Source organism: Paenibacillus paeoniae (genome assembly GCF_003388735.1).
GTDB lineage: Bacteria > Bacillota > Bacilli > Paenibacillales > Paenibacillaceae > Pristimantibacillus > Pristimantibacillus paeoniae.
The window spans coordinates 1-461,373 of sequence record NZ_QUBQ01000003.1 but is presented as its reverse complement, the minus strand read 5'-3'; the positions used below and the strand labels follow the sequence as shown (position 1 = coordinate 461,373).

376 protein-coding genes, 7 tRNA genes, 1 rRNA gene, 1 other RNA gene and 4 pseudogenes (1 of these 389 only partly in view) are annotated in these 461,373 nt (G+C 49.3%); 105 read left to right on the top strand and 284 right to left on the bottom strand.

Annotated features, from left to right (window positions below; genetic code table 11):
- Nucleotides 1-43, top strand: the 3' portion of a protein-coding gene (locus DX130_RS26540; protein WP_165861351.1) for a hypothetical protein. The gene continues 122 nt to the left of window position 1, outside the view; only the last 43 of its 165 coding nucleotides appear in the window; the start codon falls outside the window, past its left edge; the stop codon is at nucleotides 41-43.
- Between the two features lie 574 nt (nucleotides 44-617).
- Here DX130_RS26540 and DX130_RS18305 read toward each other — a convergent pair.
- From DX130_RS18305 to DX130_RS18240, 13 genes are all read right to left on the bottom strand, one after another.
- Nucleotides 618-1,331, bottom strand: coding sequence for a hypothetical protein (locus DX130_RS18305; protein WP_116047787.1), 714 nt, complete (start codon nucleotides 1,329-1,331; stop codon nucleotides 618-620).
- Nucleotides 1,332-1,711: 380 nt separating this feature from the next.
- Nucleotides 1,712-2,563, bottom strand: a complete 852-nt coding sequence (locus DX130_RS18300) for a sulfurtransferase (RefSeq protein WP_116047785.1) — start codon at nucleotides 2,561-2,563, stop codon at nucleotides 1,712-1,714.
- Between the two features lie 28 nt (nucleotides 2,564-2,591).
- On the bottom strand, nucleotides 2,592-3,365 hold the full coding sequence (locus tag DX130_RS18295; RefSeq protein ID WP_116047783.1) for an ABC transporter ATP-binding protein: 774 nt from the start codon (nucleotides 3,363-3,365) through the stop codon (nucleotides 2,592-2,594).
- A gap of 19 nt (nucleotides 3,366-3,384) precedes the next feature.
- Nucleotides 3,385-4,416 carry an ABC transporter substrate-binding protein gene (locus tag DX130_RS18290; RefSeq protein ID WP_240644568.1) on the bottom strand — a complete coding sequence of 344 codons (1,032 nt, stop codon included), beginning with the start codon at nucleotides 4,414-4,416 and terminating at the stop codon, nucleotides 3,385-3,387.
- Between the two features lie 30 nt (nucleotides 4,417-4,446).
- Entirely contained in the window at nucleotides 4,447-5,229 is a 783-nt protein-coding gene (locus tag DX130_RS18285; protein ID WP_116047781.1) for an ABC transporter permease, read from the bottom strand.
- Nucleotides 5,230-5,274: 45 nt separating this feature from the next.
- On the bottom strand, nucleotides 5,275-6,642 hold the full coding sequence (locus tag DX130_RS18280; protein ID WP_116047779.1) for an LLM class flavin-dependent oxidoreductase: 1,368 nt from the start codon (nucleotides 6,640-6,642) through the stop codon (nucleotides 5,275-5,277).
- A 48-nt stretch (nucleotides 6,643-6,690) separates the two neighbouring features.
- Complete coding sequence (locus tag DX130_RS18275) at nucleotides 6,691-7,680, bottom strand: aldo/keto reductase (RefSeq protein ID WP_116047777.1); 990 nt, start codon at nucleotides 7,678-7,680, stop codon at nucleotides 6,691-6,693.
- Between the two features lie 113 nt (nucleotides 7,681-7,793).
- A complete protein-coding gene (locus DX130_RS18270) occupies nucleotides 7,794-8,654 on the bottom strand; it encodes an ankyrin repeat domain-containing protein (RefSeq protein ID WP_165861350.1) in 861 nt (286 codons plus the stop codon).
- A gap of 138 nt (nucleotides 8,655-8,792) precedes the next feature.
- Nucleotides 8,793-9,449: a metallophosphoesterase family protein gene (locus tag DX130_RS18265; RefSeq protein WP_116047774.1), complete on the bottom strand. Its 657-nt coding sequence runs from the start codon at nucleotides 9,447-9,449 to the stop codon at nucleotides 8,793-8,795.
- A gap of 216 nt (nucleotides 9,450-9,665) precedes the next feature.
- Nucleotides 9,666-10,439, bottom strand: coding sequence for an SDR family oxidoreductase (locus tag DX130_RS18260; RefSeq protein WP_116047772.1), 774 nt, complete (start codon nucleotides 10,437-10,439; stop codon nucleotides 9,666-9,668).
- 490 nt (nucleotides 10,440-10,929) lie between these two features.
- Complete coding sequence (locus DX130_RS18250) at nucleotides 10,930-12,642, bottom strand: AraC family transcriptional regulator (protein WP_240644567.1); 1,713 nt, start codon at nucleotides 12,640-12,642, stop codon at nucleotides 10,930-10,932.
- 283 nt (nucleotides 12,643-12,925) lie between these two features.
- A complete protein-coding gene (locus tag DX130_RS18245) occupies nucleotides 12,926-13,936 on the bottom strand; it encodes a right-handed parallel beta-helix repeat-containing protein (RefSeq protein ID WP_116047767.1) in 1,011 nt (336 codons plus the stop codon).
- A 273-nt stretch (nucleotides 13,937-14,209) separates the two neighbouring features.
- Complete coding sequence (locus DX130_RS18240) at nucleotides 14,210-15,766, bottom strand: ABC-F family ATP-binding cassette domain-containing protein (protein ID WP_116047765.1); 1,557 nt, start codon at nucleotides 15,764-15,766, stop codon at nucleotides 14,210-14,212.
- Nucleotides 15,767-16,687: 921 nt separating this feature from the next.
- Here DX130_RS18240 and DX130_RS26720 point away from each other — a divergent pair.
- Complete coding sequence (locus DX130_RS26720; RefSeq protein WP_206098851.1) at nucleotides 16,688-21,385, top strand: X2-like carbohydrate binding domain-containing protein; 4,698 nt, start codon at nucleotides 16,688-16,690, stop codon at nucleotides 21,383-21,385.
- A 181-nt stretch (nucleotides 21,386-21,566) separates the two neighbouring features.
- Here DX130_RS26720 and DX130_RS18210 read toward each other — a convergent pair whose 3' ends face one another.
- From DX130_RS18210 to DX130_RS26530, 3 genes are all read right to left on the bottom strand, one after another.
- Nucleotides 21,567-22,712 carry a recombinase family protein gene (locus DX130_RS18210; protein ID WP_240644566.1) on the bottom strand — a complete coding sequence of 382 codons (1,146 nt, stop codon included), beginning with the start codon at nucleotides 22,710-22,712 and terminating at the stop codon, nucleotides 21,567-21,569.
- A 34-nt stretch (nucleotides 22,713-22,746) separates the two neighbouring features.
- Nucleotides 22,747-22,848 carry a hypothetical protein gene (locus DX130_RS27530; RefSeq protein WP_476703826.1) on the bottom strand — a complete coding sequence of 34 codons (102 nt, stop codon included), beginning with the start codon at nucleotides 22,846-22,848 and terminating at the stop codon, nucleotides 22,747-22,749.
- A gap of 212 nt (nucleotides 22,849-23,060) precedes the next feature.
- Complete coding sequence (locus DX130_RS26530) at nucleotides 23,061-23,216, bottom strand: hypothetical protein (RefSeq protein ID WP_165861348.1); 156 nt, start codon at nucleotides 23,214-23,216, stop codon at nucleotides 23,061-23,063.
- Nucleotides 23,217-23,799: 583 nt separating this feature from the next.
- Between DX130_RS26530 and DX130_RS18205 the strand changes: the two genes are divergently transcribed.
- Together DX130_RS18205 and DX130_RS18200 are read left to right on the top strand one after the other, a co-directional pair.
- Nucleotides 23,800-24,603, top strand: coding sequence for a hypothetical protein (locus DX130_RS18205; protein WP_116047763.1), 804 nt, complete (start codon nucleotides 23,800-23,802; stop codon nucleotides 24,601-24,603).
- Between the two features lie 331 nt (nucleotides 24,604-24,934).
- Nucleotides 24,935-25,918, top strand: coding sequence for a serine hydrolase domain-containing protein (locus DX130_RS18200; protein WP_165861347.1), 984 nt, complete (start codon nucleotides 24,935-24,937; stop codon nucleotides 25,916-25,918).
- Nucleotides 25,919-26,484: 566 nt separating this feature from the next.
- On the opposite strand, the gene DX130_RS18195 is transcribed toward DX130_RS18200, so the two are convergent.
- The 3 genes from DX130_RS18195 to DX130_RS18185 all read right to left on the bottom strand — a co-directional run bounded on the left by DX130_RS18195 (nucleotide 26,485) and on the right by DX130_RS18185 (nucleotide 30,408).
- Nucleotides 26,485-28,224, bottom strand: a complete 1,740-nt coding sequence (locus DX130_RS18195; RefSeq protein WP_116047759.1) for an ATP-binding cassette domain-containing protein — start codon at nucleotides 28,222-28,224, stop codon at nucleotides 26,485-26,487.
- Nucleotides 28,225-28,892: 668 nt separating this feature from the next.
- Nucleotides 28,893-29,669, bottom strand: a complete 777-nt coding sequence (locus DX130_RS18190) for an oxidoreductase (RefSeq protein WP_206098850.1) — start codon at nucleotides 29,667-29,669, stop codon at nucleotides 28,893-28,895.
- Between the two features lie 37 nt (nucleotides 29,670-29,706).
- Nucleotides 29,707-30,408: an NAD(P)-dependent oxidoreductase gene (locus DX130_RS18185; protein ID WP_116047757.1), complete on the bottom strand. Its 702-nt coding sequence runs from the start codon at nucleotides 30,406-30,408 to the stop codon at nucleotides 29,707-29,709.
- A gap of 323 nt (nucleotides 30,409-30,731) precedes the next feature.
- On the opposite strand from DX130_RS18185, the gene DX130_RS18180 reads away from it, so the two are divergent.
- On the top strand, nucleotides 30,732-31,046 hold the full coding sequence (locus tag DX130_RS18180; protein ID WP_338068647.1) for a TetR-like C-terminal domain-containing protein: 315 nt from the start codon (nucleotides 30,732-30,734) through the stop codon (nucleotides 31,044-31,046).
- Between the two features lie 336 nt (nucleotides 31,047-31,382).
- Here DX130_RS18180 and DX130_RS18170 read toward each other — a convergent pair whose 3' ends face one another.
- From DX130_RS18170 to DX130_RS18160, 3 genes are read right to left on the bottom strand one after another with little or no spacing between them, the layout of a single operon-like run.
- A complete protein-coding gene (locus DX130_RS18170) occupies nucleotides 31,383-33,827 on the bottom strand; it encodes an FtsX-like permease family protein (RefSeq protein ID WP_116047755.1) in 2,445 nt (814 codons plus the stop codon).
- Entirely contained in the window at nucleotides 33,827-34,555 is a 729-nt protein-coding gene (locus DX130_RS18165) for an ABC transporter ATP-binding protein (RefSeq protein ID WP_420818538.1), read from the bottom strand. Before DX130_RS18165 ends, DX130_RS18170 begins: the two co-directional genes overlap by 1 nt.
- A 52-nt stretch (nucleotides 34,556-34,607) precedes the next feature.
- On the bottom strand, nucleotides 34,608-35,150 hold the full coding sequence (locus DX130_RS18160; protein ID WP_240644565.1) for a sigma-70 family RNA polymerase sigma factor: 543 nt from the start codon (nucleotides 35,148-35,150) through the stop codon (nucleotides 34,608-34,610).
- 298 nt (nucleotides 35,151-35,448) lie between these two features.
- On the opposite strand from DX130_RS18160, the gene DX130_RS18155 reads away from it, so the two are divergent.
- The gene (locus tag DX130_RS18155) at nucleotides 35,449-35,973 is read left to right on the top strand and encodes a dihydrofolate reductase family protein (RefSeq protein ID WP_116047750.1); all 525 of its coding nucleotides are present in this window, start codon (nucleotides 35,449-35,451) and stop codon (nucleotides 35,971-35,973) included.
- Nucleotides 35,974-36,856: 883 nt separating this feature from the next.
- On the opposite strand, the gene DX130_RS18145 is transcribed toward DX130_RS18155, so the two are convergent.
- Nucleotides 36,857-37,828, bottom strand: a complete 972-nt coding sequence (locus DX130_RS18145) for a LacI family DNA-binding transcriptional regulator (protein ID WP_116047747.1) — start codon at nucleotides 37,826-37,828, stop codon at nucleotides 36,857-36,859.
- Between the two features lie 335 nt (nucleotides 37,829-38,163).
- Between DX130_RS18145 and DX130_RS18140 the strand changes: the two genes are divergently transcribed.
- The 5 genes from DX130_RS18140 to DX130_RS18120 all read left to right on the top strand — a co-directional run bounded on the left by DX130_RS18140 (nucleotide 38,164) and on the right by DX130_RS18120 (nucleotide 44,948).
- Complete coding sequence (locus DX130_RS18140; protein WP_420818537.1) at nucleotides 38,164-39,393, top strand: ABC transporter substrate-binding protein; 1,230 nt, start codon at nucleotides 38,164-38,166, stop codon at nucleotides 39,391-39,393.
- Between the two features lie 122 nt (nucleotides 39,394-39,515).
- Nucleotides 39,516-40,391: a carbohydrate ABC transporter permease gene (locus tag DX130_RS18135; protein WP_116047744.1), complete on the top strand. Its 876-nt coding sequence runs from the start codon at nucleotides 39,516-39,518 to the stop codon at nucleotides 40,389-40,391.
- Nucleotides 40,391-41,227 (top strand): carbohydrate ABC transporter permease, encoded by an 837-nt coding sequence (locus tag DX130_RS18130; RefSeq protein WP_116047742.1) that lies wholly within the window; start codon nucleotides 40,391-40,393, stop codon nucleotides 41,225-41,227. The genes DX130_RS18135 and DX130_RS18130 overlap by 1 nt, the downstream gene beginning before the upstream one ends.
- A gap of 18 nt (nucleotides 41,228-41,245) precedes the next feature.
- On the top strand, nucleotides 41,246-43,330 hold the full coding sequence (locus tag DX130_RS18125) for an amylo-alpha-1,6-glucosidase (protein ID WP_116047740.1): 2,085 nt from the start codon (nucleotides 41,246-41,248) through the stop codon (nucleotides 43,328-43,330).
- Between the two features lie 4 nt (nucleotides 43,331-43,334).
- Nucleotides 43,335-44,948: a glycoside hydrolase family 13 protein gene (locus tag DX130_RS18120; protein WP_116047739.1), complete on the top strand. Its 1,614-nt coding sequence runs from the start codon at nucleotides 43,335-43,337 to the stop codon at nucleotides 44,946-44,948.
- Nucleotides 44,949-45,117: 169 nt separating this feature from the next.
- Here DX130_RS18120 and pdxR read toward each other — a convergent pair whose 3' ends face one another.
- Entirely contained in the window at nucleotides 45,118-46,548 is a 1,431-nt protein-coding gene (gene pdxR, locus DX130_RS18115; protein WP_116047737.1) for a MocR-like pyridoxine biosynthesis transcription factor PdxR, read from the bottom strand.
- A gap of 146 nt (nucleotides 46,549-46,694) precedes the next feature.
- Here pdxR and DX130_RS18110 point away from each other — a divergent pair, with 146 nt between their 5' ends.
- Entirely contained in the window at nucleotides 46,695-47,558 is an 864-nt protein-coding gene (locus DX130_RS18110) for an arylamine N-acetyltransferase family protein (RefSeq protein ID WP_420818534.1), read from the top strand.
- A gap of 111 nt (nucleotides 47,559-47,669) precedes the next feature.
- Here DX130_RS18110 and map read toward each other — a convergent pair whose 3' ends face one another.
- The 10 genes from map to DX130_RS18060 all read right to left on the bottom strand — a co-directional run bounded on the left by map (nucleotide 47,670) and on the right by DX130_RS18060 (nucleotide 60,830).
- The gene (gene map / locus DX130_RS18105) at nucleotides 47,670-48,422 is read right to left on the bottom strand and encodes a type I methionyl aminopeptidase (protein ID WP_116047734.1); all 753 of its coding nucleotides are present in this window, start codon (nucleotides 48,420-48,422) and stop codon (nucleotides 47,670-47,672) included.
- A 134-nt stretch (nucleotides 48,423-48,556) separates the two neighbouring features.
- A complete protein-coding gene (locus tag DX130_RS18100; protein ID WP_116047732.1) occupies nucleotides 48,557-49,591 on the bottom strand; it encodes an NAD(P)/FAD-dependent oxidoreductase in 1,035 nt (344 codons plus the stop codon).
- Nucleotides 49,592-49,759: 168 nt separating this feature from the next.
- Nucleotides 49,760-49,948: a hypothetical protein gene (locus DX130_RS18095; protein ID WP_116047731.1), complete on the bottom strand. Its 189-nt coding sequence runs from the start codon at nucleotides 49,946-49,948 to the stop codon at nucleotides 49,760-49,762.
- 177 nt (nucleotides 49,949-50,125) lie between these two features.
- Complete coding sequence (locus DX130_RS18090; RefSeq protein WP_116047729.1) at nucleotides 50,126-50,326, bottom strand: hypothetical protein; 201 nt, start codon at nucleotides 50,324-50,326, stop codon at nucleotides 50,126-50,128.
- A gap of 171 nt (nucleotides 50,327-50,497) precedes the next feature.
- Nucleotides 50,498-50,935, bottom strand: coding sequence for a PaaI family thioesterase (locus DX130_RS18085; RefSeq protein WP_240644564.1), 438 nt, complete (start codon nucleotides 50,933-50,935; stop codon nucleotides 50,498-50,500).
- Nucleotides 50,932-53,061, bottom strand: a complete 2,130-nt coding sequence (locus tag DX130_RS18080) for a long-chain-fatty-acid--CoA ligase (protein ID WP_116047727.1) — start codon at nucleotides 53,059-53,061, stop codon at nucleotides 50,932-50,934. The genes DX130_RS18085 and DX130_RS18080 overlap by 4 nt, the downstream gene beginning before the upstream one ends.
- A 15-nt stretch (nucleotides 53,062-53,076) precedes the next feature.
- Nucleotides 53,077-54,885 (bottom strand): acyl-CoA dehydrogenase family protein, encoded by a 1,809-nt coding sequence (locus DX130_RS18075; protein ID WP_116047726.1) that lies wholly within the window; start codon nucleotides 54,883-54,885, stop codon nucleotides 53,077-53,079.
- A 59-nt stretch (nucleotides 54,886-54,944) separates the two neighbouring features.
- Nucleotides 54,945-56,162 carry an acetyl-CoA C-acyltransferase gene (locus DX130_RS18070; protein WP_116047724.1) on the bottom strand — a complete coding sequence of 406 codons (1,218 nt, stop codon included), beginning with the start codon at nucleotides 56,160-56,162 and terminating at the stop codon, nucleotides 54,945-54,947.
- A 13-nt stretch (nucleotides 56,163-56,175) separates the two neighbouring features.
- The gene (locus DX130_RS18065; RefSeq protein WP_116047723.1) at nucleotides 56,176-58,626 is read right to left on the bottom strand and encodes a 3-hydroxyacyl-CoA dehydrogenase/enoyl-CoA hydratase family protein; all 2,451 of its coding nucleotides are present in this window, start codon (nucleotides 58,624-58,626) and stop codon (nucleotides 56,176-56,178) included.
- Between the two features lie 56 nt (nucleotides 58,627-58,682).
- Nucleotides 58,683-60,830, bottom strand: coding sequence for a (Fe-S)-binding protein (locus tag DX130_RS18060; RefSeq protein WP_240644583.1), 2,148 nt, complete (start codon nucleotides 60,828-60,830; stop codon nucleotides 58,683-58,685).
- Nucleotides 60,831-61,258: 428 nt separating this feature from the next.
- On the opposite strand from DX130_RS18060, the gene DX130_RS18055 reads away from it, so the two are divergent.
- Together DX130_RS18055 and DX130_RS18050 are read left to right on the top strand one after the other, a co-directional pair.
- On the top strand, nucleotides 61,259-62,071 hold the full coding sequence (locus tag DX130_RS18055) for an electron transfer flavoprotein subunit beta/FixA family protein (protein WP_116047719.1): 813 nt from the start codon (nucleotides 61,259-61,261) through the stop codon (nucleotides 62,069-62,071).
- A gap of 55 nt (nucleotides 62,072-62,126) precedes the next feature.
- On the top strand, nucleotides 62,127-63,131 hold the full coding sequence (locus DX130_RS18050; protein ID WP_116047718.1) for an electron transfer flavoprotein subunit alpha/FixB family protein: 1,005 nt from the start codon (nucleotides 62,127-62,129) through the stop codon (nucleotides 63,129-63,131).
- A 123-nt stretch (nucleotides 63,132-63,254) separates the two neighbouring features.
- On the opposite strand, the gene DX130_RS18045 is transcribed toward DX130_RS18050, so the two are convergent.
- The 5 genes from DX130_RS18045 to DX130_RS18025 form a co-directional block, all read right to left on the bottom strand.
- Entirely contained in the window at nucleotides 63,255-64,205 is a 951-nt protein-coding gene (locus DX130_RS18045) for a class I SAM-dependent methyltransferase (RefSeq protein ID WP_116047716.1), read from the bottom strand.
- Nucleotides 64,198-65,025, bottom strand: coding sequence for a polysaccharide deacetylase family protein (locus DX130_RS18040; RefSeq protein WP_240644582.1), 828 nt, complete (start codon nucleotides 65,023-65,025; stop codon nucleotides 64,198-64,200). The genes DX130_RS18045 and DX130_RS18040 overlap by 8 nt, the downstream gene beginning before the upstream one ends.
- 198 nt (nucleotides 65,026-65,223) lie before the next feature.
- A complete protein-coding gene (locus tag DX130_RS18035) occupies nucleotides 65,224-65,898 on the bottom strand; it encodes an SOS response-associated peptidase (RefSeq protein WP_116047712.1) in 675 nt (224 codons plus the stop codon).
- 129 nt (nucleotides 65,899-66,027) lie between these two features.
- Entirely contained in the window at nucleotides 66,028-66,879 is an 852-nt protein-coding gene (locus DX130_RS18030; RefSeq protein WP_116047711.1) for a helix-turn-helix domain-containing protein, read from the bottom strand.
- A gap of 226 nt (nucleotides 66,880-67,105) precedes the next feature.
- On the bottom strand, nucleotides 67,106-67,906 hold the full coding sequence (locus DX130_RS18025) for a hypothetical protein (RefSeq protein WP_116047709.1): 801 nt from the start codon (nucleotides 67,904-67,906) through the stop codon (nucleotides 67,106-67,108).
- Between the two features lie 244 nt (nucleotides 67,907-68,150).
- Here DX130_RS18025 and DX130_RS18020 point away from each other — a divergent pair, with 244 nt between their 5' ends.
- The 4 genes from DX130_RS18020 to DX130_RS27240 all read left to right on the top strand — a co-directional run bounded on the left by DX130_RS18020 (nucleotide 68,151) and on the right by DX130_RS27240 (nucleotide 84,948).
- Nucleotides 68,151-70,169 carry an exosporium glycoprotein BclB-related protein gene (locus tag DX130_RS18020; RefSeq protein WP_240644563.1) on the top strand — a complete coding sequence of 673 codons (2,019 nt, stop codon included), beginning with the start codon at nucleotides 68,151-68,153 and terminating at the stop codon, nucleotides 70,167-70,169.
- Nucleotides 70,170-70,520: 351 nt separating this feature from the next.
- The gene (locus DX130_RS18015; RefSeq protein WP_276310902.1) at nucleotides 70,521-72,485 is read left to right on the top strand and encodes an exosporium glycoprotein BclB-related protein; all 1,965 of its coding nucleotides are present in this window, start codon (nucleotides 70,521-70,523) and stop codon (nucleotides 72,483-72,485) included.
- 300 nt (nucleotides 72,486-72,785) lie between these two features.
- Nucleotides 72,786-76,619 carry a beta strand repeat-containing protein gene (locus DX130_RS27245; protein ID WP_276310901.1) on the top strand — a complete coding sequence of 1,278 codons (3,834 nt, stop codon included), beginning with the start codon at nucleotides 72,786-72,788 and terminating at the stop codon, nucleotides 76,617-76,619.
- 775 nt (nucleotides 76,620-77,394) lie between these two features.
- The gene (locus DX130_RS27240) at nucleotides 77,395-84,948 is read left to right on the top strand and encodes a hypothetical protein (protein ID WP_206098849.1); all 7,554 of its coding nucleotides are present in this window, start codon (nucleotides 77,395-77,397) and stop codon (nucleotides 84,946-84,948) included.
- Between the two features lie 69 nt (nucleotides 84,949-85,017).
- Here DX130_RS27240 and DX130_RS17995 read toward each other — a convergent pair whose 3' ends face one another.
- The gene (locus DX130_RS17995; protein WP_116047705.1) at nucleotides 85,018-85,566 is read right to left on the bottom strand and encodes a hypothetical protein; all 549 of its coding nucleotides are present in this window, start codon (nucleotides 85,564-85,566) and stop codon (nucleotides 85,018-85,020) included.
- Between the two features lie 138 nt (nucleotides 85,567-85,704).
- Between DX130_RS17995 and ilvA the strand changes: the two genes are divergently transcribed.
- Nucleotides 85,705-86,973, top strand: a complete 1,269-nt coding sequence (ilvA, locus tag DX130_RS17990; protein WP_116047703.1) for a threonine ammonia-lyase IlvA — start codon at nucleotides 85,705-85,707, stop codon at nucleotides 86,971-86,973.
- A 69-nt stretch (nucleotides 86,974-87,042) separates the two neighbouring features.
- Here ilvA and DX130_RS17985 read toward each other — a convergent pair whose 3' ends face one another.
- Nucleotides 87,043-88,023, bottom strand: a complete 981-nt coding sequence (locus tag DX130_RS17985) for an aldo/keto reductase (protein ID WP_116047702.1) — start codon at nucleotides 88,021-88,023, stop codon at nucleotides 87,043-87,045.
- A gap of 131 nt (nucleotides 88,024-88,154) precedes the next feature.
- Between DX130_RS17985 and DX130_RS17980 the strand changes: the two genes are divergently transcribed.
- From DX130_RS17980 to DX130_RS17965, 6 genes are all read left to right on the top strand, one after another.
- Nucleotides 88,155-89,321 carry an MGDG synthase family glycosyltransferase gene (locus DX130_RS17980; RefSeq protein WP_165861345.1) on the top strand — a complete coding sequence of 389 codons (1,167 nt, stop codon included), beginning with the start codon at nucleotides 88,155-88,157 and terminating at the stop codon, nucleotides 89,319-89,321.
- A gap of 27 nt (nucleotides 89,322-89,348) precedes the next feature.
- Nucleotides 89,349-90,518, top strand: coding sequence for an MFS transporter (locus DX130_RS17975; protein WP_116047698.1), 1,170 nt, complete (start codon nucleotides 89,349-89,351; stop codon nucleotides 90,516-90,518).
- Nucleotides 90,519-90,521: 3 nt separating this feature from the next.
- The gene (locus DX130_RS17970; protein WP_116047697.1) at nucleotides 90,522-91,130 is read left to right on the top strand and encodes a TVP38/TMEM64 family protein; all 609 of its coding nucleotides are present in this window, start codon (nucleotides 90,522-90,524) and stop codon (nucleotides 91,128-91,130) included.
- A gap of 1 nt (nucleotide 91,131) precedes the next feature.
- Entirely contained in the window at nucleotides 91,132-91,497 is a 366-nt protein-coding gene (locus tag DX130_RS26220; RefSeq protein ID WP_133297948.1) for a hypothetical protein, read from the top strand.
- An 87-nt stretch (nucleotides 91,498-91,584) separates the two neighbouring features.
- Nucleotides 91,585-91,728: a hypothetical protein gene (locus DX130_RS26520; protein ID WP_165861344.1), complete on the top strand. Its 144-nt coding sequence runs from the start codon at nucleotides 91,585-91,587 to the stop codon at nucleotides 91,726-91,728.
- 35 nt (nucleotides 91,729-91,763) lie between these two features.
- Nucleotides 91,764-92,060 carry a transposase gene (locus DX130_RS17965; RefSeq protein WP_116047695.1) on the top strand — a complete coding sequence of 99 codons (297 nt, stop codon included), beginning with the start codon at nucleotides 91,764-91,766 and terminating at the stop codon, nucleotides 92,058-92,060.
- Nucleotides 92,061-92,139: 79 nt separating this feature from the next.
- On the opposite strand, the gene DX130_RS17960 is transcribed toward DX130_RS17965, so the two are convergent.
- Together DX130_RS17960 and DX130_RS17955 are read right to left on the bottom strand one after the other, a co-directional pair.
- Entirely contained in the window at nucleotides 92,140-93,258 is a 1,119-nt protein-coding gene (locus DX130_RS17960; protein WP_116047693.1) for a DNA alkylation repair protein, read from the bottom strand.
- Nucleotides 93,259-93,357: 99 nt separating this feature from the next.
- Complete coding sequence (locus DX130_RS17955; protein ID WP_116047692.1) at nucleotides 93,358-95,139, bottom strand: ATP-binding protein; 1,782 nt, start codon at nucleotides 95,137-95,139, stop codon at nucleotides 93,358-93,360.
- A 207-nt stretch (nucleotides 95,140-95,346) separates the two neighbouring features.
- Here DX130_RS17955 and mscL point away from each other — a divergent pair, with 207 nt between their 5' ends.
- Complete coding sequence (mscL, locus tag DX130_RS17950; protein ID WP_116047690.1) at nucleotides 95,347-95,805, top strand: large-conductance mechanosensitive channel protein MscL; 459 nt, start codon at nucleotides 95,347-95,349, stop codon at nucleotides 95,803-95,805.
- Complete coding sequence (locus DX130_RS17945; RefSeq protein ID WP_116047688.1) at nucleotides 95,798-96,445, top strand: NUDIX hydrolase; 648 nt, start codon at nucleotides 95,798-95,800, stop codon at nucleotides 96,443-96,445. Before mscL ends, DX130_RS17945 begins: the two co-directional genes overlap by 8 nt.
- A gap of 69 nt (nucleotides 96,446-96,514) precedes the next feature.
- Here the strand turns inward: DX130_RS17945 and DX130_RS26215 are convergent, their stop codons facing one another.
- The 25 genes from DX130_RS26215 to DX130_RS17825 form a co-directional block, all read right to left on the bottom strand.
- Nucleotides 96,515-96,925 carry a hypothetical protein gene (locus DX130_RS26215; protein ID WP_133297947.1) on the bottom strand — a complete coding sequence of 137 codons (411 nt, stop codon included), beginning with the start codon at nucleotides 96,923-96,925 and terminating at the stop codon, nucleotides 96,515-96,517.
- A gap of 128 nt (nucleotides 96,926-97,053) precedes the next feature.
- A complete protein-coding gene (locus DX130_RS17940; RefSeq protein WP_240644562.1) occupies nucleotides 97,054-98,220 on the bottom strand; it encodes a glycoside hydrolase family 18 protein in 1,167 nt (388 codons plus the stop codon).
- Nucleotides 98,217-99,329, bottom strand: coding sequence for an acyltransferase (locus DX130_RS17935; RefSeq protein ID WP_116047687.1), 1,113 nt, complete (start codon nucleotides 99,327-99,329; stop codon nucleotides 98,217-98,219). The genes DX130_RS17940 and DX130_RS17935 overlap by 4 nt, the downstream gene beginning before the upstream one ends.
- A gap of 17 nt (nucleotides 99,330-99,346) precedes the next feature.
- Nucleotides 99,347-100,696 carry a glycosyltransferase family 2 protein gene (locus DX130_RS17930; RefSeq protein ID WP_116047685.1) on the bottom strand — a complete coding sequence of 450 codons (1,350 nt, stop codon included), beginning with the start codon at nucleotides 100,694-100,696 and terminating at the stop codon, nucleotides 99,347-99,349.
- A 521-nt stretch (nucleotides 100,697-101,217) separates the two neighbouring features.
- A complete protein-coding gene (locus tag DX130_RS17925; RefSeq protein ID WP_116047683.1) occupies nucleotides 101,218-101,580 on the bottom strand; it encodes a hypothetical protein in 363 nt (120 codons plus the stop codon).
- Between the two features lie 268 nt (nucleotides 101,581-101,848).
- The gene (locus DX130_RS17920; protein ID WP_206098848.1) at nucleotides 101,849-102,103 is read right to left on the bottom strand and encodes a phage holin family protein; all 255 of its coding nucleotides are present in this window, start codon (nucleotides 102,101-102,103) and stop codon (nucleotides 101,849-101,851) included.
- Entirely contained in the window at nucleotides 102,096-102,911 is an 816-nt protein-coding gene (locus DX130_RS17915; RefSeq protein WP_116047682.1) for an N-acetylmuramoyl-L-alanine amidase, read from the bottom strand. The genes DX130_RS17920 and DX130_RS17915 overlap by 8 nt, the downstream gene beginning before the upstream one ends.
- A 24-nt stretch (nucleotides 102,912-102,935) precedes the next feature.
- Nucleotides 102,936-103,190, bottom strand: a complete 255-nt coding sequence (locus tag DX130_RS17910) for a hemolysin XhlA family protein (RefSeq protein ID WP_116047680.1) — start codon at nucleotides 103,188-103,190, stop codon at nucleotides 102,936-102,938.
- A 42-nt stretch (nucleotides 103,191-103,232) separates the two neighbouring features.
- Nucleotides 103,233-103,379, bottom strand: a complete 147-nt coding sequence (locus DX130_RS26515) for a CD1375 family protein (RefSeq protein ID WP_165861343.1) — start codon at nucleotides 103,377-103,379, stop codon at nucleotides 103,233-103,235.
- 65 nt (nucleotides 103,380-103,444) lie between these two features.
- Entirely contained in the window at nucleotides 103,445-103,786 is a 342-nt protein-coding gene (locus tag DX130_RS17905) for a hypothetical protein (RefSeq protein WP_116047679.1), read from the bottom strand.
- Between the two features lie 21 nt (nucleotides 103,787-103,807).
- Entirely contained in the window at nucleotides 103,808-106,384 is a 2,577-nt protein-coding gene (locus DX130_RS26715; RefSeq protein ID WP_206098847.1) for a hypothetical protein, read from the bottom strand.
- Nucleotides 106,385-106,387: 3 nt separating this feature from the next.
- Nucleotides 106,388-107,005, bottom strand: a complete 618-nt coding sequence (locus tag DX130_RS17895) for a putative phage tail protein (RefSeq protein ID WP_116047677.1) — start codon at nucleotides 107,003-107,005, stop codon at nucleotides 106,388-106,390.
- Nucleotides 107,005-108,456 (bottom strand): phage tail protein, encoded by a 1,452-nt coding sequence (locus DX130_RS26985; protein WP_240644561.1) that lies wholly within the window; start codon nucleotides 108,454-108,456, stop codon nucleotides 107,005-107,007. Before DX130_RS26985 ends, DX130_RS17895 begins: the two co-directional genes overlap by 1 nt.
- A gap of 3 nt (nucleotides 108,457-108,459) precedes the next feature.
- A complete protein-coding gene (locus tag DX130_RS17880) occupies nucleotides 108,460-109,497 on the bottom strand; it encodes a baseplate J/gp47 family protein (protein ID WP_116047675.1) in 1,038 nt (345 codons plus the stop codon).
- The gene (locus tag DX130_RS17875; protein WP_116047674.1) at nucleotides 109,498-109,893 is read right to left on the bottom strand and encodes a DUF2634 domain-containing protein; all 396 of its coding nucleotides are present in this window, start codon (nucleotides 109,891-109,893) and stop codon (nucleotides 109,498-109,500) included.
- Entirely contained in the window at nucleotides 109,890-110,150 is a 261-nt protein-coding gene (locus DX130_RS17870) for a DUF2577 domain-containing protein (protein WP_116047672.1), read from the bottom strand. The genes DX130_RS17875 and DX130_RS17870 overlap by 4 nt, the downstream gene beginning before the upstream one ends.
- The gene (locus tag DX130_RS17865; protein WP_116047671.1) at nucleotides 110,147-111,118 is read right to left on the bottom strand and encodes an XkdQ/YqbQ family protein; all 972 of its coding nucleotides are present in this window, start codon (nucleotides 111,116-111,118) and stop codon (nucleotides 110,147-110,149) included. The genes DX130_RS17870 and DX130_RS17865 overlap by 4 nt, the downstream gene beginning before the upstream one ends.
- On the bottom strand, nucleotides 111,115-111,810 hold the full coding sequence (locus DX130_RS17860; RefSeq protein WP_116047669.1) for a LysM peptidoglycan-binding domain-containing protein: 696 nt from the start codon (nucleotides 111,808-111,810) through the stop codon (nucleotides 111,115-111,117). Before DX130_RS17860 ends, DX130_RS17865 begins: the two co-directional genes overlap by 4 nt.
- Nucleotides 111,807-113,912 carry a hypothetical protein gene (locus DX130_RS26710; RefSeq protein ID WP_206098846.1) on the bottom strand — a complete coding sequence of 702 codons (2,106 nt, stop codon included), beginning with the start codon at nucleotides 113,910-113,912 and terminating at the stop codon, nucleotides 111,807-111,809. The genes DX130_RS17860 and DX130_RS26710 overlap by 4 nt, the downstream gene beginning before the upstream one ends.
- Nucleotides 113,913-114,152: 240 nt before the next feature.
- The gene (locus DX130_RS17850; protein ID WP_116047668.1) at nucleotides 114,153-114,572 is read right to left on the bottom strand and encodes a phage tail assembly chaperone; all 420 of its coding nucleotides are present in this window, start codon (nucleotides 114,570-114,572) and stop codon (nucleotides 114,153-114,155) included.
- 31 nt (nucleotides 114,573-114,603) lie between these two features.
- Complete coding sequence (locus DX130_RS17845; RefSeq protein ID WP_116047666.1) at nucleotides 114,604-115,068, bottom strand: phage tail tube protein; 465 nt, start codon at nucleotides 115,066-115,068, stop codon at nucleotides 114,604-114,606.
- A gap of 1 nt (nucleotide 115,069) precedes the next feature.
- Nucleotides 115,070-116,389: a phage tail sheath family protein gene (locus DX130_RS17840; RefSeq protein WP_116047665.1), complete on the bottom strand. Its 1,320-nt coding sequence runs from the start codon at nucleotides 116,387-116,389 to the stop codon at nucleotides 115,070-115,072.
- A gap of 1 nt (nucleotide 116,390) precedes the next feature.
- The gene (locus tag DX130_RS17835; RefSeq protein WP_116047663.1) at nucleotides 116,391-116,573 is read right to left on the bottom strand and encodes a hypothetical protein; all 183 of its coding nucleotides are present in this window, start codon (nucleotides 116,571-116,573) and stop codon (nucleotides 116,391-116,393) included.
- Nucleotides 116,570-117,004 carry a phage tail terminator family protein gene (locus DX130_RS17830; protein ID WP_116047662.1) on the bottom strand — a complete coding sequence of 145 codons (435 nt, stop codon included), beginning with the start codon at nucleotides 117,002-117,004 and terminating at the stop codon, nucleotides 116,570-116,572. The genes DX130_RS17835 and DX130_RS17830 overlap by 4 nt, the downstream gene beginning before the upstream one ends.
- A 220-nt stretch (nucleotides 117,005-117,224) precedes the next feature.
- Entirely contained in the window at nucleotides 117,225-117,722 is a 498-nt protein-coding gene (locus DX130_RS17825; RefSeq protein ID WP_116047660.1) for a hypothetical protein, read from the bottom strand.
- A 199-nt stretch (nucleotides 117,723-117,921) separates the two neighbouring features.
- On the opposite strand from DX130_RS17825, the gene DX130_RS17820 reads away from it, so the two are divergent.
- The 4 genes from DX130_RS17820 (at nucleotide 117,922) to DX130_RS17805 (ending at nucleotide 121,090) form a co-directional block, all read left to right on the top strand.
- Complete coding sequence (locus DX130_RS17820; protein WP_116047658.1) at nucleotides 117,922-118,341, top strand: helix-turn-helix domain-containing protein; 420 nt, start codon at nucleotides 117,922-117,924, stop codon at nucleotides 118,339-118,341.
- 117 nt (nucleotides 118,342-118,458) lie between these two features.
- Nucleotides 118,459-119,085: an ImmA/IrrE family metallo-endopeptidase gene (locus DX130_RS17815; RefSeq protein ID WP_116047656.1), complete on the top strand. Its 627-nt coding sequence runs from the start codon at nucleotides 118,459-118,461 to the stop codon at nucleotides 119,083-119,085.
- A gap of 2 nt (nucleotides 119,086-119,087) precedes the next feature.
- Nucleotides 119,088-119,477, top strand: a complete 390-nt coding sequence (locus DX130_RS17810; RefSeq protein WP_116047655.1) for a hypothetical protein — start codon at nucleotides 119,088-119,090, stop codon at nucleotides 119,475-119,477.
- Between the two features lie 65 nt (nucleotides 119,478-119,542).
- Complete coding sequence (locus DX130_RS17805; RefSeq protein WP_116047653.1) at nucleotides 119,543-121,090, top strand: FAD-dependent oxidoreductase; 1,548 nt, start codon at nucleotides 119,543-119,545, stop codon at nucleotides 121,088-121,090.
- 64 nt (nucleotides 121,091-121,154) lie between these two features.
- On the opposite strand, the gene DX130_RS17800 is transcribed toward DX130_RS17805, so the two are convergent.
- The 3 genes from DX130_RS17800 to DX130_RS27235 all read right to left on the bottom strand — a co-directional run bounded on the left by DX130_RS17800 (nucleotide 121,155) and on the right by DX130_RS27235 (nucleotide 136,228).
- Nucleotides 121,155-121,502: a hypothetical protein gene (locus DX130_RS17800; protein ID WP_206098845.1), complete on the bottom strand. Its 348-nt coding sequence runs from the start codon at nucleotides 121,500-121,502 to the stop codon at nucleotides 121,155-121,157.
- A 169-nt stretch (nucleotides 121,503-121,671) separates the two neighbouring features.
- A complete protein-coding gene (locus DX130_RS17795; RefSeq protein WP_116047652.1) occupies nucleotides 121,672-131,754 on the bottom strand; it encodes an S-layer homology domain-containing protein in 10,083 nt (3,360 codons plus the stop codon).
- Nucleotides 131,755-131,875: 121 nt separating this feature from the next.
- Complete coding sequence (locus DX130_RS27235; protein ID WP_116047651.1) at nucleotides 131,876-136,228, bottom strand: AAA family ATPase; 4,353 nt, start codon at nucleotides 136,226-136,228, stop codon at nucleotides 131,876-131,878.
- A 178-nt stretch (nucleotides 136,229-136,406) separates the two neighbouring features.
- On the opposite strand from DX130_RS27235, the pseudogene DX130_RS27470 reads away from it, so the two are divergent.
- The 4 genes and pseudogenes from DX130_RS27470 to DX130_RS17770 all read left to right on the top strand — a co-directional run.
- Nucleotides 136,407-136,568: pseudogene (locus tag DX130_RS27470) on the top strand (DeoR/GlpR family DNA-binding transcription regulator); the annotation flags it as partial.
- Between the two features lie 19 nt (nucleotides 136,569-136,587).
- Complete coding sequence (locus DX130_RS17780; RefSeq protein WP_116047649.1) at nucleotides 136,588-137,166, top strand: HAD family hydrolase; 579 nt, start codon at nucleotides 136,588-136,590, stop codon at nucleotides 137,164-137,166.
- A gap of 52 nt (nucleotides 137,167-137,218) precedes the next feature.
- Nucleotides 137,219-138,115: a manganese catalase family protein gene (locus tag DX130_RS17775; protein WP_116047648.1), complete on the top strand. Its 897-nt coding sequence runs from the start codon at nucleotides 137,219-137,221 to the stop codon at nucleotides 138,113-138,115.
- A gap of 166 nt (nucleotides 138,116-138,281) precedes the next feature.
- Nucleotides 138,282-138,905: a TraX family protein gene (locus tag DX130_RS17770; RefSeq protein ID WP_165861342.1), complete on the top strand. Its 624-nt coding sequence runs from the start codon at nucleotides 138,282-138,284 to the stop codon at nucleotides 138,903-138,905.
- A gap of 16 nt (nucleotides 138,906-138,921) precedes the next feature.
- On the opposite strand, the gene DX130_RS17765 is transcribed toward DX130_RS17770, so the two are convergent.
- Nucleotides 138,922-139,800, bottom strand: coding sequence for a serine/threonine protein kinase (locus DX130_RS17765; protein ID WP_116047645.1), 879 nt, complete (start codon nucleotides 139,798-139,800; stop codon nucleotides 138,922-138,924).
- A gap of 153 nt (nucleotides 139,801-139,953) precedes the next feature.
- Here DX130_RS17765 and DX130_RS17760 point away from each other — a divergent pair, with 153 nt between their 5' ends.
- Entirely contained in the window at nucleotides 139,954-140,400 is a 447-nt protein-coding gene (locus DX130_RS17760; RefSeq protein WP_116047644.1) for a hypothetical protein, read from the top strand.
- Nucleotides 140,401-140,511: 111 nt separating this feature from the next.
- Nucleotides 140,512-140,730 carry a hypothetical protein gene (locus DX130_RS17755; protein WP_116047850.1) on the top strand — a complete coding sequence of 73 codons (219 nt, stop codon included), beginning with the start codon at nucleotides 140,512-140,514 and terminating at the stop codon, nucleotides 140,728-140,730.
- Nucleotides 140,731-140,816: 86 nt separating this feature from the next.
- Here DX130_RS17755 and DX130_RS17750 read toward each other — a convergent pair whose 3' ends face one another.
- The 6 genes from DX130_RS17750 to DX130_RS17725 form a co-directional block, all read right to left on the bottom strand.
- Complete coding sequence (locus tag DX130_RS17750; RefSeq protein ID WP_116047642.1) at nucleotides 140,817-142,160, bottom strand: putative bifunctional diguanylate cyclase/phosphodiesterase; 1,344 nt, start codon at nucleotides 142,158-142,160, stop codon at nucleotides 140,817-140,819.
- Nucleotides 142,161-142,397: 237 nt separating this feature from the next.
- Nucleotides 142,398-143,114, bottom strand: coding sequence for a response regulator transcription factor (locus tag DX130_RS17745; RefSeq protein ID WP_116047641.1), 717 nt, complete (start codon nucleotides 143,112-143,114; stop codon nucleotides 142,398-142,400).
- A 109-nt stretch (nucleotides 143,115-143,223) separates the two neighbouring features.
- Nucleotides 143,224-147,090 (bottom strand): response regulator, encoded by a 3,867-nt coding sequence (locus DX130_RS17740; protein WP_116047639.1) that lies wholly within the window; start codon nucleotides 147,088-147,090, stop codon nucleotides 143,224-143,226.
- A 50-nt stretch (nucleotides 147,091-147,140) separates the two neighbouring features.
- Nucleotides 147,141-148,139, bottom strand: a complete 999-nt coding sequence (gene mgrA, locus DX130_RS17735) for an L-glyceraldehyde 3-phosphate reductase (RefSeq protein ID WP_116047638.1) — start codon at nucleotides 148,137-148,139, stop codon at nucleotides 147,141-147,143.
- Nucleotides 148,140-148,203: 64 nt separating this feature from the next.
- Complete coding sequence (locus DX130_RS17730) at nucleotides 148,204-149,649, bottom strand: HD-GYP domain-containing protein (RefSeq protein WP_116047636.1); 1,446 nt, start codon at nucleotides 149,647-149,649, stop codon at nucleotides 148,204-148,206.
- A gap of 31 nt (nucleotides 149,650-149,680) precedes the next feature.
- Nucleotides 149,681-151,696 carry a bifunctional diguanylate cyclase/phosphodiesterase gene (locus DX130_RS17725; protein WP_116047635.1) on the bottom strand — a complete coding sequence of 672 codons (2,016 nt, stop codon included), beginning with the start codon at nucleotides 151,694-151,696 and terminating at the stop codon, nucleotides 149,681-149,683.
- Between the two features lie 166 nt (nucleotides 151,697-151,862).
- Between DX130_RS17725 and DX130_RS17720 the strand changes: the two genes are divergently transcribed.
- Nucleotides 151,863-153,011 carry a peptidylprolyl isomerase gene (locus tag DX130_RS17720; RefSeq protein WP_116047633.1) on the top strand — a complete coding sequence of 383 codons (1,149 nt, stop codon included), beginning with the start codon at nucleotides 151,863-151,865 and terminating at the stop codon, nucleotides 153,009-153,011.
- Between the two features lie 166 nt (nucleotides 153,012-153,177).
- Entirely contained in the window at nucleotides 153,178-154,053 is an 876-nt protein-coding gene (locus DX130_RS17715) for an aldose epimerase family protein (RefSeq protein ID WP_116047632.1), read from the top strand.
- A 69-nt stretch (nucleotides 154,054-154,122) separates the two neighbouring features.
- Here the strand turns inward: DX130_RS17715 and deoC are convergent, their stop codons facing one another.
- Complete coding sequence (gene deoC / locus DX130_RS17710) at nucleotides 154,123-154,770, bottom strand: deoxyribose-phosphate aldolase (protein WP_240644576.1); 648 nt, start codon at nucleotides 154,768-154,770, stop codon at nucleotides 154,123-154,125.
- A 284-nt stretch (nucleotides 154,771-155,054) separates the two neighbouring features.
- Here deoC and DX130_RS17705 point away from each other — a divergent pair, with 284 nt between their 5' ends.
- Nucleotides 155,055-155,882, top strand: coding sequence for a purine-nucleoside phosphorylase (locus DX130_RS17705; protein ID WP_116047629.1), 828 nt, complete (start codon nucleotides 155,055-155,057; stop codon nucleotides 155,880-155,882).
- Between the two features lie 155 nt (nucleotides 155,883-156,037).
- On the opposite strand, the gene DX130_RS17700 is transcribed toward DX130_RS17705, so the two are convergent.
- The 17 genes from DX130_RS17700 to DX130_RS17620 all read right to left on the bottom strand — a co-directional run bounded on the left by DX130_RS17700 (nucleotide 156,038) and on the right by DX130_RS17620 (nucleotide 176,495).
- On the bottom strand, nucleotides 156,038-157,753 hold the full coding sequence (locus tag DX130_RS17700) for an ABC transporter ATP-binding protein (RefSeq protein WP_116047848.1): 1,716 nt from the start codon (nucleotides 157,751-157,753) through the stop codon (nucleotides 156,038-156,040).
- A 90-nt stretch (nucleotides 157,754-157,843) separates the two neighbouring features.
- Nucleotides 157,844-158,653 (bottom strand): formate dehydrogenase accessory sulfurtransferase FdhD, encoded by an 810-nt coding sequence (gene fdhD, locus DX130_RS17695; protein ID WP_116047627.1) that lies wholly within the window; start codon nucleotides 158,651-158,653, stop codon nucleotides 157,844-157,846.
- Nucleotides 158,654-158,671: 18 nt separating this feature from the next.
- On the bottom strand, nucleotides 158,672-161,029 hold the full coding sequence (locus DX130_RS17690) for an FdhF/YdeP family oxidoreductase (protein WP_116047626.1): 2,358 nt from the start codon (nucleotides 161,027-161,029) through the stop codon (nucleotides 158,672-158,674).
- Between the two features lie 335 nt (nucleotides 161,030-161,364).
- Nucleotides 161,365-161,862 carry a translation initiation factor IF-3 gene (gene infC, locus DX130_RS17685; protein WP_116047624.1) on the bottom strand — a complete coding sequence of 166 codons (498 nt, stop codon included), beginning with the start codon at nucleotides 161,860-161,862 and terminating at the stop codon, nucleotides 161,365-161,367.
- A 107-nt stretch (nucleotides 161,863-161,969) separates the two neighbouring features.
- Nucleotides 161,970-163,151, bottom strand: coding sequence for a mannitol-1-phosphate 5-dehydrogenase (locus tag DX130_RS17680; RefSeq protein WP_116047623.1), 1,182 nt, complete (start codon nucleotides 163,149-163,151; stop codon nucleotides 161,970-161,972).
- Nucleotides 163,152-163,266: 115 nt separating this feature from the next.
- On the bottom strand, nucleotides 163,267-163,932 hold the full coding sequence (locus DX130_RS17675) for an HAD family hydrolase (protein WP_116047621.1): 666 nt from the start codon (nucleotides 163,930-163,932) through the stop codon (nucleotides 163,267-163,269).
- A 311-nt stretch (nucleotides 163,933-164,243) separates the two neighbouring features.
- A complete protein-coding gene (locus tag DX130_RS17670; protein ID WP_116047619.1) occupies nucleotides 164,244-165,791 on the bottom strand; it encodes an MDR family MFS transporter in 1,548 nt (515 codons plus the stop codon).
- Nucleotides 165,792-165,848: 57 nt separating this feature from the next.
- Nucleotides 165,849-166,514, bottom strand: a complete 666-nt coding sequence (locus DX130_RS17665) for a hypothetical protein (RefSeq protein WP_116047618.1) — start codon at nucleotides 166,512-166,514, stop codon at nucleotides 165,849-165,851.
- Nucleotides 166,507-167,220, bottom strand: coding sequence for a DUF342 domain-containing protein (locus DX130_RS17660; RefSeq protein ID WP_165861341.1), 714 nt, complete (start codon nucleotides 167,218-167,220; stop codon nucleotides 166,507-166,509). The genes DX130_RS17665 and DX130_RS17660 overlap by 8 nt, the downstream gene beginning before the upstream one ends.
- A 14-nt stretch (nucleotides 167,221-167,234) precedes the next feature.
- Nucleotides 167,235-167,858, bottom strand: coding sequence for a YhbD family protein (locus DX130_RS17655; RefSeq protein ID WP_116047615.1), 624 nt, complete (start codon nucleotides 167,856-167,858; stop codon nucleotides 167,235-167,237).
- Nucleotides 167,859-168,097: 239 nt separating this feature from the next.
- Entirely contained in the window at nucleotides 168,098-169,171 is a 1,074-nt protein-coding gene (locus DX130_RS17650; RefSeq protein WP_116047613.1) for an ABC transporter substrate-binding protein, read from the bottom strand.
- Nucleotides 169,168-169,974, bottom strand: coding sequence for an ABC transporter permease (locus DX130_RS17645; RefSeq protein WP_420818533.1), 807 nt, complete (start codon nucleotides 169,972-169,974; stop codon nucleotides 169,168-169,170). Before DX130_RS17645 ends, DX130_RS17650 begins: the two co-directional genes overlap by 4 nt.
- Nucleotides 169,961-170,779: an ABC transporter permease gene (locus DX130_RS17640; RefSeq protein ID WP_116047611.1), complete on the bottom strand. Its 819-nt coding sequence runs from the start codon at nucleotides 170,777-170,779 to the stop codon at nucleotides 169,961-169,963. The genes DX130_RS17645 and DX130_RS17640 overlap by 14 nt, the downstream gene beginning before the upstream one ends.
- Nucleotides 170,769-171,887 carry an ABC transporter ATP-binding protein gene (locus tag DX130_RS17635; protein WP_240644574.1) on the bottom strand — a complete coding sequence of 373 codons (1,119 nt, stop codon included), beginning with the start codon at nucleotides 171,885-171,887 and terminating at the stop codon, nucleotides 170,769-170,771. Before DX130_RS17635 ends, DX130_RS17640 begins: the two co-directional genes overlap by 11 nt.
- A 315-nt stretch (nucleotides 171,888-172,202) precedes the next feature.
- Complete coding sequence (locus tag DX130_RS17630; RefSeq protein WP_116047608.1) at nucleotides 172,203-173,513, bottom strand: alpha/beta hydrolase; 1,311 nt, start codon at nucleotides 173,511-173,513, stop codon at nucleotides 172,203-172,205.
- Between the two features lie 292 nt (nucleotides 173,514-173,805).
- Entirely contained in the window at nucleotides 173,806-175,824 is a 2,019-nt protein-coding gene (locus DX130_RS17625; protein ID WP_116047607.1) for a YhgE/Pip domain-containing protein, read from the bottom strand.
- 95 nt (nucleotides 175,825-175,919) lie between these two features.
- Nucleotides 175,920-176,495, bottom strand: a complete 576-nt coding sequence (locus DX130_RS17620) for a TetR/AcrR family transcriptional regulator (protein WP_116047605.1) — start codon at nucleotides 176,493-176,495, stop codon at nucleotides 175,920-175,922.
- Nucleotides 176,496-176,748: 253 nt separating this feature from the next.
- Here DX130_RS17620 and ytxJ point away from each other — a divergent pair, with 253 nt between their 5' ends.
- Both ytxJ and DX130_RS17610 read left to right on the top strand, forming a co-directional pair.
- Nucleotides 176,749-177,087, top strand: a complete 339-nt coding sequence (gene ytxJ, locus DX130_RS17615) for a bacillithiol system redox-active protein YtxJ (RefSeq protein ID WP_116047604.1) — start codon at nucleotides 176,749-176,751, stop codon at nucleotides 177,085-177,087.
- A gap of 319 nt (nucleotides 177,088-177,406) precedes the next feature.
- Nucleotides 177,407-178,654: an S-layer homology domain-containing protein gene (locus tag DX130_RS17610; RefSeq protein WP_116047602.1), complete on the top strand. Its 1,248-nt coding sequence runs from the start codon at nucleotides 177,407-177,409 to the stop codon at nucleotides 178,652-178,654.
- Between the two features lie 86 nt (nucleotides 178,655-178,740).
- Here the strand turns inward: DX130_RS17610 and DX130_RS17605 are convergent, their stop codons facing one another.
- A complete protein-coding gene (locus tag DX130_RS17605; protein WP_116047601.1) occupies nucleotides 178,741-179,550 on the bottom strand; it encodes a YheC/YheD family protein in 810 nt (269 codons plus the stop codon).
- A 240-nt stretch (nucleotides 179,551-179,790) separates the two neighbouring features.
- Between DX130_RS17605 and DX130_RS17600 the strand changes: the two genes are divergently transcribed.
- The 4 genes from DX130_RS17600 (at nucleotide 179,791) to DX130_RS17585 (ending at nucleotide 183,723) form a co-directional block, all read left to right on the top strand.
- Nucleotides 179,791-181,020 (top strand): phenylacetate--CoA ligase family protein, encoded by a 1,230-nt coding sequence (locus DX130_RS17600; RefSeq protein WP_116047599.1) that lies wholly within the window; start codon nucleotides 179,791-179,793, stop codon nucleotides 181,018-181,020.
- 15 nt (nucleotides 181,021-181,035) lie between these two features.
- Entirely contained in the window at nucleotides 181,036-182,010 is a 975-nt protein-coding gene (gene sbnA / locus DX130_RS17595; protein WP_116047598.1) for a 2,3-diaminopropionate biosynthesis protein SbnA, read from the top strand.
- Nucleotides 182,007-182,999 carry a 2,3-diaminopropionate biosynthesis protein SbnB gene (locus DX130_RS17590; RefSeq protein ID WP_240644560.1) on the top strand — a complete coding sequence of 331 codons (993 nt, stop codon included), beginning with the start codon at nucleotides 182,007-182,009 and terminating at the stop codon, nucleotides 182,997-182,999. Before sbnA ends, DX130_RS17590 begins: the two co-directional genes overlap by 4 nt.
- A gap of 253 nt (nucleotides 183,000-183,252) precedes the next feature.
- On the top strand, nucleotides 183,253-183,723 hold the full coding sequence (locus DX130_RS17585) for a MarR family winged helix-turn-helix transcriptional regulator (RefSeq protein ID WP_116047596.1): 471 nt from the start codon (nucleotides 183,253-183,255) through the stop codon (nucleotides 183,721-183,723).
- A 1,119-nt stretch (nucleotides 183,724-184,842) separates the two neighbouring features.
- Here DX130_RS17585 and DX130_RS17580 read toward each other — a convergent pair.
- Nucleotides 184,843-185,448 carry a class I SAM-dependent methyltransferase gene (locus DX130_RS17580; protein ID WP_338068646.1) on the bottom strand — a complete coding sequence of 202 codons (606 nt, stop codon included), beginning with the start codon at nucleotides 185,446-185,448 and terminating at the stop codon, nucleotides 184,843-184,845.
- Nucleotides 185,449-185,674: 226 nt separating this feature from the next.
- Between DX130_RS17580 and DX130_RS17575 the strand changes: the two genes are divergently transcribed.
- Entirely contained in the window at nucleotides 185,675-186,304 is a 630-nt protein-coding gene (locus DX130_RS17575; protein ID WP_116047594.1) for a TVP38/TMEM64 family protein, read from the top strand.
- A gap of 116 nt (nucleotides 186,305-186,420) precedes the next feature.
- On the top strand, nucleotides 186,421-187,185 hold the full coding sequence (locus DX130_RS17570; protein WP_206098844.1) for a peptidylprolyl isomerase: 765 nt from the start codon (nucleotides 186,421-186,423) through the stop codon (nucleotides 187,183-187,185).
- Nucleotides 187,186-187,321: 136 nt separating this feature from the next.
- Here the strand turns inward: DX130_RS17570 and DX130_RS17565 are convergent, their stop codons facing one another.
- Together DX130_RS17565 and DX130_RS17560 are read right to left on the bottom strand one after the other, a co-directional pair.
- On the bottom strand, nucleotides 187,322-188,959 hold the full coding sequence (locus tag DX130_RS17565) for an AraC family transcriptional regulator (protein WP_165861340.1): 1,638 nt from the start codon (nucleotides 188,957-188,959) through the stop codon (nucleotides 187,322-187,324).
- Complete coding sequence (locus tag DX130_RS17560; protein ID WP_165861339.1) at nucleotides 188,937-190,724, bottom strand: cache domain-containing sensor histidine kinase; 1,788 nt, start codon at nucleotides 190,722-190,724, stop codon at nucleotides 188,937-188,939. Before DX130_RS17560 ends, DX130_RS17565 begins: the two co-directional genes overlap by 23 nt.
- 205 nt (nucleotides 190,725-190,929) lie before the next feature.
- Between DX130_RS17560 and DX130_RS17555 the strand changes: the two genes are divergently transcribed.
- From DX130_RS17555 to DX130_RS17530, 6 genes are all read left to right on the top strand, one after another.
- Nucleotides 190,930-192,351 carry an ABC transporter substrate-binding protein gene (locus tag DX130_RS17555; protein ID WP_206098843.1) on the top strand — a complete coding sequence of 474 codons (1,422 nt, stop codon included), beginning with the start codon at nucleotides 190,930-190,932 and terminating at the stop codon, nucleotides 192,349-192,351.
- A 72-nt stretch (nucleotides 192,352-192,423) separates the two neighbouring features.
- Nucleotides 192,424-193,365, top strand: a complete 942-nt coding sequence (locus tag DX130_RS17550; RefSeq protein ID WP_116047589.1) for a carbohydrate ABC transporter permease — start codon at nucleotides 192,424-192,426, stop codon at nucleotides 193,363-193,365.
- Between the two features lie 12 nt (nucleotides 193,366-193,377).
- Entirely contained in the window at nucleotides 193,378-194,220 is an 843-nt protein-coding gene (locus DX130_RS17545; RefSeq protein WP_116047588.1) for a carbohydrate ABC transporter permease, read from the top strand.
- Nucleotides 194,221-194,259: 39 nt separating this feature from the next.
- The gene (locus tag DX130_RS17540; protein WP_116047586.1) at nucleotides 194,260-195,198 is read left to right on the top strand and encodes a dihydrodipicolinate synthase family protein; all 939 of its coding nucleotides are present in this window, start codon (nucleotides 194,260-194,262) and stop codon (nucleotides 195,196-195,198) included.
- Nucleotides 195,199-195,607: 409 nt separating this feature from the next.
- Entirely contained in the window at nucleotides 195,608-196,855 is a 1,248-nt protein-coding gene (locus DX130_RS17535) for a lytic polysaccharide monooxygenase (protein ID WP_116047585.1), read from the top strand.
- Nucleotides 196,856-196,941: 86 nt separating this feature from the next.
- Nucleotides 196,942-197,364 (top strand): DUF4395 domain-containing protein, encoded by a 423-nt coding sequence (locus DX130_RS17530; RefSeq protein ID WP_116047583.1) that lies wholly within the window; start codon nucleotides 196,942-196,944, stop codon nucleotides 197,362-197,364.
- 27 nt (nucleotides 197,365-197,391) lie between these two features.
- On the opposite strand, the gene DX130_RS17525 is transcribed toward DX130_RS17530, so the two are convergent.
- Both DX130_RS17525 and DX130_RS17520 read right to left on the bottom strand, forming a co-directional pair.
- The gene (locus DX130_RS17525; protein WP_240644559.1) at nucleotides 197,392-198,153 is read right to left on the bottom strand and encodes a protein-glutamine gamma-glutamyltransferase; all 762 of its coding nucleotides are present in this window, start codon (nucleotides 198,151-198,153) and stop codon (nucleotides 197,392-197,394) included.
- Nucleotides 198,154-198,251: 98 nt separating this feature from the next.
- On the bottom strand, nucleotides 198,252-199,031 hold the full coding sequence (locus tag DX130_RS17520; RefSeq protein WP_116047581.1) for a Cof-type HAD-IIB family hydrolase: 780 nt from the start codon (nucleotides 199,029-199,031) through the stop codon (nucleotides 198,252-198,254).
- Nucleotides 199,032-199,329: 298 nt separating this feature from the next.
- Here DX130_RS17520 and DX130_RS17515 point away from each other — a divergent pair, with 298 nt between their 5' ends.
- Nucleotides 199,330-200,148: a hypothetical protein gene (locus tag DX130_RS17515; protein WP_116047580.1), complete on the top strand. Its 819-nt coding sequence runs from the start codon at nucleotides 199,330-199,332 to the stop codon at nucleotides 200,146-200,148.
- Nucleotides 200,149-200,249: 101 nt separating this feature from the next.
- Here DX130_RS17515 and DX130_RS17510 read toward each other — a convergent pair whose 3' ends face one another.
- The 4 genes from DX130_RS17510 to DX130_RS17495 all read right to left on the bottom strand — a co-directional run bounded on the left by DX130_RS17510 (nucleotide 200,250) and on the right by DX130_RS17495 (nucleotide 205,640).
- Complete coding sequence (locus tag DX130_RS17510) at nucleotides 200,250-204,086, bottom strand: galactose-binding domain-containing protein (RefSeq protein ID WP_206098842.1); 3,837 nt, start codon at nucleotides 204,084-204,086, stop codon at nucleotides 200,250-200,252.
- Between the two features lie 213 nt (nucleotides 204,087-204,299).
- The gene (locus tag DX130_RS17505) at nucleotides 204,300-204,692 is read right to left on the bottom strand and encodes a hypothetical protein (RefSeq protein ID WP_116047577.1); all 393 of its coding nucleotides are present in this window, start codon (nucleotides 204,690-204,692) and stop codon (nucleotides 204,300-204,302) included.
- A gap of 177 nt (nucleotides 204,693-204,869) precedes the next feature.
- Nucleotides 204,870-205,148 carry a hypothetical protein gene (locus DX130_RS17500; RefSeq protein WP_116047575.1) on the bottom strand — a complete coding sequence of 93 codons (279 nt, stop codon included), beginning with the start codon at nucleotides 205,146-205,148 and terminating at the stop codon, nucleotides 204,870-204,872.
- A 123-nt stretch (nucleotides 205,149-205,271) separates the two neighbouring features.
- Nucleotides 205,272-205,640 carry a DoxX family protein gene (locus DX130_RS17495; protein WP_116047574.1) on the bottom strand — a complete coding sequence of 123 codons (369 nt, stop codon included), beginning with the start codon at nucleotides 205,638-205,640 and terminating at the stop codon, nucleotides 205,272-205,274.
- Nucleotides 205,641-205,802: 162 nt separating this feature from the next.
- On the opposite strand from DX130_RS17495, the gene DX130_RS17490 reads away from it, so the two are divergent.
- Together DX130_RS17490 and hflX are read left to right on the top strand one after the other, a co-directional pair.
- Nucleotides 205,803-206,141, top strand: a complete 339-nt coding sequence (locus DX130_RS17490; protein WP_116047572.1) for a winged helix-turn-helix transcriptional regulator — start codon at nucleotides 205,803-205,805, stop codon at nucleotides 206,139-206,141.
- 466 nt (nucleotides 206,142-206,607) lie between these two features.
- Nucleotides 206,608-207,897, top strand: coding sequence for a GTPase HflX (hflX, locus tag DX130_RS17485; protein ID WP_116047571.1), 1,290 nt, complete (start codon nucleotides 206,608-206,610; stop codon nucleotides 207,895-207,897).
- 198 nt (nucleotides 207,898-208,095) lie between these two features.
- Here the strand turns inward: hflX and DX130_RS17480 are convergent, their stop codons facing one another.
- The 5 genes from DX130_RS17480 to DX130_RS17460 all read right to left on the bottom strand — a co-directional run bounded on the left by DX130_RS17480 (nucleotide 208,096) and on the right by DX130_RS17460 (nucleotide 214,494).
- A complete protein-coding gene (locus tag DX130_RS17480; RefSeq protein WP_116047569.1) occupies nucleotides 208,096-209,088 on the bottom strand; it encodes an ABC transporter permease in 993 nt (330 codons plus the stop codon).
- Nucleotides 209,085-210,575, bottom strand: a complete 1,491-nt coding sequence (locus DX130_RS17475; RefSeq protein ID WP_116047840.1) for a sugar ABC transporter ATP-binding protein — start codon at nucleotides 210,573-210,575, stop codon at nucleotides 209,085-209,087. The genes DX130_RS17480 and DX130_RS17475 overlap by 4 nt, the downstream gene beginning before the upstream one ends.
- 121 nt (nucleotides 210,576-210,696) lie before the next feature.
- Complete coding sequence (locus DX130_RS17470) at nucleotides 210,697-211,809, bottom strand: sugar ABC transporter substrate-binding protein (protein WP_116047568.1); 1,113 nt, start codon at nucleotides 211,807-211,809, stop codon at nucleotides 210,697-210,699.
- A 155-nt stretch (nucleotides 211,810-211,964) separates the two neighbouring features.
- Complete coding sequence (locus DX130_RS17465; protein ID WP_165861338.1) at nucleotides 211,965-213,239, bottom strand: ATP-binding protein; 1,275 nt, start codon at nucleotides 213,237-213,239, stop codon at nucleotides 211,965-211,967.
- A 331-nt stretch (nucleotides 213,240-213,570) separates the two neighbouring features.
- The gene (locus DX130_RS17460; protein WP_116047565.1) at nucleotides 213,571-214,494 is read right to left on the bottom strand and encodes an aldo/keto reductase; all 924 of its coding nucleotides are present in this window, start codon (nucleotides 214,492-214,494) and stop codon (nucleotides 213,571-213,573) included.
- A 181-nt stretch (nucleotides 214,495-214,675) separates the two neighbouring features.
- On the opposite strand from DX130_RS17460, the gene DX130_RS17455 reads away from it, so the two are divergent.
- The 3 genes from DX130_RS17455 (at nucleotide 214,676) to DX130_RS17445 (ending at nucleotide 217,097) form a co-directional block, all read left to right on the top strand.
- Nucleotides 214,676-215,047, top strand: coding sequence for a BlaI/MecI/CopY family transcriptional regulator (locus DX130_RS17455; protein WP_116047563.1), 372 nt, complete (start codon nucleotides 214,676-214,678; stop codon nucleotides 215,045-215,047).
- 6 nt (nucleotides 215,048-215,053) lie between these two features.
- On the top strand, nucleotides 215,054-216,526 hold the full coding sequence (locus DX130_RS17450; RefSeq protein ID WP_116047562.1) for a M56 family metallopeptidase: 1,473 nt from the start codon (nucleotides 215,054-215,056) through the stop codon (nucleotides 216,524-216,526).
- Nucleotides 216,527-216,647: 121 nt separating this feature from the next.
- Nucleotides 216,648-217,097 carry a CHRD domain-containing protein gene (locus DX130_RS17445; protein WP_116047560.1) on the top strand — a complete coding sequence of 150 codons (450 nt, stop codon included), beginning with the start codon at nucleotides 216,648-216,650 and terminating at the stop codon, nucleotides 217,095-217,097.
- A gap of 121 nt (nucleotides 217,098-217,218) precedes the next feature.
- On the opposite strand, the gene DX130_RS17440 is transcribed toward DX130_RS17445, so the two are convergent.
- Nucleotides 217,219-218,103 (bottom strand): helix-turn-helix transcriptional regulator, encoded by an 885-nt coding sequence (locus tag DX130_RS17440; protein ID WP_116047559.1) that lies wholly within the window; start codon nucleotides 218,101-218,103, stop codon nucleotides 217,219-217,221.
- 125 nt (nucleotides 218,104-218,228) lie between these two features.
- On the opposite strand from DX130_RS17440, the gene fabF reads away from it, so the two are divergent.
- Nucleotides 218,229-219,467, top strand: a complete 1,239-nt coding sequence (fabF, locus tag DX130_RS17435; RefSeq protein WP_116047557.1) for a beta-ketoacyl-ACP synthase II — start codon at nucleotides 218,229-218,231, stop codon at nucleotides 219,465-219,467.
- Nucleotides 219,468-219,879: 412 nt separating this feature from the next.
- Here the strand turns inward: fabF and mglC are convergent, their stop codons facing one another.
- The 11 genes from mglC to glpK form a co-directional block, all read right to left on the bottom strand.
- Nucleotides 219,880-220,899 (bottom strand): galactose/methyl galactoside ABC transporter permease MglC, encoded by a 1,020-nt coding sequence (gene mglC / locus DX130_RS17430; RefSeq protein WP_116047556.1) that lies wholly within the window; start codon nucleotides 220,897-220,899, stop codon nucleotides 219,880-219,882.
- Entirely contained in the window at nucleotides 220,877-222,433 is a 1,557-nt protein-coding gene (locus tag DX130_RS17425) for a sugar ABC transporter ATP-binding protein (RefSeq protein WP_116047838.1), read from the bottom strand. The genes mglC and DX130_RS17425 overlap by 23 nt, the downstream gene beginning before the upstream one ends.
- Nucleotides 222,434-222,530: 97 nt before the next feature.
- Nucleotides 222,531-223,553: a galactose ABC transporter substrate-binding protein gene (locus tag DX130_RS17420; protein ID WP_116047554.1), complete on the bottom strand. Its 1,023-nt coding sequence runs from the start codon at nucleotides 223,551-223,553 to the stop codon at nucleotides 222,531-222,533.
- Nucleotides 223,550-223,747, bottom strand: a complete 198-nt coding sequence (locus DX130_RS26510; protein WP_116047553.1) for a hypothetical protein — start codon at nucleotides 223,745-223,747, stop codon at nucleotides 223,550-223,552. Before DX130_RS26510 ends, DX130_RS17420 begins: the two co-directional genes overlap by 4 nt.
- Before the next feature lie 43 nt (nucleotides 223,748-223,790).
- Nucleotides 223,791-224,810, bottom strand: a complete 1,020-nt coding sequence (locus DX130_RS17410) for a substrate-binding domain-containing protein (RefSeq protein WP_240644558.1) — start codon at nucleotides 224,808-224,810, stop codon at nucleotides 223,791-223,793.
- The gene (locus tag DX130_RS17405) at nucleotides 224,800-226,629 is read right to left on the bottom strand and encodes a cache domain-containing sensor histidine kinase (protein WP_116047551.1); all 1,830 of its coding nucleotides are present in this window, start codon (nucleotides 226,627-226,629) and stop codon (nucleotides 224,800-224,802) included. Before DX130_RS17405 ends, DX130_RS17410 begins: the two co-directional genes overlap by 11 nt.
- Nucleotides 226,626-228,281 carry a response regulator gene (locus tag DX130_RS17400; protein ID WP_116047549.1) on the bottom strand — a complete coding sequence of 552 codons (1,656 nt, stop codon included), beginning with the start codon at nucleotides 228,279-228,281 and terminating at the stop codon, nucleotides 226,626-226,628. Before DX130_RS17400 ends, DX130_RS17405 begins: the two co-directional genes overlap by 4 nt.
- 95 nt (nucleotides 228,282-228,376) lie before the next feature.
- Complete coding sequence (locus tag DX130_RS17395) at nucleotides 228,377-229,066, bottom strand: AIM24 family protein (RefSeq protein ID WP_116047548.1); 690 nt, start codon at nucleotides 229,064-229,066, stop codon at nucleotides 228,377-228,379.
- Nucleotides 229,063-229,581, bottom strand: coding sequence for a hypothetical protein (locus DX130_RS17390; protein ID WP_116047546.1), 519 nt, complete (start codon nucleotides 229,579-229,581; stop codon nucleotides 229,063-229,065). Before DX130_RS17390 ends, DX130_RS17395 begins: the two co-directional genes overlap by 4 nt.
- Nucleotides 229,582-229,707: 126 nt before the next feature.
- Nucleotides 229,708-231,378 carry a glycerol-3-phosphate dehydrogenase/oxidase gene (locus tag DX130_RS17385; RefSeq protein ID WP_116047835.1) on the bottom strand — a complete coding sequence of 557 codons (1,671 nt, stop codon included), beginning with the start codon at nucleotides 231,376-231,378 and terminating at the stop codon, nucleotides 229,708-229,710.
- Nucleotides 231,379-231,540: 162 nt separating this feature from the next.
- Complete coding sequence (glpK, locus tag DX130_RS17380) at nucleotides 231,541-233,037, bottom strand: glycerol kinase GlpK (RefSeq protein ID WP_116047545.1); 1,497 nt, start codon at nucleotides 233,035-233,037, stop codon at nucleotides 231,541-231,543.
- A 237-nt stretch (nucleotides 233,038-233,274) separates the two neighbouring features.
- On the opposite strand from glpK, the gene udk reads away from it, so the two are divergent.
- Nucleotides 233,275-233,907: a uridine kinase gene (gene udk / locus DX130_RS17375; RefSeq protein ID WP_116047543.1), complete on the top strand. Its 633-nt coding sequence runs from the start codon at nucleotides 233,275-233,277 to the stop codon at nucleotides 233,905-233,907.
- 195 nt (nucleotides 233,908-234,102) lie between these two features.
- Here udk and DX130_RS17370 read toward each other — a convergent pair whose 3' ends face one another.
- The 3 genes from DX130_RS17370 to DX130_RS17360 all read right to left on the bottom strand — a co-directional run bounded on the left by DX130_RS17370 (nucleotide 234,103) and on the right by DX130_RS17360 (nucleotide 236,918).
- Nucleotides 234,103-234,363 (bottom strand): metal-sensitive transcriptional regulator, encoded by a 261-nt coding sequence (locus DX130_RS17370; protein WP_116047542.1) that lies wholly within the window; start codon nucleotides 234,361-234,363, stop codon nucleotides 234,103-234,105.
- Nucleotides 234,364-234,453: 90 nt separating this feature from the next.
- On the bottom strand, nucleotides 234,454-236,223 hold the full coding sequence (locus tag DX130_RS17365) for a sensor histidine kinase (RefSeq protein ID WP_116047540.1): 1,770 nt from the start codon (nucleotides 236,221-236,223) through the stop codon (nucleotides 234,454-234,456).
- Nucleotides 236,220-236,918, bottom strand: a complete 699-nt coding sequence (locus DX130_RS17360; RefSeq protein ID WP_116047833.1) for a response regulator transcription factor — start codon at nucleotides 236,916-236,918, stop codon at nucleotides 236,220-236,222. The genes DX130_RS17365 and DX130_RS17360 overlap by 4 nt, the downstream gene beginning before the upstream one ends.
- Before the next feature lie 167 nt (nucleotides 236,919-237,085).
- On the opposite strand from DX130_RS17360, the gene DX130_RS17355 reads away from it, so the two are divergent.
- Nucleotides 237,086-238,291 carry a DUF418 domain-containing protein gene (locus DX130_RS17355; protein ID WP_116047539.1) on the top strand — a complete coding sequence of 402 codons (1,206 nt, stop codon included), beginning with the start codon at nucleotides 237,086-237,088 and terminating at the stop codon, nucleotides 238,289-238,291.
- 74 nt (nucleotides 238,292-238,365) lie between these two features.
- Here DX130_RS17355 and DX130_RS17350 read toward each other — a convergent pair whose 3' ends face one another.
- The 9 genes and pseudogenes from DX130_RS17350 to DX130_RS17310 all read right to left on the bottom strand — a co-directional run bounded on the left by DX130_RS17350 (nucleotide 238,366) and on the right by DX130_RS17310 (nucleotide 247,897).
- Nucleotides 238,366-239,670, bottom strand: a complete 1,305-nt coding sequence (locus tag DX130_RS17350; RefSeq protein ID WP_116047537.1) for a 6-phospho-beta-glucosidase — start codon at nucleotides 239,668-239,670, stop codon at nucleotides 238,366-238,368.
- On the bottom strand, nucleotides 239,655-240,647 hold the full coding sequence (locus DX130_RS17345; protein WP_116047536.1) for an N-acetylglucosamine kinase: 993 nt from the start codon (nucleotides 240,645-240,647) through the stop codon (nucleotides 239,655-239,657). Before DX130_RS17345 ends, DX130_RS17350 begins: the two co-directional genes overlap by 16 nt.
- A 105-nt stretch (nucleotides 240,648-240,752) precedes the next feature.
- Nucleotides 240,753-242,414 carry an extracellular solute-binding protein gene (locus DX130_RS17340; RefSeq protein WP_116047534.1) on the bottom strand — a complete coding sequence of 554 codons (1,662 nt, stop codon included), beginning with the start codon at nucleotides 242,412-242,414 and terminating at the stop codon, nucleotides 240,753-240,755.
- 59 nt (nucleotides 242,415-242,473) lie between these two features.
- On the bottom strand, nucleotides 242,474-243,367 hold the full coding sequence (locus DX130_RS17335) for a carbohydrate ABC transporter permease (RefSeq protein WP_116047532.1): 894 nt from the start codon (nucleotides 243,365-243,367) through the stop codon (nucleotides 242,474-242,476).
- 19 nt (nucleotides 243,368-243,386) lie between these two features.
- Entirely contained in the window at nucleotides 243,387-244,340 is a 954-nt protein-coding gene (locus DX130_RS17330; protein WP_116047531.1) for an ABC transporter permease, read from the bottom strand.
- Between the two features lie 144 nt (nucleotides 244,341-244,484).
- Nucleotides 244,485-245,366, bottom strand: coding sequence for an AraC family transcriptional regulator (locus DX130_RS17325; protein ID WP_338068645.1), 882 nt, complete (start codon nucleotides 245,364-245,366; stop codon nucleotides 244,485-244,487).
- A gap of 257 nt (nucleotides 245,367-245,623) precedes the next feature.
- Entirely contained in the window at nucleotides 245,624-246,850 is a 1,227-nt protein-coding gene (locus DX130_RS17320; RefSeq protein WP_116047529.1) for an RtcB family protein, read from the bottom strand.
- Nucleotides 246,851-246,880: 30 nt separating this feature from the next.
- Nucleotides 246,881-247,093 (bottom strand): annotated as a pseudogene (locus DX130_RS17315) (hypothetical protein); the annotation flags it as partial.
- A gap of 21 nt (nucleotides 247,094-247,114) precedes the next feature.
- Entirely contained in the window at nucleotides 247,115-247,897 is a 783-nt protein-coding gene (locus DX130_RS17310) for a nucleotidyltransferase domain-containing protein (protein WP_116047528.1), read from the bottom strand.
- A 183-nt stretch (nucleotides 247,898-248,080) separates the two neighbouring features.
- Between DX130_RS17310 and DX130_RS17305 the strand changes: the two genes are divergently transcribed.
- The gene (locus DX130_RS17305; protein ID WP_116047526.1) at nucleotides 248,081-249,406 is read left to right on the top strand and encodes a helix-turn-helix transcriptional regulator; all 1,326 of its coding nucleotides are present in this window, start codon (nucleotides 248,081-248,083) and stop codon (nucleotides 249,404-249,406) included.
- Nucleotides 249,381-250,193, top strand: coding sequence for a WYL domain-containing protein (locus DX130_RS17300; protein ID WP_116047524.1), 813 nt, complete (start codon nucleotides 249,381-249,383; stop codon nucleotides 250,191-250,193). The genes DX130_RS17305 and DX130_RS17300 overlap by 26 nt, the downstream gene beginning before the upstream one ends.
- Before the next feature lie 33 nt (nucleotides 250,194-250,226).
- Here DX130_RS17300 and DX130_RS17295 read toward each other — a convergent pair whose 3' ends face one another.
- The gene (locus tag DX130_RS17295) at nucleotides 250,227-250,976 is read right to left on the bottom strand and encodes a 4'-phosphopantetheinyl transferase family protein (RefSeq protein ID WP_116047523.1); all 750 of its coding nucleotides are present in this window, start codon (nucleotides 250,974-250,976) and stop codon (nucleotides 250,227-250,229) included.
- Between the two features lie 240 nt (nucleotides 250,977-251,216).
- Between DX130_RS17295 and DX130_RS17290 the strand changes: the two genes are divergently transcribed.
- The 3 genes from DX130_RS17290 to DX130_RS17280 all read left to right on the top strand — a co-directional run bounded on the left by DX130_RS17290 (nucleotide 251,217) and on the right by DX130_RS17280 (nucleotide 254,067).
- The gene (locus tag DX130_RS17290) at nucleotides 251,217-252,203 is read left to right on the top strand and encodes a hypothetical protein (RefSeq protein WP_116047521.1); all 987 of its coding nucleotides are present in this window, start codon (nucleotides 251,217-251,219) and stop codon (nucleotides 252,201-252,203) included.
- Nucleotides 252,204-252,373: 170 nt separating this feature from the next.
- A complete protein-coding gene (locus DX130_RS17285; protein WP_116047829.1) occupies nucleotides 252,374-252,706 on the top strand; it encodes a PadR family transcriptional regulator in 333 nt (110 codons plus the stop codon).
- On the top strand, nucleotides 252,703-254,067 hold the full coding sequence (locus tag DX130_RS17280; protein WP_116047519.1) for an FtsW/RodA/SpoVE family cell cycle protein: 1,365 nt from the start codon (nucleotides 252,703-252,705) through the stop codon (nucleotides 254,065-254,067). The genes DX130_RS17285 and DX130_RS17280 overlap by 4 nt, the downstream gene beginning before the upstream one ends.
- A 125-nt stretch (nucleotides 254,068-254,192) precedes the next feature.
- On the opposite strand, the gene DX130_RS17275 is transcribed toward DX130_RS17280, so the two are convergent.
- Both DX130_RS17275 and DX130_RS17270 read right to left on the bottom strand, forming a co-directional pair.
- The gene (locus DX130_RS17275; RefSeq protein WP_116047517.1) at nucleotides 254,193-256,172 is read right to left on the bottom strand and encodes an AraC family transcriptional regulator; all 1,980 of its coding nucleotides are present in this window, start codon (nucleotides 256,170-256,172) and stop codon (nucleotides 254,193-254,195) included.
- Nucleotides 256,173-256,525: 353 nt separating this feature from the next.
- A complete protein-coding gene (locus tag DX130_RS17270) occupies nucleotides 256,526-257,269 on the bottom strand; it encodes a polysaccharide deacetylase family protein (RefSeq protein WP_116047516.1) in 744 nt (247 codons plus the stop codon).
- A gap of 88 nt (nucleotides 257,270-257,357) precedes the next feature.
- On the opposite strand from DX130_RS17270, the gene DX130_RS17265 reads away from it, so the two are divergent.
- Nucleotides 257,358-258,485, top strand: a complete 1,128-nt coding sequence (locus DX130_RS17265; protein ID WP_116047514.1) for a hypothetical protein — start codon at nucleotides 257,358-257,360, stop codon at nucleotides 258,483-258,485.
- Here the strand turns inward: DX130_RS17265 and DX130_RS26505 are convergent.
- The 8 genes from DX130_RS26505 to DX130_RS17225 form a co-directional block, all read right to left on the bottom strand.
- Nucleotides 258,466-258,633, bottom strand: coding sequence for a hypothetical protein (locus DX130_RS26505; RefSeq protein ID WP_165861337.1), 168 nt, complete (start codon nucleotides 258,631-258,633; stop codon nucleotides 258,466-258,468). The genes DX130_RS17265 and DX130_RS26505 overlap by 20 nt on opposite strands.
- Before the next feature lie 323 nt (nucleotides 258,634-258,956).
- Nucleotides 258,957-260,282 (bottom strand): AAA family ATPase, encoded by a 1,326-nt coding sequence (locus tag DX130_RS17260; protein WP_240644557.1) that lies wholly within the window; start codon nucleotides 260,280-260,282, stop codon nucleotides 258,957-258,959.
- A 2-nt stretch (nucleotides 260,283-260,284) separates the two neighbouring features.
- Entirely contained in the window at nucleotides 260,285-261,709 is a 1,425-nt protein-coding gene (locus DX130_RS17255) for an RtcB family protein (RefSeq protein WP_116047512.1), read from the bottom strand.
- 319 nt (nucleotides 261,710-262,028) lie between these two features.
- Nucleotides 262,029-262,226, bottom strand: coding sequence for a response regulator transcription factor (locus tag DX130_RS17250; protein ID WP_206098840.1), 198 nt, complete (start codon nucleotides 262,224-262,226; stop codon nucleotides 262,029-262,031).
- 329 nt (nucleotides 262,227-262,555) lie between these two features.
- Nucleotides 262,556-262,828 (bottom strand): hypothetical protein, encoded by a 273-nt coding sequence (locus DX130_RS17245; RefSeq protein ID WP_116047509.1) that lies wholly within the window; start codon nucleotides 262,826-262,828, stop codon nucleotides 262,556-262,558.
- 41 nt (nucleotides 262,829-262,869) lie between these two features.
- The gene (locus DX130_RS17240) at nucleotides 262,870-263,550 is read right to left on the bottom strand and encodes a peptide-methionine (S)-S-oxide reductase MsrA (RefSeq protein WP_116047508.1); all 681 of its coding nucleotides are present in this window, start codon (nucleotides 263,548-263,550) and stop codon (nucleotides 262,870-262,872) included.
- A 63-nt stretch (nucleotides 263,551-263,613) separates the two neighbouring features.
- Complete coding sequence (locus tag DX130_RS17235; RefSeq protein WP_116047826.1) at nucleotides 263,614-264,735, bottom strand: slipin family protein; 1,122 nt, start codon at nucleotides 264,733-264,735, stop codon at nucleotides 263,614-263,616.
- A gap of 650 nt (nucleotides 264,736-265,385) precedes the next feature.
- Nucleotides 265,386-266,267, bottom strand: coding sequence for a patatin-like phospholipase family protein (locus DX130_RS17225; protein WP_240644556.1), 882 nt, complete (start codon nucleotides 266,265-266,267; stop codon nucleotides 265,386-265,388).
- A gap of 207 nt (nucleotides 266,268-266,474) precedes the next feature.
- Here DX130_RS17225 and DX130_RS17220 point away from each other — a divergent pair, with 207 nt between their 5' ends.
- Nucleotides 266,475-268,169: a ribonuclease J gene (locus DX130_RS17220; RefSeq protein WP_276310899.1), complete on the top strand. Its 1,695-nt coding sequence runs from the start codon at nucleotides 266,475-266,477 to the stop codon at nucleotides 268,167-268,169.
- Nucleotides 268,170-268,224: 55 nt separating this feature from the next.
- Here the strand turns inward: DX130_RS17220 and DX130_RS17215 are convergent, their stop codons facing one another.
- The 16 genes and pseudogenes from DX130_RS17215 to DX130_RS17140 all read right to left on the bottom strand — a co-directional run bounded on the left by DX130_RS17215 (nucleotide 268,225) and on the right by DX130_RS17140 (nucleotide 285,803).
- Nucleotides 268,225-269,223 (bottom strand): DUF4179 domain-containing protein, encoded by a 999-nt coding sequence (locus DX130_RS17215; RefSeq protein WP_116047503.1) that lies wholly within the window; start codon nucleotides 269,221-269,223, stop codon nucleotides 268,225-268,227.
- A 4-nt stretch (nucleotides 269,224-269,227) separates the two neighbouring features.
- Nucleotides 269,228-269,764, bottom strand: a complete 537-nt coding sequence (locus tag DX130_RS17210; RefSeq protein WP_116047502.1) for a sigma-70 family RNA polymerase sigma factor — start codon at nucleotides 269,762-269,764, stop codon at nucleotides 269,228-269,230.
- A gap of 168 nt (nucleotides 269,765-269,932) precedes the next feature.
- Nucleotides 269,933-270,677: pseudogene (locus tag DX130_RS17205) on the bottom strand (SDR family oxidoreductase).
- Between the two features lie 295 nt (nucleotides 270,678-270,972).
- Entirely contained in the window at nucleotides 270,973-271,569 is a 597-nt protein-coding gene (locus DX130_RS17200) for a TetR/AcrR family transcriptional regulator (protein WP_116047500.1), read from the bottom strand.
- 198 nt (nucleotides 271,570-271,767) lie between these two features.
- Nucleotides 271,768-272,907 (bottom strand): toxic anion resistance protein, encoded by a 1,140-nt coding sequence (locus tag DX130_RS17195; protein WP_116047499.1) that lies wholly within the window; start codon nucleotides 272,905-272,907, stop codon nucleotides 271,768-271,770.
- Nucleotides 272,908-272,974: 67 nt separating this feature from the next.
- On the bottom strand, nucleotides 272,975-274,663 hold the full coding sequence (locus DX130_RS17190; RefSeq protein WP_116047497.1) for a vWA domain-containing protein: 1,689 nt from the start codon (nucleotides 274,661-274,663) through the stop codon (nucleotides 272,975-272,977).
- Between the two features lie 13 nt (nucleotides 274,664-274,676).
- Nucleotides 274,677-275,417 (bottom strand): hypothetical protein, encoded by a 741-nt coding sequence (locus DX130_RS17185; protein WP_116047495.1) that lies wholly within the window; start codon nucleotides 275,415-275,417, stop codon nucleotides 274,677-274,679.
- 761 nt (nucleotides 275,418-276,178) lie between these two features.
- Nucleotides 276,179-277,210, bottom strand: coding sequence for a linear amide C-N hydrolase (locus DX130_RS17180; RefSeq protein ID WP_116047494.1), 1,032 nt, complete (start codon nucleotides 277,208-277,210; stop codon nucleotides 276,179-276,181).
- The gene (locus DX130_RS17175; protein ID WP_116047492.1) at nucleotides 277,211-277,717 is read right to left on the bottom strand and encodes an XRE family transcriptional regulator; all 507 of its coding nucleotides are present in this window, start codon (nucleotides 277,715-277,717) and stop codon (nucleotides 277,211-277,213) included.
- A gap of 210 nt (nucleotides 277,718-277,927) precedes the next feature.
- Entirely contained in the window at nucleotides 277,928-279,070 is a 1,143-nt protein-coding gene (locus tag DX130_RS17170; protein WP_116047490.1) for an efflux RND transporter periplasmic adaptor subunit, read from the bottom strand.
- A 22-nt stretch (nucleotides 279,071-279,092) separates the two neighbouring features.
- Nucleotides 279,093-279,980: a carbohydrate ABC transporter permease gene (locus DX130_RS17165; protein ID WP_116047489.1), complete on the bottom strand. Its 888-nt coding sequence runs from the start codon at nucleotides 279,978-279,980 to the stop codon at nucleotides 279,093-279,095.
- 8 nt (nucleotides 279,981-279,988) lie between these two features.
- On the bottom strand, nucleotides 279,989-280,876 hold the full coding sequence (locus DX130_RS17160) for a carbohydrate ABC transporter permease (protein WP_206098839.1): 888 nt from the start codon (nucleotides 280,874-280,876) through the stop codon (nucleotides 279,989-279,991).
- On the bottom strand, nucleotides 280,869-282,266 hold the full coding sequence (locus DX130_RS17155) for an ABC transporter substrate-binding protein (protein ID WP_165861336.1): 1,398 nt from the start codon (nucleotides 282,264-282,266) through the stop codon (nucleotides 280,869-280,871). Before DX130_RS17155 ends, DX130_RS17160 begins: the two co-directional genes overlap by 8 nt.
- A 176-nt stretch (nucleotides 282,267-282,442) precedes the next feature.
- Nucleotides 282,443-283,633, bottom strand: coding sequence for a WD40 repeat domain-containing protein (locus DX130_RS17150; protein WP_133297944.1), 1,191 nt, complete (start codon nucleotides 283,631-283,633; stop codon nucleotides 282,443-282,445).
- A complete protein-coding gene (locus tag DX130_RS17145; RefSeq protein ID WP_116047484.1) occupies nucleotides 283,630-285,102 on the bottom strand; it encodes a sensor histidine kinase in 1,473 nt (490 codons plus the stop codon). Before DX130_RS17145 ends, DX130_RS17150 begins: the two co-directional genes overlap by 4 nt.
- Nucleotides 285,103-285,104: 2 nt before the next feature.
- On the bottom strand, nucleotides 285,105-285,803 hold the full coding sequence (locus tag DX130_RS17140; protein ID WP_116047482.1) for a response regulator transcription factor: 699 nt from the start codon (nucleotides 285,801-285,803) through the stop codon (nucleotides 285,105-285,107).
- A 182-nt stretch (nucleotides 285,804-285,985) separates the two neighbouring features.
- Between DX130_RS17140 and DX130_RS17135 the strand changes: the two genes are divergently transcribed.
- The 4 genes from DX130_RS17135 (at nucleotide 285,986) to DX130_RS17120 (ending at nucleotide 290,547) form a co-directional block, all read left to right on the top strand.
- On the top strand, nucleotides 285,986-287,461 hold the full coding sequence (locus DX130_RS17135; RefSeq protein WP_116047480.1) for a sensor histidine kinase: 1,476 nt from the start codon (nucleotides 285,986-285,988) through the stop codon (nucleotides 287,459-287,461).
- Between the two features lie 6 nt (nucleotides 287,462-287,467).
- Complete coding sequence (locus DX130_RS17130) at nucleotides 287,468-288,160, top strand: response regulator transcription factor (RefSeq protein ID WP_116047479.1); 693 nt, start codon at nucleotides 287,468-287,470, stop codon at nucleotides 288,158-288,160.
- Between the two features lie 132 nt (nucleotides 288,161-288,292).
- A complete protein-coding gene (locus tag DX130_RS17125; RefSeq protein WP_116047477.1) occupies nucleotides 288,293-289,789 on the top strand; it encodes an S-layer homology domain-containing protein in 1,497 nt (498 codons plus the stop codon).
- Between the two features lie 32 nt (nucleotides 289,790-289,821).
- On the top strand, nucleotides 289,822-290,547 hold the full coding sequence (locus tag DX130_RS17120) for an ankyrin repeat domain-containing protein (protein WP_116047475.1): 726 nt from the start codon (nucleotides 289,822-289,824) through the stop codon (nucleotides 290,545-290,547).
- Nucleotides 290,548-290,660: 113 nt separating this feature from the next.
- On the opposite strand, the gene DX130_RS17115 is transcribed toward DX130_RS17120, so the two are convergent.
- The 4 genes from DX130_RS17115 to DX130_RS17100 all read right to left on the bottom strand — a co-directional run bounded on the left by DX130_RS17115 (nucleotide 290,661) and on the right by DX130_RS17100 (nucleotide 294,470).
- Nucleotides 290,661-291,428 (bottom strand): tryptophan-rich sensory protein, encoded by a 768-nt coding sequence (locus tag DX130_RS17115; protein ID WP_240644555.1) that lies wholly within the window; start codon nucleotides 291,426-291,428, stop codon nucleotides 290,661-290,663.
- A gap of 129 nt (nucleotides 291,429-291,557) precedes the next feature.
- Nucleotides 291,558-292,760, bottom strand: a complete 1,203-nt coding sequence (locus DX130_RS17110) for an MFS transporter (RefSeq protein WP_116047474.1) — start codon at nucleotides 292,758-292,760, stop codon at nucleotides 291,558-291,560.
- Between the two features lie 26 nt (nucleotides 292,761-292,786).
- Nucleotides 292,787-293,821 (bottom strand): ROK family transcriptional regulator, encoded by a 1,035-nt coding sequence (locus DX130_RS17105; RefSeq protein ID WP_420818532.1) that lies wholly within the window; start codon nucleotides 293,819-293,821, stop codon nucleotides 292,787-292,789.
- A 217-nt stretch (nucleotides 293,822-294,038) separates the two neighbouring features.
- Nucleotides 294,039-294,470, bottom strand: coding sequence for a hypothetical protein (locus tag DX130_RS17100; RefSeq protein ID WP_116047471.1), 432 nt, complete (start codon nucleotides 294,468-294,470; stop codon nucleotides 294,039-294,041).
- 134 nt (nucleotides 294,471-294,604) lie between these two features.
- Here DX130_RS17100 and DX130_RS17095 point away from each other — a divergent pair, with 134 nt between their 5' ends.
- The gene (locus DX130_RS17095; RefSeq protein ID WP_116047469.1) at nucleotides 294,605-294,967 is read left to right on the top strand and encodes a helix-turn-helix domain-containing protein; all 363 of its coding nucleotides are present in this window, start codon (nucleotides 294,605-294,607) and stop codon (nucleotides 294,965-294,967) included.
- Between the two features lie 535 nt (nucleotides 294,968-295,502).
- Here the strand turns inward: DX130_RS17095 and DX130_RS17090 are convergent.
- Nucleotides 295,503-296,642, bottom strand: coding sequence for an SEC-C metal-binding domain-containing protein (locus DX130_RS17090; protein WP_165861335.1), 1,140 nt, complete (start codon nucleotides 296,640-296,642; stop codon nucleotides 295,503-295,505).
- A gap of 230 nt (nucleotides 296,643-296,872) precedes the next feature.
- Between DX130_RS17090 and DX130_RS17085 the strand changes: the two genes are divergently transcribed.
- The 3 genes from DX130_RS17085 to DX130_RS17075 all read left to right on the top strand — a co-directional run bounded on the left by DX130_RS17085 (nucleotide 296,873) and on the right by DX130_RS17075 (nucleotide 298,508).
- Nucleotides 296,873-297,148 (top strand): hypothetical protein, encoded by a 276-nt coding sequence (locus DX130_RS17085; RefSeq protein WP_116047466.1) that lies wholly within the window; start codon nucleotides 296,873-296,875, stop codon nucleotides 297,146-297,148.
- 224 nt (nucleotides 297,149-297,372) lie between these two features.
- A complete protein-coding gene (locus tag DX130_RS17080) occupies nucleotides 297,373-297,675 on the top strand; it encodes a hypothetical protein (protein ID WP_116047464.1) in 303 nt (100 codons plus the stop codon).
- Nucleotides 297,676-297,878: 203 nt separating this feature from the next.
- Nucleotides 297,879-298,508 carry a YfbR-like 5'-deoxynucleotidase gene (locus DX130_RS17075; RefSeq protein ID WP_116047463.1) on the top strand — a complete coding sequence of 210 codons (630 nt, stop codon included), beginning with the start codon at nucleotides 297,879-297,881 and terminating at the stop codon, nucleotides 298,506-298,508.
- A 146-nt stretch (nucleotides 298,509-298,654) separates the two neighbouring features.
- Here the strand turns inward: DX130_RS17075 and DX130_RS17070 are convergent, their stop codons facing one another.
- From DX130_RS17070 to DX130_RS17045, 6 genes are all read right to left on the bottom strand, one after another.
- Nucleotides 298,655-299,860, bottom strand: coding sequence for a CynX/NimT family MFS transporter (locus DX130_RS17070; protein WP_420818536.1), 1,206 nt, complete (start codon nucleotides 299,858-299,860; stop codon nucleotides 298,655-298,657).
- A 239-nt stretch (nucleotides 299,861-300,099) separates the two neighbouring features.
- Complete coding sequence (locus DX130_RS17065; RefSeq protein WP_206098838.1) at nucleotides 300,100-300,660, bottom strand: helix-turn-helix domain-containing protein; 561 nt, start codon at nucleotides 300,658-300,660, stop codon at nucleotides 300,100-300,102.
- Nucleotides 300,661-300,868: 208 nt separating this feature from the next.
- The gene (locus tag DX130_RS17060; protein ID WP_116047821.1) at nucleotides 300,869-301,921 is read right to left on the bottom strand and encodes an SPFH domain-containing protein; all 1,053 of its coding nucleotides are present in this window, start codon (nucleotides 301,919-301,921) and stop codon (nucleotides 300,869-300,871) included.
- A gap of 22 nt (nucleotides 301,922-301,943) precedes the next feature.
- Nucleotides 301,944-302,738, bottom strand: coding sequence for a TPM domain-containing protein (locus tag DX130_RS17055; protein ID WP_116047458.1), 795 nt, complete (start codon nucleotides 302,736-302,738; stop codon nucleotides 301,944-301,946).
- The gene (locus DX130_RS17050) at nucleotides 302,738-303,769 is read right to left on the bottom strand and encodes a TFIIB-type zinc ribbon-containing protein (RefSeq protein ID WP_116047457.1); all 1,032 of its coding nucleotides are present in this window, start codon (nucleotides 303,767-303,769) and stop codon (nucleotides 302,738-302,740) included. The genes DX130_RS17055 and DX130_RS17050 overlap by 1 nt, the downstream gene beginning before the upstream one ends.
- Before the next feature lie 25 nt (nucleotides 303,770-303,794).
- Nucleotides 303,795-304,451 carry a PspA/IM30 family protein gene (locus DX130_RS17045; RefSeq protein WP_116047455.1) on the bottom strand — a complete coding sequence of 219 codons (657 nt, stop codon included), beginning with the start codon at nucleotides 304,449-304,451 and terminating at the stop codon, nucleotides 303,795-303,797.
- A gap of 840 nt (nucleotides 304,452-305,291) precedes the next feature.
- Between DX130_RS17045 and DX130_RS17035 the strand changes: the two genes are divergently transcribed.
- Complete coding sequence (locus DX130_RS17035; protein ID WP_116047452.1) at nucleotides 305,292-305,660, top strand: hypothetical protein; 369 nt, start codon at nucleotides 305,292-305,294, stop codon at nucleotides 305,658-305,660.
- 98 nt (nucleotides 305,661-305,758) lie between these two features.
- Here the strand turns inward: DX130_RS17035 and DX130_RS17030 are convergent, their stop codons facing one another.
- Nucleotides 305,759-306,991, bottom strand: coding sequence for an aminopeptidase (locus DX130_RS17030; protein ID WP_116047450.1), 1,233 nt, complete (start codon nucleotides 306,989-306,991; stop codon nucleotides 305,759-305,761).
- 198 nt (nucleotides 306,992-307,189) lie between these two features.
- On the opposite strand from DX130_RS17030, the gene DX130_RS17025 reads away from it, so the two are divergent.
- On the top strand, nucleotides 307,190-307,798 hold the full coding sequence (locus DX130_RS17025; protein WP_116047449.1) for a DUF1349 domain-containing protein: 609 nt from the start codon (nucleotides 307,190-307,192) through the stop codon (nucleotides 307,796-307,798).
- A gap of 83 nt (nucleotides 307,799-307,881) precedes the next feature.
- Here the strand turns inward: DX130_RS17025 and DX130_RS17020 are convergent, their stop codons facing one another.
- The 22 genes from DX130_RS17020 to DX130_RS16910 form a co-directional block, all read right to left on the bottom strand.
- A complete protein-coding gene (locus tag DX130_RS17020; protein ID WP_116047447.1) occupies nucleotides 307,882-308,574 on the bottom strand; it encodes an ABC transporter permease in 693 nt (230 codons plus the stop codon).
- Entirely contained in the window at nucleotides 308,571-309,485 is a 915-nt protein-coding gene (locus DX130_RS17015; protein ID WP_116047819.1) for an ABC transporter ATP-binding protein, read from the bottom strand. The genes DX130_RS17020 and DX130_RS17015 overlap by 4 nt, the downstream gene beginning before the upstream one ends.
- A gap of 7 nt (nucleotides 309,486-309,492) precedes the next feature.
- Entirely contained in the window at nucleotides 309,493-310,824 is a 1,332-nt protein-coding gene (locus tag DX130_RS17010) for a SagB/ThcOx family dehydrogenase (protein ID WP_165861334.1), read from the bottom strand.
- Nucleotides 310,821-311,720 (bottom strand): hypothetical protein, encoded by a 900-nt coding sequence (locus tag DX130_RS17005; protein ID WP_116047444.1) that lies wholly within the window; start codon nucleotides 311,718-311,720, stop codon nucleotides 310,821-310,823. Before DX130_RS17005 ends, DX130_RS17010 begins: the two co-directional genes overlap by 4 nt.
- Nucleotides 311,721-311,804: 84 nt before the next feature.
- A complete protein-coding gene (locus tag DX130_RS17000) occupies nucleotides 311,805-312,245 on the bottom strand; it encodes a hypothetical protein (protein ID WP_116047442.1) in 441 nt (146 codons plus the stop codon).
- Nucleotides 312,246-312,352: 107 nt separating this feature from the next.
- Nucleotides 312,353-314,266, bottom strand: coding sequence for a YcaO-like family protein (locus tag DX130_RS16995; RefSeq protein ID WP_116047441.1), 1,914 nt, complete (start codon nucleotides 314,264-314,266; stop codon nucleotides 312,353-312,355).
- Nucleotides 314,244-316,283 (bottom strand): insulinase family protein, encoded by a 2,040-nt coding sequence (locus DX130_RS16990; RefSeq protein WP_116047439.1) that lies wholly within the window; start codon nucleotides 316,281-316,283, stop codon nucleotides 314,244-314,246. The genes DX130_RS16995 and DX130_RS16990 overlap by 23 nt, the downstream gene beginning before the upstream one ends.
- Complete coding sequence (locus DX130_RS16985) at nucleotides 316,276-317,121, bottom strand: hypothetical protein (protein WP_116047438.1); 846 nt, start codon at nucleotides 317,119-317,121, stop codon at nucleotides 316,276-316,278. Before DX130_RS16985 ends, DX130_RS16990 begins: the two co-directional genes overlap by 8 nt.
- Nucleotides 317,122-317,137: 16 nt before the next feature.
- Nucleotides 317,138-317,833: a DUF5944 family protein gene (locus tag DX130_RS16980; protein WP_116047436.1), complete on the bottom strand. Its 696-nt coding sequence runs from the start codon at nucleotides 317,831-317,833 to the stop codon at nucleotides 317,138-317,140.
- Nucleotides 317,805-318,554 carry an ABC transporter permease gene (locus DX130_RS16975; protein WP_116047435.1) on the bottom strand — a complete coding sequence of 250 codons (750 nt, stop codon included), beginning with the start codon at nucleotides 318,552-318,554 and terminating at the stop codon, nucleotides 317,805-317,807. Before DX130_RS16975 ends, DX130_RS16980 begins: the two co-directional genes overlap by 29 nt.
- Nucleotides 318,551-319,231 carry an ATP-binding cassette domain-containing protein gene (locus DX130_RS16970; RefSeq protein WP_116047433.1) on the bottom strand — a complete coding sequence of 227 codons (681 nt, stop codon included), beginning with the start codon at nucleotides 319,229-319,231 and terminating at the stop codon, nucleotides 318,551-318,553. Before DX130_RS16970 ends, DX130_RS16975 begins: the two co-directional genes overlap by 4 nt.
- 43 nt (nucleotides 319,232-319,274) lie before the next feature.
- The gene (locus DX130_RS16965) at nucleotides 319,275-319,460 is read right to left on the bottom strand and encodes a hypothetical protein (protein WP_165861333.1); all 186 of its coding nucleotides are present in this window, start codon (nucleotides 319,458-319,460) and stop codon (nucleotides 319,275-319,277) included.
- A gap of 159 nt (nucleotides 319,461-319,619) precedes the next feature.
- Nucleotides 319,620-320,216, bottom strand: coding sequence for a response regulator transcription factor (locus tag DX130_RS16960; protein WP_165861353.1), 597 nt, complete (start codon nucleotides 320,214-320,216; stop codon nucleotides 319,620-319,622).
- Nucleotides 320,197-322,227, bottom strand: a complete 2,031-nt coding sequence (locus tag DX130_RS16955) for a sensor histidine kinase (RefSeq protein WP_116047428.1) — start codon at nucleotides 322,225-322,227, stop codon at nucleotides 320,197-320,199. The genes DX130_RS16960 and DX130_RS16955 overlap by 20 nt, the downstream gene beginning before the upstream one ends.
- Nucleotides 322,224-323,132 (bottom strand): polyprenyl synthetase family protein, encoded by a 909-nt coding sequence (locus DX130_RS16950; protein ID WP_165861332.1) that lies wholly within the window; start codon nucleotides 323,130-323,132, stop codon nucleotides 322,224-322,226. Before DX130_RS16950 ends, DX130_RS16955 begins: the two co-directional genes overlap by 4 nt.
- A 990-nt stretch (nucleotides 323,133-324,122) precedes the next feature.
- Nucleotides 324,123-324,521, bottom strand: a complete 399-nt coding sequence (locus DX130_RS16940) for a Na+/H+ antiporter subunit G (protein WP_116047424.1) — start codon at nucleotides 324,519-324,521, stop codon at nucleotides 324,123-324,125.
- A complete protein-coding gene (locus tag DX130_RS16935; protein ID WP_116047422.1) occupies nucleotides 324,505-324,786 on the bottom strand; it encodes a Na(+)/H(+) antiporter subunit F1 in 282 nt (93 codons plus the stop codon). The genes DX130_RS16940 and DX130_RS16935 overlap by 17 nt, the downstream gene beginning before the upstream one ends.
- Nucleotides 324,783-325,262, bottom strand: a complete 480-nt coding sequence (locus tag DX130_RS16930; RefSeq protein WP_116047420.1) for a Na+/H+ antiporter subunit E — start codon at nucleotides 325,260-325,262, stop codon at nucleotides 324,783-324,785. The genes DX130_RS16935 and DX130_RS16930 overlap by 4 nt, the downstream gene beginning before the upstream one ends.
- Before the next feature lie 14 nt (nucleotides 325,263-325,276).
- Nucleotides 325,277-326,752 (bottom strand): Na+/H+ antiporter subunit D, encoded by a 1,476-nt coding sequence (locus DX130_RS16925; RefSeq protein ID WP_116047419.1) that lies wholly within the window; start codon nucleotides 326,750-326,752, stop codon nucleotides 325,277-325,279.
- Nucleotides 326,745-327,083 carry a Na(+)/H(+) antiporter subunit C gene (locus DX130_RS16920; RefSeq protein ID WP_116047417.1) on the bottom strand — a complete coding sequence of 113 codons (339 nt, stop codon included), beginning with the start codon at nucleotides 327,081-327,083 and terminating at the stop codon, nucleotides 326,745-326,747. Before DX130_RS16920 ends, DX130_RS16925 begins: the two co-directional genes overlap by 8 nt.
- Nucleotide 327,084: 1 nt before the next feature.
- Nucleotides 327,085-327,507, bottom strand: coding sequence for a Na(+)/H(+) antiporter subunit B (locus tag DX130_RS16915; RefSeq protein WP_206098837.1), 423 nt, complete (start codon nucleotides 327,505-327,507; stop codon nucleotides 327,085-327,087).
- Nucleotides 327,494-329,905, bottom strand: a complete 2,412-nt coding sequence (locus DX130_RS16910) for a Na+/H+ antiporter subunit A (protein WP_116047413.1) — start codon at nucleotides 329,903-329,905, stop codon at nucleotides 327,494-327,496. The genes DX130_RS16915 and DX130_RS16910 overlap by 14 nt, the downstream gene beginning before the upstream one ends.
- A 124-nt stretch (nucleotides 329,906-330,029) precedes the next feature.
- On the opposite strand from DX130_RS16910, the gene DX130_RS16905 reads away from it, so the two are divergent.
- Nucleotides 330,030-330,713, top strand: a complete 684-nt coding sequence (locus DX130_RS16905) for a universal stress protein (protein WP_116047412.1) — start codon at nucleotides 330,030-330,032, stop codon at nucleotides 330,711-330,713.
- Between the two features lie 72 nt (nucleotides 330,714-330,785).
- Here DX130_RS16905 and DX130_RS16900 read toward each other — a convergent pair whose 3' ends face one another.
- Nucleotides 330,786-331,349 carry a tyrosine-type recombinase/integrase gene (locus DX130_RS16900; protein ID WP_116047410.1) on the bottom strand — a complete coding sequence of 188 codons (564 nt, stop codon included), beginning with the start codon at nucleotides 331,347-331,349 and terminating at the stop codon, nucleotides 330,786-330,788.
- A gap of 259 nt (nucleotides 331,350-331,608) precedes the next feature.
- On the opposite strand from DX130_RS16900, the gene rnhA reads away from it, so the two are divergent.
- Entirely contained in the window at nucleotides 331,609-332,253 is a 645-nt protein-coding gene (gene rnhA / locus DX130_RS16895) for a ribonuclease H (protein WP_116047408.1), read from the top strand.
- Between the two features lie 141 nt (nucleotides 332,254-332,394).
- On the opposite strand, the gene DX130_RS16890 is transcribed toward rnhA, so the two are convergent.
- The 8 genes from DX130_RS16890 to DX130_RS16855 all read right to left on the bottom strand — a co-directional run bounded on the left by DX130_RS16890 (nucleotide 332,395) and on the right by DX130_RS16855 (nucleotide 347,535).
- Nucleotides 332,395-334,812, bottom strand: a complete 2,418-nt coding sequence (locus DX130_RS16890) for an MMPL family transporter (RefSeq protein ID WP_116047407.1) — start codon at nucleotides 334,810-334,812, stop codon at nucleotides 332,395-332,397.
- Between the two features lie 47 nt (nucleotides 334,813-334,859).
- Complete coding sequence (locus DX130_RS16885) at nucleotides 334,860-335,483, bottom strand: TetR/AcrR family transcriptional regulator (RefSeq protein WP_240644554.1); 624 nt, start codon at nucleotides 335,481-335,483, stop codon at nucleotides 334,860-334,862.
- 240 nt (nucleotides 335,484-335,723) lie between these two features.
- The gene (locus DX130_RS16880; protein ID WP_240644553.1) at nucleotides 335,724-337,706 is read right to left on the bottom strand and encodes an AraC family transcriptional regulator; all 1,983 of its coding nucleotides are present in this window, start codon (nucleotides 337,704-337,706) and stop codon (nucleotides 335,724-335,726) included.
- Between the two features lie 887 nt (nucleotides 337,707-338,593).
- Nucleotides 338,594-342,094, bottom strand: a complete 3,501-nt coding sequence (locus DX130_RS16875) for a stalk domain-containing protein (protein WP_116047403.1) — start codon at nucleotides 342,092-342,094, stop codon at nucleotides 338,594-338,596.
- Nucleotides 342,095-342,099: 5 nt separating this feature from the next.
- The gene (locus DX130_RS16870; protein ID WP_116047402.1) at nucleotides 342,100-343,053 is read right to left on the bottom strand and encodes an NAD-dependent epimerase/dehydratase family protein; all 954 of its coding nucleotides are present in this window, start codon (nucleotides 343,051-343,053) and stop codon (nucleotides 342,100-342,102) included.
- Nucleotides 343,054-343,341: 288 nt separating this feature from the next.
- The gene (locus tag DX130_RS16865; protein ID WP_116047400.1) at nucleotides 343,342-343,554 is read right to left on the bottom strand and encodes a cold-shock protein; all 213 of its coding nucleotides are present in this window, start codon (nucleotides 343,552-343,554) and stop codon (nucleotides 343,342-343,344) included.
- 87 nt (nucleotides 343,555-343,641) lie between these two features.
- Nucleotides 343,642-343,842 carry a cold-shock protein gene (locus DX130_RS16860; protein ID WP_116047398.1) on the bottom strand — a complete coding sequence of 67 codons (201 nt, stop codon included), beginning with the start codon at nucleotides 343,840-343,842 and terminating at the stop codon, nucleotides 343,642-343,644.
- A gap of 342 nt (nucleotides 343,843-344,184) precedes the next feature.
- Nucleotides 344,185-347,535 (bottom strand): S-layer homology domain-containing protein, encoded by a 3,351-nt coding sequence (locus DX130_RS16855; protein WP_116047397.1) that lies wholly within the window; start codon nucleotides 347,533-347,535, stop codon nucleotides 344,185-344,187.
- A 249-nt stretch (nucleotides 347,536-347,784) separates the two neighbouring features.
- Between DX130_RS16855 and DX130_RS16850 the strand changes: the two genes are divergently transcribed.
- The 3 genes from DX130_RS16850 (at nucleotide 347,785) to DX130_RS16840 (ending at nucleotide 352,594) form a co-directional block, all read left to right on the top strand.
- Complete coding sequence (locus DX130_RS16850; RefSeq protein ID WP_116047396.1) at nucleotides 347,785-350,748, top strand: histidine kinase; 2,964 nt, start codon at nucleotides 347,785-347,787, stop codon at nucleotides 350,746-350,748.
- Nucleotides 350,720-351,490, top strand: a complete 771-nt coding sequence (locus DX130_RS16845; protein ID WP_116047394.1) for a LytR/AlgR family response regulator transcription factor — start codon at nucleotides 350,720-350,722, stop codon at nucleotides 351,488-351,490. Before DX130_RS16850 ends, DX130_RS16845 begins: the two co-directional genes overlap by 29 nt.
- A gap of 771 nt (nucleotides 351,491-352,261) precedes the next feature.
- Nucleotides 352,262-352,594 carry a helix-turn-helix domain-containing protein gene (locus DX130_RS16840; protein ID WP_116047392.1) on the top strand — a complete coding sequence of 111 codons (333 nt, stop codon included), beginning with the start codon at nucleotides 352,262-352,264 and terminating at the stop codon, nucleotides 352,592-352,594.
- Between the two features lie 140 nt (nucleotides 352,595-352,734).
- Here DX130_RS16840 and DX130_RS16835 read toward each other — a convergent pair whose 3' ends face one another.
- From DX130_RS16835 to DX130_RS16800, 8 genes are all read right to left on the bottom strand, one after another.
- Nucleotides 352,735-353,610 (bottom strand): phosphorothioated DNA-binding restriction endonuclease, encoded by an 876-nt coding sequence (locus tag DX130_RS16835; protein ID WP_338068644.1) that lies wholly within the window; start codon nucleotides 353,608-353,610, stop codon nucleotides 352,735-352,737.
- A 95-nt stretch (nucleotides 353,611-353,705) separates the two neighbouring features.
- On the bottom strand, nucleotides 353,706-354,107 hold the full coding sequence (locus DX130_RS16830) for a hypothetical protein (RefSeq protein ID WP_476703825.1): 402 nt from the start codon (nucleotides 354,105-354,107) through the stop codon (nucleotides 353,706-353,708).
- Nucleotides 354,108-354,193: 86 nt separating this feature from the next.
- Nucleotides 354,194-354,991, bottom strand: coding sequence for a phosphoadenosine phosphosulfate reductase domain-containing protein (locus DX130_RS16825; protein ID WP_240644552.1), 798 nt, complete (start codon nucleotides 354,989-354,991; stop codon nucleotides 354,194-354,196).
- Complete coding sequence (locus tag DX130_RS16820; RefSeq protein WP_116047387.1) at nucleotides 354,988-358,359, bottom strand: hypothetical protein; 3,372 nt, start codon at nucleotides 358,357-358,359, stop codon at nucleotides 354,988-354,990. The genes DX130_RS16825 and DX130_RS16820 overlap by 4 nt, the downstream gene beginning before the upstream one ends.
- Nucleotides 358,360-359,235, bottom strand: coding sequence for a DUF4007 family protein (locus DX130_RS16815; protein WP_116047385.1), 876 nt, complete (start codon nucleotides 359,233-359,235; stop codon nucleotides 358,360-358,362).
- The gene (locus DX130_RS16810; RefSeq protein ID WP_116047384.1) at nucleotides 359,232-364,361 is read right to left on the bottom strand and encodes an FtsK/SpoIIIE domain-containing protein; all 5,130 of its coding nucleotides are present in this window, start codon (nucleotides 364,359-364,361) and stop codon (nucleotides 359,232-359,234) included. Before DX130_RS16810 ends, DX130_RS16815 begins: the two co-directional genes overlap by 4 nt.
- Complete coding sequence (locus tag DX130_RS16805; RefSeq protein ID WP_116047382.1) at nucleotides 364,354-365,949, bottom strand: hypothetical protein; 1,596 nt, start codon at nucleotides 365,947-365,949, stop codon at nucleotides 364,354-364,356. The genes DX130_RS16810 and DX130_RS16805 overlap by 8 nt, the downstream gene beginning before the upstream one ends.
- A gap of 15 nt (nucleotides 365,950-365,964) precedes the next feature.
- Nucleotides 365,965-367,632, bottom strand: coding sequence for a hypothetical protein (locus DX130_RS16800; protein ID WP_116047380.1), 1,668 nt, complete (start codon nucleotides 367,630-367,632; stop codon nucleotides 365,965-365,967).
- 576 nt (nucleotides 367,633-368,208) lie between these two features.
- On the opposite strand from DX130_RS16800, the gene DX130_RS16795 reads away from it, so the two are divergent.
- The 5 genes from DX130_RS16795 (at nucleotide 368,209) to DX130_RS16775 (ending at nucleotide 372,308) form a co-directional block, all read left to right on the top strand.
- Nucleotides 368,209-369,687, top strand: a complete 1,479-nt coding sequence (locus DX130_RS16795; RefSeq protein WP_240644551.1) for an AAA family ATPase — start codon at nucleotides 368,209-368,211, stop codon at nucleotides 369,685-369,687.
- 25 nt (nucleotides 369,688-369,712) lie between these two features.
- The gene (locus tag DX130_RS16790; RefSeq protein WP_116047379.1) at nucleotides 369,713-369,928 is read left to right on the top strand and encodes a DUF2997 domain-containing protein; all 216 of its coding nucleotides are present in this window, start codon (nucleotides 369,713-369,715) and stop codon (nucleotides 369,926-369,928) included.
- Between the two features lie 13 nt (nucleotides 369,929-369,941).
- Nucleotides 369,942-370,667, top strand: a complete 726-nt coding sequence (locus DX130_RS16785; protein WP_133297942.1) for a hypothetical protein — start codon at nucleotides 369,942-369,944, stop codon at nucleotides 370,665-370,667.
- A gap of 67 nt (nucleotides 370,668-370,734) precedes the next feature.
- Entirely contained in the window at nucleotides 370,735-371,709 is a 975-nt protein-coding gene (locus DX130_RS16780) for a helix-hairpin-helix domain-containing protein (RefSeq protein ID WP_165861331.1), read from the top strand.
- Nucleotides 371,710-371,711: 2 nt separating this feature from the next.
- Nucleotides 371,712-372,308, top strand: coding sequence for a 4Fe-4S single cluster domain-containing protein (locus tag DX130_RS16775; protein ID WP_116047374.1), 597 nt, complete (start codon nucleotides 371,712-371,714; stop codon nucleotides 372,306-372,308).
- 132 nt (nucleotides 372,309-372,440) lie between these two features.
- Here the strand turns inward: DX130_RS16775 and DX130_RS16770 are convergent.
- From DX130_RS16770 to DX130_RS16750, 5 genes are all read right to left on the bottom strand, one after another.
- Nucleotides 372,441-373,789 (bottom strand): IS3 family transposase gene (locus DX130_RS16770; RefSeq protein ID WP_116047372.1). Its coding sequence is split into 2 segments (ribosomal slippage): nucleotides 372,441-373,345 and nucleotides 373,345-373,789, totalling 1,350 coding nucleotides; the frame shifts between segments, so codons are not numbered across the junction.
- Between the two features lie 362 nt (nucleotides 373,790-374,151).
- Complete coding sequence (locus DX130_RS16765) at nucleotides 374,152-374,517, bottom strand: hypothetical protein (protein ID WP_116047370.1); 366 nt, start codon at nucleotides 374,515-374,517, stop codon at nucleotides 374,152-374,154.
- Nucleotides 374,518-374,696: 179 nt separating this feature from the next.
- Nucleotides 374,697-375,878, bottom strand: coding sequence for a J domain-containing protein (locus DX130_RS16760; RefSeq protein WP_116047369.1), 1,182 nt, complete (start codon nucleotides 375,876-375,878; stop codon nucleotides 374,697-374,699).
- Between the two features lie 29 nt (nucleotides 375,879-375,907).
- Nucleotides 375,908-377,608 carry a molecular chaperone HscC gene (locus DX130_RS16755; RefSeq protein ID WP_116047367.1) on the bottom strand — a complete coding sequence of 567 codons (1,701 nt, stop codon included), beginning with the start codon at nucleotides 377,606-377,608 and terminating at the stop codon, nucleotides 375,908-375,910.
- A gap of 194 nt (nucleotides 377,609-377,802) precedes the next feature.
- Nucleotides 377,803-379,644, bottom strand: a complete 1,842-nt coding sequence (locus tag DX130_RS16750; RefSeq protein WP_116047365.1) for a glycerophosphoryl diester phosphodiesterase membrane domain-containing protein — start codon at nucleotides 379,642-379,644, stop codon at nucleotides 377,803-377,805.
- 1,713 nt (nucleotides 379,645-381,357) lie between these two features.
- On the opposite strand from DX130_RS16750, the gene DX130_RS16745 reads away from it, so the two are divergent.
- On the top strand, nucleotides 381,358-382,350 hold the full coding sequence (locus DX130_RS16745) for a helix-hairpin-helix domain-containing protein (RefSeq protein ID WP_116047363.1): 993 nt from the start codon (nucleotides 381,358-381,360) through the stop codon (nucleotides 382,348-382,350).
- Between the two features lie 685 nt (nucleotides 382,351-383,035).
- Here DX130_RS16745 and DX130_RS26970 read toward each other — a convergent pair.
- The 7 genes and pseudogenes from DX130_RS26970 to DX130_RS16705 all read right to left on the bottom strand — a co-directional run bounded on the left by DX130_RS26970 (nucleotide 383,036) and on the right by DX130_RS16705 (nucleotide 391,432).
- Complete coding sequence (locus DX130_RS26970; RefSeq protein ID WP_240644550.1) at nucleotides 383,036-383,230, bottom strand: hypothetical protein; 195 nt, start codon at nucleotides 383,228-383,230, stop codon at nucleotides 383,036-383,038.
- A 197-nt stretch (nucleotides 383,231-383,427) separates the two neighbouring features.
- Nucleotides 383,428-383,721, bottom strand: a complete 294-nt coding sequence (locus tag DX130_RS16735) for an AbrB/MazE/SpoVT family DNA-binding domain-containing protein (RefSeq protein ID WP_116047361.1) — start codon at nucleotides 383,719-383,721, stop codon at nucleotides 383,428-383,430.
- A gap of 219 nt (nucleotides 383,722-383,940) precedes the next feature.
- Nucleotides 383,941-384,558, bottom strand: a pseudogene (locus DX130_RS16730) (alpha/beta hydrolase); the annotation flags it as partial.
- A gap of 104 nt (nucleotides 384,559-384,662) precedes the next feature.
- Nucleotides 384,663-385,211: a carbohydrate ABC transporter permease gene (locus DX130_RS16725; protein WP_338068648.1), complete on the bottom strand. Its 549-nt coding sequence runs from the start codon at nucleotides 385,209-385,211 to the stop codon at nucleotides 384,663-384,665.
- A 687-nt stretch (nucleotides 385,212-385,898) separates the two neighbouring features.
- The gene (locus DX130_RS16715) at nucleotides 385,899-387,479 is read right to left on the bottom strand and encodes a SagB family peptide dehydrogenase (RefSeq protein WP_116047353.1); all 1,581 of its coding nucleotides are present in this window, start codon (nucleotides 387,477-387,479) and stop codon (nucleotides 385,899-385,901) included.
- Between the two features lie 54 nt (nucleotides 387,480-387,533).
- Entirely contained in the window at nucleotides 387,534-389,477 is a 1,944-nt protein-coding gene (locus tag DX130_RS16710; RefSeq protein WP_116047351.1) for a TOMM precursor leader peptide-binding protein, read from the bottom strand.
- Complete coding sequence (locus DX130_RS16705; protein ID WP_116047349.1) at nucleotides 389,474-391,432, bottom strand: putative thiazole-containing bacteriocin maturation protein; 1,959 nt, start codon at nucleotides 391,430-391,432, stop codon at nucleotides 389,474-389,476. Before DX130_RS16705 ends, DX130_RS16710 begins: the two co-directional genes overlap by 4 nt.
- Before the next feature lie 276 nt (nucleotides 391,433-391,708).
- Between DX130_RS16705 and DX130_RS27230 the strand changes: the two genes are divergently transcribed.
- The 5 genes from DX130_RS27230 (at nucleotide 391,709) to uxaC (ending at nucleotide 396,619) form a co-directional block, all read left to right on the top strand.
- A complete protein-coding gene (locus DX130_RS27230; protein WP_276310898.1) occupies nucleotides 391,709-391,840 on the top strand; it encodes a hypothetical protein in 132 nt (43 codons plus the stop codon).
- A gap of 602 nt (nucleotides 391,841-392,442) precedes the next feature.
- Complete coding sequence (locus tag DX130_RS16700; RefSeq protein WP_116047348.1) at nucleotides 392,443-393,168, top strand: GntR family transcriptional regulator; 726 nt, start codon at nucleotides 392,443-392,445, stop codon at nucleotides 393,166-393,168.
- 103 nt (nucleotides 393,169-393,271) lie between these two features.
- Nucleotides 393,272-394,324 (top strand): mannonate dehydratase, encoded by a 1,053-nt coding sequence (uxuA, locus tag DX130_RS16695; RefSeq protein WP_116047347.1) that lies wholly within the window; start codon nucleotides 393,272-393,274, stop codon nucleotides 394,322-394,324.
- A 16-nt stretch (nucleotides 394,325-394,340) separates the two neighbouring features.
- On the top strand, nucleotides 394,341-395,201 hold the full coding sequence (locus tag DX130_RS16690; protein ID WP_116047346.1) for an SDR family oxidoreductase: 861 nt from the start codon (nucleotides 394,341-394,343) through the stop codon (nucleotides 395,199-395,201).
- A complete protein-coding gene (gene uxaC / locus DX130_RS16685) occupies nucleotides 395,201-396,619 on the top strand; it encodes a glucuronate isomerase (RefSeq protein WP_116047345.1) in 1,419 nt (472 codons plus the stop codon). The genes DX130_RS16690 and uxaC overlap by 1 nt, the downstream gene beginning before the upstream one ends.
- Before the next feature lie 79 nt (nucleotides 396,620-396,698).
- Here uxaC and DX130_RS16680 read toward each other — a convergent pair whose 3' ends face one another.
- The 7 genes from DX130_RS16680 to DX130_RS16650 all read right to left on the bottom strand — a co-directional run bounded on the left by DX130_RS16680 (nucleotide 396,699) and on the right by DX130_RS16650 (nucleotide 407,008).
- On the bottom strand, nucleotides 396,699-398,282 hold the full coding sequence (locus tag DX130_RS16680) for a response regulator transcription factor (RefSeq protein WP_116047344.1): 1,584 nt from the start codon (nucleotides 398,280-398,282) through the stop codon (nucleotides 396,699-396,701).
- A gap of 1 nt (nucleotide 398,283) precedes the next feature.
- Nucleotides 398,284-400,071, bottom strand: coding sequence for a cache domain-containing sensor histidine kinase (locus DX130_RS16675; RefSeq protein ID WP_116047343.1), 1,788 nt, complete (start codon nucleotides 400,069-400,071; stop codon nucleotides 398,284-398,286).
- An 81-nt stretch (nucleotides 400,072-400,152) separates the two neighbouring features.
- Nucleotides 400,153-401,502 (bottom strand): ABC transporter substrate-binding protein, encoded by a 1,350-nt coding sequence (locus DX130_RS16670; protein WP_165861330.1) that lies wholly within the window; start codon nucleotides 401,500-401,502, stop codon nucleotides 400,153-400,155.
- Between the two features lie 102 nt (nucleotides 401,503-401,604).
- Nucleotides 401,605-402,438, bottom strand: coding sequence for a carbohydrate ABC transporter permease (locus DX130_RS16665; protein ID WP_116047341.1), 834 nt, complete (start codon nucleotides 402,436-402,438; stop codon nucleotides 401,605-401,607).
- A gap of 22 nt (nucleotides 402,439-402,460) precedes the next feature.
- On the bottom strand, nucleotides 402,461-403,381 hold the full coding sequence (locus DX130_RS16660; RefSeq protein ID WP_240644549.1) for a carbohydrate ABC transporter permease: 921 nt from the start codon (nucleotides 403,379-403,381) through the stop codon (nucleotides 402,461-402,463).
- Nucleotides 403,382-403,434: 53 nt separating this feature from the next.
- Complete coding sequence (locus DX130_RS16655) at nucleotides 403,435-405,210, bottom strand: glycoside hydrolase family 2 protein (RefSeq protein WP_116047340.1); 1,776 nt, start codon at nucleotides 405,208-405,210, stop codon at nucleotides 403,435-403,437.
- 682 nt (nucleotides 405,211-405,892) lie between these two features.
- Nucleotides 405,893-407,008, bottom strand: coding sequence for an acyltransferase family protein (locus tag DX130_RS16650; protein WP_116047339.1), 1,116 nt, complete (start codon nucleotides 407,006-407,008; stop codon nucleotides 405,893-405,895).
- A 147-nt stretch (nucleotides 407,009-407,155) separates the two neighbouring features.
- Here DX130_RS16650 and DX130_RS16645 point away from each other — a divergent pair, with 147 nt between their 5' ends.
- Nucleotides 407,156-407,419, top strand: a complete 264-nt coding sequence (locus tag DX130_RS16645; protein ID WP_116047338.1) for an AbrB/MazE/SpoVT family DNA-binding domain-containing protein — start codon at nucleotides 407,156-407,158, stop codon at nucleotides 407,417-407,419.
- Nucleotides 407,416-407,823, top strand: a complete 408-nt coding sequence (locus DX130_RS16640) for a type II toxin-antitoxin system death-on-curing family toxin (protein ID WP_116047337.1) — start codon at nucleotides 407,416-407,418, stop codon at nucleotides 407,821-407,823. Before DX130_RS16645 ends, DX130_RS16640 begins: the two co-directional genes overlap by 4 nt.
- Nucleotides 407,824-407,862: 39 nt before the next feature.
- Here the strand turns inward: DX130_RS16640 and ssrA are convergent.
- From ssrA to DX130_RS16605, 7 genes are all read right to left on the bottom strand, one after another.
- Nucleotides 407,863-408,229, bottom strand: a transfer-messenger RNA (tmRNA) gene (ssrA, locus tag DX130_RS16635).
- 249 nt (nucleotides 408,230-408,478) lie between these two features.
- Nucleotides 408,479-408,961 carry an SsrA-binding protein SmpB gene (smpB, locus tag DX130_RS16630; protein WP_116047335.1) on the bottom strand — a complete coding sequence of 161 codons (483 nt, stop codon included), beginning with the start codon at nucleotides 408,959-408,961 and terminating at the stop codon, nucleotides 408,479-408,481.
- Nucleotides 408,962-409,180: 219 nt separating this feature from the next.
- The gene (locus DX130_RS16625; protein WP_116047333.1) at nucleotides 409,181-409,381 is read right to left on the bottom strand and encodes a cold-shock protein; all 201 of its coding nucleotides are present in this window, start codon (nucleotides 409,379-409,381) and stop codon (nucleotides 409,181-409,183) included.
- Between the two features lie 393 nt (nucleotides 409,382-409,774).
- Nucleotides 409,775-412,657 carry a ribonuclease R gene (gene rnr / locus DX130_RS16620; protein ID WP_116047813.1) on the bottom strand — a complete coding sequence of 961 codons (2,883 nt, stop codon included), beginning with the start codon at nucleotides 412,655-412,657 and terminating at the stop codon, nucleotides 409,775-409,777.
- A gap of 449 nt (nucleotides 412,658-413,106) precedes the next feature.
- Nucleotides 413,107-413,343, bottom strand: a complete 237-nt coding sequence (gene secG, locus DX130_RS16615) for a preprotein translocase subunit SecG (RefSeq protein WP_116047331.1) — start codon at nucleotides 413,341-413,343, stop codon at nucleotides 413,107-413,109.
- Nucleotides 413,344-413,438: 95 nt separating this feature from the next.
- On the bottom strand, nucleotides 413,439-414,206 hold the full coding sequence (locus DX130_RS16610) for a sugar phosphate isomerase/epimerase family protein (RefSeq protein WP_165861329.1): 768 nt from the start codon (nucleotides 414,204-414,206) through the stop codon (nucleotides 413,439-413,441).
- Nucleotides 414,207-414,308: 102 nt separating this feature from the next.
- Nucleotides 414,309-415,001 carry a copper homeostasis protein CutC gene (locus DX130_RS16605; RefSeq protein ID WP_116047328.1) on the bottom strand — a complete coding sequence of 231 codons (693 nt, stop codon included), beginning with the start codon at nucleotides 414,999-415,001 and terminating at the stop codon, nucleotides 414,309-414,311.
- A gap of 574 nt (nucleotides 415,002-415,575) precedes the next feature.
- On the opposite strand from DX130_RS16605, the gene DX130_RS16600 reads away from it, so the two are divergent.
- Complete coding sequence (locus DX130_RS16600; protein WP_116047326.1) at nucleotides 415,576-416,172, top strand: DUF4352 domain-containing protein; 597 nt, start codon at nucleotides 415,576-415,578, stop codon at nucleotides 416,170-416,172.
- A 124-nt stretch (nucleotides 416,173-416,296) separates the two neighbouring features.
- On the opposite strand, the gene eno is transcribed toward DX130_RS16600, so the two are convergent.
- The 6 genes from eno to DX130_RS16570 form a co-directional block, all read right to left on the bottom strand.
- Nucleotides 416,297-417,589, bottom strand: coding sequence for a phosphopyruvate hydratase (eno, locus tag DX130_RS16595; protein WP_116047324.1), 1,293 nt, complete (start codon nucleotides 417,587-417,589; stop codon nucleotides 416,297-416,299).
- A gap of 64 nt (nucleotides 417,590-417,653) precedes the next feature.
- Nucleotides 417,654-419,192, bottom strand: coding sequence for a 2,3-bisphosphoglycerate-independent phosphoglycerate mutase (gpmI, locus tag DX130_RS16590; protein ID WP_116047322.1), 1,539 nt, complete (start codon nucleotides 419,190-419,192; stop codon nucleotides 417,654-417,656).
- 1 nt (nucleotide 419,193) lies between these two features.
- Nucleotides 419,194-419,949, bottom strand: a complete 756-nt coding sequence (gene tpiA, locus DX130_RS16585) for a triose-phosphate isomerase (protein ID WP_116047320.1) — start codon at nucleotides 419,947-419,949, stop codon at nucleotides 419,194-419,196.
- 32 nt (nucleotides 419,950-419,981) lie between these two features.
- A complete protein-coding gene (locus DX130_RS16580) occupies nucleotides 419,982-421,166 on the bottom strand; it encodes a phosphoglycerate kinase (protein ID WP_116047319.1) in 1,185 nt (394 codons plus the stop codon).
- 174 nt (nucleotides 421,167-421,340) lie between these two features.
- Nucleotides 421,341-422,345, bottom strand: a complete 1,005-nt coding sequence (gene gap / locus DX130_RS16575) for a type I glyceraldehyde-3-phosphate dehydrogenase (RefSeq protein ID WP_116047317.1) — start codon at nucleotides 422,343-422,345, stop codon at nucleotides 421,341-421,343.
- A 98-nt stretch (nucleotides 422,346-422,443) separates the two neighbouring features.
- Nucleotides 422,444-423,496, bottom strand: a complete 1,053-nt coding sequence (locus DX130_RS16570) for a sugar-binding transcriptional regulator (RefSeq protein WP_116047315.1) — start codon at nucleotides 423,494-423,496, stop codon at nucleotides 422,444-422,446.
- 247 nt (nucleotides 423,497-423,743) lie between these two features.
- On the opposite strand from DX130_RS16570, the gene DX130_RS16565 reads away from it, so the two are divergent.
- Nucleotides 423,744-423,818 (top strand) — tRNA-Arg (locus tag DX130_RS16565).
- 609 nt (nucleotides 423,819-424,427) lie between these two features.
- On the opposite strand, the gene DX130_RS26500 is transcribed toward DX130_RS16565, so the two are convergent.
- From DX130_RS26500 to DX130_RS16530, 7 genes are all read right to left on the bottom strand, one after another.
- Nucleotides 424,428-424,589, bottom strand: coding sequence for a hypothetical protein (locus tag DX130_RS26500; protein ID WP_165861328.1), 162 nt, complete (start codon nucleotides 424,587-424,589; stop codon nucleotides 424,428-424,430).
- A gap of 153 nt (nucleotides 424,590-424,742) precedes the next feature.
- The gene (locus DX130_RS16555) at nucleotides 424,743-425,657 is read right to left on the bottom strand and encodes a metallophosphoesterase family protein (protein WP_338068643.1); all 915 of its coding nucleotides are present in this window, start codon (nucleotides 425,655-425,657) and stop codon (nucleotides 424,743-424,745) included.
- 21 nt (nucleotides 425,658-425,678) lie between these two features.
- On the bottom strand, nucleotides 425,679-426,023 hold the full coding sequence (locus tag DX130_RS16550) for a DMT family transporter (protein WP_116047312.1): 345 nt from the start codon (nucleotides 426,021-426,023) through the stop codon (nucleotides 425,679-425,681).
- Nucleotides 426,013-426,792 (bottom strand): HAD family hydrolase, encoded by a 780-nt coding sequence (locus DX130_RS16545; protein WP_116047310.1) that lies wholly within the window; start codon nucleotides 426,790-426,792, stop codon nucleotides 426,013-426,015. The genes DX130_RS16550 and DX130_RS16545 overlap by 11 nt, the downstream gene beginning before the upstream one ends.
- Before the next feature lie 12 nt (nucleotides 426,793-426,804).
- On the bottom strand, nucleotides 426,805-428,136 hold the full coding sequence (locus tag DX130_RS16540) for an ABC transporter substrate-binding protein (protein ID WP_116047308.1): 1,332 nt from the start codon (nucleotides 428,134-428,136) through the stop codon (nucleotides 426,805-426,807).
- Nucleotides 428,137-428,185: 49 nt separating this feature from the next.
- Nucleotides 428,186-429,028: a carbohydrate ABC transporter permease gene (locus DX130_RS16535; RefSeq protein ID WP_116047306.1), complete on the bottom strand. Its 843-nt coding sequence runs from the start codon at nucleotides 429,026-429,028 to the stop codon at nucleotides 428,186-428,188.
- A 22-nt stretch (nucleotides 429,029-429,050) separates the two neighbouring features.
- Nucleotides 429,051-429,932 carry a carbohydrate ABC transporter permease gene (locus DX130_RS16530; RefSeq protein WP_116047305.1) on the bottom strand — a complete coding sequence of 294 codons (882 nt, stop codon included), beginning with the start codon at nucleotides 429,930-429,932 and terminating at the stop codon, nucleotides 429,051-429,053.
- A 218-nt stretch (nucleotides 429,933-430,150) separates the two neighbouring features.
- Between DX130_RS16530 and DX130_RS16525 the strand changes: the two genes are divergently transcribed.
- The 4 genes from DX130_RS16525 (at nucleotide 430,151) to DX130_RS16510 (ending at nucleotide 433,537) form a co-directional block, all read left to right on the top strand.
- Nucleotides 430,151-430,684, top strand: coding sequence for a GbsR/MarR family transcriptional regulator (locus tag DX130_RS16525; protein WP_116047810.1), 534 nt, complete (start codon nucleotides 430,151-430,153; stop codon nucleotides 430,682-430,684).
- A gap of 137 nt (nucleotides 430,685-430,821) precedes the next feature.
- On the top strand, nucleotides 430,822-431,403 hold the full coding sequence (gene clpP / locus DX130_RS16520) for an ATP-dependent Clp endopeptidase proteolytic subunit ClpP (protein WP_116047303.1): 582 nt from the start codon (nucleotides 430,822-430,824) through the stop codon (nucleotides 431,401-431,403).
- Between the two features lie 424 nt (nucleotides 431,404-431,827).
- Nucleotides 431,828-432,607, top strand: coding sequence for a formate/nitrite transporter family protein (locus tag DX130_RS16515; protein WP_116047302.1), 780 nt, complete (start codon nucleotides 431,828-431,830; stop codon nucleotides 432,605-432,607).
- A gap of 15 nt (nucleotides 432,608-432,622) precedes the next feature.
- A complete protein-coding gene (locus tag DX130_RS16510; protein WP_116047301.1) occupies nucleotides 432,623-433,537 on the top strand; it encodes an L-lactate dehydrogenase in 915 nt (304 codons plus the stop codon).
- Between the two features lie 256 nt (nucleotides 433,538-433,793).
- Here the strand turns inward: DX130_RS16510 and DX130_RS16505 are convergent, their stop codons facing one another.
- The 24 genes from DX130_RS16505 to DX130_RS16390 all read right to left on the bottom strand — a co-directional run bounded on the left by DX130_RS16505 (nucleotide 433,794) and on the right by DX130_RS16390 (nucleotide 457,611).
- Nucleotides 433,794-434,063, bottom strand: coding sequence for an HPr family phosphocarrier protein (locus tag DX130_RS16505; RefSeq protein WP_116047300.1), 270 nt, complete (start codon nucleotides 434,061-434,063; stop codon nucleotides 433,794-433,796).
- 103 nt (nucleotides 434,064-434,166) lie between these two features.
- The gene (gene whiA, locus DX130_RS16500) at nucleotides 434,167-435,108 is read right to left on the bottom strand and encodes a DNA-binding protein WhiA (RefSeq protein WP_116047299.1); all 942 of its coding nucleotides are present in this window, start codon (nucleotides 435,106-435,108) and stop codon (nucleotides 434,167-434,169) included.
- Between the two features lie 6 nt (nucleotides 435,109-435,114).
- A complete protein-coding gene (locus tag DX130_RS16495) occupies nucleotides 435,115-436,101 on the bottom strand; it encodes a gluconeogenesis factor YvcK family protein (protein ID WP_116047298.1) in 987 nt (328 codons plus the stop codon).
- 14 nt (nucleotides 436,102-436,115) lie between these two features.
- The gene (gene rapZ, locus DX130_RS16490) at nucleotides 436,116-437,003 is read right to left on the bottom strand and encodes an RNase adapter RapZ (RefSeq protein WP_116047297.1); all 888 of its coding nucleotides are present in this window, start codon (nucleotides 437,001-437,003) and stop codon (nucleotides 436,116-436,118) included.
- A gap of 12 nt (nucleotides 437,004-437,015) precedes the next feature.
- A complete protein-coding gene (locus DX130_RS16485; protein ID WP_116047295.1) occupies nucleotides 437,016-437,966 on the bottom strand; it encodes an ROK family glucokinase in 951 nt (316 codons plus the stop codon).
- A gap of 228 nt (nucleotides 437,967-438,194) precedes the next feature.
- The gene (locus DX130_RS16480; protein ID WP_133297941.1) at nucleotides 438,195-438,857 is read right to left on the bottom strand and encodes a hypothetical protein; all 663 of its coding nucleotides are present in this window, start codon (nucleotides 438,855-438,857) and stop codon (nucleotides 438,195-438,197) included.
- A 125-nt stretch (nucleotides 438,858-438,982) separates the two neighbouring features.
- Nucleotides 438,983-439,930 (bottom strand): thioredoxin-disulfide reductase, encoded by a 948-nt coding sequence (gene trxB / locus DX130_RS16475; RefSeq protein ID WP_116047292.1) that lies wholly within the window; start codon nucleotides 439,928-439,930, stop codon nucleotides 438,983-438,985.
- A 21-nt stretch (nucleotides 439,931-439,951) separates the two neighbouring features.
- Complete coding sequence (locus DX130_RS16470) at nucleotides 439,952-441,709, bottom strand: tetratricopeptide repeat protein (protein WP_116047291.1); 1,758 nt, start codon at nucleotides 441,707-441,709, stop codon at nucleotides 439,952-439,954.
- 583 nt (nucleotides 441,710-442,292) lie between these two features.
- Nucleotides 442,293-443,243 carry a ribose-phosphate diphosphokinase gene (locus DX130_RS16465; protein ID WP_116047289.1) on the bottom strand — a complete coding sequence of 317 codons (951 nt, stop codon included), beginning with the start codon at nucleotides 443,241-443,243 and terminating at the stop codon, nucleotides 442,293-442,295.
- Between the two features lie 141 nt (nucleotides 443,244-443,384).
- Complete coding sequence (gene hisIE / locus DX130_RS16460; RefSeq protein ID WP_116047288.1) at nucleotides 443,385-444,062, bottom strand: bifunctional phosphoribosyl-AMP cyclohydrolase/phosphoribosyl-ATP diphosphatase HisIE; 678 nt, start codon at nucleotides 444,060-444,062, stop codon at nucleotides 443,385-443,387.
- A complete protein-coding gene (gene hisF, locus DX130_RS16455; RefSeq protein ID WP_116047286.1) occupies nucleotides 444,062-444,820 on the bottom strand; it encodes an imidazole glycerol phosphate synthase subunit HisF in 759 nt (252 codons plus the stop codon). Before hisF ends, hisIE begins: the two co-directional genes overlap by 1 nt.
- Nucleotides 444,821-444,841: 21 nt before the next feature.
- Nucleotides 444,842-445,474 carry an imidazole glycerol phosphate synthase subunit HisH gene (gene hisH / locus DX130_RS16450; protein WP_116047284.1) on the bottom strand — a complete coding sequence of 211 codons (633 nt, stop codon included), beginning with the start codon at nucleotides 445,472-445,474 and terminating at the stop codon, nucleotides 444,842-444,844.
- A gap of 1 nt (nucleotide 445,475) precedes the next feature.
- Entirely contained in the window at nucleotides 445,476-446,075 is a 600-nt protein-coding gene (gene hisB, locus DX130_RS16445; protein ID WP_116047282.1) for an imidazoleglycerol-phosphate dehydratase HisB, read from the bottom strand.
- A gap of 92 nt (nucleotides 446,076-446,167) precedes the next feature.
- A complete protein-coding gene (gene hisD / locus DX130_RS16440) occupies nucleotides 446,168-447,460 on the bottom strand; it encodes a histidinol dehydrogenase (RefSeq protein ID WP_116047280.1) in 1,293 nt (430 codons plus the stop codon).
- Between the two features lie 124 nt (nucleotides 447,461-447,584).
- On the bottom strand, nucleotides 447,585-448,226 hold the full coding sequence (gene hisG / locus DX130_RS16435; RefSeq protein ID WP_116047278.1) for an ATP phosphoribosyltransferase: 642 nt from the start codon (nucleotides 448,224-448,226) through the stop codon (nucleotides 447,585-447,587).
- Nucleotides 448,223-449,449, bottom strand: a complete 1,227-nt coding sequence (locus DX130_RS16430) for an ATP phosphoribosyltransferase regulatory subunit (RefSeq protein ID WP_116047277.1) — start codon at nucleotides 449,447-449,449, stop codon at nucleotides 448,223-448,225. The genes hisG and DX130_RS16430 overlap by 4 nt, the downstream gene beginning before the upstream one ends.
- Nucleotides 449,450-449,772: 323 nt before the next feature.
- The gene (locus tag DX130_RS16425; RefSeq protein WP_206098836.1) at nucleotides 449,773-450,264 is read right to left on the bottom strand and encodes an acyltransferase; all 492 of its coding nucleotides are present in this window, start codon (nucleotides 450,262-450,264) and stop codon (nucleotides 449,773-449,775) included.
- Nucleotides 450,251-450,919, bottom strand: coding sequence for a pyrophosphatase PpaX (gene ppaX / locus DX130_RS16420; protein WP_116047273.1), 669 nt, complete (start codon nucleotides 450,917-450,919; stop codon nucleotides 450,251-450,253). The genes DX130_RS16425 and ppaX overlap by 14 nt, the downstream gene beginning before the upstream one ends.
- Before the next feature lie 38 nt (nucleotides 450,920-450,957).
- Complete coding sequence (gene lgt / locus DX130_RS16415; RefSeq protein ID WP_116047272.1) at nucleotides 450,958-451,962, bottom strand: prolipoprotein diacylglyceryl transferase; 1,005 nt, start codon at nucleotides 451,960-451,962, stop codon at nucleotides 450,958-450,960.
- Nucleotides 451,963-452,016: 54 nt separating this feature from the next.
- The gene (gene hprK / locus DX130_RS16410; RefSeq protein ID WP_116047270.1) at nucleotides 452,017-452,955 is read right to left on the bottom strand and encodes an HPr(Ser) kinase/phosphatase; all 939 of its coding nucleotides are present in this window, start codon (nucleotides 452,953-452,955) and stop codon (nucleotides 452,017-452,019) included.
- 129 nt (nucleotides 452,956-453,084) lie between these two features.
- Nucleotides 453,085-454,599, bottom strand: a complete 1,515-nt coding sequence (locus DX130_RS16405) for a DUF4179 domain-containing protein (protein WP_116047268.1) — start codon at nucleotides 454,597-454,599, stop codon at nucleotides 453,085-453,087.
- On the bottom strand, nucleotides 454,562-455,122 hold the full coding sequence (locus DX130_RS16400) for a sigma-70 family RNA polymerase sigma factor (protein ID WP_116047266.1): 561 nt from the start codon (nucleotides 455,120-455,122) through the stop codon (nucleotides 454,562-454,564). Before DX130_RS16400 ends, DX130_RS16405 begins: the two co-directional genes overlap by 38 nt.
- A 138-nt stretch (nucleotides 455,123-455,260) precedes the next feature.
- Nucleotides 455,261-456,382, bottom strand: a complete 1,122-nt coding sequence (locus tag DX130_RS16395) for an ABC transporter ATP-binding protein (protein ID WP_116047264.1) — start codon at nucleotides 456,380-456,382, stop codon at nucleotides 455,261-455,263.
- An 89-nt stretch (nucleotides 456,383-456,471) separates the two neighbouring features.
- On the bottom strand, nucleotides 456,472-457,611 hold the full coding sequence (locus DX130_RS16390; protein WP_116047262.1) for a PucR family transcriptional regulator: 1,140 nt from the start codon (nucleotides 457,609-457,611) through the stop codon (nucleotides 456,472-456,474).
- 197 nt (nucleotides 457,612-457,808) lie between these two features.
- Here DX130_RS16390 and ssuE point away from each other — a divergent pair, with 197 nt between their 5' ends.
- Nucleotides 457,809-458,372 carry an NADPH-dependent FMN reductase gene (gene ssuE, locus DX130_RS16385; protein ID WP_116047260.1) on the top strand — a complete coding sequence of 188 codons (564 nt, stop codon included), beginning with the start codon at nucleotides 457,809-457,811 and terminating at the stop codon, nucleotides 458,370-458,372.
- Nucleotides 458,373-458,678: 306 nt separating this feature from the next.
- Here ssuE and DX130_RS16375 read toward each other — a convergent pair whose 3' ends face one another.
- The 8 genes from DX130_RS16375 to DX130_RS16340 all read right to left on the bottom strand — a co-directional run.
- The gene (locus DX130_RS16375; RefSeq protein ID WP_116047257.1) at nucleotides 458,679-460,235 is read right to left on the bottom strand and encodes a DUF4434 domain-containing protein; all 1,557 of its coding nucleotides are present in this window, start codon (nucleotides 460,233-460,235) and stop codon (nucleotides 458,679-458,681) included.
- 218 nt (nucleotides 460,236-460,453) lie between these two features.
- Nucleotides 460,454-460,529 (bottom strand) — tRNA-Lys (locus DX130_RS16370).
- 12 nt (nucleotides 460,530-460,541) lie between these two features.
- Nucleotides 460,542-460,625 (bottom strand) — tRNA-Tyr (locus DX130_RS16365).
- A 36-nt stretch (nucleotides 460,626-460,661) separates the two neighbouring features.
- A tRNA-Phe gene (locus DX130_RS16360) sits at nucleotides 460,662-460,737 on the bottom strand.
- An 18-nt stretch (nucleotides 460,738-460,755) separates the two neighbouring features.
- Nucleotides 460,756-460,832: transfer RNA gene (locus tag DX130_RS16355), tRNA-Asp, on the bottom strand.
- A gap of 10 nt (nucleotides 460,833-460,842) precedes the next feature.
- Nucleotides 460,843-460,918: transfer RNA gene (locus DX130_RS16350), tRNA-Val, on the bottom strand.
- A gap of 3 nt (nucleotides 460,919-460,921) precedes the next feature.
- A tRNA-Met gene (locus tag DX130_RS16345) sits at nucleotides 460,922-460,998 on the bottom strand.
- Between the two features lie 202 nt (nucleotides 460,999-461,200).
- A 23S ribosomal RNA gene (locus DX130_RS16340) occupies nucleotides 461,201-461,373 on the bottom strand; the annotation flags it as partial.

The window sequence follows — 461,373 nt, the reverse complement described above, 5'->3', positions numbered from 1 at the left end:
CAAAATCAGGAAGTTCGGAATTCATACAATAAAGATAGAGTAACTTGCCCGATAGATCGATGATATGAAGATATACGCAGTTTGACACCCTAATTCCGGAGACTTGTTCAAGCAGAGTCGGTCTTCGGGGCAGGGTTGATCTTTTTTACAAGTTCATGCAGCACCTTGTTCTCCAATTTTTTTCGCCGAGTGCTCTCAAGGCTTGATTGTGTTTTATTCCAATTCAGCTAATTGTCCTGCTTTTCAACCGTAGGGACTGCATCTTCCCCGCACGTTTCTTGAAGCTCCTTGATCCAGATCCCAATGCTCTGTCTTGTCACCTCATATTTCCGACCCAATACCCCTGCTTAATCTCTTGCGCTGCCTTATATCGCACCTCTTTAAACGTATTGTTCCGCTGTCTTATCATCCCAGCTCCTTCGTTAAATGAAACATAAAATTATTTCATTGTGAAGCAGATTGCTAACTCCCTATTGACTTCGGCACATAAAAAATACATCGCCAGAGCGCACAAGCCGCATAGCGATGTATTTTTTGAGCTAGTACTGCTATGCGTCTTTGCAGCCTTCTTCGTCCCCAGTCGTAATCAGATTCTCACTATACGAAATCCAATCGCTCTAGCTATCGGATTGGATCATTGAATTTGTATCCGATTGTCTTTCTGAATATTTTTTTATGTTACAAATATTAATCTTATCTAAATTCCTATACATGGGATTCGTACAGCCAATATAGGCCTTCTCATTTGTAAATCTCATGACCAATTCGTTGGGAGTAGTGAGGCTGTATAACTGTATACTGATATCCAATTTATCAAGAGGCTTCAATATATTTACGATGTAGTCCATGTCTTTCTGGCTAACATCGCCATTCTTTTCAAAAATGTAATACGTTTGGACTTTCGAATACCCCACATATTCCCTGAACGAATAAATCGGATCTAAATTCTTTTTATAGTACGCTTGTGTTGAGTTCATCAATTGTATTTCTTTTTGACTTTCACGCTCCTCTCTCCACTGGTCTACATATTTATGTCCTATATCTAAATAAAAAAGTAAAGACAACGTTCCGAGGAGGATGAATATTCCGTATTTTGCAGACTTGAATCCGTATTTGCTAACATTCCAGGCAAAAACAAGTAGCCCTGTACATATCACGAAACCGTACATCAACGTAAATTCCGTTTGCGAGATACGAGTTGGAGACATAATCTCAAAGTGAAGCATCTCCAAAAAAAATCTTCCGATAATCCAAGAAATGAGAACGACAAGTAAGAGTCTACGGTTAATAACAAAAATACGAAAACCTCCCTTAAAAACAGTTATTTCCATATGTAATCTCTTTATGAATATCGATTTCATAGTAAGGGAATAATTACAATTTCCATAGTACCAATTTATAATAGTACCTTTTCAATTGATTGTTAGCCTTAAATAGTCACTATATTTACTCCTTGTTGATTCGGCCTATAAGAGGATCAGTATGTTGATTTCCGTATTAACGAGGGAACAAATAATACCGGACTCCTCAAACTCGAAGAGACTCGACGTTTATGTATAATCTTAGGTTCTGCAATGCGTTGTAAGCATTTTTAGAAGTGGAATGTTGACTCCTTATTGACTTCAAGGCATAAAAAACAAATCGCTGGAGCCAACAGGCTCACAGCGATTTGTTCATCGTATAAATACTGCTATACAGCTTTAAGTTATCCTCAGCCTCCGGTAGCGATGGGATTGTTCTCGTACGAAATCCAATCACTCCAGCTCCCCGCATACAGCTTCACGTTCTCATACCCCGCTTCGCGGAGCGCCAACACATTAGGCGTTGCCGAGATGCCAGAGCCGCAGTAGACGATGATTTCCTCTTCCTTCGGCAGATTAGCGAACTGTTCGCGGAGCAGCTCCGGCGACTTCCAGGAGCCGTCATCGTGAAGCGCTCCCTTCCAGAAGTAATTGAGCGCTCCCGGAATATACCCCGCAACCGGGTCGAACGGTGCCTCCAAGCCTGCGTATTGCGCGGCATCGCGCGAATCCACCAGCTTCGCTCCCACTTGGTCGCCTCCAGCGGATGCTGCGCGCACTTCGTCTATTCCAACGAGCCAGTCAGCTTGAACGGCTGGCACGAATTCGCGCTGTTCGGCGACGACCGACGCCTCCGTCGATACCTCTCCGCCAGCAGCCGTCCAAGCGGCATATCCGCCGTCCAGCACCTGCACTTGCTCCGCGCCAACATAACGTAGCACCCACCATAGTCTCGAAGCCGCTGGGCCATTGCCATCTTCATAAGCAACGACAGCCGTATCACGGTCGATGCCAAGAGACCCGAACAAGGAAGCCAGCTCCTCCGGCGATGGCAACGGGCTGCGTCCCCCATGCTCCTGTGCCGGACGAGTCAAGTCAGCCTTGAAGTCGATAAAATGTGCGCCAGGCAGATGTCCCTTCGCATAAGCCTCACGGCCATACGAAGCTTCCTTCGGATTAAATCGTACGTCCAAAAGCACGATCCTCTCTCCGCTATTCAGCCTTGCCTTCAATTGATCCACACTCACCACATTAGACGACATCACCCTTCACGCTCCTCTTCTTTTTTAATTAGATCGTAAATTCCAGACTGTCCTGCGACTTCACGTCGTGAATAGCGGCGTAGATATCATTCTGAATCTTCAAGAGTTCCACATCATCACGCTTGCGCGGACGGGGTTTCGACACTTGGAAGATCTGATTAATCCGTCCCGGTCTCGGAGAAAGCAGTACGACCCGATCTCCCAGAAACACTGCTTCCGATACGTCATGCGTAACGAACACAACCGTCTTCTTCTCCGCTTCCCAAATCTTCAGCAGGTCATCTTGCAACTGCAGCCTCGTCAGATGATCAACTGCGCCGAACGGCTCGTCCATAAGCAGCACCTCAGGGCTATTCGCCAGCGCCCGGGCGATGCCCGCCCGCTGCTTCATGCCGCCGGACAGATGATGGGGATACTTATGCTCGAACCCGCGCAGCCCGACCAGATCAAGATAACGCTGCGCCGCCTCCCGGCGCTCTTTCTTCGGAATACCCCGAAATTCGAGCCCCAGCTCTACGTTCTTGTATATCGTTCTCCATGGATATAACGATGGATCTTGAAACACCACACCTCGTTCAATTCCTGTTCCCTTCAGCTTCTCCCCGCCAAACCAAACTTCACCCGAGGTGGGCAGTTGGAGGCCGGCCAAAATTTCGAGAAGCGTGCTTTTGCCGCAGCCGCTTGGCCCAAGGATGCTGAGAAATTCCCCATCCTGAATCGTCAGATGAATATCAGAAAGCGTCTCTGTAGGAGTTGATCCCCCGTATACCTTTGATACGCCGCGGATGGAGAAAGCCTCCATACGATCACCCCGCTTACGCTTATTTTTTCGGAATAAAACTTAGATCCAGCAGATCCTTAATGTCATAAATTTGATCCTGGAAGCCGAGATCGACCTGCACCTGCTGCGTATCCTGCAACGCTTCCAAATTCACATCCGGGTTGTTCTCCCACAGCACATTCTCGCGCTCGAATGCCTTGTCTACTACAGCCGAATCCACCTTCACATTTTTGAGAAAATAAGCCTTGTACTCATCCAGATTGCTCTTAGCATAGTCCTGCGACTTGAAGTAAGCGCGCAGCAGCTTCTCCACGAGATCCGGGTGCTTCTCGATAAAATCATTGCGGGAAACCAGAACGCCCGTATGGAAGGTCGGCAGATAGTCCCAGCCTTTCGCGAGAATGGTGCCTGTGCCCTCGAACTCTGCAAGCGAAGCGAATGGCTCATGAATAATTGTAGCGTCGACCTGTCCCGAAGTAAGGCTGGCATAAGCCGCTTCGTTCACTCCGTTAGCCAGATACGTAACATCGTTCTTGCTCAGGCCATGCTTGTTCAGAATCGTCTGGGTGTATGCATCCAGACCGCTGCCAAGCACGGCTGCCCCGACATTCTTGCCCTTCAAATCCTCCACGCTCTCGATACCCGGCTTTGCAATCAGGTAGAACGGTCCTTTCGTGCGGAACATCGACGAGACGATCTTCAGCGGCGCTCCCTTACCGGCAGCAACGATAACGTTCGTCGTTGCGCTGTCAGCGATATCGACGTCCTTGCTCGTCAGAGCTTCAATTGGATTCTGCGTGGAGATCAGCTCGATGTCCAGTCCTTCTTCCTTGAAGAAGCCCTTCTCAATGCCGAACCGTACAGCTAGACCGCTCACTCCGTTAAAGGGCGAATATCTAATTTTCTGAAGCTCCGTCGTCTTCTCTTCCCCCGATACTGTATCTGTCGGCGATGCGCCACTCGAAGCCGAAGGGGCCGTGCCTGGCGAGTTATTGCTGCCGCCGCAGCCTGCAAGCACAAGCGCAAGTGCCATCGTTACGATTCCAGTTCCTATCCATTTTCTCTTTAACATGATGACTCTCTCCTTTGAATTGAAGCTCGTTTAAGTTGACTTCCATTTAAGCACGACCCGTTTCTCCAGCAGATCGATTGCAGCAATAATGAGCACAGAGACGACCGTCACAACCGTAATAATCGCAAAAGCCTTCGCCGTATCGTATAGGGAAGTGGCTTGCACCAGTAGATTGCCAAGCCCGTCCTTGGATGCTACCATCTCACCAAACAGCGCTCCGACAAGACCAGTAGCCGCCGATACTCGAAGCGAGACGAAGATGGTCGGTGCCGCTGAGGGCAGAATGACCTTCACAATCGTCTGCAGCTTAGAAGCTTCGAATACCCTGGCTACCTTGAGGTGAGCTTCCGCCGTCTGCTTAATGCCTGTAATGGTATTAAATGCAATGGTGAAAAAGCAGAACAGGAATACAATCGCGACCTTGTGCGATAACCCTATTCCGAGCCAAAGCATCAGCAGTGGAATAATCGTCACTTTCGGGATAGCGAGCAGCGCCGACAGGAACGGCCGGAAGAATGACTCCGCATGCGGAACGAGAACTAGGAACAGCCCCGTTGCAATGCCGGTGAACGCGCTAAGCAGATACCCCGCTGCAAATTCCTTGAGCGTCACGATGAGATGATGGAAGATCTCGCCGTCCGCGAACAACTTATAGATTTCTTCAATCACTTGGGTCGGCTTCGACAGATACAAGCTGCCGACAATCTCCGCTCGGACGATGTATTCGATAATGCCCAAGCAGGCGAGCAGCAGCACGACCTGTCCAATAATAATGCGCCATCTGTAGCGCTTGTTGCTATCGTAATTGCTCATTCGGTTCTCCCTTTCCAGCCCGCCGTCTCATAGAGGCTCCTCGCGTTACTCGCCAACACCTTGCAACGCAGCCCTCTTGGCGAAGCGGTTCTCCGGGCGAGACAAGCCGAAGTGTCCTCTGAACGTGTCCGCATCGTATTCTGAACGGAACAGCCCTCGGCGCTGTAGAATCGGCACAACCAAATCAATGAAGAGATCGATACCGCCCATCATGTATGGAGGGCAAATATTGAAGCCGTCGGCCGCCCGCTCCACAAACCATTCTTCCATCTGATCCGCGATCTCCTCTGGATTGCCGACGATCAGCAGATGTCCTCTCGACGTAGCCGCGAAATAATGGAACAGCTCCCGCACGGTAATGTCTTCGTGTCCTTCCGCACGCTGAGCGAGCGATACTAGCCACTTCACCTCATCGCCTGGAAGGACCGACAGTGATAAATCCGGCAGCGGTCCGTCAAGCGGATAACCGGATAAATCAATGCCGATTCTCGCAGACAGGGGTGTTACATCGTAGTTCGTCACGAGCAGACTGTTGAGCTCGCGGTACTTGTCGTGTGCTTCTTCTTTGGTCCGACCGACGAGAGGAACAAGACCCGGAAGGATAAATACTTCATCGGGATTTCTTCCATAGGCCACAGCCTTCGATTTGATCTCAGCATAAAACTGCTTCGACACCTCCAGCAGAATCTGTCCCGAGAAGACGGCGCTTGAGAGCTTGGCGCCCAGATCGCGGCTTCGCTCCGACGTCCCTGCGTTCAGGAGCGGAATCTGCCCCTGCGGCGGCCGGGCTACGTTCAGCGGACCGGCGACGGAGAAGTGCTCCCCTTCGTGATTGATCCGGTGTACCTTGCTCCCGTCGACGAACTCACCGCTCTCTTTGTTCCGGACGAAAGCCTCATCCTCCCAGGAATCCCACAGCTGCTGTACGATTTCCACAAATTCATCTGCGTAATCGTAGCGCTTGGAGTTGTCCCAATGCTTCTCACGACTGAAGTTCTGAGCCGCCCGCACATCCATACCCGTTACGACATTCCACGCAAGCCGCCCCCCGCTCAAATAATCGAGAGATGCTGTCTGGCGTGCGATCGTGTACGGCTCAGAGTACGTCGTATTCGCCGTGACGATGAGTCCAATCTTCTCGGTTACTGCCGCAATGTTTGCAATCATCGTGAACGGCTCAAGGCGCACCATCTGCGACGGGAAGGTATGCTGCATATCCGGGCTTGTGGCGAGCGCATCCCCAAGGAAGAAGAAGTCGAATTTCGCTTCCTCCAATCGCTGAGCGACCCTATGCAGAAATTTGGGGTCAAATGCCCCGTCCGTTGCCGCTTCCGGCAGCCGCCAGCCAGCCGGGTGATAGCCGGTCGAAAACAGGAATAGACCGAGATGGAGTTGCCGCTTAGGTTGAGTCATGGTTTTCATCCTCCTAATATTTTAGTTTATCTATTGGAAAAGTAGGTTTTATTTCGAAAAAAGACCAATAGTTCGGGAAGCCTCATCGATTGCAGCAAGCTCATCTGCCGACAGCCTCTCTTCGGCATGCTGCAAAGCATCTTGAATCTGCTCCGGTTTCGAAGCTCCGAGAATCGCGGAGGTTACATAAGAATGGCTCAGCACCCAGGAAAGTGCGAATTGCGCCAGTGTCCAACCTCTCGCTTCAGCCAGCGGCCTAATCTTGTCCACGAGCGCGTACGCCGGATTCGATTCCAGCAGCAGCTCCAGCCTCTTCTCGCCTAGTGCGAGTCTGGAATCCGTCGGCGGAGCTTCGCCTTGGCGGTACTTGCCGCTCAAGATCCCTCTGCCCAGCGGACTATAGCTGATGATGCCCACCTTCTCCGATTCGACGAACGGAACAAGCTCGCGTTCAATCCCTCTTGTAATGAGACTGTATTCCGGCTGTACGCTCTCGAACCGATGCAAGCCATGCAGCGCGCTTATCCCGTGTGCCTTCGCCAATTGCCAAGCTGCATGGTTGGAGCAGCCCAAGTACCGGATCTTGCCCTGCTTCACCAGATCGTCGAGCGCCCGCAGCGTCTCCTCGATCGGCGTGTCAGGATCGAACACATGCACCTGATACAGATCGATGTGGTCAGTTTGCAATCGGCGCAAGCTGTTCTCCAATGCGCGGTAGACATGGTAGCGGCTCTGCCCGCCATCGTTCACTCCCGCCCCTATATGGGCGCTGAACTTCGTCGCCAGCAAGATATCATTGCGGCGGCCTCGCAACTGCCTGCCCAGAATCTCTTCGGCTTCGCCGAATCTCGAACGGTCTTGCGTATCCATTCCGCTGCCGTATACATCCGCGGTATCGATCAGATTAATTCCCGCTCCAAGAGCCGTGTCCAGTACCTCCTCCGACGCTTTCTCGTCGATCCATCTCCCGAACGCCATCGTTCCCAAGCTGACTTCGGATACCTTTAGGCCCGTTCTTCCTAGTTTTCGGTATTGCATACTACGTTCTCTCCTTCCGAATACGACAAAAAAACAGACGAAGGCCGCTTCACATATCTAGCGTTTTCTCCGTCTGTTCGGTCGAATTGTCGTATGTAATTGTTAGATGTCTGTCAAATGTTCAGCAATTCCGCAGAAGCTGTATGGCCGAGCGATATGGCCAGCTCATATGGCGTCTCGCCATTGTCATTCTTCTCCGTCTTGTCAGCCCCGTAGCTCAGGAACTTTTCAATAAGCGGCGCATGATCGAAGTAAGCCGCTACATGCAAGACGTTGAAGCCTCTTCTCAGCTCACCTTCACATTTGGCATGAATATTGGCTCCACCCTTTATCAGCAGGTCTACGAGATGACCGTATCCACCGAATACGGTAGCATGGATCGCCGTGTTATTCAGACTGCCGTCGCGACTGCGGGCGTTCACATCAACACCACGGCTCAGCAATAGCTCTACCGTCTCCGTATTGCCAAAGTGAGTAGCCAGAGACAGCAGCGGGAACCCGTCGTGACTGTAGCTGTTCAGCAGCGCCGGGGATTTGTCCAGCAGCTCCCTCACCCTCAAGCTGTACCCGACAGCGGCAGCTTCGAATACATTCAACCTGCCTGCGCCGTTCTGAAGCAGCAGCTCCTTAATATCGTTCGCCCTCATGAACGCAGCCAGCAGTACGGGAGTCTCCCCTTGCATGTTGCTGGCGTTCACCAGACTTGCATCCTTGTCGATTAGCTCGGCAACCTTGCCAATGTCCCGCAGCTTGACTGCCTCGAACATTTCATTGCGCAGCCGTTGAAGATTATCGGCTTGCTCTTGAGCCCGCACTAGCAGGTCATGGGAAGCGCGTATCCCCATATTGACGAAATGGGTGACCGCTCTTGAGCGATTGGACTCGAGTCCCGACTCAACAAGCAGATCCACAGCCTTAAGCGCCTCGTCATCCAATCTGATGGAAAGCACAGCGGTACTTTTTTTCTTTGGCATGGTACTCCTCATCGGTTACATGTAATTAAAATTACAAAATTACTATAACACGGATTATAGCACTTGAATAGCCTTAAATTCATATTGTTTTACAAGGAATTACTCCCGAAGCTTTTTTCGACCTTAAACGCTCATCTTTTAAACGGATACATCAATAGCTAGAGTAGGTACAAAAAGGATTTCATCCACTTGGCCCTCATCATTTATTTTTACAGCTGAAAGCCCGTTTGGCCGATATGCCCATGTGTCAATATTTAACGTATGGCTCTCAGCATCAAATTCAGCCCTTCCTGATTGGCAGGGCGTATGCCCGATAATCTGTAATTTGCCAATATTCTTTAATGGCGACCTCGTCCATAACACACTCTCTGGATGTGCTTCTTCAAATGGATCGTCTACACTCTGCGAAATACCCGCATGACTAATGAATACATGGTCTGTTTCATAATATAACGGCAGTGACTTCATCCAAGGCATATAGCTAGCCAGCTCTATGGATTTTCTTTCAAATTGCTTTAGCGTCTCTTCTCCGCATTGTCTCAGCCAATTTTCATTTCCTTCTTCTACATGCACAATAGCCTCAAACTCATGATTCCCCTTCAAAAAACAGGCTTTATCAGGAAACTTTTGCTGCAATTCGATTGCATATAGAAGAATCTCAGGCGAGAAGTTCCCTCTATCCAATAAATCCCCAAGCTGCACCAGAATCTGCTTGTCGCTATCCCAATGCTCGTCCAGCAACTTGGAGAACGTATGAAAACAACCGTGCACATCACCCACTACTAATAATTCCATCTTTACCTCCCGAACTACATCTCGTTGTCATTGACTATTACTATAGCGCTCCAATACATGTATTGTACAGATGCATGCTCGGAAGTTCTTACTACCATTACTCTCTGTTGATTTCGTGCAAAAAAATACATCGCCCAAGGCACGCTGCCTTGCTGGCGATGTATCTTAATTGAATTAACATTTAATGGGCTAACCTAATTCTTGCCGCAATACTACTTAACCCCAAAAGCCGCCATCCGAGTGTATAATCTGCCCAGTAATCCACTGCGCATCGTTCTGGCAGAGAAAGCTGATCAGCTTCGCCGCATCATCTGGCTGTCCCACTCTTCCCATCGGAAACTTTGGGAGCAAATATTGCTTCAAGGAATCGTCCATCCATCCGGAATCTGTCGGTCCCGGATCAACAGCGTTAACCGTAATGCGCAATGGAGCAAGCTCAGCCGCCAGCGATACCGTGAAGGCCGAGATCGCTCCCTTAGTCGCGACATATGCCAGATTGCCCGGCATTGGCCCTTTGTCCTGCCCTGAGACCATGTTAATAATTCGTCCTCCATTACCCTCTGCCTGTCTTCTTGCAAACTCCACAGAGAGCATACAGGTACCCGTTATGTTGACTGCGCAATGCGTATTCAGAATTTCAGCGCTCAACTCTCGGTAGTCTGCTTCTTTACAGTAGGTAGCATTATTAACCAATAGACTTGGCAAACCTAGCTTGCGCTCTGCTTCATCCAGCAGTTGCACTGGCGATAACGGATCAGATAGATCCAACTCCATCGATTCAACCCGGACTCCGCAGGAACGAAGCTCCTCAGCGAATTCCCTGGGCCACTCATACTCGGCGCCATATGGCTGATCCTTGTCGTAGCGGCACCAATGGGTAAAAAATATATCTGCCCCTTCAGAGGCCAAAACTCGCGCAATGGCACTCCCTATCCCTCTATTTCGGCTTACACCTGTAATAATGGCCATTTTCCCTTGCAAACGATTCATCTATGATTCCTCCTATTGTTAAGAAGGCACACTGATAAGAGTTACAGGAGATGTGTACTCCCAATAAAAAAAGCGAACACAGGGGTGTCCGCACGGGTTGAATAACTCATTAACCTTGCGTCCCTTATAATGGCATAAGAAGGCACACTATCCCTAAGGATCGTGCTTTCGTAACTACATCGCCATTACAAAGTTTCTTACATCGGTTAATTCCCCTCTCCATCATCTCCAAAGATAACATATCACGATTGCTTCGAGTGGTCAATATTGCAAAACCGACGTCAATAGCCGCCACCGGGCTTGGCACAGTCGTTCTTCTCGGCGTCATCTTTCATCTTGCACGCAAGGAGTACCGGGATATTATCGTAAACATCATTTTCCTTGCGTTAGCTTTAAGGGTTGCGATGGACCGCTTTTAAACTGACAAAAAGCCCCTGAAACGCAAAGTCTCAGGGGCTTAATCAGGCAAGCTTTTACAATGAAAAATAACTTAAAGACCAGTCAGCCACGCTGCCAATTCTTCTGTCTGGCTTAAAATAGCAATCGGGTCCCAGTAGCCGGAGCGATCACTCGTCCATAAAAACACATGATTATTTTTCACGGCCGGAAGTGTGCTCCAGACTGGCTCAGCCTTAAGCTCATCCAGTGTCATCGAATCGGCGGTCAGAATGACATAGTCCCCTGCAAACTCTGGCAATGCTTCTGCAGAGAATGCTGCCCAACCCGGATCAGCCATTTCCTCAGCTATTTCCGCAGGCGGCAGGAACCCGAATCCATTATAGATCGGTTGTCCGCCTTTGCCGTAGTCGGTTCCGACAGCCATAAGATCCTTGCCACTGAGCTCAATAACAGAGAATGTGCTGTCCGCAGGTATAACCTTTAGCACGTCTTCCTTAGCCTTTGCCATGCGCTTGTCATAGTCGGCGAGCCAGGTTTTCCCCTCTTCATCACGGCCAAGCAGCTCGCTGAAGTAAGCAACCTCCTCATGTACTGTCTTTAAGGAAGCGTATGGGACGACGACAGTAGGCGCAATCTTGGACATCTGCTCATTCAGCTCAGGGTAGAAGTCGTCCATAATAATCAAATCCGGCTCCAGCGACAAGATTTTCTCTACGTTGCCGTTACCGTCTCCTATTCCTTCAACGTCCTTCAAATATTCCTGAAAATAAGGATTTTTAATATGATGCTCGGAGGTTCCGATAGGCGTAACCCCAAGTGCAATCAGACTGCCCAGATACTCACCTGCAACAATTCGTTGGGGATGAAGGGGTACCTCCACATCACCGTTAACGGTCTTCACTATTTTAGTCTGCGGCTGTTCCGCAGGAGCCGGCGTAGCGCTTGGACTTGGCTGTGATGTAGCAACCTCTGCAGCACCATTCGTGCCGCATGCGCTCAGCACTAGCATGAAACTCAGCAGTAATACCGAAGCGAGCTTCGGCTTTGAATGCTTGAACATGAATAAATCTTCCTCTCCATCAACCTTGTAATGATAATCATTATCAATATTATTACTATAATGAAATGACTCACTTAAGACAATGGAGGATTCCTTCCATAAGGCAGGACGATCTTCTAGTTTCTTTGCAATATGCATGGCTTTATAGCGCATAGGAGAAACTCCCTTGTGCTTCTTGAACAGTCTGCCCAAATAGTATGGATCTTGATAGCCGACGCTAAGAGCAATCTCCTTCAATGTAGCATCCGTTTCAAGAAGAAGCGCTGCCGCCCTATCGATGCGAACCTTGATTAAGTAGTCAATCGGGCTATATCCTGTACGTATTTTGAAGTAAGAGGATATATGGGCAACGCTATAGTTCAGGCTCTCCGATAGCGATTCCAATGTAATGGATTTCGGGTAATGTTTATGGATAATGTCCGCAATCTGAGCGGCTAAATCTCGCTTAGTCGAGGCTGCTCCCTGCACTTGCATTTGATGGAGAATCTCATGGGCGAACTGATTAAGTAAAGTCCGAACGCGTAATTTCACAAGCGGCTGCTGCTTCACCCATTCCTTATACATGTCGCTCAGTATCCGATACAGCTCTACAGGTTTGTCCGGAGCTATGCTGTACGTATGGCCCAAGGTGTGGGCCTGTTTGAGAAGCCCGTCAAGTTCTGAGGGCATTGGAGGTTGGAGACTCATTTTATAATAAACGCTATAATACTCCAGACCATCGCTGCCTGCAGTCATGTCGAGCATTACGCCTTTTCCTGCATGGAGCACTGTAAATCGCTGCATACGATGAAAATTCAGTCCTAGATGGACGGTGGCATTGCCGCGAATCGACATGAGAAACATGTTTGAGGGTACAAAATAAGAACGTATGGATTCACCAGCCCTAAGGTTGATACGGCGAATATCTATAACTTTGCAGTGAGTGTGATTCCACAAATCAATAAGATCCCTTAAGTCCATGCCGCAAGTGACCGCCTTTTCTGTGTTTCTTAAATTATATCATTGCACACCCTTCAGAACATGATTATTACAGTCGCTGCTGAGGACAGTAATTATCCCGATAACGCTCATCGCTGTCATTTTGAAGGATATTATTGTCCACGCCTTGATCTTTCATATTTTGCGGTTTGTTGTTCTTAAATTTGTTTTCAAACACGAAGTTGGCTGTATGTGAGGGATGGATAACTACGCCGTTACTCCTGTTCTTCTCTATTTTATTCTGCTGGATATCGTTGAAGTCCGACAGGATCGACAACCCGCTTTGGCGGTTGTTTTTGATTTTGTTATTGAACGCCATATTGTAATTAAAGGTAAGCTGCAAGCCATTGAGACGATTGTCTTTAATATCGCTACCTATCATGTAATTATTGGTGGAACGAGCGAACAGTCCATTTTCCCCGTTACGCTTGAGCTTGTTGTCTAGAAACAGGTTGTTGTCTGACCCGCTAATCATGATTCCCTCTCTCTTATTCCCAGAAATCTGATTCCCTGCAATGGCATTATGAAAGCCGAGAGCCACCTCTACCCCGTGTAAATAATTGTTCAACAGTTTGTTTCTCAGGACCCACGTTCCAATGGAATCATCAATCTGAATCCCGTTGCCCGCCTCTGCTCTTCCGATTCGTTCAATTTTGTTCTTCATGAGCAGATTGCCTTCAGAATGATTCACGAATATGCCAAAAGCTCTAATGTCGCCTCTGACTCCGCTCATTTCACTAATTTGGTTTTCCAAGATGCGGTGAGATTTTCCATTCAAGATTCGAATACCGCCGGTAACGTAGTTTTTTATCCTGAATCCGGCAATCTCCACACCTGCGATGCTATCCAAAACGAACGCCTCCGGCAAGCCATGCTTCCCGTCGAGTATCACGCGGTGCTTATGCTTGGCAACAATGCGGAGGTTGTTTTTATTGCCGTGTAGCCTTACGCTTTCATGGTAAGTGCCCCTATGCACCAGAATAACGTCCCCTTCGTTCGCCAAATCCACCGCATCTTGAATGGCAGCCGGACTGCCCGGAAACACATCTATGATTGCCATATCTATCACCTCTGCCTATCGAAATTCACCCTCTGTTAATAGTAAATTCTTGTAGGTGCGATAGAGGAACAGGCTATTGGCTATGGCAAAACGCCTTTTTTGAAGCTGGAGTGGTGATCCAAGAACCGCGATGTCAGGATAATAGCCATACAAAAAAAGCTGCCGTTATTACGGCAACTTTTGCAACTGCGTATAAGCAATTATCCAACACTTAATCGCTAACCTTCACCACTATCACCGGATTATATCTAAGCTAGGCGGTCCCTCTATCTCTTATGTCAGGCTTTTCATCGACCAGGCCTCTACATCCCATGTTTTTGTAACCCAATCCATATAAAAATCAGGCTCATGAGAGACCAGAACGACAGTACCCTTATATGCCTTTAACGCACGCTTCAATTCGGCTTTGGCGACTACGTCCAAATGGTTCGTCGGCTCATCGAACAAAATCCAGTTGCTCTCTCGCATCATCAGCTTGCACAAACGAACCTTCGCTTGCTCTCCGCCACTGAGTTGGTTAAGCGAACGTGTAATATGCTCATTCTTTAGGCCGCAGCGGGCTAGCGCTGCCCGAACCTCATGCTGGTTCATAAAGGAAAACTCATCCCACACGTCCTCTAGCGGAGTCATGGTCGGCGCCTTTGCTTCCTGCTCGAAGTAAGCAGGAGATAAATAATCGCCCAGATACGTTTTGCCTTCCAGTGGAGAAATAACGCCAAGAATCGTCTTTAAGAGCGTTGATTTCCCGACGCCGTTGCAGCCCACAATTGCAATTTTATCGCCTCGCTCAATAACCATATCCATCTTGGGAAGGAGCGGCTTATTGTAGCCGATAACCATTCCCTCTGCTTCAAATACGGTCTTGCCGCTAGTTCTGGACTCTTTAAAGTTAAAGGTCGGCTTTGCCGCTTCCTCCGGCTTGTCGATGCGATCGATACGGTCGAGCTGCTTCTCGCGGCTCTTTGCACGGCCAGAGGTTGAAGCGCGCGCCTTGTTTTTTTGAATAAATTCCTCTTGCTTCTTAATATAATCCTTTTGCCGCTCGTAAGCGTCGATATGCTGCGCTTTGTTCAACTCAGCCATTTCCAGAAACTTCTCATAATTGGACGAGTAACGCGTCAACTTCGTAAATTCAAGATGATAGATCACGTCAACGATCTGATTCATAAAGCCTGTTTCATGAGAAATAAGAACAAACGCATACGGATAATTTTTCAAATAATTAGTCAGCCAGTTAATATGCTCTTCATCCAAATAGTTCGTAGGCTCGTCAAGCAATAAAACTCCAGGCTTCTCAAGCAGCAGCTTGGCGAGCAGAACCTTCGTCCGCTGTCCGCCGCTAAGCGAGGTGACGTCACGATCAAGCCCGATCACATTCAGGCCTAAACCATTGGACATGTCATCGATCTTCACGTCGATTAAATAGAAGTCCCCAATTTCAAGCTCCTCTTGAATTTCTCCCATACGCTCAAGAAGCTGATCTAACGTATCCGAATCGGCATCGCCCATTTGCCCCGTTATATCGTTAAGTTCTTCTTCTAATACAAGTAAAGGCAAAAACGCATCCTTCAAGACATCCCGAATCGTTTTACCTGCTTCAAGCTTCGTATGCTGATCCAAATAACCGTAGCGAACGCGAGGCGTCCATTCTACCTTGCCTTCGTCCTTCAGGAGCTTGCCTGTCAAAATATTCATAAGCGTAGATTTCCCTGTACCATTCGCGCCAACCAGGCCGACATGCTCTCCCTCAAGCAAACGGAACGACACATTTTTAAACAATACCCGATCGCCAAACGTATGTGATAATTGCTCAACCGTTAACAAACTCATTTTTCTTTATCTCCATTCATGTAAGCACCATTGTTAAAACATATATAGCCCTTGATTTGCTCGTATCATTGTACCACAAAAGTGTTTATTCCTATTGATCTCTTGAAGTGGTAAATAAAATAAACTGTGCATTCAATAATCGCGCGCTGCATCGAACCAGCTTTGGGCCATCTCCTCTGTTATAGGCTGGCCAATCAGGTGGTCAGACTGGCTGAGTTGCCATCCCCCTTCACCAAGATCTTCTCGTTCAGTGGTTTCGATGCCTTTGAAGTTGTCAAAGCGCTCGGTGACAGCGGTAATGGCTGCTCCCAATCCAGATTGAGAGCGGGCAGTGTCAAATCCCCTTCATAATAAGCGGTAAGCCGCTTGTCAATGAAATCCCAGTAAAACTTCCCGAAGATTTATAAGAGAAGATCGTTTGTGAGAATTTTGTGAGAGGCGTTTGATACTATTATTCTGTATCCGTCTGTGGTCGTGACAAGCCGAACGGATTGTCACGGAAGTCGCAAAGTAAAGTAGCACCCGAAAGAGTTGTTGGGGCGGAACAATGTTGCATATAACTTGTTAACCCCTAAGTCCTCCCAAGCTCAGCCAAGGGAAGCTGTTGCATAGGGGCGTTGGCTATCCTCCAAAGCATTCCCGCCGCACTGATCCGAGACCCCTATTCTTTTCGAAACCATTCGAGGGATAAGAAGTGAGAGCGATTGGATTAGCATGAGGGGAATCCGATGGCGACGGGGGAAGAGAAAAAAGGTGTAAGGCCTTGTCGAGCGCGGGTTGGGAAGCTGTGACAGGTTATGAGCAAGTGTTGTCGTTTGGAAGGGATTTTTGTCATTTCAACTAGGGGAAGGAAGATGGGAATTGAGAAAGGAAGAAAAAAGAATAGCTGTAGCATCGATCAAACGTTGGATATCAATGTGCATGGTATTGTTAATGCTTGCGGTCAATCTTCCACAGTATGCTTTTGCAGATGCTCTTGATGAGTGGAACGTCCGGAATCCGTTGCCCACAAGTAATCATTTAAGTAGTATTACCTACGGAAACGGTAAGTACGTAGGGGTTGGGGACAATGGAACGATTGTAATCTCCAGTGACGGAGTGAACTGGGCGGGAAGTACATCGAATTCTGGTAGTCTCCTTGGGGTCACCTATGGAAACGGTAAATATGTAGCAGTGGGACCCGGTGGAACGATTGTAACCTCCAGCGACGGAATGACCTGGACAACGCAAGCAAGCGGCAGCAATACGGATTATCTAATTCGCGTTACCTACGGAAACAGCATGTATGTGGCGGTTGGGAATAGTGGAACGATTATAACCTCCAGCGATGGAGCGAACTGGACAAAGCAAACGAGCGGTACTTCAAATCATCTACTTGGCGTCACCTACGGAAACAGTATGTATGTGGCGGTTGGGAATAGTGGAACGATTGTAACCTCCAGTGATGGAGTGAACTGGACGGTCGGCACTTCGAATTCTGGTAATCTTAGTAATATCATCTATGGAAATCGTGAATATGTGGCAGTGGGAGACATGGGAACAATTGTAACCTCCAGCGACGGCATGACCTGGACAACGCAAACAAGCGGCACTAGAAGTGATCTAACTGGTGTCACCTACGGAAACAACATGTATGTGGCGCTAGGGGGCATGGGAACAATTGTAACCTCCAGCGACGGCATGACCTGGATAACGCAAACAAGCGGCATTATAAGTATTCTAACTGGCGTCACCTACGGAAACAACATGTATGTGGCGGTGGGAAGCAATGGGACGATTGTAACCTCCAGCAACGGAGCGAACTGGACGACCCAAGGAAGCCGCATTATGAATAATCTAACTGGCGTCACTTACGAAAACAGCATGTATGTGGCAGTGGGAAGCGGAACGATTGTGACCTCCAGTGATGGAGAGAACTGGAGGAGCAGCACATCGAATTTTGGTGCTCTTAATGGGATCACCTATGGAAACGGTAAATATGTGGCGGTTGGGAATAGTGGAACGATTGTGACCTCCAGTGATGGAGTGAGCTGGACAAAGCAAACAAGCGGTGAATCAAGTAATCTAAATGGCGTCACCTACGGAAACAGTATGTATGTGACGGTGGGGCAATTTGGAACGATATTGACCTCCAATGATGGAGTGAACTGGACAGAACAACGGAGCGGCGCTTCAATGAATCTAACTGGCGTCACTTACGGAAACAGCATGTATGTGGCGATATCGGGAGGGGGAGGAATTGTAGCCTCCAACGATGGAGTGAATTGGACAAGGCAAACAAGCGGAACTACGAATAGTCTAACAGGCATTGCCTACGCAAACGGGATGTATGTGGCGGTGGGGCAATCTGGAACGATTATAACCTCCAGCGATGGAGTGAATTGGGCAACGCAAACAAGTGGCACTACGAAGAATTTAACAGGCGTCACCTACGGAAATAGCACGTATGTGGCGGTGGGACAATCTGGAACGATTGTAACCTCCAGCGACGGAGCGAACTGGACAAACCGCGGGAGCGGTACTACGAAGAATTTAAGTGGTGTGACCTACGGAAATGACACATATGTAGCGGTGGGTGCAACAGGAACAATCCTGCAATCCGACTCAACCACAGTGCAGAACAGCAAGATCAGCCCAAGCACAGGCAGCTTCGACAAGAACGCGTTGCTGCAAGCAGACGTAACGACGACGCTGACGCTGAACGGCAATACGCTGACCAGCATCGCGAATGGCGCAACGGCGCTGGTGCCGGATACGGACTATACGGTGTCGGGCAACACGGTAACGATTAATAAAGAATACTTGGCACAACAATCGACCGGCACGACAACCCTGACGTTTAACTTCAGCGCGGGTAAAACGCAGTCGCTGACGATCACGGTCCGCGATACGTCGCCGGAGAACAGTACGATCAGCCCGAACGCAGGCAGCTTTGACCAGAATGCTTCGCTGCAAGCAGACGTAACGACGACGTTGACGCTGAACGGCAATACGCTGACCAGCATCGCGAATGGCGCAACGGCGCTGATGCCGGATACGGACTATACGGTGTCGGGCAGCGCAGTAACGATCAAGAAAGAATACTTGGCGGAGCAGCCGACCGGCACGACGAGCCTGACGTTTACGTTTAGCGCGGGCAATACGCAAACGCTGACAATCACAGTCAGCGATACGACGCCGGAGAACAGCACGATCAGCCCGAACGCAGGCAGCTTCGACCAGAATGCTTCACTGCAAGCAGACGTAACGACGACGCTGACGTTGAACGGCAATACGCTGACCAGCATCGCGAATGTTGCAACGGCGCTGGTAGCAGACACGGACTATACGGTGTCGGGCAACATGGTAACGATTAAGAAAGAATACCTGGCGCAACAATCGACCGGTACGACAAGCCTGACGTTTAACTTCAGCGCGGGCAATACGAAGACGCTGACAATCACAGTCAGCGATACGACGCCGGGTAACAGTACGATCAGTCCGAACGCAGGCGGCTTCGATCAGAATGCTTTGCTGCAAGCAGACGTAACGACGACGCTGACGCTGAACGGCAATACGCTGACCAGCATCTCGAATGGCGCAACGGCGCTGGTAGCGGACACGGACTATACGGTGTCGGGCAGCACAGTAACGATCAAGAAAGAATACTTGGCGGAGCAGCCGACCGGCACGACGAGCCTGACGTTTACGTTTAGCGCGGGCAATACGCAAACGCTGACGATCACGGTCAGCGATACGACGCCGGGTAACAGTACGCTCAGTCCGAACGCAGGCAGTTTCGACCAGAATGCTTCGCTGCAAGCAGACGTATCGACGACGCTGACGCTGAACGGCAATACGCTGACCAGCATCGCGAATGGCACAACGGCGCTGATGCCGGACACGGACTATACGGTGTCGGGCAGCACAGTAACGATCAAGAAAGAATACTTGGCGGAGCAGCCGACTGGCACGACGAGCCTGACGTTTACGTTTAGCGCGGGCAATACGCAAACGCTGACGATCACGGTCAACAACACGACGCAGACCGATGCGGAAGCCGTAGCCGAGGCTAAGTCTGCATTGGCAATCGACTTTAAAAGTGGAGATAGCGTAACAAGTGTCACCTCAGATCTGATTCTTCCTGTAACTGGAGCAAGCGGCACGACGATCAGTTGGTCGTCCAGCGATCAAGTCGTCATTGCCAATGACGGCAAAGTGACCCGTCCATCCTATACAGCAGGAGACAAAACAGTAACGCTCACGGCAACCATTACGAAAGGTGGCGCAACCGTAACGAAAACATTCACGGTCACGGTAAAAGCAAAATCAGCGCCTTCAAAGGGTGATGACGCTGGATCACCTCCTGCTCCCGACAGCTCAAGCGATGATACAGGCATCATATTGGTGAACGGCAAGCAAGAAAATGCGGGAACCGCTTCAACTGGCAAACGGAACAACCAAACCGTCACGACAATTGCCATTGATCAGAAGAAACTGGACGCCAAGCTCGCTCTTGAAGGGAAAGGCGCAATTCTCACGATTCTGGTGAGTGCCAAGTCCGACATCGTCATCGGCGAACTGAACGGTCAAATAGTCAAAAACATGGAAAACAAGCATGCGGTTGTAACAATTCAAACGGGCAACGTAGCATACACGCTCCCTGCGCAGCAGATCAATATCGACGCCATATCCGACAAAGTCGGCAAGTCGGTTGCTCTGCAGGACATCAAGGTCCAAATCGAGATTGCCGCGCCAACGGCAGAAGCGGCAAAAGTCGTAGAGAATGTGGCAGCGAAAGGCGAGTTTACATTAGTCGTTCCTTCGGTACACTTCACAGTGAAAGCGACGTACGGAGACACGACAGTTGAAGTATCGAAGTTCACCGCTTACGTGGCAAGAACGATTGCAATCCCGGAAGGCGTTGATCCGAACAAAATTACGACAGGCGTAGCTGTCGAAGCCGACGGTACAGTCCGCCATGTGCCAACTCAAGTCAAGCTGGTCGACGGCAAATACTATGCTATCATCAACAGTATGACCAACAGCACGTATTCCGTCGTATGGAATCCGCTAACTTTCAGTGACGTTGCCAACCACTGGGCGAAGGACGCCGTGAATGACATGGGCTCGCGGATGGTCATCGAAGGAACGGGAGACGGCCAGTTCAACCCGGACCGGGACATCACTAGAGCTGAGTTTGCGACGATTTTAGTTCGCGGATTAGGACTGAAGCTGGAGAACGGTTCAACGTCCTTCTCGGATGTGAACACAACGGACTGGTATAACAGCGCAATCCAGACAGCTCATGCCTACGGTCTGATCGACGGGTATAACGACGGGACATTCCGCCCGAACGACAGGATCACGCGGGAACAGGCGATGGCGATTATCGCCAAATCAATGAAGCTGACCGGGCTATGGGACAAGCTGAACGCGCAATCAGCGGAAGAGACGCTGCGTCCATTCGTAGATGCGGCAGCGGTAGGGTCATGGGCAAAGAACGGTGTCGCGGAAGTCGTGCAAGCCGGTATCGTATCCGGCAGGAGCGCAACTACGCTTGCACCGAAAGGATACATGACCCGCGCCGAAGTTGCAGCGGCGATTCAGCAGCTGCTGGAGCAATCCGGATTAATCTAAACAAGAATGTGATCGGCCACAGCGAATCCTGCTGTGGCCGATTTTTGTGGATCGCCTGAGATTGCTGAAAGGCAAATAGAAGAATACATACTAAATACATTCGGGCAAACGGCTCTTAGCTACTACTTCCTTACGAGCGACACACAGCACTCCACATGACTTGAGTGTCGGTCACTGTAATTTAAGCCGTAAGAAGGGCGGTGGCGGTAAACTTATAATGAATGTTTACCGAGCCATCCGCCTGTACTTCTATCCTATCAATAAACCTATGAACCATTTCAGGAGTCAGTTCGCTCAACTTCAAAAACTGCTTGAGTTCTTTTTTCAATCGAACGATACTTTCCCCCGTACTATTATTAGCTTGTAAAGACTGGAAACCTTTTAACTGGTCTTGAAGGCTATACAATTCTGCATTGCCACTCTCCGTTGCTTCCTTATATTCGGTCTCAGTAATCGTACCGCTTGCTAACAGTCTGATTATGCCTGTTTTTTGTTCCTTCAACTTTTCAATACGCCCCTGTAAAGACTGCATTTGCTTCTCTGCTTGCTTTCTTGCTTGTAAGGTCTTTGCCTCTAGCCTCCCCATAACTTCATTCTTATTAAGGGTCTCAGCACTTTTGCGAATGTCAGCAAGGATAACCCCAATGAGTTCCATTTCCTTCACGCTATGCTGACTGCAAACGTGCTTACCATACTTGTAGTAGTTGCCGCACACATAACCCTTACGATAATGAACGTACCATAGAGCCTTGGCACAATCAGCGCAGTAGAGATAGTTAGTAAAAAGGTGCTTCTTAGCCTTGGGCTTTGCTTCTAGTCGCCTCCGCCCCTCCATGTATTGTTGGGTAGCTTCAAAGTCCCCTCTTGAGATAAGGGCTTGGTGGGCGTTTTCAGTAATAATTTGTTTTTCCCTTGGGACTTCTTCACGTACTTTTGACGTAACGTTTACTGTTGTCTGCCTTCCTTGAACTAAGTCACCTACATAATGGGGGTTAGTCAAGATTTTCTTGATAGATGTGCCTTGCCAGTATAGCCCTGCATTTTTCTTACCGATGACTTGAGCAGGTGTTGGACATCCTTCACGGGTTAAAGTACGTGCAATAGCGTCAAATCCCTTTCCTTCTAAATACATTCGGAATATCCGTTTTACATTATTGGGCGTATCGTCCTCAGCAAGAACAAGCTTTCCACTTATCAGTCTGTAACCATATGGCGGAACTGAGCCTTTAAACTCACCTTTTCTTGCTTTACTGCTGAGGGCGGCTTTGATTCGATTGGACGTTCGCTGTGATTCCTGTTCATACATCCAAGCATATAGCCCAAACATCTCACCTTTGCCCTTAAGCGTATTGATTGCATTGTCAATTGTGACTATGTGAATACGGGTTCTCCATAGCTGTATCCCTAATTTGATAGGAAAGACCGCCATTCCGAGCAAGTCGTGACAGTTCTTTTGCCGCGATAACGTCAAATTTACGTTCTTTAGCATCCTGTATCAGACGTTGTAAATTTCTCTTTTACCAGTTGTTCCACTTTCAACGTCAACATAGAAGTCAAATACATCCCACCCTTGTTTCTCAAGGTATTCGTAAAATAAGCTTCTTTGATTTTGTAATGACGTTTTTTTGTTCTTCTTTATCTGTCGAAACACGAATATATACTGCACATCTCATAGTTACGCCACCTCTTCACTATGAGATGTATTGGCGTTACTTTCATTATACTGGAAGACTGCTTCTTGTTCTATCAATCTGTCAATCTCCGAGTTAATAAGCGGCATACGCAGTTCATGAAACGTTACGTTATCTCCATAAGTTTTTTCAACTTTCATATGTTGATTCCTCCCTGAGCGTTATCAGGCTAACAATCGCGGCAGGGTAGTAAATAATTGCGAAATAGTTTCTTGTTTTTTTACACCCTACAAGTCGGGCGGCTAATGCAACGAACCGATATTTAATCTCGATAACTAGGTCGATATAGTAACCTAATCATTTCATTAGTCTAGCACCTTGATTACTCACATATTGTTAGTTCCAATCACATGTTTAATGTCCTGCAAATTTACAGTTACCTTCATGTTTTATGCTGAATAATGTTAGCTTCGTTCTCCGTCTGAATTTCCAACATAGGAATGTCCTGTGAATAAAAATAGTAGTCAAGAATAGGTTCTTTCATGTGGATACAATCTCCATTATCCGAAGCTTTATAAGAATAATACAAATGCTTGTATACCAAAATCATATTATTCCTAGGTAACTACAGGTTTTTATCCTCGATTTTTTATGCCCTGCTTACCTATAAAGCTAACATGAGACTTCACGTAGTGAAGGCTCGGGTGGGCATCAGAGAAGCACCGACAGATAAAGAAAACTCTCCTTGTAATATAGGAGAGCATACAGAAGGGATATGAAGATATGAGAATCGTTAAAGACAAACTAAGAGTCGTTGCATCTCTAACTGCTGAGGAAATAGAACACATCAAGATACTGTATCCTAGTAAACGGCGTAACCTCTACTTTCATCATTGTTATTATCAGCGTAAGCCCAACTTCTTTGCAGTATGGTTATTACCGATGAAAGGATATGTTTACCGTCACTTCAACGCTATGCTTTCTTTTAATCCTGCTAACCCACCGATTGAAGCTTTAGAGATTTTCAATATGATTGAGCCTGAACGATGGAAGGTTAGTCGACTGGATGTTGCATTTGACTTCCTGACGCCATATGAAGACTGCTTTCTATTGCCGCCGCCAACAAACATAAAAATCAATCGTTACAACACAACCCTGTACTATGGGGCGGTCAGGTCAGTATGTACGGTCTGTCAGTACAACAAGCAGAAGCAACTAAAAGAAGTTCTTGAAGTTGATTCTGTACCTTTGACAAGAATTGAGTTTCGATTAAAACCTAAACTCAAGCCGATAACACAGTACGAGAAGAAGGACTTTGCCAAAATGGAGGGGTTTCACTTTGTCTCGAATACGAAGGAGATGACAGGCTTGAGATGCTTACTTAAAAGCATAACCAACGGGAAACGTGAATGGAAAACGCTTGGGCGGAAAGACAAGCAGGAGATAACAGCGGCGGTCAAGGACAGAACAACTGATATGCTTAAGCTTTTCCTCAAATATATAGAAGGAGACATTGACGGATTCATGTTTGATGGTCTTACTGCTCCTTTAATAATTGATGAATCATATCATCAACATGCAGGATGAAGTAAGGGTTCATAGTATTCTTTGCTCAGACGTTCATATTTAGCTTCTGAGCAAGGTATTGTATACCCCCTCCCATTGCCTAGCCATAGACAAATGCAAGCTATGATAGAGTTTATGGCTGTTTGACGCGCCTGAGATTTTTTGAATATTCGATAGATGTAAATAATCTTACAGGTAGGATAGTTTAGTTTAATTGCAAATGAAAAAGGAGATCTGAGTAGACCTCCTTAATTCTATTTTACCACAACGGTGAAAAAACTATAAGGCTTGTTTTACCAATGATTTCCTATATGATAAAAGATATAACTTTGGGATACTGGGGGATGAATCATTGCGAACTCTAGAAAGCGAAATTCATGATTTCTTTACATCTTTGGAAAAGAACGAAGAATACAGTGGAAGTGTGTTGATCTCTAAGGATGAAAAAATATTGTTTAATCGTGGATATAGCTTTGCCAATCGAGAGCACCAAGTAAAGAATACACCTGAGACTAAGTTCAGAATTGGATCGATAACAAAGCAGTTTACAGCAATGGCTATCACAATACTTCAGGAGCATGGTGAACTAAACGTAGTAGATAATGTCTCAAAGTTTATACCCTCATATAAATACGGTGATCAAATTAAATTGCATCATTTATTAACACATTCATCAGGTATCCCCAATATTACACAACTCCCTAATATTAAAGAATTAATGAAGCAACCAACCACGACTGAAAAAACAGTTCGTTTAATAATGGACTTGGAACCTGAGTTTGTTCCTAGTTCTAAATTCCAATATAGTAATTCAGGCTATATTTTATTGGCTTATATTATAGAAAAGACTACAGGACTTACTTATGAAGACTTTTTAAGTAACCAAATCTTTTCACCCTTGGGTATGAAGAATTCAGGCTGTGATAACCATAAAGAAATAATACCTAACAGGGCGCAGGGTTATGAATACGATAATGGCATTGTTAATGCAGAGTATATTGATATGAGTTTCCCAATTGGTGGTGGAAATCTTTATTCTACAACTGAAGATTTATTCAAGTGGGACCAATCATTGTATACAGAGAGATTAGTTACAAGGGAAAGCCTTGAAACAATATTCGCTCCCCATGGCTTTGGATATGGTTATGGTTGGTTTATAGATGTAGATCAGGATCGGAGAAGATTTTTTCATGGCGGCGGAATTGTCGGTTTCAAAAATGAGATCATCCGTTATGTAAATGACAGGATTACAATCATAATTTTGAACAATTTATCAACTACAAATGTGGAACAGATTAGAAATGATCTAACAAAAATTGTATTCCAAGAATACTAATTCACCATATATTCCAAAAAGGGTAAATGTTAGTGTAATAATCACATGACCGCCTGTACATAAATGGCGGTCATTTTTTGTTCAAGAATCAACACAGCACGATAACAGACCCAACAAAAAAGAGGGGTTCAGCGCCCCTCTCTACCTATTTCCGCCAATACATCTCAACTATTAGTCTTTCCTGACCAACAGTGAGCAACACTCCACATGTGTTGGGTGCTGTGACCTACATGCCTACTGTCACTATTAGCATTGCTGCTTCTACATTCAGCTCAACTCTTGCTGTACCAGCTTGCGCGATACGCATCTCCGCGCTGTCTGTAACGGCAAGTGTTGAATTCATCCTTAAAGACGCAATAATTATTTAATCAACAAGCGTGACATAAATAATAAGTGAACCACTGACCACAGCAAGAGCTATCAAAAACTCAATGCAGCAAAAAGACACTGAGGTTCTATTCATCAGTGTCTTTTTACTACATTAAATACTTTTCGCCAACATCATGTTTTATCATAAAACTCGACTGATTCACTTTAGCCCTGTTCGCTGTAACCGACTTCGTTATTTAAAGCAACTTAATCAGTGCTTCTAGCTCATCTACCAATCCTTTTGCACGTTCGAAATCAGTATCTTTTAAAGCCAATTCTATTTTCATTTCAACTGATTTTTTCTTTTGCTCTGTTTCTAAATAGTCTTTATCAAAATGACTAGCATAAATCATCTGTCTAAATTTTCGCATACTCATTTTTCTAATCGTCTTATCGTCAATGATTAATACATAATCCATACCATTTACAACAGAATAGAAATCATGAGATATCATGATAATCGCACCTTTATAGTCTGTAATAGCTTTTTCCAGCGCGATTTGTGTATAAGTGTCTAAATGGCTTGTCGGTTCATCAAGAAGCAATACGTTTGCTTTACTACCAGAAACTTTAGCCAACTGAAGAATATTTCTTTCTCCACCAGAGAGAGAGGCTATCTTTTGATTAAGGATTTCTCCTTCAAAGCCATAGTTTGCAAGATACGATCTGATCTCATCATACGTGTTAAACCCAGCATCAATGAATTCTTCAAGGATTGTATTGGAATCCTTTAGCATTTCACCTTGAAGTTGAGATAAATAAGCTACCTTAGCATCCGCATTTATTTCAATGGAATCATGATTATTGTTAAATATTTCTCGAAGCAACGTCGTTTTTCCAGTACCATTCGCACCGATAAGAGCTACTTTATCCGTAGATTTTATCTCAAAGTTAACATTCTCTAACAACAACTCATCAAAGGCTACACTATAATTATTGACATTTACAACCACGCTGTCTTGAATCTCATGATCAATACCGAAACTAATTATCGGTTGCTTAATATCAACGAATGGGGCTTTAAGTCTACGCGCTTCCAATCTCTCTTGAAACCTAACTCTTGCTTTCAACGCTCTTCCTCTAGATGCTTCAGAATTATAGGTTGCGATCGCTCTAAGATTATCGATAATGTTCTCGTTTCTTTCCATTTCTTCTTTCTCTGCGACTGTGAGTTCCTGTAACTCAATTTTAGTCTGAAGTAGTGAGAAATTATACTCCAGATATCGCCCATCAAACTCTTGGATTTCCATGTTTTCAAGGTGTATGATTTTGTTGAAACAATGATTCAATAAATATCGGTTATGGGTAATAACTAACAGTATTCCTTTGTGAGCATTAATAAGATTTTTAAGCGCATTTAGGTTTTCAAAATCTAAAAATACATCAGGTTCGTCCATAATCATTAAGTCGGGACTATTAAGCATTTCCTTCATCACTTGAATAAGTTTGAATTCCCCACCACTCAGGTCGGATACTCTACTATCTTTTAGCTTCAAAAGGTTTGCTAGATTTAGTTTCTTATTAATATTGCTTTCAAAATGATCTCCGCCGATTGAATCAAATGCGTCTAAAGCTAATTGATACTTTTCGAGTAACGGCTCAATATCCGATGATGTTTCCATTTCGGTACAAATAGATTGTATTTCATTTTGTATCTTAATGAATTCTTCTCCGATATATTCAAAAACGGTTGTTTCTTTAGTTTGGTCTAGATGTGAGAATTGACTTACATACCCGAGTGTACAAGATGGTTCCATCTCTAACAGGCCCTCGAACAAATATCTTTCTGTATCCATCAGAATATCTATCAGTGTACTTTTCCCACTGCCACTTGTTCCTATAAAAGCACAATGTTGTGCCTCTTCTAACGTAAATGAAATGTTTTTATATAGCTCTTTTTGTGGAAATGAGAAGGATAAGTTTTCAACTTTTATCATAGTATGACCTTTCTTATAACTAAAATGGTGACTATTATTGCATGTATTGAAGAGCATAGATGATAAGTTTTACCGTTGTTAGAGTAACACTGTTTACAACCAACTTCAATCCATTTGTCCTCCTGACAGTCCGTTATCCTTCAGGCAGTATTCTGATTCTGGAATTCCCCTGCATTCCATACCTACTGGAATAGGTTCCTCTTGCCTTCCCTTATTCTATTATCCGAAAGCAGCTACATCATCGAATTTGGGTACACAATCATTTGTCTCACAGAAAAAAGACAAGCTCTCTCCTAAGAGAAGACTTGTCTATTTGGCAGTATCCCATTTCCGAGTAGCTTCAGAGCCACCTCCACCAAGATGAAAAAGGAACCGTATACTCTCCAGCTAATAGAACGGTTTTCCCAAGAATAACCCATCAATAAATATGCAGCATATCTATACCGTATCGTTTGCTGCCCGCGAAGGAAACCGGCGAAGCAGCGGGTCCTAACATGGGGTCATAGAACTGCAGACTACCTATCCGTAGGTAAGAACTTCGCATAAGATACACCGGTTAATTGTTCACTGATATCCCATAGCTGATTACATTGGGTTTTATTCACTGCTTTCGATGGCATTTTCACTTCCACCGGCGATCCGGTTAAGCCGAATAAGCCGGAAGGTGCCTAAAAAGAACCATTAGCGGCCTTTGGGTCACAAACAGCACGAAGAATGGGAAGGGCGCCTTCAGATGCTGGTTGTGAAGTTAAAGGCGTTAATATTCGCCGAAAGAAAAATCCACCGCTTTTCTGTAGATTTGTAGTGGAACCTCCAGGATGCGCTGCAACCGCTATTGTTTTTGAGCCAGCATTTTTTAACCGAATAGCCAATCCGTTGATAAACATGAGATTCGCAAGCTTGCTCTGTCCATAGGCAAGCATCTTTATATAGCGCCTATTCTCATAATGGAGATCGCTAAAATCGATAGACCCCGCCATGCCTGCTAAACTCGTCATCGATGCGATTCGCGAGTTGGGCGTTTGTAGAATAAGCGGGAGCAATTGACCTGTGAGTGCAAAATGGCCCAAATGGTTCGTTCCAAACTGAAGCTCAAAACCCTGCTTGGTATGGGAAAAAGGGGGAATCATTACGCCAGCGTTGTTGATCAGCATGTCGAGGCGTTCATATTTCCGTTGAACTTCTTTGACGCACTCGGATACAGAATTCAAATCAGCTAAATCCAGCATGACATGGGACAGCTTTGCGTTAGGAGCCTGCTTTGCAATCGTATTTAGAGCCGTATGGACTTTATTTCGGTCACGGCCTGCTAGGATAACCTCCGCTCCTTTTTTGGCCATCATAAGCGCTTCCTGATATCCTAGCCCTGAGTTTGCCCCCGTAATGAGGACAACCCGCCCGCTCTGGTTGGGAATATGATCATATGTCCATTTACTTTCTGCCATAGTCATTCTCCTTATTCATGTCTTGGATGATCCCGGACTATCGCCCAACATTAACGATCTCTCTGATCCATGAAGGCTCACTCGTCGCCGCCCGCACAAGGCAGTCGGCACAGTCTGCATAGGACAGTGCCTGGAGTGGAGCGATGCGAGCTGATGGACCTGCCCTGTATTTCAGAGTCTCACCCGCGTATTTAAGCGCTGACGCTCGTACAATGACCCATTCCAGGTCACTCCCTATTACCGCATGCTCGGCAATGCTCTTATCCTCGATCGCCTTCCAAAAGATGCGGCGCATTATGCCTACCGCCCACCGATTGACGGCAGAAAGCTCTTTCCCATCGGTCAAATTAATGCCGCTCTGCATAACTAGACGCTTAACTCCAGCACGCTCACAGGCCGCAAGCATGTTCGGGATTCCTTCCGACATAACCGTACCCGGTGAGAAGTTTGCGGCCATGACATTCCTTGCTGCCCTAATATTCAGAAGTCCCTTCTTTTCGGCACCCGGTGAGAAGTTGCTGGATGGACCTATACAACTGATTACTACATCCGTACCGGCAATGGCTTTGGCTATACTTGACGCATCGAATACATCTCCCTGCCGGGTACTAAGCCGCTCGATGGGGCTAATGACTTCTGGTCGGCGAGCCACGGCAACAACCTCATGTCCCAATGCAAGTGCCCGCTCCATCACTTTCCTTCCAGTTCCCCCTGTTGCTCCAATAATTGCAATTTTCATTGAAATCCCCCCTTGGAGTAGTCCTCATGATTAACTCAATTTCTATATACGAAAGTAACATGCACATTAGTGTAATAAGAAACAACTATGTATAAAACTAAACAGAAATAGAAAGTCTGCAATTCTTAAAAAAGCAGCTTCCGTGCATTAGTTCACAAATCCTCTATCATTGTGTATTTATTTAAAGAAAAAGCAGGTGATATTCAAGTGCAAAAGGTCGATCGAAGGATACGCAAATCACAAGAAGCCATAAAAATGGCTGTTATCGAACTGATGAACGGGAACTCTGCGATTCGACAGAGGATAACGCCGATTTTATAGATATGGGGTTAGTATGGTTCGAGTATTTTGAAAGTCATTATTTATTCTTCTCTGCGTTGCTAGCGAGTAAAGGGAGCCCTTTTTTCCGCAATCGTTTCCTTGATTTTTTTCTTCAAGAATTAGAAAATACGATGCCTGAAGGGAGCTATCAAGGAGTATCTGACCGCGAAAATGTGGATATTCAATTTTTAGGCGCGGCTATCGTAGGGGTAGTGGAATGGTGGTTCAAGAATGGCAGGCCTCTCCCTCCATTCTTTATGGCGTGGCGGTTGGGGACATTGCTTGAACGGAATCTTGAAGCTGATTGTACAGAGTGAGGGCCTTTCTTTAAAGAATGACCTTGCTTCCATTACCAGTGCTTTTCCATAGCGATATGAATCTTAGATCTGAAGCCTTGACTTCTGAAAGCAGGACGAGTGTAGACATTGATTACATATCCCAGCACATTTGAACAAGTTCATCCACATCGTTTAACGTAGCTAATCGTATACTTACCATTCGTTCTCCTCCATGTTAGCAAACTACTACCTAGTCCCCTTTGCTCCCCATAAAATTATTTATATCCATGTCATCGACAAAAATAAGGCAGGAACTAGACCATTCCTAGTTCCTGCCTTAATATGTGCAGTTATACAAAACCCGCTTATAATTGTCTATATATTTTTCATTTCAATCGACAGTTTACTTCGGCTAATCCAGTAGCCTTGCGCTGTAAAAACACACAGTATCGAGAGGATTAAGACAAGGCTGACCGTTAGGAGTGTAGAAAAATCAAAAACATATGCAGCTTCAGAATCAATGAAAGCTAACAAGCGTGTTAACATCAGTCCTAGAATGGTGCCTGTCGTTAGGCCATACAGTACAAATGATAATACTTGTGTAAGGATGAGTTTCATCAAACCATTCGGTGAAAGTCCAATGAGCCGTTGGATAGCGTAGTCATTACGCTTCACATAAATCGTATGGAGCAAGGTTTGGATCACACCCAGGCTAGTTGCCGAAATTAATACCATAAATACCGCTACAAAAAGACTCCAGCGCTGATAGAACATTTCATTCGACTGGTTAATCAATGTCTCTTTATCGCTTAACAGGAAAGTAGGGTACCGTTGTAAAATATCTTGTAATTGCGCTATAGCCTGTGGTGTATCTGCCGTTTCCACCATGACTTCAGCAATCATCTGAGGCACCTGTTTCGCCATCGTCGATGATAAATCGATATACACACCCACATAATTCAAAGGTTCTGGAATAATCGCTAGTACTTGATATGTCCCTGCCGATGATGGCACTAGTGATGTCGTATCACTAAATTCCATTAGTGAATCTCCCAGAGACAGATGATGTTTCTTAGCAAACGGTTCGGTAATAATGACACCATTTGTTAAATCGCCGACGACCGGCTTTATTAGACCCCGCTCACTATATTTCGCAACATCAATGGCTGCATAATCACCGTAAACACGGTTACCGTTATGTGTAAAATGCAACCCATGAATATAACTTTTCGTATAGGCGTAGGTTACGGAGGGCAGATTTTCTATTTCTTCTACAATAGAAGGTGTAATCGAACTGTCTATCATTTGATTTTTTAGTATGATCGATGTTTTAAATCTTTCGTTAATATAGCTTTGGTCGTTAAATTGAACCGTTTTGAACAAGGAGCTGCCAAATATTAAGATGACCATCAAGCCAATTAAACTGAGCACAACCGTCGAATTCCTTTTGATTTGCGGCAACAATTGCTGGAAAGCCATGTAGACCTCTTTTCCTAACAAAGCACGTACGGGCTGTAAGGTGAGATGTAATAGTGCTTTAAAAACCAACGGGATAAGAAGAAGAACCACTCCGCATAACAGCAGTGACCCCACGATGATGAGTAATGCCCCATTATCCGTCGATTGCCCTATAAGCAAACATAACAGAGAAAGGATCGTCATCACACTAACCAATATCTTTTTCCAAGCCGTCCATTTCAAAGATACCTCTTCATTGTCACTCGCCATTTGCAATGGCAGTAGCCCCATCGCTTTTTTAACCTGAGATTTTGTAAAAAGTTGAAGAAAACAAAAACTGGCTATAGCAATAGCCAACACGAGAATGGCCGGAAAATTATTTTTAGCAATAGGCAAGGATAATAAGGACACTAGCTGGGGCAGCCAAATTTTAATGATAAGCACGCCAGCTGCAGTCCCCAATAGGACTCCCAATAGAACGATGACAGAAAGCTGAGTGTTGATCATACGTCCAATTTGCCTGGAAGATGCACCAAGCGATCTCAAAACCATAAGTTGTTCCTTTAATTTGTAGAATAGCAATTGGAAGGTTGAAAGCAATAACATGCCTGTAATGATTAGAATAAAGACCGACAAAACAAGGATAAAAACCATTAAAGACTGCAAGTTCTGTTTCACAAAGCCTTCATTGCTTGTAATATCAACCCTCAATGAGCCGTCTAGTTGCTTAAGTTCTATACCCAAAGCTGAAGGATGATCAGCCGTTATTAAAGCGAATAAACCCTGTGTTTCATCGTTTGCATATGGCATCCACCCTTTCACAATCGAGTTGGGCAAAAGAACGAAACTCATGGATTCCGCAGACTTCATCGTTGGCAGTATTTCCTTAATGACAAAAGTTTCATTGTGAACAAGAACGGAGTCCCCGATCTCTTTCTTTAAAACCTTCGCCAATCCCTCCGATATAATGACTTCATTCAGCTTTAGGTCGCTAGCAAAATGATATCGGCTTTTCACAAGATCATCATTCTCCACACCGAGGGTATAGACGGTTTTCATATGATCTACCGTTGTATGCGTTAATGAAACGGGGGAAATCTCGCCGACTCCTTGCCGTGATCCAATGTGTTCGAGCAAGCCTGCAGTAAGTGTCTTTTCCTGATCAAGATTGTAACCAATCGTTAAGTCTGCATATCCAAACTGAGCATGAATTTCTTCTTTCATTTTTGCATTTGCATTCCAAATATATAGGCTCATCGTCATGATCAAGCAAATAGAAATAGCGATAATACTTACACTCGTGGACACATGCGCCCAAGCGGCACGAAAAAGCTTCATGGCAATGCTCCGCATGGTAAACATTAGCGTTCACCTCGCGCACTCGATTTAAACTTTTCCAAGATGTTATCCAGATCATCGGGTGCTCTCCTATTCTGATAGGAATCCACAATCGTACCGTCATGAAAAAAGAGGACTCTGTTTGCGAAAGTCGCCACGTATGGATCATGAGTGACAAGTAAAATCGTTTGCTTCATATCTTTTTGCAGCTGAACAAGCAGCTGTAAAATATCATCGGTTGTATTGACATCAAGCGCTCCTGTCGGCTCGTCTGCCAGTAAAATCGGGGGATTCGTAATAATGGCGCGAGCAATGGCCACACGCTGTTTTTGTCCACCGGATAATTCATGCGGAAGATGCTTGCGCCAAGCTGAAATTTGTAATTTTTCCATTATGGTTTGTACGTTCTTTTTAATTTCCTTGCTTGACATATCATTGAGAATAAGCGGCAATGCAATATTGTCTTCAACGGACAAATCTTTTAGCAAATGAAAGGATTGAAAGATAAAGCCGATATTTTCTTTCCTGAAATTCGAGGCCTCCGGTTCCCTATATACGTTGTTCGCCTGCTTCCCGAATAAAAAAAGCGCACCTTCGGTCGGTTTATCAATGGCACTAATCATATTAAGCAGTGTGCTTTTTCCAGAGCCGCTCGTACCCATGATCGCAACCATTTCTCCTTCATAGATGGTGCAATGGATATTTTTCAGAGCTGTCACATGATGTTCTTTCTGTTGAAAGATTTTTGACATCCCTTCAATGCGCAATACTTCCGTTAATCGCTCCTCTGGAACTGGAAGTGCATCAATTATTTCTTTCAACGGATTGAACCCATTCATCGATATACGCCCCCTTTAACTGTTGTCGCAACATGTGCAATCCTCTTCGAATATGCGTTTTCACTGTTCCTTCGGGACATTGTATGATGTCAGCAATTTGATTGACGGAATAGTCCTGATAAAAACGTAATAACAGTACGGTTTTATACTTCTCATCCAGCAGTTGAAGGGCTTGCCACAAATCAAGATGCTCTTCTATATTGGAATGGGACATGGATCTCAAATTTTCAATATGTACGGGTTCAACGAGTTCTACATTTTTTTGTTTTGACAGGTAGGTTTTGCTGCAATTAATTAAAATACGTGTAATCCACGTAGAGAAATAGGTTGGATCATGAAGCTTGGGCAAACCTTCAAAAGCACGAATTATCGTTTGCTGGTATATATCAACGGCATCATTTTCATTTTGAACATACACATAGGCCATACGGTAAAGCTCTGTCTTTTTTTGATGAATAAGATGATAAAAGGCTTCCGCATCACCTTTTTTCGCTTGTTCAATAAGCAAAATCTGATTCCTGATAATGAAAACCCCTCCTCTCTATGATTAGACTCTATTCACCCATCATTTCGATTCACAATTTTAAATTTTTCCCAAAATAACGAATGACCAGGTTTTCTGTTTCATCGTTGATCCTCATACGCTGTCTAACCCAAACCCTAAACGGCTTTTGCTTCCCCGCACATCTTCTATTATGAAATGTTAATACTAATATGACTACGAGCATATATGACATAAGGTGACCTATATAAATACTATGATGAATAGACAGCAGAAATTTAACATTCGAAAAGGAGATGCAGGAATGAAACGCCCCGTCGCATTATACATTGCAATATCTTTAGATGGATATATTGCCCGAGAAAATGGAGAGATTGATTGGCTCTATGAGATAGAAGGTGAGGGAGACAACGGTTATAGCGAATTTTATGAGACGATTGATACGGTGTTAATGGGAAACAAAACATACGAGCATACCTTTGAATTAGCTGATCAATTTCCCTATCCAGATAAGAAGTGCTACGTGTTCTCACGTTCCGAACAGGAGCCAACTTCGCATGTGACCTTTGTCACCGGAGATGTAACAGGGTTCATTGAGAAGCTGAAGGAGCATGACGGATCTAAAATCTGGATCGTCGGTGGAGCCGAAATTCTCGATGTACTCTTGAAAAGCAAGCTCGTTGATGAGTTTATCATTACTATGATGCCTACAATTTTAGGAAAAGGAATTCCACTTTTCAAGAAAGATAATCCGGAATTGAAGCTGTTCCTGGCCGAGACCAAACGTTACGGACAAATGGTTCAACTGCGTTATTCAGTAAAATCCTAATGCTTTTAACCAATTGAATATTGAACTGACGCGCCATCTGGGCGTGAGTTTGGCATCGCCACTCTCACGTCCTTTACTTATATAGAAAAAAACTGCCCTGCTTATTGCGGCAGAGCAGTCTAATGACTAGCGGAAGAGATTAACCCGTTTGTTTTTCTTTTACGTTTTTCCTTAAAAAGACAGCCACTACCACGGCAATAATCGAAATAATAAAGCCCAGCATGAACGTGTCACTATAGCCTCCGACAGATGCTGTTAATTGTTCAGTTACAGCAATTTCATGTATCCGCAATGGTTACTTTAAGCGAATGGTGGCGCAAAAACCCGGATCGGGTGAGCTTAGCCCAAATGGATCAATATTTTCACACGTTATCCCTCCACACACTCTCTCGTTCCCCATAACCTCATTTTTCGCTGTCACCTCATAGTACAGCTCTGCTTTAAAGGTATACTTGCGTAAATACGTAAGGAGCTGCCGAGGCAGCTCCTTCGTTCCTTGACTTGAAGCATGAAACATGCGTCCAATGGCACAAAGCTCATGGTGTAATCTTCTGCCGTGGTTAATCGGCTTCTTGTCTCTCAACATCTACCCTGTGCTGCAGGTCTTCTGAGCTGATGGGATAGTGTGCCCCTGACCAGCTACCATACCCACCTTCCAAAGGCAGCTCCCCCATCACCATCACTTCCGGCAATTCCAGAATCCGGCACTGCTATATGTTCTGGAATCAGAGGAGAACATGATTAGAGGAGCCAAATACGGGGTAAGTTAAAATGAACTCGCATGCAGAGCTTTTTGGTTTAACTTAAAAAACCAGCTTGAGCGATCATCCGTCGCTCAAGCTGGTTGGAACAAACATCTCTATAATGGAAAAAAGTTACCGTCTTAGGAGCGAACAGATTGACGCCAAATAATCGACGCACCGATCTTAACTGTGTCGCGATTAACGTTGCCTTTGATCAATTCCAGCAGCTCCTTGGCTGCCAGAAACCCGCTTTCGTAACGAGGAATTTTGATCGTCGTCAATCCTGCCAGGGCTGCTGCATCTGAATCGTCGAAGCCGGTAATGGAGATGTCGCGCGGCACAGAAATGCCATGCTCCTCGAACGCCTTGATTGCACCGACCGCCATATTGTCGTTGGCGCACACTAACACTTCCGGGTAGTCGTTGCTCAAAATCATCAGCTTAGCGGCTTGATAACCGCTCTTCTCCCGGTAATTGCCATGGTAATAATACGACTGGTCGAAGGCGATGCCGTTCGCTTGCAGCGTTTCCATGAAGCCGGAGAACCGCTCCTTGTTATCCAGTGTGGCAGCTTGTCCGCCCAGGAAGCCAAAGCGCTTCAAACCTCTGTCCACTAGAGACTGCACAAGCTGGCACATCACCGGATAATTGTCGACCACTACGCTTTTTGTATTTTTATTGACGTTATCGAGCACCCTGTCCATAAGCACAACTGGGAATTCCGGTTTCGCCACCGTCTGGAAGAACTCGTCCGACAGGCTGCCGTCCAGGCTAATGGTTCCGCGAGCGAAGTTGCTTTTCAGGAAGTTATCACTTGATTTATTTGTACAAATGATGAGGTCGTACCCATTTTCGTTCAGGCAGGTGCTGACCCCTTCAATAATTTTCAAATAAAACTCGCGGTCAAAATCGCTAAAAATAAATACGATTCGTTTATCTTTATCCGATTTGGATTTTTTGGGCGAGGCGTCGTGCACATAACCTTGCTCTTCGCAGCATCGCATTATTCGATCTCTTGTTTCTTGCGATACATTTTTCCGTCCATTCAGTACGTTGGATACGGTCGAAATAGATACGCCCGTAAGCTGGGCAATCTCTTTCAAACTGCTCATCCGTAAACCTCCTCATCCTTAATCCATAAGTAAAACCTATTATATCACTTTACAATCATTTTACCTACACATTTCAACAGCGAAAAAATGACCAAAACCATTGAAACGACAGGACCTGTTAAAAAGGGTCACATTCTGCGATTAGTAAAATGATACTCAGTTTTACCTACTATTATAGTCTAAGTTTTACTTAAAACAACTACATTTTATTAAGTAAAATATCTAAAATTCATAAGTTTTTTATTGACTTTATCACCTGGCTGTTTATAATCAATGGTACATCCATCAAAAGGGGGACCTTGCAAGTGACAAATGTAAAGCGCTTTATTTCCATCATGATCAGTTCCGTTATGCTACTTACCATCCTCGCTGCATGCGGCGGGAACAATACCAATAACGGCGGTTCAAACGGCGAAGGCGGAAGCCAGAAGCTTCCTAAGATCTCGCTGTTCCAATCCAAAGTTGAAATCGCAGACCAATTGGAAGCAATGGCCAAGAAGTATAAGGAAGAAACAGGCAACGAAATCGAGGTTTGGGGTTCCGCTGGCGACAACTACCTGACTCAGCTTCAAGCGAAGCTGAACGCAGGCGAAGGTCCTACAATCTTCGGCGTTCAACCCGGTGCAGAGACCAACAAGTTCAAATCTTACTACTATGACATGAGCAATGAGTCTTACATTAAGAACATCGCTCCGAACATGGACGTGAAGATTGACGACAAGAACATCGGTGTTCCGATTGGCGTAGAAGGCTTCGGCTTCGTCTACAACAAAGACCTTGTTGATCCTGCCAAAATTACGGACCTTGCATCCTTCAAGGCATTCCTGGAAGAAAGCAAAGCCAAAGGCATTAACGGCTTCAGCCTTTCTCAGGAAGCATACTTCCTAATCGGTCACATCCTGAACACGCCTTTCGCTCTTCAAGCAGATCCTGTAGCGTTCATCGAGAAGTTGAACAAAGGCGAAGTGAAGATGGCTGATACAAAAGAATTCCAAGAGTTTGGTCAATTCATGGAAGCCATTCGCGACCTGGCTAAAAATCCGCTTGAAGTCACTTACGATACGCAAATGGGCGACTTCGCAACCGGCAAGACAGCTATTGTCCACCAAGGCAACTGGAGCTACGGCATGCTGCAAGACTACAAGGACATTAATGCGAGCATGATGGCTATGCCGCTTGCAGGCAACACGAAGCTGGCTGTAGATATCCCTGGGATCTGGGTTATCAACAACAAAGCATCCGCCGACCAGATTAAAGCGGCTAACGCATTCCTGGAATGGCTGTACAACAGCGAGACAGGCAAAAACATCATCGTAAACGAATTCAAATTCATTCCAGCGATGACGAATATCGAAACAAAAGATCTGGATCCGCTGTCCCAAGCGGTATCCGAAGCTACAGTGAGCGGCAACACCATTCCTTGGGCTCTGACTCACTTCCCGCAAGGCATCATCCAGAACGATCTGGCACCTGTTACACAAGAGTTTTTCCTGAACAAGTCTATGACTGGCGCACAATTGCTACAGAAGCTTGACGAAGTATGGGCGAAAGCTCCTAAGCAATAAGCTTCTCTTGTCATAACCGGCAAATGCTGATTAACGGAAAACTAACCTGGCAGGGTCCAGGTTAGTTTTCTCTCTTTGAACTTCCGTACGGACCGAAATTACTCCGAAATGAGTGAATGCACATGAATGCGAGCAAAAATAGAGCCTGGTACGCTTTATTTACATTGCCCCTGCTTACGATTTTTTCCATCGTTGTCCTCATCCCCTTTGCCATAGGCATCTATTACTCCTTCATTAGCTGGGACGGTATCCCGGCCAATCCGAAGGTATTTGTGGGTTTCGACAACTACGTTCATATCTTCCAAGACGAACGTTTTATGAAGTCGGCTTGGCTCACGATTAAATTTACATTTCTAGCTCTTATCATTGTCAATGTCATGGGCCTTGCCCTATCTCTGCTTGTGACATCCAAGCTGCGCACAAGCAACATTGCAAGAACATTGTTCTTTATGCCGAACCTGATCGGCGGCCTGATTTTAGGTTACATCTGGAAATTTATTTTTACCGATGTATTCAAGTATGTCGGGGAAAATACAGGCATGGGCGGCGTCTTCTTCAACTGGCTGCTTAATCCCGATTATGCCCTGTACGCGATTGCGGTCGTGTTTGCATGGCAGATGGCTGGTTATACCATGATTATTTACATTGCGGGAATTCAAGGCATTCCTGATGACATGATGGAAGCGGCGAAGGTCGATGGAGCCAATGCTTGGCACAGACTGACCAAGATTATTTTCCCGCTGCTGATGCCATCCTTTACCATTTGCCTATTCTTGACGCTATCCGGCGCATTCAAAATATTCGATGTCAACCTGTCGCTCACCGGCGGCGGTCCGATCAACTCCACTGAAATGTTCGCTATGAACATTTTCAACGAAATCTTCGGCTATAGCCGTTACGGTATCGGTCAAGCGAAAGCGATTGTCTTCTTCGTAATTGTAGCCGTAGTAACGCTTGTTCAGGTGTACATCACGAAGAAAAGAGAGGTGCAAATGTAATGAAGAAAACAAGCAAATTTATTCTGGAAGCCTTGCTTGTCGTCATCGCCATCCTCTTTTTGTCGCCGATCTACATCATGATCGTGAACTCGTTCAAAACTCGATCCGAGCTGTACGAGAACGCTCTGGCGCTGCCATCCTCCTTCAGCTTTGAGTATTATGCTCAAGCGATGCAGAAGATGAACTTCCTGACGGCGTTCGGCAACTCGTTGTTCGTTACGCTCATCTCTCTTCTGTTCATCGTGGTGCTGGCCTCCATGACTGCATGGATGCTCGTACGCTCGAACAACAGACTGAGCCAGATCATTTTCATGGTGCTCGTATCGACCATGCTTATTCCGTTCCAGACACTTATGATGCCGCTTATGCAGGTCATGGGCTGGATTGGCAATACTCTGCATATCCCGATGCTTAATACGCACGGCGGCCTGATCTTCATGAACGTAGGCTTCCATGCAAGTATGGCTGTCTTCTTGTATCACGGCTTTATCAAGTCTGTTCCAATTGCGCTCGAAGAAGCCGCTACGCTTGACGGCTGCACCAAGTTCGGCGTATTCTGGCGCATCGTATTTCCGATGCTGAAGACGATCACGATTACCGTTGCCATTCTGGACGTCATCATGATGTGGAACGACTATCTGCTCCCATCCCTGACTCTTTCGGATAAAGGCTTGCGTACCATTCCGCTTTCCACGTTCTACTTCTTTGGAGAGTTTACGATTGTATGGAACCTGGCGATGGCCGGCCTCGTGCTGTCCATTATTCCGGTTGTCATCTTCTATTTCATAGCACAAAAACACATCATTAAAGGTGTCGCCGAAGGCGCAGTGAAGTAAGCAGGAGGAACTGACAACATGAATAACTGCGTAATGAAAGAAGGAGATTTGTTCTGCCTGACAGCGCCTAACGGAGATATGTCCGCAGGCTCTGAGGACGGTTACGGTCTCTATGCAAGAGATACTCGCTTCCTGAGCGAGATGGAATTGAGAATGAATGGAGAGCTGCCGGAGCTGCTCTCCTCCCATCTGGACCAAAGCTACTATACTAAGCTTCGGCTTATGAATCAGACGAAAGACGTTGGTGCAATGGAGATTATCCGGGAGCGCTATATCTATGAAGGATCGCTGCATGAACGAATTACCGTGACGAACTTCTTCCCGGATGCCAGACCAGCCGATATCGATATGTTGTTCGGAGCAGACTTTCAAGATATGTTCCTCGTTCGCCGATACCGTACCGGCGATGTTGGACATGTCAGTCATACCGAGTACAACAGGGACGGCATTACACTGCAATACTCTGGCAAAGACGACATGGAGCGTTTCATTCATATTCAGTGGGATTCGGAGCTTGCCGATGTGAGTGAAGCCGGGCATGTCCGGTTCAACCAGGTATTGCAGCCGCGCGAATCGGTGTCCATTCATTTTATGATTACGCCAGACTGGGAGGCGCTTCACAAGAGGTCCCTCCCTCCCTTCGAGAACGGATTGGCTTCTCTTGCCGAGAACTACCGATCCTGGAAGGAAGATACGATGACCGTGGACACGGATCATCCTGCATTCCAGCGCGTATTCAGCCGCAGCGTACAGGATCTGAAGATGCTGCTGACCGATTATGGCTATGGCAAGATGCCTACAGCAGGCTTACCATGGTTTGCTGCACCGTTTGGCAGGGACAGCTTGATTACTTCCCTTTATATGCTGATGCTGCAACCTGAGACGGCCAAAGCAACCTTACGTACGCTTGCTTCATCGCAAGGCACCAAGTATGACGCTACGCGAGACGAGCAGCCGGGCAAAATCATGCATGAAATGCGCTTCGGTGAACTAGTAGCTTCGGGACAATCCCCATTTGGTCCTTACTTCGGCACCGTCGATGCGACACCGCTATTTCTCGTGGTTCTCGCCGAATACGTGAAGTGGACAGGTGATCTGGCACTGGTCCAAGAATTGACCCCCGCTGTCTCGAAAGCGCTGGCTTGGATCGACGAGAACAGCGAGCAATACGGCGGCTTCCTCTCTTATCATCAAGAAGCGGAGCAAGGCTTCCCGAATCAGGGCTGGAAGGATTCGCCGAATTGCATCGTCCATCCAAGCGGCGAGCTCGCCACCTCCCCTATCGCGCTAAGCGAAGTTCAGGGTTATGTCTATTACGCCAAGGAGCAGCTTGCCGCTATCTATGACCACCTCGGAAATGCCGAGCTGGGAGCGAAGCTGCGACAAGAAGCCCTTCAATTGCAGACTCAATTCGAGTCTCGTTATTGGATGGAAGAAGAACAGTATTACGCCATCGCATTGGAGCGAGACCAGAATCCGGTTCATTCCGTCACCTCCAATCCCGGTCATTTGCTCTTCTGCGAGCTGCCGAAGAAGGTACGCGCGGCGAAAGTAGCCGAGCGCCTAAGCTCACCTGATATGAACGGAGGCTTCGGTATCCGTACGATGAGTACAGATGCCGCTGGCTACTATCCGATGAGCTATCACAATGGAAGTGTATGGCCTCATGATAACGGATTTATCCTGCTCGGCCTAAGCCGTCTCGGCTATGAAAGCGAAGCCGTGCAGCTGATTGATAGCTTATTGGAAGCTTCACGCTCCTTCGCGGACGCAAGATTCCCTGAGCTGTTCTGCGGTTATACCAACGAAGGTGAAGGCGTCGTTCCTTATCCGACGACATGCTCACCGCAAGCTTGGTCAGCGGCGGTATCCGTCGTCATCGCGCAGACGGCGCTGGGATTGTTCCCGGATGCCTTGAAGCGCATGATTAACCTGCATCCTGCTCTTCCTGAAGGCATGAACAAGCTGAAGATCGAACGAATTCCCATTGGCGAAGGCCATCTTAGCATTGAAGTACAACGATTAACGACGAATGATGACCTGCATGTGAATGTGCTCAGCAATACAACGGGCTATGCGGTTGAAGTTGGAAAGGGTAGATAACAACATGAATAAAACCTGGTGGAAAGAAGCAGTCGTCTATCAAGTATATTGGCGCAGCTTTTATGACAGCAATGGCGACGGATACGGAGATTTGGAGGGCGTCTATCAGAAGCTGGATTATATTCAAAGCTTGGGCGTAGACGTCATTTGGCTCAATCCGTGCTACGAATCACCTGACGTGGACAATGGCTACGACATCGCGGATTATCGTTCCGTTATGGCGAAGGCCGGGACGATGGGTACATTCGACAAGCTTTTGTCAGCCGTACATGATCGCGGAATGAAGCTCATTATGGACTTGGTCGTGAATCATACATCCGATCAGCATTCCTGGTTCAAGGAGTCACGTTCTTCGATCGACAATTCGAAACGCGACTATTACATCTGGCGCAAGGAAGCGAACAATTGGCGCTCCTACTTCGCTCCGTCCGCTTGGACATACGACGAAGCCACGAGCGAATACTACTTCCATTCCTTTTCCTCCGAGCAGCCTGATCTGAACTGGGAGAACGAGAAGGTTCGCGAGGAAGTATATAGTCTGATGCGCTTCTGGCTAGATAAAGGAATTGACGGTTTCCGCATGGACGTCATCAACCTGCTGGCCAAGATTCCAGGCTTCCCGGACGCTGAGAACCCATCCGATATTTCTTATCTGGGCAACAACCCGGGGATTCACGAATACTTGCAGGAAATGCATGAGAAGGTGCTCCAGCATTACGATGCGTTCACTGTTGGTGAGATTCCGTTCGTCAATCCTGAGGACGGCTTGCTCTATGTTGGCGAGGATCGCAATGAATTGAATACCATGTTCCACTTTGAAGTTTGCGACTATATGGCTTATTGGGACATGAAGCGCTTCAAGCAAATTCAGGCTCGCTGGTATGACGGCATGTGGGGCAAGGGCTGGAACTCGCAGTTCCTGAACAACCATGATCATACACGGGTCGTGACTCGCTTCGGCAACGATGCCGAATACCGGGAACAATCCGCTACCTGCTTTGCAACTCTGATTCATACTTTGCCGGGCATGCCTTATGTATACCAAGGCGAGGAAATTGGCATGACAGGCATCCGCTTCTCCTCCATCGACGAATACAACGATATCTCGATGAAGAACAAGTACAAGGAAGAAGTCGGCAAAGGCCGTGATTCGGAGGAAGTACTGAAAGAGCTGCAGCATCTGTCGCGCGATAATTCTCGTACGCCAATGCAGTGGGACAGCTCGCAGCAAGGCGGTTTCACGACTGGTCAACCGTGGATGGGCGTCAATCCGAATCACAAGGCGATCAACGTCGAGCAAGCTTTGGCGGACCCAAATTCCGTATTCTACTACTATAAGAAACTTATCGAACTGCGCAAGCGCAATGAGGTCATGATATACGGCAGCTTCACTACTCATCTTGACGATCATGATCAGATCTATGCTTATACCCGTACGCTTGGCGACGAAGCTTGGCTCGTCCTTCTGAACATCTCGGAGCAGCCGGCGACCGTCAATACAGCAGATTGCGGTGCAGCTGAGCTGGGCGATATCGTCATCAGCAATCATTCCGCAAGAACCAATCAAGAAACCGTGATGGAATTGCAGCCCTACGAGGCTGTTGTCTACCGCGTATAAGAGCATGACACAACTACCCGCAAGGCGGACACTCTACAAGTGCCCCTTGCGGGTTTTTTATCGTTAGGGGTGCCCAATTCCATTCACCTTATTTCCTCTTCAACAATCCGATAGTTAAAGTTGCCATACCGTACAGAATGACCTAAGACTAGACAGAGGCAGCGTTCAACTATATCCCCTTCCAGGCTTCGTGAAGCAGTTTAATGCCCTGCTCCATCTCCTTCTCGTTAATTCCGGCGAATCCGAAGTAAACATTCGGATTTGCCCTTTCATGTGGCCCATTCGTCATCCACAAGTGCCCAAAATCATAGACGCGCACACCTGCCTTTGCCGCACGCTCCAGCAATTCTGCTGCACTGTGACCTGTTCGCACTTCTACCCCAATATGAAGTCCGGCGCTATGCCCGGTTATAGTCACTTTATCGCCAAAATTCTGGCTCAATAACTCAATTAAATGATGATGCTTTCTCCGATACACCTTGCGCATTCGCCGGATATGTCGATACCAATGCCCTTGCTCGATAAAGCTCTTCATCGCCATTTGATCAATTCTTGAAGGAATCAGCATTAAGTGGCGGAAGGACTCCAATCGGGATGACAGCTGACGCGGCAGCACCATATAGTTCATACGGAGCGCAGGGGTGAACGCTTTGGAGAACGTACCGATGTAGATTACTCTTCCGTGCCGGTCCAAACTTTGAAGAGAGGGAATTGGTCTGCCCTGATACCGAAATTCGCCGTCATAATCATCTTCGATAATATACGAGGCCGTAGCGTTAGCCCATTCAAGCAGCCTCTCCCGCTCCGCATACGGCATAATGCTTCCCGTAGGGTATTGATGAGAAGGCGTCACATACACAGCTTCCGCTCCACTTTTCTTTACCAATTCCACTGAGATGCCTAGATCACCTACGGGAACAGGCACTACCTTTAATCCTTCATGCAGCAATTGCTCTCGCACCTTCCGAAATCCTGGTTCTTCTATCGCTATGCTGCTGATGCTGTCAAGCAGTGCCGTCAGGAGTCGGATGCTGCTGGCAATGCCTACGCTGATGACGATTTGATCAGGCGTGCACTCCACTCCCCTCGCCTGTCGCACATAATCCGCCAGCACAGAGCGCAATTCATACTCACCTTTCAGATCGCCATAGCCGCAATAGCTGGCAACCTTGCTCTCCAACGTATCATGAAGCACTTTCTTCCACGTACGCACGGGAAAGGCCTCTTTATCTACGGCTGCAGGGTCAAAGTCAATAGTGATTGGGTACGGAGGAGCTGGGGTATCTCTGAGCGGCAGACTGTCTGATCGCAAGCTTTCACTTTCTGGATGAGCCAGCCTATCCAATGGAGAAGCTACATGGGGCGCAACCGCATATAAACCCGATCTTGGCTTGCTTACGGCATACCCTTCTACTACAAGCATCTGATACGCGGTCTCTATAGGCGTCTTGCTGCAATTAAGCTGTGCCTGTAGAGCGCGTACAGACGGCAGCTTCGTTCCATTGCGTATAATGCCGTTTCGGATATGATCGCGAAGTTGACTGTATAGCTGCATATATTGCGGCTGATCCGTCTGGTCGGATATGACAATTTCAATCATTCGTTTGTTCCTCTCTTCCATCTGTCTTTTATATCGTTGCCAATCTGACCGTTCAATAAAAGTCAGTTCCAGTATAAAATAAGATCAACGACGCAACAATCATCATTTATTCCGCTAATCATTTACGTCTTTAAGGAGGGATTGTCATGTTAACGAAATCTGAGGTCAAAGGCTATTTGAATCGATTAGGTATTTCCGAGATCGAGAAGCCTACTCTTCCATACCTGTTCCAGCTTCACCGCGCACATGTAGAGCGCCTATCCTGGCAGTCTCTCGATATATTCGCAGGTCGCCCTGCTTCCATCGATCCGCAACAATCCTTATCGCTCATCTTGAACGGTCGCAGCGGGTATTGCTTCCACTTGAATGGTGCCTTCAGCATGCTTCTGCGTTCGCTAGGATATCGCGTTGCCTGGCATCAGGCCGGAGTTCAGCCCATGGGAGAGTCACCACGTGTGAACGGCTTTCATCTTGCCCTTACCGTTACACTGTTCAATGACCAGCAGCAAGAAGAGCGATGGATCATTGACGCCGGTCTTGGCGACATGCCTTATGATCCACTGCCGCTAGCTGCCGGCATTCATCAACAAGGGCCTTATACGTACAAAGTGATGGAATCCGATGTGGTCGCTGGGGGATGGAGACTGGAGCATGATCCGAAAGCAACCTTTCTTGGGGTCGACATTGCACCAGCGGTCATAGACCAAATCTCAGCCTTTGTTCCGAAGCATGAGCATTACAGCACCTCGCCTGAGTCACCGTGGGTCAATACCTTTTTGCTGCGCCAAAGACACGCGCAAGGCAGCAACGAGCTTCGAGGCTGCATATGGGCACAAAGAGATGATCATGGAATCATAAAAACCGAGCTTCGCACACAATCCCAGTGGCTTGACGTGTTAGGAGACGTATTCGGAGAGACGATGGTCGCCTACGACATGACAGACCGTGATGCTATATGGAGCAAAGTACGCTTGCAGCATGAGGAATGGAAGCACCAGATGAATGCATAAAGGATGCTCCTTACACATTCACTAAAGTCAGAAAGAGCGCACCCAGCAGGGTGCGCTCTTTCTTTTAAGAGACAGCTATTCAACATTCAATTGACCGTTACACCTTTTTTACTAGTCCCATCGAGTAAGTACAATCGGTCCATCCTTTGTAATCGCGATAGTATGCTCGAACTGGGCGGACCAGGAGCCGTCCACCGTTCGGGCTGTCCAGCCGTCGCGGGCGATGTAGACATCGGCACGTCCCGATGTAATAATCGGCTCTACTGTCAGCACCATGCCTTCCTCCAGCTTGACGCCTTGGCCTGGTGGACCATAATGCTCCACATTGGGATACTCATGCATTTGACGTCCGATACCGTGACCGACGAACATACGCACGACATTGTAGCCTTCCCGCTCTGCCCGCACCTGGACAGCATGCCCGATATCTCCGATATAATGGCCCGGCTGCGCCATCTTAATGCCGTCTTGCATCGCTTGTTTCGCCACACGCAGCAGCTTCTCCGTTGCAGTCGTCGACTTGCCAATAATATACGTCCAGGCGGAATCCGCCTTCCATCCGTTCACATCCGCTACCATATCAATCGTAACCACATCTCCGGATTCCAGCGGCTCCGTATCGGGAAATCCGTGACAGACAACATCATTTACGGATGCGCAAGTGGCGTAGGGATAGCCTTTGTATCCCTTCTGTGCGGGCGTGGCTCCGCGATCCAGCATGAACCGCTCAACGAATCGATCAATCTCCCTTGTCGTCACCCCGGGCGCAAGCCGCTGAGACAATGCCTTGTGGCATGACGCAACGATACGTCCCGCCTTGCGAATCCCTCTGATATGTTCGCGGGTCTTTAATTCCACCGCCATGTGCGTACCTCCTTCTTAGTCGTGGATAACAGATATTGGGAGTCTATGCTTTACCCTATTCCACGAACCCAGAACTCATGCAAGGCAATGGCGGCGATTCTGCGAAAGATTTCAGAACTTAACGAATGACAAGTCTAACTATGCACCTCAAGCTGCTTGTTCTTCTCCTTGAACCGATCGTTATGAGAAGACACATACGCATAAGGAGTCGCTTCCGGCTCCAAATAAACCTTGGCGCTATTCAGCGCAATAATCGCATCTGTGAACGTTCCTGCAATCAGCCCAACCTTGCTTTCGTGTCCTACAAAGTCACCTGCTCCGAATATGCCGGGAATGTTCGTCTCCATCTTAGAGCTTACATTCGCTTTCCATTCGCCCATATCGAAGCCCCAATCCCGAATCGGTCCGAAATCTGTCTTCATCCCGTGGTTGACGATTACCGCATCCACATCCAGCTTAATCTCTTCCTCCGTCTCCACATGCTTAATGGTCACCTGCCCGATCGATTCCCCATCGGCACTATGTAGAGCACTAACGGCATGTAAAGTCCGAACATCGGCCGAGGACTCCTTCATCATGGTTACGTTGCGCTCCAGACCTCCGAAGGTGTCGCGGCGATGGACAACCGTCACGCTGGCTGCAACCTTCACCAATTCATTCGCCCAATCGACCGCAGAGTCCCCGCCGCCAGAGATCAAGACCCGTTGGCCGCGGAAGGTCTCCAGATTTTGCACTGTATAGTACAGGTTCGATACCTCATAACGGTCCGCACCTTCAATTTCAAGCTTCGTCAGCTTTCGAATACCGTAGCCGCAGGCCATAATGACAGAGCGCGTATGATGCAGCTGTCCGCTTGCTGCAGTCAGCACAAACGTCCCGTCTTCCTGACGATCCATTCCTACAATTTGCTCACCCATCACGAGCGTTGGCTCGAAAGTCATGCCCTGCTGGATAATATGCTCCAGAAGTTTCTCGGCACGCATCGGAGGCACACCGCCAACATCCCACACAATCTTCTCCGGATATAGCAGCATCCGGCCACCTAGCTGATCCTGAGCCTCGATGATTTTGGTCTTCATCTCCCTCATGCCGCTGTAGAAAGCCGTATATAATCCGGCGGGCCCTCCGCCGATAATCGTCACATCATAAAGCTCCTGCTGCTCGTTCATATCTTCCTCCCATAGCGCCTATAGATACGCTTATCTCTGCGGTAATGATAATCATTATCTAAACTATACCTTAACTGATAGCAATTCTCAATAAAACATTCATTTTTTTGCAAACAAAAAGGCTTCGTCACCCAAACCTCGGGTAAGCAAAGCCTCTAAATGTTAATCTCATCCGACCGAAGAGTTGATTCTGCCCAGTTCATCTTCCACCAAAGACGTTAACTCATCCTCATACCCGCCTGTGATGCGGTATTTGCGAATATAATCCTTCACAAATTTCCGCGGATCCTTAGGCTGGAAAATTCTCGTAAGTTCTTTCAGGCTTTCCTTGACTTCATTCTGGCTATGTTTCGCCATGAAATCTCCTCCCTTATACGATGGATGGTCGTCCTAAACAGCAATATCCGAGAACGTATGCGGCTCTTACACCGCAAGAACCCCCTTCGGTGCAGGCAACTCCATGGCCAATGAGTCACAATGTTTTCACTTTTCTTACTATTATATCATTTTGACTGCGAATAGGAAAGTGAACAATTACGTTCCCCCTGTGGATTCACCTTCGGATTTGGATTGTTGATCGCCAGAAAGACCGTCAGAAGGCGAGGATTCGGCATCCGGTTGGACTGAAGCTCCCCCTTTTTCCTTGCGCAGCATTCGCAAATACGCCACGACGCCAACGATACCAACCGCGATACCGAATGCTAATAACACCGTTGTAATCCAGCCCTCCGCCATCTCCTCGCCCTCCTTTCATTTATCATTAATATCGGTTCATTGTGCCCTGCGCTTGATGTACAAACTGCACAAGATTACTTCCAATATTTTCTTCAATTATATCGAACTCAAAAATTCCTGGCAACCAATGGAACTTTATAATGGTTACTTCCATTTCCTTCGTAACACCCTTTAAATGAGCCGATATGCCCCGCTCCCCCAAGCAAGCAGCTTCCCATCCTCATCTTTCACTTCAGCTTGCAACGTGATCGTTCTCCCCGAACGATGCAATAATTCCGCTTCACACAGCAGCAAGCCGCTCGATGTGCTGGCTAGAAAATGTGTGTTCATATTAGCGGTAACTGCACGACCCGTTGTCTCAGCCAGCATCACCACCAAACCCATGGCATTATCCATTAGCGACATCAGCACACCGCCATGAACGATGCCAAGCAAATTTAGATGGGATGGAATCAAATCCAAGCAAATCGTTGCTTTTTGACCGTCCGCCTTGACGACTTCGCAGCCGAGCAATCCCCAGAACGTCTCTTGGGCACGTTCGGCTAGCCGAGTCAGCTGTCCGGCATCATCGGCTTGCTGGTGAAACCACTTCTCATCCATCTCCTTCATTCCTTATCGTCCCCCAAAACATTGGTCGACTCCATATCCTCCTCGGCCAGCTTGCGCCTAAGCACCTTGCCCACCATCGTTTTTGGAAGCGTTTCCCTAAACGCATAGTATTGTGGCACCTTAAAAGCCGCAAGTCGTTCTCGGCACCAGCGGTCCAACTGACTGCGCGACACCTGCCAGCCCTCCTTCAGCACGATATAAGCTTTCACCGTTTCCCCTCTATATTCGTCCTTGACGCCGAGTACCGCGGCTTCCCTCACGGCAGGATGCTCGAACAGCACCTCCTCGACCTCCCTCGGATAGATATTAAATCCGCTTGCAATAATAACATCCTTAATCCGGTCCATAATTGTAAAATATCCGTCTTCGTCCATGGTTGCGAGATCGCCCGTTCGAAGCCAGCCGTTGCGAAGCGCATCCTTCGTATCCTTGGGGCGGCTCCAATAGCCCTTCATCACTTGCGGCCCCCGTATAATCAGCTCGCCGAGCTCTCCCGAAGGAAGCAGCTTGCCGGATACAGGGTCCATAATAGCGGCGTCGGTATCCGGGAACGGTACGCCGATGGTTCCGATCTTCCGATGCCCCCATATGGGATTGGCATGCGTAACCGGCGTTGCCTCTGTAAGGCCGTAACCCTCAATCAGTCGCCCATCGCTAAGCGCCTCGAATTGCTCCTGCACCTCCAGCGGCAGTGCAGCAGAGCCGCTTATACAGACGTTAATGGAAGACAAGTCGAACTTGGAGGCATTGGGATGATTAATTAGGGCAACATACATCGTAGGCGCTCCAGGGAAGATCGTAGGCTTCCGCTCGGCTATCGTCTTCAGAACCGTCTCCGTCTCGAATCGGGGCAGTAGGATGAGCGTCCCTGCCTTCAAGACGGACATGTTCATGGCGACCGTCAGCCCAAAAACATGAAATAACGGCAGTGCCGCAAGAAACCGCTCCTTGCCATCCTCCGCTTTGTAACACCAAGCCGAGGTCTGAAGTGAATTCGCTACAAAATTGGCATGCGTCAGCATAACTCCTTTAGGCGTACCCGTTGTGCCTCCCGTATATTGCAGGGCCGCCAGCTCATCGCCTTTGCCCAGCTCCGGCAAGCTTACGTTAGGTCCCGTTCCCTTCAGCAAGCTGCGGTACGCGATAACACCCTCTTTCCCGTAAGGGATATTGGAGCGAAAGCCCTCCTTCCGCTGCTTGATCGGGTACAGCATACTTTTCGGAAACGGCAATCCGTCCTTGAGAGACGTCACAATAATATGTCTCAGCTCCGGTATAGGGCCTTCCTCCGGAATTTCGCCGCGCACGCGGGACAATCGGTCATAGAGGAGATCCAGCGTAATGATCGCTGACGCGCCGCTATCCTTCAACTGATGCTCCAGCTCCCGCTCTACATATAAAGGGTTAGTCTGCACGACTACAGCTCCTGCGAATAGGACGGCATAATAGGCGATTACCGCCTGCGGGCAATTGGGAAGCATAATGGCAACCCTGTCTCCCTTGGCGACTCCCCGCACCGTCAGCTCCTTGGCTAATCGAATTGCAGAGACATGAACTTCTCGATAAGTCACTCTTTTGCCCATGAAATACACCGCGTCATGATCCGGGAACCGCTTAGCCGCATCCGACAGAAACTCCGCTATGCTGCAGTCCGGGTACGTCAGTGTCGCTGGAACTTCATCCGGATAATACTTCAGCCATGGTCGTACAAGCGGCTGCTCCTCCGCCGCAGGCTCCTCTTGCTCGGCATCGCTTAGCTCCGGCTCAAGCTCCTGCTGATCATCCTCGCCTTGAACTATTTCCTGTTCCCGTCCCTCTTCCGTATGTTCAGTATGCGCATCCTTCGACTCATGCGTCGCTTGCGGCGCTTCATTATGATCAAGCTCCGCGTCTTCCGTAATCGGCTCGGTCTGCTTTTTCTCCTGTGACAAATCGACTTCAACCTCCTGCGCAGAGTCTTCCACATTTGTCACAGGATCTTCCGCTGGCTGTGCAGGCTCTGATTCGATAGCGGAGGCGGTCTCCGGAATCCCGTCGGAGCGTGCTTCCTCCTCGGCTCCGGCCACCTCCTCCTCAACTGGCGATTGTGCGGGTACAAGCGGGTCTTCAGGTCTATGCGATTCCATGCTGCCTCTCCCCCTCTACACGACATATTGCTCACTTCGAATCACTCTGGCCGCAATCTCCCTCTTCAGCGCGATCGTATTGACGAGCGGTGCCCGCATCAGCTTCTTCAAGATGGACAACTGCATCTGCAAGCCATCTCCGCTCTCCAGAGCAGCCAGCGCAGTTTTGGCAAGGCCTTCTACCTTCTCCATAGCCTCCTGAATGAATACCACGGTCATCGTCTGCGCAAGCTCGGCTTGCTCCGCGTTCCTGCTTCCGTTCCTGCCCTGCATCTTCTGCGTCCGCAGCAAGACGCTCTCCATCGCGAATGTCTGTATCATCAGGTCGGCTAATACGCAAAGCACCTCCTGCTCTTGTTCCAGCCGTAAGCCAAGCTTCTGAATGGCAAGCCCGCCGATGGCAAGGAACGTTTTTTTCGCTTGGCCAACCCGGTAAGCTTCCTTCTCCAGCGGCTCAGTGAATAGCGGCAGCGGCATAGGCTGCAATAGCACGCCCTGCAACGTCTGGGCGCTTTGGAGCAGCGGCAATTCACCCTTCATCGCCTTCTTGAGCAGAGTGCCCGGAATGAGCATGCGATTGATTTCGTTCGTGCCTTCGAATATCCGGTTAATGCGTGAATCCCGGTAGATCCGCTCCACCTTGTATTCTCGGATGTACCCGTATCCTCCGTGAATCTGCACCCCCTCATCGACGACGGCGTCCAGCGTCTCCGAAGCAAATACTTTCACCATCGAGCATTCGATCGCATATTCGCTTATTGCTTTGGCGGCTCTTCTACCCTCATCGACAGCTGACGATTCGCCCTCCTCCCCCGCCTCCACATCGGACAGTCTAAGCGTGTCGTCGATAAAACCGGCTGTGCGATAGAGCAGACTCTCCAGAGCAAACGTGCGAATATTCATGTCCGCGAACTTGGCGGCAATGAGGGGAAAGCCCGATATAGCCTGCCCGAATTGCTTACGCGTGTTGGCATAACCGGAAGCGAGCTCAATCGTCTCCTTGGACGAACCGAGACATGCGGCTCCCAGCTTGAAGCGTCCAATGTTCAAAATATTGAAGGCAATATGATGCCCCTTCCCAACCTCCCCCAGCACATGAGAAATGGGGACGGCAACATCCTCGAAGAAGAGCGGGCAGGTTGATGATCCCTTAATGCCCATCTTATGCTCCTCAGGACCGACACTGAACCCCGGCGTATCCCGTTCGACAATAAAAGCGGTGAACTTATCGCCATCCACCTTCGCATAGACGATAAAGAGATCGGCGAAGCCGGCGTTCGTAATATACAGCTTGGAACCGTTCAGAATATAATGCTTCCCATCACCCGACAGCTTTGCCGTCGTCCGAGCTCCAAGCGCGTCAGAGCCCGATGCGGGCTCCGTCAGACAGTAAGCCGCGATCTTCGTTCCCGTAGCGAGGTCCGGCAAATACTTACTCTTCTGCTCCGGCGTTCCGAAAAACACGATCGGCAGCGTCCCGATGCCCGTATGCGCGCCTACTGATAGCGCAAAGGAAGAAGAACGCGCCAGCGTCTCCGCCAACAAGGTTGTGCTAACCTTATCCAGCCCTATGCCGCCGTACGCCTCCGGGATGTCCGCGCCAAGCAAGCCCAAATCTCCAGCCTTCCGCATCAGCTCCACGGTCAGCTCATAATTCAGAGCCTCGATTTCCGCATCCTTGGGAACGAGCTCCGTCTCCAGAAACTGCGAGGCGGCATGATGCATCAACCGTTGTTCTTCTGTGAAGTCCTCGGGCGTCACGACCGCTTCCGGCTTGCTGTCTTCAATGATGAACCGTCCGCCGAATCGTCTCGTATCCGTCATGCCAATGCCCTCCCTATAGCTTGCAATGTCAAGTACATGTCTTCATCCGATCTTCGTCTCTACTGCCCTGCGTACACTTCCAACACGCCTGCCGCTCCCATACCGCCGCCGATGCACATCGTCACAACGCCAATTCCGCCTCCGCGTCTCCCCAATTCATGAATAAGCGACACAGACATCTTCGTACCCGTACAGCCGAGCGGGTGACCGAGTGCAATCGCTCCTCCGTTCACATTGATCCGCTCTGGATTAAGCCCCAGTTCGCGAATGATAGGCACGCACTGGGCAGCGAACGCCTCGTTCAACTCGAACAAATCCACATCTTCCTTCGTAATGCCCGCTTTCTGTAGCGCCTTCGGGATTGCCTCGATCGGACCGATGCCCATAATCTCCGGTGCTACCCCCGCTACGCTAAAGCTGCGGAACACGGCGAGCGGCTTCAAACCAAGCTCCTCCGCGCGACTGCGACTCATAACGATGACAGCCGCCGCCCCGTCGCTCATTTGCGATGCGTTGCCCGCTGTAACCGTCCCCTCACGAGCAAAAGAAGGCTTGAGTGTAGATAGCGTCTGCACCGTCGTCTCCGGTCTTACCCCTTCGTCAATCGTATAGGTAAATGTCTTCTGCCAGGGACGTCCATTATCATCCGTGCCGGATCTGCTCGCCGTAATGGGTATAATCTCGGCCTGAAATAATCCGGCAGCGATCGCCGTGGCCGCCTTCTGGTGACTGGCAGCGGCGAAGGCGTCCTGCTGCTCTCTGGATACGCCATACCTGCGGGCAACCTCCTCCGCTGTATGCCCCATCCCCATATACACCTCCGGCAGCGCATCCACAATACCGGGATGCGGCGACAGCCGGAAGCCGGTCATGGGCACATGACTCATACTCTCGACGCCGCCAGCAATGACCGCGTCTGCTTCACCAAGCCTGATCCGCTCCGCCGCATAAGCGATCGCCTGCAGCCCCGACGCGCAGAACCGGTTCACCGTAACAGCCGGCGTCGTCACCGGCAAGCCCGCATACAGCGAGATGACCCGCGCCACGTTAAGCCCTTGCTCGCCCTCTGGCATCGCGCAACCGAAAATTACATCCTCAATGGCTTCCTTCGGAAGACCCGGCACCCGCTCCAGCGCCCCTTGGATGACCGCTCTGCCCAAATCCTCCGCCCTCGTCTCCGCCAGGCTTCCCTTCGATGCTTTCCCTACCGCCGTCCGGACAGCCGATACGATAACGGCATCCCGTTCATGCTGCTCAAACCTCTCCTGCCCCCTCATCGCACTCCCCCTCTCAATTGCGAAGCGGCTTGCCCGTGGCAAGCAAATGACTCATGCGTTCCTGCGTCTTGCGCTCTCCGCACAGACTAAGGAACGCCTCGCATTCCAAATCAAGCAAGTATTGCTCGCTTACTTCCGATCCCTGCTTCACATCTCCGCCGGCAAGCACATGCGCAAGCTTGCCCCCGATAAGCGCATCGTGCCCGCTGATTAGTCCAGATAAGCGCATGGACTCAACTGCCATCTTCAGCACCGCCTTGCCCTCCTTGCCGGCAACGGCAATTCGCTCCTCCGGAGGGGCCGCATAACCCGCACGGTCTAGCTCCAGCACCGCCCGCTTAGCCTCCGATATGCGGGCATCCTGTCTAGATAGGACACGATCCTGCGGACGGAGCAGTCCGAGCCGCTTCGCATCATGACCGCTTGTCGATGCCTTTGCCATAGCGATGGTCTCAAACAACGCATTAAGCGGCTGCTGAAAATCTACACTTCCCCTTTGTCCGCCCGATGCGGCCAACGCCCGCTGGGCAGCCAGCGCCGACGCTTCCTTGCAGCCCCCGCCTGCAGGAATAAGACCAACACCTGTCTCCACCAGTCCAAAGTAAGTCTCCGGCGACAGAATAATCTGATCGGCCGGCAAGCATGCCTCCACACCGCCGCCGAGCGTCATCCGATGAGGAGCGGCTACAACGGGACGATCCAGCCGTTTCAGCCGCAGCATGCTGTCCTGGAAGAAGCGAATAATCTCCTCGACTTCATCCCATTCGCCGTTCTGCGCTTCCATAAGCAGCAGAACGAGATTGGCGCCCACACAGAAGTTCCGGCCTTCATTAGCCAGCACCAGCCCGCGCCAGTTGCGGGACACCTCCTGCACCGATTGCCGGATTGCCGTCAGCACCTCGCCCCCAATGGCATTGTTCTGCGAATGGAATTCCAGGCAGACTACCTCATCGCCAAGGTCGATCAAGCTGGCGCCTGGCGTGGAGAATACAGTGCGTCCCGCAGACTTCAGCGCCGTCAGCGAGATCACATCCTCTTCTTCCTTCTCTGCCGTGAAGCCGCCCCTCGTCGCATGGAACCGCTTCTCGCCGGATACGCGGTAGAAGCTCGTATGTCCCTCGGCCAGCCATTCCTCTACCCAAGCCGGAATCGTATCGCCCTCCTGCTTCATTCGCGAGACTGACTCTTCCAGACCAATCGCGTCCCATAACTCGAAGGGGCCCAGCTCCCAATTAAAGCCCCAGCGCATCGCCCGATCAATCTCTATAATGGAATCCGCTATAACGCCGACTTGGGCTGCTGTATACAGCAGCGTCTTTTTCAACGTTGACCATGCGAACCGGGCATGCTTATGATCCGGGTCGGCGGCAAGCAGCGCACGAGCCTTAGCAGCTGCACCCTTCGCCGACTTGGCCGCATCGATGACCGGAGATGACACGCGCCGCTGTTCGCCATACTCCAGCGTATCCAGTCGTAGCGACTCGATCCGGCTGCGGCCATCCTCGCCCTTCAGCTTGCGATAGAAACCCGCGCCCGTCTTCTCGCCGAGCCTGCCAAGCGATACAAGCCTGGCCAGCAGCTCCGGTCTCTCGAAGGTCGCCCGCTCTTCATCATCTGCGCTTCTCTCCCGTACGTTGTCCACGACATGCAGGAGCGTATCGAGTCCGACCAGATCCAGCATGCGGAAGGTAGCGGTCTTGGGCCTGCCGAGCGCCGGTCCCGTCAGGGCATCGGCCTCTTCTACCGTAAGACCGTAGGTCTCCGTAGCGGCCAGTGTCACCATCATGCCGTAGGAGCCGATCCGGTTGGCGATGAAATTCGGCGTATCCTTCGCGAGCACTACGCCTTTGCCCAGCCGCTTCTCGCATAGCTCTGTCAGCAGATCGATTGTCTCCGGGTCCGTATCGTCCGTCGGAACGACCTCCACCAGCTTCATATAACGCGGCGGGTTGAAGAAATGCGTAGCGGCGAAATGCCGCCTGAACTCCAGGCTCCTTCCTTCCGCCATCGCCGCGACCGACAACCCCGACGTATTCGTGCTGACCAGCGTGCCGGGACGCCTTGCCGACTCGATGGCGGCGAGAATTTCCTGCTTGATGTCGAGCCGCTCCACAACCACCTCGACGATCCAATCCACATCGCCTAAATGGGTCAGATGGTCGGTCAGATTGCCTGGCGTCACACGCTTCACCCATGCGCTATCATACAGCTGGGCCGGCTGCGCCTTCGCCATTTTGGCTACCGCCGCGGCAGACAATCGATTGCGCACGATGGTATCAGTTAGCGCAAGTCCCTTCTTCTCCTCCGCTTCGGTCAGCTTCTTCGGCACGACGTCAAGCAGCAAGACGTTCATGCCGGCGTTCGCCAAATGCGCGGCAATTCCCGCTCCCATCACGCCGGAGCCGATGACGGCCGCATTGCGAATGGAACCCGCATTTTTTGTACGGGTCTGTTGGTTGGTCATCGTATCGCCTCACCTCACGTTTTTAGAATCCAGCTGCGTTATCCCGCTTGCTGGCACTACCCGAACACGCTGTCAGCGAGCAATTCCGCTACATCGCGCGCGATGACTTTTTCTCCTTCCTGCAGCGACTTCAGGCCATCCTCCATCATCGTCAGACAATATGGACAGGCTGAGCTGATCACAGAAGGCTTAACAGCAAGCGCTTGCGCAGTCCGCGCATAATTAACCCGCGTCCCGGCATGCTCCTCCATCCACATCAAGCCGCCGCCCGCTCCGCAGCACATGCCGTTTTTGCCCGAACGCTCCATCTCCTCGATGAACAAGCCGGGAATAGCTTTCAATACAGCTCTTGGCGCTTCATACGTATCGTTGTACCTTCCGAGATAACAGGAATCATGCACCGTCACGCGTTCCTCCACAGCGAATTTTGGTGTAAGCCTGCCCTTCGACAGCAGCTCCGCCAACAGCTCGGTATGATGCGTAACGCGCACATCCCCCCGCAGTCCGAAGTCTGGATATTCGTTCTTGAAGGTGTTGTACGTATGGGGGCAAGCCGTGACGATATGCTTGACGCCGTACTTCGCGAGCACGGCAATATTGTCACGACACAGCTCCTGGAACAGCAGCTCGTTGCCAATGCGGCGGGCGGTATCTCCTGAGCTGCGCTCCTCATGACCCAGCGTCCCGAAGTCTACGCCTGCCGCCGCAAGCAAGCGGACCAGATCGAACAGCACGCGTCTGCTGCGCGTATCGTACGATCCCATGGAACCGGCCCACAGCAGCACCGCCGGCATCCGGCCCTGCGACTTGCGTTCGCTCATCGTATCTACTCGAATGCCTGTCTTGCGCTCGCACTCCTCAATCCAGGCTGCCCGCTCCGCGCGTGGAAGCCCCCATGGATTGCTCTGGCGTTCGATGTTCTGCAATGCGCGCTGGCCGTCGGACGGCATGCGTCCCTCCATCAGCACCAGGTATCTCCGCATCTCGATAATTTTGTCTACGTGCTCGTTGCCTACCGGACATTGATCCTCGCAATTGCGACAGGTCGTGCAGGACCACAGCTCATCCTCGGTGATGACATCCCCGATCAGCTCCAGCTCAACCGGACCCGCGCCTTCCCGCTTGGCCCATGCCGCGCCCTGTACCGCCATCGTCGGCCCAATATCGGTACGATACTGCGACTCCTCGCCTTCCCCGGTCGCCGCCTCCCAAGCTGGCATAACCGCGCCCATCACATGCGCCCCGCCGCCCGCTCCTTTGCCGGGCCATAATCCGGCTGGAAGCCATGGCGATTTGGAAGTAAGGGCAGCTCCCTTCTCCGTCAAATGATCTCTCAGCTTCACAATAAGATGCATGGGCGAAAGCAGCTTCCCTGTGCTTGCCGCCGGACACACATTCGTGCAGCGCCCGCATTCGACGCATGCATACAGATCAAGCAGCTGCTTCTGGTTGAAATCCTCAATCTTCCCGGCGCCGAATGACTCCGCTTCCTCATTCTCCAGATCAAGCGGGATCAGACGTCCCGGCGGTTCATTCCGCCTGAACCACAAATTGACTGGAGCGGTTAGCAGATGAAAGTGTTTCGATTGCGGCACATAGACCAGAAAGCCGAGCAGGACCAGCAAGTGCAGCCACCAGAACAGCTCGAACCCGGCCATGGCCAGTACGCTTTTCTCCTGTACACCAAGCATCAGCAGCAGTTGAGAGACCGACTCGCTGATAGGCGCGAAGGGAGCTGCCACCGACTCCTCCGCTCCCGCCGCCAGCCGCTCAAAGGCCAGAGACAGCAGCACTGTCAGCATAAGCGTACCGATAAACCACATGACCAGCGACGGTTTCCATCCCCGCTTCAGCCGAGTCAGCTTCTCGCCGTAACGGCGGTATGCCCCGTACAGCACAGCCGCGAGCACCAGTGCAACCGTAATCTCTTGTATCAAAGAGAACGCGCCGTAATACGGCAAAGGCAGCGGCTTGCCTCCGCTCAGCCCTTTCCAAATCAGATCAAGCGCTCCAAATTGAAGCATGATGAAGCCGTAGAAATAGACGAGATGCATAACGCCGCTGCGAACATCGTTCAGCAGTCTGCGATGAGCGAGCACCTCGCCCGCAATGCCCTTGTGTCCCACAGGCTTGTGCCGCTCGAACACCGCCGGCTCTCCAAGCCGCATATATCCGATACGGCGAAGCACGACAGCGGCGAACATCCATACTGCGCTCCCTGTCAGCGCCGCAAACAAAATCCACCTCCCCCACCTGATGACGTCTGGATAACCTGCCAGTAGTAGCGCAGCCGTATCGGCCGTAAGCGGCGCAGCCAACCCGCGCGTCACGTCTGCGCCGGCAGCCAGCGTCCCCCATATCCCTGTCATTCGCACAGCCCTCCCCGTCTCCCGTATTGCCCCAGCCTCACCGGCTATGGCCGTCCTCCGGATTGGTCGGACAAGCTTATAAAGCGCTTTCAAAAATGGCCGCGGTGCTCCAAGTATATGAACGGCATCCGATGAACATGCTTCGGAGCGATGAATGCCCGGCGGTCTATTCATCCCCCATACGTCATAAGGTAGCACTGATGGACAATACTTGTTGGTCTTACGCAGGGCCCTACTTTTGAACGACCGGGAGGGAAGCTACTTTGCCTAAAATAGTCGTGTTGCTCAAGCAAACCTTCGACACTGAGGAAAAAATAATCGTCACGCCACAAGGCGTAGACGAGCGCGAGGCCAAGTTCGTCATTAATCCTTATGACGAATATGCGCTGGAAGAAGCCATTCAGTTGAAAGAGAAACTAGGCGGCGAGGTTATCGTCGTCACCTGCGGAACGGAACGGGCGCAGGAGGCGCTGCGGACGGCGCTTGCCGTCGGCGCGGATGAAGCAGTCCGGCTGGACAACGAAGGATTGGGAGACGACAGCTATGCAGTCGCGGAAGCGTTAGCGGCGGTCATCAGCCCCCTGTCCCCCGATCTGCTGCTGGCGGGACTCTTCGCCGTAGACAGCGGCTCCGGCAGCGTCGCATTACAGGTGGCCGAGCGTCTGGGCCTGCCGCATGCTTCCGCAGCGGTGAAGCTGACGCTGGGTACAGCTGCGGAACTCGGGCTGACCAATTCCGTACAAGCGGCGCAATACGCGCTGATCGAACGAGATGCGGAAGGCGACACCGAGACGGTCGCCATCCCTCTTCCCGCGCTTATTACCGCCCAGCAGGGATTGAACGAGCCCCGCTATCCGTCCCTGCCGGGCATTATGAAGGCCAAGCGCAAGCCGCTGCGCACCGTTACGCTGTCGGAGTTGGGACTAGGTACAGGTGCAAGGGGTTCTTCGCGCACGCAGAGGGCCGCACTCTCCCCTCCTCCGCCGCGCGCTACTGGCAAGCAGCTTGCCGGATCTCCAGAGGAGCAGGCCAAGGGATTGGTAGAGCTGCTGCGCACGGAAGCGAAAGTTCTGTAAGAGCTGAAATTAGACCCCCCAACGCCTATTCCAGATGTGAAAGGAGCTGTATCGCATGTCCAGAACGATACTAGTTTATGCCGAGCGGCGCGACGGATTGCTGCGCCGCGTCGCCTTTGAGGCGCTCGGCGCAGCCAGGCGCCTCGCGGGCGAGGGCGGCTCAGTGCACGCCGTCCTCGCCGGAAGCGGCGGCGCGGCGGAGGACGCCGCCGCGCTCCAAGCCAGAGGGGCGGATGTCGTGCATATCGCCGACGATCCCACCCTTCAAGATTACGCGCCCGAGGCGTACCTCGCCGTGCTGCGCGCAGCCATGGATGCGGTCAGGCCGGACGCGCTGCTGCTCGGCCATACCGCTGCGGGGCGCGAGCTCGCGCCCCGGGTGGCCGCGGCCTATGGCGCCGGCCACATCGCCGACGTCACCGCCATCGAGCCATTCGAGGATGGCGGTGACGTCGGCTTCATTCGCCCGCTCTACGCCGGCAAGGCGTTCGAGCGGCGCAGCTTCCTGCCGGGGCACCCGTGGGTCGTCACGGTGCGCCCGAACAATCTTCCGCCGGCAGAGCCCCAAGATGCCGGCGGCAGAAGCGGCGGCTCGGTACAGGCGCTGACGTACGCGCCGCCGCAGCTGTGGACCGCCGTGCGAGGCTTGCTGCGCCGCGCCGGCGGACAGCTTGATCTCGCCGAGGCCGACGTCGTCGTATCGGGCGGACGAGGCGTGCGCAGCGCGGCGGGCTTCGAGCCGCTACAGGCGCTCGCCGCTGCGTTCGGCGGCGCGGTAGGCGCGTCCCGCGCCGCTTGCGACGCTGGCTACTGCGACTATGCCCTCCAGATTGGGCAAACGGGCAAAGTCGTGACGCCGCAATTGTATATCGCCTGCGGCATCAGCGGCGCGATTCAGCATCTTGCGGGCATGAGCCAGTCCCGCACCATCGTCGCCATTAACAAGGACGCCGACGCTCCGATCTTCAGCATCGCGGATTATGGCATCGTCGGCGATTTGTTCGAAGTCGTGCCATTGCTCACTTCCGAAGTGCTTCGGACCAACCAGCAGGCCAACTAACCGGAAGAGCTAGTACGCGCTAAAGCAAGCTCCTTTCGCTAAAGAATCAACAAGAAAACCTCCGAATAGTTCGGAGGTTTTCTTGTTTCTATCAGCCTACTCTCTTAACCTAGTTACAGTCATTCACCCCATCTTCTCCGCTGCAATAGCAAAATAAACAGGGAATCTTCCCCCTATCATACGATTCTTGTCTGTGTAATAGCGTATATGTCCAAACCCATTATCCGTTAAAAGGTTCTCCACTTGCTTCCGGCTCAAATAACGTCCTTTCGAATGGACCGGAGCATGACCTCCACCCCATGCCGCCCTCCATTTCCGAAGAGCGTACACTATCGTCTTCCTACTCCATATCCCTCGCCTATGAATCAAGTAATCCAGCGGATAACCCGAACCATGCACGAGCAAAAACAATCTCCCTCCAGGTTCAAGCACACGATGCATCTCACCAATTGCCCTCTTCACGTTCAAATAGTGCAGCGAAGCCCGGCATATTGCCATATCAAAGCTAGCTTCCCTCCAAGGCAGTTGGTGAATGTCGCCGATATGTGTGTCGATTTGCTGTCCGCCTGCTGCGTCGTTCATCCTATAAACTGCCGTACCTGCGGCGCTCGTACTCCCCCGTACATCACAACCTTCTGTCTCCAGCAGCGTCTGCAACAGCTCAATTGGCTCGCTAGCAGCGTCAATTCCACATACCCGCTCCCGCCGCTCAGCCTTCAGCAAAGCAAAGATCGTAGCGCCCCCGCCGCAGCAAATATCCACAATTCTGCGTCTTCCTGAAGCCTCTTCTATTAACAATAGATCAAGAGGTTCCTGGCGGTACATTTGACGATAATATTCGTAACAGCTGTAAGCAAGCTGCGTGTCTATTAATCTTCCAGTTGGTGATACCCATCCTTGTTCCATAAGTCTATCCTGTGCAGAATTTCTATTCCCCTCTGCTCCCGACAAACGAATGCCCGATTCGCTGGCGAACAAATAAGCCATTCCTGCCAAGAGATCAAACTCCCGGAATATCTCTCCTACTCCTTCATAAGGCTGCTTGTCCATCAACCGCTCTGACCGGTCACCCATGTTGGACCCTGCCTACAGCTTGATGCTCGTAATGCTCTATTGACGTGCAGTCATAATCGGTTAACATCCGTTCGATTTTCCGATGCGTCCCGCCCAGCCCGTAATATCTTCTGATGCTACTGGTCCACGTCGACTGGAAGATGCGCGGCTGCTCTTTATCCAAGTCATAAGGATGAATATAGAACAAAAAGTAACGATGATGCTTCATCCATGACTTTGCGCCATAGCGGAACATTTCATAGGGATATAATCGGTAATACCCCCCGCCTGCCCACGGGATATGGAAGCTCCCGATTCTATGCGCCGGCAACGGATATTCAATCAGTCCCTCTTTTATTCGAAATGGGGAACCTGGATTGGTATATCCCCCTAGCCCACTCGATTCCTCTGCGAACGAGTTGGGCATTAAGCTGGAATCATAGTTGAAGCCTTCTTCCTCCAGCAGATCCAGCCCCCATTCCGTCATGGAAAAGCATGGCGCTCGGTATCCGCGAACCTCAGAGCCGGTCAGTTGCTCCAATAAGGATTTTGAATGTCGGATATCCTTCTTGAATTCAAGCCGTGATTGCTTATAGACCAGCCGATGCGCATAGCCATGGGACGCAATCTCATGACCTCGACGATGAATCTCCTTCACCAGCTCAGGCTTATGCTCCGCTATCCAGCCCAATACAAAAAACGTGCCTTTCGCATTCTTTTCGTCTAGCATATCAAGCAGCAGATGCGTTGGCTTCTCCAACCTGAACGGATAGCGCTTCCAATCGGCAAGTGACAACTCCGGGCTGCAAAACCAGTCTTCCAGATCAACCGTAAAAATCATGTCCAACGGCTTCACCCTCTCTGCATCTATTCTCATTGAATTTGCGGCAAAAAGTTCAGCTCCCTCTATTATAAGGGATATTATGAACGAATAGGAAATAATTAGAGATATCCTATCCTTCGAGATTAGTCGATTCACCAAAAAAGCTGATCCCGACAGATTGAAATCTGTTCAGAACCAGCTTATCTTATCGCTCCATTATGCGAAGTCAGGCAACACGATTTCTCTTATGCAATCAGGCGCTTCGTACCATTCATCATGAACGGCGTTCGTAACGGGATAAGAACGGAGCAAGTAGCTCTCGGGCGCTTCCATATGCTTGCGCAGCTTGCTGAATTCCGTCTGCTTGGGATTCAGCCAATCCTCGATGCCTTCCTCGTCCAGTACGATCGGCAGACTTGACTGCCAGACGGACATCGATCCGCTGGTTGCTGCTGTCAGCATGGTGAAAGCACGTACTTCTTTGCCGCTTGAATGACGCCAGCAATCATACATGCCAGCTATGCCAAGCACGGTATGACCGGGCAGAACCGTATGCATCGCTCTCGGCTCCCGCTCCTTGCCGAAGATCTTCTGTCCATAAAATCCGCTGCATGGAATGACGCAGCGCTGGCGCTTCATCATCCGATGCAGGAATGGCTTATTCGGCAAAGCCGCATAGTCAGCGTTCACCGAATCTTTGGCCCAGAACGGAAACAATCCCCATCTCGCTTCCTGCAGCACGCGTGTGTCGTGCCGGTCGTTCATTATAATGGACACGTTCTGAGTCGGCGCTACGTTGAACCGATTCGTATGTCCAACCACCACTTTTTTGATTCCAAACCGCTCTACAATCTCACTCACATCCGCCGTCAACGAAAACCGTTCAATCATCGCTGGATCGCTCCTTTAGCCTCTTGGCCTCGTAGTTGAATCCAGTTTTTGTAGGTTGGAGGAAAATTATGCATGCGAGTTTTTTAAACGATTTTTAAGCGGTTAGAATTATTTATCGATAGTAATCGTTTAGGTCGTAAATCGTTTCCGGAACTTCAGCGGAGGCATTCCAGTATTTGATGCGAACAGACGGGAGAAATGCGGAGTTTGTCGGAAGCCCGTCTCCTCCGCTACTCTCGCAATCGTCCAATCGGTCTTGATTAGCAGCAATTTTGCTTGGTCAAGGCGATAATAAAGCAAATATTGCTGCGGTGTACAGCCAAACACTTCCGACATGCAACGCGTGATATAGTTCGTATGAAGATCAAGCACCTCGCTCAGCATCGTATTGCTGATGGAGGTCCGATAATTCAGTTTCAAATAGGCCGCTGCTCTCTCGGCTACCGATACAGCCGCTTTGGCCGCATCTGAGCGCCAGCCTTCATCGAGCATTTGAAGCAGATGCAGAAAGCGCTGCTGCCGATCCCAGAATGCTCCGTGCGAAGAGCTTTTCGCAGCTTCATGAAGCTGAGAGAAGATAAGCTTGGCTTCATCCGGATAATTCAGCTTCATCTTCTTGGGCAGACGGATGGCATACGTATAATAATCTCCCAGAATGCTGCCGGGTTGATTGTCTTCGGTCTCCTCCCATGCGCCAACGGTCTGGAAGTGAACCCAATCGAATATAGTCTCTTCATCGCATGGACGGAAAGAATAATGCCAGCGATCCGGCCTCAAAATGAGTACGTCTCCCGGCTTCAATATCCATTTATAGTTTTCCTCGGCGACATAAAGCGTTCCCTCATTCACGAACAACAGATCAAAAACTCCCAAATTCGTTCGATTGGGATGCTCCTCGCCGGGTCTATAAGTAATTCGGTTCGACTCTACAAAAAAAGGCAGAGGCGGTGAACGAAACGTTAGCAATAAATCTTCTGACAAGCTGATCCCTCTCCCTAATACATAACTGCATGAATTCCCTTGAATACTGCCATGTTACTTGAAGTGCAGATCGTTTGTCCATACTCTAATTGCTTACAAGTTCCGTCCCTGTCCATCCAGCAAAAAGAACCTTGGTTTCTAACGATGGTTCATCGCAGAATCAAGGCCCTTATCTGGCATCGAATACGAAAGCTCGAGTTCGATACCAGCTTATATGGATGGAGTGTTATAGCGATACGGTCTGAATCCCGTTGAACATCGTCGCCATATAAATATGATCGTCCATAATGTCGATATCCGTAACCGGAAAACCTAACTTGACTGATAATAGCACCAGACGATCCGCTATGTACACAAGCTTGAACAGACCTTGATCTGTACACACATAGATTCCGCCCCGCTTCGCGACAATAGAATAAATGATCTTTTTGCCAAATTGAATCCGATCGAACCGCCCTTTCTTATCGCCCACCACTAGCTCTCCCTGATCGGTCGCTCCGATCAGATGTCCCCGATAGACGGCAAGACTGGTAATCCTCCGCTGCAATTCGAAATTCACCCACTCATCCATGAAACGATCATATAAGGATATGCCTGTATCATGTCCGACAATGACATATTGCGGGAGACTAATAAAATCATATGCGTGTTTCCCTTCGCATGAGAGCTGGCCCCACTTCGCTCCTGTCCGAATCCAAAGCCCGTCTGACGTCGAGGCATAACATGCACCTCCAAGCCTCCGATACTGATAGCAAGGCAGCGTTAACCCATCCTGTTCCCATGACTCCCCATTCCATTCATACAGACCGCTGTTCGTACAAGCATGCAGCAGCTCCTGATGAAGTTGAAGTCGATGAATACCGGTCGTATCAGGTAAGCCCGCACCAAGCTTATCCCACTCGGATTCAACATCAATCGAATATACACCATGCCCGACCGTAGCAGCGAACACGCCATAAGGCCCTGCCGTCACAGCGGAGAATGGGAATAAAAGCCAATTCCATGGCTGTGTAGTTCCCGTCTGCATTGATTTAAACACCTTTCCGCGTACTAAACAAGGGATGTTTCATCTCATTCGGTTACGCATACCTATTTATCCGGCTATTTGTTGATAATTATTATCAATTAAATGATAACCATTCTCATATCAAGTTGTCAACCTTGTTCTAAGCGCCCATTTTCCGAAAAATAGGTTAATGCCTACGCCTGCACCTCCCCGCACCCAAGCAAACCTCCACATTAGCCCGTAGTATAAATAAAACACCTAGGAGGTGCTTCAACTGAACGAGTCCAATCGTCGTTACCGCAAACGTTCAGCCAAAAAACAAACGTTAAAAATCAAAACGTCCAATAGCGGCAACTATCCGAAAAGACATAAGAAAATAGTTGCTGCGAAGAGAAAACGGATCTACATCTCGGGCACAAGACGCAGACACCGTCCTCATCACCGTCATGAACATCATCAGTGTGACCATCATTGCAATGAGCATTGCGAGCACAGAGGCCCGATAGGTCCAATAGGACCGCAGGGCCCCGAAGGTGAGCGCGGCAAAAAAGGGGATGATGGCGATCGAGGCAAGCGTGGCCGTGACGGAGCCACTGGTCCTCAAGGTCCTCAAGGAACTCAAGGTCCTCAAGGAACTCCTGGGACTCCGGGAGCTCCAGGGGCACCAGGTGCTCCAGGGACTCCAGGTGCTCCAGGGACTCCAGGTTCCCCTGGAACTCCAGGGGCCACGGGGGCTACAGGGGCCACCGGTCCATCAGGAGGTCCTCCCGGAGCAACGGGCGCAACGGGCGCAACTGGTACAACAGGCTCACAAGGCCCGGTAGGTCCTCAGGGTCCACAAGGAGCTCAAGGAGCTGTCGGACCTCAAGGGCCTCAAGGAACACAAGGCGATCCCGGACAGCAGGGGCCACAGGGACCTCAAGGACCACAGGGACCTCAAGGCGTTGCCGGTCCACAGGGAGCTCAAGGGCCTCAAGGCATCGCAGGTCCTTCCGGAGCAACTGGCGTAACTGGGGCAACAGGAACGACTGGGGCTGCGGGAGTGACCGGAGCTACTGGGGCTGCGGGAAATCAAGGACCTGTTGGTCCACAAGGACCTCAAGGTGTAGCCGGCCAGCAAGGTCCGGCCGGACCTCAAGGACCTGCAGGACCTCAAGGACCTCAAGGAGCACAAGGACCTATAGGAAGTACAGGGATTACGGGAGCAACTGGCTCCACAGGAGCTACGGGTATAGGCGTAACTGGCGCTACAGGAACGACTGGTGATACTGGAGCCACTGGAACAACTGGTAATACAGGTGCGACTGGGGCGACTGGTGTTACAGGAGCTACGGGTGCAACCGGAGCGACTGGGGACACAGGGGCGACTGGCGCTACGGGTGCTACAGGTACGGGTGCAACTGGTGTGACTGGCGATACTGGCGCAACCGGGGCGACTGGGGGCACAGGGGCGACCGGCGCTACGGGTGCGACAGGTACGGGTGCTACGGGTGTGACTGGCGATACTGGCGCAACCGGGGCGACTGGGGGCACAGGGGCGACCGGCGCTACGGGTGCGACAGGTACGGGTGCTACGGGTGTGACTGGCGCAACCGGGGCGACTGGGGTTACCGGTGTGACTGGTGCTACGGGTGCTGCCGGTACGGGTGCTACGGGTGTAACTGGTGACACTGGAGCAACTGGTGCTACAGGGGTAACCGGCGTGACTGGCGCTACGGGTGCAACCGGGGGAACAGGTGCGACAGGATCTACAGGGACGACTGGCAGCGGAGCTATCATCCCATTTGCTTCCGGAATACCACTCGTCTTGACCACTATACTCGGCGGGCTTGCCGGCACTGGTGGATTAGTCGGATTTGGAGCAAGCGCTCCGACTTTAAGCATTCTCGGTGCAACGATAGATCTTACCGGCGCTGCCGGCACCCTCTTGAACTTCGCCTTCTCCGTTCCTCGAGACGGGGTTATCACATCCATCGCCGCGTATTTCAGCACGACTTTGGCTCTAAATTTGATTGGCAGTACGATAACTGTTCAAGCACAGCTTTACAGTTCAACGACGCCAGACAATATATTCAGTCCGATCGCTGGAACGAATGTAACGTTGGCTCCGCCTTTAACTGGCTTGTTAGCCCTAGGTACCACAAGCAACGCCATACTAACAGGCCTGAATATTCCAGTAACGGCTCAAACTCGCCTTCTTCTCGTCTTCTCCGCGACTGCTACCGGAATATCGCTTATTAATACAGTTGCAGGTTATGGCAGCGCAGGCGTAAACATCGTATAACCGTTAACGACCCACCATTATATAACAGACCAAGTTACAGGCTTGGTCTGTTTCTTTGTGTTAATCCTTCGTTTCATTTGTAGGAACACTTTCATTTTACCTATTCCTGCATCCTATTCATATTGATGCTGACATATCTCCTTCCCTATTCTTTAAATCCTATTTTATAGAAGAAACAGATTTCAGAGTCGGTTTTAACTGAATGATCTTATTGAAAACTAGCTGAATTTAAACTACCCCATGGGGCGTACATTGGCACAATTTCTAATATAAAGGCACTCAGATGTTAAACACACATACATAATCTATCACTCTCACATAGGATACGAATAAGACAGGGAGGTGTTTAAATTGGAATATCCATCTAGCAATAAGAAATCAATTAGAATTACGAAAAACCGGACAAACCTTACACTATCCATTCACTCTAAAGAATCTTCCAACGGCGGCAAGAAAAAAGAAAAGAAATTAAAAGAGGAAGATCTACTCTTTCTCGACGGTGCTCGTTGTCACAGAGATCCTGTCGGACCTACTGGACCGACAGGACCTAGAGGCCCGCGCGGTAAAAAGGGCCATGACGGTGATAGAGGCAAAAGAGGTCGCAGAGGAGCGACTGGTGCTACGGGAGCTATGGGTAATACAGGGGCTACAGGGGCTACAGGTACGACTGGTGATCCTGGTGATCCCGGTGCTACTGGAGCAACTGGTGCGACAGGAACTGCGGGTGCGACTGGAGCGACGGGTAATACGGGGGCTACAGGTACGACTGGTGACCCCGGTGCTACTGGAGCAACTGGTGCGACGGGAACTGTGGGTGCGACTGGAGCTACTGGCCTGACGGGGGCTACGGGTGCGACTGGCACAACGGGCGCTACGGGTACTACGGGTGCCACTAGTGCTACAGGTGCTACGGGTGCTACGGGCGTTACAGGTACTACAGGCGTGACGGGTGCGACTGGCGCTACGGGCGCTACGGGCGCTACGGGTGCAACTAGTGATACTGGTGCTACGGGTGTGACAGGAGCTACTGGAGCAACCGGTGATACTGGTGCTACGGGAGCGACGGGTGCCACTAGTGCGACGGGCGCAACCGGTGCGACCGGCGTTACAGGTGCGACCGGACCGACTGGTGATATTGGTGCTACTGGCGTGACGGGTGCGACCGGTGTGACAGGCGCTACCGGACCGACTGGTGATGTCGGTGCTACTGGCGTTACAGGTGCGACCGGTGTGACAGGCGCTACCGGACCGACAGGCGATGTTGGTGCTACTGGCGTGACGGGTGCGACGGGTGCTACTGGTTCGACCGGTGTGACTGGCGTTACAGGTGCTACCGGACCGACTGGTGATGCTGGTGCTACTGGCGTGACGGGTGCGACGGGTGCGACGGGTGCTACTGGTTCGACCGGTGCGACGGGCGTTACAGGTGCTACCGGACCGACTGGTGATGCTGGTGCTACTGGCGTGACGGGTGCGACGGGTGCTACTGGTTCGACCGGTGCTACTGGCGTTACAGGTGCGACCGGACCGACTGGTGATGCTGGTGCTACTGGCGTGACGGGTGCGACGGGTGCGACTGGTTCGACCGGTGTTACCGGCGTTACAGGTGCGACCGGACCAACAGGTGATGTTGGTGCTACTGGCGTGACGGGTGCGACGGGTGCGACTGGTTCGACCGGTGTTACCGGCGTTACAGGTGCGACCGGACCGACTGGTGATGTTGGTGCTACTGGCGTGACGGGTGCGACGGGTGCTACTGGTTCGACTGGTTCGACTGGTGCAACTGGTGCGACGGGCAGCGGAGCTATAATTCCATTTGCTTCTGGAATACCGCTCGTCTTGACCACTATACTCGGCGGACTTGCCGGCACCGGTGGATTAGTCGGATTTGGAGCAAGCGCTCCGACTTTAAGCGTTCTCGGCGCAACGATAGATCTTACCGGCGCTGCCGGCACCCTCTTGAACTTCGCCTTCTCCGTTCCTCGTGATGGAGTTATCACATCTATCGCTGCTTATTTCAGTACGACAATAGCTCTCAGTTTGATTGGCAGTACAGTAACTATTCATGCACAGCTTTACAGTTCAACGACGCCAGACAATATATTCAGTCCGATCGCTGGGACGAATGTATCGTTGGCTCCGCCTTTAACTGGCATCTTAGCCCTAGGCACCACGAGCAACGCCATAATAACAGGTTTGAATATTCCAGTAACAGCTCAGACCCGCCTTCTGCTCGCCTTCTCCGCGACTGCTGCCGGATTAACACTTATTAATACAGTTGCAGGTTATGGTAGCGCAGGCGTAAACATCGTATAACCAATTACTCTTCATTATCTATATAACAGACTAAGTTGCAGATGCTATCCCCTTCAGTAAGCACTCTAAATGCCCTAGTTTTAATGTGAGGAATAGAGTGAATCTGGAGGGGATACTTAATGACAAAAGAGGTGCAGAAAGTTTAAGAGGGATCACTAGTTTATCTTGTATATCCGGCTAGTTCATCGGTTCATTTTATGATTTGTGCATTCGCACATTTTCTAATAAAAGTAAAAGAAATCGTTGAATGCACATGCGGAATCTAGCACCCCCTCGTAATATAAGGAAGAAAATAAGGAGGTGTTCCACCTGGACTATTCATCAAAGAAAAAGAAATCTATCAAAATAATTAAGCGAAAAACAGACAGTTCATTATCTATTCACTCTAATGAACTTCACTTCGACAAGAAGAAAAAGAAAAGATGCAGAGGGAAGGATGGCAAGAGAGTATCTTTTATCAGAGGACCTCGCGGCCATAGAGGACCACCAGGACCACCTGGGCCTGAAGGACCGGAGGGTCCTCGAGGAAGAAGAGGTAAAAGAGGTAAGGATGGAAAAGATGGTGAACGAGGAAAAAGAGGTCGTACTGGACCCACAGGGCCTACGGGGCCTACCGGATCATTTGATGGTGGCGAGCTTTTCAATGTCATTGGAACAATTGGATCTGCAACTGTAGGACTTGGTGATGACTTAATTTTCGAATCCGACACTATTGATATTGTCGTCACCCAAGGCTCTGCTATAGTTCGTCTTGAAGTTCCTACAGGAAGCACTGGAATAACCGGCGCTACGGGGGCGACTGGCGCTACGGGTACCGCTGGATCGACGGGTGCTACAGGGGCGACTGGCGCTACGGGTACTGCTGGATCGACGGGTGCTACAGGGGCGACTGGCGCTACGGGTACTGCTGGATCGACGGGTGCTACAGGAGCGACTGGCGCTACGGGTACTGCTGGATCGACGGGTGCTACAGGAGCGACTGGCGCTACGGGTACTGCTGGATCGACGGGTGCTACAGGGGCGACTGGCGCTACGGGTACTGCTGGATCGACGGGTGCTACAGGGGCGACTGGCGCTACGGGTACTGCTGGATCGACGGGTGCTACAGGGGCGACTGGTGCTACGGGTACTGCTGGATCGACGGGTGCTACAGGGGCGACTGGTGCTACGGGTACTGCTGGATCGACGGGTGCTACAGGGGCGACTGGCGCTACTGGAGTGACTGGCGCTACGGGTGACACCGGGGCTACGGGACCGACGGGCGTTACTGGCGCTACGGGTGACACCGGAGCTACGGGACCGACGGGTGTTACTGGCGCTACAGGTGACACCGGACCAACTGGTCCAACAGGCGCTACGGGCGACACTGGACCGACCGGGACTACGGGTGCAACGGGAGCCACTGGATCTACTGGATCGACGGGTGCAACCGGCGCTACGGGCGACACTGGACCGACTGGACCAACGGGGGCAACGGGAGCCACTGGATCGACTGGATCGACGGGAGCAACCGGCGCTACGGGCGACACTGGGCCGACTGGCGCTACGGGCGCAACGGGCGCAACGGGCGACACTGGACCGACTGGGGCTACGGGTGCAACGGGCGACACTGGATCGACTGGGGCTACGGGTGCAACGGGAGCCACTGGATCGACGGGTGTAACTGGCGCTACGGGCGACACTGGACCGACTGGGGCTACGGGTGCAACGGGAGCCACTGGATCGACGGGTGTAACCGGCGCTACAGGCGACACTGGACCGACTGGCGCTACGGGGGCAACGGGTGTCACTGGATCTACTGGGTCGACGGGTGTAACCGGCGCTACGGGCGACACTGGACCGACTGGCGCTACGGGTGCCACTGGATCTACTGGATCTACTGGATCGACGGGTGCAACTGGCGCTACAGGCGACACTGGACCGACTGGGGCTACGGGTGCCACTGGATCTACTGGATCGACGGGTGTAACCGGCGCTACGGGCGACACTGGACCGACTGGCGCTACGGGGGCAACGGGTGCCACTGGATCTACTGGATCGACGGGTGTAACCGGCGCTACGGGGGCAACGGGTGTCACTGGATCTACTGGGCCGACTGGTGCAACCGGCGCTACGGGCGACACTGGACCGACTGGCGCTACGGGGGCAACGGGTGCCACTGGATCTACTGGATCGACGGGTGCAACCGGCGCTACGGGCGACACTGGACCGACTGGCGCTACTGGGGTAACTGGAGCTACTGGACCAACGGGCACTACTGGTGCAACGGGAGCCACTGGATCGACGGGGGCTACTGGTGACATCGGACCGACTGGACCAACGGGCGCTACGGGTGCCACTGGACCGACAGGAGCTACAGGAGCTACAGGTGACACCGGACCGACTGGACCAACGGGCGCTACTGGCTCAACGGGTGCAACAGGAGCCACTGGACCGACTGGGGCTACAGGTGCTACAGGTGACACCGGACCGACTGGACCAACGGGCGCTACTGGCGCTACGGGTGCAACAGGAGCTACAGGTGCTACAGGTGACATCGGACCAACTGGACCAACGGGCGCTACTGGCGCTACGGGAGCCACTGGACCGACTGGACCAACGGGCGCTACTGGCGCTACGGGAGCCACTGGACCGACTGGACCAACGGGCGCTACTGGCGCTACTGGCGCTACTGGCGCTACGGGTGCCACTGGACCAACAGGGGCTACTGGTGACACCGGAACGACTGGACCAACGGGCGCTACTGGCGCTACTGGCTCAACGGGTGCAACAGGAGCCACTGGACCGACAGGAGCTACAGGAGCTACAGGTGACATCGGACCAACTGGACCAACGGGCGCTACTGGCGCTACTGGCTCAACGGGTGCAACAGGAGCCACTGGACCGACAGGAGCTACAGGAGCTACTGGACCGACAGGAGCTACAGGAGCTACTGGTGACATCGGACCGACTGGACCAACGGGCGCTACGGGTGCAACAGGAGCCACTGGACCGACTGGGGCTACTGGTGACACCGGACCGACTGGACCAACGGGCGCTACTGGCGCTACGGGTGCTACTGGACCAACTGGGGCTACTGGTGACACCGGACCGACTGGACCAACGGGCGCTACTGGCGCTACGGGTGCCACTGGACCGACGGGGGCTACTGGTGACACCGGACCGACTGGACCGACGGGCGCTACTGGGGCTACAGGTGCCACTGGACCGACTGGAGCTACTGGTGACACCGGACCAACTGGACCAACTGGCGCTACGGGTGCAACGGGAGCCACTGGACCAACAGGGGCTACTGGTGACACCGGACCGACTGGACCGACGGGCGCTACTGGGGCTACAGGTGCCACTGGACCAACAGGGGCTACTGGTGACACCGGACCGACTGGACCGACGGGCGCTACTGGGGCTACAGGTGCCACTGGTGCCACTGGACCGACTGGGCCAACGGGCGCTACGGGTGCTACGGGAGCCACTGGACCAACAGGGGCTACTGGTGACACCGGACCGACTGGACCGACTGGACCGACGGGCGCTACTGGAGCTACTGGGGCTACTGGAGCCACTGGAGCTACTGGAGCTACTGGAGCTACTGGAGCTACTGGAGCTACTGGAGCCACTGGAGCTACTGGAGCTACTGGCGCTACTGGACTGACTGTGACTACTGAAGGCTTTTCTGCAACTACAACTGCGGCAGGCGTTGCGGCATCACAACAAATTACTGGCTGGTCAGTTGCTTCCCCTCGCTTTGCGAGCGTCAACTTTAACCCAGTGACAGGAGTTTACACAGTTCCTACTACAGGCAGGTATCTGATCACTGCAACAGTAAGCTACACTACTACTGCTGCTTTAACTATAAGCTTAGGAGCTGGTATCGATCCCGCATTCGTCGTACAAAGAATTGCAGACTCAGCTGCTCTGGTTACTGGTCTTTTCCCTGTATTGAACGTTAACATTGCCTTGGTTCTTACACTACGGGCTGTCCTTGGAAATGGGACCGTAACGCTTGCTGGTGAAGCTGCTCTTAATGCCGGTGATACAATTGGATTGTTCTATGTTGCTGATGGTTTGACAATAGCACTAGATATAGGTGGAGCGGGTAGCGGTATCTTCTGGTCCATTAACCAACTAGTTTAATTAAATTGAGATCTTCCAGTTAATAAAGAAAATGAATTCAAATGCCCTTAGTCCCTTCTTCGAGAAGAAGCGACTAAGGGGTTTTTCTACATCAACTACAATAATCTAAAGTGGTAACTTCAGATTTTTAAACATGACACTATCTTTTATATAGTTTTACAAACACTCAAATATACCCCTTATTCATTAAAAACTCCACTTGTTCTTTTTTAACGAATTGGACTACCCTCTCCTGTACATATAAATTCCCCATCGTCGGGATACATCTAAACTATCATACTGACGGCTTATCAAACTCCCAATATTTCCAAGGACAAGACCTTCCTTTCGAGTAAGGCGCACTTGCCCTTAAACTTTAAAACATTTTTGAGGAAAATGAGATGTATTGCTAAACAAAACAATTGGACTCGTCTATGTATCTAATGGTCTAACATGTGTTCTTTCACCTTCCAGAACATCCAACGAAGACATTGTTTAGTCCATGCAGCAAATTGCTTGAATGTCTCTATCCCCCTTTAACCCACTGATCTATTCGAGAGTTCTTTTTTGCTCACTTTCGATTTGAGAAAAAGAAAGAATATTTTGTGCCCCTTCTTCAGCTAAATCCAATGATGTGCTTTGTCTCCCAAACATTAACTATCGATTTATCTTTCCGAGTACTATTTCCCAAAACAAACTCCCTTCCCCCACACTACACCTTGATAAATTTTTTCCCAATTTGACCTGTAAGTACATATGTATAGATAGGCAAATATATTGAAAGTTGAGGAGAATTATGAACGACAATTCCGATAATGCACCAAACACCCGCTCTCCTAAAAATGCATGTGGAAAATCTTCAAAGAAGAAAAAAACACTTCGAAAAGACCATCCTTTTTCAGAGAAAAAAAAACATGCAAAATGTTGTACAGAAGGACCAACTGGACCTACTGGACCAAAAGGTGAAGCTGGAAGTAAAGGAAAACGAGGAAAAAAAGGGGCTACTGGGCCGACAGGAACAATTGAGGTAAATCCTCTCTTTTATGTGGTTGGACCTGTAGGTTCAGCAACAGTAGATTTTCAAGATCAATTAATATTCGAATCAAATACCATTCAAATCGAGGTATCCGAAGGATCAGCTATCGTAAGATTAGAAGTTCAAAATCCTGGACTTACCGGGCCAACTGGAACAACGGGCTCGACTGGACAGACGGGATCTACAGGAAACACTGGCGTTACTGGGCCGACCGGTGCTACTGGAGAAACTGGCACATCTGGACCGACGGGCGCTACGGGAGCGACTGGACCGACGGGACCAACAGGAAACACTGGCGTGACAGGCCCCAACGGAGTTACAGGCTCTACTGGAGAAACTGGTATTACTGGAACAACTGGTTCTACCGGAGCTACTGGGTCGACCGGACCAACGGGATCAATAGGAAACACTGGCGTTACTGGAGCTACGGGCGCTACTGGAGCAATTGGTGCGACTGGAGCCACTGGCATCATTGGACCGACTGGTGCTACCGGTGCGACTGGACCGTCGGGACCAAATGGAAACATTGGACCGACGGGCGCTACAGGAACAACTGGGCCGTCGGGACCAACAGGAAATACTGGCGATACTGGAACCACTGGACCGACTGGTGCTACCGGTGCAACTGGACCGTCGGGATCAACTGGAAACACTGGCGTCACAGGCCCCACCGGAGCTACAGGCGCTACTGGAGAAACTGGTGTCACTGGACCAACGGGAGCGACAGGTGTTACCGGGCCAACGGGACCAACCGGAAACACTGGCGCTACCGGTGCGACTGGACCGACGGGTGACACCGGCGCTACTGGGCCGACAGGAGCAACAGGCCCTACTGGAGCTACAGGTGACACGGGAGCCACTGGATTGACAGGTGCTACCGGTGCGACTGGACCGACGGGGCCAACTGGAAACAATGGCGTCACTGGAACCACCGGAGCTACAGGCGCTACTGGAGAAACTGGTGTCACTGGAACCACTGGTGCTACAGGTGCGACTGGACCAACGGGAAACAATGGCGCTACTGGGCCGACCGGAGCTACAGGACCTACAGGAGAAACTGGTGTCACTGGACCAACCGGTGCTACAGGTGCGACTGGACCAACGGGAAACACTGGCGCTACTGGGCCGACCGGAGCTACAGGCCCTACAGGAGAAACTGGTGTCACTGGACCAACCGGTGCTACCGGTGCGACTGGAGCCACTGGCGTCACTGGACCAACTGGTGCGACTGGACCGACGGGTGACACGGGACCAACTGGTGCTACAGGTGCGACTGGACCGACGGGTGACACAGGAGCCACTGGAACCACTGGTGTCACTGGAACCACGGGTGACACGGGAGCGACTGGAGCCACTGGCTTCAATGGACCAACTGGTGCTACAGGTGTTACCGGGCCAACGGGGCCAACGGGAAACACTGGCGCTACTGGACCGACTGGAGCTACAGGCCCTACTGGAGAAACTGGTATCACTGGACCGACTGGGGCTACAGGTGACACGGGAGCCACTGGATTGACAGGAGCTACAGGTGCGACTGGACCAACGGGGCCAACGGGAAACACTGGCGCTACTGGAGCGACAGGTGACACGGGAGCGACTGGAGCCACTGGCTTCACTGGACCAACTGGTGCTACAGGTGTTACCGGGCCCACGGGGCCAACAGGAAACACTGGCGCTACTGGACCGACTGGGGCTACAGGTGACACGGGAGCCACTGGATTGACAGGTGCTACAGGTGCAACTGGACCAACGGGGCCAACGGGAAACACTGGCGCTACTGGGCCGACCGGAGCAACAGGCCCTACTGGAGAAACTGGTGTTACTGGACCGACGGGGCCAACGGGAAACACTGGCGTTACAGGGCCGACCGGAGCTACAGGCCCTACAGGAGAAACTGGTGTCACTGGACCAACCGGTGCTACCGGTGCGACTGGAGCCACTGGCGTCACTGGACCAACTGGTGCGACTGGACCCACGGGTGACACGGGAGCGACTGGAGTCACTGGCGTCACTGGACCAACTGGTATTACAGGTGCGACTGGACCGACGGGTGACACAGGAGCGACTGGAGCCACCGGCGTCACTGGACCAACTGGTGCTACAGGTGCGACTGGACCCACGGGTGACACAGGAGCAACTGGAACCACTGGTGTCACTGGACCAACTGGTACTACAGGTGCGACTGGACCCACGGGTGACACAGGAGCAACTGGAACCACTGGTGTCACTGGACCAACTGGTGCGACTGGTGCGACTGGTGCGACTGGACCGACGGGTGACACAGGAGCAACTGGAACCACTGGTGTCACTGGACCAACCGGTGCTATCGGTGCGACTGGACCCACGGGTAACACAGGAGCGACTGGAGCCACTGGTGTCACTGGACCAACTGGTGCTACAGGTGCGACTGGACCCACGGGTGACACAGGAGCAACTGGAGCCACTGGTGTCACTGGACCAACTGGTGCTACAGGTGCCACTGGACCGACTGGAGCCACTGGACCAACTGGTACTACAGGTGCGACTGGACCGATGGGTGACACAGGAGAAACTGGAAACACTGGTGTCACTGGACCAACTGGTGCGACTGGACCGACGGGTGACACGGGAGCGACTGGAGCCACTGGCGTCACTGGACCAACTGGTGCGACAGGTGCGACTGGAAACACTGGCGCTACTGGGCTGACCGGAGCTACAGGTGCTACAGGAGAAACTGGTGCCACTGGACCGATGGGTGACACAGGAGAAACTGGAACCACTGGTGTCACTGGACCAACTGGTGCTACAGGTGCGACTGGAAACACTGGCGCTACTGGGCTGACCGGAGCTACAGGACCTACAGGAGAAACTGGTGTCACTGGACCAACCGGTGCAATCGGTGCGACTGGACCCACGGGTGACACGGGATCAACTGGAGCGACAGGTGTTATCGGGCCAACGGGACCAACTGGTGCGACAGGTGCGACTGGAGCCACTGGCGTCACTGGACCAACTGGTACTACAGGTGCGACTGGACCGACGGGTGACACAGGAGCGACTGGAGCCACCGGCGTCACTGGATCAACTGGTACTACAGGTGCGACTGGACCCACGGGTGGCACAGGAGCAGCTGGAACCACTGGTGTCACTGGAACCACGGGTGACACGGGAGCGACTGGAGCCACTGGCTTCAATGGACCAACTGGTGCTACAGGTGTTACCGGGCCAACGGGGCCAACGGGAAACACTGGCGCTACTGGACCGACTGGAGCTACAGGCCCTACTGGAGAAACTGGTATCACTGGACCGACTGGGGCTACAGGTGACACGGGAGCCACTGGATTGACAGGAGCTACAGGTGCGACTGGACCAACGGGGCCAACGGGAAACACTGGCGCTACTGGAGCGACAGGTGACACGGGAGCGACTGGAGCCACTGGCTTCACTGGACCAACTGGTGCTACAGGTGTTACCGGGCCCACGGGGCCAACAGGAAACACTGGCGCTACTGGACCGACTGGGGCTACAGGTGACACGGGAGCCACTGGATTGACAGGTGCTACAGGTGCAACTGGACCAACGGGGCCAACGGGAAACACTGGCGCTACTGGGCCGACCGGAGCAACAGGCCCTACTGGAGAAACTGGTGTTACTGGACCGACGGGGCCAACGGGAAACACTGGCGTTACAGGGCCGACCGGTACTACCGGTGCGACTGGACCGACGGGTGACACGGGAGCAACTGGAGGGACAGGTGTTACCGGGCCAACGGGACCAACTGGTGCTACAGGCGCGACTGGACCGACGGGTGACACAGGAGCAACTGGTGTCACTGGACCAACTGGTGCTACCGGTGCGACTGGACCGACGGGACCAACGGGAAACACTGGCGCTACTGGAGCGACAGGTGCGACTGGACCGACGGGGCCAACGGGAAACACTGGCGCCACTGGACCAACTGGTGCTACAGGTGCGACTGGACCGACGGGGCCAACGGGAAACACTGGCGCTACTGGGCCGACCGGAGCTACAGGCCCTACTGGAGAAACTGGTGTCACTGGACCGACAGGAGCTACAGGAGCGACCGGGCCAACGGGAAACACTGGCGCTACTGGGCCGACTGGAGCTACAGGACCTACAGGAGAAACTGGTGTCACTGGACCAACCGGTGCGACTGGACCGACGGGTAACACGGGAGCCACTGGAGCGACAGGTGTTACCGGGCCAACGGGACCAACTGGAAACACTGGTGCGACTGGACCGACTGGTGATACGGGAGCGACTGGAGCCACTGGCGTCACTGGACCAACTGGTGCTACAGGTGCGACTGGACCGACTGGAGCTACAGGTGACACGGGAGCCACTGGATCGACGGGGCCAACTGGAAACACTGGCGCTACTGGATCGACAGGTGACACGGGAGCGACTGGAGCCACTGGCGTTACTGGACCAACTGGTGCTACAGGTGCGACTGGACCGACGGGGCCAACCGGAAACACTGGCGCTACTGGGCCGACTGGAGCTACAGGTGCGACTGGACCAACGGGGCTAACTGGAAACACTGGCGCTACTGGGCCGACCGGTACTACCGGTGCGACTGGACCAACGGGTGACACGGGAGCCACTGGAGCGACTGGAGCCACTGGCGTCACTGGACCAACTGGTGCGACAGGTGCGACTGGACCGACGGGACCAACGGGAAACACTGGCGCTACTGGGCCGACCGGAGCTACAGGCCCTACAGGAGAAACTGGTGTCACTGGACCAACGGGTGCTACAGGTGCGACTGGACCCACGGGTGACACGGGAGCGACTGGTGCGACTGGTGCGACTGGACCCACGGGGCCAACGGGAAACACTGGCGCTACTGGGCCGACCGGAGCTACAGGCCCTACTGGAGAAACTGGTGTTACTGGACCGACGGGGTCAACGGGAAACACTGGCGTTACAGGGCCGACCGGTACTACCGGTGCGACTGGACCGACGGGTGACACGGGAGCCACTGGAGCGACAGGTGTTACCGGGCCAACGGGACCGACGGGGCCAACTGGAAACACTGGCGTTACAGGGCCGACCGGTACTACCGGTGCGACTGGACCAACGGGTGACACAGGAGCGACTGGAGCCACTGGCGTCACTGGACCAACTGGTGCTACAGGTGCGACTGGACCGACGGGACCAACGGGAAACACTGGCGCTACTGGGCCGACCGGAGTGACTGGACCGACGGGTGACACAGGAGCGACTGGAGCCACTGGCGTCACTGGACCAACTGGTGCGACTGGAGTGACTGGACCAACGGGGCCAACTGGAAACACTGGCGCTACTGGGCCGACCGGAGCAACAGGCCCTACTGGAGAAACTGGTGCCACTGGACCAACTGGTGCTACCGGTGCGACTGGACCAACTGGAAACACTGGCGCTACTGGGCTGACCGGAGCTACAGGACCTACAGGAGAAACTGGTGTCACTGGACCAACCGGTGCTACCGGTGCGACTGGAGCCACTGGCGTCACTGGACCGACAGGAGCTACAGGAGCGACCGGGCCAACGGGGCCAACTGGAAACACTGGCGCTACTGGACCGACTGGTGCTACCGGAGTGACTGGACCAACGGGGCCAACTGGAAACACTGGCGCTACTGGGCCGACTGGAGCTACAGGACCTACAGGAGAAACTGGTGTCACTGGACCAACGGGAGCGACAGGTGACACGGGAGCGACTGGAGCCACTGGACCAACTGGTGCTACAGGTGCGACTGGACCGACGGGTGACACAGGAGCGACTGGAGCCACTGGTGTCACTGGTGTCACTGGACCAACTGGTACTACAGGTGCGACTGGACCGACTGGACCAACTGGAAACACTGGCGCTACTGGGCCGACCGGAGCTACAGGCCCTACTGGAGCCACTGGCGTCACTGGACCAACTGGTGCGACTGGACCGACGGGTGCTACCGGAGTGACTGGACCAACGGGGCCAACTGGAAACACTGGCGCTACTGGGCCGACCGGAGTGACTGGACCGACGGGTGACACAGGAGCGACTGGAGCCACTGGCGTCACTGGACCAACTGGTGCGACTGGTGCGACTGGACCGACGGGTGCTACCGGAGTGACTGGACCAACAGGGCCAACTGGAAACACTGGCGCTACTGGGCCGACCGGAGCTACAGGCCCTACTGGAGCCACTGGCGTCACTGGACCAACTGGTGCTACAGGTGCGACTGGACCAACTGGAAACACTGGCGCTACTGGGCTGACCGGAGCTACAGGACCGACAGGAGAAACTGGTGTCACTGGACCAACCGGTGCTACAGGTGCGACTGGACCGACGGGTGACACGGGAGCGACTGGAGCCACTGGCGTCACTGGACCAACTGGTGCTACAGGTGCGACTGGACCGACGGGTGACACAGGAGCGACTGGACCGACGGGGCCAACTGGAAACACTGGCGCTACTGGACCGACTGGAGCTACCGGTGCGACTGGACCAACGGGGCCAACTGGAGCCACTGGCGTCACTGGACCAACTGGTGCTACAGGTGCCACTGGACCAACGGGGCCAACTGGTGCTACAGGTGCGACTGGACCGACGGGGCCAACTGGAAACACTGGCGCTACTGGGCCGACCGGAGCAACAGGCCCTACGGGGCCAACAGGGAACACTGGCGTTACCGGACCGACGGGACCTACTGGCGCTACCGGAGTGACTGGACCCACCGGGCCGACTGGAACAACTGGAGCAACCGGACCCACTGGACCCACTGGGCCGACCGGAGCTACAGGACCCACTGGACCCACTGGGCCGACTGGACCGACCGGAGTTACGGGGGAAACAGGCCCGAACTTTGCTACAACTGGCTTCTCTGGACGAATTAATAGCGCAACGGTCTCCGCCGATACCCAACTTGCGAACTGGACGGTAACGAGTCCTTACTATGGCAACGCTGCTTTCAATGCAACGACTGGCACATTCACCGTTCCAACGACCGGAAGATACTCCGTTAAAGCCACTATTAACTATACAACGACAGCTGTTATTTCCATTGCATTAGGAGCGAGTATCTTCCCTTCCTTCCGCGTGAGGCGATTCTCCCCAGGAACGACGGATCTTATCGTAGGAGACTTCCCTATCCTAAACGTCAATATCGCACTTCTATTAAGCTTAAGAACGATTCTCGGGAGCGGAGCCGTTACTTTGGCAGGCGATGTCGCCCTTACCGCAGGAGATGCAATCGGACTTTTCTACGTGTCGAACGGTTTGACGATAGGTCTGTCACTCGGCGGCACGGGAAATGAAGGAATTGTATGGTCAATTCATCAAATCGCTTAAATTCGCTGTTAGTTGTCTAACTTCAAAACCCCCTTCTGACTTGGCAGAAGGGGGTTTTTTCTCTTACCGCTAGAAAGGCAGCTTTATATTGAAAAGAACCTTAATCTGTTTGCTTTCGAATTTTACATCTTGCACGGTGACCATATCCCCTGTAGGCAGGTCTAATGGAACAATGACTGTCTCCAACATCTTGAGCGGCAATTGAAATCCCTTAATCGAAAGCGACTGCGGTCGTAATACCAAGTTCGGATTTTGCCATTCCAATCGATACTCCGCACGAATCTGAGCCGGGATTCGGTCACCGTATGTAATATTCAAATCAGCGAGCAGTTTGTTCTCCTCCAGCATGAACTGCGCCCCATCTACCCTGACATCCTCAGAAATGTCCGGGTCCAGATGCTTCTTGATTAAATCATTCACTTCCTTTTCGGACAGTACGAGCTCCGGCTTAAGACGCTTCACCATATCTACGGCCTTCTGTCTCACATCAATGGGACTATAATTAAGATGAAGAGATTGCTCCGGCTTGATATAAGAAAGAAGCCACCAAGCAGCACCGCCTATTAGGACTAGCAGTACGATTAACGTTATAAACAATCTTTTAAAAAACTTCCCCATAACCTGCCTCCTCGACCAGCTTCTACTCCACAGAATAAGTATTTTGTAGCCAGTCCCTTCATTCTTCCTGACATAATGGTATAATGAATCCACTAATTATCCAAGCCGCTTAGGTTTTTACGGAAGGAAGGTCCCTCTATGAGTGTTCATCCCCTATCCCATAACAGTATACGTCTAGAAGAAATTGTGCAGGCGCAAATGCATCTGAAGGATGTCATTTCACGAACGCCTCTTCAATATAATCGAGTATTGTCAGAACGCTATAATTGCCAGGTATGGCTCAAGCGCGAAGACTTGCAAGTCGTCCGTTCGTTCAAAATTAGAGGAGCCTACCACCTGATGCGCTCCCTGTCTCCGGAAGAAACGATTAAAGGCGTTGTCTGCGCCAGCGCGGGCAACCACGCTCAAGGGGTTGCTTACTCCTGCCAAACGCTGGGTATACCAGGAAAAATCTACATGCCGAGCACTACACCGAGACAGAAGGTTAAACAAGTCGCTTTCTTCGGCGGAGACATGGTTGAGGTTGTCTTGACCGGAGACACGTTCGACGATGCTTACGCCGAAGCAATGGCGGAATCTCAGCGCAGCGGACTGGCGTTCATCCATCCTTTTGACGATCGCAAGATTATTGCGGGCAACGGTACGATCGGCCAAGAATTAATGGAAAAGGCAGATAGCGCCCCTGACTATATCTTTGTTACGGTCGGAGGAGGAGGTCTTGCCGCAGGCGTCGCGTCCTATGTGAAGATCGTCGCTCCGCAGACTAGCATTATTGGTGTAGAGCCCGAAGGAGCACCTTCCCTGCGTATATCGCTTGACGCCGGGGAAGTCATCCCGCTAGAGTCGATCGACAAGTTCGTAGACGGTGCCGCCGTAAAGCGGATTGGCGACCTCACTTTCTCAATCTGCCAGGAGCTGCTGGACGATGTCGTAACTGTACCAGAAGGCAAAGTATGTACAACTCTATTAGATCTCTACAATGAGAATGCTATCGTGGCCGAGCCTGCAGGGGCCCTTCCGATCACAGCACTCGACTTATACCGGGATCAAATCGCGGGCAAGACAGTGGTCTGCGTCGTCAGCGGGGGCAATAACGATGTGGATCGGATGCAAGAAATTAAGGAGCGTTCCTTAATCTATGAAGGTTACAAGCATTATTTCATGGTCAGCTTCCCTCAGAGAGCGGGAGCGCTGAGAGAATTCCTGGACCAGGTGCTAGGTCCGAACGACGATATTACCCGCTTCGAATACACGAAAAAATCCAATAAGGATAATGGCCCTGCTTTGGTCGGAGTCGAGCTCAAGCATCGCCAAGATTATGAGCCTCTCGTCGAACGAATGCAGAAGAAAGGTTTTCAGTTCGTAGAGCTGAACAAAGACCCTGTCCTATTCAACTTGCTGATCTGAATTACAACTGTAAAATGATAGCCCGAGAGAACGCTCTCGGGCTATTTTCGTTAGATGCTATCGTTTTTTCTACCAGGCATATGCGGTCGGTGCATCTCCGCCAGGCCCTGGAAAAATGTCATCGATTCGCTTGAGCGTCTCTTCGTCCAGTTCCACTTCCAAAGCACGGAGTGAACGCTCGAATTGCTCACTCGTACGGACGCCGATAATGGGAGCCGTTACGGCCGGATTACTCAGCAGCCATGCCAGAGACACAACATCCTCCGGCTCCCCCAGTTCATCGCAAAGCTTGGCGTATGCTTCAAGCTGGTCTTGATGCTTTGCCAGGCGCTTCTCATCCCCGCTTCGGCGTCCCCCGCCTTTATTCCGGCGCTGGTTCCCGGCAAGCAAGCCGCCATCCAGCGGGCTCCATGGAATAACGCCCAATCCCAGCGTCTGCGAAGCCGGTAGCACCTCCAACTCTGGCAGTCGGCATAGCAAGTTGTACTTATGCTGCTCGGATACGAGTCCCAGTATCCCTCTAGCTTTCGCTTCTCCTTGTGCCACAGCAATATCCCAACCGGCGAAATTGCTGGATCCGACATAACCGATCTTGCCCTGTACCTGTGCCGTCTCAAAAGCTCCCCATAGCTCGCTCCAATTCACTCTGCGATCTACATGATGCATTTGATAAAGCTCAATATGATCGGTCTGCAGCCGCTTGAGCGACCCTTCCAGATGCCTCCGGATTTTGTAAGCGGACAATCCCTGCTCACGGTTAGGTCCGTCATAAGTATCATGCATATCTCCATACACTTTAGTAGCGAGAACCGTACGTTCCCTCCTGCCGCTTCCTTCCTTGAACCATTTTCCGATAATTTCCTCCGTGCGTCCGGCATTGGCTCCCCATCCATAAATATTCGCGGTATCGAAGAAATTAATACCGGCGTCAAGCGCCGCATCCATAATGCGGAATGCTTCTTTCTCTTCCGTGTCTACTCCAAAATTCATCGTGCCGAGGCATAACCGGCTGACCTTCAGCCCGGATTGTCCGAGATATGTATGTTTCATTTCCATTGCTCCTTTTCTTTTTGGATGAAGGCGGATATTACAATAACTCTACAAAAATAATATATAGGATCCACTTGTCGTTCATATGCGTGTTACAAATCATCCTTAGACTATGCTGTAGGAGGTGCGCCATGCTGATTCAATCCCCTGACAGGAAATCCAAGTTGTTAATTGTATATGCCTCATATGGCGAAGGACATATTCAAGCTGCCAAAGCGTTACGTGATGCATATCTCGAATTCGGCAATCATCAGGTCGTGATGTACGATCTAATGGCCGAATCACATCCTTGGCTGAATGAAATGACAAAGCGCTTTTATCAAAAAAGCTATACGCATCTGCCCTTTCTCTACGGCTGGATGTACGGCATTACGAAACCTATGAAGCATGATTCTTTGCTCGGCAGTTGGCTTCACTCCTTCGGTCGTCAAAAAGTAAAACAACTGCTGCTTCAAGAAAAGCCTAATGCCGTGATCTATACATTTCCCTTCTACGCACTGCAAAGCTTGAAAAAGCTGAGTTCCATTCCATCTTACGCCGTTATTACCGACTTCGACTTGCATCGGCGCTGGGTCCATCCCAGTATTGATCGCTACTACGTTGCAACCAAAGATCTACGACATGAGCTTCAACAACTCGGCATACGCAGTAATGCAATCAAGGTCAGCGGACTGCCTCTGAAGAAGGATTTCCAATCGATCAAACGCTCACCTGAGCTATATGAGCGATACAGGCTGCAATCCAACCGCGCTACTGTACTCATTATGGCAGGTGCACAAGGCGTCATGCCAAACATTATACAGATGTGCGAACAACTTCTGCTGCACCCGGACATACAGATTGCTCTCGTTTGTGGACATAACATTCCATTGAAACAACTGGTGGAGGAACGATTCCACTCCCATCCTTCCTCTCATCGACTCATAACCTTTGGATATATGAATCGTATCCATGAACTCATGACGCTGGCAGATGGCTTGGTGACCAAGCCAGGAGGGTTGACGCTCGCTGAAGCCATTGCAAGCGAATTGCCTACCTTCATCTACCGCCCTGTTCCCGGCCAAGAAAAGCAGAACGCGCTTTACCTGCAGTCCAAGGGTGCTGCATTTATTGCCAAAGATATCGATGCATTAGTCGAAGAACTGCTTCAACTCGTCAATGATCCTCTTCAGCTGTTGAACAGCCGTATGCGTATACGCAGCCTGCAAGCGAAGGGGTCCTCCCATTCTGCCGCTGAGACGATTATAATGGATATTGTAACCAAATCAAACGTTCCAAACAAAGTTTCCGTCTTTTAATGTTGGTTTTGGAAAAGGAGTCTAATCATGCTTATGCGTCGTAACCATTGGATGGGAGCAGACATGCGACTGCTTTCCGTCATTCTGTTTTTCGTCGAATTCGTGCGCGGGGCTGTACTGGTCAGCCTCCTTCCCATTTATGGGGCACGAACGCTAGGTCTGTCCCCTGACATTATTGGGATTGCCATATCTGCTCACTACATTACGGACACAGTCCTGAAGATCGCCATCGGCTATTTGCTCGACAGGTTCTCTCCCAGGCTTATTGTACAGATTAGTCTGATCGTGGCGCTTGCTGGCGTAGTTGCTCTCCAATTCGCCGAGCTGCCCTGGATGTTTATCGGTGCGGCGGCTATCTACGGGATTGGCATGTCCCCCCTCTGGATCGTCTGCCTAACCAGAGTTTCGGAGGAGCATCGCGCGACACAGATGGGATTTCTCTATACCATCTGGCTAGTCGGCTTGGGCAGCGGGCCCATCATATGCAACATTTTGCTGGATTACAGCTCTACGCTCACCTATAACCTGCTGGTTGTGTTGTCCGTTCTTGCAATGCTGCTTTCCTTCTTCATGAAAAAAAGCAAGCAGACATCCACTCACCATATCCCGATCAAAGCGCAAATTCGTGCTCTTCGTGAAAAACTCGCCAGCATGAAACAATTGCTTCCAGGCATGATTCTACAGACCACCGGCTCCAGTATGCTCATTCCGATTCTGCCAGGCTTCGCGACCCATGAACTTGGATTATCCGGAGCGCAATATTCCATACTGTTGACAGTAGGCGGATTGTGTGCGGTAGGAGGGCTCATTCCGATGGGCAAGCTGTCGGATAAACTCGGCGGCAATCGCTGGTTTCTCGTCATTGGATTCATCGCTTTCGCGCTTGGTTTGTACGTATTGGCATGGGGACTATCATTCTGGTATTGTTTAGTTATAGCGGTGGGTCTTGGATTGTCCTATTCGGCAATCTTGCCAACCTGGAACGCCTTGCTAGCTACCTATGTGCCTCCTAAGCAAGAAGGAGTTGGCTGGGGACTTCTGTCCACCTTTGAGGGCGTAGGCGTCATGATTGGCCCTATACTGGGGGGCGTCATTGCTCTTTGGGGCGGAGAAACGGCTGTTTTCTGGACAAGCGCTGTCCTATTCGGCCTCATCGGCCTTTACTATTTGACACTTAAGAAGATCGGGGTTAGGTGATTGATGAGCAATTGGCAGGACTGGATAAATGACTTGAAAAATATGGACATTGCTCATATTCAGCAAACGCTGGAGAGCTATTCGCAGTTCGGTCCGCTGCCTGGCATACTGCTGCCATTCGTTGAATCGTTCCTTCCCTTCTTGCCGCTTATTCTTATTATTGCGGCTAATGTGAACATTTACGGACTGGGTCTTGGATTTCTGTTCTCCTGGATTGGTGTGACTGGTGGTGCGATATGCGTCTTCCTCCTATGCCGCGCGCTCGGACGCAACGTAAAGACGAAGCTGATGCGGAGATTTCCGAAGTCGGAACGATTCTTCAATTGGATAGAGAAGCGAGGCTTCACCCCTTTGTTCCTGCTCGCCTGCTTTCCCTTTACGCCATCTGTCGTCATTACGGTCGTATCGGGCCTTAGCAAGGTTCCCTTTCACACCTTTCTGCTGGCAACCCTGATGGGCAAGGCAGTCATGATCTTTGTCATTTCGCTCATCAGTTTTGATATTACCAATTTGGTGAATGAGCCTTGGCGTATCTTCGTTTCCATTACGGCTGTACTTGTAATGTGGTTCGGAGGGAAGACGCTGGAGAAACGCTATCAGGTGAACGGGTGAGGTGAGTGCGATGCAAAACTTGATCTTATGGAGTCCTTACGCAGCTCTCCCCCCTTTGTCCCTCTGGTTAAACATTGGAGCAACAGCACTTGTATTAATTCTTGCATGCGGACTGCTGGGAGCCATGTTTCTTGTCATTCGAGTGATGTCGGATGACTCCGATAACTTCAAGACGATCCGCGGCATGGTGGAAGCCATCTTCGGAAATCCCGCTCATCTGCGAAATGGACAAGATGAGACACCCGCTTCCTCCTCCACACAGAACGGAACGCCACTAGCCACTTATCGCGAGCCTTGTCCCGGCTGCGGTGAGGAAGTTACCGAACGTGATGTCACCTGCCCTTCTTGCGAGCTTCGATTGTTGTAACGAACTCATATCTTCCTTCCTCCTGTGGCACACTAATGCTGATCTTCCTCATTACAAGATCATATTCCTGCAAAGGAGCGATAGCCTATGTCCGGCAAGCATCCATCCGATCGACAAAAAGCCGCAAGCAAAGCCCAGTCGCTCGCTGATCGCAACAAGACAAGCAAAGAACAAGCCAGCGAGCTGCAATCGGAAGCAGATCGTGCGGCTGTGCCCAAGCACGGCCTATAAGCTTCTCGAAGACAGCCTAAGGAGGATAAAGGCATATGAGCAACAACTCTCATGAAGACCAACGGATGGAGCCGATTTCCGGCGAACCGGTGGAAGCGGACGGCGTGTACCGCAATGAGTGGGGACGTGACGAGAAGCTGGAGCGTGGAGATATCTTCCCTGCCGATCCCATGCTAGGAACGACAGAGTGGAGACAGGTGGAGCTGGAGTTCGATAACCATCATGAAGGTCGAACAGATCCAAGACTTACTCCTCATGATGACGATGACAATCCGGAGGCTCACATGCAGCATCCAAGACGTCATACGACAAGCAACAAGGATAAAGACTGATCGCGCCATCTATCCATACGAACATGACAGGACGGGAGAAGCCAGGCTTATACGCCAGGCCGCTCCCGTCCTTCTCTTGCTATTCGGAACGAAGCTCAAGCTCCGTTCTGGCTGTCTCTATGCCATTCACCCATAACGTGACGACATGCGTGCCAGGGTAATGCTTACGTGTTGTCAAATCTGCAAATCGATGCACTCTCGTATGTTCAATAACCTCGCCTGGACTGAATTCGCGATCCGACAACAGGAATCGCTTCAGCGAGGTTTTGCCAGCTGACTTCACAAATGCAATGCCATATTCCACCCGGAGCTTGAATCGCCCCGAAGAGCCGTCATCTTTGAACTGAATGCGGTAATGCAGCAGCACTTCTTCACCAATGGAAATATTAGAGTCGGATAGAGTCAAATCCGCAGCTTGCACCAATGAAGCAGCAGATTCATCATGAGCAGCATATCCGAATAGAGCCATAGCTCGCGGATCGGCGCGCTTCACTAACGTACGGCAAGCATGTCTGACAATCCAGTCCGTCCACTCATGCTGCCCCAACCACTTCTCGGCAACAGACAAGACAAGCTCGGGATGATCCTTGGCGATATCGTTCAAATGATTGGCGACACTTTTGCGCACATACAAGGAAGGATCCCTCTTCAGCTTCTCTAAGAGCGGTATCATTGGTGAAGGGTCCTTCTTGAACATCTCAATGGCTTGCCCCCAGGGAAGTCTTGGCCTCGAGCCTTCACTCGCAAGTCTCCGGACATGCTCGTCCGAATCATCGGCCCATTCCAGCAATTGTGGAATCATTCGCTCCGGATGCTCCATAATAAACGGTCTTACAGCAAATTCCGCGCTGGAGCGCCTAGTGAACCTGGCGAGTGCCTCCATGGACCGCTCACAGTGCTCCTCCCTTCTTCCGTATACCTCTACAAAGTCAGGGAAGAACAGATAAGGAAAACCTACGCAATCCGCATCTATTCGATACAGCACATCAAGCGCTTCGGGATAGTCGCTTGGCAATACAGCTCCCAGCGCCTCGGCAATTCTGCGAATACGGGGCTTCAACTCCAGCTCCGCCCAATCCTCTCTTCTTGCCTCATTCAGAAAGCGCTGCACATCGAACGGCTGCCAGGCTTCCTTCACTCTTGTCCCGAACTGCTCCAGGAATTCACCGTCATACATCAACTTTAGCGGTTCTGCCATCTCTAATCTCCTTCATCAAAAGGATAGAACACCTTCTACCCCTTAGGAACGTATGTTTGTATACTAGAGATATACCACGTAATGACGGGTGATTGCAACTTATGCATGACGATTGAGTAGCTCCAGCTTGCCTGTTGCCGGACAACGCTGGGGCAGTCGGATGGTGAAGGTCGTTCCAATCCCCAGCTCGCTATCAGCAGTGATAAAGCCTTCATGATTATCGATTATTTTGTAGGAGACCATGAGGCCGAGGCCCGTTCCCTTTTCTTTGGTTGTATAGAAGGGCTGTCCCATGTTCGCCAGCTGTTCCTTCGAGATGCCTGACCCTTCATCGCGAATACGGATAATGTTCATTCCCCGATCGCTTACGCCTACGTCTACACGAACGGTGCCGCCGTCTTGCATCGATTCAATCGCATTTTTAATGACATTAATGAACACTTGCTTCAATTGGCTCTGAACCCCCATTACCCATATTGGATGCTGGACCTGTCCGTACTCCAATTTGACCCGATACATATCCGCATGCGCTCTCAAGCTGGAGATCGCCTCCATAAGCAGCCCTCTAAGATCGATATGCGCGTACTCATACACTTGAGGCTTGGACAACATTAGCAGTTCACTGATAATGGTCTCAATTTGGATCAGATCGGATTTCATAATGGTGTAGTAATGGCTATTATGAATCCGGCCCGATGAGAGAAGCTGCATGAACCCTTTCAGAGAAGTGAGCGGATTCCGAATTTCATGGGCAATTCCAGCCGCCAGTTGTCCCGCAATGGATAGCTTCTCAGCTTTGATAAGCAGTTCCTCATTCTTCTTCCTCTCTGAGATGTCCCGAATAATAACTTGCTCAACTGGCGCGCCATAGAAGGAAGCGCGAACTCGCACCATCTCCGTATGAATGAGTCTGCCTCGCAGCGTTCTCCATCTGAGCTCGGTCGTCAGAGCGGGGGCTCCGTCTGCTGGAAGCTCCGCATCCATCCATTCTGCGATATCGGCATGGTGATTCGACTCCAGCATTTCATACACACTGACACCAATCAGTTCCCGTTCATGTCTCGCCTCGAACAACGCAAGTCCGGATGGGTTCATATACTCCCACTTGTCATCCTTAATCAGCGCGATGGTATCCAACGAGTTCTCGACCAGCAGCTTATACCGTCCGTGAATGACCGAAAACTTCTTAATATTGAACCATGTCGTCAAGCTGAAGCTAATAATAAGAAGCGTAGTCATGCAAAGAATGAACGCAAGCAACAGCAAATATTCGTTGAATCGCTCCATCGTCATAAGATGTCGATATTGAATTGTCATCGCATGCATGCCAATCTGATGCATGCCCATACTGGAAATTCCGAGCACGATGCCATTGATAAGTTTATAGGAAGCAGGTTTCTTTTTGAGCAAGAGGATGGCAGTATACGAACCGGCGAAGCTGATAACGAAGGAAAGCGCAAACCAGCCATAATGAATCGAATAAGCTTGAATGGAGTTTGAAAGAATGGACAGATAATGGAGCAGCATAGCGGAACAGGCAAGCACGAAGGCCGCAATCCCTTCACAGAACCGCGAAATATCGGCACGATGAAATACAATGTACAAGGCCGCGAATGTAGAAGCCACGCATGCGCCGAATGTCGCAATCATGCTCCAGTCTACGACCAGTATATAGTCGGAGGCCATCATGGATACGACATGCATCGTCCATAACCCCAGACTGAATACTAACGCCGCACCCAGCATCCAATACACAGACTGACGCTCCGCTTGCGGCTTCATATGGTCAATCATACTCATCATCGTAAAGGAGGCAAAACACATGATCGAAAGAGATAGCAGCAAATAGTAAGGGTTGCCGTACAAAATAGGATGGCTCACTTGCGCTCCTCCTCTGCTACTGAATAGGTTACATCTTAAGTGAGTTCGACAAATTACCAAAATATCCTTTTTCTTTCGAGGATATCCTGACGCTTTTTGTTGAAATAGGGCGTTCGTCCTTCATGGTTAGGTCTTGATATTCCGGATTAGCAATGCTAGATTTGGTTCATACTAGAGTTAATAGGGATTTGAGAAAAAAACGGAGGAATGATGAACGTGAAGTTTGTGAACGAATTTAAAGAATTTGCGATGCGGGGCAATGTCGTGGACCTTGCGGTAGGTGTCATTATCGGGGGCGCGTTCGGGAAGATCGTCACCTCCCTGGTGAACGACATGATTATGCCTCCTATCGGATACCTACTCGGAGAAGTGGATTTCCGAGATTTGCAGATTACACTCGGCAAAGAAACAGCTGGCGATGCCGCCCCGGCTGTTATTCGATACGGAGAATTCATTAATACTATCCTCGACTTCATGATCGTTGCATTCTGTATCTTTCTGTTGGTCAAAGGGATTAATGCGCTGCGCCGCAAGAAGGAAGCTCCCCCTGCAGCCAAAGCAGAGCCAACAGAAAAGGAGTGCCCGTACTGCATGTCCCAGGTGCCTGTGAAGGCTACCCGCTGCAAGCATTGCACTTCGCAGTTAGAGACCGCAGCTAATGGCTGAGGAACGATTCGATATCTATGATGAAGCGATGAATCCCATCGGTACGGCGACCCGCTCCGACACCCACAAGCACGGGTATTGGCATCGGTCGTTCCACTGCTGGCTGACAAGACGAATCGAAGGACATCCATATGTCGTGTTCCAACAACGTCAGCTTAGCAAGGATACCAATCCGGGCAGCTTCGATACTACTGCGGCCGGCCATCTGACGGCCGGCGAGACGATCCGGGACGCCGTCCGCGAACTAGAGGAAGAACTCGGCATCCAGGCCGAGTTCGACGAGCTTGTCCCACTTGGACAAATCCGTGAGGAAGCAGAAGGCATAGTGCGCGGAATGACGATCATCGACCGGGAGGTTAGCGACGTATTCGCGCTTGTATGCGAGTTGCCGCTGGCAGCGTTTCGCCTGCAGCCTGAGGAAGTGGTCGGCGTCTATGAAGCTACTATTGCTGATATGATTAGACTACTGGAGGGATCAGTAGACGAATTGTCAGTCAGAGGCATGAGGTTGAACGAAGATCCTGCAACGGGGGGCTACCGTCTCGCGCCTGACATCTGCGTCATCCGTGCGAGCGAGTTCGTGCCGCGAGAGACTACCTACTATATTGATGTTATGAACCAGTTAGCCAAGCTAACCTGACAAAACCGTGAAAAGCCCGGTCTGCTCCATGCAGACCGGGCTTCTCGCATTGATAAGAAGTCCCGCGAATTAATAGAAACCGTAGCCGCCTCGATTACCGTAACCGTGACAACGATGTAAGCTTCTTACACAAATATCAAAAGTGACGAATGCGGAGCCTCGTCCAAAGCAACAGCTGATCTTCACACAATCAAATCCAGGTTTGCGAAAGAAACAAATCTCCCGGCATCTCCAGTCAAATATTTCGTTGACAGCTCTGCGATCACAATGGCGAATGGCAGCAACCAGTCTGCGGGCTTTGCAGCGCTTCCGCAGCTTGGCGAATGATCTGCTTAAATCAGCCCCCATGTCTTGAATGCCTTCCACTGCAAAATCATCATGTCTGTGATGATGCTTCCGGTGATGTCTGCGGCGCCCTGTAGATACTCCGGCAACCCCTCTGCCATTCCTCAAACCACTAACTTCTGCTTTTGTGGACATGTAGATCCTCCTCTCTATCATGCTTACTTCATCATATGCAAGATTAAGAGAGGCGTATGGGTAGATCATGTCCGACAATCGCTGAAAATAAGACCAGCCCTCCCTTACCCGGCAGCATACCGGAAAGGTCAGTCTTTGTTCAGGTTATCCGTCAAATATTGAATAATGCCGTTCTCCGCGTCCTGGGCATACTCCCATACCATTGCACCGGCTAAATTCTTCTTTTTAATGTAATTAATCTTCGCTTTCAATGCTTCCGGATCCTCGTAGCTGATGAACGTATCGCCGTCATAGAGATACGCCGCCTTTGCTTCTTCATCAAAATAACGTTGAAAGCCATTCTTGTTCAAATAATCGGCGACAATGGTTTTATAGCTGAGATCCGTCTTCACAATATCAATCGGCTTGCCCGTCTGGAACAAACCATCATCCTTCTTCTTCACACCCGACCAGCCATACGAATAAGCCGGTATGCCAAGCAGCAGTTTTTTGCTGTCCACGCCATGCTTCAAGTAATCCGTAATAATCCGGTCAATGCTGAGCGGCGATTGCTCCTGGCTATCGGTATACAGATTAGCGTTGAAGCCTGTCTTGTCTGACCATCTGCCCGTGAGGTCATAGGTCATGACATTAATGTAGTCGACGTACTTCTCAACTTCCTTCAACTCCACCTTGTCAAAGTACCAGTCCTGCGAACCCGCTGCGAACGTCAGAATATACCGCTTGTCCCCTTTATGAGGAAGCAGATTAAGCTTCTCGCGCAGCTCCCTCATTAAGCTGGTGAAATTGACCGTATCCTTGGGACTTGCTTTCACCGTCCCCCAGCCGTCATGTGCGGGGAACTCCCAATCGATATCGACTCCGTCCAAATCCAATTCCTTCACCAATTCAATGATGCTTTGGGTGAACAAGTAACGTGTACCATCCATGGACGCATCGGAGAAGCCGTCCACGCCGTAACCGCCGACCGCTAAGACCAGCTTGGTCCCGGGGTTGCTTGCCTTCAACTGTTTGATATTGTTTTTTATCTGTTCGTTAGCCGCCTCATCCTCATGAAAAAACAAGTCCGTGCCCGCAATCTTCGCAAAGGCAACAAAGGCGATATCGACACCCTTCTCCGTCAGCTTCACATTAGCCGGATCTCGCCAAGCTTCGATATATACGGTGTTAACACGCCTCTCTTCCCCGCCGATGCCTTGCACGTAGTAGATGGCCAAGCCGATAAATACGACTGCGACAATAAGTTTTGTCCATGCATTGATTTTGACTGCTTTGTTCGCTCTCAGATTCGTCACCCTCTCCCGCCGAATAATACCGCCGTCACATAACGACTCAGATTAAGCACTTTGACCGCAAGGTAACTAATTGCGAATACAACCGTCAGATTAAAGATCAGACTTCCCGCCGTTTCGATGAAAGACGCCTCTATTCCTACACTGCGCGCAACCATCGTCTCCACCAGCAAATGAATCAAGTAGATGCTGAAGCTTGCCCCGGAGACGGAACTGACTACTTTCCTCACCTTGTCGTTGGTTTTACGCGAGATGGCTGCGTCTTTCTCCTTGAAGAATAGGAAGAGTCCTACCGCCATTAGAAAGCTTGTAATGGAATAGTTGCCGTAAAACATTTCATCCAGCGTACCGCTGAGCTTCGATACGCCATATGTCAGAACAGGCGCTAATACGAACGATAAGATGCCCAAATTGTACAAAATATGCTTCAATATCGTCGGCAACTCATAGTGGAATAAGTAGTAACCCAGTATAAAGTAACCAATATATCCCATAAAAAACGGAATGTTCATACTGGCAATATAGAAATACTGCTCTGTTAATCGATAAATGATATCCGAGACAAGCCGGTACAAAATACTCACGATGAACCATAGCAGCAAATAATAGCGCAGATCCTTTTCGCTGCAGGCCTTCACAAATTTGGAGATAAGCGGCACGGTCATGTACACCGCGATAATCGCGTAGAGAAACCAGAGATGCACATAGTTCTGATCGGTGAGCAGCTTGTAGCCGAAGTCCATAACGAACTCCAGTGCGTTCATCTTGCTCTTCAACAAATAATATTGATAGAACAACCCGTAGATGAGCGACCAGGAAAGCAGGGCTACGACGAGCGGCCACACCCTTTTCAAATAAAACTCCTTCAAAGACTTCACTTCCGAGCGCAGAATCATCGCGCCGCTAATCATGAAGAATACCGGCACCGCGAATCGGCAAATCGAATTGAACACGTTGCTGACCCACCAGGAAGTCGTCGAGAAATCATTCGTACGGGTAAGCAGCGAAGCCGAGATATGCAGCACGATGACGGCTACAATGGAAATAATACGCAATAAATCAATATAAATAATTCGTTTTCCCGCCACTTTGGCGGTGCTTGCGCTGCTCATGTTCTGCCTCCGTCCAATTATCTGGCGCTAGCCGATGTATTGCGTCCGATGGAAGCGACGCCTTTGCGTTCGACAAAGCCCCAGCCGTTATCGTTATCGAAATATTTGATTGTGCCGATGATGTTGACGTACATTAGCACCAGCCTGTATGAGATCAAATCGTACTGGCTGAACACCATCATCTTGGTATACTCCCATAGCGTGAAATGGCTGCCGTACTTCCTGCATAGCAGAAAGGATATGGCGAGCTGCAAGGCGTTAATGATGGTAGTAATGATGAACAGCATGAAGGCGATCAATAGACTGCTGCCGGAGAATGCCGCATCGATCAAATAAAAGAAGGTTGTAAATACAGTCACCGTCCCCATAATGAAACCGTCAATAGCAAAAAAGATGCTGATGCCCGGCTTAAAACTGCGAGAGAGCTTCGACCAATAGATGAGCACGCAGTCTACAAACGCCTTTTGCCAGCGGATGCGCTGCTTGTAGAAGTTTTTCAAATCTTCCGGACACTCGGTGTAGCACACGGCTTCCGGCGCGTAGACTAGCCTCTGGTTCAGCTTGTGTGTCTTGATATATTCATGAATCTTCAGCGTGATATCGATATCCTCGCCAACCGTACTGCGGAAGCCGTTGACCTCATACATCAGCTCTTTGTAAAAGGCGCCAAATGCGCCGGAAATCACGACGATGGAGTTGAAGTATGACTGCGTCAGCTTTCTAACGTAGAAGCTATGGATGTAGTTGATCATTTGGCTGCGTACGATTCCTTTGCCTGTAAAGGTCTCGTGAATTTCGCCGTTTTTCCGCTTCGCTCCTTGCGCTATCTTGACCGTACCGCCCAGCGCTACAATCGTTGGATCATGAAAATACTGGTTGACGTACTTGAGCGAATTAGACTCCAGCATACTGTCAGCGTCCAGCGTAATGACAATCTCGCCATCTGCATAATCGATTCCGGCGTTCAGCGAATCTGCCTTGCCGCCATTCAGCTTATCCAGAACAAAGATATGCGGGTACAGCGCGGACTGGTAAAATCCACGAACCCGCTTATACTTCAACTGAAGATTCGGCTTGCGGTAATTGATGCGAAGATCCAGCAGTTCCTGCAGCCGGTCGAAGGTACGATCTCTGGAGCCATCGTTGACGATTATAATTTCATAATTGCGGTAATGCAGACCGTCCATCGCATCCAGGCAATTTTGAATCGTTTTCTCTTCGTTGTAAGCTGGGACTAAGACAGATAGAGATTTTTCATCCAAGGTGATATCGAGCTTCTTCACCTTGCTATACAGGAGTGGAATTACCGTGTACAGCATTTGAAACAAAAGAAAGCTCCCCGTCGTCAGATATAGCATCAAATACATGGACATTCGCTCCTTCCTGGTTACGGGGTTTTAAAATCGTTAGGAAGGTAAGACCGGGCAATCGCCAGCTCGATCCAAGTTCAGCCTATATCAAGAAGTGTTTTCCCATGTAACCAATAATTGTTTTTTGTTTGTTCTAATACCCTATCCCAACGGTACTCATCTGTAAAATCGGATTTAAAAGTAAGAAAGCGATAACAATGGGCCTTTTTTACAGGAATGCTCCCTGTTTGATCCTTTTTCGCTCCCTGTATTAATCATTGGTGAACATTTTTGTCATAAATGTTGCGTCAGCTATCATAACGTTTAGTGTGATTTTTAAGCATGAAAAAGAGCCCTCTAAGGGGCGAAAGCTCGGAATGGCTATTCGCTGCATGATACTTTTTGAAAGAGATCATGATGCGGCAATCATTCCGGCCTTCTCCTTGAGAGGGCTCTTGGTTGTGTGGATTTGTGCGGGGCTGACTTGAAGTCGCAAGGCTGCGTTTACAAGAAGTTTATAGCTTTACCTATGAAGCCGGCTATGCTTGCTTACGGACAAACTTATCGTAAATTCTATTGCGAATATCAACAATGAGCAGCTGCGGGATTAAAAGTACTGGAAGGAACATCATGATGATAAAGGCCAGATTAGCCATCATTTGCTCCCCTCCTCCTGCTTCAAGGGAGAAGAGCCAAATCGGCAAGGCGGCCACCCATAGCAGCAAGTTGGACCACAGCACTTGCCGCATGCCCCTCCACAGGAAACAAAACAACAAGACGGCGAGCACCGGAATCATCCATGATCGCAATAGGTACTCTCCGAAAAACAACAACCCAAATGCCACTGCCGGATACAGGGCTATCACGCCGTATTGAATCCATTTGTTGGTGTGAAGGTTCATGGTTCTTTCTCTTCTCCCCTTCCTTTAATAGCCTGCATCATTTCGATTTTTGTATCATAAAACCTAGCTTGCCTGTATTTTTCATGCGCAGCATGATTTATATCAACTGATTATTCTCTGCCTACAAATATATTGTCTGCGTGGCAGAATTTACAGTAGCACCAATCAGATCTAACATATGATTCCAAGCATAATCTATATAAATTTATATAAGCAAGTGATAAAATATCGACATTTTAGATATTCCGGTAGAAAATAGCCTTGCTCCCTACTTCTCGGTTGTCTGCTTAACTAATTGATGAGTCAATACTGTGGCTCCTGTGACCAGAACACCTTGAATAATACCTTGGACGGGCGAACCGACAATGACGATACCGCCAGTCATACCGATTACCAGGAGTACCCACGGAATCGTCCAATTAGGAACTCGCGGCGTATTTTTGAGCAGCAGCCCCATAATAAAAAGCACCGGCATCAGGACCAGCGCTTCCTCGGTTACATATTGAATAAATTCGTTAATCACTCAGCGCTCCTCCTTTTTCCAGCAGTCCAAGACGGTCCAGCAGCACTGCGGCCTGCGCCCTAGTCAGAGGTTCATCTGGTGCAAAGCGCTGGGGTGATACGCCATTCAGCAGCCCAACCTGGTTTGCTTTGCGAATGGACGGTTCTGCCCAGTGGCCCAGAATGTCGTTGAAGCCTTCCGGCTGGGCCGGCTCCGCTGGTGGACTCGGCACTGGCTGGGCAGGAGAGAGATTGGGCGGGCTATAGGAATGCCCGACAAAACGACAATACCCTTCCACGACCGCTTCGGCGTATTTCTTCCAATGCTGTCTGAGCCTATCCGCATCAGATGGATTTGTGCAAAAACCATATTCCACGATGACCGTTGCTACTGCCCCGGTCAAACGGTGCATAAAGTAATAATCCCCGCCCGATTCATTGGATCGGGAAAATGCTCTACGGGTCGGCTGTCCCTCATTCTTAATGGCATTAAGCACGGCTGTAGCCATTTTACCGTTAGAGTAAACGCTATATATCGTCTCCGCACCGAAAGCGGCGCTCGACGGCGCCGCATTGATGTGGTTGCTGATACAATATTTCGCCCCGCTGTTCTTCACCAGCTCGGCTCGGACCGATGACGCTAATGTAAGGTCCGAGTCACGGGTCAGCGCGACTTTAACGCCAAGCTCCTTGAAGCGCTGGAACTGATACAGCGAGATATCCAGATTCATGGCCTTCTCCACAATCCCGTTCCCGCTAGCTCCCGGGTCGCTGCCTCCATGCCCGGGATCGATGATTAGTTCGGGTTTCGTAACTCCTGTGGGTTTCATGCGATTGCTCCTTCCTTATACATATTACAAACCCCGAAAAAAGAAGGAAACGACAGCTGCCACAATTCCGCCAATGACCGTTCTCCAGAGCCATTTTTGATTATCCTGTACGTCATTAATAATATGATGTGCCGCCTTTACGCTTTGTAGCGCTTCTGCGGCATTTCTGGCTGCTACCATAGCCGTTTCCTTCGTCTCCGTCATCACATCGATTTTCGTCTCGACACGAACGATCCTCTCTCGGATCTCCGATAACATCTCTCCTGTATTACCTGACATAACATTCCCCCTCTTTCTATGAAAATATGAAAAGAGCTCCGCTTATGCGGAGCCCACCGGTTTACCATCGACACCAAGACCTTGAGACTGAAGCTCAGATTCAACTGCAACCTGAAGGTTGGCAGGTACTTGAGAAAATCCTCTTCTGCCTGCTGCGACAAGAGCAGCATATACTGATACGATTGCCATAATTATTATTCCTCCTCAATTTTGGATAAAAAAAGAGCCTGATAGATGATCATTATTAGATCAACCTACTTAGCTCCATTCATCATTTCATACAACTCAGCAACAGCCTCAAGAGTTGTTAATTTAGCTTCTTCAGCAGCGGCAAGTTGCACTTCCAATTGCTCAATCTTTTGTTCACTTGTTAGCGGGATTGGGACGTAATCGTAGAACACTTCATTCGTGATTTCATTGTAATACATCAATGGAGCTTCACCAGGATTGCTAGCAGGTTCAGGAAGCTCATCTACTTTAATTAATTTACTTGTATTAATACCGTTACGATTAGCATAAGCCAACCCTTCTTCTGACCAAATGACATCAACCGGACGTTTTTCACGTGGACCTTCTAGTACGTTAATATACTGCATGTAAATTCCTCCTTTATATTCTTACCAAAATGTTGGGAATGCACCGATACGTGGATGAGAAATTATTGATCTGATTATCTGATTACCCATCGGCGTACTTGTGGAAAGTAGATTCCCAGTCTCCGCATCGTATCTATAGATATGACCTGATGCCAAGCCGATAGAAACAATGCCATCAGGGGTAATATCAATACATTGAGCGGTATTTTCACTTGCTAGCCATTGTGCCTTACCCGATAAAATAAAAGACATGTCGGATTGTCTGTACTTCTCAAACGTCTTAGTTGCCTCACTAGTAACATAAAGATATTCACTGTCACAAACTATGTTTTTAAAATCAAGACCACCTCTATTGGACTCTACGTCCGTACCAACAACCGAAAAATCGCTAGTTCTTTTTTTACTAATTTGAGTACCACTTACAATAAAAACATATTGACCGTCAGCACTGAGGGCAATCCCAAAAGGTTGAGTATTAAAAGGCTTCGAAGATCCTGAAGTAGACTTAATAAAGACAACACCATCTTTTTCACTACTACAGTCAAATTGCTTTACAGCAAGCGATCCAGATAAATTAAATGCAGCGTACAACATATCTGCAGAACTTGCTTCTAAACTAAAAATAGTTGATGTATCGTAATAATGGAGATGGTTAGTTCCTTGTGGAGCTGTTAAATCATTTTTATTTCTACGACCTACCTGCACAACTGAAAAATTTGGATTTAAGTTGCCAGTCCCCCAATACATGTATTTATTTCCTACAGCAAAACTTCTTATATTACTTTGAACATACGCAGAAATGAGTCTATTACCATTACTATCGTATTTCGAAATATAAAAACCAATATCAACATTATTAGTAACATGACCATGCCAGTAAACACTTCCATTTTCGTCCATCGCTAAATGCGTGTAATTATTACCAGGATGATATGAAGCAACATTACTGCTCCATTTGGCATTCATAGTAGAATCGAACTTTTTTAATGAATTTGATATGCTATTTGTTGCTACAATAACATCATAGTTATTTGCTGAACTGAACTTGACCCATGTCGTACCATTATAATAATATGCATCTTCATAAATCCATTTCGAGCCATTCCATAGTTTAGCTATACTTAAGCGTCCATAAATCTCCAACAACCCGTTTATAATTCGTTGTTTGCCAGTTGTATCAGTTGTGACAATTTTGGTTTTTTGTACAGTCCCTTTAACAACAGGTTCAGTGAACAGAATTTGAGCATTTCCATTTACTTTAGTTTCATTGATATTGTCCGAAATGACGTAGTTACTGATAGAGTTTGATGTTTTCACCAAGATATCATGCAATTGTGGATTGTTAGGAAACGTGCTCTGGACAAAGACTCGCGCCATTTCAATGTTACCAATGCCTACAGCATTTAGCTGAGCAGCCGTCGCTGTCACGAAGTCATTGATTCCATCCCGATAACCCTCTGATGTCCTTAGCCTTAAGGTAGTGCCGCTTACAGCAGCTGATAATGCCGCGGTATCTCCAGCCCGATCCACCATTGTTCCTGAAATAATCCCATTATCCGTCCCGATCGTCTTACCAGCAAGAACGTCCGCAGCGATTGCGGTTCCATAATCACCCCCTTCACCCTGTAAGATAAAAGCCGTGCCATTGTAACGAAGCGTGTATACACCGCTGGCGGCTAGCTTGCCTGCAATTAGAGCTCTGCCTTTAGAATCCAGAACCGATTTGGCCCCCAGACCATTGACATTTAATGTTGCCGTTCCCGTATTTGCAACATGCGTTTTGATTGCAACAGCCACTCCATCCGCATATGCAGTCAAAGCAGGAGTTAATGTTACTGTGTATGCCACACCTGTACCCGCCGTTGTTCCATAACCAGGCTGACGAACGTAATCGGCCAAATGAGCGTTATACGTTGCAAGCGGCGCTTGCTGAACGTTGTCGACATTTCCTAAGCCAACATCGCCCTTTGCCAGCGCAACTGCCCCCGTTCTTCCCGCTACACTTGTCACGGTATTCACTTGAGCACCCACCGCTACACTATCCAGCTTCGACTTATCCGCGCCGGACATGAGACCTGCGGTTGTTGTCGTAGCCGCCGTCGTGTTGGCTTTCGCATTCCATGTCGCTTTTTCCGCATCCGTTACAAAGCGATTGTTGGCGTCCTGCGCAATAACAGAAGGAGCATGTGTCGCCGGGTGCACGTAATTGTTAGCGCCTGCTGCAACGCCGTCGAGCTTGCTCTTGTCCGCTGCCGACATTAGTCCTGCGGCAGAGCCTGTAGCCTGAGCTGTGCCAGCTTTCGCATTCCACGCTGTTTTCTCCGCATCCGTTACAAACCGGTTGCTAGCGTCCTGCGTAATCATAGAGGAAGGATGAGAGGCTGGATGCGCATAGTTATTCGCCCCCGCCGCAATACCAGCAAGCTTGGACTTCTCCGCTGATGTATAATCCTCCGTAGAAAGCCCCTTCCCTGTGACCTTATCGACCTTCCCCGTAATCGCGGCATCCAGAAGATCCGCGTTTCCGTTAAAGTCATCGATGTTGACGTTGTCTGTTCCTTCAGGCTTCTTTAATTTCAAATTCGGTGTTAATTGCATCGATCACTCACCCCCGTATGTTCTTAATTGATTCCAAGTTCGTGTACCCGCTTGCTGCCAATTGAGGCCAGACACCATGTCCCAAGTCGTAAATGTGTAGACAAAAGATACGGAAAGATGTGCCGGCTTAATCGCCTCCAGCGTCTGGACGAAGCCCGCCATATTAGCAGGAACACCGAGTATGCCGATAAACTGAACGACAAATCGATTTTCTGCTGGAAACTCCTTCACATCAACCTCACCGCCAGAGAACGCAGAGGCAATAGCAATCAGCTTTTGCTTGGTTAACGTGCCGTGACCGCGCAGCTTGGCAATAATGATCTCGCGGCGCCACTCCGGCGTCATCGAGATGTCTGTCGACAAGCCCAGTTCCTTCTCCCAGTTATCGAGTCCCCAAGTCGCTGTCGATACGAACTGTTGGAGCAAACCGTCGGCACCATTCGACCAAGCTTGTCCAACCTCTTCCGACAATGTAGCTTGAAGCTCAACCATATCGCGGATTTGCCGCCAATAATGAGGCAAATAATCGATAAGCTGTACCTTCTCTGTTTCTGGCAGCTCTGCAGCTTTCAATGAACTGCCATACGAAAAAAGCCCATGTTGTGATTCTCCGTATACCATCAGGAATCACCTCGCAATTGTCCCCAAGAAACACCCGTAGAGAGCTTGCTTGCCGCCAAATCATAAGCGATTTTAACCGCGCTGGCCGTTGCGGCAACCGTTGTGCTGGTGCTGTTAACAGCCGCTGATAGCTGTACGATTCCAGCAGCGCTCGCGGATGCCGCAGGCAATCGGGCTGCTGCCATCGTGCCAGCCGTAATATCTGCCGCGCTATGCTGGTGAGCAGTTGGTGGGAATGTAGATGGCTTTCCCGATACCCCTGTCCAAGGTACGCTGTCAGCCGCATCGGCTGCATTCACTTTGCCGTCGTCATTGGTGTCGTACACGGACTTCAGCATATCTCCATTGCCAGTACCACTCAGTCTTACGGCAATAGCCTGCGCCGTTCTTTGAGGCGTCATATACAGATTGGCGGCTGTCCCGGCTTCCGCCTGCGCTTGCGAGGCAACGCCATAATTTTCGACGCCGCCAAGTCCGACATCCGCCTTCGATAGCGTGACTGCACCAGTCTTGCCCGCTACGCTCGACACACTGTTCACTTGAGCACCTTCGGCAATTCCGTCCAGTTTGGTTTTATCTACAGAAGACATAAGTCCGGCTGTGGATGCGGTCGCATTTGAGTTGCTAGCCTTAGCATTCCAAACGTTTTTCTCCGTATCGGAGACAAATTTGTTATTTGCATCTTGTGCAATCATGGACGGCGGATGTGATGACGGATGCGTGTAGTTATTAGCTCCCGTAGCAATTCCTGCCAGTTTATTCTTCTCAGCTGCTGTGTAATCTTCCGAAGAAAGTCCTTTTCCAGATGCTTTGTCCACCTTGCCAGCAAGGTGTGTCGTTACGGTAGCGGCAAAGTTCGGATCATTGTTCAGGGCATCCGCCAGCTCCTGAAGCGTATCCAGCGCCTCAGGCGCCGCGCCAATTACATTCTGAATGCGCTGATCCGTCTCGCTTTTCGTATAGATTGAAGCTTTGTCCGCTTTTGTTAACAGTTGAGTATCCACATATGTTTTATCCGCCTTGGAAGATTCTCCAGCGGTCAGTCGGCTATTCAAATTACCCGTCAGTGCATCATTCGCAAGCTTGTAACGATCTACTTCGTTCTGAGTAGCCGTAATAGCCGATTGAACAGAGTTAATATCGTCTGCTTCTACTTGATCACCTTGCGTCTGATACGTCACATAAACCTTCGGCGAATCGGAAAAGATCCTCAGCAACCTTTTCCACGGAGTCTCCGCAGGAATGGATACAACATAGTCAGTAATGGCCTTTCCCGTGAACAACGGACCTGTGTACGCTTTGATCGAGCTAATGGCAATGTTGTCATGGGCCAGTGGACCTTCGTATTTGCCATCTGTCAGCGTAATGGCTTCTTCAATGGTGTAAAAACTGCCGTCTGGCTTCTTATTCAGCTTCTCGGTATAGCGATCTATTGCTGTTGGATAAGCCATAGCCTACACCTCCAATTCCACGCCGGTCAGATCGGGAAGCTCTTCCGAGGCCAACTCGACGTTCGCTGCCGCTCCGTTCAGCGTCAAATTGGTATAATCGATTACCCCTTGGGTACGCAGCAAAAGCGTCCCGATCTGGGCAATACTCACATAATCAGAATCAATGGTCACGCTTCTCAGATAAGCCTGGACGGATGAAGCGAGCGCCTCTGTTACATCCTGCAAAACATAGCCATCCGCCAGTCTTACCTTAGCTCTGAGCAAAATCGACTTAGCCGCGGCAGAAACGACTGTAACCGCAGCACCAATTGGACGGACCGTATCGATGTAAGCCTTTGTCGTATTCACCAGTACCGGCGCAGCCGGCTTCATTTGGCTATCGAAAATAACGACCTTCACCGATCCCGCACCATTCCATAGCGGATATACTCTAGCACCGCCAACGCCCGGAACCTCCTGCGCCCAGTTTCGATAATCAGCCGCATTGCCGCCGCTTGACGGGTTGCGCACCCGATGCAAATATCTCGCTCGCAGCGAGTCATCGGATTCCAGATCCTCCCCATGCACAATGACATCCGACAGTTCAGCCCTTACGAGGCCATTAATAAAATCTAGCGGAAGCAACGGGCCATAATAGAGATTCCCTCCCGCTCCGGGCATTTCGCATTCCATTCTAAATACGCCAGCGGACAATCGCTCGCGAACCACATAATTGATTCCTTCGCCTCCATACCGACTGCCAATCGGAATATCTAACGGGGCCTGATTCTCACCGTAAAACAACCCTTTGCGCTGGGCTGTTGTCGCCGGCTGCCTATTCACGCCAAAATCAGCTGTACGAAGCTCCAGGTATTCGCCGCTTGACGTAATACCAAAACCCAGTCGCTGCTGCAATTCCATCTCTGCATAAAGCTGCGCCAGCTCGGCTGCTGCCGGGGCAAGTGCATCGTAAATTACGCTGCCTTCACGCTTGTCGATGCTGCCCGGAACCCGGTCCAACATACGCTCTAAAATGACTTCCATCGTTTGAACATTATCCAACTAACTCACCTCCATCGCGGCATCAAACGCCCCATATTGCGAGACTACAGTAAACGAAAGCATCATCCGGTCGCCTTCCATGCTGGCGCTGACTCCTTCAACCGCTTCAATGCGATCATCCTGCGTCAACGCTTCTTCAAGCATTCGCCTTGCTTCAGCCGCTGCAATGGAGGGATGCCTGCCAAATAAACTTTTTAATTCATGCCCGTAATCTGTGCTGTAAATCAGATGCCTGAATCGATCAGTCTGTAATATTTTGTAGACGGCTTGCCGCAAAGCATCCATGCCATCGGTCATGCCTGTCACACGTCCGCGATCCACATCCAGCTTCCATGTACGGGAAGGCTGTTCGCCAACCTCGATTATTTGGCTTAATACGCCTCCTTGAGGAATCATGCGCTCACCGTCCGATCAAGCACCACATATCGCTGACCGCCTTGCATCCGAAGCAAGAGGACTCGATCCCCCTGCTCCAATCCGCGCAGCGCCAAGCTTTCCGTCAAGATTAAAAAACCCGCCGGCAGCGTGAATCGTTGATCGACTCGCACGCTCAGCGGATGAACAGATACAACTTCGCCGTACAGGATATTGACGGGATTACTTGCTTCCACGGCTCCTGCTCCGGCTTTTTTGATCAGCTCCAACATACTCATCCAATCACCTTCACATCCAGCGCCATCGTATGGGAGGCGCTATCGAATTTATGCGTGCATTCATTCACAAGAAAAGGCTGATTCACGCCGTATTCCTTGATCCATACCCGAACATAGCAGCCTGCACGCACGCGCATGTCACCGATCGCACTCAGCTTGAGCGTCTTGCTCTCCCTGTTGTGCAGAGTGGTTAACTGATCAAGAAGCTCATTAATCTGGGTCTGATTCTTTTTCTCGTCGACCGATTGATAGAGCTGAAGCGTTCCCCATTTGGCGATATTACTGCTATCCTGCTTCACATGGAGCTCCCGTTTTCCCGTTTTCTTGTTGTCTTGATAGAGAACAATGCGGTTGTACGTGTCTTGATCAATCGATGTGGACAGACTGTAATCTGTCAGTAAGCTGCCTTCGCCAATATAGAAATCAACAAGCATGTCTTCGATGTTACGAAGTGTCAGTGAGCCAAAGTCATCATAGAGAACGAAATTTTGCCCTTTGTGAATAAGCGTCAGCGTTAACGCCTTGTCGCAGACATCCAGCAGCTTCTGCCCATCCTCCACCATCTCAGGAATAACATATGGCGTCTCGGCCAGATGACCGACTTTCAGCTTCAGCTTGTTGGCAACTGTTCGAATAATCTCAGAAGCCCGTTTGTTTTCGAAAACAAACGTGTCGGAGGACAGCAAATAACGAATCTGATCGTAGGCCTTCACCTTGACCGCCTCCTCGCTGCCTCCCTCAACACTGAAAACATAGCCGTAGAACACTGGCTTGTCATCCTTGGTCACATGAATGATATCACCGTTTTGAATCTGAAAAGCCTGAAGCTCATAAAGCCCGCCTTTGATCAGCGTAAAATCAAGGGTACCCGCTTTGCCGATCCGGCTTGTCTTCCAAGTCAAGTCCCCAACGATGTCAGAAATATCCCATACATTGCCGTTCTTATTGTCAATCATCACTCGAATCATGGCAGCTTCAGCACCCTTCCAACCTGCAGCCGCTTCGTCTCAGCGTCGCTAATGCCGTTCAGCTTTTGAATCTCGCGCCAGCGGTTGCCGTCACCAAGCTTGGACTTTGCTACTTTCCAAAGCGTATCTCCGGCCACAAGCGTATACGTCTTCGCCTTGGCGCGATCATCCGGGCGTTGCTCCCCTTTTGGCACAACTGCGTTATTCTGTACCACGACTTTTTTCGCCGCATAGAATCGGTAGTGCTTCAGCTTAATGGAATATTCAATATCACCTATGCCCCCGGCTACCTCCTTCCACTGGAAGGATTCGATCGTAGCCGGAGTGTTAATGACCACATCAGAAGCGGTAGTACCGCCTTGAAATATAAAACGGATGGGGCGTTTGCTCTCCATCCATCGGGAAATTTTGCGAACTTGTTCAATTGGCGGCACGACCTTAACGACTGGCTCCGGGTCATTTTTTTTATCATCATGAGGGGGAAGCATGAATGGGTATAATTTTGCAGGAAAAAAGCTGCTGAACGCATACTCGGACAGCTTGCGTTCCTTAATGACATTAATCTCGCCCAAGCCTACAACATCGTACGTATTGCCCTTTCCCCCGTCAGAAATCTCGATCGAAGAAGGCAGCACCTGAATATCAAGCACTTCAGTGCCATTGTTAAAGCTCAGCTGCATCCGATAGCTCATCGATATACCCCCTCTGCCGAAACAGCGATCTCCTCTTGCAGCACCGTCGTAATCGCTTGAACCATAGAGCTGACGTCCATCCCGTTTCTGATATCGCCGGTTTGCACATTAACGGACGGCTGCAGCGTAACGAAGTTTTGGATATTTTTCAGTTCGGCCAACTCGCGCATCGTCTTCAGGTCTTCACTGCTGATATCAACGGTATCGTTGATTTTGCCGACCTCGTCCAGACGGCCGCCTCCAACTGTTACTATCGCATCTTGCTGAAATTGAGTGCCTGGATCTTCATATGCGTTCGCAGCTTTCTCTTCAGCTATTTTTTCTTCAGCCATTTTCTCTTTATTACGTTCATTCTCGCGATCGCTAAAAAACTGTTGTAATTTATTTTCACGGTCTGTAGCATTTTGTGCTGCCTTTTCTTTAGCATTGTTCACTTTTGCTCTCTGCGTTTCAACTGCATGATTCACCACAGTATCAAACGTAAGTGATTCCGGTATGTCCACCTTTATTCCCAGTAGGTCTAAAACAAAATTCGCCACTTTTTTGAAAAAACCAAATAATGTTTCAAAGAAATCACTAAAGAAGCTTGCCAGCTTCTGAAAGACCAACATGACTGCCAGTATCGTTTCATTAATGATTACTGGTATTTGATCTATGAAGTTTAAAACACCGTTCCAAATCCTATAGAAGAACATTGCGAAGGAATCATTGGTCTTCCATAGCCCTACAATTGCTGTAACCAAGCCAGCGACTAATGAAATAATTAATATAATGACATTGGCTTTCATTGCTGTATTCATACCATTCCATGCTGTTTTCAAACCAGTAGTAGCAACTGTCAATACCCTCATTGCAATAGCTGAAATTGCCATGTAGGATTGGCTGATCATTTGTAGCGTGTTATAAATATTGACTGCTTTATTAACACCATCAAATACAGAGCCGAAAGCGGACCAGTTATCAGCCATAAAACCAACGACAGCTGCATTTTCCGACATGAGAGCAGTCAAATTATTTTTAAGTACCGAAACCGACTCTGCGACACCTGGCAGTGCATCCAGCTTCTTTTTTTTCTCCTCGGCTGCAGTCGCCTCAACTGCTTGATCAGCTCCAGCCGCAGCCCCTTCGACCGCAGGCGCCGGCAAAGCAAGCGTATTGCTTGGGGAATGTTCTATAACATCCATTGCAGACATGGCATTGGCAGTTTGCAGACCACTAGTGGCCTTGTTCGCCAGTACAACGCTATTCTCCGGTTCTTTATAAGGAACCGGCAATAAATTGGAAGACCCGCCGTAGGGAAGAGCCTCCATTGTTCCAGAGCCACGCCCGGAAGAAAATTGCGTAATGAAAGAGACGATACTCGAAATTTTGGCCAAAATGCCGCTTAGGGAATCATTGGCTGCGTTGAATCCGCTTTGGATCGTTTTATGCATGGAATCCAGCCATTCTTTCAATTGGGTGCCAAATGACATTTGGAGAGCTGCAAGACCAGTCAACTTAGTGGACATCTCTTCAAAAATGGCACCCTGACTGCTTAGTATGGCTTCCATTTGCTTACTCGCAGCCATCTCGGTTTCTTGCTTCTTCTTTTCTTCTGTCTTTTTCTTTTCATCCTCTGTAATCGACTTGATATCCGGAATGTTGGAGCCGATTATTCCAATAAACTCCCCAAACTTAGGAATAACCTCTTTTTTGATTTTCTCTTCCAGCTTGGCTCGTTCCGACTCTAACGATACCGCTTTAGTTTCCTGTGCCGGAGGCTCTGCGGGAACAAAACTTGGAAGCTGAATTGCTGTAGATATCCCCGCCGAAGCTATCGGTTGAGAGACGCTTATCATACGTTTGCCAGCTGCATCAATCGCCTCCGCCAAGGCCGCTATTCCTTTAGCCGCTTCATCCAAAGGAGTGACAATAGCTGTGACCGCACGTTCCATAGCGCTCATGCTACTCTGCATCCGCTCCGCTGCTTTGCGCTCTGCTACTATCATGGAACGCTGCATGCCATCCACGGCCAAAGCAGCGAGGTTCATGGAGCCCATCATGCCTCGAACGACGCCTAACAGCTGCTTTTGTCCCCTAACCAAAGCTTTTGTCGAACTCATCGATTCACCACCTTTCGGGTACGATCAAAGGGACTGCTCCCTGTTAAGAGAATCAGTCCCTGTATATGAACAATCACTTCTTCCTCGCGTTCTGCTTCCGCTCAGCTGCTATGCGTTCCTGGATGCAGGCAATCATGAAGGCCTTCTCCTCCCGGGTCTGGCTCATGTATTCGCGAGGCGTCATGTGGAACTTCATGAGGGCGTAGTACGCATAATTGGCGTCGCTGTCGCCCTCGCGAATTAGTTTTTTGCTTCGTCTACGAGCTCCTCGAAGTTCGTATTGTAACCGGAGATCCGTTGAATTTCCTTCGACAATTCTTCGACTTCGCCAGCCAGCAGCACCTTTTGCAAGTAACCGTCCGAATCAAAGCAGCCCAGCTTCTGAATGCTGGCCGCATCCTTGAAGTTAGGAACAACCGTATGATTAATGACAATGGCTTTCGAAATTGCGCCAGAATCAATTTCCACCTTACGATCCTTGCTCTTCGGATTGATCTTCATTGCACGCTTTTGGTACGATGCCATATCGTCCGCGCTCATCGCACGGATCGTAAACTTCATCAGCTTGCCGTCCTTGTCTTTGAATCGGTCGGAAATGACAACCTCCTCCGTCAAATTATCTACAGGGTGACTGTTCAAAAAATCTTGCAATGTACTCATAAAATAATGGCCTCCTCAAAAGTTTAAAATCTTAGGATTGAAGCGAGTTGAACTTGTCCGGGATGTCGAAATCCTCAAAGGTGAACGGAAGCTCTTCTTCCAAGGAGTCCTCCGCCGTTGCGTCGAACTTCGTAAGCAGAATGCTGTCCAGGTTGCAGCGGCGCAGCACAATGGTCTGCTTGCCCGCTCTGGAAGCCGGGTCTTCATTCACGATAGTCAGATCGAAGTAGAAATCTTTGCCCGACTTTACGTACTCCTTCGTCAGCTCACGAAACTTGGATGTGATGTAGTAAAGCGTAAGCGTACCCGTACCTGTCCAGCCTACCGTCTTCTTGCCCACCGTTGTTTTGCCCAGCATAGGCACGTCGGCCTTAGTCTTCTCGATCGTTGCTTCGCCTGTTTTGGCATAAAACAGTTCCTCCATCATACCGTCAATGCTGACCGTTGCTTTCGCCTGCTTGCCGCTAATCGTATCTTGTACGTTCATGTATGACATATTATTTTACCTCCACGGAAATATAGATTTTTTCGACAGCGTCTACCGGTTGAATATAGAGTCCCACAAGGACGCCATCCGACTGGCCTTCAACTGGCGCTACGGTAATATCCGCATCGGAATCCAGGTTTTGAATCGCGCCGATGTTTTGCAGATTCGTCATATAGTTGACAATTTCGTTTTTGAGCAGCGTGCGGCCATCTGCATTATTTGCTACTTTGCCGATGTAGTAAGAGCTGAACACGCGGGAAATATCATTGTTGATCGCATCTAGTACGCGAACGACACGGTTTTTGCTGAAGTAGCGTCCTTTGTCCGGCGTAAAAGCTGTAAACGTATTGATATCCTGCTCGACAAATGCGCGTGTGCCATCCTGCGAGAACAAGAGCTCGCCGTTTTGCAAAGCTGCAACGGTCTGGGTATGGGTATATCTTGGAGAAGCGTCGACTGCGCCGTCATAACCCGCATAAGTGAGCGACTCGTTAGCTCCGGCTGCGGCGGATGCGCCTGCGACCCATGCGGTCGCTTGGGCAGCATAAACTGACTTGCCGTCTGCCAGTACAACGCCGTTTTTCACACTGATGACGCCTTCGTTATTGGCTGCCGGATAGTTTTCTACCACCAAGACAACCTTGCGGCCTTCGTTGTCACGCAAATTATTAATAAAGGAGACGAACAGAGCCTTCAATTCCGCATCCGTAGAAGGAAGTGCCAGGGTGTGAAACTGTTGTGTCTCAATGGCATCAAGGTAATCGATATAATTCTGGTTAACGGCATTGCCGTTGGAACCGCCCGTTAGCGGGATGCCCGCGCTTTCGGTCAAGCTGCCGGAAGCATTCCAGGTTACCCATGCATTAGCCTTCAAGCCGGCAATATGAGCTGCCGTCTGGCGATCTCTCTCCACGCCTGCAACAAGCGTACTCACATCGAACAATGCCGGGCTATCCGCATTGGCCTCAACCACAACGGTAATATCATTGCCTCTCTCGCCGCCGTAACGAGCCGTTACAATCAGTTCACCCAGAGTTGCCGATGCTTTCACGCCTTCGTTTACCCGGTATAGCAACAATGTCTTGGCGCGTTTCAGCGCTTCGCGTACAAGCAGCAGCTCCGGTGCCGACACAGGGTAGCCGAGCTTCTCCGTTGTGTTTTCTCCCGCTTCGATAGTGATAATCCGCTTGGCTTCACCCCACGGAAGCGTCACAGGCATCGTTACGATACCACGCTCACCAACTGCTCCCAGCGGCTGCGGTGCGCTATTGAAATTTACATATACACCTGGTCTTACTTTATTCGTTGCCGTCCAATTTCCTCCGGTCATACTATTCCACTCTCCTATTCATAAATGTTTGCGCCAGTTGCTTTACTTGAGGAATGGAATAGGTCTCCCCGTTCTCAAGCAATGCGTCCAGCAAATTTCTTTCCCGTGCGGACCAGCTTCTGGCTCGCAGCAATTGGTCTTTCGTGAACGCTCGCTCCACGATCTCTTCGGATTCGCCGTTCATTTCATCACCGCCTTCTGTTCAATAACGCCCATTCTCGGCGCCTGCGGCTCCACACGCTTCACTCGAATGGTGATTCCCATGGTGAAATGAAGCTTTCCATCCCGTACTTCATGCTTCAGATCCGATACGCGATATCGTGTACCGCCAATCTCGACTAGCTGAAACAGTTCATACAATTCTTCTGCCAAATCATGCAGCTCCGCGATACTAGTATCCGAGCTTGCCGGCTCCGGGTAAGTAATGCCGAATGAATGCGCCCGGCTGTTGTAACCGCCGAGCATCGCCGTCTGAGACATCGCTTTAAGCTCAAGCAGCATCGTTCTCGGATTTACCGTTATCTGCGAAGTTTCGCCTGTGACAGTAAGCAGAGGAAAATGATTAGCTAACAGATGGAGCATATCTTCCCTGACGCTATTTGCCGTAACGGTCATGGTGCGTGGCCCTCCTTTCTGTCGATGCGTTACAATTGTTGCTGCCGAAACTTTTTCAAAACAGGAACGTTTGTTCGCTTTTTCGACAACTAAAGCTTATCATAGGAATTTCCCCGTGTGCTCCCCAATCTACCCTCAACTTGCCCCCAATAGAGCCGAGCATATGAAAACAAAAAATCGATACCCGGAAGATATCGATCTCACTTTGTAACGCTTTGCCTCACTCACTCTCACTATGTAGATCCCAATTCAACAGTCCCCACATCTTCAGCGTATGTGCTACGGATAACATTCCATCGTTCATTCGCCGGTCTACGGTGGAGCTTTTGTCGCCCCGCTTCATATAATAGAGTGTTTCCGAATACGTATGTCCTCGCAAATATCGCAGCGTAATCGCCTGCCGTGCCTCATCGTCGGGAATCATCGAGACCGCTCTCTCAATCGCGCTTCGAATGAGTTCGCATTCCTCGGCAGCCCGCTTTTGATTCTGAGCAAGCTGTACCGCATTAACGGTCTTGTTGGCATAGAGCTCCTCACCATCCAGTCGTCGCGTAATCTCGCTTCCATAGATCGTTTGTCTGAGCAGTTCTTCATGTGCTTTGTAGTCTTCCACAATCATTTTCAGCTCACTATATTTCCTAAGCATGCGTTGTGCCTGCTTTTTTTCCTCCGTCGTAGGTTTTGTCAAATAAGCTAGTGCTGCCTGTCCGCTAATCATTGCATCGCCTCCGCTGTACAAGATTCTTGTACTGTCTGCCTTTATTTTAGGTACAAGATTCTTGTATGTCAAGATAGAAATACATATAATTTGTATTCCACTTGTAATTCTATCGATTTGTAGTACAATATACTTGTACCCAAAAAGAGAATTGTGTTTAGCAAATTTTGCTTTGCAAAACCATTAAGGAGAGATAATCGTGTTTAGAGCCGATCGGTTAACAGAATGCAGAAAGCTTCGTAAGCTTACGCAAGAGCAGCTCGCGCACAAAGTTAACCTGACCAAGGCCGCAATCAGCAACTATGAGCAAGGGCGCAGCGCACCTCCGCATGAGACGTTGGCTGCTCTGGTAGACGCGCTCCATACGAACGCCGATTATTTGCTGGATCTCTCCGACAATCCCGATTCAAAATCTTTACAAAATACAAGCTTCTCTTCCGCGTCGAAGACTGCAGTTGGTCAAAACACCCAGCCGGATTCAGGCGTCTATATTGCATACTTAGGCGGCCCACCAGAAGAAATGGATGAGGAAGAAGCCGAGCATTTGAAGCGTGAACTGGAGATGTTTCGGGCATTCAAGGAAAAACGTCGCAGGGAACGAGAATCCTTAAAAGAATAAATGATAGGTTGAACTACATAGATTAGCTGGCCGGCATGGCCATTTGTCATTAAACCCCAAGGGGTTTAATTTTTCGCCCAATAAGCGAACACACATTCTCATTCAAGGAGGAGCCGCATGGAGCTTCTGAACTTCGAACTCTATCGACCTACGGCTATGGAGCTGTGGATTCAAGCCAAATTTAAAGAAGGTGGCATACTGGTTCCCGGGGATTTGGAGGATTTGGATCATATCGCTTCCCTTTTTGATGCCTTTATTGCTTATACGGAAGGCGAGACGAAAGTACTTTATGATGAAGATGGAGACTGCTTAATTTTTTTGAACATTCATCTGGATCGATATGAACAGCGTCTCGCTTTTTTCCATGAGTTATGTCACCCCGCTATGCATGCTGGCAATCAGCGAGAGCTTCCCCCCTCTTTCGTAAGTTTGCAAGAGACCCAGGCGGGATTGTTTCAGCTATACAGCGCCATGCCCGTTCATATGCTTCAAGATGCAGCAGCTATCCCGCAGCAGCCCTCTTGTTATCGCCAAATAGCCGAAGCCTTCGGCGTGCCTGCCGCCTTTGCGCAAGCAAGGCTCGAACGGATATCCAGACGGGTGAACCAGGAACGAAGGGACCGCAATATGCGCGCCAGATTGGCCGCTCAACCCCCTTGCGATCAGGGTTATTCCGAAGCGACAACCAAGCTGCTGAGGCAACTGCAACAGCAGACCTATATGAAGAAAGGAGCGACCCATTAGCGATGAGACAAGCTGTTTTTTACGAGCAGGACGGTGATACGGGCCAGCTGGTTCCTGTATGGTTCATGCTAGACGGAACAGAATCCCTTGACTGGAGCCATACATTATATCTGAGCTTAGACGCTCCCTTCGAGCAATATCTGTTCGATGAATGCGATATGGACAGCATGGCCTTATCCGTTCCCGACCATGTCTATGTTCGCAAGGTCGATGATTCAACTACATTCGGCATCCATCTTCCGAGGCTGCAAGCTTACGTCGAACAAATTGCAGCCGTAGCCGAGCAGCCTTTCTCGCTTCACGATCTCTCGCGGCTGATGCTTCGTATTTCCGACATTGAAGACACGCTTCAATTCGAGATCCGCCAACAGCTGCAATGGGATCGTTCATAGTCGAATAGAATGCCTGATTTAGGGAAGAAATGTATGGAGCACCTTACTTCAGGAAGGGGATTACGATGGCCAAATTGCCACCGCTGCCGACTTATCCGGAATCCTATTGGCTCCAATCTCTCAATGGACTGCCCGCTTACACCAAGCTTCAGCATGATACAGAAGCCGATGTAGCTGTCATTGGAGGAGGCATCTCCGGCATTACAACCGCTTATTTGCTGGCAAAAGAGGGCCTCAGCGTCATTCTGCTGGAAGCCGGCAAGCTGCTTCATGGAACAACAGGCCATACCACAGCCAAAATAACAGCACAGCATGATCTGATCTACGACGAGCTAATTAATCAAGAAGGAATAGAGAAAGCCTCGCTTTACTTCCAGGCGAATCAGGATGCGCTTCGGTTTATTGAACGTACCGTTAATCAGCACGCTATCGACTGCAGCCTGCTGCGGCAGGATGCGTATGTGTTCACCAACTCGGAAGATTACATCCGCAAGCTGGAGAAAGAGATGACCGCCTATGAGTCAATCGGCATTCCTGCAGCATATGTGGATCACATTCCTTTAACATCCATCTCATCGAGAGCAGCAATCAGGATGGATGACCAAGCCCAATTCCATCCTCTACGCTATTTAGAATCGTTAGTCCGTCAGATCACTGAAGCCGGAGGCCATCTGTACGAAGGAACTACTGCCATAGATATTGAGAAAGGGCAGTTGCCCACTGTGCGTACGGCCGATGGACATGCCGTCACGTGCAAGCATGTTGCCATCTGCTCACACTTCCCGTTTTACGATGGATTCGGGTTCTTTTTTGCCCGTATGCATGCGGAGCGTTCTTACGCGCTTGGTGTGAAATCCAATATCGACTATCCTGGCGGCATGTATATTAGCGCGGAGGATCCGAAGCGCTCTATTCGGAGCGCGACTGCAGAAGACGGTTCACCCCTCCTCATTATCGGCGGGCAGAAGCATAAGACAGGCCAGGGCATATGTACCATTAATCACTACGAAGCCTTGCAAGAATATGCCGCTAACCAATTTAAGACCGAAGAGATCCTCTACCGATGGTCGGCGCAAGACCTGGTTACAGGCGATAAACTTCCGTATATCGGTCGTATTACCGATGCTGATTCCAAGTCGAATATTTATATCGCTACCGGCTATCAAAAGTGGGGTATGACCACCGGCACCGCAGCCGCTATGATCATCAGTGATCTCATTCAAGAGAAAGAGAATCGCTACGAAGAGCTGTTCTCACCATCCAGATCCCTCTCCGTCAAAACGCTCAAAAACCTGGTCGTCGACAATTTCGACGTCGCCAAGCATCTCATCAGCGGCAAGTTGGAGATGGTTCACCGCAAGCCTGACGATCTGGAACCGGATGAGGGTGCAGCCGTCACCTTACATGGACGAAGAGCCGGTGCTTACCGCGACAAGGAAGGAAAGCTTTACATCGTTGATACCACATGCACACATATGGGCTGTGAGGTCGAATGGAATAACGGAGATCGGACATGGGATTGCCCTTGCCATGGCTCCAGATTCTCCATTACTGGCGAAGTCATGGAAGGGCCGGCAGAGAGACCTCTCCCCCTTCTTTCTGAGCAGCATTAACACAAAGCAATAACCCCCTGATTGTGATGCAATCAGGGGGTACAATCATGCCAAATAATTCAGCTTATTGCCGGTAGTAGCTGGAGCCACTGTAATTCGTGTATGGCTGTTGTGTGCTCGCAACATAGCTGCCAGCGGTTGAGGTTGAGTGTGAGATTTGGTTGCATAGGCTAGTAATATGCTGCATTTGTTGCACGGCCGTCTGATGGCCTTGTAAAGCCGTTTGAATGATTTGCGCCGCTTGCTGTTCGCGCTGAGCAATCTGCTGAAGCAGCTGAGCATTTTCCTGCTCTTGCTTTAACAGCTGCTCATACTGTGCGGATGCCCGCTGCGTTTGTTGAATCAATTGCTGTACGATACCTTCGATTTGTTGCACTTGACTGGATGTTTGGCCTGATTGAAACTGGTTCATGTGTTGCCTCCTTGAAAGTTTGTTTGAATTGCCCAACTTATTTTGTTCAGGCCTCACCTTTTTATGCATAAATTTTCATCTATGTATGTAGATTGAATCGTACCGACAACAAAACCGCCCAACAGCGGCGGCTTTAGCTTTCGCGGAATTAGGCGGTTGACTGAATAGTTTATTCGTTTCTCAATATCTCTTTTAGTTCAGGCTCCAACTGCAGCAGCCTCAGCAGCATCGTTGCCGTCTCTGCACGGCTTGCATTTCCTTTTGGACGTATGAATTGATCATAGCCTGTAATCACTCCTGCTTTCACAGCAGCCTCAATGGAACGTCTTGCATAAAGTCCTGAATGGGACAAATCCTGAAATGATGCGTTACTCGCTTGAGGAAGCTCTTCTTCATTGACCAGCCTCATCATCATGACAATCATTTCTTCTCTCGTTATCGTAGCATTCGGCTGGAAGCTTCCGTCTGCATATCCCTTGACAATGCCGTAACCAGCCAAGGTTTGGATTTCTTTCTCTGCCCAATGTCCTTGCACATCCCCAAAGGCTGCCGACGGCGCATCTGTCTGCTCAAACCTGAACAGCCTTGTAAGCATAGCGGTAAACTCCGCTCTCGTGATGGAATGATCCGGTCTAAAGCTGTCATCGTCATACCCCTTTATGACGTTAAGCTTCACTAGCAACTCAATGGACTTCATTGCCCAATGCTCTCTAAGGTCGCTAAAGCTCTTCACATCAACCGAAGCTGCGCCCCAGAGTCTCTCCTTAATGGACCGAATTAGCTCCTCCAACGAAATAAACTCTAATTTGAACACCGACTTCGGCGGATCAGTCGGCTCCGGCGTAGGTTTCACCGTCGGTGTTGGCGTCGGCGTCGGTGTTGCCGTCGGCGTCGGTGTTGGCGTTGGTGTTGGCGTCGGCGTTGGCGTCGGCGTCGGTGTTGGCGTCGGCGTCGGCGTTGGTGTTGGCGTTGGTGTTGGTGTTGGCGTCGGTGTTGGCGTCGGCGTTGGCGTCGGCGTCGGTGTTGGCGTCGGCGTCGGTGTTGGCGTCGGTGTTGGTGTCGGTGTTGGTGTTGGCGTCGGTGTTGGTGTCGGTGTTGGTGTTGGCGTCGGCGTCGGCGTCGGCGTCGGCGTCGGTGTTGGCGTCGGCGTAACAGGCACTTCCACAAATTCTACCTGTACAGGAGACAGGGCAACTCCGCTTACAACGTCCGTTGCCGTATACCAGACTGTTTCCTCAACCGTATTGGTCACTGTAAATCCCGCTTCACCCATGTGATCGGTAATTGGCGTTACCTCCGTAATCGTGGAGTTGCCCATATCTGCAGTTAGAGAGATCTGGCGTCCGCTCATAACGTCTCCCGCGCTATTCACCAAACTTACCTTGATTGTTGCCTCTTCCTTTCCATCCGCTACTACCTGTGCGACAGATACCGTCACAATGGAATGAACTGGGTCCACCATTTCAATCGGTGTCGAGCCAATCTCGAACATGGCATGATCAAGGGTGTATTCCAAACCCGATGCCAATACAACTTTGGCCTCAACCTTATAGCTGGTTTCAATGGATAGCGTGGTCAAGGCCTGCTCAGTTGTTCCGTCATAGGCCACGGTTACCCAGTTACCATCATTCACCTTATAAAAGGCCTTCTCCATGCCGAAATCTTCAACATCGTATGGAGACAGAGACAATTCGACAACACCGGTATACTTGCCATCCGCTCCCTTCGACCCTTTCACCAGCAGTTCAAGAGCTGGTTTTTCCGTTTGCATATTTGTAATCTGGAATCGATATTCGGTTGCCGTTCCTGCTGGACTTTCCGGCTCTACACGCACAACAAAATCATTTATTGCACCAGCTTCCGAGAGCATAAGCTCAAGCTGCCCGGAGACAAACCCCGTCTCCGAAGCAATCGGATTGCCCGCTCCGTCCAGCAATGTTACCGTCGAACCGCTATTAGCAGCCGCTGCAATGAGCTGCGTTCTGCGCAGATCGGCGGCTTGCAGCTGGTACGTCGTTTGACCTGCCGAGAAGTGAAGCGGAATACCGCTGAACGTCACTGTACTCAACGCGGAATCCATGGCATCCGCATTTTCATAGAAAAATACAGCTTGAACGGAATCACCGATTTGACTGAACTGTACGTCTGCCTTTTTCTTCTCCTCCGCGGAGAAAGACAGCAATTGCGAACGATCCGTTGCCAAATAGGCAGTCTCCAAGATATGGCCGTCGGCATCCAACAGATTCAGTAGAACGTTCCCAGAAGCTACCGGCGCCATATTCATATTTTGCATCGTCAGATTGACACTGGTACTGGAAGCGGAATTCAACTGCTCCAATGTCAGCAAGACATTACGGTTATTATTTTTAACTGACAAATTATGGAGTGTCACTTTGGCTTCATTATTCGTTTTATCGAACTCAGAGATCATGTCGCCATTGGCATCCTCAACCCAGCTGCGCAAATATACCGTAATGCCTTTCTCCGGTATCTCCGTCAAACCAAGCTCTTGCAAGTACACCGTCAGGTCCCCATCAACCCGATGGGCATACGCCCCTTGTTCAATCAAATCCAATGTTGCCCCATCAGAGATGGACATGACATTGCCGATCAACTGGTCAGCTTCGTACTGATTGTTCTTGTACAGGCCGAGCTTGACGGCTCTGCCCTTATTCACCAGGGTAGTATCATTTTTGTTGTAAATAGGCACAGACAAGGTACGCTTGCCGTCCGCTTCCTTCAACAGCTGTATTTGTGAAATACCGATATCCGGAATATCCAGCTTAACCTCGCCCGATGCCGATAATGTCTCTTTATTAACGACACCTGTAACAGGGGCAAAGGTTGCGTCAACTTGAAACGATACATCCTTAATGTCAGCTGGCACAGCATAGTAAGCCGTAAAGGTTCCGCTGCTATTCGGCGCAAGCTCCAAATTGCTGAACTCGGTTCGCTGGCCGTCAATCGTGATTTCGACGGATTCCATGTTGCCCAGGCCTTTGTTTATGACCTGAAACTGTATCGGCAAGTCATAGCCAGCTACGACCTCTGCTGGATTAAAGAGCACCTTGTCCGCCTCAAACTGATTCTCGTAAGTGCCAAGTGTCGTGTACATGGCACTGACCGTCTGAGATACGTGAACCGGAACATCGTCCCCATCGCCATTTGGCTTGATGCTGCCGACCACGTCTGTATCTGTTGTATACGTTGTGCCAAGCAGTACCACCCGCATCCGTCTAGGGTCGGTCACAAAGGCGTTAATGGTATCAAGCTCTGTATAATCCGGCATGACGGTAATGGTATTCACACCTGACAAATACAATTCTCCGTCCCGTATGCCAAATTTCACAGCCTTCAGCACATCGCGAGTGACCACCTCAGTCGGGCTAATATCGGCTTCAGCTTCTTTCCACAGAATAGATAGATGTTCAATGCCATCCCACAAACTGCGTCTCTTGGAGAACGTAAAGTTCGGATTGATCTTAAGCTCCTGATGCGCGTTCAGTGTATTTAAGCTGTCGATAAAATCGGTATACACTTCCCCATCCCCGTTGACAGCTGCCAGTTTAATGTCCTGCGTCACCACGCCGGCTGCTTCACTTGTCGCATGCCATGCAATAATGAACCTCTCAATGCCGTCAGCAAGATTGGCACTTGTGATCTGCGGGTTTTCATTCGTGCTGTCATCATGGGTGAGCTGCAGATTTTTCACAACTCCCTTCGTTCTCCACATCGTGGCATCCGTCGCTCCAGCATCGGCCGTATCGATCACCGCATAGATGATTTCATTGTCCGATGCGGCTACATAGTCGTCTGCCGAGGTTCCATCGACGTTGCCTTTATTGACCGTATAGACGACAGCCGCCTTCCCGTCACGCAGCATATCAGCCGATAATCCCATCACCGTACCGTTCGTTCCGTTATACAGCGTTTCGACGTCGCTCCACTGCCGCTTGGCTATATCGTATACGGTATAGACGATGCTATCCGATTCCGAGAAATCGAGTGGATTGTCGGGATTCGAGGAGTTCACGCTACGGTAAGCAACAAATACTTTGCCGTTCTCAACCGCCACCACCGGAGCAACATCAGCATGCTGGTTGTTCGTCAGTTGATGCGTTGTCCATCTACCTACGCCATCATAAATCCCAACCATAATTTCAGAGCTGTTGGCCATCTCCAGCATCTCTTCATTCGTTAGCACTTCTCCGGCTGCCTTATTCTGCTTCTCCTTCTGGGTTACCCAGACAGCAGCCACAGTATTGTATTCTCCAGCCACTTGCAAGCCTGTATCCCCATAACCCTTGTGCGCAGGGTTCGTAGCTATGGCGCCTTTCTTCAAATAGCCATTGCCGTTTCGCAACGCCCATGAAGCAACCGTATCCTCGATATCGGTGCTATTGCCATCCGACAAGTAAACAAGCATATTCCCTTCTTGCGTAACTTGCGGATTAGAGTACGGATACGAATTGCTTTCGATCACATCAGGTCCGGCTGACAACGTGGACACACTTCTCGCCTTAGCGCTGTCCTCTTGTGAATTCCAGGAACGGGCATAGCGCCCCAGATAGCTTCTGTCTTCAATCGTTTGCGATTCTATGACCTGCATCGGGTCCTCCCCGATATGTTCCATATAAGCTGCAATCGCCACTTCCATATTCGCTGCCGTCAGAGGCATCGAGGCATTCTCATTCCAGTAGTCATAAATCTTGTTCCAATTGTTGAATACCCACGAATGGCTGTAGCGCAGCGATGCAAAATCATGCTTAATCGATATAAATAAAAATTTCAACACGACTCTGACGCCGACGATGCCTTCCAGAGTCAACTTATTTCCATATAACACGCGCTGGCCTGAATCCTGCAAGTAATCCCGATTCAGCCACGTGCTCTTGTTCTCGATGGTTACACGTCCGAACACACCGATCTTGGCTGCTATAACGGAATAGTCGAACCCGATGCCGCCGAATGCTTCCACATAAGCGATAATACGCAGCGAGGTCAAATAATCGTTCACGCTCTCCGAGCGGGGGTCCTTCCACGAATGCCCCGGCAACTCATCAAACAGTGCCGAAGCCTTAAAATCAACTTCAACACCGCCGCCAATTGTCAGCGAGAATGTGACAGGCACAAATCCCGCCATCATGTTCCAGTTCTGTGTATATTCGAAGCCGCCGCCTGCGGTGAAGCCTCCGTTGTGCACAATTGCTTCCCATGCGGCTGTCTTCGGGTTGTACTTGATTTCGCCTGTGTAATATCCGCTTGCATGAAACAAAACATTATTGTTGGAATGCGACGCCTTACTCTTCGTATATTCTCTCTTCTGATCTTGTATATAATTTTTCATCGCAATGCCATACAGATCCCCGGCGCCAGGCGCATAGTTATTATCTGACTTGAAGAAATCCACTGCTCCGCCGCTGCCTTGCGAATTCGGCATCTCGCCCAATGAGGCGGAAATGATCGTCTTATATACTAGCGGATCGTCCGTCGGGTACACGCGCATGGATAGAGGACCGGCATCCAATTTCAAGCCGCTCATCAGCTCCAAGGTTTCCAGCATCATCCTGTCGTTATTACTTGGCTTACCGGATCTGCCGTTTGTCCCATCCATATCTTGCTTCAATTTTCCGAGCCGTCTCTGCAGCTCTGCCTGGCTGATCTCGGCAACCCCGATCATATTGACGAGCGTCGCGGCCGAAACGAAGCTCTTTCTGAAGCTGTCCGGCTTATCGTACAGCTTAAAATGCACCGAGCCGCTCTCCGCCTTTTTGAGCCAAATTGTATCTTTATTGAACACCTGCACATGACGGGTTATATAGGTGTCGGAGAACGGGTACTTGATCGTTTGATAGGACTGACCTTGCGGCTTCAATCCGGATTCATTCATCAGTTCTGCATAAGCGGTCTCATCGACGGTTTCGCCCCACCACAGCATTTCGCTTGTCAGCGTAATGCTAGGGTGCTGATTCCCCGGCCCGAACTTCCCGCTATATTGCGTCACATACGTTCTTTGGGTCGACTGGCCGCTCGTCACATATTGGTTCACAATGAGCGGCGATTTCTGGCCCGTCGAATTTTCATTCAACCGCGATATTTTCCCGCCGAAGGCGATCATATCGACCGGATTCGTATTGCCGTCGAACGTGAACAATTGCGGCGTGTACCGATCATCCTCGAACATGATTTCCAGAACAAACTCAATCTGGTCCTTCGCGGACAAAGTTGCTGCATTCAATTCGCCTGCTTCCATCGAATAGAAGTCTGTCGTATCAAAAATAATCTGCAGCTTGCCGTCAGCGCCCAGCTTTGTCGTTACGCCCGTACCGCTGATTTCAGTCGCTTCAGCATAATGACCGTTTTTGTAGACGCCGCCCCGATACGTCAATCCACCTGTATAAGGGCTGCCGTCCGGCTTCTTAAAGAACAGTTCAACCTGCGCAAGCTGGCGCAGCTGCAAGATGTTGATCGGATAAAGCTCCAGATTCGCTGCATTGCCTTCCTTCGTCTGGAGCATATAGCGATCGATTATGCCCGTATAAGTCGTACCGTTGAAAGTAGACGTCACATAAACATCGCTGACAATGCCGCTCTCCTCATACAATGCCAGCTCCCCGTCGCCATTGCTCGTCACCGACTTCTCGGCACCGGTGCTGTTCGTATACGTAATTACAGTTTCCGTCTTTGGATAGAACTGGAACAAGTACAGTTTATCCTTCAGTGTCTCGACCGTCACATCAAGCTCTGTCTTCATGCCTGTATGCGCATGCGTTGCCGTAATCTTCGCAGGGCCGTTGTCAAGACCAGACAACAGGAGCTTCTGCTTCGGCTGGTAAGACGAATAGTGAAAGTTCTCAATATTCTCAACCAGACCATTGCTATTAAAATACAGACCAGCCACATCATTATCGCTGGACTTCCAGGCGATCTGATCAGTAATTGCACCAAGATCGGTAAAATCGCGATTGTTGATTTGCAGCTCGTTTTTCAGGCTGATCTTCCGATTCAATGCGATAATGTCATCGCTCGTCATATTTTTAATCGTATCCCGGTTGCTCATCGTAAGCGTGGTTGCAGCTTGCCCATCCACTTCAATGTTGAGCGCATCGTGCTTATACACTTGCAGATACAAGGAATCGTAGGATTTGGTTGAATCCAGGCCGTTTTGGGCCGAGAGTGTAATGGCATACACATCCTTGATCTGCTTGCTTCCCGTTACCGGATCTATAGCCAGCGCGTACGTACCGCCACTCGTCGTTACCCCTGTTGCTGCAGCGCCGCTGCGTTTAAATGCTCCTGTAACGCTATCAAACGTAATGTGGCTATCGGGAATAAGTACTCCGTTCTTTGTCACCATGAACTCGAAGTCGCCTTTGTTCTGGAGGTCGAAATGTTCAAGCTTCCAGTTGAGCGTCAACACGCCGATATCGTCCGTTACGAACTGTCCCTTCGTTTTGTCCAGCGTCACGATTGCAGGCGGCTTCTTTACCACAATATAAGCCATTGCCGACAAAGTAGGATTCGGAATATCCGGGTATTCCGGATTGTCCGTGCTGATTCTGACGGTGTAGCTCGGAACAAATTGACTAGACAGATTCGTAATGTATGAGCCCGGTATGCTAAAGCTTGTAGCATTGACCAGTTCAGACGTTCCCGGTGCCGTCCATGTCTCAATAGGCGTTTGTCCCGCCAGCTGTGCTTCATTAAGATGACCGCTATACAACTCGATTTTAAAATTCGCCTGCTTGGGAGTTGTTCCCGCCGCTGCCTGCTCTGCATACTTGTGCATCACATTTGTTGTCCAAGTCATAACGGCCGCATCGTCCGGGTAGGCATACACCCGGTAGGCATGGCCAGGTACGACAATCGCCGCTGAGCCGCCTGCGCCAATTGTAATCGACTGCGAAGTGATCGCAGTCTCTGTGGCCAGCTCCCCATTGTTTTTGGCGACAACCGTGAAGGTGACGGATCCTGGACGCTTCGGAATGATCCTGCCGTCTGCCGCAATCGCAGCGATCGTCTCATCGCTACTGCGCCATTGAAATTGATCCGGCATCGTATAGGTTGCATCCTGCGGATACGTAAAGGCGAGTGTGGTCGCTTCCATATCCGTCAAGGTGACAACATGACTTGTGCCGGAGGACCAGGATTTCGGATAAACAATCCTGAGATCTCGAGGCTCGATGTATTTGATAGCCGGGACAGAAAAAGGTACAAAAGAACGGGTCAGAAGCTTAAAATCATCCCCATTTGACCCGTCATTCAGCGGGCTTTGGTTATAGTACAATTTAGCCCGAAGCTGTGTGCCAGGGGAAAATGGATTTGCATCCGTCAACGTATCTACCAGCGCTTTCGTAATCAGTACCTTGCCTTCCAGCGCAAGAGGGCTGACAGGCAGGCCGTCCACACCACGCTTCCAATCCAGCTCTATCAGTCCATTGTCCCTGTTGCCGATGGACACTTTCAGACGTTTGCTAATCTCTCCTGGCGTAAGCGCCCCGTCAATGATCCAGTCCGACTCGTCGCCGTCATGGATATTTACCGTAACGACAGCCGTTTCCCCAATCTTATAAGTGGATTTGTCCAATATAAGCGGCTGCGCCGGAAATGCGTCCGCTCGCGCATAATGAATCGTAATCACGGGTTGATTGGTAAAGTCCTTCCCCCACGTCATCTCTTTGATTTGAGCCTCAGCCGGAACGGTAATCGGTGTTGTGACACTTTTTGGACGGTTATATATTTCGCCCTTAATCATGTCCTTCACCGCAACCACCTGGAAGTCCTCAGGCTTATCACCCTTGCCTACAATGGCACCAAATCCGAATATTTGAGACATTGCAACCTTACTGAGAGAACGATTGTCATCGCTATAGTTAATAATATCCGGCTTGGCAATACTGCCATTAGCCAACTGCAGCCTGCTTAGATCGCCATATTGTTCATGCAAATACGTCCACGGCCAATACCCTTTACGCACAACCGCATTATCGAACGTAACCTGCATCGGAATGAGTTGACCTGACGTGTACGTGCCGCCCTGCGCTTTGACTTCCCGAATCTCGTAATCGTTCAGCGTACTTCGTGGTATCGTATAACCGCCTGTTTTCCCGTAATAGAAATAATCAGGACTCGTCGTCGAGGCATTCATGTAGCTGTAATTAGACAATCCCGCTTTGCCTGGTGCCAGCGTGTAGCCTAAATACGCCCCTCCCTCATAAGCATGATTAAATGGACGATAGTCATACTTATACCAATTTTCAATCTGCCAAAGATCGAAGTTGATTTCATCCACATTTTTATAGTTGTGGAAGTGGATATAACCTGCCTTCGCAAAACCTGCCCAAACCCTCTCCCTGAACATCTGTTGAACCTGTTCCCATGTATAAAACTTATTTGCTGTAATCCCTGACCAAAGTTTAGGAGCCATATTGTCCCAACCTGCCGAGTAAAACTCCTCAAAGTTATTAACCCAGCCATTGAGCTGCAGCTTCTGTTCCACTTGTCCGGGCTGAAACGTAACGGTTCCGCTCGTTTTTGGACGCTGTGTAGGGAATGATCCTTGCAGCAGCTCATAATCGAAAGAAACAGCGCGCGGCTGCGACCTGTTCAATCGGAACGTAACAACAAGGTTGCCGTAACCGCCTTTCTGCTGATAACTGTCCGGGGTCGCTGAAGGCGTGTATTGATAACCGACCACAGTAACAATAACATCGTCGTCATAACCCCTATCCTCGCCCGCATCAGCCGAAGTAAAACTAAGCCCCTCGCTTCCGGCATGCCCCACAAGCGATTGCAAACTGTCCAGATGCTCCGGCGTTAAGCTCACCCCGTCTATATTGGACACCTGCTCAAATTGTGCAAGGCGATCCTCTATGCCGATAATTTGCTTCAGCGCGCCAAGGCTGACCTCTCTACCGTCTATGACCGCGATTTGAGTAAGATCGGTGTTCTCATCCTCTATAAGCTGCTTTATTCCACCAAGGGTATAGCTCTTCCCATCCACATCAATAGGATGGCTCACTAACTGCCCCTTGGCATCAACCAACCCCAGCTTCTGAATCGTCTCCAGCATCGCCGGAGCTTGCTCGACGCCATATTCGCTCTCTAGAAACTGCATCAACTCACTATAACTGCGGTTAGCTTCCGCTTCTGTGAACGGGGCGGCACCCACTGTGAATGTCATACTGATCACAAGCACAACTACCAGCATACATGCGACCCATTTTTTAAGTTTCAAAAAGCTTCTCAACATCTATCCGTCCCTTCAGCAAAAAAAATCTCCTAGTATTCGACACTATAGAACATCATAGATCGAATACTAGGAGATGTAGTCCTACTAAAGTTGTAGTCTGAGAAAAACTTCTGCGCTTCATCTATTTTCGGATCAAATCAAGCTCATTCGCCCGCACAACGGCTTGCCCGCGTCGCTTGACCCCCAATTTGCCAAAAATTCTGGATACATGCGTCTTCACCGTCGTTTCCGTAATTCCAAGAAGCTCCGCGATGTCTTTGTTGGACAATCCTTCAGAAATAGCTTCTAGAATTTCCAATTCCCGCTTGGTCAATGACTCTATCATGTGTCCTTGATCGCCACTCCGAACGAACGGCGAAGGCTCCTCAATTGTTGCAGTATCCTTTGATTCCCCATCAAGCAGATTAAAATAAATCATGCGTATAGCCATCCATTCAAGCACTTTCAAGTCACGCTCGGTAAATACGCCAGGCACATGACTATTTTCCAGATAAACAAAATAACCGAAAGGTTCACCCGGGACCGAGACTGGCATGCAAAAAATGGAGCGGGGCTTCCTCAAAGCAATATCGTCATCCCTCATCCAATAGCCCTGCACCGCATCATGAATCACGATTGGTTCATCAGTCGCAACCGTATAACGCAATACACTTTCTGCATATCCGTTATCTTCCTTATGAAACGAGCTGACTACTGCAAAGCGTCCTTTCTCATTGCGTAAGATTAATCCACGATCAGCGCCTGATTGACGGATGGCCGTATTCAAGAGACTTTCCGCCCATTGCCCCTTCCGCAGCTCCCCGAACCCATATAAGAGTTGCTGCAGCAGCTCCTCTTCCCCCATAGATGCTTCCGGCTTCTTAAAGGTTTCCTGCTGAGGCAAACGAGGATGAACGGACTCCCCCTCATACTTTTGCAGTCTGATCGTTTCAACTTCATACAGCTTGGGTCCAGCGCTTAACAAATGTGCATGCTCGCTTCGAATTTGCGTCACTTTGGAGGTAACACCCCATAGCGAATAAGCTGTGCCTGCATCCAGCATGGCGATCATAGCTCCCCCATTGCTGATCAGATCCTGCTCATAACATATCGCAAGCCGTTCGCAGGCGATCCCCTCCATCAAGCCGTATTTCTCCATTCTGGCTTGCTTAATCGCATCGAGATAAAGGCGAAGCGTCTTCAACTGATTTCCAGCTAGTCGAGCGCATTCCGCTTTCATAAGCAGATAAGCCGAAGAGCCGATGCCGAGAAAGCCTTTCCACTTTTTCATGCTTCGCAATTGCGCGCTCAGTATCTTTCGAATACGCTTTTGCTCCTCCGGGACTGCTTCGGGGTGCATGGCTGCCAGCGTCAACGCTTCATATGTACGCTGCTTCCGAATACGCACCCAATCCGCCGCCAGCTCGCTTTCCTTGCTCCTTCTCGACCAATAAAGCGCTTCATGGTATCTGCCCGCCAAATAAGCAACCTCAAGCTTGCACATACAGCTGTAATTGTCCTCATCGATAAGCCAGCTATTCTGGTCTGCATCGTCCGGAATGGCCGTAAAATCCTCCATGGATGACTCACCCTGCAGTGCCGCCAAATAACGTCTGGAGATATTAGCAATTTCAAGCGTCTTATTACTAGCGATTGGTTCTAAATGTTCAGTGAAAATAGTCAACAAATCGGTGATATCTTGCAAATTCCCATTATGTGTGATCAGACAAGTAATAAACATTACGTTGGCAAAATTTTTGTCCCCTTGTTCGAGACTCCGACGAAGAGCCTTATTCAATAGAACGGATGCTTCAGTCGGATTGTCCAATTGCCTGGCCATCCCGACAATCAACAGAATGCGATAAACACGGGAATCATCTTCATCATCGGCGGCTGCAATCATCTCCAAGTCCAAGGCAGGAACAACACCAGCATAACTTGGAAGCACTCTCTGCATTAAGAGACTGTAACTGCAAATTAACATAGCCAGTGACCCGTTCATTCCCCTGCCTATTCCATAACGAATAAATCGGGCGCATAGTTCAATAAGAGCCTCCGCATTGTGGGTAAGCATCGGCAGGAAGCAATACTCCATATACTTGCACAGGTTCAAATACTCTTCATCTGTATTGAATGGCAGCAAGGGCAGTTTGCTGCGCTTTCGGTATAGCACCGTTTGCGTTCTCATCACTTCCTTGATAACCCCAAGCTTGGATACCCCTTCCCTGTATTCCCAGCCGTATGCCTCCAAAGCTTCTTTCCCATATTGAACAGCCAAATCATTTTCTGCAAACGTATGAATTTGAATTAATGGAAGCCAAATTTTTGAACGCTCCAATAGGCTCAAATTATGATTGCGCTTCTTCAAATCAAGCAAATTCTGACGAGCCTGCTCGGTATTGCCACTCATATACTCCGACCAAGCCGTTAGTAATCGCAATTGAACGTATAGGGATCCTGGTTGGGGCACCTGCTCTTCTTCCGAAAGCATAAGCCCGGCCTGCCCGTAATGTTTGCTCTTGACAAACTGCCCTTCATCAAGCGCGCTGTGCCCGACTTGAAGATTAAGCTCAAGCAATTGCTCTCTTTCTTGCAGCGACATAGCTTCAGCACCTAAATTCAACTGATCGACAGCCGCTAGCAACGCATGGCCCCCGCCCTCCTTTTGGGAGCGTCGCAGCAGTCTTCCAATCGTCAAGTGACGCAGCGCATTCCCTTCGCGATCGAAAGCATAGGCAATTTCACGTAGTTGATGATGCAGGAACAAATAGCTTTTCCCTCTTGTGTCTTCCACTTCCGTGTTGTCCTCGTATCCAATCATGCCGCCGAGCTCTGCATCACGAAGCATTAGCGCAGCCTCATTCACTGTACACTCGCAAGCCTCGGCTAACAGAGACAAAGTAAATGTTCGACCTATAGCAGCAGCCATCACCAGCATTCTTTTTGCTGGAACCGTTAATTGAGCAAAGCCCGCCTTCATCAAGTGATAATCCATGTCCGAACCATAGCTTTGTTGCAATACTTCAGAGTCCCAAACCCATTGTCGCTGGTTTTCATCAAAACTCAGTCTATTCTCCTGCAGCCAGCCGTCCATCATTTCTGCGATCATGCCGGGACTTCCACCCGTCTTGTAGTAAAGAGTGCTGGCCAACATACGGAGGCGCGGCGTTCCTTCATACAACGCGTCCGCTACATAACGTCGAACATCCTCAAAACACAGGGGCTGCAAGTCCACTCGCTCATCATAAGTGGAGAGGCTGCTCACGGTATGCCAAGGATCGCTTGTTATCTCTCCCGAATCACCGCCATGGGTGGTGTTCCATTCATCTGTACGGACCGCCCCGATAATAAGCAGCCCTCGAGCCATTTCCTGCTGCGCTAACGCCCCTATTACTTCTCGGGTGCCACTGTCTGCGCACTCCAGGTTATCGATAAAAATAACAAGCGGAGGGAAGCTGTCGGCCAGGCAACCGATCAATCCCGGCAGAAGCTCTCCCATTCGCTTCCGCTTCATTGCATCAGGAACATGATCCTGCCCCGCTGTACTTCCGAATAACTGCCGCATTCCGGGCAATATCGACACGATAACACTCGCGTCTTGTCCAAACGCTGAGTGGAGTTTCTCCCTGAACCGTTCAATGACGTCGGCTGGTTCCCTCCAAAGCTGCTGCAGCCACACTTGCAATGCTTGGATGAACGGCTCATAAGGCACAGCAGTTCCATCTCGAATCAATTGGCCTTCAATGAACCAACCGCCTTGCCGCACCACATTAGCTCTCAGACGGTGAATCAGCGCTGTTTTACCGCTGCCTTCAGGACCGGTAATCCATCGAATCACTTGTCGTCCTTGCGATGCCTGCACAAGACCGGACTCCAGCTTGGTCATGTCCACCTCCCGCCCATACAAAGCCTCAGGTTGGCGATACATACGAACCTGGTCCAGCCGACCAAGCTCGAAAGAAACCAGCTTGCCGTCATCCTCCAGCATAACCAGGCATTGATTCAAGTCGTCCAGCAAACCATAAGCGCTCTGATAACGATAATCAGGCGATTTGGACAACAGCTTCATCACTATAGAAGATATCGGGCCGCTCCATTCAGACCGTATGTCGGAAAGCGGAAGCGGGGCCTTAAAAATATGCGCAGTGTCCCAATCCCCGTCATCAGGCTGCAGCGGCAACTGTCCCGACAGTAATTCATATAAAATGACGCCTAACGTGTATAAATCAGACCGGTTATCGGGCATATGATTAAGTCGTCCCGATTGTTCCGGCGACCGGTATGCGCTCTGAACACCCACACTTCCAGTCAGACGAGCTTCCTTGCCGCCCTTTAACATTCTTATATTCCCAGGATTCAAATTACCGATGACAGTCGTCCGATGATGCTCGCGGCAGACCATCTCCGTCAATACAACGGCAAGCCTTATAAAGTCCAACCCTTTGATGGACGTGTCAGACCTATATTCCTTAAGCATCATGTCATTTCTATTCATGTTCTCACCTGTCTAAACCTTAGTGATAAATAAAGTAGTGTGTTTATCTAAATTCTAATGCTTGCTGCGAATAGAGTCTAGCTTTGTCAGGATTTGTCGCACATAAATAATAAATGATTTGAGAGATAATCCCTTATTTATCGGTCAATTCGCTGCAAATAGGGTTGGCAACAATGAAATGATCTATTTGGACGTGTCAACAACCATACACGCTATAGCGCCCTTTCTGGAAGAAAAAGAAATAAGTATCGTCACCAATTCTATCGATATCGCTTTTACGCTCAGTCATTTTGAACATATTACGATGCATTTCCTGGGCGGTACATTTAATAAATCTTCTCGTCATATGACCGGATTCGATGCTTTGGAGAAGCTACAAGACTATCATTTCAGAGGAGCTGCGCTTTGTACTGGGAATTCCGGGGGAAGACGCTTTGCGGAAATTGGGAGTGGACAATATCGAGCAGGTTCATTCAAAGTGGTCGGCAGCCGTACTGGACTTTGCGGATGAAGTGTCTCTTTTTGCGGAACTAGATTCTGTCATTCATCATCTATCTGCTGCTACATTAAAGTTAGACATTGTCACTTCAAAAACTAGACAGGAAGTCATGGATGAATTTGATCCCTTCGGGCTAAGTAAACACTTTCAATGCATCATATCTGCCAGTGACACGGAAAAACATAAGCCTCATCCGAAGCCGCTGTTGAAACGCCTGCAATTATTGCAAATCCAGCCCAATGAGGTTGTGTATATCGGAGATTCCATATACGATCTGCAATGCGCCAAGCAAGCCGGAGTCTGTTTTGCACTGGCCCTCTGGGGCGCCAAATCGGCGGAGGGCTTTGAAGAGGCCGAACACATCCTGCGACAGCCGGAAGATGTTAATGTAACTCCCCCCGATACGTATGCCGCCGCTTCTTCTCGCATACCTATGTAATAATACTTTGTTAAATATGTAATAATTCTATGACAAAGAGGTGATGCCTCCCATGTTCCAACGCCAAAACAGGCTGCAGATCGAGCTTCCTCCCTCCCCTTATGCCGACGCCAATGCCGCTGCCGCCGTACAGGAGCTGCTTGGCGGCAAGTTCGGCGAAATGTCGACGCTCAACAACTACCTGTATCAGTCATTCAATTTCAGGGAGAAAAAGAAGCTCAAGCCCTTCTACGATCTGGTAGCCAGCATTACCGCTGAGGAAATCGGCCATGTTGAGCTAGTCGCAACGACCATCAATATGGTATTGACCGGCACGACCAGTCCTGGCGATCCGGATAGCACGCCGCTTAAGCCGGGGGTAGACAAACGCAACAGCTACTTTTTTATTAGCACAGCACAGACGGCGCTAGCAGGTGATTCTATGGGACGTCCATGGGCTGGCGACTATGTATTCAGCAGCGGCAATCTCGTACTGGATCTGCTGCATAACTTCTTCCTGGAGTGTGGCGCACGGACGCATAAAATGCGTGTCTATGAGATGACGGATCATCCTACCGCCCGTGCCATGATCGGTTATTTGCTCGTACGAGGCGGCGTGCATGTGCTTGCCTACGCCAAGGCGCTTGAAGTCGCAACCGGCGTGGATATCAAGAAGCTTATCCCGATTCCAAACCTAAGCAATGACCACTTCGAGGCTGCCCGCAAATATGAAGCAATGGGACTCGGCAACAAGCTGTACACGTTCAGTCCGCATGACTTCAAAGACGTCGTGCTCATCTGGAACGGCCAGAACCCGCAGACGGGCGCTAAGCTCGAAGTCATTCAGGGCACGCCAGAAGGGGCACCCGTACCGGATTTAAGCGGCTTGCCTGAAGAGTTCGCTCCAGGCATATCGCCAGAGGAATTTATGGAAATCGCACAAAGGTTGAAAAAAAACGCCGGTTTATAACGGCATCCTGTCCCATCACATGCTGCCCATGCTACCCTAGGCCTCTTGACCGCTGCTATGCGTCATGAGGTCTTCGCCTTCTCTGTATCCTTAACGGTAAGCTGCCTTGTGATATACTGAATGAGGTCCTTACTCGCAACGGATGAAGGTGATTTCTATTCAATTTTTGGCCATGTTAACGATGTTAATTGACCATATCGGAGTGGTGTGGCACCCGGATGAAACGGCCTGGCGCGTTATTGGAAGACTGGCCATGCCTTTCTATATTTATGCCATGGTCATCGGCTACTCCCGAACGCGCGACGTTACCCGCTATTTGACCAGAGTAGGCATATTGGCGGTCATCTCCCAGATTCCCTATCAGCTTGCATTCCAGGTGCTGGAGATCAATGTTATCGCAACGCTGTTCTTTTGTCTGCTAACCTTGCTCATGCTGGACAGTCTGAAGGGAAAACTGCTAGCTGCCGCGTCGGTCGTAGCTGCGGCCTTGATTCTGCTGGAAGCCCTGCCATTCGATTATGGCGGATATGCATTATTATTAATGCTCACTTACCGTTATGCCACACCTCACATGATGGTGTTGCTTCATTTGGCGCTTAATGTGTTTAGTATATTCTATAAAGGCTGGACCCTTCAGTTGTTCAGCTTGCTGTCGACGTTATGGATCGTGTATATGCCTGATCTGATGCGGAGCATGGACAACATACGCATTCCGCGTATCCTGTGGCGAGGTTTCTATCCGGTTCACCTGCTCATTATTGCAGTCGTCTATTATGCGATGAACACTTAACTGATCATAATAAAGCTTACATCTCGGGCTTTTCAGCAGCCTTAAGCGCAGCTAACAGTTCATCTAACTCTTGCCGGCATTGTTCCGTCGTCTCCCAAGCCGACTCGTCGTTCAGCAGCTTGGAGACAAAGTCTCGCACTACAGGCTGAAGATGCAGCTCTTCCTCCCAGCTCTGTTCTTGCTGTCCTTCCGGATGCTTGTAACCGGCGTACATCAGGAACAGGAACAGATGGCCCAGACCGAACCAATCGCTGGACGGAAGCGGGGTTCTCATCCGTCGCTTAATTGCGAAAGCGCTGCCTTCGGTATTAGTGCCGTCCGCTTCACCCAGAGCTGCCTGCAGCTTGGGCGGAAGTTGCTCACCGATCCGGCAAGCAAGCCCAAGATCAATTAAGAACAGCTTCTCTGGCTGCTGCATGACATTCGGAATTCGAACGTCCCGGTGAACGTATCCTTGTTCGTGCAGATAAGCCAGCGGTCGCAACAGAGACTGAAGAATAGAGAGCGCCTCCACGGCGGTGTATGCCAATTGTTGCTCGTAGATCATGTGCTCCAGATTATACCCCTCAATATATGGCATGATGAGTGCTTCATCCCGCCTCCTTACGCTATAGTCCAGCCAGCTTGGGATTTGGGGATGTTCGAGCGATCTCATCAAGTCGCTTTCTCTTCTCAGCAGCTCGATGCCTGTGCTGCCTTTGCTGGGCTTATTGCGCTTTAACAGCACTATGCCCCCTGTAGACAGATTCGTACAAACATAAGCCTGACCATAGCTGCCCATGCCAAGCAGACGCTCAACCCGGTAGCTGCCTTGCCAAATATAGCCTGACTGTAGCGGATAATCGCGCCAAGCATCGATAATCTCCTTGAATCTTACAGCAACTTTGCCCCACATATACGAATCAGCTCCTTTCACTAGCTTACAGACGAGTACGGAGCCTGTCGAGTGTGAGAAATAACATTCTCCCCAGAAACCAGTTGATGGTGATCACGTATAATCTAACAACGCCATTAATGTTTTATCCCATTCAATAAAGGAGGATCTCGCATGCTCAAACGTATTCTATATTCCTTAACGGGACGGCAGCGTCACGGCTATCATCATTACAGCAGCAGCGACTTCAAGAAAGGCTATTATCCGCCGCCGCATTATCCGCACCCTCAGCATCCGCCCTATCCGAACGGGCACCCGCCTTACCCAAATCAGCATGCGCCGGGACAGCCACCGTATCCGCAGGGCCAGCAGCCTTACCCAAATCAATATCCACCGGGACAGCCGCCCTATCCGAACGGGCACCCGCCTTACCCGAATCAGCATGCGCCGGGACAGCCACCGTATCCGCAAGGCCAGCAGCCTTACCCAAATCAATATCCACCGGGACAGCCGCCTTATCCGAGTGGTCAGCCGTATTATCCGCCGCATCCGCCCCATCGGTACAATCATCATTACGGCCACGGCTATTACAAGAAAAAGTGGAAATACAGCAGTTCCTAACATTTGTTAGGAAAGTGTGAGCAAAATAAACATTCTCCTGACCACAGATTCATAAGAGGCTAAAATGTTCACGGTAAAATGGGAAAAACGCAATCGGAGGTGCATAATACAATGATGCGAGTCATTACCTTCAAAAATCGTTCAGTACCTGTCTATTACCCTAACGAACAATCAGCATCTGTAGATATGCTTCATCATAAATTGTACGAGATGGAATTAGACTTTGATTTCAGGAAGAAATGGAAACGAATCAAATCGGTCGAGATGGTGCGAGATGTTGCCATATTCCAGTACAACGACGGTACCAAGTTATATCTGGAAGTCAGCTAGAGCCAGTCATCGTGCCAATTAGGAAAAAAAACCAGCCGGGTCCTCAAAGACTCCGGCTGGTTTTTGCTTTTTGTGATGTCGCAGACTTATGTGCGGCCTGCCGTTTGTTTCTCCAGTTCATCCATTCCTGGCGTCGGTACGCAGCTAGCAAGCATCGACATATCGATTACCGTTGGATCTAATGGCATACCTAACAGATAGCCCTGCACATAATGACAGCCCCACTTCTGCAGCAGCTCATATTGCTCCTTGTATTCTACGCCTTCTGCGACCACTTCCAGTCCCAGCTTCCGCATCAGACCAATGATCGCCTCTACGACATGCCTCTCCGCACTCTGCAGATCAATTCGACGGATATAGCTTTTGTCGAGCTTGAGGCAATGAACCGGCAGATCCATGAGATGATGAAGCGATGAAAATCCGGCTCCGAATCCATCCAGTGCGATACGAACGCCGCCTGCCCTCAACTGAGTAATCGCGGTAATGGAGAGCTTGGACGAATGCATCGTACTATGCTCGGTAATATCAAGCTCAAGCGATTGGCGTGACATACCGAATTCCTGAAGGATATTCCATACCGTTTGGACAAAAGAGGCGTCCTGAAGCTGGACTGGCGAGATATTGACGGACATCGTCAGTTCATTCAACCCGTAAGTTGTCATGCCTTTCAGCATCTTGCAGGCCTCTCGCAGTACCCACTCTCCAATCGGATTAATTAATCCGTTATATTCGGCGATAGGAATAAATTCATTCGGCGAGATCAACCCAAGCTCGGGATGCTGCCAGCGGATAAGCGCCTCGAATCCTTTCAACCGGCCGTCCGATAGCCGGTAGATCGGCTGATAGCTGAGATGGAATTGTCGCAGGAACAAGGCAGGTCGAAGTCCCATTTCAATCGCGATGCGCCTGTTCATACGATCTGTGTCCTCCGTATTGTAGAACACTGTACGATTACCGCCTATTTCTTTCGCTTGATATAACGCAGATTCTGTACGGCAAAGCAACCTCTCGCTCGTAAGCCCGTCCTGAGGAAATAGGCTGACGCCGATGCTGCAAGTCATATAGAGCTCCTTCCCGGAATCTGAGACTGGCTGTTCCACTGCATGCTTGATTGCATCGACCGCTTTCCAGTATTGTGGAGCGTCCTTCTCAACCTCCATCATAACAAGAAACGTATTTCCGTCGACCTTGCACACACCTGACTTCGACGCTTCCGCATACGTCGCTTCCGTTTGCTCCAGGCGGGATGCCACAATCTTTAATACGTCATTGCCGAAGGCTGTTCCTCTTGTCTCATTCACCCGATAAAATTTGTCCAAATCCACCAATGCAACCAGCAATCGTTTACCTGCTGCGCGTGCGCTATGTATCGAGAGCTCTAGTTGCATAAATGTTTTGCCGCGCCCAGATAATTCGATTGGCCCTTCCATTCGGATCCCTCCGTCTCTTTTATCGTTCCATTGTCGTGCTTCTATAGTCGCATATAAGTATTAGAAATGTGCAGAACAGACTTTTAGAAGAATGTTAGAAATATTAACGGATTACCTAAAAACGGCATGTACAGGGGTTAATGGCAAAAAAAAAAGTACTCCGCTTCAGGCGGAATACGATCTTTCAACTCATACGGAGGGACTGGAATCGGTTCAATGCATACTTTCACCCGGTTCTTACGTAGCCGCCTGTGCCGTATACTTATAGCCAAACCCCCATACCGTCCGAATTAGCTTAGGCTCCTTCGGATTCTGTTCGATCTTCTTGCGAAGATTTACAATATGTACGTCAATCGCACGGTCGGTGACAAATGAATCAAAGCCTCTAATGGCATTAATCAATTCTTCCCGGCTGAACACCTTGCCTGGATGCGCAAGGAACAGCTTCATCAGTTCATATTCCGAGAAGGTAGTCTCGACCAATTGTCCGCGAACGAGAAGCAGACGTCTCTCAACGTCAAGCTGAATTGGCTCTTCTTCCTCTACTGCCGTTGAAGCTGCGGCGACCTGTGCGGTTGACTCTCCAAACACGGTATGCGATCTTCGAATTAGTGCTTCGACTCTCGCCGTAAGCTCATGCATGCTGAATGGCTTGCATAAGTAATCATCCGCTCCGGTCTTCAACGCTTGCACACGCTCAGACACTTCACTCTTCATGGACAGTATCATAATCGGTACTTGAGAGACGCTGCGTATCTGCGCGCATACCTCAATACCATCCACATCCGGCAGCATAAGATCAAGCAAAACCAGGTGCGGATCGAATGAATCCGCAAGCTGTAGCCCTTCATTCCCGCGATAAGCCTGCTTGACCTTGTAACCCTCTTCTTGCAGATACATGGACAGCATATTGCTCATCATGACGTCATCTTCAATAACCAAAACTTTATACATTGGCGTCACCCTTTAATAAATTGAAGATTTCTGTCGAGTAGTCGTATCGTAACTCTACTATACAATACGGAAAGATTAGGAACAACAGAATGTTAGAGAATTGTTAGATTTAATTGTCGAAACGATGCACCGCTTCATTCAGACTTGCTAGCAGCCATCCAAGCTCCTTTTCCAGATGAGCTAGGATGGATGTCAGATCACTCGGTTCCTCTTCACGCTTGATCGCTTCACTAGTTTCATGCGCTGCCTCGCCAAGCTCGCGAGCGGACAAATAACCTGCCGCCCCCTTCAGCGTATGAAGCATGCGAAGCGCCGTGTGAGTGTCGGATTGACCCAGTATCTTCCTCAGTTGATCCATGAAGGAATCATAATCAAGAAGGAACTGCTCCATCATATGGAACAGTATCTGATGCTTGCCGTTGACGCGTTCTAAAGCGCTGTCCACGTCCATGCCGCCAATCGGCGCAAATGCAACGGCTCCAGCAAAACTCCCGCCCCGCTTCTTCATTTCTACATGGCTTTCGCTGCTTCGAACTCCCGACAAAGACTGGTTTTTAAGCAATGTGAACGACTTATCCAGCCAAAACTTCATAACCTCCGACAAGCTTTCCCCGGAAAGGGGCTTGGTCATGACAGCATTCATGCCCATACGGATATAGCGATCATGATCCTTCTTCACTGCGTTAGCTGTGACCGCGATAATAGGAATATGCTTATATCGCTCCTGACTTCGAATGAGGCGGACAGCTTCCGTACCGTCCATGACCGGCATGTGAATATCCATCATGATGATGTCCCATGAACCGGCATCCAGCATGCGCAGCACTTCCTCCCCCGTCTCGGCCAGGCCAACCTCGTAGCCATTCTCTTTCAACAGTTCAATAGCTACCAATTGATTGATCTTATTATCCTCAGCCAGCAACACCCGCTTCGTATTCGAGGAATCCCCAGCAGGGGGCTCATCGGCGTATTCCTCCCGGAACGCTTGCTTCCTCACAGCCAGTCTGCTTCTCATCGCTTCATTCAGTGATCTGACAATCGCTTCTCTTGTGACCGGCTTGGTCAGAATCGCCACGGGGCGTTCCTCTTCCTCTAGTTGCTGCAGCTCGTCCCTGCCATATGTTGTCGTAAGAGAGATAATGGGCACGCTCGCCTTCTCCGCTTCCAAGTGAAACGCACGCCAGGTCTCAATCCCATACATATCCGGCATCTCCATATCCATCAGCAGCAGATCAGGAAGCACGCCTTCCCCGACACGCTGCAATCTTTCCCTGGCCTGTTGCCAACTGCTGTACGAGATTGCAGACCAACCGATAGAATCGAACATATAGGTCCAGTGATCACGCATTTTGGTATCATCTTCAACAATCCATACCGTTCCTTCAGGTACGGGCGTCTCCTCTGCAAGTTCCGACTCATAGGGATTCATCTTGAAAGACAGTGTGAAGGAGAATCGGCTGCCTACCCCTTCCTTGCTGCTTACATGCAGCTCGCCGCCCATCATCTCTACTAGACTCTTGGATATGACAAGCCCCAATCCGGTGCCGCCGTATTTTCGTGTTGTGGAGCTGTCCGCCTGCGTGAACGGCTTGAACAGCTTCTCCATTACATCCTTGCTCATGCCAATTCCTGTGTCTGCAATGAGAAACCGCAGCCTTACTGTATCTGCATGCTGCTCCACCATATCCAGCTCCAGCTTCACAAGTCCCTTCTCCGTAAACTTGATCGCATTCACACATAGATTCAGCAGCACCTGCTCCAGACGCAGCGAATCACCGATCAATGTCTGCGGCAGCTTATCCGGTGTCTTGATCATAAATTCGAATTGCTCTTTCCCGCCAAGGAATACGCTTAGTCCATTCGCCAGCCTGTGAAGCAACTCTTCGAGCTGGAACGGCAGTCGTTCCATCTCAATCTTATCCGCTTCGATTTTCGACAAGTCAAGCACATCGCTAATCATACGATGCAGCGTCTCCGACGACATGCTCATTTTGTCCAAATAATCCTTCTGCACGATCGACAATTCAGTCTTGCGAAGAAGCTGCGTCAGTCCAATAATGCCGTTCAATGGAGTCCGTATCTCATGGCTCATCAGAGCCAGGAAGCGGCTCTTGGCCTGATTTGCTTCCTCAGCCTCCAGCGTAGCGCGGACAAGCTCTTCCTGCACAAGCTTCTGCTCGGATATGTCGCGGGCGATGCATGAGAAAAACAACTCCCCATTAGATGCGTCCACATGAGTAACGACCACCATTGAGACGAACAGCGGCTCCCCGTTGCTCTTCATCAATTGCGTATTGCTCTCCCAATAACCGTGTTCTCTTGCAAGCTCGGCGCCTTGAAGAATCTGCTCGTACATACGAGGATCCACATGATCTTTGACCGTTGAAGCATCCTCGCCGTCGCCGGGCAGTTCAAGCATGTCCCTGCCAGCCCGGTTCATATAGATGAGCCTTCCCTTCGTATCGACGGAAGCAATCAAATCTTTAGCAGATTCTACGATGTTCAGAAGCCGGTTGCGCGTCTTCTCGACTTGCTTGCGATCCGAGATATCGCGAACCATGCCAACCACTCCGGAGAACTTGCCGTTGCGATCGCGAAGCCCGTTCGAGCTGTGCAGAGTCGGTATGCGATGGCCGTCCTTATGAATGAACGTCCACTCTCGCTCATACGAGAACTTATCGTCGCGCAATACCCGGAATACCTCCAGGCCGGGTTGCACTTCCCTTCCCAATTGCTCCGACAGTCGTTCAGCCTCTTCCGCAATCTCATCGCGATCCATAAATAAAAGTGGTGTCGCATGCCCTGCCAGCTCCTGGGTGGTATATCCCAGCATTTCTTCGGCTGCCTTGTTCAAATAAGCAACCTTGTATTCATTATCGAGTACGATGAAGCCATATTGGTTTTGATTGATAATCGCATTAAGACGATCGAACATCTCCTGCAGATGCTCCATCATGCCGTTCACGGAGTGGGCAAGCTTGCCGATCTCGTCATATTGCGATGTATCCAGATGCTCGGCCTGGAACTCTCCTGCCGCCGCTTGTTTCGTAACAGACAGAATCCGTTCCAGACGCTTAATAATTTGATTGAAATAGAGATAGAAACTTAAGGCGATAAAAACTTCCGCAATTGCAATCGTGGATACAATCCGCCAGAAAATCGGCGTGAGCATCTCCTTCAAGTTAGAGTACGGCTCTTGCAAAGCAATACGCCAAGGCGTGCCCGCAACCTTGGCATAGAACACGATGAATTCATCGCCATTTGCACGAATCGATACTTTGCCTTCATTATGACTCAAAATCTCTTGCGCCACAGCGCTTAAAGCGGAATCTGACCGGAGCGTGGACATACGTGCGACGCCTGGAGCCGACCCATATATAATTTGACCCTCGTCGTTATAGAACCGTACTGGGGCTTTTTCATCTGCGAAATCAAAAAAACGGTTAAACGAAGTAAAGGGAATCGAAGCATAAATAATGCCCTCGATCTGAGTTCCCACCCCGTATACGGGCACAGCAATAAAGGTTTGCTCCACGATGGAGAAACCCGGCTTGTAAGGATCGGTAATCGTAATCGTGCCATTAATCGCCGGTTCGTAGAACGGCTCCCCCTTCATATACCGGGACGCTCCATCGCTGCGATACGCGATTCCGTCCTGGCCTATGAAGCCAATAGCATGGTAGGTAAACCCGCTGCGTACCAGTTCCCGCTGAAAGTAACTTAGCCGCTCGGCATTTGTTCCATAACGAACAACAGACGTACGGCTCATAACAAGCACCTCAGCACGGCGAATATCCATCCAGGCAGCGATATTGGCCGCTTGGCTGGATAACCTGCTGCTGATCTTCTCCATCTCCGAACGCATCATGGCGTCCTTGGCTGTGGAATAATTGCCCCATCCGGCCAGCAGGAGAGGGATAAACGATATGAGTACGATTAGAATTAAACCTTTCGTTCTAAGCGACATGTTCGACATCGCATATCCCCTCCATTACGGCCTAACCAGTCTGTCTTAGGAACTCGTCCCTATTCCTCCTCAGAGAGAATGCTTTCGATTCGGCTTAATTCTTCTTCCGTAAAGGACAGATGGCCAAGCGCGGCCACATTGTCATCAATTTGCTCCACGCGGCTTGCGCCGATCAATGCGGACGTAACCTTGCCGCCTCTAAGCACCCAGGCTAGAGACAAGCCGGCGAGCGTCTGCCCTCTCTCTTGCGCCAGTTCATTCAGTGCCTTCACTTTGTTCAGCTTGCCTTCCGTTATTTGATCCGACTTCAGGAATATGCTAGGTCCGCCTGCGCGGGAGTCAACAGGAATGCCGTTCAGATAGCGATTCGTAAGCAGTCCTCCTGCAAGTGGCGAGAATACAATAGAACCAATGCCTTGCTCGTCCAACACATCCTGCAAGCCGCCTTCAATCCAGCGGTTGAACATGGAATACGACGGCTGATGGATCAGGCACGGCGTACCGAGCTCCTTCAGAATGCGTGCAGCCTCTGCGGTCTGTTCTGCGCTGTAATTGGAAATGCCGACATAAAGGGCCTTCCCTTGGCGCACCGCATGATCAAGCGCCCCCATGGTTTCCTCCAACGGCGTATCCGGGTCCGGACGATGCGAATAGAAGATATCAACATAGTCCAGCTTCATCCGCTTCAAGCTCTGATCCAGGCTGGACAGCATATATTTGCGGGAACCCCACTCACCGTAAGGGCCGGGCCACATGCCGTAGCCTGCTTTCGTAGATATAATCAGCTCATCGCGGTAGGGCGCCAGATCATGCTGAAGAATAGCGCCGAACGCTTCCTCCGCCGATCCTGGAGGAGGCCCATAGTTGTTCGCCAGATCGAAGTGGGTAATGCCCAGGTCGAATGCACGTCTCGCCATCGCCCTGCTGTTCTCGTAACGGTCATTGCCTCCGAAATTATGCCAGAGCCCCAGCGAGATGGCAGGGAGCTTAAGCCCGCTTCTGCCTACCCGATTGTACTTCATTGTATCGTAACGCGCGTGATCTGCCCTATAGCTCATGTTCGTTCCTCCTAGTATAGGTTTATACCCTATTCATTCTAAATGATTTATCGGCAATAAAACACTACCGGGCCAGTCTTTTCTCCAGCTTGAAGTTCGGACTATTCAGCAGCGTCTCCCGGAAGAAGGCTTCCTGTTCTGTCGCAAGCCGTTGCCAGGCATGAATGCACCGTGGATCAAAGTGTCTTCCGCTCTCTTGCAGCAAAACCTCCATCGCTTCCTCGTGAGTCATCGCTTGCCGGTAGGAGCGGGATGAAGTGAGAGCATCATAGACATCCGCTACTGCCGTTATTCTGGCGACAAGCGGAATCTCTTCACCCGAGAGCCGATCCGGATAACCGCTGCCGTTCCATTTCTCATGATGAGATCGAATAACGGACAGCTCTTCTACCATAAAACCAAGCCGTTTGCAGACGTTGTAGCCGGAAACGGGATGAGACTCGATGACAGAGCGTTCTTCTTCGGACAGCTTTCCTGGTTTGTTCAAGATGCCATCTGGTATGTATAGCTTGCCAATATCATGGACAATGCCGCCCTGGGCAATCGCACGAAGCTGCGAGGAGGAGAGTCCCATCTCTTCCCCCAGCTTCAAAGCATACAAGGCAACCCGATAATTATGTCCCGCTGTGTAAGAGTCCTTCGCCTCCGTAGCCATCACCAATTCCCTAACGCTTGGGGAAATATAAGTATGTATCCAATCCTGAGGATTAGCGCGAAACAGCATCTTAACCGATGCGGTAATGGAACCCGTATTCAAATGCTCTCTTACAATGCCAATCACCATCACAATAACCGATGCAAGCAACAGGAAGTGGTACAGCCACCAGCTCGCCATCCACGCTTCCCCGGTGACCATAATAACCTGCGCACTGAACATCCAGCCCGTACTATAAACGATTGCAAGCTGGAGCGGGAAACGGGAAGCCAGATACGTTTGCAGATTGCGATAGATAGTCCAGCAGTTCATCAGAAGAATCAGAGCCGTCGTTACCCATTTGCTGATATCCCCCTTCAAATAAAGAAGATGAACAAGATCGGGGTTAAACCATAAATACAGACCGGACAGCAGCAAAATAGAGGACCAGACTGGCAGCAGCCATTTCTGACGAATAGATAACCAGCGGACAAGCTTGTGATCAGCCGATATAGAGCACATCCAAAGCCAGAATGCCGACAATAATACGCTGAGTTGGGCAACATTGCCCGAGATGGAGGAGTGATGCATCAGAAATCCGGGTGTAGACAAGCCATGAAGGATAAACATAGCTGCCAAGGATACATAGGATAAGGACAGGAAGCTAACCTTTATATTCCGGATACGGATCGCTACAATTCCAATAGCCGTCGCAACTGCCAGCGCTAGTACAGAGACCAGGCTGACAATATAGAAGTGACCGAAAGGGGTATAAATATTCTTATCAAACGGTGACAGCTGATATAGAAAATAACCGACGAGCGGCAGCAGCGTGAACACGGCAAGCCTGGCTAATATGCGAGTGTCTCTTCTCAAAAGCTATCCTCCTCCAACCATTGTCAATAGCTTAAGCGCTTAATCCATCCAGCCAAGCGTCCACTTCCTCGCGGGGCATTGGCTTCTTGAAATAATAGCCTTGCATAATGGAACATCCAGCCTGGCGCAGGAACTGGAGCTGACGCTCATTCTCCACGCCTTCGGCCACAAGCTCAATATTGAGCTGCTGGGCAAGCGTAATGATCGTATTGACAATTGCTCTTTTGGAAGGTGATTCGTAATCTTGCATATACAGCTTGTCGATTTTCAAAGTCTGGAACGGGATGCGATCAATCGATCCGAGGAAGGAATAACCGGATCCGAAGTTGTCCATAGAAACGCGCACACCGGCCTCTTGAAGCGGTATGAGCTGCTCAGTCGCTTCAGCGGCGTGATACATGACAGTCGATTCCGTAATTTCCAGCTCAAGCAGCTCCGGACGCAATCCGGAACGAAGCAGCGCATCATTGACCATATCCTGAAGGTTGCGGCTTTCGAATACATTTGCTGACAAATTGACAGAGACACCTAACCGGCTGCTGCCTTTGACATTCCAGGCTTTGCAGTCCTTGCAGGCCTGATCCAGTACCCATCTCGTTATCGGAACAATTAGTCCCGTCTCCTCGGCAATCGGGATGAATTCATCGGGGGCAATCGCACCGAGCTGGGGATGCTTCCACCGCAGCAGCGCTTCAAAGCCGATAGGCTTATTCGTTACGGCATTCCACTTCGGCTGATAAAAGGTAGACAGTTGACCAAGCATAAGCGCCGTGCGAAGTCCCTTTTCAATCTCCATCCGTCTGGCCAGCTTACGGTCCAATTCCTCATTGTATGCGCAATACTGGTTCTTCCCCTGGCTCTTGGCATAATACATGGCCGTATCTGCCGCCTTAAGCAGCTCCGTCCGGCTCTGCCCATGCTGAGGCGCATAGCTGATGCCAATGCTGCTTGTGACATACAGCTCATTGCCCTCCAGCCAAAACGGGCGTCTTAATTCCTCCAGAATCTGCTCAGCCAGCGACTCCGCCGAAAGCTGCTGCAAGTCCGTAGTCAGCAGTAGAAACTCATCCCCGCCCAGCCTGAAGATACGTCTTTTCTTGTTAACAAACTGGCTGATCCGGTTGCCGACCTCCTTCACAAGGAGGTCGCCTACATCGTGGCCTAGCGTATCATTAATAAGCTTGAATTGATCCAGATCGATAAACAGAACCGAATACTCCTGATCGCCTCGTAGCGTCTCGTCGAATTCGTGATTCATCGCATGGCGGTTAGGCAATCCCGTGAGCGGATCACTGTAGGCCATCCGCCGCAGGACAAGCCTCTCCCAATACAGAGCTGTCCATGTGACGAGGACAACTAGAATCATAACGCTTGATACCGCAATGATCAGCGACAAGTCCATGCTTTTTTCTCTCAATAGATCAAGCGCTTCAGGTGTGGAGCACCAGAACATAGCTGCTTCCATGCCGGTGTAATGCATTCCCGTCACTGCTAGTCCCATCAGCAAGGCAGCAGCAAGCTTGAACCAGTGCGCCTTGCTCTCGCTGCGGAAGCGGGTAAGCAGATACAGCGCAGCATAGGAAGCAATAACTGCAATAACTGCAGAGACCACCCATAACGTTTCATTATAAGTAATTCGCAGCAGCGAGGATTCCATAGAGGCCATCCCAGTATAATGCATCGTAACAATGCCCGATCCCATAAACAGGCTGCCAATGAGCAGCTTCATCTTAGTGACCTGCTTCGCCATTGTCACGTAAAAAGCAAGCAGCGAAGCCATAATACTGGCCAATATAGAAATCACGGTCGTCCAAGCGTCATAAGTCACTTCAACACCTAGATGGAAGGCCATCATCCCGACAAAATGCATCGTCCATATTCCGCAGCCCATGACAAATCCGGAGATGATAAGCCACCCCAGCTTGGACTTGCCGTTCGAGTGCGATATTTTATAGGAAAGATTGAGTGCGGAATAAGAAGTGAACAACGCGATAACAAGCGACAGCAACACGATCCAGCTATCGTAGCTCCCCAGTAATCTGATCAATATATCCCTCCGTGTCAAAGCTTGTTATACGTTCTTTTTTTTCGTCTACCTATACAATTAATACGATTCGACAAGCAATGCAAGCTTTTTTATTTTAGATTAAGGTTTTTTTGTTCATGTTTTGATATAGTAGGTGAAGAATTGCATTTTGAAGGGAGTTTATGGAATGAATAACAAGGAATCGCAGTCCAACGATATACCTACAGACAACGAAACTGCGAAAGAAGAAAACAAAGCTCAAGAGAACGAAACGAACGGCGAAACACAAGAGAACGTTGTCGAAACGGACAAGCCTGAAGTAGCGAGCGACTCCGAGAACGGAACTCCGATAGACGCTTCTGCATCCGCTGCAGCAGTCGTAACGCCGAGCCAGGAGAGTCCTGCTCCTGCTAAGAAAGGCGCGACAGGTTGGATCGTACTATCCGCCGTACTCGCAATCGCTCTTATCGTTGTCTTGATTAAACCTCCATTCGGAGGAGGCGAAGGCAGCGAAACCGTCGCCACGGTTAACGGCGCTAACATTAAGAAGCAAGAGCTCTATGATCTGCTTATAAAAGTAAGCGGCGAACCCGCTCTCGACAATCTCATTCTGGAGAAGCTGGTGCAACAGCAAGCTGACGCTGCCAGTATTAAATTTACAGATCAGGATTTGACAGACGAGATCGATATCATCAAGCTGGACTTCCCTTCGGAAGAGGAATTCAATAATGTACTAGAGAAAAATAACCTGACAATAGAAGAACTGCGCGAAGACAGACACATGAGCGCGTTGATTCGCAAAGTGCTTGAGCCAAAAACATCGGTAACGGACGAAGACGTAAAGGCTTATTTCGATGAGAATCTAGCCAGGTTCGGCGAGCATGACGATCAGGTCCGCGCTTCCCATATCATCGTAGAGACGAAGGAAGAAGCGGAGGCGATTCTTGCCGAGCTCAAAGGCGGCGCCGACTTTGCCGAGACAGCCAAAGCCAAATCAGGCGATGGAGCCGCGCCACAAGGCGGAGATCTCGGATTCTTCTCCAAAGAAGGAATGGTTGAGCCTTTCTCCAAAGTTGCATTTGAAATGGAGGTAGGAGCAATTAGTGATGTGGTGCAAACCCAGTTTGGTTTCCATATCATCAAGAAAACCGATACCCGTGCACCCGCAAAGGCGAATTTCGATGAGCACAAACATCTGATTCGTCAAAAACTGGTTGCCGCTGAGGTGCTTACGTTATCCGGTCCATGGATTAGCGAAATCCGTGAAAAAGCGACCATTACCAACAAGCTCGCGCCTGAAGCTTCCGCGCCAGCAGACAACGCTGCTGCAAAATAATTCATTCAAGCGCAGCCGATAAAGCATTTCTCTTCAATGAATATCCCGTTATACCAGGGTCCGGCACAAAGCGGCTATACAAGCTGCCTTGTACCGGACCCTTTACTCATGGACCGAATTAAGGCACAATAAGTAGAAATTATGATTTCACTTTGGAGGTAGCAGCGTGAGTACATTTGAAGTAAGCCAATATCAAGACACGTATACGATCTATGAGTTGAAGGAGAATGCCACGTCTTCTCGCGTTCTCGTATGCCCGGAACGCGGCGGCATCGTGATCGGCTGCCAATTGAACGGCGAGGAGCTCTTCTATTTGGATAAAGCAACATTCGAGAATCCTGCCTCCAATATCCGCGGCGGCAATCCTATCCTCTTCCCGATCTGCGGCCCCGTTCATGATTCTGCCTACGAATGGAACGGTAAGACGTACAACATGGGGCAGCATGGCGTTGCTCGCATTTTGCCGTGGGAAGTCGTGAGCACTTCGACAGAGGGCGAAGCCTCCATCACCCTTCGCTTGCATGCGAACGAGGCTACTCTCTCCTCTTACCCCTTTCACTTTGAACTGATCTTCACCTACGCACTAGTGAATGGCGAGCTGCATACCCATCAGCAATATCGCAACATCGGTGAGGCTGATTCAATGCCTTTCTATGCCGGCTTCCATCCTTACTTTGCCATCGAAGGCGGCAAGGACATACCTTACGAGACCGATGCGCCGCGCTATATTGACTTGACCACAAAAGAAGAGGCGGCTTATACCGGACGCGCTAATATGGATGAGTTTATCGATTCTATTTGTCTATTTGGCGCAAAAGAAAGCAGTATCTCCTTCCCGGTTCGTGAAGGTGTGACCGTTCGTCTTCGTTACGATGATCTGTTCAAGTATGTCGTGATCTGGTCGGTGAAGGAGCGTCCATTCGTATGCGTTGAGCCTTGGATGGGAATGCCATTCGAGATGAACCGCCGTGAAGAATTGCTTTACGTCGAGCCGGGCGCTGAGCTTCGAGCGGACTTCATCATTGGCTGCGACAAGAAATAAGAGGGCATAAGATGAAGAGGCCTCCCCTGCCAGCGGCTCGGGAGGCCTCATCTCTTATCGCGCTATGATTTAGTATCCCTCGCCCTGGCCGCCAGTTACGATAGCGACACTAGAGCTTGCACCGATACGTGTTGCGCCGGAGTTAAACATCTGCACGGCTGTCTCCAGATCGCGAACGCCTCCAGATGCTTTCACGCCAATATTCGGTCCCACTGTACGACGCATAAGCGCGATATCCTCAGGTGTAGCTCCGCCTTTTCCGAAGCCCGTAGACGTCTTGACGAAGTCCGCGCCAGCCGCGACGCACAGCTCGCATGCCTTCACTTTTTCCTCGTCCGAAAGCAGTCCCGTCTCCAGAATGACCTTAAGTACCGCTTTGTCTTTGCAGGCTGCTACGACGCCTTCAACATCACGCTGAACGCCTTCGTAATCGCCGGATTTCAACAGGCCGATGTTCAGCACCATATCGATCTCCGTTGCGCCTTCTTTAATCGCCTGCTCTGCCTCGAATGCTTTGGACGCTGTAGTAGTCGCACCCAGCGGGAATCCGACAACGGTCGTAATGCCGACGCCTGATCCCTTAAGCTCTTCCGCGGCAAGCGCTACCCAGCCCGCATTGACGCAGACTGTCGCGAAACGATGCTCTCTTGCTTCCTTGCAGATGACGAGAATATCTGATTTCGTCGCATCTGCCTTTAATATGGTATGATCGATCATCGCTGCTACTTCTGCAGATGACCAGCTTGTCTTTTGATTCACTGTTCTTCCTCCATTCCCTTAAACCCAGGGTGACTGTCACGTACTATTATACGAAGCTTTCCAACAAACAACAACTGCGCTGCCAATCCTCTGACCGACAATCTCTATTGGCATATAGCTGCGACCGGAAACCAAGGTTTACTTTACTCTTTCACTACGCTATTATGAGGTTGCCTTACATACCATGTATGTCGAGCACAGGACCGCCTGGCATGCGACTATATACAAAGGAGAGTTTATTGATGAACAATTTGCTTGGCAAAATAAAAGAAGCGGCAGCTTATATTGAAAGCAAGCTGCAGTCGAAGCCTCAACTCGGCATGATTCTCGGTTCCGGACTTGGCGTTATGGCCGACGAGGTAGAGAACGCCATCGTCATTCCTTACGGAGAAATTCCACACTTCCCGGTATCCACCGTTGAGGGGCATTCCGGCGAATTGGTCATCGGAGAGCTGGAAGGCAAGACCGTTCTCGTCATGAAAGGCCGCTTCCACTACTACGAGGGGTACAGCATGAAGGAAGTTGTCTTCCCTGTCTACGTCATGAAGCAGCTCGGAATCGGCACGCTGCTCGTTACCAATGCCGCAGGCGGCATGAACCGAGCTTTCGCGGCAGGCGATCTGATGCTCATCACCGATCATATCAACAATACCGGCGATAATCCGTTGATCGGAGCCAATATTCCTGAGCTTGGCCCGCGTTTCCCGGATATGTCGAGCGCCTACAACAAAGAGTTGCGGGCTATTGTAGCTGAGCAAGCTCAGTCGCTGGACATCAAGCTTCAGCAAGGCGTCTATGTGAGCATTACCGGCCCCACTTATTGCACGCCTGCAGAGCTTACGATGATGGCCCGTTGGGGTGCTGATGCAGTCGGCATGTCCACTGCGCCTGAGGTCATTGCGGCCAATTATTGCGGCATTCGCGTAGTGGGCATAACCTGTATTACCGACATGGCAATTGGAGAGGAACTGGAGCCACTGTCGCATGAACAGGTGGTCAAAGTTGCCAATGAGACGCGTCCGAGGTTCATCTCGCTGGTCAAAGCATCGGTGCGTGCTTTTCAGATTTAATTCTGCTGCATCTGACGTTTGATGAAAGTAGATGAAGCTAACCTCATTTTAGACGCAACCCTCGATCAATTGGTCTAGATCATTAGGAAAGGGCGAAGCAGATCCCGTCTGCCTCGCCCTTTTCTTATGCTATTCTACTCTTGTGCCATATCGGCCTACCGACCGAACTGTGCGGTATGCAGACGACTGTAGATGCCTCCTGCCGCTACAAGCTCTTCATGACGGCCTTGCTCGGTAATGCCCTGCTCGGTCACAACGACAATGCGATCCGCGTTCTTGATTGTAGCCAGGCGATGCGCGATAACCAGCGTCGTTCTTCCCTCTGACAATTCCGCAAGCGATTGCTGTATCGCTGCTTCAGTCTCTGTATCCAGCGCCGAAGTCGCTTCGTCCAGGATCAGAATCGGCGGATTCTTCAGGAACATCCTAGCAATCGCAAGCCGCTGCTTCTGGCCGCCGGACAGCTTCACGCCGCGCTCGCCAATAATGGTGTCCAGCCCGTTTGGCAAGGAAGCAATAAATTCCTCCAGCCTTGCTCGTCTTGCCGCCTCCATAATATCCCAATCATCGGCGCCAAGCTTGCCGTAAGCAATATTCTCCCGGATGGTGCCCGCGAACAAAAACACATCCTGCTGCACGATGCCAATTCCTTTGCGGAGCGATTCCAGCTTCATATCACGAATATCATGTCCGTCGATCGTAATGCTGCCGCCCTCAATCTCATAAAACCTTGGCAGCAGGCTGCAGAGCGTCGTCTTGCCCGCTCCGGAGGGACCAACGAACGCTATCGTCTCCCCTGCTCGAATCGACAGATCAATATCTTGAAGCACTTTCGCTTCGCCCTCGTATCCAAACGTAACATCTTTATATCGGATATCACCATGCAAACGGTCGACTGCAATCGCATTCGGTGAATCTGCGACATCAGGTGCGGTATCCATCAGTTCGATATAACGTTTGAAGCCCGCAATGCCTTTCGGATAGCTCTCAATAACCGCATTAATCTTTTCAATCGGCTTGAAGAAAATGTTCGTGAGCAAAATGAAGGTAATGAAATCGGCGTACGGCATTCCTTTCTTCAAGACGTAATAGGCTCCTGCTATGAGCACAAACAGCGACACCAGCCTCATCAACATATAAGAAACCGATGCGTTCAAGCCGATAATTTTGTACGCGATCAGCTTCGCCTCACGGAATCGCAAGTTGTTGCCTTTGAACAGCTTGCCCTCATGCTTCTCGTTTCCGAATGCCTGCACGACGCGAATGCCGCCAACGGTATCCTCGACGCGCGCATTGAAGTCGGCCATGTCCGTGAACAGGCGTGTTGATGCCTTCGTCATCCGTTTGTTGAAGTACAGCACCAGCCACATAATGATCGGTATAATGACAAAGGTCATGATCGCCAGCTCAGGTTGAATGAACAACATGATGCCGAAGGCGCCAACTAATGTCATCGTCGCAATGAACATATCCTCCGGTCCGTGATGGGCCACCTCGCCGATCTCGAACAAATCATTCGTCAATCGGGAGAGCAGATGCCCCGTCTTCGTGTTGTCGAAGAAGCGGAAGGACAGCTTTTGCACATGATCAAACAATTTGCGGCGCATGTCCGTCTCAATATTGATGCCAAGCATATGGCCCCAATAATTAACTACGTAACTAAGAAACGTATTAATGACATAAATAACGAGCAGTACAGCGCAAGCGGAGACGATTAACCCCCAGTTTTCGTCCGGCAGCAGCGTCTTGATGACATATCCGACCGCGAGCGGGAATACCAGCTCCAATACAGCAAGAATAACCGCAGCGGTGAAATCGAGGATAAACAAACGTTTGTAAGGCTTGTAATACGAGAAAAAACGTCTTAACATCATAAACTCCAATTCTGTCCTTCTTCTGTCAGCGGGACCAAATGATAATGGTTTTCAATAGAAAAATCATACCCAATCCCTTTTATACTGTCAAGGTAAGGAATGGTTTATAGCAATTCGCTCTGTATGTGTATAGACCGTAAATTGGCTGCCACGAATAAACCCTACGCATGTAATCCCGAGATCGTCTGCCAGCCGAAGGGCCAAATCAGTCGGCGCCGACTTGCTTAACACAATGTCGCAGCCCATCTTGGCTGCCTTCAAAACAACCTCCGATGACAGCCTTCCACTGAATACGATCGCTTTCCCTGACGTATGGATCCGCTGCAACAGGCAATGACCGTACAGCTTATCCAGCGCATTATGACGGCCGACATCCGTCATGACGGCAAGCAGCCCATCACCTTCAGCCAGCGCAGCATTATGCACACCTCCCGAGCTATGGAAGTCACTGGATCTCTTCTGAAGCTGCACCATATATGAGATACACTGCTCCGGCGTTATCGTCCTCCTGGTCATAATCGTACGCGCAGTCAGCATGTCGGTATGAAAATAAAACTGGCGGCTCTTCCCGCAGCAGCTTCCAATGAATCGCTTCGACACCTTCTCCCGCGCCACGGAAGGCTGGCCTGCCAGCTCCGCATAGGCGTACCCGCTATCCTCATCCATATGCAAATGCTTCACCTGAGCAGCCTCCCGTATCATCCCCTCAGAAGCGAGAAACCCGTAGACAAGCTCACGAAGATGGGTAGGTGAACAGACGATCGTCGCAAATTCCTCGCCATCCAGCTTGACCGTAAGCGCATATTCGGTTGCGATCTGATCGTCCAGAGCTTCGAATTGCCCCGTATCGCCACGGTATCGCAGTGCTCCCCATACCGATAGATTGCCTCTCTCCATCCATCGTTCCCCCTTCCATCAAGTCGGCGGCTCCATATCCAGTTCGGCGACCGCCTTCTCCACATAGTGCATATCCTTATGTGCATAATATCTATCCGCTCTCTCCACTTGTACTGACGCATTGTATTCCGGGATTCCGGCATGGGGCTCATAGACGCCTCGCTTGAACAGCATGTTGCTCTCCGGCCAATACAGCTCGATATTTCCGCTCGCGACCGGAGCCAGCTTCGCACGCCCATGGAATAAACCGTTACGGTTATGCACCACAATAGCATCCTCATCCTCCAGATCCAGCCTTTGGGCATCTTGAGCACTAATAAGCACGTCATATCGGCCAGCTGCATTAAAGCTGTCTTGCTCCCCGTAGATCATAGAGTTAAACTGCTTTCCCCTTCTCGTAGTCGCATACATCCGCCCCACAGACCGTTGCAAATCTGGAATCGGGATGGGAATCAATTGCCCTCTTCCATCCGGAGTTGGACAAACGCCTCCTTCGCACAGCCAAGCATTGCCCCACTGGAACACATCTCCGCGATGGTGAAGATGCTGAATACCGTCATAATTCGGCGCGGCAATGGCTATCTCCTTACGAATATCTTCAGCGCTGCGGAAGCGGGCCAGTCCGCCTTGACCTTCGCTGATACGCTCAGCCAGCTCCCCGAATATGTCCCATTCCGCACGCGCTTCCCCAATGCGCGGCCCTTCGATTGCCGGAGAGAAATAGACCATTCGCTCCGTTGAAGTCGACGTGCCTCCCCCAGGCTGTTCATAACGAGTCATGGCCGGGAGCAGCACAACCTCCTCTGCGGCGTCAGCGAGCGCCGAGCTGTTCAGCACAATATCCTGATGCACGCGCAGCTCCACCGCCTCCAAACAGGACTGAACATGTCTCGGGTCCGGCATCGTCTCCAGGAAATTCCCGCCGGAAGTATAGAATAACCGCAGCTTGCTCTCATGCCCCTCCGGATGCAAGGCGTTCTCCAGCGACACACCGACGATATCCCCTTGCCATTCCGGCAGAGGGAAACCCCACACCGCTTCGATTCTCGTGCGATCCTCCGCCGAGCCAATCTCCCCTGCCGGCAAGCTGAAGGGGTCCGCTCCCATCTCGCCGGAGCCCTGGACACCGCTATGCCCTCGGATGGGCATCAGCCCGCAATGCTCCCTTCCCAGAAAGCCTCGCAACAAGGCCAGGTTGGCAACTTGAGAGATGTTATCCGTCCCGAAGCGATGCTGCGTCAGCCCCATGCTCCATACGAAGACACCGGAGCGGGCGCTGGCCAGCAAGTTGGCCAGCTCCTCCATCCGGGAGCGCGTCAGCCCAGATGAACGCTCGATCTCCGTCCACTCCAGAGCTTCCACATGCGAGCGAAGCGCATCGTAGCCGCTCGTATGACGGCCGACGAAGTCATGATCGATTGCTGAGCCTGGCTCCGTCTCCTCCGCTTCGAACCAGCGTTTCATAATACCATGCATAAATGCGATATCTCCGCCAATATTTACTTGGTAGAAGTCATCGGCAAGCTTCGTACCGAACAGCGCGGATTCTGCAATGGAAGGAATCCAATATCCGCCCATCGCCGGCTCACGATATGGGTTGATGACAATGATTTTCGTACCCTTGCGCTTGGCAGCATACATATATTTGGTCGACACCGGCTGATTGTTCGCCGCCACACTGCCCCAAAACAGCAGCACATCGGTTCCGATCCAATCTTTATAGTTGCAGGTAGAGGCGCCGACTCCTATGGAACGCTTCAAAGCGGTCTTGGACGGGGAATGACAAATACGGGAAGCGTTGTCGATATGATTCGTGCCGATAGCCCTGGCAGCCTTCGCTGCCGCATAATAGGTCTCATTCGTAATCCCTCTCCCGGTCAAATAAAAGGCGATGCCCTTGGGATCGATGGCACGTGCTTTATCGGCGATTCGCGATAGAGCCTCATCCCAGCTTAACCGGCTGAAGCGGGATTCGCCTCTTCGCCGGATCAGCGGATAAGGCAATCGGCCCAGCTTTCGAAGTTCCGCGCTGCTCAGCTTCCGCAGATCCTCAATATCTGCGTACAGCCAGCGCTCCTTGATCGCCGGCATCGTATTGAGACGCAGCACATTCAAGCGAGTCGTGCAGACATGCGGTCCCTCCAGCGTCTGGTCATATAACCCGGACACGCCAAGCGCACAGCCATCACACACCCCTTGCGTCAAGATTCGGTAAGCGTAAGGCAGATTGTCGCGGTTATCCCATACGGTCTTGAACGTATCACGAATATGTTTCGGCTTTACAAGCCCAAGTCCGAACGGACGCTTGCTCACCCATAGCCGAGAATCCCAGCTCTTCGGCAGCCTGATGCGTCCGGTATGTTTTGTTTTGCCCATACTCATCCCCCTCCCAATCCCAATCTATCAAGCAACGATCGAAAAAAGACCGCTTTCGCAATGATCCCAAGTGTCCCCACTCCAAAGCTCATTTCAGGCAGTCTTATCATACATAAATGGAATGGTTCGATTCAGCCCAGTTTATCAAGAAAACGGTTACATGACAATGCGCAGCAAAGGCAGCCTGAATGAACAGGCTGCCTGATTGGCACGGCATAGAAACTTTTTAACAGTTGAGTGAGCCCTTAAATATCGGTATAAAGCTGTGCAGCTACCTAAGACCGGTTAGCAGCTTAATCCTATCTCCTATAATGAACAGTTGGCTCATTGAGCAGTTACTTCGGTATCAGCTCAAGAGCAGCTTGCTTGCCGCTTAGTTGAATGCCGGTCTTGCGGGTTCCGCTCGCTTTCAGATCCGTTGCAAGCCCCTCCAGCATCGCTTTGGCAGCCTGCCCTTCTTTGCCTTGAATACGCACCACGAGCAGCACGCCATGGCCGGAGTCCAGCAGCTTCTCCGCTTGCCTGCGCTTCGTATCGTAATCATGCTCTTCAATGTTCGCGGTCAAGCGAATTTCCTTCACTTTGACCTGACCCTCCTGCTGACGAGCTTCCTTCCCGGCCTGGTCCTTCTCCCGCTTCGCCGCTCCGCGGCTGACCAGTCGGCATGGCGGGGGACTGCTCATCAGCGAATCGCAGACCAGATCCGCCTTAAGCTCCTTCGCCAGATCCAGCGCTTCCTGCCTGGACACGACACCAATACGCTCGCCATCCAGACCTGTCAGCCATACCTCGGCCGCCTTGATCGCTTCATTCATCACTAATTTCGATGCCATGACTCTTCTCCTTCATCGTCTGTCCATTCCGATCATCGCAGCTTCACTGGATGATACCTTGCCCTTATTATGGGCAAACCGGGCGGCAATCGCAAGACCACAGCCGTTCAGGAGCCTGATGCGCGCAGAGAAGCGCCATAAACACGTCTCATCTCATGGTACCGACTGACAATACTCGGGTGAATGGCATGCTTCTGCGGAATGCCCATCACTTGCGTGATCACCTCATCTACACCGCGCAGCTTCAGCTCACTCTGCAACGATACCGCTTCCGGGTCTTCTTTGTGGTCGAATAATAGCGCAGCCGCAATAGCTGAGGTCAAATGGGGAATATCAAAGCCCAGGCCATGAGCTTGAAGCGCCGGGCGAACTAGCCTGTCATTCAGTGAGAGCTTCCGCAGCGGCGAGCGTCCCACTCGGACGATGTCGTCAGACAACAGCGGGTTGGTGAATCGATCGAGCATCCGATTAATGTATGTGCTGTGATTCTCCTTTTCCCAGTGGTACTTTGACGTTAACAACCGTCCGGTCTCCTGCATGGCACTGACGACTCGGCGCTTCAGCCCTTCGTCCTCCATCGCCTCTTGAATCGTCTCATAACCTTCCAGATAACCATGGTAAGCGGCTACGCAGTGTCCCGTATTGACGGTGAACAGCTTTCTCTCGATGTAGGGCGCTAATTGATCGACATATTTAACCCCTTTAATTTCAGGAAAACCCTCCAGCATAGCCGATTTGTCGATAACCCATTCGTAATAGGCTTCCACGGTCACTTGAAGCGAATCGCTCCCATCCTGAATAGGTACAATTCGGTCGACAGCTGTATTGGGAAACGCTACGTATTTCTCTGCCAGAGCCTTGGAGCCCGGCGACAAATGCTTCATAACCCTGCTCCTGAGCTGAGAGCTGCCATCCATCGCATTCTCACAGGCGATAATATGGAGCGGCTTCCTAACGCCAAACCTGAGCCGCAGCTCGATCCCCTCTGCGATCGATTCGGCAAGATGCTTAAGCGCACCCAGTCCAACGGCTGTCGTAACCAGATCGGTCTCTGCGATAGCTCTTGCAACCTCCGCGCGATGTTGACTGCTGATGGCTGATACATTGCTGACGACCTTCTTATCCTTGTCTTCGTTCGCAAGCGTAACGATGTATTTCTTCTTCTGTTGCAGCATATTCAACTGGCGCTCATTTCTGACTACGAACGTCACTTCGAATCCGGACTGCGACAGCAACAATCCGATAAACCCCCTGCCAATATTGCCGGGTCCAAAATGTACGGCTTTCATCGTCTGTTCCCCCTTATCGAAAATCTCTCCTTTTGCGCAATTATTAACTGAATATTCTGACTAAATGAGATAGACGACGACCGAAGAGGATCATTTGCCTCTCCTTCGCCTTCAATTATTCGTAGTTTCGCGATACAAGCTCAGCAAAGTCTACCTTTGCCAGCGATTCAGCATGAATATAACCAGGCTCCTGATCGAATGAAAGCAGCTTCGTAAGCGAGTTAGGCACAATTACACAGGACATGCCTGCCGCTGCAGCCGCTCTTGCCCCATTCGGCGAATCCTCAATAGCAATCGCTTCATGAGGCTTCACGCCAAGCTTCTCCATAGCCTTCACATACAGCTCCGGATCAGGCTTCACTTGGCTCACATCGTCCGACGTGCAGATGACCTCAAAGTAATGACCGATCCCAAGCGCCTCCAGATGACGGTCAATCCAGCTTCTATCAGAGCTTGTAGCCAGACCGATTCGCAATCCCGCCTCCTTGGCCAGCTTCAAATAGTCAAGGATGCCCTCACGCACCACTTCCTTCTCCATCAAAGCGGTATGATCAGCATGAATCTTGCTGCGGAGTTTCTCTTCATCGACAGGCAAGCCCAGCTCCGTTATCAAATACTTATAAGGGTTAAAGGTATGATTATGCGTGCCCACGCACTGTGAATATTGTTCTGACGTCAATTCAACACCATGCTCCTTGTATGCATCACGGAATGCGTAGAACCAAGGCGTCTCTGTGTCAATAATTGTACCGTCAAAATCAAAGATCATTGCTTTTATCATATAGTTGCTCCTCCCTCATCATCTCGCGTTAGTTATGTTAACAAAACCGTAACACGACAAAAACAGCCCCGTCAAGGCAATCCGCCTAGTGCCCCCACTCTATTCAGGGATTACAGCCCTGTTCGTGAATCGGCGGCATCCGTTGATAAGACTGCATTGGAAGCGTATTCGAAAAACGTTTTCATTTTTCAGAATATTTTTTTATAAAAAAAATGAAAACCGAAGCTATGCAGCATGCACAGCTTCGGTTCAGCATTAGTCGGATCGGTTGGTCTTAGGTTGTTATTTGACGTCCTTCATCATTAATGAAGCTAAGGATGAGAGACATGCTCCCCCTCTTCACCCTCGGCGATTGCGGACAGATCAAGCTTGCTTCTGCCCATAAAAAATGCCACGAATAGTGCAAGTGCCGCCGGAATGGCAGCAAGCGCAAATATGAGAGTAATGGATGATGACAATGCCGACGTGATCACATCCAACACCTCTGCGGGGAAGCTTGCTCGTGTCTCGGGCTTCAACAACTCGCGCGGATCTCCGAAGGCCATATCCCCTCCGCCCGGCCCCCCGCTGGCAGCGAATGCATCGGCCAACTTATTCGTAAACGCGTTGCTTTGAACAATGCCGAACAGCGTAATGCCGACCGTCATGCCGAGCGACCGGATAAATGTTAGCGTTGAGCTGGCCGTTCCTCGCTGACGCGTCGATATGCCATGAATAGCGGCATTGCTTAGCACAGAGAACGATGCGCCGATGCCAAGACCGATCAAAATCATAAACAGGGTGACTTGAAGACGGCTGGAGTCCGGTGACAAGGTCGTCACGAGCAGCGTACCTGCGACCAGCAGGATCAACGTAGACACCATAATATTGCGGTAAGGCATCTTAGTCATTAAGAAGCCGCCTAACGAAGCCGTTACGACAGAGCCCACCATCATGGGCAGCAGCACCAATCCTGAATTTGTCGCCGTTCCGCCAAGCACGCCTTGGATGAAAATCGGAATATATACCGATGCGACAATAAACGCAGCACCGCTAAAGAACGAAGTCAAAATACTGGTTGCATATACCCGATTTTTGAACAGGCCGTACGTAATAATCGGCTCCTTCGCCTTTGTCTCCACGTACAGGAAGATGGCCAGCAGGATGGCGCTAGCCGCGAACATCCCGATAATTTCCCATGATCCCCAAGGGAACGTCTTGCCGCCTAGCTCAAGGCCCAGCATCAAGCCAACGACTGCCCCGATCAACGTGGCGGCTCCCAGCCAGTCAATCGGCTGCTTGGACCGGTCATGCGACTCCTTGTAAAAGAAAGCGATCATACAGAGAGCAATAACCCCGAGCGGCAAGTTAATATAAAACACCCATTGCCATGCAATATGGTCCGTAATGTACGCGCCAAGCAGTGGGCCAAATATGCTGGACATGCCAAATACGGCGCCAAACAAACCGCCTAGCTTGCCTCGGGACTCCAGCGGCACGGCATCAAACATAATGGTGAACGATGTCGGGATAAGCGCTCCAGCTCCGATGCCTTGAATGGCCCTGAATAGAGCCAGCTCCGTAATCGTAGACGCTGTTCCGCATAATGCCGATCCGATCATAAAGACGATCAGCCCAAATATGAAGAAACGTTTCCTGCCGTACATATCGGACAGCTTGCCGAATATCGGCATGCCAGCCATTTCCGCAACCATGTAAGCAGAGGTCACCCATACAAACTTGTCGAGTCCGCCCAATTCTCCCACAATGTTGCCCATTGCGGTTGCGACAATCGTGTTGTCCATCGATGCCATCAATATTGCGAGCAGTAATCCGGCAATGACGATGCCCAGACGATTCTTCTTTTGTAATGTCGACATAAGTTATGCGACCTCTCCTCTATAATCAACTATCCGACTCTTTGCGAGCCTCATGACTTACACGCGGTACTCCGACTCTGCCTTGGCGTTACCGCTCTTCTCGTATGTGTCGCGATATTCCACCCGGCCAATGACACAGCCCGGACCGATCCGCACGGTATTGCCGCGGACGACATCCGCGATTGTATGCTCCAGATCAAGGCGATCGCCTTCAATTAGACCTGCCCGCAGCTCTGTAACGGAATGCTGCTGGAACAGCTCCTTAATCCGCGCGCCTCTGCTTCTGCGAACCGTGACCAAACCGCCTACAATTTCATTGGCTGCAGATGGGCCATATAGCTTGATCAGCGTTTGACCAGCATTAATGCTTCCGCCCGTTACGGCTCCTCGCAGCTCAAACTTCTCGGCTTCGATTGTTCCGGGTGCGGACAGATGACCCGATATCCGAACCTGATCCCCTCGGAAATGCCGTCCAATCCGCAGCTCCCCCGTCCCTCGCAAGCTTTTGCTACTCATGGGACCGTCTACCGATACTTCCCCCGTAAACTTTACATATGCGGAAGTCAGACTCCCTTTAATATGCGATGTCCCTGTCAAATCATACCCTTCGCATTCCACATCGCCCGCCAATATCGCATCGCCGGTAATCCGGACTCGTCTGAATCGGCCTCCCAGCGACTCCGTATCGCCGATCAATCTCATATCTCGCAGCTTCTCAGCCATATATTCTCTCCTCCTTCCCAATCTCGGAGCCGGGATGTCTCGTCAACTGTTCTCGATACTCTACGCGGCCGATCTTACATCCTTTCCCGATGGTCACCCGTTGTCCCCTAACAATATCCGCATGCGTATACTCCAATTGGATGTCATCACCTTCGATCACTCCTGCGACTAGCCTTGTCTCACTTCCTGGAATAGCCCACTTCCAAAGCCACTTCCAGCTATTGCTGCTAATACGACGGACGCGGATCGTTTCCCCGCCAATCTCGTGGGCCCTGCTCTCCACATGGGAGAGTCCGAGTTCAATTTCACCAGCGTTAAGCAGCCCTTGGACCGTTATTGCACCGTTAAGATGAAGCAGCTCCGCTTCCACGTTGCCGCCTGCTTTAAGAATACCGCTCAGTTTGACAGAATCCGCCGTAACGTGACTGCCAGTCTTCACAATTCCGTTGCCGTGTAGGATCCCGCTCTTAAGAGCGCCCTCTATCGAAAGCTTGCCATCGGCTTTTAATTCAGGCGTCTCCATGCTGCCTTCAACGGTTAGAACACCGTTCACTCGTGCAGCAGTCGCAGCATGTACATCTCCCGACACACGTCCGACTCCATCTACAAGCACGTTATCGTAAAATCCTCCAGCTGCCCGAATAACACCGTTCATCCTGAGATTCGGCAATCCTCCGGGCCAAGACTGTTGCTCCTGTCTCATCATCAACACTCCTTCCTTTATGCCAAATATTCCTTCAGCTTCTCGATTTGATCAGCCATCACTACCCGTGTAGCTACTTTCACAGCGCTGTCGAAATACAACTCCGCAGAAGCGGATACGAGTGCAAAGGAAGCCACACCCTGTCTTCTAATGAGCACCAACTCGCATGGCATGCCCTTGAAGGAAACATAGTGGTTGCGCAATACGCTCATTAGCGTGTCCCCTTCCTCCATGCTTATCTCGCCCGCCTTGAGTAAAGCATCGACCGTATATAGATAAAGCATGTCTTGAAAGCCAAACATGCACTCCTCGTTATCCCAATCTCCCCATCGCTTCATCACCATTTCCGAAACAAGCTGTAGTGCTGCAAATTCCCTTTTCCGCATTTCAATTCCTGCCTGCTGGCCTGTCAGTCTATCTGCCAATTCGTCCAACGACAGATCATCCTTCATGTTGACGATTTTATCGATTCTCGCCAACATTAACGCCCTTGGAAAAAACGTTTCTTGTCCCGTATATGCCGACTTTCGTATGAACCACTCCTCCGGAATTAACTGCTTCCGCTTCCAACGGTATAACTGGCCGTAAGAGATGCCTGTTGCCTCCAGCAGTTCTTTCTTGGATATGAGCTCGATATCCATGGATTCACCTCCTGTAACTGAAGTTAGTGTAACATAACATTGTTACGCTAGAAATCGGTCTAAAGGCTGAGTACCCTTGCATCTTAGGATGGGGTATTCGTATGCAGCCCTGCGTTTCTTCTTCCCTTATCTGGGCGGACGCCACTGTCAGGACGCAAGAAAGCCGACGTTTCACGTAAACGTCGGCTTTCTTGGATGGTTACCAGATAGGATTTAAAGCTATGTTGCTCGTTCATCTCTTACTTCCGGTGCATCTTGAATTCCAGGAATAACTCATTGTAATGCGACAGCATGCGAGGTCCAAGATTATCATACACTTCAAGCCGCTCCGTCAGCTCCTCGTCGGGATAGAAGCGCTCATCGCCGGAAATGTCTTCGGGCAGTATAGCAAGCGCGTCCTTGTTCGGTGTGGAATAACCGACATATTCGGTATTCTGCGCTGCAACCTCGGGGTTCAGCATAAAGTTGATGAACTGATGCGCTCCATCTAGATTGCGGGCCGTCTTCGGAATGACCATATTGTCGAACCACAGGTTGGAGCCCTCTTCCGGCACAATATAGTCGAGTGCTTCATTCTCGTCCATAATTTCCGAGGCATCCCCGGACCATACGAGTCCAACTGCCGCTTCTTCGTTCGCCATCAGCATCTTGATCTCGTCACCCACGATCGCCTTCACGTTCGGCGTCAGCTTGGACAGCTTCGCAAGCGCTTCTTGCAGATGCTCCTCGTTCGTATCATTTAACGAATAGCCGAGGCTGTTCAGTCCCATACCGATCACTTCGCGCGCGCCGTCGAGCAAGAAGACATTGTTGCGCAAGCTCTCGTCCCACAGATCATCCCAGCTGTCGAAGGTCAGATCGCCAACCAGATCAGGGTTGAAGACGATGCCAACAGTTCCCCAGAAGTAAGGCACAGAATAAGCATTTTCGGGATCAAAGGACAAATGCATGAAGCGGGAGTCGATATGCTCCAAGTTAGGCAGCTTCGAATGATCAAGCTTCAAGAGCAAGTCGTCTTCCTTCATCTTGCTGATGGCATATTCGGATGGAATCGCCACATCGAAAGTCGTGCCGCCCTGCTTAATCTTCGTCATCATCGCTTCGTTGGAATCGAACGTTTGATAAATAACCTTAATGCCCGTCTCTTCCTCAAATTGTGCGATCAGCTCAGGATCGATATAATCGCCCCAGTTGTAGACCGTCAGCGTATTGCCTCCGGAGTAGCCAGCACTGGAGTTCAGGTACGATGTCAAGTACATTAAGCCGAATGCGACGATAAACACAAGCAGAAACATGCGGACTAGCTGGGTCATGTACGTACCTCCTTCCCTGTCGGACGACTGTTGCGGCGGTTAATAAAGTAGTAACCGATAACCAGCAGCACCGTGAACAGGAAGATGAGTGTGGACAAGGCATTGATCGATAGCGACACGCCTTGCCGCGCCCGCGAGTAGATCTCAACCGACAGCGTCGAGAAGCCGTTGCCCGTTACGAAGAATGTGACCGCGAAGTCATCCAACGAATACGTTAACGCCATAAAGAATCCGGCAAAAATACCGGGTTTAATGTAAGGCAGAATGACCTTCGTCAGCACCTGCCAGGAGCTTGCGCCGAGATCGCGCGCAGCATCCAGCAGCGAGCCGCCCATCTCTTGCAGCTTCGGCAGCACCATAATGACGACGATCGGAATGCTGAACGCGATATGGGACAACAGCACCGAGACAAAGCCAAGCTGAACGCCCGCAATCGTGAACAGAATCAGGAACGACGCCCCGATAATGACGTCAGGACTAACGATCAAGACGTTGTTCAGCGTCAATAGCGTACCCTTCGGACGATTGCTGCGAATATAGTGGATCGCAATTGCGCCCATAACCCCGATAATCGTCGAGATCGCCGCAGACAGCAGAGCGATGATGAATGTATTCAATACAATAATTAACAACCTTGTATCCTGAAACACTTCGCCGTAGTACTCCAGCGTGAAGCCTTCGAAATTCCTCATGGCCCCGCCGCTGTTAAAGGAATAGAACATCAGATAGAAGATCGGCGCGTACAGGATGACGAACACAGCGATCAGGTACAGATTGGACAAGCGCCATTTACCTTTTGACAATGTCGATCAGCCCTCGCTTTCGATTCCCGGTCAGCAGCATCAGAATCGCCATGGCGATAATGAGGAACACGGCAATGGTTGCCCCCATGCCCCAGTCCTGCGTCACAAGGAAATGTTGCTCGATCGCTGTGCCGAGCGTAATGACTCGGTTGCCCGCAATCAATCTTGTAATCATAAATAGTGACAGCGCCGGAATAAATACAGCCATGCACCCCGCCTTAACGCCGTCAATCGTCAGTGGGAATACAACGCGTCGGAACGTCATCCAGGGCGAAGCGCCCAAATCGCGCGCGGCGTCGATCAGCGTCGGATTCATTTTCTCCAGTGCATTGTAGACCGGCAAGATCATGAACGGAATAAAGATATAGACCGACACGAATACGAAGCTGAAATCGGTGAACAGGATCTGCTTCTTGCCGATGCCTGTCACTTCCAGGATCGTATTGACGAAGCCGTATGTACCGAACAAACCGATGAAAGCATAAGCTTTCAGCAGCAGATTGATCCAGCTTGGCAAGATGATGAGCAACAGCCATAGCGCCTTATGCTTCGTTTTCGTCAGCAAGTAAGCCGTCGGATATGCAACCAGCAGTGAAAATAAGGTAATCAGAAAAGCATACCAAAACGAGCTGAGCGTCATGCGCAAATAAACCGGCGTAAAAAACTTCGCATAGTTCTCGAACGTGAACTGTCCCTCGACATTGAAGAAGGAATAATACGCGATCAGCAGGATCGGCGCGATAACGAACAGAACAATCCAGAGCACATAAGGAACGAGGTACAGATTGCGGGCTCTAGCTTCCATGGCTATCCCCACCGCTGCTTTCCTCGTATGACTCCAGACGTTTGTCGAACTCCTCTTCCGTCTCGCCCAGACGCATGACATGAATCGCTTCCGGCTCGAACATCAGGCCGATTCGCTCGCCAACTGTCGCCTTGCGCGTGGAATGAACGAGCCATTCATTGTCCGAGTCATCATAACAGCTAATCTCGTAATGCACACCGCGGAACAACTGTGTGTCTACACGCACCTGAAGCTTGCCGCTCTCATGCGAAGTAATCTCCAGATCCTCCGGTCGGATTACGATATCAATCGTCTCTCCTTCGTTAAGTCCTTGGTCGACGCACTCGAACGTGCGGCCCGCGATCTCCACCTCGAAGTCCCGCAGCATGCGGCCTTTAACGATATTCGATTCGCCAATAAAATCGGCAACGAAGCGGTTAATCGGCTCGTCATAAATATCGGTCGGCGTACCTGACTGCTGGATCGTTCCTTCGTTCAAGACGAAGATTTCATCCGACATCGCAAGCGCTTCTTCCTGGTCATGCGTGACGAAGATAAATGTAATGCCAAGACGGCGCTGCAGCTCGCGCAGCTCGTACTGCATCTCCGTTCTCAGCTTCAGATCAAGCGCGGACAACGGCTCGTCCAGCAACAGAATCTCCGGCTCATTCACGATCGCGCGGGCAATCGCAACGCGCTGACGCTGGCCGCCGGACATCTCCGTAATCTCACGGTTTTCGTAGCCGGTCAAGTTTACGAAACGCAGCGCTTCAAGCACCTTTTCCTTGATCGCATCGTTTTTGAGCCCTTTAATGCGCAGGCCAAACGCCACGTTCTCGAACACATTGAGGTGCGGGAACAGTGCATAGTCCTGGAACACGGTATTCACTTGCCGCTCATTCGCCGGCACACGGTTAATCACTTTGCCGTTAAAATAAATATTGCCCTTCGACGGCTCCGTAAATCCGGCAATCAGGCGCAAGATCGTTGTCTTGCCGCAGCCTGACGGCCCTAGCAGTGTATAAAATTTGCCCCGCTGAATCTCAAAGCTTACATCCTTGAGTACCGCAGGGTCGTTATGATCGTATTGTTTAGTCACATGTTCGAAACGAATGATCGTCTCTTCCAATCCCACCAGCCCCTTCATCCTATATAAAAGAAATCATAGTGATTATACAGCATCCCCGCAAAAGGGCAAGTGGAAACTTGCGTCTAAGGCTCACGAATTTTTCGACTTGCAAGGCTATGCATCTTGCACCCAAGAGCAGCCATTAAGGTACCAACGAATACTTTAATCCCGAACTGGAGGTCCGAGTCCATTCGCCAAGAGATTGATATGATGACATAGGAAGAGGGCCAGTGGAAGCTTCTCTCGCAGAGCGGTAGTTAATGGTCTGGGTACTGGAGCAGCACCCAATGACACTGGTTCTTGTCACTGTCCAATTTACGACAGCTCCCACTCCTTAATCTTTAAATGCAGCGAAGCATCATTTTCCGTTGAAAATCGTCTATTAAAAGCATTTTTTTCAAAACGACCATACTGGTTAATAAGCGGCACATCAAACTTCAAATCGCGCGGTAAAACAAAAGAGCCACGATACAGTCCGTCTCCAGCTTTCGGGATTTCGAAACCGGCGTAAATGCGGTCATCCTTTGGCGTATCGAGCGGAACTTCAACCGTAATGTCAAGCGTTACTGTCTCCGTCACTTCTGGAACAACATGGATGGTCAGCGTAGATTGAAGCCCGGCATACTGCACCGTTACTTGCGTCGTCCCCTTATGATGGGCAATCATGCTGCCGTCCGCTTCAACAGTGGCAATACCAGGATAGGCAACATCATATTTCGCTTCCAATAAACTCATAACAAAGCCGCTATCGTACTGGACATTGGGATAGAGGCGAGCCTTTACCCCTCTCAAACCTATCTTCGTCCTACCGTACACCTGAAGGGTTTGAGGTGTCCCCAGCTTGCCGAACATATAGAGCAAGGGCGCGTGAACACGATCAGACCAAGCTTGCGGTGTATGCGCTGCCTCAGGATCGAAGTAGAACGCAAAATCACGGCCCCATTTAACCCCCGCTTCAATCCATTCGTCAGCCACTCGTCTCGCTTGTGAAACATTGAGCAGTCCTTCGGCCCCCCCCATGTCCACCCATATCCGGATCGGAGGGTGGTCAGGGAACTGTTCATATAGCGGTATCTCCGATCGATGTTCGCCCTCCCAGACGGTATGAAAGAAAAACGGCGACATAATCCCGATCTGACCGAATACGTCGGGACGTCTAAAACCAATATGATACGTGAGCAATCCGCCTGCAGAAGCACCCATCATCCCAGTATGCTGTCTATCAGGCAACGTCCGGTACGTGCGATCAATATGCGCTTTAACTTCATCAATTAGAAAACGTTCGAACAAGGATCCGTTCCATTCCGATGGGAATGCTCCCCTGGCAGACGGAACATCATGGAAGTATTCGGATAGCCTCTCCCGATGGGGGAGCGAAGACACGGCAACAACCATAATCTCGTCAAGCCTGCCTTCTTCAATTAACCGATCAACCGTCATATGAACGTTCCAAGATTGACCAAAACGATCATGAGCAAAAACATGCTGCCCATCATGCATGTACAATACAGGGAAAGAGGCGGTAAGATCTGTATCATAACTAGGGGGCAGATATACAAAAATATCCCTTTCGTTCTGCAATAGCCGGGAATAAAACCGTGAAATTGTTTCAATTCGTGAAGTCAACTCGTAAACCCCCCATGGTGTCTGTGTTCATTTGAATGATTCGTGCGTCCTCATTAATTATGAACATACCCTAGATAAGCTAAAGGCGACGTGTTGGAACGTCGCCCTTGGTGTTATTGAAAAAGCTACTCCTCTTTATTGATAATGATTATCAAAATCGTATTTTAAAGTTTATTCCTATCGAACCCCATTGTCAATAAGAAAACGGGTATCCTCTCTTAAGGAGGTGAACACCTAAATTGAAGGAGCATCGCTACTAAAGCACGATGCTCCCTTGGATTGTTCCATTTATTTAAACAGCGGTGGCTTCTCTTGTTTCTCCGCCTTCCTTGCGATGGCTGGCGATGAAGTATGTCAGCGTCAATGCTGCAAATACCACCGCGTAGATGGCCAGCAAGCCAGCGTCCCCCCACATGCGGGTCGTTTCTCCGCTGGAGATGACATCCTTGAGCCCTGCGACCGAATAGGTCATCGGCAGCCATGGTGTTACATGCTGCAGCCAGCCCGGGATCAATTCCAGCGGGAAAGTGCCTGCGGAGCTTGTCAGTTGCAGGATGAGCAGCACGATTGCTACGAAGCGTCCCGGGTTGCCCATCGAAGCAACGAAAAATTGAATCAGCATCATGAATGTGATGCTTGTAATGATTGAGAACAGAAGGAACAAGCCCATGTTCTGTACTTCAAGCTTCAATAAGAAGATAAGCGCAGCGTCTGCAATCAAGGCCTGAATCGTTCCGACCAGCATCAGCGTCAACGCTTTGCTCCAGAACCAGCTCCAGCCATTGGCTGGTCGGATAGCCGGCTCTCTAACGGAATAAACAATCGTGATCAATAGTGCTCCAACATACAGGCCCAGCGACAAGAAATAAGGGGCAAAGCCTGTACCATAGTTCGGCACTTCCGTTACTCGGTCCACATCAAGCTGGATCGGTTCGGCGAACATGCCCACCATTTCATCGGTCAAGGACAGCTCCGAAGTTTGCGACGATGCGTCGCTCAGCTTCGTGGACAGCTCATGCGTGCCATCCTCCAGCTCTAAAAGACCGGATGTCATCTTCGTCGCGCCTTCTTCCAGCTGCTTCGCGCCGGATGTCATGGAGCCTACGGAGTCATTAAGCTTGCCAAGTCCTTGAGACAGCTCGACTGCGCCTCCCGACAGTTTGGTAAGGCCGCCGGCCAATGTGCTTGCTCCCGTCTTCGCTTCACCAAGCTTATCTTGCAGAGTGCCAGCGCCGGCAGTAAGCTGCTTCAGTCCAGCTTCCAGGCTATGCGCACCCGCCAGCAACTCCTGTTGGCCCGCGGATGATTTCTCTAGCCCGCCGGCAATTCCTTTGCTAGCCGCAATTAACGCTTGAAAGTTAGGGTCGGCGGCTAGCGCTTCATTCTGCGCCGCGAGTCCTTCCAATCCAGCGGTAAGCTTAGCAGCACCTTGCTCCAGTTCTGCTGCTCCCGCTGCGGATGCCGTGAGACCTCCGGCAAGCTTCGATGCGCCGTCTTGAGCACCGGCTGCGCCGCTTGCCAATTGGCCGCTTGCATCCGCCAGCAATCCCACACCGTTATCTAGCGATGCCGCACCGTCATTTAACTCCGATGCGCCGCTTTGCAATTGCTTGCCTGCCGTGTTGAGCTTGGAGACGCCATCCTGCATAGTCACCGTACCGCTTGTCAGCTTGGTTAAGTTCTGTTCCAGCAGTTGTGCGCCGTCCTTTGCTTTGGTCGTGCCGTCAGCAATTTTACCCGCTCCGTCGCTTGCTTTCACTATTCCGTCAGCAGCCGACTCCAGCTTTTCGAATACCGTTCTTGTATAGACTTCCGTTACTTCTTTATTTAGCATGCCCTTCATCTGCTCAACGGCCGTATTACCGATCTGTGCTGCCAGGAAGTTGTAGCTTTCGTTCGGCAGAAACACAAGTTTGGCCGGTTCCGGCTGTTCCGAGGTAAGCGACGTTGTTTTCTCGGAGAAGTCCTCCGGAATTTCAATCGCCATATAATACTTGTTGTCCTTCATCCCTTGGACAGCTTCTTCCCTCGTTACAAAAGCCCAATCGAACTTCGGATTTTCTCTTAACTTTTCCTCAAAGTCATCGCCAATATGCATCTGCTTGCCATCAAACTCTGTACCTTGGTCAGAATTAATGATTGCTACCGGCAGGTCCTCCATCTGTGCGTATGGATCCCAGAACGCGCCGAGGAACATCGCTGTATACATAACCGGGACCGTCAGAACCGCTATAACCGGTATCAGCACCTTCTTGTTTCGTGCGATCGCCGACAGCTCTTTGCCGAATTGCCGCAAACCTTTGAACTTCATATTTCCCACTCCCTGTTTGTCTGTGTATGATAACCAGTACGTAATGACTGATTTGGACATTTGGTCATTTTATGCCGTAAAAAAAGGCATCCCGCTTACGCCGGCGCCAGGCCTTGCTCCAAATAAAACCTTAATCTTAGCGACACTTCTTCTTTCTTTAGCGGCTCATGCGTTTTCTTCCAGTCCACTGTAAGCGCCATGTACAGTTTCAGCATGACAAACGCCGTCAGCTCCGGCTCGCAAGGCTTGATCTCGCCTTTCTCTACCGCAGCCTTCACTTGGCTCGCAATGTAGCGGACTACAGCCCTCTCCAATTGCTGCAAGCCCTCAAGCGCCATCGGCGTACCAATCTCCCGCATCTCCTGTGACAGCTTCAGCGCCAGCTCATGTTCCTCACGGAAGTCGAGCAGCAGCTCCAGCGCCGCATTCAAATTATCGAAGAACTTCCTCTCGGGATCGATCGCCTTCTCTGCGAGCCGCTTCATGTCCCCGATCATCCGGTTCATGATTTCCTGGAACAGCTCTTCCTTGTTCGTAAAGAACGTATAGATGGTGCCCTTGCCGACATTGGCGATCTTGGCTACCCCGTCCATGGTCGTCGCTTTGTATCCAAATAACGAAAATGACTTCGCTGCCGCATCTACAATGAGCTGTCGTCGATCAATGGCCACTTGCAACGCCTCCTCTTCCTCTGACTTCGTGACCAAATGACCAAAATACTAAAACGGTCATTTTGTTGATGTACACATAGTAGCACGATTCATTTTCGAAAATCAACCCCAACTGTGATTTTTTTAACAGTTTACATTCTCCATCGACAGTTGAAGCCAATAGATGACTTTAATCGCCCACTAGAGATATAATAACGACAGGATACGGTATGAGCCGATTCAATCCACCTATAGATGAAGGAGTGTCACGCACATGACATACAGAGAAATCACAACCGCCGAAGAATGGGATAACGTATTCCAAGAGTCCGAGACCAAACCCCTCGTTGTATTCAAGCACAGCACCACTTGTCCAGTCAGCACCAATGCGCATGAAGAGTTCAGCAACTACCTCGGCGGCAGTCCTAAGGATGATATTGACTACGTGCTGGTGAAGGTCATCGAATCCCGCCCAGTCTCCAATAAAATTGCTGAAGACACTGGCGTGAAGCACGAGTCTCCGCAAATTATTTATATCAATAAGAAGGCAAAAGTATGGACGGCGTCCCACTGGTCCGTTACCAAAGCCCACATAAGCGCTGTATTGGACTAATCGCAACTACCTACTTTCAAGAAGGCTTCAAGAGCTTAACCCGCTCTTGGAGCCTTTTTTGCCGTTCATGCGCACGCATGAGCACTATCCCTTAATACCTATGCCCGCTGTTCGTTATTGCGTCTTCTGGCCCTCAGTCTATTTTGCCAAATATATGTAAATATAACTATAGCCTTTACACTTCCCCATGCTGGAAGCGCTAGCACCAGTAGGGCTTTCCCGACCTTGCAGGTTGCATCATTCAGCCCATTCTCAATAACGCTCAGTTGTGGTTATCTAGAGGATGTCGGAATAAATCGATTTGGGAGGACATAGATTGATGAAACGGTTGGCACTACTTATAATAAGCATCACGATGGTTTGGGCGGCCATTATGCCCACTTCAGCATACGAGAAGGCAGTTGCAGCAACTAAAGACTCTCCATTCAAAGACACACAAGGCCATTGGGCGGAGAAAACGATTGCCGATATGGTCAATCGCGGCATTCTGGAAGGCTACCCGGACGGGACTTTCCGACCAGAGGAAACGGTGAAAGTCGATCAATTCGTCAAAATGCTCATTCTCTCGTACACCGATCTTCACCAGAACGGCTCGCGCAGTTGGAACGCTGGATTCATGAATTCTCTGAGTCTGGAGAACCAGGCCATTCTGAAGCAGGATTACCGCTATTTCACCTTCGCTCCGAATACAGTCGGTTACTGGGCGAAGGACTTTATCGATATTGCAAGCGATCTTCACTTCTTGAACAAAAGCCGCTATTCCGATTTCCAAATGGACATGACGCGCGAGAACGTGGCAGAGGTTGTCTACTATACGCTGCAGGAGACGGAGTTTCTGGAAGACAGCATGTATGGGCAAAAAATGGCGCAAGCCTTCGGCGATATTAAAGGTGCTACGGAGCGGGAACAGCGATTTATTGCCGAATCGCTTGTGAAAGGCATCATGGAAGGTTACCCGAACGGATTCTTCGGCGTCGGCCAGAAGGTGACACGCGCTCAGGCGCTTGTCATCCTGGAGCGTCTGACGGTTAAGTCGAAGCGTCTTAAGATCAATGTTTCTCCTGACAAGCTGGAGCGTATCGTGCCTACGTTCGGCGGCGGCAGCAAAGTGATCGTATTCCCGGACAAACGGATGTGGGACGCTTATGAATCGCTGTTGCTCGTAGGGCAGCTCAGAGGTGCCAATCACGATCTCTACGATACGACGCTACGCCTGTTCAAGGATCAAACCGAGAAGGAAAACGTTCTGAACCGTCCGGCAGGCACTTCGGCTATCAACGAGGAAGCCGCGATCTGGCTGGACCCGCAATACAATACGTACGGCATCACGATGAGACTGCGCGACGGTTCACTGGCGCGCAACAAGGAAGCCGTCGAGATGTTCGCCAACGGACTGTTCGGCTTTAACGCTATCGCTTTCAAGCAGCTATTCAGTGAAATCTGCGAGAAGATAGAGAAAGGCGAGACGGTTACACAGACCCATGTATCCATCGGCAACGATACGATCAATATTCTGATCGACAGCAAGCAGAAGCAAGTGATCTTCTCGATCGCAGCCAAAAAGTAACGTTCGATGCTTGCGAATAACTCCGCTTCACGATGACATGACAGGGCAGCATGCACATTCGCATGCTGCCCTGTCTATATATTCGGCTAAAGTGTATTTTTCGCCTTGAAGCAATTCAACTTATAGTGCCTGCCATATCTGCTACCATAATGAATAATTCGGCGAATCATCGTCTGATCCGGCAAGATTGCGAATGGGCAATGATCCGGCGTCGTATTCACTTCCAGAATCCATGGCCTGAACTGGCTATCGATGGCGATATCCAGGCCGATTTCATTCAGTCGCGGGTACTTGCGGTACAGACGCTTAATGGTGCTGATGCCGATGTCCTCCAGCCGTTTCTTCAGATTATCCAGTTGCGACGAGCTCATATGGGCGCTCAGCACCTGCTCCGCCGTCAGAATCGATCCTCCCTGGCTGCCGTTGGTGACAATCTTCTCCGGATGAGCGATCCTCGCGACTACCCCTGTCATCTCCCACCCGCCCTGCGGAGCGCGTTGTACGACGACGCGCAGGTCAAAGCGTCTTCCTTCGTATTTCAGCAGATGGACGCCTCTTTGCACAAGGTAGCTTTTGCCCAGCGTGTCCCTTTTCAGAGAATGGTAGAGCCCATCGAAGCTATGGAACGTCTTGCGATTGCCTCCAAGCTGATAGACATATTCACCCGGGCTTTGCTTCTCTACCCGCATGACTCCCCGTCCCAGCGACCCGTAAGTCGGCTTCACATAGACCATCTGGTGTGCATGAAGGAGATTATGCAGCGTCAGACGGCTGAACTTCCTGGTCGAAGGAATATACCCTCGCAGCCCTTCATCCCGCATCATTACATTCGTTTTGGCCCATTTGTCGGATACACGATATAGCTTTCCGCTGGCTTTCACTCTAAGCTTAGCCATTGTCCTCAATCTTGCTCCCTTCACGCCGCCCGCGTGAACGGCGATTATATTTTGTCGTCTCCATCTCCTGCCTATAGACTTGTATCTCTCTTAATCTCGTTCTATTACTACTATACGAAAATATATAAAAATCGCTTTAGGCCGCTGTCGTCATAGCCGAACCATCGGTACGCTCGCACATATGCTTTAGTAACGGCATAATAGACGATCGCATTAGTACGCTAGGAGGATGACTATCGCATGTTGGAACGGAAGCTAACCGATCAGCTGCGCCTTATTGCACAGCTGCATCCTTGGTATGAACCGTTATTGCGCCAATCCGGCATCTCTCTCTCAAAAATAGATAGCAGCCCTCCCGCTCTGGCAGAGCTGCCGCTCGTAACCGCAGATGTGCTGAATCTCCATTATTATTTACAGCACGCACGTACCGAGCCCGACTTGTCCGTCTATCGCACTTCTGGTACCTCTACAGGTATTCGCAAAGCCATCTACTACTCCCCCGAAGATGACCTTCAATATATGGAAGCGAAGAAGGCTTCCTATCTGGATTGGCTTGGTCCTCGTCACGGTATGACGAGAGCGATGGCAGATCTCGGCACAGGCCATGCCGCCAGCACCGCTATTACGATCTTTCAAGAGCTTGGCATAGAGGCGGAGGCTATTCCTTTTACAGCACCCGTCGAGGAGCATGTCGCGAAGTTGAATCAATTTCGTCCTCAGTTGCTCTATACGATGCCGTCGATTTTGGAAGCTATTGCAGATGCGCATCCTTCTCCTCGTTCCCTTGGCCTGCGCAAAATTATTCTCGTCGGCGAGCTGGCCTCAAGCGAGTGGCAAGCGAATATGGCGTCCCGTTTCGGCATAGGTGTGGGTGATGTACTGGATACGTACGGCTCGATCGAGATCGGCGCCATCGCCGCATTTTCTCACGAGCTTGGACGTTATGTATTGTCCGACGGTGTATACGGCGAGTCTTTGCCCGCTGACGCGCTTGGAGAGGGGTATGAACCCTTAGGACATGGTGAAGGTATTCTGGTGCTGACCTCCTTCTCCCGCTCTCTCTTCCCTGCTGTACGATACGTCACATATGATGTCGTCCGGGACTTCCGGGTTGTTGTCCACAAAGGACGAACGCTTCATACTTTCACTTGCATAACCAAACGCATCGGACCCGAATTAAAGCACGGAGAGAAAATCAGCCTGTACGATATCGAAGTGGCTGTGAATAGACATCTGGAGGACGCCACGTTAAGAGTTCAGGTAGAATCCAACAAGCTGAAGCTGTATATCATGAGCAGCCGGCTAGACAAGTCTGCCGCAGCCGCTATTCAGCATGACGTCGAGCACCGGATCGAGGATATCGCTATGATGATCCGCAATCGTCTGCTGCAGGGCATTGAGATTATACAGATAAGCGAGCGGGATCGGCTTCCCGCCGGAGCTGTGAAAGCCAAGAAGCTATATCAATGAAAGGTGCTGCTGACTATGAGGCATAGCTGGTTGGATGGAATCGGAAATACGCCGCTCGTCCCGCTGAACAGGTTGTTCGCCAATACGCGCGGCATACGTGTCTTCGGCAAGCTGGAGCTGATGAATCCAAGCGGCAGCGCCAAGGACCGCCCGGCGCTGCGTATTGTGCGCAGCGCTTGGGATGAGGGGCTCATTGGTCCCGGCTCCGTCATGATTGAATCAAGCTCCGGCAATATGGCGATCAGCCTTGCGGCCATCAGCTCCATATTGGGCATTCGGTTCATAAGCGTCATCGATCCGCGTACCGCCTCTGCCAATATTGCCATTATGAAAGCATATGGCGCCGAGGTGTCCTACGTAGATACACCCGACCCGGAAACTGGCGAATTTCTGCCTGCCCGGCTGGAGCGTGTAAGGCAGCTGCGGGAAGCCTTGCCCGGCAGCTTCTGGCCGAATCAATATGCCAATCCGAACAACTATCTGGCGCATTACGATGGCATCATGCCTGAGATCGCGGCTTCGCTAGGCAAGGTCGATTATGTCGCTGGAGGCGTCAGCACATGCGGCACTATGCTAGGCTGCTCCAGGTACATCGCTGATCACGAATTGGCGACAAAAGTGATCGCCGTGGATGCGGCGGGCAGCGTCATCTTCGGCGGCGAGAAAGGGCCGCGCCGCTTTCCCGGCCTTGGAGCGGGTATCGTCCCACCTTTCGGCGAGACCCGCTTCATGGACTATGCTGTGAATATCACCGATTTGGAGATGGCCGCGGGTTGCCGCAGACTGGCAGAGACGGAAGCCATCCTGGCGGGACCGTCCTCCGGCGCTGTTATCGCTGCGTTAACCGAGATGCTTGATAGCATCCCGGATGGCTCGACCTGCGTCGTGATTCTGCACGATCGCGGAGAACGCTATATGGATACCGTCTTTAACGATGAGTGGATGCGCGAGCAATTCGGCGCGACAATACTTGCGGAGGGAGATGCTTGAGCTTGCTCCATTTGAGCGAAAAGGACTTGCGCGCTATCGGCTTCCGCTGGCCGGAGCTGGCAGGCGTCATCGGAAAAGCTATTGCCTCCATCGATAAAGGCGATTATGCCCAGCCGCTTAAGCCTTATTTGCGCTACGGCAATTCTGCCAATCGCATCATTGCCATGCCCGCCTATATCGGCGGCGGCATTCATGCAGCCGGCATCAAGTGGATTGCCAGCTTTCCCGGCAATCTCTCCGCCGGGCTTCCGCGAGCGCATAGCGTCACCATATTGAACGACGCCGACACTGGCAAGCCTTCTGCGATTCTGAACACCGCGACAGTCAGTGCTGTCCGCACAGCAGCTGTCAGCTGCTTTATGCTGGAACGATGGCTCGCCAGCCGTTCGCCGGTCAATCGAAAGCTGCGAATCGGCATTATCGGATGGGGACCGATCGGGCAAATCCATTATGAGATGTGCCGTACGCTATTTGGTGACAGCATCGACCATATCTACTTGACAGATATTCGGGGTATAGAGATAACTGGTGAGCTTAGCCCGAATGGACGAGATGAGCTTCTAGACCGAGTAACCATAGCGGACAGCTGGCAGTCCTGGTACCCGCATTGCAACGTCGTGATTACCTGTACGGCAGGCTCGGCTCGCTATGTGAATGTTCCTCCCACACCTGGAACGCTTCTTCTGGATGTCTCCCTCCGCGACTATCAACTGGAGGCGATCCAAGCGATCCGATCTATCGTCGTGGACGACTGGACAGAAATATGCCGGGAGGATACCGATATCGAGCTGCTGCACCGCGAAACGGGTCTGCAAGCGTCAGATGTCATGACGCTCGGCGACGTCGGCTGTCGGAATGCGCTGTCCGGACTGGCTGATGAGGAGACAGTGCTGTTTTGTCCCATGGGCATGGCCGCCTTCGATGTCGCGATCGCCCATTGGTTCGTCCAGCAAGGGAACTCGCTTGGCATCGGGACATGGCTGGACTAAAGGGTGGTTCGGGTACGAGGCTAGCTCTGACAATAGAGCGTTCTAGCGCTCAGTCTAGCGCTCTTCAAAAGCGAGCACTCCCTATGAAATACCTCAATCATCGAACTCCATCTTCACGAATGTAGTGGAATGATTCCTCGTTGACAAATAGGGGGCTGTTCGCTACTATTTGATTTAATACAATTTAATTGAATACATTAAAATAGATGATGTTGGTTGCTCTTTCGCCTGAGCCCATGTTGGAGGCCCTCATATGGAAACGGACCAAACTTTGAAGCTGGAAAATCAAATATGCTTTGCAATCTATGCTTGCTCGCGAGAATTGACTAAGCTCTATCGCCCGCTCTTGCAAGAGATCGGGCTCACCTATACGCAATATGTCACTATGATCGCTCTATGGGAAAAAGATCAGGTTACAGTCAGCGCGCTCGGAGCCAGACTCTATCTCGACTCCGGCACCTTGACCCCCTTGCTGAAAAAACTGGAGGCGGCAGGCTTCATCACCCGTAATCGGGACAAAAACGACGAGCGCAATGTCGTTATTGCCCTCACGGAGCAAGGCAGCTTGCTTCGCGAGAAAGCCGTCGATATTCCTGAGAAGCTGCTGTGCCAGCTTAATGCATCACCCGAGGAAGGCACCCTCATGCTCATGCAAATACAAGAGCTCATGGCACGCATGCAGCAGCGTGCGCCTGTCGAAGCGAATACGGAAGGAGACGAGTAAACCCTCGCCTCCTTCAGAGTGTCGATAAAGTCCTTTGGACTTTTCGGCTATTTTTATGCGGTGGCTCGGCTCATAGGAGAAAATTTGATCCAAATCGCTCCAAGAACTAAGATTATTACTCATTTTGTTTTTCTGTCATTTGTTTTAGAAGCAACGAATATCTCATCTGACTGAAGGCGTTGAGACCGACTTAAGGATGACTCGGAGCGGCCTTCATAGGCATTAAGGCGGTGAAACCGACTTAAAGCGGACTCGAAGCGGCCTTCATGGACATTAGGACGGTGAAACCGACTTAAAGCGGACTCGGAGCGGCCTTCGTGGACATTAGGGCGGTGAAACCGACTTAAAGCGGACTCGGAGCGGCCTTCATGGGCATTAGGGCGGTGAAACCGACTTAAAGCGGACTCGAAGCGGCCTTTGTGGACATTAGGGCGGTGAGAACGACTTAGAGCAGACTCGGAGCGGCCTTCGTGGACATTAGGGCGGTGAAACCGACTTAAAGCGGACTCGGAGCGACCTTCATAGACATTAGGGCGGTGAAACCGACTTAAAGCGGACTCAGAGTGGCCTTCATGGGCATTAAGGCGGTGAAACCGACTTAATGCGGACTCGAAGCGGCCTTCATGGACATTAGGGCGGTGAGAACGACTTAGAGCAGACTCGAAGCGGCCTTCGTGGACATTAGGGCGGTGAAACCGACTTAAAGCGGACTCGAAGCGGCCTTCGTGGACATTAGGGCGGTGAGAACGACTTAGAGCAGACTCGGAGCGGTCTTCATGGACATTAGCCGACTAAAACATCTATGATCAGCATCAGCGCCCACCTTCTATGGGCAGCAGTGACAATGTGTAGCTGCCAGACAGCTTTCAACTCTTAGAGGGGTTACTTATAGGTATTCTCAGCCTGTTGAGACTTTCTCAACAGGCTGAAGGAGGCGAGTAAACACTCGCTTCCTTTTTCTTTTCCATTTAGCTTGGCCACACAACGCTATTTCGCCCCATCCGCCGATTCAGCTCATTTAGCTTTGCGACAAATTACTATTTCGCTCCCTCCACCTAATGCCCAAAAGCACACGTAAGCCAATCCTATCTACCGACTGACTTTCCCGCTCCCCCGCACTCACACAAACCGCCGCCACCAGACGCCTGCGCATTCAGGCAGCGCCGTCAGACGCTCCCGCCGCACATGTACAGACAGCTCCTCCCCGAAGAAAAAAGCCGTCAACGCCTCTGCTTGCTCCACCGATTCGAATTGGTAGTCCATACGCAGCCAGTGATGCTGAAAACCATACTCTTCCTCTAACGCTCGATAATAGCCGAGCAGAAACTCAGGTGGATGAGGTGTTTCGTACCCCGTCCCCATCGTTTCGAAAATAATTACTGTCCCGCCCGGACGCAGCACTCTCTCCATCTCGCTTATGACCTGCCTCAGGTTCTCTCTCCACTCCGGCACATCAGACGTGCATAAGTAGCAGATACTCCAGCCCGACACGACCAGATCGACGCAGTCAATCTCCAGCGGCAAGCTGCGATGATCAGCAACCGCCGTCCCCCAGTGCTGCATCGCTGATGTCCTCAGACGCTCTCCCGTCAGCTTCAACATCGCAGCAGACGCATCTGTCGCCAGGATCGACTTCACGCTTGGTGCAAGCGCCAGAGTCAGTCTACCCGTTCCTGCTCCCATATCCAATACATCCAAACCCGCAAGCGGCCTCAGCTCATTCACAACTCCAAGCAAATCAGGCTGCGAAGCAATCAACTGATCGTACCGTACCGCTCCGCTTCCCTTCTATAAATCTCCTCATGGTTCGGCATTCCAAACAATCCCCCTTGCTGTATTTCCCCCCCCACTCTAATCGTTGCCGTTACGAGAAGGTCAAGCGGCGTCACCAAGGTTATTTCCGATACCAGACATGCTATAATAGGCGGGAGACTAATTCGGAGGTATACGTGTGCGCAAAAAGCTTCTAATGGCGCTAAGCTACATAAGCGTCGCCATTGTCATTTATTTGTACGGGGAGGCCATCCTATCCTGGTTCAAGCAGAGCGAGAATCTGCTTCTGGTCGCCCTGATGGCTACCGTCATGGCGCTTTTCCCCATCATCCCCTATCCCGTCATTGGCGGAGTAATCGGGGCCGCACTGGGACCGACTTTGGGGGCCGCCATTACATGGACCGGATCGGCTGCCGCTTCTATTCTGATGTTTTTGTTCGTGCGGTACGGCTTTCAAGAGTGGGGGGAGAGAGCGCTCCACCGGTACAAAAGCATCGACAAAGTAACCACACTGTTCGAGCGGAATGCGTTCCTCGCGATTCTGTTCGCCCGGCTGCTGCCCTTCATCCCGTCCATCATCATCAATGTATACGCGGCGCTCAGCCGTGTCAGCTTTCTCTCCTATGCTATCGCTTCCTCCATCGGCAAAATTCCGGCGATGCTCCTCTTTGCCATGGTCGGCGACAATCTGATGAGCGATCCCAGGAGCAGCCTGACGACGGTGGCCGTTTACGGTGTTTTTCTCATCATTTCCTTGGGCGCATATCGTCTATGGCTGAAGAAGCGCGCTTCGCAAGGACTGGCATGAGCCTAATAGCAGGTTAGATTTTAGAGCCGGCTCTATGGTAGAATAAGGTCGGTGTCCGCCATACAACCAACTACAAAATCATCGTTCTAACGAACCTTTTGGGAGGAATCCAGTCTATGCAACGTTTCAGGTTAAAAAGAAGCTTTGGCGCCGCTCTGCTACTGTCTATCGTATTCGCGCTGATCATGTCAGGCTGCGGAGTAGATCAAGGCAAACCCGTTAAAAATGAGCAAGGCGGGGCAACGCCGACAGAGACAGCTACAGCTACGCCGTCACCAACTCCGTCTCCGTCGCCTTCTCCTTCCGAGGAGCCTGCTGTTGAGCTGGAGCTGCTTGGACCAGAGAAGCATCCAGTCGTCACGATCGAGATGAGCAATGATGAAATCATCAAAGTCGAGCTGTACCCGGAGGTTGCACCCAATACCGTCAACAACTTTATCTCGCTGATTGACAAAGGCTACTATGACGGCGTCATCTTCCACCGTGTCATTCCAGGCTTTATGATTCAAGGCGGTGATCCGCAAGGCACCGGCACCGGCGGTCCCGGCTACACGATCAAAGGGGAATTTACGTTTAACGACTTTACTAACAATCTGACGCATACGAAAGGCGTCATCTCTATGGCACGGACGATGGTTCCAGACTCCGCGGGATCGCAGTTTTTCATTATGACGGAAGACTCTCCGCATCTGGACAACCAATATGCCGCATTCGGCAAAGTGATTGAAGGCATGGAGACGGTCGATGTGATCGTCAATCAGAAGCGCGATGCGGATGACAAGCCGCTGGAGCCTCTATCCATGAAAAAGGTTACCGTCGACAAAAAGGACATGACCTTCGAGCAGCCTGAGACGATTCCTGTACCATCCTCCAATCCATAACGAACAAAAGCATGTGCGACCTTTTCCTTCAAGGAAAAGGCCGTACATGCTTTTTTCATGCGCCTATTCAGGGTCCTGCTTGTTCTGGTACTGCTGCAGTGTCTTTCATGCAGCAATCTTCACCTTCATCACGCGCCTACCCAAGCTGCTGCTTGTTCCGGTACTGCTGCGGCGTTTCGCCCGCATACTTCTTGAAGGAATAGCTGAAATAGTGAGCATTCTCGTAGCCCAAATGCTCGGCGATTTCGTGCACCTTCATTTTCGTGTTTTTAAGCAGTTTTTTCGCCGAGCCCATTTTCGTTTCGATAATGTATTCGTTAATGGTTTCGCCGGTTTCCCGCTTGAATACAGCGCACAAATAGCTCGTCGACATATAGATTTCGTTCGCAATATCGGCGAGCGAAATATTGTCCATATAGTTCTGATTGACATAGTTTTTGATTCGCTCTACCAGCACATGGTGCTTTTTATTGTACTTGGCGCCGTAATAATCGGCGATGCACAGAAGCATGGCGCTGACATGCTTTTTAATATCGGTAAGCGTCTCGTCACGCATAATTGACTCCATGGAGGTCGAATAGTTGGCCGTAACCTCCGCGGACTCTCCTTCGGTCTCGCATATTTCACGGTAAGCGGTAATAATCAGCTCCAGAAACAGCCCACGAATATAATCCTGTGAAAGCTGAGTCGCTCCCGTAAGCAACATTCCATATTGCTCCAGCGCCTGCTTGACTCTCGGCTTGTTGCCCATCTTGATCTCGTCCAGCAGCAGCTTTTGCAGCTCCCCAAGCTTGGCGCTGCCATTCATATCGTTCAATGTGCCCATGGCATTCGAATCAGCGATGTCATTGATATGAATAATGGAACCATTGCCCGTATAGAACTTGTAACCGATCGCATTGCATGCGCGGTTATAGGATAGGCTCGCCGCTTCCATACTGACGCAATGGCCGACCCCGATCGATATGGTAATCCCGTCGAATTCGAGCAGCAGCTGCTCAATGCTCTCGAAAATTTGCGCCATCCGCATTTCATGGCAATAGTCTCCGCTCAAGAGGATGACGAATTCATTCTCCCGCGCGGTCGTGAAGCAGATGCCTGCCTGATAATTGTCCAGCACCTGCTCGATTAAATTTTTGATCGAAAAGTTGAAAAAATGAACGCGTTCGACCCCTTTGTTTTTCACCTTCAAGTCATACTCGTCAATTTCCGCTACCGCCACGACCATATCTTGACCAGCCTGAAACGGCAGTCGGAAGTAATCAAGCCTCTCCTGCAGCTCTTCATCGCTTCCGACTTGCTCCATCATGAGCTGATTCAAAAACTTGTCGCGCATCAGCGCCATATTTTCTTCCAACTGCTGCTCCAGACGCTTTAGTACCTGCTCTCTCTGAAACTCCATTTCGATCGCATCACGCACTTTTTTGAGCACGGAGACAACTTCCTTCAGTTGAATCGGTTTTAAAATGTAACCGGCCGCCTGCACGTTCAGCGCAAGTCTGGCATAGTTGAAATCCTGGACGCCGCTAATCAGCACCGTCTTCGTGCGCATGCCGCTCTCCATCAGTTGATTGGCGACCTCAAGCCCGTTGTAGAAGGGCATCTTGATATCCGTCACCAAAATATCCGGCTGCCGCTCCATGCAAAGCTCCAGCGCCTCCTGCCCATTCTCCGCGAGGCCGATGACCTCCATCCCCAACTCGCTCCAAGGAATCGTATCGCATAATATCTCTTTGACCAGGTAATCATCATCAGCCAATATTACCGTTAGCATCGTTATCCCCCATGTTATAGCTTGCCGGAATCGTAATTTCAACGGTGATTCCGTCCGCCGGATTATGCCTGTAACGAAGACCATAGTCTTCGCCGAAAGCATGTTGAAGCCGTCGGTGCACATTGGTAATGGCAAAAGATTGTTGCTCCGGATCGTCGGAAGCAAGCAGATGATTGAGCGCGTCTGCCTTCTCCTGCGTGCCGATGCCGTTGTCCGAGATGCAGACCAAGACTTTATCGGCCTCTTGTTTGGCTATGATAGCGATTTCAAATTGACCCGTTTTTTGATGAAAGCCGTGAATAATCGAGTTTTCCACCAACGGCTGAATGACAAGCTTCACCGTCTTCGTCTTTCTCAGCTCGCGCGGCACGTCAATGGAATAATGCAATTTGGGCCCAAGCCGCATCGACTGAATGTCGAGGTAGCTGCTCGTATGGTTCAGCTCCTCTTCGAGCGAAATGATATTCCGCCCTTTACTGAGCGAATAGCGGTAGAAGTTAGCCAAGGAGCCGATCATATCGCTGATGACGGGCGTTTTGTACTTGATCGCATACAAGTTGATGGAGTCTAGCGTATTATATAGAAAATGCGGATTAATTTGCGCTTGTAAGGCTCGAAGCTGCGCGTCTTTGGCCAGCAGCTCGGCTTTTTGCTTTTTCAAATCGCTGACATACAGCATATCAATCAACTCTTTGATTTGGCGGATCATCCGTTTATATTGCTGAATTAAATAGCCGAATTCATCCTTCTTATGATAGGCGATGTCGATATCGAAATTCTGACCTCGCACGGTGCGCATGGAAGCGACCAGCTTCGTGATTGGACTGGAAATATTGCGCGACAGCAGGAAAGCAGCAAGCAATGCGGTCGTCATGCTAATGATGAGGACAAGCATGACAATTCGAGTCAGACGGATCTGGTCAGAGTTGATTTCGCTTAACCGCGTCATATTAATGATTTTCCACTCAATGTTGTCCAGTTGCTTGGAAGAAAGAATGACCTTATCGCCCCTCATGTCCACTCTTTTCAAGCCGGTTGCGGCTGGATCGAGCGAATGAATGAACTGCTCCTCTTCACTCGAATATGAATCGCTGCTCATAATAATTTGATTTTGTTCGTTCAGAATAAAAATCCGGCTCCCATTGGAGGGCTTGTAATTGGAGAGCATGTCGTTCAGACTAGATTTCTCCAGTTCAATCGTGAGCACAGCCGCATAATCGTACTTATCCGCGTTTTGCAAGCTGAACAGGCGTCTTGCGATGACGACCGGCGCGTCTCCCGGCTGCGCGTAGACGGATTGGTTATGATTGTCCATATCCCTATACCACGATTCGTTCTCAATAGAGTTGATATCCTGTACTTTGGTAGAGATATCGTATTTCCGGTACTCCGGTCTGTCGATCATGTGAATCATCGGCACAATGGACGAGTTCGGCGACGCATAGTAATTCGATAGATAGTAACTGTCGAGCGCGCGATCGAGCTTGATAATTTGCAAAATGTTATCGGACATATTAGTTGTCGGGCTGGCGCTTAACACTTCTTGAATCATCGGATTGAGCGAAATGAGCGTTGTCATTTCATCAATAAAAGCCAATCTCGTTTGAACGATCAGCCGAGCCGACTCGACGTTTTTTTCAATCAGATCGTTCATTTTTTTCGTAATAATGCCCGTGGAACTCATATAGACGACAACGGTAATAATAATGGACGGGATAAGAATGGAGGCGAGAAAATAAAGCACCAGCCTGTTGCGAATACTCATATGCACGGCGTCCGAATGGGCCCCTTTCGTCATTGAATCATTCCAGTTCCAGTATAGCAATGCCTAATCATGAACGACAAGGAGGATGGGCAAACTGTGTAATATATCTAACTTTTTTGCTCAAGTTTTTGTATTTCAACCCCGGAATATTCTTGCTATCATTGCTCTTGAAAGCGCTTCAAACACGACAAAAGGAGGAACTATTATGAACAGTATGCGATTCCAAGGACGTGCAAGAATAGTTCAAACGTTTCTGAGCCTTGTACTGCTGATGAGCGTCTTGGCAGGCTGCGGCGGGAAAGATAATTCTCCAAACCAATCAGCCAATCCGGACGCTACAGGCAATACAAAGATGGAAACGGTTCGCGTATGGACCAACGACGCCAGCTACAAGCCGGTTATGGAGTCGGCGATCGAAGCGTACAACAAAGGGCAAGGATTGCAGGACGGCATCCACATCGAATATAAAGTGTTCGGCGGAGACTACAACGATGTGCTCAAGGTTGCGCTTGCCGCTAACCAAGCTCCTGAACTGTACAAATTCGTAGGCACCGTCAAGGAGCCGTTCATCAAATCAGGATGGATGTTGCCAATCAACGATTTGCCGGGCGGGCCGGAATTTCTGGAAACTTATAAAGATATTCTGATCAACGGCTATACGACGATGGGCGGCAAAACGTACAGTGTGCCGTACAAAGTGCTGACGACTAAATTTATGTACAACAAGGATTTGCTCAAAAAATCCGGTTTCGAGCAAGCGCCTGAGACCTGGGATGATGTCATCGCCTACGCTAAAAAAATTACCGAGGACAATAAAGGAAACGCTTACGGCTACGGCGTTCACTTGAAGGATTCGGCTCCATCGGGCAAATGGTACTTTGCTGCTCAGTTCGCCAGCTCGGTCGGCCACATGGGCTATAACTTCAACGAAGGCAAATTCACCTTCTCCGACTTCAAGACGAACATAGAGAAAATTCTGCAAATGAAAGCAGACGGAAGCATATTCCCAGGCGGAGAAGGAATGGGCAACGACGAGCTGATCGCACAGTTTGCGGCAGGACGAATTGCCATGCTACCAGGCGTGAACTGGGATGTGACGTCCATCGATAAGTTCTGGAAAGAGATCGGCACCAGCTTTGAGCTTGGCGTAAGCGATACACCGGTTATCGATAAGGCCAATAAATATAGGAACTACGCGCAAATCGCCGATGTGCTATGCGTAGGTCCTAGCGCAAGTAAAATGCCAGAAAAAGCAATGAAGGTATATCAATTGTTCCATGACGATGAAATTTTGAAAGAGATTCAAAACAATGAACTGGAATTCATCGCAAGAGAGGACATTCAGGCACAGGCTCCTTCCTCCTTCAAAAAAGCGGGATATGCCGAGTTCAGTGACACGTCCAACTCGTACTTTACGCTGACACCGCCAGACGGAGGCATTACGGTCGAGGGACAGCCTTATCAGAATACGCTGGTCAATATCATTGCCGGGTCGACTAATGCAGACGTTGGAGCTGTTCTCGCTGACTTGGACAAACGCTACAACACCGCGCTTGAGAAAGCGATTGCCGGCGGTCTGGATATGACCATCTATCTTGATAAGAACTGGGATACAAAAGCGAAATAACACCTAACGCAGCAATGGCGAAGAGGATGTTCTCATCCTCTCCGCTTCTTCACAGAAAGGAGGCACCCAGCTATGACATTTTTCAAACGGAATAAAGCCTCGGCGAAGCATCAAAGCCTGTATCGGAAAGATGCCATTCAATCCTATCTCATGCTTGCTCCCATGCTCATCGGATTTGCTTTGTTCACAGTCTACCCGATGTTCTGGCTGATTCAATGGTCGTGGTTCGACTATGACGGCATGAGCACACCCACATTTATTGGATTCGAAAACTATATTCGCGCCTTTACTCGCGATCCGCATTACTGGGCTTCACTAGAGAATACGTTTATTATCGTCATTGCCAAGTTTATCATCGAAATTCCGCTTGCCTTATTTCTAGCGATTGTTCTAAACGGCAACAAGAAAATCAATTCCTTTTTCCGAACGCTGTTTTTCTCTCCAACGATCGTAAGTACCGCTATCGTAGGCATCGTGTTTTTCCTGATGTTCGAACCGTTTCTCGGCTCCGTCAACCAGTTGCTGAAGGCGTTCGGCATGATTGATACCAACATTAACTGGTTCAGCAACAAATGGCTGGCCGACCTGGTCATCGTTATCGCTAGCGTATGGAAAGGCTTCGGCATCAATATGATTTTCTTCATTATGGGACTGCAGAACATCTCTCAGGAAATTTATGAGTGCGCAGATATCGATGGTGTCAACAAATGGAACCGATTTACGAAAATCACACTGCCGATGCTGGCATCGACCGGGAAAGTCGTCATGATGCTCTTTATCGTTAACAGCATTAAAATGTCCGACCTTGTCCTCGTCTTGACGAACGGACAGCCGGGCGGTTCTACCGAGGTCGTCATGTCGTATACGTTCAAATACTTCTTCTCTTACGGCGCAGCCGATTCTATCAGCCAATACGGCTATTCCTCGGCACTTGCCGTAATAACGGCACTGATTCTTACCGTAATCGTAAGCTTGTATTTGAGACTGACCCGAAACATGGGAAATCATTACTAAGGGGGCCTACAGATGAAGAAGAGACAGATGCTAGAAGCCATCCCGACATATATTTTTCTTACCTTGCTCGCCGCCCTGGTCATTTTCCCCATCTTTTATGTAGTGGTCAGTTCTTTTAAAAATACGGCAGGCATTTTGGCTTCCAGCTCGTTTTTTCCAAAAACATTGTCTTGGGATAATTACATCCGGGCATGGAACTTATCCAACTTCAAAGTGTATACGTGGAACAGCATTTATATGTGCGCCATTATCGTGATCGGCACGATCGCCACTTCGATTTCATCGGGCTATGTGTTTTCACGCGGGCGGTTTATGGGCAAAAAGCCGCTGCTTGCGCTCATTACATTCTCGATGTTCATCTCGGCGGGCAGTTTGTTTCTTTATCCGCAGCTCAATATCGCCAAAGCGCTCAACCTCAACAACTCGTTGTGGGGCGTCATTATTATTTATATCTTCGGGATCAACGTTACCAATCTGTATTTGGCGAAAGGTTTTATCGACGGCATTCCGAGAGAGATCGACGAGGCGGCTAGGGTAGACGGCTGCAGCTTCTTCCGAATCTTCTGGAGCATTATCTTCCCGCTGACCAAGCCGCTTATCGCCACCGTCGGACTGCTCGCCTTCATGAACTCATGGAACGATTATTTGCTGCCGATGGTGTTCACACTGGGCAATCCGGATAAGCAGCCGCTCGTTGTCGGCATCGTGTCGATGAAGAGCTCAGGCGAGTCCGTTACCTCATGGGATCTCATGATGGCGGGCACTGTCATGGCTGTTATTCCGATGCTCGTTGTCTTCATTGCATTGAACAAATATTTTGTTTCGGGGCTCACAAGCGGCGCCGTGAAAGGGTAACGGCTATACAAAATCCATTAAGAACAGGGGACATACACAATGACTGAACAGTTAATTACAGGAGTACTTCCGGCGCTTATTACACCTTTGGACAAGGACGGCAATGTGAAGACGGAATTGGCGCAGCCTTTGATCGATATGTACGTCAACCAACAAGCCGACGGATTGTATATGCTCGGTTGGACGGGTGAAGGCGAGCATTTGAGCGTCGAGAAGAGAAAGCAATGGGCGGCAGCGGTGCTGTCCGCAGCGAAGGATAAGCTTCCCGTATTCGTTCATGTGGGCTACAACCAAAACCTGGACGACTCTGTAGAGCTTGCTGCGCATGCCGCCGAGCACGGCGCTTATGCGGTTGCCTCCGTTGGCATTTCCGAAGAGGCTTCCCTGGCGGACAATATCGCGTATTTCAAACGGATTGCAGCTGCGGCGCCGAACGTTCCGTTCTACATTTACTGGGTGGCGATGGGCAAAACGTTAACGGCCGGCAAGGAGATTGACCCGCCAGTGCTGCTTGAAGCATTGGCAGAGGTTCCGACATTCCGCGGCATCAAGTTTACGGACAATAACTTCTACATTTTGGAGCGGTTCAAAAAATACCGTCCTGACCTTAACATTCTAACCGGTGCAGACCAATTGGCCATCTGCTCGCAGTACATGGGCTCTGACGGCAATATCGGAGCGCTGCAAGCCGTTACTTGCTATCATTTCAAAGTGATGATGGAGAAGATAAACGAGGGGCGCTACGAGGAAGCCCGGGAACTGCAATACCGCGCCAACGACGTCGCTGAGGCGTATTCCCGCGCAGAAATCGGCTCGCTGCCTGGCATCAAGCTGCTGATCGAGCAAGTATTCGGCATTCCGGCCGGCTATTGCTCGCCGACAGGGCCGTTCGCCAGCATCTCGCACACCATCGAAGAAGGCAACGCTGCTTCCGAGCTGATCGAGCTATTTAGAAAGAACATCTTAGTGAAGGAATAGTCTTTCCATTGCGGCTATGTAACCATAATAGGGAGGCTGTCGGCTTATTGCCGGCAGTCTTTTTTTAGTGCTAAAGAGAAGGCGTCGTTTCGTTTAGTGGTTCTCCTCCTCCCTTCTCTCGCAAAAAAATAGTCCAATAATACTATAAAATAAATCAGCTCACACCACGATAAAACAGCATTAATTTACGAATAGTATTAATAAATCATCTATTTTTTACCCTGTATAAGACAATTTTCACCCATGTATAAAGCATCATTTACCATTAAATCATGCACATGCTATACTCTGACCCGAAGGCGCTATTCCAGTCTCTGCCATGCTTTCGAAGCAAGTTTTGCTTCACAAAACTTAAGCGTATGCTCTCGAAGCCAGTTTTGCTTCACAAAACTTTTAGGAGGAATCAATCATGAACTTGCAGACTGCACCACGACGCTCGAACACTGCGTCAACCTTATTCATGGCGCTTGGCGCCCTGGCCTTCACCCTGCTCTTATCTATCGTGTTATCCGAGAGCGCATCCGCGCATGGCTACATGGAATCCCCGGCTAGCCGCGCCTTGCTCTGCAAAGATAAACAAAATACGAACTGCGGCGCCGTTCAATACGAACCGCAAAGCCTGGAAGCGATCGGCGGTTTCCCGAAATCGGGACCTGCAGACGGTCAAATTACCGGAGCTGGCATCTTCAAGGAGCTATACGAGCAAACGAATACCCGCTGGAAAAAAGTAAATATGACAGGCGGCAAACAGACCTTCACTTGGAAGCTGACTGCTGCGCATGTGTCAGACAACTGGCGATACTATATTACGAAAAAAGATTGGGACCCAAGCAAGCCGCTGACACGCGCGAACCTTGAGCCGGAGCCTTTCTGCTACATCGATTACAAGGGCGCCAAGCCGCCGTTCACGGTCTCCCACGAGTGCAACGTACCGACAGACCGCAGCGGCTATCACCTCATTCTGGGCGTATGGGAAATCGCAGACACGGTGAACGCGTTCTACCAAGTCATTGACGTCAATCTGACGAACGATGGCTCCACGCCTCAGCCACAGCCTGAGCCGCCTAGCGCCCCTGGCAAGCTGGAGTCCGCGCTGCAGACGGCAAAATCCATTGTACTGAGCTGGCTGCCCTCCTCATCAGAGCTGAAAATCCAGAAGTACGACGTATACCGTGACGGCGTTCTTTGCGGCTCGACAGCGCACACGACAATTACGGATGAAGGCTTGCTGGCGGACAAAGCATACACATACACCGTACGGGCCGTTGACGTGAACGGGAAGACATCCCCTCTCTCCACTCCGCTAACTGTACGTACACTTAAAGAAGAGAATGGCGGCGGCAACGAAGGCGGTGGCCATAACGGCGGAGAAAACGGCAACAGCCAGCTTCCGCAATGGGATACCAAAATCGTCTATCTGAAAGGCCATAAAGTTCAGTACAAGGGACTGGAATATGAAGCGCAATACTGGACGCAAAACAATGCGCCGGACGCTTCCGCTGCATGGAAGCTGCTGAGCAATGTTACTGTAGAGTGGAACAGCTCCAAAGCTTATCTTGGCGGCGATCGTGTCACGTATAACGGCGTAACCTACACTGCACGCTGGTGGACGATGAGTGACAAGCCCGATCAATCCGATGTATGGCAAAAAGCGTAGTCCAGCCTTATTTTTTCAATTGTAATTGCCTCTCCCCTGCCCTATAATAGGATTAAATAAATCCTATCGGAAAGGTAGGTAATAATATGAAAGAAATTCCTCTCGCCTACGTTCGCAGCAACCAGGCTGGCATCGTCGCGACATTGCTGATCGCCATCATCCTCCAATTGCCGTGGCTGATCGTCGCGCTATGGATCGTACAGCTGCTCGGCTTGCTGCTCGGACCAAAAGCAAATGTATTTATCGCGATTGCACGGCCGTTCGTATCGAAATATGCGGCATCCGGCGCGACCGAAGCGGCGGAGCTACAGCGCTTCAACAACTCGCTCGGCATCCTGTTTCTAACCTGCTCACTGCTCAGCTTCCTGCTGGGCTGGGGCGTGGCCGGATATGTCTTCGCCGGCATGATGGGAGCCGCGGCGCTTGGCGCTTTGCTCGGCTACTGCATCGGCTGCACGATCTATTTCCAATACAAACAGCTTCGTGCAAAAAGGCTGAGCCGCGGTTAATCCGCTGCCCAGCCTTCTTCATCTCCGTTATACGAGCGCTTCTTTATCCTCGCGCATCGTCAGCATGCGCACCGCTTCGAAGTCTGGCCTCAATACCAGATCCTGCAAATACGCCGAAACCATGCTGCCCGGAACTCTTGCTCTGTTCAATTGAGCAATAATGTCCTGACCGGTACCGATGCCGATCCCATGGCCAAAGAACAGATTATCATCGAGCTTGATCACATTCTCGCCCTGCCACTCCGGCGAGCCGGGATCATGATCGGGATTTTTGAAATACATCACATCTCCCGCATACGTCTCGTTCAGGTTATTGCTCGTCGTCAGGCGAAGATCCTTGTCATATTGCCAGTCACGGAGAAACAGATTTTGAAAATGCCGGTTGAACGCGGCTTCTCCAATCGTCTCCAGCACCGCTTTGTACAGCATAATAATGATAGCCCCAGCGCATTCGAAGGCATACAAATGCCCTTGCTCGAAGATATCGTTTACCCCAACGGAAGGCGGCACGCCCGGCCTCAGCAGAAAGCCTCCATCCGGCGTACGGATCCAGTACCTCGGGTTGGCGCGGGAATTGCTGAAGGTGGCGAAGCTGACGCCACTCCGGTACATCGCCTTCGCCGCCTCCACGATATTCGTCCTCATCTTCAGTTCGAAGAGCAATGCTTCCAGCGACGGATACCCGTATAGGACGGGACTGGCCTGTTTCTGCCGCAATGTCTTATTCTCAAGCTCCGTCAGCATCCGCGGCGGGAACTGTACGGGGCTGCCGTCCGAGATTACGATCACGTCATTTCCCCCAAGCTGTTCGTATGATTAGGTTATTGTACGTGGGCAATCGTCGATTGGTGAGTTAAAAAAACAGCGATCTGGCGCGATCGGGCTATTTATACCGTTAACAATCCGGCCTCAATCAGCCCGTTGCGTATTCCTTTCTCGTCCACATGCGTCGTAACGAAGTTGGCAAATGGCAGCAATTCCGGATGTGAATTGCCCATCGCCACGCCGAAGCCGACATACTCCAGCATCTCTTTATCATTTAGGCCGTCGCCAAAGGCTGCTGCATCGTCTGCCACATAGCCAAGCTTGTCCAATAGAGCCGCAATGCCTTGCGCCTTGGAGCCTCCCAGAGGAAGAACGTCCATCGCTTGAGGATGCCAGCGAATAAGCGTAAATTCGGATTTCAAAGATTCATACAAATGTTCGTCGCGGCCCTCACAATGCAGGAAGACCTGGAAAATTTCATTGCCGCGCCAAAACTCCGGATCAAAGCCTGGTAGCTCTATTTTGAGCGACTGAACGGATTCTGTAACAAATGGATGATTATCACGATCGGTAAAATATTGATGCTCACCTTCAAATACAAGGCTATGATCATTCTGCGCCGCAAGCGCGACTAGCATCTCCAATGCATCCTTCCCAATCTCTCTCTTGTACAGAGGTTGTCCCTTGTACACGACATATGCTCCGTTCATGCACACATATGACTCGATGCCCAGCGTCTCAGCCAGCGGCTTAATGAAATATGGCGCCCGGCCCGTTGCGATAACAGGCTCAATTCCCTTATCCTTCAGTTCGTTAATTGCCTTAATGGTATCAGCAGGAATTTCCTTCGCCTCGTTCACCAGCGTACCGTCAATATCAAAAAACACGATTTTGTAGCTCATGCTGTCATGCTCCTATCCTTTTTCCTCTTAGTATAAAGAATAGTAGAGATGGCGGCTAGCCCTGCTGCCAGCCAAAATCTAGTGACTTGCCCGTCTCGACATAGGTTTTCAGATTACTGAGGAGGATTGACCAGTACTCCCTTCCCTCCGAGAGTTGACCTCCGGCCAAGGTGTGCGTTATAGTAAGGGAAAATAAGGAACGGAAAAGTGGGAAGCACCCGCAAGGATTGACATTTATGTCAGCCTTGCGGGTGCTTCTTTGCGTTTTCGGCCCTATTTGCCAAAGGAGGTATTTATCTTGAAAGCCCCATTCATGCTTCGAATGTTTTGCCTCATCCTTGTTATGTCGCTAGTCGGTTCAGCCATTGCGCTTGCAGCTCCGTTTGAATTTTCGGCTACCGCCAAGAAGTCGTTCGACAAGATCGTGGATAGCGCCAGCGCATCCGCCGCAACGCAGCTCAAGAAGAATTATGCAGAACTCCAGTCTCTCCAGAAACAGGATATTAACTTTGATACCAGAATCAGCTCCCTTCGCTACAAGAATCAGGAAAAGGATACGCTCATCCGCAAACAAATCAAGGAAATCGACAAGAGCAAAATCGCTTCACTGGACGGAGACGTCGCCAAGGCAAAGCAAAGATACAAACCGTTGTTCGATCTGTATGACACGCAGAGATCACAGCTCAGTCTGGCCAAGGCCGCCAAAAACAAAGAACTGACCTCTATCGTAAATGCTAAAGTCCAAGTAACCAAAATCGCCGTGCAAGCAGCCAAAAAGGATATTAGCGCCAAAGAAGCTGCCGTAAAGAAAGCGAAGTCGGATGCCACTGCCAAAACGAAAGCTGTGCGCGACATCCTCGATGCCAACAAGGCTATAGAATCGCGGATCAAAGCCGCCAAAAGCGCCGCTAGCCAGACGAAGAAGCTGTTCACCGCCGAATCCAAGGTGCTGCTGCAGACGGTGCGCGGCGGCGACGGAAGCGGAACCTCCTCCTCCCTGTCGCGGATGCTTGTGCACATCAGACAAATCCTCATCAACAAAACGAATATTCATTATTACGAGACGCAGATTGCTTCCGTAATTGCCAAAGCAGAGACCAAGCTGAAGAGCTACTAATTAATCTGTGCGCAGCTTGGCATAACTTCGTTCTACTCAACATAGAGAAACGGCTCCAGTCCGCTATCGCGTGCTGGAGCCGTCCCTGGCATTCCTTTACTTTACGGATTAATAATGATGTTAAAGGTTGACGTCGTATTTTTAATATCTTGATGATTATTAATGAGCTTCAAATTATTGAACGTGACGGAGCCGACTGCCGGGCCTTGGCCCGCCTCCGGCATCTCGTTCACCCAAATGCCGTAGCCCGACTTCGCATCGAATGCATCGCCGCTCTTCTGCGCCCCGGAAATCGTAATATTGTTGAAGACGGTATCCGTGACCGGATTTTCCGGCTGGGAGCCCGTATACTTCGTCTGGAACATGATCCCGGAGTAAGTCGGATCGATAATATCGACATTATTAACCCGAATGCCCTGGAACACCTTCGAAGCCGAGAATACCCAGATGCCCGGGAATGTCTGGCCGTTCCAGAAGTGGCCGCCCGCCCTTACGATCGAGATATTCTCGAAGTTCGTCGTAGGCGAAGCTCCAAAGCCGTTCATCGGATAGCCGAAGTCCAGCGAGCTAATTGTAATGCCTGAGTACGTCAGCGTATCGGCAATGTAGATATTGCGGAATGTATTGCCATAGCCGCCGTAAACCGCCACACCCGCAGCACGCCATGGCAGTATGGCCGTCAGATTCTCATAGACGTTGCTGTGCATATCCGCACCGCCCGCGTCGATCGCGGAGAATAGCGCGAAGCTGTCGTCGCCTGTCGATCTGGCCTCGACGTTGGACACCAGATTATGCGTACTGCCATTCGTCATGTTGATGCCATCTGCATACATGTTGCGGATACGCGAATTCGTAATCTTCATATAATCGGTATTGGCGCCCCAGTAGAGGCAGACCATATGCTCCGCCCAGATGTTGTCGATCGTCATATTGGCGACATTGCTGAAATCGAATACTTTGCCCGGACCGTCAATACGCGACGTATAATTGCCGAAATACGCAAAGCCTTTGAACGTGGAGCCGTTCGCCGAGCTTTCCGCCCGGAAGCCGATATCCGTATTGTTCTGGTTCGACGGAGCATAGAAGCGCGTATACCAAGGACCCGCTCCGACGATTTGAACAGGCTTGCCGTACACCTGGAACTTATTCGCTGTCTCATAACTGCCCGGCGGCAGATAGACGCCTACCAGATTGCCCGTCGTATCCATGCGCACTTGATCCAGCGCATTCAGAACCGCTTGATGCGTGAAGCCTGATGGCGTCACATATTTGGCAGGGTCCGGATTGGCAATTGGCGATACTTGCTCCAGGTTAATGAAGTCGATGGCGTAGGTTGTCGTGTTGGCCGCATCCTTTTGCAGCCTAATCTTGCTGCCTTGCGGAATCGTCGTATCGAACATAATATTAGCCTCATCATAAATATGGCGCGGCGACCCGTCCGACGGATTGTTCGAAGGATTAGCCTCGTTGCCGTAATGCCATGTATGCTTTGAGGTTAACGGTATGGCTTTCGCAAACACCCCGTCAACATAGACATTCAGCGTGGAGTTCTGGCCTGTGCCGTTGGCGGAATCCGGAATGGAGTACCGCGCCACAAGCGTGTTCGTACTTGCTTTGGTTGTGAATTCGACATAACTGCCTGTTGTATTAAGCGTAACGGCTTTGCGACCGGAAGCTTCGCCCGCCAGATCGCCGATGATGCGGTTAGGGCCGACAATATTTGCTCCGCCGCCAACTGTTGCATCCTCCGCCTCATACATGTCGTATGGCATGTTAGCTCCACGCCCTACAAAGAAAGGCTGGCTGCTTGTATTGTTGCCCTGCTTCACAGGAAGCTCGTTGGCATCTATCGCAACCTGTACATTTACGTTGTATTTGCCATTGCCTGCGGTCCAGGTTCCCAGTGCAACCGGAGCCGTAGTGGCACCGCTGACGATTATGCCTGTATACGCACCTGTTAATGTCTTAAGAACAGCATTGGTTGTAACGTCAGTAATCGTCAGCGTAATGTTATGCGCTCCACCCGCAGAAGCAATCGTTCCTTGATTTTTCAGCGCGACGGAGAAGGACACCGTATTGCCTGCTGACGGATTGCTCGGAGACCAGCTGACAGACGATGCAACAAGGTCGGAGCTGGCGACCGGACTGACGACAAGCTGTGACTGACTGGTGTAGCTATTGTTATTCTCATTCAGCTCAATGATGCTGTTAGCCTCATCTACCTTGGCCGTCACTGTATAGCTGCCTGCATTGCGGCTGCCGGTATTAACGGATACGTTCGAAGAGGCTCCCGCTGCCAGGGCGCCCACAGGAGCGGTTCCCACCAGCGTCGTGCCAAGATAGAAGTTAACGTTCGTTGCCCCAGAGGCTAAAGTACCTGTGTTCGCAACGGTTGCTTGAAGCGTAATCGTGTCGGTCTCGATTGGCGATTGCGGTGTCCAAGTCAGGCCGGTAATCGTCAAATCCGGATTCGGTGCCGGCGTGCCGATCACTTGGAACTCCGCCACTTGTCCGGCGCTTGATCCCGTATTGGCTGTGATGCGCAGACGAACCTCCTTAGCTGTCGCAGAGACCGAAATGGTTACCGTATTGCCCGTAGCAGGATTAAATGTATAGTTGGCAGAAGCGACCATCGTGGTGAAGCCTGCTGCGCTCTGTTCACGGCCCTGCACCTCTAGTGTCTGCGTTCTTGTACCCCATGCGGAGCTAGGATTCAGCTTCAATACAATGGATGTGACATTGGCATTGGCTCCGAGATCGACTGTCAGCAAGTTGGGGTAAGAGCCTCCTGCACCTTCCCAATAGGTGTTGGCATTATTGTCATTCGCGTTTGTGGCGATGAACGTATGAACATAAGATGAGCCCGTTATCGGCTTGCCTACTGCCAAATTGTTTCCAGTACCAGGAGTGGGGGTGGGTGTAGGGGACACGGTTGGTGTTGGTGTTGGTGTCGGTGTCGGTGTCGGTGTTGGTGTCGGTGTTGGTGTCGGTGTTGGTGTCGGTGTTGGTGTCGGCGAAGTTGAAGCGGTTACTGTGATCGAATCCAAATTGACGTTCCCGCTATCTCCCGGATCGTATTTGTAAGCAATTGTGTTTGTACCTGCATTAAGAGCAACGGTTTCCTTTTGCGTAGCCCATTGCGACCATGAAGATTGATTAGCCAGCGAGGTTTGTTTTACTTTGGTGCCATTCACATAGACGCTGACTGTTTTACTGCCGCCCGACGCGTTGCCATACCTTAAGGCGACATCATATTGCTCGGCCGAAGAAACCTGTACCTGGAATGTCGTAGTGGCGCCCTGCTGCCAATAACCGTCTACGAAGCCGGAACCGCTATAACCGGTATGATCATTATTGATCTTGGCGCCTCCCGTTAGCCCCGCTGATTCTGCCTCGTATACGCCGGTATGGACGACCGATGTTCCGATAACCTCCAGCTCGGATAGTTGGCCTGCCGGCCATCCGGTATTGGCGGTGTAGATGACACGCACGAACCGTGTGTCGGTCGAGGGCAGATCTATATTCACCGTATTGCCGGTATTGGGGTTAAACGTATACGTCGATGAGGCGACGATTGTGTTGTAAGCGCTACCATTTGTGCTGCCTTGAATAGATAATGTTTGGCTTCTGGACTCCCAACTTCCCGGAAGTTGGAGCGTGACGCGAGTTATACTGGATAAACCTCCAAGATCTACTCCAATCCACTGCGGAAATGCTTGATTCGAGCTTTCCCAATAGGATCCCTGGTTGCCGTCATTGGCATTGCCCGGGCCATAAGGGGGTACGAACGAACTGGCGGACATCGACTTGCCCGCAGCCAGGTTACTGGCCGCAGAAATGGCTGACGGATAAAGCGTAAGCTGTGACAATAAAAGTGTACATGCAAGCAAAACAATCAGTATAGCTCTGTGCCTAGGGTAGGAATGTATTCTCATCATCTTCCTCCTCTATTCATATTCAAATCCCGAGCCAATCCTAACAACTGTTTCTTGCCGTATGTCGCTTTACTCACGCCTCCTCCCCATCTTCTCAGCTTCCCGGTCACTTACACTATACGGCACCCTCGCCGTCCATCACTAGGCGTATTATTAAGCTTTATATGTCTATTCTTACAATAAAAAAAGAAGGGCTGCTCCCAACCCCTCTTGTCTCTATCTAATCTTCCTGTAACGTATGACTGCCGCAACAACCTCCGCAACGATGCCGACGGCAATGCCGCCGATCGTAACCATCAGGAAGGAGAGGAAGCTGATCAAGTCTTCCCAGCCTGTCTTTTCCGATCCGTATAAGGCCATAGCTGCAAGCCCTGCAAGTAATCCTACATTTGAAAATCCCCATATCCAGCGTGCTCCGAACCAACCGGCTGTACTAAAAGCGAATGATACTATGGCTGCCAGCAGCAGCATTCGAAAGGCATGTACCCCTGTGAAGGCTTGTCCCATATGCACAAAACGAATGAGCCATATCGCCGCGCCGACGATTAGAGTTGATCCTGCCGCGATACCCCACCACTTACCGCTTCTTGCCGCGGGAATCCATTTCATCGTTATCTCTCCTTCACTCATCAGCCTTATGTATGAATAGACGCGCCGAAAGTCACAATGTTTCGGTAGCAACCGCATTCATTAGTCCTTCTGTCGCATAAAGCAGTGTCCCATGTCCAATTGATCTACATTCGCAACTGTTCCAAACCGGCATTGATTCCTTATGATCAACGCTCCTTATGCCCGCTGTTCTTTCCTCCTGTATTTCCGCTTGGGGAAGACACTCTTGTAGATTGCGATTGTATGCAGAGCATTCTTGTCGCATGAGACCAATGAACCATTCCTGTCTACTACGATCAAGGAACGCGTAACCTTGTTCCGATAGCGATACCCGTCCGCGCCGTCTCCGTCATATTGCAAGTAGCCCATCAACGCGCTGATCTCAGCAGGATGTGTTTTTTCCAAAAAAAGCTGGATCGGAGCGTGCGGACACGTATTCCGGGTTTGTATATCCATCTCTTACACCTCCTAAGGAAATAAAAAAACACCGTGTCTAACAGAACAATGTCCTGAAGTCACGGTGCCTCCGCGTTCAATTTGTTACTAATAATGTAACATGATCCCATATATCCTGCAACCTTAAAAGGGTGCGATCCACAGCCTTCCAACAACGACGAACAATACAAGCAGCAACAGCACGACATTCATCCCAATGGCCTGATTCTCCTTGCGTTTCACATGGAATACGATCGCAAGCACCATAATGACGGCAAGTCCTGCGGCGGCGATAGGTGTAAGTATGGTCGCAATACCAAGTGCGCCAGGGAGAATAAGACCTAACCCGCCCAGCAGCTCCGAAATACCGACAAAACGAACATAGCCGTCCGAATACTCTTTTGTCCAGGGAAGCTTCTCCCTCGACTTCTCGTTGATCGTTGACTTCATAACACCCGCCATAAGAAACATGAGTCCAACAAAAATTTGAATAGCCCACAATGCGAAGCTCATGATTGCACCGCCTTTCGTTACCTCATATTATTTACTTACTATTTGTAACTTAGTTTATGATCCTTGTGAGCACGCGTCAATTCTTTTTTATCTGCTAAGACCCTTGCATTGTCCCATTCTGATACTGGTACTATAATAGAATGACAGAAAGGGTGTTCAAGTATGGAACAGAAGCAACTATGCGCACGATTCGAGAAAGCAGTCGAACTATTAAGCAAACGATGGGTTGCATTCATTATTTACCGGCTCTTGTCCGGTCCCCAGCGTTTTTCCGATATTGATAACAGTCTTCCTAATCTAAGCGGAAAGGTTCTGTCAGATCGGCTGAAGGAGTTGGAAGCGGAAGGGCTGATTCGCCGTGATGTCTACCCGGAGATGCCTGTCCGTATCGAATATTCGCTTACAGAGAAGGGACAAGCATTATCCCCGTTGTTCTCCAATATTGCCGGCTGGGCGGAACAATGGATTGATCCCGCTGAACCCTCAATCGGCACACAATGAAAAAGAAAGAAATGATTATAATTAAACATTACTGAGAAATGTCTCATCCGCCGGTTGCATCCAGATTTGCGATTATGCTACACTTGGTTCATTCCAAGGAATGGAGGGTTACGTGGTGAATGATTACATCCGAGTTAGGTCTTTGCGCGGCTAATTGAATAGCGCCGAAGCTCTGCCTGTGCGCAGAGGACTCAGGATTGGTCTGTCTACATTCATCGTAACCATCTATAGCAAGACATATGAAGCAACCCCTCTCTTTCATACGGTATGCTGTGCTCTGCCATCAGCGAGACATGTCATCGTATGGGACGGACGTTGTATATGCTAGCTATAGAAGACCATTCATTCATCCGTGATGAGGATTTATATCCTCTACCGATGCTGATCTCCTCTTGCGATAATGTGAACACAGGCCGTCTGCCTGTGTTTTTTTGATACTATTTACGATTATTAGGAGGTTGAATCTATGCAAGAATTAACGGAACAATTGGTTCAAAAAGCGATCGTCGTCGGTGTCCAGCTCCAGAAGGATACAGACTTTGAATATTCCATGCTGGAGCTGCGCAATCTTGCCGCCGCTCGTTATATTGATGTCGTGGATGAATTAAATCAGAAAGCGGATCGGGTCAATCCATCGCATTATATCGGAACAGGCAAAATCCAGGAGCTAAAGGCTCTGCTTGCAGGACATGAGATAGAGCTTGCCATCTTTAACCACGAGCTCTCCCCTTCTCAAATCCGGAATTTGGAGTCCGAGCTGGAATGCGTCGTAATGGACCGTACGATGCTCATCCTGGACATTTTTGCAGAACGCGCCAAAACGCGTGAAGCCCAGTTGCAGGTTGAAGTGGCACGACTTCAATATTCCTTGCCGCGACTCATCGGTCTGCGAGCCTCGCTGGGCAGACAGGGCGGCGGCGGTGGCGCCGGGCTTAGAAACAGAGGCGCCGGGGAGACCAAGCTAGAGCTTGACCGGCGGCGGATTGAAGAACGGATTACCGCTTTGCAAGCAGAGCTGGAGAAGCTCGTCGCCACACGTCAGCAGCAGCGGAAGCAACGGAAGAAAAACGACGTGCCCGTCGTCTGTCTTGTCGGCTATACGAATACGGGCAAATCCAGCTTAATGAACGCCTTTCTGGAGACGTTCGATCCCGAGACAACCAAGCAAGTTTTTGCCAAGGATATGTTGTTCGCTACTCTTGAGACTTCCGTCAGAAACATCGATCTGCCCGACAATAAGTCCTTCCTGCTGACTGATACGGTCGGTTTCGTGAGCCAGCTTCCCCATCACTTGATCAAAGCGTTCCGATCCACACTAGAGGAAGTGACGGAAGCCGACTTGCTTGTGCATGTGGTGGATTATGCTCACGAGGACTACGAACAGCTCGTTAGTGTGACGAATGAGACACTTGATGCGTTGGGAGCGGGAGACATTACGACCGTCTATGCTTACAACAAGTGCGATCTGACTGAGCATGCCTATCCTGTGGCAACCGAACGCAGTGTGTATATGTCGGTGAAGGAACGCGAAGGTATTGCGGAGCTTGTAGAGGTCGTGAAGAAGCATATCTTCAACGACTACGTTCAGAAAGATATTTTGATTCCATACGATCAGGGACGTCTTGTCGCCTACTTCAATGAGCGTGCCAATGTCTTGGAAACCAGCTACGAAGAAGGCGGCACACGCATGAAGATCGAGTGCAGCCTGCCCGATTACGAACGCCATCGGAAAGACTTCACCGAATTGGAAGGCTAAGCAGCAGATTGTGGCCGAGGTTCTCGGTGTATGAGGCTTTGCTGCACATCATAGCGTAAAGAACTCTTATTCCATTAAAAAATGCCCCACTTATGCAGACTTCGCATGTGAGGGGCATTTTTTTACATTGGGCTCGTCTAGCTCTTACTTAACCGCAGGAAACCACAGACCCGGTCAATTTGCTATCGCCTCCCAATGCTAATGTTTGCGCTTATAGTACGTAATGGCCAGCGCTAGCGCCAGGACAGAGCCTTTTACGATATCCATCGAATAATAGGGAATCGACATCATGACGAGTCCGTTGGACAAGATGCCGATCAGGACGGCGCCGACGAACGTGCCGAATGCATTGGGCTTGCCCGCGCCCAGCACCGAGTAGCCAATAAAGGCGGCAGCTACCGCATCCATGAGATACGATCCACCGGCATTCACTTCTGCCGTCATGACGCGCGATGCCAGAATAATACCGCCGATGCCCGCGAACAACGCGGAAATGAGGTACGCCAGCAATCGGTACTTGCTCACCGCAATGCCGGACAGCTTGGCCGCCTCAACGTTCCCGCCGATCATATACATATACCGGCCATGCTTCGTATAGGTCAGGAAGATATGCACAAGCAGCACGACAACGATCATAATGATAATGATCCACGGCACCTTGCCGAGGTTGCCGAACGCTTTCGGAATGACACCCGTTGCAAAATCGCCGTTTGGCATAATCATGTTTTGCGAGATGGTCGCGCCCCTAGTATACGTAAGCGCCAGCCCTTGGAAAATAAACATGGTCGCCAACGTCATGAGCATATCCTGTATCTTGAAATTAATGACCAAGAACGCATTCACCAAGCCTACGATCAAGCAGAAGAAGATCGTAATCGCCAGACTAACGCCAATACTCTGTCCATGCCAGACAAACAACGACATAACTAGCGCGTTCGCAACAGAGGCGGTGGAGCCAACCGATAAGTCAAAACCTCCGACAGCCAGCGATACTGTTAAGCCGATAGCAATAATCGTTACGATCGAGATTGAGCGAAGGATACTAATAATATTGGTATAGTTCAAAAAACTGTCTGTCATTGCGCCGAAAAAGATAATCAGCAGCAAGATCGTAATTAAGGTTCCATATTTGTAGAAAAACTGGAATGTTCCTCCGCCTCGGCTGGGCCGAATCGTGTTGGCCTTGTTCATATGATTAAGCCCCCCGTGCTGTGCAGCATAATTTCTTCTTCGTTGGTTCGAGCCGTATCCAGCTCCTTCAAGATCGCCCCATCGTACATCACATAGATGCGGTCCGTAATGCCCATAATCTCCGCGATTTCGCTAGAGGCATACAAGATGCTCTTGCCCTTGCCTGCAAGCTCCGCAATGAGATTGTAGATATCCCGCTTGGCACCTACATCGACGCCTTTCGTAGGCTCATCGAAGATATAGACATCCGCGTCTGTCAGCAGCCACTTGCCAATCGCAATCTTCTGCTGGTTGCCGCCGGACAGGTTACGAACCTTGGCCTGCTGACCCGGCGTCTTCACGCCAAGACTGTGAATAATCTCCTGTGCTGCGATACGCTCCTTCCGGCTGCTAACCCAGGATGCGCCGTTTGCATATTTGGAGAGACTGGCAGCCGTCACGTTCACCACGACCGACTCCTCGACGAAGATGCCTTCGCGGCGTCGCTCCTCCGGCACCAACGCCAGCCCGCTGCGGACGGCCTGATGCGGACTCCGCACATTCAGCTTGGCGCCATGGAGGAACAGATCGCCCCTTGCTGTCTCCGACGCACCGAACAACGCTCGGCACAGCTCCGTCTTTCCAGCTCCTACCAACCCTGCCAGACCCACGATCTCGCCTTTCCGAACGGACAAAGAAACCCCGTTCACCTTGCCGCTGTCATAGATTTCCCTGGCTTCAAACGCAACCTCGCCAATTCGGCTCCACCGCTCAGGGAATTGACCATCGAGCTTGGCTCCCAGCATATGCTCTACAATATCCTGCTGCTCCAGCTTCGCAATCTCGTCGCGCGTAACCAACCGCCCATCCCTCATAATGGTGATATCGTCGCAAATCTCGTACAATTCCGGCAGTCGATGCGAAATAAAGATGATGCCGACGCCTTCCGACTTCAGCAGCCTGACCAGAGAGAAGAGCGCCTCCGTCTCGCTAATGCTAAGCGGCGCGGTAGGCTCGTCCAGTACGAGAAACTTGCACTCCATCGAGACAGACCGGGCAATGAGTACCATCTGTTTCTCTGCAAGCGTCAATTCTTGGACCAACTTCTTCGTTGGCACCTTCACCCGCAATCGGTCCAATACCGCCTGCGCCGACCGGTGCAATTGTCTCCAGTTGACCATATGCTTGCCGCGCATGCCGTGTACGGTATGCTCCATCATAATATTTTCGCCAACAGACAGATTCGGGATAAGTGCCGTATCCACTTCCTGATAGACAACTTGAATGCCATAACCCTTCGCATCCTTGGGGCTGCGAATATTGGCAAGCTGACCATCCAGCAAAATCTCGCCTGTATAATGGTTGTAGGCGCCGGACAGCACCTTCATCAATGTTGATTTGCCTGCTCCGTTTGCGCCGATCAGCGCATGTGATCTTCCGCTCTCCGTATGGAAATCCACCTCGGTCAGTGCCTGTACTCCGGGGAAGGCAATCGAGATGCCTTTCATCTCCAGTCGCGTTCTATTGTGATCCGCCAAGAGGCGCACCTCCCTCTCCAAACAGGATTGAGCGCCCCCATCCATCGGATAAGGGCGCCTGTATGTTGTCCTATTATAGCATCCTGCAAGCTTACTTGGCGTTAGCTTTCTTGAGTGCTTTCATCCAATCTTCTTCAAAAGCATCCGTCGTGCCCCAGCCTGGAATAATGTCCGCAAGCGTTACAACGTTCACCGCTTCGCTCGACTTCTTCAGCTCCTCTTGCGTGATGAGAGCCGCATCCAGATCGAAGGTTGCAGGCGTCTCTTCGCCAGCCAGCTTCTTCGCTGCGATACGTACGTTAACCGCACCAATCATTTTCGCGTCTACAGCAGCCGTAGCTGCCCACGGGCTATTCTCTTCTTGCATCGCTTGCAGATCGGCATTGGATACGTCGATGCCATAGACCTTGATCTCTGTGCGTCCCGCTTCTACCAGAGCGCGAGTAGCGCCGATGGCGAATGCGTCCCAAGTGGCAAAGATCGCGTCGATCTCGCCTTTCGGATATTGCGTCAGCATGGCAGCTACCGCGTTTTGCGTTTCAACCGTTGTGTTGTCATTAGCAACGCCAAAGCGGCCTACTTCCTTGATGCCCGGATGCTTTGCCAATACGTCTTGATAGACATGGTTGCGGCGAACCATTGGCGGGAAGCCGTCTACCCACAGATATACGATCTTCGCTTCTTCGCCATGCTGCTTCACCAGCTCGTCCAGTGCGTATTGCGCTAACGCTTCATCCTTCTGGGATGTCAGCGTCACGCCTTCTATCGTACCCAGATCGCCGATGGAATCAAAGGCGACTACTTCAATACCTTTATCTCTCAGCTTTTGCGCCAGTTCAACTACCGCTGCATCCTCCGCATGGGACAGGACAACCGCGTCTACATCACTGTTAGCCGCTTGTTCGATTGCGTCCAGATACTTCGCCGTGTCGCCGTTCGCCGAGAACGTATCGACTTTAAAGCCCAGCGCTTCGCCTTCTTGCTTCGCGCCTGCAAGGAATTGTGCTGTATGATCGTCGCCGCCGATTTTGCGGATAACTTTAATTTTAATATCGCCCTTTTCTTTCAAAGCTGCAGGCAGATTCTCTACCTCTTTCACGGAACCTCCGGAAGATTTGCCGGGATCCGCTCCACAGCCTGTTGCCGCGATTACGATCGCCAGCAATAGCACAAGAGCAACGCTTAATTTATTTTTCTTAAACATGCTTTAACTCTCTCCTTCTGCCTCATTCTTTCATCGCTTTAATACAAGTAATCCTATCGGATATACTGAGGATCGTCAATAGATTTCCCCTATTTTTCCGAAAATTTTTTCTTAGGAAGACCCGATGTCGCCGAAAGTTACCCTCGTACATCCTTCTATATCACACTTACGACCTTATGCTGGGGAAAATCAAGCATAAAGCGAGTTCCCTTGCCAACCTCGCTTCTCACATCGATCTTGCCGTGCATCTTCTTAATGATGCTGAAGGATATCATCGTACCGAGACCCGTCCCCTTCTCCTTGGTCGAATAATAAGGCGTGCCAAGACGCTTCAGCTGATCGGCAGACATACCGCTGCCCGTATCGCGAATGATTACCGTTGCCGTGTCGTTGCGGCATTCGGTTACAAGCTCCAGCGTTCCACCGTTCGGCATAGCCTCAATCGCGTTTTTTCCGATATTGATCAGCGCCTGGCGAAACTTATACCGGTCACCCATCGTTACCGGCGCTTCTCCCTTCGACAGTTGAACGGATAGATGAACGTTATTGAAATTCGCATAGGTAAGCAGAATGTTCGACAAGTATTCGACTTCGACATTTACATCAATCGCTTCCAGCAGCTCAGGATCCGTTCTGGCCAGCGACAAATAATCCGCAATAATATGCTCCGCCCGATCCAGCTCGGAGAAACAAATGTTTTTATAGAATTCTTTCTTTTCCGGCTGAATGCCTGGTGAACCGAGCAGATGGATAAACCCCCTCACAGCCGTTAACGGATTTCGAATTTCATGAGCTACCGATGCTGCCATATCACTGACAAGCCGCATCTTCTCGCTCTTCACAACTTCTTCTTGCATATGATAATGCCTGTTCAAAAATTCCATTGTATAGACTGTAATACCGGAGATAAAGGCTTGCATGGCATATGTAGTCAGCGTATGAAGTGGCTTATTGAACAAAAGCTGCAGCTGATTCGTAAACGTGAGAAACAGAACAAGCGTAATAAATTTGATGAGGATGCTGAGGATGACGGCCCACGCAATCTTCCAGGCTAGCGATGCATGCTGGAATTTGCGAATGGCAATATAGACAAGAAGAAAAGTAGGCAAGATAGAGAGGGTATAGACTACATTTTCCGGACCTCCTAAAAAAAATCGAACGGTAATAAGCGTGCCATAGAGCAGCAGAGCGACGACGCTACCCCCGTACAAGGAGCCGATCGTGAGCGGTATGGATCGGAAGTCATAATTGAAGCCGCTGACTTTTACAGGGAAGCACATGGTGACGATCATAGACAGCGCGAAAACGAAGTACAGAAGCAGACGATAATAAAACAGACGGTTTTTCAACTTGTACAGATAGGGGAACAGAACGAATGGGGATGAGATAATGAGCACATTCAAAAGAAAATCTTTGAGAAAGAGATCCATATAAGCCCCCTTAACCATCTATTGATCTTCTTTATAGCGGCATATCAACCCAAATATAGCATAAATTATCGATTTCCACCGAAAAAAATGAGTCTCTGGCACCCTGTCCAAAAAGGCCAACCAGAAGTGTCTGATTGACCTAAGCTATATGAAGGTGCCCAGGGCATTTTCGATTATGAAAAGCGTTCGGCAGTCCGGTTAGCTCTGCAATTAATTCGCGAAGAAAGTCTATGAATTTATCCGTATGGCCGATTTGCAAAAAGAAAAGAAGCCCTCCAATTCCTTCATGCATAAGGAATCAAGAGCTTCTTGTCATCTTCGTAACTAACTCTTATTTGCCGGCCACGTCTTGCTGATGAGGCTCCGTCAGAAGTTCTGCTGCGCGCGCATTGGATTCGACTTGAGCCGGGTCCTTGCAGCCTGGAATAACAGTCGTTACTGCCGGATGCTTCAGACACCATGCCAGCGCCCAGCTCGCCATATCTACACCGGCAGGCACTTCCTCGCGGGCGATACGCTCCACTTCCTCCAGCCTCTGGCGTGTCGCTTCGGCATCATGGCGATGGCGCACATCATTATTTGCGAATACCGCGCCCGGTTTGTATTTGCCGCTTAAGTATCCGCTCGCAAGCGGTACGCGGGCAAGTACACCAAGATCCTGGCGTTCACAGGACGGGAAGACCTCCTCCTCCGGATTGCGGTCCAAGCGGTTGTACACGACCTGAATCGTACGAGAATTCACGCTTGTTGACGCATCGGTTTGATGCAAATTGTTATTTTTGCCGATCGACGTACCGAGGAAACGAATTTTACCCGCTTGAACCTGCTTGTCCAGCGTCGTCCAAAGCTCATCATTATCGAATGCGACATCCGGCCCGGAATGGAATTGATACAGATCAATGTAATCCAGCTTCAGCGCCTTCAGCGAAGCGTCGAGCTGAGCGGTTACACCAGCAGCATCATACACGTCTGTACGCGTGAAAAGGTTATGGAAGTGATGGCCGAACTTGGTCGCGACGATCCAATCCTCGCGATTTCTCCGGCTCAAATAATCGCCAATCAAGCTCTCCGACAGGTGATCGCCGTAGCATTCCGCCGTGTCGATCAGATTGATGCCGAGCTCATGCCCTTTATCCAGAATTGCATCTGCTTCCGCTTGCGTGTATTCGCGGCCCCACTCTCCGCCGAACTGCCAGGTTCCGATGCCGATAACCGACACATGCAGCCCCGTACTGCCCAAACGTCTATACTTCATAACGATTCTCCTTCCAGCTTATATGATATCTACACCATTATACCTTCTGAATCACGCGAATAAAAAGGGACGGAGTCACAACGATTATGAATCTATAATTACAGAAGTTGACAACATACGATTACAGATGTAATCTATTAAGGATTACACGTGTAATTCATTTTGAAAGGAGCGTTTCAGCATGCGCAAAATTCCATCCATCTCCGAGGCGGAGTGGGAGGTCATGACCGTATTATGGCGCAAATCCCCTATCACTGCACAGGAAGTCATTGAGACGCTTGAAGACGACAAGGCCTGGATGCCGAAGACGATCAAAGCGCTCATCAGCAGATTATTGAAAAAGGGAGCCGTCTCATTTGTAGCGGAGGGAAAAACCTATTATTACTCCCCTGCCCTGTCCGAGGATGAATGCTACCGTTCAGAGCGCAAGTCATTTTTGCAGCGGTTTTACAAAGGGGCGCCTGCCCCCATGCTTATTCATTTCCTGGAGGATGAACAGCTTACGAAAGAAGAAATTCAAGAGCTTAAACGCATTTTGAATGAGAAGGAGTAGTCTGTAATGGGAGTTCCCTTCCTGCTCGCTGACTTATTCAACTGGACGCTGGCTGCTACTCCGGCAGCCGTGCTTGCCACACTCATTCTCATGACCGCAAGAAGTTTGCTGCGCTATCAGATTTCCGCCAGGATATTCTATTTCTTATGGCTCGTCATGCTGATTCGTTTTCTTTCTCCCTGGGTTCCGTCTGTAGATTTTATAAGTTTGTCTTTCCCTGTGGGCGCGTTTCAAGAAGGCGGTATAGGCCTTTACGATGGACGCATCGTAGATGCTGCGCAGGACGCTCCGTATAATCAAAGTGTGATGGCATCACAGCCAGCGACAAATTATCAGTCCAAAGCGATTCTCTGGAAGGATGTGCTGCTCCACGTATGGCTCGCCGGTGTTGGCATCCTCATGCTTATCTTTGGCTATATCTATTTCAAATGGAGACGGATGCTGGCCTCTGAAAAACCCGTAGAGGTGCCGCCTATCCTATTGGAATGGCTAACCGCATGCAAGAAGCAGTTGAATATAGGGATGCGTGTGGAGCTTCAAATGACAGCTCACATCTCAACGCCTGCCACTTATGGCTGGTGGAGGCCTAAAATACTTATCCCTGCCCGCATGATCGGCCAATTGGATAAGGAAGATTGGACATGCATCTTGCTGCATGAGCTTATCCATATCCGAAGAAGGGATGCATTTTGGAATGGACTTATGACGTTACTCCTCCTCTTGCATTGGTTCAACCCGTTCATGTGGCTCGCTTGGCTCAGAATGCGGGAAGATCAAGAACTGTCTTGTGACGCCTTGGCTACTGGCATGGTTGATAAAAAAAGCTACGGCAGCGCTATGATTAAAGTGCTTGAGTTAATGCCATCTTCCAGACAAAATGCGTTAATTCCCTTTATCTCGGGAAAAACCAAACTTATAAAAAGGAGAGTTACCATGATCGCCATGAAAAAGAAACCTGCTTTTACCATAAAAGCTGCTATTATTGTTGCTGTTTTCTCCATCGCTATTTTCTCCGGTGTGACGATTCACGCCAAGCAACAGCCGGCTTCAGACAGCAACTCGCAAGATGCCGAGCCTCCATATGCTTTAGCGAGCGACTCGTATATTCTCCCGGCGGAAGGTCGCATTGCATTGCATTTTGGCGATACGAAAAAGATAAGCAAGAATGAAACGCAGACCAGCAATGGCATTGAAATTATCAATGAAGAGGGGACTCCGGTATATGCCGCGGCAGATGGCGTCATTGGGATAGCCGGATATGGAAGCGCAGAAGGCAACCAAATCGTCATATCTCATGCCGCTGATGTCCAATCGGTGTACAGCCATTTGAGTGATATTGTTGTACAAGCGGGTGAGGAAGTGAAACAAGGACAGCAAATTGGAACTATAGGCTCGACTGGCCAAAGCACGGGAACGCACTTGAAATTTCAGATGCTAGTGAACAATGTCTACACTGATCCGGAAACTTTAGTCCAGTAGCTGCATGGTGTTTCGTTTACACAATCTATGAAAATCCATTCACGCCTCGGGTACAGGAAAACAGGATGCTCCGCTTGCTGGTGAATACGCTACAGTATGAACCGCAAAGGAGGAGTGTCCTATCGCAACCTTCAGAGCCTTCCTTAGGGGACGGAATGAAGTGCCGCCTGTACGTACGAACGCTTCCGGCAATGTGATTTTCCGTGAAATCGAACGGCGCAATGGCAATAACCGCAATGAAGAAGATCGCAATAACGGGAACAGACGCAATCGCCGCCTTAGATTCCGGCTTGTCCTTCGGAATATCAGACGAGCTACTGCCGCCCATATCCATTTGGGACGCCCGGGCGAGAACGGCCCTGTCGTCGCGTTCCTGTTCGGCCCGAACAATCAAGGCATATCGTTCAGACGCGGTGTCATTACCGGCACATTACGAGACAGCGATCTTGTAGGACCTTTGGCCGGATCTTCGATTCGCCGCCTGATTCGCGAGTTCGAGCGCGGCAATGCTTATGTGAACGTGCATACTCGACAGAATCCGGACGGAGAGATTCGCGGCCAAATTCGTTAAGTAGTACAGCTTTTCTATCACTACTGTTATTCCAATAAGCAGCGGGATCTGCTTACGTGTGTAAGTTACATTTCAGCAAAAAATGACGTGCCGACTGATTGCAGTCTGGCTCGTCATTTTTTTATTGTTCACCGGGGTCATGCTGCTGATCATGGCTACCGTAGCTTTCTTTGCGAGCCAGCCGCTGTCTTAACTTGGATTCTGTTGCCGAACCCGGCGCCGGTGTGTAGATGCTGCAACGCAGCTCCGAGCTGCCCTGTGCCTGCATGGAAGTCAAATGGAACAGCATCTTCCCCGCTTGAGCATGGCGAAATTCAAGAGAAACCTCAGGTGCGTAGCTAACCCCGCTATGCTCCCATAATCTTGTGAAGTCCGGATAGCCGGCTTTCATCTCGCTTATAAATTGTTCGTACCATTCGTCCTTGACGTATTGGCCGTAATAAGAACGGAACATCGCAAGGAAGCCGCCCGCAAATTGCTCCCAATTGGCGGCAAGCCTGCGAAGCTCTTTTCTGGCAAAAAGCAGCTTAACCATATTCCGCTCGTTTATCGGCACTTCAGCGAAATCCAGAAAGACATAGGCTGCCGCGTCATTCCAGCCCACGATTCCGCAGCGACGATCCGATACAATCACCGGGCAATGCCTCAGCTCATCAATAATATACTTTAGCGACGATGGGACGGCAGGAGATGCGATGTCCGGCTCCGGCTGCTCGTTGTCTGACTCCAACGCCAAGGTCAACATATATTTCCGCTCATCCTCATTAAGCTGTAACGCTTTGGCTACACTGTTCAAGACGGATGGAGATACGCGAATATCTCTCCCCTGCTCCAGCCATGTATACCAGGTCAAGCTGACATCGGCAAGCTGGGCGACCTCTTCCCGCCTCAACCCCGGCGTTCTTCTTCGGGACCCTGCTATCATGCCGAACGACTCCGGACGAAGCATCGCACGCTTGGTTTTTAGAAACTCGGATAAGGCATGCAGTCTCGCTTCAGAATTCATGGTGTATTCCTCCAAGCTATTATCATAGTGCTATTAATACTAGTATAAACGAAAACTGGTAATAGGATAACATCTATGACACACTAGGTTCAATTCAGGAAACAAACCAAGGAGGAGGAGACTGAATGGAGAGAGTCGTTATTACTGGAATGGGTGTGCTGTCGCCGCTCGGCAACGACACAGAAACCTTTTGGCAGCGATTGATTCGGGGTGAGTCGGGTATTGGCGTCATTGATGCCTTCGACACCTCCAGACATAAAACCAAAATTGCCGGACTCGTAAAGGACTTCGATGCAGAGGGACGCTTCGGCCGCAAAGAAGCGCGGCGGATGGACCGCTTTACCCAATTCGCCCTTGCGGCTGCAGAGGATGCGTTATTGGACTCGGGGCTGGACCTCAATCAGGCGGACAAAGAGCGCATCGGTGTATATGTCGGCTCTGGCATTGGCGGCATCGGGACGCTGCTCGAACAAGCCAAGGTGCTGACGGAGAGAGGGCCGGAGCGCGTCAGTCCTACGCTCGTACCGATGCTTATTTCTAATATGGCTGCAGCTACAATTAGTATCCGGTACGGCTTCACCGGCCCAACGCTGTCTCCCGTCACGGCTTGCTCGATCGGCAATACGGCAATCGGCGAAGCTTGGCGCTTGATCCGCTCCGGGGAAGCCGATGCCGTCGTTGCAGGGGGTGCGGAAGCGGCTATCACTGACATCTCTCTCGCCAGCTTCGGCAATGCAACGTCGCTGTCGACGCGCAATGACGATCCGACGCGAGCCAGCAGGCCGTTCGATTCCGGACGCGATGGCTTCGTAATGGGCGAGGGTGCCGGTATCGTCATCTTGGAGTCGCTGTCCCACGCTCTGCAAAGAGGTGCTCGTATCCATGCCGAGGTGATCGGCTATGGCGCCAGCTCCGATGCATACCATATGGTCGCCACCCATCCGGAAGGAACAGGCGCCTACCTCGCGATGAAGCAAGCGCTTCGCAGTGCCGAGCTGCAGCCGGAGGAAATCGATGTCATCAGCGCCCATGCTACCAGCACGGAGCTTGGCGACCGCTCCGAGACTGCCGCCATCAAGCGACTGTTCGGCAAGCATGCCCGCAGCATTCCGGTGACGGCCAACAAGTCCATGATTGGCCATATGTTCGGCGCGGCGGGCGGCGCGGAAGCGATCGCGCTGGTGAAGAGTCTGCAAGAAGGCATCATTCCGCCGACGATCAATCAGGAATCGCCTGATCCGGCTTGTGATCTGGACTATGTGCCGAATGTGGCGCGGCAAGCCGAACTTACCATCGGCTTGTCCAATTCCTTCGGCTTCGGCGGACATAACGCGGTTATTGCGCTTCGCCGCTACGAAGAGTAGGGAGAAAGCAACTCGTTTCTCTCCTCACTATTGGATCGATCGTTTCTGGTTGCCGCCACTGACTATTGTGGCTGAAACACATGGCACCGCTCCCCTGCCCTCATCCAAGTAATGAGACGAGGCCTATAGAGGGAGCGGTGCCTTATCCCGTTATTTACTCTCTCAGCGACCCTCTAATCATAGTTGTGTCACGCAACACTATTTCGCCCACTTCCACGTTTTTGACCATTTAGTTGTGTCACGCAACGCTATTTCGATCCAATCGGCGATTCTGCTCAGCGACGCAGGGGCTATCAAATTGGCCGAGAATCACCCACTATCCAAAAAGCCGGTTCACCTGCACTGGCGCAGAGCTAAAAAAGGCGTCCAGCCGTCGTTTAATCGACGGCTGGACGCCTTTGCACGTAAGCAGCTATTTCTTCGCCATGTATTTGCGTATATCGAACGCGACGGCTGATACGATGATCAAGCCTTTGATGATGAGCTGCCAGTACGGACTGACGCCGATGAACGTCAGACCGTAGTTGATGACGCCGAAGATAAGCACCCCCGCCATCACGCCCGGCACTGTCCCGATGCCGCCTGCCGTCGAGACGCCCCCAACTACGCAGGCTGCGATCGCATCCAATTCGTACATATTGCCGTAATTGTTTGTTGCACCGCCGGTACGCGCGGCTTCCAGCACTCCAGCCAATCCGTACAGTGCGCCGGAAATCGCATAGATCATAATCAGGTTGCGCGCCACGTTAATACCCGATACATGCGCTGCCTGCACATTGCCGCCAATAGCGTACATGTTTTTGCCGAGACGGGTTTTGTTGAAAATGACCCAGCATATCGAAGCAACCGCAATAGCGATCAGCACGATATACGGAATTGAGTAACCTCCTCCAAGATCAATATAGCCCGAGCCCCATTGCGTAAAATCCTTGCGCAGTCCGCCAATCGGCTGGGACTGATTCGGATCCATATTGAAATAGATGGAGTTGACGCCATAGATGCCGACCATTGTACCAAGCGTTGCGATGAATGGCGGCACATGCAGCTTGGCAATAATAATGCCGTTAATTAAACCCACCAAAAGTCCTGCCACAATACCGATAACGATCGGGATGCCGACCCATAGCTGCGGCAAGTCCGGAAAGAAGCGGTTCGCATACGTATCAATCTGCAGCATCGATGCCGAGATGACCGCAGTCAGTCCCACAACACGCCCCGCTGACAGGTCAACGCCGCCGGTAATGAGAATGAAAGCTGCACCCAGCGCAATAATTAACCTCGTTGAAGATTGCTGCAATATATCCCGGAGCGTCGAGAACGCCAAAAAGTTGGGATCAGCTATCGCAATGCCGACGACAAGCGCAATCAGTACAATGAAAATAGCACGCTGCGCCACATATTCCTTCACTCTAAAATTGGATTGTAAGTTCATGGCTATTCCCCTTTGCCTCCGTCCTGCGCTGCTGCGCGGCTAAGCGCATGATCTCCGCTTCCGTAGCTCCTTTGCCTTCAACAATGCCCGTTACCCGTCCTTCGCTCATCACCATAATTCGGTCGGACATACCCAGCAGCTCCGGCATCTCAGACGAGATCATGATGATGCTTTTCCCTTCCTTCGCAAGCCCTGCAATGATCGTATAAATCTCGAACTTGGCTCCGACATCGATCCCCCTGGTCGGTTCGTCCAGCAGCAGAATATCTGGCTCCGTCAGCAGCCATCTCGCCAGCAGCACCTTCTGCTGGTTGCCGCCGGATAAATTGCGAATGAGCGTACTTACCGAGGGAGTCTTCGTGCGCAGCAGCTCCACATTGCGCTCCGCTTCCTCTCTGCCCTTTCGCTCATCCAGCAACCCGAGGCGGTTCCGATATCGGCCCAGGTTAGCAATAATCGTATTCTCATAGACAGACAATACCGGGAAAATACCGGTCACGCGCCGCTCCTCCGTCAGCAGCGCAATATTGTGCCGCTTCGCATCGGACGGGGATTTGATCCGTATTGGTCTCCCATCCATTACTAGCTTGCCGGAGGCTAAGCCCCGCATGCCGAACAGCGCCTCGACCAGCTCCGTTCGCTGTGCGCCGACCAGTCCGCCAAGGCCCAATATTTCTCCGCGGCGCAGCTCGAAAGAGACGTCCTGGAATGACTTCGGATTAACCGAGCACAGCCCCTCCACCTTGAGCAGCGGAGCGCCAGGGGTATGAGTTCGCTGCGGAAATCTCTCCTTCAAGTCCCGCCCTACCATGCGGGTAATAATCAGGTCGGTCGTCAGCTCTGTCGAAGGCCACGTGCCGATGAGACAGCCATCTCTCATAATCGTCACCTCGTCGGCAATGCGCAGAATCTCCTCCATTTTGTGAGAGATATAGATGATGGAGACACCGCGCATGCGCAAGCGATTGATAATCGTAAATAGCTGCTCCACTTCATTGCCAGTCAGCGAGGAGGTTGGTTCATCCATAACAATCACTTTGGAGTTGAATGACACTGCTTTGGCAATTTCCAGCGACTGAATTTTCGATACCGACAGCGAGCCCGTCCGGGCCTTGGGGTCAATATCAAGATCCAGATCGCGGAACAGGTCCAACGTATCCTGATACATCCGCTTTTCGTTTACCAGCCTAAATGGCCCCATCCAGAACATCGGGAATCGTCCGAGCCATATATTCTCCATCACGCTGCGATGCTGCACGGGATGAAGCTCCTGATGAATCATGGAGATGCCGCTGGCAATCGCGTCCCTGGAACTGCTAATTGCCGCTTTGCGGCCATCCAGTACAATCTCTCCTTCATCCGGCTTGTAAATGCCGAACAAGCATTTCATCAGAGTCGATTTCCCGGCTCCGTTCTCCCCCATCAGCGCATGGACAGTTCCCGGCCTTACCTTCAGCGTAACGTCGCTTAGCGCCTGTACACCGGGGAACGCTTTGGAAATCCCCCGCATCTCGAGTACGTACGGCTCTGTCATCGTCATTGCATTCCCTCCACGTCAGTCGTTCTTATGCCGTCCATTGATATGAAAGGGGCAACGCCATGGAATGCCGTTGCCCCTTCCCAACTGTCATTTATTTAGCGTCGGCTACATTGTCTTTCGTAATTTTCTTATAGGCGATCCAGACATATTTGCCGTCGGTAATGTCGAAGCCCGTATTATCTTTGGTCGGCGTCTCGCCTTTCGCCAGCACATCCGCCAGCGCAACCGATGCCGCACCTTGGTTCTTCGCATCATTCAGCACGGTGCCGAGCAGCGTGCCGTCTTCCAACGCTTGGATCGCTGGAGCTGTTGCATCTACGCCGATTACTGGTATAAACTTGTCGCCATTGAAATAACCTGCCGCCTTGAGCGCTTCGATAGCGCCAAGTGCCATGTCGTCGTTATTGGCGATAACCGCTTCAATCTTGTCGCCATGAGAAGCTAGGAACGCTTGCATTTTCTCTTGGCCTTTCACGCGATCCCACATCGCCGTATCTTCCGCAAGCGCCTCTACTTCAATGCCCGCATCCTGAATGGCCTGAACGGAGAATTTCGTCCGCAGCTCCGCGTCCTGATGGCCCGGCTCGCCTTGGAGCATAACATATTGCAGCTTGCCGTCTCCGTTTTTGTCTGCTCCCGGATTCGCCTTCCAGTAGTCCACCAGCAACTGCCCGGAGATTGTGCCGGATTCCTCCGCCTTCGCTCCCACATAAAACACTTTATCCCACTTGTTCATATCCTCGGCGATTGGTTCCCGATTCAGGAACACTACTGGAATGTTCGCGTCCTTCGCTTTGTCGATAATGACGCCTGCCGCTGTACGGTCAACCGGATTAATAATCATGGCTTTATATTTTTTGGAGATAAACAGGTCAACCTTCTCGTTCTGGGTCGGCTGCGCGTTCTGGCTGTCGACAATATCGAGCGAAACCTTGCCTTCAGCTGCTGCCGACATTGCATTTCGGACGCCCGTCATGAACGTATCGTCAAACTTGTAGATGGCTACCCCCATTTTCGCACCGCCGCCGGAAGACTCTTTCCCGCCTCCGTTACTGCAAGCTGTCATGGCCAGCATCGTTGCCATCGCCAGCATCGCCCATCCCTTTTTTTTCATCCCATAGCCCCCATTTCATTCATTCGATTCGGCCGAACCGCCGACGCTTTTTCGCCCTGCCATCCGCCCGCTAAGGTCATTATGCCTGATCCCTCCATGTAAGCGAATTCAAAATTCTCATGTCTTCTAGCAAAATTCTCATCACTTTCTTCCACCCGGCCTGCTGCCCCAATCCCGCTCCCAGCTCCCAACATGTCGCCTCGCAACGAGCAGCTAAAGCAATAGTAAAAGGACCCTTCACTGAACGAATGGAAAGAGCAGCTTCTGATTATTCATCCAAAACATATTGTCCGCATTGACGACCTTCGTCCCCAGCATCGTCGGATGGCCTGGCGTCTCCTTGCCCGTCAGCAGCGCAACCGCCTGCTCCAAGCCGATATAGCCAAAACTGAAATCATTCTGTACGACAAGCTGATGAATGACCCCATCCTGAAGCAGGGACAGCTGCTCCACCTGGCTGCCGAATGCCACGATTTTCAGATTGCCCGCCTCGCCCCGTCGCTTGGCCTCATCCGCCAGTCCCAGCGAAGCACCGGATTCCAGGGCAATAGCACCGTCAATCGGCGATGCATCAAGCATACCCTTGGCTGCGTTCCAGCAAGCATCTCGTAAATTGCCGCAGCTTGCGCTCTCTGCAATTCGGATAGAAGGATGGCGAGCGAACGACTCCCGTATGCCCGCTTCTCGCAGATCCAAGTCCGGGTCCGTACGGTCGGATCGCATAATGGCCACTGTGCCCTTGTCGTCGATCAGCTTGGCCAGCGCCTCTCCCGCTTGCCGCCCGGCCTCCACATGATCGACCGTGATGGCGCTTTGTACACCCTTGATCAGTCGCTCATCATTAAGCGCCACAACTGGAACGCCTTTTGCCGAAGCCACCGCCGCGAGTTGCTCCAGTACGTGCTCATTGGCGGGATCGATCAGGATAGCCGACGATCCCTCTTCAACCATCCGTAAAGCGGCAGCCAACTGCTCGCTGGCATCCTCATTCGGCTTGAAGGAAGCGTACTGCAGCTGTATGCCAAATTCCTTCGCTGCCGCTTCTGCGCCAAGCCTCATCGCATCACCCTGCTCGCCCGCATGCACCGGTGCAATAAGCGCAATGGTATGCGCAGGCGGCTCCGGCTTGCCAGAATCGATATCGGATGTCAAGCATCCCGTCAGCCCTGTAATCCATATTGCCCCTCCCATTAAAACAGCTGTCAGGCGGCGCCACGGCCTATAGTGAGGGCATTTCTCGCGATTGCTAGTCTTCATGGACAATCTCCCCCTCCGCCTGATGCACGGCAGGCATTCGAATATGTACGACCGTTCCTTCCTCACGCTCGCTTGTATAAGACAAGCCATACCGTACACCATAATACAGCTGAATTCGGTCATGCACATTGCGCACCGCTACCCCGGATCCCCCGCTAGAGGCAGAACGCACATCCTCATCCCTGCTCTCGCCAGGCTCCAGCAGTCCCGCAAGCTGATGCTGCGACATGCCAACTCCGTTATCGGCAACCTCCAGCACCAGCGTCTCCCCTTCCAATCTCGCCCCAATCCGAATCGTTCCTTCGTCAACCAAATATTCAATGCCATGAACAATCGCATTTTCGATCAACGGCTGCAAGACAAGTTTTAACGTATAGCAATCCAGTACCGATTCCTCCGCTTCAATCTCGAACTTGAATTTTTGCTTGAATCGCATCTGCTGGATCGTAAGGTAATGTCGCGCATGCTCCAATTCCTCGCTGACTTTAATTACGGTCCTCCCTTTGCTCAGACTAATCCTGAACAGCTTGGACAGTGATGTAATCATCGTAATAATGTCCTCGTTTTTGCTCATGCCGACCATCCGCACGACCGAATTAAGCGTATTGTACAAAAAATGCGGATTGATCTGCGCCTGCAAAGCTTCCAGCTCATACTTCCGCTTCGATTCCTGCTCTACAATAATTTGCCGCATCAGTCCCCGAATCTTGTCCAGCATGAGATTGAAGCGGCTCGACAGCTGGACGACCTCAAGCGGTCCACGCAGCGGCAGCTCCACATCGAAGTCCCCCCGCTCTACAGCTTTCATCGTCGCACCCATTCGTCGAATAGGCCGAGCAAGCATGGAGGCAAGCAGCATTGAAATTAGAATAGACAAGACTAGAACGATCACCACAACCTGAATCAAATAACGGTTCATCTCTTCCCGGGTTGTCATCATTTCGTCCAAATAAGCTACACCGACGACCTTCCAGCCGATGTTATAGACCGATCTGACAGTATTGAGCCGTTTTACGCCATCCACCTTATCCATATAGCTACCGCTTGATGTAAGTGCCTTCTCCACGTTTTCATTTCGCAGTCCCATATAGATCAATTGCTGCTGCGGATGGTAGACAATATTGCCCGCTCCCTCGTCGATAATATAGACGTACCCCCGTTTGCCCAGACTAATCCGACTGCTCAGCTCATCAATTTTTTTGAAATTGATGTCCACAAGCAGCACGACATTCATCGGCTTGCCTTCCTTCTCGATTGTGAGTCCCTTGCTCATCGAGACGACCCACTTGTAGGTACCATCGTACAAGTTCTGAACATGAGGCAGCGAAAAGCTCAAATGATTGGATACCCGCATCGCGGAATGAAACCAGCTTTGCGCCGATACACGCGCGCTTGGACGAACTGGAGCCGCAGGATGATTGCGAAGCAGCTCGCCCTGCTCATCGAATAACGCAATCGAGACTACGTCATCCCTGCTGCTCATCAAAATATCAAGCTGCTCGGCCACCTTCTCGTCATCCCAGGAAGCTCCGACCAGCATATGCTGTTCGATCGTCCGATAGAGCTGCGCCATGCCGTCCACGTAATCCTCCAGGTTGTAGCCAACCTGATCTACGATCTGACTTGTGCCAAGCAGCACATTCTCTTCTGCTGTGCGCGAAAACTTGTTGTAGAGCAAAACGGCGGCCAACATCACGATAAGCAGCAAACACAGGGAAAATGACCACATGATGATCGATTGGATGCTGCTCGTCCGAAGCTGGTCCCGCCAACGCTGCAGCCCCAGATGGCGCAGCAGACTCAGGCATCCACTTTTCATGACGATAGCTCTCCGTGGTTCGCCTCGGGGCGGCTGCGGTATTCCTTCGGCGATATGCCGAGCCGTTTTTTGAAGCAGAAGCTGAAGTAATTGGGATCGGCGAATCCGACCCGCTCAGCGATTTCGAATGCCTTAAGCTCCGTCTCTCTGAGCAACGCCATAGCCGCCTCCATCCGTATATGCATCAGGTATTGCCCGAACGTCATACGCGTCTCCTTCTTGAATACGCCGCTGAAATACCCCGCGCTAATATGCAGCATAGCGCATACCTGTTGAATCGACAGATCGGGATCTCCGTAATGTTCCTTCGTATAGAGAATAGCCTTCTCTACCAAGTCCTTGTAGGTGTATTGGCGCTTGCTCGCAATCGCTTGCAGAATCCGAAGGCAAATGTCATGGAACCATAGCTCCATCTCCTGCATCCCCGCATACCGGAACAGCTCCATATGCAGCTGGAAGCTCTGCCCGAACAGGTCATCCAGCGCAAGTCCCGCATCCTGAGCCGTGCGCCACACGGTCGTGCATACCTCCAGCAGATATACTTGAATATCACCGTAGGCATAAGCATATTGGGCCGGCTCTGCAAAGATAACCGATACCGCCTCCCTCAGCTCCGCTGGCGTGCCAACCTTCAAGCCTCGAATGAGCGCGCTCGCCTTCAACTCATCAAGTCGCAGCTTCTTGCCAATACGATGCTCCATATCTCCGATATAGATAACTTTGCCGGAGCCTAGCACCAGCCGGTAATCAAGCGCAAGCAAAGCATCCGAATAGGAGTCCTTCAAATGAGATAAATCTGTCGTGACGGAACCAACGCCGATTGTTGTCGACAGCTTCAAGTAATGGCGAATGCTTCGTACAATATTGTCCAGCGTCTCGCTCATTCGTCTCTCCCACGCTTCTCCTTCGCATTCGCTGTCTATGCCAATAAGCGCCACGCTCTCCTGATGGATAAATACGTTGCCCAATTGACCCGCATCCCACCATTCCCTGACGATATTCAGCATCGCTTGCAGCATCAGCTCCATATCGCCAGAGCCGCGAAGCGAGTCGGAATCGGTGGCCCTCTCGCCATCCTCTCCGTGATGAAGCGCCAGGACTGCCGCAGCATATCCGCTTCCCTTCAATCGTAAGCCATAGCTATGCGCCTTCTCCTCAATGACGGACCTGGACAGCTTACGCGTAAGCAAGGAGGCAAGAAACCCTTCTCCGAGCAACGGCAAGCTGGTGCGGTAATGCTCCTCCAGCCGATGTATATCCTCCCGCTCCGCCACCTCGGCTTCAATCCGGTGCTTGATCTTGTCCAGCAATTCGGAAAAGGTATCCGAAGAGAAAGGCTTAAGCAAATATTCATCTACGCTCAATCTGACCGCTTGCCTCGCATAATCGAATTCATCGTATCCCGTAAGAATGACGATCTTCACCAGCGGTTGATGCTGGCGCAGCCAATGAGACAGCTCCAGTCCGTTCATGAAGGGCATGCTAATATCGGTAATGACGACGTCAGGAGCAAGTCTCTCGCATAGTTCCAATGCTTCTTGACCGTTCTCGGCCGTACCGACAATCGTAAAGCCATGCTGATCCCAATCAATCTCTCCGAGCAGCCCTTCTCTGACATCGGCTTCATCGTCGACAAGCAGAACCTTGTACATCTCAGCTTCCCCCTTCCATCTCATTCAATCACTCAACTAATTGGAATCGTTTACATATTGATGTAAAACATTATTATTCATTCCATGCAAAAAATCTATTTGATATATACACTGCCGAATGGAAGCACTTCTCTGAGCAGCCGCTTAAACCAGCCATCGCCTGTCAGCTTGTCCTGCAAGCCGGAATCGCGAGATCCGGTCTGAATGAGCACAGGCCCCTTCCCCCGCAGCTCCCATTGCACGTTCATATGCTGGCTCGCCAGAGAGTTGCCATAGACGGACAGCTTGATCTCCGCATCCTCGGGATAGGCCACCAGTGCGCTCTTGTCAACGAAGAGCGGCCGCTCGGGATGAAGCTGGATCGCCGCCAGATCGCCCGCAGTCAGTACACCGAGCGTACCCGGTCCGCTGAATTTGATTCGAATCAGTTCTCTTGTAATCCAGGCCGTTTTCCATTTCAAAATTTTGCTCTTGAAGGTCATGCCGTCAGAGAACATCGCCACATGGCGGAAGTCAAACAGCAGGTTGCTGTCCTCCGGAATTTCAATCGACTCCAGTGAACAGCCGGGAGGAAGACCTAGCAGGAACTCGCTTGTCCCTTGCAAGCGGGAGCGAATCCACTTCCGCTTGCGATACGCGCCGCCAATATTCATAAAGCGGTCTTCTCGGCTGCGCGGCTCGCCCTGATACGCAACAATGGACTTGGGGTGAAGCACATGCAGAGCATCTCCCTGATCCAACTGCACCCGCACATAGCCGATCGGCGAAGGCGTGGTGATCTTCATGGCAGCATAGCCTCATGACCATGGCCGCTGCGTCTCTGCTTGCGCCATACGACGAAGCGCCATATTCTGACCGACAAGGCGTAAGCTGCAAGGACGGCAATGAGCGAGACGGCAATAAGGATCGCCTTGCTGAATAGCGATTGCTTCTTCGCTTCTGCTGCCTCCATCTGGGCAATCAGCGTCTGATTGTCCAGCTTCAGTGCTTCATTATTCTTCAGCAATTCCTCCTGCTCGGCGATTAGGCCTTCTTGTTGAGCCAGCAGCGCTTCTTGCTGGGCAAGCAAATCCGAAGCTTGCTGGCGGGTAAGCTCAAGCTGCTCGCGCTGCGCCTCCAGTTGCCCTTCCAGCATCTGCTTGGTGGACTCGTACTGACCCTTCAGCTCGGCCAGCTTATCCGGCGCCTGATAGATGTCCTTCAGCCGGTCGAACATACCAGCATGCGCCTTGGAGGAGGCCATAGGGAACGATATGATGAATAGCAATAATACGATTATGATAGCTTTGGTCAGTCTCATGGGAATCACCTGCTTCTTGGAAGAGATGGCACGAAAGATATTCGCACAGTTTATTCCCTTATTCTATCATATTTTTGTCGATTGCTGTCATTTGAAAGATTCCAATAATAGAGAAGTTTTTGGGTGCTATTGTGGCGATGGCATAGTTGCCGATTCCAAGGCTATATCCAGCTCTCTCTCATGCGATGCCATGTCGGACCTGCTCCAGCCAAGCTCGTCTCCCATGGCATGCAATACAACGGACTTCCATCTGCGCACCTCATGGATATCAAAGTAGAGTAATCCCGTTCGGCGGATATAGAAGTCGACTGCCTTCACCGTCATCTCCTCCCTGATCGAATAGAGAAGCTGAATAGCCAGCTCATTCGGCAAGCCATACTTCCCATGCAGCTTCACCGCGTCCGGGTACATTCGCCATAAGGCATCCGTATTCGAGCCGTATCGACGAGTCAATCGAGAAGCTGCTGCTCCGTCCAGTCCAAGCGCGATGCCCGCAGCTGTCTTCCCCGCCACATATGCCTCGAAGCCCTCCGACCCGCCTGTATCGCCTCCGGAAATCGGCATCGCTTTAGTTCGGCTTGGCCCAAAGCCCGAAGCGCCTGCTGCCTGTCCCAGCTTCGCCGCTCGATCCACGACCGCTTCCGCCATCTTGCGATAGCCGGTCAGCTTGCCCCCGGCAATGGATACAAGGCCCGACGCGGAGACGAATATTTCATCACGCCGCGAAATTTCCGACGGGGACTTTCCTTCCTGATGGACGAGCGGACGCAATCCCGCCCAACTGGATTCCACATCCGCTGACGTCAGCTTTAGTGTCGGGAACATGGCATTTGCGGCTTTCAGCAGATAGGTACGATCCTCCTTCGTCATCGTCGGATTCGCTGTATCCCCCGCATAATTCGTATCCGTAGTGCCTAGATAGGTCTTGCCTTCGCGTGGTATCGCGAATATCATGCGTCCATCCGGCGTATCGAAGTAGACGGCTTGGCGAAGCGGGAACCGAACGCCGTCGAACACCACATGCACGCCTTTTGTGAGATGAAGTGTTTTACCTCCTCTGGAGCCGTCCGACTCCCGTATTTCATCGACCCACGGACCGGTTGCATTGATGACGATTCCCGCCTCCACGCGGAACAGCTCTCCGCCAATGACATCTCGAATTGTCGCTCCGGCGAGCTTTCCGTCCGAGCCGTGCCATAGCTGCTCCGCCTTCGCATAATTGACAGCCCGCGCGCCGAGCGAGACGGCCTTCTTCATCACTTCAATCGTGAGTCTTGCATCATCCGTCCGGTATTCCACATAAAGTCCGCCGCCCTTCAGGCCCATTCGCTTCAATAGCGGCTCTCGCTGCAAGGTCGTGGTGCTGCTGAGCATCTTGCGGCGCTCAGCCTTCTTCACTCCTGCCAGGAAGTCATAGAAGCGCAGCGCCATCGACGTCGTCAGCTTGCCGAAGCTGCCCCCTTGGTAGAGGGGCAGCAGCATCCGCTCCGGCGTCGTCACATGCGGGCCGTTCTCATAGACGACCGCTCTCTCCTTGCCCACTTCCGCGACTACCCCAATCTCCAGTTGTTTCAAGTAGCGCAATCCGCCGTGAATCAGCTTGGTCGAGCGGCTGGAGGTGCCAGACGCAAAGTCTTGCATCTCCACAAGCCCCACCTTCATTCCCCGACTTGCGGCATCAAGCGCAATGCCTGCCCCCGTAATGCCTCCGCCGATCACGAGCACATCCAGTCGCTCTTCTGTCATTCCTTCCAGCATTCGCAGACGACTGTCCGCATGAAAAGTCGTTCCGCCCATTCTTTCATTACCCATCGTATTCCCTCCTGTCACGCTCCTATTAGCATATGGCTATCCCTCTACTTTGCCGCCATCACCTATTCCCAAATATAAAAACCGCAAGCGTCCGTCATGTTCTTCTGGAACAGCGGAGAACCCTGCGGCTTCCTCTAACCTATATCTTCAATGCTGCGAAAAAGCCATGGCAGCACGAACAGCTCTCTTCCAACCGTCGTACAGCTCTTCTCTACGTAAATCGGCCATATTCGGCTGGAACAGCCGATCCACTTGGCGCAAGGAGGCGATCTCCTCGCGGTCCTTCCAGAATCCGACCGCAAGTCCAGCAAGGAACGCTGCTCCGAGCGCGGTGGATTCCCCGATAACCGGTCGTTCGACCGGCACGCCGAGCAGATCGCTCTGGAATTGCATAAGCAAATCGTTGGCAACGGCCCCGCCGTCTACTGCCAAAGTACTCAGCTGAAGGCCGGACTCCTCCGCCATGACAGACAGAACATCCTTCGTTTGGTAGGCAAGCGATTCCAGTACAGCTCTGACAAAATGCGCTTTGCTCGTACCCCGTGTGAGGCCGAAGATCGAACCTCTAACATCGCTGTTCCAATAAGGAGTACCCAGCCCGACAAAAGCAGGCACGACATAAACTCCTTCCGTCGACTCCACTTCGGCGGCAAGCGTCTCCGATTCGGCAGCCGATTCGATCAGCTCCAGTCCGTCACGCAGCCACTGAATAGCTGCCCCTGCGACAAAGACGCTGCCTTCTAGCGCATACTCCAGCTTGCCATCGATCTCCCATGCGATGGTTGTCAACAGCCCTTTCTCCGACAGAATAGCCTTCTCTCCGGTATTCATCAGCATAAAGCAGCCCGTGCCATACGTATTTTTGGTCGAGCCGCGCGAGAACGCATTTTGCCCGAACAAAGCCGACTGCTGGTCGCCTGCCGCCCCGGCTATCGGAATCTCCTTGCCGATCACCGATATATCCAGCTTGCCGTACACCTCCGAGGAGGACTTAACCTCCGGCAGCATGACTGCAGGGACACCAAGCATAGCGAGCAGCTTCTCATCCCACTGTCGTTCATGAATATTGAACATAAGAGTCCGAGATGCGTTGGAGACATCCGTCACATGCACCTGGCCTCCGGTCAGCTTCCAGATCAGCCAGGTTTCAATCGTGCCAAACAGCAGCTCTCCTCGCTCTGCCCGCTCACGCGCTCCCTCCACCCGCTCCAGCAGCCACGTAACCTTCGTGCCGGAGAAATACGGATCGATCAGCAGACCTGTCCTCGCGCGAATCTCATCCGCCCAGCCGCCTGCGCGAAGACGCTCGCAAATGTCGGAGGACTGCCGGGATTGCCACACGATAGCAGGATGAATCGGCTCTCCAGTCACTTTGTCCCACACCACCGTCGTCTCTCGCTGATTCGTTATCCCGATCGCTGCGATCTGGTCTGCGGTCACGCCGTTCCTCTTCAAGACGTCCTCCAGCACTCGTGTCGTAGATTCCCATATGAAAGCGGCATCCGCTTCTACAGTACCTGGCACCGGGTAGCTCAAAGGCAACTCTTCTTGCGCGATGGACGCGATGTTCCCCTTCCGATCCACCAGCAACGCCCGCGTGCTCGTCGTCCCCTGATCGATCGCCAACATATATTGTTGATCCATTCAGATCCCCCCATCTATAAAACGCTTACAATCCTGTTATAAAAGGTATACCTTATTTTACAAAACTTCAAACCGTATTTCATCCGCCTCTATTATTCGATTTTCGTTGCGGCTCCTGCAAGCAAATACGAGCAGAAATCCGTTCCCTATTCATTACGGGGATGAAAACAATGGCGGGCTGTGCTACAATACGAAAGTTATAAACCGAATATTGTCCCAGGAGGCTTCACTACGCTCATGCTTATTATAGGAATCGCAGGCGGCACAGGATCGGGCAAAACGACCGTCGCCCGCTCTGTTATCGACAACCAAGGAACCGATAAAGTAACATTTATCTCGCAAGACAATTATTACAAGGAGCAATCGCAGCTAAGCATGGAGGAGCGGGAAATCGTGAATTACGACCACCCTCTGGCCTTCGACAACGAGCTGATGATCGAGCATCTGCTTTTGCTGAAGCAAGGGCAGCCCGCTTACGCTCCCGTCTATGACTTTACAACGCATGCCCGGTTCAAGGATCGGCAAATCGAGCTTCTCCCGAGCCGCATCGTCATTCTGGAAGGTCTGCATGTCTTGTTCGACGAACGTCTGCGTGAGCTTCTTGATATTAAAGTATTCGTCGACACCGATCCGGATGTTCGTATTCTGCGCCGTGTATTGCGTGACATCGAGGAGCGCGGACGCACGATTCAATCCATTCACGATCAATATTTGAACACGGTAAAGCCGATGCATGAAGCTTTCATCGAGCCTTCCAAAAAGTACGCGGACATTATTCTGCCGGAAGGCGGACATAATCAGGTCGGCATCCAGTTGCTCTCTATCTTGACGGAAAAATATTTGAACGGTGACCGCGTTTGGAGCAAATAACGCCCGCCCTATGGATATGTGGATGAAATTGTTGATGATCTGATAAAACAAGTTATACACATGTTGATCATTTATTTTCAACGAAAACAAGCGCAGACTGTTGATAACTTTTCTGAATCGTCAGATTACAAACTAGAAGCCCCATGTCGCTATTCGGCGCATGGGGCTTCCATATGTCAACAATCCTTGACGTGATTAACGGCTTTTGACTAACAACTCTACGGCTTCCTTCACCAGCTTACTGGTATCTCCGCCCTTTTCTTTCTCTTCTGTAATACATTGCTCCAAATTATGTGCGACGATATAAGCCATAGCCTTGTCGGCTGCGCTGCGCACGGCGGACAATTGAGCAACCACGTCCTTGCATTCCTTGCCTTCCTCCATCATTCGCAAGACACCGCGAATCTGGCCTTCCATTCGTTTCAATCTTCGCATGACGCTCTCGTCGTACTCCATGTCACACTCTCCAGCCTGTTTGGAATCGTATTTCCGAACCATATACCCCTAGAGGTAATATAGCTTCTCCATGCCGGAATAGCAACTGCATCAGCTAACATTTGATCCCAGCAGAATCGGAAGGGAAATGGTTACCGTCGTGCCGCGGCCAACCTCGGATTCCGCTTTAATCGTGCCGTTATGCGCAAGAACAATCGACTTTGCGATACTCATGCCTAACCCTGCGCCTGTCTTTTCCTCTGTATTGGTACCGCGATAGTAGCGCTCGAACAGGTTCAGAAGCGTCTCCTCATCCATTCCGATGCCGTCATCCTCCACCGTAAGAACAGCATAATCTCCCGACAGTGCCACACGTACCGTAATGATCGTTCCTTCCGGATTATGCCTGACGGCATTAATCATAATATTGTCCAGCATACGGGCGAACCACTTATCATTGGCCAACACCCGGATTGACGTCGTCTCACTCTCTTCATTCTCGTATTGGAACGTTGTGCCTTCCATCGTCATATCATTGACGTAATTAAGTACAATCCGTCTGACGAATTCCTGAAGCTCAATGGGCTTCACAGTAAAGGGAACTTGCTTGTTCTTGAGCTGGAACGCCAGCGAGAAGTCCTGAATAAGATCGATCATATAATCGCTTTTATCCCGGATCGTGCCGCCCATCTCTTTCAATTCCTCCTCTGTAAAGCTATACTGCCCGCTCTCCAGCAGATGACCGTATCCTTGAATAGAGCTGAGCGGTGTCCGCAAATCATGAGAGATGCCCGTCATCCATTCCTCGCGGGTCTTCTCCAGCCGGGTACGGTCTTGCTCCGATGCATGCAGCCTAGCCGTCATATCGCTAAAGCCGTCGATAACTTCCTTGTACAGCTTATATTTGCCCCGCAGCAAGCCATTCTTACGGTAGATTTGCTTCCGATCCTTCTTCGACACCGTAGCATCATACTGTCCTTTGCCAAGTCGCTCGAACCAGTCGATGAACAGCAGCAATGGTCTTCCGTACCGATAACCGTGGTAAATGGAGAATACGAGCGTCGTCAACAGAACGACTCCTCCAAGCGAAACAAGGATGATAATTAAACTCTTCATGAGCGGATACTGGACATACTCTCCATTTTTGCTCTCATGGAGAACCCAATAGGTATGGGATTCGGGAACGGCATAAACCGAGACACTGGTCGGATAGCTGCCCTTCGCCTCTTCCATCATCAATAGCTCAAGCGGATTGTACGCTGTGCGTTCCATCGGCAAGCCGACCGACAGGCGCACCTGACCATCGGTAGTCATGACTTGCAACGTACGACTCGATGCCTTCAGCTCTTCATCCAAACGCCCCAATGCGCCCTCCTTGACCATGCCGTCCTTCGCATACTGATCATACAGATTCTGCAAATCAATAGCGCCTTCGTTCATATACCCTAACATAAAAAGATAAGTATTCTCATTCAGATACGTATCATCCAGAGACATCAGGACATCGTATGTGCCGAATCGTTTCGTCTTCTGTATAGTAAGCAATTCACCCGATCCATACGATTGAGGCAGATCATCAGGCGCATTAATCGACTTCGTAACTTGCCCTTCGGAATTCACCACCTGAAGCCAGTAATGCTGCTCGACGAGCTGCTTCTCCCACCTCGCTGGCACATTGGCTTTACCCTCATTCAGGTAAGTTTCTATAATAATCAATTCCAGCGCTCCGACTGGAAAACGGCGTTTCATATCTTCGTTAATCATGGACTGGGACATGACAAACAGGACTGCCAATACCCCCAGCAGTACAAAAACGAACAACAGCAGCATTTGGTAGGTGAAGTGAAGAGTAAGCCTTCTCTTCACGTTTTGCTTCTTCATAGCTGTTTACCCTTCGCCAGCTTGTAGCCTAGACCGCGCATGGTGAGCAAATGATTCGGCTCACTTGGATTGCGCTCGATTCTCTCGCGGATTTTACGAATATGCACCATGACGGTGTTATCGTCCCCGTCACCCTCCAAGCCCCATACCGCCTCATACAATTGACTTTTGGAGAAAACAATGCCCGGACTTTTGCATAGAAAAAGCAGCAGCTGATAGGCCATAGCGGGACAAGCCACTTGCTGACCTTCCACGATCAGCTCTCCAGCCGCATCATCAAGGACAAATCGTCCGAAATCATAACGCTGTCGCTGTTTATCCTCGAATACGACCTGTACAGCCGGCACGCTTCCCCGGCGCAGCCTGGCCTTGATCCGGGCCGCAATCTCCAACGGGTTAAACGGCTTCGTCACATAATCGTCTCCGCCTGTCGCAAAGCCGGTTAATACGTCGAGATCAGAAGCTCTCGCCGTCAAATAAATAATATGGGCATCCGAAATCTCCCGGATTTTGGGACATAGATCAAATCCGGTCTGATCCGGCAGCATAACGTCTAGCAATATAATATCGGCGCCATGCTTCCCAAGCAACTTCAATGCATCAGTTGCATTATGGGCCGCGTACAATTGTCGGAAGCCCTCCTTGCGGAGCGTCATCTCCAATAACTTTGTAATAGCCCGCTCATCATCTATCATCAATATTCTCGCATTCGATACATCCACTTTGAATCCCTCCTGAATCTCATTCTACTATAGAAACCTTAATTTCCGTTGAACGGATATCGATGACTTAAGCAAATAATAAGGCTTACATAATCTTCCGATAAATAACAACTCCTATAATGGACTGGAGGTGATGGAAAATGATTCGAAAAACAGGAAGACAAAGCATCGTCGATGAAATCCGCGGCATGAGCCTGTTAGGTATCCTTTTGGCTAATATGCTATTCTTCCAATACGGCATGTGGGGTCTGGAGGAACTATCGTTATTCGATTTATCCCGCGCTGACAGCATAGCTCATACACTACTGAAAATTTTGATTGAGGGCAGCTTCATGCCCATTTTCGCCTTTCTATTCGGCTATGGCATGCTTAAGATGATGGAAGGACTTGAGGCCAAAGGAGCCAAGTTCAGAAGAGTGCTTGTGCGGCGGGCTGTGATGCTGGCTTTGCTCGGGTTAGCTCATTCGCTCCTGCTATGGGAAGGCGATATTCTGATGTTTTACGGATTCATGAGCTTATTCCTCTTGCTATTCCTGAAACGCAAAGCAAAAACCGTCCTCATATGGGGGATCGTACTGCTGACGCTGCTCAGCCTTGGGGGAATCGGCGCAACGGACTCTGCTAGCAGCACGCTCATCGATAAGAGCAAATCAGAGCCATATGTACAAAAATCGGTCGAGGTCTATCAGAACGGCAGCTATTCAGACATACTCCATTTTCGCAACAATGAGGAACCTCCCCTTGAAGCAAATAAGGTCTTGTTAGTCTTCATTGCTCTGCTCGTTCCACTCTTGACCGCGCCTATGTTCTTATTCGGCATGTATGCCGCCAGAAAGGGCTGGTTTCATGAAGCCCAGACCAAACGTTCCTTCTATGCCAAATGGGCGGTTATCTTCCTGATCGCAGGGCTTATTATGAAGTCACTTAAGTATATTTGGCCCCATTTCATTCTGAGCGGCGTAGGTGAGATTAGCGGAATGACAATTCTGGCGATCGGCTATTTAATGGGCTTTGGGTGGCTGCTCTCCCTTGGCAAAGCGGCATCCTTGCGGAAAGGATTCGAGGCGGTCGGTCGATTGTCGCTCACCAACTATTTGATGCAGACCGTAATCTGCACAACGCTGTTCTACGGGTACGGGTTAGGCTGGTTTGGCAAGCTGGGCATCCTGGCCGGCATAGGGATTGGCATCGCAGTATACATCGTTCAGTGGCTGGGCAGCGCGCTCTACTTGAAACGGTTCCGCATCGGTCCCGTCGAGTCGCTGCTTCGTATGGGAACATACTGGAGCTGGAAGGGCAAGCTGAAGCAGCGCCCATCACAAACGGGCGCCGATATGAAGGTCTAATCATTTAACATACAAGAGAAACCAAAAAGACGATCCCTCCCGGACAACAGCCCGACAGCGGATCGTCTTTTTTGTTATACCTTAAAGAAACGAGGCAGGTACGCTTTGTTTCTCTCCAGCATCTCTTCTAGCAGCGCCTCCGCCACATTAGCAGAATCCGTCAGCGGATGACTTGCAAGCGCAAGGAGCGCCTTCTCTTTGCTGCCGGTTATGGCTGCTTCAATTGCTAAGCTTTCATAGGTTTTAACGGCATGAATAAGGCCCTTCGTTCCTTCCGGTACCCGCTTCACATGAACGGGGGACGCACCCTCGCTTGTAACGACGCAATTGACTTCAATCGCCGCGTCATCGGGCAAGAAGTCCAAGGTGCCGCCATTGCGCACGTTCAACGTCTGAATATCGCCCGTATTGTTGTAGATGGAATGCATCAGCTTGACTGCCGCCTCCGAATAATAAGCGCCGCCGCGCTGCTCCAGCTGCTTCGGCTTCTCCGCAAGCTCCGGCTGCTTGTAAATCTCGAACAGTTCTTCCTCCAGCCGCTTCACCGTAGCCGCGCGATTCTCGCCCCTGGCTGCGGCTGCCTTGCCCTCCTCAACCATCTCCCGGTGCAGATAGAAGTATTTTAAGTAGTAGGACGGAATCGCTCCCAGTTCCCTCATCAGCGTGTCGTTCCAAGCTAGCTGAGGCACGTTGGATGCGGAGTAGGAGCTTTGACGATCCAGCAGCTCCTCCAGCTTCGACTCGCCGTCGATCTCAATGCGGCTAATCCAGTGCAGATGGTTAAGGCCCGCAAACTCGCAATAAATGCGGTCAATCGGTACGTTGTACAGGGACGAGAGCCACTTGTACGCCGCAATCGGCGAATTGCATAGTCCAATAGAGCGAATTCGGGAATGATTCAGAATCGCTTCCGTCACCATGCCCGCAGGATTCGTGAAGTTCAAAAGCCACGCATCCGGGCAGAGCTCCTCCATGTCTTTGCATATATCCAGCAGGACGGGAATCGTACGCAGCGCCTTCATCATTCCTCCAGCGCCAGTCGTCTCCTGTCCGAGCATTCCGTATTTGACCGGGATTGACTCATCCCATCCTCTGGCTTCGAGCTGCCCTACTCGCATCTGTGTAGAGACAAAATCCGCTCCCTCAAGCGCAGCTCTCCGGTCCAGCGTAAGCTCGATACTAATCGGCAAGCCGCTTTTCTCGACCATGCGTTGTGCCAGTGCCCCTACAATTGCAAGCTTATGACGCCCCTCCGGTATGTCTACAAGTACAATCTTGCTTACCGGAAATGACTCATGCCTTTGGATAAATCCTTCTATTAGCTCTGGTGTATATGAAGAACCTCCTCCGATGACTGCTACCTTTAGTCCGTTACCCATTCGACGTTCCTCTCCTTCACCGATAGATGATTCACTAGGTTCTCATAAACCTCTGTGCCAATGCTCGATTCTTCTCTATCCATTGCAAGCAATAACGCTCCCGCAGCCGGTTCCAGCTCCAATATTTGCAGACGACAGTTCGGAGCCACTTCTTTCACTTGCCGCTCGATGAACGGCATAACAAATTTTCTTTCTCCACGGGTCAGTATGCTGCCAGCCAGCACGACATCGAACGTGTCTGCCTCCATGTTCAGCTTGTGGATAACGGCACTGGCCGCACGGCCCAATTCCACGCCTTGCTTCTCCAGTATGGAGCGGGCAAGCTCATCATGTTCTGCTACCTGGAACAGCAGCTTCGCCAGCGTATGAGGAGCCCTCTTGCCTTCGTCCAAAAATCCGTGGAACATGTCTGAGACACTTTCATATCCGACAGCAGCCAGTACTAGTTCTGTTAGAGCGGTCGGCTTCTCTCTGCCTTCCCATGAACGAACGACGCCGCGGAATACTTCCCTCGCCAATTCCCCGCCTCCGCCAAAGTCTCCGAACTCATAACCAAATCCGCCAACTTGCAGCTCTTCTCCCCAAGCATTAGCGCCATAGCAATTTGTCCCGCTTCCGCAGATCAGTACGACGCCATCCGATTGTCTTGTTCCTGCGCGCAACCCAATAACGGTGTCACACACGATCCCATGTTTGCGATAACCCATCGATGCAATCATGGGTCTTAAAATTTGAAAGTCCGCTTCCCGATCCGCGCCAGCCAGACCGAACATCGCATACGCGATATCTTCCTGCTTCAGACCGGCTTCAGCCAAAGCTATCGAAGCCGCTTCCCGTATATTGCGATCAGCAAGATCTACACCAAGCTGATGATTGCCACAGCCGCTCTTCCCTCTTCCCAAGATGCGGCCTGTTCCATCCGACACGACAGCGAGCGTCTTGCTTCCGCCGCCATCCACACCCAAGTAATACGTCAAGTATGATCTCTCCCATACCACCTGACTGATGAAGCCGGCTCCATTGGCTCACATGCGCTCGTATCCACATGATCCCCCAATGTACGCCGGCCTCAGCCAGGGTCATTATTTCGTTGCTTCAAGCTTGCTTACGTTTTCTTGCCATCTCTCTGTTTTGAACTTCAGCAGCTTGGCATAGCCCGCTTGCTGAGCATCAGCTTCCGCTTTGTCAAGAATCGCAAGTACTTGCTCATCAGACGAAGCTGTACTGATGGCTTTCGCTCTTGCTTGCTCATAGATTTCCAGAACGCGCTGTGCGATGATGCCTTCATCGGAATCGCCAGCAGGATCTAGGTTGACATAAGCCGTTGTATTGAATTGCGTTTTCCATGTAATCTCTGACTGCCAGTACGTTTCCCAATTGCGCTTTTCTGGCGGCAGAGTCGATTCGAATTTCATTTTGGAATTATCGACATATACCGTATTGCCGTTCCATTGGAAGTTGACGGTGGAGTTCATCAACTCGTCGCGTCCCTTCGGATCGCTAGTGAATTTATCCGTGAAGAGCGGAACTTCTTCACCGTCTACACCATCCCAGTACAAGCCTTCAGGTCCCCACATGATTGTACGCTGGCCTTCCGGACCAGTCAGCCAGTCCAGGAATGCGAAGATCGCTTCCGGATTATCTGCGGATTTCGTAATGACGTTAACGTTCCAGCCCAGCTGCTTGTAATCGCCAGGGAATATTTTGTTCCGGTCGAGCCCTTCCTTGTGAACCGGCCATACCATGATATAACCTGCCTCTGGATCATGAGTGGATAGTTCCATGTTACCCTTGGAACCAAACTCTGTCGGGCTGGAAGCTACATACACAGCTACCTTGCCCGTTACGATCTTCTGCTCTACCTGCTCCAGCTTTTGCGTGAAAGCATCCTGAGTCATCAGCTTCTCACGATACAAACGGCTGGCATATTGAATCAATTCGCGATAGACCGGATCGGTGAACAGCGATACCAGTTCATTGTCTTGCGGTACAGCCAGCATCGGATTGAACGTGAACGGTCTGTTCTCTGCAAAAGCCGAAACCATAATGTCCACACCAGACGCCGTCTGACCTACTTCCAGAGGAGTTACGTCTGGATATTTCGCTTTTACCTGCTTCAAATAGCTATACAGATCGTCTGTTGTCTCCAAGCTTGGCGCGCCAAGCTCATTGTAGATTTTTTTGTTGACCAGGTAGCCGGCATTTCCGTTCGGCTGTGTCGTATACCAGTTCGGGAACTGATATAGCTTGCCGTCCGGGGAACGAAGCATGTCCAGAGTAGCATCGCCTGCCCATTTCTTCAGGTTCGGATACTTATCCAGGTAATCATCGAATGGCACCAACATGCCTTCTGCACGCAGCTTCTCCACATCTGCGCCGCGCTCCATCCACATGACGTCCGGCAGCTCGCCGGATACGATCATCGTGCTCAGCTTGTTTTTGGCTGCACCGCCGGAGCTGACCGGTACGACGTTGACCTTTTTATTCTCTTTGATCCATTGCGTCGCAAGATCGGCTCCCCACTCCGGCATCGTATACCAGTCATAGTGGCCATAGAAGGAGAATTCCAATGGCTCTGCGCCTAGCTCGAATACGCCAGAAGCATTTTCTGTCGGCTCGGAAGGCTTAGACGACGGCCCCTCCGTATTGTTCTTTCCTTTAGAATCCGAACACCCCGTTAAAGCTGTAACGATGACAAGCGTGACTGACAATGCTGTTAGAAGCTTCCCTTTCCATCTGTTCATTGCATGCGCTCCCTTCACAAGTTCATCTATGGTCAAAGCCAATGGCTCTACACCCTTTGCTACTCTTTAAGCGAACCTATCAATACGCCTTTTACAAAATACTTCTGTACGAATGGATACACGCAAAGGATCGGTACAGTCGCCACCATCATCGTCGCCATAGACAGCGACTTAGTCGTCACAGCTCGCATCGCGCCCATACGGCCTTGCGCAGCGGAGTCCATGTTCTGCATCTGCTCCAGCATGATATTAGAGTTCAAGATTTGCTGCAGCTTTGTCTGAATCGGCAACAAATCGACATTAGAGATGTAGATGCTCGGCGCAAACCAGTCGTTCCAATGGTAGACTGCCGTGAATAACGACAGCGTCGCAATGACCGGCCCGGATAAGGGAAGTATGATCCGGAAAAATATGCCCCAGTTCGATGCGCCGTCAATGGATGCCGACTCTTCGAGCCCAGCCGGAATACCCTTGAAGAAAGTACGGAATATAATCATGTTCCATACGCTGATTAAGCCAGGGATAACCATAACCCAGAAGGAGTTCATCAATCCCAGCTCACGGATAAGCAAGTAACTCGGAATCAGGCCTCCGCTGAAATACATCGTGATGATACACATGACCATATAAAATTTGCGACCCATCATATCGCGCTTCGTCATGCCGTAAGCAAAAATTGCAGTTGCAATAATGGAAAGCAACGTTCCGATTCCTGTGCGAAGAACCGAGATAACGAATCCGTCGATCAATCGCTTATCCTTGAATACAACCTCATAGTTGGATAGTGTAAATTCGCGAGGCCAGAACGTAATACCGCCCAGCATCGTGTCGCTGCCAGCGTTGAACGAAATGACGGCAGCGTTCCAGAATGGATAAAATGCCACAAAACCCAATAAGAAAAGCAGCGTATAGTTCACGCCAACAAATAATCGGTCCCCGTAAGACAGCCTCATTGCCACTCGCCCCTTCCTGCTACCATAAGCTGTTCCCCGATCTTCTCGCCAAGTAGTTGGCTCCCGCAAGCATCGCTACGCTGATGACAGCCTTGAACAATCCGGCCGCTGTAGCGTAGGAGAACCTGCTGTTCTGTATCCCGATCCGGTACACATACGTATCCAGAACATCACTGACATCCCGCAGCACAGGATTGCCGGCAAGCAGCAAGATATCCTCAAAGCCTGCATTCAGGAAGTTACCGATAGCCAGAATAGAGAAGACGATTACAACCGGCATAATGGATGGAATCGTGATAGACACGATCTGTCTGATCCGGCTCGCTCCATCAATGGACGCCGCCTCGTAGAGATGCGGATTAATTCCTGCAATCGCTGCCAAATAGACGATGGAGGAGAAACCAATTTCCTTCCATACATTCGTAGCGACCAGAATGCTCCAGAAGTAGCTCGGTTCGGATAAGAAGTTAATGGGATCATCGATTAAGCTCAGCTTCTGCAGCAGCAGATTCAGGCTTCCGTTATCCGTAGACAGAATCGACGTGACAAAGCCCGAGACGATTACCCACGACAAGAAGTGGGGCAAGTAGCTGATCGTCTGAACGAGCCGCTTGAAAAACCGCCTGCCAATCTCATTCAGCATGAGAGCGAGCAGGATAGGAGCCGGAAAGCCAATACAAAGCTTGAGTATGCTAATAACCAGCGTATTGCGTATGACCGTCCAAAACTCAGGTGCGTTGAAAAACATCTCGAAATGCTTGAATCCGACCCACGGGCTCTGAAGAAAACCTTTGAACAAGCTGTAGTCCTGGAATGCCATCATGACGCCGTACATCGGAATGTAGCTGAAGACAAAAATAAACAGCAGTGCCGGCAATGCCATCAGTTGAATGTCCCATTGCTTCAAAAAGCGAATGAAAGGACTCTTTTTGCGATGCGTCTGCCTCTCAACAACCAATTTGGCTTGTGGCATCGGCTTTCCCCCCTCTAATTAACAAGTGAGATTAGCGTCAGCATTCATGACACAATCTCGTGATGTCTGTATCTTTATTGTAAAGGAGACCTTTCCTTGTTTCTCTGCCTAAACAATTAAAAACCAGCACTATTTCACTGGTTTTTAACATTGGAGCTTTCTAGAGACTTTCGGCGTGACACCGACATGTTTCTTGAAGAGCCTATTGAAATTAGTGAGGGTGCGGAAACCGCATTCAAGAGCGATGTCCGTAATTTTCATATTTCCGTTTTCGAGAAGTGTAACCGCTCTCTCCAGACGAATCTGAATCAGGTACAACAGTGGCGGCATACCGACCGACCGCTTGAAAATATCACTGAATCGCGAAGGACTTAAGTAGACGAGTGAAGCCAACTCCTCAAGCGTCCATGGGTGAGCGTAATGCTGCTCCATCACCATGATCACTTGTCTCATCTTCTCAAGCTGCCCCTCGCTAATCCCGTTATCATGACGAAATGAGCCGTCGCTGCGAAAGTCCCGATTCACTGTAGCCAAGAAACGTAGCATAATGGAATGGACGATAGTGGCGTAGGAACGCCGTTCTTGATCATGTTCTTGCTGCAACTCCAGAAGAAGCTCTCGCAGCTTTTGAATATGTGGGTGGTCTCGATCGAGACGATTGGTGAAGTGCCTCCCCATCTCGCGGAACGGACTAAGCAGCTCCGGATCGATACGCAGGCCGTGGATAAACCAGGAGGGATCGAACGTAATGACCAGCATGACAAGATCATTAGACTCGTAAGCGCGGTGCAAATCATTGGAATTCATAAGAAAAATATCGCCTTGCTCAAATTGATAGCTTTGACCGTTAATAATGTAATAACCAGTCCCGGATTTGATCAGATTAATCTCCAGCACATCGTGCCAGTGCAGCTTCTGATACAGGCTTGTGACACCAACTGTTTCGACGACAATTAAGGGATATTTTTGAGCTAATTTTACTTTTTCTTTCGGAATGGTTCCTTCTCGTAGATTAGCCTCCATCATTTTTCGCCTCCGCTATGCCTGAAAAATTGTAAACGCTTAACGTACACATCAATATGTCATATTTTCTGTCACTAGGCAACAGGATTTTTTTGTAATTTTTCGACTTCTTTTATTTGAAAAGCACATTCGCTCATTTGCCATTACTTGATCGATTAGTCGTATCCGTCTTTTATTACAAAAAAAGCGGCGATTCTCATCCGGAATATCCGGATAGAACCGCCGCTAACTCTGCCTACTGCACACTTATCGATCATTCCCTAGTCTTTATAAGGATCGAATTCATCCGCACCCGCCATGCAGACGCCGATCGGCTTCAGTACATGGAGGACATCGATCGTCTCAGAGTGGGCGTCGAGTACTTGCTTCAGCCTGCGGTAGACGAACGGACTCTCGTCTGTTCCTGCACCCTTAAGCATGACGCCGTACTCCCTCACTGCCTCTCTCATCTGCTCCGGCGATATCGCTCCGCCTGAGCGGCTGCGCGTCTTCCAATTCATTTTGCCCGCCGCTTGTGTCCGACTCATAATACGTCCGGCACCATGCACAGTGCTATAGTAGGAATCCTTGTTCTCCGCCGTATCCTTCCCTCTCACAATGACAGAGATATCGCCCATGCTGCCCCCGATAAAACCGAGCTGCCCCGGCGCGGAAGGCGTAGCGCCCTTGCGGACCACGATTCGCTCGGCTCCGTCATGGGTTTCCTTCCAGGCATAATTATGATGATTATGCACTTCGAAATCCGCTTCCGCTCCCAAGATGGCCAGCACCTGGCGGATCACATAATCCCTTCCGGCATAGGCATACCTGCCCGCCAGCTTCATGGCACGGTAGTACATGTCGCCAAGCTCGCTGTTCAGGTCGAACAATACAGGAGCTTGATCCATGCTCTCGCCCGGCGCCTTCCCCAGAAATTCGCGTCCGGCCGCCAGATTCAGAAAACCGCTTGCCGTCTTATGACCGAAGCCCCGGCTGCCGAAGTGATTCCCGATCCACAGCCTTCCGCTCTCCTCTTCCACGAACAAATCTACATAATGATTGCCGCTTCCGACCGTCCCCAGCTGATTACGAGCCAGTTCCTTCAGCTTGTTATGCTCCTGTTGTCCCACCCCGGCATAGACGCTCCAATCGGGATCATCGAACAGCTCATGGTCCACCCGCTCGCTATTTACACGGCCGATGCCGAAGGAGATGGTACGAGCTAGTTCATTCATAATGTCATTCAATCGCGGGAGTACATCTGCCGCCATTAGGTTTGTACGAACCGCCTTGTTGCCGCAGCCAATATCATAGCCGACGCCTGAGGGCGATATTTGCCCGTCGTATACGACTACCCCGCCGATTGGCTGGCTATATCCTTTATGATGGTCAGCCATTAACAGCGTCTGTACAACTTGGCCATGCTCGGCACAGGTTATTGCTTGCGACAGCGCGCCGCTCTCAGGGTTGCCCCATACGCGCACGCCGTCTATCGTCTGGTAAGCCATTGTCAATCTCTCCTTACATGAATCTTCGTCCTATAATCTAGGATCCATTTCCTTTTCTTTGGCAACTTCGAACAAAATCTTGGCCGCACATTCCTTGTATTCCTCATTTTCCGGCGATATATCCTCCAGCCTAATTCCCAGCAGGTTCTTGCCAAGCTGGTATTCATTTAGTGAGGTTTTCAGCTTCGGCATTATATTTTTTTGCTTCATCAGCTTATTGTATTTGTGCGGGAAGCGATAGTCGTCAAAAACGTTTTGTTTCGCTTAGTTCCATGCTTCCCTGAGCAAGTCACGGAACAGTTCATCCAGCTCGCTGTCAATCCCGGACTTTGCGCCCGGCAATTGCGCCGCGGCTTGCTCCAATGAAGCCAGCTGCTCTTCGATATATGCATTTAGAACCGAAATTCTAGGTTGATCATCCCATTCATCGCCCGACTTCTTGCGTATCAGCAGCTCTTCAATCTGACGGCTAAGCTCGCCGTCCTTAGGCAGCAGCGCCTCTATCAAACTTTCGAAGGCTATTGGCGGCATCGTGCCTTTGCGCAATATCCATTCGCAAGCGAGAATAGGCCGGAGTACGTAGAAATATTTTTTGATCCGAACGACTTCCCCTTGCAGATAGGTCCGATAGTTGCCACGCGCCATGTGCAAATAATGATAGATACTCGCTTTGGGTGAATAGGCTTGCGAGCTGAGCTGACGTAGCCGCTCCGCCGTATGGCACGCCTCGGCATAGACAATCGGAGAGTCCAGCCACTCCATTAACGGCGGATTGGACTTGCGGAACAAGTTCAGTCCCTTTCTGAGATCCCATCCGCTTATATCCAGCATCTCGCTAATTGGCCGTTCAATAACGTCCCGCTTGTCGAAGATAGAGAGGTACCAGTCCACAGGACGTACGTAGATGAAACGTACGTCATAGTCACTGTCCTTCGACGGAAAGCCCCATGCTCTGCTTCCTGATTCGCACGCGTACAAGATGCGAATGCCTTCTTCTTGTTCCAGAGCATCAAGCTCTTGCCTGATCTTCATCGTCATCTCTGTCATCACTCAGCCCTCCTGCTGCACACCGCTTGTTCTTGTTGATCTCATTGTCTTCCATATACGCGTACGCGAACAGGGCGAAAGTATGGCAACCCGCAGAAAAAATCCTCCATTTCCACTACTCTATCCTTTTGATAGAATAAAACGTAAACCTTTCAAGATTCCAAGGGACAAGGAGATGCTGCTATGGCAAGAGAGAGCTTTGACAAGGAAATACAGTTTCTTCGGCTGCTTGCGCTGACAGGGGACGCATACAATCGACAGCAGTTCGCCGCCCGTCTCGGCATCTCCGTACATACCTATGACAAAACGCTGCGGTACTTGAAGGAAATGATGAACGCCAATCAACAGGGCCTTACGAGCGAGCAAGACATGGAATTGTCTGAGGCCATTAGGTATAACCACTATGAATCTGCCGACCCGCTACTACTGTTCCTCTATCGGGCAAAGTCAATCAAGGCATCGGAAGGCGTACGGTTCGCGCTCCTGCTCTCTTCTATGCGCGAGCAAGCGCTAACGGCCATGGAATTAATGGATATATGCAGCGAGGCGATGCCCGCCGACTACCCTGTACCCGACGAAAAGACGATACGCGGCGATCTAAAATATATGGAGGAAATCGGGGTCATCTTCCGAACGGACGGCAAACGTCCCTTCCGCTACCGTGCTTCTACCGGGCTGGTCGACGCGTTATCTGAAGATGAATTGATTGATCTCTATGATTTTGTCGATATTCTGGCGAATACGCAGATTCCTTCGGTACAGGGCTATCTGCTCCGCGATACACTGAAAAAGGCGCTTCGGCTAAGAGGCTTGGATACCGACATCACCGAGTCGCATGTCTATAAGTACCACTTTCACTCTCGTATTCTGGACGAGGCACATCTCTATACCATCTATCAAGCGATTGAGGCCAGACGCAAGCTGACCTTTCTCTATCTCTCGCCCAAGAAGGAGAAGCGATACGCCTCCAAAAATACGAATCCGCTCTTCGAGCGGGAATCCGAAGGCATATGGCTAACCGTCCTTCCGCTTCGCGTCATCTATGACCATCAGTATGGGAGATGGTACCTGATTGCTCATCAGACCAAGCAAGGCGTCATGAAATTCCGGATGGAAGGATTAACGGGTGTGGAGTTGAGCGATGCCGTAACGGCAGAAGAATTCGATATACGGCTTGCCCATGCCGAGAGAAACCTGCAACAAAGCTGGGTAATCGACACGATGAGGCCGATTCCCGTCAAGGTGCGTTTTTTCCGACCAGAAGGATCAAAGCATGATTTCGTCCGAGAGCGTGTGGAGCTTCAAGGGCAATGGGGGACGATTACGGATGAATCGGAGACCACCTTTATCTATCACATTGTCGTAAACGGCATTACGGAAATTAAACCATGGCTGAGGAGCTTCGGCTCCAGCTGCGAGGTGCTTGCTCCCTCATGGCTGCGCAAGGAATTTATCGCGGAGTGGAAGGAGATCCAGTCGTATTATGAACCCGTTCGAGAAGATCTTTAATTATCAAATCCTGTCGCGTCTGGACGAGACAGGCGCATTCGCCCTTACCTCGCAGGAGCGGGTATGGCTCAAATCTATGCTTCAACTGGAGGCCGCAGAGCACGCCTTCACACCAGAAACGCTGGATAAGCTGCATACCCTGCTTCAAGACGAGGAGCCCTTCCATCTTCAGCACATTATTATCGAGAAGGGGCGAAATAAGGAAAGACATGTATATCATCCCCTGCTCCGCCAGCTTCGGCGCTTTATCACAGGGGGACAGGGATTTCGATTGACAATGAAGCTGAAGCATGGCGGACATAAGGTCGATCAAACCGGCATTCCTTACAAGCTGGAGTATTCCATGGTCAAACGGGAATGGTACTTGCTGTGGTATGGTACGCGGCAGCATAGTCTCATGTCGACCAAGCTTCGCAATATCGTGGAGATTCATGCGTGGAACTTGTCTGCAGAGCGCGCAGCGGCAGCCAAAGCCAGACTCTTCGAGCTGCTGGAGATGCGCAAGCGAGGGGCTCTCATCGAAGTAAATCCGTTGTATAACGTGGAGTTGTCCCGAGTTCTCTCCGCCTTCTCCTGCTTCGACAAGAAGGTGTCCTACATGGAAGAAACAGATACGTATCGTATCCACATTCAGCATCTCGCAGACGAAACTGAATTTCTGCTTTCCAAGATACGTTTCCTCGGCCTCCGCGTGAAAGTAATAGACGAGGGCTATATGAAAAAAAGAATGCTGGAGGCATCCACAAAAGCGCTCATGAGATACGCAGCAAGCGAGCCGCTTCCTTAATTCCTGTTTATGCGCTCGCTCACTCGCCGTTCCTCAAATGATTCCTTTCGACCAATCCCACTCCAATATCGTCCGCAGCTCCTCAAAGCTCCACTTCGTAATAGATGGCGGGAATCGGTCCACTTCGGCGCAAGCGGCGAGCTTATAGTTTCTATCCAGTTCATAAGTCTTAAAAAAGTGATGTCCGCCAGACGGCTCCAGCGAGACGGAACGATCCTCATTGACCAGAATGGAAAAAGAATGCAAGGGAATAGATAGTCCCTCTCCTTTGCACTTGATGTAGCTCTCCTTGAGCGTCCACAATTCATAGAAATGCGCCAATCGCTCCCCCTGGTTATGGGACATAAGCCGATTGTACTCAAGAACGGACAGAAACGATTCTGCAATATTCATATCAATTGGCCGGATTTCTTCCACGTCGATGCCTACCGGGACATCACTTACGAATAAGGCTACCCAATCCCCCGAATGAGAAACGTTAAATTGCAGCGACTCATGGCCGATTAAAGAAGGCTTGCCATACTCATTTCGCGCAAAATGAATGCGCTCGTTGCCAATCTCCAGCCTGCTTGCAATAGCAGCGCGCACAAGCGCTTCCCCCAGCAGCGTACGGTAAGCATCCCTCAAAAACCTCAGTTTTTTCACTCTCGCACGCTTCTCCTCGGATACCAAACCAAGCAGCCAGTTATAATCATCCGTCCCCATGACGGACGGGATATTCAACACCATAATTTCAACCTTCAACTTGTTTAACACCCTCGCTCCATGTCGGTCTTTGGACATGCATCTAGCCTCATTGTCCCACCCTTATCGTAGTTAATGAATACAACTTTTGTAAGGGTGATTTTTGTGAGAATTGGGGGAAATTTCAATCATCTTGCTTGAATTAGTCATTTTAGCTGTTGAAAAACGAATTGTATAGGGAGTATGCTAATTACGTTTTTTATAGCAATTTCTTGTAAAGGAGGGGACAATCTAGCGCATTCAAAATCATGAATCGGATGATAGAAGGAGGTTTATAAGATGTTCCCTGCTTCGCCGGCCTATGTTCCGGTACTCCTCCATGTCAAATGGTTCATTCGAGACCATGACTGGACACCGCAGGCCATATCACGCGTCATCACCCCTACGTTTCACTTTTGGCTAGGCTTTACTTTAATCATATTGTTAATCGCTTCATTAAGCACCCCCTATATGAATCGGCATGCATGGAGCATAGCCATCGACCGGTTCATGAATCGACTTAAGCCCCATATGCTCACTTTTCTTCGCATAGGACTCGGAATCGGGCTTATGATGCAGCTCTTCACCGGCACATATCTGGCGCCAACGCTTGTATCCCATGATCCCGGAGTCTACGTCGTACTCATCCTTGCCATTCTAGGTTTGATTCATAAAAGAACGCTCGTCATAAGCGGAGCCGCTATTCTTACGCTTTACCTTATCGTTTCACGCCAATATGGTTTGTTCCATGCGTTTGACTATATGTTTTACCTCGGCATCATCTACACGTTATTCGTCGCCAATACCCGTCTTCACCACACCTACCCCATCGTACTCTATCTGTTCTCGGGAATCTCGCTCGCCTGGCTGGCGATGGAGAAGTTCACACTTGCCAAGCTTGCTTGCTCGCTGATGCATGAATACGGTATTCCTTCTTTAGGCTTTACGGTAGAAGATTTTGTCCTGATTAGCGCCTTTATCGAGCTTGGACTGGCCTGGGCCTTTATTGCGGGCTTAATGAACCGATTCAGCGCGCTTATCTTAACCGGGCTCTTCCTGATGACTACAACCATATTCGGTATTACCGAAATTATCGGGCATGCTGTTGTCCACACGCTTCTTCTTGTATTCATCATCGGAGGCAGGGACGCCTCTACCACGCTGCACCGCCTTATGCCGAATGCCATACTGCGGCATGCCAGCGTACTGGTTTCATTTGTACTGCTGCTATTCGGGCTGATGTCGATCTACATCTGGATGGGACAACCACACAGTTGGTTCGTCTAGCGAACCCCGTCTAGCGCCTTTCACCCATGTTCAGCTTTGGTCATAGCACCGGAGCTGAACACGTTCTGAGATTGAAAATAGGGGCTTGAATTTGTACAAATCTGGATATATACTATACCTAGATATTCGATGCATTGATCATATAGGTGTAGGGAGAGATGAAAGACGCTATGAAAATCAATAAAGAACTGATGAAGGGCAGCACCGTCATCCTGATCCTGTCATTGCTGAGCAGGAAGGATATGTATGGTTATGAAATGACGAAGGAGATTGAACGAAGCTCAGCCAATGTGTTCACCTTCAAAGAGGGTACGTTGTATCCTATTCTGCATACGCTGGAGGTTGAGCATATGGTGGAAGCTTATTGGGATGAGGAAGGTGGACGAAAGCGCAAATATTATCGAATTACAGATGAAGGACGTCGTCAACTGGAAGAGAAGCATAAGGAGTGGACGCTATTCCGCACAACAGTTGACCGCGTAATTGGGGAGGGCAGCGTATGACCAGCAACATCGCTAACCATCCTCTAGTCGTCGCTTACATAGATGAGATATGCGCACATGTGAAGGCAAAAGATGTGCATGAAGATATTAAGCTGGAGCTGCTCGGGCATCTCACTGAACGAATGGAAGAACGGATAGAATCAGAGTCACTGTCGGAGGAAGATGCGATCCAGGCAGCTGTGGAGCAAATGGGCGATGCGAAGCAGGTCGGCATAGGCCTCAATGCCGCGCATAAGCCGAAGCCAGAGTGGAGCGTAATCGGTCTCATTGCCACGATGATTGGAATTGCGTTGTTCACGATTTTGTTCGCCCTTCCGGAATCGTCGCAAGCCAGTTCATCTTTCCTTCCAAAAGTAGTGTATGGAGTAATCGGGGGCCTCTTGCTGCTTGTTCTCTACTTCGCTAATTATCGCAAGCTGCTGAAACTATCATGGCCACTATATTGGGCAACAGCAATCTTGATGGCATTGGCCCAATTGTACGGGCCTCAGATTAATGGTTCAAGACAATGGATTGTAATAGGTCCTGTAGCGATTAATATCTTTTCCTACTCTCCTTATCTGCTCATCGTAGCACTTGCAGGCATTCTCTATATGCAGAAGGAAAAGGCGCGGCATGTTGACAGCCTCGATCTTCGCAGCCAATTCATTAAAGGAATCAAACAAGTCATCACCTTTATCCTGATACCTGCCTATTTGTACATGGGCGCTCCTGAGCTTGCTCAGCTAGCCGTATATTCTTTTGGCTTGATGATCCTGCTCATTCTCTATCGGAAGCTCCATTTTTTATGGGTATCGATCGCTACAATGGCAACAGCAGTACTTTTTGTTCTTTGGAATGGTATGAACCCTTATCGTCTGTATTATATTTGGCAGAGATTTGCAGGATTTTGGGGACAAGAAACGGATACCAACTACCAAACTATACGCTCAATGGAAGCCATCCAGTCCGGCGGCATGTGGGGACAAGGAATAGGTGTTCCCAATACACGTTTGCCGTTTTCACACAGCGAAATGATGTATTCTTACCTTATTTATAGCCTCGGCTGGGTATTCGGAGCTTTAATTGCCTTTATCGTTTTGGCTTTTATCGTTCGCATAGTCCGTATGGGCTTCAAGACTGCCGATTTTTACGGAAGGGGCCTCGTAATCGGTTTATGTGCTGTCTTTGGCATCCGACTCATCTGGAATTTGCTTATGTGTCTGGGATTGCTCCCTATTATGGGCATCGAGTTGCCTTTCCTGCACCTGAGTTCCGTATCCGTCCTGGAGTTCGCTCTGGTCGGTCTCATGCTTAACGTTTACAGACGGAAGGATATGATGGGGCGTTCCATTTCCCTGCAATCACCAACACAGACCTGATACGAAGCTCAAAGCGGTCGATGGACCATTATCGTGTACCTATACGCTATGTGATAGGTAATCATCACTGCCCAGTAAAAAGCCGGAGGCTGTTCGGCCTTCGGCTTCTTGGGTATGGAATGACGTTATTGCTTTTTCGCCAACAATAACGAAGTGATTTTCTGCAGCTGCATCTCCAGGGAATACGGGTCCTCCATGACAAACTCGTCGCCAGACTGGCCGTACAGATAGACATTGCCTTTTTTGACTGCCTCGGCACTTTTCCATACTGCGCTATCCATAATTTCTTTCGCATCCTCTGGCGTACTGATATAGACAAATACATGATCGCCCAGATACTCCGGCAACGCCTCGAGGGATATGCTTGCAAAGCCTTGAGGCATGTTTTTCGCCTGCTCCGTTGGTGGCAAATCCATCATTTGATAGATGGTAGAGCTGCCATAGTTGCCTCCTTCCGCAGCAAGTACATAGAGCCCATTGTAAGCAAACTGCACAACCGATACCGTCTCGCCTTCTTTGATCACTCCGGCGATTTGCTCCTTCGATTTGGCTACTTCTTGCTCATAACCTTTGACCCACTCATCGGCTTCCTGCTCTTTGCCGAAGATTTTGGCAATACTTTTGAACTTCTCAATCGGGCCAGCCGTCGACAGCTCTTCCCAATAAGGAAGAAATACAGTCGTACTGATTTTTTGATACTGCTCGATGCTGTCCTCGATGGACCCGATAATCAGATCCGGCTCAAGCATTATCAACTTCTCCGGATTCATCGGGAAGGCGCCCAGGTTTTCAATCTTGGAGAGAATCTCCTCGGTTAATCCTGCCTTCTCCATCCAAGCTTCATCCAGCATCTCTTCCCTTACACCAACAGGAATAATGCCGAGTTTAACCAAGTGGCCCATATATTGATCCGCCGCAACGCGCTCTGGATTGAGAGGAACCTCAACATCCCCTCTCAGCGTAGATACTGTTCTTGTCGTCTTTTGCTGCGCAGGCTCCTTCTGCTCCTGCTGTCCTTGATTGCCGGCCTCCGATATAACAGCCGTTCCGGGATTAACCGCTTGATTGGCAGCGCCGGAACAAGCGCTCAACAGCAACGTAATGCACAGCATAACGGTCATTGCTGTCACTTTAAAACTCTTATACATGGTCTTACTCACATCTCCCTTTAGTTGATAATGATTATCAACCTCAAACTCACTATATCGGTTTGAACGTTTGGGGAGAATAGCAATTTTTGATCTGTTGTATAGCAAATCTTCATCAAGGCTATCATTCTTCCGTTCTCTAAAAACAGCAGGCGACACCCCTTTATAACGTTTAAAGCTGCGGCTAAGCGTAAAACCGTCCGGGTAACCGACCTGCTCGGCGATCTGCTGCAGCGTAGCATTCGATTGCAGGAGCAGCCGGCTGGCATGCTCGATTCTGATTTTGCCCAAATAATAAATAGGGCTCATATTCAGCTGCTCCTTGAACTGCCTGGATATATACCCGGCGCTATAGCCTGTCGTTGCCGCGATCGAATCCAGAGAGATGGGCTCATGATAATGATCATGCATATAACCCCGCACATGAGTAAGCAGATCAGGCTTAATAACCGTCGTATTCTCTTCCTCCAATTGATCCATTAGCTCGACAACAAATTGATACATGGACGATTTGACCTGCAGCCTGTGCCAGGAGCTGCTAGACTGCCAATGATTGAACATGCCTTCTGCTAGGCTGTAGAGAGGCAGCGGATGGCTGGGCTTGATCGCATAGTGGTCATAGAACGGATTCTGTTTTTGCCACAGCTGCATAACATCAGCCCTGAAGGTGAACGGCAGTATCGCTTTGTACATGATCATGAAGTATTTAAAATCGTCTACAGCTTCAATACTGATCGCCAACCCCTTGCCGCCATGCAGCAGCTGAAAGCTGCTCACCTTATGCCGCTCGCCGCCCAAATCAATATAAGCCGATCCATTAATAGCAAATAAGTAAGAATGGGCAGGCAACTGATAAAGAGGCAGCGCTTGTCCCTTCTCCATCCGGATTTGGCGAATATCCAATATTTTAATATAGGCATAATTCCACATTAGCAGGTGCTTGTCTCTATCGATCATGTGAAAGACTCCTTTCTGCTGACCTAGTGTATGAGACACTATCCAGCTTGCGCTATCGCAATATATACATGAGAATGATTATCAATATCTCTTTTTAAAATACCAGTCTAAATGAAAAAGGGAAGCTTTTCAATGGCGAATTGAAAAGCTTCCCTTTGCAGATCATGAATAATCTTAATTCTCCTTGCGCTGCATATGAGCAAGTCCTCGAACAGGAAAACTACGAAGCTTTCCCAGCAACGTATCATACACTGGCACCGCGCTCTTTACCTTCCTTCATTCCCGCAATGTTCACTAATGACGCCATACAAAAAACCCGACGTTTCCGCCGGGCCTGTGAAAATCCGTACAAATTAATGATGAAGCACTTGATCATATCCGATCAACTCGGATACCGTAACGAAGCGAAAGCCCCGATCACTCAGTTCTGGCAGTATGCGCTTCAGAGCGGATACCGTCTGAGACTGTCCGCCTACAAAATCATGGAAGAGAATAATGTCTCCATTCCTCGCATTGCGAAGCACCTTATTCACAATTTTATGTACACCGGGACGTTTCCAATCCTCTGTATCCTGATGCCAGGACCATAACACAACCTGATAATGAAACGCTTTGGCCGCGTCGATCAGCCGATCGCTATAATAACCGCCCGGAGGACGGAATAATGCGGGTTTCTGTCCTGTAATGCGCGTAAGTGTCTCCTCGGTTTGTTCGATCTCCTTTTTCATGGCCTCCAGGGAAGAGCGGTTGTTGAAAAAAGGATGGTTGAACGTATGATTAGCAAGCTCGTGACCTGCTTCCACCTCTTGTCTCACGATATCTGGATAGCGCTCGGCATGTTTTCCAATAATAAAAAACGTGGCCTTCGCCTGATATTGTTCCAGCAGCTTCAAAATTTCCGGCGTATCCTCCGGGCTCGGACCATCGTCGAACGTCAAAGCGATGACCTTCTCTTCCGTTGGCACTTCCCAGACGATCTCGCCTCTCGTCTCATAATATTTTCGCTCCTTCGCACCCGCTGCAGGAGTTGCCAAGGCAGGCACGGATATCATCATCATGACGCAAAAACAAGTCGTTGCCGCTTTCCATTTCACCATACTCACCTCTACATTTGGAATCAAGATGCCTACCGAGTAGGATTTCCTTGTTCAACGCAAAGCTATACCCTTCAAAAGGAGAATGATTATGAACCATCGATTGCGGACTGTTCCATCCATAGCGAGAAGGGCAACTTATCTCACCCTGTTCTGCTTCACTATTTCCCTGGCTTATGCATGGAATTACGCAATAGCCGCTCCATCACAGGCAGAATTGCTTGTCCAATCCTCCTCCGATGCACAGCACAAATCCGTAAAGTCTCTGTCTCCCTCCCTATTGGAAGGATCGGCAAGCGAGGGAAGCAGCCCCTTCCTGGCCTCTGATCTTTATGTGACGATCAAGCAACCTACTGGACAAATCATTAATTATTCTGTGGACTCCTTCGGAAATCTTCATGGGGATCATGGAAAGACGATTGTCCTGCGTCCTATAGCACGAAGCAAGCTGCTGAATGAGGCCCGTCAGCTTCGGGCCAAGCATTACGGGGAACTGCTGTCTTGGCAGGAAGCGAAAAGGGTTATTCCGCGAAAAACCAACTTGACCGTCATCGATCTGGAGACGGGACTGCGATTCAACGCTCAGCGAAGAGCGGGCAGCAGTCATGCGGACGTTCAGCCGTTGACAAAGGCAGACACCGAAACGATGAAGCAAATTTATAACGGCACTTGGAGCTGGCATCGCAGAGCTATACTCGTCGAAGCGAACGGCCGCACGTTAGCCGCTTCCATGCACGGAATGCCGCATGGCGGAGACGGCATTCCGGGCAATGGCTTCAGCGGCCACTTCTGCATCCACTTTCAAGGCAGCACCACACACGGCAAAGGAAATATCGATCTAGGCCATCAGCTCATGATAGCGAAGGCGTCAGGCACGCTTGGCTCCTTTATGAGCGAGCTTGACCCGTATGATACAATCAATACCTTTTTCCTGGCCAACACGTATGACGACAGAGCGCTCATGCATCGCGTATTTCCAATCAGCATGCTGCCCCAAGCTAAGAGGAGGTACTTTGGCGCAGAAGATGCAGCCATTCGACACCGCTTCATGGAGCCTGATGAGCATTCGCATACCGAATTAATCACAGACATTCCAGTTGAGACTTGCCAGGCACGCGGTAGCCGCTGCGCGCAGAAGTCCGTGAGTATCTTTCATATGAGAAGATTATCTCTACTGGATGCATGGACAATCGACGACATTACAACCCCGAGGCAATAGGGGAAATGATACTCGTATCTTTCTCCTCCTTGGCTTTGGATAACGCTGTGATGGCGAATGCTCCATAAATAACCATAATGATGGAGGAAATAAGGAGAAGGCTCTCTGATACCGTAGGAGTTGATTCCGTTTTTTGCTTCTTGGCCATGATGAGTGTCCTTCCTTCAAGGGATTCGTCTGACGGTTTAACTTAGTTTATGTGCAGGCAGAAGCCCGTTACACGGCAGACGCCCAGGGAAGAAAAGAAATAAGACGACTGCCTCCGTTTGACCGGGGAAACCGTCTTAAACTTTCATATCTGTACAACAACTTAGGGCTGTAGCAACATTCTTGATAAGATGCCCTATTACTACTTTCAGGAAGTCTGGACACTACTAAAACATCTTGGTATTCGTATATGCCGGGACGACCATCAGAAGGTTTGGATTAAAATTCTCAATGGCAAAAGAAGAAAGCTTGACCGTTCATGATTTACATAAATCCCATTGTATTTCTATCTTTCATCCAATCGCCGCTGCGGCTCTTCGAGTAGTCAGAATTCATCTCGTTAATCATATCCATCAACCTCACTTCATTCTCGTAATGCTTCTGCAAGGCGGCAGATACATAGAGTTCACCAAGCTGCGCAAAGGTGAATCCGTCCGTGCGTCTGGCCGCTTCCGCAAGCGTCTCCTGATCAACTAATTGCGCCATCCCCTTGCGCTGCAAATAATCAAGGCGCATCGACTGATCCGGCGACTTTACCTCGTAAGCCCGATCGAATCGCCCTGCTCGGTTCATCAGTGCCGGGTCGATGCGCTCCGGGTAGTTGGTCGTCCCGATGAGGAAAATCCCTTCCTTGGAAGCTACGCCATCCAAAATGTTGAGGAAGTAGGATCTGCACGATTCCGGCATGGAGTCTATATCTTCAATAACCAGCACCATCGGCGCCATACGTACCGCAGCAGAGAATACCTCGCTGATGGACTCGCTGTTCGTATACTCTGTAATTTGCCAATAGGTTACCGGTGCGCTCACCGTACCTGAGATTGACTTTACTAATGTCGTTTTTCCATTGCCCGGCTTGCCGTAGAGCAGAATCCCTCGTTTGTACGGGATATTATAGGTTTCGAAAAAAGATCCTTCCTTATCGAAAAACTCATCCACCGATCGATAAATATGCGCCTTAAGCGTCTCATCCATAAAAACGTCGCTTCGAGCGACAGGATGGGTCGCGCTAAGATGCTCACGCTCCAATCCATCTCTTGTATCGCTATATAACATGATTTTCCGCTCGGCAAGCTGACGCTGACGCATATCAGCCAGAAATTCACCCATGCTCTCTTCGCTTGCCGCAAAAATCAAATTCTCGTATCCGAGTCCATGATTCATTTCTTTCGGAACGCGGGCAAATGCAACTTGAAACGCAGGGTAGAGAAGCAAGTTATTACGGACGGCCGGTCTAATCTCATAGCTGCCCTGACGAGGCGACATTGCCGTGTCCGACTCGTAACGGAATACATCGGTCTCTACGAGATCGTACAGGCTCGCCGCATGCTCCACACCGGGGTAGCCCCTTCGCACATCCTCCTCCAGCGAGTCCCACATATCATTGCTATCCTCTTGGTAATAGAGACGGAAAGCGCCGCCGAATCTTTCCTCCAGATAGCGGAAGATGCGTCTGACTGTTTCCGCATAATCGAAATAAGTTTTGCCAATGGAGACCGGACCTTGGCCAGAAGGAGCGATGAAGGAAGCCCTTTCGCTCGACATAGCCTTATCTTTAACCGCTTGCGTTAATTTTGCTGCTGCTCTCATCGTTATACTCCTTTGACCGTCGCAAGCGGGCTGCACTTCGCCACAACAGTGGCAAGTCCGGCTCCAACGACGCTTTCTATGATTTGATCTACGTCTTTGTAAGCTTGCGGGGATTCATCCAGAATCGATTCCAGCGCCCGATGGTTTACCACAATCTCATCCTCGCACCCTACGCGCATAGAGGCGGCAAATTCATCTACTGACACTAGCTGCTTTGTCGCATTGCGGGAACGAATCCGTCCCGCTCCATGGCAGATGGAGTAATAGTTGTCCGCACCGCCGGCAGCGCCGACCATCAAGTAGGAGGCCGTCCCCATCGATCCCGGTATAAGCGCCGGATGCCCTGTCGTCAGATACGGGGCAGGATTGCCGGGATGTCCTCCCGGCAGCGCCCGGGTTGCACCCTTCCGATGAATGAAATAGCTATCCTCTCCTTCTTCTTCTCCACAAGCGTAATTATGCATCAGATCATAAAGCGTCCGCAGCTCCACGCCGGATCCGATCGTGTCGCGGAAGGCTTCTCGGACCGCGTAAGCAAGCAGGTGACGATTCACAATGGCGAAGTTCAGAGCAGAATACATCAAGTTTATATAGGTGTCTCCCGCCGCACTGCCGATCGGTGCGAACTGAAGCTTGGGATCGGCAGTGCCATGACCTAGCTGGCGCATCGTCTTGGCCACTTCCGAGCTGCAATATTGGTTGACGGCGCCGCCCCATGCGCGGGAGCCGCTGTGTATCATGACAATGACCTGTCCATCCTTAAGTCCCCATTGCTGCGCAACGTCATAATTGTCTTCATGAAGCTGAATGGACTGAATCTCGACGAAGTGATTGCCTCCTCCAAGCGTGCCCAGTTGACGATGTGATCGGTGCCACACATGCTCCGGCAAGCGATCCAGCACATCTTCATTGAATCGAAAGCCGCTGCTTTCGACATGCGTTAGGGAAGTGGCCTTTCTAGGCGTATACGAGTCCGGCACATATTTGCCCGGCAGCCCGTGAAGCCCTTTGCGAAGCACATGCTCAAGTCTAATGTCGGAGAAGTAGCCTCTGGCATGGCTCTCGACCGGAATAAGTTTCTCTATCGCTTTCACCAGCTTCCGGCGAAGCCTCACATCCTTCAAATCCTCGGCCTGCATATTCGTCACATGGACGCGCATGCCGCAGCCGATGTCGCTGCCTACGATGGAGGGCGAGACATAGCCATTCTCCGCTCCCCATACAGCTGTCGTGCCGATACATGTACCGACTCCAACATGTGCATCCGGCGTATAGCTCATGTAGCGAATATTTGGAATTTGCAAATTGTTGTTCGCCATCTCCAGCACCTTGGATCCCATATCCTGGAATAATCTATCGCTGGCATAGATGTGCAGATCGCCTGCCGGCAGATCAATCTGCCTGTAATACGTTTCGTTGTTATTCATAATGAAATTTCACTCACTCTCGTTTAGTAGAAATAAAAAAGAAGACCGTAAGCCTAGGTCGCTTACGGTCTTCAAGCATGCGGAAAATAGGAGCGGTTCGCACCAGCAACCACATGTGGTCACGTGCTTCCGCTTCTCCTTGCTCAGGCCCGTAGAGGCCGATGGACAATGAATGTATGGTTTGCTTTCTTAACTATGCGGTCTAACATGATCGTAACGAACATGGCCCTCGGCCTCCTTTCCAAATGTGATAGAGTTATCATAATCGATGCCTGCCGCTGCTTCAATGTAAAAAACAGCTATAGCTGTTTTGGAGCCATTATGATTGCAATAGCTTCAGCTTTTCAGCCACAGCAACGGCCCTTATCCGGCGATCTACATTCAGCTTCTTGAATATATTGCGAACGTGAGTTTTCACCGTCTCGCTCGTAACCGTCAACTTGACGGCAATTTCCTTGTTGGAAGCTCCTTCGGCCATCAGCAGCAAAACTTCTTTCTCCCGTTCCGTCAACTCCATGTGCGGGCTGGCAACCTCCTCAGAAGAGGCTCGGCCGAAATATCTGCATATTGCCGATTCAGCAGGGGAAGAGCTTCTCTGCATATCTGCAGCATCTGGGAAGCTAATCGCATCTGTGCGGCAGAGTTCTTCTCCTTACGTTGTCGACTATACAGCATCTGTATGGCACGATCCCTCCATACATGCAGTCGCTTAAAAGATCGGCAGCGTACCCCACTCTTATGTGAACCGGAACGCTACCGCTCCCGCATCAAAAGGGAATAACCGATAATGAAAAAAACCGTCAGCAGCGAGTCACCTCACCCTAACGGTCCTAAACATACGCCCTATTATAACAAAAAGAGGGATCCCAGCCCCAATACCCATAGCATCGGTATCAAATTGACGATAACCGCAGCCCGTTTCTTCCGTTTGTGAATGACCCATGCGATAATCGAACAAGCCACAACGGCAATAGGATAAATCGTAATCGCAAGGACGAAGCCTAAATTGGCAGCCCCGACGCCACTGTCAAAACTCATAAACGACAATCCCCAGAAAACAAACCAGGGCAGTAAACCAATCACATATAAAATTTGAGTAAGAATCAGATATACCTTCATGCGTCTCCCCCTTAATCAAGGACAACAAATACTAAGGTCTCCTACCATCGAATGGAGGATATCAAGTCTATTATATCACTTTTCTCCGCGTCGCTGATTCTCCATGCCTCTATCTCATTTTTGATTCTTTCCATGCTGGTATAGCCCTTCGCAAGACCATTCAGCCTAGCGGCAACGGTGGCGTCATTCAACTGGCTATGTGAGGGATATCGTGCGCTGAGCGATTCGACCGCTTGCGCATACCGCTTTAAGTAATATTTCTGATGACGCTCCTCGGCGCTATAAAAGTTGCTGTACAGCACAATGTCCGTGTCCGGTCTAGCGTATCCTCGGCGCTCTCGATCAAGCAGCACGCGATCAATCGCAGTGCGTTGGCTCTCATTCTCATAAAGGAGCAGCGAGTGATATTGCCGGCCCCTGTAACCATTAATATTAACTGGATTATGATGCTCCCAAAAGTAGGCGGCCAGCTCCTCAAAGGATCGTATGCTGGAATCAAATTCAATTTGAACACTTTCCGTATGATCCCCCAAATTACGGTACGTCGGCTGAGCGGACTGACCTCCCGTGTAGCCAACGCGTGTGCGAATCACTCCCGGCATCGCACCGAACAGCGCTTCCGGACTCCAAAAGCAGCCCATGCCTAACGTGATCCGCTCTGTTCCCGATACCAATTGAGCGCTATCCTTCTCTGCAAATGAGTTATCCAATACGCCTGTCATCCTCTCCAAGCCAGGTTCATCCGCGACATCTTAAGTACAAAATAAAAGCCGAAGATCATTATATCACGAATGATCTCCGGCTTTCTTCACACCGACCAAAGCGTTGAGCTGCTCCAACAGGTTGCCTCCGCCAGTCAAGGAGATGCTGCCTACCCGATCGCATATCTTCTCCAGATACTCCAGCTCCTTCAACCGATACAGCGTACTGTTCTCCTCCATCAGCTTTGCCGTATTGAGCAAGCTTCTAGTGGAAGCCGTCTCTTCACGGCGCGTAATGAGATTGGCCTGCGCTCTCTTCTCCGCCAGCAGCACGGTATTCAAGATATCCTTCACCTCGCCAGGCAAAATAATATCCTTCACGCCTGCGGCAGCAAATCGGACCCCGAATCGATCGCTATGCTCATTCAGACGACTCAGCACATAGGCGCCGATCTCTTGCTTCACGCGGAGCAGATCATCCAGCTTCATCGTGCCAATGTATTCACGCAGAATCAGCTGCAGCGTAATATAAACCTGCTCATCAAAGCCTTTGATCTCCAACGTTTTGCTTGGACTTACGATCTGATACTGGCATACAAAATTGAGTCGAAGCGTAATTTTGTCTTCCGTCATCATCTCCTGTCCGGTCAAATCAAGCTGCTGCTGACGCAGGTCGGCCATTTTCACTTGTACGCTAACAGGAGCATGTTTCCAAAAGTAATATTTACCGGGCGCAAGCTCTCTTTGAAAAACGTGATTATAGTGCAGGAGCCCTCTTTCATGATTGGCCACTTCAATGACCGTACAGTAAGGCAGCAGCCGCTGAGGAAGCGCAGCAATCAGATCGGACGGAAGCTCAGGCTGACGGATATCGATATGTACGAAGCGATGCTTTTTCAGCACATTCCAATAGGCATAGCTGCCTGCCCCTAATAAGGAGACGAATCGGCCATCCTCATAATGAAGCACATACTCGTGATCCTGGACATCCACAACCGCAAGCTCCAGGCCCAATTCCGCATCATGACGAAATAGAGCAAGCTCTTTGCCTGGCACCGCAAATGGTCTGGTCACCTCCTGTACGATCACTTCGTTTCCAGACCAAGACGTGTAGCGATACGTTCCCGGCTTTAAATGATGGATATAGCTGCCTTTATGAAAGAGCAATCCTCGCTCATCCGATTTGATGACTATTGTTTTGATCATTTTTTTCATCCTATACACCTCTTCTTCATTTGATCTTCCGCAGGAGCGGTCCTTCGACATCGGGACGGAATCGGATTCAGAATCGCTTTTGCCTCCAGTTGACCGCATCTGTAACGAGGAGGCGTCGGGGTCCTTGCCACCCGTACCTGCCTCGGTCTTCTGTCAGCCCTGCGCGGATAGCTTTCGTGATTCGGTATCCTCCGATTGCATAGTCCGGCCAAAGCGGAATTCACCGCTTCCCTGCATCCGTTTGCCGCCTCTCCTTACGAAGGGGGACAGGAATGCAAAGGGTCGCTGCTGCTCCGACCGTTCCCTGGAAGACCTGTTCAGACTTGCTCAATTGCTCGATCCTTAATCGAGTGTCCAACCTGGCGTCTGTAAAGACGATTGGGATTTGAACCCAATAATAATTTTGGAGGATTAATGTTGCACAAGCGTTCAGTATACCGGAGCCGAATCGGACCGGCACTGCGGAACGTTAGAAGTTCACGCCCTGGAACCTTGCTGCTAACGATTAACCTCCTTCATCATGCCAGAATCCGGCAAAAGCGAACATGGCGAAAGTATTACAACGAAAAAAATGATGCACATAAGCGGCTCGTATGGACCGAAAAGGGTACGAAAAAAGGCAGCCAAATCATTGGCTGACCTTATACTTCAGTAACCTTCATCCAATCTTGAAGAGATGGCATCAGCTTGTCCGCATCGCGATAGCCCTGCATGTAGAGCGCATCCAGCTTCTCTTTATTCCGCTCCATTCTGCCAACCGTCAAGGTCTCTTGAGGCCGAATAACAAATACGTTGCCTGCCTTCTCCTGACTTTCGATATAATCCAATGTCTCATTATAGACCTCATACCTGCGCAGCATCGTCTCAACGAGCTTCGGATATTTGGTATAAGCGCGCTTCAGCATCCAGGGAAAGCGAGAGCGGGATTTGCGATAGTCGCTGTTGCGCGTCAGAATAAGCACATTGCGCTGGTAGCCTTGTCTCTCGGCCTCTCGCAACGGGATGGGATCGGCAATGCCGCCATCGAGCAGCTTCCTGCCGCCGAACTCGACGATCGGAGCGATAAAGGGAAGCGAGCTTGACGCCCGTAGCAGCTTTAATAAATCATAACCGGGATCGTTCTTATGATAATAAACAGGCTCCCCTGTGGTGCAATCCGTCGTACCGATGACATATTCCTCCGGACTGTTCTGAAAAGCATCATAATCGAACGGCACCAGCTTATTCGGAATTTCATCAAATATAAAATCCATGCCAAACAGCTGCCCATTCTTCCATAGATTGCTCCAAGACAAATATCGCGGATCACTCACCCAATTCACATTAACGATACGATTGCGTCCAAGCTGCCTGGACAAATAGCTTGCTCCCATGCAGGCTCCTGCCGACACGCCGATTGTATAGGGAAAGTAAAGCCCATGCTCTGAAAAATACTCCAGCACGCCCGCTGTATAAACGCCGCGCATGCCTCCGCCTTCCAGTATTAAGCCATTCGCATGCATAAGCTGCCTCCTTCGCAACATGATTCACATGTGTAACCTCTTTTATCCAGCCTAGCACTTGAACACCCAAAAATCTATAGCCCTCAAGCCGTATACCGTTCAGTTATATCTTCGATGGAAGTAAGTGAATAGATTAGCCGATTAATCAAAATATTAAGGATATCCGGCATCTTGGGCGTACACTGAACATCGAACATCCATTCATGGCATCCTTTTGGGAGGACAGATATGATGAATCAAAATCAAGTAAATCCGCAACAAACAAGCAAGCTGTCCGTATTTGCGCTAGGCGGCGTATTCGAGATTGGAAAAAACATGTATGTCGTGCAATACGGAGATGATCTCGTCGTCATTGACTGCGGCTCCAAATTCCCGGACGAAACCCTGCTCGGCATCGATCTCATCGTTCCCGACATTACATATTTGCTGGACAACAAGCAGCGTATCAGAGGTCTATTTATTACGCATGGACATGAGGATCATATCGGAGCTATTCCTTACATTTTGAAGCAGCTAGATATGCCTGTATACGGAACTCCGCTGACACTCGGTCTGATCAAAGGCAAATTGAAGGAGCATAACCTGAGCGATAAAGGATTGCATAATATTAACACCGACAGCATCATCGAGCTGGGTACGCTCACGCTGTCCTTCTTCCGCACGAATCATAGCATTCCGGATTGTGTAGGCATCGCCATTGATACTCCGGAAGGAACAGTCGTTCATACCGGAGATTTCAAGTTCGACCTCTCGCCCGCCAACAAGCAATTTCCCGATGTGCATAAAATGGCCCGGATCGGCGAACGCGGCGTGCTTCTTCTGTTATCCGAGAGCACCAATGCGGAGCGGCCCGGGTTCACCCCCTCCGAGAAGCTGGTGGGAGAGCGCATCGAAGAAGCCTTCCAAAAAGCGACAAACAAAATATTTCTCACAACCTTCGCTTCCAATGTAAACCGGCTGCAGCAAGTGATCAACGCTGCGCGCAAAACGGGCCGCAAGCTGCTGTTGCTCGGGCGCAGCATGGTGAATGTCGTCCGGGTGTCCCGGGAGCTTGGTTATCTGGATGTACCGGATGGTATGCTCATTGAGCCCAGAGAGACCGGGCAGTTCACTCGTGATCGTATCGCGGTATTATGTACCGGTAGCCAAGGCGAGCCCTTGGCAGCCTTATCGCGTCTGGCCAGCTCCACACATCCCTTAATTACGATTGACCCTGACGATACGGTCATCTTCGCCTCATCTCCGATACCCGGCAATGAACGGAATGTTGCCAGCACGCTGGATCATCTGTATTTGCTGGGGGCGCATGTGATCCACGGCGGCAGCGGTTCGAACGGGATGCATGTGTCCGGGCATGGCAGTCAGGAGGAGCTGAAGCTGATGCTTACCCTCATGAAGCCGACCTATTTTGTTCCGATTCACGGGGAATACCGCATGCTGCACCAGCATCGTCAGCTTGCCGTAGACGTCGGAGTCGAACGGGAGCATGTCTTCATCTTGCGAAATGGCGATGTACTGGACATCAGCGGCGGCCAAGCAGTCAGCAACAGGCAGATTCCGGCAGGAAACACGTTGGTGGACGGTTTCGGCATCGGCGATGTCGGCAACATTGTACTGAGGGATCGCAAGCACCTGTCCGAGGACGGCATTATCGTCATCGTCATTACATTAAGCCGCCAGGAAAATGCGCTGCTGTCCGACCCGGATGTTATCTCGAGAGGCTTCGTCTATGTGAAGGAATCGGAAGGCTTGCTTAGCGAGGTTAGTCGAATCGTGATTCGTACCATTGAGGAGCTCCAAGAATTAGGTAATGACTGGAAGTGGGCGATCTTAAAGACCAAAACAAAAGACTCCGTCGGCGCTTTCCTCTATGCGAAAACAAAAAGAAGACCGATGATTCTCCCTATTATTATCGAGATATAACTCACAACAAAAAGGATAGCTCGCAGCTTCTTTCTGCGGCTATCCTTTGTTTCATTTATGGAATTTGAACGCCTGATCCAAGCTCCTCACGATCATTAAAGCCAATCGGAACGATGCGATATGAACCTTGACTGCTATCAATCGGTCCGAATCGGATATACGATCTCTCCCCCGGTTCCTCCGATACATAACCCTTCGATTCCAAAATCTCTTGACCGCTGTCCGAGACAAGCTTCCATCTTAGTGAATCCGATGCCCCTGCTGCATCAAAATAAATAAGTGTCGATATCGGCGTCAGAATGGCTCTTTCGATCGTGACAGTCTGCCCTTGAGGAAGCGATATTGTTTCATTCATATCAATGGTTTTCATAGCGGCATTAAGCTCACTAGAAGAAACCTCGACGTGGAATATCCAAGGCTGTTCGATTGGTTTGCCTGTTATCTCATACTCGCCTTTTCCACTGATTCGATCGTAGGCAATTGTCAGTTGAAGCGGTTGCCCGTTCCGCGGCAGCTCCCGCACACTAATATCGCCATATACGGTGTACATCCCTTCCACAACCTTAATCGACTGCGAGCCCCTCGTAAGCTGGATATCCTCACCATCCACCAGCACACTTGGCATGAGCTGCGTCTGATAGCTGAAGTCAATCCCCTTCGCAGGCTCGAAGGTCGAGCTGATGAGCAGTCGATCTGAATCGACAAGCACTTCGTTCAGTGTAAGCTTGCCATACGCATTCTCGGCGGATTCGCCAAATACGGTCTTATAAGCGGAATAATCGGGCGGAGTCTCGCTATGAATAAATCGTTCGATCTGACCCGCTGTGGCCGGGATTTTGGCAAGTGTCAGCTTACCGTATGATAATGTAACGCCCATCGCGAGAATAAGCACTGCGGCAAAACCTACCCATCTTCTCGCAGTCATCATGCGGTGGCGCCCCAACTTATTTTTTACTCGATTCACCCATCTCTTCTGCTCTAAGTCAGACAACGGCTCCGTCTCATACTGTGATATGTCCAGATTCATCTCATTCCATTTTTCAAAAATCGACATTCCTCTACACCTTCCTCGGAATCAATATGTCCCGCAGCTTACTGCGTCCTCGCGACAGCTTGTTATGAATCCATGATTCTTTCACATTCAATTGCTGTGCCATTTCATGCGAAGGCACGCCTTCGAGATAATACTTTTGGAACACAACGCGTTCCGTATCCGACAATTGCTCCAGTACATCTTCTACATCATGCGATGGCGTGGCTTCAGGATGCTTGTGATAGAGCACATCCGTGATGTCTGCTGTGACAACATGCTGCCTTCTTCTAGACATTTTGCGCTGGTAATCGATTGCACGGTGCTTCGCAATAGCAGCTATCCATTGCTTGAATGTGTTTCTCTCCTCATCGAACGCGTCGATATGATGCCAGATCGCCAGCAACACATCATCGAGACACTCCTCATACTCTTGCTCATTGAATTGCACATGCCGCTTAATAATCGCCGCAAGCAATCCGCCGTACGTCTTCACGATGAACGCCAGCGCCCTTTCATTGCGTTTCTTGATGTGCTTCACTACGTTGTCCTCTGTTATGCCCACCCTGCCTGCCCTCCTTTGCTTCCATGTTTGATACTACAAGCTAATACGCTCCTCATTCCCGATTCCTATCAACATCTATTTCAATACTATAGGGTGGATTCAAACAAAAAAACAGCCAGATCCTTAGATCCGACTGTTCCCTCCATATTTCCCATTACGCTAAAATTCTTATATAAAACCGCCGTTCACACGAAGCGTCTGTCCCGTCACCCAGCGAGACTGCTCGCTAGCCAGAAACAACACAACCTCCGAGATATCCTCCGGTTCTCCGATGCGTCCAAAAGCGTTCATGCTGCCTATGGTCTTGACTTGTTCTTCCGTCTTCCCAACCGTAAATAGCTCGGTGGTCACAGGACCTGGGGAGACTGCGTTGATCGTAATGCCTTTAGGGCCTAGTTCCTTCGCAAGCTGGCGCGTGAATTGCTCGACTGCGCCTTTCGATCCTGCGTAAGAGCTGTAAGCCGGGAAGATTTGCCCCGTCACCGAAGTAGAGAAATTGATAATGCGTCCGCCCTCTCCCATATGCTTCACCGCTTGCTGGATCGCAAAGAAGGTCCCCTTCACATTAATATCGAATTGCTTGTCGAAGTCTTCTTCGGTCGTCTGGAGAAAGCGGCTTCGTGATCATGATGCCTGCATTATTCACTAGTATATCCACTCTTCCGTATGCCTCCAGCGTTTCCCGGAATAAGCGCTCTACCTCTGCTACTTGGCTAATGTCCGCCCTGATAGCGATGGCCTCGCCCCCGCGTTGCACAATGCCCGCTACGACTTCCTCAGCTTTGCCTGGGCTGTTTGCATAGTTGACCACTACCTTGGCGCCATGCTGCGCCAAATCCTCGGCTATCCGCTTGCCCATCCCTCTTGATGCGCCTGTAACCAATGCTACTTTCCCAATTAAAGACCGTTCCATCCCTATCCCACCTTTATATTGTCATTCATGCTGGAAATCACAGATTACACGCATACGGCTATTCATCTTTAGCTATTCTTTCCTCATCTCCGAGTTGAATACTCTATCGTACGCGATGTGAGATCATCATAGCCCATGCCAATAACGAATGTCAAATGACATTTTTTATTATTTGTCATTCAAGGGTTATGTCTGGCCGATAACCCCCTTAAGCTTGCAGTCCCCACCATTTCAAAACAAACCAAAAAACCTCCGAATCGTACGCTTGGATTCGAAGGTTGTATGAGACAGAACATTATTTTTTTAACAGACCGGACATCAACAGTTGCCACACAGCGTCAAAGTCAGCAGTATGACTGTCGGATATCCATGCCTTCGCATGAGCCGGATGGTGGAATGGGGATGTCGCCAGAAAAAGAGCTCTGGCCAGTTGCTCCGAATTCCCTTCCTTAAACTCCCCCGTCAGCATGCCACTGTCAATCAATCTCCCCATCTGTGTGATAAGCCGATTCACATGAGCCTCAATTATTTCCACTTCGCTCAGCGTGACGGCAGCATACATCTTGAACATCTCCGCGTCCTCCACAGAGAAGGTTCGCTTAAGACCTATCAGAGTTTCCATCCACAGGCGCAAGTGTGCCGCAGCACTGCCCCCTGTCTGCTCTGCAAGAGTATCCAGCGGCACTGTAATACTCAAACGCAGCCATCTCTCCGTCACCGCCTCCCGAATGGAAACCTTGCTCGCGAAATGTCTGTATAAGGTACCATGGCTGACCTTCAGCACCTTTGCAATATCAACGACCGACGTCTTGTCTGGTCCGAAGCGCCTCAGCACTTGCTCCGCGGCATCCAGTATCTCTTCTTTCGTTAAAGGCAAATCATTAGCCGTCATAGGAATAAGCAGCCGAATGTTCTACTAAAGCTCCTTCAGCTGCCCGCTTCCCCCCTTTCACTTCGTTCATTATAGCATCGCTTGCATTGAACACAACTATCCTTTAGCTTGTAGACCTTTTCTGCTTCCTAAATAAGAAACCACAGCCTTCCGGCTGTGGTTGGAACAACGAGCATATAGGATAGAGCATATCACACACTAGAGACCCAGCTTATGCCCTTTCTCTAGACGAAGGATTTGCTTCTCCCCTGTGTCGGCCAGCTCTCTGAACTGGATGATCGTATCTCTCATTTTCGGCAAAGCGTCCTGCTTGTAGGTACTGATGGAATCCAGCGCTTCCAGCACATCGGAGAAAGCCTCCTTCAACGTATCGACCGAAATACTCGTCTCCAGCGATTGCTTGTGAATCGCCGCACCCTGATTTTTCAGCATCTTGGACGTGCCGCTGATCAGATTGTCCGTCGTTTCATTAAGCAGCTCGATCTTCTGCAATACAATCTTTTGATTATAAAGGGCACTCGCAACCGTTACAGAAATTCTCAAAGCGGAGACTGTTACGTTCCGGGCGCGATCAACCCCGCGGATAAGCTCCTTATTGTTCCGCATAACGACCTCGATGGCCATAATCCCTTGCTGGTTCACAACCTGCATCTGCTGCAGATCCATCACCCGCTGGCGCAGCGGGAACAAGATTTCCTCCGTAATAAAACGAACTTTGTCCTCCGCCTCCATACGAAGCTTCGCCGCTTCGATCTGGGATTCGATCTCCTGATCCATCAACATGCCGAGCTGAATCTCCTTCTGCAGCCGCTTGGTTAATTCCCGAAGCGTCTGCTGTTCGAACTCCAGCGTCGTGTTGTCATTCCTGAGTACGGTTTTACCCTTATCCAAGGAAATAATAATATCGGAGATGACCGAGTCCGCCTTCTGATATTTGGCAAAATACTGACGCAAGGGATTAAACAGCTTGCCAAGAAGTCCGCTTTTGGCAAAGTCCAAGGCGCTTGGGTCCAAATCCTTAAGCTGCGTATGCAGCTCCATCAGCCCCTTGGCCACTTCCCCGCCTTCATCTCCCGTCTTGGACAGCTTTCCTACGGAAATCTGCAGAAGAGAGTTTTTGTCCGAAGATGATCTCATTGTGCTCATGCCGAACTTGTCGATCGATTGCAGGATTTCTTTGCGCTTCTCCAAAGACTCGATGTCGAGCTCCATAATCGAAGAGACGTTATTTTGCGCGAGCTCCTTCAATTGGGTAACTTCCTCCGGCTCCGGCTTCACCTGCTCTTCGATCGCGGATTTTATTTCCTCCGGCTTAATGACTTCCATCGTAAACGACATGCAATCCCTCCTCAGCTAATGGATAATCCGTCTATATCAAACGCTTGCTCCAAACCTCGCCATTCCCTTACATTTGAACGTTCAGCAGATTGCCAATTTTGTAGACGACATCGTCAGTGTCAGCATTAATACTGGCCGCCTCATTAATACTGGATATGCTCTTCAGCGCCTCGATATTAGCGTTGTAGCCGATTGTGTAGACGGGAATTTTATACGTCTCGATCAGTCCTCTAACATCCTTAAGCGAGTGGCCTTCATTCGTCTCCCCGTCGCTTAGAACGAAGATCACCGGCTTCACGTCAGGGTTCAGCGCGACTTCGTCCTGCAGCAGCTTCATCGCAACGACAATACCGTCGAATGTAGCCGTCCCGCCGCTTGCCTGCAAGCTGTTAATCGCTCCGACGAACATGGACTGCTGATTCGTATCATACTTCGCAATGGGCAGATTAATGGACACGTCGCTGGAATAGGATACGAATCCTATACTATTGTCACGACCGAGATACTTCTGTCCTTGCAGAAGCGATTCCTTCAAACGGTTCAGCGGCTCGCCGTCCATGCTTCCGGATACGTCCGCTACGAATACAGCTGCAATCGGCTTGCTGCCGTCCTTCTTCTCTTTCCACAGCTTCTGCGCAGATATTAACGTACCGCCATCGACTGCCTCAAGCTCTGCCAGGTATTCTTCCAAGCCGTTAAAGCCTTTCTCCGTCCCTAGCTTCTGATTCTTATCCAAAGCTACGAAATCCGCAAACGCCTTAACAATATCCCGCTTCTCCTGCGGCAAATCGCCAAGCGCGTACAATGGACTGTCATGCCTTACACCAAATGGCGTGAACACATATCCACTCTTCAGATCAGCCGCATTCACATAGGTCTGATATTCCAATACAAAGGAATCCAGCATGCCTGTCTTCGCCGCATCACGCATTTGAATTGTAGTTGATGCGATAAACGGCACATTCGCTTGGAAGCGCTCGAACCCTTGAACCGCTGTCTCTCCAAGCAGATTCGTATGATCGAACGTGCGCAGTGAAGTCACAAGGAAATTAAGACCTGTCGAGCTTGCAAAAGGATCGGTATAGCCCATAGATAGCTCATTATCCGCAATAGCATCCGTAATCGTCTTTACATTGATGGAGCCGTACTTCTCAACCAGTTCATCGTACTTCGCTTTCCGCGTAACGATCCCTGTCACGTTGCCGACTAGACGCTTGGAGACAAGCTCGGTCGGTATTCCCTCGGCCTTAACCATCTCGCCCCATAGCTCATTGGATGGTGTGAACGCATCGGGGATATATTTGCCCGAACGTATGTAATCCGAAGCCGTACCCGAGGCAATATTGCGAATCTTGACGGATACAGACTTGCCGTTCACCTGCGTATTGGATTGATTGAAGGCCTGAGCCACTTCATTCAGCCAGCCGTCGATACCGGTGCCGGACTTCTCCGTGGAGGAGAAAATCTCGATAAAGCTGTCTGTCGTATTCTCGACCGATACGGTGAACTTCGAGATATCGGGCAAGGAATCCCCTACGGCTACCGGGTCGAGGTCAATCTGTCCTTTGACAGGATCGACGACATTGACGTTAATTTTTTTGTACAGCTTATCCAGACGTTTGCCCGAATCTTCCAAGGTCACCTGCGAATCCGACTTGCCCAGATTAGAGGTTAACGTAATCCCTGCATATACGAGTCCAAAGACAACTGCAGCTATAACAATCAGTACAAAAAACGCCTTGCCTTTGCTTGCCATGTTCCACTCCCCCTTATTGCTTGTAGTATTTAGTCTGTTTGATCAATTGATCGATTTCCTTCATGCAAGGCATCTCATCCACATCACGATAATCCGTGCTGCCCAGCAATGAAATCTCCAGCATCAATTTATCCAGCTTCAGCAAAATCTCCTCATTAACTCCAAGGTATCCAGACATGTAGGCCAAATATTCCTGATAGAGTGCTGCCTTCTCCTCAACCAGCCTGCTGGAGAATGCACCATGCTTCTTCTGCTGGCCGGCGGTAAAGCTGGCATATTCCTTCTCGTCAAAGACGTTAAGTTTGTTCAAGATACCACGAATATTCAAATAGAAGAGCTTGCGAACCTCATCAATGACCGATATAAACTTCTTATAGCTTAATTCTGAAGGCTCGAATCGTTGCCCGAGCACCTCCAGCAGCGTATCCTTCTTCTTATCCATTCGCTCCAGTTGATCCAGAGCAAGGGCGATCTCTTTCTTAAGGCCCTTCACATTCCGAAAATGCATAAGCGCAGCCACATAATCCTCATGTGTCTTCATGTCTCTTACAGGCGGCATATAGGGAGGCTTGATGAGTAACGTGTAGCTTCCATACACGAGCAACAGGAAACTTACAACCAGCAGTGTAATGCCAGAGGCTGTCTCCATAACGCTGTCTCCACCAATCTCGACCCCAAGAAGTCCCGGAGACAATACTACAATATTGAGGATTACGATGCCGATCATTAATCCAAACAGCTTAACCGCCTTCATCCGACACACCCCCTCCATTCATTCGAATGGGCTCCATAAAATTAATTACGTGCAACGTTCCAAATCGATGCAAAATTTACAAGACAACATATTGCTGCCAGTCCGTATTCCTTAGTTATTTTAGCAGAGTTTGCCTATATAGGCTCCTTAATTTTACAGGACGGGAATTCGCTTTATTATGAATTTGTTTGAGAGGGAAAGGACATTTTCGCGAATTATTTGTTGGTTGACGCAGCGGTTTGTGTGCATGTAGCACTTGTAAGCAGGAATGGGATGGCCTATCTATGACAGAGCTCCAGATGAGCAGTATCATCTATTTATAAATTTGGCTTCAAAGAGAGGGGCAGCGATTCAAATGGTCTTTTCAAAAAATATGAAGCCTGATGTGATCTTATTTCGATTCCTAGTCCTACCTGCTGCCATTATTTACTTCCTGACTACACATCGAACTGTTCTCAAAACTATTCATGCTCATATTGACGTAAAAGGGGTCTCTCCTAATAGTAGGTATGCTTGCTTAAGAAGACAGCTCGCTTGATGAAAATCATACGAAAAACAAAGAAATAGCGATGCAGGGTGGTTATCCCTCATCGCTATTTCTGCTTTCCGTGCGGGTTTCTGCCCTTTGGTGTGATTAGTGGTGTGTGGCACAGCTATTTCACCTTTTGGTGCGATTCCGAGCGTTTAGTGTTGTTGCTCTGCGATACGATTTACAAGGCCATACTCTTGGACAGGTATTAGTCGCATCCTGGCTCTCTGGTCTAGAACTCTCTCTTCTGGGCAACTGCCTCATAGGAATCAGGAATAGCTGACAAGAACTCCAACATCTCATCTGACAGATTCCAGCCGAATGCCTCGGTCAGAGTCGGGTCACGGAAGAAAGATTGGACAACTCGAAAGTTGAGAGACCTATCGTATGTCGCCAAGCGGCTCCCCGCGTCGCCTCCCTCCGGCTGCTGGAGATCAAGCGCTAGCGCAGTAGCCTCTGGCGAGAAATCCAGGTGAGCCAAATCCAGCATCTTCAGTGACGGGGATCGCTCCGTTCTGAAGTAGAGTCGTTTGTCCGCAATGTCATACATGAGGCTGTAAGCTGTATCCTCTCTCTTCGCTGCCGTCAGCGCATCCAGCATATAGACCGTCCTTGAGTTTCTGCCTGACGGCACAGGCAATGATGCAGCAGCGGCGGCAATTGTGAAGCGCTCCATAGAATTGCGCGCATAATCATCATAGGATCGTTGCCAGCCATTGTGCGTATCCTCCAGATCGGCAAGCGCATCGCAATATGGCGTATTCGCTAGAATCGTCTTCGGCAGCGACTCCTTGTCATACACCTTCATCTCTCCATTCACATATTCCAGAACAGCGCAATTTCCTAGCGCATCGCCCATCATATAGTGAAGACGGGACATAGGGTCAACAATACGTACCCTTGCAGCCATTTCTATTGCCTCCTGAACATTTTCACATGTATCCAGCAATAGCTGAATGAATGGCAATTCACCAATCGCTGGAAACGTGCCAACCTCAGGATAGACTGAGCTCCGTAACGTTGTCTGCTCTACGACAAGACCTGCTTCATTCATGCCCCCGTTCGGGTATTCCTTGCCAACCTGAGAGACCGTGACGCTTCCTAAACGCGACATCCACTCCATTGGCATTACCGGGGACATGATCATCGCCTTTTTGGCAATTCCACGCTTATTGGTAAACAAGTACACGCCCTCGTAGGGAACATCCTGATTTTTGCCCATTATCTTCACTTCGCCTCTGCTTAGATAAATTGCCGTACTCATCTAAGAGTCCTCCCTATTCAACCTGCTGCTAAGCTCATCCCAACGACCCGCTTCCAACTCATCCAGCACATCATCGATGATCGAATCAATCTGAGGGTTTCCCTTTATCAGCAACTCCGCTACTCTCGCTAGACGGATTTCATCCTTCAACTCCCGCTGAAGCTGCCTCTGCTTCTCGTAATAAGGCACAATGTCTCCACGGTCCGCGCCATCATGTTCCATAGAGGCGATCTTATGCTGCACAAACCGCATGTGAAGCTGGATCCGTCCACTCAACGTCAGCGGCTTCGCATAGTAATTCGAATCGATAAGTGCGTCTTGCTCAATATCAAAATAATGAGCAAGCTCATGAAGCCTCTCCCTCGGAATCGGCCTGCGCTTCTTAATCCAATCGGAGAACTGCTGCGGCGTAATGTTCAGCTTCCGTCCAACCCCGGAATACGACTGATCATTTATCATAACCAAATATTCCAGTACAGTCTGTACTTGATGCGCTTCTCTCACCATCGTTATCACCCACTGACATAAATTATGTCTCAAATATATATTATGGCGTAATTTATGTCAACATTAGTGACGTAAATCTTGTCGCTTGTTTGATTGGAAAGTGCTCCTCAGACTCACCATTGCTGCATAAGATGCATGTTATTTTCCACTCATGTTACTGCATAGGGATCATGCATAATTACAACTTCAGCATCGTGCGCGATCATAACATCAATACCGCACCCGCACCCCATCCACAACCGGCTCGCTGCTGCTTATGATTACGCGCTGCTTCGCGAAAAGTCCAGAGTTGACAGCGGTGGTCGTGTCGTTGGCATCCGCAATAATTATCGGCACGCGCACAACGTAGTAAGCGTTGCCCAACGGACCTTGCTGTTCATTCAACGTATACACATATGCGCCTTCCAGGTCTTTGCGAATCGCTTCATTCGGCACCAGCACGCTGTCCGATGTCTTCGATCTGTTCAGATTCAGACTCACCCGCTCTCCTCCACGAAGCTCTTGGTCGTCCAGCAGCAGCTTGATAGCCCTGGTCTGGGCATTCTGCCCTCCCCCAGCGCTATCTATTCCACCGGCCGACTCCCCTATAGAAGAGTTAATGGCAGACCATTCCGCCAATCGCCCTGTAATTGTCCGGCTATGCTCACCATCCACCGTTATCTCAAGCTCTTCTCCTTCAAGAAGCAGTTCGGACAATGACTGCGGAATGATGAATTCCGCTTGAAAACCTCTTGCAGCATTGGATAGCCGTACATCCGGCGAGCCGGAGCCGCCGAATCCCTCCTCTGCAAGCACCTCCAATACAAGGCCGTCGAATGGAGCCGACAATCGGCGATGCTCGCTCGCTTCCGACTCCAGCCGTTCAATACGCCGCTTCTGGTCGGCGATATCCAGCTTGGCAGCCTCAATCGCGAGCTTGGCGCTTTGCTTGGCCGATTCATCCTCCGATATATAGGCCAGCTTGTAGTTATGCTCCAGCCCCTCCATCGACATCTGCTGCTTCTTCAAGGCGGAATATTGCTCCTGGAGCTGTCCCTTCGTTTCCGAATCGTTATATTCGACAAGTGTCTGCCCTTTTTGCACCATTTCCCCCTTTTTCACCAGCACCTTCTCAACCTTCCAACCGGCCGGATTGGCTAGTTCCTTCACTTCAGACGGATACACCACGGATGTCCCTTGGTAGGCGTGTACCAGCTCGCCTTTGCTCGTTTCCACTGTATATACCTTTGGCAGCGTCAAGGATTGCAGCGTGTTCCCCGCCAACGTAAATCCTACCAGCAGGCATATGAATATGCCGGCCGTGATACGGATTCCTCTTTTTTTCGCCTGTGCCGCCATCTCTTCCCTATCCACACTTCATCACTCCCGAACTCATCTACCCTTTAATGCCCGACAATTGTACGCCCTCGACAAAATAAGATTCCGCATAAAGGAATAGCAGTACCATTGGCGTCATATACAGCACGGACGCGGCGAACGCGACGCCTCTCGCCTCCTTGTCGATATAGGACAGATAGAGGGACAATGGCTGCCTTGCAGCCTCTTGCAAAAAAATAATCGGCTGCTCGATCATATTCCAGTAATCGACGAACAGCAGCACAACGAGCGCCGCGAGTCCCGGCTTCGCCAGCGGCAAAATAATGCGCAGAAAGATCGTCCATTGCCCCGCTCCATCCATCTTGGCCGCTTCGGTATATGCGAACGGAATATGAGCCATGAACTGTCGCAGCATAAAGACGCCGAACGCGCCGAAGATGCCAGGCAATATAATCGCCGCTTCGCTGTTCATCAGCCCTAGCCAGTCTATCACCATATAATTGGGCACCAGCGTCACTTGGAACGGCATCAGCATCGTCATCAAGTACACCAGGAACAGCTTGTCCCGACCGAAAAAACGCAGTTTGGCGAAAGCATAAGCAGCGAGAGCGGCTACGGCGACTTGTCCGACAATGATCGGCAAAACCATTGCTGCCGAATTCCAGAACATGCGCAAAAACTTGGGCGCAAGCACCAACACATGCCTATATTGCTCCAGCGACAGCCAATCGGGCAGTATTTTCAGATTGACAAAAGCATCCTTCCCACCCGAAGCCGTATCGACCATCTGCCCCAGTAAGCCGTAGTTCAGCCCGATCTCCCGCTCCGTCATCAGCGAATTCGTTACCGTTAGCAGAATAGGCACCAGCATCAGTATCGCAAGCGATCCGAGCCATAGCGACAGAGCCAGTCGGGGAAGCCAAACCCATCTCTTCCTCACTTGCATCCCCTCCCTCACTCCATATCCTCGCGGAATCGCCGCTCCACCCGAAGCATTCCCGATACGAGCAGTACAATACAGCCAACCATCAGCGTAGCCGCAGCCGTCAGCTTCTGAATGTCGAGCGCAAAAAACATATTGTTCATAAAATGCTGCAGCATATAAATGCGATCATACGGATAATCGCCCGCAAGCAGGTACGTCTCCCGGAATACCTTGAAAGAATTGATCACCGAGATCAGCACAACAAAAAACAGGGTTGGCGTCAGATACACAAGCGTGATGCCAAATAGCTGGCGGAGTCGCCCCGCCCCTTCAATCCGCGCCGTCTCGTAATAATCCTTCGGAATCGACTGAAGCCCAGCCAGAAATAAAATCATGTTGTACCCAATGTTCTTCCATACATACATCATGACAATGATGCCCATTGACCAATCCGATTGCAGCCAATCAACCCGCTCCTTACCTAGCGCGTTCAGCCAGGCATTAAGCGTTCCGTTCCAATCGAAAAAGATTTGCCAGATCATCACGATGGAAGCAACCGGCACAACGAGCGGTATGATAAACGCCGTTCGCAGTCCATTGCGAAAATATAAGCTGCGGTTTAGCAACATTGCCAGGCCAAGTGATGTCACGATCAATAACGGAACACCTACAGCGGTAAAGAGCAGTGTATTGCCTGCCGCCTTGCGGAACGAGCCGCTGTCCAACAGCTCCTTGTAATTGTCCAAGCCGACAAACGCGCCGCCCATAGTCCGGTCCGTGAACGATTCGTAGATGCCAAGCAGAAACGGGATCGCATAGAAGATCCCGAATCCGATTACGCTTGGCGCAAGGAATAGCAGCGCGGCCGCTGTATCCCTGCGCATCCAACGTTGCAGTTGAAGCTTCCCCTTATTCATTAAGATAGGTGGTCGCCTTGTTCTGAATCAGCTTCGCAACAGCCTCCGCCGACTTCTGTCCGCTGAAGAAAGCCAGCGTCTCCTGATAGACGATCTCCTCGATTTTGTCCGATTGATACGCCACGGGATGAATCGCCCCATTCACGTAACCATTCAATCTCTCGATGCGCGCTTCATCTACCTTTACTGCTGCTCCCTTGAGCGCGCCATCCTCATGCCCCTTTACCGAGCCCATCTTCTTCAGCTCCTCCAGGCCCTTCGCATATACATTCTTATTAATCGGGAATCCGGCCGATAGCGGCGAATACGCCATCTCCTCCGACATCATAAATTTGATGAAATCCCACGCCTCTTGCTTCACATCGGATTTGGCGTTCAGACCGATTGTCCGATACGAACGGAAGTAACCGCCGGGCGTTGTTTCCTTTGTATGCGGCTTGGCATATAGATGCATGTTTTTAGAGAGATATTCTTGCATGGTCGTCACGTAATCGCCCGCCGAATTGATCTGAGTCGGAAAGAAGTAAGGACGTCCTTCACCGATAACGCCGTCCTCCTTCATCTTCTTCACCTGCTCCATCATCGCGATGAACGCCGCAGAGTCGAAGCTAGCCTTCTTGTTCTTCACATCGACGAAGCTGGCATAATGATCTGTAACCATCATCGTCAGCAGGCTCCCTGGGGTAGTCCATATTACATTCGAGAATTCACCATCCTTCATCAACTTGTTCCCGATTTGAGCGAAATCCGCCCAAGACCAACTCTTGTCATCGACCTGCACGCCCGCCTTGGCGATGGCATCCGCATCCCCTGCGAAGCCCATCAGGAAGAATGAAAGCGGCATGCCGTACAGTCCGCCTCCCACCTTGGCATTATCCAAAATGTTCGTGAAATAATCTCCACGCTTGAACTCCTGATCCCGCTCAATCATCGTCTCCAGATCGACCAGCAGGCCGTTCTTCACGTAGCTGTCGATCGGTAGCTTGTCCATCTCCAGCAAATCCGGTCCTTTGCCCGCCAGCATCGCCGTGTTGGTGGTCGTGGCGAACTTCTCCAGATCAGCCTCTACATGCTCATTGTCTGTATCGATATATTCCAGCTTGATCTCTATATTGGGATGAAGCGCTTCGTACCGCTTCTTGGCTTCCGCAAATTTTTCATCCTTCCAGAAGGTGGAGAATACGACCGTTTTTTTCTCACCCTTAGGTGTGCTTGATCCGCTGCCGCTCTGAGGCTTGTCCACTCCCCCGCCATTTCCACTTCCCGGCTGGTTATTGCCGGAGGTATTCGCAGGCTGTCCGCCTTTCCCCGCTCCATTCGATCCGCTGCAAGCGGCCAATGCGAAGATTAACATGAAACTCATTAGTATACCTATCCATTTTGTTCTCATCGTATAGCGTCTCCCTTCAGTCTGTGCGCCTGTCATCGACTTCTTCACTGTAAGGCAGCGATGTCATCAAAGCTTGTGGGAGATGTCTACAAGTTGTCACAAAAAAAAAGCATCCTCCGTCAACGACTCGCCGTACGGCAAAGCCACGCCTCGGAAAATGCTCATGTGTAGATGACCTACTTGCTGCTCTTAAATGTAATAATAATCGCTTGTTGACCGTACAGGTCCCGTTGACTCGCAGCAGGAAGCGGCTCTTCAGCCGCAACGCCCGGCGCCACGACCGTCGGCGCCTCATATGGCTTGCGCCCCTGTACCAATAACGCGCTGTTGTCCGGGTTCCACGCCATCTCGTCTCCAATCAGTCCGTGATACACCGTAGTTCTGTTCAGCAGATTGTTCCCTTGCAGCTTCGCAACGTCAATGGTCGCTTCATTGGTCGTATAAGCGATGTACTGCCTGTCGGCGGACAAGGCGAATGAGCCTGCCTGATCCATCAGCACGGAGAGGTCGCCATTGCGCCGATCATAGACGAAAAGTGTTCCATCCGTACCGACAAACACGACACGATTAGGATCGAGCCACTCCACCCGTCCGTCCTCATGCAGCGAATGCTCGTATTCACTGACGAGTTGGTCCCCCTTCCACCGGCCTAATACAAAGCTTCTCAGCTTGCCCGGCTCTGACCTCACCACAATTACGCCGTCTCCTCCTTCCGACAGTTTGACGCTATGGAGGATCGCCGACTTATTCTGATCCGGCATGGTATACTGCTTAAGCTCTTCGTGCTCCGTATCATAGGCCGCAATGCCGATTCCCCCTTGCTCGTCCATAAAAAAATAAGACACAAACCGGCTATTGCCCGACCACATCAGCTTGCGCTCAGCCCATCTTGGAAGGAGATGTGCCGCGTTGACCTCTGTCTTGACGCCTTCCGGAATCGATATCAACGTTAATAGAGATCCCGGGTGCTCTCTATTCCCTAAAGACAGACTAGCGAAATAACGGCCATTCGGAGATAAATCGCTGAAGTCAAACGGATAGACATCCAGCTCCATCAGCTTCTCCGCTTTCTCGTACGGCAACGAATAGCGGTCGATTCTCTCCCAGCCGCTTCTCCCCCAGGATTGCCGAGCGAGCGTATCCGGCGCCATCCACCGCCACGGATTCACTTTAAATTCTTCTATGTCCGACAACCGGTATATCGTATTCACTTCGAAGGCATGTCCCACTCCCGTGTCTGGTACGGTCCCTGCTTGATCGGGAATAATGATCGTCTCCGTGCGCAGTCCTCCCGCGCAGCCTGATAGCAGCATCATTACAACCGTCCCAGCGATCCAAGCAGACCATGGCGCTCGCTTCGCTTTCATGACCATTCCACCCCCTCCGCCGCAATCGGCAACAGCACCGTTACACGAGTCGTTCCGTCCCCGCTTGTCATCGAGATGGAGCCGCGCATCCCATCCACAATCGATTGCGCAATATGAAGGCCAAGCCCTACACTGCCTTGCTCTCTAGCCTGCCTCTCGTCGTCAGTGCGGAACGGTTCAAACAAGCTCGCCTGCCGCTCAGATGATATGGGATCGCTCGCATTGGCGAATTCAAAGCGGATCATGCCGGAATCAGTGCTCGTCTTTATCTCAATTTGCGACTGGGGATGTCCGTACTTGATCGCATTGTCAATGAGATTGATGAACAACTGGCGAAGCTTGTCCGGCTGACCCTCTACATAGAGCTGCCCGGCTGCCTCGACGCGAATTGTCTTTTTGTAACGCTGCGCCTTGAAGGACATCGCATCGCATACATCCCTCAAAAGCTGTCCTGCTTCAATCCGCCCTGTCTCCTCCCAGCGCCCCTGCTCCTTCGACGTCTCCAGCAACGACGCGACCATGTTTTGCAGCCGGCGGCTTTCATCCACGATATGATTCATGCCTTTAGCGAAGAATGCGGGATCGCTCTTCCCATTCTCCTTAATCAGCTCCGCATAGCCCAATATCGAGGTGAGCGGCGTCTTCAGCTCATGCGTCACATGGTCAAAAAAATGCTTGTTCTGCAAATGCAGCTTCTCCAGATGGTCTCGGTCCCGCTCGATTTTACCAATCTGACTCTTCAAACGGTCTATCATATCGTTGAAGTTGGCGGCGAGCCTGCCGATCTCATCTTGCCGCTCCATGGACAGGCGTACGTCCAGATTGCCTTTCGACACCTCATTCGAAGCAGCAGCAAGCTTCGTAAGCGGAATCGAAATATGACGCGACAAAAGGTACGAGAACAGGAACGCTGCCGCGAAGATGGCCAGCGCAATATAGAAGACCGCGTTCAGAATACGGCCCGACTGCTCATAGAGCAGGTGGAACGGCTTCGCATATCGAAGAATGCCGACCTTGACGCCGTCGATGACGACTGGGTAAGCATACAAAACGCTGGCGGTCCCTCCCTCATAGGAGATGGTATAGGCTGTATGGCCGCGAATGGCCTCCTCTAGATCATCCACCGTAGTGCCGATGAATACGGAAGAATCAGAGGCATGGATCAGCTTGCCGTCCGTGGAATAAGCGCTGACCTCACTGGACGTCGCATAGTAGAGATCGCGAATCATCTCCTGCGCGATTTGTTCGAAGTAGATATCGTCGTTGCCGAAATGATTCATCAGAAAGGCTTGGCGCACATAGCTGCTGCCTGTCTTTTTCAACCCGATAAGATCATCCGTAATGATAGTTTGGTTGCTTGTCCGAATAATGCTCGTGACGGTCCCGTTGAGCAGTGCGAAGGATACTGCGAAGATTAGAAAAAAACCGACGAGAAACTTGGTCCGAATCGATCGAATGCGAGGCTTCATCGCTATTCTGCATCCTTTTCGAATTTGTAGCCGACGCCAAACACGGTCGTAATCAAGTCGCTGGCATCCAGCTTCTTGCGCAGCCGCTGAATATGATTGTCGACCGTCCGTGTCTCGCCCGCATAATCATAGCCCCACACCAGCTCCAGCAGTTCATCCCGCGAAAAGATCCGGCCCCGGTTGCCGCTTAGCTTCAGCAACAGATCATATTCCTTGGGCGTCAATTCGATAGCCGCCCCTTGGTTCCTCACGATACGCTCGCTGCGGTTAATCTCGATATGCTTGATCTGTATGGCATTGCTATTGTTCTCTTCCTGCCCAGATCGACCCACCTGAGCCAGTCGGCGGAGAATTGTTCGAATCCGGGCAATGACCTCCCTTAGATCGAACGGCTTCGTAATATAATCATCCGCCCCGAATTCGAGGCCGAGAATTTTGTCTGTAATATCCGATTTGGCGGTAATCATCAGAATGGGAAGGTTGAACTCCGCGGTTACTTTTTTGCATATATCCAACCCGCTCGTATCCGGCAGCATCCAGTCCAATAGAAGCAGGTCAGGCTGGAATCGCTCTACCTCGCGCAATCCTTCCTCACCATTGGACGCCGTCCGCGTGGCATACCCTTCTCTGGTCAATCCATAAGCGAGCAGATCGGCAATAGCCGCTTCATCCTCGATGATGAGTATTTTGGTCTTCTCCATATGAATCTCCTGATCTACGTTTGATTTGACACCATCATAGCATGGGAAGGCAAACAATAGAAAACAGGGTGATGATAAGTCTCGCGGTTGCGAAGAATAACAATCTCCACTACAATTCTTTATTAATGCGCGCTGCGCAGCTATTCGTGTCGAGTAATCCACCGGGAAAGGAGGGCTTGCATATGTCGATTCGCTTCAGACTGCTCTTGTCGTTCACATCGGTCGTCGTAATCTCCGTCATCTTGTTCGTGCTTGCCGCGTATCTGCTGTCGGTAGCTGTGACCGGCGACTTCCGCAGCATCAGCAGCTTTTACAAGATCCATCTTTCACTCCATCCTCTGTCCGAGGAGGAGGAGAATTTATTTCTCGACATGAAATATTTGGCCAAGCATGACCCGGCACAGCTCAAAAACCGGCAAATACTCGAGGAGTATGATTATCAGTTAAAGATGGTGCAAGCGATGCTCGTCGTCCGGGAAAACAATAAGATTCTCTATGCAGCTCCTAAGCTTAAAGATATTAATCTGGACGCAGTATTGCCGCCTTACGATATGTATAACAACACCATTCGCCATACGATGAATGTGGGCAGCCACTTTTTCTCGTATGCAAAGTTTGATTTCTACTTCTCCCCCGAGTCGGATGTTAAAGGCAGTGTCTTTGTCCTGCGGGAGAGAAGCCCCTTTGCCGAGATGATCAGAACTTTGCTTCCCCTGTTAATATTCGTCTTTGTCGCCATTTTATTATTAACCGGCTTCCTGCTCTACCGCTATGTCACTCGGAAGATTGTCCACCCGCTGGATCAGCTCCGCAAGTCGGCCGAACATATCAAGGATGGCGATCTGACGTATGAACTAAAGGCTTCCTCGCGTGATGAAGTGGGACAGCTTGTTCAAACCTTCGACCAAATGCGCGAGAAACTGCATCAATCGGTCCAACTTCAGCTCCACTATGAAGATAATCGCAAGCAGCTGCTCTCGAATATCTCGCATGACTTGCGAACGCCGATTACGACAATTAAGGGTTATGCCGAAGGGATCCGGGACGGCGTAACACATACGCAGGAGAAGCTGGATAAGTACGTGGCCGCTATCCACACAAGAGCATCCGACATGGAACGGCTGGTCGACGAACTGCTCTTCTATTCCAAGCTTGATCTGAACAAGGAGCCTTTCTCGTTCGAGCAAGTGGAGCTGAGTCCGTTCCTGCATCGAATAGTGAGCGAGCTGTCGATCGAATTGGACAATCATGCCGTGGAGGTTCGCTGGGATGAGGAAAAACAGCCTCAGCCGCTGTTCGTGCTCGCTGATCGCGAGAAGCTGAAGCGTGTTCTGATGAACCTGCTGGATAATGCCCTGAAGTATATGAATCAGCAGCCCAAGCAATTAACGATCGGCATCAAGCGCCTGGAAGATCAGGTCATGGTAGTTCTCAAGGATAATGGTCCCGGCATTCACCCGGACTCCCTGCCCTATATCTTCGAGCGGTTCTACCGGGAGGAAGCGTCCCGAAGCCCATCTGTTCGCGGAAGCGGACTAGGGCTTGCTATTGCAAGGCAAATCATCGAAGGACACGGCGGCGAGATATGGGCCAATAGCGAGCCTGGAAAAGGTACGACCATCTGTTTTACACTAAAAAACTTTGTAGATCGTCGGTGATGAAGCATGAAGCAAATTTTAATCATTGAAGATGACCCTTATATTGCGGAACTGCAAAAGGACTACTTCCTGCTGCATGATTTCGGCGTGGATGTATGCCACGAGGGGCGCGAAGGCGCGGAGAAGGCGCTTGGCGGCAGCTATGATCTGATCATCCTCGATCTTCAGCTGCCAGGCATGGACGGCTTCGAGATCTGCCGGATGATCCGTGGAGAGCTGGATGTGCCGATTCTGATTGTATCCGCCAAGAAAGAGGATATCGATAAAATCCGTGGCTTCGGCCTCGGAGCGGACGACTTTGTCACAAAGCCGTTCAGTCCCAACGAGCTGGTCGCCCGAGCGAAGGCGCATCTGGCCCGATATGAACGGTTCACAAGCGGTCAAAAAGCCGCAAGCACGGATCGCATCGATATTCGGGAGCTATCCATCCACAAGTCGTCGCATCGGGTTTTCGTGCATGGTAAGGAAGTATCACTCACCGTCAAGGAATTCGAGGTGCTTCTGTTCATGGCTTCAAATCCGAATCGGGTGTTTAATAAAGATGAGCTGTTCGAACGAATCTGGGGGCTGGAATCGAACGGCGATATCGCTACGGTGACAGTTCACATCTCCAGAATCAGAGAAAAAATCGAGGCTGATCCATCCAACCCGCAGTTCATCGAGACCGTCTGGGGCGCCGGTTATCGCTTTACAATCTGATGGCAGACAGTTGATTTTGCAAAAAGTTATCCTTTCGTTTAGAAATTGTTTATACTTTCTTATCTGCCGATTTAGAGTGGTCGCTTAAGATGAATATAAGTCACACACTATTAACGGAGAGGAAGATACGCAATGAAAACGATCAATCAAAAAGCGGCTATCGTCGCTCTATCAGCACTTATAGGCGGGGGCGCGTTGCTTCCGTTCACGGCCAAAGCGGCATCACTGGCGCCGGTAGCCAATATTCAGCAATCCGCAATCACGAATTTCAATCAGCAAGCTGAGCAAGCCATTCAGCAGTTAATCAATCAAGGCGTGCTTAGAGGATATACCGACGGAAGCATGCGAGTCGAGAAGCAAGTAACCAATGCCGAGTTGATGAAAATGATCCTGCTTGCGCTGAATCCTGATCAAGGCAAAGCCGCACAGCAGCTCGAAGGCAAGCAAGACCACTGGTACACCTCGTATCTGGAGGCGGCAACATCAAGCGGGCTAGTGGAAAGCGTCGAAGCCTTGCAACCGAACGCGCCGGCAGCGAGCTCCGAAATCTCTGCAATTATCGCCAAAGCACTGCAGCGCGATACCAAGTCCGTGCAATATTGGATGGAGCAAATCGGCGTCGGGCAGGAAAGCTTGACCCGCGGACAAGCTGCTCAGCTTCTAGTGTTGTCCGAAAAAGCAATTCGTACCGAATCCGCCGAGATCGAATCTATCAAAGCGCTGAACAAAATAACACTGGAAGTGACGTTCTCCGCGCCGCTTATACTGGAGGATGAGACAACAGCTGCAGCTAATGCCAACTTTGCTTTCGACCATGGTCTGAAGCTCGTCAATCAGCCGCGCTTGAAGACGGGATCGATTGCCACTTACATCGTTCCGGTACAGACGATGACACCGGGTACGGCCTATACGACAAACTATAAAAGCCAGCATACGCATACGGTACAAGCAAGCGATGAGATGATCCGGCTTCAGAGCGTCCGCCAAGTGACGGCAGATACGTTCGAGGTAGACTCCTTCCGAGCTGACGGTGTCGTCGACTATGGCTACCTCATCTCCGCTTATGCTGGAGGCCGCGGCGCTAATGCTATTATCGTAGATGAGAATAACGAGTGGAATGGTCAGCATCTACAAATCATCTCATCTCTGGCAACAAGACAAGCTACACTCACACCAGAAAACGGAGCGCCGATCACGGTGAACTACGTAGGTTTCACGCAATCGACAGACGGCAAGCAAGAGCCGAAGTTCCGTCTACCGGCTGGCACAATGCTTGAACCTGGTGTGAAGTATACCGTATCCTCCGACTGGTTCGAGCTTAAAAACAATACGTTCACAGCTGAAGCTATATCGCCGCTTGAAATTGCTTCCGTATCGAAGGTAGATACGGCAACTCTGAATGTGACACTGACAGCAGACCCTGGCGATGAGCTGTTCGGTTACCGCTCGATTCAATTGAAAGGCTCTGATGGTACGATGCTGACCGCTCAGTATAAAGTGCAAACCCGCAAAGGCGCAGTTGGCGTATTCGAACTGCAGAATGACGGCAAGCTTGCAGAAGGCGTTACGTATGAAGTAACTCCTGTCGGCAGCTGGGCAACGGCAACAGATGTAACTCTGCAATCATAGATCAACGTTAATCTTGAAAGAAAGGATGGGACATGTTGCGAATAAGCGTCTTGATCCTGCTAGCTCTTGCCCTGACCGTCTCCGGCTGCCAGAGCGGCCGCGGCTCTCAGACGGAAGGCCGGCCGCAATCCTCCCACACGGTGAATGATTTGGAAAACCTTGACCAAAATGGGGTACTATGGACCGCAGTCGCAGAAGGAAATCAGGAAGCTGTCTTGAAGCTTCTGGCTGAAGGCGCCGATCCGAATGCTACCGATGAGAAAGGACGAACATCCGCCATGATCGCCGTCCATTCGAATCAATTGGATGTATTCAACCTGCTCATCCGTCATGGCGCGGATATCAACCTTAGGGACCAGCGTTCCGATAACCCGCTTCTTTATGCAGGAGCCGAAGGTCTGCTTCCGTTTGTCCGGGCTGCCATTGCAGCAGGAGCGGATACGACGCTGACGAACCGTTTTGGCGGCACAGCCCTTATCCCCGCTGCGGATCGCGGTCATGTAGAGATTGTGGAAGAACTGCTGACGACTTCTGATGTAAACATCGATCACGTCAACAACCTGGGCTGGACTGCTCTGCTGGAAGCAGTCATTCTAGGCGATGGCGGTCAGCGGCACCAACGCATTGTGGACCTGTTGATCAAGCACGGAGCCGATGTCAACCTCGGCGATTCCGCAGGCGTCACTCCGCTGCAACATGCGAAGAAGCATGGCTACCAAGAGATGATAAAGAGCTTGGAGCAAGCTGGGGCGAGGTAAATACTCTGTTCATTATGAAGGGGCTGTCCCGCAGGTCATGTTATTGACCTGCGGGATAGCCCCTATTATTCATTACGCCAAGCTTTTAACTTATTAACTATGAACAGAATTTGTTACGCTGCTCTCTCTTCTCCCGTCCCCTGCACCATTTTCATAACGATGAACAATACCACGAGAACTAGCAATGCTGCTAAAGCGTAGCTCGTGTAAGCAACCGCCGGGTACGCCTGCTGCTTGATGCCAATCGCAATAAATGCCCAGACAAATACGAGCATATAGGCGACGTCTTTATAGTTGAGTCCTAATGCCAAAGCGACCACAGTCGCGACGCCTAACATGATGATCGCCCATACCGTATCCGGCAGGCCAAATCCGTCCCATCCCCGAGCAGATAGAGCCACCGCTACATTCACGATCGTCGCTACGCATATCCATCCCAAATAGATGCTGAACGGCAGCCGAACTGTCCATCTCTCCGCATGACGTGCCGGCTTTGTCCGGTTGATTTTCCCATACACAATACATAAGGTAATTAGCAAAGCAAACATGATAAACACACTGCTCGTCAGCTGCTCATAATGCCACAGCAATAGCCAACTTATGTTAAACAAACAGGAAATGAAAAAGAATATCCCTATCGAAGAGATCCTGCTGCTGGCTCTCCCGTCTTTCGTAAATCCGTAGATGATAAACAGAAACAACAGCATATAGATGATGGACCAAATCGAAAAAGCATACCCGGCAGGCGTGATAAGCACCGGATGTTGTGCCGAGATCTCCCCCGTCGTTTTGCCGCCAATGGGCAGCTTATTCGCCAAGAAGTTCACTATAATCATGCCTGCAAAACCGATCAAATTAAGCCATGCGTTCATCTGCTTCATAGGCAGCCTCCATGTTTTCAATCCCATTATGCACCGGACTTGTACAGCCCTTGTACTGGGTATGTTATGCCTTTACCCTAATGGTTATGTTTCAAACATGGAGGACGGCTATGACAATCAATGAAGTACTTATCCAACCCGTACTTTTCTTACAAAATAATTCAACCGTTCCGTACACAGAATCATAGCTACGGCGAACAATACGATGAACATCGGGAAGATGCCAATCGTCGAGTTGGACGCGAGCAAGCCCAGAAGTGGAGGTACCAATGTGGTACCCGTATAGGCTGCCGCCATCTGATAGCCGATAATCGGAGGAGCATGATGCTTGCCGAACCGGGCAGGCGTCTCATGCAGCATACATGGGAAGATCGGTGCAAGTCCTAGCCCGATAACCAACAATCCCACCAGCGAGACAATGGACGGGAGCGGCAAAACCAAAAGCACCGTGCCAGCCAAAGCGATCCATTGACCGTATCGAATCAGCATACGGTTGTTCACTTTAAACGTAATGAAGCCAGTCAGCATCCGGCCAACCGTAATCCCTACATAAAACAAGGATACCCACTGAGCCGCAGTCGCCGCGGGCAAATCCTTGATATTAACCAAGAAGCTGCTTCCCCACAAACCTACGCTGGCCTCGACGCCGCTGTAGAACAAGAAAGTAAGCAGGGCTAAGTTAACCCCTTTTACACGCCAAGACTTGACCGTACCGGAAGCTGCTGTTGCCCCCTCCTCACGCTCCTGAGCTTCATGATCGTTCCGTGTCACAGAGCTAATCTTCGCCACCTTATCCCATAATGGAAGCGTGACGAACAAAATGATGACAAGCAGGAATTGAATGCCCGCAACAGCAAGATAACCTTGTCTCCACAAGTTATCGCCAGCCATGAATGACGCCATTATAATCGGACCAAGCGATGCGCCGACACCCCAGAAGCAGTGCAGCCAGCTCATATGATGGGCTTTGTAATGGGCTGCGACATAGCTGTTCAACCCCGCATCGACAGAACCTGCGCCCAGTCCCAGCGGGATCGCAAACAAGACAAGCCAGATCAAGGAAGGCGACCATGAAAAGCCGAGCAACGCTCCAGCTGTCAGAATACAGCTGACTAGTGTCACTTTCCCGGTCCCGAACATTCTTAGCACAGTCCCGCTTAATAAACTGGATATAATCGTATTGGCTGCAATAACCATGGATAGAACGCCCGCAGTGCCTAATGACGCATCCATATCCAGTCTCATAACAGGCCAAGCCGACCCCAGCATGGAATCCGGCAGCCCGAGGCTAATAAACGCCAAATAAATAATAATTAAGAAAAATGTTGCCATGAGGTATCTGTGCTCCTTCGTGATGGTTACGTATGGGTGTTGCATGAAATCAGCAAGTCAAGTCCAAGCCGCTGCAATCCGTATAGATAATCCTGCTTCCAATCGCTTACGGCCAGCTCCGGGAGATGCTCCTCCGGAACATATATTGCGCTTCTCTCCGCGATTTGATGGAGCATGGTTGAATTCACTTCTTCTTTCCCGAAGATGATCGCATGAGGGTTCAAGATGGCAGTGATTGCAGCAACGGTACGGCTTATCGCATCGATTCGTTCCTCCGTCGCCGATGAAGCTGCTCCCCCGCTCTCCCCTCTAGATAATGACTGTTGGAAGTTTTGTTGATCATACTGCGGAATAAAGGAAACTTCTCCCGAAAAATACGACTTCCCCCGCACAATCTCACCACCCACGATAATCCCTGCGCCTGGACCATTTTGCCCTAAATAGAGGTAGGCCAACGACGCTTTATCCTGCATCTTGTGATGATCCTGATAGCCTAGAACAGCGGCATTCATATCGTTTTCGACGACAACGGGAATAGATAGATGTTCCTCGAGATACAGCTTCAAATTCAAATCGTGGTAGTTCCGATATCCCGGGATAAGAATTATTTTTCCGTTATTAACCGCCCCCGGTACGCCGATCGATACGGCATGAATGGCTGGATAGGCAAGCTTGATCGTCTCAATAAGCTTCGTTAAGCTCGACACCTCTTCCACGATCAGACTACCTGTATTGCCATCATCGATTCGTTCACCCGAGGCATTGAATATGATATAGTTTGTTTCGTTACGCTCCAAAAAAATAGCTAAGCCCAACCGATAGTTTGGATTGTAGGCATACCTTTGCGCCCTTCGTCCCCCACTGGACTCATCCAACCCAACCAAAGAAACTTCTCCCGTCTTCTCCATTTGCAATAGAAACTTGCTCACCGTTGGGAAACTTATTTGCAAGGCCCCACTCAGTTCCGCCTTCGTGGCACTGCCCATGTCCAACAATACCGATCGAATGCCTCGTATGATGGCTAACTTCGTATCCTGCGGAGAAGGTATTTCATTCACCACTCTCACCTGCCTCGGAGTAGAAAAACTTTTTAAATGCGTTTAATAAGCCTTCATGATCATAGCAGGAATCATTCACTTGAACAATACGATTATCGAAGTTGGCCAAAAAAACAAAAAACCTGACCAAAATCGGTCAGATTTTCATTCCACTGGGCAGCGATACGCCTCATTAATTAGGTGAATTCTTCTATTTGTGCCTGTCCGGTCAATAATTCGTTCAGCATTCTTTGCGCAGCTTCAGATAGCGCTTAAGCCGCCTTAACGCTCGTTGCTTATTCAATCGAAGCAATTCAAATCGTGAAGGATAGAGTTGCGTCCACCATTTATCACGATCTGTCTCACTCCATCTTTGAGCCAAATGAATGATCGGGCAATGCATAATTTCCTTTTCGTAGAGCTGGATTTCACTCTCCGTATCCATAATCATCTTCTCCACAAAATAACGCTTCAACGTTCGATCATGGACATAGTGGATGAACTCATAATCGCAGCGCTCCACCTCTAGAATATTCTCGTCCCCATATCTACGACAATAACGAGGCGCGTCAGGCCAGCCATGCTCGATCGAAACGAACACGTCATAGGCTTCGTTGCTATCAGAATGATAAAACAACGCTTTTGCCGGAATCCCGCGTATAAGAAGATCCATAGGACATCCCTCATTTCATGTGAACAAATCAATTATATAACTTATAAGTTTAGTTGTCGATAATTTAACCAATAATGACCTTATAAATGAGCTTTCTTTTACCTACCCTCAAACTATTGAGGTGAAATAAGTCAATGGAGACACTTAAAAAATTCATCGGAAATCGAATTCGCACCCTTCGCAAGCAACGAGGCTTAACTCAAGAAGAATTAGCTGAAAAAGCAGATATGATGTATCAATATATTAGCGGTGTTGAACGCGGGACACGCAACATCTCTATCGATTCCCTGGAAAAAATCCTGATTGCGCTCGAAGTGGATTTTTCTAAGTTCTTTCCTTTTGAGAACGCAGAGGATCAGCCGATTGAGGATACAGAAACGAATAAAGAATATATTTTAACGGTACATAAAGAGTTTTTGCGGAGTAAGTCTGTTGAGGATATTAGAGCAATTCATCGCATATCAGAAGAGATATTGAAGTCATTTAAACGGACATGAGTCAGTGTATTTTAAAGATAACCACAAGTACATTTCTCTGAAGAAGCTGATGCCGCAACTTCGCTGCCACTCTTCTCAAGTTCAGATCTTACTGTTCAAATAACTGACTTCTGCTTGCATTATAGAGCAAATGGTCGGCAAGCAAAAACCTACTCGATACAATTTATTGAATGCACAAAGAAACTGTTTTTGGTAAGGGGCGGGCATTCTCCACTTTATCAAGGAACAATGTTTAATAGATGCAAAAAAGGGCGTCCCTCGGTCATCTTAGCGATAACTTGTGACAACCCCATTTGTATCTTGCCGAACAAGCAAGATGGGAGAACATAACAAAGGGCAGTTCCAGACCACATCTGGAACTGCCCTTTTCTCAGTATAATTAGTTGTGTGTGACAACTCTGTTTCACCATTTGGAGCGAGTTCGAACATTTAGCGTTTTCAGCACCACTATTTGCGAGTTTCTGCCCATTTGACGCGATTAGTGGTGTGTGGCACAACTATTCGCCATGGGAGGCAGCCACTTGTTGGTATGTGGCTAGGCGCTGCAGCATTTTTTGAATTTCTTGCCGCTTCCGCAGTAACAAGCATCGTTGCGTCCAATTTTCACCGGGTTCAAATGCTGGCGTGTCGCTGTTTTGGCAGGATTCGCTGCCTCACTTAGTTCAGCCGCTGTATATCCCCCATTGGACCACACTCTTGTATGATGAGCTGCGTCCGAAACCAGGCTGACAAACTTTTTAGCTTGATTCAGATCCTGGAACGCAATCCCTCTGTCCGTAAGCTCGTTTAGAACCTCTTCCATACCGCTTTCCCAAGAAAGCATGAGCTGGATATTCCCCATCATCAGAGAAGCAATTCCTTCCCTCTGCTCAAGCTCCTTCTGAATAAACAGCTTAAGCCTGTGCAACTGCGGAGTCATTTCGTAATAGACCGGATTGGCATATGCATGAAACTCCTCCTGATTCGGCAAATAATAAGGCTTGTCCTTTAGTTTAGCCAACAGCTCTTCGAGCTCGGACATCTTTCCATCTTCATAATACGTGTCGATTAGATAACCCTTCTTGTGCCATACAAAAGGCTGCTGCCTGATGCTGTGAGTCCGGCTAATCGAACGCATAGCTTGAAGCGTAATGGGATCGGCTTGATGAGAATTATAAATGTCCACAACCCGCTCCGGCTTGCAAGCGCCGTACAGATGAACTGCAGCACTCATATAATCAAGCACCAGTTGCTCATATGCTCTGGTCTGGTTCACCTGTGCCCAATCCTGCTTCTTCAACGCTTCCTTCAATTCAAGAGGTATGAAGTAGCCGTACTGACCCTCTTGCATCACGCAGACAAGGACGCCTTTATCAATCAGAAACCTGAACTTAACAGGCATAAATTCACTTACGGTTACAGCTTCCGAAGCCAATAGCTCCTGGTAAAAGCTGAATTCATCACTATGCATAAGCAGGAGCATCTCTTGCAAGGCCTCCGGCTGGACAACCGCCTCTTTCAATGCAGACACAAGATCCGACTTGTTCATTTTGGAGCGTCCAACAATGGCATTGGCGCTTGCTTTTTGCATGAGGCTATCTTTTTTTTGCTGCATAAATACATGGTTCAACCCAAATTCCGATACGGACTCCAATACATAATCACGATTCATTGCTATGTTTTGTTCCTTGTTCACGATTGTAATATTCCTCTCCATCTCTGTTGCAAAAATAAACGGTCATGCCTTACCTACTGACTACTATACCATTACCTTCACTGAAATGCTTCTTCCCCGAATATTATTAATCGTTTTAATTTTCACGCATTTTGCTGAAAGATTCCGTTAAATCTCCCTATTCATCTATCTATACCATCTATTCACTTCTGAATACGATGTACTATTCGCTAGTAGAAGGGAGAATAAGCATGAGCAAAAAAGTACAGATCAGCCAGCGTTTTGACGATGACGACGACTTTGATGATATTGATGACTTTGACTTCGAAGAAGCGGAACGTATCGCACGCCGAAGCGACCGTGACAGACGCCGTCAGCTCCGCAGACTCAGACGCCTGTTGAGACGACTCATTAGACAACTTCGCAGATTGATTCGCCGCGGCGCTGACCGCCGTGAGATCCGCAGATTAAGACGCCTCATTAGACGCATCCGCAGACTCATTCGCAGACTGGAAGATCGCCCTTAAGGCAAAACAAAACCTGTAAGATGACAAACATCCCTCTTACAGGTTTCTCGCATGTCGTGTCCAGCCTATCCACATCGGAGAGCGGACTTTTGGGGATAGCAAGACAGTCGTCTGCTTTTCCGTATAAAAGCGGAATTAAATCAATTAATCTCCCTATCAATCTATCTATACCATCTCAAATCTACTGAATAGAATGAACTAATCTTGCAGAGAGGGGGATGGTTATGAGCAAAAAAGTAGAGATCAGCAACCGATTTGACGATGATGATGATTTTGATGGATTTGACGATTTCAATGATTTTGATTTCGACGGCTTCGATGGGTTTGAAGAATTCGATCGTTTTGACCGCGAATCCGGATGCCGGAACAGACGGGGACGTAATCGTAGAAATCGCAGAATCAGACGCCTCATCAGACGCCTTCGTATTCGCCTGCGCAGATTGATTCGCCGTGGGGCTGACCGCCGTGAAATTCGCAGATTGAGACGCCTCATTAGACGTCTTCGCAGACTTATCCGCGAAATCTAATCCATCCTATGCTGCCTTTATTCGTAGATTGCAAATTCTCTGTCGCAAAAAAACCGTGCGATCTGCAACCCGTAAGGTGGACAACCGTCCATTTTACGGGTTTTACATTTATCGCAATTAAATTAATCATCCATTAACAATCGACATTTATACTAAGCCTCATAAAGCAATTATTATATCCAATGAGGAAAGGACATTACATTATGGGAATTCATACGTATTTTCAATCGCTAACCGATCTGGAGCGCATCATTCGTTGCCCAGGCAAATTCAAATTTCAAGAGCATAGCGTATCCGCACACTCCTGGAAGGTCGTTCAATACGCCAAGACATTGGCAGACATTGAAGAAAGCAATGGCGTAACGGTTGACTGGAAGAAGCTATACGAGATTACAAGCAGTCATGATTATGGCGAAATCTTCATCGGAGATATTAAAACGCCCGTCAAACATTATTCGCTGGAGCTGCGTTCGATGCTGCAACAGGTGGAAGAAGGCATGGTCGCACACTTTATCGATGAACATATTCCTGAGGAACTTAAACCGATATTCCGCAGACAGCTGCGCGAAGGCAAAGATCATTCTGTAGAAGGTCAAATTCTCGAAGTTGCCGATAAGCTCGACCAGATCTATGAAGCGTTCGCGGAGCTGCAACGAGGCAACACTGAGAAGGAATTTATCGTCATGTACAGAAGCGCACTGATCAAAATCAAAGGCATTAATCTGCATTGCGTCACCTATTTTCTCCAGAACATCCTGCCCGACATGGTCAACGAAGGCTCAAGATCCCCTATCGATATCGCGAAAATTACGAATGAAGCTCTGGCGTCATAACTTATTCCGCAGCACAGAGCTATTTCCACGCGATCTCCCTATTCACGACGACCTCTCACACATCATGAAAGCTCCCCTATATCGTCACAACATTTCCTTGATAATCCCTCAAAGCCCATCCCCTATGCACACCAAGCTTCTTCCCTTTATTCCACGTACCGATTCTTCGCTGCGCCAAGACCCACTATGCCGAGCAAGACGGATGCAGCAACCAAAATCATTAGAGGAGCCTTCCAGCTTTGTGTGGCGTCATGCAGAAATCCGAATAGCGTCGGACCTGTCGCAGCGAGCAAATATCCTACTGATTGCGCCATACCGGATAACTCCGCCGCTTGCCTGGAGGTCCTGGTGCGCAAGCCAAAAAACATCATGGACAAGCTGAAGGCGAACCCTATGCCCATACCGAGCAAGATAATCCAAGCCATCAACAAGTTCGAGCTTCCGTACAGCAAACCAAGCGTTCCCGCCAATATAAAAACGGACGTAAACACAACCAAAATGCGCTGGTTGGACATACGGGCTGCAAGGACTGGTACGATAAAGGTAAAAGGAAGCACAGCCAATTGCATCATGGACAGCAGCCAGCCGGATTGATCGGAGCTCACGCCTTGCAGGCGGAGCATATCAGGAAGCCATGCAATCAGCACATAAAACAACATAGACTGAATCCCCATGAACAAAGTGATTTGCCACGCAAGCGGGGATCGCCATACATTCACTCGGCGCTCGCTTTCCGAACTCACCGAAGCGATTGCCGCCTGGCGGGAGCGAAGCTGCGGCAGCCACACCAATAGAGCAACGAAACTTAAAATACCCCATACGCCAAGCGCACCCTTCCATCCCAATCCTGCGCCCACCGCAAGCGGTACGCTGATGCCTGAAGCAATGGCTCCGCACAGATTCATGGAGATGGAGTATACACCCGTCATGACGCCCAGCCGATCGGGAAAATCCCGCTTAATCAATCCCGGCAGCAATACATTGCACACCGCAATAGCTAGTCCCAATATCGCTGTACCCCCGAATAAAGCCGCTGTGCCGGATGCGGAACGCAGTACAGTGCCTATGAACAAAAACAAAATCGCGACGAGCAATACCCGCTCCATGCCATATCGTCTTCCAAGCCGAGGCACGAACGGAGACAGCAAGGCAAATGCCAGCAATGGCAGTGTTGTAATCATTCCGGCCCAAGTGCCGGTCAATTGCAAATCCCCTCGAATGAGCTCCGACAAAGGGCCTACCGATGTTAGAGGAGCTCTCATATTCATGGCAATAAAGACAATTCCCGCTATGAGCCAAAAAGCAGCCGAAGGGCCGCCCAAAGCACGATGTTCCCTTGTATGCTCTTGCATGCGTTTTGTTGCATTCATGTTGACTTCCTCCTTTTATCTCACAATCCATTAGAGATAATTTTATATTATAATATATTTAACGTTTGATATTGTATATCATAATATATGAAAATCCTTTTGTCCATATCCATATTCTGCCCCACTTCTGCATAACTGAACGCAATTGCTGAAGCACAAAAAAACTCAACCCATGCGGATTGAGGAATTAAAACGTATATTCATAGCCCGAAAGCTGCACATTAGTTGTATTTCAAAATAAGGTGCAGTACGGCAAGCTCATCACTCGGATTCGTATAGGAATGGGCATCGTCTGCGCGGAAGCTGATGGAATCATAGGCATTCAGCGTATACGTCTCATCATTCACATTGATCTCGATCATACCGGACATCACCGTAGCAATCTCCGTCGTGTGCGGATGATGCATCTCCGGATAATAAGAACTGTTCGGCTGCAAATACGCCCGGCATATCTCGACATCCTGGCTGCTCTGCTGAAAGATCGGTTCGATTAACCAGGTATCGCCGTCGCCGGCTATTCTGAGTCCTTCCCCCGCACGCGACACTTGAACGCCGCTTTGATCCGAGAAGAGCGCCATCAGAGGAACCGAGAGACTTTTGGATATTTTCCACAGCATACCGATGGTTGGATTCGTATCTCCCCGCTCAATATTGCCAAGCGTCAGCTTGCTGACACCCGACACTTGCGCCAGCTCCTCCAAGCTCAGCCCCTTGTCCTTTCGCAGCTTCTTGAGGACGGAGCCCACTTGCAGCACGACTTGCCTCGGGTCATCAATCTCCATTGGTTGCAGCCCCTCTCTTCCGCATATTCAGTCCGTCATACTCACTTTCTCTATTATAATAGAACGTCCATTATAAGCAAAACAAACGTCCTGTGCCTGCGGCAGCAAAAAGCTGACTCCGGAATAAACCGGAATCAGCCAGGTATGGTCTATATCCGCTGAGCAGGAGAATAAACCGCTGTTGACAGTCTCTTTTAACCGAAATCGTCTACCCCAGCTTCTGGCCGCAATTGGGACAGAAGTTCGCACCTTCCGTTTTGGTTCCGCAATTCGGACAGAAGTTCGGCTTGGCGCCGCCTTGGGAAGCCGGCTGCCCTGTCGGCTGCTGCTGATCCCCCGATTGCTGCTGACCCGCAGGCTGCTGCTGCCCAGAGCCCGAAGCAGGCTGCTGAGCATTCCCGCCTTCGCCATTCGGATTCTGGCCCATGTTCTGCATCATCTCTTTGGCGATATTCATACCCATCATCATGCTCGCCATATCCGCCGCAGCGCCGCCACCTTGCATTTTACCAGAAGCCATACCGTCGACCATCGATACTTGCTGGTAACGCTGCATATCGCCGATCATGCTGTGAGAAGCGGTCTTCGTAATCATCTGTTGAATTTCCGGCGGATAGTTGAAGCTCATCACTTGGAAGCCAGTAATGTTAATGCCGCTTGCCAGCAACTCCATATCGAGGTCCTCACGGATGCCTCTGGAGATCGCATGGGCATTCGCTTGCAGATTGAACATATCTTTGCCTTCAGTGCTGATCCACTTCATCAGCAACTGATCCAGCGCCGACACGATTCTGAGGCGTACGTCCTCCACCAGATAGCTCTCTCTGACACCCGCGATTTTATCAATGAACGTCACGTAATCCTTGACTTTAAATACAAAGGTACCATTCGCGCGAATCGGCAAGCCGCCTGGAAGCTGCGGCGTCGGGATGAGTATCGGATTTTGCGTTCCCCAGCGGACGGTAAATTCTTTCGTATTCACAAATACAACTTCCACTCGCATGCCACTGTTAAATCCAAACTTAAAACCTTTCAACGTAGAGAGGAACGGGATGATTTGCGAATCAACCGCGTACTCCCCTTCATCCTGGAAGATACCCTCGATTTTCCCGTTATGAACAAAAATCGCATCTTGTCCAGGACGAATGATCAGCTTGCTCCCTTTTTTGATCTCGTTGTTGCTCCACTTCCAAAAAATCATATCATCACGGAACTCTTCCCATTCCACAACATTGGCAAATTGATTTTTGAAAAATACCATAAGATCGATCATTCCTCTCTAATTAAAATTTTCCTCTGCTGCCGCTATGCGAATGGCCGCCCGAAGTCCGGCCTCCTCCGCCACCGCCACCACTGGTATTGGTCGGCTTCGGTATCGGCTTCTTCGTAACCGTCGTGCGCAGGTAGATGTCGTGCTTGTTGACAATGCCTGATGTACCAGCGTTCGCGTATGTTCCGGCATTGACCGTTACACGTCCGCCGGCATTCGCCCTCATACCCCATACAACGAAGAACGCGATAAAGAAAGCTACTGACAACTGGAACCAGCCATTAAATACAATGTTATCCGGGTTAACGCCCGGCTTAAACCCCATATAGCGATCCGCGGTACTTAAATAATTGGAAAAAGCGGAGTAATAATTACCGTTAGTCAAATTCGGCGTAATCTTGTTTCGGATTTTATCCAGCCTTCTTTCATCCAGAAACGTCTCCGCTTTGTAGAAGCCAGCAAGATAGATATCTCTATTCTTCATATCCAGCGTCAAAATAACTGCGTTGCCATGAGGCTTGTCATAGCCGAACTGCTTATTATCGTAGAAATCTTGAGTCAACTTCTCCACATCGACATTATTCTCATTATTCGTAGTATAAATAATGAAATCCGTTTCCCGTTTCTGGGCATACTTTGCTGCGGCACTTTCGAGCAGCTCTCTTTGATTCCCATCCATCAAATTGGCATCATCATAGATCATCCGCTTCCCCTCTGCCGCATACGCAGTGAAAGAGAAAAATGGGGAAACCAGTACGACCATCATTGCAATGAGCAAGGCAGCTCCTATGAACCGTCTCCTTTTCATCACCAGAAACCGCCTCCCATCGCCGCGGAGAGAATCTTCACGGATATAAGCGAAGCCAAGAAAATCCCTGAGAACCACAATGTCATTTTGCCTAGGCTGATCGGCGGGCGACCCACCACTTTGCCTGTCTGGCCGTTCATCGCAAATGTGTATTTCTTCCGATTGTAATCATAGTGGAACATCCATACCGGAAGCAGCACATGCTCCGCCTTACGCGACGTTGTATCGACATCCTTGCTCTGATACGTAACCGTATGATAATGCGACATGGTTGAGCGCACATAAGAATCAATGTAACCGTCCACCTTATGCTGAGCACGCGGCATCAATTGACGGTCATCGAAATTGTATTTCTCAGCGATGAATCCTGCGAGATAAGGGGTTTTGAAGTTTTTCAATTGGTCATACGGGAATGGCTCCAGCTTATCCATAAGCTCATCATTCATCTTCTCCGACGCGTCAACCGGAACCTTCACATAATCCAGTACGATATCCCGGTAGACATCGAAATGCTGAGTCTCGGTATACATATAGTCGCCTCTAGTGTAGGATCTTACTTTCGTGCCATGTGCCCGAACCTCGACATCGCTGTGCAAATCGTACAACCAGAATGGGACGTACAGACCTGTTACGCCTTTAATCCGGTTCGCCTTCATGAAAGCCCCCGGCGTCAGACGACCATTCTTGCACCACTTCTGGAATGCCTTCTGTGCCTCTGCCTTGCTGATCGCGAACGGAATTACTTTGGCCGGGGCAAATCCGCCCGCCATCCGGTCGATCAGCACAACGCTGGAGTTGCAGAAGCTGCACATCGTTGCCGTTGTCTCCGGCTCAGTAACAATGACTGCTCCGCAGCTGTTGCACTGATATTCCTTCGCCTCGCCATGTGCGAATACAGAAGGATTCGGGGCATCCGAGGATTGCTCGATGTTGTCCTTTCTGCCACAGCTTCCGCAGGACAGCATGCCCGATGCGCTGTCAAATGCCATTTCCCCGCCGCAATTCGGACATTTATAATCTAATACTGCCAATTCCTTCACCTGCCCGATGTCATAATCAACTATTTCGATTATTCAGTTTGTTTTTGAGTTCAGCCAGCTCATCCACAGGATCTTCAGCTTTGTCCTGCTCCCGTTCAAGTTCGGCGAATCGCTCATCCAGATCGCTGCCCTCATCCTTCTGCAGCTCTGCGATCGCAAGCGCTTCGTAATACGCCTGCTCCGCTTTATCTTCCACAGCCTTCAGCGCTGCCCCGCTTGTGTTGTGCTGGGCTTGGGCTGCGGTCAACCGTCCCTTGGCTTCGAGCGCGCGTGCTTCCAATACTCCGATATCAGCCGACAATTTATCCTGCAGCTGTCTCATGCGTTGTACATTCGCAGCCGTCGTCTCATAGGCGAATTGCAGAGTCATTTCCTTCTTCGCTTCTGCCGCCTTCATCTCCAGAAAACGAAGTGCTTCATCATCTCTGCCATCCTGGACCATCTTCTCCGCGTAACGCTGCAGCTTCCGAATCTCGGCACGGCATTCGTCAAGCTCTCTTCTCGCCCGACTCTCATCGGCCAGCATCGACGCCATCTCTGCGTTCACTTTGCCCAAATCCGAATTCAGGCCTCTCATATATTCGTTCAATGCCTTGATCGGGTCCTCCGACCGGTTCAGGCCAGCATTCACATTGCTCGACATGATCATTTTAAATCTGGACAGGATGCCCATTAGACTGATCCCTCCTTCAACATTCGTATTTCCTACTCTAATAGTACCTGATTTGTGGGTGAAAGGATTCACTTATTTGTTTCCGCCATACCCTTAATTTCTATATCTTGTTGAGTTGCGGCTGAATTGATGACATGGGATAATTGGTTATTTTTTTTATTGAACAAAATATATCCTTCTGATAGAACGCGTTTCGATGGCATGTATATCAAATCTCATTCGTAATTTCATGTCATTTTTACGGTTCAGCAAGCACAAGTGATAAAGATACGATTGTGAGAAGAATATTAATTGCTATGGATTGAATTATTCATTCAATTCTTGATAGTAGCAAGCATAAAAGATGTGTTCTTAACCTGGGATGAAGGAATGAAAACAATACTGCGCAAATTACTTTTGATTCTATTCAATACTGTAATCGGAATACCTATCCCGATGGTCATTATTATCACGCTGGACAGTGAATTTAACGGAAGAGTGCTATTACTATCCGTTTTCTATCCTTTGCTATGGATAAGCGTGAATTTCATATTATTAAAAAAAGTTCCCTGAAAAAAAATCATTATTTATGTAGCCATCATTTTAGGAATTACAGGAGTTACGGCGATTATTTCATTCTGGATTTTAAACTTCTTATTATTCGGCTCATTACGATTGAAGCATTAACTCTAATATCATACTGCATCATACAAAATCACAACAAAATTTCCCTCATATTCTGCTGGTACGCTAAATATAATGGACAGAAGGATTTTTACAACCGAACAGAACGCTGGCCAGCATTCATGCACCTAGATAGAAACTCCTTCTACAATCCCCCACTTTGAAAGGACGATAAGAATGAAATTGAAAAAGTTAGCTATCCTGTTCACTACGGTTATTATGCTTCTCATGACTTCTGCTGTCGCAAGCGCATCCGTTCCACTCAACCGCACGGATACGATTACGGGCCAAGGCACGCTAAAGATTACGGGCAGTGCCTACTTCAGCGGATCTCCTGCTGCAGGGGTTCTCTTCGCTAGTGTCTATCGCGTAACAGGCGGCACAGAAGTACTGGTGGAGAGCAGCCGTTCGAATATTTTCTCGAATCCGAACGTCGTCAGCTACACGATTAACTTCAATACAAATTTCACGCAAGGCACCTATATTATTCGCTATTCACATAGCGGATCGCTTGCAGATTTAACGACATACGTACAGTTTCTCTAATACTTAAACAATAAGAAACCGTCAGCCCTGTGACTGCACCCCAATGGTTAGATCATTGGAGATGCGGACCACCGTGCTGACGGTTTCTTTACGTTGATTTAATACGCCCAATTCCCTTTACGGAAGACAGGCTCAATGGCGCCGTCCGGCAGCTCCCCGTCAATATCGAGGTCCCCGCAGCCGATCATGAAATCCACATGCGTCAAGCTGACGTTCGCGCCACGCTCCACCAGTTGTTCATTGGTAAGCTTCGTGCCGCCCTCCAAGTTAACGGGATAAGCGCTGCCCAGCGCAAAATGACAGGAGGCGTTCTCGTCGATGCCCGTATTGTAGAACACCCGGTTCATATTCGAGATCGGCGAATCATGCGGCACCAAAGCGATTTCCCCCAGGTAAGCCGCACCCTCATCCGTCTCCAACAACGACGTTAGATGCTCCTTGCCCGATTCTGCATCATATGCCACAACCTTGCCATCCTTGAATGTGAAGGTAATGCCTTCGACCAAACGGCCGTTCAAGTTCAGCGGCAGCGTACTCTTCACCGTTCCATTCACACCCAGTCGATGCGGCATGGTATACACTTCTTCAGTCGGCATATTGGCGACGAAATACACGCCTTTTTCGTTCTCTCCACCGCCTCCGCGCCAAATATGTCCCTCTGGCAGCTCTATGCGAATGTCCGTGCCCGGCGCGCGGTAATGAAGACTCTTGTACCGCTTCTCGTTCAATTGGTTCTGACTCTTCTTTAATTGAGCGATATGGTCGTGCCAAGCAGCGATCGGATCTTCCGTATTGACACGCGCCATACGGAATACCGCTTCCCACATCGCATTCACACGCTCTTCCTCCGGAAGATCGGCGTATACTTTGTCCGCCCATGCCCGGGTAGGCGCTTTGATCAGCGACCAACTGATCTTGCTGTTCCGCGTATACGTCGAATATTCCTTGCGTGCGATAGCTGCCGCCTTGACTGCTCTCGATACTTTGGAGGAATCGATACCTTGGAACAGTTCCGGGTTAGGTACTTTAATATGAAGAATGGCTCCGCCCTCTTCCGCAAAATGAACCATGCTGTCCGCCTGCCACTGCGGGTAGTAGTCAAAGGAATCGTCCGATGCGTTCTCATACCGCGCGCGGGTAACGGCATCATCATCCCATTCTACGATAACGTACTTGGCCCCTGCCCCATACGCCTTGGCTACGATCAATCGCGTAAGCTCAGCCGTCTCGATCGGCGCATGGACAATTAGTACCTGCCCTGCCTGGATGTTCACGCCTACTCGGACGACCAGCTCCGCATATTTAGTTAACTGCTGTTCGAATGTGTCCATTGTTATTCCCCTTCCGTCTGTTGCTTCATTCTAAGATGTCTATACTGCCATTCATTACAAAAACCTGTATATCTAGCATACCAAATGCCCAATGTTATTGCATCCGCGCAAGGACGAGACGAATTTGACAACGACTGGAAGAGTGCTCTAGCATGGGAATATAGCAGTACGTTATACAAAGACAAGGAGTGAAGTGAGATGGATACAAAAAGCATTCCTTGGGATCAAGGAACATGGACGACCGAGCCGGTCATGATTAAGGTCGAAGACGGCTTTCTGAAAGTCACCGCAGAGAACGGAAGCGACTATTGGGAGAAAACGCTGTATGAATTCCAACACCGCAACGGACACGCGCTGCTGGCGCCTTGGGAGGATAGCCAAGCGATTGAAGTAACCTTCCAGCTTGCATCATTCACTGAATTATATGATCAGGCAGGACTTATGCTGTGGCACGGTCAAGAGCAATGGATCAAAGCTGGCGTCGAGCTCAACGATGGCGTTCCACACCTGGCTGTCGTAGTTACCAACGGCTATTCGGACTGGTCGCTGGCCCCCGTGCCTGAGTGGGTGGGACAAGAGGTAACTATTCGCGCTTCCCGTATGAAGGATGCCGTTATTCTGCGTGCCCGCTCGGGATCGGAAGGCTGGCGAACGATTCGCGTGGCACGGTTTCCTTACCTAACAGACAAACAAGCCGGTCCCTTCTTCTGCGCCCCTACCCGCTCAGGCCTAGAAGTCGTCTTTACCCGCTGGGTTCATACTGCCCCGGACGCTGATCTGCATACGAACCCTCCTGTGGTGGAATAACTCCGTTAAACAAAAAAAATAGCCCCCGGGCGTTCATCACCGAGGACTTCGGGGCTGCTGGCTTCGTTCTAGAGAAATGTCGATCATAAATCCAGCCGATGAATATGACGCATCAGAAAACCGGTACTGAACAACCCTGCCAGTACAAACAGCAGCCTCACGCTCTCCACGTTAAAATACGTGCCGGGGAAACCAAGCTGAAATGCCCAAATCACGCCAAAAGCCATGGCAGCCACAATAGTTACTGTGGTCGAAAAGCTTCTTATTCCAAGAGCTACTGCCAGCAAAACCGTCAGTCCAATACATAAGGCGCTCCATCCTACTGCCCCCATATACGCAACTGACATATGCGAGACGATTGACATCGGCTGCTCGGCGTAATAGGTATAGGGAGACAACAACAGAAGAAGCGAATTTTGGAGCAACGTCGACAGTACGGTAGCCAGTATGCCAAGCGCACTGATCAGAATCAGCTTAACTGCTGCCAGCCTGCTGCGATGGATGCCGCTCGCCCATATGGTCGTAATTGTCTTGTTCCTAAATTCCTGTATGAAAATTTTGGCCCCCCACACACCTGCGAAGATGAAGCATCCTGGCCATACAATGGAGTTGTTAATCTCCCTGATCGCTACTTTCATATCCGGAAACATGGCCATGCCGCCCGTACTCATCCCCAAAGCGTAAAGCATCAAAAACGCAGCCCCGTTAAAGAGCAGGAAGGTCAACAATATTTTGCCGGGTTTAAATTTAACCCATTCCATTCTCAGCAAATTCATATCGCTTCCCCCTCTTTTCGCTCTGCGATCATCGTCATATAGTAATCTTCCAAACTTTCCGTCAAAGCTTTCATTTCAATCATCTCGATTTCATTCTCGATGAGACGCTTGATAGCCTCTGTCGCTGTAAGACCGGCTGCAGACACGACAACGGTCTGATGATAGATATTCACCACTTCGAACACTTTCTTAAGCTTCTCCACATGTAGATCCAGATGTTTGATTTTAATCTCATAGAGCCGGATTTCGGCATCCTGCAGCTCCCCTATCCCTTTCTCCTTGCACAGAACTCCTTTATGCATAAACCCGATTGTATCGGCACAATGCTCAATTTCATTCAAAATATGGCTGGATAGCAGGATCGTTGTCCCTCTTTCCTTTTTCAGCCGGATGAGCAACTCGCGAATCTCCTTGATGCCGGACGGGTCAAGTCCGTTAATCGGCTCATCCAAGATTAAGAGCCGGGGATTGCCAATGAGCGAGCGAGCAAGCCCCAATCTCTGTTTCATTCCCAGTGAAAACTGCTTCACTTTCTTGTCCCTATGCTTATAGATTCCCAACATCTCCAGATATTCTTTCATATCGGAGAGCGGCACTTTCTTGTATCGGCAATGAATCATCAGGTTTTCTTCCGCGCTTAGCGAGGAATAAAAAACCGGTGTCTCAATCATCGCGCCTACCTCGCTCATTAAGTCGCTATTGCGCTCGAGTGTTGTCCCGAATAGCTTGATAGCCCCTTGCGTGGGCAAGGCCAGCGTCGTAAGCATCTTCATCAACGTCGTTTTTCCCGCTCCATTCTCCCCTAGCAATCCGTAGATAGTGCCCGGTTGAACTTTAAGATTGACCTGGTTAACGACGGTTTCATGTCCATATTGCTTGCTTAGCGATGTTGTTTCAATGATATATCCCACACGCATCTCAACCTTTCGCTGTCTTCCCAGCTGTAATTAAATACATGGAATGCTCCGAGATTCCGTCGAGATTCAGCAATTGATTCAACTCATTATCGACAAAACCCATCAAGCAACAGGAGCCGAGCCCATAGGCCGTGCACATCAAATGAAGATTTTGCGCCACATGCCCACAGTCCAGCAAGATCACCCGATACCCTCGTTCATGATACTTCCATTGATTTCTCCAGAAGTTCGCTCCCAGTATAACGGTAAATGCAGCCTGATCCAGCATGCCCGAATAGCCGCTTAGGTTTTTGGATATGCTCTTCAGATTATGATCGTTGATACACGCTAGCCGATGATCAAGCGGATCGTAGTAATAGATACCCGTCTCAATTCCGCTCACATGCTGAATGGCCAGATAGATATCGACCGGATACAACCCTCCACCCGATGGAACAGCCCGAACTTCTAATCCGCTCTTCATTTTGCCGGTTACGCCATAGGAGTAATACAGAATATTGCTCAAGGTCTGCAGCTCAACAGGTTCATTGGAATAATGCCGCTTCGACCTTCTCTGCAAAATAATCTCTTCCAAGGCGAGGGCATTCCCTCTGGTAGGCTCGGGAAGCTCGATATACGACTTCTCGTAAAAGGTCTTCCGCGCTCGTAAAGTCAGCTTCTTCACGCCATCATCGATTTCATCCAGCGGCTTCATGAAATCCCCCTGCTGATAGAATAGATGCAGCTTGGAATTCTCATGATAAAGTCGCGACAACCTCGTCTCCTCGCTTAAATCCTTCTCCACAATATTGCTCTCATGAAGCAGCAGCACAGCAGGATTGGCGAGCGTATACAGATCTGCCGCGTCCTCTAGCGTGATATCAGCAGGGATCTTCTCTATACCGTTCCAGACCAAAGCAAGCCTCTCGTATTGCTCTCTGCTTGTGCTGTCAAAACGGGATACGACAAGCTTATTCCTCTGAAAAAGATCCCGCTCATTCTCGGGTGCCCGCCCCTTCTGGAATAAATAAATAGCCGTCTCTTCGCTCGAGTGAAGCCTCATCATCTCCGACTCGCCCACCCATCGTTCTAAGCGATGGGCGATCGTCTCCATCTCCAGATCAACATCCTCGACCTTGAGCAGATCGTAGATGAAATTAGCAATTCGAATTGCTTGATTGCTGTCTTCGATTTGAAAAAACCGCAACGTCTTCTCTACGTTATCGATAGCGGCCTGATTAGGCTGGCAATCCGAATCGATTAGTACGGGAATTTTCTGGCCATTTACTTTCACATATTGAAGCTGCTGTCCGCTCCCCGCCACATTGATATATTGCTTTGTGCTTTTGTTCATCGTTCCGCATCCCATCTTTTAAGATAGACGGCTTTTTGTTTGAAGTTATACCGCGGCATATAATACACCTTCTCTACATCCAGCGTTCGGTCGGAAGCGTTGAAGATGATTGCCTTGCCGTAGCTTGTTTTAATATTCAGCTTTGTCAGCGAAATAATCGCCTCTAGCAGCAGTTCATTGATGCCCATATTCTCCAGCAACACATTTCGGGAGATGCCGTGCTGTCCCGCCGGCAGCTTCAGCTGGTTTTTCAAGCAAGAATAATCTATATGGTTTTGCTGATTGAGGATGGGACTGATCATAAACGAGTCGCTGTAGAATAAGACGAAGGACCATAAGCTTGGCGCACGCCCGTATAACCGTTCATGAATTTCATCTAGGATCGATAACTGCGTGGAATCTACGCTAACCAGCACGAAGTCGAAGGCCTGCAGCTTCTCCAGCTCATCCAGCTCCACGTACCGGTAGATCAACCCTAGCTCTGCTAGTAGACCAGCAAGCTTATGAGTATGGTTGCCCCCAGCATAGATGCAAAAGGTAACGGCTCTCATCTTCTCGGCATACAATCGAAGATTGCTTGTATATTGCGAGAGAAAGATCAACAAGTTTCTTTCAGACTCATCGATGGGTTGCTCGCTAAGAAACACAAGCTCCTGCTTGCTCAAGAAGGCCAAAATATCCTTCAGCTTCGAGGGACTTAGTTGTTCCTTGTATGCCTCACTAATCCAAGACAAAGCAGCATCCCGTTCAAGAGCCTGCAGCATATCGCGTATAACCCCATACATTTCGTTGTTTTTCATTGTGAAGGAGCTCTTCTGCGTAATAAACTCCGCTTGTCGGCCCCTATCGTCCTCAGTGATCCGGTAAGGCAGCGTATAAGCATAATTCGCTTCCATGGGCTTCTCCTTTCCGTATAGCCTTAGGGTAATCAAGGTGTAAAAAGCATTTGCTTTTTACACCTTGAAGGGAATAAGAATGCATTATTTCTTCGTATCATGTTCCAGCTCAATATCATTGACATCGACCGAAGTCGTTGTGCAGCCCAGGAAGCAGTTCTCTTCGTCCACCACGTTTTTGCGGTTTTGCTCCGTTACGACTTCCAGCTCAATATCGTTTACGTCGACCGATGTTGTAGTACAGCCTAAGAAGCAATTCTCTTCGTCTACCACGTTTTTGCGGCTTTGCTCCGTTACAACTTCCAGCTCAATGTCGTTTACGTCGACCGAAGTCGTTGTGCAGCCCAGGAAGCAGTTCTCTTCGTCTACCACGTTTTTGCGGCTTTGCTCCGTTACGACTTCCAGCTCAATGTCGTTTACGTCGACCGATGTTGTTGTGCAGCCCAGGAAGCAGTTCTCTTCGTCTACCACGTTTTTGCGGTTCTTCTCACTCAGAATTTCCAGTTCCATGTTCTTTTCCATCATTTCAATTCCTCCAATGTATAATTTATTTATTATAAAATGCAGTTCAACTCGCTCCTCATAGTCGCCTTATGTACAAATCGCGGCGTCAAATCTGCATTTAATAATCGCTAAGGAAAGGGATGCGGGTAAGGATTAAGCGGCCCTGACCAGCTATACTTGTCACGGACAGCCTTCAGTCGTGCGGGATTCAGAAAGCGGTAGCGATGGGTGCCGTGAAGAGGCTGCAAGCCCGGAATGATAACTCTGGAGCACCAGGCTCCCAGTTGTTCAAGCTCCCGGTTTGTCATATCCACCCAGTACGCATCGTAACCGGCATGCTGCAACGTGCTGATGGCAAGCTTCAACCTTTCTTCATCGTCCTGCGGATCATTCTCTGTATAGTCAAAGGGCTGCTCATTTCGCGGCTGAAAGACATAGCCTTCGTTGAGGACGTAACCGGCCTCGCCACGCAGCTCTGGATGAATCGAATAAAATGCGGCATGCTTCTGGAAGCTATCTACCTTATTGAAGTCTTCTTTCAAGCCATACGTCTTATATTTCGCCGCTAGCATCTCTACATAAGAAATACCTTGCGCCGCTTCCAGAAAAGCTTTGGCTACGGCTTCTTTCCTCGTAAATCGAGTAGCTGCACCAACCATAAAACGTCCCGATTGATTATCGTGTATCGTCACCACAACGGTGGCAAAGAGTCGATCGAGCGTAATATCATAAGCCTGGCAGACACAATGCTCATCTAATTCCGCAGCATAATCGTCCAGGTAATCCTTCAGGTCGAGCCGCTCATTGGGCGGAAGCCGAAGAAACCAGCTGGAGGCAAAAGCATCCCTCTCCACGACTTCAAATATTCCGCTTAGAATGGATTGCGGCTGGCTTGCGCCAAGCGCCAATCCCGTTGAGATGGCAGGTGATATGCGTGTCTCACCACTCGCCGCTCGGTAGGGCAACTGCACCAATGCCGCCGGAACATACACTTCCTCGCCTGTCATTAGGCTGCGAGAGAGCAACCAATGGACTGATGCCTCCCGTGTAAAGGGACGGTAAGGAAAGCCGGCAGCTTCATACTGCTCTTGCGAAAATAAGATGAAGTCATCTGGATCCACAGCCTTCCCGCTCAGATCCTGCCATGCCGCAAGCTTCCTGGCGCTATCGAAGCATCCTGCGGCAAGCCGTTCAATGCTCTCTCCTACCGCCGAATAATCGGCATCGGACTGATGAAAGCCGGCTCCGCTATTCGACTGCGCGAACAAGTCGGGATGATAAGACGATAAATCGCTGGTCGTGCTGACGGAGATGAAGATATCCCGACCTTTGAATCGGAAGGATTCTGATTGCAGCTCCGATACAATGCCCAATCTGGCATCTACGGCATTCATCAAGTCCCTTTCTCCTTCGTGTGAAGCACTCGATAAACGGTTCACAAAGGTGTGACGGCTGGCTGCCCCTTGCTCGATAACCCATACGGTATCCGGTGACTGTTCATCCAATAATCGTGTTATGGCCTGCTCAATTTGACTGCGTTGACGATGAACATGCTCCTTGTTCACATAAAACAGTACATTCCCTTTGCCGCGCGAGCCGATCTTGATCTTGTCGGCGAGCAGCGGATTGTTGGAAGCCGCTTTTCTCACAAAAACGTCGTAATCGGCAGCTTTCTCCACCAGAGGGCCGACATAAATGGTGTCGCCATTCAGCAAAACCGGAATAACGGGCAGGCCGGACTCGGATGCAATAGCCCATACATTATGAAGCTCGTATGGAGAAATAATCGGGCAATACGCACCTTCCGTCTCGATCTCCTTCACCGCGGTGTTGCGCGTTTTCAGCGTATTTCGATGATTCAATTGCATCTTCTGCACAAGCTTCCCCCAGTACAAAGCTTCATCCGGGTCGAGCTCCGGCATCTCCTCCGCCGTAAGCTTATGAAGGATAGAGACCAGATAAGGGTCTCGCTGTATCCCCCAGATTTTGTCACTTGCATCAAATAACACACGTTCCTCTTCAGCCAGAATGCAGTTCAGCATTTCCTTCTACCTCCGTTTCCCATCTAATCGTTGAATTCATCAGCATCTCCGACACGAATGTGTGCATACTGTCAGGATGAACCCGATCAAGTTGATTCTTGTAGGATAAATAAGCGTCCATATTGCCTTCACACAACAAGTTCGCTGACATTTGAATCAGACTTTGCGCCGAAGCCCGATTGGACTTCTCCCGTTGGAGTCGGATTTTATCCTTGGCCTTCTCCAACATCGGCTGACTCAGCCCTTCCTGTATCTCCTCCAGCATCGCTCGGAAGCTCGTGCCTAATTCATTTCTGGCCTTTGGATCGGGACAATGAGCATACAACAGCATATAACCGAAATCGTACAGCTCTCTGGAGAAGAACGTATGACTGTATGCCTGCGATGTCTCTAGCGTAAGAGCCCGAAACATCTGACCGTCCATGCCGGACATAAGCGACCATAGGACATGAGAGAAATACTTATCTGGCGCAAAATAGCTGGTCCCTGGCCAAATCTCGATATATTCATGCGGCCCGATGAGAAACGGAGGGGCAGTATTCTCATTGCCGAACGCATGCGCTTTGTCGGCAGTATCTTTTGCCTCCATTCCAGCGTGATCCGTAGAGTCACTGTAAGCCTGACTGGCCTGGATACTGGTCACAACCGAGATGCCGTTCGATAATTGCTTTGAGAAACGCAAAGCCAATTCCTGATGCGTAACCTGCATCGGCTTACCGCCAATACGCCAATCGTTGTTGTGTACGTAGTAATCGCATACCCGCTGAACGCTATGAATTCTCGATTCCGGTACACGTTCGCTAACCATACATGCCTCCAGCTTCCCTGGTTCGAGAAAGAACAAAGCATGAAGTGCCTTCGTCACTCCGTTGCGGCTGCCTCGGATGAACAAACTAATCAGCCCCAACTCGCTGGATGCATAGATATCTGCGGTATGACCCGATTGCACATATCGCATTAGCGCCTTCGTCACTTTCCTGACATGTTGCCGAATAACCGGATCGGGACGAATCGATATCGCCGCATATTCCTGATCGTGATTTTCGTTCGTTAGTTGACACCAATGATGTGAACCAACTAAACTTATATGAAAAGTATGATTAATAGCTAAGCAGTTCCCTTCGGAAATCGTTTTGATCGATACTGCGCCTAATAATCTATTGATTTCCTTCCAGACAAATGCAGGTTGATCGTGAGCCAGCAGTCGTAGATGCTCGGTATTTGCTTCGGGATTACCGGGATATCCCCCAATAATTCGCTCAGCTTCCTTTCGATCGACATCCACTAATCGTTGTCTTGCTTCTAGACTTAACAGGAGTCTGCAGATGGACCCGCAATAATGAATGCTGACATGTTCTACTCCCAGCTGCCTGGCTGCGTACACCATCACATCATACAGCGCCTTGCGGTACTCATCTTCAGTAACTATTGCCTTGTGATCCAGAAAGTTGGCCGTCAGACGTTCCAGCTGCGCTCGTTCTTCCCGGCCGGAATGTACGAGTTCTAAATCGGGATAAGCGCGAAGCAATTGGCGGAATTGCGCATGGAGATCCTCCGGGCCTATCCCTTGCAAGGTGGTGGCGCTGCCCAGAACGGGATGCTCCAGAGAGGTGCCGTTCCATCGCTCGGTAAAATAAATCTGTCGGTTCCGATAAGCTAGGTCCTGCATTTTGTAATCCATCTCATTCAAGATTACCTGTTTCTCATCCTCCAGCAGATCAGCCGATAATTCGGCGCATGCCTCCAGCTTTGCCATATGATCGATAAAAGCGGAGTAGCATGACACAAACCTTGCACGACTCCCCTCCATTTTCAGGGTCAACCGTTCCTTAGAAGTCGAAGCATGAATCTCGCAGCCGTACCTGCTGCACAACTCAATCAAACTTACGTCTCCGGCCTTGGACTTGACCAGCATATGCTCCAGCAGATGCGTAATTCCTTCTTTGCCGCAAGGATCATCCTTGCTGCCAATAGGATACGACAGGGTAAGAGTGCTAATTGCCCTTCTATTACTCATGTCCTGTCCCGCCCCGCCCGCTTCTCAGGCTCTCCAGCAAAGCCGCGATGGTGGAGTATTGGGCGTGGAGATGCCGGCGTTTATCGCGTTCAGGGTAATGCCACACTCCACCGCAATAGGACTGGTCGATGTAGTGACCGAGAACGTCCAGTTGGACGCCGCGATAACCGTAATAATGAAGCGCCCAATACAATTCAGCTACAAGATCGCCCGAAGGATACGCAAGCACATATTGAATGTCTTCCAGCAAACTCGGGACGTTATGCTCCGAACTTTCTTTGGTCAAATAATCGGACTGAAGTAGAAAGTAATGGGTGTCCACATAGATTCGTTCTTCGGCGGTGCCCCCAGCTAGCTTGATATGTTCATAGGGAGAGAGATCAATATCTAGCGCCTCACAGAACTTCAGAGACATGTAGTCATACGTGAGCGAATAACCTCGCACCCGGGGAATGATCTCAAGCGCCATCTTCTTCAGCTCCGCATCGTCTGCGAACTTCGAATTCCCTGTGAGCTTTAAGTAGTAATGAAAGCCAAGTCGACAGAACAACAGCTGGCTTCTTTCATAAAATCTAGTAGTTCCCCCGGCAGCGTCACGTCCGCATAATCTGTCCATCAGTTCCTGCTCCAAGTAGTTCCGCCGAGCATATAGCTGAAGCATATCCTGATCAGATAGAATAGCATGCAACTGCTGCCGGTAACGAGCGAGCAGAACGTGAAGGAAATAGATTTCATCGAACTGATAATACATATCGTCTATGCCAGAGCAGCTATTCAGATACCGATGCAAGCCTGCTCCTATCCTCTCTTCCGTAACTGTAGCGGAGAAAGTCCCCATATCGATCCCCCCCTAGTTACACCTGAACGACATACTGTGTAATTAGCTTGTCGTGCTCGTCGGTCGCAATAATCATCCAGATTCCCGCGCACATATCCCGCCGCGACAAGCTGCTCTCATAAACCTCTGCCTGGTCGCTCGGCTGCGCTGCCAATCTGACATGCTGGCCCACGTTTTGCCAAGTATGCGTGATACCTCCTTGCCCTGCTCCCCGTACCGACGTTAGTGTCGATGTCCGAAACACGAGGCGATCCCCATCCTCCAGCAGTTCGCTGTCGCAGGCGGCCAAAGACAAGTCCTTCTCTCGGATCGGGTAGGCAACGACATGCTCGGCATTAAAGACGTAAGTAGCGGAACTGACTAGAAAACCGTTCTTATCGAAGAGCACCAGGTTGAAATACTCCTTCGGATCCCTCAGCTCGAACACCCATTCAATCGTAAACGTGGATGCTTCTTTAATAAATTCCAAGCCGTAATTTCGCTCCGGGAAGTACACCATCGCTTTTGTCAGAACCGGCGAGCTGCCCTTTACGTTATACAGTTCCAGTTCGCCTCTCAGGCGTACAATTCCCGGGCCCTCTCCAGCTAATGAGACTTGGAATGTACAGTTGACCTCGGCTTTATACTCACTGACCGATGCTTTCTCAAATACCCGCATCAGCTCACGGCTATGTTGAAAATCGCTATTTCTCAACTTGTGCAACAGTTTCATGCTTCGGACCACCTTTTTTGATTCCTTTGACAAGCACCGCCAGCACGGCCAGGAACAGAATGAGGAAGATGCCGCTGGCGCCGGCATTGCCGAGTATATCGATTTCTTGGCGCACCAATGCGTGACTCCACAGATTGTTGACGTAGTATAGCGGCGAAATCTGAGCTAATATCTTTAGAAACTCAGGACTCTTTTCGATGGGATAAAAGATGCCTGAGGTGCCGAGCAACCAGAAGTATACGGCCTGCGCCAAGCCTAACGCCGAATTTTGCGACTTCACAATCCATCCGCATAAGCTGCCCAGCAGCAGAAACAACAAGATCGAAATCGCAAGCGACGCTAGCAGCATTACCCCGTTCACGTCCAGCGTCACGCCGAGCGAAAATGTGCCGAGCACGATGACAAGCGCTGTCTGAATAACCAAGATGACGATACGGCTGAGGTAAAATCCGGTTAGCAGCTTTGTCGGGGACCCTTTCTTCGATATCAGATCCAGAATGCCTTGCTCACGATACTGGGCCAGTCGGTACGGCAGCGAGAAGATTATGCTCTGCAGGATGAACAGACTGACGAAACCCGGGAGCAGGAAGCTCGAAAACTCTTGAGACTTCACGAACAGGCTAAAGGCGATAATCAAAATGAGCGGGAACATCCAATCCCAGAACATTAAGTGCGGCATTCGCAAATCAGCTTTTAAGAAATTGATCGTTAGTTTTTTCAAATTGCCTCACATTCCTTTTCCAAAATTTCCATGATTTTATCTTCGTTCTTATCTGCCAGGTCAGGTGGCAACGCTGCCGGATCAATCTCGTAGAGTTTTTGGTTAGCAAGGAAGCAAATGCGATCCGCATACTTCAAGCTTTCGCTAATGTGATGGCTGATTGCAATGACCGTCTTCCCGGCGGCTGCATCACGCTGCAGCACCTCGCTGTAATACTGAGTCCGGGTCATGGCATCCAGCGCAGCATCCGCTTCATCGTACAATCGGATATCGTCATCGCTCATTTCCGTGATGGCCAGATACAGTCGCTGCTTCTCTCCGCCGGATAGCTTGCGCGCCACCTTGCTTTCAATCTCCCCCAGTGCAAACTTCGTTTTGACATCATCGTACTTCTTCCGGCTTTTCAGCAGCTCCAGAAAACATTCGATATTCTCCTTTACCGTCATATCCTCGAAGTATACAGGGGTCTGGCGATGTAAAATGACATCTCCTCCCGCCTGCACATGGCCAGTTTCCGGTTTCAGGTCTTGTGTGAGCAGGCGGAACAGCGTGCTCTTTCCCGCTCCATTCTTAGCGAGCAAAAAATATAGTCTGCCGGGATTGAACGTAAAGTTCACTTCATTTAAAATGGGTTGCGCATATCCAAAACTTATATTGGTCAGTTTCAACATCATCATTGCCCCTTTTAAGCTAGTAAATTTTGATCTGCGGCCTGGTAGATTACATCGGCCACTCGCCGCCTTTCATTGGCTCTATGATTTTCATCACCTTGGAATGATCTCTATTGTCGAACATCGATCCGAACTTTTGCATGAACGAGGGGGAAGCTGCAACTTGGAGGTCGGCTAATTGAAGTTGATCCCCTTTCATTTCTTGAATCAATTGCCACAATCCATCCTTCATCATTTCATCCTCCTTTGTTTTCTTGTTCTCAGTATACGCCGGGATTAGAAGGATCAAATGAGTATTTTGTGCATACTTTTCCAGTTCAAATTAAAAACTTGCCTATCCTGCCTCTGATCTAAACAAAAAGACAGGCATTCTCTCCGCCTGTCTTCCCATCCTTCACTTCATTGACTTTAATGTAACGCTGCCAAGCTCTATACCTCGAATGATCGCGGCTACCGTGGAATGGACGCCGAGCTTATCGTTTATCGTCTGCAGATGGTTATTGACCGTTCTTCTACTAATGTAGAGCCGATCCGCCACCTCCTGCTGCTTCAATCCCTCGGCTGTTAATTGTAGAATTTCCTTCTCCCGTTCCGTCAACGCCTCAACCTTGGAATCATGCTTAGGAAAAATGATCGCCCCTGCCGCGACTCGCTGAATCTGGTCGATCAGATCATGGATCGAGACGCTTTTGTTAATAAATCCTCGCGCTCCCATCTTAATGGCCTGATTGCAGTATTCGACCAAGTCATAGCCGGATAGAAATAGCAGCTTCTGATCGGGGAACCGCTGTAAAATGGTACGCGCCACCTCCAAACCGTTCACCTCTCCCATATGCACATCCATAAGGATGACATCCGGCTGTTTTATCTCCAGAATCTGAATCGCCTTGGATGTGTCCGTATACGTCTCGAACTTGCTGACAAGCCCTTTCATAGCAATTTCAAGGCTTTTGGCAAAAAGCTTATGATCATCAAACAGCATAATGTGCATGTCCACTCCCCGTTCCACCTTTCATCGGAATTTTGATATGAATATGCATGCCAGATCCATCGTTCCTCCTAATGGAGAACTCGCCGTGAACGAGCTTGGTCTCCTGCTTGATCGACAACAACCCGATATGGGACGTAACCGCGCCTTCCTTCCCGGCTCCGCCAAAGTCAAAGCCTATCCCGTCATCCACGACATCCAGCAGAATGAGCCGATCGTCCGTGACATTAAGCGAGACGACAATTTCATTCGCGCGCGCATGTTTGACCGCATTCTGAAGCAGCTCCTTCGCCGTTCTGAATACCATATATTGCAGTTCTTCGTCCACCTCCAGGTTCGGGTCCGATTCCAGCCTGATCCTAAGTTGCGGCTGCTGCACTGCCGCCGCCTTTAATTTGCCGCATAATACGCTCAAGCTTTGATACAGCCCCAGGTCCGCCAGCGTGGTTGGATAAATATCAAAAAGCTTCTCCCGAATGGACGCATTCAGCTCATTTAATGTATCCAGAAGCAGCTTCTGAATGTCTTTGTCCTGCGTGCTCATCGCCTCTGTCATGTTACGCGCGGCCAATATAATCTGCAAAACTTCGTCGTGAAGATAATAGGACAAACTTTTGCGAATATCCTCTACCTTCTGAACCAGCGATACATTGACATATTCCTCGTAGCTAATGCTAGGCAAATACAGAAACCTCTGCTGGTGCTCATGCAGAATTTCCGTCGTTTTCAAAATTTCGGATACCGTATCGGACAGCATGTTCAACGTCTGAATCTCTTTGTCGGTAAACTTGTTTCGATCTATCTTATGTCCGATAACCAGCCACCCGTTCACCGTTTTTTTGTAGGTTAGCGGAAAAGAAAGATAGGACGATTCTCGATAAGTTAATGAAGACATTTCATCCTTCAGCTGATTCAGATCAAACTTTTTGAGCGAAAATGGTTCAAACACACCGTTTTGCTCCAGTACATAACAGCGATTATTTTCTTTCCAAATAACGAGCGATCCGTCCAATGAGATCGTACGGTCAATAAATTGCCGGATCATATTGCTCAGGGTGCTAAGGTAATCGTCATAACTCATCTTCCGCAGAATTTCCTGCCGTTCCTTCTCCAGCCGTTCCTTTGTCTGGTTAAGCGCATAGAGTTGTCTCGTGGACAGGTATCCCTGCAGCAGCATATACCCGTAGATCAGCGTACTTGCGACTGCTATAAGCAGCAATGTCTGGGTTGGGGACAGCTCCATCGCATAGACGCAAAAGAAATAAAATAAGGTCATCACGCCGATGCCCAGCAGTGCCAGCTTCCCCAGCAGGCGATAGTTGAAGCTCACCTGCAAGCCGTTACGTTTGATCAGTAGATAAGCGACGACGATCGGCAGTGCGATGATGGTAAAGATCGAATAGGATTTCAGCTCACCCGGAATGAAGTTTCTCAGAAACGTATAGGAAGCGATAAACGGAAATAGCGAAATCGCAATCGAGATGTTCAGCACCTTGCGATCCTTCCCAAGCGCCTCCCGTTGCCTGGCATTGTAATGAATCGAAAGCCCGAAGCAAATGCATATCGCGAACAAAATATGAATAAACAGCACATAGCTCAAATTAGTTACGAAGCTGAGCAATGCGAATGAGGTCACTACCGTGGATATGAGCAGCAATGTGCTCCATTTGTAATAAAGCCGTTTCTTGGGGATATGGGTAAAATGAATATAGAACATAAATAGCACATTCGGTGCAAAGCTCATCAATATCCGGGCGATGCCATAGTACAAATAGTCTCGTCCGTTCAACAAAATGATGATCCAGGCGACCATATACATCATGAGAATAAACCATTTGACCGAAGACACGGCCGTTGTGTTCAAATAGACAAAAGTACCGATCACGATCAAGCATATGGCATACATCGCATCGAAGGTGAAATTGTACGGTCCTAAGCTCTGGAAATAAACAATAACCGCCGCCATCAACAAGGCATTGATGAGCAGCAAGCCTACCCATCGGTTATGACTCATGATTCACCTGCCAATCTCAAATAAGTCAGAAATTCATGCACAAGCACCCGATCCTCCGGGAAGTGAACGAGCAGCATGCGTGTGCAGGTTTCCTTGCACATTTCACGGATCAAGATACAGTATTCAAGCGCCCCGCTCTCTATGATGGCTTTCTTGACCTCTTCCATCGAGCATCGCCCCTCCGCAAATGAAGCGTACAGCGCCTTTAATTCCGCTCTCTTCGATTCATCGGCGTGGTCCATCGCTTTCAACAGCGGCAGAGTAGGCTTCAGCCTCGCAATATCGCTTTTCCGTTCATCGAACACGGCATGAAGATCGTTCCCGATCTGCAGCGCGATGCCCGCATGCGTAAAAAACTCCTCCCAGAATACCTTCCTATCCACATCCGCTACCGCAGCTACATACTTAAGCACACCTACTGTTTTGGGCAAAATCTCATTGTAATACAACTTCTCGCTCATTCCGTCCAGCACGGTCCGATTCACATCTACCCATTCCCCTGACAAGGCACTCTGCAAGTAGCCGTAGCCCTCTTCACCAGGTGACAGGTCGTGCAAATTCTTAAGCGACTCGAACATTAAATCGGTAATCAGTATAATGGCGTTGCTCCTGCCTATATACTCTTCCAATTCGACATTGTCCCCATCTAGCACATCGTCCATAATTTTGGATGCCAAACAAAGCAGTTCAATATTCGCTGCCGCCTCAATGCTGGCCGGGGTTATTGACTCTCTCTTAAAAGAACGTAGATATAAATATAGAATTCCCCAGCTGAACTGTTTCATACGATGTGGCAAATTAATGACCGTCAGCAGCTCACTGCCATCATTTTTGTTATACTTGTGAAATAGTGTCCGTCCCTGGATGTCTAAGATAATATCCTCGACTACGGCCGCTGTTTCCATGCCATCCCCCTTCTTCAATCCTAGTGGTCTAATTCTACCAAACCATATGTACAAGTCTGTAATCCGCCAACATAAACCATCCATAATTGGAATTATAAAGGATTTTAATACTCTTATGGTATTCTTCTATATAGCGAACGTCAAGATCAATTACATAGGTGTCGTAAAATACTTTAATACCTTTCTAACGTTGGGAGAAACGATCTATGAAAACAAAGCTTTCCTCAAGGGAGATCATGCTGGGCTGTATTTCTCTTATTATTGGACTTCTATTTCTAACCTCGCGCTTTATTCGCATAGGGGATTCGACGACTCTTACTCTAATCAACAAAGGATCAGGGACTCTAATCTGGTTGATTTTCATTTTGATTTCTTTGTATTTGTTGAGACAACCAGCCAAAAAAATGTACGGAAGCATCCTCCTTATCCTTTCTCTCATCTTTAGTGTCGCTTATCTATTTGATTTCATCCGATTAGCAATTTAAATCCCGTCGTTTTTAGCCATTCCTACAAACAAAAAAAGCGGCCAATTATGGTCGCTTTTTATTTACCCAATTTGATTTAAGTAGCATGAATATCGTTGCTGAGCAGGATCATCCCTTTAACATCCGCACCGCGAATGCCGTTCATACCCATATCGCGAATTCAACCCAAATTACGATGAATGGCTCTAGTGAAAGATTCATTCCGCTAATTTAATTTTAACTTCATGAATGGAAAGGCTATGATCATTTTCTCGATATGCTTCCCCTCGCTTAAGAAACTTCGGATCTATGATATTCTCAATCTGGCTAAGCTTCATTATGATCACCCTGTTTTTTATCTTTAAATCTTTCTCTATACAACCCAGTTTAACAAAGGTCAGGCAATAACTAATTTTTGAAATGAGAAAATCGATGTACCCAAGTAAAAAGCTATCCGTATGACTTCAAAAAAAAAAGAGTACCCTATGGATACTCTCTTGTCCAATTTCAATGAAGTTCGTTTTCTTTATTTTACTTGATCCGTAACAAAGTTGGCCTTCTCTTCTGCCTTAAGGATCTCTTTCTCCCTATAATAGTCCTTCAATTCATCTTGTGCGCTCTGCTCGGCTAGCGGCACCTTGTGTCGGTAAGCGGCCCGGCAGATCACATGGGCGGCCACTGGAGCTGTCAGAAATACAAAGAAGATTCCCAAGATGAGGCGGATGCTGAAGAAACCGTCAGTAATTAAAAAATACAGCAAGGTTCCAACGAGCGCACACAATACGCCGAGCGTAGAACTTTTAGATGCAGCATGAGATCTGGTATACACATCGGGCAAACGCACATTCCCTATCGCGCTGATCAAGCTGAATATAGCGCCAATAAGGATGAGAATCGCCCCGATTACTTCACCGCTTCCGCTCAATCACAACACCTCTTTCAATAAATCTGGCAAAGGCGATCGTACCAATAAAGGACAAGATTCCGATCAATAAGATAAGATCAAAGAAGGCATGAGTGTGCAGCAGCACAGAGAACACGGCAATACTGGCGATCAGATTTATACCGACCGAATCCAGCGCTATCACTCGGTCCGCACTGGACGGTCCTTTTACAACCCGATATAAATTGGCCAGGATGGCCAGCATTAATATACATAATGCAGTAATTAACACCGTCTCAAATATCATTTTCTCGTCACATCCTTTATCGCCTTTTCAAAAACAGATATTGATTTTAATACAGATTCCTTGGACTCAGGCATGTTCAGACCGTGAACGTACATCGCCTTGGAATCAGGGGTGACCTCCATGATGACCGAGCCTGGTGTTAAGCATATTAATAAGGACAGGAGCGTAATTTCCAAATCCCCCTCCAGATCCGTTTCTACCTTAAAAATGCCCGGCTTGACATCAATTTTAGGACGGAGTACATGCTTCATCACCGCCATCGCAGAAATATTCAGCTCATGGATAAACAGAATGAACAGCTTGCCGATTGCAGCTAGCGAGAATAGATAAAACCGTTTTTTAAAGAATCGGCGGATACATAGTAAAATAAACAGACCGACTAAGTAACCGCTAAAAAAGTTTAATATGGTCATTTCCTCTTTCAGAAACATCCACAAGTAAGCAATGAATATGTTGAGTAGCACCTGAACGGGCATAGCTGTTTCCCCCTTTATTCAAACACGGCTTGAATATATAAATTTGGATTCAGCAATTCCTCCGCAGCTTGAGCCACATAACCCGTAATCGCCTCAGCGCCGAATCCAAGGGCAACACTAGCCAACGTCAATAGAGCGATCGGAAACAACAAGCCTTTCGTCGTCCCCTTCTCCTCTTCTACACTCAGAATCGTTTCACCCCAAAAAGCGTTCATAAACAGTTTGATCATCGAGTACAGAATGAGCAAGCTGGCCACTAGCCCGATTACACCCAGCCAGTAATAACCGGCTTCAAAGACGCCTTGCGTCGTAAATACTTTGCCAAGAAAACCGCTTAACGGAGGAATTCCAACCATGGACAATGCCGCGATGAAGAACATCCAGCCTAATTGGGGGTGAAGCCGAATCAAGCCGCTAATATTCTTCAAGTTGCTTGTACCCGTGAGATGAACAATGGTTCCCCCAATCATAAATACAATCGCTTTAATCAAGATGTCGTGAATCAAATAATAAATAGAACCCGTTAGGCCGGCAGATGTGAAAGAGACAAGTCCAGCCATAATAAATCCGACACTTATGATTACATTGTAGGTTAATATTTTTCTCAAATCCGAAAAACCACTCGCCCCAAGTCCGCCTAAAATCATCGTTATTGCGGCTAATATCCCGATAAACAAATGGGTAATCTGAGGCTCATGATAAAAGATGAGTGTAAACATTCTGAAAATGGCATATATCCCTACCTTAGTGAGTAACGCAGCGAAAATAGCAGCGATTGCCGTTGGCGGTACACTATACGATCCGGGTAGCCAGAAAAAGAGCAGTAATCCCGCCTTCATGGCGAAAACGATCAGGAATACGATTGAGACAGTGGTTATTAGCCCGTCTTGGCCAACCTCTGCGATTCTGATCGATAATTGAGCGAGGTTCAAAGTGCCTGTCATCGAGTATAAATAAGCAACACCAATCAAGAAAAACGCCGATGCAATAATGTTCGTAAAAATATACTTCAGCGACTCGCGAAGTTGCCTCTTGGCTCCCCCCAATGTGATTAGTACATAGGAAGCAACTAGAAACAATTCAAAACAGACATATAAATTAAACAAGTCCCCTGTCAAAAACGAACCGTTGACACCTGCGATCAAGAACAAAAATAAAGGATAGAAATAAAGTTTTTCTTGCTTTCGTCCAATGGATGAAAAGGCATAGATCAGGCAGCATACCGAGACAATAGAGGCAGCCAGCAGCAATAAAGCGCTGAACATGTCACCCACTAAACTAATACCATAAGGCGCTTCCCAACCGCCCAGCTGTAAAGATTGAATCCCGCCATCTCTGATCTGATTCATCAATAGAACCGAAATGACAATGGTGGCTACCAATGCAACCAAACTAAGAATCCGCTGAAGCATTACATTTTTCTGGAATACAATGAGGACCATTCCAGTCAACAGAGGAGTGATAATCGGTGCGATCAATAAATTATTCATGCTCATCTCCCCTTAATTGCTCCATATCATCCGTCCCGAAGCTCTGATAGGCGCGGTAACATAAAACAAGTACTACCGCTGTCACGGCAAAATTAATGACGATCGCAGTTAAAACCAATGCTTGAGGAATGGCATCCGTAAAGCCCGCGGCTTTCTCTCCCAGCAGAGGTGCACTCCCCGTCTTCAGACCGCCGGAAGTAATGATCAATAAATTGACCGCATGACCCACAATCGATATACCGAGCACAATCCGCAGCAATTGCTTGGATAGAATCAAATAGGTTCCAATGGATACTAAAATACCGACAAGTATGACCATGAGTGTCTCCATATTAGCGGTCCTCACTTATGCTTAAAATAATATTGACTGCGGTGCCTATAACAGCCAGAGCGACTCCGGTATCAAAAATCAAAGCAGACGCGAGCTCGGTAGTCCCGAATATAGGCAAATCACGATAACCAAAGGCCTGGGTTAAAAAAGGTTGGCCGAATACTACGCCCGCCATCCCGGTTCCAATCGCAATCAATACGCCGATCGCCGCAAGCTTTTTGAAATCAACACGTATATTTTCCCTTACCTTCTCGATTCCAAAAGAAAGATACAGCAGGACAATGGCTGATGCCATACTCAATCCCCCAATAAATCCCCCTCCTGGATGATGGTGACCATTCATAAATAAATATATCGAAAAGGTCAATATGATCACAGCAGCCACTTGAGTTACACTTTTTAAAATGACATCATTCGGTTTCACGTTGTTCCCTCCTTTTGGAACGCTGATGAACCAATACATACACACCTAGCCCAGCAATGGCAAGCACGGATATTTCCAGCATTGTGTCGAAACCACGGAAATCCACTAATATCGCGTTGACAATATTTTTGGCGCCCGCCAGCTCATAGGCATTTTCAAAAAATGATGAAATTGGTTCAAATAATTTATGTCCATTTGCGGACAATGCCAACAGAGTCACCGTTAAACCCATTGCAATCGATATGATCAAGTTCGTCAGCTTGAAAGGAACACGCTCGATCCTTTTCTCAAGCTTCGGTAAATGGTAGAAGCATAGCAGGAACAGAACCGTTGTCACCGTCTCCACCACCATTTGCGTCAAAGCCAGGTCAGGCGCTCTAAAGATGACAAAGAACATAGAAACCATATAGCCTAACGCACCTAGCGCAGCAATAGCCATGATTCGATTGCCGGCAAGTAAGACGGTAAGTGCGGCGATCACCATCCCGAGCACAAGCCCGGCATCAAAAATACTGATTACTGCATCATTGGAGGTATCGAACTGGATACCATGTTGCAGCAGAAGCGAGCTCAGCAATACAATGACGAAGAAAGAGAAAATATAGATCAAATAATGTCTGAGCGAGCCTGTCATATACCGATTCGTCAGAGATGCCGAGAGCTTCTCCGTACCTGACAAGCCCTGATTGTACCAATGATTCAACGTTAATCCCTGCGGATAATTTCGCAAGACCTGTATCCACCGCTTCATTGTTTTGAAGAGAAGGAAGCCGATAACAATGACACCGATCGTCATTAGAAGCTCCATGTTCGGCCCATGCCATGGACTAATTTTCAGGTCGTATGGAGAAATCGGCATCGTAGGCAAAATAGCGGTTAATGCCGGAGTTAGAATATACTTTCCTAATACATTCGGGAAGAAGAAAATCAATATCACGAGTAATGCCAAAATGGCTGGAGAAAACAGCATACCCCAAGGCGCTTCATGCACTTTTCGTGTCAGTTTTTCAGGGCGATATGTTCCTCCAAAGGTTTTGAATACAAAAATCAGGCAGTAGACGAACGTAAATATACTGGCTACCCAAGCAATGATTGGGAATAGAATACCGATGTTACTCAAACCGAAAATACCGGATTGAGATACGTCATTCACCGCCGCAAAAAACATTTCCTTACTTAAAAAACCATTAAACGGCGGTAATCCCGCCATAGATAAGCCGCCAATTAAAGCGATCGTGAACGTGATCGGCATCACTTGCATCAAACCGCCTAAATAGCGAATATCACGCCGTCCTGTCTCATGGTCAATAATACCTACAACCATAAACAAACTTCCTTTAAAGGTCGAGTGATTGAAGAGATGGAACAGAGCGGCAAATGTAGCTACCGTAAAGACAGTACCACTATCACCAGGTCCAAAATAGATCGCTAAGGAACCGATCCCAAGCAGACACATGATTAATCCCAATTGGCTAATTGTAGAATAAGCTAACATCGCCTTTAGATCCGTCTGTCTCAGCGCGGTCAAAGAACCGTAAAGCAAGGTAACGAGACCAATGCCGGCCACAAGCCAGAACCACACGGAGCTTCCACCGAAAAGCGGAGTCATGCGAGCCACTAAATAAATGCCAGCCTTGACCATCGTAGCCGAGTGGAGGTAGCTGCTCACCGGGGTTGGCGCCTCCATCGCATCCGGCAACCAAATGCCGAACGGAAATTGCGCGGATTTCGTAAATGCGCCTAGCAAAACACATAGCATGGCAGGAATGAACAACGTATGGCCTTGGATGACATCCAGATTAGCGATCATTTCCCGAATACTGTACGTATCCGCCATCATGATCAGCATAATAAATCCGGCTAACATGCCGAATCCGCCTAGGACAGTAATGAGCATCGCCTTTAAGGCGCCTTGGCGAGAACTCTTGCGCTCGTACCAATAGGATATTAATAAGAAGGAAGAGACGCTCGTTAACTCCCAGAACCCGTACAGGACTAAGAGGTGATCCGAGAATACCAACCCCAGCATGGCACCCATGAACATAAGCAAATAGACATAGAAGCTATGGAGAGCCTCACGAACCTTGGACATGTAAAAAATGGAATAAATAATAACCAATGTACCGATTCCGCTGATGAGAAGACCAAATAACAGGCTAAGCCCATCTACGTAGGAGGTAAAATTCATATCCAGGGACGGAATCCAAGATAATGTGTATTTATAGGTGTTCCCAGCCGCAACTCCAGGTATATACTGTAGCAAATAGATAAAAATAGATAGTGGTACGAGTAAAACAAACCATCCCGTATGTACTCGGCGATTCAAATACTTATAAAGTAAGGGTACAAGCATTGCACTGATCAACGGGAGAAAAATAAATGTATAGAATATAGTCAAGCGTACTCCTCCTTATTCGACTTCTGCTTCCTTATCTACGTATTGACTCTTCGCGTAACATCAACTATAGTCTTACATAGTTTAACCAAGACCTACTATTTAGTATTGAGGTGAAATATTTAAAATGAACAACGTGTATAATGAGAGCATACTTGTTTGCGTTTATTATGGTCCCAATGGCGAAAGACTAATCAAGCGCGGTTGTGCAATCGCTAATATGATGAAATCTCCGCTATATATATTGACCATTGATCCCAAGCCGTTCGACGAGCTTGATGCCGAAAAATTATTTTATATCGAACAATGGAAAGAATATGCCCACTCTCATGCAACGGCTCAATTTATTATGAAGGACAATGAAAGCCGCCCTGTCTCTAAGGTCATTGCAGAAGTAGCCAGAGATAACAACATTACACAGATCATTCTTGGTCAGACGGCGCACAGCCGGTGGGAACAAATTACGAAGGGATCTATTATTAATTCCTTAGTACGCGAGATCCCATTTGTCGATCTGCATATTGTTTCCGTTGCCCGTTATATTCGGGATGAAGAAGGTATTTATGAAAAAGGAGTCCGTGCTTATTTGGTCAAAGATGGGGAGCACTATAAGCTGAGCTTCAATCATGAAAAACATACCGAATATGAGGGCATTTTCTTCAAAGAAGTCGATACAGATTTCGATAACGGAATTTTCCGTTTTATGAAGGACGCCGCAACTTTACACGTGCTCGTTAGTGACGGGATGGTCACTGAATTAAAAAACGTAGATATTTCTACAGCAATGGGTCTAGACGACTCTGTCGAATAAAGGTTAAAGAAACTCTCCCTCTTCGCATGCTCTATGCGGAGAGTTTTTTTATGCCTTCAAAACAGGAACCATTTACAAATTAACATCTACTTGAATGGGTTTCTTCTCAGCCCTGTCGATTCCCAAATACTTTAGCGTTTCTGCGGTGGAATGATGATGAAAAATCGACTTTAAGATGGAGATGGCCACTCCCCTATAATACGCATGGTAACCAAACGTCTTTCTCAGCGTATGTGTTCCGATTTTCTCAGAAATGCCTACCTCCCTTGCCGAGTGGTTTATAATTCTATACGCTTGCTGGCGGGTAATGGGACGACAATCCTTTTTGGATTTAAATAAATAATCCTCAGGTTTCCAATTGATGTTAGATAAGTGCTCGGTTAGTATCTCTGCAATTTTGCTGTTCAAGTAATGAGCCTTTTCTTCTCCTGTCTTCTCATCCTTAGTGTAAAGAAACGATTTAGCTTTCTGGCCATCCCAAACGTCCTGTACCGTAAGATTCAGTAAATCAAGGAGACTAATCCCCGTGTTAATGCCCAGCACAAAAAGTAACAGGTCCCTTATCGAGTGTTTTCTCAACTCTTCTTTCATCGCTTGAATGGTTTTCAAGTCCCGAATCGGATTAACAAATTGCACAGAGAATCCCTCCGAATAATGTTACTTAATTTAAGGTTAACAGATATTAAGTAACATCACAATAAGAAAAACACGAACTGCAGCAGTTCAAAACCACTTTTTCTTCCTACGGCTAATCTGCTCCGGCGACATGAACATGTCCAAGTACAGAATGATGGAGGAATGATTAGTTCCTTTACTATTCAAAATAATAAAGGAACTAAGCAGGCCTCTATCGAAGTTTATACCTTTCGAATTATGAACCAAGAAGGTGACGAAGATGGCAAAACAAAAATACTATGTCGTTTGGGCCGGGCATAAACCGGGTATCTATAAGAGTTGGGCTGAATGCCAGGAACATACGAATCATTTCACAGATGCGAAATATAAATCATTTGGCTCTAGTGAGGAAGCCGAGAAAGCCTACCGGGATGGATGGCGGCTTCACTGGGGACAGAAAAGCGCAGATAAACCCGTTCGGAAGAAGTCTGCTGTAATTGGACAGGATATCGTAGAGGAAATTGATTGGGACAGCATCAGTGTCGATGTCGGCTGCAGCGGCAATCCGGGGATTGTGGAGTACAAGGGCGTACATACACAAACAGGCGAGATCCTCTTCTATCACGGCCCTATCGCAAAAGGAACCAATAATATCGGGGAGTTCATTGCGATCGTACACGGACTGGCCTATCTTCAACAAAAGGGAAGCAATCAGACAGTGTACTCTGACTCTAGAACCGCTCTTAGCTGGCTCAAAAAGAAAAGCATCAACTCCAGTCTTGTGCGAGACGCTTCCACAAAGGAAATATGGGAGCTGGCCGATCGAGCGATAAGATGGCTTGAGTCCAATACTTACAACAACAAAGTACTGAAGTGGAATACCGAAGTCTGGGGCGAGATCAAGGCAGATTTTGGCAGAAAATAATCTATCACAAGGTTGATCCTTCGCACGAACCTCCAACGTCAAAACACCTCCAAGGTAGAATCCATGTCTCGCGACAGGTACTCAGACCCTTGAAGGTGTTTTTCATTGCTTTATTTTTTCTTTAACTCAGCGTCCCTTTGCTTAACGAGACCGCTTCGGCACTGAAGCCACTTTGGCTAATCCTTCTCCCTGGGACTTCAGCTCAGCAATAAGTTTATCGCCTTCAACGTCCAGGTTAGGGAGCATACGGTCCAGCCATTTTGGCAGCCACCAAGCTTTGTCGCCGAATACTGCCATAACGGCAGGAACCAGCGCCATTCGAATAATGAATGCATCAATCAGGATACCGATTGCCAGTGCAAAACCAATCTGTTTGATCATAATATCATGGGCGAAGATAAAGCCTGCAAATACAGATACCATGATGACAGCTGCCGCTACGACAACACGACTTGCTTGATCATACCCGTCAATGACGCTCTTCGTACCATGATGGCCATGTACGTAGGACTCACGCATAGAACTAACCAGGAACACCTGATAATCCATGGCAAGACCATATAGAATGCCAGTAACCATAATCGGCATAAAGCTAAGCAGCGGACCGCCTGTGTCAAAGCCGAAGAGCGAGTGCATCCAGCCCCATTGGAATACGGCTGTCGTTACCCCGAATGTGGCAAGTACGCTGAGGAGGAAGCCGACAGTCGCTTTAATGGGCACGATAATGGAGCGGAAGACGAGCAACAAGATAATAAGCGAGAGAATGACGATAATGCCCACGTAAAGCGGGAATACCTCTGCCAGTCTTGACGACATATCAATATTAATCGCTGTAAATCCAGTAACGCCAAGCTTGATATTATGAGCTTGCGCCATTCCGGAGTCAGAAGCGCGAAGCTCTTGAACCAGGTTCCTGGTCTCTACATCGGTTGGTCCGGTCTTGGGAATAAGGCTAATAATCGCCATATCGCCCGTTTGGTTCATACCCATCGGCATGACTAACGATACATTGTCGTGCTGCTGCAGCTCATGAATCAACAAACCAAGCGTCTCTGGCGATAGCGTTTCCGAGGAACCTTGAGGCTCGGCGACCAGAAGCAACGGTCCGTTGAAGCCTTCGCCAAATCCATCCGAAATCGCGTCATAGCTTTGACGTGCCGGGGTATCCAGATTCGCCGTTGCGCCGGAGGGGATACCCATCTCCATCTTCGCTACCGGAAGCGCAGCCGCTCCAAGGATAACGATTACACCAATAATAATGACCCAGCGGCCTTTCACAACAGAGGTTACCCAGCGCTGTGCAGCCCCATTCCGAGGCTGTTTTGCCGCTTCCCTGCTCTTCGCACGAGCTTTTTCCGAACAGATCCGTTCACCTACAAAGGATAGCAATGCCGGCAGCAAGGTTAGCGCAACCAGCACATTGACGAGAACGGCCACTGCCGCTACAAGCGCCATGGCAGACAAGAAGCCAATGCCAATGACCAGCATGCCGCATAACGCAATAATAACCGTTAATCCGGCAAAAAAGACGGCACTGCCCGCGGTTCCTACTGCACGGCTCGCCGCTTCCTTAGCGCTAAGCCCCTGCTCCAGAATCATACGGCGCTGACGATTGACGATAAACAGCGAATAGTCGATCCCGACAGCGAGGCCTACCATAAGCGCCAAAACCGGCGTAAGATCGGTCATGTGGAACATTTTCGAGAAAGCATATGCTCCCCCTACACTAATGCCAACGCCCATAAGAGCAGTCAGCAACGGCAGTCCGGCTGCAACTACGGAACCAAGTGTCATAAACAGCACAACCGCAGCAACGGCAATACCGATAGCTTCCGTAGAACCAATTGCAGGCTTGCTCATCAACGAGTCGCTTGGCAAGGCTTGAATGCCTGTGCTCTCTACAGCTTTAGCCGCCTCAATGACGGAATCCGGAACCGAATCCGGCAGTGACATCTGCTGAACCGTGAATTGGAATTGGAACAGGGCTACACTGCCGTCGTTTGCGAGCATGACGCCTGGAACCGGCATTCCGTTGACCATAAGCGGGCCGAATGGAGGCAGCTCGCCAGCTGTTGCTCCCCCATTCTGGACAGCTTCACTTCCCTGTACTGCACCCTCTCCGGCAGCATCACTACCTTGCGCAGCACCCGCTCCCTGTGTTGCATCCCCTTGAGTTGCTCCTGCACCTGCGGCTGTGTCACCTGCTGAGACTCCGGCTTTCTGAGCCAATTCAATGGGATTGATGACGTATTCCAAGTTATATACCTTATTAATAGCTTCAATAATGGAGGCTAGACGCTCCTCCGTATCCAAGCGCTCGCTTTGAGGTGCCTTGAATAAGATACTTGCTTGTCCGCCAGACGCTTCCGGCAATTCTTCCGCCAGTTTGTCTAGCACCTTCTGAGACTCTGTTCCTTCTATTTTCATGTCGGAAGTGACATGAATACCGTTAACCCCGAGAATCGCAAGCACAACCCCGAGAATTGCAATCCAACTGATAACAAAGGTCCAAGGCTTGGTATATGCGGACTTGCCTAGTTTGTACAAGAATGTGGACATGGGCTCATGTTGCTCCTTTTCATACTGTAATCACGAATAACAATAGGTTAGAGACCTTTACGCAAATAACTGAACATAGTATCCAAATAATGCTCGAACGTTACGGCATCGGCAGTATCGACGGTTGAATGTTTCGGGAATAATACATTCACGTTGCCGTCAAGCAATGGCATAATGGCTCCGTAGACCGCTCCCGTTAGAAGATGGGTATAGCCTTCCGGATAACGTCCGCGAGACAGGTAGTTTAGCATCTCCTGCGCACTTTTTTGCAATTCATGAAGAGCGCTAAGCATATACGGCTCAAGCGTTGGATACTTCTTCGATAGTGATACAAGCTGCTGCAATTTGTGGATATGCTCCGTTGTCATTTGCATTTTCAATAATTGATACATAATGTCTAACGGGGACATCCCCTCGTCCAATGCCTCAATCCATGCAATAACCTCATCTGCTCCTTTAAAGTTAACGGCTGCTGCAGCTGCCGCCACTGCTTCTTCTTTGCAGGAGAAATAGTTGGCGAACGTCCTTCGAGAATAGCCTGCCTGTTGAACGACCTCTTCAACGATGAAACCATCGAGCCCCTTCTCAAGTGCGAGAGAAAATGCTGCATCGGCAAGCGCACTCGCGGTTGCTTCTCTTTTGATATGGCGAAGACCTGGTTTGTTCATCATATTCCAGCTACGTGTACACTCCTTTTCAAGATCATCATAATAATTGTATACATGATTGCTCCTCCCTTTCATTATTGCCCAATGAGCAAACTTGCACAATGAGCAATATGTGAAACTTATGTGGCAATGGCGTCTGTTCTGGTCATGATTGCTCATGTTGCTCACAAAAACAAAAGCAAACACCTGGGATCACCTCCTGCGATCCTTGGCATTTGCTCTTGTATAAGTTTTCGGTATACTTTATTTTTTGGCGGCTTCAATGATCCACGCGGCCAGACTGTTTATTTGCCCTTCCACCGCAATTGGATCGCGGTACCAGGACTGATTTTCATTCCAAATGAACACTTTTCCATTCCGGACTGCAGGCAGATTGCCCCAAATCGGATCGGCTTGCAAATCCTCCAATGTCGAATATGTCGTCAGAACCAAATAGTCTCCTGTGTATTCGGGCAGCATTTCCAACGAGAATTCATAATAGGAACCATCCAACATATAATCGGGAATGATGGAAGGCGGATTCGCTCCCAACATTTCATACATGATCCGCCCGCCGCGTCCGGCCTTCGGTCCGAATAAAAAAGCCGTGCCATCATATTCCTGCATTACAGACACGGTCTCTCCCTCATCAAGCGCCGCTTGCACCGCATCGCGCAATTCACCGGACTGGCTCTCAAATCGTTCAATCCACTGTTCGGCGGCATCCTGTTTCCCCAGCAAATCACCGAAATATCGCATCTCCTCCTGAATGGACGCAAAGCTGTTGTAAGGCATGGCTACCGTCGGCGCAATTAACGAAAACCTGTCCACCGTTTCCGCCTGAGCCGAATGCGTAACAATTAAATCCGGCTCCAGATCAAGCAGCACTTCCAACGATTCTCCCATTGCGGTTACGCCGTCCAGCATTCCTTCCAAATATGGGCTTTCCATCAGAAGCGATTCGGACCCAATCGGCTTAACGCCAAGCGCCAGCAAAGTTCCCAAGTACGCCGGCGCAGCCACACGCTGCGAAAGCGCAGGCACTTCCACATCGCCATTCGACGCCTTGATGATCCGTGTTTCGACGTTTGCCGATGTCTGCCCCGCATTCACAGCATCCGTTGCGGCGCCGTTGTTGCTCTGAAGCGCTGTGCCATTATTTCCTCCTGTGTTGACCGACGATGCTTGGCAAGCTGATGCTGCCAAGGTCAGACATAATAACGCCGTCGCCAACAGATTTTTTTTACTCATAGCCATATCAATTCCCCCATCCCACTCTAAATGATAATGAATATCATTATTAACATGATACATTGCCGGATGAGGCGCCACAACGGACAAATCTGACCACTTCATTGCACTTTTCGAAACTGCATGACGAAATTGTTTACGGTATTGCCCAGGCGTAATCCCGGTTTGCTTCTTGAACATGCGGCTGAAATAAATCGTGTCCGGGTAGCCGACATAAGTGGCTGCTTCCTGTAACGTAGCTGCAGTCTCGCTCAGCAGCCTTCGCGCCGCGTCCATCCGCATCCGAATGATATAATCAAGCGGACTGCATCCTATCTGTTCCTTGAATTTCCGCGACACATATTGCGGCGTATAATTCAGGTGCTGAGCCAGTTGCTCTACAGAGATCGTCCCACGATAATTCCTCGCCAAATAACGAATGACTTGCTCGGCTAACGACGGGACGCCTATATACTCCATTCGCTCCAGCAATGCTGCATGCGTGAACCGGATGAAATCACCTTTCGCCTTTAACCTTCTCAAGCTCTCACTTTCCCCGAAGCTTGTCCTTATTCCTGTGCCGGGCTGCGAGTCGCTAGCTCTATCCGTCCTTTGCCACTCGGCTAGCATCATTTTGAGCATCCCCAGTAAAATAAGCGGCTCGGAAGGCGCCAGCCCCCAGCATTCCATAAACGGATTGTCAGATTGCAGCATCATATGAAACTCCCTTAAAGCTGAATCCGGCAACGAAGCTTTATACAAGACCATATAGACATCAAGTGTTCCACCGGATTGGACCGTTATCCTCGTCCCCTTGCCAACATGCAGCAGATGGAACCGCTCCGACAGCCACACATGTTCATCTGCCCACATCTCCGCATGTCCATTTGCCGAAAAGATAAACATACTAGCCGGAGCAACATAATTGCGAATTTCGTCGCCCTGACCTATTCGTTTCAAGCGAATATCCAATACCCGAACAATCACTTGATTCCATAAATGAATTTGCTCGCTCATGCTCATATTCTTTGCGCCGCGGCTATTCCCCTACCCGTAGCTGCTCCTTTCATTGCCTTGTACAAATTCACCTGAGTGAATATGATTATCAATATCATTTAATTAACGATAACGAATACGCCATGATACTGTCAAGGAGCCTCTTTGCAGGAACACACTATAGAGGCAATTTAAAAGACTCTGCATCTCTCTAGCTTCGTGAAACAAAGAACCTTCTGCATAAAGCAAATTCATAAGCTATTCATAGGCTTTCGAAAATAAAAATACCATCCTCATGAGGATGGTCAGCCTGTTGAGAAAGTCCCAACACTCAATAGCATGAGAATACCTGCAATGTCCTGACATAACCTGGAGGTGGATCTAGGCGAAGGCAACTGTCACTGGCGTGATTGAGATGGTGCTATCTTTATGAGGTTGGTTGTATCTTTTTAAATCGGTTTTATCGTCTTAATTTGCTTGATGGACTCTCGGGGAAACTCTAAGTCGGTTTCAACGCCTTAATCTCCTTGATGTGCTCTCTGAGGACACTCTAAGTCGGTTTCAACGCCTTAATCTCCTTGATACGCTCTCTAAGGACACTCTAAGTCGGTTTCAACGCCTTAAGTCTGGTAAGAAGCCTATTTTTTATCAAATGAGAGAAATAAAAGTTTGTTACACGTTTCGTGATCAGAGCTTCGTTATTAAAGATTAATGCTCAGCGCTTCGTTCCCAGAGCGGTTTAAATCGATCTTCCTTTGCAAGCGAAGTCCTATTACATAAAAATAAGTGTCGAAAAGTCCAAATGACTTTATCGACACTCTGAGCATCCTCGTGAGGATGGTATTTTTGCTTTCCCGAATGTTAAATATAGTTGGACGATGAGTTCGATTAAACCAGAGGGTTGTTGATCAGTGCAATTCCTCTTCAGGCTGATTAATGATTGGCGGAGTTATGGCAGTCGCTTTGCGCACCTTGCTAGCCGCCCCATCAAAACCTATTACCGTTACAACATAAACGTCGTACTCCTCAACCTGCTCCTCAATCACAACATCATAATGAAACTCCCGGTCCGCTGCAATATCTGCATAATAATAGGCTAGCCAGCTTGGGTCCGGGCTATCGAAGCCTGCAAATATTTGCTCTGCTGTAGGTGCAGCCCCGTTACGCGGTACCACAGCGAAATATACCATACCCGATTGATTCGTTTGCACGAGGACGTTTATCTGTGTATGTTCATCCATTATATCGGCGTACGTCTTGGGATAGCCTTCAGCAAATTCAGACCGTTCTTCCCCCGGAATGTTAACCGTATAGCTAACGGTAAGAATTAGGCTGCTTGTATACCCCGATTTTACGGCAATTGCCTTAACGGTTGTATCTTGCTCAATAACTATTGGCTCTGCATAAAGCGTGCCATTGCTTGCCGCTGGCGTGCTTCCATCCGTTGTATAATAAATGACTGCACCTGGTGTCGAAGTCGTAATCTCAATCGCAGTGTTCAACTCCACACTTCCGCCTTCGATACTTGCCGCCGGCCTTGCTGCTCTTGGCGCAGCCGGAATGGACGGCGCAGAATCCGATGGCGGCGTAAGCACCTGAGGCTGCTGCGCTGCCTCTTGCTGTTGCTTTTGTCTTTCCAAAGCTTGCCGCTGTTCTTCGAATTTCAGTCTTTCGGCTTCCGGAAGCTTCTGCGCAAGCAACTCCGCCGCTCTTTTCGCCGCTTCCTCCTGCTGCTTCTTGTTCTCCTGCTCAAGCCTCTCTTTTTCTTGCTTTAGCTTTTCCAACAAGGAAGCCGCTTGATCGCGTTGTTGCTCACGTTGCTTGTTTTGCTCTGCTTGCTGTCTTTTCATTTTCTCTTCCAGTTGTTTCAGCTTTTCCTGCTGCTGTTTTTGCTCCTCTGTTAATTGAAGCGGAGCGACTTGATCTAAATCGATTTTCGTATCTGATTGCTTGTTGGCTTCATCGATCAAGGCCTGAAAGCGATCCTTGTCCAGTACCCATTGGTCAAGGGCTTGCTTGGCGATATTTGCGAGCAAGTTCTCCAGATTTTTCTGGAATTGTTCAAGCTCGTAAGGAGGCAAATTATACGGGTTGCTTCCAGGGTTAGAACCTGCAGCCCCATTTTTCATTCGTTCCAGCATCGCCGCATTCTCTTGATCGATTTGTTGCTTTTGCTTCAATAACGCTTCAATGACAGCAGGCGACGCTTGATTGATCAGATCTGCCGGATTAATGATTGAAGGGCCATTAGGCTCTGCAGCGGCCGATCCAGGAATTAAGCTTAACTGCTGGGCAGGATATACAGGAACGGGATTCTGAGCGGTTCCGCTGCCGCTGCCCTGGACAAGGCCGCTGCTTACAAAAAGTCTCGAAGCCCCTGTAACCGGATCGATTCCCACCATAAAATGTGTTCCGCGAACATCAGTCATAGCTGTCGGAGTTATTACTTTGAACGTATCCTTAGCATCTGTCAGCGGGGACACACTAGCCACAACCAATCCGCTCCAAAGAACAAAGCTCGTATGCTTGATATGCGAAGCGTTGCTCAAATTGGAAATATACAGCTCTGAGTTTTCGCTGATCGTTATTTCGTCCTTACGATCAGCCGTGATCAATATTGCGCTTGAATTCAATTCAGCGATGATACGATCACCATGATGAAGATTCATTCCATTATAGGCTCTATAGGTGAATGAACCGCCTGCCTGGCTTATCCATACCGTTCCTTTAATCTGGTCAAGTGTTGCTTCTCTCGAATTGCGATCCGCTGGAGGAAGTTTATCGACGGCTTCTGCAATTTCTCTCAAAATAACCGTTTTCGTATTCCGGTCCCATGCTACATCTGCCCCAAACGCCTCACTAAAAAACCTGAGCGGGACATAGGCTCTGCCGGCTTTAATATAAGGGGCAGTCTCCATCTCACGCTGTTCTAGCGCATCCGTCGCAGCTTCTCCAGTCGCAAATACACGACTCCCAACCTGCAATGTAACTCTTAGATCTCCCTTAGTTAATTCAATAGCACGCTCGTTGTCAGCGAATTCAACCTCGTAGCCCAGCCTTTCGCTTAGCGCACTAACGGGAACCATCGTGCGTCCCTGCACAATCTCAGGCTGCGCGTCAAACGGAATAAGCTGATTCTCAAATACAACCTTCACTTGATCATTTTCAGGCAAATCGATCGGAAGCTTGTACCATTCAAGCTTACGAATTTGGTTGTTGTAGCTGTCCGCAATAAGTACATTTCCACCTGGAAGAACGGCTACATCCGTGGGATGATGAAGCAGGTTATGGCCGTTAATGCCGTCCACCTGCCCGAATTGTGCAGGTACACCAGCTATTGTGCTCACTTGACCGTTAACCAGATAACGAATAGTGTGGTTCAAGCTGTCCGCAATGATAAGACCTTGTTCCTCCGATACAGCGATGCCTCTTGGAGAATAAAAGCGTGCCTCTGAGCTGGAACCATCCGCATAACCACCTTCAGCATACAATGCCCCCGGCTTGTATACAGGCTGCTCCCCTTGTGACAATCCTGCTGCCGTCGTTACCGTGCCTTCAGTGAAATCGATATATCGTATAACCTGATTTCCAGTATCGCTTACATACAAGTTGCCCTTGTCGTCTAGTGCAATGCTGGCGGGTTCATTAAACTTAGCTTCCGACAACTTGCCGTCTGCAAAATCGCCTGCAAGAACCGCATAGCCGGCAGTAACCTCAATGATACGATCAGATGGAGCATTAAGGGTAGTTACCTGTCCATCCGGCGTTATCCGGCGAATGGCATGATTCAAGGTATCCGCGACATACAACGTTCCGTTCTCAGCAACAGCGACATCCTTAGGGGAATGGAATCTCGCTCCCGAGCCTGCTCCGTCTTTAGTTCCCAGAATGCCGTCTCCGGCAACAGTTGAAACCATTCCGTCTTTTGAAATTTTTCGAATCACATGATTTTCTGTATCCGCGATATAGACGTTGCCTTCTGAATCCGCAGTCATACCTGATGGATTGTTGAATAGGGCCGTTTGTTGATTCCCGTCATTCCAGCCTCCGCCCGGAATTCCGTTATCATCTTTGTCCAGCATAAAGCCCGCATATGTAGAAACCTGCCCATTCGCAATCTTTCGGACAAGATGGTTTTGGCCATCTGTCACAAGCATAGAACCATCCTTCAATACCGCAATACCTTGCGGAATACGGAAAGAGGCCTCCAGCACCGCTCCATCCCGATCATCAAATTCTCCATTTCCAGCAATGACTGATACACTTGTCAAAATGTTTGGTCTATCTTTGTTAGACCTTAGATCAATCGTCCCATCGCTCTTCCTATTGGTATTCCCCTCCGCTGCAGCATGTGGAATCGCGGTTAAGATTAGCATGGTCATGAGCACATACAGCATTGCTTTCTTCATTGTCCTTACCCCTCTGCTTGTGTTTGATTGGCAGTCCATTCCCGTACAACACCCGGCACACCCTCTACAGCCGTTGGGTATCGAAATTGAAACCCGATTTCCTTCAGCTCTTTGTTCGTGAAATAAGTATGCGCGGTAGCATATTCCGTCAGCACCGGCCCCAGAATCAATTGGCATAGCCATCTTGGAATTACCCTGACCCTCCCCGTCACTTGCAGTTCCTGCTCAATTAGGCGTTTGAACGCTTTGGAGGTCATTGGCATGTTATCACATAAGATATACCGCTCTCCCGCTACGCCGTGTTCGGTTAGATATAGACAAGCGCGTGCAGTGTCCTCCACATGAATGGGTGAAAAATAAGGCTCATACCCTTTCAACGAATACACAGGTTTCCTCTCATATAGCGGCTGGATGTACAATTGCGGCATCCAGGAATCGGGTCCGTATATTTGGGCTGGGAAGGCTGTAACAATCGGCAGCCCGCTCTTTAAATACCGGTCCAGAACATGAACCGATTCGGCGATATAGGGACCCCAGCCTTTCGGCTCACTAATATAATGGCTGTCTCTGGGCACTTTCGAACCTGTATCCCCATAGAAGCTCGTTCCTGCGACGTAGACAATCTTTTTGATGATTGCCGGATTGACATGGTCCAACAGCCTTACCGTCATTTCATAATGACCCTTGCTAAAAGTCGTTGCGACCTTCTTCGTAACCTTCTTCCCCCAAGTAGGAGGCGCTGCAAGATGAATGATATATTCGGCCTGCCGGGCAGCATCCTGCCAGACTCCGTCTGATAGAAGGTCGCCAACAATCGCTTCTACGCCTTTCGCTTCCAACTCTCTGGCTTTTTCTGCGGAACGAGTAAGCACGACTGCTTCTTTTCCCTCTTTTATCACTTCATTCATTAATCGACTGCCTACATATCCGGTACCGCCTGTAATGAAAACTTTACTCACTTTCACACCTTCTCCTCTCAACACAGACTTTTAATCCATATGCAATCACAAGTCACAGTATAGTTGTTTTGAGCGGAGAAAGAGTCATACTAAAGTAGTAGCATCCCAGAAAACGATTTCATTTCAGCCTTCGCTCGGGACATTTCATCCAGGAGATGCCGCTCATACCGGGCATACTACAAAAAAAGCCCGACCTCATGAGGTCGGGCTTTTCATAGTGGAGACGAGGAGAACCAATTCCTGTCTCAAGACAATGCCATATAGGCTTCTACGGGTGTAATCACAGTGTTATTGCTTGGACTGATTAAAACTTGTGTTTTCCAGGATGGCAAGCATTTTCTCGCCTTTCTCCATGAGAGAACTGCATTGAACACACACTGGTTGTGCTAGAAAAACAAAGTTATCACGCGTCCATCCGTTGCACTTTTCATTGGTGCATGACCAAATAGGTGTTAATTCCTGTGGAACATCATCCATTAGTCTCTTCCGTGAATAATACAAGCCGCATCCCCCTCTTTGTCTCCTTGAATAATTGGCGAAAAAAGAGCCCCATCACGATGTCTGGGGCACTGTAACCTACTTTTAAATTTACAGTTTTACAACGTTTTCTGCTTGTGGACCACGGTTGCCTTGAACTACGTTAAATTCAACGCGTTGACCTTCGTCCAACGATTTGAAGCCGTCACCAGTAATTGCGCTGAAATGAACAAATACGTCGTTGCCGCCTTCAACCTCGATAAAACCAAAACCTTTTTCTGCGTTAAACCATTTTACTGTACCTTGTTCCATGATTCATTACCTCCATATTTTCGTATTGATCTCTTATTAAAATTTTGAAAAAAAAATCACACATTATATAAGGTTACACATTAAAATCATAACCCTCTACAATATATGATCTCAGGTCGAAATTCCAATATACTAATTATAACACATTCACCTCTGCCTTACAACTTACTTTCGCCTTTTTCGTTCTTTTATAATCGAATTCCCAAAAACTTCGGATGCGTTCATGATACGAGCTGAACCGTAGCTGTAAAAAAATGAATAGGATATTGGAGAATGGCTGCTCAGTTACATACGCAGCCATTCTCTCATCTATCCCTCAAAGTCCTGTTTCACTCGCTGTACTTATTTCTTCCAGCTTTCAATTCCCGTCTCGAATTGCTCGAATGGATGTGGAATCGAAGCTTCCATAATGTCCCTATAGAACTCATGGTTCTCCGATACATCTGTCCACTTCTGCCCAACCTGGACATCCCATGGCTTGCGGTCCATCAGTTGGTTGAAGATACGAACCACTTCTACTCTTGTGATAGGTTGGTTCGGGTTGAAAGTCTTTTCCTTGAAATCAAATAGCATACCTTGTTTTTCCACTGTTGCAATCGCTTTTTCAGCCCAGTGTCCAGTTACATCATTATAGCTGCTTTTCTGAACAACATCCCATTTGTACAGATTCGTGAGCAATTGAGCAAATTCCGCACGAGTAATCTGTTTCTTCGGTTGGAACTTATTGTCGCCGGTGCCAACCATCCATTTGTTGTTAGTTGCAATTGTGATTGCATCCGCTGCCCAATGTTTCTCGCTCACATCGGAATACGATACTTTATTAGCTTTCGCTGCATCTGTATACAAACGGGACAAAATTGCCGCGACCTCAGAACGAACGATTCCGCGATCCGGTTGGAACGTTCCGTCAGGATAGCCAACCATGAATGGGCTATGGTCGCCTGCCTCTTTCAATTTCGGCTGCGAGGAGAAGCTGAATTTCACGATCGTTTCACCGACATGAATGATTCCATCTTTAATGTAGCTGTCATCTCCGAAACGCTCGTCGCGTTTATCGTTGCGGCTATCAAAAACGATGTATCCATCCCTCTCGCCTAAGAAATAATAATCACCATCTGCGTAAACCATCCAACCGTATTCGCCGTCAGCTGAGCTAATTTGCGGGTTGTGGTTTTGATTTGGTGCAAAATCCGATAACTCAGGCAGATTAACAAGCGTACCAGGCACTCTGCCTTTGGAGCGGTTCAGTTCTGTATCTGCCCAATAAAGTTGCATATTCACACCTGCAACAGGTTGATTGGTAATGACATCGAGGATCGTACCATATGGATCGACCAGATCAACCGACAGATTTGCACTTCCGTTAGCACCTACAGTCAATTTGCCAACAGGACCAGCCAGCTTTTCGCCATTCGGCGCAATAACGTTTAACGACAATTTATATTCGCCAGCTGGAAGGTGAGGAATCGTGAAGCTGCCATCTGGATTCATCGTAACATTCGGCAGATTAAGCTCTTGTCCGTTTGCCGACTTCACTTTGCCTGTAACTTTCAGGTTGTCACCAACCAGCTTTGTGATTTTGTCCTGCACGATTTGACCACCATTGGATTGATCGGATACCGTGACTTTTGTATTCATGGCAGGCGGTTCCTCTACCGTTGGTGCAGGTGGAGAGCTTGGTTTAACTGTCACTACATTAGATACGCCTGCAAATTGGCCCGATTCAACGGACAAGCGAATATGGTACGTTACGCCATTAGTTAATCCCGTTACCGTTGCGCTCGTAGAAGTATCATCCAACGTACCCGTTGTAGTAGCTGGCGTGAAAGTTTCACCGTCTTCAGATTGCTCCACAACAATATTCGTTGCCCCTGTCAAAACCGGGAATTTCAAAGTAACTTGCTTATTGCCTGCAACAGCTTTCAACGTAGTCAATGATTCGGATGGCGAGACTTTAACCACATTGGATGTGCCTGTATAAAAGCCTGATTTCACTACTACTCGGAAATAATAGGTTTCACCATTCGTTAAATCCGTAATGGTTGCGCTTGTTGAATCAGCGTCCAATGTCTCTGCTAGATCTACCGGCGTAAAGTCGACACCATCCAGGGATTGTTCCACGACAATATCGTCCTCTTCTGCATCATTCAGCGGCGGGAAGTTCAGTGTCACCTGACCGTTTCCTGCTGTAGCGGATAGTGTGGTTAAAGGACCTGGAGCTGCCGCTTTAACAAAAACCGTAAACGATTTTTCGCTTGTCAGTCCATCCTTTGTAATAGTCGCTGTTAATGTTACGTAAGTACCGGATTGATCCATAACCGGCCTCGTAACCGTTCCGTCTGGCGAGATGATCGATGGCTGATCAGAGGACCAAACTGTAGTTACATCTTCATCTTCTTGCAGCGTAATATGGCTAGTCACCGTATTTTTATTGTCGCCAGTTTTAAATTTGATATCGGTCTTATTCTCGGCTTTCTCAATGAACAAAATCGCTTCTTTATAATCCGAAATGATTTTCTCTGCAATACGTTCTGCTATTTTTTCAATGATTTCCTCGCTATTTTTTGTGGAATCGACAAGAAATCCGCCCTTAGCAAGGTCTTCGATAAAGCTTTCGCCTTTTTCCTTGTGCCCCGGATCAGATACCCCAATATATTGCGCGCCCTTGTTATTGAGCGAGTCCTTCAAATCAGATTGCTTCGGTCCGCCATCCAAAATGACACTAGGATCGTCGTTAATGTCTACAACATAGCGCAAAGGAGTATTCGTCTCCCAATTGATTTGTTCTGCCGCTTCATCTAGCGTCTTGCTCGAAGTAGAGAAGAGCTTCATATTGTCATACACAAAAATGGAGATAACGCCGCAACCATGAGAATTGTGGCTAACGATAGGACCAAATTCATCTCCGTACACTTTAGGGAGACTTAAATCTTTAATGATTTGCGCCCCATTATCCCACATATTCAGCTTTGTATCCGTTACATTAATTTTGATTGTGTGGTGAGTCGAGGCCCCTTTTGGATAGCTTCCGATTTCGGTAACACCTGTAACCATACTCAAAGCTTTCAATTTCTCATTGTGCAAAGCAATTGCATTCACTTCATTAATCTGATAGACCTTGATAGAACCACTAACATATAAAATAGCGTAGCCGCTTAATTTCTCTTCGCTATCAATCTTCGTATTGAAGAGGAAACCTCCGCCTTCCATGCTATGATAATTCACTTTGGATTCATCCATGTCGAAGGTGATAATTTTTTTGCCAGTAGGACTACCGTTCGTCAGCATAAAATCCTTGTAGGCTGGTGCGGTATAACCATAGAAGGCTAATGTTTTGCCGTTATTTAAAATTTGAACATGATTGTAGTCGCCCGTTTCAATTTCTGGAGTAGTCACAAAAACCCCGTTGTTGATATACCAGCTATCATATCCGGAATGAACATGCGTCGTGTCCGTTACTTCTGCAGGGTTGGCGCTTGCATCCATAATAGATACATATTTAGGATTAACGCCTCCCTCTTGCAGCTTAACTTTAATCGCATCATTTAGCTTGCTTTCAAAATCGTTGGAATTATATACACTAGTTCCGGCATTATAGTAAATCTCTGCTACTGGCGCCAGTGCATGCGCCATCGAGGCATTCATCACAACAAGAATGAAAGCCATTACCATTGCAATCGTTTTTTTCTTCATCTGTTCCACCCATCCTGTAAGATTTAGTAATAACGTCTTGTGTCTTCAATCCCATTCGACAATCTTCTTCGAAGGCAACACCATCCAAAATAAGAATTAGGCACCTTGCAAAAACAAACGCCCTTCCAAATTGTTCAAGTTGCTCCTTACAACATATCAAATACATCTCTCAAAAATCTCTCAACTACAAATGGTAGTTTTTCGAGAGATCTTTAACGTATGATAGTATCCATAGGGGTGTGACTAGACATGAAGAAATGGATTGGCTGCCTGGGAGCGGCATGCGCCTTAATCGCTCTTCTCTATATGATTTTTAGCGACAAAGATACAGGCGCTGTCTCAATCAAAGCTGTAGATGGCGTGCTTGACTTGCGAGAGCTGGCTGATTCTCCCTTTGTATCTCTAGCCGGCGATTGGAAATTCATTGACGAATCCTTTGTCGTTCCAACTGACTTTGCGAAAGATGCGAATAATGTGCCGGTACCAGGTCCCTGGACATCCAATGTGCAGTGGGGATCTTATCAATTAATCGTGCAGCTACCCGATCATTGGTCCGAAATCGGACTTCGTGTTCGAAATATTTGGTCCGCTCATACCCTCTATGTCGATGGCGCAATAATCTCAGAGCAAGGAAAAGTAGCCACGACTAAACAAGAAATGATTTTGGATAACCCTACATATGAGGTGTACTTTAAGCCAGAAGACCGGCAGCTTCTAATCACCGTTCATGTATCCAACTTCTACAACGCAAGAGGCGGCATTGTACTGCCGATCGATATCGGCGATGCCATACATATGAAAGAGGATGTGCAGCGAGATCTTGCTCTGGAATGGGCAGCAGCTTTATGCTTGCTTCTATTTGGCGTATTCCATTTGACCATCTACTTACTACGAACGAAGGATGAGGCCTTCTTATACAGTGGACTGCACTTTCTGCTGTTGGCATTAGTCATTGTGCTGCGCGGGGAACGACTATTGTTGCGCGAATTCCCAACGATACCCTACGAGCTCTACTTTCGTTTGCAAGACACCAGCACCTATTTGACCGGCATTTTGCTGATTGCTTTTATTGTGAACATGATTCCTTCCATTATGAATCGAAAGACATTGTTTCTGCTTTTTCTTCCGGTTCTGACCTATACATGCCTGAATGCCATTCTCCCGGCTAGAACCTTGTCGTCCTTGCAATATGAGTTCTTTTATTACATGGATGTATTATTCCTCATCATTATCTTTCGTTTGTTCTATTTAACGATTAAAAACCGGATTGTTATACGTAGAAACGAAGCTATTATTCTCCTGCTGATGCTTTTATTTCTGGCTCTATTCGCGATAAGCGGTTCGTCGGATAGCTTATTCTTCTCCGGACGCAACAGTATGAACAGAATCGGATTGATCGGCGGGGTTATGGGGATGAACGTTTTCCTCGGCATGCGCCTCATGAATCGAGCGGAGGAATCGGAACAGCTGACCGTTCGACTGCAGAAGGCCAATGATACGAAAGACGATTTCTTGAAGGTTGCTACACAAGATTTGCAGAGACCTCTTCATGATACGGTCCATCTGATCAAGTCCATTACTCGCGAGCCTGATCACCAAAAGCAAGGTGAGCAATTATACTTAGCAGAGCAATTAATAGGCAACATGGTTTATCTACTGAGAGATTTGCACGACTTCACTCGCATACGATTCGATGATTACACCATTCAGCTTAAATCGACCAATCTCCGGATGGTCATGCTTCATGTTCTACAGCTGATGCAGCTTACATTTGCGAAGAAGAAGGTTCATATCAACGAAAATTTATCGAAGCAGCTATATGTGTGGGCGGATGAGCAATGTCTGACTCAGGTTCTAATACGCATGATGACAGAGGTCTCTTACGATACTGCAGAGGATACTCTGACCATTGAATCAAAGCAGATTGGAGAGGAAGCCTTCCTTTATATAACGACAACCCGAAAGTCAACGACACCCATTAGGGATAGACAGCATTCTTCGGGTCTTATGATGACGGAAGAGCTTGTCCGGCAAATGAATGGAAGTATAGCATATGAACGCACGGAACATGGTATCCGCTTCACACTCAAGCTAGCTTTTAGTGAGTTCAAACATCCGGCTACCGCAACAAAATATGAAGACAACATCCAGACCCTCATACCAGCAGAAGAACGAGAGCCAGGGACGCTCCTCATTGTAGATGACGATGTAATGCACGCGGAAGTCATGAAAGGCATGCTGAGCGATACTTACAAAGTGCGAATTGCTTATACGGCTCAAGAGGCGCTTGAATATTATCATAATCACCCGGAGATCGCGATGATGATCATTGATGACATTATCCCAGGCAACCTGAACAGTCTCGAAATGCTACAGCAAATCCGCTTAAAAGCGACTTTGATGGAGCTTCCGATCATTATGATGATTTCTTCCGAATATCCAAGACATATTGAGAAGATCTTTGCTGCGGGCGCTAATGACTATATCATCAAACCTTTCTCGAAAGAGACCTTGATGGCTCGACTGAATGCCGCTGAACAAACGAAGCAGTCTATGCTGAAGGCGATCGAGTATGAGATGGCTTTTCTGCAAACTCAGATCAAACCTCATTTTTTATATAACGCATTAAGCAATATTATTGCTTTCTGTTATACGGATGGAGAGCGTGCCGCTTATCTTCTGACGATGCTCAGTTCATTCCTGCGTTATATATTCGAGACAAGTCGGGATGGGCAATATTCTTCCCTTCAGAAGGAATTGGAGATTATTGAAGCTTATGTAGAGGTAGAGAAAGCTAGATTCGGTGAACGACTAACTTTCGCTTATGACATCGATCCACAAGTTGATGCCGAGAATGTTCTCATTCCTAGCTTGCTCTTGCAGCCTTTGGTGGAAAATGCTATTCGCCATGGTCTGTTCGACAAAGAAGGGTCGGGACATGTTCAGGTTTCGATTTATTCGCACGAATCTTTCTTAAGCATACACGTCGACGATGATGGTGTAGGCATGTCAGCAGAGCAATGCGCTCAATTAATGGGAGGAGGGACTTCTCATGTGGGGATCGGATTTACAAATGTGCGGCGGCGTGTACATGATCTCACACGAGGCAGTCTGGAGATCATCTCCTTACCGGGCAAAGGCACAACCGTTCAACTAAAAATTCCTATTAAGGAGGGCCGAGATCATGTGGAGAGTCATCATCGTAGAGGATGAAAAACCGATTCTGGGGTTGCACGCCAGATTGCTGGAAACCTACGGCCCCTTTCAAGTAGTGGGTTGCTTCGAATCGCCATTCGATGCGCTGCAGGAAATACCAAAGCTGGATGTGGACGCACTCCTGCTCGACATTGAGATGCCGAGAATGACGGGACTTCAACTAGCTCAAACTTTAGTGGAGGATGGTATTGACGTGCCTGTCATTTTCTCGACAGCTCACCAGCAATATGCCGTACAGGCTTTTCGTGTACAAGCACTGGATTATATTTTAAAGCCGATGACCCCCAATACGGTTAGGCAGTTAGATGAACGCCTTCAGAAATATTATGGGCAGAAACAGAAGCCGATCAGTAAGAAGGAGCTTTACGTCCAGCTTTATGGAGAAGCATATGCTAAGCATGGAGGTCACCTCATCAAGTGGCCTACTCGTATCACAGAGGAGCTGTTCTACTACTTTCTGCTTCATGAATATAAATTGTGCTTGAAGTGGAGAATCATCGATGATCTTTGGCCTAATGTGGAAGAAAAACGAGCGCTCCCCAATCTATACAATACGATATACCGCATGCGCCAACTATTCATGGAACTGGATATGCCCATCGTAATCGACCGAATCAATGATGGCTACATGATGAACACCAATAGCAGTATCGTAATCGAACCTAAAGAAAAACCGGACGCGCTCCTTCTGGAGACCAAAGGTTATTTGTGGGCTTATCGGTTGGAGTCGATTATTTAGCTGATATGAAATATGTATCTTAGGGTTGTCTCTGCTCTCTTCGGGTTTGATAGGCTTCAAACCGTCGTCCCATATACTTAAGAAACCCGACCGGATCCGGTCGGGTTTCTTAAGTATATGGGGACCTCTAATCATGCTACCTTCACTCCAATAAGATCCTAATTGTAAAATATATTCTTATATCTAGATCACCTTGATGTTATCCATATTGTAAAGCCCAATACGCGAGCGCCGTTATAGACATAAATAGTGCTCGAAAAATCTATCGTCATTCACTTCCAGAGATAGTAGAAGAGATGCCTTGTATTATAACGATGTTGAAGAGTGAAAAATAAAACTAGCAGAGGAGATATCGACACTTTCATAATCGTAGAGGTCCACTAAATCATCATTTTGAACCTGTAATGCCTACCTCCCGGTATACTTATACTGTATTTTGCACATGCTCTACGCATATGAGAAATCAAATTCTTACGCCAAAATAATGAAATGGACTCAGCATCTTCTAATCAATATCCTCCGTGAACCGTACTTCTGTTGCAAATTTGTTATCAAAATAAGCCGATAGGTTCTTCTCTTCTATCAGCTCTAACATAACCGTATCGTCCTACCGAATGCGTGGCCAAATATGCCTTAGCAGCATTTCGTAAGACGATACGGCCGTATGATGACGTTGTACACCACGAAAATATTGGACCAATAAGTTTAATTTAACTTGACGTACATGTATTCCGCGACCAGCGCTTGCTATATTCAAAATGGGGGATAAACTTGAGCTATGATTATGGAATCATTGGAAGCCGGATCAAGACCGCACGCGAGAAAAAAGGAATGACCCAGGAGAACTTAGCCGAGGAACTGGACGTTTCAAATGCCTATATCAGTAAAATCGAACGTGGGAAAACTCCAATAAGCCTAGATCGATTGTCCGATCTATGCCGCGTTTTAGAAGAATCGCCCGTATACATGTTACGAGGCTCCGACAACGCTTCGGATGATTATTTGCGCAATGAGATCGTAGCCATGTTGGAAGGCTGCTCTCCGGAGAAGATCAGACTGATTGCCCAAATTATTAAACCGATTATCGAATTCCCGGAAAAGTAGCGTTGTGGATTAAACCAAACAACCGTCTTCAGTAAAGAGTGACGGTTGTTTTGATTTGGCCGTGTTGCCCTCAATATCCGATTACTGAAGTTTGTGAACTACTAGAAAGTTCACAAACCATGGCTTCTAGTGAAAGTTTATCACCTGTAGATATGTCTTGCCGTCCCCTTGAACACCTCTCGAACATGCCACTCCAGAAAGACCAACTTAGGTCGGTACATAGGGCTGATCGGGCTGCGGATTTCAGTACCATGGTAACGCATCAACCACTCCTTGAAGCCACTCGTACCATGCGCCTCCTCAGAGACAAGCAACGTGCGGTCATTTGTAATCGTAAATACACCGCGATCAAACAACTTATGATGGAGCGTACATAAAGCGATACCGTTTTCCTCTTGATCGGGACCACCGGCCTGATGCCACTGAATATGAGCGGCGTCGATGGCAACCAGTTGACTGCCCAGCCTAACGTTGAAGCCGCAAATGGCGCAGCTGTATTCATATGCCTTCAAAATTCGATTGCGAAACTCCGGATCTCGTCTCTTCCGAGGCGTAGTCGCGAGTTCGAAACCGACCGCTTGCAGGATCTCTTGATGCATCGTTTCAGGAAAATGGGCATACAACAGCTGCTCAGCAATCTCCTGCCGCATAGCAGGGCGCTTCTCCAGCAACGTCAAAACCTCCGGATTAAAACCTCCCGAAATACGCTTTTCCAGCAATAACTTATCCTGAATTTGATTTTTATTTACAGATTCGCTTAATTCCCATAGCCCATCCGTCGTCAGTCGTACAAAAGGCTCCTCCGGACAATATCGCCGTCGTCTCGGTCCGAACTCCATTAGCAATTCTTTTAGTTTCAAGCGCGTCTCTTCATACGTGAGACGCTTCTCTCCAGCCTGCAACTTGGACAAAGCAAGCAAAAGCAACAGCGGCTTATGTGGCGCCCGCTGTTCTCTCTTCTTCCATATCGTCATCTTGCTTACGCGTTCTTTCAACTCTTGTTCGGTTAATTTCACAGTCAACACCCAACCCGAATATACCAAACACAACCAATTGATTACATAGCCAAAAAAATAACTTGAACCCATAGGTTCAAGTTATGCATTGCTACTTATCCGTCTATATCGACGCGCCAGTAATATACCTGGCCTCGCTCGCATAGAACAACATCAGCTGCCCCAATCGGCTCTAGAGTTTCTCGATCTACGAATGCCGCGACTTCATAGGGATTATAATAGGCTTCACGAAATCCATGTCCATCATTGTACTGCAAGTCCTTTTCATAATTGCCTCGCACAAATGCATGCACATTCTTTCTTCTTTCGCGCAATACGCGCATCCTTCCGGAAGCGGATATAGGAAAAGAGACATTCCGAACGACAATTCGATCCGTATATCCCACCACTTTGCGAGTGGAGACAAGACGAATGGAAAAGCATTTTTTGTGCAGATGAAATGCAATCATCACCTGCTGCCCATTCTCCAAATCTAATAAATCCGTCTCTCTCCGCATCATACTCAGTCCTATCTATCGATATTACTAATTATTATGCGAAGAGTATGCGGTTTTAAAACTCAACTAACCCAAAAATACGTATATTATATTGTACAAACGCATGGAACGGTATCGCCCTCTTTGCTAAGATAGGATTCCAAGCCGTCCCGCTCTAGTGTTTCGCGATATTCTCGCAGCGTGTAAGGACCCCCATTACGTTTCAGAATGGAGACATCTTTGTCGAAGTGACGCCTGAACTCTTCTTCCATCTCTTCTTGCTCTCGGTAAACCTCTGGCCATGTCCGGTATAGTTGTGCATAATGCTGAAAGCCGCCTCTGACGCATCGGCCTCCGCAATTGGCATGCGAGAAACCAAGCTCGTACATAACGGGCAATCGAATACCCCAATTTTCTTCAATAATACGTTTAGCGTCGATCTCTTCTCGAAATGTAGAAATGAGTGGGAATCTAGTCTCTACCGGCTCCAATGGAACATGGGAGTAAAATTCCTTCAGATTTTCGGCCCGATGCTGCTCATGTCTGCCAATGCCAAAGTACAGTATCGGCTCTAGACCATGCTCATCCCTCAGCTCCTCCAAGAAAATAATCGTCTGTCTCACCTTTAGCTCCTCCGAGCATTTGGCTAACCGCGAATTTCCCATAAAACGATAATCGTAAAATACCTGCTCTGGCGTTCTTCCATCAGTTCGGTAGGTAATCTCCAATCCCAAATAATCGGCAACCTCATGCATGAAGCGGTAGTTATCCTCGTGTTCCCATAACGTGTTGGTAAAGAAAAGAATGCTGTTCTCACGTCCGTAGGTCTGCACCATATGATTAGCCACGTAAGCGGAGGAAGCACCTCCGCTATACATGGCGACATGAACCGGTTTCCTTGTCATGAATGTTCTCCTTCCCCGGGCACTTCATCTAGCTCATGCAGCAACTTGAGCAATAATCCCCGAATCTCTTGAGGCGCGATATCTTTACCCGCATATTTCAACATATTTTTAACGTTGGCGTATACCGTAAGCGACTTCTTGGACAACTCAATCGGAGCCTCGGCAGTAAAATCAGCCCTTGATGCAGCGGTCTCACTTTGCATATGCAACAATTGCCACTCATACTTCATCTGGCCTAAGAATAAATCCTCTGTCGCATCAGACCATTCCGTGCGGGGCACTCCTACCAGATGTTCTGCTAGCAAATCGATACAAACCGTACTGTCGTCTCCCGGGTCGAAGGTCAGCAGCTTGCTGTTCTTCCCAATTGCCTCCCTGCGAATACCGGGCAACGCCTGGAACATTTCAGTTAATGACTTCAATCCCGTGATCCCCAGTACTACCTGCTCCAACTCATTTGCATTACGATCCATAAATGATTCCAGTTCTATGCGGACAGCAGCAAGCTCCATTTCATCGCCGGCCAGCAGTTTCATATGGCTATAGGGGTCACTTTCCGAGGATCGAATATGATCTCGAACCATCATAGCAACAGATGTATGGCGCTTACTGATCTGTGTATATTTCGGAAACGCACGAAGCCACTTCAATAGCATTTCTGAAGTATGCACGAAGCTGACTCCAGCCTCCGTCGGAAGCTCGAAGATGCGGCTTATTCGCTCAAGCTGCCGCTGCTCTTCCGGTGTCCATTCGTAATAGCGATATTCAAAAGCGTCTGCCAACTCTACAATTTCCAGTACAGAAGAACCGCTTAAATGCGTGGTTAACATATCATGTGAATAAAAAAACAGCTGGTTCCAGCGGTCACGAAGAAGTGCAACGAAAAGCAGCGGCACGACAGCCGCACGAATGCCGTAGGGCGGTTCCTCCATCATTTGTATAAGTGTAGACAGCTTGCCGACAGGGGTCTGTTCCAGACGATGCAGCAGTTCGTTTCGCACAGCGGTCAGTTTATCGTTGCATGTTATACCTTCAGACATGATATAGCTATAATTGTTATTTTTGAGAGCGCTGGCGTAAATCAAATAGTTGGGACCATAACCGGATATGCCAAGGTTATCTTCGCCAGGATCGCGAATAATGCGATCAATAACATCGATCAACGCACGTCTCTGAATAGCCGATATACGATTTCGATTAAATGATTCATTGCGAATAATCGGAGTGCTCTGATACGTCTGTCGCAATCTTTCGGTAACGACTGTTTCAAGTCCTCTTAAATCTTTAATCCGCCTTCTCTCGCTGCCGCTTCGCCATTCCATCTCTTCAAACATGAAGTACCGCTCCACAAATACTCTAATCCGAAGGCTGGTCTCATGCAGCATATAAACCAGTTCATTTTTCACTCGGGCATCTTGAGCGAGAAAAACGGGATCATGCAGAAGACCCTCCAAAATTTTGTAATGCAACAGCGCTGGCCGTATACTCTCCGCTGTGAAGCTAGGGAAGGCAATCAGGTATGATGCCGCCAGTTCCCGCATAACAGCAGCGGGATCTTCAATATCTTCACCATCCCGATATATTACCAGCCAGATTCGATCATCAGCCGTAAAAGCTTCTATATTCGATGCCGACTTTAATTCCCCTGGCATTATAAATTTTACATCGGCATAACGCAGCATATCGACTTCGTCGTTATATTCGAAAGGCATAACATAAGTAAGCGGCAAATGGCGCTGCAACAGAGCTAGACTTTCTCTGTCATTCAGCGTAACTGTCGCCATACGAGACACTACTACTGCATGAATATCGACGGAACTGCCGTCATACAACTCCCACATATCGCGGATGGCATTATGGCGTACCAACTTAGAACTGGATAACTCCTCAAGTGAATGCAATGCGGCTTCCTCGGACATACCAAGCGCAAATGCAATAAACGGCAGCGTTGCCGGCTGCCTCTGGGTCATTCGTCCCGCTGTCCATAAGGTCAGAAACTCAACGAGGCGCCGCTGCATTAACTGCTGGCCAGTGAGATAAGGCGCTATCACATGATAAAGTTGCAAGCTGGGCTGTTCATCGTCATCAACAGACTCCACCTGAAAGAAATAAAATAGCTGATCGGAATAATAATAATCGTCCGACCGATGCACATGATCCGCCAAGCTATAACGCTCATTGTCAGTCAAAAAGGAAAATAGGGTTCTTTCGTTTTGTCCAAATATATTGGACAACTGTGGTAACAGCATAACGGTCACAGGGTGCAGCGGGTACAACATTCGTACAATTCCCTGCTCCAGTTGGTAGTTCGTCAGCTCCGCGAACAACGAAAACCTTGCGGCCTGATGAGGCAAATTCCTTATGGCGTCAAGGTCAAGCAACTGGCGGTTAGTCGGTGCTATCGCTTCCTGTGCAAGACGCAAATAAGTTGCGGCGTCAGTCTCCAAAGAATAGAAACGGAAACGTTTCTCAACCTTTTCGAACTCGCCTCGGACACTCTCTCCTTCGCTTGCAGCATATTGGCGAATATGTTTATGTCCGATGACTAACAACTGCACGTTGTCCATTCGTTCGACAAATTCGGCGAAGTCCTGAAGATCTCGCATGTTGACTACAGCATCGGTACCGTCAAGCGATTGCAGGAAACGTCCAAACTCGTCGTAGACGATAAACAATCCTAGTTCTCGCCTTTGAAGCTCGCTTGCAATCCGCTCTAGATTCTCGAGAAAATAGACCTCATGCTCAATCGCCCAAGGCGTACCCGCCGTAACGGTGGGATAAAAAGCGATAAAGTCGCCAAGGGCGCCTTCTTCATAATTGGCAATTAATGCACTCCACTCCGATTGGCTCCAATTCCGACCTCGTAAGTGCTCGAGAAATGCATCATATGTATCCGGGTAATCCCGTTTCCAACGATCCACAGTATTCAATACGCTTGTAGCCTCGTTTGGCGTCTCAATGTCGATACCCGCACTTAGAAGCGTCCTGTGAATGGCACCGTTCACGATATTGCGCAAGCTCCCTGTTCTGCCGTTGATGATGACGGGAAGATAGGTTGTTGGCGCGTTCCGCGCTTCACGTAATTGCGCCGCAAGCTTGCCATCAAGCTGCTCCGCCTGCGCCAGAAGAGAATCATCCCAGCGACTGTGAAACGACTTGACGAGATATTGGCATAGAATGGTGGCGAGCAGCGACTTGCCCGTTCCGTAGGGACCGATCAGCAGATGAGCATGCGCCCCATTCTGCGTCACGCCCTCCATGACGCCGCGCAGCACCTCCCCGTGCGAGGAGGTCAGCACATAACGATTCAGGAGTTCCTCGTCATACATATCAAATTGCAAATTAATGCTTGCGCGAAATCCTTGCATTCAATAGGCCGCCTTCCGTGCATACGCTTTGCGCAGAAAGCTGCATGCATCCTCTGATTCGATACTTAAGCTGTAGAGCTGATTGGTACGCACGAAACGGACTGGGTAATAAGGCAATTCCTGTAGCCGTTCTAGCGCCTCCAATATTTGGTTAGAGGAAAGGTGGAACAGTCTGCCCCATAGCCCCGGCTTTACAAGCAATTCCTCTAACGTCACGCTATTGACCTCATGGCACTGGCAATAGTGCAGCAAATTGAAATATAAACCGTCGAGATCCAGCTCCGCCAGTTCAGGGCTGCGCTTCACGAATTGATCCCTGGAGTCATGAAGCAAACAAAGCGCAGACAACGGACTAGCCACCACCTCTTCTGGATCGTCTTCAATTCGGGCCTGCGCCGTATACATCAGCTTCAGACAATCCAGATCCCGCTTGAGCGTATTCAGGGACACCGTACGGCTATGGTGCAGTTTTACCCACTCGTCCAGCATGCGAAGCAAGTCTTCATTCGAGCCGGTTCGATGTCCGTACTCATTGAAGTACCAGTACCAGGTTGTCACCTGCTCCCGATTGGAGGCCAACAGGCTATGGAGGGCAACGGACGTCAGCGGAAGTCTAATGAAACGGTCTTGATTCATAATCAATTGTCCGAACGGAGTCAACTCATGCACAGACCCGATATCTTTATTCTTAGCCTCTTTCATAACAGACGTAGCCACTACCCAATATCTAAGCGCCTTAACCATATTTCTACCTAGCCCGATTCTCTCGAAACCAAAATCGCTATAGAAGAAATTAGGTTCTTCTTTGTGCATTTTGAAAGCTTTGGCTAACCAATTGATCCGAAGGTAGAAGCTCTGATGATGTCCGAATTTCATATCTGTCCCCCAGCCTTGCGAAAATATTGCAGCAACGCCCGCTTAACTGCCGGCGTCAAAAACGGGCTCTTGCCCCTTATCGTCTCCGGCGCGTCCAGCTTCATTAGAAAATCTCCCTTGCCGCCCAACGTCTCTGCACCTTCCTCATTAATGATAATTTTGGAAGCATGATGATCCGCTGCCTTAAGTGCTAGTCGAGCAGGCAAATTGTTGCGAATATTGGTCGGCACAATATCCGCCTTCGGATTTTGTGTGCAAATAAGCAAATGAATACCGGCTGCTCGAGCCTTGGCGCCCAATCTTAAGATGGCGCTTTCCACGAGGCTGCTCAGTGACTTCTCCCGCTCCATGAAATCGGCAAATTCATCGAACACCACGACAAGCCGCGGCATAACGCCACACGCCAACTCCGCGTATTCATCGATACTGGACACGCCTTCCTGGGCGAATATACGATAACGCTGCTCCATCTCTTCCACCAGTTGCTCCAACGCCACAATCGCTTCTTCGATTTCGGTAATGACTTCGCGAGTATGGGTGCGATTCTCATAAGGCATAAACTCTACCTTCTTGGGATCGACAAAGATAAACTGTACTTCCTCCGGCCCATACAGACACATCAGTCCCAAAATAATAGCGTTCATCGTTACGCTTTTACCGCTGCCCGTCGTGCCGCCAATTAACAGATGCGGTGTATTGGAGCTGGAGAAATCCATCGCGATCAGCTCACGCAGCTGTCCCACGCCAATTGGCGTAACAAGCTTGCCCTTTAATCGAGCGGGCGGGTACTGCTCCCTGACCTGCTGTACGAACCGCTCAAAATAAACCGTCTCCGGAGCATCCCGATTAATATCAATAGTAATCCGGCCATTGCGCAGCGCAATGAGCGGTATGGCAGACAGCTTCAGCCACAAATAAATATCTTCAGCACGGCTTTCGATGCTGCGGAAGGTTTTGTTCAGCGGAATCTCCATTACCAACCGAATGACACTAACACCTACAAACGAGTCCACGACACGAATGTCAATGCCAACCTGATTGAAGCTGTAGCGGAGCTTTTTCTTGTACTCCTCGACCAAAGCGGCGACATCATCCGCCGCAGGCTCCTCCGACTTCTCCAATCCGTACAGTGCAATCTCCTCCGGATATTGGAGGACTGGCACCACGGAATTCTCCAACGATGCTGCCACAAACGGAAGACTGTCGATAGACCCTGACTCATTCTCGTATTTTTCTTTATTCTCAGCCGCAATCTCCGGGACATTCCAATTATTTATGGAAAAAGCGTCCTTATCACCATATTGCTTCGTTTCTTGTGAGTTTTCCTCATCCAATGATTCACTTGACGATAGTACTACACTATCCGGCAATGTTTCAGGCTCAAGTCCCAACTTGGCCGACACGTAGTCAATCATCCCCTGAGGCTCATCGAAGCTTGGCACTTCCGCTTCTTGCATAGCTCCCAAAGCCTTCAACACGTAAGAACGATTGTAGATGTGATTCACAAACTCCTGATGAAGCAATTCCTTCTGATAACCGCCCTTATGTCCTTCCATAATACTGCGCTCCAGCAAATTGGAAGTATATACAAACGTATCGATAGATCCGCTAAAGGACAATTCGATTCGATCAATCGGAATTCTCTGCAGTTCTTTTAGCAACTGACCCTCATCCAAATCGTAAGCATTGTATTCCAGCAAATAGTAGAGCAGTTCTTTACGCCAAAGCTCGGCGCTGGCCGTACTACGGGAGAAGTCAAAGCGATTGCGGTATACATCAAGCCCCGCTTGCACTTGCTTAATAGCGTCGTAACGTTCCTGCTCGAAAATGGTATGCGAAATAAATTTCAATTCGACTAGTTCGAAACGGAGCTCTAGCTTGTCACCCGCGCGCCGTATGGAAGTGCGGACAAGATCAGGTCTGCGCCCCGCTTCGTTGAACCAAGGCAACTCGTCGCATACCGCCCAGACGACAAGTTCTCCATCCTCCGGCGCTCTGGCTTCAGTAGACAAATAGATCGCCAACAATTCATGCGCGAACTTGCCGGGACCAATCGCCCTCAGCACGATTCCGCCGGAAATTTCCTTAACCCGCTCGATGACTCTATGCACAATGGAACGATTCAATTGATCATTTTTAAGCAATCCTACGAACTTCTGATAGAGTCGATCGAAATATTCGTGATCGTTCTGCTCATTGACCAGTCTTCGAATATATTTGGAGGAAGAGACGAGTGTCCTCAACCCCTTGTCCTTGCCTGCATTTGACTTATATTTAATAATCTGCGCTTGAGGCGATACATACTTAAGCAGGGACTTGTCCAGATGTCGGTCAATAATTAGCGACCAATTGAATTTCTGATGCATATAGTCCAACAATTGCATATCCGCTTGACGATTGAGAGCAATAACATTACGCAGCAAGTAATGCTCGTCAGATGTCAGCATGCCGCCGTTGTTTAACATGAACTGCATTCGATAAAAATGCTGCATCAACTTTGGCAGACTCTCGCTTATTAAATTAACCCGTTTAATATTGTCGTTTCGATAGAGCGGCTCCCGGTAAATCGAATCAAACCAGTTATCTGAGTCCTGTACGGCAACCTTCTCCAGCTTGTACTGTACGCTGGACGATTGACCGAAATAGTTGACCAGCACCCCAATATCTGCATCCAGCAATGTGTGATCAAGCGTGCTCATCAGTTTGTTGACGGAGCTCTCCGCGATTACACTAATCTCCACCTTAGGGAATGCATAATATTTCTCCGAATAGCGCTCCTCCTGAGTCAGCCAGACATTAAGCTCCTCGTATATCGCCGCACCGCGCGTCTCACTGTGAATGATAGCCTTAACCTTACGTACTTTCGTTGAACGGAAAATCGTTTCAATAGCCCTCTTGACGTAATCGCTATGTGTACAATACAGAAAGATAACGTCCAGACAATCTCTCGCATAAGGATATACTTCGAGATAAGTCTTGACCGTCGGCATAAACTCATCTCCGAACGTACCGACCAGATGCTCCTCTCCGCTGCTTCGGCCATTGGGCGTAAAAACCCCTTCTCCCATACGCTCTTGTCGCTCTATTAAAAACTGATCCGCTTCTCCGAAATTGGAAAAATAATGCGGCGCAAGTAGGGTTGTTTTCTCCTGCTGCTGGCGGAAATACGTATCCAGGTCACTAGATTCCTCGAAGACGGCGCCACCCTGCCCCAGCCACTTGCCGAGTACATCCCGGACGGAAGCAAGCCGTTTTGAATATCCTAACAGTCGAATCGGATTAAGCAGTGTCACCACTCTCTCTCGAGCGGTTCCAACACGGTCTCCTGCTTTGCAGTCATAACTATCGCAGACGCCCAACAGACCGATATGCCGATATATATGGTTCACAATTAAAGGAGATTGTCCCGCATCCCGCAACAATTGCTCCAGTTCGCTCTCCAAACGCACGAAATCGATTGTGCTTAAACCGCTTACCAAGGCTTCTTCTAGTTCAGAGCGCAATTGGTCGACCAATTGACAAAAAGAAACCGCTGCTTCCGCCACTTCTTGCCGACCTTGCAGGGCATACGCTGCTGCATTGGTCTTGACATCCTGGAGTATATCAGCAGACCGTATATCCTCTCCGTCAAATAACTGCAAATACGGAATGCGCCTTTCAGACGCAAGCCTCTCCAGCATGCGCCCTAGCATGCCGCCGAATGCATTGACCAGCTTAAATTTGCTGCTTGCCAGCTCGTGACCCTCAACACGCAATACAAGCTGACAGGTCACTTCCCCCTTTGGCTTGTTACTCGACTCCGGCCACTCGTCAACCTCGCAGGTTATGTGCACCAACAACCGTTCAATGCCATTCAGATGGAAGCGCAACGCTGTTATCTGTTGCTCACTTAAGCTCGCCTCGACAATTCGCAAGACAAGGCTGGCTCCCTCTGGCCTCTCCTCTTCCAGCCCTTCAAGCAGCAAGACGCTTTCACGAATAAGCGCGTCTGTCAGCTCCGTATATTCAGCAAGCTGCCGCTGGCGGAGCATCGTTCGCTCCAGATCCTTGCGCAGCTTCGGATGTTCCTGCAGCTCGACTATAAACTCATCAATAAACTCTTGAATCTTATCTGGATCGTTCGCGACCTCAATAGCCTCCAGCGTTTCCCGAATGAGATGCTCTTGCTTCTCTTCAAGAGTCTGCTTCGTTTCAATGAGCGTCTTAAAGTCATTAATCTTCTCGTTCCACTTTTTTTTGCCCGGCTTGAAATGCAGAGCGGATGCTATCATATCAAACTCATATTGAAGCAGCTCATTTGATCGATTATGAATAAAATCCAACGCCTGTTGACGGAACTGATCCGGCTCCACGCGCTCCCACAGCTCATTCGCTTCGCTTTCGTCCGTTGCCCGCTCCACAAATGCATACAAATTATCAACAAAGTCTTCTTTGCTGACGGCGCGCCCTTCCCTCTCCAGCCGCGACAGCTGATAATTGCGCTTCAGCTTCGCTTTGCCTTCCGTTGCCTTGAAGGGGAGCGTGCTGTCGCGGAACAGCAGCAGCTTGTCCAAATTTCGCTGAATGCTGTCTAGTATGGATAGGGATGGATTCCCCAGTACAGCAATCAAAAAGGCCAGCACATTGCGTAGTTGCGGTTCCGCGAGATCGCCGTACATCGTCATAAACACCTTAAGCGACTCCATCTCGGTGCCAAATAGGCGATGTCGGTCCGCAAGCAGCCGATAGAGTACTTCCAGCCCTTCCGCACTCAGCAGCCGCGCCTCGTCAATCATAAAAATATTTTCAAGGCTTTGTGCCTCGGATGCCCGATCATTCATAAAGATGACAAGCGCACTGCCTTGCGGATTATTATTGCGCAGCCAAGTGCTTGTCTCATGCTCCTGGCATTCATATTCCTGATACCCTTCCACCCTCGACAAGGTGCGCAAAATAAGCCGGTAATGCGTCGTCAAGCGGAATTCCGCCTCACGGAACGCCTCCAGCACATCTCCCCAAGCTTGATCATCCATACCCGCCACGCGTGTGAACAGTTTGTCGCCCCCTGCCTCCTTTCGAGCAGAGAAGTGACCAGACAACATCTCCACAATCCAGGCGCCTAGCAATTTGCCGGTTGTATTAAACATGCAAACCTACCTCCTGGCTGCAACGGGCATACGGATTTTGAATCATCGCCGTCGCGTCGGAAAATTCGATCAGCAAGCCGTTGTGTCGAAGCTTCTTTCGAAGCGCGCGCTCATTATCCTGAAAGTAACGCACATTAAAGCCAGACTTCTCATAAATGCCCGTTTCCTTTGCCTGCTGCTCTCCAATTACGATGCCATAATCCATATGTACTCGATTCAAAAATTCATGAAACTCCATCTTGTCTCCCGGCTGCACGATCGTAAAGACAAGCATTTGCAGGAAGCTGTCCGAGATCGTATAACGGTAATTGGATGCCGAGCCCCGTCGATAAGTGGCAAAACCTCCATCCCGTGCGATAACTCGGGTTACCTGTACCTGATCGAGCTGGGACGTAACTACCTCGCGAACACTGCTTTTGAGTTTGGTTTGCACGTCGGACACCGTACGGCATTTCAGCAAAATTCGCTTGATCGTCTCTTTGCGGGTTCGCAGTTTCCTTAATCCCATGGTTTCGTAAAACATATCCGGACTCTCCTGCCATTGAGGAAGCAATTGCTCGATCTGATCAGTGTTCCCAAACGTCTCATTCGACTTTCTCTCAAACTCTATCAAATAACGTTCCTTTAACATCGCTTCGTGCTGTTCGAGACTCATTGCAGCTTGACGGTAGATGTGCGTATTTGTTCCGTCCATGCAATCAAAGAAATAAGTTGCCGACTTCATGTCAGCTTGCGAACGAACATGCATGTAGCGAGCCAGTTGAAAACAAACCAGGGAGGTAAGCAGGTGGAACATCTCGTGGACGTCCATATCCATAAGCAGCAAGTTTTCCATTTCTACTCCAAATTGCTCGAAAAGCGCTCTATTGTCGATCTCCGCTTGATGCGGCAGCATAGGGGTACGGCCTTCATAACCGACGGAGCGAAGCTGCCCCGCATTCCGGTCCGGCGTTTGCTCGGAATCATCGAATACAGCCGATATTTTGCCAACAACCTTCTCAATAATCTTGTTACGCGTCAGCAATTGATGAAATCTCTGCTCGATAAACAATCTCCGTTGCTGATAGTGTTCCGTCCCATGTCCAAGCATCAGGAAATACAGCTCTCCTCCCCGCGCAAAAAAATTGCGTTCGATGCTGTAATTTCCGTTCTTTTTGCGAAGCTCCACATAAAGCAGCGATTCGTGAAGCGGATATAGCGAACGTGCGAACCAGGAACGATCGGCCTCCTTGCCATCCGTATCATAGAGCACGATTTCCAAATTTCGCAGAAACTGCTTCAGAACAGTCACATTGTTTTCCTGAACCGCCTGTATCAATTTCTCCTTCTTGGCTTCGTTCAGCTCAAGCGTGCTGCCCGCTCCTCTGCCTTCCTTGACGCCTTCGAAAATGAATTCGCGCAGCCCTATCGAGCGACGACGATAATAGCGGTCGCTCCTAAAGGAATATTCCGTTCCGCTCAGTACATTCAAAAATTCCAGCACATATTCTGGACCGCGTTGACCGTCCTTAAAGCGATGCCCCCATATATGCGCCGACAGCTGAGAAGTGACATCATCCAGCTTGTCTGTTTCATCGACTATTGTCATATCACGGTCCTCCATTTACATATTGATTTCCCGTCGCACATATACGCCCTTAACCGGATCGAGAGCAAACACTACCAACAAAAACTCATCCAGTTTGCTATGGCTGATCAGATCATTCCGGAAAGTTCCAAGCAAAATATCAACCTCTTGCTTAAGCGTGCAGTTCAGACCGCCGTCGGCTAGTCTCATCAAATATTCAAATACCGGTAGCTTCATCTCTAGCCTCGTCTCATGGTCGACGGTCAGGAACAGCCGCGAAGGTAATCGATCAAGATCATCACGGGACTCATCAACCGTAAGTACAACCTGTCCCATGGAATAAGCCTCATGCACTAACAAGTTGTCGTTCACGGCAAATAATTGTGTCTCCGATGCATCCATCAACTTTTTAGTAAAGGCGTAATTCAAGCCGCGAATCAAATCGCGCCTAACCTGTGTCTGCTTCTGTCGGCTCTCCAAGCTTTCCATAAACGTATAGAAATGGACGTAAGGAATCAGCTTGCGTCGCAATTCGCCTTCCTCTTCTGATTCAAAAAAGTATTTCCTGCGGAATCCGGGCATCAGTTCTGCGATTTCTTCTTCGCCGCCATTGCCTTGACTGCGATACACCTCAATCTGCTTGCGATAATAGCCAAACAACAAGTCTAATTCCTCGCCGAACAATCGTGCGTGGCGTTCTGCAATAACATTCTCACCGCTTATATCTCCGTTTAGCAAATAATCATCAATAAACGATATGGAAGCTTGACCAGGATCTAGTTCACCGAAATGTCGAACTGCACCCTGTTCGATGGATTCGAGCCCTGGCATGCCAACCCCGTAAAAGTTGTTGAAATATACTCGCTTAGAATGTTTTTCAATATCCAAATATCCCGCCCTTTGTACGTCAGAACAGGTTAACCCACCGGTTAATGTATAGCTGATATGTATTAAAATTTCCCGCATCGTCAGATGAATGCCGAGACAATCAAGCAATCTGTATTGCTCCGCAAGCCTGTCTCTCACCTGCTTCCGGGCCATCCGACGGTGATTAAGCAAAATGATACAGTTGCTTGCTTTGCCGCAGGAACCGCAGTCGCTCCAATACTCTTCCTTGTTCCACTCCTCCATAATTCGCTCAGCGTAGATGGAGGATGTAACGTCCTGTAGATTGACAAGATGGAGCTGCGAATCATTGTGGCCATGGTACAGGAAACGTTGCTTAACCATCGCCGCAAGCTCTTCCAGTTCGGAGTGCATCGACAAAAATTTAGTTAGTTTGCCTTCGTTGGCGGCAATCAAAAAATAACGATTCTCCGCATGCCCCTCTCGTATAAACTCTTGCAAACGGAGCAGCACATTGAAAATGACTTCATCCTTTAACTCGGACAAATCTTTGACGATAACAACCGTGCCGCCATCGAACGGTACATCCAGAATGCCGCTGTCAGGCCATTCTGACAATTTATTGCCGGTCAACGATTCGTAAACAACGCGACACAATCGAGTTTTCCCGTCACCGGCGTTCCCGGTCATAATGACACTGCAAGGAGCTTTCGAATAACCGGTCAACAAAAACTCCTCGATCTTCGTATCAATCGAGAATTGATAGACATCCCCTTGCCCTGTGTACTCGTCATAGATTTTGGAATGGCTAGGAGACAGGACGTTGAATTGATCCAAATACTGGACAAATGAATTCATCGGACCCTCCCTTTTCGCTACTGAAGTCCTATTTCTTAATTCTATAGTCGCATCTAGTAATCTTCCTAATCATACACTTTTTAACACATAGGTTCAATTAAACTTATAACTCTACTTTTTGCGCAAAATAATCCTTATTATCGATAATTGAGCGGGTTATCCTTGAATAGCAAAAATCCACAACCTCATTTGGTTGTGGATTTACTTCGCCAAATATTCAGAACCATGAGACCCTCAATTCGTATAGTTCTATGACTGCAACAGTATGCTGTTTTTACAATAAATGGTCTTAAACTCCCAAAAAAAGTCGAATAAAAGAGGAAATTTCCCTCAATTGTCGAATACAACTAATGATATTGTGATCGTTTTTTGATTTGGAGGAGAAGTTAATTGGAAAGCTCATCAAACCTAGCTTTTAAGACACACATATCTAACTTGATGCGAGCCCGATTTTCATTTATATACATTTCAACATGGGAAGAGGACCGTGCTATATCATTAATCCACGATGCCTCCACGAATGAAAGTCTGATCAAAACGCAACGCAAAGTATTTACATGGAGCGTAACAAACGGGATGGCTGAGATCGGCCAAAAAGGCAGGGAGGATTCAAAAGCTCCACTCAAAGGCTTGGAATTCATCGAGTCATTCGACCAACCCGCCGTATTTATTTTAAAAGATTTTCATGCTTACTTCGGCATAGGAGGAAGAGTTCCTGATCAACAGGTAATTCGTAAAATTCGCGATCTAGTTCCGGCTTTGAAGCAAAGCCCAAATCCCAAAAATGTTATTATTGTCAGTCCTATCTTACAACTGCCTATTGAATTGCAAAAACAAATTACAATCGTGGATTTCGATCTGCCTTCTTTTAGTGAAATCAAAAACATACTTGATGAAATGATTCAAACAAACCAAGCAAATGAGAGAATCACGTTTGATCTGCTGCCAGAAGACGAAGAACGACTGGCCAAAGCAGCGCTTGGTCTTACTTTGGATGAAGCGGAGAATGCCTTTGCCCGCGCTATGGTGGAGGACGGACGTTTGGACAAACGAGACGTCGATATCATTCTGGAGGAGAAGCGGCAAATTATTAAAAAGTCGGAAATCCTCGAGTTTGTTAAAACAGATCTTAAAATTGAAGACGTCGGCGGGCTGGAAAACTTAAAACGTTGGTTACAGAAACGCAATAAATCCTGGCTCGATTCTGCCGCACAGTATGGCTTGCCTGCACCTAAAGGCGTCCTTATCACTGGAGTACCAGGCTGCGGCAAGAGCTTGATTGCCAAAGCGGTTAGCGCGATGTGGCATTTGCCGCTGCTGCGTCTGGACCTAGGTCAAATATTCAGCGGCCTTGTCGGCAGCAGCGAAGAAAACATGCGGAAAGCAATCCAAACAGCTGAAGCGATCTCACCTTCGATTTTATGGATTGATGAGATCGAGAAAGGTTTCAGTGGCATCTCAAGCAACGGTGACAGCGGCACCTCAAGTCGCATTTTTGGTACCTTCTTGACTTGGATGCAGGAAAAAACGAAGCCGGTATTCGTCATCGCTACAGCAAACAACATTCACGCGCTGCCGGCAGAACTGATGCGTAAAGGAAGATTTGATGAAATCTTTTTTGTCGATCTGCCGACGAAGAAGGAACGAGTAGAAATTTTCCGTCTCCATATCGGCAAGCGGCTAGGGAACCCAAAAGTTATCGGGGAGTTCAAGCTAACCGAAGAAATTTTGGAATTGTTGGCTGAGTCCACAGAGGGCTATGTGGGCGCTGAAGTAGAGCAAGCGGTTATAACCGCATTGTTCGAGGCGTTCTCTGAGAATCGTGCCATTAGATTGGATGATTTTCACAAAGCGTTTGCGGCAACCGTACCGCTTTCGATTACGCAGGCCGAGCAAATTCATGCCATCCGCGAGTGGGCTAACGTTCGTGCGGTTGCTGCAACACCACAAGTGGATCGCATCGAATATAGAAAAGAAGTTCCGGGATCTGAGGCTCAGGAACCTAAAATAGAAGACATTCATGCCACACGCGGCGGAAGAACTGTCGACTTCTAATTTGAAGGAATAAGGGAGTTGTCCCATGTCGAAAAAACAAATTCGAGTACAGATATTCGCCGATGGTCAAATTTCAGCCGAAGTAATCGGTGTCAAAGGAAAAGCTTGCATGGACTACATCGAACTTTTAGAGCAGTTATTGGATGCGGATGCCATCGATTCAACCTATACTTCGGAATATTATGAAACCGAACAGACTGTCCTTCAGCATCGGCACATCAATACGATTAAGAACAACTAAAGGAGGCGATCTAGTGTCTGTATCTCTCTCCATGGTTCCAGCAGCGCTAACACTGAGAATGGTTATGGGGAAACAAACCTTTGACAATTGGGTTACTTCCATGCAAGTTACTGTGCCCACCTCTTTCAGCAATGAGCATGAGATCATTCGAACAGTTCGAAAAGCCGGCTATGATACTGAGAAATTGGCTGGTAGTATTATCACCGATCTTGATTTTGGCAGATCTCATTTCTTCTGGGAGCATATAAACGGACAGTGGACTGCAGTCTTCAGCAAGTCTGATTCAAAGCAAAAAATCGAAGTCTTCATAAATGATCTAAACAAAGCGGTTGGCAGGCAAATCATTGATCGAGGCACTTTGTCGGAAACCCGCAATAATTCCCTTTCGGCTTTTCCAACTAATTTTCGAGACGGAGAGCTTTTATTTAAGACGCTCAAGGAGCTCGGCATTAATCCGACTCGCCGTGGTTCAGAGATTGTGTGCAAGGTTGAACAATCTCATTTAACTTTCCGACAATCGGGGGACCATCCATTTCAGGTTGAGATTCACAATGCGCCTGATTTGCGCAAAGTATTCGAATATTTGTCCGATATAGATGCCGATTATAGGCGCTGCCTGCAAGAGGCTGTATACAAAAAACTAAAAGCTCGTACAGCAGAACAAAATATTGCTATCGAGAGTGAAGAGGTTTTGGAAGACAATTCAATTGTGCTTACGTTAAACATAGGGGCTGATTAAAATGATCCCATTTTCAAGGGAACGAATTTCTGAAATTTGCAGGCGATATTCAGGCAGAGGCTATTACGTGGAGGAGCATATTCCCAATCGAAGATTAGAGAATGCTCGCGCAGCCTTCCCTATGCCTAAAGATGTATACGTCATTGCATTTATTGACACCACCTTGCTTGGAAGCGGCAAGACTGGTCTCGCCATTACAGACAAAGGCCTGTTTTGGCGGAATGGAAATTTAACGGGATTCTCCAAAACGTATATTAGCTGGGATGATTTTAGCTCTGAGTCTGTCTGGCAAGAAGGAAAACGAAAAGTAGAAATTGGCTACGATAACTACTTTTACATCTCGAACGGCTCTTTCCAAATTGAGCGTGTAGTTCAACTGTTGGAGGAAATCCATGATTCTTTTACAGGCTCAACCGGATTAAATTTGGATTTTGATCTGGATTTGGATGATGATAATTGGGAAAGAATTGCAGCGGAGTTAGAAATGAAGTTCGATGCAGAAGATGCGTCTGAAAACGAGGAGTGGATGCTCGCGGTTGCCGGCCAGCAGTATGGACCGTTTGAGCTCAGCGTAATTCGGGAAATGGTGCAAATAAAACAAGTCCGACCTGAGAACACACACGTATGGAAACCAGGTATGCCAGATTGGATCGAATTCTCGAAACAGCCCGAAATGGCGGCTCTCGCCGCTCCATCTGTTTCACCTCCGCCTCTGCCAACAGCTCAACCTGTTATTCCGCCTGTATCGCCAGTAGCTAATCCTTCCCAAGACCCATTGCTTGCGACTGTGGGTATCAACGATGAAGCACCTGTTGATTTCAATCAGGCAACCGAAGAACACTTGCAAGAGCTTCCGGGTATCGGCATAGTCGGTGCCAAACGAATATTGCAAGAACGCGATGTCAACGGCGGCTTCCAATCTGCGGAGCAAGTCGGGGAGTGGCTAGGATTAAAGCCGCATCAAGTCGATAAACTCAAAAAACAAACCATTTTTAGGCCGTCAGCTACCAAACAAGGCAGTGGTCGAATGGTGGACTATTAAGAATGTCGCTTCGTATACATCGTTTCTTACCCTCTACAAAGGTCGAAGGACCGGGGACTCGTGCTTGCTTGCAAGTACAGGGTTGTCCCATTCATTGTCTGGGCTGCGCCGTTCCATTTACTTGGCCGAAAGATGGAGGAATCATTGTCGAAGTGCCAGAATTGGCCGAAAAAATTTTGAGCGGCCCCAAAGTCGAAGGAATTACATTTTTGGGCGGAGAACCGTTTGCTCAGGCCAGAGAGTTGGCCAAACTAGCGAGAGCATTAAAGTCTAACGGTCTCTCAGTGATGACCTTCACTGGTTACGTGTACGAAGAATTGCTGAAAACTGGAAACCCAGACACACTGGAACTATTGTCGGTTACAGATTTACTGATCGATGGACCGTTCAAGAGAGAACTTCTTGATACCAGTCGGCCTTGGGTGGGCTCCTCTAATCAAAGATATCATTTTCTTACGGATCGATATCGTGATCTTGAAAAACAGCTCAGTACCATCCCCAACCGACTTGAAGTTCGTCTGGCAACCGACGGAAGAGTTTCTGTCAACGGACTGGCTAAGGTGAAGGATTTGGAGGCACTGTTCCGGAATTTAATTTAAGGATATCGACCTCATAGTAACTAGAAAGAGATCTACCTGGCCCTTTCTCCCTTCCATTGGAGATTGGGAACGATTGAATAACAAAAACCCGACCGGATCTGATGTGACCCCCAAAAGTTAGACACTATATTATTAGGCGACTTCCAGGGCGTGAGTCCGGTACTGTACCGGGCTCACGCCCTTTGGTTTTGCTTTAATCCGCTTGTGATTGTAGTACGTGATATATTGATCTAATTCTGTTTTAAATTGCTCAACACTTTCAAATTCCTGTATGTATAAGAATTCGGACTTTAACGTACCAAAGAAGCTTTCGATAACGGCATGATCATAACCGATTCCTTTGCGTGACATACTCTGTGTGACCCCATGTTCCTTTAAAGCTTGCTGATACTGACGCATTTGATAATGCCAGCCCTGATCGGAATGGATAATAAGGCCATCTTGATTATCCAATCTTTCAAACGCGTGATCTAGCATCTTTGAAATAAGGGAGTAGACGGGGCGGGAATTCACGGTGTAGGTGATGACTTCACCGTTAAACAAATCGAGCATCGGCGATAGATACAGCTTCTCTCCGAATAGCTTGAACTCCGTGATATCGGTTACCCACTTTTCGTTTGGTTTTGATGCGCTGAAGTTCCTCTCTAGTATGTTTGGCGCAATTTTACCCACATTCCCTTTATATGAACGATATTTCTTCATACGCACAATGGATTTCAAGCCAAGCTCCTGCATGATGCGTTGCACCTTCTTATGGTTTACACACTCATCTTCATTGTGCAACACATCTGTAATACGGCGATACCCATAGCGGCCCTTGTGTTCGTGATAAATCGCTGTAATACGAGCTTTTAAGGCTGCGTCTTTGTCAGGCCGTTTAAAGGTGCTAACCCAGTAATAGAATGTGCTACGCGGAATTTGAGCCAACTCAAGCAAGGATGTAACAGGATATTCTAACCTCAGTTCAAAGATCACTTGCGCTTTGTCTTGCTTTGTAATTTTTCCTTGCTTTGAACGAAGGCATTCAACTTTTTTAAGTAGGCGTTCTCCATACGTAGACGTTCTAATTCGGCTTGTAACGCTTCGACAGAGCCTTCAACTGGAGTTGCTTTCTTCGGTTCTTCCTTCATGGATGGACGCCCCTTTTTCTTCGGTATTAGGGCGTCTTCACCTCGCTGCTCAAGAACCTTCTTCCACTGCAGAATGGTTGAAGGTGTAGGAATGTTAAACCTAGCAGCTGTTTCTAAAATGGACGTCCCTGACTCATTCATAAAATTCAGTACGTCTAGTTTAAACGCTTTTGAGTAGGTTGCATATCTTTTGGCCAAACCTTCCATGCCATTCACTCGGTAAAGGGCTACCCACTTTTCAACAGCTTTATGATCTACACCGATACGTACACCTATCTCCCTGAAGGATTCTTTGCCTTCTAAATAGGTTTGCACAGCTTGATACTTCTCCTCTTCAGAAAACTTCCCCACAAAAATACACCCTACTTGTTAGTTGTGTCTAACAAATGGGGTGCAGTTCACATGTGGTTGTGGCTTTACATGGTCGAGGTGAGAATGTTGGAACTGCCGTTCGAAAATCACCCCACGCGACTATCAATGGGTTCGCCGCAAAAACAATTGAACACCAATCCCAACCGACCTGAGATTAGTCTATCACCTGATGGAAGTGTATCGAATGGAATAGAAGTCTTTCTAGAGAATATTTGAACTTAAAGAAAGAGAGTACCTCATGCGGTACTCTCTAACAGGTTGAGTGGAGTCATGTAAAAGTCTCCAAAGATCACGTCTTGCGGCTGTTTACGGGAGTAACTACGCGTCTCAACAATACCAAGCTAAAGCGAAAAATCAGTAACACCCTTTCTATAAGCATATTTCAAAGTATACGTTCCTGCTTCTATTCCATAAGGCATTGTAGCTATTTTTATACGAGTATAATCAAGCCTGCTTTCTCTTAAGACTCTCTTTACCAAGGATATACTCCGTTCTTCTTCCGTAACGACACAGAATATATTAAGAGCATATTTTTTTGGATCAGACATGCATTTTCCCATATCAAAGCCATCTACATGGCCTAAGTTAGCATCTGCTAGAGAGAGCTCTACGTATTCCCTTACTTTATCTTTTAACCAGTGGTCACGCTGGCTGCCTTTTGCACTTTTCAGTGGATACTGTACCGCTAACCAAAATTTTTCACTCATTTGGATCACCAGCCCATTTATGAAGTATTATATACTGCACAAATACTTTAGCTCTTACTTGTCCCTCAGGAGCTTTATAATGAGCAATCTTTATCTATTGAGCGTTACCAGTGGATGCTCTTGGTGAAGGCGAATAGTGGTCTAACAAAACCAAGATTCGCCGCAATCACCCTTGCAATCTAATACCGGCTCAACTTAGCAAGCAGATAAGGAACATTTACATGAGATTCAGTCTTGATTATAATTCGCTTCCCTTTGAGATAAATGACTACTTCATCTGAGTACGGTTCGATTTTGATAATATCGATATATTTGTAGTCATACCGTTTGCCCCAACGATTGATATGAGTGAATGTATATTCCCACATAATAATTTTCCAATTGCGTCTGAATATGAGCAGTAATCCCCGCACCAATACCGAAAGAAGATACAACGGCAATAAAAGAACATTCCCAATAAATATCAGTATAATTACAAAAATCGGGATTCCAAAACAATATCTCCACCCATTGACGTCGGGTTTCTTTATAATTTGCTCCTCTGATATTTTTATATGCTTCAATCTCTGAGGGGGAGCTATATTTTGAGTCGCTAGTGCATATGTGTCCACAAAGCTGGCAGGGTACTCGTCGATTTTTCTATTGATTTTATCAAATAGCCCTATATGAGACTCGATGATTACCCAAATATGATTGTTCAGCCCGCTATAATGTTGTGAGAACACTCGCAACATATAGTCATCGATTCTCGACTTTGATTGGATGTCCCATAGTACATCGTCGCTTAGCAGCGCCTTCCAAGTCTCAGGGTCATTTCTTCTCCCGTGATCGTTCAGAAGATTCTCCAGACGCACCATAAAGTCATTTTCCGCCTTCGTCTTATCCTGGACTTGCTCTTGCTGGGTAAAAAAATGGCGCGTTACGGTTTGGTGTTCTTCGTTCTCATGTCCTCCATCTTGCGATGAATCATCTTCTTGAAAGCCAACGCTCTCGGTCACGAACAGTCGACGGTAGCTTCGATTATCCGCGTCCGAAGGAGCTTCAGTTGTATTCGCTTCGGCTTGTGTATACATTGTAACTCGTGTATACGTTTCTGTTTGTGTATTGGCTTCCGTTTGTATATACACTCCAGCTTGTGTATCCTCGTCAGCTTGTATTTTAGCTTCAACCTCTGTTCTCTCTATATCCACCTTAGTCAGAAACTTCGCTTCGTTCATTGCTGCCGAATACGCTGCTCTAACTTTCTGATAGCCTGCGGGGTCGTCTTCAGGATGGTAGACGAGAAGCTGCTGCTTGTAGGCTTTTCTGATTACTGCTGTATCTGCCGTTTGATTAATTCCTAATACTGCCCAGCAATCCATTTTGCGCCCACCCTTATCTTAGCTACTTATTAACCGCGAAACTGTTCAATGTCGTCCAAAAAAGCTTTGAACTCTTTAGCAGCCTGAGCAATTTTTCGCGGATCTTGCCCTGCAAGAATACCATCGAACTTCGCCAAATGGTCCGCAATGATTTCCCGCTTCATGCCGATTGATTCCTCGTACAACCGTTCAGCTCTTGCAAGAAGCAACCGGTTTTCCGACCGGTCACGAGGATGAATTTTAATATCCTTCAATGCGCCAAGCCGTGCGGCTAATATTTCAGGAGACATTTTCTCCGCATTTTTTTCGATCACGAGCGTTTTGGTAACGCCGGATAATACTGAAGTGACCTCTACTTCTAAAATGCCGTTAATATCATAGGTGAATCGCACATCAATGTAGGCCTCCCCTCTTTGCATGCGCGGGACCGCGATGTCCATTTCCCCTAATAACAAGTTGTTAGCTACTCGCATACTCTCTCCCTGGAATATTTCCAGATGAATCGTTTCCTGATAATCGTTTATGGTGCTATACCGTTCGACTCTGCTGATCGGAATCGGATTATTTCGTTCAATGATTGGAGAGAAGTACCCAGCCTCATAGTGATCGGGCTCTCCAATTTTTTTGGTAGTTTCGATACCCAATGTATAGGGGCAGACATCCGTTAAAATCATCTCGTTCAGCGCCTGGTCACGCTTTTTCAGTGCCGCTTGAATCGCCGCTCCCAGCGCAACAGCTTCGTCAGGATTTATGTTTGAGAACGGGAAGAGTCCGAACATTTTGCCTACCACCGACTTGATCAGTTGCATCCGGGTAGCGCCGCCGATTAATATAACCGTGTCCAAATCTTTGGGTGTCAGTGAGGCATCGCTTAGCGCCCGTTCAATTGGATTTCTTAATCGCATAATTAACGAAGCAGCGATTTTCTCGAACAGCGGGTAGCTGATAACAACTTCATACGTTTGTTCTGGCGTTTCATACCGCATCTTACCTGTCGTACCTAGGCCGAGATCCCTCTTGCATAGTTCGGCCTGATTAAAAATAATCGACTTGGCTTTGCTGTCCAAGCTGTCAAATACGATTCCGCTATTCTCGACAAAATAGCTGGCAAGCAATTCAGTGAAATCCTCGCCGCCCAGAAAGTTGTCGCCTGCAACCGATTTGACTTCCATGATGCCTTCAAAATATTCAAGTATCGATACGTCAAACGTTCCTCCACCCAGGTCGAATATCAAAAATTGCGTGTTGTCCTTTCTTTCGTGCAATCCGTAAGAAAGAGCTGCCGCCGTAGGCTCACTAATGAGCCGCTCCACTTTGAAACCCGCAATCTCAGCAGCATATTTAGTAGCTTTACGCTGTGCGTCATTGAAATAAGCGGGAACGCTTATGACTGCCTCGGCCACTTCTGCTCCAAGAAAAGCTTCCGCATCCGCCTTCAGCGACCTCAATACAAATGATGAAAGCTCCGCAGCCGAAAAAACATAGTTTTTGAGATGATATTGCTTCTCCGTCCCCATGAATCTTTTGAATGTTGCTGCCGTCAAATGAGGATGTGTGATAAGGCGCTCCTTAGCAATTTGCCCCACGATGATCTCCCCATTATCGTCTACGCTAATGACGGATGGGGTCAACATGCTCCCTAGCGCATTCGGAATGAGCTTCGGACCATCCTCTGTCCAATAAGCAATTAAACTGTTTGAAGTGCCCAAATCAATACCGATTAGTGCCACAAGATTCCTTCTCTCGACTTATGTATTTGGATCCATTTTTATAGGGAAATAAAACCATCTTCCTACTACTATAAACAGATTGGTAATATTGATCAATAATGTCGAAAAATAAAATACTCTGTCGATTCGAAGAGGATTGCCTAAGCAACAAAAACCCGACCTCATGTGGTCGGGTTAATGACGATACCTTTTAATCAAAAATCCAAATTCATAAGCCAATGGGTCAACGCCGACAGCGGTCCCGTTCTAAGCTCTTCTTCAATAGAGAACGCATCCTCAGGATAATCGGTTATGATACCGTCGACACCCATGCTGAAAAATCGTCTCATGTTATCTTTGTTATTTACTGTCCACACATAGATAGGCTTGTGATGCCGTTTAGCTGAATCGATGACCGATTGTTTAACCATATATTCTTCCATAACAACAAAATCGGCACGAATCCGCTCCATATCAGGGACACCAGCGAACACAATGTACCCCACCTGAAGCTCGGGAGCCGCAGATTTGACTTGCTGCACGATTTCATAATCCAGCGACTGCACAATACAATCATTTTCAAAATAATTATCCTGTACAATCCGAATGAATGTATCCACGAGATTTTTTTCCATGCCATGTGTTTTGATTTCAATGTTTAGCTTTATTTTGCCTCTAGCCATATCCATCACTTCTGCCAGACTACTAATTCGTCCTGTGAAATTACCCTGCTTCACTTCCAGCCTTCGCAATTCATCCATTGTCAGATCATACACCTGTGCCTGGACACCTGTCAGTCGCTTCAAGTTCGTATCATGTATGACAGCAAGGTCCCCATCCTTGGTTTCCAATACGTCAATTTCCACATAATCTGCCCCTGCCTCAATAGCGCCCTGTATGGCTTCGATTGTATTCTCAGGTCCCTTAGAAATGTATCCCCTATGGGCCATAATCTCAGCTTTATGATCAGCGATCTGCTCTTCACCGATAATTGGCAGTACAGCAATGATCACTGCAAATACAGTAACGGAGCCAAGTACGATTAGCCCCTTTTTATGCCTCTGCAGCATTCCTTGATTCTGATTCTTGAAAGTACGTTCTTCCTGATTCTTTGGTTCTGGAAGCTGCAGCACGGCATGATCCGGGTTCGCCTTCACCATGTATAACCGCGTAATCGTGGTCAAGTAAAGCGGCATAAAAAATAATGTCGCCAAATAGAAGGATAGGATCAGGCTCTTCAAAGCGACTACCCGCACAACGCCAGCAAATACCGTTTGCTGCTCCCATAGGAAGTATAGAAGCCCAACAGCGCCCACTATGATGACCATGAGCAGAATGACGAAGAGCAGATATAATAGCAGCACCGACAGCATGACCACTACTATGCGAATATACCTTTTTTTAAGGAGCGCAGCACTCTTTTTTGCCGCCTTCCGAAAGCTGGATACCCCTTCAATTACCACAATTTGAAGCAAGAAGGTCCAGCGAATATTAAAGAACAACATAACCCCGAGCACGCCAATAAGCAGCAATGTGCCTCCGCTTGTTTTGACCAGCTCCCCCGTGATGAAATTGGGAATGTCCAATGAAGGCAGCAGCGTAGCTCCGAAACCCGCCCCTAACGGAAGAAACAGCAGCAAATAGATCGCCATCCCTAAAAATCCATATTTGAACAGGGACGGCAGATAGGAAAGCGACTGCAAAAACGCCGGAACAAGTCCGATTCGCTGCCTTTTTTGACCGTAATACGAAAGAATAATGAGAACTGAAAACTCTAAAAAAATCAGCACCGTGGCGATAGGAATTAGAATCAGCATGCATATCAAGCCATACTTGCTCATTGCAAATTGCAGCAGTTCGTAATTAGTAGCTCCGGCAAATCCACCTAAGCGGAGAAACCCACGAAATATGGATGAAATGGCCGGAATAAAAACAAATAACGTTAACGTCTTATATAGAAGTTCAAAAACAAGTATTTCCCGGTACGAAAAAGCAAGAATACGAAAAACATCGGTAATCTGCTTGTGAATCGGAACCTTTGAAACCTCGCTCATCATTGTTCACCTGCTTGTAAAAGAATCATCCATAATCTAGCTGCATTCAAGACTGCTAGGATGAATTATTCTTCATTTTACCAAAAGATCGAAGAACAATGAAAGGGTAGCGTTTATGTATAACCAGTCTTGTTGTATTCTCACATTTAATACTTCCTATCTAATTGAACCCTATAAAAAAACAGTTTAAGGAACCTCTATCCGAAGATCACGCCACGCAGCTGATTATCAAGAGCCGCAAGCAAATCTTCTATTTTTAGCGGATATAACGCTCCCCCGGCAAGTGCAAACCGCCGATACAGCTAAAGCAGGTCCATGGTTTGCATCATAGAATTCAAGGCAAGGAATGACTTGGACAATCGAGAGACCAAATACGTTGCCAGAGGAAATAATCCATTCGATGATGATCGGGCTTCAACGGCGGTTTGGTCTTAGCAATGTCACAATGCCGATTCTGCAATAATGCTTCCAGACTCATCCTTATCCCTCATAAACGAGGGTGGTCAACCATAACGCATTTTTGTGCTTAGGAAACGGATGCGGATATGGATTGAGATCATTTTTGGCGCTATTTATATTTATCATGATCACATCGAGATGGTGTTATTGAATGGAATAAATTTTTCATCACCTTTATAGCGCCTTTTCCCCAAACACCTTGGCTAATCTCCAATGAAAGCAGGTTCATCTAATACAATATAACCTGAATAATTAAAACCAACATCATGAGAATATCCAATTTCCCATAGTATCATCCAATTCAAAATCACCCAGACGTCTTGGGTTTTGATCAGTAGTGATACCTCAGAATAAAGTCGATTAATAGAGGGAATTTTCCTTTATTATCGAATACAACTATAATGTTGTGATCGTTTATAATTTTGAGGAGACTCAAGTCAGATCTTCGGCAGTCTCCTAACATAGATGTAGGAGAAAACAAAACCGAACAGAGGGCTATGTAGGCGCCGAGGTAAAACTAGCGGTCATAACCTCTTTGTTCGATACATTTTCGAAGAGTCGTTCCATAGAGTGGACAGTTCTTACAAAGCGTTTGCGACAATCGTGCTTTCTGGTAACGCTGCAAGAGAAATAAATTGAAAAATAGAAAACGAACTCTGTAATCGGAGACCCATGAACCTAAAATAGATGCATTCATTCCGCGGGGCAGGATCGTCGACCTCTAACTTTAAAGAAATAAGGAGAGGCTCATGTTGAAAAAAATCATGTGTATTTTTTCGGCGGCGGTCAAATTAAAGCCGAGGTTATAGGCATTAAGGCAAAGCGGTCATGAACGATCTCGAGCTGTTAGAGTAATTATTGGATGCGGAAACCGTCGATTCGGTCTATACCTCGAAATACTATGACGCAGAACTGACCGTCCTTCGACACAGACAAATAAATATAACTAATAGTCTGATGTCTCTCTATGGTTCCAACTGTACTGACACTAAAACTGGTAATGGAGGAACAAAACTTGACAATGGGTTACAGCCATACTATTCATCGTACCCACCTCCTTCAAGAGCGAGCATGATCTCATTCGCACGATTCATATGGCCGGATATGACACCGAGAGAGTAGCCAGCAATATCAGATACCGATGTGATGTTAACAACAATTCGCCTGATTTATGCAAAGGAGCAAAAAACATCGAAAGTGAAGAGGTTTTAATAGAACATTCATTATGCTAACGTTAAATATAGGAGTTGATTAAAAGTGAGTATCGATTTATATCCAGAACATTTTACTGAAATATGCAAGAAATATTTGGGACGAGGCTATTTTGTAGCAGAGGAGCATATTCCTCCAGATAGATTAGAAAATGCTTACGTCACTTTTCCCATTCCCAGGGATGTATATGTCATTGCGTTAATTGACACCTCTTTTTTTGGAAACGGCAAAAGCGGTCTGGCCATCACTGACAACGGGTTGTATTGGCGGAATAGCTTACAACGCGATCAGGCACATATAAGCTGGGGAAATTTCACTCTAAATAAAATCTCACAAACTGGAATGCACATGATAGTAATAGGGCAAGATAACTACATTCACGTCCCAAACCGCATAGAGCGCGCGTTTCAATTGTTACAGGACATTCAGAATCTTATTCTTCAAAAAATTAAACTGGATTATGATGCAGGAGTGCTCGAATACGACGAACCTGAAAGTGAAGAGTGGATGGTTGCAGTTGCTGGTCAGCAGTATGGACCATTTGAGATCAATATCATTCAGGAATTGGTACAAATTAGGCAAATACGTCCTGAGACCGCTCACGTATGGAAATCAGGTATGCCGGAGTGGGTCGAATTTTTAAAGCAGCCCGAGATGGCGGCGTTGGTCGCTCCGTCTGTTCAGCCTCCACCTATGCCTCCGCCCCTGCCAACGAATCAATTTTTTATTCCACCCGCAGCGTCAACCGCCACTCCTTTCCAAGAAACTTGGGATACGACCGTTGCCGACGGCGTCGACACACCTGTTGATTTTAATCAGGCAACCGAAGAGCAGTTACAGGAGCTTCCGGGTATCGGAATAGTTGGTGCCAAGCGAATCTTACAAGAACGCAAAGCCAACGGCGGCTTCCAGTCAGCCGATCAAGTCGGCGAGTGGTTGGGATTAAAACCTCATCAGATCAATAAACTCAAAAATCAAGCTACGTTTGGGCTGCCGCCTGCCGCCAAACGCGGCAACGGCCGTATGGTCGATTATTAAGTATGATAAAATACCAATAGGCTAAGAAACTGATCATCAAGTACTTTACTAAAGTCATATTTCCTAATTTATTTAAATAAATCCAAGATCTCTTGCGATGTACTGCCATTCGAAATAACGTCGTCATAACCCCTTCCTAATCGATCTAATGCATCTAAATAGAGCAGCTCTCCTGCTCTAAGCAGTAAGCGCATAGCTTGGTACTGCAGCCTGTCAAAAACCGCACCGGTCAACTTATCAATAAATACCTTTCCTCTATTTTAAGTAGATGCAAGGGGATATTGAAAACCTGATAATAACTATTCCGAAGCAAAGCGCTGAGGTAGATTTCAATGCCATGCTCATCATCTCATCATTGCCTACGCGCAGTTGAACCCCTTTCCTCTTCAGACTTAATGGGATTAAAATCAGCCTCTAAATAGCAAAAACCCGACCCCATGTGGTCGGGTTAATGATGGTGGAGGCGAGGGGATTATTGAAATCCTGATCCATCTTGCTGAAGAAGTATTTCAGTAATGAAAACCTTAGCGGTAAATTTCAATACCGTGCTCGTCCATGATGCTCCACAGAGAAGTCTCTTATTCATTCCCTGCGCGCGGTTGTCCCCCTATCCGAAGATCACGCCATTCGGCTTTCTACGGGTGTAGCTGCAGTTTTGATGTAACCCTAGCAGACGCCCTATGAATTATCTATCTGCCGGAAACTGTTTTAATATTCTTGCCGTAGCATCTATTGAATGAATTCCTTTGGCGATATCTACAATAAACTCCACAGCATATTCGCGTTCCATCTTTAAATGTTCACCATTAATCATAAGGAATGATTTAGTAACCAAATAGGCTGTACGTATATCACCATTGTGGAAGCAATGATTCTTCACCAGAGACTTTAGGAAAGCCGCAGCTTTTTCAAATAAGTCAGGATAAGCATCTTCTCCAAATATACTTTATTGCGGTCTATGTACCGCAGATTCTAGCAAGCCGTGATCTCACTCCTGACTGATCTGCGTCGTTCATTTTTCGCATCATGAAATAGTGGGCTGAAATGACCTCTTCTTTAGTTAGGAATATACTCATTTCATCGGTCCCTTAAGTCTTCAAGAATACCTTCATCTTCTTCAAATACGTCAAAAAACGCTTCAAGAACTTCTGGCCTTACATTATCGGGGAATTGATTTTTTCGAACCTTTTTTAAGACAACTTCGCCGCGATCATTTTCAACAAATTCAATCTCATCGCCTTGAGAAACACTCAGCTTTTCAGCCAAAGTTTTTGGCAAGCTCACTCCAAGACTGTTACCCATTCGACCTATTTTACGCGCATATCGCATCACATTCGGTTTATTCTTTGTCACCTTGACCACACCATTCATTGTTATTCTCCTCTCTATAAGTATAATCCACACTCCATCAGTTACACCTTATAACTGTAATAACTTTTATTAAGTATATACATTCCACCAAATTCGTCTAAAAAGATAAAGCAAAAACACCCTCCTCATGCGGATGGTGTTCGGTGGAGACGAACTGTGGCTGTGCAAAACCACAATTCGCCGCAGTACGATGATTATACAATAAGGAAACGAAACATCTTACATAGTCTTAATTGCATTTGTGATTTCGATACAAAGATCCTCAGCCTGTGGCACAAAACCTAATCGGTCAAAGAAAGCATGCACACAGCCTTGGTAACGGATCGTTTTTACTGACACCCCAGCCTCATTAAGCTTCTTACCGTAAGACTCCGTCTGGAAACGAAGACGATCGAACTCCGCACTGACACAAAGTGCTCTCGGAAGACCTTTGCTGTCAGCAAGCATCGGGCTGGCATAAGGGCTTTCTGCATCCCCTCGGTCATCAAAATACAAATCACCGAACATCGCCAGTATCGGTTCATCCTCTTGATCCTCGGATGGGCTGCCTGCACTCAATATGCGATCTATCGTCTGTTTCTGCTCATCTGCAATTACAAACCCGTTCGCTTCTTCGTTGTTTAGTCTCACTCCTTTCGTGAAGAAGGACACACAAGGATAAATTAGGATCTGAAGCGCAACCTTATTCATTCCTTGATCTCTGTCTTTAACTGCGATCGCTGCCGTCAAATTTGCGCCTGCACTATCGCCGCCGACTGCAATTTTGTTCCTATCGATGCCGTACTCTTCAGCATGGTCGTAGATATGCTGAAGAGCATTGTAACCATCATTAAAGCCGTTAGGAAACTTGCCGTGCCACTACCATTCACTTCTTCCTGCTACGTCTGTAATGAATCTACGATCGCTTTATTGTATAATCTCATAATCGTTCCCCCTCGTTACTAACTTTTAACTGCGCCGGATACTAAGCCGCTAACAATCCACCGTTGGGCAAAGAGGAAGAAAATAACTGCAGGCAGCAAAGCCATCAAATACGACGCAAAGGCCAGTCCGTAATCGGTGTTATATTGGCCTTGGAAAGCGTACTGGATAAGCGGCAAAGTCATGAGGCTCTTATCTCGAATTAGAAGCATCGGCAGCATGAAGTCGTTCCAAGCATTCAGCATCGTAAAGATAGTAATAGTCGCATTAATGGGTTTCATTAATGGAAAAATAACTCTCCAGAAGGTCTGCCAAACCGTTGCGCCGTCAATAACAGCAGACTCCTCCAGCTCTCTTGGCACAGAATGCAAATACCCTACCGTCAAAAATACATTAGCGGGAAGCCCATAAAACACGTAACCAAGAATCAGCCCGACATAGCTATTCAAGCCTGTAGCGTAAAGCAGCTTGATCAGCGGAAGCATAATAATGTTGAAAGGAATAAACATGCCGCTTACCAAATAGAAGTAAGTCCATTTGAACAGCTTGCGGTGCATATTGCGTGCAATGCCGTAACTGAACCTATGTCAAGAAAGTGGACACTAAATAACGTTATTCATACGATACTTTCTTTTTTAACACATCGTATCATACAAACATTTTCCTTTATACATTAGTTTAGTTTACTAAATATTCCATAAGGTTCTGGCTATGTAATGGAGGAAACAGAAAAAATCCACTGCCTCATGCGGTAGTGGATTTACATGATGGAGGCGAGATGTCTCGCGACCCACTAAATACTGAACAACTCACTCAACTATCAGGTAATTAATAGGAGGATCCTGCTTTTTGCTATCTCGCGATTAAGCAGCGATAAGCTGTTATCCCAAGAGGAAACAGAGAAATAATTCTCGAACGGGATGATGGCATTCAGAAGCATGAAATCAAGCTGAGAACAAGCGAAGGCATTGAAGTAGAGATTCATGCGGCGAATGCTAAAGTCCTCTTGGTTGATTATGACCGCTATGATGACGATGATCATGGTGATAACAGTTGTGATCGGAAGTAAATAAGTAAATTTAAGCTTAAAAAAGCCCATTTTACCGATGAAGCTATAAACGTGCTTTTCGTTATGGCAAGGAAAGGGCGAACCTTTCGGGAAGTATGAGCACTGCGCCTCTCCTCAGAATGAGAGAAACAGTGCTCATCAGTCACTTAACGACTATCCTATTCACAGAAGCATTGCCCATGCTCTTCTAGCCATGCAACCCTCCCGTTAAACGAGGACTATGACGATAGGATCCTACCGGGACTTGAATTAGGCTGGTTAATCCTTGCGAATTCATCTTGTAGATTTCATCACATAATCGGGCGTCAAATCCGAGGAGCGGATGCCCGCCTAACCCGATAGTTGATGCTGTTAACAGCAATCGCTGTACCAGCATCCCTGCTTCCATCTGCTGGATGCGGTATCCCCTGTACCCCATCGTTGATGTAAGATGATCCCTGCTCCCCGCTATATGAAAGCATAACGGCACTTGGAACAGGTTCACATTATCTGAAGGCATTCCCCGCTGCAATTGGAGCCGATAATCCCCATTACGTATCAATCGTAATGCATGCGCGGCACTGTCATAATGGTAAGCACCTGCTGGAATACCATCCACATTATACAAACATACGTATAGTGAGACGCGGGGAACGGAGTTCTCATCGCCTCCATCTATATCATTCCAATACTTGAAGGAAGCCGTCGTCTCCTGCAATAGTAAGGCCAGCTGCTCTTGGCTTACCTTGCTCATCATAAAATCACTGTCCGGCGAATACCGCTTTCGGCTCACAGACGCCAGATCATACACCAACCGCTTCATGCGGGGCAGAGCTACTACTGAATCCTCGCCGTGAACGATCTTCTCTTCCCTAATGCGCGGTATCGACGGAAGTGATTCGAGCAGGGAAGCCTCGTTCATTCTAATGAGCATCGGAAATTCCTTGACCCTCCGGGACCGGACATAATGGTCATGCTGAACCGCCTTCAGCCTTCGGCATAATTCGGTAGCGGAGACCATCTCCTCACTCTCATCCGAATTCGCAACCCGATAAATCCCTGGATCCAGCGACAGCGGAATAACCGCATACACGCTCTCCTCTTGTTCGGATACCCCGAGAAGATGATTCACGGCTCGATCAAGAAACCGGAAATATACCCCCGATGCAAAGCCGAACCGTTTGGCCACTTCCAAGAGCTGCCCGATCAGCGCACCCGCATCAAGCCCTTGCAGGCGGTAGGAAAAGTTATTGTATTTAAAAAAGTTTTTCCAAAACATACTCGATACAAATACAGCGCCAAAGCAAGCCGACTCGTCATAGCGATTACCAAGAACCTGTGCCAAATAGGAATCGAAGTCGCCTTCTCGCAGCAACACCAAACGATGATGCGCCACATCATAATGATAGACCCCCGCAGGCAAATCTTCTATTTTTAGATATACATATAATTCATTCGGATATAATGCTCCCCCAGAAGGAGCAAACCGCCGGTACAGCTGAAGCAGGCCCATGGATTGCATCATGGAATTCGAGGCAAGGACTGCCTGGGACAATTGAGTGAGCCCGAATACGTGCCAGAGAAAATGACCCATCTGGCGAAGGTCGGGCAACAGCTTCGCTTCACTGCCTTCGAGCGTCAGCGGTACTTCCGGAGATAGCGGAACCACAGGCAAACCGCGATAGAGCTTATAGGCAAGCGGCCCGTCTTCCCAATCCACCGCCATGCCTGACGGTTTGGTCTTATCAATATCGTAATGCAGATTGTACAAAAAGACTTCCAGACTCATCCTTTGTCCCTCCTTATATGAACGAGGGTGGTCAACTACGCCACATCTTTATGCTTATGGAAACGGATGCGGATATGGATTGAGATCATCTAGCTCAAGCGGTTCCTTCACGTACCCAAGCTCCGCAGGTACCCGGAGCACTCGCTCAAGCCCTGCCAGGCGGGTAAACTGGTGTCCAAATGTCATCGGCAGCATCCCAGGGATCAGCACTTTCACACAATGCAGACCATTTCGTTGAATTTCTGGCGCTGTTACATCTACCACGATCACATCGAGATGAAGTCGGCGGAATGTATGAAGAATGTCCTTCAGGTCATTCGTCAAATCACTATGCCTTGCTCCCCGCTCGAATTCCTCTTCAAACGTTCGTACTGGGCGATTGTCATCCAGCAGAAAGTTTAGACGCTCCTGCGCTTGCGGCAATCCGTAAAGCAGGGAATGATCCTCCATCTGCTGCACCAGGGATGAATCATGGAACATTCGAACATACGACTCGCGGTTCGCATCCAATTTCTCGTCAAGCGACTGCATCATGCCGGCCAGCTCGAGAACCGCCCCCTTCACGGCCCGTACCGGATCCGGATGAGCTCCGGCCGCACAGATAAGATTCACTCCTGTTTGCTTCCTGTTATTCGCTACTCCCCATACACTTGGAATCCCATTCTCCATTGTCGAGTTAAAGAAATGCACTTCAAACCCTGCCACTGCCTGCAAACGGTCGATCATCAATCGCAATTCTGGGTCATTAGCTGAATTGAGGTCAAGGCGCGGGAGTGGCAGCTGCCCATACCAGGTCATCAGGAACGAATCCCGCTCCACCACTTCCAATATGCCGTAAAAAACAGCCTCCTCCAAACTCCCGCCTAACGCGCAACCGTTGGACGTTTCAAACACGAAGTTGTGCCCGCAGCCCATACTGTAATAGGCAAGCTGCTCTGGAACCAAGATTGGACGCTCTTGCAAAAACGAATAACCCCATACCCAATTGATCGGCTGATCGGGATCAAACGCGGTGATCGAAGCCCCCGGCTGGGCATATTGCTCCTCTGTATGCACCCCTACTGTAACAGGGTCGAGTGCTTGATCTTGTAGGCTGCGGTAGCTGCCATGGACTATCGTCCGTTTGCTTCGGGGGGCCAAACCGCAGTACCGCTCGAGCCCCTCCAATATAGCGGTCAACTCACTCGCCGCATAAGAATGAGACCGGCCGGCCGTTCCCACATCCTCTCTGAATAACGGCAAATTCACACTCACATCGGCAAATAGCGACTTAAGATTAGCCATTTTAAAATTCAAAAAGCCAGTTCGGTAATCCATGTAGTCTTTGGCCAACACTTTACTCAACTCATCGATGGAGCGACAGCGGTAACTGTCTGCGCTAATCTTAGGGCTTGGTTGCAGCGAAATATGGGCAGCTGTAGATGAATCATCAGATAATTGACTACAAAACGGGCATAGCGGGTCAGGGAGAATGAGGTGAAGAGTGCTCTCCAGCGTTTTCATATTGATCAAAAAAGTTTTCCCTGCCGATTGAGCCGTTCTACCTAGCAATACCCTTCGTGTCTCTTCTGCCAGCAAGTGAGTGACCTGGAAAAGCCCTGTACGTGACGCCCATGCATCACGCGAAATTCCCCCATGCGTTGCCAGCCTCTGCTGCAGCCCCCTCATCTCTTTGCGTTCACGTCCCGCCATGATGCGCCGCGTGTCTGCACACTGGGAGCAGCCTGGTGTACCCGGACTAACTAACGGTCCGACCACGCCTTCACCAAACGAAACGAAACCGCGCAGCCAAGGGACGCCGGCCGGCTGCAGTGTCTCTTCCGCCTTTTGATGAACGTAAGGATACCAAGCATCGTGCAGCACTAGCACCAAATCCACCGCTTCAGGTACTCCTGCCTCGAAATCAATCTGGCGAACAACCTCAAATTGGGCTGACAGCTCCCCATACACGCAGTCTGCCAACACTCCTTCTCCCACAATCGCAATCATAGCGCTCACCGCGATTCCTCCTCTCGCAGCACCACACCAAATACCCCTGCTATTTCTTCTTTCAAAAACGGTTCAATTGCCAGATCGAGAGCCAAGAGCCTCATACTGTTCCGATTGAGCACTTGAAAGGCGGACTGAAGCACCTCTTGTTGTGACTCATCACAGGCAGGGATCTCGATTAGTCTTAACGGCACCTGCTCTTCCAGATGTACGGATGAACACACTAATGCTTGCGAGTTGAGGCAATCCGGTTGGTTTTGTGCAGCTAGCAGAGCTTGTTGCAATGCCTTCCGCAAAGCTAATGTCACATTTAAGCCTGCATGTCCATACCAGCCATCCCTCATTCCGATCCATATCACAGGAAATCCGAACACTTCCTCTCCCAAGGCAATGAGCGGCTCTCCCTTCACGGTCGTCAATGCCTGCAGATAATAAGAGCAGTGCTGGTCATCTACCCTACCTAACTGTACCTGGGAGACAACAGATAACTGAGGCGCCTGCCGTATGGCCAGCTCTTTGTCCAAACACCTTTGCAGCCCTCGGCCAATCCCTTCCGCAACCGTTTCTCCTGCTCCTATGCCAATAAACTCCTTCGTTTCTATACTGCTGACCTTTACTTCCTGATGAGGGGACAGCATAGATACGGACAGACCGGCTATTCTCGATACATAGGCTTCGATCCCGGCTAATCCCGCTTCCCGCCGTGCCTCCTCATGCGTCAGATCGGTACAGATAATCTTCGGAAGCAGACCGGCCGGCCCTTCCGTTAGCGGATCGATTGCCTGAACGCGACATTGAGCTAGCGGCAGCTGCTTTAAATCCCCCTCCTCCCAAACATGAAAAATCCCTGATTCCGCGGATGTCAGTCGGATAAAGTAAGGAATTAATCCGTTCTCACTTTGGTCCGATCTCCGTTCAAGCTTTCGGTCCAAATCATGAATCCATTGGGGCGTGTGCAGTCCGGTAACAAGCGGATGAGGCAGGAACGAATGCCACTTTCCTTCCAGAGTCTCCAGATCCAATAGATAAAATCGATTGTTTTGTTCCGAATCGTCCGCTCCCGTCAACTTTTTAAATAATTCAAACACAGTCACATTAGCCAATAGCGCTCCCGCTGTAGAAGAAAAGACATGCAATTGTGGGTCTTTAGAAATCGCCGATTGGTGTATGCGGCGCCATGCCGACTCCCAGCATCCCTCAGCGTCCGGATGCACTAGCGGTCCCGCCACACCGGATTGCTGCACGATTACAGCAGAAAGAAATACCTTTTTCTCTTCCCTGCAAGCGGCATGAAGAGCGAGAAGTCCCTCGATATCGTCCTCTCGCGACACGAACAATATCGAATCAAACGACCTTACAATTTCCCGCCAGCCACTCTCCTCCTCCTTTTGCAAGGTAACTTCCACAACAGCCACCTCGGAATCCGACTTACGGGCATGTGCTGCCAAGTCCGCGATTCGTTGCCGATCAGTAGAATCCGGGCCCGAGACCAGAACATAAAACTTGGGCAGCCCGGATTCAAGCAGCGCAGAAATCGCCGATATCAAAAATGGGCCTGAGCCGACCAACAATACGCTAGCTTGACGATAGAATTGAAACCTGTACGCACCCGAATCTCCGAAATGATCCAAAAATTCAATTTGAGAAGCATATCTTTTGAGAACCTCTTCCGGTAATTGATGTGGTGCATCTTGGCTCACATCCCGAGCATAGCCGTTGCGATACAGAACTTCTGCAATGTTGTATACCTGGTTCCGGTGCTGCTCTGGCAATCCGTCTGTTAAATCCCCCAATCTATGCTCCCCGTTGAATATGGGTATCAGCTTTTCAATCCACCGATCGATCGCTACACCTTCCATGCGGAACGAGCTTACATTGTTACGGAAATACACACCGCTCGAATCAGGGAGAAAAAACGTATCCCGTTTCACCTTCAGACGCATGGAAGGATTTAACTTTATCATTCTATTCCTCCTCATAAGCTGTTCTCGATCTGCCCCAATACTTTACATATAATTTTATGTCTAGCTATTTGTCCCTCATGTCAGTAACGTTGTACCTTCTGTCCTTTCACTGCCAACACAAAACACCCCCTAAAATAGACTAGATTGACCCGGAGGCTTCTCTAAAATCTATTTTAGAGGGCGTACATCAAATTGATTCAAAGGCCTTTCTTTTCTCCTTAAGTAGATACAACCACTGCCGATAAAAGCGTCTTATTGTCCCCCGCGATGACAGTTATGGCAGTTGTGACAGCCTTGACAGTTATGGCAGTTATGACAGTTATGGCAGCCTTGGCAGTTATGACAATTGAAGCAATTGAAGCAATTAAAACAATTGAGGAAGCAGTTAAAACAACTGAAGAAGCATAGGCGGGCGGGCTGCTCGTGCTGTACGTTCCAAGGAGTCGCCTCACTGGCATTAATTTCAGAAACATTTAAATTCGATAATTCATTTTGGAAATTATTCATTCTCTTGCCTCCATATTTTATATTGCTGGCAGCATAACCTCGCACTGGAAGAAGAACAGAACCAACCATCCCAATGAGATCCGCCAATTCTAATGACAACATATGAATGAATCTCCGCACTTGTTACTGATGAAAATGCCTATACTTTTCTTTTCCTGTAATTCCAAGCTTGAACTTGCAATGAAATTAAAAAAGGAACTTGCAATCTGTACAGTAGCAAAGCTCCTTTCTGTGTCAGCAAATAGGCTTGTCTCGTAGCGAGCCGATGTCACCTCTGGGAATACAATGTAAACGTTCATTTGCTTGAGCGAGTTGTATTTGAAGTGTAGGGACAATTAACATGCATAAAAGAAGATAGGGTTGATGAGTACTGTAAGAAAATAGGTGATTTCCTCTTCAAGGAGCCTCTTCGGCAATCCTCCCAGAGATTAGGTTGCCTCAATAGATACAACATGTATAATTAATCTATCATGCAAGTTGTAACGTTTAGGAGTGTAGAGCACATGATGAAAGTAACGCCAAAGCTATCCGGTGAGAACAATAAAGAATATGCGTATAGAGTAATCAAAGAGAATATGATGTCACTCCAGCTTCAGCCCGGGCAAGAAATCAGCGAAATTGATCTCGCGGCATCGCTGCAGCTCTCCCGCACCCCGGTTAGAGAGGTCCTCTCCAAGCTGAAGGAAGAGCATCTGGTAGAAGTGTATCCCCAAGTGGGAACCTATGTATCCAAAATCACCGCGCAGTTGATTAATGAAGCTGCCTTTATGCGTTTTACCTTGGAGAAAGAGATTTTGACATTATCCTGTAAATCCTTCCCTCCGGCAGAGTTACAGGAGCTGAAAAAGAATGTAGCACTGCAGGAGCTGCTCCTCCATCAGCAGGGAATGGAACTGGAATTTCATAAGCTTGATACGGAATTTCATCATATTATTTTCAGGGGGAATTCCAAGGAGCATGTATGGACTTCGATCACCCGGCTCAGTACCCACTACAACCGGATGAGATTGCTTTTTGAAATGGAGCATCGCTTTGACGAGGCCATCCTTCAGCACAAGAACATCATTACTCTCATTGAGAATAAAGAGACACATCAGGTGGAGAACATCGTCAGAGAGCATATCCTTAAGCCGATCAAGCATTGGCCGGAGCTGTATCAGGCCGACAGCGCCTACGCCCGTTTCTTTGACTTGTCTTCCAAGATTGAACTGCCAGGGACTTCCGTCTAAGGAATTAAGCAGATGCTCCCCCGGGGTTTACACCTTTAAGCCGACATGCTAGTATACTAGTATACAAGATATTAAATAATTTTGCTAAGGGAGCTATGCAGAAATGGAAATGTCATTTCGCTGGTATGGTGAGGATGATCCGGTCAAACTGGAATACATTGCTCAAATTCCTGGAATGAAAGGAATTGTCACTGCGATTTACGATGTTCCGGTCGGAGAGACCTGGCCGATGGACAAAATCAACGCATTGAAGGCACGAATCGAGAGTGTCGGCCTAAAAATATCCGTTATTGAAAGCGTTCCCGTTCATGAGGATATCAAGCTTGGGCTGCCCTCCCGGGATAAGTACATGGAGAACTACAAGCAAACGATTCGCAATTTAGGCAGCGCTGGCATTCCGGTCATCTGCTACAACTTTATGCCTGTATTCGACTGGACCCGTTCCGATCTGGAATTTGAACTCCCGGACGGCTCCACCACGCTGATCTATGAGGAAGAAACCGTGCAGCGGATGAATCCGCGGCTGGGAGACTTGTCCCTGCCTGGCTGGGATACCTCATATGGCGAAGGTGGCCTGGCAGGTCTGCTGGAACAGTACGAGGAAGTAGATGAGGAGAAGTTGTGGGAGAACCTTGGCTATTTTATTCGGGGTATTATGCCTGCGGCTGTAGAGAGTGAAGTCAAAATGGCCATCCATCCGGATGATCCGCCTTGGCCGATTTTTGGACTACCGCGCATCATCACTAACAAAGAGAACCTGGATCGATTCCTGGATCTATATGATTCGCCTTACCACGGACTAACCCTGTGCTCAGGCTCCCTGGGTTGCGACCCTAAAAATGATTATGTGGAAATGGTTAACTATTTCGGCGGCGTCAAGAATCGTATTCACTTTGCCCACCTGCGTAATGTTAAAATTACAGGTGAGAAATCATTCTGGGAATCTGGACATTTATCCGAATGGGGCTCACTGGATTTCTATGAAATTGTCAAAGCTTACGTGGATTACGGTTTTGACGGTCCGTTCCGCCCGGATCATGGACGGATGATATGGGGCGAGAAGGGCCGGGCTGGCTACGGGCTGTATGACCGTGCTCTGGGTGCCGTCTATATTAACGGCCTGACGGAAGCCGTCAAGAAATCATCACAAAAATAAAGGAGCTGGCGCCTCAATGAACTCATTGCCTTTTAAAGTCGATCTCACGGGAAAGGTTGCCGTTGTTACCGGAGGCGCCGGTGTACTCTGCGCGCAATTTGTAGATGCCCTGGCTGCCTGTGGTGCAAAAGTGGCGATCCTGGGCCGCTCTCTCGAATCGGCTGAACGCAAAGCCGCAGAGGTGGTGCAAAACGGCGGAATTGCCATCGGTGTGCGTGCAGATGTCCTGGATAAAGCAAGCCTTCAAACGGCTCATGCAGAAATCTTGGAGAAGCTGGGACCTTGCGATATCTTGATTAATGGCGCAGGGGGGAACCACCCCATGGGCACAACGACCAAGGAGTATCTGTTTCAGGAGGATTTGGCGGAGAAATTGGAGGATGTTGTTACTTTCTTCGATTTGGAGGCTGACAAGATTGAATCTGTGTTCAATCTGAATTATCTGGGTACGCTGCTCCCTTCCCAGGAGTTCGCCAAAGATATGGTTCAGCGTTCCGGGGCTACAATCATCAACATTTCGTCGATGAACGCATTCACCCCATTGACCAAGATACCTGCCTACAGCGGCGCCAAAGCCGCAGTAAGCAACTTCACACAATGGCTCGCCGTGCATATGTCCAAGGTAGGCATCCGCGTCAACGCCATTGCTCCGGGATTTTTTGTAACGGCTCAAAATGAGAAACTGTTGAAAAATGAGGATGGCACGTTTACAGAGCGCGCGGAAAAGATTATCCGTAATACCCCAATGGCCCGCTTCGGCGAAGCCAATGAATTGGTGGGCACCTTGCTGTATCTCGTGAGTGAAGAGGCTTCGAGCTTTGTAAATGGTGTAATCATTCCAGTTGACGGCGCATTCTCCGCCTATTCAGGTGTATGATGACAGCCTTTATCCAAGATGATTTCCTGCTGCAATCGGAAATAGCCAAGAAGTTGTACCATGATTATGCCAAGCATTTGCCCATTATCGACTATCACTGTCATCTTGATCCCAAGGCAATTGCGGAGAATCAAAGGTTTAGAAATATCACCGATATTTGGCTGGGCGGTGACCATTACAAATGGCGCGCCTTGCGTACCTATGGGATTGACGAGCAGTATATCACCGGCAATGCCTCGGATGAGGAGAAGTTTGAGAAATGGAGTGAGGTATTGCCTTTTACGATCGGCAACCCTCTGTTTCATTGGTCGGCACTGGAATTAAAAACTTATTTCGGTGTGGAGTCTCTGCTGTCACATGACAATTGGCAGGACATTTACCAACAATGTAATGAGGCAATCTCACAACCGGACTTTACAACCCAGGAACTGATCACCCGCTCTAACGTAAAATGGATTTGTACGACGGATGATCCCATTGACGACCTGCGCTACCATAAACAAATCGCAGAGCAAACAGCATTCAAGACGCATGTGACGCCGACCTTCCGGCCGGATAAAGCGCTTCAGATCGGTGCGTCATCCTTCCTTGACTATGTGAAGCAGTTGGAGCAGGTTGTGGGGTACGAGATCGTCTCTTACGATGATATAGAGAAAGCACTGCTCGATCGAGCAGAATACTTCGCAAGCTGCGGCTGCTTCATCTCGGACCATGGCTTCTCTACCTTGCCATATGCCGAATCGACACCAGCACAATTGGAAATGCTGTTCGCCAAACGGCTAGACGGGGCAGAGCTATCCAAAGAGGAATGCGACCAATATACAACTTCCTTGTTTCTGGCATTAGGACGGAAATACGCTAATCTAGGTTGGGCTATGCAATTGCACATCGGTGCGATCCGTAACCCCAATACCCGCCGATTCAAAGAGCTTGGCCCGGATACCGGCTTCGATACGATAGGCGATATCACTTATGCCGATGCTTTATGCCAGTTGTTAGATGCGTTGGAACAAACATCTGAGCTGCCTAAGACGATTCTGTACAATCTGAATGCCGTACAAAACGATGTACTTGCCGCCATGATTGGTTCCTTCCAGCAAAGCGGAATTCGCGGCAAAGTCCAGTTCGGCTCCGGCTGGTGGTACAATGATCAGAAAGAGGGCATGACCAAGCAAATTACGGCTTTGTCAAATCTCGGACTGCTCAGCTGCTTTGTGGGCATGCTTACCGATTCAAGATCATTTCTGTCCTATACCCGGCATGAATACTTCCGCCGTATCCTGTGCAATATTCTAGGCGGCTGGGCTCAATGTGGTGAAGTGCCGGATGATTTGCCTTTCCTGGGTCGAATTGTCGAGGATATCTGCTACAACAATGCCAATGCCTATTTCGAACTCGACGCCCGAAAGGTCAAGTAATCATTAATATTGCTGAAATGAAAACAAGCGCGATCTATCCACGGTGGGATGGATTGCGCTTGTTATTCTCTATTGCATCCTATATATATTGTCTAGGCGGTACACCATAATGATCCTTGAATAGCTTCACGAAATAGCCCTTATTATCATATCCTAGCGATTGTGAGATTTCCTCCACCGTCATGTCTGACTTACTCAGCAGTTCTTTGGCCCGCTCCATCTTTACGCGGTTCACATACTCGATGAAGTTTTCACCTGTTTCCTTTTTGAACAGCCGGCTGAAATAGCTGGAGTTCAAATATAAGCGTTCCGCTACTTCGCCCAAGGTTATTTTCTGGTCCATGTTCAAGAGAATATATTTCTGGGCATCGATGATCTCTACTTTTTTGCTCCTCATTGAGATTTGTTCCATCAAGGATACCGATTCTATCAAAAAGTGAATCATCCATGCATCCAACTGGCTGACATGGTCCATTTGTTCCAGGTGCTGCTGTGCCTTTACATTGCTGTATTGGTGACCAAACTTCAATTTCATTTGAACGTCGAGCATAAGTTTAATCAAAAAATGCTTGACGGCGATGGGCGGAAATCGATGACAGGCAATAAACTTCAGAAATGAATCCGCAATGGGACGGACGTTCTTGTTTCCCTCCAGAATCATCTGATTCACTTCTTCGAAGTACTTAGGATAATAAGCCAATAACTCCTCCTGATTGTCCAGCGGCAGAAGCTGATTACTGACCAGAATCTCAGATTGCCCGGAATAAAAGAACACATCCGTTGCCCGCAGCAATCCTGCCAACTGTCGTCTAATCCGTTCAGAGTCAGAGCCTTCCTCTCCTATAAGAAATGAAATTGGGAACTTCAGTGTCTGGGACAATGAGCGCTGAACCATTTGACATACACCATGAACCCATACATAAGGATTGAAATGCAGATCTTTCTTGAATGCGAACAACAGGCAGAACTCCTTGGCTGTATGGGGAAAGAAGATAACGTCCGACTCCGTCTGCAGCAATTCCTCAGCAGCATTATAAATGATAAACTTCACCATATCCTCGTTCATATATCGAACCAATGCTTCCTGAAGCGATACACGCCCAATTACGGGAATATAATGACTTAACTCCGGTTTCAAACCGTAATCAGCAAGTTGTCCACGCCATTTGACTTGATCGGAAAAAGGTGCGGCAAGATACTCGCGCAGCCATTGCTCCTTTAGCGCCGACTTGCTCTGCGATGCTTGCCAATGCAGCTTCTCTACCTTTTGTTGGTGATGATCTTCAACGGCAAGGGATTGATGCAGACGCTCCAGCTGCTCATTAAGGACATCAGTACTAAGCGTTTCCTTCAAGACATAATCCTGAACGCCTAATTGCACAGCCTGCTTGGCATATTTGAACTCATCATGGCAGGATAGAATAAGAAAGCGGGGATGACCGCTTGTTTCCTTAAGCATCCTTATGAATGCCAGTCCGTCTATATCCGGCATTCCGATGTCTGTAATCACAAGATCCGGCAGCATGATCGTACATGCTGCCAATGCGTCGCGAGCATTTGTATAGGCTCCTTGAACAGAGAAACCGTACTGCCCCCACGGAACCATGGTCTGCAAAAAGGTAAGGACCGCCACATCATCATCCACGATCAGAACTCTATACATGTCAGACTCCCTCCCCTTTTGCTGAAATTGGTATCCTTAATGTAATTTTCAAACCCCTGCCGGGTTCACTCTCCAGGGTAATATCATAAGCCGAACCATAAATAATCCGTAACCGCTCATGCACATTGCGAAGTCCGATACCTGATTCCTGTTCGTGAGTGAGCAGGGAAACGTCTTCCTGTGATCTATCCCGGAACAAGCTCATCACGTTATCCAGTTCCTCCCTCGTCATTCCCTTGCCATCATCCTGAACGGTAAGATATAACGAATTCCCTTGGCTTCTTGAAGATACAGATATTTCACCCTGCTTCTGGCTTAAGCCATGGATATAAGCATTCTCGATTAAAGGCTGCAGTGTAAAACGGGGAACCATCTCCAGCAAGGTATCGGAGGCTAAATTAATCGTAAGCTGCACTCGTTCCAGGTGGCGAAAATTCATGAGTTTCATATAATGCTCAACCGTGCGGACTTCCTCATGTAAGGGAAGAAACTCATTATTTCTATTAATGGTCATACGAAGCAGGGTAGACAGCGACCCAATCATCTGGGCAATTTCATTCTCACCCTTCATCATAACCTGCAGCTGGATCGAATTTAGCGTGTTAAACAAGAAATGAGGATTAATTTGGGCTTGCAGAAGTTCGATTTCAGCTATGCGTTTGCGATTCTGCTCCAATTCAATTTGCCGGACCATTTCTTTGATCCGATCCAGCATTTTGTCAAAGTACAAACCTAGCTGACCGACTTCATCACGTCCCCTTACCTCGGACCGTATATCCAGATTATCGGCCTCCACCTTTCTGGCCGTCTTGGCCAGCCGGATGATAGGGAAGGTTAATTGCCTTAGTAAATACAACATGACAATAGAGAACACCAGGAAGAAAATAATCTGTTGGATAAACGTATAGTTCATAATACTACTGATGTTTCCGGTAACATCTTGATAAGAAGTTAAGCTCTGCATATTCCATCCCGCGTAGCGCAAAGGATATTCAACAGAAATATAGTCCTTGCCATTCCAATGAACCAAGTTGTCTTTCCCACGGGTAACGGGCTGCGGCAGCTTAGTTCCAAGTAATTGACGATCGGGTTGGGAGATAATCCTTCCTTCTGCATCCTGCAGCATCATGATTTGATCAGGAGCATATTTGCTGAAAATCTGATGAAACTGCTCTTCAGGCCTGCTGAGGATAATATAAGCATTGGGACTGCCGGCAAATAATCGGATCGTCCTCACTATAGTTACAATATTCGGAGAATTATTAATGTCCGAGTATACATAATTGTCTTGGGCCCCCAGCCAACGGGTCGTATTAATCGGAGCATTAGCCATTTCCTCCAACCAAGGCACATCATACATTTGCGATAAATCCATTTTATAAGTAGAGTAGTTGGTGAAATAAAGTCCATTCGGCAGCAAAATGGTGATATAGGACCGTTCCCCGAACAACGACAGATGATCCAGCTTCTCCGTTATTCGCTTAAAATAAAAAAAATCTACGATCCCTGTCTTATCCTTATCATATTTATTCGATGCGGATCGTAAAGCTGTAATCAATTCGCTATCATACTGAATCGAATTGAAATTGATAAGCATATCATCCACAAGATTGGAGACATATAAATCAGCCACTTCCAGAGATTGTTCAGCCTTTAATACAGCCTTCTTCTTGAATTCCGCCTTGGTTTGAAAGCCAGTTAGCGCCAAAGTAATAATGGAGGGCAGAACAAGGCATAAGAGAGAAGTCGTGATCAGCTTTTGTCGCCAACTCAGTGCAGGAATTCTCATGCAGGGTCTCCATTCCACGCTGAAATGAAAAAATAGGGATGCCCCTGCTTATAGGACATCCTCCATTTTAGTATATCTTAGTTATTTCTTGTTTGCATCGATTATCTTCTGCAAGTTAGTACTGATGTTATTCATCGTAGTATCCAGATCCGTCACGCCCAGCATATAGTTCTCTGACTCGGCAATGTATGCATTCTCCAGATCACCGCTGTATGATACGACATTAGGCGGATTAGGCAGCTTCGTCACGCTTAATGTATTCATCAGTGACGCTTTATCAATTTTGTCCGGAGATTGGGTAGACGCAATAATGGCATCTACTTCTTTCTCCAGATCAGCCTTGCTCCACGCTGATAATTGCTTCGTTAAAGACATGCCCTCTGTGGATAGGAATCTAATAAATTCGTAGGATTCCTGTTTATGCTTTGAATTGGCTGAGATGACAATGGAGTCCGCGCCGCCAAAAGAATAAATCTCATCACCCTTGTTATTGGAAGGCCATGGTGCGAACGCCGATACAAATGTCGCCGGAATCTTGTCGGTGCCTCCGGATTCTGCGATCATCCATGGACCTGTCGGAAGCATTCTTGCCTTGCCTTGGAAATACTGATCACGATAAGGAATCTTCTGTGTAATGACATCCTGATACGGTGTTGCAGAGCCGTCCGCATGCTCCATATCGTAACGAAGCTGAAGGGATTGCTTCATCAACGGATTATCGGCATTCAACTGCAAACCGTCATCCTTCATAATGCCTTGGTTACTGGAAGCACTGTATTGTCTCAACAGGAAGTAATCCTTCCAGGAGTGGAAGAAGGCTCCGTAATGCTTGTCAGGCCCTTCACCACTTGTTAGCGCTTTCGCATAACTGCGGAAGTCATCCCACGTCCAGTCCTTTGGCACTGGAAGACCCGCTGCATCCAATTGATCTTTATTTAACAGAATAAGCCATGGTCCAAACTTGCCCGGCAAGGAATAGCGCTTGCCATCTACTTTCATTTGCTCAGCTTTGTATTCGTCCTCGTACTTAACTCCCTCTTTGCCCAGATATTCATCCAGTGGCTCCAGCATGCCATTGGCAGCTCTTTGACTGAAGTTAGGAGTAGAGTTCAGAGAGAACACGTCAAAATCAGTCCCGGAGGCATACATCATATCAAGCTTTTTCAACGTCTCATTGGAATCATTCTCTACAAGCGGAACATATTCCACTTTAATATGGGGAAATTTCTGTTGAAAAGCATCGATCGCTGGCTGGTATACTGAAGCAGGCTCCCAGTTAACAAATTTGATCGTTACATCTTTCGGTTGTCCAGGAGTATTGACTGGCTGACTGGAATTATCCGGCCCCTGATTGCCTGTACCGCTACATCCTGCTAATAAGCCCGTTAGTAAAACAATTGAAGTCATAAGGGCTAGCCACTTTTTCTTCATCATTAAACCTCCCTGTTTCAATCATATTTCTTTGTACATCTGAACTTTAACATCGTACAGGCGATGAACAAATCCAATATTTTTACCCTTTTCACACTATTTTTACCCTTTTACCCCACCTAAAGCGATACCTTCAATGACTTGTTTTTGTCCAATAATGAAGATGAGGAGCAATGGGATAATCGCCGATACTGTACCGGCCATGATCAACGAATAGAAAGCTCCGCTCTCCGAGGCAAATTTCTGAATCCCGATTTGAATGGTCTCAAGCTGGGGGCTGCGGATAAAGATAAGCGGGTTGGAATAGTCATTCCAGGTCCAGATAAAACGCAGAATTCCATACGTGACCAGAGCTGGTTTCACCAGGGGAACGGCCACGCCCATGAATAGTCTATACTGTCCTGCTCCATCCATCCTTGCGGCATCCAAATAATCCTTATGAATCCCCATAAAAAACTGGCGTAGCATAAATGTTCCTAGGGCACTGAATGAGCCTACAAGAACAAGCCCAACATGCGAATCAATTAAATGAAGCCATTTCAATATCATAAATTGCGGAACCGTAATAGACAAATTAGGAACCATAAAGGTCATAAGCACAACCACGAACAAGGCATCTCTCCCTTTAAAATGGACATGTGAGAATGCATAGGCCGCCATACTGGAGACACCTACAGAGACGACTGTAGTCAGCAGCGTGACCTTTATCGTATTCCAATAGAATAAAGCAAAGTTATGCTGACCCATCCATACTTCTTTATAATTCTGATAAACTTGCCATTGCTTCGGAATCCATTCAATTGGATACTTAAACACATCGACTTCCGGTTTAAAGGAAGCTGAGATCATCCACAGGAAAGGTAACAAGAATACTAGTCCCAACAGAAGCATAAGCGCAGTGGTGACTATTTTCCCCGAATTGTATGTCTTCTTCATTTGCAACCCCATCCTGACATTATTAATAATTGACCCATTTCTTCTGTCCGTACAGCTGAATGACCGTAATTAGCAGGACACATCCGAATAACAGCATGGCTATAGAGGATGCATACCCCGTCTTCAAACCCTCAAAAGCCGTATTATACAAATAATGTGTCACTACCGAGGTAGAATAAGCCGGACCACCATTCGTTAGTACTTTAATAATGTCAAATGCCTTGAAACTGCTGATCAGACCTGTAACCAATAAAAAGAAAGTCGTTGGAGATACGAGCGGGAACGTGATCTTCCAGAATTTCTTGCTCGTGCTCGCTCCGTCAATTTCGGCCGACTCATACAAATCCCTGGGGATCGCTTGCAAAGCAGCCAGATAAATGATCATGCTGAACCCTATACCCACCCAGATCATGATGATCATGACGGATGGCAAGGCATAATGAATATCAGCTAGCCATTTCGGAGGATTAGCCATTCCGAGTGCCTTCAAGGTCTGATTAATAGGACCAAAGGATGGGTGAAACAGCAATTGAAATACAATAGCCACGGCAACAATACTTGAGATATAAGGCATGAAGAACATAACCTTTAGCAAACTTTTAAAATAAACATATTTGTCGACGATAACAGCGATTACCAAAGAGAGAATTAATTGCAGAGGGACAACCAGCAGCAAAATCAGGTTATTGCGAAATGAAGTGATAAATACCTGATCTTTAAACAGCTTCACATAGTTTTCGAGTCCATTGAATTTGATCTTATTGATTCCGGCAATAAAGCTCCATTCGGTGAAACTTAGAATAAGTGTAATAATAGTAGGGATAATGGTTAGCACAATCAGCCCAATCATCATGGGAGCGATGAATACATAACCGGCCAAATTCTCTTCCCGCTCCCTGATGATCTTCCGCGGCTTTGTCTTAACGCTTGTTTTCGTATTCAAAGTGTGTCCACCCCATCAGATCATTTTATAAATTGCCTGAGCATAGTCGTTCCTTATTTATGCTTGTAGAATTCCTGCATCACGTAGAAAGCCGGTTTCTTATAGCTCTTATCCTCGGACAGCAGCCCTTTGGTATTGTAATAATTTTGAGTTACAGGGTGTAGTCGGCGGGGACAACGGAAATCATACAGGATCCACGGACTGGTTCCTTTGACATACGGAATTTGACCTAGAACAGCTACCTGCTTCCTGTAAATATCAAGCTGACAATCTTCCGTTCCCTTCTCATCGGAAGTTCCCCGGTGTCCTGCCTTGGCATCAGCACCAAATTCCGTAATAATAACCGGCTTGTCGGGACGACTGTTCTCAAATAATGTGATTAAATGATTAAAATCAGTCTGGTACCAGCCATAATACTGATTGGCTCCGATCACATCCAGATAAACCGCCAATCTATCATCAATGACATGATTTACGTGATCCAAAATGCACGCTGCTGACACAAGCCGGGTTGGGTCCAGCTCCTTAGCCTTTAGAGCAAGTGAACTCATGAATTTCAACCTTGCGTCGGTATCGGCATTCTCGTTGCCAACCGACCATATGATGACGCTAGCCCGATTACGGTCTCGGATGATCAACTCAGCCAACTGATTCTCAGCGTCCTGATACGTCCCCTCATTGTTGAATTCAATAGCCCAATAAACGGGAATTTCCTCCCACAGCATAATCCCCATTTCATCAGCAAGTTGAGCTGCCTTCTCCGTATGAGGATAATGAGCCAGCCGCATATAATTGCAATTCATTTCCTTGGCTAGCCGGAAGTTCTCCATGATCTCTGCTTCTGTAATCGCCTTGCCATTAGGCACGCTTTCCTCATGGGCGCTAATACCTTTAAGATAAATCTTGCTGCCATTCAAGTAAATATCGGTACCTTCTACACGAATTTCCCTAAAGCCTATTTTGTCCTGAAGCGTATCCTTTCCATAGCTAACCTTTACTTCGTACAACTTAGGATTGTCCGGGCTCCATAACTCCGGCTTAGCTGCAAATACAAGCGATGCTGAACCGCCTATTGCAGTAATCGGCAGCTTGATCCCCAGCTCAGGAATGGATATTTCCCCTTCGCCATCACGTTCGATGCCCTCAACGGATAAATCGAGCTTAATTTGCGAATATGAACCGTCCGGTACCAGGCCTACTACGAAATCCTTAATAAAGGTTGCAGGCAGCCTAAGTATTTCCACATCCCGATAGATGCCGCCATAGTTAAACCAGTCGGTATTCTCTGTCGGAACATTGCTGGGCTTGCGCGTATTATTGGCTATAACGAGCAATCGGTTCTCAGGCTCCAGAAATCCTGTTACTTCTATAAAAAATGGCGTGGACCCGCCTTTGTGACAGCCAAGATACTGGCGATTCAAAAAGATTTTGGCATTATAATTCACTGCGCCAAATTTGATGAAGACTCTCTCCTCACCATGATTCACGTAGGAAAACTTCCGGGTATACAACCCGCTGCCTTCATAATAAAATAGCTTCTCCTGTTGCGTATTCCAGCTGGCAGGAACTTTCATCGTCTCCCAACGATCAAATTCGAAATCCATGGGGTTGCTAAGACCATCAGCATCCACGTAATTCTCCTCATACCATTTCGCCCTGAGACAAGTATCGTATTGGTCCACTCCGAAATTCCACGCCCCGTTCAGGGACTCTTTCTGTCTTCCCCGGTCGCTGATCATGCTATGATGTGTGATCAGTTTCTTCAGATATTGATCCTCATAAGACTGATTATGGAGCTGCTCTACAAAATTATGCGCTTCTTGTTTCATTGAATGCTTCCCCTTTCTGTGTTTCATTCCTTAGCTTTATTTAAACCCTTTCACTGTCTCTCGCAAAAGTAAGAGATTTGACCAAAAGTAAAAATATTTTACCTCCACTGAGCAGTTGCTCAATTAATCGACCAATAGATTCCTTTTTGGCCACCGTACTTGCATAAACCCATAAAAAAGTCCAAACGCCGCCTATGCCGGGGCTTTGAACCTATAGCTTTTGACTTTAACTATTCGCTTTGCAGCCGCTGCTTCTTACACCTATAAAATAGAATATACGAATCTATAAAAGGAGATGTCGACCTTTTTACAGAGGAGCAATGGGGAGTAACTGATAATATGAAAAGACACCAGAATAAACAAGCTGCGGGAGGAAATTAAACCGGAACCAGTGCATACTATCTCCATGACTGCAATACGATCCGCCGCCTTCCGAGAACTTCAATAATAATTGGGATGTTCTGGACGTTTCTTGTGCAAAAACAAATCAGAAAATCCCGCTTTAAAAGCATTACCATAAAAAATCAGACGGTTGGCATATCGTCGATATGCTAACCGTCTGATTCATTTCTGATTATTTCTCTTTGACCATTTTTTCAGTACTTTGATGGAGGCGAAACATGGACGTGCAAAACCATAATTCGCTGGATTATGCTGAGCAATCTGATGCCAGGACATTCTATTACAGCACTCGTCTAACGTAAGGCAGCGCTCGAATGGCGCTTGCAACAATAAAACAAGCGCAGACAGAAAGAGCGGAGACGATAATCCATTTCACGATCGCCGGTAAGCCAATTCCATGAAAAGCAAGTGTCCATCCGACAATAATCGGCGGGTGAATCAAATAGACCGTATAAGCATTTTCGGATAACCATTTAGATAATCTATTCGTCTTATTGAACCTTCTTTGAAAAAAAGAAAGCAGAAATAAAATAATACCCAAACAGATGAATGGCTCCCACATCGCGTAAAGCAATGCCTGAATGTTAAACCCGCCCTCAAAATGGATATCTCCCTCTAATCCACCGGTTAAGATCAGTCCAAGAGGCAAAACGGGAATCATACCAATCGCGACCCACGTCCAAATCCGTTGTAATTTCTCTGGAATTTGTTCCAACCATCCTTGCTTTTGTGCGATGATACCTGCAATGAATAACAAAATATAGGATGGAAAGTAACCCAGCTGCAATTCCAAAGGCCCTGTGCCAGTCGGATAAACTAGACGTACAACAAATGCAATCAGTCCAAGAGCAAACGCCACTGCAACCAACGTCTTACCATTAGGAAATAGAATCGATTTCTTCTTAAGCCTACCTTTCGTAATGAATCTAAACAGAATATAAAACAATGCGAAGAAAATAGAGGCCTCTAGAAACCATGTAGGACCAAAAAACGTCCAGCGAAAGCTCCAAACGTTATCCTTATAAAACTGAACTAGTGTCTGGTGATCTCGAAATTTTGCAAACCATACCGTCATTGGACCTATTACAAAATAATAAATGAGCAGAGGAATCCCTAAGCGTACAAGTCGTCCCCTTAGAAACTGAACAGCTCCTTTTCTCTCATAAGAAATCGGAAAAAAATATGAAGAAATGAAGAAAAAGAGTCCCATGAAAAAAGACTGACATACTGCGGTAAAAATCGTTAACAGTACTATCGTTGCATTAATCTCACTTTTATCGACATCCTCTAAAATCCAAGATCCAGCCGCTCCATAAGCAATAGATGTATGGAATATGATGACCAGTATGGTTAGAAAAATTCGTATGTTATCTAGGAAGAATAGCCGTTTGTTCAAGTCAAGTACTCCCTTATCCGTTTACCATATGGTACCATATAGACATTTTCCTTGGTATATTAATTTAATGGACTGCTCTTTCATAAGACACTAATTTAGTTGTATAATTGTTATAACAGTTGAATATGATGATAAGGAGGAACTCTAATGAACAGGATGGTTGAAATGGAACGAAAAGTGACCAAATTCGGTAACAGCTTAGGTATAACCATGACGGACGCTTTAAAGCAAATTGGATTGGATCAAGGTGATATAGTCAGCATTGATGTTAGCCCTGCCACAGGAGAAATCGTCATCAAGAAATCAACGAAAGTTTCATTACCTGATGGAATTAGTGCAGACTTCATGGATACATTGACTGATGTCATTGCGGAATACGATCAAACGCTTCGAGGACTTAAAGACAGATGACATCCATTCGCTATTTATCCGTCCAAGAAGTAATAGCTATCAATGTAAGCATGATTCAACGTTACAGCCCTGGTGAACATATAGGAGTTAAAGAAGTTGGTTTGCTCGAATCAGCTGTTCATCGACCTCAATCTTCTGTCTTTGGAGAAGATGCTTATCCCACTATTTTTGAGAAGGCTGCTGCTTTATTCGAATCGCTGGGGCAAAACCATCCTTTTCACAATGCAAATAAACGAACAGCTTTTACAGCGCTGGTTATATTCCTACGTTATAATGGCCTACACTTTAAGATGGATACAAAAAAAGCTGAGGATTTTACGGTGGATATGGTTAATCATCGATTCGACCGTCAACACGCAGTTGCGATCATTGAAGCTCACTGCATGACGATTCACAGATCTTAAAAAGCAAAAACCCGACCTCTTGCGGTCGGGTTTCTCATTTGGTGGAGGCGAGGGGATTTGAACCCCTGTCCGAAGATCACGCCACACGGCTTTCTACGGGTGTAGTCACGAGTTTGATGTCACCTGAGCTGACGCTTCGTAACCAGCTTCAATTCAGGTCAGCCTGATTGTCTTCTTCAGCACACCCCAGGCGGAGATGTGACAGCGTATTCCACTACTTGTTAGCCTCTAGTCCAGTCACATGGACGATGCTGGGTAGAAGCACGCACACAGTTTCTTAGGCTGCGAAAGCGTAGTTTGTTTGTTGTTTGCCGTTTAATAGGCTTTAGCGTTGATGAAGCAGACGACTCCCTGCTACCCGCTGGCTCGCGCTCGTCCAATCCCCGTCGAATCCATAAACGCCCCCGAATGGGCATAAACGCTGCTTATGCTCTTACCCGAGCATCAACGTCTAGCTAAACGGGACCTCTGGATTGAGGCGATGTATGACTGAATCGCACAAGTCATGTACATCTGAAATTCGGTTGAGTCCAAACTTGCTCTCTAACCGATTGGCAACCCACCGTTGCCGTATACCTAGTATACCACAAACACCCTGCTCTTGTTCGGGAATGTTGTTGGCAGTGTTGGCCGATCCATCCATGGAAGAACGGAATTATCTAGCCACCTTCTGCTTCTCACGAAGCGCGCGCTGAATATCGCGCTGCGCATCCCGCTTGGCGGCGGTGTCGCGCTTGTCGTATTGCTTCTTGCCTTTGCCCAGCCCGATCAGCAGCTTGGCGTAGCCGTTGCGCACGTAGATCTTCAGCGGCACAATAGCATAGCCTTCTTGCTTGGACAATCCCAGCAGCTTGTGAATCTGTGCCTTATGCAGCAACAGCTTCCTTGCACGTGTTGGATCGGTCGGGTTATGGATGTTGCCCTGCTCGAAAGGGCTGATGTGCATGTTGTGAATGAAGATTTCACCATTACGAATCGTAGCGAACGAATCGCCTATATTCGCTCTGCCATTGCGCAGCGACTTAATCTCCGTTCCCATCAGGACCATACCTGCCTCGAAGGTCTCCTCAATGAAATAGTCATGAGAGGCCTTCTTGTTCTGCGCGAGCTGTTTACCGTCGTTCTTCTTGGCAACCATGCTAATTCACCTCGTTTCTTCTTCAAGACCAGCGTCTCTGTTGGTTCATTGTAGCAACTTTACCTGCCAAAATCAACAACCAGGAAGGGGACTGTTTCCTTTAAATTGATCTTCACCTTATTGAGCTTCTATATGAGGCTTAAAGCCCCATAAGAGGGCTTACATGAAGCAAAAGACCGCCCGACTCGAGGTCGAAGCGGTCTCTCCGATATTAAGCTATTACAGCTTAACTACGTTTTCAGCTTGTGGTCCGCGGTTGCCTTGAACAACGTTGAACTCAACGCGTTGGCCTTCTTCAAGAGTTTTGAAGCCGTCGCCAACGATTGCGGAGAAATGTACGAAAACGTCGTTTCCGCCTTCAACTTCGATGAAGCCGAAACCTTTCTCAGCGTTGAACCATTTAACTGTACCTTGTTGCATGTGGAATTACCTCCAAAAAATTAAATTAATATGCGCCTATTTGTTCTTTGAAAAAAAAATATTCACACATTGAAAAGGGTTTCATGACGACTCTAATGACACCCTTTTCAATATGTGAATTCAGGTTCATCTCATCCGTTTGCCTTGAGTATACTATCCCAGCCGCCAAAAAGCAAGCAACAAGCTTAAATATATTTTCCCATTATGTCCAGTTGGCGGCACTTTCATTCCCAGTTCGAGGGAAACTCAGCACCGCCTTCACGGGACATTAAAGAGTAAAAAGCATCCAGTAAACTGTATCCAACATCCATTTCTTTAAGAACAGTTCAATATGTTCTTTACTAAAGAATCTGTTGGTGCTCTTCGCTACTTGTACGGCAATACCACCTACGACTACTTCCGTTTCTTGCGTACAAAAGCCGCAGTAGCGTTGTTCAGATCACCTTTTTTCTTCTGTTTCTTCTTCTTGGCTTCTCCAGATGGTGCTGACGCTGCAGCCCCCGCTTCACCGGCGTTAATTACGCCATTTGTAGTAGTATTCTTACGATGACCGCCGCTCTTTCCTTTTTTACCGCCTGGTCTGCCAGAATTTCCTTGGCCGCCGGAACGTCCGCCTCCTTTGCCTCGGCCATCCTTACGTGAATCTCCACCACCCTCACGGATCGGGAGCCCCCACATATCTGTACGAGATGCTTTGCCTTCTGCTTCGCGTTCCGCAGCTCTTGCTTCGATCCAATCTCCATTGTCAATGCCCTTATCATTGCCCCAAGGGTTGCCGCCGCCTTGATTGGCAGGTGCGGCGGCATCTTTCCCGCCACGTTTGAATCTGCCGCCTGCAGCATTACTCGCAGCACCTGAGCGATCCCGATCCTTACCGTTGCCGCTGCCTGGACGATTGTTTCCAGCCTCGCCACCACGCCCGGCTCCACCTGAGCCTGTGCCTACACCTTTGCCTCGACCACCCTTGCCGCCGAAATTGCCGCGTCCACCACCAGATCCTTCACGGCTGCCTGATCGACCGCCGGCATTGCCACCCTCACGCTTGCCATAACCACCGCGCTTGCGTCCACCACCGACTCCAAATCCGGCATCCGCTACCCCTTTGTAGCTGCCGCGAGGCTTCATATCGACCATCTCGAAGTCTATATTATATTCATTCATATCAACGCGTGCGATACGAATTTTCACTTCATCGCCGATACGATACACCTTCGAGGTCCTCTCTCCAATGAGTACCATATGGAGTTCGTGGAAGTGGTAGTAATCATCCGTCAGATCACTTAATCGGACCAAACCTTCTACCGTATTCTCCAATTCAATGAACATGCCGAAGCTCGTTACACTGCTAATCATGCCGTCGAATTCCTCACCGACCTTATCCTGCATGTATTCGCATTTCTTCAGCTTATCCGTATCCCGCTCTGCATCGACCGCTGCTCGCTCGCGCTCCGAGGAATGCTGTGCAACATCAGGCATTCGTGCCGTCAACGCCTCATGACGCGCTTCCGTCAGCGCGCCGCCTCCCTCGATAACTTCGCGAATGATGCGATGGATAACCAGATCGGGGTAACGACGAATCGGCGACGTGAAGTGTGAGTAGAATTCCGCGGCCAGTCCAAAGTGCCCCAGGCTCTCCGCGTCATACTTCGCCTGCTTCATCGAACGCAGCATCATGGTAGAGATCACTGTCGATTCCTTCGTACCTTGAAGCTCATCAAGCAGCGTCTGCAAAGCCCGTGGATGGACAGAATTGTTTCCTTTCCCGCCCTTCACCACATAGCCGAAGTTAGCCGCAAACTGCATGAACGTCAGCAGCTTCTCCTGATCCGGATCTTCGTGAATCCGGTACAAGAACGGCACACGCAGCCAATGGAAGTGTTCCGCAACAGTCTCGTTCGCAACAAGCATGAACTCCTCGATGATCTGTTCCGCAACAGAACGCTCCCGCTTCACGATATCGACCGCTTTGCCGTTCTCATCGACGATAATCTTCGACTCTTGGAAGTCAAAGTCGATGGCGCCTCGCTTCATACGTTTGGAACGAAGCCGCATAGCCAGGTTCTCCATTAGTGTGAACATCGGAAGCAGCTCTGCATAACGCTCTTTCAATTCAGTCTCAGGCTCTTCTTCATTTGCAGCCAGAATACGCCGTACATTTGTATACGTCATTCGTTCTTTCGTACGAATAACACTCGTGAATACCTCATGTCTAACCCGCTTCAGTGACTTCGGCTCGAACTCCATCTCACACGAAAGCGTTAGACGATCCACTTGCGGATTGAGTGAGCAAATGCCGTTCGACAGGCGATGCGGCAGCATGGGGATAACACGGTCGGTCAAGTAGACGCTGCATCCTCTGCGGAACGCTTCCTGATCGAGCGCAGATTTCTCCCGTACATAGTAGCCTACATCGGCAATATGAACACCAAGCAGATAGTTGCCATTCTCCAGCACCTTCACATGCACCGCATCATCAAGGTCCTTCGCATCTTCGCCGTCGATCGTAACGATGATCTCATCTCTAAGATCCCGGCGTCCTTGCTCCTTAATCTCTTCTTCCGTGATGGTATCCGGCGCAGCTTCCGCTTCTGCCGTGACTTCGTCCGGGAAGCTTTCAGGCAATTGATGCTTGCGGATAATGGACAAAATGTCTACGCCAGGATCATTCTTATGACCCAGAATCTCCAGAATCTCACCCTCAGCTGCACTGCGTCCTTCCGGATAAGACACAATGCGGACAACAACCTTCTGCCCGGTAACTGCGCCCTGGAATCCGCCCTTAGGAATAAAGATATCTCGATTGATCCGCTTGTCGTCTGGAATAACAAATCCGTATGCTTCTTGATTCTCAAATGTACCCACGATCTGCGTCACGGCACGCTGAACAATACGAACGACTTCGCCTTCCATCCGGCCGCCGCCCTCACTCTTCGATGTGATCCGTACAAGAACGATATCCCCGTTCATTGCGCTTTTCAGATCATTAGAGTGAATATATACATCGGGATGATCCTTCTCGTCAGGCAACAGAAAGGCGAAACCCTTGGCATGTGCCTGCAGCTTACCCCGCAGCAAGTTCATCCTCTCCGGCACGCCGTACCGTTCGTTGCGTGTGCGAATGATCTTGCCTTCTTCCTCCAATTTATTGAGCAGCTTAAGGAAATCCTTGAACTCTCCCGCTCCCTCGATACCGAAGTGAACCTCCAGCTCTTGGTACGTCATCGGCTTATATGCCGTTTCTCTCATAAAGTCTAGTAACTCTTGCTCGCGTTCCATCATGAATGGCCCTTCTCCTCATGAACCGCTTAAAGCTTGCGCTCTTGCAAGCGGTTGATAGATTATCATATACCATGTAGTATACACGAAATGACTGCGACACATCCCCATTTGCGAAAAAAACGAAGTACGGCTCTCTCCCTCAACTTCCGCTAACCTCTGCACCTTCCGCCTTGCCCGTCAGCCTTCTCCATAAGTACCTCGACCAAGGAACGGATGAAAGCCTATTCTGGCGTGTCCAGCCATTGTCCGCGATACAAGCCTTTAAATCTAACAAGGCCGGTACAAGTATATACGCCCAAATACGCCAATCCAAAACACTTTTTCACGCATCTGTATTCCGTTGTGTCTAACCACTCCTCCATTCTACTTTCTCTTATGTGATGGTATTAAAAAATGACATCAAAAAAAGACGAGGAATCAACTCCTCGTCTTTCGTTAGTTCACTATTATTTTTGTACGAAATATGAAACAATCAACGCTAATACAAAGAATCCAGCAGCCAGTGCTACCGTCAGACGCTGTAGGAACAGGTCCAATCCACGAGCCTTCTGTTTACCGAACAAATGCTCTGCGCCGCCGCTAATCGCTCCGGACAAACCAGCGCTCTTACCCTTCTGCAACAAAACGACTGCAATCAATCCGATTGAGAATAATACAAGCAGGATCTTCAATGCGATTTCCATTCAATCCACCTCCAGCGTAGCCGCTCGTAAAACATATAACGTTATTGTACCATAGCTGCACAGTATTGACAATAGTACAAGCTTAGGGATGCGTGTTAAGCATAACCCAATTTCTTCAAATAGAGAATATTCGCTTTTGCGCTGTCCAGCGAGCTGGTCAAAAAATCCTCCTGCTCCACGAACATATACTCCACATCCATCTGCTCTATAACTTCCAGAAGCTTGTCTATGCCAACCAACCCTTTTCCAAGCTCGGTATCTTTCCGTCCGATTTTAAAATCACGAATATGAACCAGCGGCGTCCGGGACTGATGCTTTTTCAAGTATTCTGCAGGATCATATCCCGCCATAAATACCCAACCCAGATCCAACTCCGCAACCATCAATTCCTCAGGCACCAGCTCCAATAAGCGATCAAAGGCAGGTCTCCCTTCCACCAGCTTCAATTCATAATCATGATTATGAAGAGCCAGCTTCATCCCCGCCGCTTTTGTTTGTTCCCCACATCGAATAAGTACATCCGCTAAAAAATACATGTCATCTATGGTCGGCTGTTCATGCATAGGTACCCATGGTATAGACACATAAGAAACGCCAAGCCGTGCAGCAATCTCGACATCTGTGGCAAAGTCCTTGTCCAACTTGGCAAGCGTCTTGAAGTTGAGCGAGATCAGTTTGGACGGAATGGCGAGCCCAAGCTCATCTGCTCTTTTCTTAAATTGGTCTGGCGGTGCGTTGAAGTAGCCTATCGATTCGATAGCCTTATACCCCATCTCTGCCACCTGCTCAATCGTACTTAATATGTCCCGTTCCGCTTCATCCCGCAGCGAATACATTTGAATTCCCGCTATAGGCTTACCCATACAGTCGCCTCCATTCCTGCACATCCAGTTATCCCAGTGGGCTTCACCTTCATTATGCACGTTGGAGGTTGCTAGAATACTTAAACTTTTAAAGTGATCTCCTTAGTTTCTCTCGTTCAAAATACTGCGTATTTCAACTATGCTGGAGGGAAGCAGCCGTTCCATAAAGCTCCCATTCCGCCTAACGCCGGAACCGAAGTGGACCTCATGAACTCCCGTCATACCTGCAAAATCTTTTATGTTGCCTGCATTCAAGCCGTATCCGCCCAAAATGGATATCCCCAGACGATCTCCGGCTTCTCGTAGAAGTCGAATACGCTCTGCCGATTGTAGAGCCGGCTTTAAGCCGCCGGCAGTCAATACACGGCTAACGGATGGATATTCAGCGAGCTGTTCAAGCGCCTTTAACTGATCGTCGATTTCATCGAAAGCGCGGTGGAACGTTACATCGAGTCCTTCCGCTGCACGCAGCACCCGCTCCAAAAATAATCGATCCAATATACGATCCGTTGTCAGCATGCCCACCACGATGCCAGCCGCACCCGCCCCCTTAATCGCTTCAATATCCCGCAGCATAACCCTTGTGTCCGCGTCACTATAGCAGAAGGACTGACTATGGGGCCGCACCATCACTTGAACCGGCAATGTAGAAGCCTTCACCGCTGCTTCCACCAAGCCCAAGCTGGGTGTCAATCCACCTTCCGCTATGCCAGTCACTAACTCGATACGGTCTGCACCGCCTTCTGCCGCCGCCTCGACATCCTCCGCTCGAATGGCAATTACTTCGATTAGCATCTTTCTCCCCCACTCCTCAACCACCGATCTAATCTATTAGAGACTACCCCAGCAACAAGCAAAAAGGAAGACCCTAGACCTTCCTTTCTGAACCATTATTATGTTTCCCCAGGTTTGAACGCGGATAGCATCAGTAGGATTAAGCTGGCTCGACAGCGGCCTATAGACACCGCCTAGGAAGTAGCATTGATTCTGGTACAACTTACCCTGCTAGGGCCGGACTACGTGGCAGGCATTACCGCTTATCGATACAATGATACAAACGATGGATCCTGAGAGCGCCGATCTAATTCATCCATTATCAACATAACCAAACATCCCATTGAGGATTTTTCTTGCGGAATATTAATGCACTATAAGAAGATCAGTATTCCCTAACATAGCCATTAAGAAATGAGATATAAACAACTATTTAAATATCCTTTTTACAAGTTCGCTGTTCTTTTGTCATATATTATCTAATTGAGAAGAAATATCAGGAAAATATGTTTAAAAATTATGAAACATCAATAGAAATATGTCGTATTGTATGGTAATATGCAGAAATGTTGCTAAAAAGGAGAATGAGAGAGAGATGAAAAAAAGTTACTTATTTTTGATGATGGCACTCATTGTGGCAGTAGTCACAGCTTGTGGAGGAACATCTAAAGACTCTTCAAGCACCGATGGTTCAAATAAAGCATTGAACAGTCAAGAGCCAAGCACAGAACCTACTGTTGAACCTACTGTTGAACCTACGCCTGAGCCAACACCAGAGCCAGAAACTACATACGCGCCTGGTGAAAAATTCACGTTTGGCGATTGGGAAGTGAATCTGGAGTCCTTTGCTTTTGATCAAAAGGTAACGGATAAATATATGTCTTCCAGTGCTGATGAAGGCAATAAGTTCCTGGTACTGAACTTTGCCCTGACGAATAATGGCACATCAGCAGCACAGTTCAAATCCATGTTCGATGGCGTATCCATTAAAGCTATTTTCAAAGACAATTACGAGTATAACACTTCGATGACTATGATTGATGGCGACTTGAGCAACGAAAGCGTTAAGCCGCTTTCCACGAAAAAAGGCTTTATCGTGGTGGAGGTTCCAGACAGCGTAGCAGAAGCTGGAGATAGCCTTGTTCTGCAATTGTCTCTAGACAAAGAAGAAGCAAAGATCACTTTGCGTTAATTCGCTTATTTACTTAAAGATCTAATTTACTACCAATAAAAACGCAGCAACATGACGCAAAAACCTCCAATCCGACTAGCGGATTGGAGGTTCTTTTTCATTCAAGCAGCGGAGCTGCCCGTTCTTATTTGAAGTTTTTCAGGTTGTAGAATGCCGCTTTGCCGCCGTATTGAGCTGTGGAGCCCAGTTGGTCCTCGATACGAAGCAATTGGTTGTACTTCGCTACGCGGTCCGTACGGGAAGGAGCGCCTGTTTTGATTTGGCCAGCGTTAGTCGCAACTGCGATGTCAGCAATTGTGCTGTCTTCGCTTTCGCCGGAACGGTGGGAGATAACAGCTGTGTAACCAGCGCGTTTCGCCATCTCAATCGCGTCGAATGTTTCTGTAAGCGTACCGATTTGGTTAACTTTAACCAGAATAGAGTTGCCTACGCCTTTTTCGATACCGTCGTACAGACGCTCTGTGTTCGTTACGAACAGGTCGTCGCCAACCAATTGGACTTTGTTGCCCAGCTTCTCAGTTAGAAGCTTCCAGCCATCCCAATCGTCTTCGGAGCAGCCGTCTTCGATCGATACGATCGGATACTTATCAACCCACGAAGCAAGCAAGTCAACGAACTCAGCAGGCGTGAAGGATTTGCCTTCGCCAGCCAGTACGTATTTGCCGTCTTTGAAGAACTCAGTGGAAGCAACGTCCATACCCAGGAATACGTCAACGCCTGGCTTGTAGCCTGCGCGCTCGATAGCGGAGATGATCGTTGTGATTGCTTCTTCGTTGGAACCCAGGTTCGGAGCGAAGCCGCCTTCGTCGCCAACAGCTGTGTTCAGACCTTTGTCATGCAGTACAGCTTTCAGGTTGTGGAAGATCTCTGCGCCGATGCGAAGAGCTTCTTTGAAGTCGGAAGCGCCAACAGGCAGTACCATGAACTCTTGTACGTCGATGTTGTTGTCTGCATGCTCTCCGCCATTGATGATGTTCATCATCGGAACTGGCAAAGTTTTTGCGTTGAATCCGCCCAGGTACGTGTATAGAGGAACATCCAGAGCGTCAGCCGCTGCGCGAGCAACAGCCATGGATACAGCTAGAATTGCGTTAGCGCCCAGTTTAGCTTTGTTAGGCGTGCCGTCAAGCTGGATCATTTTGCGGTCGATTGCTACTTGATCAAGTGCGTCCAGACCGATGATCTCAGGAGCGATAATCGCGTTTACGTTTTCTACTGCTTTAATTACGCCTTTGCCCAGGTAACGGGATTTGTCGCCGTCACGAAGCTCTACCGCCTCGTATGCGCCAGTGGACGCGCCGGATGGAACGATAGCGCGGCCTTTGCCGCCGGACTCAAGAGCTACTTCTACTTCAACAGTTGGATTCCCGCGGGAATCCAGCACTTCGCGTGCATATACATCAACGATAATTGACATTTAGGTAAACACTCCTTTTTCATTATATCGGGAATAAACAAATCTTCATTCCACTAGTCTACTATTATTGGCCAAGCAATGTCGAGCCTGTCATCTCAGTCGGCTTCGCCAGACCAAGCAGGTCCAACATCGTCGGTGCGATATCAGCCAGGATGCCGCCATCGCGAAGCGTTGCTCCTTCTCTCGTTACGATAAAAGGAACCGGGTTCGTCGTATGTGCCGTATGCGGACGGCCATTCTCGTCGAACACCATATCTGCGTTGCCATGGTCTGCCGTAATGATGCAGACGCCGCCTTTGGCAAGAACGGCTTCCACTACTTTGCCCAAACATTCATCCGTCGCTTCGACCGCCTTGATTGTTGGCTCCAGCATGCCGGAGTGGCCGACCATATCGGGGTTCGCGAAGTTCAAGATGATTACATCATGCTTATCCGCTTCGATCTCGCGTACAGTGGACTCCGCCAGCTCATACGCGCTCATCTCCGGCTGAAGATCGTAAGTTGCAACCTTCGGCGAATTGATCAGCACACGCGTCTCGCCCGGAAGCTCCTTATCGCGGCCGCCGCTAAAGAAGAACGTGACGTGCGGATACTTCTCTGTCTCCGCCGTACGGAGCTGTGTCTTGCCATTCTGTGCAAGCACTTCACCCAGCGTATTGTCGAGGTTCTTAGGAGAGTAGGCTACATAGCCCCCTACCGTCTCGCTGAACAACGTCAAGCACACGAAGTGCAGGCCAACAGGATGATTTGCACCACGATCGAAGCCCCGGAAATCATCGTTTGTGAACACTTGCGACAGTTGAATCGCGCGATCCGGTCGGAAGTTGAAGAACACAACCGCGTCCTCCGACTCCACAAGCCCTACCGGCTTGCCGTCTTGGCCAGTGATCACCGTCGGCATAACGAATTCATCATAAACCGATTTCTGGTACGATTCAACTACCGCTTGCACAGGATCGGTGTGTTGAGGTCCTTCACCATATACCATAGCACGGTAGGACTTCTCTACACGCTCCCAGCGCTTGTCGCGGTCCATCGCATAATAACGGCCTTGTACCGTCGCAATGCGGCCTACGCCGAGCTCTTCAATCTTCGCTTGAAGCTGTTCAACATAGCCTTTCGCGCTATCCGGCGATACGTCGCGCCCATCCAAGAAAGCATGAATGTATACGTCCGTCAAGCCTTCCTTCTTCGCTAGCTCCAGCAGAGCGAACAAGTGAGCGATGTGGCTGTGAACGCCCCCGTCGGACAACAATCCGTATAGATGAAGCTTCTTTCCCGTCGTCTTCGCATGATTCACTGCCGCCAGCAGCGTCTCGTTGTCGAAGAATTCGCCATCGCGGATCGACTTGCTGATGCGAGTCAGATCCTGATACACGATACGACCTGCACCGATGTTCAGATGACCGACTTCGGAATTGCCCATTTGCCCCTCTGGCAGGCCTACAGCTTCACCGCATGCAGTCAATGTCGTGTTCGGGTATTGTTCCAGGTAACGATCGTAATTCGGCTTGTTCGCTTGTGCGACCGCGTTGCCCGTCACATCGTCGCGAAGACCGAATCCGTCCAAAATAATCAGTGCTACCGGTTTGCGGGAGGCCATATTACTTGGCCCCCTCGATCAGAGCGATGTAGGAAGCAGGCTCAAGGCTCGCTCCGCCTACCAGCGCGCCGTCGATGTCCGCTTGGCCCAGGTACTCTGATACGTTGTTCGGCTTCACGCTGCCGCCGTATTGGATGCGAACCTTAGCCGCAACCGCTTCGTCGTACAGACCCGCGATAACGCCGCGGATGTAGCCGATGACGTCTTGTGCATCATCAGACGTGGAGGATTTGCCTGTGCCAATCGCCCAGATTGGTTCATAAGCGACAACCACTTCAGCCGCTTGCTCAGCCGATAGGCCTTGGAATGCAGCTTCTGTCTGCACTTTGCAAACTTCTTTCGTAGCGCCGGACTCACGCTCTTCCAGCTTCTCGCCTACGCATACGATTGGCGTGAGGCCGTGCTTGAATGCCGCAACGGTCTTCTTGTTCACGATTTCGTCGCTCTCCGCGAAATAAGCGCGGCGCTCAGAGTGACCAATAATAACATATTTCACGCCAAGATCTTTCAGCATAAGGCCGCTGACTTCACCTGTGTAAGCGCCATTGTCCTCGAAGTGAACGTTTTGCGCGCCGATAGCGATAGTTGTTCCTTTAGCCGCTTCTACCAATGCAGGCAGCGCCGTGAAAGGTGCGCAGATAACGCTCTCTACGCCAGCCACTTCCGCTTTGCCTTTCACTTCGGCAAAAAATGCCGTTGCTTCGGATACGGTTTTGAACATTTTCCAGTTGCCTGCGATAATCGGTGTTCTGCTCATAGGATGACCTCCTGTTTCTATCTTCTCAAGATTTACTTGTCGTTAAGAGCGACTACTCCTGGAAGCACTTTGCCTTCCATGAATTCCAGGGAAGCACCGCCGCCAGTAGAGATGAAGTTCATTTGATCAGCAAGACCGAACTTCTCTGCTGCAGCAGCAGAGTCGCCGCCGCCGATAACCGTGTAAGCCGAAGTCTCAGCAGTCGCTTGCGCTACAGCGCGCGTACCGTGCGAGAATGGCTCGATTTCGAATACGCCCATTGGTCCGTTCCATACAACCAGCTTGGAGTTTTTGATCACGTCCGCATAAAGCTCGCGCGTCTTAGGACCGATGTCGATGCCTTCCCATTCAGCCGGAATGCCGTCAACGTCTACGATTTGCGTGTTCGCATCAGCGCTGAAATCGTCTGTTACAACGATATCTACTGGAATGTAGAAGTTTTTGCCCAGTTTTTTCGCTTTTTCGATGAACTCAAGCGCCAGGTCCAGCTTGCTGTTGTCCACCAGGGATTTGCCGATTTCATGGCCTTGTGCTTTGAAGAATGTATAGGATAAGCCGCCGCCGATAATGATGTTGTCAGCGATTTCCAGCATTTTGTCGATAACTGCGATTTTGTCCTTAACCTTCGAACCGCCTACGATCGCCGTGAACGGACGCTCAGGGTTGTTCAATGCTTTACCAAGTACGTCAAGCTCTCTCTCCATCAGCAAGCCGGATACAGCTGGCAGGATGTGAGCGATGCCTTCTGTGGAAGCATGAGCACGGTGAGCAGCTCCGAATGCGTCGTTAACGAATAGATCAGCCAGCTTGGCAAACGATTTTGCAAGCTCCGGATCGTTGCTCTCTTCGCCTGGGTAGAAACGTACGTTTTCAAGTAGAAGAACGTCCCCGTTCTCCAATGCAGCGACTTGAGCTTCTACAGCTTCACCAATTGCTTCGTTCGCTTTCGTTACCGGCTTGCCCAACAGTTCCGACAGACGTACTGCCGATGCTGTGTGGCGAAGTTCTTCTACTACTTGTCCGTTCGGACGGCCAAGGTGGCTCGCCAGAATGACTTTTGCGCCTTTTTCGATCAAATAGTTAATCGTTGGAAGCGTCTCGCGAATACGCTTGTCATCCGTAATTTTGCCGTTTTCAAGCGGCACGTTGAAGTCAACGCGGACGAATACGCGCTTGCCTGTCAATTCTGCTACGTCACGTACACTCTTCTTGTTCATGGTTGAAATCCTCCCCAATAATGGTTGTCTGCCGGCTTATCGGCCCATATCTCTATAAGAAAAGGCGTCCCTTCACTCTTGAGGAAGGAACGCCCATAGGTCTGGCCCTGCGAGGGCGCAAACCAAGGGCCGAAGCTCTTACGTAAGGAGCCGCGGCCCGTCAGCTTTCTTTCCTTACAGACCTTTGCTTGCGATGTAAGCAGCAAGATCAACTACACGGTTGGAGTAGCCCCACTCGTTGTCATACCAGGAAATAACTTTAACCATGTTGCCTTCAACTACCATAGTCGACAGAGCGTCGATTGTGGAGGAAGCTGGGTCGCCGTTGTAGTCGCTGGATACCAGTGGCAATTCGTTGTAGTTCAGGATACCTTTCAAAGCGCCTTCGGAAGCTTCTTTGAACGCTGCGTTAACTTCTTCAACCGTTACGTTAACTTTCAGCTCAGCAACCAAATCAGTTACGGATACGTTAGGCGTAGGAACACGCATAGCCATACCGTTCAGCTTGCCTTTCAGCTCAGGCAGTACCAGCGAAACAGCTTTCGCAGCGCCTGTGGAAGAAGGAATGATGTTCTCTGCAGCAGCACGAGCGCGGCGCAGATCTTTGTGCGGTACGTCAAGTACAGCTTGGTCGTTTGTGTACGAGTGAATCGTTGTCATCATACCTTTAACGATACCGAATTTATCGTTCAACACTTTAGCGAATGGAGCAAGACAGTTGGTTGTGCAAGAAGCGTTGGAAATGATGGTGTGAGCAGCTGCATCGTATTGGTCTTCGTTAACGCCGATAACCACAGTGATGTCTTCGTTTGTTGCAGGAGCGGAGATGATAACTTTTTTAGCGCCGCCTTGCAAGTGAAGCTCAGCTTTTTCTTTCGCTGTGAAGATACCAGTGGACTCAACAACGATCTCAGCGCCTACGGAACCCCAAGGCAGATCAGCAGGGTTGCGCTCAGCAAATACTTTGATTTCTTTGCCGTTTACAACCAAAGCGCCTTCTTTTGCTTCAACAACAGCGTCAAGAACGCCATGAGTTGTATCGTATTTCAACAGGTGAGCCAGCGTGTTAACATCTGTCAGATCGTTGACTGCTACGATTTCCACCTCAGAATTGTTCAGTGCTGCACGGAATACGTTACGGCCGATACGTCCAAATCCATTAATACCAACTTTAACCATTGTTTGTTCCTCCTAAGCGTTTTTGAATTGCTATAAATATATTTCAAGACGTGTCCCGGCGGCTGCACCGCAGGCCGTTCCTCGTCATGATGCCTTGCTTAAAGTTCCTTGTCTGGCATCTGGCTCTCTTCCAAAAGTCTGACCATCTCCAGCGCGGCAGCTTCGTCCGTGACCAGCACGTCGTTATGGCCGAATCGCATCACTGCCGCGATTGCCTCGCCTTTGTTCTTACCCCCGGCAACGCCAATCACTAGTTCAGTGTTTACGATATCCTCGAGCCGTAACCCTACCGTCTGCATTTGGTGAACGACGGCCCCGTTTCGGTCGAAATAAAACCCGAATGCCTCAGCCAGCGCACCCTCCGCCTCAATGGCTGACACGACCTCGTCATCCAGCTTCCGCCTTCTCGCCATAATCATGGCGTCTCCGATTCCGTGTACGACAATGCGCGCACTGCGAATCACGTCCACAATCTCCCGAATATTGGGCTCTTGCATCAGTGAAGCGAATGCCTCTTCACCCAAGTGATCCGGCACATGCAACAGTCGGTAATGTCCACCTGTCCGCTTCGCCATCGTAGAAGCCAGCGTATTGGCCTGATAATCCAGGCTTTCGCCAAGTCCGCCTCTTGCCGGCACGAACCAGATATCCTTCATGACTGTCGTAGTTGTGAGCTGATTGGCCACCTGTACGATTGTTGTTCCACCAGTTACAGCGACAACATCCCTTGGTCTCAACGCGGTACGAAGCACCTGGCATGCCGCCCGGCCCAGCTCCCTTTTCGTTTGCACCGAAGTATCGGAATCGCCCTGTACAATGACAACCTGGGATAGTCCGTACGCCCTGCGCAGCTTCTCCTCCAGATCAGACAAGCCGAACATCGACTTATACAGAGGCTCCAACTGCTCCAAAGCACGTCGGCCTTGCTCGCTGATCCTCATGCCTGCCGTATGAATCTCCAGCAAGCCTTGCTCTTTCAGGAAGTCGGTCTCTGCCCGGAGCACCCGTTCCGTCATATCCAGCGCATTCGCCAGCGTCCTACGGCCGATCGTGTCCGAGAGCATCACCTGATGCAGGATCATGTACCTCTTCCGCATGACTCCCAGAAGATCCGGCACAAGCTGCTGCTGCAGTTCAATGAGCTGTCGCATCTCTTATCCTTCACTCCATCGGTCATTAACATAATGGGATTCATAATATGACCGGGACTCGTTTCGTCCCATATGTTCATTTTAAGTCCCACCTTTATTTTAACGAAAATAAGAGCGGTCTGCAAGAGCCCTATCTTATTTGAAAACGATTTCCGACACCTTTTTCACAAATTTAATTTTTCCATCCTGCTTGCTTTAACTGCATGAATATCATATAATCATCTCTGCTACTGTTTTTTGGCAGCGTGCGCCCGTGGTCCAATGGATATGACGTAGGCCTCCGGAGCCTGAGATCTAGGTTCGATTCCTAGCGGGCGCGCCACTATATGAATTTAATCGAGCCGTTTAGCCCTCTGCTAAGCGGCTTTTTTGCGTTCTGCAAGCAACAGGACGTCCCTATATCCTTTTAAAGGAAAAGCTATATCATTGTAAAAGAACATAAAAATAAAAGGTCAACCTGACAGTTAGTGCTTGACCGTCAAGTTACGATTCGATGGCGGTATATTCTACGAAAATGCCAGTTTTATTGCAGCTCGGCACTTGTCATAACTATGTTCATGTCGGTGAGGGAGTAACAAGTGTGCTCACGGTCACCGCTGTCCGTTAGAGGCGGAAAGATAGCGAATGTAGATTGTAACGGTCACTAAAGTCCCTTAAAGGCTGAAAAAGGGGCGCTTGAGAGGGAAAACGTCTTCTAATGGTCACGAATGGCCATTACAATCGGGAATAGGTAACTATCAGCCTCTAAAGGTCAGCGGTGACCTTTAGGACAGGTTCTTTCCGTATATGGAAGATATCTTTAGTCGTTGTGATTGTTGGCTGATTCTGTCTCCCAGGCGGGCCGTCATCGGAAAGGCATCTGCAACCGACACCCGTTCGAGCGCATTCCGCTGCCCCTTGTACCAGACCGCCTCGCCAGGTCTCGGAACATCTATATCCGCACCGCTTCTCTGCAAGAGTTCAGCCGGAAGCAGCAATAGATTGCCGTGCTTCCCCTTTGCCCCGTCGCCAAATGTGTCTTGAAGCCGGAGGGCTCAATTGCGTCCATACGATAAGCGATCCCTGCCTTCTCCAACCCAGCTTGGAACAACAACGCCTCTTTCTCCTCATTTTCAAAGATGAAATCGTAAGACAGCATACCCCGTGATTAACTCTCTGCCGAATAATACAGCGAATAAGTGATGGAAATGTCACGAAAAAGAGCATACGCGTCTGCGTATACCCTCTCTCCAAAACAACTTCTATCTTATCGTCCAGGATACGGGATCTCATAATGAGCCGATTCTACCCAGACAGCTTGGTCAAAATCTCTTCCTCTCACCACGACACGATCCTGATACACATCGACAAATAACCCTTGGCTGCCGTCCTTATGTTGATCCTCGTCCGTCCAAAGATAAGCTGTCGAGACGGCATTCACCATCGCAGGAAGCTTGCCGCCCCCGTCGAAGAATGTGTGGCCCGCCTCCAACTCCCAATGAGTATGGCCCGTAAAGAGAATCGCTTGGAGATACCCCTCCAGCACAGCCCGCAGCTCGTCATCCTCTTCGACGCCGTGCCACTGCTGCTCTTCATAAGAGCCCGCCACTGTATTTTTGAGCGGTTGATGCAGGAAGATAAAGATTGGTCGTCCCGACGCAGCTTCCTCCTCTAATCTGCTCTTAAGCCAGTTCAACTGCTCTTCCGACAAGGAACAATATATTTTCAGATTCCGCTCCGTACCGAGGAAAATGAACAGATGACCTTCAATCCAGTGCGCATGGTATGGTGCAGCAGTATCCGTATTGGACAAGAAACGTCCGATCCGATCCTCCCATACGCCAAGGCCAACGTCATGATTGCCCATCGTCATGATCATCTCCGGCAGCTCGCTCCTATGTTTGTTCCATATCCGTTGGAATTCCGCATATTCACCCGGGAAACCGTGATCCGTCACATCGCCGACATGCATAATTCCCTTCGAATGCGGGGCAAGCTCCTTAATTTGCTGCAGCGCTCCGTCGAAGTTCCCATTATGCGTATGCCCCGCATCCTCTGTCACATGCGTATCCGTAATGACCTGAAAGGAAAATAGAGGCGCCTCAGCAGCCACCGCCGCTTCCGTCTCCGCCTGATGCATGACAGCTGCCCCAGCCACTGCCGATTCTCTGATGTTATCCATGAAGCCAACCCTCCTTGACCATTATCCATGACCTTTACTGCTTATATTCAAGCCGATGACTCCCGCCACAATTACGCCGATCCACAAGAGCGAAGACAGCGGCATCTTTTCCTGAAATACGAAATATCCGAATAAAGCGATCAGCACAATGCCCACACCTGACCACACCGCGTAGACGACACTAACCTGCAAGTAGCCCATCGCAAAGTTCAGACAAGTGAAGCTCGCTCCGTAAAACAGAAACATCAGAACGGACGGTAGCCATCTGGTGAAGCTCTCTGAAAATTTCATGCTGATGGTGCCCGATACTTCCAGGACAATTGCAATCGCCAGCAGCAGCCATCCCATTCCGGTATCAGCTTTCATCTTGCGCATCCTCTACGGACAGCTCATCCATGAATCGGATGGTTACATCCGCATGCGGCAGTTGTGCCAAATGGTCCAAATTGTCATCTCGAATGCCAATGGCGAGGCCGGCACCTGCGGCTTTTGCCATCTTCATATCTCCATCCGTATCGCCGATTACAACGACACGCTCCGGCCGAACGGACAGCTCATGGCAAGCCAGCAGCACCAGATCGGGGAACGGCTTGCCGCGCTCCGCCCGGTCCGTACCGATACAAGCGTCGAACAGATGGCGGATACCGAGCCACTCCAGATGTTTCTCCGCCGCCGAAGTCTCATCGGCTGTCACAACAGCGAGCTTGAGACCCGCCGCGCGGCATTGCACCAGGAACGGTAGCACATGAGGAAGCAGACGCACGGCCCGTTCTTCTTCAATAGACTGGTCCGCTGCGCGTTTGCCGTCCAGTGCGGCTTCCCTCGCTTCGCCCCAAGTCAATCCATTTTCATAGCCTTGCCATGCCAATATAGCTGTAATGTCCTCCACGGTACCCATCGCAAGCGGTCCGCTTCGATCGTAATCGATGATAGCCCCGACATCCCCGTGACGCGTGCCAAGCAGCCTGTCCAATACGGAGGGCTCATTGTTAAGCCCCAGCCTGCCGGAGCAGGAAGCGAGCATTCGCTCGCTCCACTTCCCCCACGTAAAGGCAAAATCCATCAATGTTCCATCCTTGTCGAACAAGACGGCGTCGAAGCGGCTGGCGATTCCATCTACTACTGCTTGCCGCATTGCCCTCTCCTCCTACTTGTTCATCCGGTCCAGCTCACGCTGAGCGGTTTCTTTCGCTTCCTTCAAAGCCTGCTCTGCCGGTACGTTGCCGATTTGAACCTTATCCGCTGCGATTTTCAGCGCATCGAAGATTTTGCCGCCCGTCGGGTCCTGGAAAGGCATAGATGCGTGAGCCGCTTGTTTCAACGGTATCGTAATTTGCGGATTTTCCTTGCTGAATTCTACCATCGCCGGATCGTCCAGTGCAGATTGACGCACTGCGATATAGCCTGTATTCATTGACCAGAATGCCGTATTCTCCGGACTCATGAAGAAGCTAAACCATTTGAAAGCCGCTTGCTGCTGCTTAGCGTCCGCCAATGCCGGGATACCTGCCATTATCGCACTTGCGACTGGCTTGCCCGGGCCCTTGCCTTCCCAGCCTGGCTGCTCCATAGCTCCCACGATGCCGAAGTCCAGATCGCCTTGGTCGCCGCTAGAGCCTGTATATCCACCCGCATTGCCTTTCATGACATCGTCAATCGTTTTGTACCAGTACTCCCAGCCTTGACCGCCGGAGTGAATACGCATAATGCCATCTTCATGAATCCACTTGCGGAAGGAATCCCAAGTCTCGATCCATTCCGGCGAGTCGACCAGCACCTGCTTGCCGTCTTCGCTAATGACGCGTCCACCTTTTCCATATACTGCATCCATCATATTTTCCGCGCCCCACATTGGCTCCCAGCCGTAGAACGACGTTTTGCCGCCTTCCTTCACGGTCATTGTCTTAGCCGCTTCCGCCAGCGCTTCCCATGTCTTCAGGTCTTCGGGCTTAATATTGTGCTTCTCCAGTGCATCCTTGCGGTAATACATGACTTGTGTCGTGCCGTACATCGGTAGAAAATATTGCTTCCCGTCCACAGTGCCTTGCTCCAAGAACGTAGCAATCACATCATCTTTGTTGAAATCCGATTGTCCAGCCATCAGCTCATCGAGCGAAGCGTAGTAACCTTTGCGCGCCCAGTCCACGTTGGAAGACAAGACAGCAGCCGGCACCTTGCCGGAAGCAATCGCCGCTTGAAGCTTCTTCTCCGTCTCGGAATAGTCAGCTTGTACCACTGGTTTTACAATAACTTCGTTCTGGGAAGCGTTGAATTTATCGATAAGCACTCCCATATTCTCGCCAAGCTTACCGCCAAGTCCATACCAGAACTCAATCGTCACGGGTTCAGCAGCAGCTGGAGGTGGCGTTGCTCCATCTCCTTGGGATGAAGGCTTGCCTCCATTCCCTCCTTGATTGGCGCCACAGGCGGACAGCAATAGAATAGACAGCAAGATAACCCCGGATAACCATTTTTTCATTGTAGTTCGTGCTCCCTTCGAATGGTTGTTGCTTATGATTGACTTGACACTATCCCTTGCTTGAGCCCGCCGTCAGATTAACGCTCTGAATAATCAGCTTCTGCGTCAACAAGAACAGAACGAGCAGAGGCGCGATTGTGAATGCGCTGGCTGCCATAATAAGCGGCCACTTCAGTCCGTAGGCACCTCCTTCCACGAAGAAGCTCCGCAGTCCCGCCGAGATGAGCTGGAGATCGGGATTGCGCGTAATGAGCATCGGCCAGAAGTAGTTGTTGTATTGATCGATAAAGGTTATGAGTGCGAGTACAGCGAAGGAGGAGCGCGTCAGCGGAACAAGAATCGTCCACAAAATCCGCATATGCGAGGCTCCGTCAATCTGTCCCGCCTCAACCAGCTCATGATTCACTTGCAAGAAGGCTTGTCTGATCAAAAAAATCGAAAACACGCTTACGCAGTTCGATAAAATCAACCCTCCATAGGAGTCCAACAGTTGTAGCTTGCCAAGTATAATGTAGCCCGGCAAATACACCGCAGTAGCCGGTACCATGTAACCAATGAGGATCATCATCGTCATGGCGCCTTTTAACCGAAACTTCATATGCGTCAGGGCATAAGCCATCATGCCGGAATTGATCACTTGAATGACTACAATCGATCCTGCGACAAAGATGCTATTGAACAAATATTGCGCGAACGGCGCCGCTTGCCAGGCGTCCACAAAATTGCTCCACAAAGGGGTATCCGGCCATAGCGCTGGCGGGAACTGCCAGATCTCGTCATTCGTTTTTAAGGCGCTCATCACCAGCCAATAGAACGGGAACGCCATTATGATTGCTGCAGCCGCCAGCAGCAGATGCCGAAGAATCTTAAAGAAAACTCTGTTGTACGGCATTTTTTTGCCCCTTTCAAAATGATTAATGATAATGAACCGTTTTTCTTCCCGCCATGAACGCAATCAGAGACAAGGCTCCGCATCCGAAGATGATGGTCACCGCCACTGAAGACGCTTCGCCAATCTGGAAGGAAGTAAAAGCTGATTGATAATAGAGATACAAGAGGGTCCGTGTGGAACCCGATGGTCCGCCCTGCGTCAAAATATTAATCTGGTCATACGTTTGAATGGCCGCGATCAATTGAACAATGACGAGGAAGAAGGTCGTCGGAGAAATAAGCGGCAGCGTCACGCTGCGGAATTTCCTCCATCTGTTCGCTCCGTCCAAATCAGCCGCTTCCAGCAAATCAGCGGGAACGTTGCGAATCGCGATCAAGTAGAAAATCATGCACCAGCCCGCCGATTTCCACACCGTCATGATGAGAACGCCGAGTAGCGCCCAGTTGGGATCCTTAAGCCAGCCAACGCCGTCCAGGCCGATGAGATTCAGCATGCTGTTGGCGAGTCCCACCTCCGGCTCGTAAATCCATGACCATACGATCGATACCGCCACCGTAGGCGTCACCCATGGAGCGAACATCATCGTGCGGTAAAGCGCCCCGCCCTTTCCTTGTCCGCCTAGCAGTAAGGCCAGCAGCAGCCCGAGTGTCATACTTGGAATAACGCTGCCCAAGCAGAACCACAGTGTCACCCGAAGCGACTGATAGAATGCCGGATTTTGAAACAGATACCGATAATTGTCCAAGCCGACAAACAGCTTGTCCGGACTCATGAAATCCCATTCCATGAAACTGAGGTACACGACGTACCCAAGCGGGATAAACCAGAATAGTGTCAGAGGCGCCAAAGCGGGCAAAGTAAACAGGAATGCCTTCAGATCGCCTGCAAGTTTGAATCGTTTCATGGATCCTCCCTTTTCGTTCAAAAATAGTTTAATTTATGATAGGATATTGATAGATAAGTCATCATCAACACCTCTGTTCAAAAATAATTGTACGTTCATTTGTGAGGAGAATGGTTATTCCTGCGTTAAATTGACGTAAAGATTATGTAAAAGCAAAAATGAGAGAAGAATGATTAGCAGGTGGAGGAGAAGTTGTGAGAAAAGCTACTTTTGGACAGATGAAGGAGCCCTTGTCCCCCCGTGAAGAATGGAGAGCGCAGGTCATTGACGCAATCGCGGAGACGATGGATTTGTATGGCGTCAACTATACGTTCGGCCAATTGTACGGCATCATGTTTTTCGAAGACAGGCCGATGACGCTGGAGAACATGCAGACAAGTATGAATATGAGCAAAAGCAATATGAGCTACGCGGTCAGATCGTTAACAGAATCCAAAATGATCAGCAAGCTGAATGAAAAAGAGGATCGTAAAGATCTGTACGCTGCGGAGACAGATTTCTTCAAAGCGTTCCAATCCTTCTTCACCTTCAAGCTTCAACGGGAGATCGATGTTATGCTGGGGGCGATCCAAGCGGTTATCCCTAAGCTCAGTGAGATGATCCTTGAACTCGATACGTCTGAGGAAGAGCGGAAGCTATGTCTGGAGGATCTGCACAAGCTGAAGCATGCCGTGGGCTATTATGAGTGGCTGCAGCGGTTCGTGGATGATTTGCAAAACGGTACCTACTTTACAGAACAAAAAGAGGTTTAATGATAGGTTAACAATGGACGGCAGCCTGAAAAATCAATTTCTTTGACCATCTTTGACTTTTTAATTTGGATCCGTTATGATAGGAATACGAATTTTAGATTCATGCTTTTACGTAGACGAAGGAGGATTGGTTCGAAATGAATTTTGTGCCTATGGTTATTGAGCAAAGCAATCGGGGGGAACGTTCATATGATATTTACTCCCGCCTGTTGAAAGATCGCATTATATTTCTAGGCTCGGGCGTGAATGACGTGGTAGCCAACTCCATCATTGCGCAAATGCTGTTCCTGGCAGCGGAAGACCCGGATAAAGATATCTCCCTATACATCAACAGCCCTGGCGGTTCCATTACAGCCGGAATGGCGATTTATGATACGATGCAATACATCAAGCCGGATGTATCGACGATCTGCGTAGGTATGGCCGCGTCCATGGGCGCGTTCCTGCTGACGGCAGGCGCGAAAGGCAAGCGTTATGCGCTGCCGAACAGCGAGGTTATGATCCATCAGCCGCTTGGCGGCGCCGAAGGTCAAGCCAGCGACATCGAGATCCGCGCTCGCCGCATCCTGAAGATGCGCGACAAGCTGAACAACATCCTGGCGGATCGCTCCGGCCAGCCGCTCAGCCGTATCGAGCAAGATACCGACCGCGACTATTTCATGAGTGCGGCCGAAGCCAAAGAGTATGGCCTAGTCGACAAAGTCATCGAGAAGGTCTAATTGATTTAATTGCCAAGAAACCTCCCTTCCACTTTTGTGGTCGGGAGGTTTCTTCAGTTCTATCGCATCCCTCAGCGGTAAATCCTCGTTTCAGCTACTCTCATAGGATTAAGCGTTCCTCGCACCATTAATTGCCCATTCTAGCTACTTCACTCGATTAAGCGTTCCTCGCACCACTAATTTCCCATTCCAGCCACTTTCACATAATTAGGCTTTCCTGGCTGCCTACTCCAGCCACTTCCTACAATTTGTCGCTTCTCGCAAGGGTATTTTCCGGGCACACAGCCTAATATCACTCCACCCCCTCCATTTCTTCCTCACCGATAGTGACTTTTATCACATCCTTCCAATTCCTGCGCATGCTATATTGACTTCACAGCAACACACGACAGATGCAACAAAGAGATAGACAGGAGGAGTACTTATGGAGATCGAAGCGCTGCTCAAGGTGGAACAGCTTGCCCTGAAGAAGCTGCGCATTTTCCGCCAAAGCCTGTGGCGTTACCTGTCACGTTCCATGCTGGCCAGCATGTTTATCGGATTCGGCGTAATCGTTGCTTTTAAGACAGGCAGTTTCTTTTACGTGGAGCATTCTCCACTCACCTATCCCATGGCCGCCCTGACATTCGGTACAGCGATCATTCTGATCAGCTATGGCGGAGGCGATTTGTTTACCGGCAACACCTTCTATTACAGCTACGCCGCCTTGCGGAAAAAGATGCGTTGGAGCGATACCACCAAGCTGTGGCTTCTCAGCTACGGCGGCAATGTTCTTGGCGCTGTCGTATTTGCCTTTCTAATCTGGGCAACAGGGCTATTCGCTGACCCGAACGTAAACGGATTTCTGCTGGAAGTCGTGGACAAAAAGATGCATACGCCCATGCTTGAGCTGTTCTTCCGTGCCATCTTGTGTAATTGGCTAGTCTGTCTAGCCTTCTTCGTGCCCATGGGGCTGAAGGGCGATGGCGCCAAAATGTTCGCCATGATGCTCTTCGTATTCTGCTTCTTTATCTCCGGTTATGAGCATAGCATTGCGAATATGTGTACCTTCGCCATCGCGCTCGTATTAGAGCAGCCGGGAACAATATCGCTGGACGGCATCCTGCACAACCTAATACCGGTCACAATCGGCAATCTGATCGGGGGAAGCCTGCTTATGGCGGCGATGTACTACTACGTGAATAAACCTTTTATAGAGGAATAAAGGAGACTATTGCAAATGAAGAAATCTAGAATTGTTATTATTGGTACGGGGGCCGTAGGATCCACTACTGCTTACACATTGCTGCTTCGCAACCGAATGGATGAGCTGGTGCTCATTGACGCCAATGCCGATAAAGCAGCCGGCGACGCGCTTGATATGAACCATGGCATGCCTTATCTCGGCGGAGCCAAAGTATGGGCTGGCACATATGAAGATTGCGCATCGGCCGACATCATCATCATTACGGCTGGGGCTGCTCAAAAGCCTGGCGAGTCGCGCATCGACCTTCTAAAGCGCAACATTGCCATCTTCGATAGCATCATTGACCAAGTACTGCTTCATACTAGAGACGCGATCTTACTCATCGCATCCAATCCAGTCGATATTATGAGCTACAGATCATGGAAAAAGTCGGGCTTGCCAGCCAATCGCGTAATTGGCTCCGGCACCTTACTCGACAGCGCGCGCTTCCGCTATCTGATCGGCCAGAAGCTGCATATCGATCCTCGCAGCGTTCATGCGCATATCATTGGCGAACATGGCGATTCCGAGCTGCCCGTATGGAGCCTGGCCAATGTAGCCGGAACCGAGCTGCAGCTTAGCGCTGAGGACAAGAACGAAATCTTCGTCAATACGAGGGACGCCGCTTACCAAATCATTCAGGCCAAAGGAGCAACCTATTATGCCATCGCTCTCGCTCTGGACCGCATCTGTACAGCGATTCTGGACGATGAAGGCGCCGTGTTGAATGTATCGACACTGCTGCAGAACTACCGCGGCGTATCAGACACCTATTTGGGTATTCCTTGCATCATCGACCGCAACGGTATTCGCTCCACGCTGGAACTGGACCTAACCGATCAAGAACAGGATCTCTTTACCCAGTCCGCAGATAAACTGAAAAACATTCTTGAGACACTGGATAACTAAGCCTTTAACAGCACGCATTTGAACATACATCAGAGCATATCCACACAACCATACGCCAACATATAAATGGACGTTAAAAAAGAAGCCTTTCCTCAACTCCCAGACGACAATCTACGCCAAGCTTATGCTTGCGAGATATCGACGACTTGGGTGTAAGGAGAGGCTTCTTGCTTTTACCGGTAAACAGACGTTCAAATAAAAAAGAAGCCGCTTTGGGCGCGCGAACAAGTCATGCGACAAAGCCACTTCTTTCCTCTTATTGGTTATCCAGTTCCTCTTTGCTGACAAGGGCGACTAAAGCGTTTACAGCCTGTTCCGCGTCCGACCCGTCTGCGCTGATTGAAATTTCTGTGCCAGAGCTGATTGCCAGACTCATAATCCCCATAATGGATTTGGCGTTAACCTTCTTATCGTCTTTCTCTACAAATACCTCGGAGGAGAATTTGTTCGCTTCTTGTACGAATAACGCTGCTGGTCTCGCATGAAGCCCCGTCTTCAGACGAACGACAACCGGAAGCTTGGTCATGGAAATCTTACCCCCTATATTTTACTAAAAGCTTTATCACATGGGAAATGTTGATTAATATAAGCCAATTACACCTTATTATATCATCATACAAGCCGTTGCACTAGGCAAAAGTTGAACCGCCTCGGATTTTTTCAGCCAAATCGTCGATTTTGCGAAGTCGATGATTGACACCGGATTTACTGACCTTCCCGCGAAGCATCTCGCCCACTTCTGTCAGGTTCAGATCCGGATGCTGAAGTCTGATTTCCGCCACTTCACGCAGTTTCTCAGGCAGGCTTTCCAGTCCAATCTCCCTCTGTAGCAGCTTGATATTTTCAATTTGTCTTACGGCTGCCCCGATCGTTTTGTTCAGATTCGCCGTCTCGCAGTTCACGATCCGATTGACCGAGTTGCGCATATCGCGCATAATTCGTACATCCTCGAATTTGAACAGCGCTTGATGAGCTCCGATAATGTTGAGCAGCTCGATAATTTTTTCACCTTCTTTGATATAGAAGATGAAACCCTTCTTGCGTTCAATACATCGCGCATTCAGATCGAACTTATTCGCAAGGTCCACAAGCGCGCCGCAATGCTGCTCATACATCGATGAAATCTCCAGATGGTAAGAAGAGCCCTCCGGATTGTTGACCGAACCCCCTGCGAGGAATGCTCCCCTCAGATATGATCGCTTGCAGCAAGGCTTACGTACGATATCCCTATCGATACCGTCGTTGAACATAAAACCTTCGGATACGATGCAAAGCTCACTAAGTATCTCTTGCACTTGAGTCGGCATACGCACGATATACACATTATTTTTCTTCAGCCGCATCTTTTTGCGAACAAGAAGCTCTACGTGCACGTCAAAATGCTTTTTGATCAAGGTATATATTCTTCTGGCAATGGCCGCGTTCTCCGTCGAGATGTCCAGAACGACCTTGCGGCTGGATAGGCTGACCGAACCGTTCATCCGGATAAGGGCCGATAACTCGGCACGCTCACAACAGCTGTCCGATTCGATTAACGTCAGTTCCTTCTTGGTCTGCGCCGCAAAAGACATTCTTCCTCACCTCTTTCTTAACATCCAGTTCTCCACTAGCTTATAAATATGATGGCTTAAACGTTCCGCGTCATGGCGCAGAAACTTTCGAAACAGCACAAGCCTGTCGGCAATTACTTTATAGCCTCTGCTTTCAACCTCTGCCATGTCGAGATGAACCGCTTTTGCGCCCAGCTCCGCGTACTGGCTCTCCACCTGCGGCGGAATTTCACCGTCATTCACAATAACATAATCGAATAAATGATGACCGATATGCGCATGAATCGCATCCAAATGATTGCTGACTGAATAATTGTCCGTCTCGCCAGGCTGTGTCATGACGTTGCAGACGAACAGTTTCACTGCTTCCGACTCCACGATTGCTTGGGCCAGCTTCGGCACAATCAGGTTCGGCATAATACTCGTATAGAGACTGCCTGGGCCGATCAGAATCGCATCTGCGCTCTCGATCGCCTCGACTGCCTCAGCCAGCGGTTCCACGTCAGCCGGTTCCAGGAACACACGCTTAATCGCTTGACCCGCCTTCGGAATCCTCGATTCCCCCGTAATAATCGTCCCGTCAGCCATCTCCGCTTTCAGCACAATGGCTCTTTCTGCGGCAGGCAGCACTCGTCCCTTGACCGCAAGCACCTGGCTGAGTTGACGGATGCCCGACACGAAGTCTCCAGAGATATCCGTCATCGCTGCCAGCATCAAATTGCCAAGGCTATGCCCCGCCAGCCCAGTACCGTGGGGGAACCGATACTTGAGTACTTCAGTAAGAAGTGGTTCCGCATCCGCAAGCGCCGTCAGAACGTTACGGATGTCTCCAGGGGGAGGAATCTGCAGCTCATTGCGCAGAATACCCGAGCTGCCGCCATCATCGGCTACCGTGACGATAGCTGTAATGTCGAGCGGCTTCTCCTTCAACCCCCGCAACATGACAGACAGTCCCGTACCGCCGCCGATCACGACAATTTTGGGACGCCTGACTATTTTCTGTATGGTCTGCATACTCTCACCCCGTGTCAGTGCTTATCTCGCTCGGAATCGCGGTGGCTGACACGCACCCGCTCCGTATCGCTGCTGCCAAGCATGCGGCCTAAATATTCCGCGATGGCGACGGAGCGGTGCTTTCCGCCCGTACAGCCAATGCCAATCACTACTTGGCTCTTCCCTTCCTTACGGTAGAGAGGTATCAGGAATTGCAGCATATCAAGAAGCTTGGTCAGAAACTGTTGGGTTTCCGGCCACTTCATCACGTATTCATAAACATCCGGATTTTGTCCCGTATTAGGGCGCAGATGCTCCACATAATGCGGGTTCGGCAAAAATCGAACATCATAGATCAGATCGGCGTCGATTGGAATACCGTACTTAAAGCCGAACGAGGTCACATTGACCGACAAGCTGCTTTGCTCCAGATGGGTAAAATGATTAATAATCCGCTCTTTCAATTGAAGCGGCTTCAGGATGCTTGTGTCTATAACTTGCGAGGCAGAACCCTTCAAGTCCTCCAACAAACGACGCTCATTGTGAATGCCGTCGAGTGGCAAGCCTTGCGGCGCAAGCGGGTGACGGCGACGGCTTTCCTTATAACGCTGCACCAGCACCTCGTCCGTCGCGTCCAGGAACAGAATCTCACAACTGATCGTATGATGTTCTTTAATATACGCCAACGACTCCGCCAGCGCAGTGAAAAACTCCCGGCCGCGAAGATCAATCACGAGCGCTACTTTTCCTATCTTACCATTTGACTGCTCGATTAATTCTGCAAACTTCGGAATGAGTACCGGAGGCAGATTATCAACACAGAAGAAACCGAGATCCTCAAGGCTCTGGACAGCGATTGTTTTGCCCGCACCCGACATACCGGTAATTATGACAAGCTTCGCCAATGTTGCTGTCGATTCCATGAGAGACACCTACTATCCTCTTAGAATAAGTCCTGCCGCTCCAACAATGCCAGCGTTATTGCCCAGCGTAGCCGGAACGATTTTCACGCCTTCCTTAGCCTGCTCCAGTGTGTACTTCTCGAATACTTCACGAATTTGGTCGAACAGGAAGTCGCCTGCTTTGGAGACGCCGCCACCGATAATGAAATATTGCGGGTTTAGCAAGATAGCAAGCGTCGCCATCGATTTGCCCAGATAGAATGCTGCACGGCTCACGATGCGTGCCGCCACTTCGTCACCGACTTTGGCTGCATCGACAACATCCTTTGCCGTAATCACTTCAAGACTCGACAATGTCGTACGATCTCCGCGCTCTACGGCATCCTTCGCCATACGGATAATACCCGTAGCGGAGGATACGGTCTCCAGGCAGCCCATCTTGCCGCAGCCGCACTGAATCGCTTCCAGATCAGGCACAATTGCGGCGTGGCCAAGCTCGCCCGCCATACTTGCGAAGCCTTCTACGATACGGCCGCCGATAATAATGCCTCCGCCTACGCCAGTACCCAGCGTATAACATACGCAGTTGTCGATGCCTTTGCCCGCTCCTGCCCATGCTTCGCCAAGCGCCGCCACGTTAGCATCATTATTGACCTTGATCGGCTTCTGCAATTCTTGCTCCAGGAAGCCTCTCAGATCCGTATTTTCAATGTATAGGTTTGCAGAAAACTTCACAAAGCCTCTAGGGATATCAAGGAAGCCGGCAATACCTACGCCCACACCCTCAACCTGTTCCCATTCGAAAGGCGACTCTTTCACTATCTCCCGTGCATAATTCGCAATATTATGAAGGATGACGTCCGTTCCTTTACCTGTTCCTGTCGGCCCTTCAAACGTGTGGAGCAAATGTCCCTCCGCATCGCAGATGCCTACCTTGATCGTAGTACCGCCGACATCGACTCCAATGTAAATCTTCTCAGACATGACAAAGCCACCTCATCCATAAAGTTAACGTTCTCTGTTCCAACTATAAGCGTTGTAACCGCTTCGGTCAAGCGCAATCCAACACTCCGAACTCTTGCAAAAAGAGCCCATTTGCCGCATTACAGCTGACATTTCACATCGCAAAACAACCCTTTTCACACCGAATCCGAGACGCTCTTGAGCCTTCTCGCTCTAGCAGACGCCGACGGTGCGAATACCCCGCTGACATCATGTTTTCTTCATTTCTTGTATCGCTTGAATCACCTTAGAGACAGGCTCCCCGTTCCATCGATCGATCGAGCTGTGTTCAACCGCAGTCAGGACATTCGTATCATCTATTACATAAAAAAACCCGAATTTTGATGTGCTATACATCCCAGCCCGATCCCCACTCTCCGGACCTAATGGCAGAATAACCTTCATCCCTGGTTTGTACTGTGGCTCATACCCACTATTCCATGGCAGGCTAAGAAGGATGAAGCGCCCTTCTATCTCCTTGCCTGCGATAAACCGGATCACGCTTAGTTCATAGCGCTCGTATGCGAGAACCGCGTCCTCAAGGCCCAATCGTGTCTTTTTTTCGTTCCATTCAGGATTATCTGCTAGAGGATTCGACAACACGAATTCCGTATCAGACAAAGCTTGAACAACCTCTGCTAAGACCAACGACTCTGATCTATGGACGATCTCTTCAAAACTCGGCAATCTTCCGTCATATAGTGGAGGCATTTGGTTATACAAAGGGTACTCTACTCTTAGACTCTCGATTTGCTCCGCGTTCAAGCTTGGAACCTCTTGTTCCCTCGATTCATTTATCCATTGCGGTAACATGACTACCATTAATAAAACGACGACTCCGATCATCATCCGCCTTGAAGTTACAAGCATCACCCCACTCCCTTCTCCAAATATTGTAACACTTAACAATTGGGAGGAGAGATGATTTTTCAATTGTATATGAAAAGGACTGCCGGATTGGAATCAACCCCGCAGTCCTTTCCGCTTGCTTCAATAACTTAAAGCGATTGGCTCCAATCGTGCGTAACATGCCCCTCCAGGAAACGCTCGCAGTCGAGCGCCGCCATGCAGCCGCTGCCTGCTGCTGTAATCGCTTGGCGATACTTGTTGTCCTGCACGTCGCCGCAAGCGAACACGCCCGGCACATTCGTCTCGGATGTTCCCGGCTTTACTTGAATATAGCCCTGCTCATCGGTGTCGATTTGGCCGCCGAGGAACTTCGTATTCGGCGTATGGCCGATCGCGATGAAGATGCCGTTCGTCTCGATGACTTCTTCTTCGCCCGTCTCATTGTTCTTGACCTTCAGGCCAGTAACGCCCATACCGTTCGCCACAACTTCAACCGGCGTGCGGTTAAGGCTCCAGCCGATCTTCTCATTCTCGCGTGCGCGATCCTGCATGATCTTCGATGCCCGCAGCTCCGTACGGCGATTGACCAGCTCGACATTCGTCGCGAAACGAGTCAGGAAGCTGGCTTCCTCCATCGCGGAGTCGCCGCCGCCTACTACGATAATCTTCTTCCCACGGAAGAAGAAGCCGTCGCATGTCGCGCATGTGCTGACGCCCTTGCCCACATTGTCCTTCTCGCCTGGGATGCCAAGATACTTCGCGGAAGCGCCGGTAGAGATGATCAGGCTTTCGCCTACGATCTCGCCTTGTCCCTCTACTTGAAGCTTGAATGGACGCTGCGACATATCCACGCTGTTCACCCAGCCCGTGATAAACTTCGCGCCGAAGCGCTCCGCTTGTTTACGCATATTGTCCATTAGCTCCGGTCCCATGATGCCTTCCGGGAAGCCTGGGAAATTTTCCACATCCGTCGTAGTTGTCAGTTGGCCGCCCGGCTCAGGTCCTTCGATAATAAGCGGATTCATATTGGCGCGCGCCAAGTAGATAGCAGCCGTCAGTCCAGCAGGACCCGTACCGATAATAATGGATTTGTACATCTGCTTCACCTCATGATCAGATTAGTCTTCTTTTGGTTGCTGCGAGAAAAATACAGAGTTGATGGACTTCATCTTCTCCTTAATGCCGCAAGCCTCGTCGATCAGCTTCACATGCTTGCTAACCGTTGCTATGGAGGTTCCGTATCGAAGCGATACCTCATGATAAGATATCGCGCGGCGATGCATCTTGGCTGTCAAATATTCCAGTGCTGCCGCCCACCCCTCCGGCTTCGCGAGCTTTGGAACATTGGGATAGACCCTGGTTAGAAATTCAACCCATAGGGTCATCATATCATGCTGCTGAACAAGATCATAATGCTTGCTCATGCGGCTAATAGCCGCCTGGGCCACCGCTTCCCACTTATCATCCCATTCCGGCAGTCTGGACGGTACACGGTTCGGCTCAATGACCGTCTCCTTACCCTCCAGCACAACTTGAAGCGGCTCCTGAACGCCCATCGTACGAAGCACGAACACCGCAATCTTTTTCAAATAATCGTCTTCCTCCGGCTCTAACAGGAATGCGCGAAGCACATCCTTCACTTCATTATCGGCAATCATGCCGAAAGCTTGAATTACTTGCAGCTTCGTATGCTTATCGCCATGACGCAGCGCCCAGAAGAAGGACGAACGAACAAGCGGATCGCGCTTCAGATGATCTGGCATCCCATCCGTTGATTTCTCCCATAGCTTGAACTGCTCCTCGAACGGCAGATGGTAATGATAGCTTAGGGGCGAGGCCGCTTCTCCGCTGCGGATGAGCTGAAGCTGCTCCAAGTAGTAATGGGCCACACCAGAGGCGGGATCCAGCTTCATCGTTCCCCTCCATAAACGCTCAGCGTCATTCAGCCGTCCTGAATTAAAGGCAGCCACAGCCGCATAATGATGCAGACATGGGTCCTGTTGCGCTTCCCCGTCTTTGATCAATCTCATGAAGTGACGGCGAGCGACATCATGCTCCCCTAGTATTCCCATTGTGGTCGCCAACTTAAATGCATGCTCCTGATGGAACGGCACGGTTTTGACCAGCAATGCGGTCAGCCCTTTCAAGCTTTCGATATCTTCCTCATGTTGATAGAAGATCGCGAGGTTGCACAAGGCGTGAAGATTGCCCGGCTCATGCTCCAATACGCCCTGGATACAAGTCTTGGCCTTTTCGAATAATCCCATATAATAATACGCCAGCGCGAGATTGTTGCGTGCTGCAAGGAAGTCGGGCTGCTGCTCCGCAATCTCTTCCAGAATGCGAACAGCCTCGGTAAACTTCCCTTCCTCCAGCAACGATCGTGCTTGATCGTGCTCAATCATCCCTTGACGGGATTTAATATTTTTTAACGGCGCGGGTCTCTCCAGCTCATACTGGAGCAGCCCCATCATCTCTTCCGCCTCATCCAAATAATGCCCTTCCGCATCCTCTTGCAAATACTGGACCAGCGACTGCTCGGCCAATTCGTACATTTCCATATTGGCAAAGTTATTCGCCATATAGAAGTGGCATTCGGTCATCTCCGGGTCAAGCTCCTCAATGATCCACTTCAGAATCTCATTGGACTCCTTGTAATTGCCCATCTCTGACATAATGCCCGCCATATTGCAATGATTCACAGGATTTTCCGGTTCATACTCGACGGCTCTGCGAAAATACTTCAGTGCCTTGTCGTAATGATATCGATCCAGCGAACGAACCGCGCGCTCGAAAAAAAACGTAGCGTCCCATTGTATAGGTATAATCTTGGTTCCTGCTCCTTCATTAACAGCCATACGTTTCTTTTCCTTCATTCGCAAGGCACCTCCCTGTATGTTTTGCTTGTGCAAACCACAATTGTACGTTCTGGCATGGTTTCGCTGAAGCAAAACAGCCTGTGTTTCTATTCGTTATCGTTAAATTACGTTCTGCATGAGCAAAACAACCCTAGAGTGTAGCGCACGCTCCTGCAGGAGACAAGCACAACCACCTGGCGGCCATCGTCATGTTTTGCGCATGCACAACGCAATTTCAAGCCTTGCTCTATTTATCTTTGTAGAGCTTTATCGATCTATATAGCGTATCCTTCGAAAAGTATATGCTTTCCATGTCCGATGACATGCAATAGGGCAACTGCAAAAAAGTTGCTGCTGGTTTTCTGTGATTGCTTGGAAAGCATAGGGCAGCAGCGGAGCGCAAACCTTTGCGCACGATAACGTACATCTTCGGCTACAACAGCAAAAAACACACCTGTATCGGTTTTTAAGATTATACCATAGCCCCACGGAACTCAACACGTAAGATTATTGGATATCCCGAAAGTCGAAAAGATCGCGGACAGCAAGGGCCGCCCGCGATTCTCTCTTCATTCCTATGCAATTACGGTGCAGATAAGCGCTATACGCCTTTGTTTTTGAACAGCGTACTAATCGATCCGCCGTCCAAAATAATGCGTGTCGCTTCCGCTAAAAGAGGCGCGACCGACAGGATCTTGAAGCGTTCCGGCGTCGTCTCCGGCAACATGATGGAGTCGGTTACGATCACTTCTTTAATATTGGGATGATCTAAACGCTCAATTGCGGTTCCTGAGAAGAGCGGGTGCGTCGCGCAGACGTATACATCCTCAGCGCCTCTTTCTTTCAAGCCCTCGACAACATTAACAATCGTATTGCCCGTATCAATCAGATCTTCAATAATAATCGGTGTCTGGCCTGCAACATCGCCGATGACGTGTGTAATGGACGATTCATTGTGGGCTGGGCGTTTCTTGATCATAATGGCAAACGAAGTGTCCAGGTAATTGGCCAGCTTCTCCGCCGTGGATGCACGGCCTGCGTCCGGTGAAACGACAACCGGGTTCTTAATGTTCTTGGACTTCAGATAGTCGCTGATCAGATCCAGCGCCGTCATGTGGTCTACCGGAATATTGAAGAAGCCTTGAATAGCCGGAGCATGCAGATCGATCGTAATGACGCGCGTTGCGCCTACTGTCGTCAACACATCTGCCAGCATTTTCGCCGAGATCGGCTCCCTTGGAGCTGCCTTGCGTTCCTGGCGCGCATATCCATAGTACGGCATGATAATGTTAATTGTTCTTGCGGAAGCGCGTTTCGCTGCATCAATCATGACAAGCAATTCAACGAAGTGCTCGTTAATGGGATGCGAGAACGATTGAACCAGAAACACATCGCAATTCCGTATCGTTTCTTCGTAGTGGACATAGATCTCGCCGCTCTTGAAACGGGACAGCTTGATTGCACCTAGGTTCAGCCCCAGATCGCTGCTAATTTTCTGAGCCAATACCGGATTTGACGAACCCGAAAAAATACGCACCTTGTCGCTTAACATGATACCCTCCTGAGCGTTTCAACCAAATAATTTAAAACTTTAATCATTCCATCATTCTTACTTGTCCTATTATACATTGATTTACCGATAATTCAAAAAGGTATTGCTACTATTTTTCGACAAAGTCATGACTTCCGACATTTACCGCATTTTATTCGTCGTTGGTTTGCCGTGGCGGTTCTCCAGCTCGGACATGATAGCATCAAGCGGAAGTCCCCTTTCACGGAGCAGCACCATGAGATGGAAGAGCAAGTCGCCTGCCTCGCTGCGCAGCTCGTCGTTGTCTTTATTTTTGGCCGCGATGATGACTTCGGCGGATTCTTCTCCTACTTTTTTCAGGATTTTGTCGACGCCTTTGTCGAAGAGATACGTCGTGTATGTGCCGGACGGACGCTCCGCATAACGCTGCGCAATGACACCTTCCAGACGACCCAAGATACCGAATCGGTCAGCAGCCGGTTCCACGCCTTCTTTGGCCCCGTCGCCCTCAACGGCAATGGAATTGAAGAAACAGCTATAGCTGCCTGTGTGACAAGCCGGCCCATGCTGATTCACGCGGACCAGCAAGGTATCGCCGTCACAGTCATAGGCCATGGAGACGATCCCTTGTGTATGCCCGCTCGTCGCGCCTTTATTCCAGAGTTCGCCTCGCGAGCGGCTCCAGAACCACGTTGTCCCCGATGTAATAGAGCGCTGAAGCGACTCCCGGTTCATGTAAGCAAGCATAAGCACTTCTTTGCTTTGCGCATCCTGTACAACTGCCGGTACGAGGCCATCAGCATCCCACTTAATCTGTTCCTGAATCTCTAACGTTCCCATTATCTGACCTCGACTCCCTTCTTGCGCAGATCTTCCTTCACTTCTTGTATCGTCATTTCCTTGTAGTGGAATATCGTTGCCGCGAGAGCCGCATCTGCGCGCGCTTCCTCGAACACTTCATGGAAGTGCTGAATCAGTCCCGCCCCGCCGGATGCTATAACCGGAATGCCTACGGAATTAGATACAGCTGCGGTCAGCTTCACATCGAAGCCGTCCTTCGTACCGTCCGCGTCCATGCTCGTCAGCAACAGCTCGCCCGCTCCCAGCTTCTCCGCCTCGCGAGCCCATTCCAGCGCACGAATGCCCGTCGATTGACGGCCGCCATGCGTGTAGACTTCCCACTCGCCCCATTCGGAATTGAACTTGGCATCAATGGCTACTACAATACATTGCGAGCCGAATCGGCGAGCGCCATCGGATACAAGCGATTTATTTTTAATGGCTGCCGTATTAATGCCGATCTTGTCCGCACCAGCGCGCAGCAGTCTGGTCATATCATCGACATGCGAGATGCCCCCGCCTACGGTGAAAGGAATCGTAATCTCCCCAGCCGTACGCTTCACCACCTCAATCATCGTCGCCCTGCCTTCAACGGAGGCTGAGATGTCCAGAAACACAAGCTCATCTGCACCCTCGCGATCATAAGTCGCCGCGAGCTCTACCGGATCTCCCGCATCGCGAAGATTCACGAAATTCACGCCTTTCACGACGCGGCCGTCCTTCACATCCAGACAAGGAATAATTCGTTTTGCCAGCATGTTCTCTCTCCCCTCTCCTGATCAGGCCATTGCCGTCTGCGGCTTGCCGCTTCCCGACAATGCGAGGAAGTTGCCCAGCAGAGCCATACCCAAGTCTCCGCTTTTCTCCGGGTGGAACTGCATGCCATATACGTTGCCGCGGCCTACGATTGCAGTAACCGGCCCATAATAATCTGTCGTTGCCAGCAAGTCGGACGCCAAGCCCGTCTTCGCGTGGAAGGAGTGAACGAAATAGACATGTCCTCCCTCAAGTCCGCGGAATAACGGGGAATTCCCTTGCAGAAAGCTCAACTTGTTCCAACCCATATGCGGAATCTTGAAGTCGCCGCTGAATCGGATGACTTCACCGGGAAGCAATCCGAGACCTTCGTTTTTGCCATACTCCTCGCTCTCGCTGAACAGCAACTGCATGCCCAGACAAATACCAAGAATCGGCTTGCCGGAGGCCGCGTACAATTTCACAACTTCATCCAGTCCGGTATCGCGCAAGTTCGCCATAGCGTCGCCAAATGCGCCCACACCCGGCAGAATCGCGCCGTCGGCCTCCACAATTTGCTGGGGATCGGCCGTTACGACCGCTTCATAACCGAGACGCTCTACAGCTTTGCTCACACTGTGGAGATTTCCCATGCCGTAGTCAATAATGGCGATCATCCTACAGCACTCCCTTCGTCGAAGGCACTCCTTGTACGCGAGGATCAATGCTGGTCGCCTCGTCAAGCGCTCTGCCCAGAGCCTTGAATATGGCTTCGATCATATGATGCGTGTTTTGGCCATAGTGCACAATGACATGCAGCGTAATGCGCGACTCCAGCGCAAGCTTCCATAGAAACTCATGAACAAGCTCGGTAGAGAAGCTCCCTACCTGAGCAGATGGATATTGCGCGCGGTATTCAAAGTGCGGCCGGTTGCTCACGTCGATCACGACCTGTGCCAATGCCTCGTCCATCGGCACGAATACACTGGCGTAACGCTTGATTCCGCGCTTGTCGCCCAGCGCCTCGCGAAGCGTCTGACCCAGGCAAATGCCGATATCCTCTACCGTATGATGATCATCGATCTCAATATCGCCTTTCGCATCGACCGTTAGATCGAATTGTCCGTGCTTGGCGAATAGATCGAGCATATGGTTCAGGAACGGAACATCCGTCTCCAGCTGAGATTGTCCTGTACCGTCCACCGCAAATTTGAGCTTAATATCCGTTTCATTCGTCTTCCGCGCAACCGAAGCCTCGCGCACCGCTTGTTCTGTCATTGTAACTCCTACCTCCATCTATGGGTTCCTTCATTTAACGCTTGCGTTCAAAAAGCTAGCCGTACGCCAGCAACCTGTTCTCTAATTCCGAGCTACCTCGTGTCGTTCTCATGATCCAGACGCACCTGAATCGCTCTGGCGTGACCTTCCAGCCCTTCGTGACGAGCCAGCGTCATAATGTTCTCGCCGTTTTTCATCAGAGCTTCTTTGCTATAGTAGATTAAGCTCGATTTCTTCATAAAGTCGTCCACGTTCACCGGCGAGGAAAAACGAGCCGTACCGTTCGTCGGAATAATGTGATTCGGTCCCGCAAAATAATCGCCTACCGGTTCTGAGCTATAAGGCCCCAGGAAGATTGCTCCCGCATTCTCAATTAAGCCCAACACCCTCATCGGCTCCTCGATCAGCACCTCCAGATGCTCCGGAGCTAACTGATTCACCACATCAATACCCGCTCTAATCGAATCCACCAGCAAGATCGCACCGTAATGGTCAATAGAGCTTCTTGCGATGTCTTCTCTCGGCAGCGTAGACAACTGACGTTCCACCTCTTCCGCTACCGCTTGAGCTAGTGACTCCGACGGAGTCACCAATATAGATGAAGCCATCTCGTCATGCTCCGCTTGGGACAGCAGATCGGCTGCAATATAGGCCGGATTCGCCGCTTCATCTGCCAGCACGACGATTTCACTCGGCCCTGCAATGCTGTCGATATCGACAGCACCGAATACGGCGCGCTTCGCCAGTGCCACGTAGATGTTGCCGGGTCCGCATATTTTATCAACCGGAGCAATCGTCTCCGTCCCGTAAGCAAGAGCCGCAATCGCTTGCGCCCCGCCGACGCGATACAGCTCCTTCACTCCCGCTTCAGCAGCGGCGACCAGAATATAAGGGTCGATGCCTTCCTTGCCCCCTGTAGCCGGCGGCGTCACCATGACGATCTCAGGTACACCTGCCACTTGAGCCGGAATCACATTCATCAGCACAGACGAAGGGTATGCCGCTTTGCCGCCTGGCACATAGACGCCAACGCGTTTCAGAGGACGCATAATTTGTCCCAGCATTGTCCCGTCGGGCTGAAGGTCCGTCCATGAATTGCGCAATTGCTTCTCATGGAATCGGCGGATATTGACGGCTGCTTCGCGCAATGCTGTCAGGAAAAGGGCATCAACACGGTCGTAAGCCGCCTCAATCTCCTCCTGCGTCACACGCAGCAAAGAAGCATCCAGCTTCACTTTGTCATGCTGCTCCGTGTAGCGCAGCAAAGCTGCATCGCCTTCCGCCTTCACTTCTGCCACAATTCGCAGCGCACTTTCATTCTGCTCCGGCGTACCGTATTCCACTTCACGCTTCAATCCAAATTGCTCTGCACGCATAATACGCATGTTCCGTCTCTCCTCTCCCTGCGCTCAGTTGCCGCGCATCTTGCTCTATCTTCAAGCTGACAACCCAGCGATCCCTCCGACTCACGAAGAACTAGGCGAAACGTCTGCCAATCATTCACTCCAATTAACCCTTCGTTGCAATCGTCTCCTGCAATCTGTCGCACAGGCTCTGAATGCTATCGTTCTTCATTCGGTAGCTCACCCGATTGGCAATGAGCCGGCTCGTAATACCGAAGATCGTCTCCATCTCAATAAGTCCGTTCTCTCTCAGCGTCTGCCCCGTCTCCACCATATCGACGATCCGATCAGCCAATCCGATCAGCGGCGCAAGCTCAATTGATCCGTTCAGCTTGATAACCTCAACCTGCTGTCCCTGCTCACGGAAGTAAGCGGATGCTACGCTTGGGTATTTCGTCGCCACGCGAGGCTGAATCGTCGGCTTCCAGTCCGGGAGCCCGATAACGGACATCCGGCACTTAGCAATGCCCAGATCAAGAAGCTCATAGACATCCTTGTCTTCTTCCATCAAGACGTCTTTACCGACAATGCCAATATCGGCTACGCCGTATTCCACGAACGTCGGCACATCGACCGGCTTCGCCATAATAAATTCCATCTTCGCTTCCGGCTGTTCAATAATCAGCTTGCGCGTATCGTCGAAGTCGCCCGGAATCGGAATGCCCGCTTCACGGAACAGCTTGAGCGCTTGCTTGTAAATTCTGCCCTTCGGCATCGCAACCTTCAATATTTCCTTATCGCTGTTCATGTTGCGCTGCCCCCATTCGTCCCTTGGCCTGCTAGATAAACCAAAAGATTAGTATATCGAAGCCCTTTATATTCGAAGTGATCGGAATGAGCCGCCTCCTGCAGCTCATTCGAGAGCGAGTCCTCTCTTACGGTTACAACAAGCGCCCCTTCTCCGCGAAGCCGCTGTGCCTCCGCCAGCGCTTCATCACGACCGGTTGAATCGTATACGATGAGCGTGCGCTCTTCTTCATTGTCATTCTCCGCACCCAGAAGCTCAAGCACTCTCGTCGTCTTCAGCGCAAAGCCTGTCGCGCCGGCAGGACGTCCGAACTGAGCCAGCAGATTATCATAACGGCCTCCGCTTACAACAGGGAAGCCTAGATCAGCAGCATACCCTTCAAAGGTCATACCCGTGTAATAAGAGAAGTCACCAATCATCGTCAAATCAATCAAGACATGCTCGCTGACTCCATAGGCCTTCAGTGCATCCCAGATTTCGCACAGATGGCTGATCGACTCCCTTGCTGTCTCATCCAAACTCAGTTGCAGCGCCTGATCGCAGATTTCTCCGCCTCCGCGCAATCTTAAGATGCCTTCAAGCTCACTTCGTACCGGCTCCTCCAGCGACAGCTTCCGCAGTTGATCGCGGTAGCCTACATAATCACGCCCAAGCAGGCATGATTTGAGCAGTTCTTGCTCTTCCGTACGATTTGGCAATGCTTCTCCGAGCAAGCCGTTCAAGAACCCAACATGACCGATGGCTATCTTGAAGCGTTCCACGCCAGCAGCCTTTAGCGAAGCGATGGCCAAAGCGACAACTTCGGCATCAGCCTCCGCAGAGGAATCGCCCACAAGCTCTACACCCGTCTGGAAAAACTCGACCTCCCGCCCAGCTTCTTCTTCAATGGAACGGAATACATTGGAATGATAGGACAATCTCAGAGGGAATTCAGATTCCTTAAGCAGCGAAGAGACGACCCTCGCAATAGGGGACGTCATATCGGAGCGCAGGACCAGCGTCGTTCCGCGGTTATTGAGCAGCTTATATAATTTATGGTCAGATGTGGAGCTCGCTGCCCCCACCGTATCGTAATATTCCATCGTTGGCGTAATAATTTGTTCATAGCCCCAGCCGCGCATGCAGGCCAGCGCTTCGCGCTCGATATGACGAAGCTTGCGAACCGCCTCCGGCAAATAGTCCTTAGCGCCAGTTGGCTTCTCGAACATCTTTGGTTTAGACATAACCGTTCTCCTTCATTAATGCTTTAGTGATTTAAAGTGTTACCATACTACCAAAATAAAGATATTAGTCGTTATCGTAGCATGATTAACGCTCTTCCGTCAAGCCGTCACAGCCCCAATTCGTGACCTGTTGACCCAGCTTCTCCTTGTATCGGCAGATCCCCTACTATTTAATAGAAGAATCATCCTCTTTCATAGAAAAAAAGGACATCCTCCTGCGACTGCGTTCAGCGTCTGCTTCGCCGTTCGCACCCCGCATGAAGGACATCCCTGCTGCTGAATCACTCTTATGATATATTGCGGATATCACCGCACAAAAATGACTAGGAGTCAGAACTGCGCTCGATCAGCCTCATCGGATTACCGCCAACAAAAGCATGGGGCGGCACATCCTTATGAACGACTGAACCCGCTGCGACAACAGCATGATCACCAATGGTGACACCGGGGAGAATGGTCGTGTTCGCGCCAATCATGACATGATCGCCGATATGTACATGGCCGAGCCGATATTCTTTGATCAAATATTCATGCGTCAGAATCGTCGTATTATACCCGATAATCGAATTGTTCCCTACCGTAATTCGCTCCGGGAAAAATACGTCCACCATAACCATCAAGGCAAAAGCCGTATGCTCGCCGACCCTCATCCCCAGCACACGGCGGTAAATCCAATTTTTCCAGGGCAGCACGGGACAATATCGAGCCAATTGAATGAATATGAAATTTCGTACCGCCTTTATTCTGCTTACAGTTGAGTAGACCTGCCATAGGGCATTCGGCCCCTCAACGGGGTAACGTTCAACGTCTCTCAAGCGTCCCCAGCTCCGATCCCGTAAAAGCATACAGCTCCCGCATATCATCAATGACATACGATGCACCGGCATCCCTCAGAATCTGGCCTCCCTTAAGCGACCATGCGACGCCGACACCAATCGCTCCAGCTGCAACTGCAGACTGAATGTCGACCGTGCTGTCGCCGACCATCATCGTTGTAGCAGGCTCCGCCTTCAGCAGCTCCATCGCTTTCAGTACCGGCTCCGGATGCGGTTTAGCATGCGTAACATCATCGATCGTCACAATGGCATCAATATAATCGTAGATGCCGACGAACTTGAGGCCCCTTTCTGTCGTAAGCCTCATCTTTGTCGTTACAATACCGATCTGTACACCTTCGCGATGAAGCCTCTCCAGCACCTCATTCACATAAGCGAAAGCTTGGACCAAATCATCGTGCAGCCTCAAATTGACGTCACGGTACGCCTTCACAAGATGCTCTACATCGTCCAATCCCGAGAACAGCTTCATCTGATCAGACAATTTAAGCCCCATGCTGGGGATGATATGATCCCTGCCGAAATCTTCAGGCACATAACCCTTCAGCGACTCCAGAAAAGAACGGATAATAAGCTCATTCGTATCCAGAATCGTGCCGTCCAGATCGAATAACATCGTACGAATTCCATTCATGTTGACTTGCCTCCTAAGCTATCCCTCAAACCGTTCATTTATTTCTTATCTTTGCCTGCGCCCGCTTCAGCTGCGATCTCTTGTCCATCTGCTGTTAATCCGTTACGCTCCGGCTTCGTCGTTACAATCGGATCAGAGTAGCGCACATCCGCTTTTCCGGTCACGCGTCGTACAATAATGAATATGATCGCTGCGATAATCAACAGGAGAGCCAGCAATTGCGATATCCGGATATTGCCGTACGCCGGATCCAGGAACCCTTTATCGAATAGTCCGCTCATTGGTGCCCATAGCCCGTTCATCATAGAAGCCAACCAGCTTGGTCCCATAAAGGCTAGGCTGTCTGTACGAAGTGCTTCAATAAAGAAGCGGCCAATGGAATACCAGATGAAGTAAGCAGCTGTCATTTCACCGACGCGAATAAACTTCTGACGACGAATAATAAATAAGACAGCTAGTCCCACTAAGCTCCATAGCGATTCATAGAGAAACGCCGGGTGACGGAATGCGCCTTCCGGAATCGCGGAATCTACAATAAACATATGGTTCACGATAAAGGACGGAATATGCAGCGTATTGCGAAGGAAGTCTTCGCTAACAGGTCCGCCGTATGCCTCTTGGTTCATGAAGTTGCCCCAGCGGCCAATCATTTGTCCTACCAGAATGGAAGGAACAGCAATGTCCGCAATTCTTAAGAAGCGGTAACCTTTATATCTTGCATAAATAATACCGCATATGAAAGCCCCGATAATGGCGCCATAGATGGCGATACCGCCCTCCCATATTTTAAACACACTAAGCGGATTGTCCTTATAATCTTCCCACTTGAACGCTACGTAATAAATACGCGCCACAATAATAGCCGATGGCGCTCCAAGCAAGAGCAAGTCCATGAAGAAATCCGGCTTGATGCCGAACCTCTTGCCTTCCTGCACGGCGAGCATCAGACCCGCCAGCGCGCCCAAACCTAATATTAGGCCGTACCATTTGATTGAGAAGCTGCCGATCTCGAATAGAACTGGATTAATCGCGAACGTATCCATTGGTTTGATCTACTCCCTCATTCCATAATTAGCGTACTTGCGAAAACCTTATCTTCAGTCGTAATCATCCATATCATCGGCTATCGTCTCGGTGAGTTTGTTTGTGAATTGCAGGGCAGCATTATAGCCCATCCGCTTCAAACGGAAGTTCATGGCGGCTACTTCGATAATAACGGCCAAATTTCGTCCCGGACGAACCGGAATAGTAACGAGCGGTATGTCTGTATCGATGATGCGCGTTACCTCTTCATCAAGGCCCAAGCGGTCATACTGCTTATCCTGCTGCCAATTCTCCAGCTTGATTACAAGACCGATCCGCTTCTGTGTACGGACAGCACCCGCTCCGAATAGCGTCATCACGTTAATGATGCCTAGACCGCGGATTTCAAGCAAATGGCGAATCAGCTCAGGGGCCGTCCCGTGCAATTGTCCGTCGGAGGTTTGACGAATTTCGACCGCATCGTCCGCAATCAGACGGTGGCTTCGCTTCACCAGCTCCAATGCCGTCTCGCTCTTACCGATGCCGCTTCCGCCTGTAATCAGCATGCCTACGCCGTATACATCGACCAAAACTCCATGAATAGTAGCCGTCGGGGCAAGCTTATGCTCCAGGAAGTCCGTAATGCGGCTGGAAAGAATCGTAGTTGCTGTATTGCTGCGCAGCACAGGCACTTGCATCGCATTGGACTGCTCAATTAACTCTTTGGGAGCTTCCAGTCCGCGTGTCAGAATAATGCACGGCGTGTCCTCGTTGCACAGACGCACCATGCGGTTCTTCCTCTCCTCGCTATCCAGCATATTAAGGAACGAGATTTCCGTACGTCCCAAAAGCTGTACCCGCTCGCTCGGGAAGTAATGGAAGTAACCCGCCATCTCAAGGCCCGGACGGTACAAGTCGTCTACTGTTATGTTGCGTTTAAGTCCGTCCTCACCTGCTATAATTTCCAGCTGGAACTGCCGGACGAGTTCAGAAACTTTCACTTTTTTCGGCACGGTATGGACCCCCTTCATCTGCGCGTACAAGCTATGATCTGTCCGTATGTACATGAATATTTCCAATGTCTTCATCGTAATGCAAAAAGACGCCGAACGCAACGTTTCCCGCTGCTTGGCGCCTTTCCTTTATTTAATTCGGACGGATATATCTTGAAGAGCATAACCATAATATTGCTTCACATCTAATGTCAGCGGCTGAACATAGTCTTCGTTAGGAATATGGAAGTAATAAAAACCCGTGTGCTCTTCACTGACTCGAATGGCTACATAATTTTGCCCATGAGTATCCCCATAGTTAATTTGATAGCTATTCCCTGAAGCATCGCGGAACAAACCTCCATATTCGAATAACATAAATCCGCCATAACTGGCTCCGGGAGCCGGAGCATCCAGCAGCAACTCAAATTTGAGATCGACTCCATCCTCCCATTGTATAACCTCTCCCAGAGAGAGCCTCTCGTCAGGCGCGCTGATCAGTTGCTTCTTCTCCGTATCGATCACAACCTTCATATTGCGATCATTCATAAAAACTCCTGTTGCCACAAGCGTCAAGGACTTGATCTTCTGGAAACTGTTAAGCTGGTAATACTTTCTCATTGAATTCTCCAAGCTTCCCATGCCGGTCGATGAAGTATAGCTTCTTCCCTTATCATCTATCAGTCTTACATCTATTAGGTCAATGAGTTCCTTCGTGTTGAGCGGATCTTCCTTGAAGTCTACAGTGACCTGAAGCGGTGTAATTCTGACCTTCGTGATCGTAATCCTCTGACCCGCTACCTCAATCGTTTCGTTCAACTCCTGCGTTTCTTCCAGCTCAGCAAATTTCTCATGATCGATTGGAACCTTTACTTCCAGCCATTCGTCCCCTAGTTGCATCATAACACCCAGCTCCTGAGGTATGGTCTCTCCGGGTGCAAATCGAATGTCGAGATAATCTTGCAGAACTCCTTCTCTTTGGGTCGCATCACGGAAAAAATGAGCGCTTGAGGACATCGCTTGAAGATCCGCTCCGTTTTGGTCTTTCAGCTTATAAGCCAGAAAGGTTGTATCCTCTTCCGTTATTCCCGGACCTTCCGCCGTGTACAGGAGAACAATCCGTTCCGAATCGGCAAGCACACCATTAACGGTAAATTTATAACCATTTTTCTCATCCGATTGATTCACGAGCTGAAAATACTCATGGTCTAAAGCGGTCTTTAAAGAGCTGTCGTAGGATACCAATTCCACAAAGCGACCAAATCCGGGAATGTCCTTCACGATCGCTGCGAAAGTCGGAGAGATTCGCACGAAGGCCGTTAGCAGAAGCATCAGACTGATTGCCGCGATACCCGTTCGCAGACTGATTCTCTTCCTCCGAGCGGAGACACTTCGTCTGCGTCCGCTTGTGTAACCATTACTTAAAGCAAGATCCAACCGAGAGTCTAGGTCAGATTCGCTATTCAGCGCCATCTTCCCCTCTACTCGTTGGCGATCACTCCTAAGACTGTCCAGCAGCTCGACAAACTCTGGTTCAAATGCCAGCTCATCGTTTCTCTCCAACGATTCCTGCAAGCTGTGTCCGTGGACCTCAGCCTCCTTCATCGAAGCAAGTGACTCTTCGCCCTTAACCTCTTCCCCATCCTTCTTCCACGACTCGCTCATGCGCTCTCCCCTCCTTCCCCTGTTCCATATCCTGCCGCAATTGCTTCAATGCCTTGTGCAGCCATGTCCGGATGGTGCCATCCGGCTTCTCAAGCAAATCTGCTATCTCTGTAATGGTCATATCTCTGTAATACTTCAGCACAACAATCATCCGGTACTGCGAAGGAAGCTTGGCAATCTGCTCCGCCATTCCGATTGACTCAATCAGTCGATCGGTATCCGTTGTCCTCTCCAATCTCTCCGCAGGTGATGGCCGCTCCCGATCCCTTTTTTTCCGTTCATTCATACAGACATTGATCAATATTCGTATCATCCACGTTGCAAAATATTGCTCATTCCGCAAGCTGCGCCGTTTCACCCAGACGCGGCATACTGTCTCCTGCACCGCTTCAAGCGCATCCGTCTCATTGCGCATATACGCATAAGCGATGCCATACATCTTGTTCTTTTCCTTCTGTATTCGCTCCAATAACGCGACATCATCCTTACGCAGGTCCGCGCCATTGCGTCCTTCACTCCCCATTTCTTCCCTCCACTCCTGCCGATTTCCATCTTGTCGTATGTATTAGACCGTTCAACTCCGCAAACGGTTTTGCTTTATCGAAAAAAAATAAAAAAGAGCCTCCGGAATGAACCGGAGACTCCTTGGTATATTAGGCTATTAGTTATCAAAAATGTTCAGTTCAGTCTCTTTGTCGAACAGGTGAACCTTGTTCATATCAAGAGCCAGTTTCACGCTTGCGCCATCACGAATTCCGGATCGGCCGTCTACGCGTGCGATAACTGTGTCGGAACCAATACCGTTCAGGTACAGATACATTTCGTGACCAAGATTCTCAGCAACCTCAACGTTCGCGTTCACGATCGAGTTAGGGGATGCTTCCAGGAATACAGGCTCTTCATGAATGTCCTCAGGACGTACGCCCATGATCAATTCTTTGCCGATGTAGCCCTTGGAGCGAAGCGTAGCCGCTTTGCCTTCTGGTACGGAAACGTCAACACCTGGAGCTTTGAAGCGAACTGCGCCGCCTTGCTCAGAAATAGTGCCCGTAATGAAGTTCATGGATGGAGCGCCGATGAAACCAGCAACAAAAATGTTCTTCGGATTGTTGTACAGTTGCTCCGGAGAATCTGTTTGTTGAATGAAGCCGTCTTTCATAACGACGATACGATCACCCATTGTCATGGCTTCGATCTGGTCATGCGTTACGTAGATTGTCGTTGTTTCCAGACGCTTTGTCAGTTTGCTGATTTCCGCGCGCATTTGGCCACGAAGCTTAGCATCAAGGTTGGAAAGCGGTTCGTCCATCAAGAATACTTGAGGCTCACGAACGATCGCACGGCCCAAGGCTACGCGCTGACGCTGACCACCGGAAAGTGCTTTTGGTTTACGGTCAAGCAAATGCTCGATATCAAGAATTTTAGCAGCTTCACGAACACGTTTGTCGATGTCTGCTTTTTTGAATTTACGAAGTTTAAGACCGAATGCCATGTTTTGGTACACGTTCATGTGCGGATACAAGGCATAGGATTGGAATACCATCGCGATATCGCGATCTTTAGGAGCAACGTCGTTCACAAGACGGTCGCCGATGAACAATTTACCTTCCGAGATTTCTTCAAGACCCGCGATCATACGAAGAGTCGTCGATTTACCGCAACCGGATGGTCCGACCAATACGAGGAATTCTTTGTCCTGGATGTCTAGGTTTACATCGGTTACAGATGCTTTGTCCGAACCCGGATATTTTTTGTAAATGCCTTCTAAGCGTACGCCTGCCATGATCAATTTCCCCCTAAAAAAGAATTTCGATATGCATCTATCTTATCCCACAGGGAGGCGGATGACTATGCACATACCTTACAAAAAATTTAATTTCTTTTCGTAACTTTGTACAATAGCAATATAATCTTTACCAAAACGGCATCACGGAACTGTCTAACATCAAGACCTGTCTCCTGCTTCAGCTTGTCCAGCCGGTATAACAGCGTATTGCGGTGAATGTACAGCTTCTTCGCCGTCTCGCTTACGTTGCAGTCCAGGGAGAAGAAGGTTTCCAGCGTACTGAGCATCTCCGCTTCTACGAACAAATCCGCCCGCTTCAACGATTGCTCCAAATACTTGGAACGGTTCGACTCCGGGATCGCATTAAGGAGCCGCTCCAATTGCAGCATCCATGGCAAATGAATATTAGTCCCGATGTGAAACTTGCGGCCCAGATGAATCGTCTCACGCAGCATAATTGCCGCTTCAACCATTCCTTTTGCCGGAGATATGGGATGCGTTACGGCCAGATGGCACTCGCCCAGCCATTCGCTTGCCAGCATCTCATGCAGACCGATGGCGATCGAAGCAAGACTGTCTTCCATCGTTTCTTCCTCCGCATGCTCAAGCATCTCTGCATCCTCATCCTTCAGAAGAGACAATGGCCCCCATATCAGCCACTCTCGGCTCTTGAGCGGAATGAGCAAGATATCGTCGGACAGGAAAGAGCGAAGCAGCTTCTCTAGCTCCGGATAGACGTCTTGTTTGACACTAGACTGCTCGGCTACTAGCAAAAACGGGATCATATCATGGTACAAACGACTACCCACTGTCATAAGATCAGGAAGCGAATAGACAGGCTCCTCTGCTTCGAGCTGCTTCTGAAGCCATTCACCCAGCTTGAAGGCCAGCTTCTCCGACTCCGAAGCGCCTTGTTCGGATCCCGACTTCAATCCATTGGCAGCATGACGTAAGGACCAGCCCATCAATTCCTTGTCCTTCAAATCCAGGTCAAGCGCTTCCATTTCCAGGACGGCCAATTGCTTCTCATTCGATTCAGCTACCATCCAGAGCTTTCTGTCGTGTTCAATCCAAGCTCCTACCGACACGGCTTCATCCGGGGATTCTACCGAGACCGTTTCCGCCCGATCGGCAATCTCTTTCCATTCCGGCACTTTGATGGTCATTACCGTTAACGGTCTGTTCATAATTTTCTCTAGAGGCTTCAACCATTCATATGTGCTCATTCGATTCCACTCCCATGAAAAATAAGCGCTCTTTTTCGTCATTGTATCATATCGTTCTGCCTAATACAGCTTTGTCTGCCGTTTGACCGAATAAGGCTTTCATGGTATTCTCTAGCAGAGAAATCTTATCGGATAAGACGACTATATCACGTACTCATACGTATATACGTGCTTACTATAAAGGAGATGCATGTTTTATGTCCAACTCTATTGTCATCATCTCGGGAAGTCCGAACGCAACTTCGCGGCTGAACGGCATTATTGATTTCGTACGAAGAGAACTGGACCTTCAAGGCTACCCCTCCAAGACCATTACGGTTGTCACTTTACCTGCGGAGGATCTGGTCCATTCCCGCTTTGGCAGTCCGGCCATTGTGGAAGCGAATAAGCTCGTTGAGGATGCAGCAGCTGTTATTATCGCCAGTCCGGTCTACAAGGCTTCCTTTACCGGCGTCTTGAAATCTTATATTGATTTACTGCCGCAAAAAGGGCTGGAGGGCAAGCTTGTATTGCCTCTCTTCATTGGTGGTACGCTCGCTCATCTGTTGTCTATCGATTATTCCCTCAAGCCAGTGCTTGCATCCATGGGAGCGCGTCACTTCATCCGAGGCGTCTATGCGACGGATAATCAAGTGAACCGCATCCAAGACGGAAGCAACGAAACGAAGTTCGAGGTGATTGAGGATCTTGCTGAGCGGCTTCAAGCTTCCGTGCAAGAGTTGGTTGAGGAGCTCGTTCTGCGCAGCCGCGTTGCACAGTAATGAAAGAAAAAGCTGCATAACGAGTCATAGCGACTCTTATGCAGCTTCTTTTTTTTGACCTCGTACACCCGTTTAATTATGAACTTGGATTTCATCAATGAACGTCCATGCACTGCTGGCTGGCATGACTTCGACCTTGACATAAAGGCCTGTCACGTCTGACAATTCGTTCATACGATATTTTCCCGTCTGATCGGAGCTGTTATTCGCAGGCTTCTCGATTGTTCCAACATTCGTAAAGTTGACATTGGCTGAGGATGCAGAGAGTCGCACTTCCTTCGGCAACCAGACATAGAACGACGTTACCTACCAAAGGTTCGGATAGATCATTCGCGTCGGGGTTGCGGCGGATACGGCCGCAGTCAGCGGCGACAGATTGCCTGCGGCATCGAATGCTCTGACGGCATAGGTATAAGAAGTGCCCGGTGTTAACTGTTTATCAACAAAGCTCGCTGCAGTTGCATAACTGGAATGAACATGCTCGCCATTGCGATAAATCTGATAACCCACTACGCCTGTATTATCCGTAGATGAACCCCAGTTCAAATGAATGGTCATGGAGTCGATTACGTTCGCTGTTAGTCTCGTAGGAATTCTCGGGGCTGCCGTATCCATCATACCCGTCGCGAGATAGTCAGCGTAAGTCTTATAATACAGCGGATTTACAGTCTGAGGACTCATATAATGGTTGAAGCTGAAGCTCGTATAGTGGCTTACATACGGTTCCACGACCAGCATATTGTCCAGCATAATCCTCATGTCCATTGGTCTGAAGTCTATATTGAACGTCTCCGTGTCGGCCCATAGAGCCGTACTCGGACTTGAAGACGCAATAGCCCTTTTCGTCGCGGCGAACCAACTGTCCAGATCAGATGTAGCCGCATGGCCAGCGCCGATTCCGTCCTGCAGAGCAATGATGTCAATATCCGTATGACTTAAGATATAGCTCCACATTGTCTCCCAGCCAGAAGGCATAAGCCCGCCGGATACATTGTAAAACGGCGAGATCATAATCGGAAGCCCTGGCGATACCGTATGGGCTACAGTCGTAACATCGTTATAGAATTCCGCCATGCGCTGCCATGACGTGATGTCAGGCAAATTCGAATTATCTACCTCGAAGCTTAAATACCAGCCCTTGAAGGAGTCATAGCTGCCATATTGATTCCACAAATCCTCAATTAAATCACCTGCAATGTCCGCTTCTTCTTCCAGCCATGCGACATTGTTCGTATAGTTGGAGAACCATTCATGATTGAGCTGAAGCCCCATATAAATATCGAAGTCATACTTCTCTCCCATCTGCAACGCCTTCGCAACAACGTCTTGTGATGAGCTCTGCGTCAAACCGGCTACTGTCGTCGGATAAACGGCTGTTCCAAATTCCGTATTGGCCGACCACTGGAGAATCAGATGATCCATGCCGACGTCCTTCATATATTGAAATTCTTTTTCCCATTGCGCTTGGCTCCAATGATCGCCCAACTCCGGCTGCAGGAACGAGCCGTTTAATTTAAGTACCCCTGTATTCACCGGTTCAGTCTCCAGCACACTCCTTTCATCCACGAAAGACCAACTGCCTGGCGTGCCGGGCATGGTCATTGTCACATAACATGCAGGAATGGGTGTATCCGTAAGCAGCAGTGCCGCAGTGATCCCATCGGTCAGTTCCATACCATGAGTGTCAGGTATAGACGTATTCGCGGTCATGCTGAATGTATAGCTTTTTCCATCAAACAGATTGCTTCCCGCTGCGTGTACCTGTCCTAGTTCAAAGGGAATACACCACACAACAATCATCATGATACATAATGCGTTGATCCATTGAATTCGGATATCTCGTTTCTTTAATATCTTCTTCATGGCCCAATTCCTCCTTTACACGAAGCTTGGAATCCTTTTCAATCAGGACATATAAATTATAGTTAGCATTTAGACTAGCCAGATTGTCTGCCAGACATTCGGAATCATTTTTTCACGATCAAAACAAAAAAGACCCCCTCATCGAGGAAGTCTTTAAAAAACAAAAAAAGAGAGCTAAGACTCTCTGCCTGTTTGCATCTTCAGTTTTATAAAAAAACTGGTGAGCCATGTAGGACTCGAACCTACGACACCCTGATTAAAAGTCAGGTGCTCTACCAACTGAGCTAATGGCTCTCATAAAGAAAATGGTGGAGGATGATGGATTTGAACCACCGAACCCGAAGGAAGAGATTTACAGTCTCCCGCGTTTGGCCACTTCGCTAATCCTCCATATACAACCTTTTTCCTGATTGCTTCAGAAAAAAGTGGTGGCTCGGGACGGAATCGAACCGCCGACACGAGGATTTTCAGTCCTCTGCTCTACCGACTGAGCTACCGAGCCTTACTTTATTGAAAAAAATGGCGGAGCTGACGGGATTCGAACCCGCGGTCTCCTGCGTGACAGGCAGGCATGTTAGGCCTCTACACCACAGCTCCAGGATTTGAATGGTGGAGGATGACGGGATCGAACCGCCGACCCTCTGCTTGTAAGGCAGATGCTCTCCCAGCTGAGCTAATCCTCCATATGGTAGCGGCGAAGGGGATCGAACCCCCGACCTCACGGGTATGAACCGTACGCTCTAGCCAGCTGAGCTACACCGCCACATGTCCCCGAAATAGTCTCTCGCTGCGCTCGGGGTCGCTTGCAAGGTCAGGCAATGATATCACCAAATATCATGTGCAACTGAGTTCATCTAGATGGAACTTGTCCATCCAGAGAAAAGAATTGCGCCCTGAAAACTGGATACGAAAGTAGCTGTTTTTTCACTTTAGCTTGTCTGTGGCTTGTATGAACCACAAACGATTAGGATAAGCCCTCGACCGATTAGTATTCGTCAGCTCCACACATTACTGTGCTTCCACCCCGAACCTATCAACCTCGTCGTCTTCAAGGGGTCTTACATACTGGGAAATCTCATCTTGAGGGGGGCTTCACGCTTAGATGCTTTCAGCGCTTATCCCGTCCGTACTTGGCTAC

Coding starts and splice junctions, on each gene's coding strand:
- DX130_RS18305 (WP_116047787.1), bottom strand. CDS start 1,331: ATGGAAATAACTGTTTTTAAGGGAGGTTTTCGTATTTTTGTTATTAAC.
- DX130_RS18300 (WP_116047785.1), bottom strand. CDS start 2,563: ATGTCGTCTAATGTGGTGAGTGTGGATCAATTGAAGGCAAGGCTGAAT.
- DX130_RS18295 (WP_116047783.1), bottom strand. CDS start 3,365: ATGGAGGCTTTCTCCATCCGCGGCGTATCAAAGGTATACGGGGGATCA.
- DX130_RS18290 (WP_240644568.1), bottom strand. CDS start 4,416: ATGTTAAAGAGAAAATGGATAGGAACTGGAATCGTAACGATGGCACTT.
- DX130_RS18285 (WP_116047781.1), bottom strand. CDS start 5,229: ATGAGCAATTACGATAGCAACAAGCGCTACAGATGGCGCATTATTATT.
- DX130_RS18280 (WP_116047779.1), bottom strand. CDS start 6,642: ATGACTCAACCTAAGCGGCAACTCCATCTCGGTCTATTCCTGTTTTCG.
- DX130_RS18275 (WP_116047777.1), bottom strand. CDS start 7,680: ATGCAATACCGAAAACTAGGAAGAACGGGCCTAAAGGTATCCGAAGTC.
- DX130_RS18270 (WP_165861350.1), bottom strand. CDS start 8,654: ATGCCAAAGAAAAAAAGTACCGCTGTGCTTTCCATCAGATTGGATGAC.
- DX130_RS18265 (WP_116047774.1), bottom strand. CDS start 9,449: ATGGAATTATTAGTAGTGGGTGATGTGCACGGTTGTTTTCATACGTTC.
- DX130_RS18260 (WP_116047772.1), bottom strand. CDS start 10,439: ATGAATCGTTTGCAAGGGAAAATGGCCATTATTACAGGTGTAAGCCGA.
- DX130_RS18250 (WP_240644567.1), bottom strand. CDS start 12,642: ATGCTCGACATGACTGCAGGCAGCGATGGTCTGGAGTATTATAGCGTT.
- DX130_RS18245 (WP_116047767.1), bottom strand. CDS start 13,936: ATGGCAATCATAGATGTGTTTCCGGGCAGTCCGGCTGCCATTCAAGAT.
- DX130_RS18240 (WP_116047765.1), bottom strand. CDS start 15,766: ATGAGTTTGTTAACGGTTGAGCAATTATCACATACGTTTGGCGATCGG.
- DX130_RS26720 (WP_206098851.1), top strand. CDS start 16,688: ATGGTATTGTTAATGCTTGCGGTCAATCTTCCACAGTATGCTTTTGCA.
- DX130_RS18210 (WP_240644566.1), bottom strand. CDS start 22,712: ATGTTTGGGCTATATGCTTGGATGTATGAACAGGAATCACAGCGAACG.
- DX130_RS26530 (WP_165861348.1), bottom strand. CDS start 23,216: ATGAAAGTTGAAAAAACTTATGGAGATAACGTAACGTTTCATGAACTG.
- DX130_RS18205 (WP_116047763.1), top strand. CDS start 23,800: ATGAGAATCGTTAAAGACAAACTAAGAGTCGTTGCATCTCTAACTGCT.
- DX130_RS18195 (WP_116047759.1), bottom strand. CDS start 28,224: ATGATAAAAGTTGAAAACTTATCCTTCTCATTTCCACAAAAAGAGCTA.
- DX130_RS18190 (WP_206098850.1), bottom strand. CDS start 29,669: ATGGCAGAAAGTAAATGGACATATGATCATATTCCCAACCAGAGCGGG.
- DX130_RS18185 (WP_116047757.1), bottom strand. CDS start 30,408: ATGAAAATTGCAATTATTGGAGCAACAGGGGGAACTGGAAGGAAAGTG.
- DX130_RS18180 (WP_338068647.1), top strand. CDS start 30,732: ATGGGGTTAGTATGGTTCGAGTATTTTGAAAGTCATTATTTATTCTTC.
- DX130_RS18170 (WP_116047755.1), bottom strand. CDS start 33,827: ATGTTTACCATGCGGAGCATTGCCATGAAGCTTTTTCGTGCCGCTTGG.
- DX130_RS18165 (WP_420818538.1), bottom strand. CDS start 34,555: ATGTCAAAAATCTTTCAACAGAAAGAACATCATGTGACAGCTCTGAAA.
- DX130_RS18155 (WP_116047750.1), top strand. CDS start 35,449: ATGAAACGCCCCGTCGCATTATACATTGCAATATCTTTAGATGGATAT.
- DX130_RS18145 (WP_116047747.1), bottom strand. CDS start 37,828: ATGAGCAGTTTGAAAGAGATTGCCCAGCTTACGGGCGTATCTATTTCG.
- DX130_RS18140 (WP_420818537.1), top strand. CDS start 38,164: ATGATCAGTTCCGTTATGCTACTTACCATCCTCGCTGCATGCGGCGGG.
- DX130_RS18135 (WP_116047744.1), top strand. CDS start 39,516: ATGAATGCGAGCAAAAATAGAGCCTGGTACGCTTTATTTACATTGCCC.
- DX130_RS18130 (WP_116047742.1), top strand. CDS start 40,391: ATGAAGAAAACAAGCAAATTTATTCTGGAAGCCTTGCTTGTCGTCATC.
- DX130_RS18125 (WP_116047740.1), top strand. CDS start 41,246: ATGAATAACTGCGTAATGAAAGAAGGAGATTTGTTCTGCCTGACAGCG.
- DX130_RS18120 (WP_116047739.1), top strand. CDS start 43,335: ATGAATAAAACCTGGTGGAAAGAAGCAGTCGTCTATCAAGTATATTGG.
- pdxR (WP_116047737.1), bottom strand. CDS start 46,548: ATGATTGAAATTGTCATATCCGACCAGACGGATCAGCCGCAATATATG.
- DX130_RS18110 (WP_420818534.1), top strand. CDS start 46,695: ATGTTAACGAAATCTGAGGTCAAAGGCTATTTGAATCGATTAGGTATT.
- map (WP_116047734.1), bottom strand. CDS start 48,422: ATGGCGGTGGAATTAAAGACCCGCGAACATATCAGAGGGATTCGCAAG.
- DX130_RS18100 (WP_116047732.1), bottom strand. CDS start 49,591: ATGAACGAGCAGCAGGAGCTTTATGATGTGACGATTATCGGCGGAGGG.
- DX130_RS18095 (WP_116047731.1), bottom strand. CDS start 49,948: ATGGCGAAACATAGCCAGAATGAAGTCAAGGAAAGCCTGAAAGAACTT.
- DX130_RS18090 (WP_116047729.1), bottom strand. CDS start 50,326: ATGGCGGAGGGCTGGATTACAACGGTGTTATTAGCATTCGGTATCGCG.
- DX130_RS18085 (WP_240644564.1), bottom strand. CDS start 50,935: ATGAAGGAGATGGATGAGAAGTGGTTTCACCAGCAAGCCGATGATGCC.
- DX130_RS18080 (WP_116047727.1), bottom strand. CDS start 53,061: ATGGAATCGCATAGACCTGAAGACCCGCTTGTACCCGCACAATCGCCA.
- DX130_RS18075 (WP_116047726.1), bottom strand. CDS start 54,885: ATGACGGATACGAGACGATTCGGCGGACGGTTCATCATTGAAGACAGC.
- DX130_RS18070 (WP_116047724.1), bottom strand. CDS start 56,162: ATGAGGGGGCAGGAGAGGTTTGAGCAGCATGAACGGGATGCCGTTATC.
- DX130_RS18065 (WP_116047723.1), bottom strand. CDS start 58,626: ATGACCAACCAACAGACCCGTACAAAAAATGCGGGTTCCATTCGCAAT.
- DX130_RS18060 (WP_240644583.1), bottom strand. CDS start 60,830: ATGTTCGCCGCTGTCGTGCTTCGCCGTATCGGATATATGCGGCTTGGA.
- DX130_RS18050 (WP_116047718.1), top strand. CDS start 62,127: ATGTCCAGAACGATACTAGTTTATGCCGAGCGGCGCGACGGATTGCTG.
- DX130_RS18045 (WP_116047716.1), bottom strand. CDS start 64,205: ATGGGTGACCGGTCAGAGCGGTTGATGGACAAGCAGCCTTATGAAGGA.
- DX130_RS18040 (WP_240644582.1), bottom strand. CDS start 65,025: ATGATTTTTACGGTTGATCTGGAAGACTGGTTTTGCAGCCCGGAGTTG.
- DX130_RS18035 (WP_116047712.1), bottom strand. CDS start 65,898: ATGATTGAACGGTTTTCGTTGACGGCGGATGTGAGTGAGATTGTAGAG.
- DX130_RS18025 (WP_116047709.1), bottom strand. CDS start 67,906: ATGCAGACGGGAACTACACAGCCATGGAATTGGCTTTTATTCCCATTC.
- DX130_RS27240 (WP_206098849.1), top strand. CDS start 77,395: ATGAACGACAATTCCGATAATGCACCAAACACCCGCTCTCCTAAAAAT.
- DX130_RS17995 (WP_116047705.1), bottom strand. CDS start 85,566: ATGGGGAAGTTTTTTAAAAGATTGTTTATAACGTTAATCGTACTGCTA.
- ilvA (WP_116047703.1), top strand. CDS start 85,705: ATGAGTGTTCATCCCCTATCCCATAACAGTATACGTCTAGAAGAAATT.
- DX130_RS17985 (WP_116047702.1), bottom strand. CDS start 88,023: ATGAAACATACATATCTCGGACAATCCGGGCTGAAGGTCAGCCGGTTA.
- DX130_RS17980 (WP_165861345.1), top strand. CDS start 88,155: ATGCTGATTCAATCCCCTGACAGGAAATCCAAGTTGTTAATTGTATAT.
- DX130_RS17975 (WP_116047698.1), top strand. CDS start 89,349: ATGCTTATGCGTCGTAACCATTGGATGGGAGCAGACATGCGACTGCTT.
- DX130_RS17970 (WP_116047697.1), top strand. CDS start 90,522: ATGAGCAATTGGCAGGACTGGATAAATGACTTGAAAAATATGGACATT.
- DX130_RS26520 (WP_165861344.1), top strand. CDS start 91,585: ATGTCCGGCAAGCATCCATCCGATCGACAAAAAGCCGCAAGCAAAGCC.
- DX130_RS17965 (WP_116047695.1), top strand. CDS start 91,764: ATGAGCAACAACTCTCATGAAGACCAACGGATGGAGCCGATTTCCGGC.
- DX130_RS17960 (WP_116047693.1), bottom strand. CDS start 93,258: ATGGCAGAACCGCTAAAGTTGATGTATGACGGTGAATTCCTGGAGCAG.
- mscL (WP_116047690.1), top strand. CDS start 95,347: ATGATGAACGTGAAGTTTGTGAACGAATTTAAAGAATTTGCGATGCGG.
- DX130_RS17945 (WP_116047688.1), top strand. CDS start 95,798: ATGGCTGAGGAACGATTCGATATCTATGATGAAGCGATGAATCCCATC.
- DX130_RS26215 (WP_133297947.1), bottom strand. CDS start 96,925: ATGTCCACAAAAGCAGAAGTTAGTGGTTTGAGGAATGGCAGAGGGGTT.
- DX130_RS17935 (WP_116047687.1), bottom strand. CDS start 99,329: ATGAGCAGCGCAAGCACCGCCAAAGTGGCGGGAAAACGAATTATTTAT.
- DX130_RS17930 (WP_116047685.1), bottom strand. CDS start 100,696: ATGTATTTGATGCTATATCTGACGACGGGGAGCTTTCTTTTGTTTCAA.
- DX130_RS17925 (WP_116047683.1), bottom strand. CDS start 101,580: ATGAACCTTCACACCAACAAATGGATTCAATACGGCGTGATAGCCCTG.
- DX130_RS17915 (WP_116047682.1), bottom strand. CDS start 102,911: ATGAAACCCACAGGAGTTACGAAACCCGAACTAATCATCGATCCCGGG.
- DX130_RS17910 (WP_116047680.1), bottom strand. CDS start 103,190: ATGTCAGGTAATACAGGAGAGATGTTATCGGAGATCCGAGAGAGGATC.
- DX130_RS26515 (WP_165861343.1), bottom strand. CDS start 103,379: ATGGCAATCGTATCAGTATATGCTGCTCTTGTCGCAGCAGGCAGAAGA.
- DX130_RS17905 (WP_116047679.1), bottom strand. CDS start 103,786: ATGCAGTATATTAACGTACTAGAAGGTCCACGTGAAAAACGTCCGGTT.
- DX130_RS26715 (WP_206098847.1), bottom strand. CDS start 106,384: ATGCAATTAACACCGAATTTGAAATTAAAGAAGCCTGAAGGAACAGAC.
- DX130_RS17895 (WP_116047677.1), bottom strand. CDS start 107,005: ATGGTATACGGAGAATCACAACATGGGCTTTTTTCGTATGGCAGTTCA.
- DX130_RS26985 (WP_240644561.1), bottom strand. CDS start 108,456: ATGGCTTATCCAACAGCAATAGATCGCTATACCGAGAAGCTGAATAAG.
- DX130_RS17875 (WP_116047674.1), bottom strand. CDS start 109,893: ATGATTCCTCAAGGAGGCGTATTAAGCCAAATAATCGAGGTTGGCGAA.
- DX130_RS17870 (WP_116047672.1), bottom strand. CDS start 110,150: ATGAGTATGTTGGAGCTGATCAAAAAAGCCGGAGCAGGAGCCGTGGAA.
- DX130_RS17865 (WP_116047671.1), bottom strand. CDS start 111,118: ATGATTCGAGTGATGATTGACAATAAGAACGGCAATGTATGGGATATT.
- DX130_RS17860 (WP_116047669.1), bottom strand. CDS start 111,810: ATGAGCTATCGGATGCAGCTGAGCTTTAACAATGGCACTGAAGTGCTT.
- DX130_RS26710 (WP_206098846.1), bottom strand. CDS start 113,912: ATGAGTTCGACAAAAGCTTTGGTTAGGGGACAAAAGCAGCTGTTAGGC.
- DX130_RS17850 (WP_116047668.1), bottom strand. CDS start 114,572: ATGAGTACATTGCAAGATTTTTTGAACAGTCACCCTGTAGATAATTTG.
- DX130_RS17845 (WP_116047666.1), bottom strand. CDS start 115,068: ATGTCATACATGAACGTACAAGATACGATTAGCGGCAAGCAGGCGAAA.
- DX130_RS17840 (WP_116047665.1), bottom strand. CDS start 116,389: ATGACCGGAGGAAATTGGACGGCAACGAATAAAGTAAGACCAGGTGTA.
- DX130_RS17835 (WP_116047663.1), bottom strand. CDS start 116,573: ATGAACGGCGAATCCGAAGAGATCGTGGAGCGAGCGTTCACGAAAGAC.
- DX130_RS17830 (WP_116047662.1), bottom strand. CDS start 117,004: ATGACCGTTACGGCAAATAGCGTCAGGGAAGATATGCTCCATCTGTTA.
- DX130_RS17825 (WP_116047660.1), bottom strand. CDS start 117,722: ATGATTAGCGGACAGGCAGCACTAGCTTATTTGACAAAACCTACGACG.
- DX130_RS17815 (WP_116047656.1), top strand. CDS start 118,459: ATGGAGCTTCTGAACTTCGAACTCTATCGACCTACGGCTATGGAGCTG.
- DX130_RS17810 (WP_116047655.1), top strand. CDS start 119,088: ATGAGACAAGCTGTTTTTTACGAGCAGGACGGTGATACGGGCCAGCTG.
- DX130_RS17805 (WP_116047653.1), top strand. CDS start 119,543: ATGGCCAAATTGCCACCGCTGCCGACTTATCCGGAATCCTATTGGCTC.
- DX130_RS17800 (WP_206098845.1), bottom strand. CDS start 121,502: ATGAACCAGTTTCAATCAGGCCAAACATCCAGTCAAGTGCAACAAATC.
- DX130_RS17795 (WP_116047652.1), bottom strand. CDS start 131,754: ATGTTGAGAAGCTTTTTGAAACTTAAAAAATGGGTCGCATGTATGCTG.
- DX130_RS27235 (WP_116047651.1), bottom strand. CDS start 136,228: ATGAATAGAAATGACATGATGCTTAAGGAATATAGGTCTGACACGTCC.
- DX130_RS17780 (WP_116047649.1), top strand. CDS start 136,588: ATGCTTTGGAGAAGCTACAAGACTATCATTTCAGAGGAGCTGCGCTTT.
- DX130_RS17775 (WP_116047648.1), top strand. CDS start 137,219: ATGTTCCAACGCCAAAACAGGCTGCAGATCGAGCTTCCTCCCTCCCCT.
- DX130_RS17765 (WP_116047645.1), bottom strand. CDS start 139,800: ATGTGGGGCAAAGTTGCTGTAAGATTCAAGGAGATTATCGATGCTTGG.
- DX130_RS17760 (WP_116047644.1), top strand. CDS start 139,954: ATGCTCAAACGTATTCTATATTCCTTAACGGGACGGCAGCGTCACGGC.
- DX130_RS17755 (WP_116047850.1), top strand. CDS start 140,512: ATGATGCGAGTCATTACCTTCAAAAATCGTTCAGTACCTGTCTATTAC.
- DX130_RS17750 (WP_116047642.1), bottom strand. CDS start 142,160: ATGGAAGGGCCAATCGAATTATCTGGGCGCGGCAAAACATTTATGCAA.
- DX130_RS17745 (WP_116047641.1), bottom strand. CDS start 143,114: ATGTATAAAGTTTTGGTTATTGAAGATGACGTCATGATGAGCAATATG.
- DX130_RS17740 (WP_116047639.1), bottom strand. CDS start 147,090: ATGTCGAACATGTCGCTTAGAACGAAAGGTTTAATTCTAATCGTACTC.
- mgrA (WP_116047638.1), bottom strand. CDS start 148,139: ATGAGCTATAGGGCAGATCACGCGCGTTACGATACAATGAAGTACAAT.
- DX130_RS17720 (WP_116047633.1), top strand. CDS start 151,863: ATGAATAACAAGGAATCGCAGTCCAACGATATACCTACAGACAACGAA.
- deoC (WP_240644576.1), bottom strand. CDS start 154,770: ATGATCGATCATACCATATTAAAGGCAGATGCGACGAAATCAGATATT.
- DX130_RS17705 (WP_116047629.1), top strand. CDS start 155,055: ATGAACAATTTGCTTGGCAAAATAAAAGAAGCGGCAGCTTATATTGAA.
- DX130_RS17700 (WP_116047848.1), bottom strand. CDS start 157,753: ATGTTAAGACGTTTTTTCTCGTATTACAAGCCTTACAAACGTTTGTTT.
- fdhD (WP_116047627.1), bottom strand. CDS start 158,653: ATGGAGAGAGGCAATCTATCGGTATGGGGAGCACTGCGATACCGTGGC.
- DX130_RS17690 (WP_116047626.1), bottom strand. CDS start 161,029: ATGGGCAAAACAAAACATACCGGACGCATCAGGCTGCCGAAGAGCTGG.
- infC (WP_116047624.1), bottom strand. CDS start 161,862: ATGGCATCGAAATTAGTGATGAATGAAGCGATCAAGGCGGCCGAGGTA.
- DX130_RS17680 (WP_116047623.1), bottom strand. CDS start 163,151: ATGAAAGCCGTACATTTTGGACCCGGCAATATTGGCAGGGGGTTTATC.
- DX130_RS17675 (WP_116047621.1), bottom strand. CDS start 163,932: ATGATAAAAGCAATGATCTTTGATTTTGACGGTACAATTATTGACACA.
- DX130_RS17670 (WP_116047619.1), bottom strand. CDS start 165,791: ATGTCGACATTACAAAAGAAGAATCGTCTGGGCATCGTCATTGCCGGA.
- DX130_RS17665 (WP_116047618.1), bottom strand. CDS start 166,514: ATGGCTGAGAAGCTGCGAGATATGAGATTGATCGGCGATACGGAGTCG.
- DX130_RS17660 (WP_165861341.1), bottom strand. CDS start 167,220: ATGATGAGACAGGAGCAACAGTCTTGGCCCGGAGGATTGCCGAATCTC.
- DX130_RS17655 (WP_116047615.1), bottom strand. CDS start 167,858: ATGGATATCGAGCTCATATCCAAGAAAGAACTGCTGGAGGCAACAGGC.
- DX130_RS17650 (WP_116047613.1), bottom strand. CDS start 169,171: ATGACCCAGCTAGTCCGCATGTTTCTGCTTGTGTTTATCGTCGCATTC.
- DX130_RS17640 (WP_116047611.1), bottom strand. CDS start 170,779: ATGGAAGCTAGAGCCCGCAATCTGTACCTCGTTCCTTATGTGCTCTGG.
- DX130_RS17625 (WP_116047607.1), bottom strand. CDS start 175,824: ATGAAGTTCAAAGGTTTGCGGCAATTCGGCAAAGAGCTGTCGGCGATC.
- ytxJ (WP_116047604.1), top strand. CDS start 176,749: ATGACATACAGAGAAATCACAACCGCCGAAGAATGGGATAACGTATTC.
- DX130_RS17610 (WP_116047602.1), top strand. CDS start 177,407: ATGAAACGGTTGGCACTACTTATAATAAGCATCACGATGGTTTGGGCG.
- DX130_RS17605 (WP_116047601.1), bottom strand. CDS start 179,550: ATGGCTAAGCTTAGAGTGAAAGCCAGCGGAAAGCTATATCGTGTATCC.
- DX130_RS17600 (WP_116047599.1), top strand. CDS start 179,791: ATGTTGGAACGGAAGCTAACCGATCAGCTGCGCCTTATTGCACAGCTG.
- sbnA (WP_116047598.1), top strand. CDS start 181,036: ATGAGGCATAGCTGGTTGGATGGAATCGGAAATACGCCGCTCGTCCCG.
- DX130_RS17585 (WP_116047596.1), top strand. CDS start 183,253: ATGGAAACGGACCAAACTTTGAAGCTGGAAAATCAAATATGCTTTGCA.
- DX130_RS17570 (WP_206098844.1), top strand. CDS start 186,421: ATGCAACGTTTCAGGTTAAAAAGAAGCTTTGGCGCCGCTCTGCTACTG.
- DX130_RS17565 (WP_165861340.1), bottom strand. CDS start 188,959: ATGCTAACGGTAATATTGGCTGATGATGATTACCTGGTCAAAGAGATA.
- DX130_RS17560 (WP_165861339.1), bottom strand. CDS start 190,724: ATGAGTATTCGCAACAGGCTGGTGCTTTATTTTCTCGCCTCCATTCTT.
- DX130_RS17555 (WP_206098843.1), top strand. CDS start 190,930: ATGAACAGTATGCGATTCCAAGGACGTGCAAGAATAGTTCAAACGTTT.
- DX130_RS17550 (WP_116047589.1), top strand. CDS start 192,424: ATGACATTTTTCAAACGGAATAAAGCCTCGGCGAAGCATCAAAGCCTG.
- DX130_RS17545 (WP_116047588.1), top strand. CDS start 193,378: ATGAAGAAGAGACAGATGCTAGAAGCCATCCCGACATATATTTTTCTT.
- DX130_RS17540 (WP_116047586.1), top strand. CDS start 194,260: ATGACTGAACAGTTAATTACAGGAGTACTTCCGGCGCTTATTACACCT.
- DX130_RS17535 (WP_116047585.1), top strand. CDS start 195,608: ATGAACTTGCAGACTGCACCACGACGCTCGAACACTGCGTCAACCTTA.
- DX130_RS17530 (WP_116047583.1), top strand. CDS start 196,942: ATGAAAGAAATTCCTCTCGCCTACGTTCGCAGCAACCAGGCTGGCATC.
- DX130_RS17520 (WP_116047581.1), bottom strand. CDS start 199,031: ATGAGCTACAAAATCGTGTTTTTTGATATTGACGGTACGCTGGTGAAC.
- DX130_RS17510 (WP_206098842.1), bottom strand. CDS start 204,086: ATGATGAGAATACATTCCTACCCTAGGCACAGAGCTATACTGATTGTT.
- DX130_RS17505 (WP_116047577.1), bottom strand. CDS start 204,692: ATGAAATGGATTCCCGCGGCAAGAAGCGGTAAGTGGTGGGGTATCGCG.
- DX130_RS17500 (WP_116047575.1), bottom strand. CDS start 205,148: ATGGATATACAAACCCGGAATACGTGTCCGCACGCTCCGATCCAGCTT.
- DX130_RS17495 (WP_116047574.1), bottom strand. CDS start 205,640: ATGAGCTTCGCATTGTGGGCTATTCAAATTTTTGTTGGACTCATGTTT.
- DX130_RS17490 (WP_116047572.1), top strand. CDS start 205,803: ATGGAACAGAAGCAACTATGCGCACGATTCGAGAAAGCAGTCGAACTA.
- hflX (WP_116047571.1), top strand. CDS start 206,608: ATGCAAGAATTAACGGAACAATTGGTTCAAAAAGCGATCGTCGTCGGT.
- DX130_RS17480 (WP_116047569.1), bottom strand. CDS start 209,088: ATGAACAAGGCCAACACGATTCGGCCCAGCCGAGGCGGAGGAACATTC.
- DX130_RS17475 (WP_116047840.1), bottom strand. CDS start 210,575: ATGAAAGGCATCTCGATTGCCTTCCCCGGAGTACAGGCACTGACCGAG.
- DX130_RS17470 (WP_116047568.1), bottom strand. CDS start 211,809: ATGTTTAAGAAAAATAAATTAAGCGTTGCTCTTGTGCTATTGCTGGCG.
- DX130_RS17465 (WP_165861338.1), bottom strand. CDS start 213,239: ATGGATCTCTTTCTCAAAGATTTTCTTTTGAATGTGCTCATTATCTCA.
- DX130_RS17460 (WP_116047565.1), bottom strand. CDS start 214,494: ATGAAGTATAGACGTTTGGGCAGTACGGGGCTGCATGTGTCGGTTATC.
- DX130_RS17455 (WP_116047563.1), top strand. CDS start 214,676: ATGCGCAAAATTCCATCCATCTCCGAGGCGGAGTGGGAGGTCATGACC.
- DX130_RS17450 (WP_116047562.1), top strand. CDS start 215,054: ATGGGAGTTCCCTTCCTGCTCGCTGACTTATTCAACTGGACGCTGGCT.
- DX130_RS17440 (WP_116047559.1), bottom strand. CDS start 218,103: ATGAATTCTGAAGCGAGACTGCATGCCTTATCCGAGTTTCTAAAAACC.
- fabF (WP_116047557.1), top strand. CDS start 218,229: ATGGAGAGAGTCGTTATTACTGGAATGGGTGTGCTGTCGCCGCTCGGC.
- mglC (WP_116047556.1), bottom strand. CDS start 220,899: ATGAACTTACAATCCAATTTTAGAGTGAAGGAATATGTGGCGCAGCGT.
- DX130_RS17425 (WP_116047838.1), bottom strand. CDS start 222,433: ATGACAGAGCCGTACGTACTCGAGATGCGGGGGATTTCCAAAGCGTTC.
- DX130_RS17420 (WP_116047554.1), bottom strand. CDS start 223,553: ATGAAAAAAAAGGGATGGGCGATGCTGGCGATGGCAACGATGCTGGCC.
- DX130_RS26510 (WP_116047553.1), bottom strand. CDS start 223,747: ATGTTGGGAGCTGGGAGCGGGATTGGGGCAGCAGGCCGGGTGGAAGAA.
- DX130_RS17410 (WP_240644558.1), bottom strand. CDS start 224,810: ATGAAGACTAGCAATCGCGAGAAATGCCCTCACTATAGGCCGTGGCGC.
- DX130_RS17405 (WP_116047551.1), bottom strand. CDS start 226,629: ATGAAAAGTGGATGCCTGAGTCTGCTGCGCCATCTGGGGCTGCAGCGT.
- DX130_RS17400 (WP_116047549.1), bottom strand. CDS start 228,281: ATGTACAAGGTTCTGCTTGTCGACGATGAAGCCGATGTCAGAGAAGGG.
- DX130_RS17395 (WP_116047548.1), bottom strand. CDS start 229,066: ATGAAGATCACCACGCCTTCGCCGATCGGCTATGTGCGGGTGCAGTTG.
- DX130_RS17390 (WP_116047546.1), bottom strand. CDS start 229,581: ATGAGACTGACCAAAGCTATCATAATCGTATTATTGCTATTCATCATA.
- DX130_RS17385 (WP_116047835.1), bottom strand. CDS start 231,378: ATGGGCGGAACGACTTTTCATGCGGACAGTCGTCTGCGAATGCTGGAA.
- glpK (WP_116047545.1), bottom strand. CDS start 233,037: ATGGATCAACAATATATGTTGGCGATCGATCAGGGGACGACGAGCACG.
- udk (WP_116047543.1), top strand. CDS start 233,275: ATGCTTATTATAGGAATCGCAGGCGGCACAGGATCGGGCAAAACGACC.
- DX130_RS17370 (WP_116047542.1), bottom strand. CDS start 234,363: ATGGAGTACGACGAGAGCGTCATGCGAAGATTGAAACGAATGGAAGGC.
- DX130_RS17365 (WP_116047540.1), bottom strand. CDS start 236,223: ATGAAGAAGCAAAACGTGAAGAGAAGGCTTACTCTTCACTTCACCTAC.
- DX130_RS17360 (WP_116047833.1), bottom strand. CDS start 236,918: ATGATAGATGATGAGCGGGCTATTACAAAGTTATTGGAGATGACGCTC.
- DX130_RS17355 (WP_116047539.1), top strand. CDS start 237,086: ATGATTCGAAAAACAGGAAGACAAAGCATCGTCGATGAAATCCGCGGC.
- DX130_RS17350 (WP_116047537.1), bottom strand. CDS start 239,670: ATGGGTAACGGACTAAAGGTAGCAGTCATCGGAGGAGGTTCTTCATAT.
- DX130_RS17340 (WP_116047534.1), bottom strand. CDS start 242,414: ATGAACAGATGGAAAGGGAAGCTTCTAACAGCATTGTCAGTCACGCTT.
- DX130_RS17335 (WP_116047532.1), bottom strand. CDS start 243,367: ATGAGGCTGTCTTACGGGGACCGATTATTTGTTGGCGTGAACTATACG.
- DX130_RS17330 (WP_116047531.1), bottom strand. CDS start 244,340: ATGCCACAAGCCAAATTGGTTGTTGAGAGGCAGACGCATCGCAAAAAG.
- DX130_RS17325 (WP_338068645.1), bottom strand. CDS start 245,366: ATGATGGAGGCTAATCTACGAGAAGGAACCATTCCGAAAGAAAAAGTA.
- DX130_RS17320 (WP_116047529.1), bottom strand. CDS start 246,850: ATGGCTTACCAGACGATAGACGGCGTGCGCGTATGGGGCAACCCTGAG.
- DX130_RS17310 (WP_116047528.1), bottom strand. CDS start 247,897: ATGACAGAGATGACGATGAAGATCAGGCAAGAGCTTGATGCTCTGGAA.
- DX130_RS17305 (WP_116047526.1), top strand. CDS start 248,081: ATGGCAAGAGAGAGCTTTGACAAGGAAATACAGTTTCTTCGGCTGCTT.
- DX130_RS17300 (WP_116047524.1), top strand. CDS start 249,381: ATGAACCCGTTCGAGAAGATCTTTAATTATCAAATCCTGTCGCGTCTG.
- DX130_RS17295 (WP_116047523.1), bottom strand. CDS start 250,976: ATGTCCAAAGACCGACATGGAGCGAGGGTGTTAAACAAGTTGAAGGTT.
- DX130_RS17290 (WP_116047521.1), top strand. CDS start 251,217: ATGTTCCCTGCTTCGCCGGCCTATGTTCCGGTACTCCTCCATGTCAAA.
- DX130_RS17285 (WP_116047829.1), top strand. CDS start 252,374: ATGAAAATCAATAAAGAACTGATGAAGGGCAGCACCGTCATCCTGATC.
- DX130_RS17280 (WP_116047519.1), top strand. CDS start 252,703: ATGACCAGCAACATCGCTAACCATCCTCTAGTCGTCGCTTACATAGAT.
- DX130_RS17275 (WP_116047517.1), bottom strand. CDS start 256,172: ATGATCGATAGAGACAAGCACCTGCTAATGTGGAATTATGCCTATATT.
- DX130_RS17270 (WP_116047516.1), bottom strand. CDS start 257,269: ATGGTGAAATGGAAAGCGGCAACGACTTGTTTTTGCGTCATGATGATG.
- DX130_RS17265 (WP_116047514.1), top strand. CDS start 257,358: ATGAACCATCGATTGCGGACTGTTCCATCCATAGCGAGAAGGGCAACT.
- DX130_RS26505 (WP_165861337.1), bottom strand. CDS start 258,633: ATGGCCAAGAAGCAAAAAACGGAATCAACTCCTACGGTATCAGAGAGC.
- DX130_RS17260 (WP_240644557.1), bottom strand. CDS start 260,282: ATGAGAGCAGCAGCAAAATTAACGCAAGCGGTTAAAGATAAGGCTATG.
- DX130_RS17255 (WP_116047512.1), bottom strand. CDS start 261,709: ATGAATAACAACGAAACGTATTACAGGCAGATTGATCTGCCGGCAGGC.
- DX130_RS17250 (WP_206098840.1), bottom strand. CDS start 262,226: ATGGAGTTGACGGAACGGGAGAAAGAAGTTTTGCTGCTGATGGCCGAA.
- DX130_RS17245 (WP_116047509.1), bottom strand. CDS start 262,828: ATGAAGGTATATCTGATTCTTACTCAAATTTTATATGTGATTGGTTTA.
- DX130_RS17240 (WP_116047508.1), bottom strand. CDS start 263,550: ATGACAGGCGTATTGGATAACTCATTTGCAGAGAAGGATAGCGCTCAA.
- DX130_RS17235 (WP_116047826.1), bottom strand. CDS start 264,735: ATGATCAAAACAATAGTCATCAAATCGGATGAGCGAGGATTGCTCTTT.
- DX130_RS17225 (WP_240644556.1), bottom strand. CDS start 266,267: ATGTTGCGAAGGAGGCAGCTTATGCATGCGAATGGCTTAATACTGGAA.
- DX130_RS17220 (WP_276310899.1), top strand. CDS start 266,475: ATGATGAATCAAAATCAAGTAAATCCGCAACAAACAAGCAAGCTGTCC.
- DX130_RS17215 (WP_116047503.1), bottom strand. CDS start 269,223: ATGTCGATTTTTGAAAAATGGAATGAGATGAATCTGGACATATCACAG.
- DX130_RS17200 (WP_116047500.1), bottom strand. CDS start 271,569: ATGACGGCTAATGATTTGCCTTTAACGAAAGAAGAGATACTGGATGCC.
- DX130_RS17195 (WP_116047499.1), bottom strand. CDS start 272,907: ATGTCGTTTACGATGGAAGTCATTAAGCCGGAGGAAATAAAATCCGCG.
- DX130_RS17190 (WP_116047497.1), bottom strand. CDS start 274,663: ATGGCAAGCAAAGGCAAGGCGTTTTTTGTACTGATTGTTATAGCTGCA.
- DX130_RS17185 (WP_116047495.1), bottom strand. CDS start 275,417: ATGAAGGCGGTTAAGCTGTTTGGATTAATGATCGGCATCGTAATCCTC.
- DX130_RS17180 (WP_116047494.1), bottom strand. CDS start 277,210: ATGAGTACGGCAATTTATCTAAGCAGAGGCGAAGTGAAGATAATGGGC.
- DX130_RS17175 (WP_116047492.1), bottom strand. CDS start 277,717: ATGGTGAGAGAAGCGCATCAAGTACAGACTGTACTGGAATATTTGGTT.
- DX130_RS17165 (WP_116047489.1), bottom strand. CDS start 279,980: ATGCAAGTGAGGAAGAGATGGGTTTGGCTTCCCCGACTGGCTCTGTCG.
- DX130_RS17160 (WP_206098839.1), bottom strand. CDS start 280,876: ATGAATAAGGGGAAGCTTCAACTGCAACGTTGGATGCGCAGGGATACA.
- DX130_RS17155 (WP_165861336.1), bottom strand. CDS start 282,266: ATGAGAACAAAATGGATAGGTATACTAATGAGTTTCATGTTAATCTTC.
- DX130_RS17150 (WP_133297944.1), bottom strand. CDS start 283,633: ATGAAAGCGAAGCGAGCGCCATGGTCTGCTTGGATCGCTGGGACGGTT.
- DX130_RS17145 (WP_116047484.1), bottom strand. CDS start 285,102: ATGAAGCCTCGCATTCGATCGATTCGGACCAAGTTTCTCGTCGGTTTT.
- DX130_RS17140 (WP_116047482.1), bottom strand. CDS start 285,803: ATGGAGAAGACCAAAATACTCATCATCGAGGATGAAGCGGCTATTGCC.
- DX130_RS17135 (WP_116047480.1), top strand. CDS start 285,986: ATGTCGATTCGCTTCAGACTGCTCTTGTCGTTCACATCGGTCGTCGTA.
- DX130_RS17130 (WP_116047479.1), top strand. CDS start 287,468: ATGAAGCAAATTTTAATCATTGAAGATGACCCTTATATTGCGGAACTG.
- DX130_RS17125 (WP_116047477.1), top strand. CDS start 288,293: ATGAAAACGATCAATCAAAAAGCGGCTATCGTCGCTCTATCAGCACTT.
- DX130_RS17120 (WP_116047475.1), top strand. CDS start 289,822: ATGTTGCGAATAAGCGTCTTGATCCTGCTAGCTCTTGCCCTGACCGTC.
- DX130_RS17115 (WP_240644555.1), bottom strand. CDS start 291,428: ATGAAGCAGATGAACGCATGGCTTAATTTGATCGGTTTTGCAGGCATG.
- DX130_RS17110 (WP_116047474.1), bottom strand. CDS start 292,760: ATGGCAACATTTTTCTTAATTATTATTTATTTGGCGTTTATTAGCCTC.
- DX130_RS17100 (WP_116047471.1), bottom strand. CDS start 294,470: ATGGATCTTCTTATACGCGGGATTCCGGCAAAAGCGTTGTTTTATCAT.
- DX130_RS17095 (WP_116047469.1), top strand. CDS start 294,605: ATGGAGACACTTAAAAAATTCATCGGAAATCGAATTCGCACCCTTCGC.
- DX130_RS17085 (WP_116047466.1), top strand. CDS start 296,873: ATGAGCAAAAAAGTACAGATCAGCCAGCGTTTTGACGATGACGACGAC.
- DX130_RS17080 (WP_116047464.1), top strand. CDS start 297,373: ATGAGCAAAAAAGTAGAGATCAGCAACCGATTTGACGATGATGATGAT.
- DX130_RS17075 (WP_116047463.1), top strand. CDS start 297,879: ATGGGAATTCATACGTATTTTCAATCGCTAACCGATCTGGAGCGCATC.
- DX130_RS17070 (WP_420818536.1), bottom strand. CDS start 299,860: ATGCAAGAGCATACAAGGGAACATCGTGCTTTGGGCGGCCCTTCGGCT.
- DX130_RS17065 (WP_206098838.1), bottom strand. CDS start 300,660: ATGGAGATTGATGACCCGAGGCAAGTCGTGCTGCAAGTGGGCTCCGTC.
- DX130_RS17060 (WP_116047821.1), bottom strand. CDS start 301,921: ATGGTATTTTTCAAAAATCAATTTGCCAATGTTGTGGAATGGGAAGAG.
- DX130_RS17055 (WP_116047458.1), bottom strand. CDS start 302,738: ATGAAAAGGAGACGGTTCATAGGAGCTGCCTTGCTCATTGCAATGATG.
- DX130_RS17045 (WP_116047455.1), bottom strand. CDS start 304,451: ATGGGCATCCTGTCCAGATTTAAAATGATCATGTCGAGCAATGTGAAT.
- DX130_RS17035 (WP_116047452.1), top strand. CDS start 305,292: ATGAAATTGAAAAAGTTAGCTATCCTGTTCACTACGGTTATTATGCTT.
- DX130_RS17030 (WP_116047450.1), bottom strand. CDS start 306,991: ATGGACACATTCGAACAGCAGTTAACTAAATATGCGGAGCTGGTCGTC.
- DX130_RS17025 (WP_116047449.1), top strand. CDS start 307,190: ATGGATACAAAAAGCATTCCTTGGGATCAAGGAACATGGACGACCGAG.
- DX130_RS17020 (WP_116047447.1), bottom strand. CDS start 308,574: ATGAATTTGCTGAGAATGGAATGGGTTAAATTTAAACCCGGCAAAATA.
- DX130_RS17010 (WP_165861334.1), bottom strand. CDS start 310,824: ATGAACAAAAGCACAAAGCAATATATCAATGTGGCGGGGAGCGGACAG.
- DX130_RS17005 (WP_116047444.1), bottom strand. CDS start 311,720: ATGGAAGCGAATTATGCTTATACGCTGCCTTACCGGATCACTGAGGAC.
- DX130_RS17000 (WP_116047442.1), bottom strand. CDS start 312,245: ATGATGGAAAAGAACATGGAACTGGAAATTCTGAGTGAGAAGAACCGC.
- DX130_RS16995 (WP_116047441.1), bottom strand. CDS start 314,266: ATGCTGAACTGCATTCTGGCTGAAGAGGAACGTGTGTTATTTGATGCA.
- DX130_RS16990 (WP_116047439.1), bottom strand. CDS start 316,283: ATGAGTAATAGAAGGGCAATTAGCACTCTTACCCTGTCGTATCCTATT.
- DX130_RS16985 (WP_116047438.1), bottom strand. CDS start 317,121: ATGGGGACTTTCTCCGCTACAGTTACGGAAGAGAGGATAGGAGCAGGC.
- DX130_RS16980 (WP_116047436.1), bottom strand. CDS start 317,833: ATGAAACTGTTGCACAAGTTGAGAAATAGCGATTTTCAACATAGCCGT.
- DX130_RS16970 (WP_116047433.1), bottom strand. CDS start 319,231: ATGATGATGTTGAAACTGACCAATATAAGTTTTGGATATGCGCAACCC.
- DX130_RS16965 (WP_165861333.1), bottom strand. CDS start 319,460: ATGATGAAGGATGGATTGTGGCAATTGATTCAAGAAATGAAAGGGGAT.
- DX130_RS16960 (WP_165861353.1), bottom strand. CDS start 320,216: ATGCACATTATGCTGTTTGATGATCATAAGCTTTTTGCCAAAAGCCTT.
- DX130_RS16955 (WP_116047428.1), bottom strand. CDS start 322,227: ATGAGTCATAACCGATGGGTAGGCTTGCTGCTCATCAATGCCTTGTTG.
- DX130_RS16950 (WP_165861332.1), bottom strand. CDS start 323,132: ATGGAAACAGCGGCCGTAGTCGAGGATATTATCTTAGACATCCAGGGA.
- DX130_RS16935 (WP_116047422.1), bottom strand. CDS start 324,786: ATGATATTTGAGACGGTGTTAATTACTGCATTATGTATATTAATGCTG.
- DX130_RS16930 (WP_116047420.1), bottom strand. CDS start 325,262: ATGCCCGTTCAGGTGCTACTCAACATATTCATTGCTTACTTGTGGATG.
- DX130_RS16925 (WP_116047419.1), bottom strand. CDS start 326,752: ATGAATAATTTATTGATCGCACCGATTATCACTCCTCTGTTGACTGGA.
- DX130_RS16920 (WP_116047417.1), bottom strand. CDS start 327,083: ATGGAGACACTCATGGTCATACTTGTCGGTATTTTAGTATCCATTGGA.
- DX130_RS16905 (WP_116047412.1), top strand. CDS start 330,030: ATGAACAACGTGTATAATGAGAGCATACTTGTTTGCGTTTATTATGGT.
- rnhA (WP_116047408.1), top strand. CDS start 331,609: ATGGCAAAACAAAAATACTATGTCGTTTGGGCCGGGCATAAACCGGGT.
- DX130_RS16890 (WP_116047407.1), bottom strand. CDS start 334,812: ATGTCCACATTCTTGTACAAACTAGGCAAGTCCGCATATACCAAGCCT.
- DX130_RS16885 (WP_240644554.1), bottom strand. CDS start 335,483: ATGATGAACAAACCAGGTCTTCGCCATATCAAAAGAGAAGCAACCGCG.
- DX130_RS16880 (WP_240644553.1), bottom strand. CDS start 337,706: ATGAGCGAGCAAATTCATTTATGGAATCAAGTGATTGTTCGGGTATTG.
- DX130_RS16875 (WP_116047403.1), bottom strand. CDS start 342,094: ATGAAGAAAGCAATGCTGTATGTGCTCATGACCATGCTAATCTTAACC.
- DX130_RS16860 (WP_116047398.1), bottom strand. CDS start 343,842: ATGGAACAAGGTACAGTAAAATGGTTTAACGCAGAAAAAGGTTTTGGT.
- DX130_RS16855 (WP_116047397.1), bottom strand. CDS start 347,535: ATGAAGAAAAAAACGATTGCAATGGTAATGGCTTTCATTCTTGTTGTG.
- DX130_RS16850 (WP_116047396.1), top strand. CDS start 347,785: ATGAAGAAATGGATTGGCTGCCTGGGAGCGGCATGCGCCTTAATCGCT.
- DX130_RS16845 (WP_116047394.1), top strand. CDS start 350,720: ATGTGGAGAGTCATCATCGTAGAGGATGAAAAACCGATTCTGGGGTTG.
- DX130_RS16830 (WP_476703825.1), bottom strand. CDS start 354,107: ATGCGGAGAGAGACGGATTTATTAGATTTGGAGAATGGGCAGCAGGTG.
- DX130_RS16825 (WP_240644552.1), bottom strand. CDS start 354,991: ATGACAAGGAAACCGGTTCATGTCGCCATGTATAGCGGAGGTGCTTCC.
- DX130_RS16820 (WP_116047387.1), bottom strand. CDS start 358,359: ATGCAAGGATTTCGCGCAAGCATTAATTTGCAATTTGATATGTATGAC.
- DX130_RS16815 (WP_116047385.1), bottom strand. CDS start 359,235: ATGAAATTCGGACATCATCAGAGCTTCTACCTTCGGATCAATTGGTTA.
- DX130_RS16810 (WP_116047384.1), bottom strand. CDS start 364,361: ATGTTTAATACAACCGGCAAATTGCTAGGCGCCTGGATTGTGGAGATG.
- DX130_RS16805 (WP_116047382.1), bottom strand. CDS start 365,949: ATGACAATAGTCGATGAAACAGACAAGCTGGATGATGTCACTTCTCAG.
- DX130_RS16800 (WP_116047380.1), bottom strand. CDS start 367,632: ATGAATTCATTTGTCCAGTATTTGGATCAATTCAACGTCCTGTCTCCT.
- DX130_RS16795 (WP_240644551.1), top strand. CDS start 368,209: ATGGCTGAGATCGGCCAAAAAGGCAGGGAGGATTCAAAAGCTCCACTC.
- DX130_RS16790 (WP_116047379.1), top strand. CDS start 369,713: ATGTCGAAAAAACAAATTCGAGTACAGATATTCGCCGATGGTCAAATT.
- DX130_RS16775 (WP_116047374.1), top strand. CDS start 371,712: ATGTCGCTTCGTATACATCGTTTCTTACCCTCTACAAAGGTCGAAGGA.
- DX130_RS16765 (WP_116047370.1), bottom strand. CDS start 374,517: ATGAGTGAAAAATTTTGGTTAGCGGTACAGTATCCACTGAAAAGTGCA.
- DX130_RS16760 (WP_116047369.1), bottom strand. CDS start 375,878: ATGGATTGCTGGGCAGTATTAGGAATTAATCAAACGGCAGATACAGCA.
- DX130_RS16750 (WP_116047365.1), bottom strand. CDS start 379,644: ATGATGAGCGAGGTTTCAAAGGTTCCGATTCACAAGCAGATTACCGAT.
- DX130_RS16735 (WP_116047361.1), bottom strand. CDS start 383,721: ATGAATGGTGTGGTCAAGGTGACAAAGAATAAACCGAATGTGATGCGA.
- DX130_RS16715 (WP_116047353.1), bottom strand. CDS start 387,479: ATGAGTCTGGAAGTCTTTTTGTACAATCTGCATTACGATATTGATAAG.
- DX130_RS16705 (WP_116047349.1), bottom strand. CDS start 391,432: ATGATAAAGTTAAATCCTTCCATGCGTCTGAAGGTGAAACGGGATACG.
- DX130_RS27230 (WP_276310898.1), top strand. CDS start 391,709: ATGGCAGTTGTGACAGCCTTGACAGTTATGGCAGTTATGACAGTTATG.
- DX130_RS16700 (WP_116047348.1), top strand. CDS start 392,443: ATGATGAAAGTAACGCCAAAGCTATCCGGTGAGAACAATAAAGAATAT.
- uxuA (WP_116047347.1), top strand. CDS start 393,272: ATGGAAATGTCATTTCGCTGGTATGGTGAGGATGATCCGGTCAAACTG.
- DX130_RS16690 (WP_116047346.1), top strand. CDS start 394,341: ATGAACTCATTGCCTTTTAAAGTCGATCTCACGGGAAAGGTTGCCGTT.
- uxaC (WP_116047345.1), top strand. CDS start 395,201: ATGACAGCCTTTATCCAAGATGATTTCCTGCTGCAATCGGAAATAGCC.
- DX130_RS16680 (WP_116047344.1), bottom strand. CDS start 398,282: ATGTATAGAGTTCTGATCGTGGATGATGATGTGGCGGTCCTTACCTTT.
- DX130_RS16675 (WP_116047343.1), bottom strand. CDS start 400,071: ATGAGAATTCCTGCACTGAGTTGGCGACAAAAGCTGATCACGACTTCT.
- DX130_RS16670 (WP_165861330.1), bottom strand. CDS start 401,502: ATGAAGAAAAAGTGGCTAGCCCTTATGACTTCAATTGTTTTACTAACG.
- DX130_RS16665 (WP_116047341.1), bottom strand. CDS start 402,438: ATGAAGAAGACATACAATTCGGGGAAAATAGTCACCACTGCGCTTATG.
- DX130_RS16655 (WP_116047340.1), bottom strand. CDS start 405,210: ATGAAACAAGAAGCGCATAATTTTGTAGAGCAGCTCCATAATCAGTCT.
- DX130_RS16645 (WP_116047338.1), top strand. CDS start 407,156: ATGAACAGGATGGTTGAAATGGAACGAAAAGTGACCAAATTCGGTAAC.
- DX130_RS16640 (WP_116047337.1), top strand. CDS start 407,416: ATGACATCCATTCGCTATTTATCCGTCCAAGAAGTAATAGCTATCAAT.
- smpB (WP_116047335.1), bottom strand. CDS start 408,961: ATGGTTGCCAAGAAGAACGACGGTAAACAGCTCGCGCAGAACAAGAAG.
- DX130_RS16625 (WP_116047333.1), bottom strand. CDS start 409,381: ATGCAACAAGGTACAGTTAAATGGTTCAACGCTGAGAAAGGTTTCGGC.
- rnr (WP_116047813.1), bottom strand. CDS start 412,657: ATGGAACGCGAGCAAGAGTTACTAGACTTTATGAGAGAAACGGCATAT.
- secG (WP_116047331.1), bottom strand. CDS start 413,343: ATGGAAATCGCATTGAAGATCCTGCTTGTATTATTCTCAATCGGATTG.
- DX130_RS16610 (WP_165861329.1), bottom strand. CDS start 414,206: ATGGGTAAGCCTATAGCGGGAATTCAAATGTATTCGCTGCGGGATGAA.
- DX130_RS16605 (WP_116047328.1), bottom strand. CDS start 415,001: ATGCTAATCGAAGTAATTGCCATTCGAGCGGAGGATGTCGAGGCGGCG.
- DX130_RS16600 (WP_116047326.1), top strand. CDS start 415,576: ATGAAAAAAAGTTACTTATTTTTGATGATGGCACTCATTGTGGCAGTA.
- eno (WP_116047324.1), bottom strand. CDS start 417,589: ATGTCAATTATCGTTGATGTATATGCACGCGAAGTGCTGGATTCCCGC.
- gpmI (WP_116047322.1), bottom strand. CDS start 419,192: ATGGCCTCCCGCAAACCGGTAGCACTGATTATTTTGGACGGATTCGGT.
- tpiA (WP_116047320.1), bottom strand. CDS start 419,949: ATGAGCAGAACACCGATTATCGCAGGCAACTGGAAAATGTTCAAAACC.
- DX130_RS16580 (WP_116047319.1), bottom strand. CDS start 421,166: ATGAACAAGAAGAGTGTACGTGACGTAGCAGAATTGACAGGCAAGCGC.
- gap (WP_116047317.1), bottom strand. CDS start 422,345: ATGGTTAAAGTTGGTATTAATGGATTTGGACGTATCGGCCGTAACGTA.
- DX130_RS16570 (WP_116047315.1), bottom strand. CDS start 423,496: ATGCGACAGCTCATTGAACTGCAGCAGCAGCTTGTGCCGGATCTTCTG.
- DX130_RS16555 (WP_338068643.1), bottom strand. CDS start 425,657: ATGGATAACATCAGAGAATCGGCAGTGGCTGGGGCAGCTGTCATGCAT.
- DX130_RS16550 (WP_116047312.1), bottom strand. CDS start 426,023: ATGAAAGCTGATACCGGAATGGGATGGCTGCTGCTGGCGATTGCAATT.
- DX130_RS16545 (WP_116047310.1), bottom strand. CDS start 426,792: ATGCGGCAAGCAGTAGTAGATGGAATCGCCAGCCGCTTCGACGCCGTC.
- DX130_RS16540 (WP_116047308.1), bottom strand. CDS start 428,136: ATGAAAAAATGGTTATCCGGGGTTATCTTGCTGTCTATTCTATTGCTG.
- DX130_RS16535 (WP_116047306.1), bottom strand. CDS start 429,028: ATGCCGTACAACAGAGTTTTCTTTAAGATTCTTCGGCATCTGCTGCTG.
- DX130_RS16530 (WP_116047305.1), bottom strand. CDS start 429,932: ATGAAACGATTCAAACTTGCAGGCGATCTGAAGGCATTCCTGTTTACT.
- DX130_RS16525 (WP_116047810.1), top strand. CDS start 430,151: ATGAAGGAGCCCTTGTCCCCCCGTGAAGAATGGAGAGCGCAGGTCATT.
- clpP (WP_116047303.1), top strand. CDS start 430,822: ATGAATTTTGTGCCTATGGTTATTGAGCAAAGCAATCGGGGGGAACGT.
- DX130_RS16515 (WP_116047302.1), top strand. CDS start 431,828: ATGGAGATCGAAGCGCTGCTCAAGGTGGAACAGCTTGCCCTGAAGAAG.
- DX130_RS16510 (WP_116047301.1), top strand. CDS start 432,623: ATGAAGAAATCTAGAATTGTTATTATTGGTACGGGGGCCGTAGGATCC.
- DX130_RS16505 (WP_116047300.1), bottom strand. CDS start 434,063: ATGACCAAGCTTCCGGTTGTCGTTCGTCTGAAGACGGGGCTTCATGCG.
- whiA (WP_116047299.1), bottom strand. CDS start 435,108: ATGTCTTTTGCGGCGCAGACCAAGAAGGAACTGACGTTAATCGAATCG.
- DX130_RS16495 (WP_116047298.1), bottom strand. CDS start 436,101: ATGCAGACCATACAGAAAATAGTCAGGCGTCCCAAAATTGTCGTGATC.
- rapZ (WP_116047297.1), bottom strand. CDS start 437,003: ATGGAATCGACAGCAACATTGGCGAAGCTTGTCATAATTACCGGTATG.
- DX130_RS16485 (WP_116047295.1), bottom strand. CDS start 437,966: ATGTCTGAGAAGATTTACATTGGAGTCGATGTCGGCGGTACTACGATC.
- trxB (WP_116047292.1), bottom strand. CDS start 439,930: ATGTACAAATCCATTATTATCGGTACGGGTCCTGCTGGACTGACGGCT.
- DX130_RS16470 (WP_116047291.1), bottom strand. CDS start 441,709: ATGAAGGAAAAGAAACGTATGGCTGTTAATGAAGGAGCAGGAACCAAG.
- DX130_RS16465 (WP_116047289.1), bottom strand. CDS start 443,243: ATGTTAAGCGACAAGGTGCGTATTTTTTCGGGTTCGTCAAATCCGGTA.
- hisIE (WP_116047288.1), bottom strand. CDS start 444,062: ATGGGAACGTTAGAGATTCAGGAACAGATTAAGTGGGATGCTGATGGC.
- hisF (WP_116047286.1), bottom strand. CDS start 444,820: ATGCTGGCAAAACGAATTATTCCTTGTCTGGATGTGAAGGACGGCCGC.
- hisH (WP_116047284.1), bottom strand. CDS start 445,474: ATGATCGCCATTATTGACTACGGCATGGGAAATCTCCACAGTGTGAGC.
- hisB (WP_116047282.1), bottom strand. CDS start 446,075: ATGACAGAACAAGCGGTGCGCGAGGCTTCGGTTGCGCGGAAGACGAAT.
- hisD (WP_116047280.1), bottom strand. CDS start 447,460: ATGCGTATTATGCGTGCAGAGCAATTTGGATTGAAGCGTGAAGTGGAA.
- hisG (WP_116047278.1), bottom strand. CDS start 448,226: ATGAACAGCGATAAGGAAATATTGAAGGTTGCGATGCCGAAGGGCAGA.
- DX130_RS16430 (WP_116047277.1), bottom strand. CDS start 449,449: ATGTCTAAACCAAAGATGTTCGAGAAGCCAACTGGCGCTAAGGACTAT.
- ppaX (WP_116047273.1), bottom strand. CDS start 450,919: ATGAATGGAATTCGTACGATGTTATTCGATCTGGACGGCACGATTCTG.
- lgt (WP_116047272.1), bottom strand. CDS start 451,962: ATGGATACGTTCGCGATTAATCCAGTTCTATTCGAGATCGGCAGCTTC.
- DX130_RS16405 (WP_116047268.1), bottom strand. CDS start 454,599: ATGAGCGAGTCGTGGAAGAAGGATGGGGAAGAGGTTAAGGGCGAAGAG.
- DX130_RS16400 (WP_116047266.1), bottom strand. CDS start 455,122: ATGGGGAGTGAAGGACGCAATGGCGCGGACCTGCGTAAGGATGATGTC.
- DX130_RS16395 (WP_116047264.1), bottom strand. CDS start 456,382: ATGGCAGGCGTACGCTTAGAAGGCATTTACAAAAAATATCCGGGTTCG.
- DX130_RS16390 (WP_116047262.1), bottom strand. CDS start 457,611: ATGAGCACATATGAATGGTTGAAGCCTCTAGAGAAAATTATGAACAGA.
- ssuE (WP_116047260.1), top strand. CDS start 457,809: ATGTCCAACTCTATTGTCATCATCTCGGGAAGTCCGAACGCAACTTCG.
- DX130_RS16375 (WP_116047257.1), bottom strand. CDS start 460,235: ATGAAGAAGATATTAAAGAAACGAGATATCCGAATTCAATGGATCAAC.